This window comes from Dokdonella fugitiva, from assembly GCF_014138265.1.
GTDB classification, from domain to species: Bacteria; Pseudomonadota; Gammaproteobacteria; order Xanthomonadales; family Rhodanobacteraceae; genus Dokdonella_A; species Dokdonella_A fugitiva_A.
Genome location: NZ_JACGXL010000001.1, coordinates 628,525 through 1,084,986 on the forward strand (window position 1 = coordinate 628,525; position 456,462 = coordinate 1,084,986).

Here is a 456,462-nt window from a genome sequence, read left to right on the forward strand (position 1 = left end):
AAAGCGCCTGCGGTAGGAGCGCACCCTGTGCGCGACCGCGGCATCGAGTCTCGCCGCGACACCGGTCGCCCACAGGGTGGGCTCCTACACCGAAGCGCGTGCGGTAGAGCGCCGTGCGAGAACGCAACCCGGCGCGATACTCTGCGGAACGTAACCGGCGGCACACGTGCGCGCCGCGCGCGCGCCTTGGGAGGAGTCGCGATGACACGCTGGGTTGCCGCATGCGTATTCGCCCTGTCGATCACCACGAACGCACGCGCGCTCGACGGCGACGCCGACCCGACCTTCGGCGACGGCGGCCAGGTCGCGATCACGCGTCCGCTGGTCGGCGGCGGCAACGGCACCAAGCCGACCGGTGACCTGCTGCAGCGCGAAGACGGGCGCTACCTGTGGGCGGCGCCGCTCGACGACGGCAGCGTCTGGGTCGGCCGCTCGCTGCGCAACGGTACGCCGGACGCGACGTTCGGCGGCCTCGGCGGTGGTCGCGTCACCCTGCCCGCGTGCGGCGCCTCGCGCAACGTGCGGCTCGCCGATGACGGCGCGGGCGGCGTGGTGGTGTGGGCCGGGTCGTGCCTCGTGCGGCTCGACGGCGACGGTTCCGTCGTCGTCGGGTTCGGTGGCGGCGCCGACCTTCCGCCCGCGGGGTTCGACGCGATGGGTTTCGCGCGCGACGCGCAAGGGCGTTACGTGCTCGCCGGTGAAGCCGGTCCGCTGGAATTGCGCGTGCACCGTTTCACTGCCGACGGCGTCGCCGACGAAGCGTTCGGTACGCACGGCGGCACCGTCGTCGTCGTGCCGACGACGAACGGGTTCGCCGATCTCTACGCGCTCGCCGTGCGCGCCGACGGCCGCATCCTCGTCGGTGGCGATCGCGGCAACACGCACGGGCCGAACCTCGTCGTCGTGCAGCTGAACGAGGACGGCACGCCGGACCCGTCGTGGGACGGCGACGGCGTCGTCGATCTCGAGCCACCGCAGGGCTACGATCGCCTCATCGCGACCGCGCTCGCGCTCGACGAGGACGGCAGCCTCGTCGTCTCGGGCATGAGCAGCGACGGTGGCGTGAGCTGCTGCCTCATGCTCGCGCGTTTCGACGCGAGCGGGCAGATCGTGCCGTCGTTCGGCCTGCGCATCTTCCGGCTCAGCACGCAGCCGTCGCTGTTCGGCTTCTTCGAACAGCGCGACGGCGTCGTGCTGCTGCCGAACCGGCGCATCGTGATGGGCACGATCTCGTTCCCGTTCGGCGCGCCGTTCACGCACCGCACGCAGTACACCCTCGTGCGCACGTTCGCCGACGGCAGCATCGACGCGAGCTTCGGCCACGACGGCTGGAACAGCTACACGATCGCCGATCCGACGAACACGGGCCAGACCGGCGACTACGTGCAGATGCACGCGATCGCCTACGACCGCATCGACGACAGCCTGCTCATGCTCGGGCGCACGTTCTTCGAGGACGACTCGACCGGCGACGACTACGTCACCTTCGTGCGCGCGCGTTTCGATCTCGTGTTCGCCGACGCGTTCGACCGGTAGGCAAGGCCTCGAAGCCATCCCTCAGCGTCCCGGTGTTTCCTTCTCTCGCTTGCGGGAGAAGGTGCCGGAGGCGGATGAGGGAAAGCGGGCGTCAACGAGCATCGTGGCGTCGACACGCCCTACCCCTCACCCGCGCCTGCGGCGCGACCTCTCCCGCGAGCGGGAGAGGTATGTGCGCGAGCTCGACGCGCGAGGCCGGAGCGGCGACGGGGGTGTGCACCGCTCCGGCCTGCGCCCCCTGATCGTCAGGCGGTTGCCGTCAGCGCATCGCGGGCTCGAAGCCGTCGGCGAAGATGCGCTGCTGCGGCTGCTCGCCGTACGCGGGATCGCTCGTGCTCGGTGCGCCGGTCTCGACGTGGCCGGCGAGGCGGCGTTCGAACCACTTGTCGTGGTCGGACGTGAGCACGAAGTCGTACCAGTGCGCGCTCGCGCCGAGCGGCCACGGCACGTCGATGGTCTGGCCGCCGTCGAGGGCGATCGCCTGCGGCGCACCGTCGGCGTAACGCAGCGCGCGCAGGGTGAGCACGCACGAACTCGCCCCGTGGTTGGTGATGTGCAGGACGAGGCCGTCGGACGGTGCGTCGTAGGACAGTGCGATCTCCGGGCTTGCCGGGCCGCTGGCCACGGCCGCGTCGAAGTCGCCCGCGAACGCACGCAGGAAACCGTTCGGGCCGTACACCGACAGCGAGTAGATGCCGTCGGTGACCGCGTCGACGCTCCAGTAGTCCGACAGCGTCGTGCCCGCGGCGAGCGTGTACGTCCACGGACCGTCGGAACGATTGCCCGAGTAGACGTGGAACGACGCACCCGCGGCGCCGGTGTTGGCGAAGTCGAGCCAGTAGCGGCCGTCGCCGCTGCCGACGCGGCCGGCGACGTCGAACGCGTACGGCAGCGGTCGCGCCGGACGCACGCCGGGCTCCTGCACGGGCATGCGTGGATGCGCGGGCGGCGTCGGCACGTAGTCGGGATGGCGGATGTTGTCGGGCGGCTCGTAGCCGTCGGTCGACGGCAGCGCGGGCACGCTGTCGTTCGGCGTGGCGAAATTGAACGCGGACGTGAGGTCGCCGCAGACCGCGCGGCGCCACGGCGTGATGTTCGACTCGACCAGCGCCGGATTGCCGCCGGCGAAACGCTGCTCGATGAAGCGGATCAGCGAGGTGTGGTCGAACACTTCCGAACAGACCCAGCCGCCGCGCGTCCACGGCGAGACGATGATCATCGGCACGCGATTGCCGAGCCCGTACGGGTTGGCCGTGTAGTTGCCGGCGCCGGCGAAGAACTCGTCGCGCGTGTCGACCGTCGACGCGCCGACGCTGCTCGACCACGGCGCGTACGGCGGCGGCACGTGGTCGAAGAAGCCGTCGTTCTCGTCGTAGGTGATGAACAACGCGGTCTTGCTCCAGAGCTCCGGGTTGGAGGTGAGGATGTCGAGCACCTGCGCGACGTACCAGGCGCCGAAGTTGGCGGGCCAGTTGGAATGTTCGGAGAACGCTTCCGGCGCGGCGATCCACGACACCTGCGGCAAGGTGCCGTTGGCGACGTCGGCGCGCAGCACGTCGAAGTAGTCGCCGCCGTTCTTCACGTCGGTGCCGGTGCGCGCCTTGTCGTACAGCGCGCTGCCGGGCGACGCGTTGCGGTACTGGTCGAAGTACAGCAGCGAGTTGTCGCCGTAGTTGCCGATGTACGGATCGCTGGTCCAGCCCCAGCTGCCGGCGGCGTCGAGGCCGTCGCCGACGTCCTGGTAGATCTTCCAGGAGATGCCCGCGCTTTCGAGCCGCTCCGGATACGTCGTCCAGCCGTAGCCGAGTTCGGAATTGTCGACCACCGGGCCGCCGCCGTTGCCGTCGTTGCCGACCCAGCCGGTCCACAGGTGGTAGCGGTTCGGATCGGTCGCGCCCATCAGCGAGCAGTGGTACGCGTCGCACACGGTGAAGGCGTCGGCGAGCGCGTAGTGGAACGGGATGTCCTCGCGCGTGAAGTACGCCATCGTCGTCGTGCCCTTGTTCGGCACCCACGCGTCGAAGCGGCCGCGGTTCCACGCGCCGTGCGCGTCGGGCCAGTTGTGCGGCGTGCCTTCCATGTACTGCAGGCCGAGGTCGCCCGCGTGCGGGCGGAACGGCATCACGTGGCCGGTGCCGTTCGGCTGCATCCACACCGGGTTGCCGCCCGGCAGGCTGATCGGGCGCGGATCGCCGAAGCCGCGTACGCCGCGCAAGGTGCCGAAGTAGTGGTCGAACGACCGGTTCTCCTGCATGAGGATCACGATGTGTTCGATGTCCTGGATCGTGCCGGTGCGGTTGTTCGCGGGCAGCGCGAGCGCCTTGCGGATCGCGGGCGGCAGCAGGCTCGCGGCAGCGGCCGCGCCGAGTGATCCGGCGGCGAAGCGCAGGAAATCGCGACGATGGTTCGACGTCATGGTGCAGGGGTCCGTGTCGAGTCCCCGCAGCAGCACGCCACGGCGCGCGGGACGCGCGCCGGTCGGCGTACGAGCATGAAGGCTGCGCGCTGCGGGCCGCTGCGAGCCGCGCGCAGTGTCGCGAGGTTCGATGACGTCGCGATGGAGTGCGCGTTACGTTCCGCGCACCATCGCGTGACAGCGTGACGTGGCGCACGTCACGCGATGCGCGTCACGCCTCGTCGAGGCACGCCTGCAGCAACGCGCGGATCAGCGCCTGCGTCGGCGCCGCGCGTTCGGGCGCATAGTCGAACGTGTCTTCGTCCATGTAGTTGAGCTGGGCGAGTTCGAGCTGGATCGCCTCGACGCCCTCTTCCGGCCGCCCGTAGTGGCGCGTGATGTAGCCGCCCTTGAAACGGCCGTTGACGACGTGCGAGTAGCGCGACTGCGCGCCGAGGATCGTCGCCAGGCGCGCCTGCAGCGCCGGCGTGCAACTCGCGCCGGCCGAGGTGCCGAGGTTGAAATCCGGCAGGCGACCGTCGAACAGGAACGGCACGACGCTGCGGATCGAATGGCCTTCCCACAGCACGACGCGCCCGTGCGCATCGCGCACGCGCGCGATCTCCGCGGCGAGCGCGTCGTGGTACGGCTGCCAGTACGTCTCGACGCGGCGCGCGATCTCGCTGCGATGCGGCTCCTCGCCGGCCTGGTACACGGGCTCGCCGCTGAACTGCACGATCGGGCACAGGCCCGTGGTGTTCTGCCCCGGATAGAGCGAAGCATCGTCGGACGGGCGGTTGAGGTCGACGACGTAGCGCGAGTGGTTCGGCACGATCATCGACGCGCCCATCTCGAGCGCGAACGCGTACAGGCGCGAGACGTGCCAGTCGGTATCGGGCACGCGTCGCGCCGAAGGCATGAAGCGCTGCGCGAGGTCGGCCGGAACGAAGCTGCCGTCGTGCGGCAGGCTCACGATCAGCGGCGTGGTGCCGCGATGCAGGCTGTAGATGTCCATCCGCGCATTGTAGGCCAGCCAACCGCCGCCGCGACCACGCGACGGAAACGGGCCGCGGCGCGCGATCGTCGCCGTTCAGCGACGACCGCGCGCTTGCGCAAGGCGCGCTTCAGCGCTGCGGATTCGCGCTCACGCCCGACGACGACGCGCTGTCCTTGCGCATCTGCCACGCCTGGTCGCGCTTGGCCTCGTCCTCGTGCCACTTCTTCGTCTTCTCGCCCTGCTCGTGCTGGTGTTCGGCGAGCTGCTGGCTCATGCAATCGGAGAAACCCGCCGAACCGTCGGCATGCCCGAGGCGCCGGCACAGCGACTCGTCCTGCGCTTGCTGGTCGGCCTTCGCCGCGTCCCTCTTCTGCTCCATCGTGCTGCAACCGGCGAGCAGGCTGGCGATGACGACACCGGTGAACAGGATCCGCTTCATGGAACTCTCCCTGTGTGCATGGGGGCGTGGCGGGCGCGTGCTCGAATGCGCCGCGCCTAGGCCACGGCCCCATTCTGCACAGGGCACCTGTTGCAACGGTTGCTCATTGACGAAGACGTTCGTAGATCAGAAGCGGAAGCGCGCGAACAGCGAAGGGCCGTCCAGATCGACGTCGAGGGCGGCGTCGTAGGACGAGCCGTCGCGCTTGACGTGGATGCGCGACACGCCGTACTCGGCACCGATGCCGACCGCGTGCCAGGGGAACCACTCGAGGCCGACGCGCGCGTCGTAGATGTGCCCCGACAGCGTGCCGCCGTTCTTGCGTACGCCGGAGGCGTCGAGGTAGACGCGCAGGTTCTGCGAGAACGCGTGCTTGTAGCCGAGCGTGACGAGCGGCGCGACCGTATCCTCGTCCCAGCGCTGGGTGGCCTGCACCGTGACGTCGTCGACCGTGGCCGAACCGCTCACGCGCAGCTTCGCCTGATAGTAGGCCGCGCCGAGGCCGAGACCGAACACGTCGTCCTCGCCGCCGAACCACCAGCGCCACGCCGCGCTGCCGGCGGAGAGGTCGAATTTGCCGGTCAGCGTGGAATGCAGGTCGTACGCCGTGCCCTCGTACGAGAACGGCTGGTCGAGCACGTGGCTGCTCGAGCGGCCGAACGCGTAGTAGTCGAACGTGAGCCCTGCGATTCCCAGAACACGAGATCCAGGCGCGCGCGGCCGAGCGTCTCGTGGCCCGATGCGAGATCGACGCGTCCGGTATCGATGTTGCCGGCGTCCGCACTCGCGCGCAGCGTGAAGTCGGCGTTGGTGAAATATCCGCCGAGCCAGAGACTCGCGGGGTCGAGTGCGCGCGACTCGGCATGCGCAACGCAAGCCGCACAGGCTGCGAACGTCGCGGCGAACAGACGGGAGACAGGCGTATTCATCATCGTCCTCCAGGGTGCGGCGCCGTCGAACGCGTCGCGGACGACGGCGGCGTGGCATCGGGCACAGCGCAGGGTACGGACACGTGCGACTGCTGCGTGTCGGTGCGCGATTCTGCCGCAACGAACGACCGCGATGGCGTCCCGAGCGCCCGGTCGTTCGGGTGCGATTCAGTGCGTCTTGCGCGGTCGGAACGCGAGCGGCAGCGGCGCGTCGACCGGTCGCGCCTGCGCGGCGGAGCAGCCGCCGCAGCTCGAACAGCCGTCGCCGCAGCTCGCGCCGGTGGTCGCCTTCGGCTGCAGGCGCGCACCGAGCGTGCGCAGCCACGCCGGCATGCCGGCGCGATCGAGCGGTGCGAGCAGGCGCGCCTGCAGGCGCCGCGTCGTCACCGGCAACAGTCGATGCAGCGCGAACCACGCGCTCCACGCGACGATCGCCGCGATCACGACCGCCTGCAGCAGCGACGCGCTCATGCGAACGCCCTCCCGACCTGGTAGGTGACGAACGACGCGAGGTACGCGAGGCCGAACAGGTAGCCCGCGGCGATCCACACGTTGCGCCACGAATTCGTCTCGCGGCGGATCACCGCGAGCGTCGACATGCACTGCGGCGCGAACACGTACCAGGCGAGCAGCGACAACGCGGTCGCGAGCGACCATTGCGCGGCGATCGCCGTGCCGAGCGCGGCGTCCGCGCCGTCGGCGGCCGACAGCGCGTACACGGTCGCGAGCGAGGACACCGCGACCTCGCGCGCGGCGAGGCCCGGGATCAGCGCGACGCAGATCTGCCAGTTGAAGCCGATCGGCGCGAACACGACCGCCATCCACTTGCCGATGTGGCCGGCGAAGCTGTAGTCGATCGGCGGCTGCGTCGCACCGTCCGGCGGCGCCGGGAAGCTCGACAGGAACCACAGCAGCACGGTCAGCGCGAGCAGGATGCCGCCGACGCGGCGCAGGAAGATCTTCGCGCGCTCCCACAGCCCCCATAGCACGTCGCGCGGATTGGGCATGCGGTACGACGGCAGTTCCATGATCAGCGCATGGTCGCTCTTGTCGCTGCGCAGGCGCTTGATCACCCACGCCACCGCGAGCGCGCTCGCGATGCCGGCGAAGTACAGCGTGAACAGCACGACGCCCTGCAGGTTGAACACGCCGAGCACGTCGTGGCGCGGGATGAACGCGGCGATCAGCAGCGTGTACACCGGCAGGCGCGCCGAACACGTCATCAACGGCGCAACCAGGATCGTGGTGAGGCGGTCGCGCGGATCGGCGATGCTGCGCGTCGCCATGATGCCGGGAATCGCGCAGGCGAAGCTCGACAGCAGCGGGATGAACGAGCGGCCGGTAAGGCCCGCCTTGAACATGAGCTTGTCGAGCAGGAACGCCGCGCGCGGCAGGTAGCCCGACTCCTCGAGCACGAGGATGAACAGGAACAGCACGAGGATCTGCGGCAGGAATTCGAGCACGGTGCCCAGTCCCGCGAAGATGCCGTCGGTGACGAGGCTCTGCAGCAGCGGCATCGAGGCGAGCAGGCCACCGACCCACGCGCCGCTCGCGGCGACCGCGGCCGACACCGCGTCCTGCAGCGGCGCCGCCCAGGAGAACACGGCCTGGAAGATCAGGAACATCACCGTCGCGAGGATCGCGAGCCCGGCGACCGGGTGCAGCACGACCGCGTCGATCGCGTCGTCGGTCGCGGAGGTCGCGCGCGGCATCGTCACGGTCGCGGCGAGCAGCGCGCGTACCTGCGCGTGCAGGTCGTTTTCCCCGGCTTCTGTGGGAGCGCCGGGAGGCGCGATGCCCTTTGCTTCCGGCGGGAAAAGCATCGCGCCTCCCGGCGCTCCCACAGGGGCAGTCGACGCCGCGGGCATCGCGTCGAGTCGCGCGACGAGCGCGGCTGCCCCGCCCTGCTTCACCGCGATCGTCTCGACCACGGGCATGCCGAGTGCGGATTCGAGCGCAGCCGTGTCGATGCGGATGCCGCGCTTGTCGGCGGCGTCGATCATGTTGAGCGCGAGCACCATCGGCCGGCCGAGGCGCTTGAGTTCGAGCACGAAACGCAGGTGCAGGCGCAGGTTGGTCGCGTCGGCGACGCAGACGATGAGATCCGGCGCGGGTTCGCCGGGATGGCGGCCTTCGCAGATGTCGCGCGTGATCGCCTCGTCGGGGCTTGCCGCGTCGAGGCTGTACGCGCCGGGGAGGTCGAGCAGCTGCAGCACGCGCCCGGACGGCGCGACGAAGCGGCCTTCCTTGCGCTCCACCGTGACGCCCGCGTAGTTCGCGACCTTCTGGTGCGCACCGGTGAGGCGATTGAACAACGCCGTCTTGCCGCAGTTCGGATTGCCGACCAGGGCGATGCGCAACGAGGACGCGACGGCGTTCACGCGGCCGCCTCCACCGCGACGCTCACGCGCGCGGCCTCCGCCTTGCGCAACGCGAAGCGCGTGTAGCCGATCTGCACCAGCAACGGATCGCCGCCGAGCGGGCCGCGTGCGACCACGCGCACGGGTTCACCCTGTACGAAACCGAGCTCACGCAGGCGCCGCGCGATCGGGTCGGCCGAGTAGGTGTCCTCGACCGCGGTGACGACACCGGTAGCACCCTTCTTCATGTCCGATAGCCGCACGCCAGTACTGCACGCAAATAAGAATGGTTCGCATTATACTCGGCAATGGGCCGCAAGCGATAGCCATGCCGCGCCAAGCACTGCTTGGCGTGCCGGCCGACGCCGGCAGCGCTGCGTGGGCGTCCCGCGGGCAGCTCGCTATGATCGCGCTCCCCGGATGGAGTCCCCCATGAGCGAAGCCGTGCTCGTCACCGTCGTCGGCCACGTCGCGACGATCTCGCTGAACCGCGCCCAGGTGCACAACGCGTTCGACGACGCGCTCATCGCCGACCTCACGGCCGCCCTGCTCGGCGTCGAGCACAACCCGGCCGTGCGCGTGGTCGTGCTGACCGGCATCGGTGCATCGTTCTCGGCCGGCGCCGACCTCAACTGGATGCGCGGCATGGCGCAGGCGAGCGAAGCGGACAACCGCACCGATTCGCTGCGCCTGGCGACGCTCATGCGCACGCTGAACTTCCTCTCCAAGCCGACCATCGCGCGCGTGAACGGCTCGGCCTACGGCGGCGGCGTCGGCCTCGTCGCCTGCTGCGACGTCGCGATCGGCGTCGACGGCGCGAAGTTCTCGCTGAGCGAAGTGAAGCTCGGCCTCGTGCCCGCGGTGATCTCGCCCTACGTGATCGCCGCGATCGGCGTGCGCCAGGCGCGTCGCCTGTTCGTCAGCGGCGAGGTGTTCGACGCCGCGATCGCGGCGCGCATCGGCCTGCTGCACGAGACGGTCGCCGCCGACCAGCTCGACGAAGCGGTCGACCGCTGCGTGCACTTCCTCGGCAAGGGCGGCCCGCTCGCGCAGGACGAGGCGAAGCGCCTCGCGCTGCGCATCGGCGGCATGACGCGCGAATCAGCCGAGCGCATCGACGAGGAGAACGCGGCGCTGATCGCGCGCCTGCGCGTGTCGGCCGAAGGACAGCACGGATTGGGCGCGTTCCTCGACAAGCGCGCGCCGGATTGGGTGCGCTGAACGGAGCAACGCCGTGCTCGCCGATCTCATCGTCCGCGTTTCGATCGATCGCGCATCCGACGAAGCGGTCAAGCTGTGGGCGCTCGCGAGCGCGCAATATCCCGCCGACCACGGCCTCGTGCAGGATGCGGCGACGACGACGATCATCGAGGTCGCCAGCGCGTTCGCGCTGAACGCGCGGCGTGCCCTCGAAATCCTCCCGCCCGACCTGCGCTTCAAGCTGCGCCAGTCGCGCTGGGACGGCGACGCCGATGCCGTCGGCGAACGCGTGGCCGACTTCCGCGACGCGCTCAATCGCATCATCCACGCGCAGACGCTGCGCGTCGTGTTCTCCGCGGCCACGCCCGGACACTCGTCGCTGCGCGACGGTGCCCTCGTCGTACCGTGGATCCTCGCCGCGACCGATCGCCGCGAACTCGCCTCGATCGACCCGTTCGCGCTCGCGCACGCATTCCTGTACGAGGTGTTTCCGGTGTTGCTGAAAGGCTTGCGGCAGCGCGCGACCGCGCGCTCGACATCGGCGGCGAAAGCGAAGCGAAAACCCGCGTCACCCTCTTCCTAGGAGCCTGTGGGCCGGCGACGCGGCACGGTTCGATGCCGCGGTCGCGCACAGGGTGCGCGCGCGTCGATTAGTCGTCGGCGAAGCCGAGCAACTCGGGCAAGTAGTCCGCGTACGTGCGCCAGCGTCCGATCGAACGAGCATGCACGGGTTGGCGCGCCTGCCAGGCGCTCGCGGTACTGATCACGCGCTCCGCCGCCGACGTTCGCGAGAAATCGTGCGGGGGCAAGCCGATCCACGTCGCCAGCGCGTTCGTCGCCGCGAGCGGATCAGCGACGAAGTCCTCGTAGCTCACTTCGCGCACGCGCGCGCCGTGTCGTTGCAATGCGGCCGTGCGCAAGCGCTGCTCGCCTTGCGCGACCGCGGCGATGCGCTCGAAGTCGTAGGCGAACGCGTATTCGGGTCCCGCGAAGTGCTGCATCCAGATCGACAGCGCCGTGTCGCGCACGTGCCGCCGGCAATACACGATGCGCGCATGCGGTAACGCCGCGAGGATGAAATCGACGTGCAGGAAGTTCAGCGGCTGCTTGTCGATGAACCAGCGTGCCTGCGTGTCGTCTTCGCGCACCTGGATCCGATACATGCGCGCCGCGGCCTCGCGCGCGACGGCGGGGTTCGCCGCGCGCGCGACGTCGGCGGCGAGCCGCGCGACGAGCGGGAGCTCGCCGCGGTTGCAGACGGCCGGATGGCGCGCGAGCCAGTCGGCGACGAGCGTCGTGCCCGAGCGCGGCAGGCCGAGCACGAACACCGGCGCGAAGTCGTCGTCGCTGCCGACGCTCGTTGAGGAAGCGATGGCTTTCGCATCCAGTCGCGCGGCGACGAGGCGGCGCCAGTCCTTCGCCGACCACGGCAGCTGCGCCGCGACGAGGCGATTCGCTTCGCGCAGGTTCTCGGCCGCGAGCGCCGGTCGTCCCACGTCGTCGTGCATCTTGCCGAGGCCGAACAGCACCGATGCGCGCGCGGCATCGGCGAGTTGCGGACGCGCAACGAAATCCTGCATGAGCGCGAAATCGGCATCGTCGCCGTCGGCGTAGCGCTTCGACACGGCGTAGCCGTAGGCGGACTGCCATTCGAGCGCGCGCGGATCGTTTCGCAGCGCGAACGCGTAGCGCTCGCGCGCGAGCTCGAACTCGCCGAGCTGCATCGCGAGCATGCCCGCGTATGCGTGCAGGCGCGCATCGTCCGCATGCACGCCGATCGCCGCCTCGGCGAGATCGAGCGCGGCACGCTTGCGGCCGCAGTCGTCGAGCAGTTCGATCGCCTGGATGCGCTCGCCGACGCGCGCCGCGCGCCAGTCGACCGCGCGCAGCGTGCGCTCGACCGCGCCCATGCGCGCCTGCTCGCGTTGCAGGCGCGCGAGCAGGAACGCGGCGGCGAGTTGGCCCTGTTCGCGTTCGAGCAGGCCCTGCAGGCGCGCCTCGGCGTCGCTCGTGCGACCACGCTGCCATTCGAGGCCGGCGAGCGCGACGACGAGGTCGGCCGAGCCCGGATGCTCGGCGAGCGCGGCCGCGAACGTCGCCATCGCGCCGTCGACGTCGCCGCGCAGCACCTGCGCGCGACCGCGTTCGAGCCATGCGCCCGCGCCCTGTTGCATCATCGTCCTCGCATCCGTCGCGACCATCGATCGAGCGCGCATGCTACCGTAACCGTCCCGCGCAACAGGAGGATGCGATGATCGACCACCTGGGATTCTCGGTCAGCGATTTCGCGCGCAGCCGCGCGTTCTACGTGCAGGCGCTCGCGCCGCTCGGCTACGCGCCGGTCATGGACGTGACGAAGGAACAGAGCGGCGGCTACGAAGGCACCGGCTTCGGTCCGCCGGGGCGGCCGCACTTCTGGATCGGCACCGGCGAGGCACGCAGCGGCTCGACCCACGTCGCGTTCGCCGCGGGTTCGCGCGCCGCCGTCGATGCGTTCCATCGCGCCGCGCTCGCCGCGGGCGGGCGCGACAACGGCGCGCCGGGCCTGCGCCCGCATTATCATGAGCACTATTACGGCGCCTTCGTGCTCGACCCCGACGGGCACAACATCGAAGCCGTCTGCCACGCCCCGCAAGCCTGAAGCCACCCATGTTCAAGCGCATCCTGATCGCCAACCGCGGCGAAATCGCCTGCCGCGTGATCCGCACCTGCCGCCGCCTCGGCATCGAGACCGTCGCGGTGTTCTCCGAAGCCGACGCGACCGCGCAGCACGCGCGCCTCGCCGACGTCGCCTATCCCATCGGCGGACCGCGCCCCGCGGATTCGTACCTGCGCGGCGACGCGATCATCGAGGTCGCGCGCAGCAGCGGCGCGCAGGCGATCCATCCGGGCTACGGCTTCCTGTCGGAGAACGCGGACTTCGCCGAGGCGGTCGAGCGCGCGGGCATCGCCTTCATCGGCCCCGCCGCCGATTCGATGCGGCGCATGGGCTCGAAGGCCGGGGCGAAGGAACTCATGTCCGCGCGCGGCGTTCCGGTCGTGCCCGGCTATACCGGCGAGGTCCAGGACCCCGCGCTGCTCGCGCGCGAAGCGACGCGCATCGGCTTCCCGCTCATGATCAAGGCCGCCCACGGCGGCGGCGGCAAGGGCATGCGCATCGTGCGCTCGGCCGAGGAATTCGCACCGAACCTCGAGAGCTGCCAGCGCGAGGCGAAGAATGCGTTCGGCCGCGAGCGCGTGCTGCTCGAGCGCTACATCGAGCAGCCGCGCCACATCGAGTTCCAGGTGTTCGGCGACCGCCACGGCAACATAGTCCACCTCAACGAGCGCGAGTGCTCGGCGCAGCGCCGCTACCAGAAGGTGCTCGAGGAAACACCCTCGCCGTTCGTGACGCCGGAGCTGCGCGCGAAAATGGGCGAGGCCGCGGTCGCCGCCGCGCGCGCGCTCGACTACGTCAACGCGGGCACGGTCGAGTTCATCGTCGGCCCGGCAGGCGATTTCTACTTCATGGAGATCAACACGCGCCTGCAGGTCGAGCATCCGGTCACCGAGATGGTGCTCGGCCTCGATCTGGTCGAACTGCAGCTGCGCGTCGCCGCCGGCGAGGAACTGCCGGGCTCGCTCATCCGCAACAAGTCGGTGCCGGCGAACGGCCACGCGATCGAGCTGCGCCTGTACGCGGAGGACCCCGACCAGGGCTTCCTGCCCGGCTCGGGCAAACTCGAAAAGCTGCACTTGCCCGCGCCATCGGCGCACGTGCGCGTCGATTCCGGCGTCGTCGAAGGCGACACCGTGACGATCTTCTACGACCCGATGATCGCCAAGCTCATCGTCTGGGACGCGACGCGCGAGTCCGCGCTCGTGCGCATGCGCGAAGCGCTCGCCGCGTGCGCGGTGGTCGGGCCGAAATCGAACGTCGAATTCCTCGAGCGACTCGTGCGCCATCCGGCGGTGGTCGAAGGGCGCATCGACACGGGTTACCTCGACCGTCACCTCGAGGAGTTCCTCGCGCCGCGTGCCGACACGGACGCGGGTTCGCTCGAGCTGTTCGCCGCCACGGTCGCCTGGCTGCTGCACGAGGAAGCGGCCGCGCCGCGCCTCGCGCGCGCATCCGGCGACCCGTATTCGCCGTGGGCGCACGCGGACGGCTGGCGCCTCGGCCATCCGGGCAAGCGCATCGTCGCCCTGCTCGACCGCGGCACGCGCGTCGAAGTCGGCGCACACGGTGCGCACGGGCGCTATCGCCTCGATGCCGGCGGCGCGCATTGCGAGGTCGAACGCGCGTCGTTGCACGGCGGCATGCTGTCGGCGTCGTTCGACGGCGTCACGCGCCGCTGGCATACCGTGCTCGACGACGGGCGCGTGACCGTGCACGACGGCGAACGCCGCCGCAGCTGGACGCATGCGCCCGCGTTCGCGTACGCGGCCGCGGCGGCCGCGAGCGGCGATCGCGTCGTCGCGCCGATGCCCGGTCGCGTCGTCGTGGTCAAGGCCAAGCCCGGCGACGAGGTCGCCGAAGGCCAGGAACTGCTCGTGATGGAAGCGATGAAGATGGAGCTGAGCCTGAAGGCGCCGCGTGCGGGTCGCGTCGAAGGCGTGCAGGCGGCGGCCGGCGATTTCGTCGAGGCCGACGCGGTGCTCGTGCGCCTCGCCAAGGCCGGATGAGCGGCGATGATCGCGGCGATCTGGCGCTTCCGCGTGCAACCGGAGATGGCCGACGCGTTCGTGCGCGCGTACGGCCCGCGTGGCGACTGGGCGCACCTGTTCGAGCGCGCGCAAGGCTACGCCGGCACCGAGCTGCTCAAGCTGCACGGCGAGCCGGCGACGTGGCTCACGATCGACCGTTGGCGCGACGAAGCCGACTACGCGCGCGCGAAGGCGTCGCTCGCCGACGACTACGCCGAGCTTGATCGCCGTTGCGAAACCTATACCTACGACGAAACCTGGCTCGGCTTGCACACCGTCGTCGACTGAGCCCACCCGCCGTGCACGCGTGCGGATGACATCCCGAGGAGTACCGATCGATGCGCCCGATGATCCGCTTCCTGCTGCCCGCGCTCGCCTGCGCCGTGCTGGGCGCCTGCGTCGAGACGCGCTTCGAGTCACCGCTCGGCGACAACATCGAGACCTGCGACACCGCATGGAAGGGCCTGTGGTTCGAGGCCGACGACGACATGCGCCGCGCGGACGGCGAACGCCACCTGACCGGTTTCGCCGTCGACGAAGCGTGCGCGTTCACCCTGCTCGAACAACCCGAGGCAGGCGGGCCGCTCAAGCGCACGCGCGTGCCGATCAACTACGTGCACGCGCACGGCGACGACTACGTCGTCGTATCCGACGCTGCACTGCACGGCCTGGTCGACCTCAAGGCGCCGTACGACATCGATCCGCCGCCGCAGAAATCGTTCTTCTTCGCCAAGTACCGCGTGCGCGGCGACCGCCTCGAAGTGCGCAAGGTCGACGATGCGAAGGCGGCGAAGCTCGTCGTCGACGGTACGCTCGAGGGCACCGTGCAGAAGAGCCGCAACGAACTGCACGTGTACGTGCGCGGCGGTCGCCAGCAGATGCTCGACCTCGTGCGGCGCCATGACCTGTTCGAATCGAAGCCCTCGCTCGTGTTCACGCGCAGCCGCGAGGACCTGCAGGACTTCGAGCGCTCGCTGCAGCGCGGTGCCGCGCAGGAGCCGCGCCGATGAGCACGCCGAGCGCGGTCCGCATCGTCGAGGTCGGCGCACGCGACGGCCTGCAGAACGAGAAGACGATCATTCCCGCCGCGACCAAGATCGAACTGATCGACCGCCTTTCCGCGACGGGCCTGCGCACGATCGAAGCGACCAGTTTCGTCAGCCCGAAATGGGTGCCCCAGCTCGCCGACGCGGCCGAGGTGTTCGCCGGCATCGCCAAGCGCGAGGGCGTCGCCTACCCCGTGCTCGTGCCGAACCTCCAGGGCTACGAGCGCGCGCGAGAGGTCGGAGCGCGCGAGGTCGCGATCTTCACCGCGGCGAGCGAGGCGTTCAACCGCAAGAACATCAATGCGTCGATCGACGAATCGATCGAGCGCTTCCTGCCCGTGCTCGAACGCGCGGCCGCGGACGGCGTGCGCGTGCGCGGCTACGTCTCCACCGTGCTCGGTTGCCCGTACCAGGGCGACGTGCCGGTCGCCGATGTCGTGCGCGTCGCCAGGCGCCTGCACGACCTCGGCTGCTACGAAGTGTCGCTCGGCGACACGATCGGCATCGGCACGCCGCTGAAGGCGCGCGCGATGCTGCGCGCGGTCGCCGGCGAAGTGCCGGTCGACGCACTCGCCGTGCACTTCCACGACACGCGCGGCCAGGCGCTCGCGAACATCCTCGCCTGCCTCGAGGAAGGCGTGTCCGTCGTCGACAGCTCCGTCTCCGGCACCGGCGGCTGCCCCTACGCCAAGGGCGCGACCGGCAACGTCGCGAGCGAGGACGTCGTCTACATGCTCGAAGGCATGGGCATCGCGACCGGCATCGACCTGCCCGCGCTGATCGCGACCGGCCTCTGGATCAGCGAACAGCTCGGTCGCGCGACGTCGAGTCGCGTGGCGCGGGCGGCGGTTGGTTGAATTTTTTTCTCCATCGCATCCGCGTTTCGGCTTCACGTCTGTTGCTTGCGCGGTAAAGGCCAGCTCGCTCAGAGAGTGCGCAATTGCGCTCGTTCGTCGAAGCAGCACCGCTTCTTTCGCGATGACCGACCCGCGTCCGTGCGCATTCGTCCCGCATCCCTGCGGGCCGGTGACTTCTCTTTGGCTTGTCCAAAGAAAGTCACCAAGAAAAAGGACACCCAACAGCGGCGCCCTCCAGGCATCCTGCCTTCCGGGTGCGTGAACGTCGGCCGGGGTTCGCCGACGGCGCCTCCTGCGCCGACGGCGAACGCACGCACATCCCGTGCGCGCTCCTTAGGGCCGATCCGGCCGCCATTCACCGCCGCTGAAGGGGGCCCGGAAGCATCGGCATCCGTCGCTCCCACAGCAGCACGCACCTGCCGGACGTATTTGAATCGATCGCTGCCGCCTGCTTCTCCCGTGGGAGCCGCGGAAGCCGAGATGCTCTTGCTTCTGCGCGCAGGAGCGCGCTGCTCTTCCTCCGGGTGCCCTTCTTTTTAATGAAGCTGTGCTGCTCTCAAGAACAACGAAGCGCACCGCAAAAGCACCCTCACCCTACCTTCTCCCGCAAGCGGTAGAGGGGAACCAAGAAAGCCCAGCGCAGCGTCCCGCCGTTAATGCACCGGTGCCATCAAATGCTGGTACTTCGTACCCGCCCACATCACGTACGGCTGCGAGGTGTCGGGATCGGGTGATTTTGGATAGGCCTCGTAGAAGCTCGCATCGGCGCCGACGACCATCACGTGGGGCCCGGTCTGGATCCAGTGGTTGTTCGCGTCCGGCTTCGTCGCGTGCGGGTCGGTGTTGCTCGCGTCGGTGCCGCCCGCGAGCATGTACATGAAGCCGACCTTGCCGGCGGGTGGATCCTTGTGATCCATGAGCGCCTGCACCCACAGCATCGCATTCGCATCCATGCACATCGGGTCCGGACCCGGCGTCGCGGGATTGTCGGCCATGCAGGTGAAGCCGTTGCTGCCCTTGCGCACGGTGCGCATGCCCTTCGCATCCATGCCGATCACGGTCGCATTCTTCGCGACGCTGGCGGGCGCGGCCTTCATCGCGCTCGCGATGAGGTCGGCGTCGGAACGCGCCTTGCCTTCCATCTTGGTCTTGTCGTTGTGGATCGTGTCGCTGGCCTTGTCCTTCCCGCCGGCGACGGCGGTCGCGGCGCACAGCACGAGCAGCGGAAGCGCGAGAGAACGTTTCATCAACCAGGTTGCGAGCATGGCTGTCTCCCCGTTCGAAGCGTTGTGACCCGGCGCGCCCGCGCCGGGGAGGCGAATGTCCTCCCGCCGGAGCGCGTCGTCAATCGCCGGACAACGGCTTCATGTCGGTCAAACGGCGTGCCAGCCATCGCATTCATGGCCAGGCACGCCAGCCGCCATGTTCACGACCACCACGGTGCGCGGTCGCCCGGATCGGCGGATCGCGCATGCCCGGGAGCGCGCAGCGGCGATGGACCTACGGCGCCAGGCTCGACGCGCCGCGGCCGCGAGCACCGTGCACGCCTCGCGTGCCCGCGGATCCAACCATTGCGGCAGCCCGTCGCCGTGGCGACGGCGACATCGCCATCCTCGCTATACTCGCTGACGGACTCCCACTGCGAGACGCCGATGCCCGCCAAGCTTGCGCCCGACCGTCACCGTGGCCTGATCGTCGCCTGCGGCGAGCTCGATGCGGACGAGCGCGGAACGCGGTTGCTCACGCGCCTGTTCGCGATGCTCGGCACGCAGCCACGCGTGGTCATGCTCGTCGCGTCGGAAAACGCCGGCGCGGAATTCGACCTCGAAACCAGCATGTACTCCGCCGGCGCGGGCGACGTGCGACGCGCGGTGTTGCGCTCGCGGACCGACGGCGACCAGCGCGCCCTGCTCGACGCGGTCGACCATGCACAGCTCGTCATGCTGATGTCGGACCAGCCGTTGCGGTTGTCGACGCTCGTCGGCGGCACCGCGCTCGCGCGGGCGATCCGCCGTCGCAACGCCGAGGGCATGGCGGTCGCCGGCTGCGCCGGCGGTGCGGCGATCCTGTGCGAGCACATGCTCACGCACGGCGCCGAAGGCGCGACGCCGCGCAGCGGCGGCGCGAACTTCGCGCCCGGCCTCGGCCTCACCAACCGCGTGGTCATCGACCAGGGCGGACATGCGAGCGATCGACTCGGCCGGTTGCTCGCGGCGCTCGCATTGAATCCGTTCGCGCTCGGCCTCGGCCTCGATGCCGCGACCGCGGGCGTGGTGGGCCCGGACAACGTACTCGAAGTGCTCGGCGGTGGTGGCGTCACGATCATCGATCCTGCGGAGATGGCGGAGTCGAACGTCGCCGACCTCGCGCCGGGCGCGCCGATCCGCATCACGAACCTGCGCCTGCACGCATTGACGGGTGGTGCACGCTACGACCTCGACTTCCGCCGCACGGTCGATTGACGTGGCGACCGTCGAAGGCGCCCCGGCGATCCGTCCGATCGAAGCGCGCGACGACGCGGCGATCGCCGCGATCATCCGCACGGTCATGCCCGAGTTCGGCGCCGACGGTCCCGGCTTCGCGATCCATGATGCCGAAGTCGGCGCGATGAGCGGCGCCTACGCGCGTCCGCGCCGAGCGTACTTCGTCGTCGAACTCGACCGCGTCGTGCTCGGCGGCGGCGGCATCGCGCCGCTCGACGCCGGCGACGAGGACACCTGCGAACTGCGCAAGATGTACTTCCTGCCCGCGCTGCGCGGCCGCGGCGCCGGTCGCGCGCTGATCGCGCGTTGCCTCGATGCAGCGCGCGACCTCGGCTTCCGCCGCTGCTACCTCGAAACCCTGACCGGCATGGACGCGGCGCAGACGCTCTACCTCGCCAGCGGTTTCCGCCGCATCGATCACGCACTCGGCGCGACCGGCCACCACGGCTGCAACCGCTTCTACCTGCGCGAGCTGTGAGGCGGATCGGCGCTTCGCGCGCGGATCCGCCCACCTTGCATACCGCCGGCGTCAATCGCCGTCGAAACCGTCGGTGAAGATCGCGCTCGGCGTCACGCGCAGGTAGAACGTCGGCGTCGTGCCCTGCGTCTTGTTGTAGACGGCGAGGCCGAGGAAATCGGATCCGGAACCATCGAAACGGTAGTGGATCGCCTCCTGGCCACCGGCTCCGGCGGCATCGCCGGATGCGACGTACTGGCTTCGCCCCTGGGCCCACGTCGTCGAATCCGCACCGTTCGATCGGTAGAGCGCGAGACCCATGTCGGCCGAACCGGCCCCGCTGTCCGGCACCAGCGTGATGCGCCGCTCGCTGTTCGCCTCGAAGCCCATGTCGGCCACGAACAGCGAGGTATTCGCATCCATCGAGTACGGGCCGTACAGCCCGCCGCTGCCCGACGAGTAGTAGGCGCCGTCCGCAGCGACGATCGAATAGTCGCCGCTGCCCGAATACGTCTTGACGCGGAAGAACTCGCGCTGGGTCGACGGCCAATGGTTGCCGTCGACCAGTATGTAGTCGACGGCGCCGCCACCGCCATATTGCGACAGCGCGAGCCGCGGGCGATTGAACGAATCGGTCGTGTTGACCGGATCGAGGAACCACGACGCACCGTACAGTTCGAGGTCGTAGTCCGCGCTCGCCGCGGGCCGCAACGAGACGCCGCGCCAATACGGGATCCAGCCCGCGTATTCGCTGTCAGGGCGGATGTCGAAGAACGTGCCTTGTGCTTTCGGCGCGCCGTTGAGATGCCACCAGGTACCGCGCGACAGGAGGCTGCCGTCGAGGCGTGCGGCGGCGGCGAACGGAGTCGCGCTGCCGCTCCAGGTGTTGAACAGCGTGATCTTGAACTTGTAGGTATCGGACGCCGGAGCAGTGAAGTCGACCAGTTCGAAATTGTTGTAGGAGCTGTTCGAGTTGGTGACGAACGTCGTGCCGTCGCTGCGGTACACGGTGAGATCGAGGTCGGCCGGGATGTTGTCGTTGGAATAGGTCGAGCCGCTCAGCGTGACGTTGGACATCCAGTTGATCGCGAAGCGCACGCGCTGCCCTTCGTGCGCGTACACCTCGTAGGTCTTCGGGAAAGTCGACGCGTCGACGCCCTGGAACCACCACGGGCCGTTCTCGGTGGCGTAGATGGATGCAGTGCCATCGATCGTCGGCCGGTCGCCCGCCGCTCGCAACGCGCCGACCATCATCAACGCGCGCACCGCGACCGGCGAACCGGCGAGCTGGCTGTCCGCTTCCATGAGGTCGGCGGCGAGCCCGGAGGTCGCGGGTGCAGCGAAGCTCGTGCCCCACAGGCCGGGGCTGAGCGGCGAGGTGGAACTGGTCGTCTGCGCGAGCGAAACGATGTCGACTGCGCCGGCGTCGACCTCGGGCTTGACGTGCGTGCCGCCGGCGCCATCGCCGATCGGCCAGCCGTTGGCCGAACAATCGTAGCGATCGTCGTCGCTCCAGCCGATCGTGTTGTGGTCGTTGTAGCCGCCGACGGTGAGCGTGTTGTAGCCGCGCCCCGGCGACTCGACGCCGTACACGGTCGTCGGCGGCGTCTGCCCGCAGTTGGGCGCGCCGTAGTTGCCGGCCGCGTGCACGTTGAGGCGGAACGAGTTGCGCGCGATGTAGTCGAGGCGGCGATCGAATGCGTTCAACGTGTTCGCCGCGACGTTCTTCGTGCCCCAGCTGTGGTTGAGCACCTGTGCGCGCGCCGCGCCCCAGTCGGTCGCCGCTTCGAGCGAGCCGCTCGTGTTGTAGTCGCCATTCGCGCTGATCAGCGTGCTGCTCGACGCCATGCCGTGGTGCGTGCCGTGCGTGCTCGCGATGATGCCGCCGACCCAGGTGGTGTGGTCCGCGGTGGGCAGGCCCGTGTCGCGGCTCTGCGACACGGTCATGTACGGGTTGCTCGGGTAGATGCGGCCGCCTTCGACCACCGCGACCGTCACGCCGCCGCCGTCGTAGCCGACGGCGTTGATCGGCGTGATGTTGTCGGTCGGGCGTGCGATGTCGAGGCTCGGGCCACGTTCGCCGCCCGTGTCGTCGAGGATCGCGACGCCCGACCAACGCGCGACCGACCACGCGGGACCCGGCGCGAGTTCGACGATGATCGACGGCACGATGTCGCTCGCGTAGATGACCTTCGCGCCACTCGCTTCGAGCCGTTGCAGCATGGCCGCGCGCGGCGCGGCGAGCGCGGCGCGCAGGTCGGCGATGCGGAACTGGTTGCCGGCCTCGACCGCAGCGACCGCGGCCGCGCGCTCCGCGCGTTCGGCCGCGAGACGCGCACCGTGCGCAGGATCATCGTCGGGCTTCGCCGGCTCGCGTTCCGGCACGATCGTGGGCACGATCGCCGGCGCCCCGGTCGCGCGCGGGATCGCGAACGCATCGTCGAGCGGCACCGCTTCGCGCTTGTCGCCATTCGCGACCGCCGCCGCCTCGCCGGCGGTGCCGCCGACCGCCGACGGCACCTCTACGCCGCCGCTCGGGCCGCCCCCGTCGTCGGGCAGGTCGACCGCGTACCACAGGTCGACGACGACGCGATCGGTCGCCGCCGCCCCCTGCATCCGCTCCAGCAACGCCGGGGTCATCGCACCGTAGGCCATGCGCCAGTTCGCACCGGCTTCGTCGCGCAGGCGGTTCGCATCGACCGGAGCGCCGTTGCTGAAGGTCTGCCCGACCGGCTCGCCGGTCGCGGCATCGATCGCCTTGACCGTGTGCAGCTCGCGTCCGTCGAGCAGCGTTTCGTCCGATGCGCTGACATGCAGCAGCCGCTCGGCCGCGACACCGAGTGCGCGCGCGAGCGTATCGGTGTCGCCGCCGGCGGTCGGCGTAACCGCGATCGACGGCGTGGAAAGGCCGAGCGTGACCGCGGTCGCGAGCAGGCTGAGTGGCAGGCGCTTCATGTGCAGGGTTCCTCCGGGTTCGCTGCGCCGGTGCGTTCGAGCGCCCGGCGCGGGCCGTGGCACGCCGGTCGACGTGCCATCCTTGCAAGGTTCTTACGGCGCGCCGCGCACGAATGCGCCACGGCATGCCGCATGCGCCCGGCGCGCGACGGTGGAACGCCCTTGCCGGCGGCCACGCACCGCCCAGGCGCGCGGACTGGTAGAATCCGCGCCCGTTTTCCCGCTGGAATCCCCATGCAACTCGATCAGGTCAAGGCCGTCGTGACCGGCGGCGCGTCCGGACTCGGCTTCGCCGTCGCCCGGCATCTCGTCGCGCACGGCGCGAAGGTCGCGCTGCTCGACGTCAACGACGAGAAGGGTCATGCCGCCGCGGCCGAACTCGGTTCCGGCGCGAGCTACTTCCGCACCGACGTGACCGACGAGGCCGGCGTCGCCGCGACCCTGAAGGATGCGCACGCGAAGCTCGGGGACCTCAACGCCGCGATCAGCTGCGCCGGCATCCTCGGCGCGGGCCGCGTGCTCGGCAAGGAAGGCCCGATGCCGCTGAAGACGTTCGCGACCACGGTGATGGTCAACCTCGTCGGCAGCTTCAACGTAGCCAAGGCCGCGGCCGACCTCATGCAGCACAACGCGCCGGGCGAGGACGGCGAGCGCGGCGTGATCGTCAACACCGCGTCGATCGCCGCGTTCGAAGGCCAGATCGGCCAGGCCGCGTATTCGGCGTCGAAGGGCGGCGTGGTCGGCATGACGCTGCCGATGGCGCGCGAGTTCGCGCGCATCGGCGTGCGCGTGATGACCGTCGCGCCGGGCGTGTTCCACACGCCGATGGTCGACGGCATGCCGGACCCGGTGTACCAGTCGCTGTGCGCGCAGGTGCCCTACCCGTCGCGCCTCGGCAAGCCCGAGGAATTCGCCGACACGGTCGCGTTCATCCTGCAGAACCGCTACCTCAACGGCGAAACCATTCGCATCGACGGCGCGATCCGGCTGGCGCCGAAGTAACGACGATCGGCGGCCGCCCTGGATCCACGAACCCGAATTTCCATACCTGGCATTCCCATGAGAGCTTCCGAAGTCAAGAAAGGCAACGTCGTCGAGCACGAAGGCAGGGTCTGGCAGATCCGTGACATCGAGCGCAGCTCGCCGCAGGGCCGCGGCGGCAACGTCACGTTCCGCTTCATCATGTACAGCGTGCCCGGCGGCACCAAGCTCGACGTGTCGATGCGCGCCGAGGACGACCTGCGCGAAACCGAACTCGTGCGCCGAGCGGTCACGTACTCGTACAAGGACGGCGACGCCTACGTGTTCATGGACAGCGAGGACTACACGCAGTACACGCTCGACGCGAGCGCGATCGGCGATGCGGCCGGCTATCTCGTCGACGGCATCGAAGGCTGCTACGTGCAACTGATCGAGGACGCGCCGGTCGCGCTGCAGCTGCCGCAATCGGTCGTGCTCGAAGTCGTCGAGACCGCGCCCGAACTCAAGGGCGCGACCGCGACGAAGCGCCCGAAGCCGGCCAAGCTGTCGACCGGCATCGAGATCCAGGTGCCCGAGTACATCACCACCGGCGAGAAGGTGAACGTCAATACGGTGACCGGCGAGTTCGCCGGCCGCGCCTGATCGCATCGCGCGCGTCGCCGGCCGGCGACGCGCGACTCATTTCGCCGCCGGGCACGCCGGCGGCCAGGCTTCGTCCGCACCGAGGTGCCAGACGAAGAATTCGCCCGACAACGGTCCTTTCGTATCGCGCGCGAACAGCACGGTGCGACCGCTCGGCGAGAACACCGCGCCGATCTCGCTGCCGTTGCGGTTGATCTCCGGCGGCAGCTTCTCGCGCGCAAGCCAATGATCGCCCTCGCGACGCACGCGATAGTAGCTGTCGTCGCCTTCGACGAGCATCCACGTGCCGTCCGGCGACGGCAGCGGTTCGTACTCGTCGCCGGGACCGTTGAACGCAGCGCCCGCGTTCTCGACGACCCAGCGGCCGCCCTGTTCGCGCGCGCGCCAGATGTCGGTCTTGCCGCGACCGCCGGGCCGGCCTGAACCGAAGTACAGCCAGCCGTCGGCGGCGAGACGCGGGAACCATTCCTGCGCGGTCGAATTGACCGGCTCGGGCAAGCGCTGCGGCATGCCCCAGCGCCCGTCCGCGTCGCGTTCGACGCGCCAGATGTCGAGGTCCTTGCGCTTCGTGCCGTCGCTCGAGCGCGTCGAGATGAAATAGAGCACGCGGCCATCGGGCGTGAACCACGGATCGGCTTCGACGCCGTCGCCGGCGAATGCGGGCGGCTGCGGTTCGCTCCAGCCAGAGGCGCTGCAGTGGCTCACGAGGATGCGCCAGCCTTCGAACTTCGGCGAGCTGCGCACGAACCAGAAGTCGCCGTTGCGCGGATCGAACGCCGCGTGCGATTCGAACTGCGGGCTCGATACGCCTTGCGGCGTCCAGGCTTCGACGCGTTCGACTGCGGCACACGACGTCGCGGCGGTGGCCGCGAGCGCGAGCGCCGCAGCCAGCGAACGGAGAGTTCTTCGACGAGCCGATGCCATCGGTTCGATGCCTTGCTGGTTGGACCCGTGCATGTTCCGCCCGGCGCGGTGTCGCATGCACGCACCGGAAGGGCCCGCCGCGACGAACGGAGCGTGCGTCGCGCCGAAGCGCAGGATCAGGCGCGGCGCGCGAGCCATTTGCGTGCCATGCGCCGCAGCGAAACGTCGGCGGCGTCATCGCGCGCAATTTCCGCGACGTCGCGCCAGGCGAGCGCATGCGACTCCTCGCCGACGACGAAGGCCTCGCTGCCGCGCGCGCGCACGACGAAGCGCACGTCGTAGTGCCAGTGTTCGGGTTCGTCGCCACGCGCGGGGATGCGATGGCGGTCGAGGTCGAACACGGCCGGCTCCACCTCGAGATCGAGCAGGCCCGACTCCTCCTCCGCCTCGCGCAACGCGACGCGCGCGAGATCGGCGTCGCCGTCGGCATGGCCGCCGAGCTGCAGCCAGCGGTCCAGCTTGCGGTGGTGAGTCAGCAGCACGCGCTCGCCGTCGGCGCTGACGAGCCAGGCCGAGCCGGTGAGGTGACCCGAGTGCCGTTCGCGCCGCGCAGCGCAGGGATCCGTACTCGCGAGTTCACGAAACACCCCGACCACGTCGATCTCGTCGGGAAAGGCCTGCGCGTAGGCGTCCAGCAGCGCGATCCAGTGCTGCTGAGCGGGTGTCGTGGATTGCGGCAGGGCAGCATCTGCGGTCATGACTTCGTTCGCTTGCCGCTCGTCGAGGGGTCGCGTATGTTACCGGACCGCTGCATTCGACCTTCGTCGAATGTGCGCACGGTGTACGACGGCGCTGGGGATTTCCGGGCGCACGCACGTTCATGACCCGGCCATCCAGACGCTCGTGAAGGGGACGCAATGATTTTCTGGCGTGTCAAACCGCTCAACCAGATCCTTGAAACGGCAGAAAAGAAGTCCCTCAAACGACAGCTCGGTGCGCTGCAGCTGACCCTGCTCGGCATCGGCGCCGTGATCGGCACCGGCATCTTCGTGCTGACCGCCGAAGCAGGCCAGAAGGCCGGCCCGGGCATGATGCTCGCGTTCGTGATCGCCGCGGTCGTCTGCGCACTCGCTGCGCTCGCCTACGCCGAACTCGCGGCGATGGTGCCCGTGTCCGGCTCGGCCTACACCTATACGTACGGCGTGCTCGGCGAACTCGTCGCGTGGATCGTCGGCTGGGCGCTCGGACTCGAGTACGGCATCGGCGCCGCGGTCGTCTGCGTCGGCTGGTCGGGTTACATGAACGGGCTGCTCAAGGCGAACGACATCGCGTTGCCCGAATTCCTGCGTACCGGATATTTCGCCGGCGGCGGATTCGACCTGCTCGCGTTCCTCATCGGTCTCGCCGTGACCGTGCTGCTCGTGATCGGCACGTCGAAGAGCGCGCGCGTGAACTCGGTACTCGTCGCGATCAAGATCGTCGCGCTCACGGTCTTCATCTTCCTCGCGATCCCGGCCGTCAAGAGCAGCAATTTCGAGCCGTTCCTGCCCGGCGGCTGGGGCAATCCGCTCGGCGGCGCCGGCGTGCTCGGAGCCGCGGCCTCGATCTTCTTCGCCTACGTCGGCTTCGACGCGGTATCGACCGCCGCCGAAGAAACCAAGAATCCGAACCGCAACATCCCGATCGGCCTGATCGGTTCGCTGACCGTCTGCACGATCTTCTACTTGCTCGTCGGCTACGGTGCCGCCGGCTCCGTCGGCGCGCAGCCGATGCTCGGCGCGAACGGCCTGCCGCTCGACCCCGGCACGCCCGCGATGGCGGCCGCCTGCGCCGGCTCCGAAGCGCTCGTCTGCAGCAAGGAACCGCTCGCGCACGTGATGCGCCTGCTCGGCCACAATCGCATCGGCGACTGGATCGGCATCGCTGCCATCCTCGCGCTGCCGTCGGTCATCCTCATGATGATGTTCGGCCAGACGCGCATCTTCTTCACGATGTCGCGCGACGGCCTGCTGCCGGACGCGCTGTCGAAGGTGCACCCGCGTTTCCACACGCCGCACGTGATCACGATCCTGACCGGCATCGTCGTTTCGGTGTGCGCGGCGCTGTTCCCGGTCGGCAAGCTCGCCGACACCTCGAATTCCGGCACCTTGCTCGCGTTCGCGATGGTGTCGATCGGCGTGCTGATCCTGCGCAAGCAGCAACCCGATCGCGCGCGTCCGTTCCGTACGCCGTTCGCGTGGATCGTCTGCCCGCTCGCGGTCGCCGGCTGCGCGCTGCTGTTCGTCAACCTCAGCATGACCGCGAAGGTCGTGTTCATCACGTGGGCGGCGATCGGTCTCGTCCTGTACCGCCTCTACGGGTACCGCCGCAGCCAGCTCGCCAACCAGAACGCCTGAGGCGCGCGCGCACCGCGACATTGAACCTGAGGAGGCCGGCTTCATGCCGGCCTCTTGCCGAACGCGCCCCGCGCGACTGATCCGGAATCCCCATGCTCGACCAACTGCTCGCGAAGAAGTCCGACTTCAGCAACGCCGCCGTCGACGACGACGGCCCGAGCCTGAAGCGCACGCTTGGGCCTTGGGGCCTCACCGCACTCGGTATCGGTGCGGTCATCGGTGGCGGCATCTTCGTGATCACGGGCCAGGCGGCCGCGGAACACGCAGGCCCCGCGATCATCCTGTCATTCGTGATCGCCGCGCTCTGCTGCAGCTTCACCGCGCTCTGCTACGCCGAGTTCGCCACGCTGATACCGATGTCGGGCAGCTCCTACTCGTACGCGTACGCGACGCTCGGCGAACTCGTCGCCTGGTTCATCGGCTGGAACATGGTGCTCGAGTACGGCGTCTCCGCGTCCGCGGTGGCGGTGAGCTGGACCGGCTACTTCACGAGCCTGCTCGACCACGTCGGCATCCACTTGCCCGACGTGCTCACGAACGCGCCACTCGCGTTCAAGGACAACCAGCTCGTCATGACCGGCGCCTATTTCAACCTGCCCGCGGTCGCGATCGTGCTCGCCCTGACCTGGCTCTGCTACATCGGCATCCGCGAGTCGAGCGGCGTCAACACCGCGATGGTGATCCTCAAGGTCGCACTGATCGTGATCGTGATCATCGCCGGCTGGAGCTACGTCAATCCTGCCCTCTGGCATCCGTTCATCCCCGAGCAGCAAGGCCCCGAGAAGTACGGCTGGGCCGGCATCATGCGCGGCGCGACGCTCGTGTTCTTCTCCTACATCGGCTTCGAGGCGACGTCGACCGCGGCGCAGGAAGCGAAGAACCCGCAGCGCGACCTGCCGTTCGGCACGATCGCTTCGCTCGCGGTCTGCACCGTGCTCTACATCGGCATGGCCGCGGTGCTGACCGGCCTGCTGCCGTACGACCAGCTCGGCACGAGCGAACCGGTGGTGACCGCGATCAAGGCGCATCCGCAACTCGGTGGCCTGCGCTGGCTGGTCGAGATCGGCGCGCTGATCGGCCTGTCGTCGGTGATCCTCGTCATGATCATCGCGCAGCCGCGCATCTTCATGATCATGGGCCGCGACGGCCTGCTGCCGCCGGTGTTCGCGAAGATCCACCCGCGCTACCGCACGCCGCACATCAACACGGTGATCACCGGCATCGGCATCGCCGCGCTCGCCGCGGTGTTCCCGCTCGACGTGCTCGGCGACCTCGTCTCGATGGGCACGCTGATCGCGTTCGTCGCGGTCTGCATCGGCGTGTTGATCCTGCGCAAGACGCAGCCCGACCTGCCGCGCACGTTCCGCGTGCCGTGGGCGCCGGTCACCTGCGTGCTCGGCGTGCTGAGCTGCCTCACGCTGCTGTACTGGGAGAATTGGTACAACTGGACGCTGATGGGCGTGTGGACGGTGATCGGCTTCGTGATCTATTTCGGTTACGGCTTCCGCCACAGCCGCTTGCGCGGCTGACCAAACCGGGGACGGTCGAGCCGCGGTCGAAGCGGTCGCGGGACGCGGTGCGCCATGTGCCGCTGCGTCCCACCCTACACGTCGTCGTCGCCCGGGTCGTCACCCGCGTCGGGATCCGCATCGGCTTGCGCTTCGTCGGGCAGCAGCGACAGCTGCTTGCGCGTGTCCGCGCCGAGCCGACGCAGCTGGTCGACGCGTCCGAGCAGATGCCCGCGCCCGCTGCCGATGCGCTTGAGTGCGCCTTCGTGCAACGTCTGCGCGCGTGTGAGCGCGTCGCCGACGCCCTGCAGCTCGTTCATGAGCATGACGAAGCTGTCGTGCAGCTTGCCGGCCTGCCGCGCGATCTGCATCGCGTTGACGTTGCGGTCCTCGAGCCGCCACAGGTGCGACACCGTGCGCAACGTCGCGAGCAGCGTGCTCGGGCAGACGAGCGAGATGTTCTTCGAGAGCGCGTAGGTATAGAGGCCGTCGTCGGCACGCACCGCCTCGATCAGCGCCGCTTCGATCGGCACGAACAACAGCACGAAGTCGAGCGTGTGCAGGCCGGGGATGCTGTCGTACTTCTTCTTCGACAGCGAATCGACGTGGCGCCGCAGCGAAGCGACGTGTTCGCGCAGCAGTGCGTCGCGTCCGGCGTCGTCGAGCGCAGCCTGCATGCGTTCGTAGGCGGTCAGCGAGACCTTGGCGTCGATGACGAGATCCTTGCGCTCGGGCAGGTGCACGATCACGTCCGGGCGCGGCCGCCCGCCGTCCTCGTCGGCCATGACGACCTGCAGCTCGAACTCGCGGCCTTCGGTGAGGCCTGATGCCTCCAGCACGCGCTCGAGCACGAGTTCGCCCCAGGCGCCCTGCGCGCGACTGTCTCCCTTGAGCGCGCGCGTGAGGTTCAGCGCGTCCTCGCTGATGCGCTGGTTGAGCTGGCGCAGGCTCTGGATCTCCTGCGCGAGCATGCCGCGCTCGCGCTGGTCGCTCGCGTGACGTGTTTCGACCGTCTCGCGGAATTCCTTGAGTTGCAGCTTGAACGGATCGAGCAGGCCGGAAAGCTGCTGGCCGCTCTGCTCGCGGAGCCGCTCGGCCTTGTCGTCGAGGATGCCCTGGGCGAGGTTCTTGAACGCCTCGCGCAGGCGCACTTCGGCCTGCTCGAGCAATTGCAGCTTTTCGGCGGCCGCGCGCGCCTGCGCCGCCGAGCCCGCCTCGAGCGCGGCATGGCGGCCGGTGAGGTCGACCAGTTGCCCCTGCGTCTCGTCGCGCAGGCGCCGCGCGTCGGCGAGCTCGCGACCGAGTCGCTCCGCCTGCGCCTGCTGCGCGGCGGCGTGCGCGGTGACCTTGCGCAGGTTCTGTTCGGCGAGCGTCCATTCGTGCTCGTAGCGCTGGATGCGCGCAGCGAATTCCTCGGCGCGGCGCGCCTCGGCGTCGCGCTGGCCACCGAGCGTGGCCACCTCGGCGTCGCGGCTCGCGCGGCCGTCCGCGTGGGCGTCGGCGACGCGCGCGCGCAGGGCGAGCCAGGCCAGCAGCAGGCCGGCGACGAGACCGGCGACGACGCCGGCGAGGATCAGGACGAGGGGTGGATAGGTCGGCACGCGCGGATCCGCTGGGGGTGACGGAGCGCGATTGTCGCAGCCGCGATCTCAGATGCCGAGATTCGCCCCGATCGAAGGGACGCGCTCCCGGCGACAGGCACCGGGAGCGACGGACCGTCGCGAAGCGAGGTCAGGCCTTCTGGGTCCAGCTCGCGCACCAGCCCTTGGCACTGACGACCTTGTTCGGGAACAGGTCGCACGGTGCGTAGGCCATTTCGCTGTGGCCCTTGAAGAAGTTGCAACCCTGGCAGCTCGATCCCGCCTTGTAGACTGGGTTGCCCTTCGCGGTGCTCGCATCTTCGGTGTAGCCGAGCGCCTTCGCGGTCGGATCGTTCGGATCGAGGTGCGCCATGTCATCCGCGCGGGCAATGCGTGGCAACAGCGCGGCGGCGACCGGCGCGACGGCGGCGCCGACGACGGCGATCTTAAGGAAACGGCGTCTGGCCTGGCTTTCGGCTGGGTCGGACATGATCCACTCCTCGTTGGTTTGCGTGGTGTGTGGGGACAGCTCGGGCGCGCCCGCACCCGACCCGTTCAGCTTAGCGCGATGCACGGCGACGAGCATGCGGCTGCGCCGCTTTGCCGCATTCGCGCCGCGCGAACGGTAGCGGACGGCCGATGACCCGGATGTGAAGGTCGGGCCGGCGCGCGGCTTCGGTATAGTAGGCGGAAGTGTCTTCGCCGGTTGCCTGGAGTCGCGCCATCAATTCCTCCCCCATCGACCGCGGCCGCCTCGAGCGCTGCGCGCAAGAGATCGCCGAAGCCGGGCGCGAGCTCGGTGCGCTCGGCTGGACGCCGGCGACTAGCAGCAATTTCTCGATGCGCCTGGACGCGTCGCACGCGGCGGTGACGATCTCCGGGCGCGACAAGGGCCGCCTCGGCATCGACGACATCATGGTGGTCGACTTCGACGGCCGCGCGGTCGGCACCGAGGCCCGGCCTTCGGCGGAAACCGCGCTGCACACGCAGGTCTACCGCCGCTTCCCGGCCGCCGGCGCGGTGCTGCACACGCATTCGCGCGCGCAGTCGGTCGCCTCGCGCCTGTACGCCGCGCGCGGCGTCGTGCGCTTCGAGGGCTGGGAGCTGCAGAAGGCGATCGCCGGCTACACCACGCACGAAAGCGTGCTCGACCTGCCGGTGTTCCCGAACACGCAGGACATGTCCGAACTCGTCGCGCGCGTCGATGCCTGGCTCGACGCGGGCAAGCCGCTGCACGGCTACTTGATCGACGGCCACGGCATCTACACATGGGGCAAGGACATGCCGGAAACGCGCCGCCACCTGGAGGCGTTCGAATTCCTGCTGAACTGCGAACTCGACCTGCTGCGACTGAAGGGAACTCCGACATGAGCCGTTTGCGCATCTACGAAGACACGCGCGCCGACGCCCCGCTCTCGACCCACACCGAGCACGCGTCGATCGCGCGCGAACTCGCCGCGGTCGGCGTTCGCTTCGAGCAATGGGAGGCGTCGCAGGCGGTCGTCCCCGGCGCGAGCCAGGACGAAGTCGTCGCCGCGTATCGCGGCGACATCGACCGCCTCATGCGCGAGGAAGGTTACCAGGCGGTCGACGTGATCAGCCTCAAGCCCGACCATCCCGATCGCGCCGCGCTGCGCCAGAAGTTCCTCAACGAACACACGCACAGCGAGGACGAAGTGCGCTTCTTCGTCGCCGGCGCAGGCCAGTTCACGCTGCACATCGGCGGCAGGGTGTACGAGGTGCTGTGCGAGAGCGGCGACCTCATCGGCGTCCCCGACCGCACGCGCCACTGGTTCGACATGAGCGAGTCACCGTATTTCGTCGCGATCCGCCTGTTCACGAACAAGGAAGGCTGGGTCGCCGAATTCACGGGCGACGACATCGCCGGCCGCTTCCCGCGCATGCCGCCGCACCGCTCGGCCGAGGCCGCCTGATGTCGTACCTGGACGAATCGCTCGCACCGGGGGAAGCGATCGTCGCGCGCTTCGACCTGCACTGGACCGCGAAGTGGCGGCTCATCGTGTTCCTCCTGCTCGCGATCCCGACGCTCGGCATCGCCCTGCTCGCCGCGTTGTACGAGTGGATCCGCCTGCGTTCGATCGAACAGGGCGTGACGAACCGCCGCGTCGTGCGCAAGACCGGCATCATGAGCCGCGAGACGACCGAGCTGCGCCTCGCCTCGATCGAGACGATCGACCTTCGCCAGAGCGCGTGGGGTCGCCTGTTCGGCTACGGCGACGTCGTGCTGACCGGCCGCGGCGAGACCGCGATGATCTTCACGCGGCTCGGCGCGCCGCTCGAAGCCAAGCGCGCGATCGAAGGTGCGTACGCGAGCAACGTCGAGGCGACGCGCGCACATCCGTCCGAGCATGCCTCGTAGGAGCGGCCTGGGCCGCGTCCGCCGTCTTGCAGTACCGGGAAACATCGCGGCTGAAGCCGCTCCACGGACACCACGAACCCAAACCGATGATCACGACCATCCTCACCGACATCGAGGGCACCACGAGCTCGATCAGCTTCGTCAAGGACGTGCTGTTCCCGTACGCGCGTGAACGCCTGCCTGCGTTCGTCGTCACGCACGGCGACGATCCGGACGTACAGCACTGGCTGCACGAAGCCGCGAAGGAAGCCAGGCTCGTCTCGGCGAGCCGGCAGGAGATCATCGACCTGCTCGTCGGCTGGATCGACGCCGATCGCAAGTCGACCGCGCTGAAGGCACTGCAGGGCATGATCTGGAAGGACGGCTACGCGAGCGGCGAGTACCGCGCGCACGTCTACCCCGAAGTCGCCGCGCGCCTGCGTGCGTGGCAGGCCGAAGGCAAGCGGCTGTACGTCTATTCGTCCGGCTCGGTGCCGGCGCAACGGCTGTTCTTCGCCCACTCCGAAGCGGGTGACCTCACGCCGTGTTTCTCCGGCTATTTCGACACCGAGACCGGCCCCAAACGCGACGCCGAGTCCTACCGGCGCATCGCGACGGCGATCGATGCACCGCCCGCCGAGATCCTGTTCCTTTCCGACATCGTCGAGGAACTCGACGCCGCCGCGGCCGCCGGGCTGCAGACGACCCTGCTCGCGCGCGCGCCGTCCACCTGCCCCGCCGGCGGCGCGCACCGCTGCGTCGCCGACTTCGACGCGATCGACGGCTGATCGCACGGGATGGTGCGCTGATGCGCGTGCCCCGATAATGGCGCGTGCCGCGCGAGCGGCGGCCCACCTACCCCTGTCCGGTCTGCCGTGCATCCACTTCCCGCGATCCTGATCGACGGCCTGCGCGCCACCCTGTTCCGCCATCCGCGCGTGTCGGCGACGACCGTCGGCGCCGGCATGTTCGTCGCCGTCGTCGTGGTCTACCTGTTCGCGTCGATCCTGCTCGAGATGGCCGGCACGTCGCCGCCGTGGATGCTGCTGCCCGGCGGCGTGCTCACCGTGCTCGGCGATTCGATGCTGACCCTGATCGCGGCGTGGCTGCTCGCCGTGCTCGCTGCGCGGCGCGAGGCGGTCTGGGGCATCGCGACCGTGCTGCTCGCGGCGACGGTCGCAGCCGCGGTCGTCGTGCACTGGCCGCTCGGTGAACTCGCCTCATACCTCGTGCTGCACGAGCACGCCGGGCTCGCGATCCTCGTCGAACTCGTCGCGCGCTGCTGGTGGTTCTTCGTGCTGCTCGTGTTCGCGCACTGGCTCGCGCCGCGCGGCCTCGGTCACGCGCTCGGCAGCGCCGTGCTCGCCTACGCGGTCAGTGCCGCGGCCTGGTGGTGGCTGCCGCAGTCCCCGCTGGTGCGCACGATGCCCGTCGTGCAGGCGACGGCGGAGCCGACGTCCGGCGACCAGGACGGCGATGCGAAGACGGCTACGGAGCAGGACGAAGCCGACGACGACGACGCGCCCGGTGCGAAGAGCGAATTCGACGCCGAAGCGGCGATGTACGCGCAACCGGCGCTGCTCGATGCCGCGCTCGCCAGGCTGAAGCCGCAGACGCCGGGCAAGGTCGACCTCTACGTCGTCGCGTTCGCCGGCGACGCGCAGCAGGACGTGTTCCGCAACGAAGCCGAATACGTCGAGACGCTGTTCGCGCAGCGCTTCGGCGCGGCCGGACGCACGGTCGTGCTCGAGAACAACGCGGCGACCGTGACGACGCGCCCGCTCGCGAGCTGGACCAACCTGCAGCGCACGCTCGCGACGATCGCGCGCACGATGGATCCGGCCGAGGACGTGCTCCTGCTCTACTTCACCACGCACGGCTCCGACGACCACCAGTTGCTGGTCGACCTCGACCCGCTGCCGCTCAACCAGATCGGCCCGGACGACATCGCCGACGCGCTGAAGACGACGCCGGCGATGCGCTGGAAGGTCATCGTCGTCAATGCCTGCTACTCGGGCGGCTTCGTCGACGCGCTGCGCGACGATTCGACCATGGTGATGACGTCCGCGCGCGCCGATCGCACCTCGTTCGGTTGCGGCGCGGATTCCGACATCACGTATTTCGGCAAGGCGTTCCTCGCCGAGGCGCTCAACCGGACGACCTCGTTGCGCGAGGCGTTCGACCTCGCGCGCACCTCGGTCGATGCGTGGGAAACCGCCGACCAGAAGGACGCGAAGCCCGACGCGAAGGGCGTTGCCGGCGTCGAACCGATCCAGCATTCCGAGCCGCAGATCGCGACGAGTGCGAGCATCGAGGCAAAGCTCGCGGCGTGGCGCCGCACGCTGCACGAGAGCGCGGCGGTACCGTTCGCTCCCGCAGGCGAGGCCATGTCGCGCGGAGCTTCACCGTCACCGGATGCTTCGACACGAAGCGGGAAAGGCTAGAGGTTGAACACGGAGCACACGGAGGAAAGCCTCATGCTTGTCCTTGCTTCCTCCTGCTGCGTGTTTCAATCGTCCGCCTTCGCTTCCCCTCCTACTTCCCGCGCGGCGTGCGGCAGCGCGAATACCACGATCGCGTCGTCGGTAAACACGGGAGCGCCGAGGCGCGCCTCGACCTTCGCCACGCACGCCGGCATGTCCGGCCAGGCGACCGGCCACGGGAAGCGTTCGCCCGGCGGCAGCGTCCACGGCTTCAGGCGCAGCACGAGGTAATCGGCGCCCCACGTCGCACCGTCGAGGAGGTCGGCGAGCCGCGCGACGCGCGTGAAGCGGTCGCCGGTCGCCGTGTACGGATATTCATCCCAGCCTTCGCCCGTGCCGCAGACCGGTGCGACGAGCGCGTGCTTCACGTTCTGCCGATGGATCTGCTGCAGCCAGGGATCGGGCATGAAGTTCGATTCCATGAGGCCGGGCGCCTCGATCAGCGTGACGCTGCCCGCGGGACGCCGTGCGAGTTCGCGGTAGAACGCGGGCACCGGCCCGAGTTCGAGCTCGGTGACGTAAGGATTGGCTTGCGCGGCGTAATCGAACTGGAACAGCGCGTGCCCCATGAACTGGTTCGGCACGTAGTACCAGTGCGGCAACGGCCCGCGCCAGGCGAGCACGGCGACGAGCGCGCACGCGGCGATCGCCGCGACTGCCGGCACGCGCAGCCGCTCGACCACGCCGGCGATGCCCTCGGCAAGGAACAGCAGCAGGAACGGCAGCACGGGTGCCGCATAGCGCACGAGCACTGGTGCGTGCTGGATCCATGCGGGCCTGGCCGCGCAGACGACGAGCGCGCCGACGACGCATCCCGACAGCACGAGCGCGACGAGCTCGCGCTCGCGCTGCCACAGGCGCCACGCGCCGAACGCGAACAGCGCAGCCACCGGCACGCTCGCCCACGCATCGGCGAGGCCGAACTGCATGAGGAACGTGCGAAAGACGCTGTCGACGCTGACCGCGTTCGTGCCCGCCTTGGCCGCCATCGACGCCCAATCGCCGAGCAGCGGCGGCACCAGCGCGAGCGCGAGCGGGATCGCCGTGACCACGCCGAACGCGACGAGCGAGGCGAGCCGCCGCGACGCCTCCGCGCGCGTCGAGCGGCCGATGCAGCCGCGCAGCGCGCCGAGGCCGTGCCAGGCGAACGGCCACAGCGTGAACACCAGCGACAGCAGGTGCGCCCAGCCCGCGACGAATGTCGCGGCGACGTAGACGACGGCCCACGCGCGCGGCGATCCACGCCGCTCGTACGCGTTGCGGAACGCGACCAGCGCGACGACGCCGCACAGCGCGAGCAGCGCGTACGGCCGCGCGGTGCGACTGAAGTAGATCAGCGGCGGCGACACCGCGAGCAACGCGACCCAGGTCGCGCGCGTCGCCGGTGCGAGCGACGCACGCAACAGCCAGGGGGCGACGACGAGCAAGGTGCAGCCCGCGAGCAGCAGCGGCAGATGCATCGCCCACTCGTCGAGCATCGCGTGCTCGTACAGCCAGCGGTAGTACAGCGTGAGCGGGATGCAGTAGTCGGCGAAGCCGAAGTGCGTGGCGATGCCGGCCATGTCGGAGCGGATCAGCATGCGTATCGCGTGCCATTCGTCGTCGAACAGCATCTGCGTGCGCAGCTGCGACGCGCGCAGCCAGACGCCGGCGAGGAGTGCGGCGCCGGCGAGCAACCACCACGGCCAGGTGGCTCGCGGACGGCCGCGCGTCGCCTCGGCCAAGGTCAGGGCGCCCTCGCCGGCGCGTCGACCGGTCGCAGGCGATCGTGCGCGTCACGCGAGAACAGCGACGAGCGGCGCAGCCCCCACTTCCACAGGCGATAGGCCAGTGCGGTACCGAGCACGCCGAAACCGTAGACGACCGAGCGCCGGAAATCGATCTCGCTCGCCTCGGGGAAGTACTTCGTCGGGCAGGAGATCTCGCCGATGCGATGGCCGAACGCATGCGCCTGCACGAGCATCTGGTTGTCGAACACGAAGTCGTCCGAATTGGCCGCGAGCGGCAGCGTCTCCAGCACGCCGCGCGAGAACGCGCGGTAGCCGGAATGGAACTCCGACAGCTTGGAGCCGATCACGAGGTTCTCGATCGCGGTCAACGCGCGGTTGAACACGTACTTGTACAACGGCATGCCGCCCGCGATCGCGGTGTTGCCGAGGATGCGCGAACCGACGACGACGTCGTACACGCCCGAGGCGATCATCGCGGCCATCGCGGTGATGAGCTTCGGCTCGTACTGGTAGTCCGGGTGCAGCATCACGACGATGTCGGCCCCCTCTTCCAGCGCGAGTGCATAGCAGGTCTTCTGGTTGCCGCCGTAGCCGCGGTTGGCCGGGTGACGGTGCGTGCGGATGCCGAGCGATTCGGCGACCGCGACCGTCGCGTCGTCGCTCGCGTCGTCGACGAGCAGCACGCGGTCGACGACGTCGTGTGGTATCGCGGCGTAACACGCCGCGAGCGTCTTCTCCGCGTGGTACGCGGGCATGACGACGACGATTCGGTTTCCGTGGAGCATGCGCGAGTGGTTCCGTTGCGGTGCCGCCGCGCGGACGGGGATCCTCGCGCGCATGGAATGGCGACCCCGGCCCGATTCGAACGGGCGACCTCGCCCTTAGGAGGGGCGCGCTCTATCCAGCTGAGCTACGGGGCCGTGTGGCCGGCGCATTGTAGCGGCTCGGTCCGATGCGGCCTACCGTGCGGCTTGCCTCGTGCGCGTCGCGCCTCCATATCGCCAACCATGCCCATGGAAACCACCGCGATGAACGCCTCCCCACGCCTGCCGACCGTCTACCTTCCGCACGGCGGTGGACCGTGCTTCTTCATGGATCCGCCGGCGCAGGCGCCGCACGCCTGGGACGGCATGGCGGCCTACCTGCGCGGCCTCGCGGCCGCGATCGGCGCGAAGCCGTCGGCGATCCTCGTCGTCTCCGCGCATTGGGAGACGGTGCGGCCGACCGTGAACAGCGGCGCGCACCCCGGCATGCTGTTCGACTACTACGGCTTTCCGCCGCACACCTATCGCCTCGCCTACCCGGCGCCCGGTTCGCCGGTGCTCGCGGCGCGCGTGCGCGCGCTGCTCGCCGATGCCGGCATCGCGTCCGACGAGGACGCGACGCGCGGATACGACCACGGCGTGTTCGTGCCGTTCCTCCTGGCCTGGCCGGACGCCGACGTCCCGGTCGTGCAACTGTCGCTGCAGGCCGGGCTCGATCCCGACGCCCACCTCGCGATCGGGCGCGCGCTCGCGCCGCTGCGTGACGAGGGCGTGCTCGTCGTCGGCAGCGGCATGAGCTACCACAATCTGCGCGAGTTCTTCGCCGGCGACGCGCGCGTCACGATCGGTGCGCAGCAGTTCGACGAGGCGCTCACGCACGCGGTCGAGGACGCCGATCCGCGCGGGCGCGATGCACGGCTCGTCGACTGGAAGGCGATGCCCGCGGCGCTCGCCTGCCATCCGCGCGCGGAACACCTGCTGCCGCTCATGGTGGTCGCGGGCGCGGCTGGCGACGACCGCGGTCGTCGCACGTTCAACGACCGCGTGTTCGGCAAGGCCGTGTCGGCGTTCCAGTTCGGCTGACCGCGCCGCCCTCAGTCGCCGTCGAAGCCGTTGCGGAAGATCACGAGCGTATCGACGTCGCTGGCGAGCGGGCCCGCATTGACGGTGAAGTCCAGGGTCGTCTCGCCGCGCCGAATACCGGAAAGTGTCCGACCATGGCGGTCGCGCATGTTCGCCGGTGCGAGCCGTGCGCGCCATGGCGGCGCGGCCCGCCTCCCCTCGCAACCTCGGCGAGCCTCGCCCGCCGCCGGCCGCGTGCCCGTCCTGCTATAATCGCCGGTTTCACGCGCCCCGCCGCGTCCCCGCTTTTCCTGGAGTCTCCATGTCCGCGCAGATCCTCAAGTCCCTCGGCCTCGAGCCGGTCAATTCGGGTACCTACCTCGGCCACGGCGAATGGTCGAAGACGACCGACGCCGGCCTGCTGCAGTCGATCAACCCGAGCACCAACGAGGTGATCGCCGAAGTCCACTCGGCCAGCGCGAGCGACTACGAGACGATCGTCAAGCGCGCACAGGCCGCGTTCACGACCTGGCGTTCCACGCCCGCGCCGCGCCGCGGCGAGGCGATCCGCCTGTGCAGCGAAGCGCTGCGCACGCACAAGGACGCGCTCGGCTCGCTGGTCGCGCTCGAGATGGGCAAGTCCAAGCCCGAGGGCGACGGTGAAGTGCAGGAGATGATCGACATCGGCGACTTCGCGGTCGGCCTGTCGCGCCAGTTGTACGGCCTCACGATGCATTCGGAGCGTCCGGGCCACCGCATGTACGAGCAGTGGCACCCGATCGGCCTGGTCGGCATCATCTCCGCGTTCAACTTCCCGGTCGCGGTGTGGGCCTGGAACAGCTTCATCGCGGCCGTGTGCGGCGACATCTCGATCTGGAAGCCGTCGCCGAAGACGCCGCTGTCGGCGATCGCGGCGATGAAGGTCTGCAACGACGCGCTCAAGGCGGCCGGCTTCCCCGACCTGTTCTTCCTGTTCAACGACGCCGGCACCGAGCTCGCCGCGACCTTCGTCGACGACAAGCGCGTGCCGCTGATCAGCTTCACCGGTTCGACGAAGATCGGCCGCATCGTCGGCGAGCGCGTCGCGCAGCGCATGGGCCGCTCGCTGCTCGAGCTCGGCGGCAACAACGCGATCATCGTCGACCAGACCGCCGACCTGAAGCTCGCGATCCCGGCGATCGTGTTCGGCGCGGTCGGCACGGCCGGCCAGCGCTGCACGACGACGCGCCGCCTGTTCGTGCACGAGTCGATCCACGACGACGTGCTCGCCAAGCTCGTCGCCGCGTACAAGCAGGTCGAGAAGAAGATCGGCGATCCGACCGACGCGAAGAACCTCATGGGCCCGCTCAACAGCCGCGACGCGGTGCAGGCCTACCTCGACGCGATCACGCAGGCGAAGGCGAGTGGCGGCAAGGTCGAGACCGGCGGCGCCGCGATCGAAGGCAGGGGCAACTTCGTGCTGCCGACGATCGTCACCGGCCTGTCGAACGACGCCGCGATCGTGCAGCACGAGACGTTCGCGCCGATCCTCTACGTGATGAAGTTCGGCTCGCTCGAGCAGGCGATCGACATGCAGAACGCGGTGCCGCAGGGCCTGTCGTCGGCGATCTTCACGCAGAATCTCAAGTCGGCCGAAGCGTTCCTCAGCGCGTCCGGCTCCGACTGCGGCATCGCCAACGTCAACATCGGCACCTCGGGCGCCGAGATCGGCGGTGCGTTCGGCGGCGAGAAGGAAACCGGCGGCGGCCGCGAATCGGGCTCCGACGCGTGGCGCGCGTACATGCGACGCCAGACCAATACGATCAACTACTCGGACGCGCTGCCGCTCGCGCAGGGCATCAAGTTCGAGTTCTGATCTCCGCGGGAATCCCCGGGGGCGCACCCGTGCGTCCCGGCAGGTGCTGCCGGCTTCCTGATAGGAACCCATGCCGGCAGCCGTATTGGACGTACGAAGGCGCGGCACTCGCCGCGTCGCCAGAGACGTCCGATGAACAAACTCGTCATTGCCCTCGCCGTGCTGCTCGGCGCGAGCGCCGCCGTCGCCACGCTCGCCGCCGCGTCGCGCAACGACCTCGTCCAGCGCGGCCGCTACGTCGTCATGATCGGCGGCTGCAACGACTGCCACACGCCCGGCTTCGCGCTGGCCGCCGGCAAGGTACCCGAATCGCAGTGGCTGACCGGCGACGAACTCGGCTGGTCGGGCGCATGGGGCACGACCTACGCGCCGAACCTGCGCCTGCGCTTCGCGACGATGGACCTCGCCGCATTCAAGGGCTACGCGCATGCATTCACCGCGCGCCCGCCGATGCCCTACTGGGCCGTCAACGCGATGAGCGACGCCGACCTCGAGGCACTGTATGCATTCGTGCAGTCGCTCGGCCCGGCCGGCAAGGAAGCACCCGCGGCGCTGCCGCCGGGCGTCGCGCCGCCCGGCCCGGTCGTGCAGTTCCCCGCTCCGCCGCCGGCACTCGCCGCGCACTGACGGAGCGACCGCGCGCGGCGCGTTGAACCGCCGCGCGCGAGTGACTACTCTTGCGCACCGGCGCCGCACGCGCGCCGCATTCCGGTTTCCCGCGCATGAACGCCACTCCTTCGCGTACGAGCACGACCGCGGTGCTCAGCCTCGTGTTCGGCATCGTCTGCTGGTTCGCGCTGCCGTTCATCGGCGCCGTCGCCGCGGTGATCTGCGGCCATCTCGCGCGCGGCGAGATCCGCCGCGCGCCGCCCGGCACGATCGAGGGCGACGGCATGGCGATCGCCGGGCTCGTGCTCGGCTGGGTCCATCTCGCGCTGTTCCTGCTCGCGTTCATGGCGATCATGCTGTTCTTCGGCGGCCTCGCGTTCTTCGCGCACTGGCATTGAACGGATCCGGCTTGTACGCACTCGCCCGCCCGTTCCTGTTCTGCCTCGACGCCGAACGCGCGCACGATCTCGGCCTCGCGGCGATCGAAGCCGCCTGGCGCACCGGCACGAATCCGCTGCTCGCGGCGAAGCCGCAGCCGCTGCCGGTCGATGCGTTCGGCCTGCGCTTCGACAACCCGGTCGGCCTCGCCGCCGGCCTCGACAAGAACGGCGCCCACGTCGATGCGCTCGCCGCGCTCGGGTTCGGCTACATCGAAGTCGGCACGACGACGCCGCGCGCGCAGGCCGGCAATCCGAAACCGCGCATGTTCCGGCTGCCCGAACACGAAGCGGTCATCAACCGCCTCGGCTTCAACAACGGCGGCGTAGACGCGCTCGTGCGCAACGTCGAGCGCGCACGCTACACGGGCGTGCTCGGCATCAACATCGGCAAGAACAAGGACACGCCGAACGAACGCGCGACCGACGACTACCTGCACTGCCTCGAACGCGTGTACGCGCGTGCGAGCTACGTCACCGTGAACATCTCCTCGCCGAACACGCAGGGCCTGCGCGACCTGCAGGAGGAGGAAACGCTCAAGCGCTTCATCGGCACCCTGCGCGACGCGCAGGAACGCCTCGGCGCGAAGCACGGCCGGCGCAAGCCGATGCTGCTGAAGATCGCGCCGGACCTCGCCGAGACGGAGCTCGACGCGATCGCCGACGTGCTGCGCGCGGCGCGCATCGACGGCGTCATCTGCACCAACACGACGATCGACCGCGCCGCGGTCGTCGGCCACCGCCATGCGGCCGAAGCAGGCGGCCTGTCCGGCGCGCCGCTGTTCGCACGCTCGACCGCGGTACTGCGCGGCATGCACGAGCGACTCGGCGACGCCGTGCCGCTGATCGGCGTCGGCGGCATCGTGCGCGGCGCGGACGCGGCCGCGAAGCTCGAAGCCGGCGCGACGCTCGTGCAGTTCTACAGCGGCATGGTCTACCGCGGGCCGGCGCTGATCGGCGAATGCGTCGAGGCGATCCGGCGCGGCCGGGGCGCCGGCGCATGAGCGGGCACCACGTCGGCGCGGCGATCGCCGAAGGCGACGGCTACACGATCGTCGAGAACGCCTCGCTGCTCGGCCGCAACACGTTCCGCGTCGCCGCGCGCGCAGGCATGCTCGTCGACGTGCGCAAGCCGGCCGCGCTCGGCGAACTGTTCGACTACGCCGCGCTGCGCACGCAGCCGCTGCTCGTGCTCGGCGAAGGCAGCAACATCCTGTTCACGCGCGACTGGCCCGGCGTGGTGCTGGCGATCGCGGCGCATGGCGTGCGCGTGCTCGACGACGGCGGCGACCACGCGCGCGTGCGCGTCGAGGCCGGCGAACCCTGGAACGACTTCGTGCACTGGTCGCTCGCGCACGGCTACGTCGGCCTCGAGAACCTCGTGCTGATCCCGGGCACGGTCGGCGCCGCGCCGATCCAGAACATCGGTGCCTACGGCACCGAGGTGCGCGAGTTCATCGTCGCGGTCGAGGCCTGGGACCGGCACGCGCGGCAGCTCGCGCGCCTCGACAACGTCGCGTGCGCATTCGGCTATCGCGACTCGGTGTTCAAGCGCGAACGCGACCGCTACGTCGTCACCGCGGTCGAATTCGAACTCGCGCGCGAGCGGCCGCTGCGCCTCGACTACGCCGGCGTGCGCGAGGAACTCGCCGCGATGGGCGTCGACGAACCCCGCGCGCCGGCGGTGGCGGAAGCGATCGCACGCATCCGCACGCGCAAGCTCCCCAATCCGGCGCTGATCGGCAACGCCGGCAGCTTCTTCAAGAACCCGCTCGTCGATCCCGCACTGGCCGACGCGCTTGGGCAGGCGCATCCCGCACTCCCCGCGTGGCCCGCCGGCGCGCAGAGCAAGCTGTCCGCCGCCTGGCTGATCGAAACCTGCGGCTTCAAGGGGCTGCGTGAAGGCGACGCGGGCGTGTCCGACCGGCACGCGCTCGTGCTCGTCAACCACGGCCATGCCACCGGTGCCGAACTGTGGGCACTCGCCGAACGCGTGCGCGCCGGCGTGCGCGAGCGCTTCGGCGTCGAACTCGAGGCGGAACCGCTGGTCGTCTGAGGCGTGCCGTCCGACGGCCGCCGCCTCGAACCGCGCGCGCGATCACAACCTGCGCCGCCGCTTCCGGCACAATCGCGCGACTTCCTTCGCGCTTCCGGAGCCGGTTCCATGGCCTCAGCCCCTGCGAGTGCCGCGTTCAATGCCGCCCGCCGTCGCCTGTTCGATGCGGTGTTCGCCGCGGTGGCACCACCGACCGATCCGCTGCTGTCGCGCCGCCGGCCGGGCCGCGACGGCCTCCTCGACGACCTCCCCGCGAGCCCCGAATCGCTCACCTCGCCGCCACCGGCGGTGCGCTGGCTCGTGCGCGCGACCTGTGGCTATTCGACCCTCGATCTCATCGCGTTCGACGCCCTCGGCAGCACCGACGACGCGCGCTGGCAGGCCTGGGTGGCGCGCCAGCTCGCGCCCGCCACGATCGACGACAGTGCCTGCAGCAGCCGCCTCGCGAGCGCCGGCTTCACCACGCTCGACAAGACGCCCGAGCAGCTGTGGGCGGCGCGCGAGGCGATCGGCAACAGCAACTACTACCAGCGCATGCTGCCGATCGCCGAAACCGAGTGCGCGACGCTGATCCGCCAGCTCCACAGCCAGCGCCAGCTGTTCGAGGTGATGGCGTCGTTCTGGCACGACCATTTCAGCGTGTTCGGCTGGGACTACGACGGCGGCCCGCTGTTCCCGCCGTTCGACCGCGACGCGATCCGCCCGAACGTGTTCGGCAATTTCCGCACGATGCTGCAGGCGACCTGCGAATCGGCGGCGATGATGTACATGCTCGATCTCTACACGAGCTACTCGGGACACCCGAACGAGAACTACGCGCGCGAACTGATGGAACTGCACACGCTCGGCGCGGAGAACTACGCGGGCATCGTCGACGATCCCGACGACGATCCTTCGCTGCCGACCTACATCGACTGGCAAGGCAAGATCCAGCGCCTGCAGTACGTCGACGACGACGTCTACGAAGCCGCGCGCGTGCTCACCGGCTGGACCATCTCGCACAGCACGTACGAAACCCGCAACGACCCGAACCCCGGCGCGTTCGAGTACGTGCAGGCGCTGCACGACGCCGGCGTCAAGCGCGTCCTGCACCGCAATTTCTCCGCCGGCGGCGGGCAGAACGACGGCACCTTGCTGTTCGACATGCTCGCGCAGCATCCGGGCACCGCGCATTTCATCGCCGGCAAGCTGTGCCGCCGCTTCATCGGCGACGTCGTTCCCGACTCGCTCGTGCAGGCCGCCGCCGACCTGTTCCACCAGCAGTGGCAGGCACCCGACCAGATCGCGCAGGTGGTCGCCTTCATCCTGCACTCGAACGAGTTCAAGACCGGGTGGGGCACGAAGATGAAGAGCCCCGCGCGCAGCGTCGTCAGCGCGCTGCGCGCGACGCTCGCGAACTTCACGCCGGTGCCGGACAACAGTTCCACCTACACGCCCACCGAAGAACTCATCGGCCGCCTGCAGGCGGCCGGCCAGCGCCTGTTCTACTGGCCGGCGCCGAACGGCTATCCCGACACGATCACCGCGTGGTCGAGCACGGGCGCTCTCGGCCTCACGCTGAAGCTGCTGCCGCGCCTGCTCGAGATGCACCAGACGGAAAGCTACAACAATGCCTACCCGTTCATCGTCGACGTGCAGGGACAGACGCTGGGCGCGTTCCCGAATGCGGCCGACCGCACCGCGTCGAACGTGATCGGATACTGGTGCGACCGCCTGCTCGGCTACCGGCCGCAACCGACCTTCGGCGTCGCGCTCGACTTCTTCCGCCAGGAGGCCGCCGCGAGCGATCCGCTCGACCTCGTCACGGATTCCACCGACAACGGCCAGCCGCAGCACGTCGGCGTCTGGCACCTGAACCCGCCGAACACGCTGTCCAAGCACTACACGATCGCGCGCCTGCGCGTCGCGATCGGCCTGCTGCTGTGCTCGCCCGAATTCCTGCGCCGCTGAGGGGACGATCGCCATGAATGCATTCAATCGCCGCGATTTCCTCAAGGGATGCTGCGTCACCGCGCTCGCCGCCGGCACCGGCAGCCGCGCACGCGCATACTTCGCGCCGCCGCCGCTGCTCCCCGCGACGGCGACGGACGACACGCTCGTGGTCGTGTTCCTACGCGGCGCGATGGACGGCCTGAGCCTGCTGCCGCCGGGCTCGGCGAGCCCGTACCGCGCCGACTACGAAGCCTCGCGCACGAACACGCGCGTGCCGCTGTCGGGCACCGGCGCCGCGCTCGCGCTCGCCAACACGACCTGGGCGCTGCATCCGCGCGCGACCGGCCTGCGCGCGCTCTACCAAGCCGGCCACGCCGCGTTCGTGGTCGCCGCCGGCCAGGTGCAGCCGAACCCCGTCGTGCGCAGCCATTTCGAGGCGCAGTCCAACCTCGAGTTCGGCATCGGTGGCGGTGGCGGCAACGGTATCGGCTGGCTGACCCGCCACCTCGTCAGCGGTGGCCTGCCCGCGAACGTGCCGCTGCCGGCCGCATCGATGGGCAGCATCACCGCGAACAGCCTGCTCGGCAGCAGCGACGCGATCACGATGAACAGCGGCTCGGACTTCCGCCTCGACACGTTCCACTGGTCGTGGCAGAACGACGACGCCGCACACGGCCTCGTCGGCGGGGTGAGCCGCATGAACGCGCTGTGGGGCAGCAACGCGACGCTGCTCGAGCGCGCCGGCATGGAGACGCTCGATTCACTCGCCCTGCTGCGGCCGATCGACTTCAATCCCTACGACGCGGCGAACAACCCCGACGGCTACCAGCCGACCGGCGGCGCGAACTACACGCTCGCCAACAACGGCGGCTTCGGCACGCAGCTGCGCAACGTCGCTCAGATGATCAAGCTCAACCTCGGCCTGCGCGCGGTCACGATCGACCTCGGCAACTGGGACACGCACGTCGGCCAGGGCAATCCGACGCAGAGCTACGACTGGTTCGGCAACCAGGTCGAGAGCCTTTCGCAGGGGTTGTCCGCGTTCTACACCGATCTTTCGACCGCGGCGTCCGGCAACCTCATGCAACGCGTCAGCGTGATCGTGGTCAGCGAGTTCGGCCGGCGCGTGCTCGAGAACTCGGACGGCGGTACCGACCATGGTTACGGCAACGTGATCACCGTGCTCGGCGGTGCCGTCAACGGTGGACACGTCTACGGCACCTACCCTGGCCTCGCGAGTGGCGACCTGTACGAAGGCAACGACGTCGCAGTGACGACCGACTACCGCCAGGTGATCTCGGAAGCACTGATCCGGCGGATGGGCAATCCGAACATCTACTACGCGTTCCCCGGCTACTCCGGCTACGCGCCGCTCGGCATCTTCCAGGGTGCCGACCTGCCACCGTCGGGATTCGACCAGATCTTCAAGAACGGATTCGAGGCTGCCTGAAGGAAGTCTCGTCATCCCCGCGAGCGCGGGCATCCATGCTGCTCGCACGCACTCCGGGCGAAGGAAAGATGGATTCCCGCTTTCGCGGGAATGACGACATTATCGGAAGCTTCCCCTGCGGCAGTTCACTCGCCGCCGCACTGGAACCAGATCAGGTCCGCGTCGTCGATCTGGTGCGCCTGGCCGAGGCTGATCGAGCCGCTGCGCCGCAGGTGCGTCTCGTCGCGGTGCACGAACAGCTCGTCGTCGTCGCCGATCTTCAGCCAGCTGCCGTTGGTCGAGCGGTCGGCGAGCATGAAGTAGCCGCGTTTCCATTCGATCAGCGCGTGGTTGCGCGACACCCATTCGGTTTCTACGACGAGGCTGCTGGCAGGGTCGCGGCCGATCGAGAACGGCGTGCCTTCGTCGAGCTCGAACACCTGGCTCTTGAAGCGCAGGGTCAGGCGCGGCCGATCGGGCGGCGCCGCGTCGACCGCGGACATCACGCGCTGCACCGTCGTCACGTGCGCGAGGTCTTCCTGCCAGAGGACGTCGACGATCTCGATCGGCGCCTGCTTGCCGAGCACCCAGGCGCTGCCGAGGGGGCGCACGCGCAGGCCGGTCGTGTTGGTCACGCCGTTGACGGTGCTCGCGGTCGCCACGATCTGGTCGCGGCGCGCGAGGCTCTTGTCCGCCATGCGTGCCGCGGTATTCACCGCGTCGCCGAACACGTCGTCGTTCTCGACCAGCGCGTCGCCGTGATGCAGGCCGATGCGGATCGCGAGGTTGTCGCGCTGGAACTCCGGATCGGTCTTGATGCGACGGTGCATGTCGGTCGCGGCGAGCAGGCCGTTCAGCGGACCGGGGAACGTGCACATGATCTCGTCGCCGATCGTCTTGACGACACGCCCGCCGTGGCGCGCCGAGACCTCGGCGAGCGCGAGCAGCACGTTCGCGACGATGCGCCGCGCCGCTTCGTCGCCGCGCGTTTCGAACAGCCGCGTGCTGCCGGAGACGTCGGCGAAGAGGATCGTGAGGGGGCGGCGCTCGGTCATTGCGGAAATCATAGCGAATCCACGCGGCCACGGCATTTCCGTGCTGGACTCCGCATTTTCTACTCGTGACCCATCGTGCGCCGCCGCTTCCCGCGGTGGAACGTGGATCGCTCGCCATGCGCGCCAATGTCACACCGGTGGCCGTGGTCGCGGAACGCGCCTTCCACAGGCGATCCGGCGAGGGGGATCGCCAACCGCGCGACGATGCTGCAGCTCGATCGCGGCGTCGACGTTACGAATCCCGCCGCTGCTCAGCCCGGAGGTCACGATCCTGGGCCGATCGGCGGCGGGAGCCTGCTTCGTCGCGAACTGCAACGGCACCATGAACACGCAGGCGTGTGTCCCCCATCGCGCTGGTCTGCGACGTGATATTCCCAGCGGATTCGAAACACCGTAACGTACGTTCGGAACCAAGGGGGCGCCGCATCGCGGCGCCCCTTCTTTACTTCGCGAGTTCGCGCGCCGCGGCGACGATGTCGGCATCGCCCGGCAGCACGAGGAACGCCGCGCCCGCAAGCGGGGTGTAGGTGTCGGCGCCGACCACGCGGCGCAGCGGCTTGGCGCCCTCGCCCGCTTCGACGATCGCGGTGATCACGCCTTCGCCGACGCCGGCGGAATGGCGTCCCTCGTCGACGACGAGGATGCGCTTCGCACGCTTGGCCTGCTCGCCGATGAACTTCTCGTTGAGCGGCACGAGCCAGCGCAGGTCGACCGTGCGCACCTTCCAGCCGAGCGCCTTGCCGATCTCGCGCGCGGCACGCAGGCTCATCGGCACGCCGTTGCCGTAGGTGAAGATCACGAGGTCCTCGGCATCCTCCTCGTACACGCGCGCCTCGCCGAGCGGCATCGCCTGGTCCGGCGCGGGATATGCGGTCAGCCACTGGCCGTCGCCCGCCTCGTACAGGTCCTTGGTCATGTACAGCGCAATCGGCTCGAGGAACACCGTCACGCGCCCGTTGACCTTCGCCAGCGCCGCGAGCGTGCGCAGCATCGTCGCCGCGTCGTCGCCGCGACTCGCGCAGCCGACCACGAGGCCCGGGATGTCGCGCAGCGCGGCGATCGAATTGTCGTTGTGGAAATGCCCGCCGAAACCGCGCTGGTAACCGAGGCCGGCGATGCGCACGAGCATCGGGTTCTTGTACTGGTTGTTCGAGAAGAACTGCAGCGAGGCCGCCTCGCCGCGGATCTGGTCGCAGGCGTTGTGGAAGTAGGCGAGGTACTGGATCTCGGGCACCGGCAGCATGCCCATGTTCGCATAGCCCTGGGCGAGGCCAAGGATCATCGTCTCGTCGAGCAGCGTGTTGAACACGCGCGCGTTCTTGAACGCCTTGTGCAGGCCCTTGGTGACCGTGTAGACGCCGCCCTTCTGCGCCACGTCCTCGCCGAACAGCAGCGTCTCGGGGTACTTGCAGAACAGGTCGTGCAACGCGTTGTTGATCTGGATCGCGAGATGGCGCGGCGCGAGCTTCTCGGGCAGCTTCTCCGCGCCGCCGAACACGGCAACGCGCTTGTCGGCGTAGTCGACGCGCCCGGCTTCCGCGGCAACCTTGTCGGGCGTGTACGGCGCGAGCGGCGCCATCACGTCGTCGAGGCGGTCGAGCTTGGGCCGGCGATCGGCTTCCTCGGCCGCGGCGAAGCACTTCCTGCGGATGTCCTCGTACTTCGCGAGCAGCGATTCCTTGGTGTAAAGACCCGACTCGAGCGCGATCGACGCGCTGCGCAGCAGCGGATCGGTCGCTTCCACCGCGACCAGTTCCTCGACGCTGCGCCACTCGATCTCGAAGTCGGTTCCCGCGTGGCCCATGATGCGCGTCGTGCGCAGGTGCAGGAACGTCGGCCGGCGCGTCGTGCGGCAGTGGTAGACCGCTCGCGCGACCTGCTCGTAGCCTTCGGCGATGTCGAGGCCGTCGGCGTAGAAGTAGTCGAGGCCGTCGCGATGGCGGAACGCATTGCCGATCCAGCCGCCCGGCGTCTTCACAGAAATGCCGATGCCGTTGTCCTCGCACACGAACAGCACCGGCGCCGGCAGCTTCTGGTACGCGGTCCACTGCGCGGCATTGAATGCGGTCTGCGCGGTCGCGTGGTTCGACGACGCGTCGCCGAACGAGCAGATCGCGATCGAATCCTCGGGGATCGGCAGCGCGTGGCCGATGCGGCGCGCCTGTTCGATCGCGACCGCGGTACCGAGCGCCTTCGGCAGGTGCGAGGCGATCGTCGAGGTCTGCGGCAACACCCAGAGCGGCTTGCTGCCCCAGACCTTGTGGCGGCCGCCCGAGGCGGGATCGTCCTTGCTCGCCGCGAACGACAGCGCCGAATCCATGATCGGATCCATGCCCGGCAGCTTGCGGAAGCGCTCCGCCATGAGCGCACCGCTGCGGTAGTGCAGGAACGCCGGATCGGTATGGCGCGTCAGCCGCGCGACCATCGCGTTGCCTTCGTGGCCGGACGAACCGATCGTGTAGAACACCTTGTTCTTCACGCGCAGAACGCGCGCCATGAGGTCGAGGTGGCGCGACACGAGCTGCGACTCGAACAGCTCGATGAAGTCGTGCGCGGTGCACAGGCTGCCCGGCAGCACCGGCTCGTCGGCTCGCGGCGCGCGACGCGGCGAGCCGCTCCAGGCCTGCACGTACTCGGCGAAGTTCTGGTCGCAGACTTCGGCGCGATTGACGTTCTTGTGGCGGGCGGGAATGGGCGTCGGTATCGCGTTCATCGATTCAACCATGGGTCGAGGACAAGGCCGGCTTCGCGGCGAGGATTCTTGCAAGAACGGTACGCGCCTCGGCCACGTCGAGGCCAGCGCCGAACTTGATCGTGCGGGGACCGTAGTCGAACACGAACGGGCCGTAGCACCAGCCGTACGGATCGCGCATGCCGAACGGCACGCCGTCCGCAATCGCGTCCACGACGCGCAGGTTCTTCGCGCTGCGCAACTCGTAGCGGCGCGTCCAGCCGAGGCCGAGGGCTTCGCGTCGAACGGTGAACTCGTCGCCGGCGATCGTCACGCGCTCGCGGCCGGCGAGCAGCCACAGCAGTGTCAGAACGACGAACACGCCGCCGATCGTCCACCCGACGAACCAGACCGCGAGGAACACGATCGGCGTCTTCTCGGCCGGATGCAGCAGTTGTGCACCCGCATTGACTTCGCCGAACACCCAGCCGCACAGCCACACGGTGATGAAGGCGGCAATGAAGTAGTTGCGCGGAGCAGGAATACCCACCTCGATCCCGCCGGGGACCGAGGTCACGGTGGATCGCGCGGACGCGACGGGGACGAAACCGCTCACGCGGTCGCCGCCCGCAGGGACGCCTGGACCAGCGCGGCGTTCTCGGCCGCGATCGGCGGCATCGGCACGAAACCCGGCTGCGCCTCGATGCGTGCGAGCCATGCGCGCAACGCCGGGTAGGCGGCGAGCGGGATGCCCCCCTCCTCCGCGCAATGCGTGTACGCGTACAGCGCGATGTCGGCGATGCCGTAGCCGGTCGCGCTGAACCAGTCGTGCGACGACAGGTGCTTCTCCATCACCGCGAGCGCCTGGTGGCCGCGTTCGCGCAGCTTCGGCAGGTCGGCACGGCGCGGCGAATCGAGCGGCGTCCAGCCACAGATGAAGCGCGCGACGGCGACGTACGGTTCGTGGCTGTACTGCTCGAAGAACATCCATGCCAGCGTCTGCGCGCGCTGCCAGCCGTCGCCCGCGAAATACGCGCTGCCTTCGGCGAGCCAGTAGAGGATCGCGTTCGACTCGACCATGATGCGGCCGTCGTCGGTTTCGATCATCGGCACGCGGCCGTTCGGATTCTTCGCGAGGTATTCGGGCGTGCGCGTCGCGCCGTGCGCGCTGTCGGTCTCGATCCAGCGGTAGTCGCGTCCCTCGACGCGCCGGAGATGGCCGAGCAGCATGCGCAGCTTGTGGCAGTTGCCGGACGGCGAATAGCCGTGGATCGTGATCATGCGCGTGCTCCTTCGCGACGCGCGGACCACTGCTCGCGCGTCTGTCCCCAGATGTCGATCGCGACATCCTCGAACGGTGGCGGCAGGCGGCCGGCGCCGCGGTTGCTCGAACCGAGCCGCCGCGCGAGCGCCTGCGAGGCGACGTTGCCCGGATCGATCGAATGGATCACCTCGGTCCAGCCGAGGTTCGCGAACGCCCAGTCGATCGCCGCGGCCGCGGCTTCGGTCGCGTAGCCCTTGCCCCACGCGGACGGATGGAATGCCCAGCCGACTTCGGTGCCGGGCCAGCCTTCCGGCTGCCACGGCCCGGCCTGGCCGAGCCAGCGACCGCTCGCCTTCTCGACCACCGAGAACATCGCGTAGCCCTGCACCATCCATGCACCGGGCATCTGCAGGAACTTGCGCCACGCCGGCGCGCGCAGCAGCACGCCGCCGATGTGGCGCGAGGCGTCTTCGTCGGCGTGCATTTGCGCGTACGCGTCGAAATCCTCGATGCGCGGCAGTCGCAGGATCAGGCGATCGGTTTCGAGCTGGATGTCGTTCGGATTCACGCGGACGTCCCGGGTCGTGGCAACGATGGATGCGCGCGTCGCGGCGGATGGCACGAGGCGAAGCCGTCGCGACGCGACGCCGGGACGACGTCCCGGCGCGGCGACATGCTCAGAACGCGTTGATGCCCGTGACTTCGCGGCCGACCACGAGCTGGTGCACGGTTTCCGTGCCTTCGTACGTGATGACCGATTCGAGGTTCAGCGCATGGCGGATCGGGCAGTGCTCGGTCGTGATGCCGGCCCCGCCGAGGATGTCGCGGCATTCGCGCGCGATGTCGATCGCCATGCGGCAGTTGTTCCACTTCGCGAGCGACACCTGGGTCGGCTGCATCACGCCCTTGTCCTTGAGGCGACCGAGCTGCAGCGACAGGAGCTGCGCGAGCGTGATCCGGCGCGCCATTTCGGCGAGCTTGATCTGCACCGCCTGCGTGGCCGCGATCGGGCGCTGGAACAGCGTGCGGTTCTTCGCGTACTCGGTGGTCTCGCTGAAGCAGGCGATCGCCGCGCCGATCGGACCCCAGGTGATGCCGTAGCGCGCCTGCGTGAGGCAACCCAGCGGCCCCTTGAGGCCCTTCACGTTCGGCAGGCGGTTCGCGTCCGGCACGCGCACGTTGTCGAAGAACAGCGCGCTGGTCACCGACGCGCGCAGGCTCATCTTCTTGTGCACTTCCTGCGCGGTGAAACCGGGCATGCCCTTTTCGACGATGAAGCCCTGGATGCCTTCGTCCGTCTGCGCCCAGACGATCGCGATGTGCGCGAGGTTGCCGTTGGTGATCCACATCTTGGCGCCGTTGAGGATCCAGTCGGCGCCGTCCTTCTTCGCGTTCGTCTTCATGTTGGCCGGATCCGAACCGCCGTGCGGTTCGGTCAGGCCGAAGCAGCCGATCACCTTGCCGGCGGCCATCTCGGGCAGCCAGCGCTTGCGCTGCTCCTCGCTGCCGTAAGCGTAGATCGGATACATGCAGAGCGAGCTCTGCACGGACGCGAAGCTGCGGATGCCCGAATCGCCGCGCTCGAGTTCCTGGCAGACCAGGCCGTAGCTGACGCCGTTCATGCCGGCGCAACCGTACTCGACCGGCAGCGACGAACCGAGCAGGCCGAGTTCGGCCATCTCCGGGATCAGCTCGGTCGGGAAGCGTGCCTTGTCGAAGCAGTCGCCGATGATCGGCAGCACGCGCTCGTCGGTGAAGCGCGCGACGGTGTCCTGCACCATGCGCTCCTCGTCGGAGAGCATCGAGCGGATGTCGTAGAGGTCGGTCGGGTTCAGCGGGGTGGCGGGCATGGTCGGTCCGGGCGCGGGCAAAGCGCGATATTGTAGCGGGCCGCCGCCCGTGCGGCCACGAGTGCGCACGGCGCCATGCCGCATACTCGGCCCATCCGCCCGCCCGCTTCCGCCATGCGCGTACCCGTCCTCACCTACCACTCGAACAACGTCTCCGGAAACGATTACGCCAGCAACGACCACGTCGCCCTGGCGCAGGACCTGCGCCGGGTCGCGCGCCTCGGCCTGCGCATCGTGCCGCTCGCGACCGTCGTCGACGTCCTGCTCGGCGACGCACCTGCGAGCACGGTCGAGCGCGCGGTCGCGCTGAGCTTCGACGACGGCTCCTGGTTCGACTGGCACGACATCGACCACCCGACCTGGGGACCGCAACGCGGCTTCGCGGGCATCCTGCGCGACTTCGCTGCGGAAACCGGAGCCGCCGCGCACGCGACGAGCTTCGTCATCGTCTCGCCCGAGGCACGCGCGACGCTCGACCGGACTTGCCTTGCCGGACGCGGCTGGTGGGGCGACGAATGGTGGCGCGCGGCGCAGGCCGAAGGGCTGCTCGCGATCGAGAGCCACAGCTGGGACCACAACCACCCGACCTTGCCGAGGGCGGCGCAGGACCGCTCCGGGACGTTCCGCACGATCGATTCGTACGGCGAGGCCGACGCGCAGATCCGCCAGGCGGCCGACTGGCTAGACGCGTTCCTCGCGCCGCGGCGCAGCCGCCTGTTCGCGTTCCCTTACGGCGAAACGAACGACTACCTGCTGCGCGACTACCTGCCGCTGCGCGCGGGCGAGCATCGCCTGCGCGCAGCGTTCGGTACCGAGCCTGCACCGGTCACGCGCGGGTCGGATCGCTGGAACCTGCCGCGCTACATCGCGGGCGCGCACTGGAACGAGCCGGCGGGGCTCGAACGCCTGCTCGCCTCGATCGGCTGACGGACGCGCGTCAGCGCTCGAGCACGACGAGGTCGAGGTTGCCGGCGACCGCCTGCAGGTCGATGCGCCAGTGCACGCTTGCGCCGTCGGCGCACGCCGTGCACGCGTACACGCGCGAACTGCCGTCGTCGTCGGCGAGGCGCGCCGGCTGGCCGCCCGCGAGCACGGCATCGACCGTCATCGGCGCGGCCATCGGCAGGCGATTGGTCAATACGACCGCGTCGCCCGCTTCCGCGTCGAACACGAACACGGTCGGTCGCGGCGGACCGGCGGCGCTGTCCGGATCGATCTGCAGCCGGCGCGCGCGCGCCGCCCGCCCGCCCTGATCCGGCGCGATCGCGCGCACGCGCTCGTACAGCGCCATGCCGGCAACGACACGCGCGGGTGCGACGCCGCTCGCGCGCGCCGCATGCGCAGGCAGCCCGGCGAGATGGCGATCACCTTCGATGCCGCCGAAGCGCAGCTCCGGCCAGCGGCCGCACGCGTCGCGCACGGGGGTGGCGAAGGTCGCCTCGACGACCGCGGCGAGTCGGGCGTGCAGCGTCGCCGGCTCGCACAGAACGCGTGCGACGCGGTCGATGCGGCGCACGGGATAGAACGGTACCGGCGTCGTCACGAACGTGTCACTGTAGTCGCCGGCATTGAAATAGGGGTTCGTATTCGGCATCTGGCGCAACGCGCGGATGTCGTGCAGGAACAACAGGTACGGCGCGACCACGATCGCCGCGTAGATGCCCAGCACCAGGCCGCCGAGGCGACGCGTCGCACCGGGCCGGCCGATCCAGCCGTACCAGCCGACCGCAATCGCGAGCGCGAGCGGCAGCACGCACGAGGGCACCATCCAGACCGGCGTGATCGGCCGCAGCGACACGACGAACGCGACCTGCGCGAGGAAGGCGACGAAAGCGAGGCCGCCGGCGATCCGCAGTCGCGCGTCCGGCGACGCCGATGCGGCACGCGCCAGCCACGCGTAGCCGCCGGCGGCGAAGACGAGGCACGCGCAGTACGACCACCACGCCGCCTGCGCGACTGCGAGCGGAAGCGGCGTCATGAGCAGCAGCCCCCACCACGCCCCCACCGCGAGCACGCCGTAGGCGACGGTCGGGATGCGATGCAACAGGCCGACGCCGACGTCGCCGCCGAGGTAGCCGGACAATGGCTTGAGCGCGTGCTCGGTGACCATGTCGCGGTCGAGCCACGGCGGCAGCAGGCTCAGCGCGACGATCGCCGCCGCGAGCGCGAGCCGCGCGAAGGCGGCCCAGGAACGGTGTCGCCAGAGCAGGAACGCGCCGGACGCGACGACGAAGGTGATCGTGGTCGGATGCGCGTGGATGCACGCGGCGCACGCGAGGCCGTAGAGCACGACGTTGCGCGACGACAGCACCGACGAGCAGCGCCAGCTCGCCGCGGCGAGCAGCAGCAGGGTCGCTTCGATCAGCGCGATGTGCGACGGAAAGACCAGGCCCGCCGTGGACCAGCCTGCGACCGCGATGCTGACCGTGCAGGCGAACCCGAATCGGGCGTCCATCGCGCGCGTGCCGAGCCGCCATGCAAGCGGATACTTCGACGCTGCGAGCAGCTGAATGAAGACCATCGTGCCCGCACTGCCCGTGCCGAGGCGGATCGGCAACGCGAGCAGGTAGAACCACCACGGTCCGAGCTCGAGCAACTGGTAGATCTGCGGCCCGGCCAGCGGGAACGCCTCGCCATGCGCGATCGCGCTGGCCCAGTAGAAGTCGCGCCAGAAGTCCGGCACGCCTTGCGAGTTGAGCGCGGCGCAGGCATGGATCGCGAACATCACGGCGATGAAGGCGAAAGCGGCGACGCGCCACGGATCACGCAGGCGCGGGGGACGTCCGGGCAAGGGCATCAAGGGGGACACGGGCTCGCAGGCGGCAAGGGCGGGCGAGCCTAGCATGCACGAAGCGTGGTGCGCCCCGCCCCGTCGCGTTAAAGTCCGGGCGATCGACTGCCCGGAACCGCGATGGAACACGACGCCCTGCACACGATCCCGGAGCCGCTGCGGCCGTTCCTGAGCATCACCGAGATCGACGACGCGCAATTCATCGCCGGCGACCTTTTCCGGCGCAAGTTCGCTTCACCGCCGCCGCCGTTCGGGCGACATCTCGTCGCCCTCTACGGCGATGCACGCAGCGGCTTCCGCCTCGCCGGCTATTCGCACATGCGACCGTTCGGCGACGTCTACCTGTCGGGCGGATCGTGCAGCAACGGCGAGACGATCCGAGCGATGGATCCCGCGCATCGCGGCGCGATCGAGGCGGCCGGCGGCGTCTGGTACCTCGTGTTGAAATACGCGTTCGCGCGCTACGCCGACTGCTGCGATGCGTTCTTCGGCCATTGCGGCGACCGGCGCGCGCTCGAAGTCGCGACCGCCGCCGGCTTCGTCGGCGCCGGTCACGAGCACCTGATCGTGCACTGGCACAAGCCCCTGCACGAGAACATCCGGCGCGCCCTCGTCGCGAAGGCGCACGCGCTCGGTCCGTTCTAGGAAGGCACCGCTACGCGCCCGGCGTGCGCGGCACGTGCCCGGTCGCGACGTGGCGGCGCGCCGACTCGACGTTCGCGACCGAGTCGTCGAAGAAGATGTCCGCGCCGAACGCCTCGAGGAACGGACCTTTCGGCCGGCCGCCGAGGAACAGCGCCTCGTCGATGCGCACGTCCCACTCGCGCAAAGTCAGGATCACGCGCTTGTGCGCGGGCGCCGAGCGCGCGGTGACGAGCGCGGTGCGGATCGGCGAGTCCTCGCTCGGGAACGCCTGCTGCAGGCGATGCAACGCGTCGAGGAAACCGCGGAACGGCCCGCCCGACAGCGGCTCGCGCGCGCGCTCGGTCTCGTGGCGATGGAACGCATCGATGCCGGCGCTCTCGCTCACCTGCTCCGATTCGTCGCCGAACAGCACCGCATCGCCGTCGAACGCGATGCGCACCTGGTCCGACTGCCGCTGCGGCGCCTTCGACGGCAGGATCGTCGCCGCGGCGACGCCCGCACGCAGCGCCTGGGCGACGCTGTCGGGGTTCGCCGACAGGAACAGGTCCGCACCGAACGCGTGCACGTACGGCGACGTCGGCGCGCCGCGCGTGAACGCGGCGCGCGCGATGTCGAGGCCGTAATGCTCGATCGAATTGAAGATGCGCAGCCCGGTGTCGGCGGAGTTGCGCGACAGCAGGATCACTTCGACGCGCGGCGCCTCGGGCGCGGCGCGATTGAGGTGCAGCAGCTTCTGCACGAGCGGGAACGCGATCCCGGGCGCGAGCAGGTCGTCCTCGCGCGCGATCTGGTGGCGCGCGAACGCATCGACGCCCTCACGCTCGAACAGTTCGTGGCTGTCGCCGAGGTCGAACAGCGCGCGCGAGGAAATCGCGACGACGAGGCTGTCGCCCGCGGCGGCGTTCGCGCGCGCATCGGAACCGCTGCGGGTCGGAGGCATGTGCGTTCCGCTCAGAGGCTGCGACCGTCGAAGGCCTGAATCTCGAGCGCATGCGGGTCGACGCCCTCGAGGCAGCGCACGTTGATCGCGAAGGTCGCGTTGCCGGTCCGGTCGGTACCGCGGCCGAACGGCGCAATGCCGCAGACCGGGCAGAACTGGTGGCGGATGCGATGCGTGTTGAACGTGTACGTCGACAACGCCGACTCCGGCGTGTGCAAGGTCACGCTGGCGGCAGGCACGAACGCGAGCAGGTGGCCCTTCTTGCTGCAGATCGAGCAGTTGCACTCGACCACCTTGGCGATGTCGGCCTCGACCTCGAACGCGACACGCCCGCAGTGGCATCCACCCTTGTAGTTCATGCGTGGCTCCGGTGACGGCATGTGGCGATTGTCGGCATCCGGTGCGCGCTTGCAAGCGCGCCGGTCAACCCAGCACCGGACGCAACAGCTGCGCGAAGAATGCGCCGAGCAGGCGCGGCTCGACCAGGACCGTGACGACGACGCCGTACACCGCGCCCCACAGGTGCGCGCTATGGTTGACGTTGTCGGTGCGCTGGCGATCCATGTAGATCGTGTACGCGAGGTAGGCGACCGCGTAGAGGATCGCCGGCACCGGCAGCACGAGCACGTAGATCGTCGTCCACGGGTGCCACAGGATGAACGCGAACAGCACCGCCGATACCGCGCCGGATGCGCCAAGGCTGCGATAGTTGGGATCGTTGCGGTGCTGCTGCCAGCTCGGCAGCGACGACACGACGAGGCCGCCGACGTAGAACAGCAGGTAGCCGATCGCACCCGTCTGCTGCGTGTAGAAGCGCTCCATCGGCGCACCGAAGAAGTACAGCGTGATCATGTTGAAGAGCAGGTGCGGCGGATCGGCGTGGATCAACCCGCAGGTCGCGAGGCGCCAGTACTCCTTGCCGCGCGTGATCGCCGGCGGCCACAGGATGAGGCGGTTCAGCAGCTGCGGGTTGGAGAAGGCCATGAACGACACGATGCAGGTGACGGCGATGATCGCGACGTTCACGACGGCGTTGGCGATGGGCATTGCGACGGCGCTCGGCTGTGGACGGGAGTGAACGATATATGATGCGTGCGTCGCCGCGAACAAGCGCGCGAGTGGAAACGACCACATGCTGACCCGCCACTTTTCCGCCGCCGGACAAGCCAGCACCGCCGACGTCGACGGCACCTGGTTCGACCTCGTCGGCAGCGACCCCGCCGAGCGGGCGCGCGTCGAGGCCGCGACCGGGTTGCGGCTGCCCGATCGCGAACATCTCGGCGGCATCGAACTGTCGAACCGCGTCGGCATCGCCGACGACGTGCTGCGCCTCGGCATCCCCTACTTCAGCCACGACGACGACACGCCCCCGAGCCCGGTCGGCTTCGTGCTGACGCCGAAGCATCTGGTTTCGCTGCGCTACGCGGCCTCGCCCGCGTTCGACCTCGCCGCCGAACGCGTGCGCGCAGCCGCACCGGGAACGAGCACCGACGCGTTCGTCGTCCTCGTGCAGTCGATCATCGCGAGCACGGCCGACCGCATGGAGGCCGTGGCGGCCGAGGTCGGCACCTTGTCGACGCGCATCTTCGGCAGCGAACGCCGCAACACGGCGCTGCTGCGCGCGACGCTCGCCGAGATCGGCCGCGTCGAAACCCGCCTCGCGCGTCTGCGCCTGTCGGCGACCGGCCTCCTGCGCATCGTGCTCGCGCTGCGCGAGGCACCGCCCGCGTGGATCGCCAAGCCCGCGCTCGGCCGCCTGCACGCCGCGCAGAAGGACCTCGACGTGCTGTGCGAGTTCGACAGCCAGCTCACCGACAAGCTGCAATTCCTGCTCGACGCGGTCCTCGGCTTCATCAACATCGACCAGAACGACGTGATCAAGATCCTCACCGTCGCGTCGGTCGTGTCGATCCCGCCGGTGATCCTCGCCGGCATCTGGGGCATGAATTTCGACCACATGCCCGAGCTGCACATGCCGCACGCGTATCCGCTCGCGCTGCTGGCGATCGCCATGAGCATCGTCCTGCCCCTGCTCTGGTTCAAGCGACGCAACTGGATGTAGCGGTAGCGGTATCATCGCCGGCTCGCTCCGAACGCGCCGACGCATGCCCCTGACCTCGCGCTACCTGCAACTGGACGTGTTCCCGGCGACGCCGGGCGGCGGCAACCCGCTCGGCGTGGTGCTCGACGCCGACGGCTGGAGCGATGCGGACATGCAACGCTACGCCGCCTGGACCGATCTCGTCGAAACCACGTTCGTGCTGCCACCGACGAAAGCCGAAGCAAGCTATCGGCTGCGCATCTTCACGCCGTCGAAGGAGATCCCGTTCGCCGGCCACCCGACCATCGGCAGCGCGCATGCGGTGCTCGAGAGCGGCATCGCGCGTGCGGTCGACGGCCAGTTGATCCAGGAGTGCGGCGCGGGCCTGCTGCCTATCCGCGTCGAGGAACGCACGCCGCGTCGACTGTTCGTACGCGCGCCGGCGGCGAATGTCCTGCGTGAAGGCGACGCGGACGAGCCGCTGTTGCGCGCCCTGCTCGACGGCATGCACCTGGGCGCGTTGCCGCCCGCGTTCGTCGAAGGCGGGCGGCGCTGGTGGGTCGCCGAGTTCGCCGACGAAGCCGCCGTGCGTGCCTGGCAGCCCGATCATGCGGCGATCGCACGCCTCGCGCATGCGAGCGACAGCCTCGGCCTGTGCGTGTTCGCGCGCTGCGGTGCCGCCACCTACGACCTCGTCGTGCGCGCCTTCCCGGCCGGCGTCGGCATCGTCGAGGATCCGGCATCGGGCGCCGCGAACGGACTCGTCGCGGCATGGATCGCGCAACGCGAACCGTCCGGTCCACTCGCGCACGGTTACCGCGTGAGCCAGGGCCGCGAGATGGGCCGCGACGCGTCGCTGCTGATCCGCATCGAGGGCGGGTCCGTGTGGGTCGGCGGCACGACCGCGACCGTCGTCGGCGGCACGGTGAGCTGGCCATCGCGCTGATTCGGTCGCGCAAAGAAAAAGCCCCGGGCGTTTCCACCCGGGGCTTCGAAATCACGCTAGGTTGCCGGCGTGGATCAGATCACCTGGACCTGGTCGGCCTGCATGCCCTTCTGGCCCTGCACGGCGACGAAGCTCACGCGCTGGCCTTCCTGCAGCGACTTGAAACCGGTGCCCATGATCGCGCGGAAATGCACGAACAGGTCCGGGCCGCTCTCCGGGGTAATGAAACCGAAACCCTTGGCATCATTGAACCACTTCACGGTACCGGTCTGACGATTCGACATCTGAAACTCCTGAAAACACGTTGAACATCGCGATCGCGGAACATTCCGCGTCCGAGACTGGGTTGCCGGGAGCTAGCGAGGCGAAACGATGAGCGGATCGTCTGAGGATCAACTGCATCAAAGGCCACGATTCACAGTGACCCTAGCAAACACAGTGCGGCCGACTATACCCGCATTCGTGGACGAATGCTAATTCCGTGTAAAGACCTCGTTCGCTGGGGTCGCCGGCGCGTCAGACCGCCTTCTTGGCCACGGCCTTCTTCACCGGCGCGGCCTTCTTGACCGCCGGCTTCGCCGTCTTGGCGGCCGCAGGCTTGGCCGCGCCGCCGGCCTTCTTGGCCGAATGCGGACGCACGTTGCCGTAACTGCGGATGCCGATCTTGCCCTTGCGGGTCTTGCGGTCGCCCTTGCCCATGATGACTCCTGTAACGATTCGGTAAGCGGGCGCGCAGGATAGCAGCCCGCGACCGCGGCGCAAGCACGCCGCGGCTGCCGCTGGCGATCAGGAATGGGCGCCGCCGCAGGGTCCCGCGGCGCACCCGCCGGTTTCGACCTGCACGGTCACGTGGACGACCCCGAAGCGCTCGCGCAGCACGCGCTGCGCGCCGTCGATCGCGCGGTCCGGATCGGCGCCCTGTTCCACTCGCGCATGCAAGGTCGCCATCGCGCGACCACCGGACAGTTCCCACAGGTGGACGTGGTGGACATCGACGATGCCGATGTCCGCCGACTGCAGCACGCTCGCGACGCTCGCCGCGTCGAATCCGGACGGCGCGCCTTCGAGCAGGATGTGCCCCGAGCGGCGCAGCAGCTGCCACGCGTTGCCGAGAATGAGCACGGAGACGAGCACGGAAATCGCCGGGTCCGCCCAGTTCCAGCCGAACCTGCGGATCAGCAACGCGGCGGCGACCGCGCCGACCGAACCGAGCAGGTCGCCGAGCACGTGCAGACGCGCACTCGCGGTGTTGACGTCGTCGTGGTCGTGGTCGTGCAGCACGCGCAACACGAGTGCGTTGACGAGCAGGCCCCCGACCGCGACCACGAGCATCGGACCAGTGAGGATCATCGTCGGCTGCATCAGGCGACCGGCCGCTTCCGCGACGATCCACGCGACGAGCACGAACTGGGCGAGCGCGTTGGTGTAGCCGACCAGCACTTCCAGGCGCGCGTAGCCGAAACTGCGCCGCGCGTCGGCCGGCCGCTGCGCGAAGCGCGCCCCGAGCCAGGCGAACAGCAGCGCCAGCGCGTCGACGAGCATGTGCCCCGCGTCCGCGAGCAGCGCGAGTGAACCGGACCACCAGCCGCCCGCGGCCTCGCCGACGAGCGTGCAGGCGGTCAGCGCGAACGCGATCAGCAGTCGCCGCTCGCGCTCGCTGCCCGACCGGTGCGGATGGGCGTGCGCGTGATCGCCGGACGCGGGGTGCGCGTGGTCGTGCGAATGACTCATGGCGGCAGGCGCGGATCCATCGCCGGGATGCTAGGCGCCGCGTCGGCGGTTACACAATCACGGGCGCTCAATGACCGCATGCCGCGTCGTGCACGTGTCGATGGGCGAGGCGCAGGTTGGTCACGTGCGAGAGCGCCACGAGCATGCCGCCGAGGCTGACCAGCAGCGCGTGCACGAGCGGCCGTCCGTCGATGTCGATGACGATGCCCGCGATCAGCAGGACCACACCGGGAACGAGGAACCAGAACGCGCGCAAGCGCCGGTGGCGGCGGAAGCCGAACGCGAGCGACGCCAGCGCGAGCACGCTCGCGCACGCGATGAAGCCGCGCTCGAACGCGTGATCGGCGAGAAAGCCGAGACCGAGTGCAGGCAGCACGGCCAGCAGCAGCGGCAGCGCCGCACAGTGCAATGCGCACACGAACGACGCCGTCGCCCCGAAACGATCGGCGAGATGGGCGAAACGGATGGGATTGCGTCGTGCCAAGTCGGGGTCCCTCGCGGGGCTACATTGTAACGCTGCAAGGAACGTCGTGGTGGCGACGCGTCGGCCTTTCAACGGCGGGGGCTCGGCTTGCATGACCTTCGGCGCAGGTGGGATCGGTATTGTTACTATATAACATATCACTCAACCTTTCCCCAGCCATCCGAAGGAGTGCTGCCGATGCCGATCCATCGCCTCGCCCTGGCCGTCTGCGCCGGTCTCGCGTTGTCCACCCTGCAGGTCCGTGCCGCCCCTGCCGACGTCTCCGACGCCGCGACCGCCGACGGCGCGCCACCGCCGGAGGCCGAACGCAGCGGCGCCAAGCCGAAAGTCGACCGCGAAACGCTGCCGACCGTCGTCGTCAACGCAATGCCCGGCCAGCAGCAGGCCGACCAGGTCGTCGCGCCCGTGAGCGTCCTGTCCGGCGCCGAACTCGACGAGGCGCGTGCCGGCACGATCGGCCAGACCGTCTCGAACGTGCCCGGCGTGCAGACGACCTCGTTCGGCCAGGGCGTCGGTCGCCCGGTGATCCGCGGCTTCGACGGCCCGCGCGTATCGGTGCTCAGCGATGGTCTCGGCTCCGAAGACGTGTCGAACGTGAGCCAGGACCATGCTGTCACGGTCGAACCGTTCCTCGCCGACCAGATCGAGATCCTCAAGGGACCGTCCACGCTGCTCTACGGCTCCGGGGCGATCGGCGGCATCGTCAACGTCGTCGACGGGCGCATCCCCAGCGTCGTGCCCGCGGATGGCGTCAGCGGGCGCGTGCAGGTCGGCTACGACAGCGTGTCGGACGGCAACTCGGAAGCGTTCCGCGTCGATGCGGGCGGCAACGGCTTCGCGGTCCACGCGGATGGACTCAGTCGGCGCGATCACGACTACGACATCCCGGGCGAAACGCTGCCGAACAGCTACGTGCACACGAACGCCGGCGCGATCGGTGGTTCGGCGATCGGCGACTGGGGCTATCTCGGCCTGTCCGTCTCGCGCTACCTCGACACCTACGGCAACCCGGCCGAAGCAGGCGATGCGGTGACCGGCGAAGCCCCGGTGCACCTGCAGATGGCGCAGACGCGCTACGACCTCAAGGGCGCGATCAACGCGCCGTTCGCGGGCATCGACAAGCTCGAGCTGAGCGTCGGCCACACCGACTACCAGCACATCGAGTTCGACGGCGACGTGCCGGGCACGACCTTCACCAACGACGCCAACGAAGGGCGCCTGCTGCTCACCCACGCACCGCTCGCCGGCTGGCTCGGCGCGTTCGGCGTGCAGGCGTTCCATCGCGACTTCGCCGCGGTCGGCGACGAGACCTTCGTGCCGCCGACGTCGACGCGCGGGCTCGGCCTGTTCGTGACCGAGCGCCGCGACTTCGGTGCGCTCGACGTCGACCTCGGCGCGCGCGTCGATCGACAGAGCAGCACGCCCGACGGCGGCGACGAACGCGATTTCCATCCGTACAGCGTGTCCGCGGGCCTGGCATGGCGCATCGACGATGCCTGGCACGTCACGCTCAACCTCGACCGCGCGCAGCGCGCGCCGGCCGAGGAGGAACTGTTCGCGAACGGTCCGCACGACGCGTCCGCGACGTTCGAAGTCGGCGATCCTCAGCTGCGCGAGGAAACCGCGAACCAGGCCGAGCTCGGACTGCACTGGCACGGCGAGCGCGTCGACGCGAAGGTCGCCGTCTACGCGAACCACTACGACGACTTCATCTATCTCGCCGACACCGGCCGCGTCGAGGACGACCTGCCCGTGCGCGACTGGTCGCAGGCGAACGCACGCTTCCACGGCGGCGAAGCCGAGGCGACCGTGCATCTCGCGGCGAATGCGAGCGGCCACTACGACCTGCGCATCTGGGGCGACACCGTGCGCGCGACCCTCGAGGACGGCGGCAACCTGCCGCGCATCCCCGCCGCGCGCGCCGGCAGCGAGCTGTCCTGGCACGACGACCGCTGGCGCGCGAGCGTCGGCGCGACGCACTATTTCGCGCAGGACGACACCGCAGCGTTCGAAACATCGACTGCCGGCTTCACCCTCGTCAACGCGCACGTGGCCTGGAGCTTCTACGCGAACGACCGCAGCAGCTGGGAGGCGTTCCTCGACGGCAACAACCTCGCCGACCAGACGGCGCGCCTGTCGACCTCGCTGATCAAGGACGCCGCACCGCTGCCCGGACGCAACGTCTCGATCGGCATCCGCGGGATGTTCTGACGCGCGCGATCATCCGTCCCATTCCGCGACGAGTTCGCGGAATGGGCGGTCGAGGTGGATGCCGGCCGCGTCGTAGCCGGTCTCTTCCTCGCCGTCGACGCGCACGCGCGACGGGCGCTCACGCGAGGGCCAGGCGACGTGGAGCGCCGTGTCGCGACGCAGGCCGGGATCGATCGATACGCTGAGGCGAGACCCGTCGCGGCGTGCACGCAGGCCGAGCCGGCCGTACGCCGTCGGCACGTCGCCGAGCGCGAGGCCGTCGCCGTCGAGCCACGACGGCGGCGTCCCCGGCAGCACGTCGAGCACACCATCGCCTTCGTGGAACAGCATGCCGAACAACGCGCGCGCATACTCCGAACCGATCCAGGTGTGCGGCATGTCGCCGAGATAGATCGCGTGGCGCGGGTCGGAATAGACGACTTCCGCGAGCACATGCCATTCCGGCGGCCGCCGGTCGCGCAGCAGGCGCGAGAGCAGTTCCTCCGCCTCGCGCGGCCGACCGAGATGGACATAGCTGAGTACGTTGCGCATCTCGTACGGCGTGTAGGCGTACAACGCATCGGGGGCGCCGCGCTTGCGCACGTCGTCGAGGTAGCGCGCGAAGGTCCGCTGCAGCGCGTCGGCGGGCAGCAGGTCCTGCTGTCCAGCCGGATCGAGCCCGATCGACACGCCGGCCGGATCGCCGTCGCCGAGATCTGCCGAGGCCGGGATGACGTCGGCCCCTTTCCACCGCATCGTCGCGCGGATCGACGCCGCGACGGATTCGCGCAGCGCCGCGTATTGCGCGCGCGCCCACGTCGCCGTCGCCTCGTCGCCCCACGCCTGCGCGAGCCAGGCGCCGTTGTGCCAGCCCTTCAACGCCCAGTAGTCGTCCCAGTAGCTGTGCGTCGGGGTGGAATAGCCTTCATGGCTGATCGACGGCGCGATGATGCCGCGGAAGCGTTCGGGTGCGTCGTGGCCGGCCATGTAGCCGGGCACGAGCGTGCGCTCGCGCAGGCGCTGCAGGAATTCGAGCGCGGAGCGCACCTGCGGTCGATAATCGCGTACGGTCGCGGCGCCGCCGTCGAGGCGCGCGATCTCGGCGACCAGCCACACGAACTCGCCCTGGCTGTCGTACTCGAGGTCGGATCCGAAGCCGCGGTTGACCGACCCATCGTCGTTCAGGATCGGCGAGACGAGTCCGTCCTCGTGCACCGCATGGCGCGCGTACCAGCGCAAGTAGTCGCGCGCGCTCGACGCCATGCCCATGCGCAGCAGCACCGCGGCGGTGGCCGAACCATCTCGGATGAACGAACGGTTGTAGTTGCGCGGCCCGGGCTGCATCGCCGGGCCGGTCTGGTTGAGCAGCATGTATGCCGCCTGCGCGCGCAGCATGTCGACGAGCGATCGATCGGGCAGTTGCACGCGGATGCCGCCGAGGCGTTCCTGCCACTGTGCCGACACGCGCGTCGCGGCGTCGTCGAACGCATGCGCCGGATCCTTCGCGAACGCCGAATCGTCGAACGGCGGTGCGTCGGGAAGCCGCGCCGCGCTCGTGTCGAAGCGCTCGTGGCCGAGCGGGAACGCGAGCACGACATCGCGGCGCTCGCCCGGCGCGACGTGCACGCGGTACGAGAGCAGGCCGGCGCCGAGTCCATCGGGATCCTGCACACGCGATGCATTCGGCACCGTTCGCGCGACGACGTCGCGCGTGATCTCGCCTTCGCCGCGTGGGCCGAACGCAGCCACGCCCTGCGCGTCCGGCCTGTCGATCGACCGCAGCAGCACGCGGCCGTTCACGCGCACGGACGAGCCGGTGCCCGCGGGCTCGATCGCGATCTCGCGGATCGGCGACGGACCGCCGTTCTGCCACGGCGGGCTCACCTGCATCGGCCGCACGAGCAGCACGAGGTCGCCGTCGACGACCGCATCGCCATCGTTGGCGATGCGGTGGCGCACGAGCGTGACCGGATGACCGTCCTGCTCGATCGCGAACGCATCGCTGCGCAACGTCAGCCCGCGGCGCGGGTGCCACTGCACGTCCGGCATCGGCTTCCAACCGTCGCGCAGGCGATGCTCGAGTGCCGCGTCGTAGGCGGCCACCGCACCCTGCGCGTCGCGCCAGAGCGGTTGCACGAGCGGCGCGCCCTTGTACGCCTCGAGATCGCCGTATTCGTCGAACACGCTCTTCTGCACGCCGGCCGGCACGCCGACGACGGTCCAGTACACCTGCCGCGCACGCAACGTCGCGGGGAACAGCGCCGCATGCGCGCGCGACGCGGCGATCTCGTAACGCTTCATCGGCGTCATCGTCCGATCGGGACCGAGCAGGCGCAGGCGACGGATCGCCACCGCCTCGCCGTCGCCGGCGCCCGCACGCAGGCGCAACGCGCTCGCCGTACGCACCTGCGCGGCGGCAAGGTACGAGCCGTCGATCGGCGCACCGGGATCCTCCGCGAGCGGCGACCAACGGCCATCGGCGTCGCGTGCATCGAGCCTCGCCTCGCGCGGCGCGCGCTGCCACGTCACCTCGAGTCCCGCGAGCGGCAATGCACGCGGCAGCTCGACGACGAGTTCGCGCACCGAACCGCGCGGCGCCAGCGTGCGCGGCGCGGCGCCGCGCCACAACGCAGCGGGATCAGCGCGGCCCTCGACGCCGGTGATGTGCGGCGCCTCGCGAGCGGACAACGGTTCGAACTCGAGCACCGACACGCCCCAGTCGGCCGTGCGCGCGGGGCTGCACAACCGCACGTAGCGGGCGCGCGCGGCCGGGAAGAACACGTCGTCGACGCCGCCACGGGCATCGTCCGTTTCGAATGCGGTCGTCCACGCCGTGCCGTCGAGCGACAGCTGGATCGAATAGGCGTGCGCGAAACCCGAGTCCCAGCGGATGAGCACGCCGCCGAGTTCGGCGGTGCGGCCGAGATCGACCTGGAACCAGTGTCCCGGCGAGAACGCACCGCCCCAATAGGTCTTCGGATCACCGTCGATCGCCTTGTCCGGAGCGACTGCCGCGGTCTGCTCGGAGGAACTGCTCGCGCGCCATTGCTGGCGCCGCGGGAGATCGGATTCGCGACCGGTCGCTGCCGAAGCAGCCAGCAGGATGACGGTACCGATGACCGCACGACAGCAGGCAGGAAACCACGAGCGACTTCCATGCGGTCTCATCGGCGCTCCGATGTCTACAGGGACGACCGAAGAGTAGCCGTGAAAACGTTTACATGCGAGACACGGCAGCTGACCGGCACCCGGCGACTTTCGAGGCTGCTGTGACGCAGCATGACAATTCCGTTAAGTGCCCGCATCATGTAAACGTTTACATCACATGATGCGCACATGGCCGTAACCATCAAGGATGTTGCCAAAGCTGCGGGCGTGTCCGTCGCATCGGTGTCGCGTGCACTCAACGGTCGCGACAACGTCACCGACGAGACGCGGCACCGCATCCTCGACGTCGCGACGAAGCTGCGTTATCGACCGAACGACGCCGCGCGCAGCCTCATCACCAAGCGCACGCAGACGATCGGCGCGGTGCTGCCGGACCTGCACGGCGAGTTCTTCTCCGAACTCATCCGCGGCATCGACGTCGCCGCGCGCGCGCAGGGACTGCACCTGCTCGTGTCGAGTTCGCATGGCGACGTCGACGAGGCGACCGCGGCGATCCGCGCGATGCAGGGGCGCGTCGACGGCTTGCTCGTCATGTCGCCGCACGTCGACGCGTCGTTCCTGCACGAGAGCCTGCCGGAAGCCTTGCCGGCGGTGCTCATGAACGCGCCGCAGGATCACTCGCGCTTCCCGACCCTCAATCTCGACAACCACGGCGGCGCCGTCGCGATGACGCGCCACCTGCTCGGCCGCGGCCATCGGCGCATCGCGATGATCGGCGGGCCGGCCGGCAACCTCGACGCCGACGAACGCCGTCGCGGCTGGCTCGACGCACTCGGCGAAGCTTCGCTCGCACGCGACGCGCTGCTGCTCGACGGCGATTTCTCGGAGGAATCGGGCTACGCGGCCGGCAAGCGCATCGTCGCGCTCGCGCAGCGTCCGGACGCCGTGTTCGCGGCCAACGACATGATGGCGGTCGGCTGCCTGATCGCTCTCGTCGAAAGCGGAGTGCGCGTTCCCGACGACGTCGCTCTGGCCGGTTTCGACGACGTGCCGATCGCGCGCTACGTCACGCCGCAGCTCACGACCGTGCGCGTGCGCATCGCCGACCTCGGTCGCGCTGCGTTCAATCGCCTCATCGCCGAACTGGAGTCGCCGGGTTCGTTGCCGGCGCGGACCGAAATACTGCCGTGTGAAATCGTCGTGCGCGCTTCCAGCGGCGACGCCTGAATCCAACCATTCGATTGGCCGTTAGCGTGCCGGGGAGAGAGTCATGCCAACACCGATGCTGAAGAAGAATCTGCTCGCGACGATGATCGCGAGCGCCGTCGTCGCCGCGAGCGGCCTGCCCGCGATCGCCTGGGCACAGACGGCCGACGCCAACCTTCGCGGCAAGGCGCCGGCGAACAGCGAGATCACTGCGAAGAACGTCGCGACCGGCGCACTGCGCCGCACGAAGGCGAACGCCGAAGGCGCCTATTCGCTGGTCGGCCTGCCGCCCGGCACGTACCAAGTCGACGCCGGCTCCGGCACCGAGCGCACCGTCACGCTGACCGTCGCCTCGACCGCGACGCTCGATCTTGCCGCAGCGCCCGCGAGCACGGCGACGACGACCCTCGAAGGCGTCACGGTGACCGCGCAGGTACTCACCGAAGTGAAAACGTCGGAAGTCGGCAACACGGTCTCGCTGCACCAGATCCAGACGGTGCCGCAGATCACACGCAACTTCCTCGAGTTCGCCGACACCGTGCCGGGCATGGTGTTCAGCACCGATCCGAGCGGCCACACCAAGCTCACCGGCGGCGGCCAGAGCGCGAACAACACGAACGTGTTCATCGACGGCGTCGGCCAGAAGAACTACGTGAAGGAAGGCGGCGTCGCCGGCCAGTTCAATTCGCAGGGCAATCCGTTCCCGCAGCTCGCGATCGGCGAATACAAGGTCATCACGTCGAACTACAAGGCCGAATACGATCAGATCTCGAGCGCGGCGGTCACCGCCGAGACCAAGTCCGGCACGAACGAATTCCACGGCGAGGTGTTCCACACCTATACCGATCAGGACTGGCGCTCGAGCACGCCGGCCGAAGACAACGCGCACAAGAAGACGCCGTCGATGGAGAAGGAATACGGCATCGCGCTCGGCGGGCCGATCATCCAGGACGCCATGCACTTCTTCTTCACCTACGAGGCGAAGCGCTTCGACACGCCGATCACGGTCGTGCCCGGCGTCGAGGTCCCCGGCGGCGTCGCGAACCTGCTGCCGGCCGATGTCGCGTCGCAGTTCGGCCCGGCCGACCTGCCCTTCAGCGAAGACCTGTACTTCGGCAAGATCGACTGGGAATTCTCCGATCGCGACCGCTTCGAGATCAGCAGCAAGGTGCGCAAGGAGGATCAGGCCGACAACATAGGCACCTCGCAGGCACGTTCGGCGAGCGTGCTGGTCAAGAACAACGACACGCGCATCGACGCACGCTGGCAGCACAGCGCCGACAGCTGGTACAACGAACTGCTCGCGACGTGGGAGAAGACCTACAACGCGCCGACGCCGCTGAACATGGGCAACGGTTATTCCTATTCGTTCGAGCGCGCGAGCGACGACCCGACCATCGTCAACGTCAGCGCCGCCTCGCCGCTCGCGACGCAGAACAAGGGCCAGAAGGGTCCTAGCATCCAGGACAACCTGACCTTCAGCGATCTCAGCTGGATGGGCAACCACACGGTCAAGCTCGGCGCGAAGTACAAGAAGGTCGACCTCACGGCGCAGGACGCCGCCGACGTCAATCCGCAGTTCACTTACAGCGTCGACGAGAACGGGACCGCCGACACGCCGTACAAGGCGTTCTTCACGAGCCCCGTGCCCGGCCTCGATCCTGTCGCGAAGTCGACCGACAAGCAGTTCGGCGCGTACATCCAGGACGACTGGGAGGTCAACGAGCACCTGACCTTGAACCTCGGTGTGCGTTGGGACTACGAGGACAATTCGTCCTACCTCGACCACGTGACGCCGGCGAACGTGATCGCCGCGCTGAACAGCCCGAACCCCGACCCGAATGCGCCGGCCGGCCAGACCTACGCCGACGCGCTGCGCCTGGGCGGCGTCGACATCAACGACTACATCAGCAACGGCCACAACCGCAGTGCCTACAAGGGTGAGTGGCAGCCGCGCCTCGGCTTCTCCTACGACCTCGGCGCGGACGAGCAGCACGTGATCTTCGGCGGCGCCGGTCGCGCCTACGACCGCGACCTGTACGACTACCTGCAGCTGGAGCAGACCAAGTCCGCGCTGCCGCAATTCACCGTCTACTTCCGCGATCCGATCACGGGCGAATGCCATCGCGGCAACAACCCGTGCTTCGACTGGGACCCCAACTACCTCAACGGTCTCGGGAACCTGCAGGCGCTGGTCTCGGCGAGCAATGTCGGCCAGGAAGTCGACATGATCAACAACAACCTCAAGGTGCCCTACTCCGACCAGTTCAGCCTCGGCATGCGCAACGCCGTCGGCGACTGGAACACGAGCGCCGCGGTGTCGCGCATCCTGAGCAAGAACGGCTTCGTGTTCACGCTCGGCAACCGCTATCCGAACGGCGCGTTCTGGATGAACGGCGGCCAGCCGTGGGGCAACGGCGTCCCTGGCTTCGGCGCGCTGATCATCGGCAACAATGGCGTCGAGACGAAAACGACGCAAGTGCTGCTGTCGGCGGAAAAGCCGTACACGAAGGAATCGGGCTGGAGTGCGTCGATCGCTTACACCTACACCGACGCGAAGCAGAATCGCGACATCAACGAGCACTACGCGTTCGATGGCGAGACGATCGGCGACTACCCGTTCATCACCTCGAACGCGGCGGCCAAGCACCGCCTGGTCGCGACCGGCTCGATCGACGGACCGTGGGGTTTCCTGTTCTCCGGCAAGATCACGCTGGCGACGCCGATCCCGCACAACGACATCGGCTGCTTCGAGGATCCGGACCAGTTCTTCCCGTCGGGTGCGCATTGTGGGCCGGTCGCGTCGATACCGGGCGGACAGGACCTCGGCTTCGGTGGCCATTTCCTCGGCTATCGCACGCTCGACCTGCAGGCGACCAAGAACTTCGACCTGTCGGCGGGCTTGTCTGCGTACATCCGCATCGACTTCCTCAACGTGTTCAACTTCAAGAACTACAACGACGTGATCGTGGGTTCGAACGGCTATTTCGGCAACACCGTCGCGATCTACAACCCGACCGGCAACATCACCGGGGTGCCCCGCACGATGAAGGTCACCGCCGGATTCCGCTTCTGACGCGAGGCGACCGATCGCGGCGATCGTCGCCGCAGCATGGCGCCGGGGCCGCGTGCCCCGGCGCAGCACCGGACCAGGACCCATGACCGACCGCAGCATCCGCAGCATCGTCATCGTCGGCGGCGGTACCGCGGGCTGGATGACCGCGGCCGCGTGCTCGAAGATCCTCGGGCGCTCCGTGTCGATCCGCGTCATCGAATCGGAGGAGATACGCACCGTCGGCGTAGGCGAAGCGACCGTGCCGCACCTGAAGCGCTTCAACAACGTGCTCGAGTTCGACGAGGTCGACTTCGTCAAGCGCACGCAGGGCACGTTCAAGCTCGGCATCCAGTTCGAGAACTGGGCGCGCGTCGGCGATTCCTACGTGCACGGCTTCGGCACGATCGGCCACGACTACGGCCTGCTACCGTTCCACCAGTACTGGCTCAAGCTGTTCCTCGCCGGCGAGGCGGCGGAGATCGGCGAGTACTCGCTCAACACGCTCGCGTCGGTGCGCGGCAAGTTCATGGCGTCGGCGAGCGACATGCCGCCGACCTCGCCGCTGGCGAACATCGCCTACGCGTATCACTTCGATGCCGGCCTTTACGCGCTCTACCTGCGCAAGTACGCCGAGGCACGCGGCGTCGTGCGCACCGAGGGCAAGATCGTCCAGACGCTGCTGCGCGAACCCGACGGCTTCGTCGACGCGGTCGTGCTCGAAAGCGGCGAAAAGGTCCACGGCGAATTGTTCGTCGACTGTTCCGGCTTCCGCGGCCTGCTCATCGAGCAGGCGCTGCACACCGGCTACGAGGACTGGTCGCATTGGTTGCCGTGCGATCGTGCGATCGCGGTGTCCGGCGAGAAGGTGAAGCCGTCCACGCCCTACACGCGCGCGATCGCGCACCAGGCCGGTTGGCAGTGGTGCATCCCGCTGCAGCATCGCACCGGTGACGGCCACGTCTATTGCAGCCGCTACGTCAGTGACGACGAAGCGACCGCGACGTTGCTGCAGAACCTCGCCGGCAGGCCGATGAACGAGCCGCGCGTGCTGAAGTTCGTCACCGGCCGGCGCAAGAAGTTCTGGAACCGGAACGTCGTCGCGATCGGACTGTCGAGCGGCTTCCTCGAACCGCTCGAGTCGACCAGCATCTACTGGATCCAGTCGGCGATCGCGCGCCTCATGAACCTGTTCCCCGACCGCGATTTCAGCCCGGCCGTGATCGACCGCTTCAACGCGCAGGCCGGCTTCGAGTTCGAGCGCATCCGCGACTTCCTGATCCTGCACTACCACGCGACCGAGCGGAACGACACGCCGTTCTGGGACTACTGCCGCACGATGAGCATCCCCGAAGCCCTCGCCGAGAACATCCGCCTGTTCCGCGACAGCGGCCGCTTCTTCCGCGAAGGGGAAGAGATGTTCGCGATCACGAGCTGGGTGCAGGTGCTGCTCGGCCAGCGCATTCTCCCGAAGGGTCATCATCCGATCGTCGACACCGTGCCACTCGACGAGATACGCAAGCTCGTCGGCGCCGCGCGCCAGGTCGTCGACAACTGCGTCGGCGCGATGCCCCGGCACGAGGACTTCATCGATCGCTATTGCAAGGCCCCGCCGCCCTGAGCGACGGTGACTCGCCTCAGGCCAATGCCCGCCCCTGGAAGACCATGAATCCCATCCTTCGCCTCGGACGCGCCATCTGCGCGGCGGTCCTGCTGCTCGCCCTCTCCATCCCGTCCGGCCACGCGCTCGAGAAGGGCGCCGCCTGGTCCGCGCAGACGAAACAAGATCGCGCACTGCTCGACGAAATCGAACAGCGCACGTTCGCGTTCTTCAAGGACAGCGCCAACACCGCGAACGGCCAGATCCCCGACCACTGGCCCGACGACCACAGCGGCGACTACTTCTCGTCGATCGCATCGATCGGCTACGGCCTCACCGCCTACGGCATCGGCGTCGAGCGGGGCTGGATGAAGCGCGGCGAAGCGGTCAAACGCACGCTCGCGACCTTGCGTTTCTTCCACGACGCGCCGCAAGGTGAACAGGCGGACGCGACCGGCTACAACGGCTTCTACTACCACTTCCTCGACATGCAGAGCGGGCGCCGTTACCACTCGGCCAAGTGGGTCGAGCTGTCGACGATCGACACCACGTTGCTGCTCGGGGGCGTGCTGTTCGCGCAGTCCTACTACGACCGCGACACGCGCGACGAGCGCGAGATCCGCCGCCTCGCCGAGGCGATCTACGCACGCGTCGACTGGAACTGGGCCTCGCCGCGCGCGCCCGCGGTCGCGATGGGCTGGACGCCCGAAGCGGGTTTCATCCACGCCGACTGGCACGGCTACAACGAGGCGATGCTGCTCTACGTGCTTGCGCTCGGCTCGCCGACGCATGCGATCGACCCCATCGCGTGGAACGAATGGACGTCCACCTACGACCACACCTGGGGCACGTTCCAGGGCCAGCAGCACCTCGGCTTCGCGCCGCTGTTCGGACACCAGTACAGTCACGTCTGGATCGACTTCCGCGGCATCCAGGACGAGTACATGCGCGGGCGCGGCATCGACTATTTCGAGAACAGCAAGCGCGCGACGCTCGCGCAGCGCGAGTACGCGATCCACAACCCGCTGCAGTGGAAGGACTACGGCAAGGACATCTGGGGCCTGACCGCGTGCAACGGCCCGCGCAAGGACATCCGCATCGGCGAGATCGACCGCTACGCGAACGACCCGAAGACGTTCTACGGGTACATCGCGCGCGGCGCCGGCCTGTTCGGCACGATCGACGACGGCACGATCGCGCCGACCGCGGCGACGTCCTCGATCGCGTTCGCGCCCGAGATCGTCATCCCCGCGATCCGCGCGATGCGCGAACGCTACGACGGCGCGCTCTATACGCGCTACGGCTTCGTCGACGCGTTCAACCCGAGCTTCGACTACACCGACCGGCCGCTGCGCACGGGCCGCGTGCTGCCGGGTGTCGGCTGGGTGGACAATCTGTACATCGGCATCGACCAGGGCCCGATCGTCGCGATGATCGAGAACTACCGCAGCGGCTTCGTCTGGAACGTGATGCGCAAGAACCCGCACGTCCGGCGCGGCCTCGAACGTGCCGGCTTCAGCGGCGGCTGGCTTTCGCAGGAGGCGCCGCGCACCAGGGCCGCCGCCTCTAAATGAACGTCCTCGTCCGCCTCGCTGCGCTCGTCCTGCCGCTCGGGCTCGGCGCGTGCGGCGCAGCGCACGACGCGCGCGTGACCTTGAGCTTCTGGGCGATCGGCCGCGAGGCCGAAGTCGTGCCTGCGCTGCTCGCCGAGTTCGAGCGCCTGCATCCGAACGTGCACGTCGAGGTGCAGGCACTGCCGTTGACCGCCGCGCACGAGAAGCTGCTGACCGCGTTCGCCGGCGACGCGCTGCCCGACATCGGCCAGCTCGGCAATACCTGGCTGCCCGAACTCGCCACGCTCGGCGCGCTCGAACCTCTGCAGGCGCGCGTCGACGCGTCGCCGGTGATCCGCAGCGACGACTACTTCGAGGGCATCTGGGACACGAACGTGATGGACGGCACCCTCTACGGCGTGCCGTGGTACATCGACACGCGCCTCGTGTTCTACCGTACCGACCTGCTCGCCGCAGCCGGCTTCGACGCGCCACCGCGCGACTGGGCCGAGTGGTCGCGCCAGCTCGCCGCGGTGAAGCAACACGCGAAACCGGGTGACTATTCCATCCTGCTGCCGCTCAACGAGTTCGAGCTCCTCGTCAACCTCGGCGTGCAGCAAGCCGATCCCCTGCTGCGCGACGACGCCACGCGCGGCAACTTCGAAAGCGCGGGCTTCCGCCGCGCGTTCACCTTCTACGTCGACATGTACCGCAACGGCTGGGCGCCGCCGATGAGCGAGACGCAGATCTCGAACGTCTGGGACGAGTTCGCCAACGGCTTCTACGCGTTCTACGTCACCGGGCCGTGGAACGTCGGGGAATTCAAGCGTCGCCTGCCCGCGCGCGTCCAAGGCGACTGGGCGACCGCACCGCTGCCCGGGCCCGACGGTCCCGGCGCCGCGATCGGTGGCGGCAGCAGCCTCGTGATGTTCCGCGCCTCGCGTCACAAGGAAGAGGTCTGGCAGCTCATCGAATTCCTGTCGCAGCCCGAGCAACAGCAACGCCTGCACGACCTGTGCGGCGACCTGCCGCCGCGGCGCAGCGCGTGGCAAGGCACCGCGCTCGCGAGCGATCCGTACGCGAAGGCGTTCCACGACCAGCTCGAGCGCACGGTCGCCGCGCCGAAGATCCCCGAATGGGAACGCATCGCGCAGGAAGTGCGCTACGCGGCCGAACGCACCGTGCGCGGCGGCCAGCCGATCGACCGCAGCCTCGGCGACCTCGACGCGCGCGTCGACGCGATCCTCGGCAAGCGGCGCTGGATGCTCGAGCGGCGCAAGGCGGCGCCATGAACGAACGCCGCGCCGCCTGGCTGTTCACCGCGCCCGCCCTGCTCGTGATCGGGCTGTTCTTCTTCGTCCCGGTGCTCGCCGCGTTCGTGCTGAGCCTCACCGACTTCGACCTCTACGCGCTCGCCGACCTGCACAACCTGCGCTTCGTCGGCCTCGGCAACTACTTCGACGTGCTGCGCGCGCCGCTGTTCTGGAAATCGCTCGCCAACACGTTCTACTTCGTCGGCGTCGGCGTGCCGCTGTCGATCGCGGCCTCGCTCGGCGCCGCGTTACTGCTCGACTCGCGCCTCGCGCGTTGGAAGGGCGTGTTCCGCACCGCGTTGTTCGCGCCCGTCGTCACCACCGTCGTCGCGGTCGCGGTGATCTGGCGCTACCTCCTGCATACGCGCTACGGCCTCGTCAACTACCTGCTCGCGAAAATCGGCATCGCGCCGATCGACTGGCTCGGCGACCCGCACTGGTCGATGCCGGCGATCATCCTGTTCGCGGTGTGGAAGAACTTCGGCTACAACATGGTGATCCTGCTCGCCGCGCTGCAGACGGTGCCGGCCGAACTGCGCGAGGCGGCACGCATCGACGGTGCGAACGCGCTGCAGCAGTTCCGCCACATCACGTTGCCGCTGCTGCGGCCGGCGCTGCTGCTCGTCACGATCATCACGGTTGCAGGGTATTTCCAGCTGTTCGCCGAACCCTACGTGATGACGCGCGGCGATCCGCTGCAGAGCACGGTCAGCGTGCTCTACTACATGTACGAGGAAGGCTTCAAATGGTGGAGCCTCGGTCGCGCGACCGCGATCGCCTTCCTGCTGTTCGCACTGATCCTCGTCGTCACGCGAGTGCTCGTGCGCTTCGGCAAGCGCGGAGGCTACGCGTGAACCGGCGCTGGCAGGTGTTCGCCGTCAACGGCGCGCTCGTCGGCCTCGCGGTGGTCGCGCTGTTCCCGCTGCTGTGGATGCTCTCGGTGTCGTTCATGCAGCACGGCGAGGCGAGCACGTATCCGCCACCGCTGCTGCCTTCGAAGCCGACGCTCGCGAACTACCACGAACTGTTCGAGCGCGCGGGCATGGGGCGCTATCTTTTCAACAGCGCGATCGTCGCGACGTTCACGACCCTGTTCTCGCTCGCCCTCAACCTCGCCGCGGGCTACGCGTTCGCGAAGCTGCGCTTCGCCGGTCGCGAACGCGTGTTCCAGTCGCTGCTCGGCGCCCTGCTGATCCCGGCGCAGGTCGGCATGATCCCGCTGTTCCTGCTCATGAAGTGGCTCGGCCTCGTCAACAGCTACGGCGGCGTCGTCGTGCCTGCGCTCGCGAGCGTGTTCGGCATCTACCTCGTGCGGCAATACGCGCGCTCGATTCCCGACGATCTGATCGAGGCGGCGCGCATCGACGGCGCCGGCGAGTTGCGCATCTTCGCGGCAATCGTGCTGCCGCTGCTCAAGCCGATCGTCGTCACGCTCGCGATCTTCACCTTCCTCGCCAGTTGGAACGACTTCATGTGGCCGCTGATCGTGCTCAGCGACCAGGCCTGGCAGACCGCGCCGGTCGCGCTCGCCGGATTGTCGCGCGAGCACGTGCAGGACAACGAACTCATGATGGCGGGCTCGGTCGTCACGCTCGTGCCCGTACTCGCGCTGTTCTTCGTGCTGCAGCGCCACTACATCGAGGGGCTGCTGCTCGGCAGCGTCAAGGGATGAGGCGTACCGCCACGCTCCTCGCCGCCGTGCTCGGGACCGCAGCGGCGACAGCCGCAGCGAGCACCGGCTCGCTGCCGTTCGCGCAGGCATTCACCGATCCGGCTGCGTGGGCGGCGTCGGGCTCGGACCAGGTCGATGCGTCGCTGCGCCGCGACGGCGACGCGCTCTGCCTCGCGTTCGACTTCCACGGCGTTTCCGGTTTCGCTTCGATGCGCCGCCGCCTGCCGATCGATTACCCCGCGAACTACGCGTTCTCGTTCCACGTGCGAGGCAATGCGCCGGGCAACGCATTGCAGTTCAAGCTCGTCGACGCTGGCGGCGACAACGTCTGGTGGGTCAATCGTCCCGACTTCGCGTTCACGCGCGAGCCGCAAGCGCTGCGCTACAAGAAGCGCCAGATCGACTTCGCCTGGGGGCCGACCGCCGACAAGACGTTGCGCCACAGCGAGTTCGTCGAGTTCACGGTCTACGCAGGCACTGGCGGCAAGGGTGAAGCCTGCTTCGACCGGCCCGCGTTCGAGGCGCTCGCGGCCGTTCCGGACACGTGGCCGGTGCCGCTCGCGAGCGCATCGTCCTCGCGGGATCGCGCAATGCCGTCGCTCGCCCTCGACGAGGATCCGAACAGTGCGTGGCGCAGCGAGCAACGCGACCGCGAGCCGTCGTTCACGCTCGACCTCGGCACGCGGCGCGAATTCGGCGGCCTAGTCCTGCACTGGACCGGCGACGCGCCCGCGACGCGCTACGATGTCGCGCTGTCCGACGACGGGCGTCGCTGGCGCAACGTGCGACACGTCGAAGCCGGCGACGGCGGCATCGACCCGCTCGCGCTGCCCGAATCCGAAGCACGCTACGTGCGCATCGCGATGCACGACGGCCCGGGGACGGGTTACGGCCTCGCCACGATCGAGGTCGAACCGCTCTCGTTCGGTGCATCGACGAACGCATTCTTCGGCGCGCTGGCGCAACGCGCACGCCGCGGCCTGTATCCGCGCGGCATCCTCGGCGAGCAGACCTACTGGACCGTGCTCGGCACCGACGGCGGCCATGAAACCGGGCTGCTGTCGGAAGACGGCGCGCTCGAAGTCGCGCGTGGCGGCTTCTCGATCGAACCGTTCCTGCTCGACGAGCAGGGGCACCTGGCGACATGGGCCGATGCCCGCATCATGCACGCGCTGCAGGATCGCTACCTGCCGATGCCGAACGTGCGCTGGCAGATGCCGGGCATCGAGCTCGACACCGCGGTGTTCGTCGCAGGCGAGCCCGGCGACTCGCGCCTGCTCGCGACCTATACCGTACGCAACCCCGGCGCGCAGCCGCGGGCGCTGACCCTCGCGCTCGCGCTGCAACCGTTCCAGGTCAATCCGTCGGTGCAGTTCCTCAACACGCCCGGCGGCGTGAGCCCGATCCGTTCGCTCGCCTACGCCGGGCGCGCGGTCGTCGTCGACGGGCGTGCGCGGGTCTACCCGCGCGACGCACCCGAGCGTTTCGTCGCGAGCGCCTTCGATTCGGGCATGATCGCCGAACGCCTCGCCGCACCGACGCGACCCTCCGCGCCGCTCGCCGAAGCCGTCGACGACGCGAGCGGACTCGCATCGGGCGCCCTGCTCTACCGTCTCGAACTCGCAGCCGGCGCGAGCCGCACGATCGTGCTCGCGGTACCGCTCGACGGACGCGGCACGCCCCCGCTCGAGGGCATCGGCAACGACGAGGCGCTCGCCGCCTTGCGCGCGCGCGTCGCCGCGTACTGGCACGACGTGCTCGACCGCGTCGGCCTGCGCGTGCCCGCGACGGCGCAGCCGCTCGCCGACACCCTGCGCACCGCGCTCGCGCACATCCTCGTCAGTCGCGATGGCGCCGCGCTGCGGCCGGGCACGCGCTCGTACGCACGCTCGTGGATCCGCGACGGCGCGATGATGGCCGATGCGCTGCTGCGCCTCGGCCGCGACGACGCGGCGCGCGCCTACCTCGACTGGTACGCGCCGTACCAGTTCCGCAGCGGCAAGGTACCGTGCTGCGTCGATGCGCGCGGATCCGATCCCGTACCCGAAAACGACAGCCACGGCGAACTCGTGCACCTCGTCGCCGAGGTGTGGCGCTACACCGGCGACCGCCGCGTCGTCGAGGCGATGTGGCCGCACGTCGATGCGGCGGTGAAGTACATGGACGCGTTGCGCGCGAGCGAGCGCAGCGAGGCGAACCGTGCGCCGGAACGCGCGGCGAACTACGGCTTGATGCCGGCGTCGATCAGCCACGAAGGCTACTCGGCCAAGCCGATGCATTCGTACTGGGACGACTACTGGGCGCTCGCAGGCTACAAGGTCGCCGTCGGCCTCGCCGCCGCACTCGAGCGCGACGCCGACGCGGCGCGTATCGCCAGGGAGCGCGACGCGTTCCGCGCCGACCTGCACGCGTCGATCGCCCGGGCGGTCGCTGCGCACGCGATCGACTACCTGCCCGGCTGCGCCGAACTCGGCGACTTCGACGCGACGTCGACGACGATCGCGCTCGCGCCCGCCGGCGAGCAGGACGCGCTGCCGCAGGATCTCCTGCGCAATACGTTCGAACGCTACTGGCGCGAGTTCGAGCGTCGTCGCGACGGCGACGCCTGGAAGGACTACACGCCGTACGAGTGGCGCACGGTCGGCAGTTTCGTGCGCCTCGGTTGGCGCGAGCGCGCGCAGCAGGCGATCGCGTTCTTCATGCAGGGCCGCCGCCCGCCGGAGTGGAACCAGTGGGCCGAAGTCGTCGGCCGCGATGCGCGCGAATCGCGCTTCGTCGGCGACATGCCGCACGGTTGGGTCGCGTCCGACTTCATCCGCTCGGTGCTCGACCTGTTCGCCTACGAGCGCTACGGCGACGACGCGCTCGTGCTCGCCGCCGGCGTTCCGGAGGCGTGGCTCGACGGCGACGGCGTCGCGATCGACGGCTTGCACACGCCGTACGGACGCCTGTCGTACTCGCTGCTCCGCGACGGCACGCGCACGCGGCTGCGCGTCGAACGCGGCGACTTGCGGCTGCCGCCGGGCGGCCTCGTGTTCCCGCTGGCGGGAATCGACCCGCTGCGCATGCGCCTCGATGGCAAGGCGGTACGCGCCGACCACGGCGAACTGCGCATCCGATCGCTACCGGCCGAACTCGTGATCGAAACGCGCCGTCCGCGCTGACGGCGTCAGCCGAGCGTGCGCGCGATCGCCGCGAGCGAACGCGCCGTAGCTTCGCTCACGAGATCGTAGCGGCCGTCCGCGATCCAGTCCGCGCGCACCATCCACGAGCCGCCGACGCAGACGACGTTGCGTTCCGCGAGGTACTGCGCGGCGTCGCCTTCGCCGATGCCGCCGGTCGGGCACAACAGCACGTCCGCGAGCGGCGCCTGAAGCGCACGCACGAGCGGCAGGCCGCCGACCGCACTGGCGGGGAACAGCTTGCACACACGAAACCCGCGCGCGTGCAGGGCCAGCAGTTCGGTCGGCGTCGCCGCACCGGGCACGGCCGGCAGGCCGCAGGTGGTCAGCGCCTCGGCCATCGCCGGCGGCGTGCCCGGCGTGACGAGGAACTCTGCTCCGGCAGCGCGCGCGGCGTCGATCTGCTGCGGCGTGAGCACGGTGCCGGCGCCGACGGCGATGCCGGCGACATCGCGCTTCACCGCGGCGATCGCGTCGATCGCGGCCGGCGTGCGCAAGGTGATTTCGATCGCCTTGAGTCCGCCCGATTGCAAAGCGCGCGCTACGGCGACGCCCTGTTCCGCGGAGGTGACGGTGACGACCGGCAGGATGCGCGTCGCGCGCAGCAGTTCGATCGCAGCGTGTTGCGTGCTTTGCAGGCTCGCCGTGGGCATGTCAGGCATCCTTCGCTTCGAACGGCGCGTGCGCGGCGACCCGGCCGATGTCGTATTCGGTTTCGGTGCGCCGCTCGCCCGCGCGCGACGGCGGTAGCGGCGGGCCGCAGGAGATCGACAGCGCTCCCTCGTCGGCCGGACCGACGTTGGCGCGGCTCAACGCGAACAGCGCCCGGCCGATGTCGTGGCCGGCCGGCGCGCTGTCTGGCGCCGGGCGACGGGCGTTCCACGCTGCTTCGTCGACGCGCGCTTCGAGCACGCCGCCTTCGCAGTCGAGCAGCACGACATCGCCGTCACGCACGCAGGCGATGCCGCCGCCACGGTCGGCTTCCGGTGTCACGTGGATCGCCGACGGCACCTTGCCCGATGCGCCCGACAGTCGCCCGTCGGTGACGAGCGCGACGTGCCGCCCCTGGTTCTGCAGCATGCCGAGCAGCGGCATCAGGCTGTGCATCTCCGGCATGCCGTTCGCGCGCGGCCCCTGGTAACGCACGACCGCGACGAAATCGCGCGGTAGGCTGCCCTGCTTGTGCAACGCGCGCAGGCGGTCCGGATCGTCGACGACGACCGCAGGCGCCTCGACACGCCGGTGCTGCGGCTTGACCGCGGAGACCTTGACGAGCGCGCGGCCGAGGTTGCCCTGCAGCAGGCGCAGCCCGCCGGTCGCCTCGAACGGCGCATTCGCCGGGCGCACGACCGCATCGTCGCCGCTCGCCATGGCAGCGTCGACGTAGTGCACGGCGCCTGCGTCGAAGCGCGCCTCGCGCGTGTACGCGCGCAGGCCGCCCGGCACGATCGTCTCGACGTCGTGCAGGAGCCCGGCGTCGAGCAACTCGCGGAACACGAATGCAGTGCCGCCGGCAGCGTGGAAGCGGTTCACGTCGGCGTCGCCGTTCGGGTAGATGCGCGCGAGCAGCGGCACGGCCGCCGCGAGGTCGTCGAAGTCTTCCCAGGTCACGTGCAGTCCCGCTGCGCGCGCGACCGCGACGAAATGGATCGTGTGGTTGGTCGAGCCGCCCGTCGCGAGCAGCGCGACGATCGCGTTGACGAGCGCGCGCTCGTCGACGAGCCGTCCGATCGGCCGGTAGTCGTCGCCGAGCGCGGTGATCGCGGCGGCACGCATCGTCGCCGCGCGCGTGAACGCGTCGCGCAACGGCGTTCCCGGGTTCACGAACGACGTGCCCGGCGGTTGCAGGCCCATCGCCTCGAGCAGGATCTGGTTCGAGTTCGCGGTACCGTAGAACGTGCAGGTACCCGGCGCGTGGTACGACGCCGATTCGGCCGCGAGGAGTTCCTCGCGCGTCGCCTTGCCGGCGGCGTAGCGCTCGCGCACCTCGGCCTTTTCCTTGTTCGGCAACCCCGACGGCATCGGTCCGGCCGGCGCGAACACGACCGGCAGGTGGCCGAACGCGAGCGCGCCGATGAGCAGGCCGGGCACGATCTTGTCGCATACGCCGAGGCACAGCGCGGCATCGAATGCGTCGTGGCAGAGCGCGACGCCGGTCGCCTGCGCGATCACGTCGCGACTGAACAGCGACAGCTCCATGCCGACGCGCCCCTGGGTGACGCCGTCGCACATTGCAGGCACGCCGCCGGCGACCTGCGCCGTCGCGCCGGCCGCGTGCGCGGCTTCGCGGATCAGCGCGGGATACGCCTCGAACGGCTGGTGCGCCGACAGCATGTCGTTGTAGGCGGTGACGACGCCGATGTTCGGCTTCGCCGACCCCATGAGCGCGGCCTTGTCGGCCGCGCCGCAGGCGGCGGCGACGTGGGCGAGGTTGCCGCACGACAGGTGGTTGCGATTCGGGCCGCGCGAGCGCGCCCCCTCGACGAGCGCGAGGTACGCGGCGCGGGTGCCGGCGCTGCGCTCGCGGATGCGCTGCGTCACGGCCTCGATGCGCGGATTCATGGACATGATCGGACTCCGGATCGGCGCCGCCTCACGCGGCGCACCAGTGAACATGGAGAGGCACGCCCGGTACATCAAGCGCGGCGCGCACGGGCGCGTGCAACGCATCGGCGCCGGTCGCGCGCTCGAACACCGCGCGCTTGGCGTCGCCGCGCAGCAGCAGCATGCGCAGCGGCGCGGCGGCCCAGCCCGCGGGCGTGAGGCTGATGCGTCGCGGCCAGCGCCCCGCCCCGGCGCAGCCGCTCGCGTCGATCGCCACGTACGGCTCGCGTGTCGCCAGCGCGGCCGCGAGGCCGCGCGAACCCGGGAACAGCGACGCCGTGTGCGCGTCCTCGCCCATGCCGAGCACGACCGCGGCGAGCGCGAGCGCGCCGGCCGCGGCGTGCCAGCGCGCGTTCGCGGCAGCGACCGCGGCATCGAGCGCGGCGTGCGCAGGACGCAACGGCCAGAATTCCGCGGCCGCGGCGCGGCCACGCAACAGCGTGCCCTCGGCGAGGCGCGCATTGCTGCCGTCGGCACCAGGTTCGACGTCGCGTTCGTCGACGAGCGAGACGACGACGCGCGACCAGTCGAGGTCGGCCGTCGCGAGTGCATGGTGGACCGGTGCAGGCGTGCTGCCGCCGGACAGCAGGATCAGCGCGCGCGGCGCACGCGCGAGCGCATGTTCGAGTGCACCGCGCAGCGCCGCGGCCGCGTCGTGCGCCCAGGCTGCCTCGTCGGCGCTCGCATGCCACGCGTACGACGGCGCGTTCACGCGCGGCCTCCGGCGGGCGCCAGCATGCGGCCATCGTCGAGCACGGCGAGCGCAGCCGCACCGAGCAGGCCCGCATCTTCGTGCAGCACGGCGATCGTCGGCACGTGCGCGAGCACGCGTTCGTAGCGCCCTTTCGCCTCGAAGCGGCGGCGGAATCCACCCGCCTGCAGCCGGTCGAGCAGTTTCGGCGTGAGCCCACCGGCGATGTAGACGCCGTCCCAGGCACCGAACGCGAGCGCGAAATCACCGGCGATCGAACCGAGCATCGCGCAGAAACGCTCGATCGTCGCGCGACAGGCCGGATCGTGCGCGGCGCCCGCGGTGATCGCTTCCGGCGTCGCGATCGGCGGCGCGTGCGGATGCAGCGCCGCGTGCAGGTTCACCAGCCCCGAACCGCACAGCACGCGCTCGGCCGAGACGCGACCGAAGGTCGGCATGAGGCGGCGCAGCACGTCGAGCTCGATCTCGTCGCCGGGCGCGAAGCCGACGTGGCCGCCCTCGGTTTCGAGCGCGACGTAGCGTCCGTCGTCGACGATGAGGCCGCCGACGCCGAGGCCGGTGCCCGGGCCGACGATCGCGTACGTGCGCCGCCGCGCGTCGACGGGCCCGGCATGCAGCGCGCCGAGCGGTTGCATGTCGGTCGGACCGAGCAGCGGCACGCAATGACTCATCGCGGCGAAGTCGTTGACGATGCGCAACTGGTCGAGCGCGAGCTCGCCGAGCAGCGCACCGCGCGAAAGCACCCACGGATGGTTCGTCATCTGCACGCTGTCGCCGGTGACCGGCCCGGCGACCGCGAACACGCCGCGTCGCGGCCGTTGCGGCAGGGTCGCGAGGTAGTCTCGCGCGGCGTCGCCGAAGGCGGCGAAATCGGCGACGCGCCGGCGCCGCACGCTGTCGGCGAGCAGCGGCATCGCCGAGCCGGTGTCGGCGAGCGCGAAGCGCACGTTGGTGCCGCCGACGTCGGCGAGCAGCACCCACTCGCCGGCCGGCGCATCCATCACGCACCCCGTGCGCCGCGGGCGCGCTCGGCGGCGGTCGGCAAGTTTCGCAGGAAGTCCGCAGCCGCGCCCGGTCCCCAGCTGCCGGCCATGTACGGCAGGATCGGCGCGTCGGCTTCGCGCCAGGCCGATTCGATGCTGTCGATCCACGTCCACGCCGCTTCGACTTCGTCGCTGCGCACGAACAGGGTCGAGTTGCCGTTGAGCGCGTCGAGCAGCAGGCGCTCGTAGGCGATGCGTCGGCGCAGCGGCGGCTCCATCGACAGGTCGAGCGGCAGCGGCTGCAGCTGCAGCGCTCCCCATTCGGGACCGGCGAGGCTGCTCATGAGTTCGAGTTCGATGTTCTCGTTCGGCTGCAGGCGCAGCACGAGCCGGTTCGGGCTCGCGCGCTCGCGGCGCGGCTTCTCGAACAGCCAGTGCGAAGTCGGCCGGAAGTTCACCACGACCTGGGTCACGCGCTGCGCGAGGCGCTTGCCGGTGCACAGGCGGAACGGCACTCCGGCCCAGCGCCAATTGTCGATCGAAGCGCGCAGCGCGACGAACGTCTCGACCGGCTCGCGCCCCTGCACCGCCTGCAGCGAGAAACCACGCACCGGCTCGCCGTCGACGAGACCGGCGTCGTAGCGTCCGCGCACGGAATCATTCGCCACGCTGTCCGCGCGGAACGGGCGCAGCGCGCGCAACACCTTGACCTTCTCGTCGCGCAGTACGTCGGCGTCGAGCGACGCCGGCGGCTCCATCGCGACCAGGCAGAGCAGCTGCAGCACGTGGTTCTGCACCATGTCGCGCAACGCGCCGTAGTCGGCGTAGTAGCTTTCGCGACCGTCGACACCGGCGGTCTCGGCGACGAGGATGTCGACCGATTCGATCCAGCGGTGATGCCAGACCGCTTCGAGCAAGGTGTTGCCGAAGCGCAGCGCGAGCAGGTTCTGCACCGCCGCCTTGCCGAGGTAATGGTCGATGCGGAAGATGCGGTCCTCGGACAGGCAGGCGTCGAGCGCCGCGTTGATCGCACGCGCCGAGGCGAGGTCGCTGCCGATCGGCTTCTCCAGCACGAGCCGCGACGGCGCGTCGAGCAGCCCGGCCGCCTTGAGCCCCTGCGCAATCGTCACGAACAGGTACGGCGGCGTCGCGAGGTAGCTCACGCAGCGGCCGCGGATCGCCGCCAACGCGGGCGCGATCGCCGCCGCGTCGGCGAGGTCGACGTGCACGTACTCGGTGCGCGCGAGCAGCGCGGCGACCGCCTCGTTGCCGGCCGGTTCCTTCGCGAGCTTGTCGCCGAGCCAGGCGCGGAATTCCTCGGTCGACATCGGCTGGCGCGCGACGGCGACGATGCGGAACGTGTCGGGCAGCAGCCGGTCGACGTACAGATGCAGCAGCGACGGGAACAGCTGGCGCGCGGCGAGGTCGCCGGTGGCGCCGAACAGCAGCAGCGTGTCGTGCAAGTGTCGCCTCCTTCTCGCGCGCCGCGGCGCGGCGGCCTGACGTCCCTGCGCGGCGCGGCTACTCGGCGAGGGCGCGGCCGTTGCTTTCGACGATCCTCGAATACAGCCGCGCACTCCGTTTGGGCGTGCGCTTCTGCGTCCTGAAGTCGACGTGCACGATGCCGAACCGCTTCGAGAAACCGAGCGACCACTCGAGGTTGTCGAGCAGCGACCACGCCATGTAGCCGCGCACGTCGCAGCCCATGCCGATCGCGGCATGGATCGCCCGCAGGTGCTTGCGAAGGTAGTCGACGCGCAGCGGATCGTCCAGCGTGTCGCCTTCGGCGACCGGCGGATCGTAGAACGCCGAGCCGTTCTCGGTGATGTAGACCGGTGGGTTGCCGTAGCGGTCGCGCAGCCAGACGAGCGTGTCGGTCAGGCCCTGCGGGAACACTTCCCAGCCCGTCTCCGTGTAGGTCGCGTGCTGCCTCACCGGCGACGCCTTCAGTGGCCAGGACTGCTCGTCGTGGCGCGTGACGCTGCGCGTGTAGTAGTTGAAGCCGATGTAGTCGAGCGGCTGCCGGATGAGTTCGAAGTCCTCGGCCGGCCAATCCGGCCACGCCTCGCCGAAGACCTCCTTGAGTTCATCGGGATAGCGGCCGAAGAACACGGGGTCGAGGTATTGCCGGTTCATGTACGCATCGGCGCGGTGCACCGCGGCAAGATCCTCGGCGCTTTCGCTCGCCGCGTACTTCGGCTCGAGGTTCACGACGAGGCCGATCTCGTGCTTGCCTTCGGCGCGATACGCCTGCACCGCGGCGCCGTGCGAGCGCAGCAGATGGTGCGTCGCGATCGGCGCCTCGAAGCGGTTGCGATGGCCGGGCGCGAGCGCACCGTGCAGGTAGCCGCCATCGGTGACGACCCACGGTTCGTTGAGCGTCGCCCACTTCTTCACGCGGCCGTCGAACGTGCGATACATCACCGAGGCGTACTCGGCGAACCAGTGCGCGATGTCGGGATTGAGCCAGCCGCCGCGATCGTCGAGCGCGGCCGGCAGGTCCCAGTGGTAGAGCGTGAGCAACGGCTCGATGCCGTTCTCGAGCAGGGTGTCGACGAGGCGGTCGTAGAAGGCGAGCCCGCCCGGATTCACGCGGCCCTTGCCCTCCGGCAGGACACGTGCCCAGGCGACGCTGAAGCGGTACGCCTTGAGGCCGAGGTCGCGCATGAGCCGCACGTCGTCCTTGTAGCGACGGTAGTGGTCGCAGGCGATGTCGCCGGTGTCGCCGTCGCGGACCATGCCCGGCGTGCGCACGAAGCGGTGCCAGATGCTCTGCCCGGCGCCGTCGGCGAGCGGCGAACCTTCGATCTGGTAGGCCGAGGTCGCGCTGCCCCAGAGAAAGCCCTTCGGAAATTCGAACGCCTGGCTCATCGCCCCTTACCTGCCCTTGTCCGGACTGCTGGAATTCGCGGAGTGAAAACGATTACATTGCAGAATAGCGCAAGCCGTGCAGGATGTGCAGCCACCTGCGCGAATGGATCCGCCCGCGCGCGCCGGGCATCGACCGACAGGCAGCCGATGGCGAAGGTTCGATTCGAGCACGTCCGCAAGGTCTACGAGAACGGCTACGTCGGTGTCGCCGACGCGGATTTCGAGATCGCGCACGGGGAGATGCTCGTGCTGGTCGGGCCGTCCGGCTGCGGCAAGTCGACCCTGCTGCGCATGGTCGCCGGGCTCGAATCGATCACCTCGGGCGCGCTCGCGATCGGCGATCGCATCGTCAACGACGTCTCGCCGCGCGACCGCGATATCGCGATGGTGTTCCAGAACTACGCGCTCTACCCGCACATGAGCGTGGCCGAGAACCTCGCGTTCGGCCTCAGGCTGCGCGGCACGCCGAAGGCGGAGGTCGACCGGCGCGTCGCCGAAGCCGCGACCATGCTCGACCTCGGCCGCATGCTGCCGCTGAAGCCGGCGCAACTGTCCGGCGGCCAGCGCCAGCGCGTCGCGCTCGGGCGCGCGCTCGTGCGCCAGCCCGCCGTGTTCCTGCTCGACGAGCCGCTGTCCAACCTCGACGCGAAGCTGCGCCTGTCCACGCGCGTGGAGATCGCCAAGCTGCACCGCGCGGTCGGCGCGACGATGATCTACGTCACGCACGACCAGATCGAGGCGATGACCCTCGGCCAGCGCATCGTCGTCATGCGCGATGGTCGCGTGCAGCAGATCGACGCGCCCATGCGCCTGTACGAGCGCCCCGCGAACACGTTCGTCGCGACCTTCGTCGGCAGCCCGAAGATGAACCTGCTGTGGGGACCGCTGCTCGAACGCGACGGCGGCCTGCACGTGCGCATCGCCGACGGCATCGAACTCGCGCTCGCGCCACCGCCCGCGCTGCAGGCGAAGCTGCGCGGCTACGTCGATCGCGAAATCATCGTCGGCCTGCGCCCGGAACACCTGCACCTCGAACGCGACGACGACACGGCGACCCTGGCCGCGCGCGTCGAGGCGGTCGAGCCCGTGGGCAACGAAGCCTTCCTCAACCTCGGCTGCGGCGGCTGCGACCTCGTCGTGCGCTTGCCGCCGCACGACCTGCCGGTCGCGGGCGACGACGTCAGGCTCGGCTACGACGCCGCGCGCATGCACTTCTTCGAACGCGACAGCGAAGTGCGCATCGACGAGGACGCCGCGTGACGCGCGTGCTCGCGCGCTTCACCGCGCTGTTCCTGCTCCTCGCGTCGACCGCGGCGGTGTTCGCGCGGGACGCCTCGATCGACCCGTGGGAAACCGAGATCGCACGTTTCGAGGCGGCCGACCGCGCGGCGCCGCCGCCGCCGGGCGGCGTGGTCTTCGTCGGCAGTTCGTCGATCCGCCTGTGGTCGACGCTCGCCGACGACTTCGCCGGTACGCGCGTCCTCAACCGCGGCTTCGGCGGCTCGCGCATCGCCGATGCGACGCGCCTTGCCGCGCGCATCGTGCTGCCGTACCGGCCGCGGCTGGTCGTGCTCTACGCGGGGGACAACGATCTCGCCGAAGGCCGCACGCCGCCGCAGGTGCTCGCCGACGTCGAGGCGTTCATCGCCTCGGTGCACCACGACGCGCCGACGACGCCGGTCGTGTTCGTGTCGATCAAGCCGAGCCCGGCGCGCGCGGCGCTGCTGCCGGCGATGCGCGAAGCGAACGCGCTCGTGCGCGCCTACGCGGGCCGCACGCGCGGCGTGCGCTACGTCGACGTGTTCGAACCGATGCTCGGCGCCGATGGCGCACCGCGCGCGGAACTGTTCGGTCCGGACCGCCTGCACATGAACGCGCGCGGCTACGCGCTGTGGACGCGCATCATCGCGCCCGAACTGCGCCGCTGAAGGTCAGCCCTGCCCCTGCGCGACCGCCGCGCGGCAGCCCGCGCAGATGCCGTGCACTTCCAGCGTCTGCGCGCGCGGACGAAAACCGCGCTCCTTCGCCTGCTCGGTGAGCAGCTTCGAGACGCGTTCGTCGCAGACCTCGACCGCGGCCGAGCAGACGTCGCAGATCAGGAAAGGCACCTGGTGAGCCTCGTTCGGATGGTGGCAACCGACGTAGGCGTTGATCGACTCGAGCTTGTGGATGAAGCGGTTCTCGAGCAGGAAATCGAGGGCACGATAGACCGTCGGCGGAGCGGCGCTGCCGTGCTCGTCCTTGAGGCGATCGAGCAGGTCGTAGGCCTTGACCGGCTTTTCCTCCGCGGCGATGAGCTCGAGCACGCGCAAGCGCAGCGGCGTCAGGCGCAGGCCGCGCAGCTCGCACGCGCTCGACACGGCGCCGACGAAGGCGCTCGCGTCGTGTTCGTGTTCGTGATGGCTGTGGCGGCTGACGTGGCTCATGGCATGCGGGCTGGTCGCGACCCATCTTAACGCGAAGGTGGAATCGCGCGGAGGTCGAATCGTCTAGGTGAGATGCGGCCTGCGAGGCCGGAATAAAGGCCTGCCAGTCACCAGCCGCGATTGCGATCGACGCGCTTCAGCGTCGAACGCTCGGACCGCGCGGCCACTGCCGCGAGGTTCACGCCGCAATGCCGGCACGCCTTCGCGCGCGGCACGTTGCCCTTCCCGCACTCGGGGCATTCGACCAGGCCCGACTTCGACAGCAACACGACCGCCCAGCCGATCGGGCCGAGCGCGGCGCCCCAGAGCAGGCCTGCCAGCCAACGGCCGCGCGCCCAGCCGATCACGAGGCCGACCACGGCACAACCGAGCGTCACGCCGACCGCCCATTGCCACAGCACCGGATCGAGCAGCACGCGCATGCAGGTATCGAGCGCCGCCGGCGCCGAATCGGGGTCGTTCGCGTCGAGCGCGAGGAACGCGCTGATGCAGGTGTCGAGCGCCATACGCGATGCCTCAGCTCGTCTTCGGAAGCGCCGCCTCGATGCGCCGCAACGCCTCGTCGCGGCCGGCGAGGAACACGGTGTGGTCGATCGACGGCGACACCTGCGTGCCGGTCAGGGCGACGCGCAACGGCTGCGCGATCTTGCCCATGCCCTCGCCGATCGCCGCCGCCGCGGCTTCGATCGCGGCATGGATCGCCTCGACCTTCCATTCGGCGAGGCCGGCGAACTGCGCGTGCGCGGCTTCGAGCGCAGCGCGTGCGGTCGGCGTCTTCAGGTGCTTGGCGACGGCCTGCTCGTCGTAGCCTTCGAGCGGCGCGTACCAGACGCGCGCCTTCTCGGCCATTTCCTTGAGCGTGCGTGCGCGATCGCGCAGGGCGACGATCACGTCGACCGGGTCAGGCCCCTGCTGCGGATCGATGCCGGCGGCGCGCAGCTGCCATTCGAAATGCGGCGCGAGCTCGAGCGGGTCGTCGCTCTTGAGGTACTGCTGATTGAGCCACGACAGCTTCTCGAGGTCGAAGCGCGAGGCCGACTTGTTGACGTCGGCCGCGTCGAACAGCGCGATCATCTGCTCGCGCGTGAAGATCTCCTGGTCGCCGTGCGACCAGCCGAGGCGCACGAGGTAGTTGAGCAGCGCGTGCGGCAGGAAGCCGTCGTCGCGGTACTGCATCACGCTGACCGCACCGTGCCGCTTGGAGAGCTTCTGGCCGTCCGGGCCGAGGATCATGGGCAGGTGCGCGAAACTCGGCACGGCCGCGCCGAGCGCGTGGTAGATGTTGACCTGGCGCGGCGTGTTGTTGACGTGGTCGTCGCCGCGGATCACGTCGGTGATCTTCATGTCGATGTCGTCGACGACGACCGCGAAGTTGTAGGTCGGGTAACCGTCGGAGCGGATCAGCACGAGGTCGTCGAGTTCCTCGTTCGACCATTCGACGCGGCCCTTGACCTTGTCGTCGAACACGACGCTGCCGGTCGTCGGGTTCTTGAAGCGCAGCACGCGGTTCGGATCGTCGCGATAAGGCAGGTTCTGCTCGCGCGCACGGCCGTCGTAGCGCGGCTTGAGGCCCTTCGCCATTGCCTCGGCGCGCATCGCCTCGATCTCTTCCTTCGATTCGTAGGCGTAGTACGCCTTGCCGGCCTTGAGCAGGTCCTCGGCGACCGCGCGATAGCGGTCCATGCGCAACGTCTGGTAGTACGGCCCCTCGTCGTGCGACAGGCCGAGCCAGTTCATGCCGTCGAGGATCGCCTGCACCGCGGCCTCGGTCGAACGCTCGCGGTCGGTGTCCTCGATGCGCAGGATGAACTCGCCGCCGCGATGCTTCGCCTCCAGCCAGCAGTACAGCGCGGTGCGCGCGCCGCCGATGTGCAGGTAGCCGGTGGGACTGGGAGCGAATCGGGTACGGACGGTCATCGTGGATCGCTTCGGGAAACGGCGCGCAAGTTTACCGGAGCGCGGCGGCCTCGGTGTCGACCGCCATCGATTGGAGGCAGAATAATCTCTTACCTCGAGACACCTCCCATGCCGCTCGCCCTGCGCTCCCTACCCCTCACGCCCCCCGTCCTCGCCGCCGCCCTCCTGCTCGGCGCCTGCGCCACGCCGCCGGCCCGCCCGCCGGTCGTCGCCGACGGCACGCGCGCGCGACTCGCGCTGCTGGAGTCGACCGACATTCATTCCAACATCCTCGGCTACGACTACTACCGCCTCTCCGAAGACACGTCGCTCGGCTTCGAGCGCATGGCGACGCTGGTCGCGCAGGCGCGGGCGGAGTTCCCGAACACGCTGTTGTTCGACGCCGGCGACACGATCCAGGGCACCGCGCTCGCCGATTACCAGGCGCTCGTGCATCCGCTTCCCTGCGACGAGGAACTGGCGATGTACCGCGCGATGGACGCGCTCGGTTACGACGGCGGCACGATCGGCAACCACGAGTTCAACTACGGCCTGGCCTACCTCGCGCAGGTGACCGGCCACCCGATCGCCGCCGACGGTGCGGACGCGCACGCCTGCGCCGGGCCGCACTTTCCGCTCGTGCTGTCGAACGCGGTGTCCACGCGCGACGGCCGACCGCTTTATCCGCCGTATGCGGTGCTCGACCGCACGCTCAAGCTCGCCGATGGGCACGGTGGCGAGACGACCGCGCCGATCCGCATCGGCATCATCGGCTTCACGCCACCGCCGATCGTCGAGTGGGACCGCCGCAACCTCGACGGCAAGGTAACGACGATCGGCGTCGTCGAGGCGGCGCGCCGCTACGTCCCCGAACTACGCGCGAAGGGCGTCGATCTCGTCGTCGCGATCTCGCACGGCGGGCTCGACACCGCGCCGTACGGCTCGATGATGGAGAACGCGAACTGGTACCTCGCGCAGGAACCCGGCGTCGACGTGCTCCTGCTCGGCCATTCGCACGCCGCATTCCCCGACCCGGCCAACGCGCAGTCGCGCTTCGCCACGATGGCCGGGATCGACAACCAGCGCGGCTTCGTGCACGGCAAGCCCGCGGTGATGGCGAACTTCTTCGGCCGCAGCCTCGGCGTCGTCGACCTCGCACTCGTGCGCAAGGACGGCCACTGGACGATCGACGCGGCGCAGTCGCACAGCGAAGTGCGCGACGTGCGCCGCAAGGACGGCACGTCGGTCGCCGCCGACCCGCGCATCGCACCGCTCGTCGCGAGCGTGCATGCGGCGACGATCGACTACGTCTCGCAGCCGATCGGCGACACCGATTTCGCGATGACGAGCTACTTCGTCGAACTCGGCAACACGACCGCATTGCAGGTCATCAATGATGCGCAGCGCGACTACGTCGAACGCTACGTCGCGGCGAACCTGCCGCAGTACGCGGGCATACCCGTGCTGTCCGCCGCGGCGCCGTTCAAGACCGGCTTCAGCGCGACCGACGACTACACCGACATCGAACCGGGTCCGCTGGCGATCCGCAGCGCGGCGGACATCTACCTGTACCCGAACACGCTGACCGCGGTGAAGATCGACGGTGCCATGCTCGAGGGCTGGCTCGAGCACTCGGCCGGCCGCTTCAACCGCATCGACCCCTCGTCGGGCGCGCCGCAGGAACTCGTCAACCGCAAGTTCTCCGGCTACAACTTCGACGTGATCCAGGGCGGCCTCAGCTACGCGATCGACGTGACGAAACCAGCGGGCGAACGCATCCGCGACCTCGCCTACGACGGCAAGCCGGTCGCGCCCGGCCAGGCCTTCATCGTCGTCACGAACAACTACCGGGCGAGCGGCGGCGGCCATTTCCCCGGACTCGACGGCTCCAACATCGTCGTCTCCGCGCCCGATGCGAACCGCGACGTCGTCATCGCCTGGGTGCGTGCGCGCAAGCACCTCGAGCGCGCGCGCGACGGCGACGATCGCCCCTGGCACTTCGTGCCCGTGCGCACCGCCGGCCCGGTGCTCGTCACGAGCGCGAGCGGCAAGCTCGCCCAGGCGAAGGCGGCCGGTATCGAGGGTGTCTCGCTGTTCAAGGACAACGGCGACGGCTCGTCCGCCTACGCCCTGGACCTCTCCGCGGGCGCGCCTGCTGCTGCGCGTCACGCGCACCGCCGGCGCGTGCGCTAGAGTTGCCGATTGCCGCTGCGCGCACGCGGCCGAAGCCGATACGGAGTCCCCATGTCACGCACGCTGCTCGCACTCTCGGTCGCCCTCGCCCTCGTCGCCTGCACGCCGCAATCGGCACGCCACGACCGCGACGCGTCGAAGGCATCCACCGCCGCGGTCGTTTCCGCCGACCAGCAGTTCGCTTCGCTGTCGCAGCGCTGGCTCGACGGCACGATGGCGGCAAGTCCGGTCACCGCGACGACGGTCGGCGATCATCGCCACGACGCCGAACTCGACGACCTCAGCGCCGACGGGTTGCACCGCTCGCTCGAATTCTCGCGCGGCATGCTCGCCGACCTCGAGAAGATCGATCGCAGCGCGCTCTCGCGCGAGAACCAGGTCGACTACGGCATGCTGCACAACCAGCTGCGTTCGGACATCTGGGCGAACGAAACGCTGCGCAGCTGGGCCTGGGACCCGACGTTCTACAGCCAGCTCGCAGGCGGCGCGCTGTACGGCCTGATGGCGCGCGAATTCGCGCCGCTGCCCGACCGCCTGCGCGCGGCGACTTCTCGCATGGAGAAGCTGCCGGCGCTGTTCGCGCAGATGCGCGCGAACCTCGATCCGGCGCGCGTGCCCAGGGTGCACGCCGAGACCGTGTCGAAGCAGAACAAGGGCGTGCTCAGCCTCGTCGACGGCCTGATCCTGCCGCACGCGAAGGAACTGCCGGATGCCGACCGCCAGCGCCTCGAAGCCGCGGCGGCGAACCTGCGCAAGGCGGTCGACGAACAGCAGCACTGGCTCGACACGCAACTCGTGCCGAAGGCGAAAGGCGACTTCCGCATCGGCGCCGAGCGCTACGATGCCAAGCTCGCGTTCGCTCTGAACTCGCCGCTCACGCGCCAGGAGATCCGCACGCGCGCGGAAGCCGCGCTGAAGAGCACGCGCGAACAGATGTACGCGATTGCGCGCACGGTGCTGGCCGGCAAGCGCAAGGCGCCGGCACTGCCGGAGCATCCGACCGACGCGCAGCAGCAGAAGGCGATCCAGGCCGCGCTCGAGCTCGCCTACAAGGATCGTCCCGCGCGCGACAAGGTGCTGCAGACGGCCGAGGACGCGCTCGCCAGGGCGACCGCGTTCGTGCGCGAGAAGGGCCTCGTCTCGCTGCCCGACGCACCGGTCAAGATCATCACGATGCCGGAGTTCCAGCGCGGCGTCGCGCTCGCCTACTGCGATCCGCCGGGACCGCTCGACAAGGGACTCGACACGTTCTACGCGGTCTCGCCTATTCCCGACGATTGGTCGAAGAAGCAGGTCGATTCGTTCCTGCGCGAGTACAACACGCGCTCGATCCACGAGCTGACGATCCACGAGGCGATGCCGGGCCACTACCTGCAGCTGTGGCATTCGAACAAGTACCCGTCGACCCTGCGCGCGGTGCTGTATTCGGGCGCGTTCGTCGAGGGCTGGGCCGTCTACGCCGAGAAGGTGATGGCCGACGAAGGCTATCTCGACCGCGACCCGCTGTACCGCCTCGTGCACCTCAAGTGGGACCTGCGCGCGATCGCCAACGCGATCCTCGATCAGGCGATCCACGTCGAGGGCATGAGCCGTGCGGAAGCGATGAAGCTCATGACCGTCGGCACGTTCCAGGAGGAGCGTGAGGCCGCTGGCAAGTGGACGCGCGCGCAGCTGACGTCGGCCCAGCTGCCGACCTACTTCGTGGGCTGGCAGGAGCACCTCGACCTGCGCAAGGAGGCCGAGCAGAAGGCGGGCGCCGCGTTCGACCTGCGCGCGTACCACGACAAGCTGCTCTCGTTCGGCTCGCCGCCCGTGCGCTACGCGCGCGAACTCATGCTCGATCTGCCGATCGACTGAACCTGCACGACCAAAGCGGAAGAAAGAGAAGCTGAAACACGAGGAGCGCGCGGAACGGCGCCCTCTTTGCTTCAATCTTTGCCGCTTGCCGGCAAACTCATTTCACGTGGATCGTGATCTTCGGCGACACGATCGGCGGGTCGAACTGGACATGGCGCGCATCGGCGAAGTCGAGCTGCAACGTGTGCGTGCCCGGCTCGAGGTGGATCGTGTCCTCGGTCTGGCCCTTGCCGTAGTGCTTGTGGGTCGCGTCGTTCGGGATCGGCGCATCGAGCGGCGGCAGCTCCTTGCCGTCGACGAGCAGGTGGTGGTGGCCCGTGCCGGGCTTGCCCTCGGCCGCTGGGGCGATCGCGATGCCTTCGACGCCGAACTTGACCTGCACGTCCGGCGCGACCGTCGCACCATCCTTCGGCTCGACGAAGAACACGCGCGCAGCGTGCGGCGCCTTCTCGCGCGCGAGCGCCGCGGCAGGTGCCGCCGGGTCGGCCGCCTGGGCGAAACCGGCGACCAACGACAGGACTGCTCCACAAAAAAGGGCTGGGGTACGCATGATCGGCTCCTGCAATCCTCGGGACCAGGATGATAGCGCCGCTGCTACCCTGCATTGCCAATAGGCGACGGCGCCCCCATGTGCTGCCGTTCAGCGAACCCTCAGCGCGGATTTCATGACCGAACCCCGATCCACGAGCACGTTGTCGATCCTGCGGCGCCTCTGGCCCGAAGTCTGGCGCTATCGCGTGCGCGTCGGCGTCGCGCTGCTGTTCCTCGTCGTCGCCAAGCTCGCCAACGTCGGCGTGCCGCTGATCATGCAACGCCTGATCGACGCCCTCGACCTCACGCCGAAACCGCTGCTGATCCCACTGATGCTGCTGATGGTGTACGGCGCGCTGCGCATGTCGAGTTCGCTGTTCCAGGAACTGCGCCAGATCGTCTTCGCGCGCGTGCTCGCGCGCACCTCGCGCAACATCACCCTGCGCGTCTTCGAGCACCTGCACGCGCTATCGCTGCGCTTCCACCTCGACCGCCGCACCGGCGGGGTCTCGCGCGACGTCGAGCGCGGCATGACCGCGACCTCGGACCTGCTCGACTGGACCATCTACACGATCCTGCCGACGCTGCTCGAGGTCGTGCTCGTCTGCGGCATCCTCATCACGCGCTTCGACTGGAGCTTCGCCGCGATCACGCTCGGCACGCTGGTCGCCTACGTCGCCTTCACGTTCTCGATCACCGAATGGCGCATGCGCTACTACCGCGCCGCGAACGCGGCCGACACGGAAGCGAACGAGCGCGCGGTCGACTCGCTGCTCAACTACGAGACGGTCAAGTACTTCGGCAACGAGCGGCACGAGTTCGGCCGCTACGACGCGAGCCTCGTGAAGCTCGAGGACGCGACGGTGAAGAGCCTGAAGACGCTCGCCGTGCTCAACGTCGGCCAGTCCGGCATCGTCGCGGTCGGCCTCACCCTGCTGCTCTGGCGCGCCGCGAGCGGCGTCGTCGCCGGCACGATGACGCTCGGCGACTTCGTGCTCGTCAACGCGTTCCTGATCCAGCTGTCGATCCCGTTGAACTATCTCGGCATGGTCTACCGCGAGGTGAAGCAGGCGCTGACCAACATCGAGCGCATGTTCGTGCTGCTCGCCGAAGTGCGCGAGGTCGAGGACGCGCCGGGCGCGCCCGCGCTCGCCGTGGGCGGCGGCGAAGTGCGCTTCGAGCACGTCGATTTCCACTACTCGCCGGACCGCCCGATCCTCGCCGACGTCGACTTCCGCATCCCCGCCGGGCAGACCCTCGCGGTGGTCGGCACGACCGGTGCGGGCAAGTCGACGCTCGCGCGCCTGCTGTTCCGCTTCTACGACGTCAGCGGCGGGCGCATCACGATCGACGGCCAGGACATCCGCGCGGTGTCGCAACAATCGCTGCGCGCGGCGATCGGCATCGTCCCGCAGGACACCGTCCTCTTCAACGATTCGATCTACTACAACATCGCCTACGGCCGTCCCGACGCGACGCGCGAGGAAGTGGTCGCCGCGGCGAAGGCCGCGCACATCCACGGCTTCATCGAATCGCTGCCGCAGGGCTACGACACCGGCGTCGGCGAACGCGGCCTCAAGCTCTCCGGCGGCGAGAAGCAGCGCGTCGCGATCGCGCGCACCTTGCTCAAGAATCCGGCGATCCTCGTGTTCGACGAAGCGACCAGCGCGCTCGACACGCGCACCGAGAAGATCATCCAGGGCGAACTCGACGGCATCGCGCGCGGGCGCACCACGCTCGTGATCGCCCATCGCCTGTCGACGATCGTCGACGCCGACCAGATCCTCGTGCTCGAGCACGGTCGCGTGGTCGAACGCGGCAGCCACGACGAGTTGCTCGCACTCGGCGGGCGCTACGCCCAATTGTGGACGATGCAGCAGCGCGAACGGAGCCGCTCGACCGAGCCTGCCGCCGAGCCCGTCCAAGCCTGACACTGATCGTCAGATTCGCGCCAGCGGATGAGGAATGGCGCACACTTCCCGGACGAGGGCCTGCATATCCGGGCAGGCATGGTCCTTGCTACCACCGTCGTGCTCGCTCTACGGGAAACCACCCCTTGAACACTCCGAAACTCCACACCGTGTGCGTCGTCGGCGCCCCGGCCGACGTCAGCGCCCGCATCCATGCCCTGCTCGACGAACAACGCACGCGCCTCGACGCGCGCTGGCGCATCGGAGACTACATCGGCGCCGAAGTGCTGCTGATCGAAACCGATTCCGTCTACGGGCACATGGACTGGCTCAAGGCGCAAGGCAGCGGTCGCCTCGTCGCCGCGCTCACGGCGACACCCGAGTCCTACGATTTCGCCGTGCGTACCCCCGTCGACGCGGCCGGCCTCGTCGAGACGCTCAACCGCATCGGCGCGCACCTCGCCGGCGAGCCGGTCGCCGCGCCTGCGCGCGCGAAACCCGAACCGCCCGCAGCCGCCGAGCCGGTCTCGGCCGCTGCCGCGAAGCCGGTCGCACCTGCGATGGCCATCACGCCGCGGCCCGCCGCAGCCGCACCCGCGCAAGCACCGACCGCACCTGCATCGCGCGCGCCGCAGGCGCCTGCATCGCCGGCGTACGCGCACGTCGAGCACGGCCGCACGCTGCACTTGGGCGACCTGCTCGGCGCGAATTCACCGTTCCCGGGTCGGCTGCACCTGCAGTCGAACGGGCTGCCCGACCTCTTCATCGACACGCACGAGCAGACCTGGCGCTCGGCCGGCAACCTCAAGGCGATCACGCCGTGGTGCACGCGCACGATCGGCCACGGCGAGATCCAGGTGACCGGCGAGGCCGACTACGCGAAGCAGGCGGGCACTCTCGCCGCGCAGCCGGTTTCCCGCCTCAAGTGGCTCGTCCACCTCGTCGGCAACGATGGCCAGCTCGAAGCCGGACTCGATCCACGCGGCCACTACAAGCTTTCGCGCTGGCCGCAGAGCGAACGCGAATTCCCGAAGCATTTCCGCATCGCGACGGTGATGCTCAAGCAGGCCGCGACCGTCGACGACATCGCCGCTCAGAGCGGCGCGAGCGCCGCCGACGTCGCCAACTTCATCAACGCCTACAATGCGGTCGGCTACATCGAGGGCGAGGCGCCGGCCGACGCGCGTGGCGGCGGCCTGTTCGGTCGCGCCAAAAAAACTTCCGCGATGAGTTGACGAACGCGCGATCGCCCACTATTCTTTCGCGCTCTCTCGGGGCCATAGCTCAGCTGGGAGAGCGCTACAATGGCATTGTAGAGGTCGCCGGTTCGATCCCGGCTGGCTCCACCAGACAGGTTCGGTTTTCCTAAGCGTCCCCATCGTCTAGAGGCCTAGGACACCGCCCTTTCACGGCAGTAACAGGGGTTCGAATCCCCTTGGGGACGCCATAAGGTGAAGGGCGACAGGGAGTGAGATCGCACAGGACGTGCGCGAGTTGCAGAAAAACGCGGAGCGGTAGTTCAGCTGGTTAGAATGCTGGCCTGTCACGCCGGAGGTCGCGGGTTCGAGTCCCGTCCGCTCCGCCACTTCTTCTCGAAAAACCCCGCAGAAATGCGGGGTTTTTTCGTTGCGAAGCTCGCCGTACGACGGGAACCCGAGCAGTCGAGGTGTCGTCCGGCGACCGCCGGAACGGCTGATGCGCATTGCGCTATCCTTTCCTTCCTGCTCGATGCCGTGCGTGTCGTCGCGGCCACTCGGGCGTTGCAGCGAGGCTGTCATGCCGGACCTTGAGCTTCCCGATGTCGGGCAGGCTGCGCCCGACTTCTCGCTTCCCCGCTCGCCTCGCGAGGCGATGACGCTCGCCGAACTTCGCGGCAGACCGGTCGTCCTCGTGTTCTATCCCGCGGACTGGAGCCCGGTGTGCGGCGACCAGGTCACCCTCTACAACGAGATGCTGCCGACGTTCGACGAGTACGGCGCGCGGATCGTCGGAATCTCCGTCGACGGCCCATGGTGCCACGCGGCGTTCGCGAAGGATCGCAACCTCGAATTCCCGCTGCTCGCGGATTTCGAACCCAAGGGTGACGTCGCGCGTCGCTACGGCGTTTACGACGCGCGCCATGGCACGACCGAACGCGCGCTCTTCGTCATCGACGCGAACGGCATCGTGCGCTGGCGATACGTCTCGCCGATCGAGGTCAACCCGGGCGCGGACGGCATCCTCGATGCACTCGACGCGTTGGCCGCAAAAGGAGACACCGCATGAGCCTCAGGACGCCCGTCGGGCCCCATGATCATGTCCAGGGCGCGCTCGACGCGCCGATCGTGCTGCTCGAATACGGCGACTTCGAATGCCCCTATTGCGGCGAAGCCTACGCGGAGATCAAGGCCGTCCAGGGCGCGATGGGACCGTCCCTGTGCTTCGCCTTCCGCCACTTCCCGCTGTCGAACGCGCATCCACATGCCGAACGCGCGGCGGAATTCGCCGAGGCCGCGGCGACGATCGGCCGCTTCTGGGAGATGCACGACATCCTCTACGAGAACCAGCGGGCGCTCGACGACCGCAGCCTGTCGCGCTACGCCACGGAACTCGGCCTCGATGACGCGCTCGTCGCATCGGCCCTGGGCGGCAATTTTTCGGAGCGCATCCGCCGCGATTTCCAGGGTGGCGTGCGCAGCGGCGTCAACGGAACGCCCTGTCTCTTCTTGAACGGGGAGCGCTACGACGGCCCGCGCGAGCCCGAGTCGCTGATCACGATGATGCGCCGGATGCTCTGAAGCCGGGCCAGGCACAACTCCATATGCAGCCTCAATGAAGATCATCGGGAGAATCGATTTTACCTATTGACGGTCCTTCACCATGCTTGCGCCGGACATCCAGGCCCATCCCGCAGGAGAGAGAACCATGACAGCCGAATCCAAGTGCCCGTTCTCAGGCGCGCGCAAAGTGCAGACGAACGTGCAGTGGTGGCCGCAGCAGCTGGACCTCGCGCCGCTGCACCAGCATTCGTCGTTGTCCGATCCGATGGTCGAGGGCTTCGACTACGCGAAGGAGTTCGAGTCGCTCGATCTCGACGCGGTGGTGAAGGACCTGCACGCATTGATGACCGACTCGCAGGACTGGTGGCCGGCCGACTACGGCCACTACGGCCCGCTCTTCATCCGCATGGCGTGGCACAGCGCCGGCACCTACCGCATCTACGACGGCCGCGGCGGTGCGAGCGCGGGCGAACAGCGGTTCGCGCCGCTCAACAGCTGGCCCGACAACGGCAACCTCGACAAGGCGCGCCGCCTGCTCTGGCCGATCAAGCAGAAGTACGGGCGCAAGCTGTCGTGGGCCGACCTCATGATCCTCGCCGGCAACGTCGCGCTCGAATCGATGGGCTTCAAGACGTTCGGCTTCGGCGGCGGGCGCGAAGACGTGTGGGAGCCGTCGCACACCGATTGGGGCACGGAAGCGACCTGGCTCGGTGACGAGCGCTACAGCGGCGACCGTGAGCTCGCCAACCCGCTCGCGGCCGTGCAGATGGGCCTGATCTACGTGAACCCCGAAGGACCGAACGGCAAGCCGGATCCGGTCGGCTCGGCGCGCGACATCCGCGAGACGTTCGCGCGCATGGCGATGGACGACGAGGAAACCGTCGCGCTCGTCGCCGGCGGCCACACGTTCGGCAAGTGCCACGGCGCCGGCGACGCGAAGCACGTCGGCCGCGAACCCGAAGGCGCGAACATCGAGGAGCTCGGCCTCGGCTGGAAGAACAGCTACGAAAGCGGCATCGGTGCGCATGCGATCACGAGCGGCCTCGAGGGCGCGTGGACGCCGAACCCGACGAGATGGGACAACGGCTACTTCGAGACGCTGTTCGGCTACGACTGGGAACTCACGAAGAGCCCGGCCGGCGCGCACCAGTGGAAGCCGAAGGGCGACGCCGGCGCAGGCACCGTGCCCGACGCGCACGATCCGGGCAAGCGCCATGCGCCGATGATGACGACGGCCGACCTCGCGCTGCGCTTCGATCCCGCCTACGAGAAGATCTCGCGCCGCTTCATGGCGGATCCGGCCGGGTTCGCCGACGCGTTCGCGCGCGCCTGGTTCAAGCTCACCCATCGCGACATGGGTCCGACCACGCGCTACCTCGGCAAGCTCGTGCCGAAGGAAGCGCTGATCTGGCAGGACCCGGTGCCCGCGGTCGACCATCCGCTGATCGACGCGAAAGACATCGTCGCGCTGAAGGCGAAGCTGCTCGCGTCGGGCCTGTCGATCCCGCAGCTCGTCAACACCGCGTGGGCGTCCGCGTCGACGTTCCGCGGCAGCGACGCACGCGGCGGCGCCAACGGTGCGCGCATCCGCCTCGCGCCGCAGAAGGACTGGGACGTCAACCAGCCGGCCGAACTCGCGAAGATCCTCGCGACGATCGAAGGCGTGCAGAAGGCGTTCGACGCCGCGCAGTCGGGCGGCAAGAAGGTGTCGCTCGCCGATCTCATCGTGCTCGGTGGTTGCGCCGCGATCGAGGCGGCCGCGAAGAAGGCCGGCCACAGCGTGACCGTGCCGTTCTCGCCGGGTCGCACGGACGCGTCGCTCGAACAGACAGACGTCGACTCGTTCAAGGTACTCGAACCCGTCGCCGACGGCTTCCGCAACTACGCGCGCAAGGGTTTCGAAAACGCCGCGGCCGAACTGCTCGTCGACAAGGCGAACCTGCTGGCCCTCACGGCGCCGGAGATGACCGTGCTGGTCGGCGGCCTGCGAGCCCTCGATGCGAACGCCGGCCACAGCCCGCACGGCGTATTCACCCAGCGCCCGGGCACGCTGACGAACGACTTCTTCGTCAACCTGCTCGACATGCGCACGGCTTGGCAACCGAGCGGCAACGCAGACGGACTGTTCGAAGGCCGCGACCGCACGAGCGGCGAAGTCCGCTGGACGGCGACGATCGCCGACCTCGTGTTCGGATCGAACTCGCAGTTGCGCGCGCTCGCCGAGGTCTACGCCTCGAACGACGGCAATGAGCTGTTCGTCCCCGACTTCGTCGCCGCGTGGAACAAGGTCATGAACCTCGATCGCTTCGACCTGCGCAAGACGTGATTCGCAAGGCGATGCGCATGCTGGACCGGAACCGCATCCGCGGTTCCGGCCTCGCGACAACCAGGACAACCCCTCGCTTCGAAGCCCGCGATCAGGCGCGCGATGAGTCGACTCCGGCAACCGTAGCCTTCCTGTACGGTGCGCGCACGAAACGCGCGACGGGCGTCGCTCAGGCGTCGGCGACGAACGGTAGTGTCGCCGGCTCCAGCGTGCCGATCGAATGCCCCTGCTCGGCAAGGTATTCGAGCCAGCGGTTGAGGAAGGAGCTCATTCGCACGCGGCGCTGGAACACGCTGCGCGCGGGCTGCAGCGGACCGATCGCGCGGACCAGACGCCGGTCCGCACGGCAATCGAGCACCTCGGCCATGTGCGCGTCGTGGTACATGCGCAACTGCGCGGACGGCGCGTGCTCGCCCGTTTCGCGGTCGACGAAACAATAGGTCAGGTGCAGGTCGAGCGTGTAGCGATGGCGCTCGAGCACGTCCAGGCGCACGTCGAGGCCGTCGTCGAGCGACGAGCGGTAGCTGCCGATCGCGAGGTCCTGCGGTCCGAACAGGCGCGCGAGCCGATGGTAGTTCTCCGAATACAGCCCCATCAGCCACGAGAAGCGGCTCGGCAGCAGCGATTGCGGTCGTTCGAGTACGGCGGACATGGACCCATCATAGGCGGGGCAACGAGGCGCGCACAGACTTATGCGGCCGGCTGCGGGACGGGTAAGATGGGGTTCCCCGCCGAAAGTGCAACGAGGGCGCCAGGCGCCCTCGTTGCCTTGCCAGGGTTCGTTCAGTGCCGGCCGCGGCCGCGACCACCGCCACTACCGTGATCGTCGCCGGGCGGATCGTCGTTGCCGCCGCCACCGTGGTCGTCGCCCGGCGGATCGTCGTTGCCGCCACCACCGTGGTCGTCGCCCGGCGGATCGTCGTTGCCGCCACCACCGTGGTCGTCCCCGGGCGGATCGTCGTTGCCGCCGCCACCGTGATCGTCGCCCGGCGGATCGTCGTTGCCGCCCCCACCGTGGTCGTCCCCGGGCGGGTCGTCGTTGCCGTTGCCGTGGCCGATGCTGTTGGTCGGCACGCTCGGGAACGTGCCGGACAGGACGATCGAGGCGTCCGCCACGATCGCGATCGACTGCCCGCGCGGGTCGAAATCGAGATCGGCGTGTCCGGGTTCGGGGGGATCGCGGAATTCGATCTCGCCCTCGGTGCCGCCTTCCACGGCGACGACGTCGATTGCACCCTGCTCGGCACCATTCACGAGCAACGTGTAACGGCCCGGGGCGAAGTCTTCGAGTTCGACCGAGAATTCGCTGCGTCCGCGCCCATCGTCGAGCACCGCGCGCATCTGCGGACCGTCGTTCGCCGCTTCGAGTTCGAGCACGTACCGCTCGAGCGTACCGCCCGGATTCGCGTCGTCGTCGCGTGTGCCACCGGCGAACGTGCGGCTGAGGAATACCGTCGAGCCCTGCACGACTTCGACGAGCTGCGCGCGCGGATCGAAGTCGAGCAGCAGCTTGCCCGGTTCGACCGGACTGCGGAATTCCGCTTCGGCGAACGTGCCGATCGAGGCCGCGACGACATTCAGCGTCGCGCGCTCGGTGCCGGCCACGCGCAGCGAATATGCGCCTGCAGGAAGGTCTTCCACTTGCACCTTGAAATCGGAGCGGTCGCCACGGTCCTCGAAGCGCGCCTTGCCGCTCGCCGCGGGCACGACGCCGGTGTTGCCGAGGAACTGCACGATGCGCACGTCGTTCGAGGCGACGTGGTCGTCCGACAGGCCGCCCGTGCACGCGTCGGTAGACGACGCGGAAGCACGCACGATGCTCGAAGCCGCCGTGCGCTGCCGACTGTCGTCCGGCTGGAACGCGAGGGTGCCATGGCCACAATCGTCGAATGAAGCGGTGACCTTGCCCCAATGGACGGTCGGCGAAACCGACGCGACGCTGGCGTCGAGTACGGCGACATTGCCCTTGATCGGCCCTTGCGCCTTGATCCACAAGGGCTTGCCTGCCGCGTCCCGGGTGAACCAGTACGCGTGCAATTCGGGGCCGGTGGTGCCCGCGACGACCTCGGCACCGAGGCCGCGCGCAGGCTGCGCCGCGTCGACCCATAGACCGGAGAACGCGCGCGTGATCGTGAGCGCATCGACCGGAGCGGAGAACGCGACGGCGAGCGTGACCGCCGCGGCGAGTGTGGTGTATCGAGCGGACATGAGGGCCTCCATCGGTGGCCGTGCGCTGCCGTTTGCAGCATGGCCATCGTCGTCGCAGCCGGACGCGCCGCTCAATGAGCGGTTTCACCCACGCGACGCCGCGACGCACCCCCAATGCAACGCTACACGACGAGGCTCGTGGGTGGTTCCACCCAGCCCGCGCGGGTGTCTTCGCCCAAGCGCGGAGATTCGGCCTGCGTGGCTATCGACGCTGCCGGGCAACTGCATTAACGTGCGTCCATCGTGGACATCATCCGCACGCTCGCCGCCCGCTTTCCGCGCTTCGCGCGCACCGCTTGCGCGTGTGCGCTCGCCGTGGGCGCGACGTCCGCCCATGCGGGCAGCGTGGTCGTCACGATCATCGATGGCCGCAAGGCCCACGCCGACATCAGCCTGCCCGCCCCGGGCGGCGGCAGCTACACGGCCGAGTTCGAAATCGAATTCGAGAATCCGCAGAACCTCACCGTCGCCTGCCTCGGCCTCGACGCGGACGTGCTCGATGCGGGCGAAATCGCCGACGTCGAAAGCCGCATGCCCGCGGTCGGCAACCAGGTCGTCGACACCGCCTTCCCGGTACGCGTGACGGTCGAGCCGCCTTCGGGCTGTGGCCTGCAGTTCGACGACGAAGTGCACGTCGAGTACCACACCGTCGATCTCGCCTACGCGCCGTTCTCGCCGTATCGCCTCATGAAGGCACCGGTCGGGCTCGCGTTCCACGACGTCACCGGCGCCGTCGCTTCGGGCAGCGTACGCGCGCGCGGCAGCGGCGGCAGCTTCTCGGAGTTCGTGATCGTGAAGACGCTCGTGCAGGACTACGCGGGCGATGCCGGCGACGGCTACGACGCGCTCGAGGCGCGCCTCGACGATCCCGCGATCGGCCTGTCGGCACAGCTCACGCTGCAGGCCGACCTGGCCGTCAGCCGCGCCGCGTTCGACGCCGCGAACTACGCGCAGGCGATCGCCCATCTGGACGATCTCGACCTGCATTGCGCCGCGCTCGGCGGCCCTGCCTTGCCGAATGTCTGGCGCTCCGCGCGCGACCTCGCCAACGCCGAAGGCGAACTCGTCACGCTCAGCGGCAACGTCAAGTTCGCGCTCGGACGCCTCGACGGCGTTCCCTGAGGCGCGCGATGCCTGCGAAACTGAGCATCCACCTCCCTGGCCAGGCGGCCGCCGTGCGCGTCCTGGCCGACGACCGCGAATTCGTGCTCGGCCGCGACGCGGGCGTCGACGTGCACATCGAGCATGATTCGGTATCGCGCCGTCACGCGCGCCTGCGCAGCGGCGTGCGGGGCTGGCACATCGCCGACCTCGGTTCGAAGAACGGCACGCGCGTCGAAGGCGTGAAGGCGAGCGAGGCCATGCTGCCGGACAACGCGTGGTTCGCGCTCGGCGACGTCTTCTGCGAATTCGAGCGGATCGACGCCGCCGCCGAGGCGCGGCTGGAAGCGCGCGCCGCCGAGCGGCGCAGCTCGTCGCTCGCCTGGGCCGCGCGGCTGGAACGGCGCGCGCAGTCGACCGCGCGCCTGATCGGCGACCTCCTGCGAGGCATCGTCGACATCGCCGAGTGCGAACGCGGATTCCTGCTCGCCTACGACGCCGACCGCGCGCTCGTGCTGCGCGCGTGCTACGCGTTCCGCCCGGAGGAGATCGACGGTCGCACGTTCTCCGGCAGTCGCAGCGCCGTCGACCGCGCCCTGCTGTACCGCAAACCGGTGTTTTCGTCCGATCCGCACGTGCGCGCGTGGCTCGGCGAGCAGCCGAGCGTCGTCGCGCAGGGCCTGCGCGCGATCGCCTGCCTGCCGATGCAGTACCGCGGCGACGTGCTCGGCATCGCCTACGCGGACACGAACGACGAGGCGAAGGTGTTCACCGAACTCGATGCCGAGTTGCTCGGTGCGTACGTCGATCGCGCGGCGACCGCGCTCGCGCTCGCCGACCTCGACGTCGCGCTCGACGGGCTGTCCACGCTGCTGGCCGTCGACGGTACGACGGTGAGCGAGATCGGCGTGGCGCCGCACTGGTCGTCTTCGCCGCCGAGGGAGGCTCGCGCATGACGTCGCCGGGCCGCACGTTCGAAGCCGGCAACGTCGCGGCGAGCGCTACCGTGACCGGCTTGATCGCCTCGGCGGATTTCTCGCCCGGGCAACTCGTCGGCGGTCGCTTCCGCATCGTACGCCTGCTCGGCATGGGCGGAATGGGCGTGGTCTACCAGGCACGCGACGTCGAACTCGACGTCGATGTCGCGCTGAAACTCCTGCGACCGGAGTTCGCGAGCCGGCCGGATGCGTTCGAGCGCTTCCGCCAGGAGTTGCTGCTCGCGCGCCAGGTATCGAGCCCCCACGTCGTGCGCATCCACGACCTCGTCAAGCACGGCGAACTCTGGCTCATCAGCATGGATTACGTCGCGGGGCGTTCGCTCGAGAAACTGCTCGACGTGGAAGGTGCACTCGCGCCGGCCGACGCACTTCGCATCACGCGGCAGGTCGCGCTCGGCCTCGCCGCCGCGCATCACCGGCACGTCGTGCATCGCGACCTCAAGCCCGCGAACGTCCTCATCAACGAGAAGGGCGACGCCGCGATCACGGACTTCGGCGTCGCGCGTTCGGCCGGCAGCACCGGCATCACCGGCAGCGGCGTGATCATCGGCACGCCCGAGTACCTGTCGCCGGAGCAGGCCCGCGCCGAAGTGATCGACGGCCGCAGCGACCTGTATGCGCTCGGCCTGATCCTGTTCGAGATGTTGACGGGCACGTTGCCGTTCCGCGGCGGCACGCCCGCGGAGATGCTCGCGCAGCGCATCGTGCGCGATCCACCGTCGGTGTCGTCGCTCAAGCCGGGCTTGCCTGCGTTCGTCGTGCGCTTGTGCGCGAAGCTGCTCGAACTGCGGCCCGCGCGCCGTTTCCAGAGCGCGGACGAGGTCGTACGCGCGATCGATCACAAGCGCGTTCCGGGACTCGGGCGGGCGCGCCGCCGCATGCTCGCCGCGTGCACCGCCGCGCTGCTGCTCGGTGCGACGACGGTGGCGATCGTCCACTGGAACGCCCGGCCGGCATCCACATCGACCGCGCAACCCGCATCCGCGCCGCTCGATCTCGCCGTGCTGCCGCTCGTGGTCGAAGGCGGCGACGCGAACGACCGCGATCTCGCAGCGGGTGTTGCCCGCCACCTCGCGGACGCGCTCGTGGGCCTGCCCGGCCGGCACGACGCGGACTACGACCGCGTGCGCCGCGCACTCGTCGAGCTGCGCTTCGATGCCGCGACCGCCTCCCGACACGTGGCACGCGTGAGCGAAGCCCTCGGCGCACGCCGTCTTCTCGTCGGAGACCTCCGGCGCGACGCCTCGGGCATCACGGTCTCGCTCGCCGTCCGCGACACCACGTCGGAACAACCGCAATGGAGTCGCAGCGTGCACGCCACGGACGACGACGCCCTGCCGGCACGGCTGGCCGGGCTGCAGGCTGCCCTGCTCGCCCATCTCGGCGCCCCGCCCGCGGCTGCGGAATGGCCGGCCGCATCGACGCTGCTCGCACTCGGGCGCATGCAGGACGCCACGCCCGCACCGGAGGCGTTCGACGCTGCCTTGCGCACGGTCGCCGACGCCGACGACATATCGCTCTGGTGGTCGCTACTGCAACGACTCGATCGCGACGGCCGCGTCGCCGACGCGAACACGGTCGCGCGACGCATCGCCGACCTCGGCACCGCGAATGATTCGATCGCTGCGCGCCGTTTGCGCGCATACGCGCAGGTCGTGACCGGTGATCCGCAAAGCGCATCGACCACGCTCGCCCGTCTGCATTCGACTACCCCGGACGACGCGGTCGTCGCGCTCCTGCTGGCGCGCGCGAAGGCCGACCTCGGCGACTACGACGAGGCATTGAAATTGCTCGAACCCATCGTCGCGAGCGATCCGCGCGACATCGACGCCTGGTACGCGCTCGGCAAGTACGCGATCCAGGCCGGCGACGCCAAGCGCGCCGTCGACGACTACCTCGTGCGCGCGCAGGTGCTCGCCAATCGCCTCGACGATCGGCGCATGCGCGCCGACGTCAGCAACGCGCTCGGCATCGGCTATCGCCGCCTCGGCCAGCTGACGCTCGCCGCCGAGCAACTCGCGCACGCCGAACAGTTGCGCAGTGATCTGGGCGACCTGCGCGGCCAGGCCGCGACATTGCGCAACCTCGCGACCGTGCGTTCGATCCAGGGCGACTTCGCCGGCGCGCGCGCGGCGCTCGACAAGGCCGGCGCGATCATCCGCCCGCTCGGCGACAGCGGTGCGATGGCCGACCTCGCCAACGACTCGGGCCTGCTGTTCGAGGAGCAAGGCAACTACCGCGAGGCGCTCGAGGCTTACCGACGCGCGCTCAACCTGCGCCAGTCCGGCGGCGATCCGCAACGGATCGGAGAGAGTCAGGTCAATGTCGGCTTCATCTACTACCAGATCGGCGAGTTCGACAACGCTCAAACCTATTCGGAACAGGCGATGGCGACCTACGCGAAGGTCGACGACCGCACCGGCACCGTCCACGCGCAGCAGAACCTCGGCATGATCGAGGTCGCGCGCGGCGACTGGAAGGCCGCTCGCGCCGCGCAGGAAGCGAGCCTGCGCACGGCCGAAGAACTTCAGATGGCCGAGGAAGGAACGATCAGCCACGCCGCGCTCGCCGAGCTCGACCAGCTCGAGGGCGACGGCAAGGCCGCGCTCGAACACGCCGCGCGTGCGCTCGCCGACTTCGAGAAGCGCGGTGACGTGCGCGGCGCCACCGAGATGAAACTGTTGGGCGCCACGACCCACGCGGCGCTCGGCGACTGGGCGGGCGCGGCGCAATCGATCGACGGACTCGACCCGACGAAGGTCGAGAACGGCGAACAGGCGAGCGCGCTGTCGGCACGCCGCGGAGAGATCGCGCTCGCCGGCGGCGACGCGGTGGCTGCACTCGCCGGGGCGGATGCCGCGATCGCGCGCGCGCAGGAAACTCACGCGCTCGCCGCCGAACTCGGCGCGCGCCTGCTGCGCGCACGCGCGCTCGCGAAACTCGGTCGCGGTGCGGATGCGGTCCATGAACTGGCCGAGGCACGCGCCGGCGTCGCGCGCTACGCGAGCGTGCCGCTGCGCCTGCGGCTCGCAGAGGTGGAACTCGAACTCGGCGGCAACGACGACGCGACGACGTGGCGCGAGGCCCGCGCCCTGCTCGCGCGCCTGCCGGCCTACGGACGGGCCTTCGCGATCCACGCGTTCGCCGCACGGCGCCTGGGCGGCGCGACAGCCGACGAGGCGCGCCGCGAAGCGCGCACGACCTATGCACGCGTACTCGCCCACGCTCCCCTGGCCAACCACGAGACGCTCGCCGCACTCGCGCAAACACTGGCCATCGAACCCGGGGCTGCCCGATGAACGACCGTTCGCGCCGGGCGCCTCCCCTTTTCGACGCGCCGGCGGCCGACATGCGCGAATTGCTCTCGCGCATGCGCGAGCAACAGGAGCACCTGTTTTCCCAACTGCAGTCGAGCGAACAGCACTTCCGCCAGCTCGCGCGCTCGGTCTGGCGCGTGCAGGAGGACGAGCGCCGCCGCCTCGCGCGCGACCTCCACGACGGCATCGGCCAGCACCTGACCGCATTGCGCCATCGTCTGGACGCCCTCGCGCGCGAGCACGGTGGCGCGGACAGTGCGCCACTGCGCGAGGCGATCGCCCTGTGCGAGATCGCGGTGGAGGAAACCCGCGCGATGTCGCGCCTGCTGCGCCCGCAGATCCTCGACGACATCGGCCTCGACGCCGCGTTGCGCTGGCTTGCGCGACAGACCGCGAGCGATGCCTGCGCGATCGAGGTCGACGTCGGGCCGCTGCCGGAACTCGACGAGAGCCTGGCGACCCTCGTGTTCCGCGTCGCGCAGGAGGCGCTAACCAATGCGCACAAGCACGCGCGCGCGCGCAACGTCGTGCTGCGCCTCGCCGTGCGAGGCAATCGCCTGCAACTGCTCGTCGTCGACGACGGCATCGGATGCGACGTCGACGCCGCGCTCGACAAGTCGCGCAACGGCGACAGCACCGGCCTGGCCAGCATCGGCGAGCGCGTGCGCCTGTTCGGGGGCGACCTCGCGCTGTCGTCACGCGCCGGCGAAGGCTTCCAGTTGCGCGTGATGTTGCCGATCTCCGAAGCCGTGGTCGCCGAAGGTACGTCCACATGAAGACGATCCGCGTGCTCGTCGCCGACGACCACACGATCCTGCGCGAGGGCCTCGTCGCGCTCATCGACGCGAGCGGCGACTGCCAGGTCGTCGCGCAGGCATCGGACGGGATCGAAACCGTCGAGCTCGCGCTGCGTCTTCGCCCCGACGTGATCGTGCTCGACATCTCGATGCCGAGGCTCAACGGCATCGAGGTCGTGCGGCGGCTGTCGCGCGAACTCGAATCCGCGCGCATCCTCGTGTTGACGATGCATGCCGAGGAGGAGTACGTGCTCCACGTCGTGCGCGCCGGCGCATCGGGCTTCCTGCTCAAGGACAGCGCGACGGGCGAACTGCTCAAGGCGGTACGCTCGCTCGCCGCGGGACGCGGCTATTTCGGCACGCACGCATCCGCGGTGCTCGCGCGGCAGGTGCAAAGCCCAGGCAACGTGCTGGCCGATCCCTATCGCGACCTCACGACGCGCGAGCGCGAAGTGTTCCACCTGATCGCCGAAGGTCTCACCACGAAGGAGATCGCGCGCCAGCTCGGCACGTCGACGAAGACTGCGGAAAACCATCGCTTCCGCGTGCTCGACAAGCTCGAGGTACGCAACACCGCGGAGCTCATCCGCTACGCGGTGAGACACCGCCTGCTCGACTGAAGCTCGCGGCCTACTCGCAAGCGAGCGCGAGCGCCGACAGCTCGAATCCGTCGCTGAACAGGACGTCGGTCGAGTCGAAACGGTAGACGGCGCCGCTGTGGTCGTCGCCGGCGGCGTAGCCGGGGGCGGCCGTCGCGAGGCGGGCACCGTCGATCGCGACCGACCAGCCGGCCAGCGTCTCGGGCAATGGCGCAGCGAGGTCGGCGTCGGTCGTGGCGAACCATGATGCCGCGGAACCCGTGGTGCGATAGAGCACGGCACGCCCGCAGGCACCGAACGCGTACGGCGCACCGACGAGCAATCGGCTCGCGTTGATCGCGACCGACCAGCCGAAACGATCGCCGGAAACGCCGATCGGCGCGACGATGCGGGCGCGTTCGCTCCACGTGCTGCCGGAGCGTTCGAAGACGTGCGCGGCACCCGCGCGTGATTGCGCCATCGGCGCGCCGATGACCATCCGATCGCCCTTCATTGCGACCGCGAAGCCGAACGAATCGCCGTCCGCGAGGGAGGCAGGCACCAGCTTCGCCTGCTGCGACCAGGCCGCACCACCGCCGGTGAACACGTAGGCCGCCCCACGCGCGAAGCTCCCGGCCGTCGCACCCGGGGCGAGGGGCGCACCGGCCACGATGGTGCCGGCGTCGAGGGCGACTGAACGCCCGAAGGCGTCGCCCGCATGCGCATCGGCAGGCGTCAGGCGCGCGGTCTGGTTCCAGGCCGTTCCCGTCCGCGTGAATACGTAGACGGCACCCGCACGCGTGCCGGCGCGGTCGGCGCCGACGACGAGCGTGTCCGAGGCCAGTGCGAGCGCGATGCCGAAATGCTCGCCCACGGCCCCCGCAGGCGCGATGCGCGCCTGCTGCAGCCAGTTGCCCGCGACACGCACGTACACGTAGACCGCGCCCGGCGAAGCACCGGTCGCGGCGATCGCGAGCGTGTCGCCCGACATCGCCACCGCGGCACCGAAACGATCGCCGTCGGCAAGATCGCCCGGGGCGAGACGCTGCGGCGACGTACACGCAATGCCGGAGCAATCGAACACGTACGCCGCGCCACGCGCCGCCGCCTCGCCCGGCGCGCCGCTCGCGACCCGGCCGGCATCGATGGCGACGCCGATGCCTCCCTCGTCGCCGGCTTGCGCCGACGGATTGACGAGCACGTCACGCTCGCTCGCGAGCGCACCCTCGACCGCGGACGCGGCGGCGCCCGCTGCGAGCGCGCACGACAGGATCGCGGACGGGATTCTTCTCATGCCGCCGATTAGCGTCGGTCGGCGAAGCCGAGTCAAGTCGGGGCTGGGTGATTCACCTCAGCGCCGCGACGGAAGGTTCCGTCGCGGCGCCGGCCGCCTTCAGCGGTGGATCGCGATCGGCATGTGCAGCACGGGCTGCACCGCGTTGTCCGGCGTCAGCGTGACGTCGCCGTAGCTCCAGCCCGCCGGCAGCATGGATCCGTCGACCTGGATGCCGAACGAAGCCGTCGCGCCTGCGGCGATCGGCAGGCTCGGTGTCGCGGTCGTGACCGTTCCCGCGGGCAGGCCGGAGAAGGTGATCGTGTAAGTCTGGGCCGTCACGACCGGACTGCGCACCGAGCGCGTGAACGTGCACGTCGTGGCGCAGTTCGCGCTGGTGAATTCGGCGAGGTTCAAGGTCGCGAGCGTGCCGCCGCTGCCGGGATTGGCGGCGAGGAAGTTCGCCGCGGATTCGTCGAGCACGAGACCCGCGAGTGCGGCGTGCGTGAGGTCGACGCGACCGGAACCGAGGTCCCACACGTTCACGCCGCTGCCGTCGGCGCGGATCAGGCCGTCGAGTTTCGCGGTCATGTTGAGCGCTGAACGCACTTCGGTCGGCGTCCAGTCCGGGTGCACCGCGCGCAGCAACGCGGCCGAGCCCGTCGTGTGCGGACTGGACATCGAAGTGCCGTTCTCGAGCGCGGTCGAGTTCGCGCCGCCCGCGGCCGCCGCGTACGAGGCGAGGATGTCGACGCCCGGCGCGGTGATGTTGGGCTTGACGAGGTACTGGCCGTTGTTCGCGAGCGGACCGCGCGAACTGAAGTCGGCGACGACATCGCCGCGCTGCGGGAACGACGACGCCGGCAGCAGCAGCGACGCGGTCGCCTGCGCGGGGTCGGTCTGGATCTGCGTCCACGCCGCATCCCAGTCGGCGCGCAGCATCGACCACGAAGTGGCACTCGCGCCGAGGTTGATGAAGTCGCGGTCGACGAAGATCACGCCGATGGCACCGGCGGCGAGCGCATTCGTGCGCCGCGCGACGCTGCCGCAGTTGCTCGCGTTCTGGTCGAGCGCGAGTACCGCGATCGCGCCGAGTCGTGCCGGCGCGATCGGGCCGTCGAGGCCGTCGGCGAACACGAGGTCGGGGTCGGCCGGTGCTTCCACGGTGAAGGTATCCGCGGCGAACGCGGAGCAGCCGTCGTTGCTGCCGTCGGCGAACGTCGGGCTGCGCACGATCGGCGCCGCGACGATGTCTTCGGTCGGCAGTGGCGGCGCCGCCGGGCGCAGTGGCAGGCCCTGCGTCCCCGGCGGGGGCGTACCCGGGCCGACGAGATCGAAGCGGAATGCGACGACATTGTCCTTGGTCGACGCGGCGACCGTCTCGACCCACGGTTCGACGTGGTTCACCGAACCCGCGACCGGGCCGTCGTTGCCTGCCGAGGCGGCCACGAACACGCCCGCGCCGACCGCGTTGCGGAACGCGATCGACACCGAATCCGCCCACGGACTCACGCCGCCGCTGATCGAGAAGTTGAGCACGTCGGCACCGTCGGCGACGGCCTGGTTGGTCGCTTGCGACGACGCGCTCGAGCTGCAGCCCGTGGTGCAGACCTTGTACGCGATCACGTTCGCGTGCGGCGCGACGCCCGAAACGAGGAACGTGCCGCCGCCGAACGGCGCCTGCCAGTGGTTGCCGACGATCGTGCTCGCGGTGTGCGAGCCGTGGCCGTCGAGATCCTCGCCGCTGCGCGTCGCCGAGGTCGTGGTGAAGTTGTACATGCCGATCAGCTTGTCGTTGCAGCGGCCGGCATCGGCGTTCGGCGGGGTCGGCCCGCACAAGCCGAGGTAGTTGCCGGCACCGTTCGGGTTCACGTGCGCGTAGCCGTCGGTCGGTCCGGTCGCGGCGAACGCCGGGCTTTGCCAGTTGATGCCGGTGTCGAGGTCGGCGACGACGATGCCCTCGCCCTTGGTCGCGACACCGCCGCTCGCAGTGCCGTCCCAGATCGACGGTGCGCCGATGAACGCCGGACCGCGATCCGTGTCGAGCTCGAGCACGCGCTCGCGTTCGACCAGTTCGACGTCGGCTCGTTGCGCGATGCGCGCCGCTTCCGCATCGTCCAGGTCGACGATGATGCCATTGAGCGCATGCTGCATCTTCGCGACGACGTCGAGCGAACGACCGAGCGTGCGCTCGAGGTCGGCGACGAACGTACCCTGGCGCTGCTGCAGGTAGTCGACGTAGGCGAGCGCCGCAGGCGAGCGAAGGTCGGGCCGACCGGCCTTGCGGCCCAGGGCGACGTGCGGCGGCGCGGCGAAGCCGGGCGTGCCGCCGTGGTACGTCGCGACCGGCTCGCCCCGCAGCAGGATCGTGTACGGCACGCGATCGGTGGGCGTGCCATCGGCGCCATGGAGCGGCGCGCAGACAGCGGTCGCGAGCGCGAAGCCGACGGCAGCCGCGAGCGGCCGGAAGCGCGCCCGGTACGGGTGAGCGTCATGACGCATGATGATTCCCCAGGATCGTGGCGCGTTGCGCCGGAACGGCGAGCATAGCCGCCGCGCGCCGCGCGCGCGTGCGACCGTGGACTCAGAACATATGCTTCTCGATGCCGAGTTCGGCGAGGATCTTGCTCGCGATCTCCTCGATCGACGTGTGCGTGGTGTTCTGCACCGGGATCGCGTCGCGGCGGAACAGCTTGTCCGCCTGCTCGAGCTCCCAGCGGCACTGCTTGATCTCCGCGTACTGGCTGCCCGGGCGGCGCGCCTGCCGCACCTGGGCGAGGCGCTGCGGCTCGATCGTCAGGCCGTACAGGCGCGCGCGGTACGGCAGCAGCCGCCTGGGCAGCTCGAGGCGCTCGAGGTCTTCCTCGGTCAGCGGGTAGTTCGCCGCGCGCACGCCGTAGTGCAACGCCATGTACAGGCAGGTCGGCGTCTTGCCGACGCGCGACACGCCGACGAGGATGACGTCGGCGTCGCCATAGTTCACGTCGATGCCGTCGTCGTGGCTGAGCGCGTAGTTGGTCGCGTTGATGCGCGCCTCGTACTCGGTGAAGTCGGTGAGACCATGGGCCTTGCCGACGCGCGGCGAGCGCATCGTGCCGAGTTCCGCCTCGAGCGGCCCGAGGAACGGCGCGAACACGTCGAGCATGAGCGCCCCGCTCTCGGCGACGATGTCGCTGAGCTTCTTGTCCATGATCGTGTTGACGACGATCGGCCGCGCGCCGCTCTGCGCGTAGGCGGTGCGGATGCGCACCGTCGCCGCGCGTGCCTTGTCCTCGCCGTCGACGAACGGGATGCGGTAGGTGTCGAACTCGACCGAGTCGAACTGGGTGAGCACGCTGTGGCCGATCGTTTCGGCGGTGATGCCGGTACCGTCGGAGACGTAGAAGATCGTGCGGCGCATGGGGCTCCCGGGGCGTCCTTCGCGGGCGAGTCTACGGGAAGCGGCCGGCTTTTCCGCGCCAGGCACGCCCGCAGGCCACGGCAGCGGCCGCGTCCCCCCGTTCCGGCTTGCCGGAACCGCGGCAAAGCCCGAAAATTGCGCACTGCCGCAAACCGGCCTTCTCTATCCCACGGAGTAATCCCTTGAGCGACCTGGTCCTTTGGCTCGATGAGCTGCGCATGTCCGATCTCGGCAAGGTCGGCGGCAAGAACGCCTCGCTCGGCGAGATGATCGGCAACCTCGCCAAGCTCGGCGTATCGGTGCCGGGCGGCTTCGCGACGACCGCGCAGGCGTTCCAGTCCTACCTCGAGAAGAGCGGGCTCGCGCGCCGCATCCAGGATCGCCTCGCCACGCTCGACGTCGAGGACGTCGACGCGCTGGTCAAGGCCGGCACCGAGATCCGCGGCTGGATCGTCGACACCGCGCTACCGGCCGACCTCGACCAGGCGATCCGCGACGCCTACGCCAAGCTCTGCAAGGACGCGGGCGCCGCCGACGTGTCGGTCGCGGTGCGCTCGTCGGCGACCGCCGAGGACCTGCCCGACGCGTCGTTCGCGGGCCAGCAGGAAACCTTCCTCAACGTCTCGGGCGTCGAGGACGTGCTGCACAAGGTCAAGGAAGTGTTCGCCTCGCTCTACAACGACCGCGCGATCGCCTACCGCGTGCACCACGGCTTCAAGCACGAGGACGTGTTCCTCTCCGCAGGCGTGCAGCTCATGGTGCGTTCCGACGTCGGCGCGTCCGGCGTGCTGTTCACGCTCGACACCGAGTCGGGCTTCCGCGACGCGGTGTTCGTCACCGCGAGCTACGGCCTCGGCGAGATGGTCGTGCAGGGCGCGGTCAATCCGGACGAGTTCTACGTCTACAAGCCGACCCTCGCGCAGGGCAAGCCGGCGATCCTGCGCCGGCAGATCGGCTCCAAGCAGCAGCAGATGGTCTACTCGAAGAAGCCGGGCGAGCGCGTGACGATCGAGGAGACCTCGCAGGCGGACCGCGCGCGCTTCTGCATCAGCGACGAGGACGTGCACGAGCTCGCGCGCCAGGCGCTGATCATCGAGAAGCACTACGATCGCCCGATGGACATCGAGTGGGGCAAGGACGGCCACACCGGCAAGATCTACATCCTGCAGGCGCGCCCGGAGACGGTGAAGTCGCGCGCACGCGCTACGCAGATCGAACGCTTCCAGCTCAAGTCGCGCGGCAAGGTGCTCGCCGAAGGCCGCTCGATCGGCCAGAAGATCGGCGCCGGCAAGGCGCGCGTGATCCGCTCGATCAAGGACATGAACCGCGTCGAGCCCGGCGACGTGCTGGTCGCCGACATGACCGATCCCGATTGGGAACCGGTGATGAAGCGCGCCGCCGCCATCGTCACCAACCGCGGCGGACGCACCTGCCACGCGGCGATCATCGCGCGCGAACTAGGCGTGCCCGCGGTGGTCGGCACCGGCAACGCGCTCGACGCGATCACCGACGGCCAGGAAGTGACGATCTCGTGCGCCGAGGGCGACACCGGCTTCATCTACGAAGGCCGCCTCGAATTCGACCGCGTCACCGCCGACCTCGGCGCGATGCCGCCGGCGCCGCTGAAGATCATGATGAACGTCGCCAACCCGGAACGCGCGTTCGACTTCGCGATGCTGCCGAACGCGGGCGTCGGCCTCGCCCGTCTCGAGATGATCATCGCGAGCCACATCGCGGTGCATCCGAAGGCGCTGCTCGAATACGACAAGCAGGACGCGGAGACGAAGCGGCAGATCGACGAGCGCAGCGCGGGCTACGCGAGCCCGGTCGATTTCTACGTCGACCGCCTCGCCGAAGGCATCGCGACGATCACCGCGGCGTTCGCGCCGAACCCGGTGATCGTGCGCCTGTCCGACTTCAAGTCGAACGAGTACGCCAACCTCATCGGCGGCAAGCGCTACGAGCCGCACGAGGAAAACCCGATGATCGGCTTCCGCGGCGCGAGTCGCTACGTCGATCCGAGCTTCGCCGACGCGTTCGCGCTCGAGTGCCGCGCGATGAAGAAGGTGCGCGAGACGATGGGCCTCGCCAACGCGTGGGTGATGATCCCGTTCGTGCGCACGCTCGAGGAAGGCCGCAAGGTGATCGAGGTGCTGGAGAAGAACGGCCTCGAGCAGGGCAAGGACGGCCTCAAGATCATCATGATGTGCGAGGTTCCGTCCAACGCATTGCTCGCCGAGGAGTTCCTCGAGATCTTCGACGGCTACTCGATCGGCTCGAACGACCTCACCCAGCTCACGCTCGGCCTCGATCGCGATTCGGGCATCGTCGCCAACTTGTTCGACGAACGCGATCCGGCGGTCAAGAAGCTGCTGTCGATGGCGATCAGGGCCGCGCGCGCGAAGGGCAAGTACGTCGGCATCTGCGGCCAGGGCCCGAGCGACCATCCCGACCTCGCCGAATGGCTGATGGACGAGGGCATCGAATCGGTATCGCTCAATCCCGACACCGTCGTCGACACCTGGCTCAAGCTCGCCAGGCACAAGGCGGGCTGATCTTCGCCGACCGGGCCGGTATCGATACCGGCCCGCCCCGTGCAAGAATCGGCCCCGGTCACCAGGGGAGGGTCGATGCCGTGAAGCACGGATTCGTGAAAGCCGCATTCGCGGCAATGTTCGCCTTGTTCGCTACTTGCAGCACCGTCGGTGCGGCCGAACACGGCGCGCCCTACTTCTCGGTCAATGGCGGCGTCGACCGTCTTCCGCTGCTGCAGTCCACGGCAACGGTCGACATCGTCGGGCCGATCGCCGATGTCACCTTGAAGCAGACCTACGAGAATCGCGGCACGGCGACGATCGAGGCGACCTACGTATTCCCGGTGTCCGACCGCGGCGCGGTTTCCGCGCTGTCCATGCGCATCGGCGACCGCGTGGTGGAAGCGAAGCTGCAGGAACGCGACCAGGCGCGGCAGACGTACGAAACCGCGAAGGAATCGGGTCATACCGCGGCCCTGCTCGAACAACACGACCCGGGCACGTTCGTGATGAACCTCGCGAACATCCTGCCCGGCGATCGCATCGACGTCGAATTGCGCTACAACGAACTGCTGGTGCCGACGCGCGGCGTCTACGAGCTCGAATTGCCCAACACCTTCGGCGTCGAACGCTACGCGCGACCCGGCGATGCGACGGTCGCGACGCCACGCTCCTCCGCACCGGAAGTCACCGACTACGCGTTCGCGGCGAATGTGCGCATTCGCTCCGGCGTGCCGATCGCGTCGGTCGAGAGCCCGTCGCACCACGTCGTCGTCGACCGTCCCGGTGCCGCCGAAGCGACCGTCCGGCTCGCCGACGACGAGGTGAAGGCGTCGACGCGCGATTTCCACCTGCGCTTCTCGCTCGCCGGCAACGAAATCGCCAGCGGCCTTTTGCTCTATCCGGGGCCTGCGGAGAATTTCTTCCTGCTCATGACGCAGCCGCCGCGCTCGCCTGCGCCAGCGACGGTGACGCCGCGCGAGTACATCTTCGTCCTCGACGTGTCCGGCTCCATGTCGGGCGCGCCGATCGATACGGCGAAGGCGCTCATGCAGGAGCTGCTGGCGACGCTGCACCCGCATGACCGCTTCAACCTCGTGCTGTTCGCCGGAGGCTCCGAAGTGCTCGAGCCCAAGGGGTCGCTGCCGGTCGGCGAAGACACCCTCAGGCGCGCGCACGACCTCATCGACAAGACCGGCGCGGGCGGCGGCACCGAGCTGATCCCGGCGCTCGAGACCGCCTACGCGCTGCCGCACGCCGACGGCATGTCGCGCAGCATCGTCGTCCTCACCGATGGCGGGATCGCCGCCGGCGGCGAAGCGTCCCGCCTGATCCGCGCGCACCTCGACGAAGCCAACGTGTTCGCATTCGGCACCGGCGGTGGCGCGGACGTTCCGGTGATGCACATGCTCGCCCGCGCCGGGCTCGGTGAACCGTTCTTCGCTGCCGACGTGCAGCAGGGCGCCGACGAGATCCGGCGCTTCCGCGAATACATCGACCGCCCGCTGCTGACGCACGTGACGGTCGAGTTCCGCGGCTTCGACGCCTACGACGTGATTCCGCAGAAACTGCCCGACCTGTTCGCGGAGCGACCGATCGTGCTGATCGGCAAATACCGCGGCGCAGCGACCGGCGAGATCCATCTCGGTGGAACGAGCGGCACGGGCGCGTACTCGGCCACCGTCCAGGCATCTTCGGGCGAAGCCAGTGCGCGCAACGCACCGCTGCGCACGTTGTGGGCACGCGCCCGCATCGCCGACGAACTCGACGCGCGCGGTTATTACGGCGACGTCGAAGGCGGAGCGAAGCGCGACCTCGTGAAGCTCAGCCTCGACTACGGCATCGTCACGCCGTACACCTCCTTCGTCGCGGTCAGCGAGGAACGCCGCAGCGACGGAACGCCTCCGGTCAAGGTCGCCCAGCCTACGGCGCAACGCGCGACCATGGGCCACGGCGACGCGCTGGCCGACGGCTTGCGCCTCATGGCGGGCCTTCCTGCGGCCAACACTACGGCGCCGAAGGCGGCCGATCTGCGCGACGTCGCGGGCAAGCACTTCCGCCTCGTCGAAGGCGTCTGGACCGACGTCGAACAGGACGCGCAGTGCGTCGTGTTGCGGATCCGTCGCGACAGTCCCGCGTACGCGAAGCTGCTTTCGCTGCGCCCCGACCTCGCAACGTGGTTCGCCCTCGGCGAGCGCGTACTCGTGCGCCTCGGGCGCTACGCGGTGCTCGTCGGCGGCGACGGCTTCGGTGACTATCCGATGCAGACGCTCGTGCGTGCCGCGCGCGGTTGAACGCCTGCTCGGCCTGACGCTCGCGTGGATCCTCGTCCACGCGAGCGTCGCTTGCGCACGACCTTCGGTGACCTTCGTGCTCGGCAGCGATCGCGAAGGCGCGGGCTTCTTCGCGGCGGCCGCCACGTACTACCGCATGCAGGCGGGCGCCGACGACGAAACGATCACCGGCCTGCGCTCGCTCGCCGAGGTGCGCGAGTATCTCGCGCGCGAAGCGGCGCGCGGCGGGGCGCCCTGGGGCACGATCCGCGTCGTCGCCCATGGTTCGGAATGGTACGGCCTGCGCGTGTCGATCTACGCGGGCGACGGCAGCCCGGCGACGTTGACGGCAATGAACGTCGCACATTCGAGCGAAGCATTCCCACCCCTCGATCGCGCCGTCGCCGACGGCGCGACGCAGTTGTTGATCGAGAGTTGCGGCATCGGCAGGCGCCCGCCGCTCGTGCGCGCGATCGCGACACTGCTGTTCGGCGACGAGCCTGCGCCACGCGTCGTGGCGAGCCGCAATTTCGTCGGCTTCAGGGCATGGACCGACACGCAGGATGTCGTGCGCAGCGAACGTTACGAGTTGCCGTATGTCGCGCTCGTCACGCGCGCCACTACGGCCGACTCCGCACGCGTGCGCAGCGTGCTCGAAAGGCGCTGGTTGCGCGAAACCGGTCGCCCGGCGACCGATACGCTGGTCCTGCGCGACCTGCCGGTGGAGGTGCGCTATCGCGCGGAAGCAGGCATGCCGATTCCGTCGATCGCCGAAGCGACCCTGCGCGACATCGGCCTGCATGACGACGACCTGCACTGGACCTACGAGGGCGCAATGCGCGTCGGCCGCGCGCGCATCGCGACGCTGGCGGCCGCCGAGGTCGAACCGATCGCCGCATCGCCCTGAGCACGCCGCGCCGCCGTGGTTCGATGCATATCGACATGACGATCGATCATGTCGGCATGGACGAATGAAAACGTTTTACGTTGCCGCGCAGCATTACTTTCGCCACACGCACTGATAGGGTGCCGCCCGCGCTTGGGTTCAGAGAGGGGCCACAAGCGCGGTTCTGGGGAGAACCGTCGTGTATCGGCAACGCCAGGCGTGAGGGACGCCTGTTCGTGCGTGCGTGTGTTGCGCGTGTGCTCGTGCACGCGATCACCCCAGTGACCGTGGTATCCGCGGCCGCCAAGGCGGCACCAACCATCCGTCATCTGCTGGGGAGTCAATCCGTGATCAAGACGAAGCGCCGCCTGTCGGCGGCAGTTGCGCTGTCACCGTTGTTTCTTGCGATGTTCGCCGCTTCCGCTTCCGCCGCGACCGTGGTGGACGTGCACGGGCACGATACGAAGGTGTTGAATTCCACCTATGCCGGCGCCGTCGCCGGCATGGGCACGGCCGGCAAGGTCAACGAGCGCCACGCCGAGATGCTCGGCCTCGAGAGCCAGTCGGCGCTCGAGCAGATCGGCGTCGTCGCCGACGCCGACGGCACGCGCCACTTCCGCTACCAGCAGACCTTCCGCGGCATCCCGGTGTGGGGCGAGCACGTCGTCGTCACCGAGAACGGCAAGGGCGAAGTGCTGAACCTGTTCGGCCGCCAGATCAACGGCCTCGCCGCCGACCTCGGTTCCGCCACCGCGAAGCTGACCGCCACGAGCGCGCTCGCGGTCGCCAAGTCGAGCGAACGCATCTCGCGCAACGTGCGCACGGAGCGCGAGGAATCGCGCCAGATGATCTACGTCGACGACAACGGCTACGCCCAGCTCGTCTACGTCGTGTCGTTCTTCGCCGACAAGGTCGGCGGCGGCGAACCGCGCCGTCCGTTCGTGATCGTCGATGCGCAGACCGGCAACGTGCTCAAGCGCTGGGACGGCCTGACCACCGCGCAGGTCGGCACGGGCCCCGGCGGCAACGCCAAGACCGGACAGTACGAGTGGGGCTCGGGTGGCCGCTACGGCTACCTCGACGTCGCGCAGAGCGGCTCCACCTGCACGATGAACAACACCGACGTCAAGACGGTGAACCTCAACGGCGGCACGTCGAGCACGACCGCGTTCTCCTACACCTGCCCGCGCAACACGGTGAAGGCGATCAACGGCGCGTATTCGCCGCTGAACGACGCGCACTTCTTCGGCGGCGTGATCCAGAACATGTACAACTCGTACATGGGCGTGAAGGCGCTGACCTTCCAGCTGGTCATGCGCACGCACTACAGCTCGAGCTACGAGAACGCGTTCTGGGACGGCTCGACGATGAGCTTCGGTGACGGCGCCAGCACGTTCTACCCGCTGGTCAGCGTCGACGTCGCCGGCCACGAAGTCTCGCACGGCTTCACCGAGCAGCACTCGAACCTCACCTACTCCGGCCAGTCCGGCGGCATGAACGAGGCGTTCTCGGACATGGGTGGCGAAGCGACCGAGTACTACTGGAAGGGCACCAACGACTTCCTCGTCGGTCCTGAAGTGTTCAAGGCCTCGGGCGCGCTGCGCTACATGTGCAACCCGACCCAGGACGGCGGCTCGATCGACAACGCGGCCAACTACAACAGCGGGCTCGACGTGCACTACTCCTCGGGCGTCTACAACAAGGCGTTCTGCACGCTCGCCAAGACCGCCGGTTGGGACACGGTCAAGGCGTTCAAGTCGTTCGCGCGCGCGAACAGCCTGTACTGGACGCCGTCGAGTACGTTCAACAGCGGCGCCTGCGGCGTCGAAACCGCGGCGACCGACCTCGGCTTCGTCAAGGCCGACGTGACGGCGGCGTTCACGGCCGTCGGCGTGAGCTGCACGGGTGGCGGTGGCGGCGGCGGCACGCCGGTCGTGCTGACCAACGGCGTCGCGGTCACCGGCATCTCCGGCGCGAGCGGCAGCGACAAGCTGTACACGCTCGACGTGCCCGCGGGTGCGACCGGCCTCAAGTTCGTCACCTCGGGCGGCTCGGGCGACGCGGACCTGTACGTCAAGTTCGGCAGCGCGCCGACGACGTCGTCGTACACCTGCAAGTCGGAAGGCAGCACCACCGCCGAGACCTGCAGCATCGCGACGGCGCAGACGGGCAAGTACTACGTGCTCATCCACGGTTACAGCACCTACTCGGGCACGAGCCTGACCGGCAGCTACAGCACGGGCGGCGGCGGTGGCGGCGGCGGCACGGTCCTGACCAGCGGCGTGCCGGTCACGCTCGCCTCGCAGGCCTCGAGCACGACCTCGCCGAACTACACGCTCGTCGTTCCGGCCGGCCAGACCAAGGTCGTGTTCACGATCTCGGGCGGCACCGGTGACGCGGACATGTACGTCCGCCGCGGCAGCGCGCCGACGACGTCGACCTACGATTGCCGTCCGTACACCTCGGGCAACAGCGAGACCTGCACCTTCAACGCGCCGACCGCCGGCACGTACTACGTCAATGTACGCGCCTACGCGGCGTTCTCGGGTGTTTCGCTGAAGGGCACGATCACGCCGTAATCGACACTGCGCCACGGACGGCGCTTCCGCGACACTCCGACCCCGGCCTCGCGCCGGGGTCTTTTTTTCTCGCACCGGTTCGCGGCGGACCTACAGCAGCTTCGCCTGCGCGAGCCGCACCTGCCATTGCGCGACATCGCTGCCGAGGTCATGGATGTCGGTGATCTCGCGCAGTGCCTGGAACGCCCAGGCGACCGACTGGCGATCGGCCTGCGCGTCCGAAGCGATCGCGAACAGGCCCGGCACCGCTTCGTAGCGCTCCGCGACGTGGAACGTGCCCGACTGCGCGAGTGCGCAGAACGCACGCTCGCGCACGATCGCGGACTTTTCGTGCGCGGCCACGTCGAGCAACGGCGCGATGCTCTCGACGCCGCCGAATTTCGCCAGGGCGTCGACCGCCCAGCGGCGCAGCGATTCGTCGCCGGCGTGCACGGCCGACAGCAGTTCCGGGAAGATACGTTCACGCTCGATGCCGCGCGCGCCGAGCAGGCCGAGGTTCCACAACGCCCAGGCGGACCATCGCTGCGGGTCGCGCTGCATCTGCAGCAGCAGGCGCTGCACTTCCGCGGCGGACTTCTCCAGCCCGTACTCGGCCAGGTGCACCTCGAACGCGGCCATGCGTACTTCGATCAGCGGCGAGTCGCCGCCCATGTTGACGAGCGTGTGCAGCCGCTCGCTCGGCTTGAACGCGCCGCGCCAGCCCTGCGCGTGCTGGATCACGTACTCGGACGCACCCTCGCGGCGATTGATCGCGAGTTCCAGCGCGCGCTCGACCCTGTCCTGCGGCGGCAGGCCTTCGACCATGCCGGCGTAGAACGCGTCGAAATGCGGCTCCGTCGCCGTGCCCTTCTCGAACAGCGGTTCGGCGATCGAGCGCAATCCGGACATCGCGGCGACACGCAACTCCGGGCTGGCCGCGAACGCGCCCGCCGTGATCATGCCCAATGAAACGAGCAGCCAGCGCCTCATGCCCATCCTCCCTCGCCTCCCGTGCCGCCAGTATCCGGCAAACACGCGGCCGATCGCTGCGCGAAACAGGACCACGCGATGGCGAACGCACGGGTGCGGCGCGCGGGGTCGGGCTGCCGGCTGCGCACCGGGCGCGCTAAGCTGTTCCTTCATGCGGCGACGCCCGGCCATCACGACTCCACGACCGGCGACGCCCCCGCCGCCCGGCCCGCCCCTGCGCGACTACGCCGCCGGCGAACTCGCCCGCGCGATCACCTGCCTCGGCTGGCGTGGCGGGCGCCTGCACGAAGGCGTGCACCAGGCGCGCAAGTCGCTGCGCCGAGCGCGGGCGACGCTCGCACTCGGCGCATCCGCACTCGCACCGGCCGCACGACTGGTCGATCACGAGCTGCGCAAGCTCAATCGCGGCTTGTCGTCCTTGCGCGACGCGCACGCGCTGACGGGCGCGCTCGCCTTGCTCGCCGCACGGAACGAGGACACGAACCAGGCCGCCCTGCTCCTGCGCGCGCGCAACGCCGCCGCGCGCGAGCGCGCGGTGCGGGCGCGGTCGGAGCGCACCGGGGATCCCGGCATGCACGCACGACGCGTCCTGCTCGCGAGCCTGCTCGGCGCGTTGCGCGCATTGCCGTGGGAGGACATCGAGGTGTCCGAGATCCAAGCGGCCCTGGCGCGCAGTCGTGCGCGCGCCGAAGCCGCCGGCCTGCGCGCCCTCGACCGCGGCAAGCCTGACGACTGGCATCGTTGGCGCCGGCGCGCGCGTCGCCTTTCGCAGCAGCAACGCGCGCTCGGCGGGCATTCCGCCGACGAGCGGCGCGACAAGCGCCTCGCCGTGCTGCTCGGCGAAACGCAGGATCGCAGCCTCGTGCAGGAGCATTGCGGGCGCGACTCGCCGTTCGCGGCCATCGACCGCGTGCCGCTGCGGGCGCTCATGGACCACGAACTCGTGCACCTGCGCGGCCGCGCAAGACGGCTGCTCGCGGCGCGAGCGGAGGCCGCGGGACCACCGTCCGATTGAGCAGCCCCGTTCCCTCTTGCGAATACGTACGAATGTACGTACATTCGCGCCATGGACGATCTGCGCCTGACCACCAACCAGCGCCGCGTACTCGACTGCATCCAGCAGCACTTCGAGCGCCATGGCTGCGCACCGAGCCTGCGGGAAATCGCGGAGAATCTGGGGCTTGCAAGCCATAGCTCAGCGCAGGATTATGTAGAGGCGCTGGTCCGCAAGGGCGCGCTCGAACGATCGTCCCAGCATCGCGGCCTGCGCCTCCCGCTTCGCTCGCGGGCGCCGGCGGCAACCCGGCTTCCCCTCGTCGGCCGGGTTGCCGCCGGCAGCCCCATCCTCGCCGCGGAAAACATCGAAGCGGAACACGGCGTCGATCCGGACCTGTTCCGTCCGCGCGCGGACTATCTGCTTCGGGTCGTCGGCCTCAGCATGCGCGATGCCGGCATCCTCGACGGTGACCTCATCGCCGTGCACCGCACGCAAGCAGCAGCGCACGGCCGCATCGTCGTCGCGCGCATCGACGACGACGTCACCGTCAAGCAGCTCGAACAGCGCGGCAACCGCATCCGCCTGCTGCCTGCGAACGCGGATTTCGCACCGATCGACGTCGATCCCGGACGGCATGCGTTCGCGATCGAGGGTGTCTACGTCGGCCTGATCCGCCCCGCTCCCTCCGACCGACTCCGCCAGGGATGAACCGGCATGTTCACGACGAATCTTTCCGAGCCCGTATCGAACACCGGTGACTATCCGCTCTTCGCACCAACCGTCGTGGCGGCAGCGCCACGCGCCGCCACGATCGCACCGGCACGCCGCGACGAAACCGCACTCGCCGACGTGCTGCGCCATCCGGGCATCTGGCGCCGGGGTTCGACGAAGGTACCGCGCAGCGACACGCTGTCGACCGGCTTGGCCGACCTCGACGCACTGCTGCCGGGTGGTGGCTGGCCACGGGGTGCGCTCATCGAAATCCTCCTCGCGGAAGACGGCCTCGGCGAATGCAGCCTGCTGCTGCCCGCACTCGCGACACTGACCCAGGCACGCAAGCGCGTCGTGCTGGTGGCACCGCCGTACATTCCCTATGCACCGGCGCTCGCCGCGGCCGGCGTCGACCTCGCCCAGCTCGTGCACATCGACTCGACCGCTTCCGACACGCACTGGACCGCCGAGCAATGCCTGCGTGCCGGTTGCTGCGGCGCCGTGCTGAATTGGCTGCCGCGTTCCGACTATCGCCAGCTGCGTCGCCTGCAACTCGCCGCGGAAACCGGCGGCACCTTCGGCTTCGTGTTCCGCCCGCTGTCCGCCGCGCACGAAGCCAGTCCGGCGGCGTTGCGCCTCCGCCTCGAGCCTGGCGAAGCGCAACCCCGCCTCGAGATCCTCAAGTGCCGCGGCCGCTTCGGCGAGCCGTCGCACGCGCTCGGGCTGCGCGCCTGATGCATCGAGGCATGCGTGTTCTGGGTCTGCCTGCATTACCCGCGGCTGGCGCTGGAAGCGCTGCATTCCGACGTGCCCGCCGATCGACCGCACGCCGTCGTCGACGGCCCGCAGCAACGGCGCCATGTCGTGCTCGCGAATGCGATCGCGAACAAGGTCGGCGTCCGCGCACGGCAGCCGCTCGCGAGCGCGCAACTGCTCTGCCCCCGCCTTGCCGTCACGCCACGCGATGAAGCGGCCGAGCGGCAGGCGCTTGCGTCGCTCGCCGACCACGCCTACCGCTACAGCGCCGACGTCAGCATCGCCGGCGCCGATACGCTGTTCCTCGAGGTCGGCGCAAGCCTGAAGCTGTTCGGCGGCTGGCCTGCGCTCGAACGCCGGATGCGCGAGGACATCGACCGGCTCGGCTACGCCTGCACGCTCGCCGCCGCGCCGACCGCGACCGCTGCGCGCGTGTTCGCGACCTGCCGGTCCGCGATCGCATTGCCCGAGCTCGCGCAATTGCCGCTCGCGCTCGACGCGGCGCCGATCGTCGCGAGCAGCCTCGATCCGAAGATCGTCGCGGCGCTGCACGGCATGGGCATGCGCACGCTCGGCGACCTGTTCCGCCTGCCGCGCGCGGAACTCGCGCGCCGCATCGGCCAGCCTGCCCTCGATCACCTCGACCGCATGCGTGGCCTCGTCGCGGAAACACTGCCGCGCTGGCAACCGCCGCCGCGCTACGCGCGCCGCATCGAGTTCGGTTACGGCATCGAGTCGCACACCGCGCTCGCGTTCCCGTTGCAGCGCCTCGTGCGCGAGTTCGCGCAGTTCCTCGCCGCCCGCGACGGCGGCGTGCAACGCTTCGCCATCGAACTCGGCCACGAGCGCGACGCATGCACGCGCATCGACATCGGCCTGCTCGCGCCGCAACGCGATGCGGCCTCGCTGCTCGAACTCGCGCGCGCGCGGCTCGAGCGCGTCGAACTCGTCGCTCCCGTGCACGCACTCGCCCTGCGCGCGGACGACCTGCCGCCGTTGTGCCCGCTGCATCGCGACCTGTTCGAAACGAATCGCCGCGAACAGCTCGACTGGCCCGCGCTGGCCGAACGCCTGCGCGCGCGCCTCGGCGACGGCGCATTGCAGGGAATCGCCTGCGTCGCCGACCATCGCCCCGACCGCGCCTGGCGCTTCGTCGCGCTCTGTGCGAATCGCCCGGTTGTTCCTGCGACGTCGATGTCGCGCCCGTTCTGGCTGTTGCACCGGCCGCTGCCCCTGCGCGGACGACCGACGCGCGTGCTGGCCGGTCCCGAGCGCATCGAAAGCGGCTGGTGGGACGAAAGCGACCAGCGCCGCGACTACTACGTCATCGAAACGCGCGACGGTCAACGCGCCTGGGCGTTCGTCGAAATGGGGCAAGCGCCCGGGCGCGATGCGCCGTGGACCTTGCAAGGCTGGTTCGCATGAACGTGCCGCCGCGTCCAACGAAGCGTCGCCGCCTGCGCGCACCGATCGAACCCGGCCTGCCCGTCATCGATGCGGTCGCCGACGATCCGCGCAGCGGGCTGCACAAGCTGCGTCGTCGATCCTCGGGCACGATCGTCGAAGCCGCGGGTGCCGGCGATCCGGTTGCCGACGGCACGGTTATCCACGACTCGATCGTCGATGGCATCGCGGCATCGGCTACGGAATCGACGACTACGCCGGAACCGCGCTACGCCGAGCTGCACTGCCTGTCGAACTTCTCGTTCCAGCGCGGCGCATCGAGCGCGATGGAGCTGTTCGAACGCGCGAAGAAGCTCGGCTATGCCGCGCTCGCGATCACCGACGAATGCTCGCTCGCCGGCATCGTGCGCGCGCTCCAGGCCGCGGAGGAAACGAAGATCAAGCTCATCGTGGGCAGCGAAGTGCAGCTCGCCGAAGGCCCCCGCCTCGTCCTGCTCGCCGCGAACCAGGACGGCTACTCCGACTTGTGCCGGCTGATCACGACGGGACGGCGGCGCAGCGCGAAAGGCGAATACCGTCTGGCGCGCGCCGACGCCGAGCGACTCGGCGACGGCGTGCTCGTGTTGTGGGCGCCCACGCATCCGGGCGACGCGGTGAAGGACGAGGAGCACGCCGCATGGGTCGCGCGCCATTTCGGAGGTCGCGCCTGGATCGCGATCGAACGACATCACGGCAGCGACGACGACGCCCGTTTCGAGCGGCTGCGGGCGCTCTCGGCCCGCCATGCGCTCACTCCCGTCGCCGCCGGCGACGTGCACATGCACGTGCGCCGGCGGCGCGCGCTGCAGGACGTGATGACCGCGATACGCCTCGGCTGCACCGTCGCCGAGGCCGGCCATGCGTTGTTCCCGAACGGCGAGCGGCATCTGCGCCGCCTGGAGGATCTCGCCGCGCTGTATCCGGACGAACTGCTCGCCGAAACCCTGCGTGTCGCCGGACGCTGTGACCTCGATTTGCGCAAGCTCGACTATCGCTATCCGCACGAGCTCGTGCCGGAAGGGCTCGACGCGATAACCCACCTGCGCACGCGTACCTGGGAAGGTGCGGCGAAACGCTGGCCGCAGCACGTACCGGACGCCGTGCGCACGCAAGTCGAGAAAGAACTCGCGCTCATCGAGAAACTCCGCTACGAGCATTTCTTCCTCACCGTCGAGGAAATCGTCTCGTGGGCGCGCGAGCAGGAGCCGCCGATCCTCTGCCAGGGTCGCGGCTCCTCCGCCAACTCGGCGGTCTGCTATTGCCTCGGCATCACCGCGGTGAATCCCGACAACGGCAACCTGCTGTTCGAGCGCTTCCTCTCCGAAGAGCGCAACGAGCCGCCCGACATCGACGTCGACTTCGAACACGAGCGCCGCGAGGAAGTGATCCAGCACATCTTCGGGAAGTACGGCCGCGAGCGCGCCGCACTCGCCGCGACCGTGATCAGCTACCGCAGCAAGAGCGCGGTGCGCGACATCGGCCACGCGCTCGGCGTGCCCGACGACCAGCTCGACGGCCTGAGCGGCCTGTTCTCGCGCATCCGCAGCGGCCAGCCGTTCGAAACCGTGCTGCGCGAACGCGGCTTCGATCCGTCCAGCCGCACATTGCGGAAACTGTTCGCGCTCGCGGCCGAATTGCGCGGCTTCCCGCGCCACCTGTCGCAGCACGTCGGCGGCTTCGTGATCTCCGAACAGCCGCTGCACCACCTCGTGCCGGTGGAGAACGCGGCGATGCCCGAGCGCACGATCATCCAGTGGGACAAGGACGACCTCGAGGAAATGCGCCTGCTCAAGGTCGACGTGCTCGCGCTCGGCATGCTCACCTGCATCCGCAAGTGTCTCGATCTGCTGCACGCACACGGACTGTGGCGGCACCCGTACTGCGGCGAGCGCCCGGCCCTGCACGACATCCCGCAAGGTGCGGCGGACCAGGGCGATGATCCCATCGATGCGGTGTACGACATGATCTGCGGCGCCGACACGATCGGCGTGTTCCAGATCGAATCACGCGCGCAGATGTCGATGCTGCCGCGGCTGCGGCCGCGCGCGTTCTACGACCTCGTCGTCGAAGTCGCGATCGTCCGGCCCGGTCCGATCCAGGGCGACATGGTCCATCCGTACCTGCGCCGGCGCAAGAAACTCGAACCTGTCGAGTATCCGCAATCGCGCTTCGAGCGCGACGGCGGCGGCAACGCCTCGCAGGTACGCGATGCGCTCGGTCGCACGCTCGGCGTACCGATCTTCCAGGAACAGGTGATGAAGCTGATCCAGGTCGTCGCCGGCTTCACGCCCGGCGAAGCGGACCAGCTGCGCCGCGCGATGGCCGCCTGGAAGCGCCGCGGCGGCCTCGGCCATTTCCGCGATCGCATCCACGACGGCATGATCGCGCGCGGTTACGAGGAAGCCTACTTCGAGCGCATCTTCCAGCAGATCCAGGGATTCGGCGAATACGGCTTCCCGGAATCGCACGCGGCGAGCTTCGCCTTGCTCGCCTGGGCCTCGTCATGGCTCAAGTGCCACCATCCGGCGGCGTTCACCTGCGCCTTGCTGAACTCGCAACCGATGGGCTTCTACCAGCCCTCGCAACTGATCCAGGATGCGCGCGCGCACGGCGTGCGCGTGCTGTCGGTCGACGTCGTCGCGAGCGACTGGGACTGCACGCTCGAACCGCTGCCGGCGTCGGCCTCGCCGGCGCGCGCGGACCCGGTCGGCCTGCGTCTCGGCTTCCGCCAGGTCCGCGGCATGTCGAAGGAGCTCGCCGAGCGCCTCGTCGCCGCACGCCGGCAAAAGCCGTTCGACGACGTCGCCGACATGACCCGGCGTGCCGCTGTCGCGCCGGCCGAACGCGCTCGACTCGCCGACGCGGGCGCGCTGCATTCGCTCAGCGGCCATCGCTACCGCGCGCGCTGGGACAGCGCCGGCGCCGAAGTGCCGCTGCCCGTGCTGGCGGATGCGACGCTGCACGAGCCCGCGGTCGAACTGCGCGAACCCTCCGTGCGCGAGGACGTGCTCACCGACTATGCGACGCTCGGACTGTCGTTGACCGCGCACCCGCTCGCGCTCGTGCGCGGCGAGTTGTCGCGCCGCCGCGTGTCGCCCGCGCTGGCCACCAAGGACGCGGCGAACCGTGGACGAAACTTGCGCTGCGCCGGGCTCGTCACCGTGCGCCAGCATCCGGGCACGGCGAAAGGCGTCACCTTCGTCACGCTGGAAGACGAAACCGGGATCGTCAACGTCGTCGTCTGGCGCGCGCTCGCCGAACGCCAGCACCGCGTGCTGCTCGAATCGACCGTGATGGCCGTCGACGGTGTGCTCGAAGCGAGCGACGGCGTCCATCACCTGATCGCGAAGCGACTGTACGACTACAGTCCGCTGTTGCCGGAACTCGCATTCGCATCACGCGACTTCCACTGATCGCGTGCTCCGAATCGTCGCGCTTCCGATCCCCGCATGGCGCGGCGCCGGATCACCGGCGCCGCGCCGCGGGTCTCATCCGCGCGCCTGTCGGCGCGTGCGCCACGCCACCGCGGCGAGCGCACCGATCAGCAGCAGCAGCGCGAAGCGATCCAGTGACGGCACCGGCGCCGCGGGCGTCGGCGCCCCGGCGATCGAGAACACGGTGGGATCGGCTGCACCCGGTCCGGCCGGATCGTCGGTCGGCGCCGAGCTTTCGTTGCTGCCGTTGCCGTCGCCGTCGTACGACACGGCGCCCTGGTTCGCGATCGATCCGCTCGCCGTCGCGTCGATCGTCGCGCCGATCGTGATCGTCACGCTGCCACCGGCGGGGATCGCACCGTCCCAGTGCACGAGCGCGCCCGGACCGAAACCGACGGTGCCGCTGCTCGCGGTCGCGCCCGCGTAGGTGACGCCGGCCGGCAACGTGTCCGTGAACTCGTAGCCCGGGTTGTCGCCTTGCGCGCCCGTTCCGGCGTTGGTGAGCACGATCGTGTAGGTGATCGCCGAACCCGGCGTGAAGCTGCCGCCGCTCGCCGCGACGGACTTCGTCGCGGTGACCGAGGCACCGGGTGCGAGGTTGACCGTGTCGGTGTCGGTCGCGCTGTTGTCGCCCGGATTCGGATCGTTCGTGCCGCCCGGTGCGGCGACGCTCGCGGTGTTGGCGAGCGTGCCGCTCGCCGACGCCGAGATCGCGCAGCTCGCCGTGTACGTCACGCTGCCGCCCGAGGGCACGTTCGCGGTGTCGGCGATGTCGCCGCTGCCCGACGCCGAACAGGTACCACCGCCCGCGCCGACGCAGGTCCACGTGCACGTTTCACCGGCCGGGAACGTGTCGGCCACGCTCGCGCCAGTCGCGTCGCTCGGGCCCGCGTTCGACGCGGTGATCGTGTACGTCGTGCTGCCGCCGGCCGTCACGCTCGCCACGCCGTCGGTCTTGGTGATCGACAGGTCCGCGATGCTGCCGCCGACGACGAACGAGGTCGGATCGTTCGCGCCGCCGACCGCCGGATCGTCGGTCGGACGCGTCGCGTCGTTGAGGCCGTCGGCATTGCTGTCGTACGACACCGTGCCCTGATTGCTGATCGTGCCGCTCGCCGCCGGGGCGATCGTCGCGGTGATCGTGATCGTCACGCTGCCGCTCATCGGTATCGCGCCGTTCCACGACACCGTGCTCGTGCCGATCGTGGCGACCGCGGTACCGCTCGACGCGGTGGCGGAGACGAGCGTGAGGTTCGCCGGCAACACGTCGGTGAATTCGTTGCCGGCGTTGTCGGCCTGCGCGCCACCACCGTTCGTGAGCACGACCGTGTAGGTGACCGTCGTGCCCGGGGCGAACGTACCGGATACCGTCTTCGTCGCGGTCACGTCGGCGCCCGCCGGGTTGACCGTGTCGCTGTCGGTCGCACTGTTGTTCGCCGGATTCGTGTCGGTCGTGCCGCCCGGTGCAGTGACGGTCGCGGTATTGACCAGCGTTCCGCTCGCCGACGCCGAAACGGCGCAGCTCGCCGTGTAAGCGACGCTGCCGCCCGCGGGCAGGTTCACCGTATCGGCGATGTTGCCGCTGCCCGATGCGGCACAGGTGCCGCCGCCGGCACCGACGCAGGTCCAGGTGCAGGTTTCGCTCGCCGGGAACGTGTCCGCGACGCTCGACCCGCTCGCATTGCTCGGACCTGCATTCGACGCAGTGATCGTGTAGGTCACGCTGCCGCCCGCGGTCGCGCTCGTGACGCCGTCGGTCTTGGTGATCGACAGGTCCGCCGAAGCGCCGAGCGCATCGGTGTCGGTCGCGCTGTTGTTGCCCGGGTTCGGATCAGTCGTGCCGCCGCCGGCGGCGACGGTCGCCGTGTTGACGAGGCTGCCGCTTGCCGACCCGGAGATCGTGCAGCTCGCCGTGTACGTCACGCTGCCGCCGGCCGGAAGGTTGGTCGTGTCGGCGATGTTGCCGCTGCCCGACGCCGTGCAGGTGCCGCCGCCGGCACCGACGCAGGTCCAGGTGCAGGTTTCGCTCGCCGGGAACGTGTCCGCGACGCTCGACCCGCTCGCATTGCTCGGACCTGCATTCGACGCAGTGATCGTGTAGGTCACGCTGCCGCCCGCGGTCGCGCTCGTGACGCCGTCGGTCTTGGTGATCGACAGGTCCGCCGAAGCGCCGAGCGCATCGGTGTCGGTCGCGCTGTTGTTGCCCGGGTTCGGATCGGTCGTGCCGCCGGCCGTGACCGTCGCCGTGTTGACGAGGCTACCGCTCGCCGACGCGGAGATCGTGCAGCTCGCCGTGTACGTCACGCTGCCGCCGGCCGGAAGGTTGGTCGTGTCGGCGATGTTGCCGCTGCCCGACGCCGTGCAGGTGCCGCCACCGGCGCCGACGCAGGTCCACGAGCAGGTCTCGCTCGCCGGGAACGTGTCCGCGACGCTCGACCCGCTCGCGTTGCTCGGGCCCGCATTCGACGCAGTGATCGTGTAGGTCACGCTGCCGCCCGCCGTCGCGCTCGTGACGCCGTCGGTCTTGGTGATCGACAGGTCCGCCGAAGCGCCGAGCGCATCGGTGTCGGTCGCGCTGTTGTTGCCCGGGTTCGGATCGGTCGCGCCGCCGGCCGTGACCGTCGCCGTGTTGACGAGGCTACCGCTCGCCGACGCGGAGATCGTGCAGCTCGCCGTGTACGTCACGCTGCCGCCGGCCGGAAGGTTGGTCGTGTCGGCGATGTTGCCGCTGCCCGACGCCGTGCAGGTGCCGCCGCCGGCACCGACGCAGGTCCAGGTGCAGGTTTCGCTCGCCGGGAACGTGTCCGCGACGCTCGACCCGCTCGCATTGCTCGGACCTGCATTCGACGCAGTGATCGTGTAGGTCACGCTGCCGCCCGCGGTCGCGCTCGTGACGCCGTCGGTCTTCGTGATCGACACGTCGGCCGTCGCCACGAGCGTGTCGCTGTCGGTCGCACTGTTGTTGCCCGGCGTGGGATCGGTGACCCCGCCCGGGGCAGCGACGGTCGCCGTGTTCGCGAGTGTGCCGCTCGCCGCGGCCGAGACCGCGCAGCTCGCCGTGTACGTGACGCTGCCGCCCGCAGGCAGGTTGGTCGTGTCGGCGATGTTGCCGCTGCCCGATGCGGTGCAGGTGCCGCCCCCCGCGCCGACGCAGGTCCACGTGCAGGTTTCGCTCGCCGGGAACGTGTCCGCGACGCTCGAACCGCTCGCGTTGCTCGGGCCCGCATTCGACGCAGTGATCGTGTAGGTCACGCTGCCGCCCGCCGTCGCACTCGTGACACCGTCGGTCTTGGTGATCGCGAGATCGGCACTCGGCGCCAGCGTGTCGCTGTCGGTGGCGCTGTTGTTGCCCGGCGTGGGATCGGTGACGCCACCCGGCGCGGCCACGGTCGCCGTGTTGCTGAGCGTACCCGTCGCTGCAGCGGAGACCGTGCAGCTCGCCGTGTACGTCACGCTGCCGCCCGCGGGCAGGTTGACCGTGTCGTTGATGTTGCCGCTGCCTGACGCCGTGCAGGTGCCGCCACCGGCACCGACGCAGGTCCACGTGCAGGTTTCGCTCGCCGGGAACGTATCGGCGACGGTGCTGCCCGGCGCGTTGCTCGGGCCTGCATTCGACGCGGTGATCGTATAGGTCACGCTGCCACCCGGCGTCGCGGTCGTGACCCCGTCGGTCTTCGTGATCGCTAGGTCCGCCCCCGGCGTCAGCGTGTCCGTGTCGGTCGCACTGTTGTTGCCCGGGTTGGGATCGGCGATCGCTGAACTGACCGTCGCCGTGTTGCTCAACGTGCCCGTCGCCGCCGGATTGATCGTGCAGCTCGCGGTGTAGGTCACGCTGCCACCGGCCGGCATGTTGGTCGAATCGTTGATGTTGCCGCTGCCCGAGGCGGTGCAGGTGCCACCGCCCGCGCCGACGCAAGTCCAGGTGCAGGTGTTGATCGCAGGGAAGGTGTCGGCGACGGTCGCGCCCGTGACGGGATCCGGACCCGCGTTGCTCGCGGTGATCGTGTACGTGGCACTCCCGCCCGGCGTCACCGTCGTGACGCCGTCGGTCTTGGTGATCGCGAGGTCGGACGACAACGCGCGGCAGCCGGTGACGCTCACGTCGTCGATCGCGGCGCCCGCGAATTGGACCGTGGTGTCGCTGTCGAGATGGAAGCGCACTTCTGTGTTCAGGCCCGCGAGACTGTCGGCGCGGCGCGAGAAGACGCCCCAGCCGTAGCTCCCGCCGATGTTCGCCTGCGGGTTGCCGGTACCCGCGGACGCGCTGATCGGCGTCGGATCGAGCCATTCGTACAGGCGCACCGGCGTCGCGCCGCCGACCTGCTGCGCGTCGACGAAGTAGTGGTCGAAGTTCGCGGTCTCGACCTGGTGCCGCTGCGCCCAAGTCACTACGATCGGCGCCGACAGGCCGGCGAGGTTGATCGGCGGTGACAGCAGGTCCTGCGACGACGATGCGTTGTACGTGTTGTCGAGGTCGGTCTTCCAGCAATTGACACCGCTGTTGCAGGTGCTGAACCCGGCGATCGGATTGGCGGTCGTCGTCGCGACGGTCGCGGGCAGGCCGAGTTCCCATTCGTCCTGCGTGCCCGAATGCGTGAAGCCGGCCGCGCCCGCTTCGAAGTCGGTGCTGAACGCGGTCTGCACCGCGAAGCCCGGCGGGCAGGCCGGCGGCGGCGGCGCTTCGCAGACGCGCAGCGACCAGCTGTTGAGCGTGCCGCCGTTGGCGCCGGCGGTGTCGTCGCGCAGATCGAGCGTCCAGGTGCCGCCCGCGTTCTCGCCGTCGAACGCCGCGAGGCGGTACGCACCGGACGTGCTGGCCGTGCCTGCGGTGGAATTGTTCTCGGGCTTCAGCTGGCTGCCCTTGAGCGCGGTGAACGTGGGAGGAATGGCGGCTTCGTCGTCGAAGACGACATCCATGACCGTCTGACCGCCCGTCGCGGCCGCGCCGATGTCGGTGAACAGGCCGATGTCGTTGCCGGCCGGCGAACGCAGGTGCGCGTCGACGTCCTGCATCAGCGCGTGGGTGAGGTTGATACCGACATCGACGTCGGCGATGCGCGGATTGCCCGGGATCGTGATGACCGAGCTGACCAGGCCCGTGCCGGGGCCGATCGTCTTCGGCACGTCGGTGCTCGTGTACGTCGTGCAGTTCACGCCCTCGTCGACGTGCGGATGCACGCTGACGCTGAGGTGGTAGGTCGCGGTCGGACCGCCGACGGCCGCGCTGGCCGAATCGACGAAGGCGAAGTAGGTGCCGGCATCCTTCACGGTGAAGAACATCGCTTCCGACGGGATGTTCGGATTCGGTGCGACGTCGCCGGTGCCGGCGTCGTCGACGACAACGATCTGGTTGCCGGCGTCGCCGAACAGGGCGAAACCAAGGCGACCGTTCCAGCTGACGCCATCACGCTCCGGATCGAGGTCGAGCGCAAGGTAGACGGTATCGCCCGCGTTGAGGTTGATGCTGTACCAGTCCTGCTCGGTCGCCGCGGCCGGATTGCGCGCGCCGCTGACCCAGCCGTTGGCCGGCAGCGGATTGGCCGTCGCCGGCGTGTCGTTGCCCTCCACTTCCGGCGTCGGCGCGCCGCTCTGGATGCGCAGATGCAGGTCGTAGCCGCGTTCCGAGGTCGTGCCCGCGGTGAAGTCGTTGATCTTGAGGAAGTAGGTACCTGTGGTCGGGATCGTCGCGCCGGCGATCGACGACGACAACGCGGCGAAGCTGCCGTTGTCATCGTCGAACTCGATCACCGTGGTGCCGTCCGACGCGAGCAGGGTGAGCTGGCTGTCGGTGCTGCTGCCCGCCGAGGCGGAAGTCATCAGCGCGGCGTAGACGCGGTCACCCGCGTTCGCGCTGAACGAATAGAAGTCGATGTCGCCGTTCGGGAACAGGTTCGCGTGCACGACCACGTTGCTGCCGCTCAGCGGCGTCGCGGTCGCGCTCGTGCCATTCGGTTCCACTTCCCCGCCGTAGCCCTGGCCGAACGGCGTCGTCGGAGCGTGCGCGATCGGTTCGCTCGCCGGAGCGACCGGCCGCGACGGCGACACGCCCTTCTGCTGCTCGTCGACCGCCACGATCGGCGCGATCACGCGCGCCGCCGGGAACGCCTTCGGTCGCGCCTTCGCGATCGCGGGCTCGGCCGAGACGCCGGAAATGAAAACGAGGGCGGCCGCGGCCGCCATCCACAACGAACGTCGGAACGTGAAAGTCACGAAATTGTCCCCAATTGCGCGTCGCCTCCGGTGGCGACCCCCAAGTCGCTACGCGGCCGATCTCCCCGTCGTGATCGGCCGTGGCGCGAACGTATACCTTTTTGTGGTGTACGTCACGTTTCAGGGGAAGCCGTGTCGACCGGCGCGCCGTGCGCGAGCGGCGCGGCCTGCGCGCGGGCGGACCTTCGGTAATTGCGTGGTGCAGCCGTCGCGGAGGGCGCTCAGGGCGCTTCGAGCGTGCCTGCGATGCGTCCCATGAACGGCCGGTAGTAGCACAGCTCGGCGATCGAGTCGCGCACGTCGCTGAGCGCGGTGTGAGCCGAATCCTTGGTGAATCCGCGGCTGACTTCGGGTGCCCAGCGGCGCGCGAGTTCCTTGATCGTCGAGACGTCGAGGTTGCGGTAGTGGAAGAAGCGCTCGAGCCGCGGCATCAGGCGATGGAGGAAGCGGCGATCCTGGCAGATCGAGTTGCCGCACATCGGCGACTTGCCCGGCGGCACCCACTGCACGAGGAACTCCATCGTCAGCGCCTCGGCGCTCGCGAGGTCGATGCGCGAATCGAGCACGCGTTGCCAGAGGCCCGACTTGCGGTGCTGGTTGCGGTTCCAGTCGTCCATCGCCTCGAGCCGCTCGAGCGGATGGCCGATCGCGAACTCGGGACCCTCCGCGAGGAAATTGAGGTCCTTGTCGGTGACGATCGTCGCGATCTCCAGGATCGAGTCGTTGTCCGGATCCAGCCCGGTCATCTCCAGGTCGATCCAGATCAGGTTGTTCTCGTCCGGCGTTCGCATGCACGGGTTCCTGGCGGGGTGCCGCCCAGTCTAGCAAGCCCTCGCCGCGAGGGAACCCTGCGTTATGCTCCGATCGATGACGCAAACCTTCCTCTGGCACGACTACGAGACCACCGGCGCCGATCCGCGCCGCGACCGCCCGGCCCAGTTCGCCGCGATCCGCACGACGCTCGACCTCGAACCCGTCGGCGAGCCGGTCTCGTTCTTCTGCCGCCCGGCGACCGACGTGCTGCCGCATCCGGAGGCCTGCCTGATCACCGGCATCACGCCGCAGCGCATGCAGCGCGACGGCGTCGTCGAGGCGGAGTTCGCCGCCCGCGTCAACGAGGAGATGGCGGAGCCGGGGACCTGCAACGTCGGCTACAACTCGCTGCGCTTCGACGACGAATTCACGCGCAACCTGCTCTACCGCAACTTCCACGATCCCTATGAACGCGAGTGGAAGGACGGCAATTCACGCTGGGACCTCATCGACCTCGCGCGCATGAGCTACGCGCTGCGCCCCGACGGCATCGAATGGCCGCGGCGCGAGGACGGCTCGCCGAGCTTCCGCCTCGAGCACCTCGCCGGCGCCAACCGCATCGCGCAGGCGCGCGCGCACGACGCGGTATCGGACGTCGAGGCGTTGATCGGCCTCGCCCGCCTCATGCGCGTGCGCCAGCCGCGCCTGTGGGAGTTCTACTTCGCGCTGCGACGCAAGCAGCGCGCGTTCGAACTGCTCGATGTCGCGCGCATGACGCCGCTCCTGCACGTGTCATCGCGCTATCCGGCCAACCGCGGCTGCATCGCGATCGTCGCGCCGCTGGCCGAACACCCGACCCAGCCGAACGCGGTGATCGCGTACGACCTCGACACCGATCCTGCGGACCTGCTGCAGCTCGATGCCGGGGAAATCGCCGATCGCGTGTTCACGCCGCGCGCGGACCTGCCCGAAGGCGTCGAGCGCATCCCGCTCAAGGCTATCCATGCGAACCGCTCGCCCGCGCTCGCGCCGCTCGGCGTGCTCAAGGGCGTCGACCTCGCGCGCATCGCGCTCGATCCCGAGCGCGCACAGGCTAACCTCGCCCGCCTGCGCGGCGCCGACGGCCTCGCCGCGAAGGTGCAGCGCGTGTTCGCCACCGTGCGCACACCGGCGACGACGACCGATCCCGAACTCGCACTGTACGAAGGTTTTCCGTCGGACGCGGACAAGCGCCTGTTCCGCGCCGTGCGCGAGACGCCACCCGAACAGCTCGGCTCGCGCGCGTTCCCGTTCCGCGACCCGCGCTATCCCGAGCTCCTGTTCCGCTATCGCGCGCGCAACTGGCCCGAGACGCTCGACGCGATCGAGCACGAACGCTGGGAAGGCTTCCGCCGCCGGCGCCTCGACACGGCGACACCGACGACCGCGCTCACGCGCGTGGACTACTTCGCGACGATCGCGCGCCTGCGCGCCGTGCCGGACCTGCCCGCCGCGCACGTGCCGCTGCTCGATGCGCTCGAGAGCTGGGGCCGCGAGCTCTGACGGCACGCGTCCGGCGCGAGCCTTACAATAGGCGTTCCGTCCACACCCATCCTCCGCCTTGGCCACGACCTACTTCTCCGCCGCGACGTTCAAGTTCCTGCGCGATCTCGCGCGCAACAACAACCGCTCGTGGTTCGCCGCGAACAAGCCGCGCTACGAGGAGGTGCTGCGCCAGCCGTTCCTGTGCCTCATCGCCGACTTGCAGGCACCGCTCGCGAAGATCAGCCCACGCTACGTCGCCGACGCGCGCGCGCAGGGCGGATCGCTGTTCCGCATCCATCGCGACACGCGCTTCGCGAACGACAAGACGCCGTACAAGACCTGGGCCGGCGCGCGTTTCGCGCACGAACGCCGGCGCGAGATCGAGGCGCCGTCGTTCTACGTGCATATCCAGCCCGGCGACTGCTTCGCGGGCGGCGGCATCTGGCACCCGGAACCCGCGACCTTGAAGAAGATCCGCGAATTCCTCGAAGGCAACCCGGCCGCGTGGAAGAAGGCGACGCACGGCAAGGCGTTCCGCGAGCGGTTCGAGTTCTACGGCGAGAGCCTCTCGCGGCCGCCGCGCGGTGTCGATCCCGCGCACGAACTCGTCGAGGACCTCAAGCGCAAGAATTTCGCGGCCGGCCAGTCGTTCGACGACGCGCTCGCCTGCTCCGATGAGCTGCTGCCGCACCTGGTCGATACCTACAAGCGCATTGCGCCGATGATCGACTACCTGTGCGCGGCGGTCGAACTCGAATTCTGACGCCGCCGCGTCGCGGCCAGGCCTGGGCGGACGGACCCGCATGACTTCCGAAACGATTCCCGCCCGTCGCCTCGCGAGTTTCTACTTCGCCTACTACGCCGCGCTCGGCGCGTTCTCGCCGTACTGGAGCCTGTTCCTCAAGGCGCGCGGCCAGGACGTCGCCGCGATCAGCCTGCTCATGAGCCTCTGGTACGGCACGCGCATCGTCGCGCCGAGCAGCTGGAGCTGGCTCGCGGCGCGTTCGAGCGCACCGGTACGCTGGCTGCGCATCGGCTGCGCGATCGCGCTCGCGAGCTTCCTGCCGTTCCTATGGCCGCTCGACTTCGGCGGACTGCTCGTCGCGATGGTGGTGTTCTGTTTCGCGTGGAACGCGGTCATGCCGCAGTTCGAGGCGCTGACGCTGTCGCACCTCGGCGCCCGCAGCGAACGCTATGGTTCGATCCGCGTCTGGGGCTCGATCGGCTTCATCGCGGTCGTCGCCGGTTTCGGCGTCGCGTTCGACCACATACCGGTCACGTGCCTGCCGTGGCTCATGCTGCCGTTGTTCGTCGGCCTGCTCGCGAGCAGCTTCACCAACGACTATGGACCCACCGCGATCGCCGTCACCGAGGGCGAGCACGGTTTCCGCGAACGCCTGAAGCGGCCTGAGGTGCTTGCGTTCTTCGCGGTGACCTTGCTCGCGCAGATGTCGTTCGGCCCGTACTACACGTTCTTCTCGATCTACCTCGAACAGCACGGTTACCGGCCGTCGTCGCTCGGCGCCTACTGGGCGATCGGCGTCGCCGTCGAGATCGCGCTGTTCTTCGCCTCGGCGCGCATCTTCGGCCGCTGGGACGCGCGCACGGTGCTGCTCGTCGCGCTCGTTTCGGCGGCGGCGCGCTGGTGCGTGACCGCGCTGCTGCCGGAATGCGTGCCGTTGATGGTGCTCGCGCAGGCGACACACGCGCTCAATTTCGCCGCGCTGTTCGCGTCCTGCATGCAGTTGCTCGCGGCCTACTTCCCTGGGCGCATGAACGGCCACGCGCAAGGCGTGTTCTACGGCTTTTCTTCCGGTGGCGGCGGCGTGATCGGCGCATGGCTCGCCGGTGCGCTCTGGCACATCGACGGCGGGCGCACGGCGTTCCTCGCTGCGGGCGGCATCGCCGCGCTCGCTGCATTGATCTGCGCGTTCGCGCTGCGCGCGCGAACGGTACGCTGATCGCATCGCCTTCGCGCAACGCACGGCCCGATCCGGCCAGCCTGCGCCGGTCCGGCCTAAGGCAAACCGGCCGCTCGCGCCGCGGCGCCGCGCATCCGTGCTGCACCTGCAAATTGACGGACGGTTTCCACATGGATACCTTCGTCAATACGCAGCCGTACGGAATGGGGAGATCCCGTCGGCGCGTGCTTCCGTTCATGCTCCGGCCGCTTCGCTGACGGCCGCAGGGACGCGTTCCGCCGCGAAGTAGCCGTGGGCCCGAATCGGCCGCGCACCCTGCCGCACGGCCTTGGAGGGAGAGAATGCTACGCATCGCTTTCACGCTGCTGCTCGCCGCAGCCGCCACGACCGCGCACGCGGCCATCGCCACCACTGGCGTCGCCTTCGTCCACGGCACCGGTAGCCAGACCGACGCCTACAACGACTACTGGCAACCGACGATGGTCAACACGGTCCGCCAGGGCCTCGTCAACCAGGCCAACTACGTCGTCATCAACTGCGACTTCAACCAGTACATGTGGGACAGCCGCGCGGCCGGCTGCCTCGCCGGCCAGCTCACGAACTTCATCAACAGCCGCGGCATCACCGACCTCGTCGTCATCACGCACTCGAACGGCGGCAACGTGATGCGCTGGATCATGTCGAACCCGACCTACGACAGCCGCTACCCGGCCATCATCAGCAAGATCCGCTGGGTCAATGCGCTCGCGCCGTCGAGCGCGGGCACGCCGCTCGCGAATGCGGTGATCGCCGGCAACGTGTTCGAGAACGCGGTCGGTTGGCTGCTCGGCTACCAGACCGACGCGGTACGCCAGCAGCAGACGAGCTGGATGGCCTACTACAACCAGAACTACCTCTACGGCACGTCCGGACGTCCGGCGCTGCCGAAGGGCTTCTGGGACGTGATCGGCAGCGACGTCGAGACCGCGGTATGGGACCCGGACAGCTACTGCGGCGGCTACACGCTCAACGTCGGCCTCGAAGTCACGCAGGCATGGCTCAGCAGCTGCTCGGACGGTTTCATCGAGTGCAGCAGTGCCGCCGCGGCCGGGCGCGTGTGGTTCTACGACACGGCGCGCACCGCCGGCAGCGAACCGCTCAGCCACAACCAGAGCCGGCGCGCCTGCTTCGGCCTCGAAACCATCCTGCGCAACGACCTCTGAGGAAACGACCATGCCCATTGCCAAGCACCGTTCGCTTCCCCTCGCCGTCGCGCTGACCCTCGTCGCCGGCGCGTTCGCGTCGACGGCCGGCGCCGGCGAAACGCTGCGTCTGCTCGCACGCGCGCCGCACGATCTCGTTGCTGCGCAGTTGCGCGCGCCGAAAGCCGCGCAGCTCGACACCGCGAACCTCGACCGTACGCCGGTCGCGCTGTCGTGGCCGATCGACTCGACGCAAGCGCTCGATGCCAGTCCACGCGCGCACGTCGCCGAAAGCCGCGAATACTGGATCGACGCGAGCGAAGGCGACCTGCAGCGCGGCGTGCCCCTCGCGCTGAGCGCGCCCGGCGCGGTCGTCCGCCTGAGCCCGCATGGCGGCGACGCCGGCGCGGCGATCGCCGCGGCCGACGTGGAGCTTCGCGTCGACGGGCGTCGCCTCGACAACGCGACAGCGATCCGCAGCGCGGCCGACGTCGATGCGCTGCGCGCCGCCGGCATGGACGTGCCCCAAGGCAGCACCGTGCTGCGACTCGCCGACGGCGTCGCCGCAGGCACCGTCGATCTTGCCGTACCGACTGCACGCGGGCGCTACCTCGTGCACGTGTTCGAGCCGAACAGCCCGCTCGTGCTCGCTCTAGCCGCCGAACGCGACGGCATCGCCGGCGGGGATACGCTGCGATTCCGCGCGATGCTGCAGGGCGCGGTCGCGCTCGACCGGCTCGGCGGCCTCGTTAGCGCACCCGACGGCGCGACCCAGCCGCTCGACTTCGTGCGCCAGCGCGACGGCAGCTACGTCGCGAGCGTGACGCCGGACGTCGCGCACGCGGGCGGCCACGGCCTGTGGGAAGTGCACGCATTCGGCGTCGCGTCTGGCAGGCCCGCAGTTCCGCGCGACGCGAAGACTGCGTTCGCGGTGAGCTTGCCCGTCGCGCGTCTCGACGGCAGCGTCTCGCGCGACGGTGGCGCCGGCGTCGTGCTCGGCATCGGCGTCGAGGCCCGCGTCGCGAGTCGCTACGGCGTCTCCGCCGTGCTGTACGGCACGGGCGAAGACGGTGCGCTGCATCCCGCCGCGATCGCACAGGCCGCGGCCTGGCTCGAAGCCGGCCACGGCAGCCTCGAACTGCACTACGACACCGCAGCCAGCGCGTTGCGTGCGCCGTGGGAGTTGCGCGACCTGCGTCTCGTGAACCAGGCCGACATGAGCCTGCAGGAACGCCGCGAGCGGGCCCTCGCGCTGCGCTGAAACGGCAGAGCGGCCGCGGCAACAGCCGCGGCCGCGAACCTGCGTGCACGTGTCGTGCGCGCGGGCGTGCCCCGTGAGCCTGGCGCCGCGCGGCGGCGTCAGGCGTCGGCGAACGCGAACGCGAGCACGTCACCGATCGCGTCGGTGCGCGCGAGGCACATAAGCAGGCGCTCGATGCCGAGCGCGACGCCGGCACACGCGGGCATCGCCGGCAGCGCCGCGAGCAGGCGTTCATCGATCGGTACTTCGCGCTGACCGCGCTCGCACCGACGCGCGTTGTCACGCTCGAAACGCGCGCGTTGCTCGATCGCGTCGATGAGCTCGTGGTAGCCGTTGGCGAGTTCGTACGGCCCGAGGTAGAGCTCGAAGCGCTCGGCGACCGGCGGATCGTCGGCGCGGATCCGCGCGAGCGCAGCCTGGCTCGGTGGGAAGTCGATCACGACCGTGATGCGGTCGCGCGGGAACGCCGGCTGCAGGCGATGCGTGAGCAGGAGGTCGAGCCAGTCGTCGCGCGAGAGGCCGTCGCCGTCGATGCGCACGTCCGCGAGCGGCGCGCGCAGCGCATCGAGCGGCGCCGTGAACGGATCGACGCCGACACCGTGCACGAACAGCTCGCGATACGAATAGCGGGCGATCTCGGCGGAACGCCCCGCCGCGGCGAGCGCGGCCAGCACGAGCTCGATCGTTTCGTCGACGAGGCGCCGGTGGTCCCAGCCGACGCGATACCACTCGAGCATCGTGAATTCGGGGTTGTGGCGCCGCCCCGCCTCGCCGTCGCGGAACACGCGGCCGAGTTCGTAGCAGTCGCCGACTCCTTCCGCGAGCAGGCGCTTCAACGGAAATTCCGGCGACGTGCGCAGCCAGCGCTCGCGCGTGCCCGCATCGACCCGGCCTGAGAACGACGTGCTGAAACTCTCGATGTTCGGTTCGGTGTTGCCGGCCACGCCGAGGATCGGCGTCTCCACCTCGAGCACGCCGCGTTCGGCGAAGAACGCGCGGACCAGCGCGTACAACGACGCGCGCGCGCGCAACGCGCGCAGTCGCGGCTTGGCGTCGACGTAGGCGGATTCGTTCGCGTGAATCGGCGGATCTCCGTGTCGGCGGCGCACTCGTATCGTCGCACCGCAATCGGCGCGCAGTGTACGTCGTCCGGCGCGGCCGATGGCGTCGCATCCGCCCCCGCACGACGCGTCGGCCGTGCCCTACACTGCGGGCTCCGGTCACCGCGGAGCCGTCGGCGATGCGCAACCTCGATTTCAGCTCCTGGCAGGCCCTGCTCTCGACCCTGCTCGGGCTCGCCGTGATCACGCTGATCGGCGTCGGCATCCGCCTGCTCGCGATGCAGACGATCCAGCAGCGGCGCGAGCGCGAGAACCGGCAGATCAACGAGCGCCTGCGCGCGCTCATCGCCGCGTACAAGGTGCTCGGCGGCTCGTTCACGGGCGACCTCGCGGTCGATCCGACGCACCTGCGCGACCTGCGTCGCGCCGCCGCCCAGGCCGAGGGCGACGCGCCGGCCGGCAGCGATCGCGCGCGTCGAGTGCGCGATGCGGTCGAGGCAGCGCTGTCGGACATCATCCTGCTCGGCACCGAAGAACAGGTACGCCTCGCGGCGCGCGCCGCGACCGAACTCGCCGAAGGGCGGCCGATCCACACGCACGACCTCGTCGTGTCGCTGCGCGACTTCGTGCGCGAGGCGCTCGACCTCGATCCGGTGCCGGCGTCGGTCGCGATCCCGCGCCAGGGGCCGACGCGCCCCGGCGGCGGAACCGGCGGCGGCGGAGGTCGAGGCAAGGGCGACGGCGGCAAGGACGAAGGGAAAGGGAGCGGACGCGGCGGTGGCGGCATGGGCGCGGGGATGGGACTCGGCGCCGGCATCGGCCTCGGATCCGGCCACCTGCACGACACGCCCGACGCGGACGACGCTTCACCGCACGGCTGAAGCGCGGCCGCATCGGCGGCCGCGCCACGGCTCCGCTAGCGACCGGAGGGGTGCCTGGCGAGGAACTGCAGCAGGCGCTGTTCGTCCCAGACCTCGACGCTAAGTTCCTGCGCCTTGTCGAGCTTGGAACCCGCTTCCGTGCCGGCTACGACGAAGTTCGTCTTCTTCGACACGCTGCCTGCGACCTTCGCGCCGAGCGCTTCGAGCTTCGCCTTCGCATCGTCGCGCGTCAACGCCGACAGCGTCCCCGTGAGTACGACCGTCTGCCCCTCGAGCACGCCCTGCTCCGCCGCCGCGGCGACGGGCGCGGCGGCGTGCAACTGCGCGAGCGCATCGGCGCAACGCTGCAGCAGTTCGCGACCGGGCGCGCTGTCGACGTACGCGCGCACGGCGGCTGCCGTGTCGGCAGGCAGGCCCGCAACGACGAGTGCGTCCGCGTCGGCAGCGATCACCGCCTCGATCGAATCGAACGCGGCGGCGACCTGTCCGGCGCGCTTGGCCGTGAGTTTGGGGATCTCGGCCTGCGCGAGCACGTTGGAGAGCGTGAGCTGGCGCGCGAGCTTCGGCGATGGCGCGTGTGCGTCGGTGATCTCGACGCCGCGCGCGAGCAAGTCGTCGATGACCTGCTGGTTGCCCGCCTGCTGGAAGAACGCGTCGATCGCGCGCGCGACCTCGCCGCCGATGTCGGGCACGAGCTTGAGGATCGGCCACGGCTGGTGCCGCACGCGTTCGACGTCGCCGAACCAGGTAGCGAGCATCTTGGCGGTGCTTTCGCCGACGTGCTCGATGCCGAGCGCATAGAGGAACCGCGCGAGCGTCGTGCGCCGGCTGCGCGCGATCGCCTCGACGAGGTTCTCCGCCCACTTCGTAGCGACCTTGCCCGCTTTCACCGTTTCGGGTGTCGTGCCGTCGCGCTCGTCGGCGCGGCGCTTCATCTCGAGCAGGTCGTCGAGGCCGAGCGCGTAGAGGTCGGCGACCGAACGCAGGTAGCCGAGGTCGCCGAGATCCTCGATGTAGCGCTCGCCGAGACCGTCGATGTCCATCGCGCGGCGCGAGGCGAAATGGAACACGGCCTGGATGCGTTGCGCGGCGCAGGTCAGTTCGCCGGTGCAGCGCGCGACCGCCTCGCCCTCCTCGCGCACGATGTCCGAGCCGCAGATCGGGCAATGCGCGGGCATCCGCCACGGCTTCGTGCGCTCCGGCCGCAGCTCGGGAACGACCCGCACGACTTCGGGAATCACGTCGCCGGCGCGACGCACGATCACCGTGTCGCCGACGCGCACGTCGAGGCGCGCGACCTGGTCGGCGTTGTGCAAGGTCGCGTTGGTGACCGTGACACCGCCGACGAACACGGGTACGAGCTTGGCCGCCGGCGTCGCCGCGCCGGTGCGACCGATGTTGACGATGATCGCCTCGACGACGGTCTGCTGCTCCTGCGCGGGGAACTTGTGCGCGATCGCCCAGCGGGGCGTGCGCCCGACGAAGCCGAGTTCGCGCTGCGCGGCGAGGTCGTCGAGCTTGTAGACGACGCCGTCGATGTCGAACGGCAACGCGTCGCGCCGTGCGCCGATGCGGCGGTAGTACTCCAAGCAGCCTGCCACGCCGCGCGCGGTCGAGACGAGTTCGCTCACCGGGAAACCCCAGCCGCGCAACATGCGCAGCACCTCCGAATGCGACGACGGCATCTCGCGTCCCTCGACCACGCCGAGCGCATAGGCATAGAACGACAGCGGCCGTTGCGCGGTCACGCGTGGATCGAGCTGGCGCAGGCTGCCGGCGGCGGCGTTGCGCGGGTTGATCAGCGGCTTGATCGCGCCGTCCGAAGCACGCGCCTTTTCGTTGTAGGCCTCGAAGCCGGCGCGCGGCATGTAGACCTCGCCGCGCACCTCGAGCACGGCCGGCCAGTCGTCGCCGCGCAGGCGCAGCGATTCGTGCTCATTCTTCCCGCTGCGCAGGCGCAGCGATTCGTGCTCATTCTTCCCGCTGCGCAAGCGCAGCGGGATCGCCTTGATCGTGCGCAGGTTCGCGCTCACGTCCTCGCCGTCCTCGCCGTCGCCGCGCGTGGCGCCGCGCACGAACACGCCGTTTTCATAGCGCAGGCTGATCGCGAGGCCGTCGAACTTCGGCTCGACCGAGAACGACGGATCGGCGACGTCGATCCGCTCGACGATGCGGCGCACGAAGTCCTCGACTTCCTCGTCGCTGAACGCATTGCCGAGCGACAGCATCGGGATGTCGTGGTGGACCTTGGCGAACGCATTCGACGGCGCGGCACCCACGCGTTGCGTCGGCGAATCCGTCGTGGCCAGCTCCGGATGCGCGGCTTCGAGTGCCTCGAGTTCGCGCATGAGGCGGTCGTACTCGATGTCGGCGATATCCGGCTCGTCGAGCACGTGGTAGCGATAGTTGGCGTCTTCGATGCGGGCACGCAGCTCGGCGGCGCGCGCGGCGGGGTTCTGGCGGGGCGGGCTCATCCCGCAAGTGTAACGGCTTGCCGCAGGGCGGCGTGACGCGCGCGGCCCGCTCGCGGCAGACTCCGACGCGCATCGCTTGCCCCGAGGACACCACGATGGCGAAGAAAGGCTGGGCCGCGTTCCCGCATCCGGACAAGGCGTTCGATTACACCGGCGACAAGCTCGCGAAGGCGTGGAAGGATCTCCATGCGGGCGACCAGGAGCCGTTCCCGGACGAAAAGCACGTCGCCACGTTGCTCAAGAAGCAGCCGAAACCGGGCAAGGATGCGGGCGCGATCGCGGCCGCGCTGCAGGATGCGTGGCGCGCGTTCCACCGCGGCGATTTCCAGCACGCGTACGAGTCCGGCGTCGCGCTGCAGGCGCTCGGCGCTTCGGTCGCGATCAAGGCCGGCGGTATCCACGCGACCTACCTGCTCGACGACGACAAGGCGAAGACCGCGCGCTACGAGGAACTCATCGCGCTCGCCGACGCCGCCGTCGCCGCCCTGCCCGACGAAGCGAACAGCCACTACCGGCGCGCGTTCGCGATCGGCCGGCTGAGCCAGACGATCTCGATCACCAAGGCGCTCGCGCAAGGGCTCGCCGGCAAGGTGCGCGAATCGCTCGACGCGACGCTCGAACGCGCGCCCAAGCATGCCGAGGCGGAGACCGCGCTCGGCCTCTACCACGCGGAAATCGTCGGCAAGGTCGGCGGCATGCTCGCCAAGCTCACCTACGGAGCCAGCGCGACCGAAGCGGAGAAGCACCTCAAGCAGGCGCTGAAGCTGACCCCGGCGGCACCGATCGCCTGGGTCGAATACGGCAACGGCCTGCTCCTGCTGCACGGCGACAAGCGCGAGGACGAGGTCGCCGAGGCATGGGACAAGGCGGCCAAGCTGAAGCCGCGCGACGCGATGGAAGCGCTCGACGCGGCCTGGGCACGCGAGCAGATCGAGTAAGCGCGGCACGGCTCACGAAACGCCGCGCCGCGGCGTGGCGCGGGACGGGCATCCTGCTAGGATCGGAGGATTCTCGGGAGGGGAACCCATGCGCAAGACCTTGCTCGCGCTCGCGATCGCCGGCGCCGTCATGCAACCGGCGAGGGCCGAACACTGGTTCGTCGAGGCTCGCTATCCCGACACCGATGCGCTCGCGCGCGCGGCCGCGAACTTCCAGCACGTGCGCGTCGACGCCGCGCGCCAGGTGCTGCAGGTCGATACCGACGAGGCCGGCATCGCCGGGCTCGAAGCCGAAGGCCTGAGTGTCGCGGTCGACACCGCAGGCACCGCGCGCCTGCGCGGCTTCGAAGCGACGATCGATGCGGCGATGCGTTCCGGCGCGACGACCGAGAGCACCGACGGCTACCCGGGCATCCCCGGCTACACGTGCTACCGCACGGTCGAAGGCACCTACCAGACGATGGACGACCTCGCCGCCGCCCATCCGGACATCGTCGCGATCGATGACCTGGGTCCGACCTGGAAGAAGACGCAGAACGCCGCCGAAGGCTACGAGATGCGCGCGCTGCGCATCACCAACCTCGCGACTGCGGCAAGCGACCCGGATCGACCGCGCATGGTCGTGTTCGGATCGATCCACGCACGAGAATATGCTCCGGCCGAGCTGACGACGCGTTTCGCCGAATGGCTGGTGCAGAACTACGGCAGCGACCCGGAAGCGACCTGGCTGGTCGACCACAACGACTTCCGCCTCGTGCTGCAGGCGAATCCGGACGGCCGCAAGATCGCGGAAGGTCAGGTCTACCAGCGCAAGAACGTCGACACGATCAACGGCAATTGCGCCTCGAGTTCCGCCGACGGTGGCATCGACCTCAACCGCAACTTCCCGTTCCACTGGAAGATCGTGCCGAACAACGGCGGTTCGAGCGGCAATACCTGCAACGAAACCTATCGCGGGCCGGTCAAGCAGTCCGAACCGGAAACGCAGAACCTCGTGCAATACGTCGCCGGCACCTGCGACAGCGCGGGCGTCTGCACCGGTGGCGTGTTCGCCGACCGGCGCAGCGGCCCGATGAATCCGACGAGTTCCTCGGGCGACGGCGGCGCCGCGGCGCCGGACGACACGACCGGCTTCTTCATCGACATCCACAGTTACGCCGAACTCGTGCTGTGGCCGTGGGGCGACACCTCGAGCCCTGCGCCGAACCAGGTTCCGCTGCGTACGCTCGGCCGGCGACTCGCCTGGTTCAACAACTACTCGCCGGAACAGTCGGACACGCTCTATCCGACCGACGGTGCGACCGACGACAACATGTACGGCCTGCTCGGCGTGCCGGGCTTCACGATCGAGACGGATACCGCGTTCTTCGAAAGCTGCAGCACCTTCAATGCGTCCACCGCGTCGGCGAACATCGCGGCACTGCGCTACGTCGCGCGTGCGCTGCACGCGACGTACAAGTTGCCGGGCGGCCCGGATGCGTACGGCATCGCCGTGTCCGCCGTGCAGCAGGGCGCGGGCGGGCCGTACGTCACGTTGACCGCGACGATCGACGACCGCCGCTACAACCAGAGCAACGGGACGCAAGCGACCTACTCGATCCGTGCCGCGAACGCCTACATCGACACGCTGCCGTGGGACGCGGGCGCGACGCCGATCGCGCTGGCTGCCGCCGACGGCACCTTCAACGCCAACAACGAAGCGGTCAGCGGCACGATCGCCCTGTCCGGCCTCGCAGCCGGGCGGCACATCGTCTACGTGCAGGGCATCAACACGCTCGGCGGCGGTAGCGGGACACCCGGTACGCCGAATGCGGTGTTCGTGGATGTTCCGCAGGCGCCGACCACGGTGACCGCCACGCCTCAGGTCGTCGGCGACGGCACCATGGACCCGTCGACGCCGCAGTCGGTGGCGTCGGGCACCACGCTCACATTCACGGTGACGCCCGGCGTCGGACAGCACGTGGGCAACGTCGGCGGATGCCCGGGATCGTTCGCGGCGCCGATCTTCACCGCGGGCCCGCTCGTGTCGAACTGCACGCTGACCGCGACGTTCGAGCCGGACCAGTTCACGATCGGCGGCACGGTGGGTGGCCTCGAGGGCAGCGGCCTCGCCCTTTCGCTCAACGGCGGCACGCCGCTCTCGGTGCCGGTGAGCGCGACGACCTTCGCGTTCCCGGGCACCTTGCCGTACGGCTCGTCGTACGACGTGACGATCACGGCGCAACCCGCCAGCCAGGCATGCACGATTGCAGGTGGCAGCGGCACCGTGGATGCCGCGGTCACCGGCATCGCCGTCAGTTGCGCACCCGACGCGAGCGACATCATCTTCCGCGACGGTTTCGAGCGCTGACGACCACGCGGGCGCGACACGCGCGAATCCGCCCGCTGCGGCACCGGCGATCGGCGCGGCTTGCGCGCGCTGGCGCACTCGCTCGCCTCACGCGCCAGCGTCGCATCGAGCTCGCTGGCGTTGTCCGGAAACGAAGAAGGCCGCGCAGATGCGCGGCCTTCTTCGGAATGCGGCGGATCGCGGTGGCTTACGGACTCTGATCCTGCAACTTGCTCTCCGAGATCGAGACCTTCGTCGCCTTGCGCAAGGCGTCGACGAACTCGCGCGTCACCGACATGGACATCTGCTGCTGCAACGTGTTGCGCGCCGCTTCGCGCGTCTTCGCGTCGAGCTTGGACGGGTCGCCGTCGGCGACCGCGGTCAGCTGCACGAGCGCGTAGCTGTCGCCGCCGAGATCGACGAGGCGGTAGCTCGCCTTGTCCTGCGCCGGTCGCGCCATCGAGAATGCGGCGGCGACGAGGCGGCTGTCCGGCGTCGCGGCGTCGCGGCCGATGCCCTTCTGTTCCTCGATCTTGAGATTGTCCGACGCCGCGAGCGTGTCGAGCGTCTTGTCCTTGCCGAGCTGCGCGTACAGCGCATCGGCGCGATCCTTCGCCTGCTTGGCCGTACGCTCGGCGACGATGCGCGTGCGCACGACGTCACGCACTTCGTCGAGCGGCTTCGGCGTGGCCGGCTTGTGCTCGGCGATGCGCAGGACCGCGATGTGGTTCGGGCTGAGGTCGATCGGATCGGAGTTGTTGTTCTGCACGAGCACGCCGTCGCTGAACGCGGCCTTCGCCACGGCCGGATTGGCGGCGATGCCCTGGCCGCCCGTGCGCGCGAACAGGTCGGTCTTCTGCACGGTCAGGCCGAGTTCCTTCGCCGCGGTCTCGAGCGTCGACGGGTTCTGGTAGGTCAGTTCGGTGAGACGGCCGGCCTTGTCGGAGTAGACGCGTTCACGTTCACTGTCCGCGTATTCCTTGAGGAGGTCCGGCTTGACCTCGTCGAAGCTGCGCGTCTTGCCCGGACGCACGTCGCGCAGCTCGATCACGTGGTAGCCCTCGCTGGTCAGCACCGGCTGGGAAACTTCGCCCTTGCCGAGCGCGAACAGCGCGGTCTCGAACGCTTCCTCGGTCGTGCCGCGATCGAGCCAGCCGAGATCACCACCCTGGTTCTTCGAACCGAGGTCCGCCGATTCCTGCTTGGCGAGCGCGGCGAAATCCTTGCCGCTCTTGAGCTGCTTCTCGATCTCCTCGGCCTTCGCGAGCGCCGCCTTCTGGTCCTCCGGCGCACCCTTGCCGCCGACCTTGACGAGGATGTGCGATGCGAGGCGCTGCTCCGCGCTGACGTAGCGCGACTTCGCCTTCTCGTAACGCTCCTTCAGCACGTTGTCGTCCGGCTTCTGGTCGATCTCGAGCTTGGAGGCGTCGAGTTCGAGGTACTCCACCGCGACGCGCTCGGGCACCATGAATTCGGCCTGGTGCTGCTTGTACCAGGCGTCGATTTCGTCGTCCTTCACCTCGCCCTGCGCAGCGGCCGGCTTGTCGAGTTTCGCGTAGCGGAAATCGCGGCGCTGGTCGCGCAGGCGCAGGTAGGCGTCGACTTCGGCGTCGGTCGCGATCGCGGTCGACGCGATCTGCGCCGGCAGCAGCGTGCGGCCGATGTCCTTGCGCATGTCGTCCTCGAACGACTGCGGGCTCATGCCGTTGGCGGCGAGCACTTGCTTGTACTGATCCTTGTCGAACGCGCCCTCGTTCTGGAACGCGGGGATCTTCTGGATCTCGTTGCGCAGGCGCTCGACCGGAACGACGATGCCGAGCTTGTCGTTCGTCTCGAGCAGCACGCGCTCGTTGACGAGGTCGTCGAGCACGCGGTGCTTGAATTCGGGGGTCTGGAACATGGACGCGTTCACGTTCGCGCCGAACTGCTGCTTCATGCGCTGCATTTCGGCCTGCACCGTGCGGTTGTACCGCTGGGTGAACTCCTGCTCGCTGATCGCGCTGCCGCCGACCTTCGCCACGTTCGTGTTCGTGTTCGCGACGAAGTACGACTCGATGCCGAAGAACGAGAAGCCGAGGACGATCACCCCGAGGACGATCTTCACGAACAAGCTGGATTTCTTTCCGCGCAGAAGCTGCAGCATGGATTGGGAACCTGTCTGATGGAGACGGTACGGCGTGCCGGCCGGACCGGAAAGACGATTTTACGCGGTCACGGGCCCCTCGCGGGACATTCCCGCACAAGACGACGGCGCCCGAGGGCGCCGTCGCTGGGATTGCGGGATCGCTGCGGACACCATTCGCCCGCCGGATCCTGCGCGCACTCCCCGTGCGCGGAGCGTGCCGGCCACGAACCGCTGCGGCCCAAGCTGGTGGGTGCTGAGGGTTTCGAACCCCCGACCCTCGCCTTGTAAGGGCGACGCTCTACCGCTGAGCTAAGCACCCGTGTTGCCGCGGGCACGGCGACAAGCCGTGCCCGCGTGATCCTGCGTCAGTTCAGCGCGTCCTTGAGGGCCTTGCCGGCCTTGAACGCGGGAACCTTGGAAGCCTTGATCTTGATCGTCTCGTTCGTGCGCGGGTTGCGACCCGTGCGTGCGGCGCGCTTGCGCACCACGAAAGTACCGAAACCGACGAGCGAGATCGACTCACCGGCCTTGAGGGTCTTCTTCACCACCTTGAACATCGCCTCGATGGCGCGCTCGGCGTCGGCCTTGGTCAGTTCGGAGGCATCCGCGATCGCGGCGACAAATTCGGCTTTATTCATGTAGGACTCCCGCACGGGGCATGCGCCCCGCAGAATTTGATCGAGTCGAAACGCGCATGGGCGGAGGTGGTGCACCTCGGGTCAGCGCGTCTCGGTACCCCGCAATCGCCCGGACGGCTGCGTCACCTGGATCGCGGCGCGCTCTTTATACCAGCGGCCCCAAGGCCACGCAACACGAGGTGCAGCGTGGATTTGCAGGAATTTCGCGCATTTGCGCCAAACTCGACGCGGCACGGGCCGGCGAAGGCGGCGCTCGATCACGCCGCCTTCGCCGCAAGCCTCAATGCGGTCGCACCCCGGCCTCGGCCGGATGTTCGTCGCGCGCGTGAGGTGCGTCGCTTTCGGCCTTCGACGCCGGCGCGAGCGGACGCTCGAGCGCGATGTCGAGCACTTCGTCGATCCAGCGCACCGGATGGATCTCCAGCGACTGCGTCACGTTCTTCGGGATGTCGACGAGATCCTTGCGGTTCTCCTCGGGGATGATCACGGTCGTGATGCCGCCGCGATGCGCGGCGAGCAGCTTCTCCTTGAGCCCGCCGATCGGCAGCACGCGGCCGCGCAGCGTGATCTCGCCCGTCATCGCGACCTCCGAGCGCACCGGCACCTTGGTCAGCGCCGACACCAGCGCGGTGCACATCGCGATGCCCGCGCTCGGCCCGTCCTTCGGCGTCGCACCCTCGGGCACGTGCACGTGGATGTCGAGTTTCTGGTGGAACTCCGGATCGACGCCGAGGCGATCGACGCGCGCGCGCACGACGCTGAGCGCGGCCTGGATCGACTCCTGCATCACGTCGCCGAGCTGGCCGGTGTGGATGAGCTTGCCCTTGCCCGGCACGATCGTCGCCTCGATGCTGAGCAGGTCGCCACCGACCTCGGTCCAGGCGAGCCCGGTCACGAGGCCGACTTCATTCTGCTGCTCGGCGCGGCCGTAGGTGAACTTGCGTACGCCGAGGTAGTCGTCGAGGTTCTTCGCGCTCACGCTGACCTTGCCGCGCTTGCGCTCGCCGCCCTTCTTCGCCGCCTTCGCTGCGGCGAGGCTGAGTTCCTTGACCACCTTGCGGCAGATCTTGGATATCTCGCGGTCGAGGCTGCGCACGCCCGATTCACGCGTGTAGTAGCGCACGACGTCGCGCAGCGCGTCCTCGGACACCGACAGCTCGGCGGCCTTGAGGCCGTTCGCCTTCAGCTGCTTCGGCACGAGGTAGCGCTGCGCGATGTTGAGCTTCTCCTCCTCGGTGTAACCCGGGATGCGGATGATCTCCATGCGGTCCGCGAGCGCGGGCGGGATGTTGAGCGAGTTCGCGGTGGCGATCCACATCACCTCGGACAGGTCGACGTCGACCTCGAGGTAGTGGTCGTTGAAGGTGTGGTTCTGCTCCGGATCGAGCACTTCGAGCAGCGCCGCCGATGGGTCGCCGCGGAAATCCATCGACATCTTGTCGATCTCGTCGAGCACGAACAGCGGGTTCCTGGTGCCCGCCTTGGTCAGGTTCTGGATGATCCGTCCGGGCATCGAACCGATGTACGTGCGGCGATGGCCGCGGATCTCCGCCTCGTCGCGCACGCCGCCGAGCGACATGCGGATGAACTTGCGGTTGGTCGCCTTCGCGATCGACTGGCCGAGCGAGGTCTTGCCGACGCCGGGCGGACCGACGAGGCAGAGGATCGGCCCCTTCATCTTGTGCACGCGCTGCTGCACGGCGAGGTATTCGAGGATGCGTTCCTTGACCTTCTCGAGCCCGAAATGGTCGGCGTCGAGCACGTCCTCGGCGCGCTTGAGATCGCGGCGCACCTTGGTCTTCTTCTTCCACGGCACGCCGAGCAGGCAGTCGATGTAGTTGCGCACGACGGTCGCCTCGGCCGACATCGGCGACATCTGCTTGAGCTTGTTCAGCTCTGCGCGCGCCTTCGTCTCGATCGGCTTGGGCATGCCGGCGGCGCCGATCTTGCGCGCGAGTTCCTCCAGCTCGTTCGGCGCATCCTCGATGTCGCCGAGCTCCTTCTGGATCGCCTTCATCTGTTCGTTGAGGTAATACTCGCGCTGGCTCTTCTCCATCTGCGACTTGACGCGGCCGCGGATGCGCTTCTCGATCTGCTGCACGTCGATCTCTCCGTCGACGAGGCCGACGAGCAGTTCCTGCCGGTCGGCGACGTCGACCGTCTCGAGCACGCGCTGTTTCTCGGCGACGCGCACCGCGATGTGCGCGGCGATCGTGTCGGCGAGTCGCGACGGATCCTCGATGCCGGCGAGCGTGGCCATGAGCTCGGGCGGGATCTTGCGCGACAGCTTCACGAGCTGTTCGAACAGGCTGGTCAACTGGCGGCCGATCACCTCGATCTCGCGCTCGCCGCGCGTGTAGCTCGCCTCGAGCACGCGCGCGTGGGCGACCATGAGGCCGTCACGCTCGCCGAACGCGGCGATCTCGGCACGATCGGCGCCTTCCACGAGCACCTTGATCGTGCCGTCGGGCAGCTTGAGCAGCTGCAGCACCGTCGCGATCGTGCCGATCGTGTAGAGGTCGCCGACCGCGGGCTCGTCGACGTCGGGGCTGCGCTGCGCTACGAGCAGGATCTTCTTGTCGTCCGCCATCGCGCTCTCGAGCGCGCGGACCGATTTCTCGCGCCCGACGAACAGCGGGATGACCATGTGCGGAAACACGACCACGTCGCGCAGCGGCAGTACCGGCAGTTCGATCGGGTCGTGCGGGGTCTTCGGGAGTTTGCTCGGCTTGTCGGTCATCGGACTCGGAAATAAACGGTGGCGAAACGGGGTTCCGCGGAAACACGAACGGCAGCGTGGACCCACGCTGCCGTATCGTCAAGTGAGGGTTCGCGACGGCGTTTGCAAGCGCGGCCGCCGGCCGCCGGGCCGCTCAGAACTGCTTCAGCAGGTTCGTCGCATCGCCGCCGATCTGGCGGATCGTACGCGTCATGAGCTCTTCGTAGTCGCCGCCGAAACCGCCGAAGCCGGAGCGGCGCTGCTGCGTGAACGCGAGCAGTACCTCGCCCGACGCGGCATCGACGAGCTCGCAGCGGACTTCGACGCGAACCGCGCCGGCACCGAAGCCGCCCCAGTAGCGCTTCGCGCGCGAACCCGGATCGAGCAGCAGCACCTCGCCGCGCAGGCGCAGCACGTGCGCGTCGGCCGGCGCGGCTTCGGCCACGTCGACCGGTTTCGCCAGCGCCGTGCGCAGGCCGTCCGCGAACACCGCGCTGAACCGCCCGAGCACGGCCTTGACCGGCTCGTACGTGTTCTCGTCGGCCGGTGGCAGCGCGACAGCTCCGGTGGCGAGCGGCTCCAACACGACGCGCTCGTAGTCGGCGAGGCGGAACGTGCGGCTGATCTCGACCGCATCGATGTCCGGTCCCCAGTCCTCGTAGCTTCCGGGCGCGGTGGGCGCAGGCGGATGCTTCGCCTGCGCGGGCGCGATCACGCACGCGAGCACGATCGACGACAGCAGACCTGCAACGAATCGCAAGTTCATCGGCATTCCATCCGGTGGGGACCAAGCGGCCGCGCGGCGCATCGGCGCCGCGCCGGCCTCATTCGGAGGCGGCGCGGTTCTGCATGTTGCCGCGGTAGATCAGGTACGGCTCGGCCTGGCCGTTGATGACGGCCTCGTCGACGACGACCTTGCTCACGTGCTCGAGCGACGGCAGGTTGAACATCGTGTCGAGCAGCACCTGCTCGAGGATCGTGCGCAGGCCGCGCGCACCGGTCTTGCGCTTGATCGCCTTGCGCGCGATCGCCGTGAGCGCGTCGGGCCGGAACTCGAGTTCGACGCCCTCCATCTCGAACAGCTTCTTGAACTGCTTGGTGATCGCGTTCTTCGGTTCGGTCAGGATCTTGACCAGCGCGGTCTCGTCGAGCTCCTCGAGCGTCGCGACCACCGGCAGGCGGCCGACGAACTCGGGGATGAGGCCGAACTTGATGAGGTCTTCCGGCTGCACGTCGGCGAGCAGCTTGCTCGCGTCCGCCTGGCGGTCCTTGCTGCGCACTTCGGCATTGAAGCCGATGCCGGTCGCTTCGGAGCGCTGCAGGATGATCTTCTCGAGCCCGGCGAACGCACCGCCGACGATGAACAGGATGTTCTTCGTGTCGACCTGCAGGAACTCCTGCTGCGGATGCTTGCGCCCGCCCTGCGGCGGCACCGAGGCGACCGTGCCTTCGATGAGCTTGAGGAGCGCCTGCTGCACGCCCTCACCCGACACGTCGCGCGTGATCGACGGGTTCTCGCTCTTGCGCGAGATCTTGTCGATCTCGTCGATATAGACGATGCCGCTCTGCGCCTTCTCGACGTCGTAGTCGCACTTCTGCAGCAGCTTCTGGATGATGTTCTCGACGTCCTCGCCGACGTAACCGGCCTCGGTCAACGTCGTCGCGTCGGCGATCGTGAACGGCACGTTGAGCAGGCGCGCGAGCGTGTCGGCGAGTAGCGTCTTGCCCGATCCGGTCGGGCCGACGAGCAGGATGTTGGACTTGGCGAGCTCGACGTCGTCGTTGCGGCTGCGCGTCTCGAGTCGCTTGTAGTGGTTGTACACGGCGACCGCGAGCACCTTCTTCGCGCGCGACTGGCCGATGACGTACTGGTCGAGCACGTCGAGGATCTCGGCCGGCTTGGGCAGGTCGCTGCGCGCGCTGGCCGCCTTCTCCTCGAGTTCCTCGCGGATGATGTCGTTGCACAGCTCGACGCACTCATCGCAGATGAACACCGATGGGCCCGCGATGAGCTTGCGTACCTCGTGCTGGCTCTTGCCGCAGAACGAGCAGTACAGGATCTTGCCGTTGTCGCCCGATCGGCTTTGCCGGTCGTCAGTCATGCTCCGCCTCGGAGTGTCGCCGCAATTGCCGGCGCAGGATAGCACAGCGCGACCGGACCCTCGGTCCGGCCACGATCGATGTAAAAAACCGTGAAATGGCGCCGATCTTGCGCGATCAGGCCGGCGTCACCGCGGTTTCGCCCGGGCGGCGGTCGAGCACCGCGTCGATCAGGCCGTACGTCTTCGCGTCCTCGCCGCTCATGAAGCGGTCGCGCTCCATGTCGCGCTCGATCTGGTCGAGCGCCTGGCCGGTGTGCTTGACGTAGATCTGGTTCAGGCGGCCACGCAGATACAGGATCTCACGCGCCTGGATCTCGATGTCGGTCGCCTGGCCCTGCGCGCCACCGGACGGCTGGTGGATCATCACGCGCGAGTTCGGCAACGCGTAACGCTTGCCCTTGGTGCCTGCGGTCAGCAGTAGCGACGCCGCGCTGCACGCCTGGCCGATGCACATCGTGCTCACGTCGCAGCGGATGTACTGCATCGTGTCGTAGATCGCCAGGCCCGCGGTGACCACGCCACCGGGGCTGTTGATGTACAGGTTGATGTCCTTGTCGGGATTCTCCGACTCGAGGAACAGCAACTGCGCGACGACCACGTTCGCCATGTAGTCGTCGATCGGCCCGACCACGAACACGACGCGCTCCTTCAGCAGGCGCGAGTAGATGTCGTAGGCGCGCTCGCCACGCGAGGTCTGCTCGACCACCATCGGGACGAGGTTGAGACCGGTGGCAGGTGTGATCAGGCTGGACATGGCATTCTCCTGGGCGCCGTTCGCGCTCAGGCGCCCGGCCGCATGACGTCGTTGAAACTGAGCTGCTGTTCGCTGCACTTGGCGTGGTCGGCCAGCCATTCGACGACCTGGTCCTCGATCACGCGATTCTGCAGCGCGCCCATCAACTGGGGGTCGCGCGAATAGAGTTCAACGACCTGCTCCGGCTCCTCGTAGGTCGAGGCGATCGTCGCGAGTGCTTCGCTGACGCGGCGCGAGTCGAGGCGGATGTCGTTCTGGCGCGCGAGTTCGCCGATCAGCAGGCCCGCGCTCACGCGACGGCGTGCCGTCGGCAGGAACTGCGCGACCGCGTCCGGACTCTGCAGGCCGGCCTGGCGCGCGAGCTGGCGCGCCTCGTTCTCGACCATGCCCTGCGGCAACTCGAGTTCCGGATGCGCCTCGACGAGCTTCTCCAGCGCGCCGGCCTTGAGGCGGCCCATCAGCACGCCCTTGAGTTCGCGCTCGAGGTTCGCGCGGACGTCCTCGCGGAAGCGGCCGAGGCCGCCTTCCTTGACGCCGAAGCTCGCCGCGAACGCCTCGTCGACGGCCGGCAGCTGCGCTTCCTGCACGCGCACGAGCTTGACGCTCACGTCGACCGACTTGCCGGCGAGCGCAGGCGTGCGCACCGCCGCCGGGAAATCGACGTGGGTCGTGAATTCGTCACCGGCCTTGTGGCCGGCCAGCTTGTCCTCGAGTTCCTTCGAATACGCGCCCGAGCCGAGCACGGCGCCGACGCGATCCGTGCCGCTTTCCGGATGACGGAACCCTTCGGCCTGCGCGGAGAATTCGAACAGCACCATGTCGCCGTCCTTCGCCGCGCGGTCGACCGCGTGCCAGCTGCGGCGCTGCAAGCGCAGCGTCTCGATCATCTGGTCGATGTCCGGGTCGGTCACGCTCGCGACCGGCTTGACGATCTCGAGGCCGGCGACGTCGAGCTTGCCGATCTCCGGCAACACTTCGAAGGTCGCCGTGTATTCGATCTCGCCGTTCTCCGGACGCCCCGTCGTCGCGATCGACGGCTGCACCGCCGGGCGCAGCTTCTCCTGCGTGACCGCTTCCTGGAAGCTCGAACCGATCATTTCCGACAGCGCCTCGTTGCGGATCTGGCTGCCGAAGCGCTGCTCGATCACCTTGGCCGGCACCTTGCCCGGGCGGAAGCCCTTCAGGCGCGCGCTGCGGCCCATCTCCTGGATGCGCGAGCGGATGGTGTCCTCGAGGCGCTGGGCGGGGAGGCGGACCGTGAGCTTGCGGCCGAGCGAACCGACGTTTTCGATCGAGACTTGCATGGTGTTCCTCAGGATCAATGTGCAGTTGGCAAGGGCACGCTTCCCGTCGCGCCTTGCTGAAAAACGGTCGCGGCCTCACCGCGCCACGTTTTTCGCATCACGCGCCCCAAGCGCCCGATGCGGCGGCACGTCCTGTGCCGTGCGTTACCCGACCAGGCTGCGGACGTCACGAAACGCCGCTGGCTGGGTCGCCCCAGGCGGTCGCTGCGACAGGCACGTTGCGGAGGGAAGTGGTGCGAAAGGAGAGACTCGAACTCTCACGGGTTGCCCCGCCAGAACCTAAATCTGGTGCGTCTACCAGTTTCGCCACTTTCGCCCGGACCGGCCTGCCGCCCGCGCGAAGGCTCTTCCGGGAGCCGGCGCGCTCGCGCCAGGGGAAAAATTGGTGGGCCGTCTAGGACTCGAACCTAGGACCAAGAGATTAAGAGTCTCCTGCTCTACCAACTGAGCTAACGGCCCGCTTAACTTCTAGATTGTAACGAAAGTTGGGGTGGACGATGGGACTCGAACCCACGACAACCGGAATCACAATCCGGTACTCTAACCAACTGAGCTACGCCCACCACTGAAGCTGTGCACATCGGCAAGACACCGCCGCGCAACACCTCGTTGCAGGCTTCCATGCCGCCGTCCAACCGCACGGCGAATGGCACGCCCGACAGGACTCGAACCTGCAACCGTCGGCTTAGAAGGCCGATGCTCTATCCGGTTGAGCTACGGGCGCATCGACAGCCGCATTGTCACAGGTTCCGGCGCCGCGACGCCGCACCGGTCCCGCCTGCCGCACGAGCAGATGGTCGGGGTAGAGGGATTCGAACCCCCGACATCCTGCTCCCAAAGCAGGCGCGCTACCAGACTGCGCTATACCCCGTTCAGTCCGTCTCCGCGCCACGCCGGCCGCGAAAAAAGGATCGACGATGGTACGAAGCAGCGTCCTTCGCGTCAATCCGGAAACCTTGCGATGCCATTCCCGCGCACCGCGACCGCCGGACTCCTGCAGAAACAAAAAGGGTGCCGAAGCACCCTTCGAGTACAAGTGGCGCGCCCGGAGAGATTCGAACTCCCGACCACCAAGTTCGTAGCCTGGTGCTCTATCCAGCTGAGCTACGGGCGCATTGCAACCTGTGTTCCGTCGCCGAACGACGGTCGCCTAGCATAGCACCTCGGCGAACCCGTCCGAAACAGCATCGGAAGGCGCGCGATTATTCTGATCGCGATGCCGTGCGTCAACCTTTTTCTGCAACATTCGTCACGATTGGCGAGAGTTTGCGCAGAAGCTGTTCATTCTCTGCGCAACGACGCTCGATCGCCACGGCACCGGGGCGCCTCCACAGACCTGCAAGCCGGGGCCGTCCTCGGTTTCCACGCCGCATGACGGACCCTGGAGCGCCACACGAGAGCGCAGGCCCTGTGCGTGACCGCGACGTCGAATCGCGCCGCGGGTTGGTCGCCCGCAGGGTGGGCTCCTGCAGCGGACTCCCATAGCGGACCTGGAACGACGCGCGAGCATCGTAGGAGCGCACCTGCGCGCGACCGCGGCATCGAATCCCGCCGCGCCGCTGGCCGCAGGCACGGTGGGTTCATACAACGGGGACTCGGACATCGCGCGAGCACCCGACGCATTTCGCGAGGGCGCCGTTCTCCACCTGCACTGTCCCCCGTAACGCAAAACGCCCCGCGAGGGGGCGTTTTGCGTTACTGGCGGAGAGAGAGGGATTCGAACCCTCGATAGAGCTTTTGACCCTATACTCCCTTAGCAGGGGAGCCCCTTCGGCCTCTCGGGCATCTCTCCGGGATCGTTCGGCGCGACAGTATCGCTGGTTCGCGTCCGGCCGCGCAGGATAGCGGCTACGACGATGCGGGTAAAGCTCAGTTCGCGTGATGACCGCCGGAACCTTCGGCGGATTCCTCGCCCGGCGTGAGTTCGCGCTTGATGCGCTGATAGATCTCTTCGCGATGCACCGCCACGTCTTTCGGTGCATTGATACCGATGCGGACCTGGTTGCCCTTGACGCCGAGTACCGTGACGGTCACCTCGTCTCCGATCATCAACGTCTCGCCGACCCGGCGAGTCAAAATAAGCATGTGGCTCTCCTTAACACGTTTTGTCGGTCCGATGGATTCGCATGTGCGACAGCGTTCACCCTGCGCATGCGGTCCCGGGGACCAAGTGGCAGCCTCCCTCGCTACCCTTCCCCTGTTTTATGTACCCCGACTCGACGTTCTCGCTGCGCCACGCGTGCGGCGCCGGCATCGATATCGAAGGCGGCCCGATACTAACCAAGGCATCCGGCACGCGCAATGAACGAAAGGCCTTGCGCCGACACGTTTTCTTTACATTTACATCTGCTGTTCCAGCCATGCGGGAAGCGCTGCGAGTGCAGCATCGAGCGCCGGCGAATCGACGCCGCCGCCCTGCGCCATGTCGGGTCGGCCGCCGCCCTTGCCGCCGATCTGCGCTGCGACGTGCGCCACGACGTCGCCGGCCTTGACCTTGCCGAGAGCGGCACCGTGCACGCCACCGACGAGCGCGACCTTGCCGTCCGATGCCGAGGCAAGCAGCACGACGCAGTCCACGAGCTTCTGCTTGAGCGTGTCGACGCCGTCGCGCAGCGCCTTCGCGTCGAGTCCGTCGACGCGCGCGGCGACCACGCTCGCGCCGCCGACCTTGCGTGCGGACGCCGCGAGATCCTGCGTCGCCGAACTCGCCGCCTTCGCCTTGTACGACTCGAGCTCGCGCTCGAGCCTCTTCTGCCGCTCGAACAGCTGGCGCAGCTTGTCGACGACCTCGGGGCCGTTGGCCGACAGCAGGTCGCCGATCTGCTCGAGACGGTGCTCCTCGTCGGCGACGAAAGCGATTGCCGCGGCGCCGGTCACCGCCTCGATGCGGCGCACGCCCGCGGCGACGCCGCCTTCGCTGACGATCTTGAACAGGCCGATGTCGCCGGTGCGACCGACGTGCGTGCCGCCGCACAGCTCGGTCGAGAATTCGCCCATCTTCAGCACGCGCACCTCGTCACCGTACTTCTCGCCGAACAGCGCGATCGCGCCGAAGTCGAGCGCGTCCTGGTACGCCATCTCGTGCACTTCGGCCGGCGCGTTGCGCCGGATCTGCGCATTGACGAGGTCCTCGATCCGGCGCAGTTCTTCGGCGGCGATCGGCTGGAAGTGGGCGAAGTCGAAGCGCAGGCGATCGGGCGCGACGAGCGACCCCTTCTGCTGCACGTGCGTGCCTAGCTCGCTGCGCAACGCCGCGTGCAGCAGGTGCGTGGCGGAATGGTTGAGCACGGTCGACTGGCGGCGCGTCGCATCGACGTTCGCGTCGAGCGCCGCGCCCTTGTGCAGCGGCCTGCCGTGCCAGCGACCGAGGTGGGCGTGGAACACGCCGCCGAGCTTGATCGTGTCGGCGACGTCGAAACGGCCGTCGCTGCCGTTCAGTACGCCCGTGTCGCCGACCTGGCCGCCCGACTCGGCATAGAACGGCGTGCGGTCGAGCAGCACGACCGCCTCCTCGCCGTCGCCGAGCGCGTCGACGGCGCGGCCGTCGCGCACGATCGCGACCACCTTCGCCGCCGTCGCCATGAGCGCTTCATAACCGAGGAACATGGTCGGCGCGAGCGCGCTCGCGACGTCCGCGGGCAAGGTCGCCTTGCTGTCGAACTGGCTCGCCGAGCGCGCGCGTTCGCGCTGCTGCTCCATCGCCGCCTCGAAGCCGGCCATGTCGACCGACAGGCCGCGCTCGCGCGCGATGTCGGCCGTGAGGTCGACCGGGAAACCGTAGGTGTCGTAGAGACGGAAGGCGTCGACGCCGGGGATCGTCTTGCCGGACTTGCGCGCGACCTCCTCGAACACCTTCATGCCCTGCTCGAGCGTCTCGCCGAACCGCTCCTCTTCCGCCTTGAGCGCGCGCTCGACGAGGTCGCGCTTCGCCGGCAACTCCGGATACGCGTCGCCCATGACCTCGATCAGCGCCGGCACCATCGCGTGGAAGAACGGCTGCTTCTGGCCGAGCATGTAGCCGTGCCGCAGCGCGCGCCGGATGATCCGGCGCAGCACGTAGCCGCGCCCCTCGTTCGACGGCAGCACGCCGTCGACGATGAGGAACGAGCACGCGCGGATGTGGTCGGCGATTACGCGCAGCGACTTGTTCTCGAGGTCGGGCGTGCCGGTGAGGCGCGCCGCTTCGCCGATCAGGCGCTGGAACAGGTCGATCTCGTAGTTCGAATGCACGTGCTGAAGCACGGCAGCGAGGCGTTCGAGCCCCATGCCGGTGTCGACGCACGGCGCCGGCAGCTTCGCCAGCGTGCCGTCGGCGGCACGGTCGAACTGCATGAAGACGAGGTTCCAGATCTCGATGTAGCGGTCGCCGTCCTCGTCGGGCGATCCCGGCGGGCCACCGGCGATGCCTGCACCGTGGTCGTAGAAGATCTCGGTGCACGGCCCGCACGGACCGGTGTCGGCCATCTGCCAGAAATTGTCCGACGCGTACGGGGCACCCTTGTTGTCGCCGATGCGCACGATGCGCGCGGGCGCGATCCCGATCTCGTCCTTCCAGATCGCATACGCCTCGTCGTCGGTGTGGTAGACCGTGACCCACAGGCGGTCCTTCTCGAGCCCGAGCACGCCGGTGAGGAACTCCCACGCCCACGCGATCGCTTCGCGCTTGAAGTAGTCGCCGAACGACCAGTTGCCGAGCATCTCGAAGAACGTGTGGTGGCGCGCCGTATAGCCGACCGAGTCGAGGTCGTTGTGCTTGCCGCCCGCGCGCAGGCAGCGCTGCACGTCGGCCGCGCGCACGTAACCGAGCTTCTCGCTGCCGAGAAACACGTTCTTGAACTGCACCATGCCGGAGTTCGTGAACAGCAGGGTCGGATCGTTCGACGGCACGAGCGAACTCGACGGCACGATCGTGTGGTCCTTGGAGCGGAAGAACTCCAGGAACGCGGAGCGGATTTCGGAAGTTTTCATCGGGACGGATCGGGGCGGATGCGAAAGGCGGACACGCCGGAAGATGCGGTCCGGAATTCGAGCCATCAATCCAACTCTTCGCCCGGATCGTCCACTTCGGCGTGCGTGACGGCGCGTACTGTCGCCGGATCGAAGCCGCGGCGCAAGAGAAACCCGGCGCGGGCGGCGCGTTCTCCGTGGTCCGCGGGCGCTTTCGCGCCGTAACGGCGCCGCAACTGCGCGGCGGCAGCCGCGCTCCAGTCGCCGTCCAGCGCTGCGATCGCCTCGCGGATCGCCGCTTCGGCGAGGCCGTGCGATTTGAGTTCCGCGCGGATCCGCCGCGGACCGTAGCCTTGCGAGCTGCGCTGGCGCGCGATACTCGCGGCGAAGCGCGCGTCGTTCTGGTAATCCTGCTGCTGCAGCCGATCGACCGCGTCGCCGGCCTCGTCCGTGGCATGCCCGCGCGCGGCCAGCTTCGTCCTGAGTTCGCGCGCGGAGTGCTCGCGGCGCGCGAGCAGCCCGAGCGCACGGTCGTAGCCCGAGCGTGGCGCGCCTTCCGTGCCTGGCCTTCCCTTCTTCTTCATCGCATGCCTCGGCTGTCGAACGATGGTTCGACCGCGTATCCTAGATCGATTGCCCCAGCATGAAATCGAGCCGGATGGCCGAACACGGAACCGCCGAGCACCTCCCCGACCCGCTGCCGCGCAAGATCAATGTCGGTTGCGGCTACGATCGCCGGGAAGGCTACCTCAACGTCGACCTGCACGCGGTGCACAACCCCGATCTCGTCGGCGATGTCGTCGCCCTGCCGATGCTGCCCTCCGGTGCATTCGACGAAGTCCTTGCACAGGACGTGCTCGAGCACTTCGAGCGGGCGAAAACGGCGCCGGCGTTGCAGGAATGGTCGCGCCTGCTCGCACCGGGCGGAGTCCTCCATGTGCGGGTACCGGCCCTGGCGGGCATGTTCGACCTGCTGTCGCAACCCGAGCGACGCGATCCGGCCCGCGCGGAGGAGATCATCCACCTCGTCTACGGAACGCAGGCGTACACCGGCGACTACCACCTCGCCGGCTTCACTGCGCAGACGCTCGACGGCCGCTTGCGCGATGCCGGCCTGCTCGTGTGCGAGGCTTCGATCCTGCACGGGTGGCTGTTCGACGTACGCGCGAGGAAAACCGATCGTCTCGACGACGATCGCGAGTTCGTGCATTCGGCCTACTTCTCGATACTCGGGCGTCCCGCCGACGCAGGCGGGCTGGCGAACTTCGCCGACGCGCTCGCGCAACGGCGCATGACGCGCGACGACGTGACCGCCGCCTTGCGGAACAGTGCCGAAGCGCGTTTTCTCGCGAACCATCCGGCCTACCTGCTGCCCTACGCCGCGCGCATCGAGCCCGGAGTCGGGCAGAGCCTGCGCAACCTCGCTGCAGCGTTGCTCAGGCTCGTGCGGCGACGCTGACCGTCCGGGTCAGGCTTCTTCCATCTCGACCATCGGCGCCTTCGCGCCTTTCGCGAGCAGCGCGGCACGCAGCTGGGCATCGATCGCCGCGGCCATTTCCGGATGTTCCTTGAGGTACAGGCGCGTGTTGTCCTTGCCCTGGCCGATGCGGTCGCCGTTGTAGCTGTACCAGGCGCCGGACTTCTCGATGAGGTTGTTGTTGACGCCGAGCTCGATCAGCTCGCCCTCGCGCGACGACCCTTCACCGTAGAGGATTTCGAACTCGGCCTGGCGGAACGGCGGCGCAACCTTGTTCTTGACGACCTTGACACGTGTTTCCGAACCGATCACTTCCTCGCCACGCTTGACGCTGCCGATGCGGCGGATGTCGAGGCGCACGGAGGCGTAGAACTTGAGCGCATTACCGCCCGTGGTCGTCTCCGGGTTGCCGAACATCACACCGATCTTCATGCGGATCTGGTTGATGAAGATGACCAAAGTGCCTGATTTCTTGATATTCGCGGTGAGCTTGCGCAGGGCCTGGCTCATCAGGCGCGCCTGCAGGCCGACGTGCGAGTCACCCATCTCGCCTTCGATTTCCGCCTTCGGGGTGAGCGCGGCGACCGAATCGATGACGACGACGTCGACCGCATTGGAGCGGACCAGCATGTCGGCGATCTCGAGCGCCTGCTCACCCGTGTCCGGCTGCGACACGAGCAGGTCGTCGACATTGACACCGAGCTTTTCGGCGTAGCTCGGGTCGAGTGCGTGCTCGGCATCGACGAATGCGGCGGTGCCGCCGTTGCGCTGGCAGTTGGCGATGACCTGCAGGGTCAGCGTGGTCTTGCCGGAGGATTCGGGGCCGTAGATCTCGACCACGCGGCCGCGCGGCAGGCCGCCGACGCCGAGCGCGATGTCGAGGCCGAGCGAACCCGTCGAGACGACCTCGATCGCCTCGTCGGTCTTGTCGCCCATGCGCATCACGGCGCCCTTGCCGAACTGCTTCTCGATCTGGCTGAGTGCGGAGGCGAGCGCCTTGCGCTTGTTGTCATCCATCGCGGAATCCTCGATATCGTGTGGGTGGCGGCGAAGGTGCCGCCGTGGCGTCTCAGCGTGTAAGACACCTTGCCATCCGATTATCCCACAGCGACGCGCGACCGCTACGCACCACGCGCGCTTCAGCTCGTAAGAATCCGCCGGACGCCGTCGAGCGCGGCGCCCACGGTCTGCCGTCGCACGGCTTCGCGATCACCGTCGAAGTGGAACAGCTCGGCGCGCGCATAGCCGCCGCGGCGCTTCCAGCCGATCCACACCGTGCCGACCGGCTTGTCCGGCGTCCCGCCGCCAGGCCCGGCGACGCCCGTGACTGCGACGGCGACGCTCGCGCCGTAGCGCGCGAGCGCCCCGGACACCATCTCGACCGCGGTTTCCTGGCTCACCGCGCCGTGTCGCTCGAGCGTGTGCGGTTGCACGCCGAGCAGCGATTCCTTCGCCTCGTAGCTGTAGGCGACCACGCCGCACTCGAACCAGTTCGAACTGCCGGGGATGTCGGTGAGCACTTTCGCGATCCAGCCGCCGGTGCACGATTCCGCGGCGACCACGGTCTGTCCGCGCGCGATGAGGCACTCGGCCACGGATTGCGCGAGCGCCTGGAGTTCGCTGTCGCTGGCGGTCTGCGAGGTCGGCATCGGACGCTCCAGTGGCGGAGCGAGCCATGATGCCACAGGTCGGCGCGGCACCCGCACGGGCGCCGCGCCGATCACCCTCAGGCAGCCCGCTCGATCGCGCGCAGCTCCCGTGCGGCGACGACCATCGCGGCGAGTGCCGCACGCACCTCCGGCCATCCGCGCGTCTTCAAGCCGCAATCCGGGTTCACCCATAGCTGGGCGGGATCGAGGTGTGCGCGCGCCTTGCGCAGCAACGCGAGCATGTCGGCGCTCGCGGGGACGTGCGGAGAATGGATGTCGTAGACGCCGGGGCCTATCGCGTTCGGATAGCGATAGCCGACGAACGCGTCGAGCAGCTCCATGCGCGAGCGCGACGTCTCGATCGAAACGACGTCGGCATCCATCGCCGCGACCGCCTCGATGATGTCGTTGAACTCCGCGTAGCACATGTGCGTGTGGACCTGAGTCTCGTCGCGCACTCCGGCCGCCGCCAGGCGGAAACAGTCGACCGCCCATCCGAGGTAGGTCGCGCGATCGGCGCTGCGCAGCGGCAATCCTTCGCGCAACGCGGGCTCGTCGATCTGGATCACGCGGATGCCGGACGCTTCGAGGTCGAGCACCTCGTCGCGCAGGGCGAGCGCGATCTGCCGGCAGGTCTCGCTGCGCGGCTGGTCGTCGCGCACGAACGACCACTGCAGGATGGTGACCGGCCCGGTCAGCATGCCCTTCATCGGCCGCGGCGTCAGGCCCTGTGCGTAGCACGACCACTCGACCGTCATCGGTCGGCGGCGCGCGACGTCGGCGTGGATGATCGGCGGCTTGACGCAACGCGAACCGTAGCTCTGCACCCAGCCCTGCTTCGTGAACGCGAAGCCGTCGAGCTGTTCGCCGAAGTATTCGACCATGTCGTTGCGCTCGAACTCCCCGTGCACGAGAACGTCGATGCCGAGTTCCTCCTGCTCGCGCACGGCGCGGCGCGTCTGTTCCTCGAGGAAGCGCCGGTAGTCGGCGGCGGTGAGCCTGCCGGCGCGATGCGCGGCGCGCGCCTTGCGCACCTCCTCGGTCTGCGGAAACGAACCGATCGTCGTGGTCGGGAACAACGGCAGATCGAGCGCGGTGTGCTGCCGCGCACGACGCAGGGCGTACGGAGAGCGGCGATCGAGCATGTCCGGCGTGACGGCCGCGAGCCTGTCGCGCACGTCGGCGCGCCCCAGAGCCGACGTCGCGCGCGCGATGCGGGGCGCTTCCACCGCGGCGAGCGCGGCATCGTCGCCGTCGAGTGCGTCCGCGAGCACGCGCAGTTCCTCGATCTTCTGTCGCGCGAAGGCGAGGCTATCGCGGATCGCCGGTTCGAGCGTGGTCTCCCCTGCACTGTCGATCGGCACGTGCAGCAGCGAGCACGACGGCGCCAGCCAGCAGGCATCCTCGCCACGCTGCTCGACGGCGCGCCGGGCGAGCGCGAGCGCTTCGCGCAGGTCGGCGCGCCAGACGTTGCGTCCGTCGACGAGGCCGAGCGACAGCGTGCGGTCGTCGGGAAGATCGCGCAGCACGGCGTCGAACTGCTGCGGCGCGCGCACGAGGTCGACATGCAGCCCGTCGACCGGGAGGGTGGTCGCGAGCGGCAGCTGATCGCCGAGTGCGCCGAAGTAGCTGGTCAGCAACCGCTTCGGACCTTTCGCCGATGCGAGCGCATCGTACGCACGCCGGTAGGCGGCGCGCGTGCGATCGTCGAGATCGAGCACGAGGCACGGCTCGTCGAGCTGCACCCACTCCGCGCCGGCCTCGTGCAGCCGCGCCAGCAGGTCCGCGTAAGCGGCCACTAGGTCGTCGACGAGATCGAGCGCCGGGCTGCCGTCGACGGTCTTGGCCAACAGCAGGAACGACACCGGGCCGAGCAGCACCGGCCGGGCGGCGAAGCCCGCGGCGAGCGCCTCCCTGAATTCCGCGACCGGCTTGTCGCCGTGCAGGGCGAACGCCTGCCCGCGCCGCAGTTCCGGCACGAGATAGTGGTAGTTCGTGTCGAACCACTTCGTCATCTCGAGCGCGCGCCGGCCGGACCCGCCGCGTGCGCTCGCGAAGTACGCGGCGAGCGGGTCGCTGGAAGCCGACTCGAGATGGACGTGCGGCAGAGCGCCGAACAGCCAGGCCGTGTCGAGCACGTGGTCGTACAGGGAAAAATCGTTGGCCGCGACGACGTCGGCGCCGGCATCGCGCTGCAGTTGCCAATGATTTCGACGCAGCGCGCGCGCCGCTTCGAGCAGGCCGGCGGCGTCCAGGTCGCCGGACCAATGCGACTCCAGCGCGGTCTTCAGCTCGCGTCGGCGCCCGATGCGCGGAAAACCAAGCAGGGTGACTCGTGACATGTGGATCTCCTCGGTGCGTGGATACACGGAGGAGCGAAAGCAACGGCGGGCCGCTCGGCCAGCGTCGACCTCCGCCCCCGCGGGCGAGCCGGAAATCCCGCGGGATGGCAGGGACGCACGTACACGCGCCGCGATGCAGGGCGCGTCCAGGCGTCCCGATGATTCCCCCGCGGGAATCCCAGGTCGGACGGACGGCCTGTGGCCGTCCGGTCGAGGCAGGTCTTCGGGCTCGTGGACACGAGCGCGGAGCGCCCTCCTAGGTCCGCCGCTTCCCAGGCACCAGGCCCAGTGCGAAGGCGGACTTCGTTTCCACATACCGCTGCGGGGCAGCCCCGGATTCGCACCGGGTTCCCTTCAATCCAGCGCGCCGCTCGTCGCGTCGCGCTGGAACCATCGACGCATGGAAGGCTAGACGGATGGACGTCTTTCGTCAACGCGCGCGGCAGGACGCGACGCCCGCTCAGCCGATCGCGCGACCGACCGGCACGGCGCGGCCGGCCGCGTCCACCGCGACCATGACGAACTCGCCGCTGGTCGCGAGCTCGGCTTGCGCGCCGGGCGTCGCCTCGCTCGACAGGCTCACGCGCACGGTCATCGAGCTGCGCCCGACGCCGACGACGGTCGCGACGAGTTCGACGATCTCGCCGAGCCGCACCGCGCGGCGAAAATCGATGCGGTCCGAGCGTGCGGTGACGACCGTGCGCCCGCAGAAACGGCTCGCGGCGAGGAACGCGGCCTTGTCCATCCACGCGAGCGCCTGACCGCCGAACAGCGAACCGAGGTGGTTGCAATGGTCAGGGAACACGATCTCGACCAGGCGCACCTCTGTCGGCGCAGCGTCAGAAGGCATGGTCGAAGCCCACCTCGCCCTGCACCGCGACCTGGTACGCCGACACGCGTCGCTCGAAGAAGTTGGTGAGCTCCTGCACGTCCTGCAGTTCCATGAACGGGAACGGATTGCGCGCGCCGTACCGCGGCGGCAGGTGCAGCATCGCGAGGCGCTGGTCGGCGACGTACTCGAGGTACTGGCGCATCTCCTTGAGCGTCATGCCGACCACGCCACCGCCGAGCACGTCCTCGGCGAACTGCGTCTCGCAGTCGACGGCCTCGCCGATCATCTGCGCCACCTGCTCGGCCCACCGCGCGTCGAGCAGCTGCGGCTGCTCGCGTTCGACCGTGCGCAGCACCTCGAACGCGAAGCCCATGTGCGCCGACTCGTCGCGGAACACCCAGGCGGTGCCCGCGGCGAGGCCCGGCAGCAGTCCGCGCGAACGCAGGAAATAGACGTAGGCGAAGGCACCGAAGAAGAACAGGCCCTCGATGCACGTCGCGAAGCAGGTCAGGTTGAGCAGGAAGCGGCGCCGGTCTTCGTCCGTGGCGATGCGGTCGAGCGAGTGGATCGAATCGATCCAGCGCTGGCAGAACGCGGCCTTGCGGCGGATCGACGGGATGTTCTCCACCGCGGCGAACGCCTGCGCGCGGCGGTCCGGCTGCGGGATGTAGTTGTCGAGCAAGGTCAGGTAGAACTGCACGTGCAGCGCCTCCTCGTACAACTGGCGCGACAGGTACATGCGCGCCTCCGGCGCATTGATGTGCCGGTACAGGTTGAGCACGAGGTTGTTGGCGACGATCGAGTCCCCCGTCGCGAAGAACGCGACGAGGCGCTCGATCAGGTGGCGGTCGGCCGGCGTCATGCGCTGCGCGAGATGGCCGAGGTCAATCTGGAAGTCGATCTCCTCGACCGTCCAGGTGTTCTTGATCGCGGCGCGATACATCTCGTAGAACTGCGGATAGCGCATCGGCCGCAAGGTGAGGTCGAAGCCGGGGTCGAGCAGGCGGCTGGCGGCGTTCATTGGCAGGCCTCGCACATTTGCGGGTTCTCGAGCGAGCACACCACCGCTTCGCTGTCGCTGAAGGCCTTCGCCGGCGCCGCGCCGACGGTCGCCTTCGCGATGCGCGTCGCCGGGCGCGAACGCAGGTAATAGGTCGTCTTCAGCCCGCGCTTCCACGCGTACATGTACATGCTCGACAGCTGGCCGATGTTCGGGTTCTCGATGAACAGGTTCAGCGACTGGCTCTGGTCGATGAACGCGCCGCGGTCGGCCGCCATGTCGATGAGCGCGCGCATCGGCGTCTCCCATACCGTGCGATAGATCGTGCGCAGTTCCTCCGGCAGCGCCGCGATCGACTGCACCGAACCTTCGGCGAGCTTGATCGCGTCGCGGACCTCCGCGGTCCACAGGCCGAGGCGCTTGAGCTCGTCGACGAGGTAGCGGTTGACCTGCAGGAAGTCGCCCGACAGCGTCTCGCGCTTGAACAGGTTCGACACCTGCGGCTCGATGCATTCGTAGCAGCCGGCGATCGAGGCGATCGTCGCGGTCGGCGCGATCGCGATCAGCAGCGAGTTGCGCAGGCCGTGCGCGCGGATATCCTCGCGCAGAACGTCCCAGCGCGCCGCGTCGCGCGGCGCGACGTTCCACGCCTCGAACTGCAGTTCACCGCGAGCGGCGCGCGTCTCCGCGAACGCCGGATGCGCGCCCTTCTCGCGCGCGAGTTCGAGCGAGGTGCGCAGCGCCCAGTAGTAGATCTCCTCCGACACGCGCGCCGACAGCTCGCGCGCGGCGGCGCCGTCGAACGGCAGGCGCAGCGCGAAGAACACGTCCTGCAGGCCCATCAGGCCAAGGCCGACCGGGCGCCAGCGCAGGTTCGACGCTCGCGCGGTGTCGATCGGGTAGAAGTTGAGGTCGATCACGCGATCGAGCTGGCGCACCGCGACCTGCACGGTGTGCGCGAGCTTGTCGAAGTCGAACGCGACGCCGTCGTGGTGTTGCGCGAGGTTGATCGAGCCGAGGTTGCAGACCGCGGTTTCGCCGTCGCTCGTGACCTCGATGATCTCGGTGCACAGATTCGACAGGTGCACGGTGTTGCCCGCGCGCGCGGTCTGGTTGCCGGCGCGATTGCACGCGTCCTTGAACGTCATCCAGCCGTTGCCGGTCTGCGCGAGCGTGCGCATCATGCGCGCGTAGAGGTCGCGCGCCTTGACGGTCTTGCGCGCCAGGCCTTGCGCCTCCGCCTGCGCGTAGGCCTGTTCGAACGCATCGCCCCAGAGGTCGGGAAGTTCCGGCACGTCCTTCGGGTCGAACAACGACCAGGCGCCGTCGGCGTCGACGCGACGCATGAACAGGTCGGGGATCCAGTTGGCGAGGTTGAGGTGATGCGTGCGGCGCGCCTCGTCGCCGGTGTTCTCGCGCAGTTCGAGGAACGCCTCGATGTCGGCGTGCCACGGCTCCAGGTAGACGCACGCGGCCCCCTTGCGCTTGCCGCCCTGGTTCACCGCGGCCACCGACGAATCGAGCGTCTTCAGCCACGGCACGATGCCGTTGCTGAGGCCGTTGGTCGAGCGGATCAGCGAGCCCTCCGAGCGCACGCGATGCCAGGCGAGGCCGATGCCACCGGAGAACTTCGACAGCAGCGCGACGTCGCGGTATTTGTCGTAGATCGCCTCGAGCGAATCCACGGGCGAATCGAGCAGGAAACAGCTCGACAGCTGCTCGTGGCGCGTGCCCGAATTGAACAGCGTCGGCGAACTCGGCACGTAGTCGAGGCGCGCGAACAAGCCGTACAGCTCGATCGCGTCGGCGGCTTGCTCGCTGAGCGAGCAGGCGACGCGCAGCCAGAACTGCTGTGGTGTCTCGATCACCTGGCGCAGGGTCGGGTGCTTGAGCAGGTAGCGGTCGTACAACGTGCGCAGGCCGAAGTATTCGAAGCGGCGCGTGTGCGCCGGATCGATCGCGTCGTTGAGCTTGCGTGCGTTCGCCTCGACGAACGCGAGCACGCGCTCGTTGATGAGGCCGGCGTCGTAGCCGAGGCGGATCGACTGCGAGAACGAGTGCACGCCGAGGCCGTGCACCTCCTTGTCGACGTAGCCGGCGAGCAGGCGCGCGGCGACCTTCGAGTATTCCGGCTCTTCGGCGATGAACGACGCGGCGGTGCGGATCGACAGTTCGTCAAGCTCGCGCGTCGACGCGCCGTCATAGAGGCCCGCGATCGTCTTCAACGCGACGCGCATGGGATCGACGTCCGCAAGGCCGTCGCAGCAGCGCGTGACCGCGCGCACGATCTTGTTGAGGTCGACCGGCTCCTTCGCGCCCGATCGTTTGGTCACGAACATCGACACCGGTCCAGCGTGCGGCGCCGTGAGGCGGAAACCGGACTGCGCAGGGGACGCAGCGGGGGTCGGGACCGTGGCGGCCTCGTCGACTTCGGGGGTGGACATGGCGTTACTCCTTCGCGAGCGGTGGAACTCGCGAGGAGAACGGCTCGGCGTTGCACGGGACGAGACGACCGTCCGTGCAGCGCCGGCCTTCGCTCCCGCGAGCGAAAGAAGACCAGCGGACGGACGCCGACGAAAGGCGGGCAGCCCGGACGGGCGCACCGACTTCCGGCCGACCCTCCCGCGAGGGCCTTCGAGCCTGCGTCGCGCCTTGTGGCGCGACGGTCGGGGCGGGTGTTCGGACTCGCGGGCACGAGGGGCATCCCCTCTCCTACTGGACGTCGCTTCCCGGCCGTCCTGGCGCGGTGCTGATGACGTCGTTCGTTCCCGTTCACCGTTGCGGGGCAGTTCCGGACTCGCACCGGATTCCCTCGCCGGCAGCAAGCCGGCGACCCAGATGTTGTGCTGGGCACCTTCGACGAACACAAGAGTATGTGTTCAGGCCCGCATGCGCAATGGCCGCCGCGATCCGCCTCCGCTCGACGAGGGCTTGCTCCATCGCCGGAGCACCGCGTGCCGGGAACGGGCTTGCCGGGCGATTCGCGCAATTCCGGCAACGCGACCGGTCTGCCCGATGCAAGTTTACGTCGCGCGTCGTACGTAATCCTTTCGACGCGCGTACGCCGCACGCGCATCGACAAACGACAGGGGCACGCATGCCGGCATCATCTTCTTCCGACGCCACCTCGCGGCGGCGACCCGCCACGCGAGGCGACGGCGTCGCGTGCTGAACGCGCAGGTCGACTTCGGAACACGGCCCGACGGCAGCAAGGCGCGCGTCGAGCAGGCCAACCGCCTGTTGCGCGAAGGCCGTGCCGGCGAGGCGGAACGGCTGCTGCGCGAGGTGCTCGCGCGCCAGCCGCGCGACACGGCCGCGGCGATCCTGCTCGGCCGCGCACTGCTCGCCGCCAATCGCGTCGACGAAGCGGCGGAGCTGCTCGAGCGCACCGTCGCCGCGACATTCCGCGTCCCGGCCGAACTGCTGCTGCTGCGCGCGCAGGCACTGCTCGCGGCCGAACGGGTCGACGCGGCGATCCCGGCCTTCCATGAAGCGATAGCGGCGGCGCCGCACAGCGGCACCGCCGAACTCGGCCTCGCGGTCGCGTTCGGCCGGTACGGCCAGCACGAAGCCGCTGCGCTCGCCGCGCGCGGTGCGATCGGCAAGGGCGCGGACAATCCCGGCGCCCGTTTCGTGCTCGCGCGCGCGCTGTTCGACGGCGGCCATTTCGACGAAGCCGAAGCACAGTTCCGCCACGTGCTGCGCCTCTGCCCGACCCACGTGCCCGCACACACGAACCTCGCCGAACTCGTCTGGATGCGCAGCGGCGATGCGGCGGCGGCCGCCGCCGAACTCGACGCGGCGTTGCGCGCGTCGCCGACGCTCGCCCTGCTGCGCATCGCCAAGGCGCGACTGCTCGAAAGCGCGGGGCAGATCGAACGCGGCTATTCCGCGCTCGCCGCCGGCCTCGCCGTCTCGCCGGACCAGCCCGACCTGCACCTCGCCGCCGCACAACTGGCGATCGGCTTCGATCCGCAGCGCGCGCTCGCGCACGTCGAACGCGCGCAGCGCAGCGTGGCGAACCGCAGCGACGTCATCGCCGCGCTCGCGGACACCCTGCTCGCGCTCGGTCGCGCACGCGACGTGCTCGACGTGACCGGAGAGCTGCTGCGCCGCGATCCGGACGACGGCCACGCGATCGCGCTGCGCACGAGCGCGTGGCGCCTGCTCGGCGACGAGCGCTACCACGTCGCGTGCGACTACGGCGCGTTCGTGCGCGCGGCGATGCTCGACACGCCGCCCGGCTGGCCCGACCTGCCCTCGTACCTGCGCGACCTCGCCGCGGCGCTGCACCGGCGCCATGCGCTCGATGCGCATGCCGTGCGACAGACCCTGCGGCACGGCACGCAGGTGTCGATCGATCCCGAGCGCGCGTCGGACCCGGCGATCCGCGCATTCGCGCACGCGATCGGAACACCGGTACGCCGTTATCTCGACGGACTCGGGCCCGGCAGCGATCCCGTGCGCCGGCGAAACACGGGCGCGTGCCGCGTCGACGACATGTGGTCGGTGCGCCTGCGCAGCAGCGGACACCACGTGAGCCATTTCCACGGTCGGGGCTGGCTGTCGTCGGCGTGCTACGTCGAACTGCCACCCGGCATGGGCGAGCGCGACGGCGACGGCTGGCTCACGTTCGGCGAGTGCGGCGTGCCGACGCCGACCGCCCTGCCGCCCGATCACCTGCTCAGGCCCGAACCCGGCCTGCTCGTGCTGTTCCCATCGTGGATGTGGCACGGCACGCGGCCGTTCCGCAGCACCGGCTCGCGCCTGACGATCGCGTTCGACCTCGTTCCCGCCTGATTCCGCGCATCGCGCCGGTTCGGGGATTCGCCTCCGAATCGCGTAGAGGCAGGAAGCAGGAGGTGCATCGCATGGTCCGCTCGCTGGCTGTCGCAACCTTGCTTTCCGTCGTCGCCCTGCCCGCGCGTGCCGACATCCTCGTCGGCAGCTACGGCGACGGCGTGGCTCCGCAGGCGCTGCGCGCGTTCGCCGACGGCGCGAGCGGCGACGCGCTCCCGCTGCGCGTGCTCGGCGGTCCGCAGTCGACGATCGTGTCGGCGTCCGGCGGCAGCTTCGAGCCGGGCGAAGGGGTGCTCTACGTCGCCGACTTCTGGGGCCAGGCGGTTCGCGTGTTCCCCGCATACGCCGATGGCGACAGCGCACCGCTGCGCGTGCTCGACGCACCGATCCTCGGGCAGGTACGCACCGTCGCGGTCGATCCCGTGCACGGCGAGCTCGCGACGACCGCGAGCGGCTGCTGCCTGATCGGCTTCGCGCTCGATGCGAGCGGCGCCGCACCGTGGCTGCACCTGCTCGACTGGGGCGGCTCGTCGACGAGCGTGACGCAGCTCAACTACCCGGCCTCGCTGACCTACCTCGCCGCGAGCGACGAAATCGCGCTCACCGACCGCGACATCGGATCGCCATTCGCGCCGAAGGTGCTCGTGTTCAACCGCACGGACGCCGGCAACACCGCGCCCAAGCGCGTGATCAAGGGCGATCTCACCGCCTTCGGCGGCTGGCTCGGCGGCATCGCCTGGGACGCGCAGGCGCACGTGCTGCTCGTCGCCGCGAATACGAGCCAGCCCGATGGCTCGGTGTCCGCGCGCATCCTCGCCTTCGACGACGCGGCCGACGGCAACGTCACCCCGCTGCGCACGATCGCCGGCGCGGCGACCGGGCTGGAACTGCCGGCGGGTTCGTACCTGCTCGGCCTCGCGATCGATCCGCTGCGGCGACGCCTCGTCGCGAGCGTCAGCGCCGACACCGAAGCGGCGAACAACAAGCTGCTCGTGTTCGCGCTCGACGACGACGGCGATGTCGCGCCGTTGCAGGTGATCGCCGGCCCGCAGACCGGCTTCGAGTCGATCGGCGCGCCGATCTGGGTCCCGCCGGACGCGATCTTCGGCGACGGATTCGACGGACCCGCGTAAGCCCGCGCACGCTAGACTATCCGGTCAGCCCGCCAGGCCGGACCGGATGTCTGCCGTCGACACTTCGCAACACACGCCGCTCATGCGCCAGTACTTCGCCGCCAAGGCGGAGTATCCCGACACGCTCGTGTTCTTCCGCATGGGCGACTTCTACGAGCTGTTCTACGACGACGCGCGCAAGGCCGCGCGCCTGCTCGACATCACGCTGACGCAGCGCGGCGCGTCGGCCGGCGCGCCGATCCCGATGGCGGGCGTGCCGTATCACGCGGTCGAAGGCTACCTCGCCCGGCTGGTCAAGCTCGGCGAGTCGGTCGCGATCTGCGAGCAACTCGGCGACCCGGCGGCGAGCAAGGGGCTGGTCGAGCGCAAGGTCGTGCGCGTCGTCACGCCGGGCACGGTCACCGACGCCGCGCTGCTCGAGGAGCGCCGCGACAACCTGCTGCTGGCGATCGCCGCGGGCAAGTCGAACTACGGACTCGCCTGGATCGATCTTTCCGCGGGTCGCTTCCTGCTCGGCGAGGCCGCCGACGCCGAGGCGCTCGCTGCCGAACTCGCGCGTCTCACGCCGGCCGAGACGCTGGTCGGCGAAGACGTCGCCTGGCCTGCGTTCGTCGCCGGCCTGCCCGGCCTGCGCCGGCGCGCACCCTGGCACTTCGACGCGGGAACCGCGCAGCGCGAACTCGCGCGCTTCTTCGGCACGCGCGACCTGTCCGGCTTCGGCTGCGACGCCATGCCGCTCGCGGTCGCCGCTGCCGGCGCGCTGCTCGGCTACGTGCAGGAAACGCAGAAGGCCGCGCTACCGCACCTCGCCGGCCTCGCCGTCGAAAGCGCCGACGAGACGCTCGCGATGGACGCGGCGACGCGCCGAAACCTCGAACTCGACACGCACGCGAGCGGCAACCGCGAGCACACCCTGCTCGGCGTGCTCGACCGCACGATCACGCCGATGGGCGCGCGCCTGCTGCGCCGCTGGTTGCATCGGCCGCTGCGCGACCGCGTCGTGCTGCGCCGGCGCCAGCAGGCGGTCGACAGCCTCGTCGACGCGCGTCGCCACGAGGACCTGCGCGAAGTGTTGCGCGGCATTGGCGACCTCGAGCGCATCCTCGCGCGCGTCGCGCTGCGTTCGGCGCGGCCACGCGACCTGTCGACGCTGCGCGACGGCCTGGCGCTCGCACCGACGCTCGCACGCGCGATCGTCGACGTGCGCGGCACGTTCGAGGCCGCAGGCGCGTCTCGCCTGAGCCCGCTGCTCGGTGACCTCGTGGATCGCCTCGGCGAACACGCCGACACCGCGGCGTACCTCGCCGCTGCGATCGTCGACGTGCCGCCCGTGCTCGCACGCGACGGCGGCGTCGTGCGCGCCGGCTTCGACGCCGAGCTCGACGAGCTGCGTGCGCTCGCGACGAACGCCGACCAGTTCCTCGTCGACCTCGAGGAACGCGAGAAGGCCGCGAGCGGCATCCCGACGCTCAAGGTCGGCTACAACCGCGTGCACGGTTACTACATCGAGATCAGCAAGGGACAGGCAGACAAGGCGCCCGTGCACTATACGCGCCGGCAGACGATCAAGGGCGCCGAACGCTACGTCACCGAGGAGCTCAAGGCGTTCGAGGACAAGGTGCTGTCCGCGCGCGAGCGCTCGCTCATGCGCGAGCGCGCGCTGTACGACGGCATCCTCGACACCCTCCTGCAGCGGCTCGCGCCGCTGCAGGCCGCCGCCGCCGCGATCGCCGAACTCGACGTGCTGGCGAACCTCGCCGAGCGCGCCGACGGCCTGCGCTGGAGCCGGCCGACGCTCGCCGATGCCGGCGGCATCCACGTCGTGCGCGGGCGCCATCCGGTGGTCGAGCAGGTGCGCAGCGACCCGTTCGAGCCGAACGACCTCGACCTGCACGACGGTCGCCGCATGCTCGTCGTCACCGGGCCCAACATGGGCGGCAAGTCGACCTACATGCGCCAGGCCGCGCTGATCGTGCTGCTCGCCCACATCGGCAGCCACGTACCTGCCGACAGCGCGACGATCGGCCCGGTCGATCGCATCTTCACGCGCATCGGCGCCGGCGACGACCTCGCGCGCGGGCAGTCGACGTTCATGGTCGAGATGAGCGAAACCGCGAACATCCTGCACAACGCGACCGCGAGCAGCCTCGTGCTGATGGACGAGATCGGACGTGGTACGTCGACCTACGACGGCCTCGCGCTCGCACGCGCATGCGCGCTGCACCTCGCCACGGCGAATCGCGCCTACGCGCTGTTCGCCACGCACTACTTCGAACTCACCGCGCTCGCGGGCGAAGTCGACGGCATCGCCAACGTGCATCTCGATGCGGTCGAATTCCACGACAAGGAGCGCGGCGAGCAGCTCGTGTTCATGCACGCGGTGAAGGAAGGCCCGGCCAACCGCAGCTTCGGCCTGCAGGTCGCCGCGCTCGCCGGGCTGCCGAAAGCGGTGATCGCCGACGCGCGCGCAACCTTGCGCACGCTCGAAAGCGGCGCCCACGCCGCGGCGGCGCCCGTCGCGCAGGCGCAACCGCAACTGGGCCTGTTCGCGCCTCCGCTGCCGTCCCCTGCGGAGGAAGCCTTGCGCGCGCTCGACCCGGACGCGTTGTCGCCGCGCGAAGCACTCGATGCGCTCTATCGCCTGAAGAAGCTCACGTGAACCCAACCCACGCCCTCGACGCACCGGCGGCCGGAGCGGACGTCCGCGCGACGCCGGGGGTATCGGCAGCGCCCGATCGCACCGCGCCGACGCGGCATGTCCCGCACATCGATGGCTTGCGCGCACTCGCGGTGCTCGCCGTCATCGCCTATCACCTCGACGAGCGCTGGCTGCCGGGTGGCTTCGGCGGCGTCGACATCTTCTTCGCGATTTCCGGCTTCGTCGTCAGCGCCTCGGTCGGCACGTGGAACCAGGGCGGCTTCGGCCGCTTCATCGCGTGGTTCTACGCGCGCCGGATGCAGCGCATCGTGCCGGCGCTGCTCGCCTGCCTGCTGCTCACGACGTTCGCTTCGACGCTGTTCGTACCTGCGGCCTGGCTCAGCAGCGCGAACGAGACGACCGGGCTGTACGCGTTCTTCGGCCTCAGCAACTGGTTCCTCGCGAACCATCGCGAGAGCTATTTCTCGCCGACGATCGACTTCAATCCGTATACGCACACATGGTCGCTCGGCGTCGAGGAGCAGTTCTACCTGCTGTTTCCGCTGCTGTTCTTCGCCTGGACGCGCGGCGGCCGCTGGCGCGCGGCCTCGATGATCCTGTTCGCGGCCGCGGGCGTCGTCTCCGTTGCATGGGCGTGGCAGCTCGGCCGCGTCGATCCGGCCGCGAGCTTCTACCTGATCACGACGCGCCTGTTCGAGCTCGCCGGCGGCGTGTTGCTCTATCAGATCCTCGCGCGTCGCACGGCGGCGATCGAAACACCGGCGCGCGCACGCGTGGCCGTCGCCGGCGCCTGGGCGTCGCTCGCGCTGGTCGTGGCCGGCCTGCTCGTGTCGAAGCCGCGCGATTTCCCGTTTCCCGGCGCATGGTTGCCCGTCTTCGGCACGCTCGGCCTGCTCGCCTTCCTGCACGAGATGCGCGGCGGCGTGCTGCAACGCGTGCTCGCCAGCCGCGGCGTCACCTATGTCGGGCGCATCTCGTACTCGCTGTACCTCTGGCATTGGCCGGTGTTCGTGCTGTTCCGCTGGACCTGCGGACTCGAATCCGCGTCGACGCGCAGCTTGGCTACTGCGCTCACGTTCGCGCTGGCCGCGGCGTCGTTCCGCTTCGTCGAGAAACCGCTGCGCTATTCGACGCGCCTGCGCGCGCTGACGCGCGTCGGTGTCGTCGCGCTCGGCATCGCGTCGGTCGGTGGCGCCTTCTGGTTGTCGACGCAGATCACCGCGGCGCGCGAATCCCTGGCGCTCGGCACGGTCACGCGCCACGCCGACGATTGGTATCCGCACGCCGTCACGACGTTGCCGGAAGTGCCCGGTTGCCGGCTCGACACGCATATCGCGATGGCAGGTACCGGCTCGGTCGCGATCTACTCGAGGTCAGGCTGTCCCGCGCCAGCCGAGCCGGTGCCGACGCTGTTCGTCATCGGCGACTCGCATGCCTCCGCCTACCTCGGCTTGCTCACCGAGCATGCGCTGCGCACCGGCGCCACGATCGTGCTGTACCACAACCAGAACTGCACGTTCGCGAGCCTGCAGTCCGAACGTGAACAGGGCGCGTGCCCGGCGCAGGGCCAGGCGGCGATCGACGACATGCTCGCGCGCGGCCGCACCGGCGACATCGTGTTCCTCGCCGCATTGCGCCTCAACCGCCTGTCCAACCAGTTCGCCGGCGTCGACGAAGCGCGCGCACGCGACGGCATCGGCGGCGAAGCCGCTCGGACACGCCGCGCCACGGCGGAAAAGACGCTGATCGCGCAGCTCGCTCCGCTCGCACGACACGGAATGCGGATGATCGCCGATGCACCCAAGCCGGTGTTCCGCGCGCCACCGTTCCGCTGCGCGGACTGGTTCGATCGCGGCAACCCGATCTGCGCGGCCGGCCTCGAAATGCGCCGCGACGACCTGCAACGTTATCGCGCCCCCGTACTCGAAAGCCTCGCACGCGTGGCACAGGGTGTGCCGCCATTGCTCGTCTGGGATCCGTTCCCGATCCTCTGCCCCGACGCGGTGTGCGTCGCGATCCGCGACGGCAAGCCGCTGTTCTTCGACGGCGACCACCTGAGCGCATACGCCAACCGCATGCTGCGCGACGACTTCGAACGCATCGTGCGCGAGGCGCACGCGAAGCCGGATGCATGACGGCGCGACGCGCTACAGCGCGTCGATGTCGCCGAGTGCGCGGATCAACCGCCGCGCACGCTTGTCGGGCTTGCTCGGCGGCTTCGCATAACCGGCGCCGGTGAGCCGGCGCTGTTCGGCGGCGGCGAGGCGCGCAGCGCGACCGGATTCCGTTTCACCGTACAACCGTTGCGCCACGCTTGCCGGGCCGCGTGTTTCGCCGAGGCCGAGCACGTCGACTTCGTAGCGCTCCTCGCCGCGCGCGATGCGCAAGCGGTCGCCGACGTGCACGAGGCGCGCCGGGCGCGCGCTGCCTTCGGCGAGTTCGACCTTGCCGCCCTCGATCGCCTGCTTGGCGAGCGAACGCGTCTTGAAGAAACGCGCCGCCCACAACCAGACGTCGAGGCGGACGCCTGCCCGCGAATCGCCGCTCGCCGCGGCCCGGCTCGCACCCGCCTTCGTCACGCCTGGCCCGCTCCGCCGAGCCACTTGAGGCCGACCACGCCGGCCAGGATCAGCGCGATGCAGGCGAGCCGGGCGAGGTCGCGCGATTCGCCGAACAGGACCATGCCGAGGATCACCGTGCCGACCGCGCCGATGCCCGTCCACACCGCGTACGCGGTGCCGAGCGGGATCTCGCGCATCGCGAGTGCGAGGAAATAGAAACTCACGACCATGCCGGCGATCGTCACCAGCGTCGGCAACGGGCGCGAGAAGCCGTCGGTGTACTTGAGGCCGACCGCCCACGCGATCTCGGCGAGACCGGCGAGCAGCAGGTAGAGCCAGGGCAACGACATGGAAGCGGTACCGCGAAGCGGAATACGTCGGACGAGCCTAGGCCGGGCACGCCGGCGGGTCAACGCGCGAAACTGAACCCCGTGCATCCCCATCACGGCGAAGGGTGGCCGAAACGAGGCGCTTCGTGTATGGTGCGCGCGGTCTGTTGCGCCGCTACGCGGTTTTCCCTCTGGAACGCATCCGATCGCCGCCCCAAGGCAGCGTTTCGCGTTCCGCACCGATCGGCTTCGTCGCCTCATTCCGGAATCGCCGGCCATCCGGGCCGCCCGATCCGCCATCTTCGCATCTTCAGCGCGGTTTCTTGGGAACGCTGGATGCTGCTCGGTCTTCCGCTCGTTCTCGACGGAAACGCCGGCACGGCGCACCCGTGCGCCGACTCTTCACCAGGAGTTTGCAAATGTCTTTCGAAACCCTCGGGCTTGCGCCTGCGCTGCTGCGCGCGCTCGCCGAACAAGGCTATACCGCGCCCACGCCGATCCAGGCCGCGGCGATTCCACCCGCGCTGGAAGGCCGCGACCTGCTCGCCGGCGCGCAGACCGGCACCGGCAAGACCGCCGCGTTCTCGCTGCCGCTGCTCGACCGCCTGTACGCGGGCGAACGCAAGCCGGCCGCGCCGAAGGCGCCGCGTGCGCTCGTGCTGACTCCGACGCGCGAACTCGCCGCACAGGTGCACGAGAGCGTGCGTGCGTACGGCAAGCACCTCGGCGTGCGCGCGACGACGATCTTCGGCGGCGTCGGCATGCAGCCGCAGGTCGAAGCGCTGCGTCGCGGCGTCGAGATCCTCGTCGCAACGCCCGGGCGCCTGCTCGACCATATCCAGCAGCGCAGCGTGAACCTCTCGCACATCGAGGTGCTCATCCTCGATGAGGCGGACCGCATGCTCGACATGGGCTTCCTGCCGTCGATCAAGCGCATCCTCGGTCACCTGCCGAAGCAGAACCGCGTCACTTGGCTGTTCTCGGCCACGTTCGCGCCGGAGATCAAGGCACTCGCCGCCGAGTTCATGCGCGAACCGGTGGAGATCCAGATCGCCAAGCCGAACAGCGTCGCCGCGACGGTCACGCACCGCGTGCATCCGGTCGACGCGTCCAAGAAGCGCGACCTGCTGCTGCACCTGCTGCACAACGACGCGCGCCAGACGCTCGTGTTCGGCCGCACAAAGCACGGCGCCGACAAACTCGCGCGCGTGCTCGAGCAGGCCGGTCTGCGCGCCGCGGCGATTCACGGCAACAAGAGTCAGAACCAGCGCACGCGCGCGCTGAAGGACTTCAAGAGCGGCAAGATCGCCGTGCTCGTCGCGACCGACATCGCCGCGCGCGGGCTCGACATCGACCAGCTGCCGATGGTGATCAACTTCGACCTGCCGATGGTGGCCGAGGACTACGTGCACCGCATCGGCCGCACCGGCCGCGCCGGTGCCGAAGGCCTCGCGATCTCGCTCGTCTCGCACGAGGAAGACGGCCTGCTGCGCGACATCCGCCGCCTGCTCAAGCAGGACATCGCGGTCGAGGCGGTGGCCGGCTTCGAGCCGTCGCACCCGCTGCGCCTCGACGATTCGGCGCGTTCGCGGCCACAGCAGAACCAGCGCCCGCCGCAGCGCCACGCGCGTCGCCCGCATGTCGGCAACAACGGCGGCGGCAATGCGCATCCGGGGGCGCGCAACCGCAAGCCGCAGCGCGGCGGCGGCCAGCGCAACTCGCGTCCGGCATGACCGACGGCCGCGCCGGGCGTTGCGTCGCCCGGCGCGGCTGGTACGCTCCCGCGGTCCGGTACGGGAGCATCCAAATGGGCGGGATGCGGTGGTTCGCCCTCCTCGTCAGCCTGTTCGCCGACCGCCGCCGATCGGAGGCCTTCGACGGCCTGCCGGATGGCGCCGCGGTCGCGCTCGATTCGGATTTCGACCTGCTCAGCGACGTGGTCGGCAAGATGCTCTGAACGCCGCCCACTGCTTCAGCGGTGATGCACGACCGCGAAGCACTGCGACAGCGCGACGCCGAGGCGCGTGCGATAACCTTCGGGCATCGCGCGCACCTCGAGCTTCGCCCCGCCCTGCGGCGAATCGACGGTCAGCCACAGCTGCTGGCCACCGTCGTTGATCCAGCGCCGCAGCAGGCGCGCGAGGTCGGATTCCTTGTTCGAGCGGCGCGAACTCGCGAGCAGGAAGCCGTCGCCGTCGACGCCGCGCCAGCCCGAGATCGGGCTCGCGACATCCATCGCATTCGGCCCGAGCATCGACCATTTCGCGAGCACCTTCGTCTCGCCGATGCCGTCCGGCCCTTCGAACGCGTCGAGCGGGAATCCCGCGACCGATTCCGGCGCAGGCAGGATCACGGCGACCTGCAATGCGCCGCCCTTACCGGTCGTGCAACTGAATTCGATCTTCGCGTCGGCGAGCGACGTGTCGCCCACACGCGCCTGCGCGGGCATGCGCACGAGGCCGCGTGCGGTCGACGCCGTCGCGGCTTTCGGCGGTGCCGGCGCGTTCGGCGGCTCCTTCGCCGATACGACGGAAAGCCCGGTGAGCAAGGCGAACGGCAGGCAGCGGGCGAAGCGCATCGGAACCTCCGGCGTCACGGACAGGTGCAAGCCATGCTAGCGGCTCGTCGTGCCGCGTGCATGACGGCGCCTCAAGGCGGATCGTCGCCGGGCGTGTCGGGGAAACGGCGGCGGAACGCGCGCTCGAGGCCGCCGCCGAACTGCACCGCGAGCGCGCCGAGCACGAAGGCGATCGCCACCGCGACGTAGTGTCCCGCGCCGCATGCGACGCCGATCAGCGCGGTGAGCCAGATCGTCGCCGCGGTCGTGAGCCCGCGCACGCGGCCGTTACCGGCGTCGTGCAGGATCACGCCGGCGCCGAGGAAACCGATGCCGGTGAGCACACCCTGGATCACGCGGCTCAGCGCATCGACATGGGCGAGCTCGCTGCCCGGCGGCAGGATCACGAGCACCATGAGCGCGGTGCCGAGGCTCACGAGCGCGTGCGTGCGCACGCCGGCGGGCTTGTGGTGCAGGTCGCGATTGAGGCCGATCAGCCCGCCGACGACCACCGCGAGACCGAGGCGGATCGCGATCGTGCCGATGTCGTCGACGCCCATCGATATCTCCTGGCGCGCCTTGCGCAGGCGACGATCTTGCGCAGTTCGCCACCGCGCGGCAAGCCGCTACGCGGTCGCGCGGCCGGCGAGCGCGGTGCGCAACAGGGTCCGCAGCGCCTTCGGCTCGCTGCGGCCGAGGCGCACCTGTGGTGTCGCGTGCCAGTCCGCGCAGTCGCCGATCGCATCGGCGAGCGCGCCGGCCAGCGAGTCGTCCGCCTCCACGCCCGGCTCGAGATAGAGCGCCTTGACCTCGAACACGCCGTCGGCACGATGGGCTTTCGCGTCGAGCCGGCCGACGAGTCGGCCGCGATGCAGGATCGGCAGCACGTAGTATCCGTAGCGCCGCTTCGGCGCCGGCACGTAGCATTCGATGCGGTAGTCGAAGCCGAACATCATCGAGGCGCGCTCGCGATCCCAGACGACCGGATCGAACGGCGACAGCAGCACGCTGCGCGTTGCGCGCAGGCGGCCCCGAGCGGCCTGTTCGAGCAGGTCCGCATGCGCCGCATGCACGTAGCCGGGCTTCTCCCAGCCGTCGACTTCGACGCGCAGCAGCTCGCCGGCGTCGACCCAGCGATCGAGCTCGGCATCCTTGAGCTTGCCGCCAGAACGGAAATAGTCGTTGATCCAGCGCGACTGCGTCACGCCGAGCGCGCGCACCGCGCCGAGCACGAACGCACGTCGCATCGTCGCTTCGTCGGCGACGGAGTCCGGCTGCACGAGCAGGCGCGCCTTCGCGCGCACGCGCTCAGCGAGGTCGTACACGCGCTGGAAGTTGTCGCGCCGCGCGATCATGAGTTCGCCGTGCGCGAACAGCGCCTCGAGCCAGCGCTTCTCGTCCTTCCAGCCCCACCAGCCGCCGCCCACCGCGCCGTCCTTGCGCTCGAACTCGGACGCCTTCACCGCGCCGTTCGCGCGGATGTGCTCGAGCAGGCCGGCCATGCCGCTCGCGTGCACGTCGCGCGCGCGGTCGGCGCTCTTCATCGACCAGTGGCCGCGGCGACCCGCGTCGGCGTGGAAGCGATGCAGGTCGTGGTCGACGAACGGCGCGAAACACGCCTCGTGCGCCCAGCACTCGAAGATGCGGCCTTCGGCGAGCAGTTCCTCGAGCCAATGCGGCGCGTAGCGCCCGAGCCGCGAATACAGCACGAGGTACGGGCTGCGCGCGACGACGTGGATCGTGTCGATCTGCAGCACGCGCATGCGCGCGATCGCCGCGAACACGTCGTCCTTGCGCGCGCGCCTGCGCGGCGGCGCGAGCAGACCCTGCGCGGCGAGATGGAGGTTGCGGGCTTGTTGCGCACCGAGTCGTCGCACGAGCGTATCCGCGGTCGAAACGCGCTCAGCGGCGCGCGGCGAAGATCGCGCCGAGGCGATCGGTCGTGCCCGGGATGCGTTCGAGGTGCGGGTATTTCAAGCCGCCGTGATAGTCGACGCGCACGCTGCGATAGTCGTCGCCGTCCTTGACCAGCAACTCGATCGGCGCCGTGCCGTCCCTGGCGGCCTTGACCACGTCGGCGAGGCGTTCGGGCGTGAACGCGCGCGAGTCGACCGCGAGGAGTGTGCCGCGCGCGCCGAGTCCGGCCTTGAACGCAGGACCGTTCCAGCGCACATCGCCGATGCGGCCATCCTTGGTGCTGACGACGATGCCGAGCGACGCCGACAGGTCGATCGACTTCCGCGCGGCATCGGCGCTGCGCTGGTACGCGCTCGGCTTGTCCGTGTAGACGAGCTTCCAGCCGCTCGCGGCGAGGCCGTCGAGCGGCGGTGCGTTCGCCTCGACGTGCGCGCGCAGGAACGCGTCCCAGTCGAACGGCGCGATCGCCGCGAGCGCGGCGACGACGTCGGCTCGCGTGTAGGTCTTCACGCTCCAGCGGCCGTCGTCGACGCCGAAGAACGCGCGCGCGAAGTCGTCGAGTGAATGCCGCTCGTGGCTGAGCTCGCGCAGCTTCGCGTCGACCGCGAGCCAGGTGAGCAGGCCGGCGTTGTAGTAGTCCTCGCTCATCTGCCAGCTGCGGTACGGCAACGGGCGGCGCGCGGCGACGATCGGGTCGTTGGTCGTGTCCTGCACGTCGCGCCAGCCGAAGCCCGGGCGGTTGTCGGCATAGGTCTGCGCGACGAGCGCGAGCGCGTCGCGCGCCTGCTCCTCGCTCCACAGGCCCGAGCGCGCCGAGAGCACGTGCCCCCAGTACTGCGTCTGGCCTTCGTAGACCCACAACAGGCTGCCCTGCATCGGCGTATTGAAATTCGCCGTCGCGAGATCGGCGGGCCGGCGGAACTTGCCGTTCCAAGAATGCGTGAATTCGTGCGGCAGCAGGCTGCGCTCGTGCGCCTGCTTGTCCCAGTCGGTGAAGTACGCGGGATCGGCGCTGTTCTCGCTCGAGCGATGATGCTCGAGGCCGATGCCGCCGAGCTCGTCGCTCAGCGCGAGCAGGAAGTCGTAGTGGTCGTAGTGCTGCGAGCCGTACAGCTTGCGCGCCTGCTCGACCAGCGCCTGGTGCGCGCGGATCTGCTCCGGCTTCGATTCGAGGTCCTTCGCGTCGTCGGCGACGAGGTCGAGGAACACCGGTGCCTTCGCACCGGGCGCGAGATCGACGCGCTTGAAGTGACGCCCCGCGTACAGCGGCGAATCCACCAGCGTGTCCAGCGGTACCGGCGCGAAGCGCACGCTGCCGTCCGCGGCGGTCGTGTTCGGCGCCTGCCCCGGCGCGACGTCGAGCGCTCCGGCGAAGCGCCAGCCCGAAGGAAGCCGCACGCCCGCATCGACCATGACGCCGCGCGCCTCGACGCCGGCCGGGTACAGCACGACGGTTTCCCACTGCAGGTTGAGCATCGCCGGCGTCACGACCACGCGTCCCTGTACACCGTCCTGCGGCGTGAGGAACTCGAATTCGACGTCGAGGCGGGTCGCGCCCGCGGGCACGTCGAGCTGGAAGGCGTAGACGTCGAGCGGATCGCGCTTCCAGGCGAGCGGCTGCCCGTTCGCGCTGAAGCGCAGGCCGGCGAGCTTGTCGATCGGGCCGCGCGGCGCATGCTTGCCGGGCAGCCATTCCGGATACAGCAGGGTCAGCGGCCCCGGCGACACCGGAAGCTGCTCGCGCACGCGGAAGATGCGGTGGTCGATGTCGGTCGCGTCGACGTCGAGCCTGATCGTGCCGGGCCAGCTCGCGGCGAGCGGCGGGCCCGCGTCCGCGGCGAACGCGCAGCACGCAGCGGCGAAGGTGAACGTGGCGGCGATGGCGACGTGGGCGGCGCGGCGCGATGACGGCATGCAGGATCCGGTGGTGCGCGGCGGGCGCCGCGGCGGACGCCGATTGTGGCATGGCCCGTCCGCGACGTGCCGACCCTGGCCGGCTCGGCCCGCGGCGTGCGTCGCCGATCCTGCTCGCTTCGGCGCATGCGCGCTTGCCACCTACGAAGCACTTCGTTAAAAATCACGCAGTCGGGGACTCGAGGCTGCCAGGATGAACAGGCTCGCCGCAGGTGTCGTCATCGCGCTCGTCGCGACGCTCGGCGTCGCATGGAAGCTTCCACTGCGTCCCGACGCGCCGCATCGCCGCTCCGCCCATGCGTCGATGCGCGAACGTGTCGAACGCGAGGCCGACGCTCCGGGCGAGACGCCGTACTGGGAATGGCGGCTCGCCTATCCGACCGGTCGTTTCAGCGCGCGCTGGTACCTCGACGCGCAATCGAGCCACGCGCGGATGCGCAAGGCGATGCCACTGGCCGCGCCGCGCGGCGCGGCGACGGCCGGCGTGCTGCCCGCGGATCGCGCGACCGCGCTCGGACCCGCACCGCTCGCCAATCCCAACTACGGCTTCGTCGCGGGTCGCATCACCGCGATCCTCACGCATCCGGCCGAACCCGCGGTCGCCTGGTTCGGCTCGGACGGTGGCGGAGTCTGGAAGACGACCAACTGCTGCAGCGCCGACACGACCTGGGCACCGAAGACGGATGCCGTCGGCATCGCCGACATCGCGATCGGCGCACTCGCGCTCGATCCGACCGATCCCAAGGTCGTCTACGCGGGCACCGGTGACTTCCGCCGCAATCGCCCGTTCGTGTTCGGCGCGGGTGGCCTGCTCAAGAGCACGGACGGTGGCGAGACGTGGCAGGTGCTCGCGAGCGACGTCTTCACGCCCGCCTACGAGCAGCCGGTAGGCGCGTTCCCGCAATACCGCGCGATGAGCGCGATCGTCGTCGACCGCCACGATCCCGCGCGCGTCGTGGTCGGCACGAACCAGGGGCTCTGGTTCAGCCACGACGGCGGTGCGCATTTCGACGGCCCATGCACGACGAACGCATGGACGAGCCAGCGCCAGGACGTGACGGGCATGGTCGCGATCGACGACGGCAACCGCACCGACCTGCTCGTCGCGATCGGCGCGATCGGCCGCGCGTCCGACGTGCGCACCGACCTGCGCGAGAACGGCGCCAACGGCGTGTACCGCGCGCCGATGCCCGCGAGCGGCTGCGCGAGCGGCTGGTCGTTGTTGTCGCGCGCGGACAACGGCTGGCCGGCCGGCAGCGGCAGCGGCGCGCCGTCGTACGCGAATGGCGGCAATCCGCTCGGAAGGCTCGACCTCGCCGTCGCCCCCGGCCATCCCGACACCGTCTACGTGCAGGCGATGGGCATGGGCGTGTTCCGCAGCCGCGACGGCGGCGCGACGTGGACGAACAGCGCGGTACCACCCGCCGACTTCGCCAGCGGCTGCGTCCACGACGCCTACGCCAACGGCATGCTGTTCGAGGACTACAACGCGGGCCTGCTCGTCGATCCGACCGACGCGGACACGCTGTTCCTGAGTTCGACCGACGTCTGGCGCTCGACCGACGGCGCCGACACCTTCGTCGACCTCACCTGCGGCTACGACGAGACCGCGCCCGACCATCCCGGCACCGTGCACGTCGACAACCACGTGCGCGCGTTCGTCGGCAACGATCCCGACCGCCTGCTGATCGGCAACGATGGCGGGGTCTACTACAGCGGCGACGCGCGCGCGGCGCGCCCGACCTTCATCGCGATGAACGGCGGCACGAACACGATCGAGTTCTACTCGGGCGACATCACCGCGCGCTTCGACGACCCGGCGAGCCCGCTGCGCGGCATCAGCGGCGGAGCGCAGGACAACACGTCGTCGTCGCAGACCTGGTCCGCGGGCGAGACGCCCGCACTTGCGCATTGGGGTACGCGCCTCGACGGCGACGGCACGTACGCGAAGATCGAACCGATCCTCGGCCGGCGCTGGTACTACAGCGCGCAGTTCGGCTTCGTGGCGGCGTCCGTCGACGGCCCCGACGCGCAGGCCGACCAGGTCGTCGCGCCGGAGGACGAGCAGACCGGCGAACTGTGGCGTGGCGATCGCACCGGCTTCCTCATGTACTACGACCTGTACAAGTTCGGCGGCGACGACACCTGCCCGCCGACCACCGGTTGCCAGCGCATGCTCGCGGGCACGTTCCGCGTGTGGGAGTCGCTGAGCGGCGGCCTGCCGAACACGTCGTGGTATCCGACCAGCCCCGATCTCACCAAGCACCTGACCTCGAGTCCGAACCTGTCGATCATCAACCGCGTGCGCTACGCCTATTCCGATCCCGCGCGCGCGCTCGTCGGCACCAACGACGGCAACGTCTGGGCCGGCTCCTCGCTCGGTGGCGGCGCTGCGAACCCGGCGCACTGGATCAACCTCAGCGGCGGCAACGCGGTGCTGCCGAATCGGCCCGTCATGGACGTCACGCACGATCCGGCCAATCCGGACATCGGCTACGCCGCACTCGCCGGCTTCGAGCAGAACACGCCGGCGACGCCCGGCCACGTCTATCGCGTCGACTGCGATCCCGGCTGCAGCGCGTTCCACTGGAGCGATCGCAGCGGCAATCTGCCGAACATCCCGGTCAACGCGATCCTGCTCAATCCGAACGTGCCGGGCCAGGCGTACGCGGGGACCGACTGGGGCCTCTACTACACCGACGACATCCGCGCGAGCACGCCGGACTGGGTCCGCTTCGACGCCGGCCTGCCGTCGGCGATGGTGTGGGACCTCGTCATCGACCGCGGCGCGACGACGCTCGCGATCTTCACGCGTTCGCGCGGCGCCTGGGTCTGGCCGCTGCCGCAGGCGCCGGCTGTTTCCGGCGAACGCGGCCACAGCACGCACGCGCGGCCCGCGCGACCGTCGGCCAATCCCTGAACGTTCCGCTGAACGCGACGCGTCACCGACCTTGACGAACGGCACGCCGTCACGGCGGAGCGGGCTGTTATGATCGGCTGTCCTGTCGAGCCGGATCCGCGATGCTGTATCACCTGCACGAAATCAACCGCACCCTGCTGAACCCGCTGGTCACCTGGTCGGGCGCGGCCGCGCACGCGCTGTCGGCGCCGGACAACTGGCTCTCGCGCATGCCCGGGGTGGACCGCATCGCCGCCGGCTACGAACTGTTCTACCGACTCGGCAAGGACTACGAGAAGCCCGCGTTCGGCATCACCGGCGTGCACGCGCACGGGCGCGATGCGGCCGTGATCGAGGAACGCGCGCTCGAGCTGCCGTTCTGCAACCTGCTGCACTTCAAGCGCTGCAGCGACGATCCGCGCGCGCTGGAACAGCTGCGCGAGGATCCGGTCGTGCTGGTCGTCGCACCGCTGTCGGGACACCACGCGACGCTGTTGCGCGACACCGTGCGCACGCTGCTGCGCGACCACGACGTGTACGTCACCGATTGGGTCGACGCGCGCATGGTGCCGCTCGACAAGGGGCCGTTCGGCCTCGACGACTACATCGCCTACGTGCGCCGCTTCATCGGCCACCTCGGCGCCGAGCGCCTGCACGTGATGTCGGTGTGCCAGCCGACCGTGCCGGTGCTCGCCGCGGTGTCGCTGATGGCGTCCGCGGGAGAAACCACCCCGCTCACGCTGACGATGATGGGCGGACCGATCGACCCGCGCCGCTGCCCGACCCAAGTCAACGATCTCGCGACGCACAAGCCGTACGCGTGGTTCGAGACCAACGTCGTGTTCGACGTGCCGCCGAACTATCCGGGCAAGGGCCGCCGCGTCTATCCGGGTTTCCTGCAGCACGCCGGCTTCGTCGCGATGAACCCGAGCCGCCACTTCAATGCACATTGGGACTTCTACCGGGACCTGCTGCGCGGCGACCTCGAGGATGCCGCGGCGCATCGCCGCTTCTACGACGAGTACAACGCCGTGCTCGACCTGCCGGCCGAGTTCTACCTCGACACGATCCGCATCGTGTTCCAGGAACACTGCCTGCCGCTCGGCACGTGGCACGTCGACGGAGAGCGCGTCGCACCCGAGGCGATCCGCCGTTCCGCGCTGCTCACGATCGAAGGCGAACTCGACGACATCTCCGGCCTCGGCCAGACGCGCGCAGCGCACGACCTCTGCACCGGAATCCCGGCGAAGAACCACGCCCATCTCGAAGTGAAGGGCGCCGGCCACTACGGCATCTTCAGCGGACGCCGCTGGCGCGACGTGGTCTACCCGGACGTGCGCGACTTCATCCGCCGCTTCCACCGCGCGTGACATCGTGGGCGGGTGACGCGCACCACCCGGCATGGGCCCCTACAAGCCCATGCCGCCACGGTCGATCGCCGACTAGCGCCTCGTGAGCGAGTAGCGCCCGGCTCCGGTAATCGCGAGCAGCAGCAGGCCGCCCATGATCGACATGTTCTTGAGGAAATGGACCTGGTTGAGCGAGCGCTCGGCCGCCTCCATCGTCCAGAACGGATGGCCGATGATCGCCGTTCCCGCGACGAACACCATCAGCACGAGCGCCAGCAACCGCACCTGGAAGCCGAACAGCACGGCGACGCCGACCGCGAATTCCATGATCGTCGCGATCGTCGCCGACACCGCCGGCATCGGCGCGTGCACGTACTCCATGTAGTGCACGGTACCGTCGAAGTCGATCAGCTTGCCGAAGCCGGAAATGATGAAAAGCGCCATCAACAGGATGCGCGCGACCAGAATCAGCGCATCGCGGTATCGTTCGATTAAACGGTCGATCATGACACCCCTCCCCGCATGGAACCGTGGCGACACCATCATACGGCAGCCGTCCGCCGGCAGGTGCTGCGGGTGTTCCGGAATCGCTGGGCGCGTTCGCGTAGACTGAAGCGTTCCTCGAGGAGCCGCCCATGCCCGCCACGATCCGTCGCCTTGCCGTCGCCGTCGCACTCGCCTGCACACCCGCGCTCGCACTCGCGCAGGCACCCGCGAAGGGGCGGACGATGCAGCAGGTGATCGAGGCGTCGACGCCCGCCGACTGGCGCGCGCTCGATCCGCAGGACACGCTCTACCTCGACCTCGCCGGCGGACGCGTGGTGATCGAGCTCGCGCCGGGCTACGCGCCGCTGCACGCGGCGAACCTGCGCACGATGGCGCACGAGCACTATTTCGACGGGCTCGCGATCCTGCGCGTGCAGGACAACTTCGTGACGCAATGGGGCGATCCGGACGCGGAAGACAAGGACAAGGCACGCGCGTTCGGCAAGGCCTCGCGCACGCTCGCGCCGGAGTTCGAGCGCGCCATCGCGAAGGACCTGCCGTTCACCCGCCTGCCGGACGGGGACGTCTACGCGTCCGAAGTCGGCTTCAGCGACGGCATGCCGGTCGCGCGCGACCCGAGGGCGGGCAAGACCTGGCTCGCGCACTGCTACGGCATGGTCGGCGCGGGCCGCGACAACGGCGTCGACACCGGCAGCGGCGCCGAACTCTACGTCGTGATCGGCCAGGAGCCGCGCCAGCTCGACCGCAACATCGCGCTCGTCGGCCGCGTCGTGCAAGGCATGGAGCTGCTCGCGAGCCTGCCGCGCGGCACCGGCGCGCTCGGCTTCTACGAGAAGCCCGAGCAACGCATGTCGATCAGGTCGGTGCGCCTCGCCGCCGACGTGCCCGAGGCCGAACGCACGCCGCTCGAATTGCTGCGCACCGACACGCCGACGTTCAGCGCGCTCGTCGAGTCGCGACGCAACCGCCGCGACGACTGGTACAAGGTGCCCGCGGGGAAGATCGGGCTCTGCAATGTACCGCTGCCGGTGCGCAAGCCGGCGACGCCCGCGCATTGATGCGTCTGCTCCTGTGGGAGCGGCGGAAGCCGCGATGCTCCCGGCCTTCCGGCAAGGAGCGCCTCGCAGCTTCCGCCGCCCCCACACGGAAAAGCAGCTCGCCCGCGGTCAGAGCTGCGTGGCGGCGAACGTGTCGCAGCTCTTGAGCTCGCCCGACGAGAAGCCAGTGCGGAACCAGCGCACGCGCTCGGCGGAACTGCCGTGCGTGAACGAGTCCGGCACGACATAGCCGCGCGCCTGACGTTGCAAGGTGTCGTCTCCGATCTGGTTCGCCGCATTGAGCGCAGCCTCGACGTCGCCCTGCTCGAGCCAGTTGAGCTTCTGCTGCGCGTGGTTCGCCCACACGCCGGCGAAGCAGTCGGCCTGCAGTTCCTGGCGCACCGACAGGCCGTCCGCGCCCTGCATCGGCTGGCCGCCCTGCGCCGCGCGCTCGACCTGGTCCATCACGCCGACGAGGTTCTGGATGTGGTGCCCGACCTCGTGCGCGATCACGTACGCGCGCGCGAAATCTCCGGCCGCGTGGAAGCGCTGCTGCATCTCCTGGAAGAAGTCGAGGTCGAGGTAGACCTGGCGATCGCCGGGGCAATAGAACGGACCCATCGCCGCGGACGCCGCACCGCAGGCGGACTGCACCGCACCGTGGAACAGCACGAGGCGCGGCGCCGGATATTGCTTGCCGCTCGCGCGGAACATGTCGCCCCAGACGTCCTCGGTGCTGCCGAGCACGGCCCGCACGAAGTCCGTCTGCGCGTCGTTGCCGGCCGGGGCGACCTGCTGCTGCGCGGTACCGCCGTCGTCGCCGACGCCGCCACCGATCAGCTGCAGGATCTCCAGCGGATTCTTGTGGAAGATCAGGCTCACGATCACGACGAGGATGATGCCGCCGAGGCCGAGCCCGCGCCCGCCGCCGAACCCGCCGCCGCCACCGCCGCCGCCTTCGTCCTCGACCACGTTGTCGCTGCGCCGCGACTTCTGCCAGAGCATGAGCGTCTCCCTCCTCGCGCCGGAACGGCGACCGGCGCCGACACTACTCTGCCGCCCGCGAACGCCGCAAGCGGCGCAGGCATCCCTGCCGCGCCGTGTTGAGCGATGTTCACGATCGTCGCCGCGGCCACCGCGCGACGGCCGCCCGCGTGCCGCGCTCAGTCCTCGCCGAGCAGGCCGACGGCCTTGCTCGCATATGCAAGCAATACCGGATCGATGCCGGTGCGTGCCTGCATCACCGCGGGCTCGGCGCGGAACATCGCGTTCATCGATTGCAGGATGCCGGCGTCGCCGCCGGTGAACTCGCGCAGCAGCCCGCGCCAGCGTCGCGCGAGCGCGCGCACTTCCGCACTCGCCGGATCCTTGTCGAGCGCGAGCGCGGCCTGCATGCCCGCGATGACCTCGGGCCAGGCGCGCTCGACCTCGCGGATGCGTTCCGCGCCGAGCGCGTCGCCGCGCGCCTTGATCGCCTGCAGCTGTTCGTTGCTGAAATGGTTTTGCATGATCGTCGTGGCCTCGATGCCGTTGAGCAGGGTTTCCGCATCGATCGTCGCGCCGGCGGCAAGCTGGTGAGCGATGCGCTCCAGCCGGCCGAGCAGTTCCTGCTGGCGCACGACCGCTTCCCGCAACCGTTCGATCTGCCGCGCGAGCGCGCCGCCGAGCGACGGTGCGTCGGCGTCGATGCATGCGCGGATGTCCGCCAGCGAGAATCCGAGCGCCTTCAGCGAGACGATGTGCTGCAGGCGCAGCAGTTCCGCTTCGCCGTACAGGCGGTAACCGGCGTCGCTGCGCGAGGCCGGCCGCAACAGGCCGGCGGCTTCGTAGTGGTGCAGCGCACGCACGGTGAGGCCGGTGCGGCGGGCGATCTGGCTGACGGTGTAGCGTGTGGACATCGTTCGTTCCGGTTGCGGCGGGGCGATCGTGCGGCCTCACGCTGCGTGAGGGTCAAGCCCGGGCCGCGTTCGAGCATGCCATGGCTGAAAGCGAATGCGCCGGTGGCCGGTCATTCGCGCGTCGTCCACGCAAGCCGATCCTCATTCCTGCCACTGGAGGCACCGATGAACCCTATCCTTGCGCGCTGCGCGAACACCTGGAGCCGGCTGGTCGCACGCCTTGACGGCGCCGGCAAAACGCTGCCGCCGTTCGTGCTGCGCCTGATCATGGGTTGGGAGTTCTGGGAATCGGGCCTCGAGAAACTGCATGGCGAAAACTGGTTCGCCGACATCCAGCAGCGCTTCCCGTTCCCGTTCGACCAGTTGCCGGCCGGTTTCAGCTGGACGCTGTCGACCTGGACCGAGATCCTCGGCGCGCTGCTGCTCTGGCTCGGCCTCGGCACGCGCGTCGCCGCGTTCGCGCTGCTGTTCGTCACCTTCGTCGCGACCGCCGCCGTGCACTGGCCCGACATGTGGTCGATGTGGAGCGATCTCGCCAAGGGCTACGCGATCAAGGACATGGGCCACGGCAACTTCAAGCTGCCGCTGCTGTTCGCCGTGATGCTGCTGCCGCTCATCTTCGGCGGCGCCGGCAAGTTCAGCCTCGACCATTGGCTCTCGCGGCTGGTCGGCGCGAACGGGCCGCGCGCGGCGATCGATGATCCGCTCGCCTGGTCGCTCGCTGCGGCCGTGCTCGGCGTGCCGTTCCTCATGCTGCTGCCGACGTTCGGCATCGCCCTGCTCGTGCTCGCGCTGCTGCTCGCGATCGCCGGCCGCCGCCGAGCGGTCGCGCCGGAGGGTGCGCTGCGCACGTCCTGAACGCACCGCGGGCGTGGCCGCGGCGGCAGGCGCCGCCGCGCCTTGCTATGCTGCGGCGATGACCAGCAGTTCCCCGTCCGCCACCCGCATGGCGCAACGCTTCCGTGGCTTTCTCCCGGTGATCGTCGATGTCGAGACCGGCGGCTTCGACAGCGAGCGCCATGCCCTGCTCGAGATCGCGGTATCGACGATCCGCATGGACGCGGACGGTGTCGTGCGCGCCGATCCGGTGGTGTCGACGCACGTCGAGCCGTTCGCCGGCTCGCTGCTCGATCCGCGCTCGCTCGAAATCACCGGCATCGACCCGACCCATCCGCTGCGCGGCGCGCTGCCCGAGAAGGAAGCGCTCGATCTCGTATTCCGGCCGATCCGCGTCGCGATGCGCGAGAGCGACTGCCAGCGCGCGATCCTCGTCGGCCACAATGCCGCGTTCGACCTCGCCTTCCTCAACGCGGCGATCCGGCGAACCGACCACAAGCGCAGCCCATTCCATCCCTTCAGCTGTTTCGACACCGTGTCGCTCGCCGGTCTCGCCTACGGCCAGACCGTGCTGAGTCGCGCGGTCGAGGCATCCGGTCGCAGCTGGGATCCGCGCGAGGCGCATTCGGCGGTGTACGACACCGAGCGCACCGCGCAGCTGTTCTGCGACATCGTCAATCGCTGGAGACAGTTCGAAGAATCCGCCCGCGCGATGCCCGCCTTCGCCTGAGCACCCGTTTCCGTTTCCGTCATCGGAGAATCATCCATGCCCATCGCTTCGTCCAGCCGTCGCCGTTTCGTCGCCTTCGCCGCCGCCGCGGCGCTCGCCCTGCCGCTCGTCGCCGTCGCCAAGGATGCGGCGAAGGACGCGGCCAAGGCGAAGGATGCGCCGCAGGCGCTCGCGTTCGCCAAGAACGGGCACGCGACGGCCAAGGGCAAGCTCAAGGGACCGGACGACGTCGTGCGCAACTACACGATCGACCTCAAGAGCGGCGAGAGCTGCACCGTCGCGATCGACGACGGCAAGAGCCGCGTGACCTATTTCAACGTCTTCCCGCCGGGCGCCCAGCAGAAGGAGACGGAGGGTCGTACGCGCACGGACGTCAAGGCGAATGCCGACGGCACCTATACGATCCGCGTGTTCATGACCCAGGGCGCGGCGGTCAAGGGCGCGGCGGCTTCGTATGAACTGACCGTCACGAAGTCCTGAAAGAATCGATCGCGCGCATCGGCCGGAGAAGATCCGGCCGACACGGCAGGCCCAAGCCGGCTCGCTTGATACCGCAGCACCGAGGGCGCATCTTCGATCCTGCCATGCCGATCCACGAATACGTCCCGCTCGAACCACCCGGCTGCGCGCTCTGCTGCTACGGCTTCGAGCGCCTCGAGCGCCTGTCCGACGCCGCCCTCACGCACTGCACGGCCTGCGGCGCGCCGGTCCGGCGTGTGCTCGGCGCACCCGCGATCACCACGGGCGGGGCACACCTGCTGCGTGAAGGCCATCTCGCGAAGAACGGTTTCACGCAGTACCGCAAGGTCGGCAAGGGCCATTACGAAAAGACCACCGGCGATGGCCCGGACACGATCGGCGGCGACTGATTGCAAGAATCCGTCATATTCGAGCCATCGAAGTTTGTGACGCAAATTGCTGAATCATCAGGATATTCGTCCCGGACAGCCTGTCGTCGAACTGTCTGCGAAACCTTTCTGTCACAAATCTCTCATCGTTCTGCAATTGCGCGGGCCTAAAAAGCGCGGCGTCGGCACAAAGCCGGTCCGCCTTTTCATGTGAGGAGTCCCGCGTGTTCAACTCGATCAAGTCCCGCTTCGTCGTCGCCGGTCTCGCCAGCGTGATCGGCGCCGCATCCGCGCAGGCCGCCGACATCACCGGCGCCGGCGCCACGTTCATCTATCCGATCCTGTCGAAGTGGTCGGACAGCTACAACAACGCCACCGGTAACAAGATCAACTACCAGTCGATCGGCTCCGGCGGTGGCATCGCGCAGATCAAGGCCGGCACGGTCATCTTCGGTTCGTCGGACAAGCCGCTCGACCCGAAGGAACTCGACGACGCGGGCCTCGCGCAGTTCCCGTCGGTGATCGGCGGCGTCGTGCCGGTCGTCAACATCGAAGGCGTCGATGCGGGCAAGATCCGCTTCACCGGTCCGCTGCTCGCCGACATCTTCCAGGGCAAGGTCACCAAGTGGAACGATCCGGCGATCGCCCAGATCAACCCGGACGTCAAGCTGGCGGACGGCGCGATCACGGTCGTGCATCGTTCGGACGGTTCGGGCACGACGTTCAACTTCGTCAACTACCTGTCGAAGGTGTCGCCGGAATGGAAGTCGAAGGTCGGTGAAGGCACGGCCGTGTCGTGGCCGATCGGCGTCGGCGGCAAGGGCAACGAAGGCGTCGCCGCGTACGTGAAGCAGATCAAGGGTTCGATCGGCTATGTCGAGCTCGCCTACGCGCTGCAGAACAAGATGACCTACGCCTCGGTGCAGAACGCCGCGGGCCAGTTCGTGCAGCCGAGCCTGACCAGCTTCCAGGCCGCTGCGGCGAGCGCCGACTGGAAGAGCGCGAAGGACTTCTTCCTCGTCATCACGAACGCGCCGGGCGAGAACTCCTGGCCGATCACCGCGACCAACTTCATCCTCGTCTACAAGCAGCCGAAGAACAGCGCCGGCACCAAGGCCGCGCTCGACTTCTTCAAGTGGGCTTACGAGAACGGCGGCAAGCAGGCCGAGGAACTGGACTACGTGCCGCTGCCGAAGGGCCTGACCGAGCAGATCGAGGCCTACTGGCAGGCGCAGGTCAAGCTCTGATCCTTTCGCGCTGATCCTTCCGCGAGGAAGGTGCGGATGGGGATGGCGTTGCGGTCCACGTCACCGCCGACGCCATCCCCTTTCCCGTCCCCACCGCGGGCAAACCTCGACACGCGAACGACCACACATCATGGCCGCCAACAGCAGCGCTATCACCCCGACGATCACCGCCGCGATCGTCGATGCGGACCGCCGCAACGCACGCGATGCGCGCGCCGACGGTGCGTTCCGCTGGATCGTCACCGCGGCCGGCATCTTCGTGCTGCTCGCGCTCGCCGGCGCGGCGCTGTCGATGCTCTGGGGCGGGCGCGAAGCGTTCTCGACGTTCGGCCTCGGCTTCCTCTTCTCGACCGAGTGGGACGCGGTCAACCACCACTTCGGCGCGCTCGTGCCGATCTACGGCACGCTCGTCACCGCGCTCATCGCGATGATCATCGCCGTGCCGGTGAGCTTCGGCATCGCGCTGTTCCTCACCGAAGTCGCGCCGAACTGGATGCGCGGCCCGGTCGGCGCCGCGATCGAACTGCTCGCCGGCATCCCGTCGATCATCTACGGCATGTGGGGCCTGTTCGTGTTCGTGCCGCTGATGGGCGAGTACGTGAGCCCGTGGCTCAACGACCACATCGGCGCGCTGCCGCTGATCGGCCCGCTGTTCACCGGCCCGCCGCTCGGCATAGGCATGCTCACCGCGGGCATCGTGCTCGCGATCATGGTGATCCCGTTCATCTCGTCTGTCATGCGCGAGGTGTTCCTCACCGTGCCGACGCGCCTCAAGGAGTCGGCCTACGCGCTCGGCTCGACCACCACCGAAGTCGTCTGGGACATCGTGCTGCCGTACACGCGCTCGGCGGTCATCGGCGGCATCTTCCTCGGCCTCGGCCGCGCACTCGGCGAGACGATGGCGGTCACCTTCGTGCTCGGCAACGCGCACCAGCTCACCGCGTCGCTGCTGATGCCCGGCAACTCGATCGCCGCGACGATCGCCAACGAATTCACCGAAGCCGATTCGGACATCTACCGCTCGTCGCTGATCGCCCTCGGCTTCCTGCTGTTCATCGTGACCTTCTTCGTCCTCGCGGCGGCGAAACTCATGCTGCGCCGCCTGTCCCGCCAGGAGGGCGCGAAGTGAACGCCTCGACGCACGCGGTGTCCGACCGCCTCTACCGCAACCGACGCATCAAGAACGCGATCGCGCTCGGCCTGTCCGGCCTCGCGACGCTGTTCGGCCTGTTCTGGCTCGTGTGGATCCTCTGGACCACGCTGCGCACCGGCCTCGCGGCGATGAAGCCCAGCCTGTTCACCCAGATGACGCCGCCGCCGGGTTCCGACGGCGGCCTCGCCAATGCGCTGTTCGGCAGCGCGATCATGAGCGTCGGCGCGATCCTGATCGGCACGCCGATCGGCGTCGCCGCGGGCACTTACCTCGCCGAGTACGCGCGCAAACACCCGATCGGCGAGGTGATCCGCTTCGTCAACGACATCCTGCTGTCGGCGCCGTCGATCGTGCTCGGCCTGTTCGTCTACACGCTCGTCGTGCGCACGAGCGGGCATTTCTCGGGCTACGCCGGCGCGCTCTCGCTCGCGCTGATCGTGCTGCCGGTGGTCGTGCGCACGACCGACGAGATGCTCCAGCTCGTGCCGAGCACGATGCGCGAAGCCGCCCTCTCGCTGGGCGTGCCGCAGTGGAAGGTGACGATGCAGGTGCTGTACCGTTCCGCCCTGCCCGGCATCGTCACCGGCGTGCTGCTCGCGCTCGCGCGGATCAGCGGCGAGACCGCGCCGCTGCTGTTCACCGCGCTCAACAACCAGTACTGGACGCACGACCTGTCGCAGCCGATGGCGAGCGTGCCGGTCGTCATCTTCCAGTACGCGATGAGCCCCTACGATTCGTGGCACGCGCTCGCCTGGGCCGGCGCGTTCGTCGTCACCCTGTTCGTGCTGCTGCTCAGTCTCCTCTCCCGCGCGATCCTGCTCCGCAACAAGGCCAGCCATGACTGACGCCCATTTCGCCGTCGCCGCCTCCGCGGCTCCCGCTGCCGCGGCCGCTTCCGCCACCGGTGCGCGCCCGAAGATGGCCGCGCGCAACCTCGACTTCTACTACAACGGCTTTCACGCGTTGAAGAGCGTGAACTTCGAGATCGCCGAGAAGCGCGTGACCGCGCTGATCGGCCCGTCCGGTTGCGGCAAGTCGACCCTGCTGCGCGTGTTCAACCGCATCTACTCGATTTATCCGAAGCTCGAGGCGAAGGGCGAAGTGCTGCTCGACGGCGACAACATCCTCGACCCGCGCTTCCCGCTCAACCGCCTGCGCTCGAAGGTCGGCATGGTGTTCCAGAAGCCGGTGCCGTTCCCGATGTCGATCTACGACAACATCGCCTACGGCATCCGCCACTACGAGAAGCTGCCGAAGAGCGCGATGGATGTGCGCGTCGAGCAGGCGCTCACGCAGGGTGCGCTGTGGGGCGAAGTCAAGGACAAGCTCAAGCAGAGCGCGCTCGGCCTCTCCGGCGGCCAGCAGCAGCGCCTGTGCATCGCGCGCGCGATCGCGCTGCGGCCGGAAGTGATCCTGCTCGACGAGCCGACCTCGGCGCTCGATCCGATCGCGACCGGCAAGATCGAGCAGCTGATCTCGGAACTGAAGAACGACTTCACGATCGCGATCGTCACGCACAACATGCAGCAGGCCGCGCGCTGCTCCGACTACACCGCGTTCATGTATCTCGGCGAGCTGGTCGAGTTCGGCGAAACGGAGACCCTGTTCACCAAGCCGACCAAGACGCAGACCGAGGACTACATTACCGGCCGTTTCGGCTGACCGGCGCGTTCGACGACGCCCGCACAACGATCGACAAGGCAACCGCATGAACGTGACGCCGCAGACCCACGACCACATCGTCAAGAGCTACGACGACGAGCTCAAGCGCTTGACCGGCGAGCTGCAGCGCATGGGCCAGCTCGCCCTCGCCCAGCTCGAGGCCGCCGTCGACGCGGTGATCGCGCGCGACAGCCATGCGGCGTCGAAGATCGTGCACAACGATGCGACGATCGACGCGCTCGAGCACGAAGTCAGCCACGACGTCGTGCGCCTGCTCGCGCTGCGCCAGCCGATGGCGCGCGACCTGCGCGAAATCCTCGCCGCGTTGCGCATCGCCACGGACATCGAGCGCATCGGCGACTACGCCGCCAACGTCGCCAAGCGCTCGATCGTGCTGAACCAGTCGGCGCCGGTGCAACTGGTGACCGCGCTGCCGCGCCTCGCGCGCCTCGCCCAGTCGCTGGTCGAGGACGTGCTCGACGCCTACCGCACCTACGACGCGAACCAGGCCCTGGACGCCTGGGCGCGCGACGAGGAGCTCGACGAGCAATACACCGGCCTGTTCCGCGAGCTGCTCACCTACATGATGGAAGACCCGCGCAACATCACGCCGTGCACGCACCTGCTGTTCATGGCGAAGAACCTCGAGCGCATCGGCGACCACGCGACCAACATCGCCGAGAACGTCTACTTCCTCGTGCACGGCACGCAGATCGCACAGGCGCGGCGCAAGGGCGACACGACCTCGGTGCTGCCCCTCGACGATCCGCGCTGACGATCAGGCGACGGTCACCCCGGCGCCTTCCGCCACTTCGCCGATCACGGCGGCCGCCGCGAAGCCGGCCGCGTGGAACGTGCGCAGCACGTCGTCCGCCGCGACCGGCGCGCACGCGACGAGCAGGCCGCCCGACGTCTGCGGATCGAACAGGATCGCCTGCGCGATCGCGTCGACACCTGCATCGAACGCGATCTCGCCGTCGAATGAGCGCGCGTTGCGCTGCGACGCGCCCGTGACGTAGCCCCCCCGCGCGAGCGCAGCGGTCGCGGCCATCAACGGTACGTCGCGCAAACGCACCGACGCGCGCACGCCGCTGCCGCGGCAGACCTCGATCAGGTGCCCGAGCAGCCCGAAGCCGGTCACGTCGGTGAGCGCGTGCACGCCGTCGAGCGCGGCGAGCGCGGGGCCGACGTCGTTGAGCCGCGTCGTCACCTCGATCATCTCGCGATACGCCGGCGCGTCGAGCGCGTCCTTCTTGAACGCGGCGGAATGGATGCCGACGCCGAGCGGCTTGCCGAGCACGAGCACGTCGCCGGCGCGTGCGCCGCTGTTGCGCTTCATGCGGCGCGGATCGACGAGCCCGATCGCGGCGAGCCCGTAGATCGGCTCGACCGAATCGATGCTGTGACCGCCCGCGACGGGGATGCCCGCACTCGCGCAGACCGCCTCGCCGCCGCGCAGGATCTCGCGGATCGTCTCCGGCGGCAGCACCGTGATCGGCATGCCGACGATCGCGAGCGCGAACAGCGGCGAGCCGCCCATTGCGTAGACGTCGGACAACGCGTTGGTCGCCGCGATGCGGCCGAAATCGTACGGATCATCGACGATCGGCATGAAGAAGTCGGTCGTCGCGACGATCGCGCGCGCATCGTCGAGGCGGTAGACCGCGGCGTCGTCCGACGTCTCCCGCCCGACCAGCAGCGCCGCGTGCACCGGCGGCACCGATTCGCGCAACAGGTCGGCGAGCACACCCGGCGCGATCTTGCAGCCGCAGCCGCCGCCGTGCGACAGCGACGTCAGGCGCGGTTCGGCCCCTACTTTGGTCGATGTCACGGTGCTGCTCCTGTCGCCGCCTTCGAGGCGGTCGTATAGTGCAACAGATTGCCGCTTTCCGCGCCCCGTAAGAGGAGCCGCCGATGAAACGCCGCGATTTCCTGGCCTGTGCCGCACTCGCTCCGACCGCGCTGACGATCCGCCCGGCCTTCGCCGCCGAAGGCTGGCGCAACTTCGACGTCGTCACGCGCGTCGACGTCGCCGACCCCGCGGGACCGACCCGCCTGTGGCTGCCAGTGCCGCTGCGTGAAGCGGGCGACTATCAGCGCGTCCTCGCGACGCATTGGGATGCGCCTGGCGCGCAGGCGCGGCTCATCGATGTCCCGGGCGACGACGTGCGCCTGCTCGCCGTCGAGTGGCCGCGCGGCAACGTCGGTCCCGTCACGTTGACGACCCGCGTGCAGACGCGCGACCGCGGCATCGCGCGCACGGCCCGGCCGGCGGCACACCGTCGCATCGAATCGCATCAGGCCTTGCAGCACTACCTTCGTCCGACTCGCCTGCTGCCGACGGGCGGCATCGTCGCCGACACGGCACGTCGCATCACGACCGGCCATGACGGCGACGTGGACAAGGCGCGCGCGATCTACGAATGGGTCGTCGAGAACACCAATCGCGACGCGAGCGTCGCCGGCTGCGGTGTCGGCGACGTCGCCAGCATGCTGGAAAGCGGCCACCTCGGCGGAAAGTGCGCCGACATCAATGCGCTGTTCGTCGCGCTCGCGCGCGCTTCCGGGATCCCCGCGCGCGACGCCTACGGCGTGCGCATCGCGGCCTCGCGCCTCGGCTACCACTGCCTCGGCCGGGCCGGCGACGTCAGCAAGTCCCAGCATTGCCGGGCTGAGTTCCACGTCGAAGATCGCGGCTGGATCCCCGTCGATCCCGCCGACGTGCGCAAGGTGGTCCTGGAGGAGGATGGCGGCAGTGCAATGGACAGCCCGAAAGTACGGGCGGCACGCGCATCGATGTTCGGAACGTGGGAAATGACCTGGATCGTCTACAACCACGGCCACGACGTGATGCTGCCCGGCGAGGAACGCCCGCTCCCGTTCCTCATGTACCCGCAGGGCCGGACGGGCCAGCGCCGCCTCGACAGCCTCGACCCGGCGTCCTTCAAGTACCAAATCACCTCGACCGAGATCGCCTGAGGACCCACGGGCGGCTCGCGGTAGGCGGGACACAGCGGCGCGAGCACGTGCATGGATACGAGGCGACATCACCGCGAGTCCCACGAACGGGACAATCGGAGCGTGCTGTATTAGAAAAGTGCGGCGATGGATGGCCGCTATTGGATTCCGCAATCCATCGGCCCACACCATGCTTGCGACGTATCACCAAGCCGCGATCATGGACGATCGCAAAAGCCATGGCGGAAGGCAGCAGGAGTCGAACCTACCGGGAAGCGGCTGACGCCCCCCACTGGGTTTGAAGCCCAGCCGCATCACCGGATGCGCATGCCTTCCCTGCTTCGACGCCGCGGCTGCCGTTCCACCCGCTGTCGGCACGCAGCACGTGTGCATCGTGGACGCGTCGAGTGTAGCCAACGCGATCGAAGAACTCCAAGATCTGGATCGCGCGCTTGCGACCGGTGCCGATCGCGTCGCGGAACGCGGCGGCGCCGACGGATCCGTCGCGTTCGGCGAGCGTGCGCAGCACGTCGGCGAGCTCGCGTACGCACGCGTCCGCGTAGAACAGGTCGTGCACGACCTGGTGGCAATCGCCCCGAGCGGCGACCTTGCGCAAGGCGCGTCGCACGTGGTCCTCGCGAAAACCGAACTGCACGGCGAGGTCACGCACCCACGGCGGCTCGAAGCGCCCGGTGACGAGCGCGGGCTCGATCCGGGCTACCAGCGCGAGTTCCGCTTCGCTCGGTTCGACGCGATGACCGGGCCGATGCAGCCACGGGCCGCTACGTGCGACGCTGCCGTCGCGCAGGAGTTCGTCGGCGATCGTGCGCCATGCCTCGTCGGCCAGCGCCGGGACGGCCATGCGCCGCAACCGCCCACGGTCGAGACCGGGATCGTCCGGCGCGACGGCGTGATGGGCATCGAGCACGCCCACGACCGCGGCGCGCAGCGCCTGCCAGTGCGCATCGTCGATCACGTAGCGGTGCGAGCCGCTGCCGAACACGCGCACGTCGCCCGGCAGCGCATCGACGTCGAGGGATCGCCCCGTACGCCGCTCGAGCTCGTCGACGCGCAGTCCGCACGGTGCCGCGCGCACGAGCGGCGCGACGCCCTCGCCCGCGAGCATGCGCTCGATCGCGTCGAGCTGGGCGCGGCGCGCCTCGCTGCGGCGCCGCCGAGCGGGCGCTTGTGCATCGAGCACGACGCCGCCGCCGATCGTCGTGCGGGCTTGCGCGTCGCGGAGGATGAAGCGGTCGCCCGCACACGCGCAGACCGGCGCGTCGAACACGAGCTGCACGCGCTGCGCGCCATCGACCGCTTCGTCCAGTCGCACGACGTGCGCGGGGCGATGCGCGGTACCGAGGTGCACGTGCACGGGCGTCCAGTCGGCCCACGAGGCACGCACGCCGGCGAGAGAACGCAGACGCACGTCGATGCGCGGCGACGGCGCGAACGCACGCGCGTCGGCAACCCAGTCGCCACGCGCGAGCGCACTCTTCTCGATGCCGCTGAGGTTCAGCGCGCAGCGCTGGCCGAGCCGGCCCGTCCTCGCCTCGCGGTTCTGCGCATGCAGGCCGCGCACGCGCACGGGCGCGCGCGCGGGCATCGCGACCAGGCCATCGGAAACGTGCACCTCGCCCGCGTGCACCGTACCCGTGACGATCGTGCCGTGGCCGGCGAGGCTGAACACGCGATCGATCGCGAGCCGGAAGAACGCGTCGCTGCGGCGCGTGGGTCGGCCGCGAGCGGCGCATGCGAGGTGCTCGTGCAGCGCGCGTACGCCCGCATCATCCGCGCTGCGTGCATCCAGCGGGAACATCGCCGCGCCGTGCAGGCCGGTCGGCGCGAGCAGTGCGGCGACATCGGCGCGCACCCGCTCGACGCGCAGCGGATCGACGCGATCGGCCTTGGCGATCGCGACGACGCCGTCGGCGATACCGAGCAGGTCGAGGATCGCGACGTGCTCGCGTGTCTGCGGCATCACGCCGTCGTCGGCCGCGACCACGAGCAGCGCGAACTCGATGCCGCTCGCCCCCGCCACCATCGTGTGCACGAGCCGCTCGTGGCCGGGGACGTCGACGAACCCGAGCACGGGATCGGCGTCGCCGCCGTCGGCGTCGAGCGGCAGGTAGGCGTAGCCGAGTTCGATCGAGATGCCGCGCTCCTTCTCTTCCCGGAGGCGGTCGGTGTCGACGCCGGTGAGCGTCCGCACGAGAGTCGACTTGCCGTGGTCGATGTGTCCCGCGGTGCCGACGATCATGGCGACAGCCGCGCGAGTTGCGCGACGAACGCCGCCTCGTCGGATTCGTCGAGGCAGCGCAGGTCGAGCCACAGCGTGCGGTCGGCGATGCGCCCGACGACGGCACGCGGCAGTGCGCGGAGCGCCGCGTCGAGGCGATCGAGGCCACCGCCGCGACGCTGCATGCGGATCGCGAAGCCGTGGCTCGCGAGCGTGGCCGTCGGCAGCGCGCCGCTGCCGATCTGGCTCTCCATCGCGACGACCGCGACCTCGCAGCGCTCGCCGAGCACATCGCGCAACGCGGGTGCGAGGCGCAGCGCCTGCGCCTCGATCGCGGCCGCTGCGCGCGTGAGCGCACGCAGCGTCGGCAGTCGGGCGGCGAGCCGTTCGGGAGCCCGATACAGCGCGAGCACCGGTTCGAGCGCGGCGAGCGTGAGCTTGCCGACGCGCAACGCACGCTTGAGCGGATGGCGCTTGATGCGCTGCACGAGCGCAGCGCGACCGACGACGAGCCCGGCCTGCGGTCCACCGAGCAGCTTGTCGCCGCTGAACGTGACGAGGTCGGCGCCCTCCGCCAGCACGTCGCGCACGACCGGCTCGCGCGGCAAGCCGAAATCGCCGAGATCGACGAGGCTGCCACTGCCGAGGTCGACGATCAGCGGCAGCCCGCTCGCGTGGGCGATCGCCGCGAGCGCGGCGGCGCCGACGCTCGCGGTGAAGCCGCTGACGACATAGTTGCTCGTGTGCACCTTCATGAGCGCGGCCGTGCGCGACCCGATCGCGTCGGCGTAGTCGGCCGCGTGCGTGCGGTTGGTCGTGCCGACTTCACGCAGGCGCGCGCCGGCGGTGCGCATCACGTCGGGAATGCGGAACGAGCCCCCGATCTCGACGAGTTCGCCGCGCGAGACGATCACGTCGCGCCGGTTCGCCAGCGCCGCGAGTACGAGCAGGACCGCAGCCGCGTTGTTGTTGACGACCGTCGCGGCCTCGGCGCCGGTGAGTTCGCACAGCAGCGCTTCGACGACGCGGTCGCGATCGCCGCGCGCTCCCGAGCCGAGGTCGAACTCGAGGTTGACCGGAGCGGCCGCTGCATCGACCAGCGCATCGATCGCGGCCTGCGGCAGCGTCGCGCGCCCGAGGTTCGTGTGCAGCACCGTGCCGGACAGGTTGAACACGCGACGCAGCGCGCGTCGATGGCGCGCATCGAGGGCCGCGGTGACGTCGGCCGCGATTGCCGGAGTGCCCGCCTGTGCGATCGGCACCCCACCGTCGACGACGCGCGCGCGCAACGCGTCGAGCGCGCCGCGCAGCGCGGCCGTCACTTCGGTGCGCCCGTACGCGGCGAGCAGCGCCGCGAACGCGGCGTCGTTGAGCAGGCGATCGAGCGCGGGAATGTCGCCGGGCACGGCGAGCGTTCGCGCCCCGGCCGGCGCCACGGTCATCCCCCGGTCCCTTGCCAGAGCAGCGGATTGCCGCTCGCGCGGTGATAACCGTCTTGCGCCAGCAGCAAGTCGAGCGCGAGGCTCGCGAGATCGTCGGCGACGGGCTCGACCGCGGTGTCGCGCTCCTCGTAGAGGATCTTGCGATAGGCGTGGCAGGCGTCGCAGGTTTCCGCGCGCACGGCCTCCGCGTCGGCGACGGCGATGTCGTCGACCGCGTCGCGGCGCGCGAGCGTCCGATACGCGATGTCCTTGCCGCCGGCGCCGCAATGCGTGCACTGCACGCGCACGCGATGCCATTCGGTCGCGCACAGCGCGCAGTGCAGGAAGCGTTGGCCCGCGTGCGGCCCCTGCGCGGCGACGATGCTCGCGACCGGCGCGCTGCCGCACAGCGGGCAGACCGTGCGCACGTCGAGCAGCGGCACGTCGGCGGCGGTGAACGCGGCCGTCGAAGCGACGAAGTACACCTGCAGCGCAGCCATCACGATGGGCGCCGCGGCGACGTCGATCGCGCCGGCGCGCGCGGCGAGCAGCGCGTCCGCCTGCTGCTCGAGCCACGCCGCAGGCGCACTGCGCAGTCGCGCCGCAAGATCGCCGACGGCGGCAGGCATGCCGTCGGCCGCGCCGAGCAAGCCGGCGATGTCGTGCACGACGTCGTGCCAGTGCGGCTCGCGCGGCCCGCCTGACGCGAGCAACGGCGGCATCGCGTGCTCGCGCGCCCTCGCAATCTGCGCTGCGGACGGCGGCGAGGCGCTGAATCCGACGAGTGCCCGCTGTTGCGCGTCGCACACCGTAGCGAGCAGGCGCAGGTAGTCGGCAAGCGGGTGCCCCATCGCGCGTTCGCGCAGGCGCGCTGCGCGGCGCGCGAACACGCGATCACGCGCGGGCAGGCGCACGCGCGGCGTCGCGCGCTGCCCTGCGGTTTCGATCTGGCCGGGTTCGAGGATGCGCTGCGGCATGGCGGGTCCGGTCGACGGCACTCGCCCTATCCTCGCCGCAGCGCAGGCGGCGGTCCAGCGATTTCTGCGCTACTCGCGACCGCCGCCACGCAGAACGTCGCGGAACCAGGCGTGGTGGTGCTTCCAGGCCCAGCCCGGCGAAACGGTGCCGCGCGTCATCGCGCGCACCGACCCCTTGACCCAGATCGCCGCGTACACGTGCACGACGATCGCGCAGATCAGCACGGTCGCGGCGACCGCGTGCACGACGGCGGCGAGGCGGACCAGTCCGATCGGGAACAGCAGAGAGAAGTACGCACGCCAGATCACGATACCCGACAGCAGCAGCGCGAGGAGGCAGAGCACGATGAGGAAATACAGCAGCTTCTGCCCCGCGTTGTAGCGGCCGACTTCGGGCAGGTCCTGCTCGTGGTTGCCGACGACGTCGCGCCAGCCGCGCAGCCACTGCCAGTCGCGCCGCTCCATGCGGTTGGCGCCGCCGACGGCGAACGCGAGCAGCGCGAACGCGACGGCCATGAACACGCCGATGAACGGGTGCAGGATGCGCGTCCAAGTACCGCCGCCGAACAGGTTGCCGAGCCAGAACAGCGACGGGTGGAACAGCGCGAGGCCGGACAGCGCGAGCAGTACGAAGCTGATCGCGACGATCCAGTGGTTGATCCGCGTCGAGGTGCGATAGCGGACGATTTCCGGCGGTTTGCGCGCGCTCATCGTGTTTCCTCCATCTCGCGCCGCGCGGCGGCCTCGTCGTCTTCGTCGACTTCGTTCGGGCCGATGCCGATGTAGTGCAGGAAGCCCGCGAACGCGGTCGCCGCGATCGCGAGCAGCGCGAGCGGCTTGCTCATGCCCTTCCACAGCCCGACCATCGCGCTGATCTTCGGCTCGGCCGGCAGGTTCGCGTAGAGCTGCGGCTGGTCGGCGTGGTGCAGCACGTACATCACATGAGTGCCGCCGACGCCCGCGGGATCGTAAAGGCCGGCGTGCTCGAAGCCGCGCGACTTGAGATCCTCGATGCGCTCGGCCGCGTGCTGCTTCATGTCGTCCTTGGTGCCGAACACGATCGCGCCGGTCGGGCAGGTCTTCACGCAGGCGGGCTCGAGGCCGACCGCGACGCGGTCCGAGCACAGCGTGCACTTGTAGGCCTTGTGATCGCGCTTGGAGATGCGTGGGACGTTGAACGGGCAGCCGGTCACGCAGTAGCCGCAACCGATGCAGTTCTCCTCGTGGAAATCGACGATGCCGTTGGCGTACTGCACGATCGCGCCGGGCGCGGGACACGCCTTGAGGCAACCCGGATCGGCGCAGTGCATGCAGCCGTCCTTGCGGATCAGCCATTCGAGGTCGCCGGCCGCGGTCTCGTGTTCGCTGAAACGCATGAGCGTCCAGCTGTGCTCGCTGAGGTCGGCCGGGTTGTCGTAGTGGCCGGTGCAGCTGCCGATCTCGTCGCGCAGGTCGTTCCATTCCATGCACGCGACCTGGCAGGCCTTGCAGCCGATGCACTTGGTCACGTCGATGAGCTTGGCGACCTCGCCGGCATGCGCCTCGCGCGCCTGCGGCGACGGCGTGGTGGTGGCGGAGCGGCGCACGATGTCGAGCGATTGCAGTGCCATGGCGTGCTCCTCAAGCCTTCTCGACCTTGACCAGGAACGACTTGAACTCGGGCGTCTGCGAGTTGCCGTCGCCGACCACGGGCGTGAGCGAATTGGCGAGGAAGCCCGCCTTCGCCACGCCGGTGAAACCCCAGTGGATCGGGATGCCGACCGTGTGCACGGTGCGGCCGTCGATAGTGAGCGCCTTGATGCGCTTGGTCACCATCGCGACCGCGACGATGTGGCCGCGGTTGGAACTCACCTTCACGCGCCCGCCATTCTCGACGCCGACTTCCTTCGCGAGCGCTTCGCCGATCTCGACGAACTGCTCCGGCTGCAGGATCGCGTTGAGGCGGACGTGCTTGGTCCAGTAGTGGAAGTGCTCGGTGAGGCGATACGTCGTCGCCACGTGCGGGAACTGCTCGGCCTTGCCGAACGCCTCGCGATCGTCCTTGAACACGCGCGCGGCGGGGTTGCTGATCGCCTGCGGCTGGTCGGGGTTGAGCAGGTTCCTGCCGAGCGGCGTCTCGAACGGCTCGTAGTGCTCCGGGAACGGCCCTTCGGCCATCGCGCCGCGCGCGAAGAAGCGCGCGACACCCTCGGGATTCATGATGAACGGGCCCATGCCGCCGGCCGGATTCTCGTCCGCCTTGAAATCCGGGATGTCCGCCCCGCCCCATGCACTGCCGTTCCAGCCGACGAGCTTGCGCTCCGGGTTGAACGGCTTGCCCGACGGATCGCACGATGCGCGGTTGTAGAGCACGCGCCGGTTCGCCGGCCACGACCATGCCCAGTTGATCGTCTGGCCGATGCCGGTCGGGTCGGAACTGTCGCGACGCGCCATCAGGTTGCCGGTCGGTCCCCACGCGCCGCAGAAGATCCAGCAACCGCTCGACGTGCTGCCGTCGTCGCGCAGCTCGGCGAATCCGGCGAGTTGCTCCCCGGCCTTGCGCACGACCTTGGTCGAGTCCTTCGGGTCGGCGAGGTCCTTCAGCGCGCTGCCCGAATACTCGCGCGCGAGCTCTTCCGGGGCCGGGCTGTCGGCGTGCGCGTACTTCCACGCGAGGTTCAGGATCGGATCGGGGAACGCGCCGCCCTCTTCGCGATACGCCTTGCGCAGGCGCGTGAACAGGCCGGCCATGATCTCGAGATCGCTGCGCGCTTCGCCAGGCGGATTGGCGCCCTTCCAGTGCCACTGCAGCCAACGCGAGGAATTGGTCAGCGAACCGTCTTCCTCGGCGAAGCACGTGGTCGGCAGGCGGAACACTTCCGTCTGGATCTTCGCCGGATCGACGTCGTTGTGCACGCCGGCGTTGCGCCAGAACTCCGACGTCTCCGTAGCGAGCGGATCCATGATGACGAGGAACTTCAGCTTCGCCAGGCTCGCGTCCATCTTCGCCTTGTTCGGCGCCGCCGCGAGCGGATTGAAACCCTGGCAGATGTAGCCGTTGACCTTGCCCTGGCTCATGAGCTCGAACGTCTGCAGCATGTCGTACGGCTTGTCCAGCTTGGGCAGGTAGTCGTAACCCCAGTGGTTCTCCGCGGTCGCCGCGTCGCCCCACCACGCCTTCATGAAGCTCACGAAGAACTTGCCGTAGTTCTGCCAGTAGCTGAGCTGGTTCGGGCGCAGAGGCTTCTGCGCGCGCGCGGCGATGTACTTGTCGTAGTCCTGCTCCGCCTCGTTCGGCAAGGTCATGTAGCCGGGCAGCAGGTTCGACATGAGGCCGAGGTCGGTCAGGCCCTGGATGTTCGAATGCCCGCGCAGCGCGTTCATGCCACCGCCGGCGATGCCGATGTTGCCGAGCAGCAGCTGGACCATCGCGCCGGTGCGGATCATCTGCGAACCGATCGAGTGCTGGGTCCAGCCGAGCGCGTACATGATCGTCATCGCGCGCGTCGGTACCGCGGTCGAGGCAATCAACTCCCAGATGTGCAGTACCTTGTCCTTCGGCGTGCCGCACACGCGCTCGACCATGTCCGGCGTGTAGCGCGCGTAGTGCTGCTTGAGCAGGGAGTAGACGCAGCGCGGGTCGGCCAGGGTCGGGTCGGTGCGCACGTAGCCGTCGTCACCGAGTTCGTAGTCCCAGCTCGACTTGTCGTAGCTGCGCTTGTCCGCGTTGTACCCCGAATACAGCCCCTGCTCGAACGTGAAGGCGTCCTTCACGATGAACGAAAGATCGGTGTAGTTGACGACGTACTCGCGTTGGATCTTGTCGTTGGCGAGCAGGTAGGCGATGAGTCCGCCGAGGAACACGATGTCCGTGCCCGGGCGGATCGGCGCGTAGACGTCCGCGACCGACGCCGAGCGCGTGAAGCGCGGGTCGACGACGATGAGCTTCGCCTTGTTGTGCGCCTTCGCTTCGGTGACCCACTTGAAGCCGCACGGGTGCGCCTCGGCGGCGTTGCCACCCATGATGAGGACGAGGTCGGCATTCTTGATGTCGACCCAGTGATTCGTCATCGCACCTCGGCCGAACGTCGGGGCAAGACCTGCCACCGTCGGGCCGTGTCAGACACGTGCCTGGTTGTCGAATGCGAGGAGTCCGAGCGAGCGAGCGACCTTGTGCGTGAGATAGCCGACCTCGTTGCTGCTCGCCGAGGCGGCGAGCATGCCGGTCGTGAGCCAGCGGTTGACCGTCTGCCCCTGCGCGTTCTTCGCGACGAAGTTCGCGTCGCGGTCCTGCTTCATGAGCTTGGCGATGCGGTTGAGCGCATCGTCCCAGCCGATCCGTTCCCAGCGGTCCGAGCCCGGCGCGCGGTACTCGGGATACTTGAGGCGGCTGTCGCTGTGGATGAAGTCGATCAGTGCGGCGCCCTTCGGGCAGAGCGTGCCGCGATTGACCGGATGATCCGGGTCGCCCTCGATGTGGAAGATCGACGCCTGCGCGTTCTTCGCGCGGTCGCCGAGTCCGTACATGAGCACGCCGCAGGCGACCGAACAGTAGGGACAGGTGTTGCGCGTCTCGGTCGCACGGCTCAGTTTGAACTCGCGCACCTCGGCCAGCGCGGGCGCCGGCGAGAAGCCGAGCAGGCCGAGACTCGAACCCACCAGCGTGGCGCCGGTGACCTTCAGAAACTGACGCCGGGTCAGATCCGTCATCGGAAGCTCCTACACGGGTTGCAGGACATCCCGAGTGTATGCCTCCGCGCCGACGCACGCCATGCGACCTTCCGGTATTTACATCGCCGGCCTTGGCCCGTGGCCGGACGCGCGGGCTAACGTTTGGCGGAACGCTGGCGGAGCGCCTCGAACAGCACGATGCCGGTCGCGACCGAGACGTTGAGGCTCTCGACGTCGCCCTGCATCGGGATCTTCGCGACGAAGTCGCAGTTCTCGCGCGTGAGCCGGCGCATGCCCTCGCCTTCGCTGCCGAGCACGACAGCGATCGGCCCGTCGAGGTCGACCGCGTAGACCGACTGCTCGGTGTCGCCGGCGAGGCCGACCAGCCATACGCCGGCGTCCTTGAGCGTCTTCAGCGCACGCGCGAGGTTGGTCGCGGCGACGATCGGCACGCGGTCCGCGGCGCCGGCCGACGCACGCCGCACCGTCGGCGTCACGCCGACCGCGCGATCCTTCGGCACGAGCACGGCGGTCACGCCGGCCGCCTCGGCGCTGCGCAGGCAGGCACCGAAGTTGTGCGGGTCGGTGATGCCGTCGAGGACGAGGAACAACGCGCCGCGACCGGCCTTCTCGACCAGTTCCGGCAGCGCCGAGTCGGCCAGCGCCGCCGGCGCGTTGTAGCGCGCGACGACGCCCTGGTGGCGCGCGCCACCGGTCATGCGGTCGAGCGCGGCGCGGTCGCGCGCATGCGGCTTCACGCCGAGCTCGCGCGCGCGCTCGCCGAGTTCCTTCAGGCGCCCGTTGTGGCTGCCGCTCTCGATATACAGCTCGACGAGGTTGGCGACGTCGTGGTTCAGCGCGGCCTCGACCGCGTGGATGCCGATCAGCAGTTCGTTGCTCATGCCCGCGATTGTAGCCGCTGCGGCCGCCTCACCGTCCGCTGACGAGGCGGAAATCGATCTTCCGGTCCTCGAGGCTCGCGCGCAGCACCTGCACGCGCACCTCGTCGCCGAGGCGGAATCGCAGGCCACGACGCTCGCCGGTGAGCAGGCGCCGCGTGGCGTCGAAGTGGTAGTAGTCGTTCGGCAACTGGGTGATGTGCACGAGGCCGCTGATCTTCGACTCGGTCAGCTCGACGAACAGGCCGAACGAAGCAACGCCGGAGACGATGCCGGCGAACTCGCTGCCGACGTGCTTCTCCATCCAGGCGCACTTATAGCGCTCGTCGACGTCGCGCTCGGCCTCGTCCGCGCGGCGCTCGTTGTGCGAGCAGTGCACGCACAGGCTGGCCATCGTGCTCGGGCTGTACTCGTAGCCGGCCGGCTTGCCGCCACCGAGCGCGTAGCGGATCGCGCGGTGCACGAGCAGGTCCGGATAGCGGCGGATCGGCGAGGTGAAGTGCGTGTACGACTCGAGTCCGAGGCCGAAGTGGCCCGGATCGTCGGGCTGGTACACCGCGAGACTCTGCGAGCGCAGCAGCACCGATTCGATCAGGCTCGCGTCGGGACGCTTGCGCACCTTCTTGAGCAGCGCCGAGAAGTCGCCGGGCGTGACCTGCTCGATCGGCGGCAGGCTCAGCTTGAACTCGCGCAGGAACTCGAGCAGGTCGTCGTACTTCGATGCCGGCGGCGGCGCGTGCACGCGGTACGGCGTCGGGATGCGGCGTTTCTGCAGGTACTTCGCCGCCTCGACGTTGGCGGCGATCATGCATTCCTCGATGAGCTTGTGCGCGTCGTTGCGCTCGTACGCACCGAGCTGCACGACCTCGCCGCCGGCGCCGAGGCGGAACGAGACCTCGTTGCTCTCGAAGTCGATCGCGCCGCGCCGCTGGCGCGCCTTGGCGAACAGCTTGTAGAGCTGGTGCAGGTGCTTGAGCTGCGGCAGCACGTCGGCGAGCTCGGCGCGCGCGTCGGCGTCCTTGAGGCCGATCGCGCGCCAGACCTTGTCGTAGGTGAGGCGCGCGTGCGAACGCATGACCGCGGGATAGAACTTCGACCGCTCGACGCCGCCTTCGTGGTCGACCTGCATTTCGCAGACCATGCACAGGCGCTCGACCTTCGGGTTCAACGAGCAGATGCCGTTCGACAGCGTCTCCGGCAGCATCGGCACGACGAAACCCGGGAAGTACACCGAGGTCGCGCGGTTGTACGCCTCCTCGTCGAGCGGCGTACCCGGCCGCACGTAGTGCGAGACGTCGGCGATCGCGACGATGAGGCGAAAACCGCGTTCATTCGGTTCGGCATGGACCGCGTCGTCGAAGTCCTTCGCGTCCTCGCCGTCGATCGTCACGAGCGGCGTGTCGCGCAGGTCGACGCGCCCCTTGCGTTCGGCCGCCGATACCTCCGGCTCGACCTGCGCCGCGTCGCGCAGCACCGCCGCCGGCCATTCGTGCGGCAGGTCGTGGCTGGCGATCGCCATCTCGACCACGAGCGACGGCGTCAGGCGCTCGCCGAGGATGGTCAGGATGCGCCCCATCGGTCCGCGCTGCACGGTCGGCGGATCGGTGATCTCGACGACGACGATCTGGCCCGAACGCGCACCGCGGTCCTTGCCGGGCGTGATGAGCACGTCCTGGTGCAGGCGGCGGTCGTCGGGCGTGACGAGCACGAGGCCGTTCTCCTCGATCACGCGGCCGACCAGGCGCGGCGAGCGGCGCTCGAGCACCTCGACGATCGCGCCCTGGCTGCGCCCGCGGCGGTCGACGCCGACGACGCTCGCGAGCACGCGATCGCCGTGCAGCACCTTGCGCATCTCGGCCGGCGAGAGGTACAGGTCCTCGCCGCCCTCTTCCGGGCGCAGGAAACCGAAGCCTTCGGCGTTCGCGATCACGCTGCCGCGGATGAGGTCGAGCTTGGTCGCGACGCCGTAGCCGCCGCGCCGGTTCTGGATCAGCTGACCGTCGCGCAGCATCGCCGCGAGGCGGCGCGTGAGCGCGTCGAGGTCCTGCGGTGCGGACAGCTGCAACGCGCGCGCGACCGCCTCGATCGTCATCAATTCGCCGCTGCGTTCGAGCAGCGCGAGGATCGCCTCGCGGCTGGGGATCGGCCGCTCGTAGCGGCTCGCCTCGCGCTCGGCGTGCGGATCGTGCACGGCCGCAGGCCGTGCCCCCTTATGCGACGGCAGCGGCGGCAACCGCTCGGGCATGAATTTCGGCAACGGCGGGCGCTTGCCCGGCCCGCGCGTGTCGCGGCGGCCCGCGGAGGCGGCAGGCGCCTTCGCGCCCTCGCGCACCGGCTTCGCCTTCGCCTCGCCGGCGCGCTTGCCCGGCCCGCGCGCATTGCGCGCACCCGGCGCGCGTGAATCGGTGGTTCTTCTTCTTTTCAAAGCGATTCCTTTTCGTTCGAGGGCAGCGTCGCCGAGCGGGTGCACGATTGCAAGCCGCGGATGAAGCACCCCTGTGCGTGTTCCAACACGATGCGGGCATCGTCGATGCGCTCGGTGCGCGTGCGTGACACGCGGGCGCGAGTGGGCGAAACCGGCGCAGTCGCCGCATGGCGGCCGCGTCGTCGACGCCTTGAATCGGCGCGATGCGTTGACAGCCTGCAGCCCGGCCAGTATCGTTCGCGCCCCCGGTCAGGCACGCCTGTCCGGTCGGGCCCAGGTGGCGGAATTGGTAGACGCACTAGTTTCAGGTACTAGCGGGTAAAACCGTGGAGGTTCGAGTCCTCTCCTGGGCACCATCACGACGTCGATGACGTCCGCGCAAAATCAGTGACGCTCCTTGGAAACCCCGCGCTGCGGGGTTTTTAGTTTCTGCCGCCCAGGAACGTCCTTGGACGTTCCCCGTGCAACACGCCCGCCGACTGCGTAGGCGACCTCCCGTCGCGGCACGAACGGCCGACGCAGCGAAGCAGCATGGATCGGGCGCGTTTTGCGTCCACGCCAGCCGCGGCAGGCGCTGAAATGTGCGCGATATCCATCGAAGAATCCACGGGCATCGGACCGCGCGCGACACAGCCTTCGCTGTTGTCGTCGCCCGGACCATCGAGGCGACGATCGTCGCCATGAAGTCAGCCGTCTGCTCGCGCGCGCGACCAAAACCCGTTATACGGGTATTTGACAAATACCCGCTTAAGGAATAAAAGCGAGTTATTGGTATTCCGGGTATTTGCCATGCCTCCGCGCTCTCACGTGCTCGTCACCGCCTCCCAGTTGGGATCGATCCTGCAGGCCGCCCGCAAGGCCCGAGGCATGACCCAATCGGCCCTCGCCGCCCGACTCGGCCTGAGCCAATCGCGAGTGTCCTATCTGGAGCTGAGCCCCCACGACCTGAGCCTGGCGCAATTGCTGGCGTGGTGCTCGACGCTCGGCCTGGAATTGACCATCGACGCCCGTGGCGGCGCGGCCACTCCCGCCATGCAAGCAGACTGGTGACATGGGGCGTCGCTCGCACAGTCGCAGCCTGTCGCTCTGGATCAACGGCGAGCGTGTGGGGCGCTGGACGATTCCTGCGCGCGGAGAGATGGAACTCCACTACGACGCGGACTGGATCGCCGCGACCGCAGGGCGCCCGTTGTCCCTGTCGCTCCCCTTCAACCTGGACAACCTGCCGCTCAAGGGCGAGAAGGTCGCCAATTACTTCGACAACCTCCTGCCCGACAGCGACGCCATCCGCAAGCGCGTCGCCGAGCGCTTCCGCACGGGTTCGACCGATCCCTTCGATCTCCTGAAAGCCATCGGCCGCGACTGCGTGGGCGCAGTCCAGATCCTGGACGAGGACGAGACGCCTGAAGGCTTCGACCGCATCGAAGGCATGCTGCTGTCGGAAGAGGACATCGAGCGGCATCTGATCGAAACGGTGTCCCCCCGCGCCTTCGGTGCCGGCAGCGATCCCGAAGCGGACTTCCGCATCTCCCTGGCCGGCGCCCAGGAGAAGACCGCGTTCCTCTGGTGGAACGGTCGATGGCAGGTGCCTCGTGGCGCGACGCCCACGAGCCACATCTTCAAACTCCCGCTCGGCCTGGTGGGCGGCAGGCAGGCCGATTTCACCACGTCGGTCGACAACGAGTGGCTGTGCCTTCGGCTGCTCCAGGCATACGGATTGGAGGTCGCCGACGCCCGCATCGCGACCTTCGGCAAGCAACGCGTGCTTGTCGTCGAGCGTTTCGATCGGCGCGTCGCGCCCGATGGCCAGTGGCTCATGCGCTTGCCGCAGGAGGATTTCTGCCAAGTGGAGGGCTGCTCGCCTCTGCGCAAGTATGAGAACGACGGAGGACCGGGGCTCATGGCCTTGTTCACCACCTTGCGACAGTCGGTGAACGCGGAGGCCGACATGAAGACGCTGATGGCTGCGCAGGTCCTGTTCTGGCTGCTGCGAGCACCGGACGGCCATGCCAAGAACTTCAGCATCCAGATCCTGCCGCGCGGCCGCTTCCGGCTGACCCGCCTGTACGACGTGATGTCGGCCTATCCCGTGCTCGGCGACGGTCCTCGTCATTGGTCGTCCCGCGATATCAAGCTGGCGATGGCGCTGCTCGGAAAGAACAAGCACTACGCGATGCATGCCATCCAGCGTCGGCACTTCCACGGCACCGCGCAGAAAGTCGGATACGCATCCTCCGCCGAGCCGCTCATCGAGGAAATTCTCGCGCGCACGCCGGCGGCCATCGCGGAGGCGCAAGCGGCGCTGCCGCCGGGCTTCTCTTCGCGCGTCGCGGACACCATCCTGCACGGACTCGAGCGCGCCGCGGATTCGCTGGCGCGGATGGCTGCGTAACGGCGGCAGGCGCCCTCAACCGAGCTCGTGCGCACGCGTGGCTAGCCATGCATCGGCCTGCTGACGCCCGAGGTCGCGCAGTTCGCGCAGGAACGCGATGCGGGTGTTGAGCCGCGTCTTCGCGCTGTACGCATCGAGCGACTCGCCCGGCTCGATCATGCCGATGCGCAACGCCTTGAGGCGCCGCCCGATCGCGCTGAACGGCAGCGTGCGGGCGACCGCGCGCTGCGCGCGCCGCACGGTGCCGAGTTCGCGCAGGAACGTGGTCGAGAAGCCGAGTTCGCTGATGCGCTCGCGGATCTGCCGTGCGCTGCGCGGTGGCTCCGCGTGCTCGATCGCCTGCACGAGCACGCACAGGATCGCCGCGGAGTCGCATTCGTAGATGAGCGGCTCGAGCGCGGGATTGCCGGCGTAGCCACCGTCCCAGTACATCTCGCCGTCGATCTCGACCGGCGCGAACAGCTGTGGCAGGCATGCGCTCGCGAGCAGCGCGTCGAGATCGAGGCGCGTGTTGTCGAACAGCACGAGGCTGCCGTCGCGCACGCGCGTCGCCGCGAGGAACAGGCGGAACCGCGACTCGCGGCGCAGGCGTTCGAAATCGAACAACGCCGCCGCGATGTCGCGCAGCGGGTTGATGCCGAGCGGATTGATCTCCTGCGGCGTGAAATGGCGCGCCATGTCGAGCAACAGCGTTTCGGTCGCCGCGCCCGCCGGCGTGGAGAACGCCCAGCGCAGCAGGCCTGTGCGCGACGCGACGCCTTCCCACAGCGCGGCGAGGGTCGCCCGCGCACCGTCACGACCGCCGTCGAGCCAGCCTTGCGCGAGGGCGAGCGCGTTCATCGCGCCGCTGCTCGTCGCGCTGATGCCTTCGATCGCCAGCGCGGGCTCCTCTAGCAGCCGATCGAGCACGCCCCAGGTGAACGCGCCATGCGCACCGCCGCCCTGCAGGGCTAGGCTCACCACCGGCAGTTTCACCCTGTCGCAGCCTTGCGCAGGACGCGATCGAACAGCGCGAGCGTGCGCTTCCATGCTTCCTTCGCGGCAGCCTCGTCGTAGCGAGGCGTGGTGTCGTTGTTGAAGCCGTGCTGCGTGCCGGCGGGCTGGTAGAGCGCGTAGTGCACGCCGGCCGCCTTCAGCGCGGTCTCGTAGGCGGGCCAGCCGGCGTTGACGCGTTCGTCGTTGCCGGCGAGCACGACGAGCAGTTCGGCCTTGATCTTCGCGACATCCTCGCTCGCCGGCGCGGGCCCGTAGAACGGCGCCGCGGCGAGCAGCTTCGGCACGCGCGTCGCGAGGAAATTGACCATGCCGCCGCCGTAGCAGAAGCCGACGGCGCCGAGGCGCCCGTTGCCGCCTTCGGCGTGCAGCAGCCAGTCGGCGGCGGCGAGGAAGTCGGCGCGCGTCTTGTCCTGGTCGAGCCTGCCGAACAGCGCGCGCGCCGCGTCTTCGTCGCCGGGATAGCCGCCGAGCGGGAACAGCGCGTCGGGCGCGAACGCGAGATAGCCTTCGAGCGCGATGCGGCGCGCGATGTCCTCGACATGCGGGTTGAGCCCGCGGTTCTCGTGCACGACGAGCACGAGCGGCAACGCGCCTTGCGCTGGCTTCGGTCGCACGAGATAGCCGCGCGCCTTGCCGTAGCCGTTCGGCGAGGCGAACTCGACGTGGCTCGCGACGAGCCGCGCGTCGTCGGGCTTGACCTGCTGCGCGGTGGCGAACTGCGGGCTCAGCGCGGCGAGCAGGCCGGCCGCGCCCGCGGCGCCGACCGCGAAACGCGCGGCGCCCGCGAGGAAGCCCCGGCGGTCGATCGCGCCGTGCACGTATTGGTCGAACAGGCGCAGCACTTCGGGATCGAAGTCGGCAGCGGTGAGGCGCGTCGGGTTCGGCATGGCACGCTCCGGATGCGGCGGAAGCGCGATTGTGCATCCGCGCGGTTTCGCGCGCATGTCGCCTCAGCCGGGCCCGTCGACGTAGGGGTTGCGCGCCATCTGGGCGACCTCGCCTTTCGAGATCGTCGCCGCGACGAGCGCAGTGAAGAAGCGCAGGCCGACCATCAGCGAGATCAACAGCGCGTCGGGGTCGGTCGGCGCGCCGACGTATTCGAGCGCCGCCGCGATCGGTCGCGCGCCGAAGAAGCCGACGAACACCATGAACAGCATCGCGACGAAGGTCGAGCCGCCCGCGGCGAGCGTGTTGTTCATCCAGGCTAGGCGCGGCTCGGGCGACGTCAGCGCCTGCAGCAGCGACAGTGCGAGCGACACGACGATGTAGCCCGCCGCCCAGGCGATGCTCGCCGGTTGCAGTCCGTGCCAGCGTGCGAGCGTCGTGGTGATCGGATCGGCGTGCTCGCCGCTCGAGACGATCGCGTACGAGATGCAGACGAACAGCAGCAGGAACGCGAGCAGCGCGCTCAGCTTGACGAGATCGAACAGGTGCCTCGCGATCCCGCGTTCCGGATAGAACGGCACGGTGGCGAGATTCAGCAGCACGAGTTCGAACGCGAGCAGGCCTTGCAGCACGATGTACGGCAGGCCACCGTGCAGGCTCGCGACGAGCAGCACGCCGTGCGCGAGCAGGATCTGCAACGCGACCGGCGGCGGGATCCTGCGCAGTTCTTCGATCAGTTTCATGTCCCTCCTCCCTCGCACCATCACGCAGGTTCGCACCGCGCGGGGCCGCCAGTCCGTATCATCGCGCGGTCGCCTTTCCGAACGAGCGCCGATGCCGCCTGTACTCCCCATGTTGACTGCGCCGGCGAGCGCGCGCATCCGCCACTGGGTGCTCGGCCTGTTCCCACGCGGCCAGGACGGCATCGACTACGAACGCCCCGTCGGCGACCCAGGCTTGTTCGGCCCCGACAGCGCGACCTGGCGCGTCCACGCCGACTTCCCGGGCATGCTGTCGGGCGGCCTGTGCGCGCTCATGTTGCAGGTGCTGCATCCGCTCGCCCTCGCCGGCGTCTGGGACCACTCGAACTTCCGCACCGACCTCGTCGGTCGCCTGCGCCGCACGACCACGTTCGTCGCCGGCACGACCTACGCCGCGCACGTCGACGCCGAGGCGCTCGTCGCGCGCGTCGCACGCATCCACGCGACGGTGCGCGGCCGCACCGCCGACGGCCGCCCCTACTCCGCCGACGACCCGGCGTTGCTGACCTGGGTGCACGTGACCGAAGCGTACGGCTTCCTCGAAGGCTACCGGCGCTATGCGCCGATCGCGTTGCCCGCCGGCGCGGCGGACCGCTACTACGACGAGGTGCGCCGCATCGCCGAGCGCCTCGGCGCGCGCGAGGTGCCGGCGTCGCAAGCCGAGGTCGACGCCTACTTCGCGCGCATGCAGGCTGAACTCCGCTGCGACGCGCGTTCGCGCGAAGTGCTCGAGGTGCTCGCACGCATCCGCCTGCCCGTGCCGCTCGCGGGCGTGTCGCGCGACGCGTTCCTCGGCGCCGGAGCCGCGCTGCTGCCGGAGTGGGCGCAGGCGATGCTCGGCCGCACGTCGCGGCAGCGGCTGCAGGCGCGCATCTCGGCACGCGTGCTGCGCACGCTCGCGCCGCTGTTCCGTCGCGCATTGCCCGACGGCATCGCGCCGCGTGCCTGCCGGCGCGTCGGCGTCGCACCCGCGACGCTCTCGCACTGGTGAATACGCCGCGACTTCCTGCACATCCGGCGCGTGCGCGGGCACGGCAGGATGGGCACTCGTCGCCGACGGAGTCCGCCGTGTACCCACTGCTGCGTGCGGGCCTGCTCGCGCTGCTGTTTCCGCTCGCCGTGCTGGCGGCGCCGCTGCGCGACGGCTTCGTGCTTGCGGTCGGCCCGGCGCCGACGCCGGTGCGCAGCGGCGCGACGCGACGGCTCGCCTACGAACTGCACCTGACCAATCATGCGGACGTGCCGCTCGTGCTCGACCGCATCGACGTGCTCGATGCCGCGTCGTCGCCGCTCGCATCGCTGTCGGGCGACGCGCTGCAGGCCGCGCTGCGGCTCGACGGCGCCGCGCGCGACGAGGCGGCGACGCGCACGGTCCCGCGCGGCCGGCACGCGATCGTCTACCTCGACCTGCGCCTCGATGCCGCGCGCGCGATGCCGAAGACGTTGCGCCATCGCGTCGCGTGGATGCGCGACGGCGAAACCACCCGCGTGGAAGGCGCGAACACGCCGGTCTCCTCGCGCGCGCCCGTCGTGCTCGGCGCACCGCTCGGCGAGGGCGACTGGGTCGCGCTGTACGATCCGGCAATGACGCGCGGCCACCGCCGCGTCGCGTTCGCGATCGACGGCACCTTGCGTATTCCCGCGCGCCATGCGATCGACTGGATGCGCGTCGACGACGAGGGACGCCTCTCGCACGGCGACGAACAGGTGCTCGCGAACTGGTACGGCTACGGCGCCGACGTGCTCGCGGTCGCCGACGCGACCGTCGTCGCGCTGCGCGACGCGATCGCCGAACCCGCCAGGCTCGACGCGGCGACACGCCATCCACTCGAGGACGCGAGCGGCAACTACGTTTCGCTCGATCTCGGCGGCGGCCGCTACGTGCACTACGAACATCTGCAACCCGGCAGCGTGCGCGTGCACGTCGGCGACCGCGTCCGACGCGGCGCGCCGATCGCGCGGCTCGGCTTCACCGGCGACGCGACCGGGCCGCACCTGCACATGCACGTGAGCGACGGCGTCGAGCCGCTCGCCGGCGAAGGACTCCCCTTCGTGTTCGCGCGCTACGACGCGATCGGCGCCTTCGCGTCGATGGCTGCGCTGGGTCGCCCCTTCACCGCGCAGACCGGTGCGCAGGCGCGCGCGAGCGAGCTGCCGTTGCCCGCCGCGGTCGTGCGCTTCGAGCGTGGCGACTAGCGCGTCGACGCCGCGACCGGCGACGCGGAAAGCGCCTGCGTGCCATCCGCATCGAGCGTGCGCCGCCAATCGCGCGGCGAGCGGCCGATCCAGGTCTTGAACGCGCGCGACAGTGCCGCCTCGCTGCCGTAGCCGACCTCGTCCGCGACGAGCTTGAGCGGACGGCCGCGGCGCAGCGCCTGCTGCGCGAGGCCGACGCGCCAGCGCGCGAGGTAGTCGCCCGGCGTCGCGCCGACGGTGTCGCGGAACGAAGCCGCGAACACGCTGCGCGACATGCCCGCTTCCGCCGCGAGCGATTCGAGCGTCCACGCCTGCGCCGGTCGTTCGTGCATCGCGGTGAGCGCCCGCGCGAGCTGTGGGTGCGCGAGGCCGGCGAACAGGCCGTGTTCGATGCGCCCCTCGTCCATGAGCCGGCGCAGCACGAACACGAGTACCGCCTCGAACAGGCGGTCGACGAGCGCCTGGCGCCCGCAACGCGGGCGGAAGGCTTCGTCGAACAGCACCTCGAGCACGCCCGCGCAGCCGTCGAGTTCGGCGAGCGGCAGGCAGACGAACGCGGGCAGCGCATCGGCGAGCGGATTCGCGCCCCCCGCCGCGAAGCGCAGGTGCGCGCACGCCATGTCGGCGCCGACGCTCGGATCGGTATCGAAGCGGTGCGCGAGCGGCCGCGGATAGAGCAGCAGGCTCGGCACGTCGAGGCGTACCTCGGGCGCGCCCGGGTGCGACACGCCGATCGGACCGCGCCGCACCAGGTGCAGCTGGCCGAGGCCGGACTCGGGCGTGAAGTCGGTGATGCCGCACAGCGCACCGGAATGAAACATGCGCGCGCTCACCGAAAACCGTTGCAGCAGCGCATCGAGGCGGTCCATGGCGATATCCGGGGACGATGGATCAAGTATCGGAGACTCTACATCACCTCGAGTATCAGGCGCGCGCCTAGAGTGCGTCGCGTGCCGACCGGCACGCAGCGAACCCAAGGAGTTTCGCCATGTCCTATATCCCCGCGCTGCCGCGCAACGCGGTTGCACCTGCCGTCGGCGCCAGCCTCGATGCCGTGCAGAAGAAGCTCGGCGTGCTGCCGAACATGTTCCGCACGTTCGCGCACACGCCCGTCGCGTTGAACGCATACCTGCAACTCGCCGAGGTCGCCGCGAGCGGACGCTTCGACGCGAAGCAGCGCGAGCTCATCGCGCTCGCGGTCGGCGACCGCAACGGCTGCGACTACTGCCTCGCCGCGCACGGCGCGATCGGCCGCATGGTCGGCCTCGCCCCCGGCGAGATCGCGGCCGCACGCGCGGCGAGCGCGACCAGGGCCGGCGACGCCGCCGTGCTCGCGCTCGCGCAGCGCATCGTCGACGCACGCGGTCATGTACCGACGGCGGAACTCGATGCGTTCAAGGCGGCCGGCTTCGACGATGCAGCGATCCTCGAAGTGCTCGTCAACGTCGTGCTCAACATCTACACGAACTACACGAACCATCTCGCGCGCACCGACATCGACTTCCCCGCCGCGCCGGCGGCGCACGCAGCCTGACGCCCGGGATCGGGCCCCGCGCCGGCGGGGCCCGATCGATCACGCGGCGCCGGCCGGCTGTGCTTCGGCAGGCGCACCGGTCGCGCGCGGCGCCGCGCGCAGCACGAACAGTCCGAGCAGCGCGGCGACGATGCCGAACACGGCACCCGCCGCGAACGCGACGTGGTAGCCGCCCGTGAGCGCGACCGCATTCGGTGCGCCCGCCGCGGCGAGCGCACCCGTGCGCGCGGCCGACAGGCTCGCGAGCACCGCGAGGCCGAGTGCACCGCCCATCATGAACGACGTGTTGACGAGGCCCGACGCGAGGCCGGCGTCGCCGGGCTCGACGTCGTTCATCGCAGCGAGCAGCACCGGGTTGAGCGCCATGCCCGCACCGACTCCGATCAGCGCCATGCTCGGCAACACGTGCAGCGCGAAGCGGCCGTCGACCGGCGCGAACGCGAACAGCAGGAGTCCCGCGGCGGCGAGCAGCAGGCCGACGCCGATCGGCCCGCGCAGGCCGAAGCGCATCACGATCTTCGCCGACAAGCCGAGCGAGAACGCGGCCATGATGAGATTGGCCGGCAGGAACGCGAGGCCGACCTGCATCGGCCCGTAGCCGAGCACGAGCTGCATGTACAGCGCCGAGATGAAGAACCACGCGAACATCGCGGCGGCCCACAGCACGCCGATCACGTTCGAGGTCGCGACGTTGCGCAGGCGGAACAGCGCGAGCGGCACCAGCGGCGAGCGCACGCGCGCTTCGATCGCGAGGAACAGGCCGAGCAGCGCCACCGAAGCGCCGAGCAGGCCGAGCGTCTGCGCCGAACGCCAGCCCGCCTCGTTGCCGTTGACGATCGCGTATACGGCGAGCATGAGCGAAGCCGTGACGGTGACCGCGCCGCCGGCGTCGAGCTTGTGTCCTTCGCTGGACGAGTGCACGGCCGGCACGAGCTTGACGAACAGCGCGAACACGAGCGCGCCGATCGGCAGGTTGACGAGGAAGATCCAGTGCCAGCTCAGCGTGCTCGTGAGCAGACCGCCGAGCAGCACGCCGATGCTGCCGCCGCCGGCGCAGACGAAACCGTACACGCCCATCGCCTTGGCGCGCTCGGTCGCGTCGGTGAACAACATCATGATCAGCGACAGCGCGACCGCGGTGACGACCGCGCCGCCGAGTCCCTGCACGGCGCGCGCGGCGACGAGCACGCCTTGCGACTGCGCGAGGCCGCAGCCGAGCGAAGCGAGGGTGAACAACGTGAGGCCGACCAGGAACAGGCGCTTGTGCCCGTACAGGTCGCCGAGGCGCCCGCCGAGCAGCAGGCAGCCGCCGAACGTGAGCATGTAGGCGTTGACGACCCACACCAGCGAGGTCTCGCTGAACTTCAGGTCTTCACGGATCGATGGCAGCGCCACGTTCACGATCGTCGTGTCGAGCACGATCATGAGCACGCCGAGGCAGAGCACGATCAGGGCAAGCCAGCGTTTGCCGGCGTCGTGGTCGGTGGTCAAGGCAAGTCTCCGTATCCGGGGGTGCGGCCATCGGCTCCGATGCGCAAACCGGGGCCGCTCATCCATGACGACGAACGGGACCGCACCGATTCGACAATCGCGCACAGCCTCGCCGATGCGCGCGGCCGGCACCATGACCCGCGAGGTCATGAGAGCGTCGCTGTCAGCGCAGCTGGCTGTCCTTGCTGCCGCGGCGGTTGTAGCCCGCCTGCGCGGATTGCTCGCCGTCGCGAGCGGCCTGGCAGGCGACGCACAGGCGCACGCCGGGGACCGCCTTGCGGCGCGCCTCGGGAATCGGCGCCTCGCATTCCTCGCAGTGCGTGAGCGACGGACCGCGCTGGAGACGACTGCGCGCGCGCTTGACCGCATCCTCGACGGTCGCGTCGATCTGGTCCTGCACTGCACCGTCGCCGGCCCAACCCGTGGCCATCGCCGCCTCCTCGTGACGAGCCGCGATTCTACGCCGATGCCTTGCGCGACGCGATTCGCTTGCGCTGCGGCGGCGTGGCGACGGTGCGCGCTTCTTCCTCGAGCCACGCGCGGAACGCGAGCGCCGGCGGCGAGAGCGCGACGCGTTCCGGCCAGACGAAATAGTACGAGTACTGCGACGGTGCACCGACACGCGGGAACAGGCGTACGAGTGCGCCCGTCGCGAGGTCGCGCTCGGCTATGCTGCGGCGGGCCATCGCGACACCCGTGCCATCGATCGCCGCCTGCAGCGCGAGGCTCGCGTCGCCGAAGTCGAGCCGCCGCTTGCGGCGCGGCATCGGCACCCCGGCCGCGGCGAACCAGCGTTCCCAGCCTTCGGGATCGCTTTCCAGCCACGGCTGGCGCTCGAGTTCGGCGATGCTCGCCGGCATGCGCGCGCCGAACAGGCCCGGCCTGCAGACCGGGAACAGCACGTCGTGCATGAACAGGTCCGCGTGCTGCTCCGGCCAGTGGCCCGCACCGAAACGGATCGCAAGATCGACGCCGTCGCGCACGAAGTCCGCATGCGCCGTGCTCGAACGAATGTTGAGGTCGAGCCCGGGCTGGCGGTCGAGGAAGCGGCCGATGCGCGGCATCAGCCAGCGCGCCGCGAACGAGGGCAGCACGCTGACCGTGAGCATGGTGCGCCGCGCGCGGGCGAGCTCGGCGGTCGCTTCGGCGAGCAGCTCGAACGCGGCGGCCACCCGCTCGGCGAGCAGGCTGCCCTCGCGCGTGAGCGCGACGAGGCTGCGGCCGCTGCGCTCGAACAGGCGCACGTCGAGCTGCTGCTCGAGCGCCTTGATGCGATGGCTGACCGCGCTCGGTGTGAGGTGCAGCTCGGCCGCCGCGCGCGTGAAGCTCGCCAGGCGCGCCGCCGCTTCGAACGCGCGCAGGGTAGCGAGAGCCGGCAGTGCCATCATTTCGATGAAATTACTTCAACATTACGCTTAGAAATCATCGTTTGCCACCGCCAGGGCACCGCCAATATCTTGGCACTCATTCCATGATGCGGGAATCCTGCGATGAAGGATACTCAACACAACCAGTCTGCCCGCGGGCGTGGGCCGAGGCCGTGAGCGTCGCCGCGACATCGGCTTTCGCGCTCGCGCTCGCGGTTGCCGCCGCGATGCCGGGACCGGCGACGATCGCACTCAGCGCACGCGCACTCGCCGGCGGTCCGGCCGCGGCGCTGCCGCTCGGACTCGGCCTCGTGCTCGGCGACCTCGCGTGGTGCGCGCTTTCGATCACGGGTGCCGGCGCGATGCTGGCGCGGTTCCCGGCGCTCGCATTCGCCCTGCGCTGGATCGGCGCGCTCTGGCTCGGCGTGATCGCTTGGCGGCTGTGGCGCGCGACGGCGCCCACGGCACCGTCGGCCCCCGCCGGCGATCGACGTGGTCTGCGCGCGGGTCTCGCGATCGCCACTGCGAACCCCAAGACGATGCTGTTCTATCTCGCGTTGCTGCCCGCGTGGCTCGACGCCGGCGCCGGCGCGCGCAGCTTCGCCCTCGCCGCGCTCGTGATCGTGCCCGTCTACGGTGGCGTGCTCGCCGCGTGGGCGGTCGCCGCCGCGTCGACGCGCCGCGCGTTCGCGGTGCCGCCCGATCCGCGGCGGCTGCAGCGCATTTCCGGCATCGCGGTCGCGCTCGCCGCGGTGCTCGTCGCGATCGGCTGAGCGCGATGCTGCCCGATATCCACCCGCCATCCACCGAGGAGTCACCCATGAGGAGCACCGTCGCATTCGCCATCGTGTTGTTCGCCGCCACCGTCGCCCCGGCCGTCGCGGCCACGGGCGATTGCAGCCACGCGCGCATGGGCGAGCAGAAGAAAGACGTGGAGACGATCAAGCGCCTCGAGCTCGGCTGGCTCACGGCCGAATACCGCGGCGACACCGCGTTCCTCGACTGCCTGCTCGACGACGGCTACGCCGCGATCGCACCGAAGGACGACACGGTCCGCAGCAAGGCCGACCTGCTCGAGCACGTCGCGAAGAACAAGGGCAAGGACACGCCGATCCCGCCGTTGCAGAGCACCGTCGTCATCAACGGCGACCACGCCACGGCCTACTCGACGATGAAAGGCACGCGCAAGACCGGCGAACCGTACGAAGCACACTTCGTCGACGCCTACTATTTCAAGGACGGCAGCTGGCACGCGTTCGGCGGGGTCGACCTTTGACGCCAGCTTAAGCTCCGCGCAAGCCATATCGCGTATCGTCGACACGGCCACCTTTCCGGATTGCCGTGTCGATGTCGAATTCCCCGCGAGATCGCGTCGCCGACGCGAACGAGGCGAGCAAGGTCGCCCAGGTCACGTTCGCGTTCTGGATCATGAAGATCTGCGCGACCACGCTCGGCGAGACCGCGGGTGACCTGCTGTCGATGACCCTCGGCATCGGCTACGCGTTCAGCACCGTGGTCCTGCTCGCGTTCTTCTTCGCCACGCTCGGCGCCCAGCTCGCGAGCCGCCGTTTCCACCCGGCACTCTACTGGGCGGTGATCGTCTCGACGAGCACCGCCGGCACGACGATGTCGGACCTCGTCGATCGGTCGTTCGGGCTCGGCTACGGACTCGGCGCGAGCCTCCTCGCCGCCTGCCTCGTCGCCGTCCTGCTCGGCTGGCGGCGTGACGTCGGCACGCTCTCGGTCGAACGCGTGCGCAGCCGGCGCACGGAGGCGTGGTACTGGACCGCGATCCTCGTCTCCAACACGCTCGGCACCGCGCTCGGCGACTATCTCGCCGACAGCTCCGGCCTCGGGTTCCTCGGCGGAGCGGCGCTCGTCGGCACTGCGATCGCGCTCGTCGCCGCGGCGGCGGCGTTCACGCGGATCGACCGCGTCGTCCTGTTCTGGATCGCGTTCGTGCTCACCCGCCCGTTCGGCGCGACGTTCGGTGACCTTCTCACGAAGCCGGTCGATGCCGGTGGACTCGGCTTCGGCACGAGCGGCTCCTCGCTCGTGCTCGCGGCGATTTTGCTGCTGCTCGTCGCGGCGAGCTCGCGCGCCACGCGCGATACGACGGCGGCGTAGGCGCGGTCGAAAAAACCCCGCAGTCCCGGCGTCTCACGACGAGCGGATGCTGCGGGTAGCGGTGCCCGTGCGGAAGGGATGCGACGGGCAAGACGGAGCGTGGACGGGCGCTGTCTCAATTCCTGAGAGCGGCCACGACGCTTCGCGCAACCGGCCCTCGGCCCGACCGATCCCACGCGTCGGCGCACGCCGCGCTCGTCCGGACGGATCCGCGCTTGAGTGCGGCGGCGACCGGCCCTACATCAGCCAAGTCCGCACCGGATCACGAGAAATCCGGATCGCGTCAGGAATCCGTCATGCTTCGCGCGGGTGCCTCCTGTTGCAATCGCGGCTCCCGTTCCCGACGAGATCACCGATGCGCCGTCCCGAAACGCCCCGTCCGCGCTTCCGTCCCACGCAGGCGCCGCTCGCGCTCGCGATGGCACTCGCCCCCGGCCTCGTCGCCACGGCCGCTCCGACGCTCGACCACACCCCGGTCGTCGCCGCGCCGCAGCCGTTCAATACGGGCCTGGCGATGGGCACGCAGAAGGCGGTGCTGCGCCACCAGCTCGCGCATCGCGGCGTCGTGCCCGCGGCCGCGCCGCAGCGGCCCGCGACGACGGTGACCGTCACCAACTGCAACGACGCCGGCGCGGGCTCGCTGCGCGAGGCGTTCACGAACGCGGTCTCCGGCGACACGATCGACCTCACCGCGCTCGCCTGCAGCACGATCTCGCTGACCGGCGGCGCGCTCACGACGAGCGCATACGACCTCGCCGTGCGCGGCCCCGGCGCGAAGCAGCTCGCGATCGACGGCAACGACGCGACGCGCCTCGTCGCGCACACCGGCTACGGCCTGCTCGACATCGACGGCGTCACCCTGCGCAACGGCCGCTACGACTACACCGGCCCGGTCATGTATGCGGGGCTCGCCGCGGGCGCGTGCATGCTGTCTTCGGGCAGCGTCACCCTGACGAACTCGACCGTCGAGCACTGCAGCGCGAGCGGTACGAGCGTCTCGGGCGCGGCGATCGACGCAGCCGGCCGACTCATCCTCACCGACAGCACGGTCAGCGGCGTCAGCGCGAGCGCGCACTCGGACGAGATCTCGGCGACGATCTACGGCGGCGCCGTGTACGCGGCGGCGCCGTGTACGCGGCGGCGTCGTACATCACGCGCGCGACGATCAGCGACGCGACGGTGACGGCGAGCGCCTCGACCGCGTTCAGCGGCACCTTCGGCGGCGGCGTGTTCTCGCTCTACGGCATCGTGCTCACCGACAGCCGCGTGAGCGGCGTGTCGGTCGACGTCTCCGCGGCGAAGATCGCCTACGCCAAGGGTGGCGGCATCGGCTCGCCGCGCACGGTGATCGTGTCGGGCAGCACGATCGAGGACAACCACGTGCGCGGCACGCCGGGCATCGGTGTGAACGGCGCATACACCTACATCAGCGCGATCGGTGGCGGCGGTGTGTACATCGCATCGATCCCACGCGGTGTACCGCCAGTGTCGTCGATCGCGGGCTCGACGATCAGCGGCAACACGGCGACCTGCAACGGCGACGTCGGCGCCTACACGGTCGGCGGCGGTGGCGGCATCGGCAGCTGGTCACCGCTGCCGCTCGCGATCACCAACTCGACGATCTCCGGCAACAACGCGGCGACGATGGGCGGCGGCCTCTACACCCGGCATTTCGGCACACTGGCACTGTCGAACACGACGGTGACCGACAACACCGCCCCCGTTGGCGGCGCCATCGCCGACCAAGGCGAGGAATCCGCTTACGACCTGTCGCTGGTGAGCAGCATCGTTGCCGGCAACCACACCACCGCTGCAGCGTCGTTCGAGATCACCACCTTGCACGGGATCGCCGGCAACACGAACCTGCTCGGCACGGCGAACGTCGCCGTGCCCGGCGACTCGCTCGGCGGCGACCCGCTGCTCGCGCCGCTCGCGTACAACGGCGGCCCGACGCGCACGCACGCGCTGCTCGCAGGCAGCCCGGCGATCGACGCCGGCAGCAATCCCGCGGCGCTAGAGCACGACCAGCGCGGCGCAACCTTCCTGCGCACATCCGGAACGAATACCGACATAGGCGCGTTCGAACTGCAGCCAATCCCCGATGAACTGTTCAACGACGGGTTCGACTGAGCGCCGACGAACAGGCAGGCCTGCCGGCCCCTCTCTCCCTCGCCGGCCTCCCCAGCATGGGCCTGCTTGCGCCTCCTCCCGCGGGGTTTTCCCTCCCTCTCCCCGCGGGGGGAGATTTTCAAGCAGCCGGTGGCGTGCCAGCGGCAGCGTACCGATGCAGGAAACCCGCGAGCAGCGCGTTGAACCGCTCGGGCTGGTCGAGGAACAGGGCGTGCCCGGCGTCGGCGACGGTCTCGAAACGCGCGCCGCGGATCGCCTCGGCCATCCTGCGCTGCGCATCGAGTTCGGGCGAGAGCGCCGACGCGACCACGAGCGTCGGCCGGTCGAACTTCGCGAGAGCGGGCCGGCGATCGTACGCGACGAAGTCCGCGACGAGCATCGCCACGCCGAGGTCCGGCGGCGTGCGCAGGCCGGCCTCGACGTATTCGGCGATGCGCCGACGCGCCGGCGGTGAACGGATGATCGCGTTCATCATGCCGTCGAGGTACTCGCGCGGGTGCTGCTGGTACAGCGCGAACCGCTCGAGCGTCTGGCGCAGCGCATCCGGCTGTGCAATCGACGCGGCCGCACCGCCCGCGACCGGCGCGTCGACGAGCACATAGCCGGCGATGCCGTCGCCGCCGAACGCGGCGGCATACGCGGCGACGTCCTGCACGCCCTGCGACCAGCCGACCAGCACGACGCGCGACAGTGCGAGCGAGCGGATCACCGCGCACAGGTCGTGCGCGCGTTGCTCGGGCGTGTTGCCGCGCAAGCTGATCGTCGACGCGCCCTGCGAACGCGGGTCGATCGCGACGACGCGCGCTTCGTCGGCGAGCGCGGCCATCGCGTCGCGCCAGACCGCCGCGGTCGTGGCCCAGCCGGGCACGAACAGCACGGTCGTCGCCGCGTCGCTGCGCCCGCCCTCGACGTAGTGGATGCGCACGCCGTCGCCGACGTCGACGTCGCCCTCGCGCAACGCGGGCGCCGCCCAGACGCGGGCCGTGGCCGCGAGCAGGCCGAGCCATGCCAGCCAGCCGAGGGGGGAGGTTCTCATCGCGCATCGCCTCGTCGGTTCGGAGCGGGCGAGCGTCGCGTGCAGACCTGGAGGTCCGCAAGTGCGGCGATGGCGAATGCGCGTCGCGCTGCGAGCGGAATCGATGACGCGTGCAGCGTTCGGGTCAGCGTGCGCGGCGGTCGGAGCCCACGGTACTGCCGGCGACCGACGTCGACATCGACGCCGCGCATGCGCGCGACAGGATCGGTTCGCTCGCCTTCCTCGACGTCGCCTGCTGCAGGTCGACGATGACCGCCGCGCTGTCGCCGAGCGGCGCGAGCACGCCGCAGACCGTGTCGATCATCGGGTCCGGGCTCGCGTTTGCGCGATCGACGACGACGACGAGATCGTTGTCGTCGAGCCAGAACACGTTGCGCACGCCCGCCAACGGACGCACGGCAGCACGCGCGGCCTCGCGGTCGATGCTGCGCGCCCTCGCGCGTGGCGAGGGCGCACCCGCCACGGCGGGTCGGCCTGCGGAAGGGATGTTTTCGATCGCGGGAAGCGTCGGGATGCCCTGGCCCGCGAGCGAGTACGGATCCGCCTGCGCGCCGGGCCGCGCGTGCGGCTCGTCGGGCCGTGGCGGGATCTGCGCGCCGCGCGTCGCGGTCACCCTTGGCGCGGGACGCACCATCGCATTGAGCGAGTGCACGACGCCGGCGCAGACGACGACACACGCGGCGATCGTCAGCACCGGCACGAGCAGGCCACGCCGCGGTACGGCGGGCGCCTGGCGCGGGCCGACGCTGAGGGTCAGCTGCGGGTGCGCGTACATCGGCGGCGCGCCATCGCGGGCGGCCGATTCGAGCGCGACCGGATCGAGCATCGTGCGCAGCATGCCGCCGTCGACGAGTTCGACGTGCCCGATGCGCACCGCGGCGGCGATCGCCGCGGCGGTGAATTCGCCGCTGGTGACGTAGATCGCACCGGTGGCCGCCTCATTGGTCATGATCGCGTGCAACTCGTGCACTTCGTGCTGCGGCACTTGGAATGCCTTCCAGCGCTTGCACTGCACGATCACGTAGGCGTCGTCACGGCGCAGCTTGAGGTCGAACCCGCCGTCGTAGCGCTGGCCGGTGAAGTCGGCGCCGACCTGCTCGACGAGCCAGCCGCAGCCGCGATAGTAGTCGGCAAGCAGCGCCTCGAAGCGTGCCGGATCGACACGCGCGAGCGCGTCGTCCCACGGCGTGTGGTTGGCCTTCAACGTCACCGAGCGCCCCCTGCTCCCCGTCCTTGCGTTCGCCCCGCGGACAGCCGCGAGCGCCACCGCGGACGGCGTCGCCCGAAGCGCGAAGCAACAACGGGGCCAAGGACCGTTCCGACCACGATGCGAATGAATTCATGCGTTTCGCCTGCATCGCTCGACGTGCCCTCAACTCGAGGCTGCTCCGCGATGGTCACTTTGTGACGGATTGAAACGGTTGGACGCACGCCACGGAATCGTGCTCGCGCGCGCGAATGCATCGACGCACCGAAGCCTCCGTCCGCTACCGCGCTCCTGCGCGGGACCGAGATCGGCGGCGCCCGCCCGTGGCCCTTACGCGCGCCACCTTGCGTGGACGGTCGTGACGCGCCCGAACGAGATCCGCCATGTCGCCGCCCTTCCCCCGTTCCTCCTCGCCGACGCGCCTGCCCGGCGCACTGTTTGCGATCACGCTTTGCGCGTTCGTCGATGCGCCGCCCGCACGGGCGGCCGACTACCAGCTCCGCCAGGAAGTCGGCGCGATCGCGTCCGGCGAGGGTTCGCCGAACGGCGTGTTCGGCTACTCGGTCGCGATCGACGGCGACATCGCCGTTGCCACCGACTTGGGCATTCCGACCCGGCCCGGCAAGGCACGCACCTACGTGCGTTCGAACGGCGAATGGGTGCGCGAAGCCGGGCACGACATCGACCTGCCCGGCGATTCGAGCGCGATGCTCGCGCTGCACGAGGACACGCTCGCGATCAGCGCATTCGACTCGACCACGAGCCGCAGCTACGCACAGATCTTCGAGCACACGCCGAGCGGATGGGAGATGAGCTACAGCATTTCCACGCAGAGCGCCTACTTCGACCGCGTGGCCACGTCCGGCTACATCGTCGTCGTCGGCGAACCAGGCTACGACGGCGCCGCCGGGCAGAACCAGGGGCGCGTGCGCATCCTCCGCCGCAACGGCGATTCATGGTCGTCGGTGAACCTGCTGCCGACCACGCCGCATGCCGGCGCCCAGTTCGGTGCGTCGGTCGCGATCGTCGCGGGTGCGATCGTCGTCGGCGCGCCGCGCGAAACCGTCGGCGCCTACACGGACGCCGGCGCGGCCTACGTCTACGAGCTCACGATCGACACCTGGGACGAAGTCGCGCACCTCGTGCAGGGCGCGGGCGACCTCACCGGCAACCGCTTCGGAAGCGCAGTCGCGATCAGCGGCGCCGACCTGTCGACGCCGGATCGCCTGCTCGTGAGCGCGCCGTCGAACGCAGGCACGGGTCGCAGCGGACGCGTGCACAGCTACACGCGCACCAACGGCACGTGGACCGCGCGCACGGTGCTGCAGGCGCCCTCGCCGTCGGCGACCGACGGCTGGGGTTGCGCGCTCGCGCTCGACGGCATCTGGGCCGCGATCGGCCAGTGCGCCAGCAACGCGCAGGCCGCCGGCGGCGGCGCGATCGAGATGGTGCGCTTCTCGAGCGGCTTCACGAGCGTCGCCGCGGTGTCGGTCGACACCGACCCGTTCGGCGGCGCGAACGAATACGTCGGCTATCGCATCGACATCGACCGCAACGGGCCGACCCTCGTCGCCGGCAACCCGGTCGCGCCGATGTACGGCAACCCCGCGCAAGGGGTCGTGCTGTTCGGCACATGGACGAACGAGGCACTCGCCCTCGCGCGCGAACTCGACCTCGGCCAGGGCCTCAGCGGCGCGCGAGCGAGCACGATCGCGAGCGACGGCGACACGCTGCTCGTCGGTGCGCAGCAGGAAGACGTCGGCCTGCAGCAGGAGCGTGGCGCCGTGTACGCGTACCGGCGTGTCGCCGGGCAGTACGTGTTCGAAGCGCGCATCCTCGCGCCCGACGGCATGGCCGGCGACTACTTCGGCTCGCGCATCGCGCTGCAGGGCGATGTCGCTCTGATCAGCGCGATCGGCCGCACGCAAGGCAGCGTCGACGCCGCGGGCGCGGTCTACGCATTCCACCGCGAGGGCACGACCTGGTCGCTCGAACGGCAGTTCCTGCCGGTCGCGCCGCAGTACGAGGAGGAATTCGGCGAAGGCGTCGCGTTCGACGCCGGCACCGCGATGATCAGCAATCGCCACGACAGCACGTTCGTGTACGCGCGCTCGCAAGCCGGCGCGTGGACGCCATTGCAGACGATCGACCATGTCGGCTGGCCGGTTCGCCTCGAGGGCGATACGGCGATGCTCGCCTACTTCGGCGCGAACGGCGACGTCGGCGAGATCGGCGTGTACGCCCGCATCGGCGGCAGCTGGCAGCTGCAGGACACGCTCGCCGGCTCGCTGCCGGGCCAGGGCCTCGGCGTCGACGCGAGCCTGCACGGCGACTGGTTCGCCGCGGCGAGCAACAACCCGGCGATGCCCGTGCAGCTGTACCGGCGCACGCAGAACGGCTGGCTGCCCGAGGCGAGCCTGTTGCCCGAGGACGCGACGCCCGACACCTGGTGCTGGCACGTTGCGATGGCCGCGGACACGCTCGCGATGGGCTGCAGCGCGCCGGGCAACGAGGGCGCGGTCTACCTGTTCGAGAAGGTGGGCGGCCTGTGGACGCAGCGGCACAAGCTCGTACTGCCCGACCCGGTCGCGGGTGACGTGTTCGGTTTCACGCTGGATTTCCACGACGACGGCACGCTGTTCGCCGGTGCATTCGGTCGCGACCTGCAGTTCACCGACCAGGGGGCCGTCTACATCTGGACCGGCGACCGCCTGTTCGGCGACGGTTTCGACTGAGCGCGTGCCTGGATGGCTAAACGGCCGGTTTCGTCCGGGATTGACAAAGCCTGACGTGTCTGCGCAGCCATGCGCGACCGCAGACGTTGCCTTCCACTGGGCTCGCAGTGGCGCTAAGGCCGCGCCAGGCTTGGCCAGGCGGGGATCCGCGGGCGGATCGGGCCGTTCCCGCAGCGATTGGCACGTTAAATGCTTTTAAACCTTCGTCACCCTGACGATGGCGTGGAGGCATGTACACCATGAACATTCTTCGTCCAGCGGCCTGCTCGGCAATCCTGGCCCTCGCCGTAGCGTCCTCTTCCGTGTTCGCCGCCGAAGGCGACAGCTGCACCGCGCGCGTCGCCGGCCCGCAGGGCCAGTCCGGCGCGACGATCGGCAAGCTCGATGCCGACGGCAAATGCGTCGCCAAGGCCGAAGCCAAGAAGGATTCGGGCAACGGCAGCGGCCTCGAAGCGAGCGCGCAGTGCAAGGATCTTTCCTTCAGCTACGCCAAGAAGCGCGAAGGCGCGTGCGCCAAGCACGGCGGCGTGCTGGAGTGGCTGGCGCAAGGCTGATCACCGAGGACGGGTGGTACGCCGCCCGCCCCTGCCCCGTGAACCGCAGCGACGACCCCGTTCCGCGAGGAACGGGGTCGTCGCGTTCCCGGCGCACGTATCCCCCGAAGACGGGTGTCGGGACGACGCTAGAGGATCGCGTGCGGGACGAAGCGCGCGCTGTCGCGCGTGATCAGCGAGTCGTCCTCGCGCAGGCCGATACCGCTCGCGCGATCGCCGACGACCCAGCTGCCGACCAGCGGATAGCCGCGGTCGAATCTCGCGAGCGGATGGAACGCCTGGCGGATGCAGGGCGCATCGCCGTACGGCCCATCCGAATGCCACCGCTCGCCCGCACCGGCGTGCACCTCGATGTTCGCCCCCTCGCGCGAGAGCAGCGGCTTGCGCACCCAGCCCGCGGGCAGCGCAAGGTCCGGGCGATCGTCGAAGAACGCGGGCAGCAGGTTCGGATGGCCGCGATGGCGCTCCCATAGCAGCGGCAGGATGCCCTTGTTGCTGAGCACCGCCTTCCACGGCGGCTCGAGCAGCACGACGCGCGCCGTCGGCAGCGCCTCGCCGAAGGCATCGGCGAACATGAACTCGAGCGGATAGAGCTTGAACAGCGTGCCGATCGGCGCGTCGTCGAGGTCGGTGTAGCGACCGTCCGCGCCGAGCCCGATGTCCTCGATCGCGATGCGCCGCGTCGCCAGGCCGGCCTGCTCCGCGCAGTCGGCGAGATAGGCGACCGTGCCCTGGTCCTCGGGCGAATCGCGCACCGCGGAGAAATACAACGGACGCGGCAGGAGCGGCGCGATCGTCGCGATCGTCTCGACGAGGTTTTCCTGGATCAGGTTGTACTGGTCCGCGTCGCGCGGCAGCACGCCGCGGTCGATCTGCTCCTCGAGCCAGAGCCACTGGAAGAACGCGGCCTCGTAGAGCGAGGTCGGCGTGTCGTAGTTGAGCTCGTAGAGCTTCGCCGGCGCGCGGCCGTCGTAGGCGAGGTCCATGCGCCCATACAGGTGCGGTGAACCCTCGCGCCACGCACGAGCGATCCAGTCGCGGTAGTGTTCGGGGATGCCGAGCCGGTGCATGAGGAACTCGCTCGCGACGATCTCGCCGACGAGGCCCATCGCCATCTCGTGCAGCTCGAGCGTCGGTGTTTCGAGATCGCGCTCGACCTGCTCGAGCGTGAACGCGTAGTACGCACGCTCGTCCCAGTACGGCGCTCCGTCGACCGTGTGGAAATGGAAGCCGAGCCGTTCGGCGCTCGCGCGCCAGTCGCTGCGCTCGGCGATCGGAATGCGACGCATGGAATCCCTAGCCGCCGAACGAGCGGCCCCAGCCGCTGCGCTCCGACGAACTCCTGCCGAAGCCCGCACGCGTCGTCGTGATCGCGCGGTTCGGCGCGATGTCGACCGGGCGCTGGCGCCACCCGCCGTAGCTTGCGCCACCGCTGCTGCTCCCGCAGCCGACGTCGCCGCGATCGCAGAACCGCTCGTTGTAGCGCCCCGCGCGATCGCGATAGACCGGATTGGCGTCGACGTAGGCTGGCGAGCGATTCGCACCGAGCATCTGCGAGAGCATGAAGCCCGCCATCAGCGGCATCCAGACGCCACCGCCCTGCGCGCGCTCGGTGCAGAGATCGCCGTAGTCCTGCACGCACTGCTCGCGGCTCGCGTATTTCGGCGACGCATTCGCATGCGCGTCGGCCGCGGCCTTGAGCGCCTTGTCGCAGACCTCGGCGCTGTTGCCGTCGCTGCGGCAGGCTTCGATGCTCGTGTAGAAGCCTTGGCGCAACTTCTCCTCCTCGGCGCAGCCGGCGAGCAGTACCGGCATCTGGCCGATCGCGATCAGGGCGAGTCGACGGGAACGTTTCATCCGGACCTCACCAGGTCATGCAGGCGGCGTCGAGGATGCCGACGCCGATCGACAGCGTCGCGACGAGCGTCGCGGCCGCGCGTTCGTCGCGCGCGATGCGCGCCGGCAGGTCCGGCAGCAGCACGCGTGCGACGAGGAACGCGAGCAGTTGCACCACCAGTGCGATCGCGCTCCAGACCGCGCAGTCGAGCAACCCGACCGAATGCGCGATCGCCGACGCGAGCGGGATCACGAAGCCGATGAACGCGCCGCCGAACGAGATCGCCGCAGCGAGCGTGTTCGCGCGGATCAGCGCGAGTTCGCGCTGCGGCGTGGTCCAGGCGTACACGACCACGAACAGCGCGGCGAAGGCGATCGCCGAGGCGAAGTAGGCGAGGAAGTCCGGCAGGGTGGCGAGCGACGAGACCAGCGGCGGCGACATGGACGACTCCCGACACTTTCGACGTGGGGTTGCGCCACTGTACTTCAAGCCGCCGCGCGGGCGCCTCGCTGCGCGCGCTATGCTGGTGCGACCGCCACGCGGCCGCAGGCACGCACCGACGTCCCGCACGCGGAACCGGCGGTCGATGTCCGAATGCAGCACGCCCGATCGACATCGTAGCGGCGGCGCCATTGCCGTCGACCCCAGGAGACCCTCCATGCAGTACCTGCTCATGCTCTACGCGGACGAAAGCGGCTGGGGCCGGATGAGCCCGGCCGAACAACAGGCCGGGATGGCCGCGTACACGGCCTACACCGCGGCGCTGTCGAAAGCCGGCGCGCTCGTCGGCTCGAATCGCCTGCAGGACTCGGACACCGCCACGACGGTGCGCCTGGTCGACGGCAAGCCGCTCGTGCAGGACGGCCCGTACGCCGAAGCGCGCGAGCAGATCGGCGGCTACTACCTCATCGAGGCACCCGATCTCGACGCCGCGCTCGCCTGGGCGGCGCGCTGCCCGGGCGCGGGCCACGGCACGATCGAAGTGCGTCCGGTGTGGGAGAAGTAGGCGACACCGCCATCGCCGGCACGGCGGCGCGAGCGACGGCCGAGGCCGTCGCCGCGCGTAGCTACGGCCGGCTCGTCGCGTTCCTCGCGGTGCGCACGCGCGACGTCGCCGCAGCCGAGGACGCGCTGTCGGACGCGTTCGCCACGGCGCTCGCCGAATGGCCGCATCGTGGCTGCCCGGCCAATCCCGAAGCGTGGCTGCTCACGGTCGCGCGCCGCCGCCTCGTCGACGGCGCGCGGCGCCGCCAGGTCGGCGATGCCGTACTCGCCGAACTGCAGCAGCTCGCCGAACACGTCGTCGATGCCCACGACGAGGCGCCGATCCCCGACCAGCGGCTCGCGCTGCTGTTCGCCTGCGCGCATCCGGCGATCGACGCGGGCGTGCGCGCGCCGCTGATGCTGCAGACCGTGCTCGGGCTCGACGCGAAGCGCATCGCGGCCGCGTTCCTCACCTCGGCTGCGGCGATGGGCAAGCGCCTCGGTCGCGCGAAGGAGAAGATCCGCGAGGCCGGCATCCCGCTGCGCATTCCCGAACGGACCGAATTGCCGGCACGCCTCGACGCGGTGCTCGCGGCGATCTACGCCGCGTTCACCGACGGCTGGTGCGAGCCGACCGGCAGCGACGCGACGCGGCGCGACCTCGCCGACGAGGCAATCTTCCTCGCGCGCGTCGTCGTCGAACTGCTGCCCGGCGACGCCGAAGCACTCGGCCTGCTCGCCTGCATGCTGCACGCGCATGCGCGCCGCGCAGCGCGCCGCTCCGCCGACGGCGACTACGTGCCGCTGCACGCGCAGGACGTCGCGCACTGGGACGCGCCGATGACCGCCGAAGCCGAGGCGCTGCTGCGCCGCGCGAGTACGCTGCGCCGGATCGGCCGCTTCCAGCTCGAGGCGGCGCTGCAGTCCGCGCACGTCGAGCGGCGCCGCCGTGCCTGCGACAACGCGGCGGCGATCCTGCAGTTGCACGATGCGCTCGCGATGCTCGCGCCGTCGCCGGTCGCCGCGATCAACCGCGCGCTCGCGGTCGCCGACGTGCACGGCCCGACCGCCGGCCTCGCCGCCTTGCCCGATTCGGCCGCCGACGCGCGCATCGCCGGCTACCAGCCGTACTGGGCTGCACGCGCGGATCTGCTCGCGCGCAGCGGCGAGAACGAGGAAGCATGCGCAGCCTGCGACATGGCGATCGCACTGGAAACCGACGAGGCGGTGCGACGCTTCCTGCGCGCGCGCCGCGACGCGCTCGGCCGCTAGTCCGCCGCCGGCGGATCGTCGCTCGCGGTCGTGCGCGTGGTCGCGAGCCGAAGGAAGCTCTCGTGCTGGTAGCGGCTCATGCGCAGCCGCTGCCCGGTATCCATGACGACGACGTGGTGGCCGTTGAACCACGGGTGGATCGCCTGCACGCGTCGCACGTTGACGATCGCCGAGCGGTGCACGCGCGCGAAATGGCGCGGATCGAGGCGCGCGGCGAGATTCGCCATCGTCTCGCGCAATTCGTGGCTGCGATCGGCCAGGTGCAACTGCACCGTGTTGCGACTCGCCTTGATCCAGACGATGTCGTCGACCGGCACGAGGACGACGTGCTCGTCGACGCGCACGGGAATGCGCTCGAGCCAGTCCTCGCGCCGGCGCAACGCGTCGAGCGCCTGCAGCAGTTCGTGCGACGGCGCGGGCCGCGGCGTGGCCGCCGCCAGGCGCGCCTTCACGCGGCGCAGGGTCGCGAGGAAACGCTCGCGGCTGAACGGCTTGACCAGGTAGTCGACCGCGTTCGCCTCGAACGCGCGCACCGCGTACTGCTCGTACGCGGTCACGAACACGGTCGCGGGCATGCGCTCGGCGCCGATCGCGGCGACCACGTCGATGCCGTTCATCGCCGGCATCTGGATGTCGAGGAAGACGAGGTCGGGCGAATGCTCGCGGATCGCCGCGAGCGCCGACGCACCGTCGCCACATTCACCGAGCACTTCGACGTCGCCGTCCTCGCGCAGCAGGCGCACGATCGCGTGGCGCGCGATCGGCTCATCGTCGACGACGAGGGCCGCGATGCTCATGCGGCATCGTCCATGTCGGGCAGGTCGAGCCGACGCAGTGGCAGGCGGATGCGACAGGCGACGCCCTTGGGCCACAGGCTGTCGAGGCGGATCTCCGCCGCGTCGCCGTACAGCTCGTGCAGGCGCAGGCGCGTGTTCGACAGGCCGATGCCGCGCCGTCCGATCTCCTTCGCCGCGCCGTCGAGCAGGCTGTTGCTGTTGCGCACTTCGAGGCAGACGAAATCGCCCTCGCGGCGGCTCTCGATCTCGACGCAGTCGACGCCGACGTGCTTGCCGATGCCGTGGCGGATCGCGTTCTCGACGATCGGCTGGAGGATCAGCGCCGGCACCGCGCAGTCGAGCGTGCCCGGGTCGACGTACACGCGCGTGCTCAGGCGATCCTTGAAGCGCATGCGCTGGATGCCGAGGTAGAGGTCGAGCAGCTCGAGTTCGCGTTGCAGCGGGATTTCCTGGCCTTCCTGCTCCTCGAGGAACGCGCGTAGCAGCTCGCTCAGGCGCAGCAGCATGTCCTCCGCCGACGCGGTGTCTTCCTGCAGCAGGGTCACGATCGCGTGCAGCGTGTTGAACAGGAAATGCGGTTGCAGCTGCGTCCTGAGCACTTGCAGGCGCGAGTGCGCGAGTTCGGTGGCGAGGCGACTCGCCTCGATCTCGCGGCGCGTCTTCTCGCGGTAGTGGCGCATCGCCTCGTGCAAGGTGAGCAGTGCGGCGTAGGTGAGCAGGCCGATCGCGACGTGCTGGCCGACGAACTGGTCGACCTGCTGGCCGAACGTGCCCGGCTCGAACAGGTGCGACACCAGCGCGCCCGCGATGATCGCGATCGAAGTGACTGCGCACGCCGCCACGGCCTGCATGCGCAGGTTCGCCCAGGTCGGCGGCGAAACCGGATAGCGCTCGGCGAGGCGGAACACGAGCGGCGCGAGCGCGGCCCAGCTGTACCACTGGATCATCGACCAGCGCAGGTAGTCGAACATCGACCAGGTGCGGCCGTCCAGCGAATCGTGGAGGTAGCCCTGCACGGCGAACAGCAGCACGACACCGGTCCACAGGCCGAGGTAGCGCCAGAAGCCGATTTCGGTATCGAGCAGGCGGATCTTCATCGCGTCGTCGGCAGCGTCGTCGCGATCATCCTAGGCGCGGCCGGCGTGCGGCGGGAAGCTCCGATCGTCACGGCTACGATTCGTCCGCGTCGCAAGACGATTCGTCCCGCAGGCGCCGCCTGAGTGCAGAGCGCAGCGTCCAATCCGCCGCACCGGCGACGAAGCGATCACGGCGATCGCACGCCGGCATGCGGAGGACCCATGCGTACAGCGATCCTGATCACCCTGCTGCTCGCCGGCGGACTCGCCGGACGAGCGGCCGCTGCGGGGGACATGCACTACCTCGACCTCGTCAACACGGCGCCGTCGAGCCTGACCGCATTCGCGGTCGCCGCGGCCGGCAGCGACGACTGGCGCGCGGTCGAACTCGGCGACGCGCCGTTGCGGGGCGGCGGCGACTCGACCACCGTCGCGATCCGCGGCGACTGCGTGCGCGACCTGCGCAGCACCTTCCGCGACGGCCGCGTGCTCATCCAGCGTAATTTCGACGTCTGCCGCTACCGCAGCTACCACACCGGCCAGTACCTGCGCCGCGCGCCGGCGAATGCGCGGCTCGGGCACGACTGAGCGCGCGCACCGCGAACCGGACCAGCTCACGTGGCGAAAGTGGGCCTCCCGGCGCGCCGGCGCAGCGGCGACGCTGGCGTCGTCACGAACGGTGACGTCCTTCGGAGAGACCCATGCGCCAGATCACATTCGCGCTCGTCGCGGCACTCGGCATCACCGCGCCGGTGGCGTTCGCCGCCGCCGCGACGGTGCACTATCGCGTCACCGTGCTGCCCGCGCTCGACGGCAACGTCGCCGCGAACAGCCGCGGCAAGAGCATCAACGACCTCGGCCTCGTGGCCGGGTATTCCAACGCGTCGAACGGACAGCGCCATGCGGCCGCGTGGGCGTTCGGCCGCAAGCTCGACCTCGGCACGCTCGGCGGTGCGCCCGATCTCGCGAGCTCGGTGCCGTGGCCGAGCAAGAACCTGCTCGGCCTGGTCTCGGGCATCTCGCTCGTCGACGACCTCGATCCGAACGGTGGGCAGGGCTGGAGTTGCTCGGCCGGCGGCTTCCTCGCCAATCCGGGCGGACACGCCTGCCACGGGTTCGTCTGGGCGTTCGGCCGCATGCACGACCTCCCGCCGCTGGCGGGCGGCAACAACAGCTTCGCGACCGGCACCAACGGCTGGGGACAGACGGTCGGCTGGGCCGAGAACGGCGTCGCCGACGGCGATTGCCTCGCGCCGCAGGTGCAGCAGTTCCGCCCAGTCGTATGGGGCCCCGACCATCGGCCGCACGCGCTGCCGCTCGTCGACGGCGATACGTCCGGTTCGGCCACCGCGATCAACGACCGCGGCCAGATCGTCGGCATCTCCGGCATCTGCGACCAGGCGGTCGGCCGCTCGAGCGCGCGCCACGCGGTGATGTGGGAGAACGGCCGCCTCATCCGCATCGACAACCCGAACGGTGCGCCGTACTGGAACACGCCGATGGCGCTGACCGAGCGCGGCGACGTCGCCGGTTTCGCCGGCGTGCCCGACGACTTCGACGGCAACTTCACGCGCGCGTTCAGCTGGTCGCGCACGGCCGGCTGGAAATGGATCGACCTCCTGCCCGGCGACATCGCGGCGATCGCGACCGGCATCAACCTGCGCGGCCAGGTCGTCGGCTATTCCAACGACGGCGCGGTCTTCCATCCGTGGATCTGGCACAACGGCCGGATCGCCAACCTCGACGGCCTCGTCGACCGCAGCAACGGCTTCCAGGGCACGCTCAACCTCGCCGACGACATCAACGATGCCGGCGTGATCACCGGGCGCGCGACCGCCGCGGACGGCAGCAGGATCGCATTTGTTGCAACACCCATCGCGCACTGATGTACGAACATGATCGTAAGGCCGCGGGCACCCGCCCGCGGCCGGCGGCGACCGCGCGGCGAGAGGCGCGTCGCCGGACGAACCGGAGGACGCAATGAACACTCCCGAAGAAGGCCAGGACGTGCAGGTGAGGATCGGCAGCGGCGCATGGCAGTCGGCGACGTATCGCCGCGGCCAGTTCGTCGACGCATTCGGCCTGCCGCTCGATCCGCAGCGCATCTCCGAATGGCAGGCGACCGAACCGCGCGCGCGCGACACGCGCGACCGCCTCGCCGAGTGGAATGCACTCGGCTCATTCCACTAGGCGAACGGGGCGAACCGGCCGCGATGCCGGTTCGCCCGCACGGATCGCTACAACGGGCGTTCGGCGAGCTCGCGCCGGAGCAGCTTGTCGACCGCCGAACGCGGCAGCGCATCGAGGAATTCGACGCGCTTGGGCTGCTTGAAGTGCGACAGCTTCTCGAGGCACCACGCGCGCACCGCGTCTTCGTCGAGCGATGGGTCGCGCCTGACGATGAACAGGCGCACGCGCTCGCCGTCCTCCTCGTCCGGCATGCCCACCGCGCAGACGTCGGCGATGCCCGGATGCGCGCCGACGACGTCCTCGATCGCGGCCGGATACACGTTGGCGCCGTCGACGTTGATCATGTCCTTGATGCGCCCGAGCAGGTACAACGCGCCGTCCGGCTCCATGCGGCCGAGATCGCCGGTGCGGAACCAGCCGTCCGCGGTGATCGCGCGCGCATTCTCGTCGGGCCGCTGATCGTAGCCGGCCATCATGAACAGGCCACGCAGCCAGACCTCGCCGATCCGCCCCGGCGCGACGGCGCCCAGGTCGGGCGCGTCCGGATCGCGCATCGTGACCTCGACCGACGGGAACGGGAAACCGACGCTGCCGAGGCGGCGTTCGAAGCCGAGTTCGCCGGCGATCGGCACCGAGGTCTCGGTGAGGCCGTAGCCCTGCAGCAGCGGCTTGCCGGTGATCTGCTCGAAGCGGTCGCGGATGTCCGCGCGCAGCGGCATGCCGCCGACGAGGCCCGAGCGCAACGCCGAGAAGTCGAGCTCGGCGAAGCCGGGCGTCGCCATCAGGCGGTTGTGGAACGCGGGCCCGGCGAGGATCGAGTTGATCGGCCGCCCGCGCCAGCCGGCGACGACGCGCTCGGCGTCGATCATGCGCGGGAACAGCAGCTGCGTCACGCCGCGGCTCGAGTACTGCAGCAGATTCACCGACATGCCGGCCGCGTGCGAGAACGGATGCACGCTCGCGACGAGGCCGCCGGCACGGCAGGTGTGCTCTTCCATGGTCAGGCGCAGGATCTCGATGCCCGCGCGCATGTTCGCGTGCGTCGTGCGCACGGCCTTCGACACGCCCGTGGTGCCGCCGGTGTACGACATCAGCGCGAGGTCGTTCGCGTGCACGTCGCGCTGCACCGGCGGCAGGCGCATGCCGCGCGCGAGCGCCGCGTCGAATGCGACCGCGTCCGCCGGCGCCGGCGCGGCGACCCCGAACAGGTCCGGCGCGACGGTCACCACGAGCTGCTTCATCGCCTCGCTGCCGCGCGCTGCGCGCAACGTCGGCATCAGCACGTCGAGGCCGACCACCGCCTTCGGCGCGATCGCGCGGATCGGCCCCTCCATTTCCTGCGACGTCGCCGCGATGTACACCGGCATGACCGCGACGCCGGCGGTCCACGCGGCGAGCAGCGCGATCGGGAACGCGGGCACGTTCGGCAGCAGGAACAGCACGCGGTCGCCGGGCTCGAGCTTCCATTCGTGCACGAAGAAGCGCGCGAGCGCGTCCGCCTGCCGCGCCCAGTCGGCGTACGTCAGCGTTTTCCCATCGAGTTCGAACGCGACGAGATCGGCATGGCGCGCACACGCATCCTGCAGCAGTGCGAGCATCGTTTCGTCGGGCCCCACGCGGATGTCGCGAGGCAGGTTGTCGGGATACCGCGCCGTCCATGGACGGCTCGCATACCAAGCCGCGGCATCGGCCGCGGCATCGAGTCGACCCAGATTCATTTTGTATCACCCCTGTAGCAATGGACGATCCCCTTAATCGTCCATTGTGGTCATCCTACACTTTGCCGGGGTGACTTCACTGAATGCAACCCCGGTGCGAGCCTCATGGCCGCCGCCGGAGCACCGCCCGTACGCCGTAGTGGTCGGAGGCCCAGGTGCCGTCGGCGGCGGGCCGGTCGAACAGTCGCGTCGCCGACAGCGGCGTCCAGGCCCGCGGATCGTACAGCACGTGGTCGATCCGCAACGGGGCGTAGAACGCGAGGTTGAGCGTGCTGTGCCCCGCATCGTCCTGTGCCGCGTCCGCGTGCAGCACGTCGTAGGCGTCACGCAGGCGGGCGAGCAACGGCGCGAATTCCGGCGCATTCGCCGGCGCATTGAAGTCCCCCGCGACGACGGTCGGCGCTCCCGGCGCGGAAGCGACCGCGATGTAGGCTTCGAGGTCCTCGACCTGCGCACGACGGATCGCGCCGCCCTCCGGCGTCCAGTGCAGGTGCGTCGCGTACACCTCGAGCGGCTCGCCGTCGACCGCGATGCGCAGGTGTAGGGCGACGCGGTAGTCGTCGAGCGGCGCGAGCGCTTTCCATCCTTGCGCGAGGATGCGGTGGCGCGTGAGGATCGCGTTGCCGTAGCGACGCGGCTTGTCGGCGGCATCGACCGAGGCGAACACGTAGCGAAAGCCGAGGGCGTCGGCGATCGTCTTCGCCTGGTTCGGCAACCCGCGGTCCTGCAGGACTTCCTGCAACGCGATCACGTCGGGCCGCAACGTGCGCAGCGTGCGCACGATGAGCGCAGCGCGGCGCGGCCAGTCGCCGGCGTCGTGCCAGAGGTTGAGGGTGACGACGGACACCTCGCGGCCGTCGTACGCGCTGGCGCTGTCCCCGGCGACGGCGGCAACGCCGGCGAACAGCAGGCTCCACGTCCGTCGCGCGGCGGCTCGCAGGGTGGGTCGCGTGGCGCGCTTCATGCTTGCAGCCTGCCACGTCCGCGCTCGGCGCTCCATCGCTGTGACGCAGCGCCCGGAAATGCGCGCCGCAGCGCGCACAATGCGCGCACCGCTCGCCGGAGTACGTCGATGACCCTGCATCGCGTTCTTCCGTCCGCCTCGCGGACGGTGCGTCGTGGGCTGCATGCCCTGCTCGCCGCCGCGGCGGCATGGACCACGCACGCTACCGCGGAGTCCGTGTTCCGCGACGGCTTCGAGCCGCTCGAACCGCCGCCGGCCGTGACGATCCTGCGCGACGACCGCGTGGCGACGCTCGAGATGGACTACGACGGCGAGAACGCCTGGGGCCAGTGGTGGACGATGGACGGCAGCGGCCACGACGCCGCCGGCTTCCTCGTCAGCTGGTGGCCGGCCGGGACCGCCGCGCCGCTGCTGCCGCGACCGGATGCGAAGCACGACGGCAGCCTCGGCTGCCTCGACGGCGCGCACGCGAAGGCGAGCGCCGCAACCGTGCGCTGGCTCGTCACCGGCAACCGCCGCGTGCAGCTGCAGCCGCTGCTGAACGGTTCGCCGTACCACGTGCGCGTGCAACGCATCGACGCCCTCGGCGAGATCATCAGCCTGCCGCGCGACCTCGACTTCGACGGCGGCGACGCGACGCGCGTCGACGCGCTGCGCGCGTCGATGACCCATTTCGACGACTTCAACCTGCCGCTCGGTCCGGCCGACGAGACGCTCTGGAACAACGCCACGGTCACCTCGACCGACGCACGCTTCAACCTGTTCTTCGTCAACGACCAGTACCACGCGCACACGCTGCACGGCACGCGCGTCGACAACACCGGCGACCGCTCGCAGACCTCGCAGCGTTTCCGCAAGCCCGTGCGCATCGAGAACGGCGTGCGCCGCCGCATCGTGTTCGACATGGACGGCCCGCTCAGCCCACGCTCGGTCTGGTACCTCGACCTCAACCCGGTGCGCACCGACCTCACCGCGCACATCGACTTCTTCGACATGGACGGCACCACCGGCCTGCCCGCGGGCACCCTGCGCCTGCGCTCGCAGTTCCAGACCTTCAGCGTGAACATCATCGGCATGGACGGCGCATCGCACCAGGTCGCCTCGGTGGACATGGAGGACGCGGGTCGCCAGGCGGTGTCGAACGTGCGCCGCTCGTTCGAGGCGCGCGTCGGCACCGACGGCATCGAAGTGCTCATCGACGGCCGCAGCGTCATCGACGCGAGCTACGCGCCGTACGCGCTCGCGCCGGGCGACTACGAGCCGCTGTGGATCGCGTTCGGCTACAACACGCCGAAGGACGCGGTGCCGTACTACCTCGTGCACTGGGACAATTTCGGCTTCGACGGCCCCGACGTGGACCCGCGCGAGGTGCACAACTACGTCACGCGCATCGAGGGCACCGACTATCGCAAGGCCAACCGCGGCAACGGCGACTTCCCGAGCTTCACCGTGAAGATCCCCGACGACCTGCGCCCGACCGTCGCCGGCGCCACCGCGCAGGCGACGCTCGTGCTCACCTACCAGATGGGCGATTTCTCCAACTTCACGCTCGTGCCGGGCGACCATGTCACGCTCAACGGCAGCGCGACCTACGCGCTGCCGCAACGCGACAACAACAGTGTGCCGAGCGATCCGGGCCTGCTCACTTGGGGAATTCCCTACACGGTGCAGGTCCCGCTCGGCACGCTCGTCCATGGCGGTGCGTCGCCGCTCGTCGTCGGCGACAACACGTTCCAGTTCTTCGCCGAGAACACCGGCATCCTCGACGTGCACGTCGAGGTCGCCTACCCGCCCGGCAGTGCTCCGGCCTACACGCCACCGGCGGCGATCCACCACTTCCCGCTGCACAGCGAACTGCCGCGCCTCGGCCTGCCCGCTCGCTTCGAGCAGATCGGCGATACCCAGGTCGGTGATTCGCATCGCCTCACCGCCGACCCACCCGCGCGCATCGCCGTATCCGGCGTGGTGCCGCTCAACCTCGTCGTCGGCAACCACAGCTACGCGAACTGGGCGCCCGAGCTCATGGTGTTCCCGGTGCAGAGCACCGAAGTGTGGAGCACGGGCGGCACCACCGGCATCGCGACCATCGAGGTGTTCCTGCGCCCGAGCGGCGGCGACGCCGGCACGAGCACGCGCGTGCTCGCGCTCGATACCGGCCGCGACGTCCCCGCGCCGCAAGGGCGCTACCTGCGCAGCTTCGACAGCCGCGCATTCGCGGACGGCGACTACGAGCTGTTCGTGCAGGCGACCTCCCCGTCCGGCCTCAAGAGCCATCCCAGCTACGGCGACGAGACCTATCTGTGGGACGCGGCGCAGCTGTCGGGCGCGTATTACCCGATCCAGGTCCACATCCAGAACTGAGCAGCATGGCCGGCATTCGCCGTTCGTAGGCCGGACGACCGCAGGTCGGCGGGCGCTTCTCGCCGCGCGCCGCGTTCGCCGGCCGCGCGGTGCGCGTCCGGCCTATCCGCGCGCCTGCGTAGCGGCGAGCCCCCCCGCCGTGTCGATCTCCGGTACTCCCGTTCGTCGAACGAGCGAACTCCCACCGGAACCCGCCATGTCGTCCCGCCTCGCGCTCTACGCCCACCCGTTCTCCTCGTACTCGCAGAAGGCGCTCGTCGCCTTCTACGAAAACGACATCCCGTTCGAATACCGCAGCCTCGAAAGCGAGGAGCACCGCGCCGAACTCGCGCGCCTGTGGCCGATGCGGCGCTTCCCCGTGCTTGTCGACGACGGCCGCACGATCGTCGAAGCGACGACGATCATCGAGCACCTCGCGCTCCACCACCCGGGCCCGGTGCGGCTCGTGCCGCTCGATCGCGAAGCCGCGCTCGACGTGCGCGCGCTCGACCGCTTCTTCGACAACTACGTGTCGACGCCGCAGCAGAAGGTCGTGTTCGACCGCCTGCGGCCGGAAGCCGATCGCGATCCCTACGGTGTCGCCGAGGCGCGCGCGATGCTCGACACCGCCTACGCCTGGCTCGAACGCCACATGGAAACACGCACCTGGGCCGCCGGCGACGCGTTCAGCCTCGCCGACTGCGGCGCGGCGCCGTTCCTGTTCTACGCCGACTGGACCCAGCCGCTCGGCGACCGCTTCCCGAACGTGAGCGCGTACCGGCGCCGCCTGCTCGCGCGGCCATCGTTCGCGCGCGCGGTCGACGAAGCGCGTCCGTTCCGGCCGTACTTCCCGCTCGGCGCGCCCGATCGCGATTGATCCGGCGCGACCCGATCAGGCCGTGCGCGCGAGGTAATCGGCGACGTTGTCGGCGAGCACGCGCGCCGAACGCCCCGCTTCGAACAGATGGCCGCGCAGGCTGTGTACGTAGCCATTGAAGTAGAGCCCGGGCAGCACGGTCGGTTCGCCCGACCGTGCCAGCGGGTCGTGCACGGCATCCAGTACGCCATCGGCCTCGATCAGCGCGTCGAGGCCGCTCGTGAAGCCGGTCGCCATCAGGATCGCGTCGAACGGTTCGCTGCGCCCGTCGGCGTAGACCGCGCCGCCGACCGTGAGCCGTTCGAGCGCGGGGCGTACCTGCACCGTGCCGCGCTTCAGCGCCGCGACGAAGCCGACGTCGATGATCGGTACGCGCCGGCTCGAATACGGCCACCACGCGGGTCGCGGATAGCCGTGGCGCGCGAGGTCGCCGAGTACGAGTCGCGCGGTCAGGCGCGCGAGCCGGTCGGCGATCGCCGGCGGCAGCCGGCTCAGCAACATGCCGGTCTTCTGCACCGGCTGGCCGAACGGATCGCGCGGCACGACCGGCGGCGGCGTGCGGATCGCGAGCGCGACGAACGCGGCGCCGTGCTCGGCGAGATCGGTCGCGATCTCGGCGCCGCTGTTGCCGGCGCCGACGACGAGCACGCGCCGGCCGGCGTAGCCGGTCGCATTACGGTAGTCGACCGAATGCACGAGGTCGCCCGTGAACAGCTCGCGCCCGGGCAGTGCCGGCACCACTGGCACGCGGTATTGCCCGGTCGCGACGACGACCACGCGCGCGCGCCAGCGCGCGTCCGCACCGTCCACGTCCCAGCGCGCGCCGGACCGGCGCAACGCCGACACCGGCGTCAGCGTGCGCACGCGCACGCCATGATGGCGCGCGTAATCCTGCAGGTATCCCGCATAGGCGTCGCGCGAGAGGTAGCGCCCGTGCTCGCGCGGTATCGGATAGCCGGGCAGGCCGGAATGGTCGCGCACGGTGTGCAGGTGCAGCCGATCGTAGCGGCGCGCCCAGGTGCCGCCGATCGCCGTGTCCTGCTCGAGCACGAGCGGGTCGAGGCCGCGTCCGCGCAGCACGGCCGCGGCGGCCAAGCCCGCGGCTCCGGCTCCGACGACTACGATCTTCTCGTCCATGCATGCCTCCGGAGAGCGCGCGACGGCGCATCATGCGGCCACATCGTGGATCGGCGGACGCATCCGGCGTACCGTTCGACCGCCGGCGTCGGGCGAGGCGTCGGCGAAGGAAAATCCCTCATGGCACCATTCTGGCATGGTCTGCGATCGACGCATCCGCGATCATTGGCGCATGACGACCGTACTCTCTCCTTCCGCCGATTTCGTCGGTCGCCTCAGCGACTCGATCGTCGCCGCACGTTCGCTCGAGGAACTCGTGCGGCCGCTGCTCGAAATGCTGCAGGCCGTCACCGGGCTCGAATCCGCCTACGTGACCGCGATCGACGAGCCTGCCGGCCTGCAACACGTGCTGTTCGCGCGCAACTCGCGCCGGCTGCAGATCCCTGAGGGCCTGTCGGTGCCGTGGGAGGACACGCTGTGCAAGCGCGCGCTCGAGGAAGGCCGCACCTACACCGACGACGTCGCCGCGTGCTGGGGCGACTCCGACGCCGCGCGGGCGCTCGGCATCGCGACCTACACGAGCACGCCGATCCGCACCGACGACGGCGCGCTGTACGGCACGCTCTGCGCGGCGAGCGACGAGCGCAAGCCGCTCGCCGGCGGCGCCGAGCGCGTGCTGCAGATGTTCTCGCGCCTGATCGGCCAGCAGGTCGAGCGCGAACGCCTCGTGCAGTCGCTGCGCGTCGCCAACGACGCGCTCGCGACGAGCGCGCTGCTCGATCCGCTGACCGGCCTGCCCAATCGCCGCGCCCTCATGGCCGACCTGCGGCGCCGCGTCGCGCAGGCCGATCGCGAGCATCATTCGCTGCTGATCGCTTTCGTCGATCTCGACGGCTTCAAGGCGATCAACGACCGCTACGGCCACGATGCCGGCGACCGTTTCCTGCACGACATCGGCAACGCGCTGGTGGCAACCTTGCGCGCCGGCGACCTGTGCGCGCGCCTCGGCGGCGACGAGTTCGTCGTGCTCGCCGGCGGACCGCACGAGAGCGATCCCCCGCAAGCCGCGGTCGACGCGTTGCACCACCGCCTGCAGGCGGCGACGACACGCCGCTTCGACCTCGGCGACGCCGGCGCGATCGACTACAGCGGCCCGAGCATCGGCGTCATCGCCGCCGATCCCGCGGTCACCGATCCCGACGTGCTGCTCATGACCGCCGACGCGGCGATGTACCGCGTCAAGCGAGCCCGGCGCGAAGGGCGTGTGTCCTGAGCGAAGCGAAGCATCGCACCCGCCGGGCGATACGGCGGGTGCGAAGTCGCGACTCATCGCGATCGCAGTTCGTCGAAGTACGCCGCGACGTCTTCGGCGAACGCATAGCGCGGATCGGGGATCGGCGAGCCGCCCGCGATGAGCGCCCGGGCACAGCCGAGCCAGTCGCCCGGCTTCTCGTCCGCCAGGTTGAGCGAGGCGAAGCTGAGCGTGCCGTAGACGTTGTCGTTGTAGTTGTGGCGTTCGTCGTAGCGCGCGCCGTGGGCGAGCAGGAAGGCGGCGAGCGCGCTGTCGCCGCGGAACACGGCCCAGTTGAGCGCGCTGCCGCCGATGTCGCCGCCGCGCACCGCGACCGGCCAGCCGAACTCGACCATGACACGCACGCCGTCGTCGGCACCGCTCGCGGCGAGTTCGGGCAGCAGGCGCAACTGCATCTCGTCGAGCTTGTCAACGATGTCGGGGTGGCGCGCGCGGATCGATGCCGCGGTTTCGCGGTCTCCACTCGCGCAGGCGACGACGAAGCGTTCGCGTTCGTCGGCCGGCGCGTCGTCGACGGCACCCGCCTCCCTCAGCAGCGCGACGACGTCGGTCATGCCCATGTGCGCGGCGATCTTCAGCGCGGTCGCGCCGTGCGCGTTGCGCGCGTTCGGATCGGCGCCGGCGTCGAGCAGGATCTTCACGATCGCGGCCGAACGTCGCCGCCGCAACGCGTGCGGCAGCGGTCCGTCGCCGCCGCGCTCGTTCGGATCGCCGCCGTGCGCGAGCAGCAGGCGCAGGTAGTCGGGCCGCTCGTAATCGAGCACGTGTCCCATTGCGTTGGTGCCGCTCACGCGCGCGCCGGCGGCGAGCAGCAGGCGCACGCACTCGATGTCGGCGCCTTCGACCGCGTGGTAGAGCGACTCGTTGTCGTCGGGGTTCGCGCCCGCGTCGAGCAGCATGCGCGTCAGCGCGACGTCGTGATTGCGTCCCGCGGCGGCATACAGCACGCTGAGCGGGTCGCCCGGAAATTCCGCATCCTCGGTCGCGTCGTCCGGATTCGCGCCCGCGGCGAGCAGCAGCGCGACGACCTCGCGCACGCCCGCGGCGAATTCCGGCAGTCGCACGAACGCGGAGAAGCAGGCCGCGACGAGCGGCGTGCGCGTCCAGCCCTCGCCGCGCGCATCGACCCAGCCCGAGTCCGCCGCTAGGCGCGCGCGCACGGTCGCGACGTCGCCGATCGCGCAGGCGAGCACGGGCTCGGCATCGAGCATGCGCGGATGCTCGCGCAGCAGGCGCGCGGCGAGCTGCGGGCGCGCGGACTGGAAACCGCCGCCGAACGCCCAGGCCTTCCAGCGGCGCAGCCGCTCGGCCGCGTCGAGATCGACCGCCTGCGTTTCGACGAACTGCTTGAGTTGTGCCCACGACGCGAAACCGTATTCGCGCGCGAGGCACGATTGCGCGTCGTGCAGGCGCAGGCCGAGCGCGGCGATCGCCGCGTCGTCGCGGCCGTGCGCCGCGGGCAACGACGCACGCAGCCGTTCGAGCGCATCGCGCTCACCCGAGCGGTACGCGACGAGAAGTTCCTTCGCTTGCTTCTTGAGCTGATCGAGATCCGGCCGTTGCGGCAGGCTTTTCATGACAACCTCCATGCATGGATGCCGAAGGTCCGCAATCCCGGCTGCACAAAGGTCGTGGATGGCCAGCAAACACAAGTGGGTTCAACCCTTCCCGCGGACCCGGAGGCGGCTTGCGACGCCACCGACACGATAGCACGCGCCGCATCCACGCGGCGCCGTGAAACGCGTCCGCCGATGCATGCGGAGCGACGCGCTGGGGTCAGTCGAACCCATCCACGAACACGTCGTCGCCCGCTACGCTCGCCTGCATCGATACATGGTCCACCAGCGCCGCCTTCGGCGATCCGGAAGTCGCATACGAAAAAGTCATCGACACGGCTCTGGTGGCCACTGGCAACGCATGATTCAGAAGCGAATGCTGGTCCCACTCGCCGACGACGATCTGCGCAGCCACTGCTTCGGTTCCGAGCATGCTTCCCGTGCAGTGTTCGTTGTCGAAGTACGCCAGCGTGAGGAGCGGATCGTCGCTGCCGATCGAACGCTGCGTGAGCCACTCGACATCGATTTCAGGACTCGCGATGACCACGCATTCGGCAATCGAGGCCTGGTCGCCTGCCCCCGTCACGGAAAGGGCCATCGACCCCGGCGACGGGTATCCGTCGGTACCGTCGTACAGCACGCCACCATTGCCGGACCTCGATATCCGCCACGGGGAAAAGAAGGCGTCGAAATCGGCATTTTCCACGCGATTGGCCGGCGGCGAACTCAGCGGATCCAAGGATCCCGCGGGTACCAGCTCCGCGTGATCCACGTATGCGCCACCGGCAATGTAACTGTCGAAACCGATGCTGAAGCGAACGCTGTGCGCGGTGGGGTCACCGAAAGGATATCGCGACCGCAACGTCAACCAGCCGCTGAAGTCCCACGGCCCGTCGATGACGGTATTCGAATAGAACGGTTGCGTCGCGCAATCTTCGTCGGAATAGAATTCCGAACGGATCAGGCCGTACTGAATGAAATTCAGGAAGTGCTGGTCTTCGAGGCGAACGAATACATTCGCCTCGAGGTCGATGCCGGAGTAAGGCACGCATTGATCGAGGCTGGCGGAGCCGGTCGGAGTCTGGAAAGCAGCGGAACCTGCCGTCGGATGACCCGGACCCGCCTCCCACACGACCGTGCTCCCGTCGGTCGTGGAAACATTCCAGCCATCAAGCGACATCGCGAAATCGGAATTCGCGAGTAGGTTTTGGGCGGGTGCGACCGGGCATGGGATCAAGACCAGTGCTGCTACCAACACACGTAGCATATCGCCGAATCCGCCGTTGAATGGGCCGATCATAGCAGCCAGGAGTCCGACCACTCGCGCGGCCATAGCCCGCGGGAATGGTCGCATCACGCGCGCTTATCGCGATAAACCGCGTGCATCGCGCGATGCCAACGTTTCATTGGCGCCGCCGTGCGCGTGCGACTAGCGTGGTTCGCATGGGCGGCCGGCACTTCGTCGCCGACGAAAACCCGAGCCGGCGGAGACGCGCGATGAAGAGCGACTGCGGTACGAACACCCTGCCCGCGCACCGGCGCCGACGCGCCTGCGTCGCGCTCGCACTGCTCGCGCTGCTCGCATCGTGCGGCGTCGCCGCCGCGCACCAGCTCGTCGCGCACGCGATCGCGGGCGGAGGCGGCATCAGCCATTCGCCGGGCGGCTGCCGCACGCTCGAAGGCAGCATCGGCGAGACCGCGGCCGGCGTTTCCGCCAATGCCGGCTACACGTTGCGCGCTGGTTATTGGGCCGGCGCAGGCAGCGCCCAGCGCGACTCCGTGTTCCGTACCGGCTTCGAGGGGTGCCAGTGATGAATCGCCCACCGCGTCACCTGCAAACGCTGCTTCGGCGAGCGCTGCTCGTCCTGCCGTTTACGTTCGCGACGGCCGCGTTCGCCGATCCGCAGCTTCCCGATTTCGTCTACCAGGGCCGCCTGCAGGAAAACGGCGCCCCGGCGAACGGCAGCTTCGATCTTGCCTTCGCGCTGTTCGACGCGGCGAGCGGCGGCAACCAGGTCGGCGTCGCGATCGACGAACCCGACTATCCCGTCGACGACGGCCTGTTCAGCGTCTCGCTCGGCTTCCCCGGCGCGTTCGCGGGCACGCAGCTCTATCTGCAGGTGTCGGTCGAAGGCGTGCCGATGCTGCCGCGGCAGCCGGTCGCGACGACACCGGTCGCCCAGTTCACGCTGAGCGGCAGCACCGGGCCCGCAGGCGGCGACCTCGCCGGCGCGTATCCGAGCCCGAGCATCGCGAGCGGCGCCGTCACCAATGCGAAGATCGGCGCCGCAGCGGTCACGAGCTCGAAAATCGCGGACGCCAGCGTCACGAGCAGCAAGATCGCGTTCTCCGCGGTCGGCAACGGCGAGCTCGCGTCGAACGCGGTCACCTCCTCGAAGATCGCCGACGGTGCGATCGCCAGCGCAGATCTCGCCGACGGCAGCGTCGGCACCACGAAGATCGCCAACGACAGCGTCACGCGCGGCAAGATCGCCGGCGGCTACTCCGCCGGATCCATCTCGATCTCGCTCGGCGCGCACGTGTGCGCCGACGCCAACCTCGGCGTCTCCGGCGCGCAGGCGGGCGACATGGTGATCTTCAACGTGCAGGCCGGAGCCAGCCTGCCGGGCGGGGTGCTCGTGCAGCCGCTCGGCGTGCCGAGCAACGGCACCGTGGTCGGTCGCTTCTGCAACCTGACGGCGGCCGGGATATCGTTCTCGAACCTGCCGGTCTACGTGCTCACGCTGCGTTGACGGACGCGGAGCGCGTGGGCGCCGTGCGCAAGCGCCACGCGCCGATCGCGAGCCAGGCGAGGATCAACACGATCACCGCCTTCTGGCTGACGCCGCGCGGGCCGACGCGCAGCACCGCATGCGCGAGCAGTGCGAGGAAAGCGAGCACGGCGAGCGGCAGCGCGGTCGGGAAGCGCGCGCGCCAGTCTACGTCCCGGCGCAGGCGCAGCGATTGCCAGAGCATCGCGAGCGTGACCGAGAGGAACGCGGTCATCGCGGCGAAACCGTGGATGCGCGCCTCGAGCGAAGCCGTCCCGGACCGCGTCGCCGATTCGGCGAACGCGGTTACCACGAGCGCGAAGCCACCGAGCGCGAACAGCGCCGGCGCGATCCGCGCGCGCTCGGGCACGCGCGCGGTGCGGAAACCGAAGCCGAGCGCGACGAGCGCCGCGCCGAGCACGACATAGGCCGCCTTGACGACCGGTCCGTACGCGCCGACCAGGTAGAAGCTCAGCGGCGCCGTGGTCCAGTCGAGGTCACCGCGCGCGAACTGCACTACGAAGCAGACGAGCGCGAACGCGAGCACGCCACCGAAGGCGATCGTACCCAGGCGCGCTGCGCGGTCGTGGCGGTGCGGAGCGATCGGCATGGCGGAGCATTCCTCGGCGCGGGGCGCGGCATCATAGCGGTTCGCTTCGACGCGCCGTACGCGGCGCCGTAAGATGCACGCGTGTCGACGCCTGCCCGCCCCGTGTTCACGTTCGGCGCCTTTCGGCTCGATCCGGCCGACCGCCGGCTGCGCCGCGACGGCGTGCCGCTCGACCTCCCGCCGAAGGCATTCGACGCGCTGGCGTTGCTGGTCGAACGCGCGGGCCGCCTCGTTTCCAAGGACGATTTCTACGCGACGCTGTGGCCGCGCACCGTCGTCAGCGAGGCGAACCTCAACAAGTACGTGTGGCAACTTCGCCGCACCCTCGGCGACGGCGACTGGATCGAGACGGTGCCGAAACTCGGCTACCGCTTCGTCGCGGCCGTCACCGTCGACGACGCGACGCGGGAACTCCCGGGGCCACTCGTCGCGCCGATGCCTGCCGTCGACGCGCATGCGCGTGCATCGGCACGGCGCGTGCTCGTCGGAACGATGGCGATCGCGCTCGCTATCGCGCTCGTCGCGGCGGCATGGCTGCGCCACACGCAGCCAGCGACGACCGCCTCCATCGCGGCGACCGGCACGTCGCCGCTGCCCGTCGCGCGACGCACGCTCGTATTCGCTGCCACCGTACCCGCCGGCGACGTTTCGCACGCGCTCGCGTCGTCGCTGCCCGCGCTGCTCGCGGAGGAGATGGCGCTGTCGGAGGACCTGCGCGTCCTGCCGCGCGCCGACGTCGGCCTGCAGTTTCCCGACCTGCTGCGGCCTGCCCGCGCGGACGATCGTGCGACCGGCGAGCGCGACTACGCCCGCTGGCGGGCGCTAGGGGCCGACCTCGTCGCGTCGACGACGCTCGCGCCCGAACCGGCGCTCGGCGCCGACGGCCTGCGCGTCGACGTGCGCGTGTACGACATCGCACGCGCCGAACTCGTCGAGCGCATCGGCGTGGCCGGATCGGGCGACCACCTCGACGCGCTCGTCGCACAGGCCGGCGATCGCCTGCGCAACGCGCTCGGACTGAACCCGCTCAGCGCGGCGCTCGCGCGCGTGCGCCGCGCGACCTCGCCGGCCGACGCCGACGCCGCGCGCGCGTACGGCGAAGCGCTCGAGCTCGAATCCGAGCGCATGGCGAACGGTGCGCGCGAGCGGCTCGCGTTCGTCGTCGCGCGCAGTCCCGGTTTCGTGCCGGGCTGGATCGAGTACGCGCGCAGCCTCTACGACGGCGGCTTCGCCGCGCAGGCGACGGCCGCCGCGCGCGACGGCCTCGTGCATGCGGCAGCGGCGCCGCGCGAACTCCGCCTCGCGCTCGAAGCAGTGCAGTACGAGGCGAGCGGCGCGTGGCCGCAGGCGATCGCGAGCTACGACGCGCTGTACCGCTTCTATCCGGATCGCGTCGACTACGCGTTGCGCCTCGCCAGCGCGCAGCTGTGGGGCGGCAGGCCGGACGACGCGGATGCACTGCTCGCCTCGCTGCGCCGGCAACCCGGTCTTGCCGACGATGCACGCGTGCTGCTGCAGGACGCCGAGATCGCCAAGCAGCGCGGCGACTTCACGCGTGCGCGCGCGACCGCGACGCGTCTGCTCGGGCGCGCCGACGAACTCGGCGCACCGCACCTGCGCGCCCGCGCGCTGCTGATCCGCGGCACCGCGGCGAACCAGCTCAAGGACCACGACGCCGCGCAGGTCGATCTCGCCGCCGCGCGCGCCGCATTCGTCGCGGCCGACGACGCGTTCTTCGTCGCGCGAAGCGACGTCCGTCTCGCCCTGCTCGCGCAGAGCCGCAACGACCTCGACGCGGCCGGACAGCGCCTGCGCGCTGCGCTGCCCGTGTTCGAGCGGCTCGGCGCGCAATGGGACGAGAACATCGCGATCGGCAACCTCGTCAACGTCGACCTGCAGCGCGGCGACAACCGCGAAGCGCGCGAACTGACCGAACGCTCGCTCGCGCTGAGCCGCACGATGGGCGATCACGCCGGTGAGAACTGGGCGCTCGCCCAGCTCGCCGGTTTCGCGTTCGCGGCCGGGCAGACGCGCGCCGCGCTCGCCGCGGCGGACCAGGCGATCGCCGGGTGCCGCGCCGCCGGTGACACGCGCAACCTCGCCTGGACGCTCGCCGACCGCGCGCAGTACCTCGACCTCGCCGGCCGCACCGACGACGCCGTCGCGAGCGCGGACGAAGCGCTGCGGCAGGCGCAGGCGATCGACGACGCGACCGCGCAGTCGATCGCGCTGCGCACGCGCGGCACCGCCGAGCTGCACGGCGGCCGCGACGATGCCGCACGCCGCGACCTCGAACAGGCGCTCGCGCTCGCCCGGCGCAGCGACGAACCGCTGTACGCCGCGCTCGCCGCGCTCGCGCTCGCCGACGCGTCGCTCGAAGCCGGCGACGCGCAGGCCGCCCGCACCAGGCTCGCGCCGGCGATCGCCGAGCTCGAACGCAGCGGCGCGCGGGGCGCGCTCGCCCAGGCACGCGCGCTGCAGGCGCGCGCGAGCGCGGCGCTCGGCGAACACGCCGCCGCACGCGAACAGCTCGCCGCGAGCGAGCGCGGCGCGGCCGGCGCCGACTACGTCGACGCGCTCGCCGCGCGCTACGCCGCGGTGCAACTCGCGGCAGCCGCCGGCGACGGCACTCGCGCACGCGCGCTCGCAGCCACCCTGCGCGGCGAGCTCGAGGCGCGTGAGCTCGCGGGCGCCGCGCGGCGCGTCGATGCGCTGCTCGCGGCACGCCGCTGAGCCGTCCACGCGGTCAGTCGAAGTCGTCGGCGAAGATGAGATCGCCCGTCAGCTTGAACGCGGTGTAGTAGTAAGCGCCGGGTACCGAGTAGTCGTGCGTGTAGCCGCCGAGCAGCAGGCCTTCGCCGCCGGCGAAGTTCAGCGACATGCCGCGCGTCTCCGCGCTGAGGCCGCCGATCGGCACCTGCGCCGCCTGAACACCCGGCAGCGACGCGCTGAAGTCGCCGAACGTCGGATCGACCGTCGCCTGCGCGTCGATGCGCACCGCCGCGAGGCGTGCATCGTCGCTCGCTGTGTTCCAGTAGAACCAGCCGCCGAGCACGACGCGGCCATCGCGCTGCACGACGATGCCGTTCGCCTGCGCGTGCCCTTCGAACGTCGGCGCGATCGAGAAATCGATCATCGCGCGGCCATGGCCGCCGAGCACGGACGTGTCGAGCGGTCCACTCGGCAGGAACGCGGCGACGCCCATCTTGTCGACCGTACCACCGAGTGGATGCACCGTGCCGCCGACCCATACGCGCCCCGTGCGCCGGTCGCGTGCGACGCTCGTCGGCACGCTCGGCGTCGCATTGACGGTCGCCGGATCGAACGCGAACGAGGTCAGGAACTCCTGCGGAAGATCGGGCGTGCTCAAGGTGACGAGCACGCCGATCGCGCGCGGAGGCGAGCCGGCCACGGCATAACCGGCACCGTAGCAGCGCGTGATCACGCCTTCCGCGCATGCGCCGAACGCGTACAACTCGCTCGCGACCGCGACGCTGCCGGACGTCAGATCGACGCGGTAGTAGCGCGTGCCGTCGACGTCGAGGTGGCTGCCGGCGGGCACGTACGCGCCGGCGTCGTCGAGCATGAACACCGCGCCGTGGCGCAAGCCGTCGCCGCTGCCGTCGCGCACGCTGCCGGCGACGAGCGCCGCGTCGCGCGGCAGGCCGTTGCGCACGTTGCCGATCGCGACCGCCCACGCGCGGTCGTCCGGCCCGAGGTTCGCCGCGCGCGCGAGTGATGCCGCGCCACCATTGCCGTAGCCGGCATCGAGCACGCCGTCCGCGGTCAGCCGCCAGGCGGTCATGTAGCTGCCGCTGAGGAACTCGAATTCCTCGCCGACGACGAGGATCCTGCCGTCGCTCTGCAGGCCGACCGCGTAGGCGGCGAAACTCGAGAACGCGCTGGAGTGGATCACCATCTGCCCCGGCGTGACCGGATCGCCGAACGTCGCATCGAAGCTGCCGTCCGGCAGCAGGCGCGATACGCCGATCGAGCGATGCCCGCCGTAGATGTCGTTTTCGCTGATGCTGCCGACGAGGACGACCCTGCCGTCGGGCTGAACCGCGGATGCGTAGGCGTAGTCGGTGACCGGAGCGCCGGCCGGCGCCGAGCCCCAGAGCAGATAGGAACGTCCGTTCGCGCCGAAACCGGTATCGAAGCGGCCGTCCTGCGCGACCGCGTTGCCCATGGACGCGAGTGAGAAACCGGCCGCGATGGCGAACCGCCGAAGGGCGGGTTCGAACCGGAAGGGAGCATCCATGGCGCGATCCTCGCGAGCGACCGTGCGGTCGATGCGTCGAGGATCGTCCGCACCGGCGCCGCCCGTCCTTCCCGGAATGTTCGTGTTCGCGTGGATTTTTCGTTGCGCCCCGGCGGAAACGCGCCTGTCAACGATAGTGGCGTCGTCGCGTATATGCTTCGCCGGCAGGCCTGCCGTCGCGGCGGGTCCGGCGATCCCGGGGGAATCGATGGAAACGAAACACGTCGTGGGCGGGCTGCTCGCCGCCGTCCTGCTGCTGTTCACCGTGCACTGGCTGCGCGATCCGCTGCGCACCGCCTTGCCGTTCGGCACGACCGACCTCTCGTCGGTGCAGGCGCAGCTGAAACGGTTGACGCCCGCGGATCGCGCGCTGGTCGAAGCCTACGTCAAGCGCAGCAACGGCGACGTGCTGCCGGCGAAGTTCGCCGACCCCGACCAGCCGTTCACCGCGCGCACGTTCGGCGACGCGATCGCGCTCGAGAAGGCGTGGAGCGTCAAGCGCGGCAAGATGGACGCCGAAGCCGCGCAGCGCCAGGCCGAACGCGACGCCGCGATGGCGCCGCTGCGCGACGCGGTCGAGGCCGGCGTCGCGCGCGCGGAAGTGCTCGCACCGAGCGACCTCGTCGCGCCACCGGATCCGTCGGCGCCGGTCAAGCAGGCGCTGCCGAGCGAGGATGCGACGGTGTTCGTCGTCACCGTCTCGCTGCACAACCTCGGCAGCAAGACGATCACCGCCGTGCAGGGATCGCTCGAGGCGCACGACCGCGAAGCCTACCTGCCGCTCGACCTCTGCTGGATCGATCTCGCCGATCGCGAGCCGATCGAACCGGCGAGCCGCGCGCAGGTCCGCTGCGCGAACCCGAACCGGCACGTCAGCGAACAGCAACGCGCGTTCATCGACGACGACTCGGGGCGCTTCACGCTCGTATGGAACCCGAAACGGGTCGTGTTCGCCGACGGCTCGGTGCTCGAGAGCGGGTTGTGACGCGCGTGCGGCCGTTGCGGCCGGCATCGCCGCCTCGACGCCGCAGAGGATCCGCATGACCCTGCCCCGCCACGCCCGCTACGACGGCCCCGTGCTCACGCGCGAGGTCGCCGACGCGATGCGCGCCGCATTCGCCGCGGGGCATGCGGCCTGGTCGGGTTCGTTCGATCTCGGCCGCAGCCGCGGCGAAGCGACGCTGTCGACGACGGCATGGCGCTGGCGCGATCGCGACTATCCGTGGCCCGACGCGCTCAAGGAACGCACGATCTACGTATGGGACGGCGCGGCCTTCGTCGCCGCGCACCGCTACGACGGCGCGCTCATCAAGCTCGTGCCGACCGAATGGGGCGCGCCGACGTTCGAGATCGACGGCATCAAGATGCTGCCGACGTCGCAGCTGTCGCCGTATGCCGACGCGCAGCGCAAAGTGGCGCTGGTCGCGCCGCGTGGCAAGCACGTGCTCGACACGTGCGGCGGCCTCGGCTACTTCGCGCGCGCCTGCCTCGAGGACGGCGTCGGCAGCGTGCACTCGTTCGAGAAGAACGCGGACGTGCTCTGGCTGCGCAGCCTCAACCCGTGGTCGCCCGATGTCGCCGACGACGACGCGCGCGGCCGCCTGCTGCTCGAGCATGCGGACGTGTCGACGCGGATCGGCACGCTGCCCGACGCCGCCTACGACGCGATCCTGCACGACCCGCCGCGGTTCGGCATCGCCGGCGAGCTCTATTCGCAGGCGTTCTACGACGAACTCGCCCGCGTGCTGCGTCCGCGCGGGCGCCTGTTCCACTACACCGGCACACCGAACCGCAAGACGAGCGGGCGCGACGTGCCGCTCGAAGTCGCGCGGCGGCTCGCCAAGGCGGGCTTCGCCACCGAGCTCGCGCTCGACGGCGTGCTCGCGAGCAGGGCGCCGGGCACGCGCGCCGCGTCGCGCGCGCGCTGAGCACGCATCATCCTTTCGGCCAGCCGACCGCGAGGTCGAAGGTGACGTCGCAGCTCATGTCGGTGTCGTTCATCGGCGCCTCGCGTGCTTCGGTCGTCACCGCGCCACTCATGCGCGCGGCACCCTTCGTCGTGAACGCGACGTGGCCGTTGCCGCCGTCGAGCCCGGTCAGCGTGCCGTCGGGGGCGACGTACATGAGGTTGACGATCGTCGCCATGTCGAGCTCGCCGCCGGTGTGCGCGATCTCCATCCAGCCGGCCGCGGTCGCGCCGCGCTGCGCTTCGACGGCGTCGCCGCGCGGGCTCGTGAACGTGCTTTCGCCGGGTGCCGCGGCGCATGCGCTGCATTTCGCGAGCGCACCGCGATCGAGCGGCTTCGCGGTCAGGTAGATCGTCGTCGTGACGACGCCCTGCGCGTCGCGCGCGTCCTGGAACGCGATGCCGTCGGTGAAGGCGAGGCGCTTGCCGTCGCGTTCGCACCACCCCTTCACCGAATCGGCACGGGCGGGCGATGCAAGCACGAGCAGGAGCATGGGCAGGAAGGCGGAGACGATGCGCATGGGGGAGTCCGGTCGCGATCCCCGGCGGGGACCTCTTCTATCGGCACGCACGAAGGCGACGACGCGGGCCACTCGAGGTGCGCGGGCGAACCCGCGCCGTGCCGGACATACGTCCCGGCAGCATGTCACGGCGCCTCGTGCCGACGCGGCTGCGCGCGTTGTGGCGCGGCTTCGCCCGGCTCGAAGCCGTCGTCGAAGATCGCTTCCGGGTTCGGCACGAACGCGAGGAACGTACCGCCCGAGATGCCGCCGTCGGCCCCGTCGGCGAGGGTGCCGAGCAGCGCGCCGGTGGCGCGGTCGTAGCGGCGCACGCGATTGCCGGCGAGCACGAGCAGGCTGCCGTCGGGCGCGACGGCGAGGCCGGTCGGCCGGTTCAACCCGCTCACGAGCGTGCCGACGAAGGCGCCGGTCGCGGCATCGAAGCGGTAGATCGCGCCGCTGCCCTCGCCGCCGACGAGGATCGTCGCGCCTTCGTCGACGATGCCGCGCGTCTCGAACAGGCCGCCGCTGCCGCTCGCCACGAACGCGGCCTGCACCTGCGCGGTCGCAGGGTCGATGCGCGCGACGCTGCTCGAATCGTAGCCGGGCACGTAGAGCAGGCCCGCGTCGCTCATCATCAGGCCGTTGTCGGCGCCGAGCAGGCCGCTGTCGGTCGGCAGCAGCGTGCCGATCACCGAGCCGTCGAGCGGATCGAGTTCGAGCACGCGGCTGGTGCCGTAGCTCGCGACGTAGACGCGACCGTCGCTGCCGAACGCGAGGCCGGTCGGGTCGACGTCGGCGTCGAGCTGGGCGAACACGTCGACGAACGCGTAGCCGGCATGCGGGCGGTAGCGCTGGACCTGGTCGTCCCGCTCGCTGACGACGTAGAGCAGCCCGTCGGTCGGGTTCACGCGTACCGCCTGCGCGCCGTGGACATGCCCTTCCTGCTCGAGCTGGCGCAGGAACGCGCCGCTGCAGGCGTCGTAGATCGCGACGTTGTCCGAGAAGTAGCCGCTCACGAGCAGGTGCCAGGCACAGGTCGCCTGCGCGCTCGGCGTCACGAACGGCAGCAGCAGGGCGGCGGCGATGCGGATCGACATGGCGGTTTCCTCCGGCAGGGGCCAGCACGGTGGTCGTCGCCGCATCGAAGGTCCTTCGCGCGCGCCCGGCCATTCCTCCTTTTTTTCTCCTTTCCAGCGGCCTGCGTTGCGAGCCGGCGCTCCATGCTTGCTAGCATGCCGCGCATGGACGACCCGGCCCCGCCCGCGACCGCGTACCGCTTCCTCGACTGGCGTTACGAGCCCGCGCATCGCCGCCTCGTCGGCGCCACCGGCGAGATCCGCCTGAAGCCGCTGCTCGATCGCCTGCTGCGGCGCCTGCTCGACGAGCCGGATACGGTGCTCGCCCGCGAGCGCCTGATCGAGGAGGTCTGGACGCGTCGCGAAGTCAACGACGAAGTGCTGTCACGGGCGATCGCCGAACTGCGCGGCCTGCTCGGCGACGATGCGCGCGCGCCGCGCTACGTCGAAACGCTGTCGAAGGGCGGCTACCGCTGGATCGCGCCCGTCGAGCACATCGGCGCCACGGCGTCCGCCACGAATGCGAGCGAACCCGGCGCGCAAGCGTCGCCGCGACGCCTTGGCCTCGTCGCTGCGGCACTCGCCGTCGTCGCGCTGCTCGCTGCGTTCGCCGCTTGGCGCCATGCGCGCGAACGCGCCGCGAGCCCCGCGGCGCTCGCGGTCAACCTGCTCGGCGCGCATCCGCTCGCGAGCGACCCGCGCCTCGAGTACGACGCGCGCTTCGATCCGGCCGGACGCGTCGCCTACGTGCGCAGCGCGAACGACAGCGACGCGAGCGAGCTCGTGCTGGTCGACCCCAAGAGCCGCGCCGAGCGGGTTCTGTGGCAGGACGCGAGTGCATTGCGCCATCCGGCGCCGTCGCCGGATGGTCGCGAGATCGCCTTCACGCGCTACACCCGCGAAGGCTGCGAACTCTGGAGCGTCGCGCTGGTCGACCTGCAGCGCACGCGCCTCGGCGACTGCGCGGCGTCGCCGCAGGGCGGGCCCGAATGGGTCGACGGCGGCGACGCGCTCGTCCTCACCGGCGCCGCCGTCGATGCCGCGCACGCGCCGGGCCTCGTGCTGCTCGATCGCCGCCGCGGCACGCGCCGCGTGCTCACGACGCCGGACGTCGCCGAAGGCGCGCACGTCGACGCGCGCCTGTCGCCCGACCGCACGCGGCTCGTGTACGCGAGCCGGCACAGCGGCGAGGAGCAGCTCTGGCAGACCGACTGGCCCGACCTGCGCGAGCGCCGCGCGCTGCTCAAGCGCACGGAACCCGCCTACGGACACGCCTTCGAGCCCGACGGTGACGCGCTCTGGGTCGCCGGCGACCTCACCCTCTATCGCGCGCTGCATCGCCTGCGCGCGGGGCGCGGGCCCGAACTCATCGGCGGGCGCGGCGCGCTGTCGATCGATCTCGCGCCGGACGGCGCCGCGGTGTGGTCGGAAGCGAACTACGACGCCGACGTCTGGCTGCGCGCGAGCGCGGACGCGCCATGGATCGCGATCGCACGCTCGAATCGCTACGAGTCGCAGCCGGAGTTCTCCGCCGACGGTGCGCGCATCGCGCTGATCAGCAACCGCAACGGCGCCGAAAGCGTGCTCGTGGTCGACCGCCGCGACGGCCACGTGCGGCCGCTCGCGCTCGATCCCGCATTCCGATGGGTGCGCCCGACGTGGTCGATGCGCGGCGACGCGCTCGTCATCACCGCGTACGAGGAACGCCGCACGCGCCTGTACCGCTATCCACTCGACGGCGACGTCGCGACCCCGATCGCGGGTGTCGAGGCGGACGCGTTCCTCGGCGTCGAACTCGCCGATCGCCTCGTCTACCTCGGTGGCCACGGCAACAGTCGCCCGCTGATGCAGCTGCGCGTGGGTGCCGCGGCCGGCGAACGCGTCGGCATCGACGCGGTGACGACCTACCGCGCGTCGCAGGACTGGGTCGTCTGGCGCGCGCAGGGGTCGACCAACCTGCATGCCGCACGCTGGTCCGCGCCGGGCGCCGTGCGCGAGATCGCGAGCGACGACGACGGCGAAGCCTTCACGATCACGCGCGACGTGGTCACCTGGCTCGACCACGGCGCGCTGTGGCGCGCGACCCTGCCCGACGGCATCCCCGAGAAGATCGCGAGCGACCGCGTGCCGAACGGCAACGGGCCGAGTCTCGCCGCGAGCGCCGACGGTGCGCTCGCGCTGGTCACGCTGACGTCGCTGAGCATCGACCTCATGATCGCGGACGCGGCGCTGCCGGCCGCGTCGCGCTGAATCCCGGCATACTCCGGATCAAGTTTTCCGTACTCGGCGTCGCCCGCGCGCGAACGCGCGCAGGCACAGTACGTCCACGGCGCGACGCCGCATCCCCCATCCCCAAGGAGTCCGATCATGTCCATCGAAAAAATCCTCTACGTCGGCGAAGCCACCGCCACCGGCGGCCGCGAAGGCCAGGCTGCCTCGACCGACGGCGCGCTCGACGTCAAACTGTCGACGCCGCGCGAGCTCGGCGGTGGCGGCGGTAGCGGCACCAATCCCGAGCAGCTGTTCGCCGCGGGCTATTCGGCCTGCTTCCTCGGCGCACTCAAGTTCGTCGCGGGCAAGCAGAAGGTCACGCTGCCGGCCGACACGACCGTGACCGGCCGCGTCGGCATCGGCCCGATCCCGACCGGCTTCGGCATCGAGGCGCAGCTGACGATCCGCGTGCCCGGCCTGCCGCGCGAGCAGGTGCAGGCGCTCGTCGAACAGGCGCACCAGGTCTGCCCGTATTCGAACGCGACGCGGGGCAACATCGACGTGACCCTCGCGGTCGCGTGAGCGGAGCGGTGATCCCGCGCACGCGCGCGCATCGCGCGGACGAGCGATCGCGAGACGTGCGATCGCGAGGACTCGCGTGGCGCGCGTTCGATCTCGGTTTCGGCGGCGCGCTCGCCCTCGCGGGCGCGCTGCTCGCCTGGAGCGGCGTGGAGTCGGCGATCGCCTGGCGCGATCCACAGCTCGGCGGCCCGGCCCCGGCCGGGCAGGCATGGCGCTGGCATCGTGCGCTGACGCCCGCGTACGAGCGCTGGGCGCGCGAGCGGTCGGCCGACGCGCGCGCGGCGCGCCTGCCGATCGACGACATCGCAGGCACCGAATGGCCGCTGTTCGGTTCGGTGTACTACCTGCGCGCGACGGAGAACCTCGATCGCGCCTGGCAGCGAGCGCCCGACGGTCCGCGGCCGCGCGAGTACGCGCGCGGCGCGATCGACGCCTGCGCCGACCTGCTCGCAGATCCCGTGCAGGCGCACTGGGTGATGCAGCACTGGGGCGAGCGCGACTATCTGGATCGCGAGGACGTGTTCTACCGCATGATGCTCGTCGACGGGCTCGCGACGCAGTGGCGCCTGCTCGGCGCGTCGCCGCACGCCGAACTCCTGCGCGCGCAGGTCGACGCGTTTGCGAACGAGTTGTCCGCGTCCGCCGACGGCCTCCTCGCCGACTACCCGTCGCAGACGTTCCCGGCCGACGTCGCCGCGGCATGGCACGCGATCCGCCGCGCCGACGAAGTGCTCGGCACCGACCACCGTGCAGCGGCCGACGTCGCGCGCCGCGGCTTCGTCGACGCGATGGCACCCGACGGCGAACTGCCACCGTACGCGTGGTTCGGCGATCCGCCGCGGCCGACGCCCGTGCGCGGTTCGGCCAACGCGTGGCTGCTGCATCACGCGCCGTTCCTCTGGCCCGATCTCGCGCGGACGTGGTCGCGCGCGAACGACCGCCGCTACTGGGTGCCGTCGCGCTGGCTCGGCGGATACCGCGAATACGATGCGCGCGCGTCGGACATGGATTCCGGCGACATCGACTCCGGACCGATCGTCGCCGGCATCGGCACGGCCGCGAGCGCGTTCGGCATCGGCGCCGCGCGCAGCGTCGGCGACACCGGGCGTGCGCGCACGCTCGCGCTGCAGGCGGTCGCGCTGAGCATGCCGTTGCCGAATGGCCGCCTGCTGCTGCCGCGCCTCGCGTCCGACGCGACCGACGCGCCGCTGCTCGGCGAGGCGGCGCTGCTCTACAACCTCACGCAACCGCCCGCGCCCGGCTTCGACGCCGCGACCGCCCCCGTCGAGGCGACCCCGCGAGGGTTCTGGCTCGTGCTCGCGCTGCAGATGCTCGGCGGCCTGTTCCTGCTCCGCCGCGGCGCCCTGCGCATCGCGCGTGCGACGCGCCGTCGCGCACCCGTGTGAGGCGCGTCAGCGTACGCGCTCGAGCGTCTGCACCCAGTTCGTTTCCCAGGTCTTGCCGCCGTCGGGCGAGTACGCCTGTTCCCAGTGCGCGCCCGTCCGGGTGATCCGCGACCAGGTGAAGCGCACCTTGATCGGCTGGCCGCGCAGCGTGTCGTCCGCGTAGAACGTACCGACACCATCGACGAACCGGCCCTTGACCGGCGGATCGAGGTTGCCGAACGGGTTGCGGCCGTCGATCCACCAGATCGCCCACTGGCCCGTCTTCGGGTCGTAGGTGCGCGGCGCTACACCGCGGTAGATGCCGGTCGGCAGGTTGAACACCGTGTCGTCCACGTTCGCGCGTCCTTCCATGAGCGGCCACGAGTGGATCGTGCCGTCGAACTCGTACCAGTCGTGGCTGCCCGCGAGGACCTCCTTGAGGCGGCGGCTGTGCACGCGCCATTCGCCGACGAGGAAATCGAAATCGTGCAGGCCGCTCATGTCCTCCTTGACGACCGGCTTGGGCACGTCCTGCGATGCCCACGCGCCGGGTACCGGCGCGAGCGCCGCAGCGATCGTCAATCCGAAGGCGATGCTGAACGGTTTCATCTTCCACCTCGCGCGGCCGAAGGACCGCGCCACTATGGCATGTCCGCGCGGCGCGTACAGGGCCGAGGATTGCGCGTACCACCCGAACCGCCGGCCCACCGCCCCCCGGCTCCGGCCGATACGGCGCCGCCCGGCGCGCGAGCCCGATGCGCTAGACTGCCCGTGGCTCGTCCGTGAAGGGGAACGGATGCACGTCGGCATGCCAGCAATCGCTGCGTGGATGCTCGTTTCGACGGTCGCGACGGCCGCCGAGCTCGATGTCGTCGTCGTCGACGCACGCGGCGCGCCCGCCGAGGACGCCGTCGTCAGCCTGCACGGTGGCGACGCACCCCCACCGCGCGCGGCGGTCACGCGCGAGATCGACCAGCGCAACGAGACCTTCATCCCCTACGTGGAGGTGTTCCGGCCCGGCGACCGCGTGGTGTTCCGCAACAGCGATCGCACGCGCCACCACGTCTATTCGTTCGCGCCGGCGAAGTCGTTCGAGTTCGTCATCGCGCCCGGCGGCGATACACCCGCGGTCGTGCTCGATCGCGTCGGCGAGATCGCCGTCGGCTGCAACATCCACGACCGCATGATCACCCACCTGTACGTGTCGGACGCGCCGTGGGTCGCGAAATCCGATGCGCAGGGCCATGCCGTGTTCCGCGGCCTGCCGAACAGCCGCTACGAGGTGCGCGTGTGGCATCCGCAACTGCGGCCGGGCAAGGCCGAGCCCGAACAGGCCGTCGACGTCGCCGGCGACACCGCGACCTTGCGCTTCTCGCTGCCGCTGCTCGCCGACCCGCGGCCCGATCCCGCCGACAACGAGCGCGCGCGCTACTGACACCATGAATTTCCGCCTGCGCCTCGCCCTGCTGTTCGTCACGACACTCGTCGCGGTGCAGGTGTTCACGGCGCTGCTCGCCTACGGCGTCGCGCGCCGCGCGCTGATCGCCGACGGCGAACGCCAGCTCGCGGTCGGCGCGGCCGCGGTCGCGCACCAGCTCGACGACATCTCCTCGCGCGTCGCCGACAACGTGCAGGTGCTCTCGCTCGACTTCGCGTTGCGCGCCGCGATCGCGCAGAACGACCAGAGCACGGTGCTGTCGGCACTGCGCAACCACGGCCGGCGCATCGGCGCCGAACGCATGCTGCTGGTCGGCCTCGACGGCACGGTGCGCTCGGATACTGCCGAACCCGCCGGCGGCGCCTTTCCGTTCGCCGATCTCGCCGACGCGGCGCTCGATCATCCGGCCGCGGCGGTCGTCGCGCTCGACGGCAAGGCGTACTGGATGATCGTCGTGCCGGTCTACGCGCCGAAGCCGATCGCGCTGATCGCCGCCGGCATCCCGGTCGACGACGCGCTGCTCGCCCATCTCCAACAGCTGTCCGCACTGCCGAACACGCTCGAACTCGTCACCCGCGGTGCCGACGACCGCTGGACCGGCATCGCGCACGGCGACGACCGCGTCGGCATCGCGCCCGCGCTGGCCGGGCGCGAACTGCCGCTGCAACCGACGCTCGTGCGCCTCGACGCGAGCGAGTACGTCGTGCTCGCGACGCGGCTGCGCGAATCCGAGCGCAGCACGCCCGTCGCCGCCGTGCTCGGCTATTCGCTCGACGACGCGCTGCGGCCGTACCGCTCGGTCGCGATCGCGTGGGCGAGCCTGGTCGCGCTCGGCCTCGCGATCGGCCTCATCGGCGCTCTGCTGATCGCGCGCGGCGTCGCGCGCCCGATCGAGAAGCTCGCAGCCGCCGCGCACCGCATCGGCACCGGCGACTACGCGCCGGCCGCGCCGATGATCAAGAGCGACGAGGTCGGCCAGCTCGCCGCTGCGCTCTCGAACATGACGCTGGCGATCGCCGAGCGCGAGGAACGCATCCGCTACCAGGCCGAACACGACGCGGTCACCGCGCTGCCGAACCGGCACGCCGCGGAGGCGGTGATCCGCCACGCGCTGTCGACCCGGCCGGCGGCCGGCGCGCTGCTGATGGTCGGCCTCGCACGACTGCCCGAGATCATCCAGACGATGGGCCACACGATCAGCGACCGCCTCATGCGCGACGCCGGCGCGCGCCTGCGCCCGTTCGCTGCACGCGGCGTCGTCGCGCGCGCGACCGACACGCAGTTCGCGCTCTGGCTCGACGGCGCCGACAAGGCCGACGCGATCGCGATCGCGTTCCGCATCCTCGACGTGCTCGGCGTGCCGTACCAGGAGTCGGACCTGTCGATCGACGCCGCGCCGGCGATCGGCATCGCGCTGCATCCCGTCCACGGCGAGGAAGCGAGCACCCTGCTGCGGCGCGCCGAGATCGCGCTGTTCGCCGCGCTCGGCGCGGAGGATCCGGTCGCGGTCTACGACGCGAGCACCGATCCGCACCGTCCCGAACGCCTCACCCTGATGACGGAGCTGCGCGAGGCGCTCGACCGCAACCAGCTGCGCCTGCACTACCAGCCGAAGCTGCGCCTCGCCGACGATCGCATCGACGGCGCCGAAGCGCTGCTGCGCTGGCAGCACCCGCTGCGCGGCGCGGTGCCGCCCGACACCTTCATCCCGCTCGCCGAGCGCACCGGCAACATCCGCCGCGTCACGCGTTGGGTGCTCGCGAGCGGCATCGCGCAGGCGCACGTCTGGGCCGCGCGCGGGCACGCGCTGCGCATCGCGATCAACCTGTCCGCGCGCGACCTCGACGACGCCGACCTGCCGACGCGCGTCGCCGACCTGCTGTCGCTGCACGCCGTCGCGCCGCGCAACATCGTGCTCGAGCTCACCGAGAGCGCGGTGATGGGCGAGCCCGATACCGCGGTGCAGGTGCTCAAGCGGCTCGCCGACCTCGGCATCGACCTGGCGATCGACGATTTCGGCGTCGGCCAGTCCTCGCTCGCCTACCTGCGCCGCCTGCCCGTGCGCGAGATCAAGATCGACCGCTTCTTCACCCAGAAGCTCGGCGAGGACGTCGGCGACCGCACGCTCGTGCGCTCGATCGTCGAACTCGGCCATCGCCTCGGCTACCGCGTGACCGCCGAAGGCATCGAGACGCGCGCCGCGTTCGAATATCTGCGCGACGTCGGCTGCGACCACGTGCAGGGCTACTACATCGCGGCCGCACTCGAGCCCGACGCGCTCGAAGCGATGCTCACGCGCGACGGCGGCGCGACGAACCGCGGCGTGCGCGCGTGAGATGCACGATCGCGATCGCCGCGTGCGTCGTCCTCGCGCCGACCGCGCGCGCCGCCGACCTCGACGTGCACGGCTACCTCGACTGCCGCCTCGTCGCGCATGCCGGCGAGCGTAGCTACGCAAACGGTGGCCTCGGCAAGACGCGCTTCGGCGGCGACGGCTCGGACGCGACCTGCGTGCAGGCGGCCATCGCCGCGAGCGTCGTGCTCACGCCGGCGCTCGTCGCACGCGCGGACCTGCAGTACCAGGCCACCGGCCGCGACGAGTTCGCGCTGCTCGACGCCTGGCTGCGCTACCGCCCGGTATCGACCACGCCGCTGCGCTGGTCGGTGAAACTCGGCGCGTTCTTCCCACCGGTCTCGCTCGAGAACGACGCGATCGGCTGGACCAGTCCGTGGACGCTCGATTCGTCGGCGATCAACGCCTGGGTCGGCGAGGAACTGCGCAGCATCGGCGCGGAAGGCACCCTCGAATGGCGCGGCGAACGCTCGACCGTGTCGGGCGTGTTCGCGCTCGTGCGCAGCAACGACCCCGCCGGCGAGCTGCTCGCGGCGCGCGGCTGGTCGATCAGCGACCTCGTCTCCGGCCTCGGCAGCCGCGTGCGCGAACCCGACGCCTACGCCGTCGACAACGACGAACCCGTGCCGCTGCGCTTCAATCCCTTCCTCGAGAACGACGGCCGCCTCGGCTGGTACGCCGGCGCGAGCTGGGAAGCGCGCGGCGTCGGCGCGATCAGCCTGCTGCGCTACGACAACGAAGCGGATCCCGCGAGTCGCAGCCGCGGCGCGTCCCCGGTACTGAGCTGGCACACCGACTTCTGGAGCCTCGGCGCGCAGTCGCGCATCGGCGACGTCGTCCTGCTCGGCCAGGCGATGAGTGGTTCGACCGCGATCGCACCGTCGCCGTTCTTCAGTACGACCACCGATTTCCGCGCGGCCTACCTGCTCGCCGGCTGGGATCGCGGCGCGTGGCGGCCGGCGCTGCGCATCGACGCGTTCTCGACCGACCAGCTGCCGCGCTCGATCGACGGCCGCGTGCGCGAGCACGGCACCGCGCTCACGCTCGCGCTGAACTGGCGTCCGCGCGAATGGCTGCGCGTGACCGGCGAGGCGCTGCACGTGCGCAGCTGGCGCAACCAGCGCGAACTCGAAGGCTTGCCCGCGCAACGCGACGACACGCAGCTGCAGCTCGGCGTGCGCGTCGTGTTCTAGCGCCCGGCGGCGTCGTGCGTGTCCGGCGCGACGAGCAGGCGCAGGCCGACGCCGGGCTCGGTCGCGATCCAACGCGGCGCGGTCGGATCGTCGCCGAGCTTCTGGCGCAGCTTGCCGACGAGGATGCGCAGGTAGTGCGTGTCGTGCTCGTGGGTCGGTCCCCATACCTCGCGCAGGATCTGCGGCTGCGTGACGACGCGCCCCGCGTGGCCGACGAGCAGCGCGAGCAGCGCGTACTCCTTGCGCGTGAGCACGAGCACCTCACCGCGCAGCTTCACCTCGCGGCGCGCGAGATCGACCTGCAGCGTGCCGTCGTCGAACACCGGCGACGCGTCCGCCGGCGCGGCGCGTGCGCGCAACAACGCGCGCACGCGCGCCATGAGTTCCTGCACGCCGAACGGCTTGGTCACGTAGTCGTTCGCGCCCGCGTCGAGCGCGCGCACCTTCTCCGCCTCGCCCGCGCGCACGGTGAGCAGGATCACCGGCACGCCCGACCATTGGCGCAGGTCACCGAGCACCTCGTGGCCGTCGCGATCGGGCAGGCCGAGGTCGAGGATCACGAGGTCGGCGCCGTGCGTCGCGAGCGCAGCGAGGCCGGCGCCGCCGTCGGCCGCGGTCTCGACGCGATAGCCCTGCGCGCGCAGGCTGATGTCGAGGAAGCGGCGGATCTGCGGCTCGTCGTCGATGACGAGGATGCGCGCGGCGGCGGCGTTGGCGGGCTCGCTCATGCGGTCATCCTAGCGTCCGCGCGGAGGCGGCGCGAATCCGCGGCGGTCACGCGGGTTCGGTGCGCGGCAACGTGATGCGGATCGTCGTGCCGTGCCCGTCGGCGCCGGGCAGCGCTTCGACGCTGCCGCCGTGCGCGCCGATCATGCCGCGACAGATCGCGAGGCCGAGGCCGGTGCCCTGGCGGCCGCGATCGCCGCGCTCGACGCTGTAGAACATGTCGAAGATGCGCCGGCGCTCGTCCTCGGGGATGCCCGGCCCGCGGTCGCGCACGTCGATGCGCAATGCGCCGTCGTCGAGCACGCGAGCCTCGATCGCGATCGCCTCGCCCGCGGGCGAGAACTTCGCCGCGTTCTCGATCACGTTGAACAGCGCCTGCTCGATCAGCGCCGGATGCACCCAGATCGGCCCGATGCCGTCGCCGACCGTGATGTCGAAGCGCGCACCGGGCTGGTAGCGCTGCAGGCGCGCGACCGCGGAGCCGATGAGTTCGTCGACGCCGATCCAGTCGCGATTGAGCGCGAGGCCGCCGTGGCCGAGGCGGGTCATGTCGAGCAGGTTCTGGATGTAGCGGTCGAGCCGCTCGCCTTCGAGGCGGATCGTCTCGAGCAGGCCGTGGCGATCCTCGTTGTCCATCGCCGCCGCGTAGTTGTCGAGGCTGCTCGCCGCGCCGATGATCGACGCGAGCGGCGAACGCAGGTCGTGCGACACCGACGACAACAAGGCGGAGCGCAAGCGTTCGGTCTCGCCGCTCACGCGCGCGTCCTGCAGGTCGCCGACGAGGCGCACGCGCACGATCGCCTGCGCGATGTCCTCGGCCATCGCCTCGGCGAGCCGGCGCTGCTCGGCGCCGAGCCGCGCCTGCTTCGCCTCGAAACGCAGGCCGAGCACGCCGGCGTCGTCGCCGCCGGTCGCGAGCGGCAGGAACCACCAATCCGCCGCGGCCAGCGTGTCGGTATAGCGGCCGGCCGGCTGCGCGCGGCGACGCGCCCAGTCCGCCGCGGCGCGATCGCGGTCGCCGAGCGCGGCGTCGCGCAGCGGCACGCCGCCGAATTCGATCAGCGCATCGGCGCCGAGCGCGCGCTTGAGCGCGTGCGTGCCCGCGCTGACCACTTCGCCGAGGTCGGCCGCGCCCGCGAGCGCTTGCGACAGGCCCTGCAACGCGGTCGCGTGCACGTTCGCCGCCTGCAGCCCGAGCACCTGCGCACGCAGGCGCGAGGCGAGGCGCCCCGCGACGAGTGCGGCGAGCAGGAACAGGAACACGGTCGCGACGCCCTGCCGCGCACTGATGTAGAACGTGTAGCGCGGCTCGATGAAGAAGAAGTCGTAGCTGACGAAGCACAGCGTCGCCGCGATCACTGCAGCGGTCATGCCGGTGCGCGCGGCGACGAGCACGACCGCGACGATGAACACCATCGACAGGTCGTGCAGCCCGGCCCAGCGCTCGGCGAGCGCACCGATCGCCGCTGCCGCGACCGCGGCGAATATCGCGAGCGCGGCGTCGCTGCGATCGAGCCAGCCACGCAGGTCGCGCAGCGAGCGCCGTGCCTTCGCGCGCGCCTCGGGCGTGCTCACGATCGTCAGCTCGTAGTGCGCGCCGCGCTGGATCAGCTGCTGGGTGAGCGTGCGGTTGAGCATGCGCGCGAACGGCCGTTCGCGCGTGCGCCCGAGCACGATCGCCGAGGCGCCGCTGCGCGCGGCGTGGTCGAGCAGCGTATCGACGATGCTCGAGCCGTGCAGCAGTTCGGTCTCGCCGCCGAGTCGTCGCGCGAGCGCGAACGCGCGATCGAGTTCCATCTGCCGCGCGGCGTCGACCACGCCGCTGCCCTGCACGCTGACCACGCTCCACGGCGCGTCGCGGCGCTCGGCGAGACGGCGGCCGACGCGCACGAGGTATTCCGACTGGCCGCGACCGTCGATCGCGACGAGCACGCGCCGGCGCAGCGACGCGCCCGGCAGGCCGCGCGCGGCCTGCGCCTCGCGCAGGTCGCTGTCGACGCGGTCCGCCGCGGTCTGCATCGCGAGCTCGCGCAAGGCGGCGAGGTTCGACGGCGAGAAGAACGCCTGCAGCGCCTGCGTCGCCTGCTCCGGCACGTACACCTTGCCCTGCTGCAGGCGCTCGATGAGTTCGCGCGGCGGCAGGTCGACCAGCACGATGTCGCGCAGGCGGTCGAACACGACGTCGGGCACCGTCTCGGCGACGCGCACGCCGGTGATCCGGTACACGACGTCGTTGAGGCTCTCGAGGTGCTGGATGTTGATCGTCGTGTGGACGTCGATGCCGGCGTCGAGGAGCTCGAGCACGTCCTGCCAGCGGCGCTCGTGGCGGCTGCCGGGCACGTTGCGATGAGCGAGTTCGTCGACGAGTGCGAGCGCGGGCCGGCGCGCGAGCATCGCGTCGAGGTCGAATTCCTCGAGCACGCGCCCGGCGTACTCGACGCGCCGACGCGGCAGCTGTTCGAGGCCTTCGAGCAGGGCCGCGGTCTCGACGCGGCCGTGCGTCTCGACGATGCCGACGACGACGTCGACGCCACGGCGCCGCAACTCGCGCGCGCGACCGAGCATCGTGTAGGTCTTGCCGACGCCTGGCGCGGCGCCGAGGAAGATCGTGAGGCGGCCGGCGCCCTCGCGACGCAGTTCGCCGATGAGGGCGTCGGCCTGGGCGCTGCGCGGGTCGTTCATCGGCGCATTGTGCCGCGTTCAGCGCGCGCGTGCGTCGAGCGCGAGGTTGAGTTCGAGCACGTTGACGCGCGGCGCGCCGAACAGGCCGAACTGGCGCCGCTCGATGTGCCGCTCGACCAGGGCGGCGACGTCCGCCTCGGCGAGGCCACGCGCCTTGGCCACGCGCGCGACCTGCAGCCGCGCGGCGGCCGGCGACACGTGCGGATCGAGGCCGCCCCCGGACTCGGTCACGAGGTCGCCCGGGACGGCCTCTCGTGCGACACCCTCGCGCGCGGCGACCGCGGCGAGCGCGTCGTCGAGGCGCTTGCGCAGGTCCGGATTGCTGCGCGCCTGGTTGCTGCCGCTCGCGGCCATCGGGTCGTAGTTGGCCGCGGACGGCCGCGGCGAGAAGTAGCGCGCGTCGGCGAACGGTTGCGCGACGAGCGCGGAACCGACGACCTTGCCGCCCTGCTCGACCAGGCTGCCGGTGGCGGCGTGCGGGAACAGCACGCGACCGAGCGCGGTCCCCGCGAGCGAATAGAGGAAGCCGTAGCCGACGAGCACGATCGCGGCGAGGACGAAGGCGGCTCGCCAGGAGGCGCGATCATCGAGATGGGAGGGCGAGTGGTTCACGGTCAGACTCCGATGGCGGCGAGCAGGAGGTCGATCGCCTTGATGCCGACGAACGGCAGCAGCACGCCGCCGAGGCCGTAGACGAGCATGTTCCGGCGCAGCAGCGCGACCGCGCTCGCCGGCTTGAAGCGCACGCCCTTGAGCGCGAGCGGGATCAGCGCGGGAATGATCAGCGCGTTGAACACGAGCGCGGACAGCACCGCGCTGTTCGGGCTGGCGAGGCGCATCACGTTGAGCGAGGCCATCGACGGCAGCGCCGCGGCGAACATCGCCGGCAGGATCGCGAAGTACTTCGACACGTCGTTGGCGAGCGAGAACGTGGTCAGCGCGCCGCGCGTGATCAGCTGCTGCTTGCCGACCTCGACCACCGCGAGCAGCTTGGCCGGATCGTTGTCGAGGTCGACCATGTTGCCGGCCTCCTTCGCCGCCTGCGTGCCCGAGTTCATCGCCACGCCGACGTCGGCCTGGGCCAGCGCGGGCGCGTCGTTGGTGCCGTCGCCGACCATCGCGATGAGGTGGCCGGCGGCCTGTTCGGCGCGGATGCGCGCGAGCTTGTCCTCCGGCCTCGCTTCGGCGATGAAGTCGTCGACGCCCGCCTCCGCGGCGATCGCCGCCGCGGTGAGCGGGTTGTCGCCGGTGATCATCACGGTGCGGATGCCCATCTCGCGCAGGCGCGCGAAGCGTTCCTTCACGCCGTGCTTGACCACGTCGGAGAGTTCGATCACGCCGAGCACGTGCTTGCCGTCGGCGACGACGAGCGGCGTCGCGCCGCCGCGCGCGACCTGCTCGACGCGCGCATCGAGCTCGGGCGAGACCACGCCGCCGAGCGCGCGCACGTGGCGCGCGATCGCGTCGCTCGCGCCCTTGCGGATCGAGCGCGCCCCGACGTCGACGCCGGACATGCGCGTCTGCGCGCTGAACGAGACGAACGTCGCCTGCTGCGGGTCCTCGACGCGGCTGCGCAGCTCGCGCGCGAGGCGGACGATCGACTTGCCTTCCGGCGTCGGATCGGCGAGCGACGACAGCAAGGCGGCGTCGCGCAGCTGCTCGCGATCGATGCCGCCGAGCGGATGGAACGCCGTCGCCTGGCGGTCGCCGTGGGTGATCGTGCCGGTCTTGTCGAGCAGCAGCACGTCGACGTCGCCGGCGACTTCGACCGCCTTGCCCGACTTGGCCAGCACGTTCGCCTTGAGCGCGCGGTTCATGCCGGCGATGCCGATCGCCGGCAGCAAGCCGCCGATCGTCGTCGGGATGAGGCAGACGAGCAGCGCGATGAGCAGCAGCGGATCGAGTTTCACGCCGACGAAACCGGCGAGGAACGGCAGGGTCACGCAGACGACGAGGAAGGTCAACGTCATCGCCGCGAGCAACATCGTCAGCGCGATCTCGTTGGGCGTCTTCTGCCGGTTCGCACCCTCGACGAGCGCGATCATGCGGTCGAGGAAGCTGCCGCCGGGCTCGGCGCTCACGCGCACGACGATTTCGTCCGAGAGCACCTTCGTTCCGCCGATCACGCCGCTGCGATCGGTACCCGCTTCGCGCAGCACCGGAGCGGATTCACCGGTGACCGCGGCTTCGTTGATCGTCGCGACGCCGCGTTCGATCTCGCCGTCGGCCGGAACGAACTCGCCCGCGCTGACGAGCACGCGGTCGCCCGCCCGCAGTTCGCTCGCCGCCACGCGCGTCTCGTTGCCGGCGTCGTCGAGGCGGCGACCGACCAGGTCGCGCCGCGCCGCGCGCAGCGACGCGGCCTGGCCGCGCCCGCGCGCCTCGGCGACCGCTTCGGCGAAGTTCGCGAACAGCACGGTGACGAACAGCGTGGCGGTCACCGCGATGCCGAACGCCTTGTCGGCCGACGCGGCGATCGTGATCAAAGCGGACAGCAGCGTACCGAGCAGCACGACGGCCATCACCGGGCTGCGCATCGCCTGGCGCGGTGCGAGCTTGCGGAACGATTCGGCGATCGCCGCGCGCAGGCCGGCGGCATCGAGCCCGCCGGCAGGATGGCGGCGAGCGGCGCCGAGGTGGAGCGGAAGGTCGGTCACGGCGGATTCCTCACGAAACGGCGAGCGACAGGTGCTCGGCCACCGGGCCGAGCACGAGCGCGGGCATGAACTGCAGGACGGTCAGGATCACGATCACCGCGACGAGGGTGAGCGCGAAGGTCGGCGTCTCGACGTGCAAGGTGCCTGCACTCTCCGGCGCGACCTTCTTGCGCGCCATCTGGCCGGCGATCGCCAGCGGCACGATCAACGCGGGATAGCGGCCGAGGATCAGCACGAGCGTGCACGACAGGTTCCACCAGTAGGTGCCGTCGCCGAGCCCCTCGAAGCCCGAGCCGTTGTTGGCGAATGCGGAGACGTACTCGTAGAAGACCTGGCTGACGCCGTGGAAACCGGGATTCGAGTTCGCCGTGATCGACGGGAAACTGAGCGCGATCGCGGTGAAGCCGAGCACGACGATCGGTTGCAGCAGGATCAGCAGCGCGAGCAGGCGCACCTCCGGCGCCTCGATCTTGCGCCCGAACAGCTCCGGCGTGCGGCCGGTCATGAGGCCGGCGAGGAACACCGCGAGCAGCAGGTAGACGAGGAACTGCATGAGGCCGCAGCCGATGCCGCCCCAGATCGCGTTGACGAGCATGTCGACGATCGCGATGCCGCCGGTCAACGGCGCGAGCGAGTCGTGCATCGCGTCGACCGAGCCATTGCTCGTCTGCGTGGTCAGGGTCGCCCACAGCGCCGAGGCGTCGGCGCCGAAGCGCACTTCCTTGCCTTCCATGAGCGCGATGTCGTGCGCGCTCGCCGAGTGCCCTTCCGACCACACGCCGAGCCCGGTCGAAGCGACCGACATCAGCAGCATGCTGCCGAACACGAGCGCGGCGAAGCGGCGCCGGCGCACGAAGCGGCCGGCCATGAACGTGACCGCGACCGGGATCAGCACGATCGCGAGCACCTCGAGCGCGTTCGAGAACGGCGTCGGATTCTCGAGCGGCATCGCACTGTTCGGCCCGTACCAGCCACCGCCGTTGGTGCCGAGCTGCTTGACCGCGACCATCGGCGCGACCGGGCCGAGCGGGATGTGCTGCTGCTTGAGTTCCGCGCTCGCATCGATCGGCGTGACCGTCGGTCCACGCTCGAGGGTCGCGGGCACGCCCTGCGAGGTGAGCAGCACCGACCAGACGAGGCACAGCGGCAGCATGAAGCGCAGCGTCGCGCGCGTGAGGTCGACCCAGTAGTTGCCGAGGTCGCGCTCGATGGGGACCTGCGTCGGTGCGCGTTCGCCATCCGCGTGCCGCGCCTGCGCGTCGCGTCCGCCGAACAGGCCGCGCAAGGTCGCGACGACCATCGCGAGCCCCATCATCGGCGTGATCACCTGCAGGCCGACGATGCCGACCATCTGCGACAGGTACGACAACTGCGCCTGGCCGGAATAGTGCTGCTGGTTGGTGTTGGTGAGGAACGACACCATCGTGTGCAGCGCGAGATCCCAGCGCATGTTCGGCGCGCCGTCCGGATTCAACGGCAGCCACGCCTGGGTCATGAACTGCAGCCAGACCAGCGCGCCGAGCACGACGTTGCTGACGACGAACGCGCGCGCGTAGCCCTTCCACGACATGCCTCGCCGCGGATCGGTGCCGAGCGCGCGATAGGCCAGGCGTTCGAGCGGATCGAACACGACGTCGAGGCGCGACGCGTCGCCGCGCATCACGCGCGCGAGGTACAGGCCGAGTGGCCAGCCGAGGGCGATCGCCGCGGCGAATACGAGCAGGATTTCGATCATGGCAATGGGACCTTGTCGCGTGAGGTCATGGCGCTCAGAAATCCTCGGGGCGCAGCACGACGTAGAGCAGGTAGATGAAGGTCAGGACGACCAGCACGCTGCAGACCAATACCAACCAGCCGGGCATGTTCGCGTTCTCCTCAGAATGCGGCTTGCAGCGCGGCTTCGACGCGCGTGCCCGCGACGTCGTCGCCGAAGATCGCCTTCGCGTGGCCATCGGTGGCATGGCCGGACAGGCGCAGCTCGAACGGCGCATGGAACGCCCAGATCGCGTTGACCTGCGCATGCGTGTAGCCGTCGCGCGCGACGACGTCGCGGCTCAGGAAGTAGTGCGACACCATCGCCTCGAGGCGAAAGCGGTCGTCGAGCGGGAAACGCGCGCCGATCTGCGTGTAGAGGCCGCTGTGGTCGTAGCCGAGCGCCTCGTTCGACCAGCCTGCCGACAGCCAGTAGTTGTTTCGGTACGTCACCGTGCCGTCGAGCTCGGTCCAGTCGAGATCGACGGTCGTGCCGGGGTAGTGATAGCGCAGCACGTTGGCGTCGACGGCCCAATCCTCCGACAGGGCATGACTCCAGCCGAGCGTGAAGTCGAGTTCGGTGCTGGCATCGAGCGCAGGCGCGAACTTGATGCTCGATCCCCACGCCGACGCATAGAAGCCGGTGTCGCCGGATACCTTGAAGCCGGCCTGTGCCGCGGGTTCACCGTCGGACTGCGTGCTGCCGCGCCAGACATAGTCGGTGGTCAGCGTGGCGTTGCCGTTGAACGTCAGGGCCTGCGCTGCAGGCGCACCGAGCGAGACAGCGAGCGCGAGCGGCAACAGGGGGCCGCGCGGTGGATGGAGTCGGAACATGGCGATGGAAGACCCTCGCGAGGCCGTATCGGCCACCGCGAAAGTCTGGGTCGCTGGCGCGTAAAGCCTCCATTCCGCGCGGGCACCGCGGGCGTAAATTCATCGTAAAACCTGCGCGGGCACGAGGCGCGCTCGCGCCGCCGCGCGCCGAACGGCGATCGCATGCGCAGTGCGACGACGCGGCGCGACGGCGCGCCCGGTGCCGCGGGCCTCAGTGCGTGGCGCCGACCGCCGCGACGCGGCCACCGAGTGTCGAGCGGTAGGTCGCCTCGTCGAAACCCGTGACACGCAGGCTCGCCGTGACGAGCACGGGCACGCTGTTCGCGTGCAGGCGGTCGTACAACGCGCGTGCGGGCGGCGACACGTCGACGTCGTAGACGACGTGCTCGACCTTCATCGCGTCGAGCAACGCGCGTGCCTGCCGGCAGTACGGACATGTCGTCGTCGCGAACAGCACGACCGGCTCGCCCGCGTCGCGCACGATCGCCGAGTAGTCACCCGCCTGCAGCACGGGCGGCGCGGTGACGCTGCGAAGCATCGATATGCCGAGCCAGCCGCAGGCGGCGGCGATGGCGACGAGCGCGACCGTCGAGGCGACGCCGCGCAGCACGCGCAGAGGTCCGTTCATCATCCACTCCCATCACCGCATCGCCGGTCGCCGTCCCTCGCAGCCGTCGATGCACGTGTCACGAAACGGATCGGGTGACGTCCCTGTCGCCCGAAGGGGACCAGGCTAGAGGCCGTAGATCGCGCAGCAGACGCTGGCCGGCAGCCAGTTCAGGCACGAAAGGTAGTGGCCCGTATCGGCCGGATCGATCATGCAGACATGACCGCCGCCACCACCGCCGGGCGGCAGTGCCCACGCGGAGGCCGCGGAAAGGCCGAGGACGAGGCCGAACAGCACCGTGCGAACGCGCATCGCGCCAAGTAGCTTCTTCATGCAAAGCTCCTTTGTTGACAAAGGGACCGCGTCATTGCGGCCCATCGTCGGAGAACGCCTCGACGCGGCGGATTGAGACATCGCGACGCGGCGCCGTGGCCGCGCGCGCAGGCAGTTCAGTAGTGGATCGCGACGTTCCAGCCGTTCGCGTCGACCACGGGCGTCGGTGGCAGCGAGCGCGCGACGCCGTCGGCGATCCGCTCGGCCGACCACAGCGCCGCGAACGCGTCGAGCACGTCGTCGGCGGCAGCGACGCGACGCGGCACGGAGGCGAGCAGCGCGCGCACCGCCGCCTCGTCGAACACGCGAGCGAGCAGCGCGAGCCGCTGCTCGCGACCCTGCGTGGTCTTTTTTCCCGCGGCGAGGCCGACGCCGCCGTTCATCGCCGCGAACGAGACTTCCGGATGGATCTCGAACACGCGCGCACGTGCATCGGCGTCCTCGCGCAACGCCTCGTCCCACGCGCGGATCTTCGGCAGGATGCCGAACGCCTGGGCGCTGAGGCCGCGGCCGTCGTCGAGTTGGCGGTGCAGCCGCAGCGCTTCGGCGTACGTCGTCGCACCGAGCACGCCGCGTACCGGCGCGGAGAAGATGCTCGACGCGCGCGGCCAGCCGACGAACGCGCGCGCGTCGCCGTCGGGCGCACGCCGGCCGCGTTCGGCCAATCCGATCGGCACGTCGACCGCGATCACGCGCGCGCCGGCGTGCGCCGCGATCAGCTCTCGCGGCCCGGCGTGCACGGCGCACGCGAAGCCGTCGCGCGTGCGCTCGACCGCGAACCACGCCGCCTTGCAACCGTCGACGCCGACGCAGCGCACGCGTCCCGCCGGACGCCGCGGGTCAGCGCGACGCGCGCGCGAGCGCGAAGTCGATCGCCGCGCAGACCGCGGCCGCCTGCGCCGCGTTGCACTGATCGGGCGTCGCGCGCGGACTGTCGGGATACACTTCGGTCGTCGTCGTGTACGGCGCGTTGGTGATGCCCGCGCAGAGGCCGAGTCGCTTCAGCGGATAGTTGATGACGCCGGGGGCGACCACGGTCGAGCCGATGATCTCGCCCTTCGCGTCCGCGGGCGCGATGTGCGTGACCTTCGCGACCGCGGCGATGAGCGCCTGCTGGAACTCGGTCTGCGGGTTCTCGCTGTCGCCGACGACGTAGAAGCCGTCGGGAATCTCGCCGGGTTCGAACGGCACGCCGTCGCGCGCGGCTAGCGCGGGACGGAACTCCGATTCGTCGCTGTCGGTGGTCTCATGCAGGTCGACGTGCACGAGCACGTTGTCGCGCAACGGCGCGACGAGGCGCAGCAGCGCGGCCGACTCCGGCGCCGGGCTGTCCTCGCGGAACGAGCGGTTCGGATCGAGCGCGAGCGGATTCCAGCGGTGGATGCGTTCGTACGCCCACGGGCTCACGCACGGTGCGGCAAGCAGATTCACGCGCCCGGCGTAGTCCTTGGCGTGACGTTCCAGGAAGCGCAGCGCGCCGTGCACGCCGCTCGTTTCGTAGCCGTGCACGCCGCCGGTGACGAGCACGATCGGCAACGCATGGTCCCAGTTGCGGCTGCGCACCGCGAACAGCTCGAACTGCTCGGGCGGATAGTCGAGCTGGCCGTACGGCGCGACGTCGAAGCGGTCGCGCAGGCGATCGATCGCGCTCGCGACGTCGTCGACATAGCTGCGCCGGCGCACCTGGCGCGCCAGCCACGTCGCACGCTCGGCATCGCCCCAGGCCTGGCCGGGCGTGCCGATGGGATAGGTTCCGGATGACAGCATGTTTCGTTCCCGACGATGGATGCAACCGGCGAACTGTAGCACCGCGCGCCCCGTGTCGATGTCCCTTCCGCTGCCGGAATTGCGTATGTAGCCGACGGCGCACTTCGGCGCCCCGCCCGGAAACGCACATGAACCGCCTGCCCCGATCCGCCCTGCCTTTCGTCCTCCTCGCCTCGCTCGCGCACGCGGAGCACCCGCAGTCCCTCGGCGCACGGGTCGGCGACGCCGCCTTCGAATCGGGCGATGCCGAAATCACTTTCATCGCGACCCGCGGCGCGTTCACGCTGAGCGCGTCGACGCGCGGGGCGAGTGCGTGGCCGCCGCCGAAGACGCGCGTCGACCGCCTGTCGATCGTCTGCGACGGTTTCGTCGACGGCCAGCCGCTGCGCCTCGATCATGCGGCGTTCTCACGCAGCACCTGCAGCGTCGTGTTCGATCGCGGCAACAAGCCGATGGGCGGCGCGCCGGACGCGAGCTTCCACATCGACAAGGCGAGCACCGACAACCGCTTCGAGATCACCGCAGCGAACGGCAAGGTCTACACGGGCACGTTCTCGTTCGTCCTCGTCGACGACGCGGGCGCCACCCTGCGCATCGCGGAGGGGCACTTCGAGGCGGAGGATCGCCAGCTCTGACGCTTCCAACGGATCCGTGGCCGGCGAGGCTCACGGGCACGCGAGTCCCGCCGGCAAGGTCAGGCGCGCGATCGCGACCGAGCCGCTGCCGTAACCGGGCACGTCCGACGTCCAGTCGAGCGTGCCGTGGTTGCAGTCGTCGAAACGCAGGTTGACGCTGCCCCACGGCGTGTTCTGCACGCGCGCGGCATCGAAGTTCGCGCCGAAGCGCCCGCCGGGTCCGTTGATCGTCGACAGCGCGACCGTCGCATGGTCGCCGTCGATCGGACCGACGCCACCGATCCACGCCTGCCCTCCCGCGGGCGCGAACGCGTAGATCTCGACGACGAGCAGGTTGCCCGAAAGGACTTCGAGCGCGATGCCGAACTGGCCGGCCATGCCGGCGTCGGCCCAGCTGCCGGTGAAGCCGTTCGTGATCGGCATGTCGCCGGACGAAGCGGTCGCGGGGACGAGCGCGATGAACGTGCCGCCGTCGATCGCGCCGTCGTCGACGGTCGCGAGCACGCCGAGGTCGGCCCCCGTGCTTCGATCGAAGCGCCGCACGCGGTTGCCGCTGAGCACGAGGATCGAACCGTCCGCGTCGAGCGCGAGCCCGGTCGGCGTGCCGAGGCCGGTGACCGCCTTGCCGACGAACGCGCCGGTGTTCGCATCGAAGCGGTACACCTCGCCGCTGCCTTCGCCGCCGACGAGGATCGTCGCGCCCTCGTCGACGATGCCGCGCGTACGCCGTAGCCCTTGCGTGCGCGACGGCACGAAGGTGGCGAGGACCTCGCCGGTCGCCGGGTTCACGCGCGCGACGCTCGCGGTCGAGTAGCCGGGTACGTAGAGCAAGCCGGCCGCGCTCATCATGAGGCCGTTGTCGGCACCGAGCAGGCCGCTGTCGCCCGGCAGCACGGTGCCGACCACCTGTCCCGTCGCGCGATCGAGCTCGAACACGCGGCTCGTGCCGTAGCTCGCGACGTAGACGCGGCCGTCCGCGCCGAACGCGATGCCGGTCGGATCGATCTCGGGCGTGAACTGCGCGAACACGTCGACGAACGCGTAGTCGGCGTCGTGGCGGTAGCGCTGGATCTGCCCGTTCACTTCGCTGACCACGTAGACGAGGTCGTCGGCGGGATTGAGCCGTACCGCCTGCGCGCCCTTGATGCGCCCCGCAGCGTCCAGCTGACGCAGGAAGCGACCGTTGCAGCCGTCGAAGATCGCGACATTGTTGGAGAAGTAGCCGCTCACGAACAGGTGCCGCGCGCACGACTGCGCATGCGCGAGGCTGGCCGCGGCGAACGCGAAGGCGGCGAGGACGAGGCGGACGAACATGGCGGCGGCTCCTGCAGGGCGACGCGCCGACGATGGGCGAATCGGCCGGCGACTTCCTTCGCGAAGCCTTCGGGCGGCTCCCTTTTTCCTCCTTTCCGAGGAAAGACGGCACGATGGGCGCGGGCGCCCCCTCATCCCTTGCTTCGCGCCCGTGCGAACAGCAGGTAACCGACGACGGTGAACAACACGAAATAGCCGAGCGCGAGCCCATGCACGTCGACCACCGGCGGCGGCAACTTGGCGGGACTCGCCACGCCGATATACTGCAACATCGCGCCGCGTAGGGACTCAATGAACCCCAGCGCGTGGAAAGCATGCCGAGCGTGCCGACCCAGAGCAGGAATCCGATGCCGACCGGAACCATCACGTTGCGATGGCGCAGCGCGATCGCGTACTGCAGCCCGACGACGGGCAAGCCGCCGATCGCGTAGCCGAGATCGTCGCGCAGGAACGCAGCCCACGGGATCGGCGCGGTGGGCATCGCCACGCCCGGCACGAGCCAGGCCGGCACCGCGGCGGTGAACCAGAGCGCGAGGTTGAACGCGAGCAGGAACTGCACGAGCAGCAGCAGGACGATCGCGAGCTTGGCGAAGTAGATCGTCGCGGGCCCTATCGGCAAGGTGTGCACCTGCTTCCAAGTGTTGTTGCGGAACTCGATCTGCACGATCAGGCTCGTCGCGAGCACGAGGCCCATCGGCAGGAAGAAGATCGCCGACGATTCCCACGCGCTGGACCACAGTTGCGTCCAGAAGTCCGCGGCCGCGTGCAGCGCCGGCAAACCCGCATGGCGCACGAGGCGTACGACGAGGATGATCGCCGGCGTGAAGCAGGCACCGGCGAGCACCATCCACGTCGCTAGGCTGCGGCGCTGCTTGAGCCATTCGCCCTGCAGCGCATCGACGAACGCGGCGCTCATGCGGCCTCCCGCGCGATGGCCGGATCGACCATGTCGAGGAACAGGCTTTCGAGGTCGTCGCGCGAACCGCCGACCTCCCGTACGCCGATGCCCGCGCCGACGAGGTCGCGCACGATCGCGACGACGCCGGCATCGTCGAGCGCAGGCAACACGAGGCGCCGCTCCTCGATCCGCGCGACATGACCGGCCTGCGCGAGTCGCGCCTGCGCGGCCACGTCGTCGTCGGTGCGCAACACGAGCAACCGTGTCGCGCATTGGCGCGCGCGCAACGCGTCGATCGGCCCCTGGAACAACAGGCGCCCGCGATGCAGGATGCCGACGTGGGTCACGAGCCGCTCGACCTCGGCGAGCAGGTGGCTGGAGACGAGCAAGGTCATGGCCCGCTCGCGATTGAGGTGTCGCAGCAGCGCGCGCATCTCGACGATGCCGTTCGGGTCGAGGCCGTTGGTCGGCTCGTCGAGGATCAGCAGTTCCGGTCCGTGCAGCAGCGCGATCGCGATGCCGAGCCGTTGCTTCATGCCGAGCGAGAACATCCCCGCGCGCTTGCGCCCGGTGCCGGCGAGGCCGACGAGCTCGAGCACCTCGTCGATGCGCGCCTTCGGGCAGCGGTGGATCCGTTGCAGCAGCAGCAGGTTCTCGCGCGCGGTCAGGTGCTCGTAGAACGACGGGGTCTCGATCATCGAGCCGATCCGGCGCAGCAGCCCCCGGCGGTCGTCCTGCAGGCGCCGGCCGAACACGCGGATCTCGCCACCCTCGCACGCGAGCAGGCCGAGCAGGAGGCGCAAGGTCGTCGTCTTGCCGGCGCCGTTCGGCCCGAGGAATCCGTAGATGCTGCCGGCCGGGACATCCAGATCGATGCCGTCGAGGACGAGGTCGTCGCGGTAGCGGTGCACCAGCTGGCGGGTCTGCAGACAGGACATGGCGGTACTCGTGATGAGGCCGGTCGTGCCGGCATGAACGGGGGTTCGGCGCGGTCGAAATTTATGTTTTAATTAAACTACGACCGACAGAAATTTAAGTCAAGGTTAAATTTCAATGCCCGATGCCCTCCTGTCCGCGCCCCTCCCCGCGGCCCTTCGCGCACGCAGCGCCCGCCTCGCCCGCGTCCTCGACGTCCTGCTCGTCGTGCTCGCGTTCCTGCTGCTCGCCGAACGTTTCGGCGCGGTCGCGGTCGCGATCGGGCGCAGCGGTTTCGAGGCGACGACGCTCGCGCAGGCGGGGCGGCAGCTCGCGCTCGCGATCCCCGACGGTTGTTACCTCATGGCGCTCGCCTGGGTTCGCCTCGCACTCGCCGGATTCGCGCGCGGCGCGTTCCACACGCCGGTGATCGCGGCGGCTCTGCGTCGGGTCGGCGTCATGCTCGCGTTCGGCGCCGCGTTCGCCTTGTTCGCCGTGCCGACGCTGCTGCGCTGGTTCGGCAGCGATCCCGGTTACGTGATCGCCTACGACATCGGCAGCGCGGTGCTGTGCGCGCTCGGCGCGTCGCTCGCGCTGGTCGCGCAGGTGCTCGAACGCGCGGCCGCGGTACAGGCCGAACTCGACGGGATCTTCTGATGCCGATCCGCATCACGTTCGACGCACTGCTCGCGCGCAAGGGCATGAAGGCCAAGCACGTCGCGGCCCTGATCGGCGTCAGCGAGACGCAGCTCTCGCTGTTCCGTTCCGGCAAGGTGCGAGGCATACGGTTCTCGACCCTCGCCAAGCTCTGCGCAGTGCTCGAATGCCAGCCGGGCGATCTCGTCGTCTACGACGCGGACCCGCTCGACCTTCAGGCTGCCGACGACGGCGACGACTGAGCGCGGCCCCTCGTCGATACGCCCCGCGATTGAACGCACATTCAGTCCGGGGCGTGCATCGTGCCGGGGTCGTTCGTGCAAGGAGTCCCCATGAACGAATCCGATGCCATCGATCCCTCGCGGCGGGATGCGCTCGTGTTCGGACGCGACCTGCTCCTCGGCGGTGCTGCGGCCCGTTGGGCCGGGCCTTCGCCCGCGCAGGCCGCGACCGCGAACGATCCGCAGGCGCCGGTGACCGTGAAACTCACGCTGCGCGTCAACGGCACGGCGAAATCGCTCGCCCTCGATACGCGCACCACCTTGCTCGACGCCTTGCGCGAACACCTGCACCTCACCGGCACGAAGAAGGGTTGCGACCACGGCCAGTGCGGCGCGTGCACCGTGATCGCCGGCGGCCGCCGCATCAACGCCTGCCTGAGCCTCGCCGTAATGCACGACGGCGACGAGATCACGACGATCGAAGGCCTCGGCGCACCGGGCCACCTTCATCCGATGCAGGCGGCGTTCGTGCGCCACGACGCCTATCAGTGTGGCTACTGCACGCCGGGACAGATCTGCTCGTCCGTCGCGATGCTCGAGGAACTGCGCCGCGGCATCCCGAGCCATGCGGGCGCCGACGTCGCCGCCGCGCCGACGGCGACGCCGGACGAGCTGCGCGAACGCATGAGCGGCAACATCTGCCGCTGCGGGGCCTATTCCAACATCATCGACGCGATCGGCGAGGTCGCGGGGGTGCGCACGTGAAGCCGTTCACCTACGAGCGCGCGACGTCGACCGCGCAGGCCGCCGCGCGTGCGGCAAGCGTGCCCGGGGCGAAGTTCGTCGCGGGCGGCACGAACCTGCTCGATCTCATGAAGATCGAGATCGAAACGCCCGCGCATCTCATCGACGTGAACGGCCTCGACCTCGCGAAGATCGAACCGACGCCCGACGGCGGCCTGCGCGTCGGCGCGCTCGTGCGCAACACCGACCTCGCCGCGGACGCGCGCGTGCGCCGCGACTATCCGGTGCTCGCGCGCGCGCTGCTCGCCGGCGCGTCGCCTCAACTGCGCAACCGCGCCACCACCGCGGGCAACCTGCTGCAGCGCACGCGCTGCCCGTACTTCTACGACCCGGACCAGCCGTGCAACAAGCGCGAACCAGGCAGCGGCTGCGCCGCGCTCGCAGGCTACCGCCGCATGCACGCGATCGTCGGCACGAGCGATGCGTGCATCGCCGCGCATCCGAGCGACATGGCCGTCGCGATGCGCGTGCTCGACGCGCAGGTCGAGACGATCCGCGCCGACGGCACCACGCGCAGCCTCCCGCTCGCCGACCTGCATCGCCTGCCGGGCTCGACACCGCACCTCGAAACGACGCTCGACGCCGGCGAACTCGTCACCGCCGTCGTGCTGCCGCCGCCGCCCGGCGGCGTGCACGTCTATCGCAAGGTGCGCGATCGGGCCTCGTACGCGTTCGCGCTCGTCTCCGTCGCGCTCGTGCGACAGGCCGACGGCAGCGGTCGCGTCGCGCTCGGCGGCGTCGCGCCGAAGCCCTGGCGCAGCGAGGAAGCCGAGCGCGCGCTCGCGTCCGACCCGCAGGCGGTCGTCGACGGTTTGCTGAAGGACGCGCGGACATCGCCGGACAACGCATTCAAGCTCACGCTCGCCCGGCGCACGCTCGACGCGGCAATCGCCGACGCACGGAGCTCGCGATGAAATTCGACACCCCTGCGACGAAGAATCCGATCGATCGCCTCGCGGTCGTCGGCCAGCCGGTCGACCGCATCGACGGCCCGTTGAAGACGACCGGTACCGCACGCTACGCCTACGAGCACCACGATGCCGTCGCGCATCCCGCGTACGGATACGTCGTCGGCGCCGGCATCGCCAAAGGCACCATCCGCTCGATGGACCTTGCGGACGCGAAGGCCTCGCCCGGCGTGCTCGCGATCGTCACCGCGGACAACGCGGGACCGCTCGGCAAGGGCGACAAGAACACGGCGCTGCTGCTCGGCGGACCGAAGATCGAGCACTACCACCAGGCGATCGCACTCGTCGTCGCCGAGTCGTTCGAGCAGGCGCGTTCCGCCGCACGACGCATCCACGTCGACTACGCGCGAGAGCCGGGCGCGTTCGACCTCGCGCGCGCCAGGGATTCGGCCGTGAAGCCGGGGACGGGCAAGCCCGACAGCGCCGTCGGCGACTTCGACGGCGCGTTCGCCGCGGCCGCGGTGAAACTCGACGCGACCTACACCACACCCGACCAGTCGCACGCGATGATGGAGCCGCACGCGTCCACCGCGCTCTGGGACGGCGACAAGCTCGTCATCTGGACGTCCAACCAGATGGTCGCCTGGGGCGTCGCCGACGTCGCGAAGACGCTCGGCATACCGAAGGAAAAGGTGCACCTGATGTCGCCGTTCATCGGCGGCGGATTCGGCGGCAAGCTGTTCGTCCGCGCGGACGCAATCCTCGCCGCGCTCGGCGCGCGCGCGGCGAAGCGACCGGTCAAGGTCGCACTGCCGCGCCCGCTCATGTTCAACAACACGACGCATCGGCCGGCTACGATCCAGCGCATCCGGCTCGGCGCGACCCGCGAAGGAAAGCTCACCGCGATCGCGCACGAGAGCTGGTCGGGCGACCTGCCCGGCGGCAAGCCCGAAACCGCGGTCGACCAGACGCGATTGCTGTATGCCGGCGCGAACCGCATGACCGCGCTACGCCTAGCCGAGCTCGACCTCGCCGAAGCGAACGCGATGCGCGCGCCCGGCGAAGCGCCCGGCCTGATGGCGCTCGAGATCGCGATCGACGAGATGGCGCAGAAGCTCGGCATCGATCCGATCCAGTTCCGCATCGCCAACGACACGCAGGTCGACCCGGAGCATCCCGAGCGCCCGTTCTCGAAGCGCCGCCTGATCGATTGCCTGAACGTCGGCGCGGAGAAATTCGGCTGGAAGGCGCGCAATCCGCGCCCGGCGAGCACGCGCGATGGACGCTGGCTGGCCGGCCTCGGCGTCGCCGCCGCGTTCCGCAACAACCTCGTGACGAAATCGGGCGCGCGCGTGCGGCTCGGCAAGGACGGCATCGTCACGGTCGAAACCGACATGACCGACATCGGCACCGGCAGCTACACGATCATCGCGCAGACGGCGGCCGAGATGATGGGCGTGCCGTTGCATCGCGTCGTCGTGCGCCTCGGCGACTCCGACTATCCCGTCTCGTCGGGGTCGGGCGGCCAATGGGGCGGCAACAGCTCGACCGCGGGCGTCTACGCCGCGTGCACGAAGCTGCGCGAAGCAGTCGTGGCGAAACTCGGCCTGGCGGGCGAAGCGGAATTCGTCGACGGACGCGTGCGCGCCGGCGGTCGCGACGTCGCGCTCGCCGACGCGGCGAAAGGAGGAGAACTCGTCGCCGAGGACGCGATGGAATACGGCGACCTCGCCGAGCGCTACCAGCAGTCGACCTTCGGCGCGCATTTCGTCGAGGTGCGTGTCGACGCGGCGACCGGCGAGACGCGCGTGAAGCGCATGCTCGCCGTGTGCGCGGCCGGGCGCATCCTCAATCCGAAGACCGCGCGCAGCCAGGTCATCGGGGCGATGACGATGGGCGTCGGAGCCGCGTTGTCCGAGCATCTCGTCGTCGATCGCAATGCGGGATTCTTCGTCAACCACGACCTCGCCGGCTACGAGGTGCCCGTGCACGCGGACATCCCGCACCTCGACGTCGTCTTCCTCGACGAAACGGACCCGATGTCATCGCCGATGAAGGCGAAGGGCATCGCCGAACTCGGCATCTGCGGCGTCGCCGCCGCGGTCGCCAACGCGATCCACCATGCAACGGGCATACGCGTGCGCGACTACCCGATCACCCTCGACAAGCTGCTCGACAGACTGCCGCCTTCGACTGACGCTTGAGCCAGCGAAGGTCGAACACGAAGGAAGAGCGAATCCGAAGATTGAAACACGGAGCACACGGAGCACACGGAGGAAAAGCCCTCGATCGAGAAGCGCTTCCCGCCATCTACGTGCTTTCCGCCGAGGACGCCGGGAGTCTCGGGAGATCGGAGAAGAGCCTACTTTCATGAGGCTCCTCTTGCCCTGCTCTCTCCGTGTGCTCCGTGTGCTCCGTGTCGAAGCTCTATTTCCTTTGCGCTTTTCCTTCGTGCCCTTCGCGTCCTTAGAATTCAATCCTTCCGATCCGCGCGCGACGTGCGCCCGCGACGGCGCCGCGGCCTTTCGCCCGCCGCCGCACGCAGCGACGGCAATGCCTGCCGCACGCGGTCGAAGCCCTCCCACGGATCGCGCTTGCGCCGCGCGATCTTGGCGAGCGCGGAGCGGATGTCGTAGGCAGCGGCGCTGCGCAGGCGTGCGAGTTCGCTCCATTCGATCGGCATCGCGACCGGCGCGCCCTCGCGCGCACGCAGCGAGTACGAACCGACCGAGGTCGCGCCACGCGCGTTGCGCAGCCAGTCGATGAAGATGCGCCGCTCGCGCTTCTGCTCGCCGGCGACGCTGACGAAGGTCTGCGGACGTTCGCTCGCGAGCGTGTCGGCGACCTGCTCGGCGAAGCGCTTCGCATCGGCCCAGGTCGCGGCAGACGCGAGCGGCACGACGACGTGCAGGCCCTTGCCGCCGGACGTGCGCAGGAACGACTCGAGCCCGATCGCCGCGAGCGCGTCGTGCACGGTGCGCGCGGCCTTCTTCACCTCGGACCAGGCGACCGAAGGATGCGGATCGAGGTCGAAGATGACGCGATCCGCGTGTTCGAGGTCGGACGCACGCGCGCCCCACGGGTGGAACTCGAGCACGTTCATCTGCACGAGCTGCAGCACGCCGGTCGCATCGTCGACCGCGAGGTAGCGATCGCTGCCGCCGCCCTTCTCCTTCACGGCGACCGCGCGCACGTGGTCGCCCCAGCCGCGCCCCGTGTGCTTCTGGAAGAAGCAGGCCTGGCCAACGCCGTCGGGACAGCGCAGCACGGACAGCGGGCGCGCGCCGACGTCCGCGAGCAGCAGGGGCGCGACCTTCGCGTAGTACGCGGCGACATCGCCCTTGGTGACGCCGGAACCGGGGAATACCTCGCGTTCGGGATGGGTGAGGCGCACGCCGTCGGCGGTCGCCGCGGCAAGCGCCCGCTTCGGGGCCTTCTTCTTCGCTGCCTTCTTCGCGCCGCCCGCAGTCGCGCGCGGCGTGCGACCCATCGCCGTCTTCGCGCGCCCAGCCGAAGCGCGCGACGCTGGTCGCGCATCCTTCACGATATCGTCGAGTGACTTGTCTTCGCGCACGGTCTTCAACGCCGGCTGGCGCAGCAGCCCCTGGCCTCCGAGGCCCTGATGATAGACCTCGACGACGAGTGCGGGCTCGACCCACGTCGCGGCGGCGCGGTCGGCGCGGCTCATCTTCGACACGTCGACGGGCGTCTCGGCGATGCGCGTGCCCGCGAGGTCCTTGCGCAAGGTGCGCAGCTGCTCGCTGCTGAAGCCGGTGCCGACACGGCCGATGTAGGCGAGGCCGCCGCGCGGGCGCGGGCGCGCGAGCAGCAGCGCGCCGATGCCGCTGCGGCTGCCCTTCGGTTCGGTGAAGCCGATCACCACGAACTCGTCGGAGCGGCGCGCCTTGATCTTGACCCAGTCTCCGTTGCGCGTGCCGACGTACGCGCTGTCGGCGCGCTTGCTGACGATACCTTCGAGGCCTGCGCGCACCGCCTGCGCGTACACGCGGGGACCGTCGCCGACCTGGTGCGCCGAGTAACTGAGCGGCCCGGGATGCTTCTTCAGCAGCGCTTCGAGCCGCGCCTTGCGCTCGAGCAGCGGTAATTCGCGCAGCGAGTGTCCGTCGAGATACGGCATGTCGAACAGCATGTACGCGAGCGGCGCCTTCTCTGCCGCAGACAGCCGGCCCTGCAGCGCGTTGAAATCATCGCGCCCGCCGCGCAACGCGACCATCTCGCCGTCGAGCTGCGCGCTTTTCACGCCGAGCGAACGCAATGCATCGACGAGTTCGGGCAGGCGCCTGGTCCACTCGAGGCCGTTGCGCGACCACAGGCGCACCCGGCGGCCCTTGATCGTCGCGAGGATCCGATAGCCGTCCCATTTCGCTTCGTGCAGCCACCCATCGCCCGCCGGCACGCGCTGCTCGGGTTTGCACAGCTCGGGCTGGAACGGGCCATCGTCGATTGCCTCGGCGGTACCGCGTTCCGCGCTTCGCCCCCGCGTGTCGACCGCGGTCCGCGCTGGCTTCGCATCCTTCCAGACCTTTCGGCGCTCGCGCAGCGGCAGCGGCCGATCCGAGCGCGGGTCGACGAAGTCGTCCGCCTCGCGCTCGCCCGCGTACGCGTCGCGGTGCTTGATCAGCAGCCATTGCGGCTTCTTGCCGTCCTTGCGCGTGCGCACGAGCACCCACGAGCCGCGCAGCACGTCGCCGTTCAACGTGAACTTGAGTTCGCCCTTGGCGAGCCCTTCGCGCACGCTTCCCAGAGGCTCCCAGGTGCCGCGGTCGAACACGTCGACGTGGCCGGCGCCGTAGTTGCCTTCGGGGATGCCGCCCTCAAAGCCGGCGTACGACAACGGATGATCCTCGACCTGCACCGCCATTCGCTTGACGTTGGGGTCGAAGCTCGGCCCTTTCGGCACTGCCCAGCTCTTCAGCGTGCCGGCGTGCTCGAGGCGGAAGTCGTAGTGGCGACGACGTGCGTGGTGCAGTTGGACGACGAAGATGCCGTGGCCGCGATCACCGCCGCCTGCGGGTTCGGGAGTCGCGCGGAAATTGCGCTTGCGCTTGTATTCGGCGAGTGCCATGGCGCGTCCGTGATCGGAGGAACGCAGTGTGTTGGCGCCGACCTGAACGACGTCCGAGGGGATGCGCCGTGATTCAGGCTCGTTTGCGCCGCGGCTTCTTCGCCGTGGTCTTCCTCGAAGCGCCGCGCTTCGCCGACGCCTTCTTCTTCGCCGGCGCGCGTTTTCCCTCCGCAAGGCTCTGCTTCAGCAGCGCGACGAAATCGACGACGTTGGTCGACTTCTCCTCGGGCGCCTCCTCCTCCGGCTCGACCTCGACCGTCTTCTTGCTCTTCAGGCGCTTGGCGATGACCTTCTTGAGGCGCTCGCGGAACTCGTCCTTGAAGTCGCCCGGCTTCCATTCGCCCGAGAGCGTCTCGACGAGCTTCTCCGCCATCGCGAGTTCGCTCTTGCCCACGCGCTGCGCGGTCGCCGGGAAGTCGTATTCACTCTGCGGGACCACCTCGGACGGATAGCGCAGCAGGTTGAGCAGCAACGCCTTGCCGCGCGGCATCACCGCGCAGAGGTATTCGCGCGTGCGGATCACGACGCGGCCGATGCCGATGCGGCCGGTCTTCTCCAGCGTCTGGCGCAACAGCACGTAGCCCTTCTCCGCGCGCTTGCCCGGCACCAGGTAGTACGGCTTCTCGAAATACTCCGGGCCGATCGCACCGGCTTCGACGAACGTTTCGAGATCGACCGATTCGTGGCTCTCAGGCGCAGCGCCCTTGATGTCCTCGGGCTCGAGCACGACGTAACTGCCCTTGCGGTACTCGAACGCCTTGATCACGTCCTTCCACGGCACCTCGTGGCCGGTCTCCGCGTTGACGCGCTCGTAGCGGATCGGCTTGTTGTTGCGTGAATCGAGCATGCGGAAATGCAGGTCGGTGGTGCGTTCGCCGCTCACGACCGCGACGGGGATGTTGAGCAGTCCAAACGACAATGTGCCGTTCCAGATCGGGCGGGCCATGGCGATCCTCCGCAGGACGATGCCCGCAGCGTAGGGGCGCGTACCCGACGTCGCGATGAACGGCGCATGCGCGTTGGCGCGTGTTCAGTGCCGGCCCTCGAAGGTGCGCGCATGCCGAACCGCAAGCCGCCTGCCCTGTCCACCTTGAGGAAATCGGCACGAGCCTGCCGCGACTGCGATCTCTGGCGCCGTGCGACGCAGACCGTCTTCGGCGAAGGCCCCGAGGATGCGAATATCCTGTTCGTCGGTGAACAGGCCGGCGACAAGGAAGATCTCGCAGGTCGACCCTTCGTCGGGCCAGCCGGCCACCTGCTCGACGCCGTACTCGCGGATATCGGCGTCGACCGCAGCGACATCTACGTGACGAACGTCGTCAAGCACTTCAAGTTCGAACTGCGCGGCAAGCGGCGCACGCACAAGCGTGCGAACGCCGCCGAAGTGGCGGCGTGCCTGCACTGGCTCGATCGCGAGCTCGAGCGCATCCGGCCGCGCTGGATCGTCTGCCTCGGCAGCCTCGCCGCGAAAGTCGTGCTCGGTTCCGGCTTCAGGCTCATGCAGCGCCGCGGCGAGTGGATCGAACGGGACAAGGGCCAGTGGGCGCTCGCGACCGTGCACCCGGCCTACGTGCTGCGTGCACGCATCGGCGCGCGCGGCGAGGAAGAGTTCGCGCGCTTCCGCGCCGATCTCATGCACCTGCGCCATCCGCCCGGCGCCTGACACGGAGGCATGCATGCAGAGCAAGACGTTGCGATTCACCAAGGGCTTCCGCCTCGCGATGCACAACCGGCGCGGACAGGCGGCGGAGATGACGATCCCGCGCGGCGATGCCGAAGGCGGCCCCGACAATGCGCACGGAGGCGCCGACCAGTGGCTGTTCGTCGTCGACGGCGAGGGCCTCGCGATCGTCGAAGGCCGGCGCACGCGCCTGCGGGCGGGCACGCTCGTGCTCATCGAGAAGGGCGAACGGCACGAGATCCGCAACACGGGCATGGCGCACCTGCGCACGCTCGTGTTCTACACGCCGCCCGCGTACCGCACGTCCGATGCGCGCCTGCCTCGCGGCCGGCCGCGAGGAGTCAGGTCGGGCGCACGCGGAAAGCCAGGCTGATGCGCGGACCGACCGGCGCCTTCGTCTTCGGGATGCCGTGCAGGTAGTGCAGCTGCGAGGCGTAGTTCATCACGAGCAGGCTGCCCGGCTGCAGCTCGATCTTCTGCGTCGTGCGCGGCAGCGCCTGCGTCGTGATCGTCATGCATCGCGGCGCGCCGAGCGAGAGCAGCGCGATCGGCTGATCCGGCACGAGTTCGGCGAGGCGGTCATGATGCATCGCGACGCTGTCGTCGCCGTCGCGGTAGAGGTTGAGGCCGACGCTCGTGAACGGTGCCGCGACGAACCGCGCGACCACCTCGCGCGCCGCGCGGATCGGCGCGGGCGCGGTGTCGTCCGCGAGCGCGTAGTGCGCGAGCAGGCGCGGCACCGCGACATCGCGTTCGTACATCATGCGCCGGTCGGAACGCCAAGGCACCTGCTGCAGCAACGCGTCGAACCAAGCGTCGGCGGTCGCCGCGTCGCACGCCTGCGGCCAGTATTCGATGCGCGCACTCGGGTGATCGACGAGCGCCGCGCCGGCGTCGAGAAGGGACATCTGTCGCATCGCCTGCAGATGGGGGCGGCGCGCCCGTGCCGCAACGGCCGGAAGGCTGCGATTCATTCGCGTGATGCTGTAGTCGCCGCTCCGACGACGGCGCGGTCCCGACGATGAATCCCGACGAGAAATCCTGCGCGAACCCGTGGTGCAGCTGCACCGTGCACGCCCACGACGAGTTCTGTTCCCCGGCGTGCGCCGAGCAGGCCGCCGCGGGCCTCAAGCCACCGTGCGACTGCGCGCACGAAGCGTGTGCGGGCACCGTGCACGAATCGCTCGAGGAAGGCTGAGGCCGCGCATTCCGCGCGAACGTGCCCGCACGCCGGGGAACGCGGTAGCCTGACGCTGGTCCACCGGGGAGGATACGGCCATGTCCGAACGCTTCGTGAAGATCGCGCTCGTCTACCTCGTGCTCGGCGCCAGCCTCGGCATCTACATGGGCATCTCGCAGGATTTCGTGCTCATGCCCGTGCACGCGCACATCCTGCTCGCGGGCTGGCTCACGCTCGCAATGGCCGGCGTGCTTTACAGGCTGTATCCCGCGGCCGCCGGCACGCGCCTCGCGCTCGCGCACTTCTGGTTGCACAACCTCGGCCTGCCGGTGTTCATGGTCGGACTCGGCCTCATGCTGTCCGGCCGCGCGACGATGCCGCCGGTGATCGGCGGCGGCGCGATCGCGCTGCTCCTCGGCCTCGTCTGCTTCGCGATCAACCTCTGGCGACGGCTATAGGCGACGACGGGATCGCGTCGTCGCGGTCCGCTCCCGCTACCACCCGGCCGCGTCAGCGGCCGAACAGCTTGCGCGCGTTGTCGACGCGGATCTTCGCCTGCTCCTCGTCGGTGAGGCCGAGCCGGTGCAGCGCGTCGAGCGTCCGGCCGAGCGTGAGCTGCGGATAGTCCGAGCCGAGCAGCACGTGGTCGATGCCGACGTTGCGCAGGGTCCAGACGAACTCGGCCTCGATCGGCGAATCGGCGGCGAGCACGACCGTCGCCGAGATGTCGAAGTAGATGTTGTCGAAGAAGAACTTGTCCGCCGTGCGCGCGAGCGCGAGCATGTTCCAGAAGCGGAAGTTCATGCCGCCGATGTGGGCGAAGATGAATTTCGTCTTCGGCGCCTGGATCGCCAGGTTGAACAGGCGCTCGCTGTCGCCGGGCAGGATGTTCGCGTTGTCGAACAGCACGACCATGCCGAGTTCGCCCGCCTTGCGCACGAGCGCGAGCACGCGCGGGTCGGCCGCGTCGAACTTCTGCGTGTGCGGATGGAGCTTGAGCACCTTCACGCCCGCCGCAGCAACGCGCGCGACCTCGTCGAGCGCAGCCTGGCCGTCGTAGGGGTGCACGGTCGCGACCGGCAGCATCTCCGGGTGCTTGCGTGCGAGCGCGAGGTGCGCGTCGTCGTTCACGCGGATCGCCGCCGGGTCGCCCGCGAGCGCCTGGTTCGGTCCGCCGAACCACATGCCGGCGAACCCGGCGAGCTTGACGTGTGCGGCCGTGACGTCGGCTTCATACGCGCGCAGCGAGGTCTCGCCTTCGCGCAGGTGCACGTGCGTGTCGAAAACCGTTTCGTCGGCGTGCGCCGTCGCCGCGGCGAACATGGACAGGCAGACGAGGGCTTGCAGCTTCATGCGCTTCTCTCCGTCGGGACGCTTCGAGCATAGCGCCTGCGTCGATTCGCGCAGGCCTGCCTTTCGGCACATTGCGCGGGCTCCGGTGCATCGCCAGTCTATGCACAACATCGACATAGTGGAGCTTTCCATGAACGAACGCATCGCCGCGCGGCTCGCCGGCGGCCTCCTCGCGCTCGCGTCCGCGATGGTCGCGGGCGCCGCCGAAACGAAGCCCGCGCCCTTGCCTTGCGAAGTCGGTAGCTATGCGATGGCCGACGGCAGCTCGCTCGACATCGCGCCCGACGACGACGGCCGCTTGCGCTGGCGTCGCCCGGACGGCACGACCGGCGCGCTGAAGCCGCAGGGTCGCGAGCGCTGGACGAGCACGTTCGGCTGGACCGACCGCCTGGATGGCCATCACGTTCGATTCAGCGACTGCGGTCGCGCCGGCATGCGCTTCGACGCGACCAAGGGCACGCGCATCCCGCTCGTGCAGACGGACACGCGCTTCCAGGGCAGCGGCGTCGAACTCGCGGGTCGACTCACGATGCCGCCCGGCGACGCGCGCGTGCCGCTGGTCGTGCTCGTGCACGGCGCCGAGCATTCCTCCGCACTGCACGACTACTACCTGCAGCGCGAATTCGCGAGCCACGGCATCGGCGTGTTCGCCTACGACAAGCGCGGCACCGGCGCATCGGGCGGCCGCTACACGCAGGACTACCTCACGCTCGCGGTCGACGCGATCCACGCGATGCACGAAGCGCGGCGCCTCGCCGGCGCGCGCGCGGGCCGCATCGGCTACCAGGGCGGCAGCCAGGGCGGCTGGGTCGTGCCGCTCGCCGCGCGCATCGAGCCGGTCGACTTCGCGATCGTCAGCTTCGGCCTCGCCGTGTCGCCGCTCGAGGAAGACCGCGAAGCCGTCGCGTTCGACCTGCAGCGCGCGGGCTTCGATGCCGACGCGCAAGCGAAGGCGATGACGATTTCCGACGCCGCGATCGCGATCGTCGAGAGCGATTTCACCGAAGGCTACGATCGCCTCGACGCACTGAAGAAGCAGTACGCGAACGAACCGTGGTTCAAATCCGTACGCGGCAACATCGCCGGCTACCTGCTCGCCGCGACGCCCGAGGTCGCGCGCCGCGACCTGCGCGCGCTCGTCGCCGGCATCCCCGTGCGCTACGACCCGATGCCCGTGCTGCACAACCTCGACGTGCCGCAACTGTGGGTGCTCGGCGGCCAGGACCGCGACGCACCTCCGTTCGAAACCCGCCGCCGCCTCGCCGCGCTGCAGGCCGAAGGCCGCCCGATCACCACCGCGCTGTTCCCGAACGCGGACCACGGCATCGTCGAATTCGAGACGAAGCCCGACGGCGAACGCGCGTCGACGCGCCGCTCGGCCGGCTATTTCGATCTCATGGTCGATTTCATCAAAGGCAAGGCGCTCGCTGCGACGTACGGCAATTCGCGGGTGGAGGCTCGCCGATAGCGAAATGACCGCGGCGGTTCACGCGTCGCGAGAACGCCGCCCGCGCGGGGCGAGGTTCTTCCTCCGCCCTGCCCGCGGCATTTCGTTCTAGACTAGTGGACCGCTGCTCTCCGGATATCGCGTGAAACACCCTTTTTCCGCCCTTGCCGCCTGCGCCACGCTGGTCGCGCCGACCATCGCGCAGGCAAGAAACCTGGCGGTGCCCGCTGAGTACGCGACGATCCAGCAGGCGATCGATGCATCGAGCAACGGCGACTTCGTGCTCGTGTCGCCGGGAACCTACCATGAGCGCATCACCATCGACGGACGCGCCATCGCGGTGATCGGTGAAGCGGGCGCCGCGGCGACCACCATCGACGCCGACTACCTGGGTACGGCCGTCACCATCACGAATGCGACGCGGGCGACGACCCTGCAGAGCTTCACGATCACGCGTGGACGCGGCGATTACGGCGGGGGCGTCCTCGTGAACGGCGGGTCGGCGTCCATCATCGGCAACCGCATCCAGGGCAACCTCGGAGCCAGTTTCGGCAACGGCATCATGCTCTGGGGCGGCAGCGCCTACGTGTTCGGCAACGTCATCGTCGACAATGCCAGCGGCAACTTCTCGAGCGGTGGCGGCGGCGGCGGCGGCATCGGCGTCCTCGGCGGGGACGGCGCGGAGATCCGCGGCAACGTGATCAGCCGCAACAGCACGGACGCCTATACGTCGGGCGGCGGCATCTACATTGATGGCGGCGGCGCGATGGCCATCGTCGGCAACATCATCACCGACAATACCGCGCCCTCGGAGGGCGGCGGAATCGCCATGTTCAACGGCACGGACGCTAGGATCGAGAACAACCTCATCACCGGCAACCGCGTGCTGTCGCCCTCGGGCTTCGGCGGCGGCGTCTATGCCCTCGTATGGCACTCGCGCGGGCCATTCCTGATCGGCAATACCTTCGTCGACAACGAAGCAGGCACCGGCTCGGCCATCTACGTGGATTGGAATGTCCTGGCCGTGCGCATCGCCAACAACGTCGTCACGAGCACGTCGACCGCAAGCGCGGTCTACTGCGGATCCTTCAACAACGTCCACCCGCCGATCATCATGAACAACGACGTATATGCGCCGGCGGGCACCGCGTACGCGGGCCTGTGTGCGGACGTTGAGGGCGCCGATGGCAACTTCTCCGCCGATCCCCTCTTCGTCGGCGCAACCGACTATCGGTTGCGTGCCAGCTCGCCGGCGATCGACGCAGGACTCGATCCCTTCGTCGCCGAGCCCCTCGATTTCGACGCAAAGACACGCATCACCGACGGCGACGGCGACGGCACGCCGAGAGTCGACCTAGGTGCCTTCGAGCATCCGGGCGACCGGTTGTTCGCCGACGGTTTCGAGCCGACCTCCGCGAATCCGTCGCACTGACGGCGAATTCGGGGGCGCGGCCGTCGCGACGCTCGACGATACCCCGCCGCGGCGTCCGCGAACGCCGCGGCTCCACGCTGGCCGCTCCCGCGATCGAACCCTTAGCCCGATGGCCCCGGGCGCTGCGCATTTGCGTTGACCTCATCAAGCGCCGAATCCGATCGGCGTCGACGAATGCGTGAGGAAACGATGCGAGCAAACCCGGCGACACCGATGGCAGCCCGCGACTCCTTGGGCGCACGCTGCGCGCTCGCCCTGCTGCTCGCCGCGAGCGGCACTGCGATCGCCGACGACGGCGATCCGGATCCGACCTTCTCCGGCGACGGCAAGGCGCTGTTCGCGTGGCCGACGACGTATTCCGGCATGGAGGTGCTGCAGGTGTCGACCGACGGCGTCGCCGTGCTCGGCGACGGCAGCGTGGTCACGGTCGGCGCGTTCGACACGGCATCGGTCGGTGACGACGACTTCGATGCCTGCGGCGTCGCGAAATTCACGCCGTCCGGGGCACTCGACGCCGCGTTCGGTATCGGCGGCTGGCAGCTCGTCTACCTGGAAGCCGCGCCGTCCAAGGACGATTGCATCGCGATCCTGCCCGTCCCCGGCAACGGCATGATCGTCGTCGGCGCGACCGAGAGCATGGCGCGCCCGTACGAGCAGCCGGGCCTGGTCAAGCTGCGTGCGGACGGTTCGCTCGACACGAGTTTCGGCAACGGCGGCAAGGTGCTGATCACGAGCCAGCCCTTCGGCCCCGGCGCGGGCATGATCTTCACCGGCGCGACGCGCGCACCCGACGGCAAGATCCTCGTCTACGGTTACTGCATGGACTGCGGCCACGGCAGCTTCGAGGACTTCATGGTGCTGCGCCTGAACGCGAACGGCAGCGTCGACACCGGCTTCGGCAACGCGGGCTGGGTCAGCTTCGGCCGTGTCGACGCCGACGATCACTACCTGCCGGAAACCGCGACCACGCTCGCGGTCGACACGCACGGCCGCATCGTCATCGGCGGCCACCGCGAGGACTACGACGACCAGGACGACCGCGGCATCCCGATGCTCGTGCGCCTGCAACCGGACGGCGCGCTCGACACGAGCTTCAACGGCACCGGATACCGCGACGTCGACCTGCTCGGCAGCTACCGCGTGCCCGCTATCGCGATCGATCCGTACAACGACGGCATCATCGTCGCCGCGGACGTCAACGCGACCAGCGGCGTGACGCCGGGCACGCTCGTCTTCCGCGTGCGCCGCGACGGCAGCCTCGACACCAATTTCGGCGACAGCGGCCTCGTCGCGCTGCAGTACGAGGACGGTACGGCCATCACCGCGCTCGCCGTGCGCCAGGACCGCCGCATCGTCGCCGCCGGCTGGATCGATCCGACCGGCGCCGACACGCGCAATTTCTTCGCCGCGCGCATGCACTTCACCGGCGCGCTCGACGACACCTTCGACGGCAACGGTGTCAACCGCTACACGTTCAGCGCGGGCAGTGCCGACGTGCAGGTCGCGACCGCGATGACGCTGTCCGGCGAGCGCCCGGTCGTCGCCGGTCTGCTCACGCCGCCGGGACCGTTTCCCGACGCATACGCGCTCGGCGTGCTGCGGTTGCAGTCCGATGCGATCTTCGAGGACGGGTTCGATCCGTGATCGGCCACGCACGGCGACGGCGGCAGCGATCCGCCTGCGACGGCGCGGAGGTTTCTACTAGACTAGCGGGCCGAGACGACGTTCGTCGTCGCACGAACGCTGCCGAGGAACGCCCGTGAAGTCGATGTCGTCGCTGTTGTGCGCCTGCATGCTGGCGTTGCCCGTCGTTGCCGTCGGTGCGACCCGCAAGGTGCCTTCGCAGTACGGGGGCATCCAACAGGCGATCGACGCCGCCTCGAACGGCGACATCGTGCTGGTCGCGGCCGGCACGTACTACGAACAACTCGTCATCGACGGGCTCGACATCGCACTCGTGAGCGAAGGCGGTCCGTCGGTCACGACGATCGACGCCACCTACCTTGATGCCGCGGTCACCATCCGCAACGGCACGCGCGCGACGATCGTGCAAGGTTTCAGGTTGACGCGCGGACGAAGCCAAAGCGGTGGAGGCGGGATCCTGGTGATGGGCGGCTCCGCATCGATCGTCGGCAATCGCATCGAAGGCAATCTCGGCTCGGGTTCCGGCAACGGCGTGGTGCTGCAGAATTCCGACGCACTCGTCTACGGCAACGTGATCACGGGCAATGCCGGTGACGGCATCGCGAGCGGTGGCGGTGGCGGCGGCGGCATCGGCGTGCTCGGCGCCCGCCAGGATTGCGGCAATTGCCGCGCCGAGATCCGCGCCAACCTGATTGCCGGCAACAGCGTCGACCGGCTCACCTGGGGCGGAGGCATCCTGTTGATGTCGACCGGTCCGATCATCGTGGTCGGCAATCTGATCTCGGGCAATACCGCGCCGACGGCGGGTGCAGGCATCGCGATGATCAACGCCGTCGACGCCCGGATCGAAGGCAATCTCATCGTCGACAACGAGGTGCTCCAGGCCGACGGCATGGGCGGGGGCATCTACGGAGGCTGGAGCCCATCGATCGTCGGCAACACGCTCGTCGACAATGTCGCCAATCACGGTTCGAGCATTTACGGCTCCGGATATGTCGCGACCGCGCGCATCGCCAACAACATCGCCGTGAGCGCCGATCACGCGAGCGCCATCGAGTGCGCCGAGGGCCACCCCTCGCCCGTCATCGCGAACAACGACGTGTATGCGCCCGCCGGTACTGCTTACGCCGGCGTGTGCACCTCCGTCACCGGAACCGCCGGCAACATCTCGGCCGATCCGAATTTCGCCGGCCCCGGCAATTTCCGCTTGACGTCCGCATCCCCCGCGATCGACGCCGGGCAGGACGCGCTCGTCGGCGAAGCGTTCGACTTCGACGGCCGGACGCGCATCGTCGACGGCAATGGCGACGCGACGGCGGTGGTCGACATGGGCGCGTTCGAGTTCACGGGCGATGCGGTATTCGCCGACGGCTTCGATCCGCGAGGCCCCGCTGCGTCCCCCTGAAGCGAACGATCGCCGCGGCCCCATGCTTCGCGCGGCGGGCCTGCTGCCTTGTCACGGACGCGGCGCGAACGGCGTTACAGTGGTAACGCCGGCCGACGGTCCGGACATCCCGGGGAGCGCACATGAATCGCCATCGCACGACCATTCTCGTCCTCCTGTGCGCGTACGCCGCAGGCGTGTCGGCGCAGGCGCATGAACATGCGTCGCATCCCGCACCCGAAGTGCTCGGCTCGGTCACGTTCGCGACAACCTGTGCTGCGAGCGTGCAGCCGCGCTTCGAGCGCGCGCTCGCGCTGCTGCACTCGTTCACCTACACGGAAGCCGAGAAGGGGTTCCGCGATGTCGTCGCTGCCGATCCGAAGTGCGCGATCGCGCACTGGGGCGTCGCGATGTCGCTCTACCATCAACTCTGGGACGCGCCTGCGCCGGCGGATCTCGCGAAGGGACTCGCCGAGCTCGACCAGGCGCGTCGCCTCGGTACGGGATCGCCGCGCGAGCGCGCGTTCATCGAGGCGGCGACGGTCTACTACACCGACTACGAGCACGTGGCGCCGGCTACGCGCGCGAAGGCGTACGAACAGGCGATGGGCGACGTCGCCGCGCGCTTCCCCGACGATCCGGAAGCGCAGATCTTCCACGCGCTCGCGCTCGTCGCGACCGCACCGCCGACGGATCGCACGCACGCGAACCAGAAGCGCGCGGCCGATATCCTCGAACCGCTTTATCGCCGCTACCCGCAGCACCCGGGCCTCGCGCACTACCTCATCCATGCCTACGACAGCGCCGAGCTCGCGCCACGTGGCCTCGATGCCGCGCGTGCGTACGCGAAGATCGCGCCGTCCGCGCCGCACGCGCTGCACATGCCCTCGCACGTATTCACGCGGCTCGGCGACTGGAACGACTCGGTCGCGTCGAACCTCGCCGCGCGCAAGGCCGCGCACGCAGCCGGCGACGTCGGCGAGGAGCTGCACGCGATGGACTACCTCACCTACGCCTACCTGCAGCTCGGTCGCGACGCGGACGCGAAGCGTGTCGTCGACGATCTCGCCGCGATGCACGGCCTCGGCGCCGGGAAATTCAAGATCGGCTACGCCGCGAATGCGATGCCGGTGCGCTACGCAATCGAGCGTCGCCAGTGGGCCGAGGCCGCAAAGCTCGAACCGTTGCCCGATTCCGAACCGCACGTCGCCGCGATCGTCTACTGGGCACGCGCGGTCGGCGCAGCACGCGGCAAGCATCCGAAGGACGCCGACGCCGACATCGCGGCGATCGACGCAAGCGTCGCCAAGCTCGACGCGGCCGGCAACGCCTACTGGGCGACGCAGACGCGCGCGCTCGCCGACTCCGCGCGGGCGTGGCAGCTGTTCGCGAACGGCAAGACCGACGACGCGATCGCGCATCTGCGCAAGGCGGCCGATGCCGAAGACGCCGCGGAAAAGCTCCCGGTGACACCAGGCCCGATCGTGCCTGCGCGCGAGCAGCTCGGCGACCTCCTGCTCGAAGCAGGCAGGCCGGCGGATGCGCTGCGGGAGTACAAGACGGCGCTGGAGGGAGCGCCGGGGCGGCGTGGCGCGTTGACCGGCGCCGCGCAGGCGGCGGAGCGCAGCGGCGACGCGGACGCGGCGAAGCGGTATCGCGAGCCGCCGTCGAGGTCGTGACCGTCGAGGTCGTGAGCGCGCGAGCGCGTCGCCGCAGGACGGGGCGACGCCGCGAGAACCCGAACGGATCTGCACCCCGGGCGTCATTCCCGCGAAAGCGGGAATCCATGTTGCGGTTTGCGCGTTGGACGCAGGAAGGCAATGGATTCCCGCTTTCGTGGGAATCAGGGCATAGTGTTCTTCTCCTTGAGGTAAAAAGAGCGCAAGGCGTTGCTTCCCCCGCTCTACTGGCGCTGCGCGCTCGCCCTTCGGGGCTACGCCGCTCGCTCGCTACGCTCGCCGTCGCGGGAATGACGATGGGCTGAGAAACGCTTCTGCAAAGGAAAAACCCATGACCATCCAACGAATGGACAACATCGGCATCGTCGTCGACGACCTCGACGCGACGATCGCCTTCTTCAGCGAACTCGGCCTCGAGCTCGAAGGACGTGCCGACATCGAAGGCGAATGGGCCGGCCGCGTCACCGGGCTCGGCGACCAGCATGTCGAGATCGCGATGATGCGCACGCCGGACGGCCACAGCCGGCTCGAGCTCTCGCGCTTCCTCCGGCCTGCCGTCGTTGCCGATCACCGCAACGCGCCGGTGAACGCGCTCGGCTACCTGCGCGTGATGTTCGCCGTCGACGATCTCGACGACACGCTCGCGCGGCTCGCCCGACACGACGCGCAGCTCGTCGGCGAGGTCGTCCGCTACGAAGACATCTATCGGCTCTGCTACATCCGCGGTCCCGGCGGGTTGCTGATCGGGCTCGCGGAGGAACTCCGCTGAGCCGCTGCGTCGGCGCCGGCCGGTAGTGCGCCGCGGCGCGCGTCGCAGCGTCGCGTTCGAGCCTGCCGTGAACGCACACTTGCTGCGTCCGGATGTTCGACTCAGTCAGCGAGCCCGGACAACCACTGCACCGAGCGCTCCAACGCGGTCGCGCCCGCGTCGGTGTCGAGGTCGAACTGGTATTCGTGCGCCAATGGCGGCGAGTAGTCGGCGGGAAAGAACAACGACGTCACCGCTACCCGTTGCGCGGCGAGGGCTCCGGCCAACGCGACCGATTGCGGTCCGAGCGGATCGGCATTGCCCGCACTGATGAAGGTCGGCGGGAATGTGGGCGTGATGAACGGCGCCAACGCCATCGAGCTCAATGCTCCGGTGCCACGCCACGCGCGATCGCCGCTGTAGGCCCATCCGGTGGAATGCACGAACCAGCCGAGCACGCCGCCACCTTCGCCCATGTGCGTGACGTCGTAGACGCCGCAATACAACAGCGCGCCGGCGATCTGCGCCGATCGCACGCCGGGGTGGATGGCCAGCACCTTCGCATAGTCGGGATTTGCGATCAGTGCGGCCGTCTGCGCCGCGATCTGCGCACCCGCGCTGTCGCCGGCGAGCACCCATCGATCACGACGGAAGCCGAGTCGCTCGCTGTTCGTGTCGAGGTAGCCGAGGAGCGCGTTGGCTTGGCGGATCGGCGTCGGATACGTCGCCTCCGGCGCGATCGTGTAGTCCACGTTGACGACCGTGAATCCGCGCCCGGCCAACACCTTGAGGTAGTTGGCCACGTCCCCGCGCCGCCCGGACACGAAACCGCCGCCGTGGAACCAGATGACGACCGGCGCGTCGGGCGACGTGGTCGCGCCACGATAGACGTCGAAACGCGCATGCCCGTCGTCCGGCGAATACGCCACGTCGGCGACGATGCGCACGTCCGCGGGCACCTTCGATGCGAGCGCGGCGGCGGCGCGCGCTGCTCCCCGGTCGAAGATCGAGCGGATGACCCACACGCTCGGCCATGGCGTCACGTACACCGCAAGAATCGCGACGACCGCCACGACGACAGCAACGCCCAGCAGGAGCTTCCTCATGCGCGCCTCACATGCCGGATCAATACGGCGGTCCCCCGAGAGGCCCCGTCCAACCGCAAGCATCGGCCCGGAGTATAAGCACCGCGCGTCCGCATCGACGGGCACACGTCCAGGTTGCACAGGCGCAGGTCCACGGTGAACGCCCGCCCGCCGCACCTGCAGTCGCGCACGCATCGGCATGAATCCGCGCACGCCTGCCGTCCATGCGTGCACGAAAAGGATCGACACGCGCACCACGCCCATCGACCCTCGCACGCATGGCGTGGACGCGTGCACGCCTCACCTTGAACGCGTCGACGCCCGGCATCCGCTCGCGCACGAAAATCATGGACCGTCGAACGAAAACCTTGGACTGCTGCACCACGGTGGTGCACGCGCGAATGCCGGAGTTGCATGCGTCAACGAAAAAGATGCAGCGATGCAGGCCCGGCACTCGACCTTTCCAAGCCCGGAGGTGCAACGGTGCAACTCGGACCTTCATCGTTCCAACCCGACCTTGCTCGCATGCAACTCGATCCTTGGCGCGTGCATGTTTTTCGTGGACGCATGCATGCCCGGCGCTCGACGGGTCGATACCCGCGGCTTGGCACGCCGACCAAATCCGTGCACGCGTGCAAGGTTTTCGTGGACGCGTCCATGCCGGGCGGCCGTGGCTGCACCAGCGTGGTGCATCGCTGCAATTCCGACCTCGCGTGTCGATGCGGGCCGTGCGCGATCGCAACCCGGGCGGTGGCGCATGCAAGTCTGACCTTGGCGCGCCATGGTGCGACCTGCATGAGTGGGACCAGCGTCGGCGGCCTCTCCGGCATTCGCGTGGACCCGTGCCGGCAGCTATACGACGTCCCGGTGACATCCGCATCCGCCAGCCGGGTGGCACGCCCATATCTCGGCCCCCCCCTTGCCGGGCAGCGCCGAAACAGCTGCTCAGCGGGGCAAGCGGACTCTCAACGCCCCGCGGGGGATTCAAACGGATAATTCCTCCGTCCCCTTCGTTCACCGTACGCGCGTCGCGGCACGGTCGACCACACGCAGTACGAAACCGTTCAACCTGCCGACCCTGCCAGGCCTCGCCGCGCGCGATGGCGCGCTGCAGACGAACGGATTCCCGCCGATGGGTGACCTCACGGCGGCGCTGGATCTGCGGCCGGACGAGATCTTCGGCAACGGCTTCGAATGACGGATGCGGGCCTGCGCGCGCGGAGGTCGCGCACAGGCCCACGGTGCGGCAGCCGCTTCGTCGACGTCGACACCCGGATCGCCGCGGATCCGGCGTATTGGCGGGTACGACCCACGAAGCGAGCCCGCCATGCCCACCGCCACTGCCGCACCACCGCGCCTGCCGCGTCGCATCGCCCTGTCGACGCTCGCGCTCCTGGCCGCCGGAACCGCCCATGCGCACGTGTTCTGCGCGACGAGCGCCGCGCAACTGCAGCAGGCCTTGACCGCGGCCTCCGACGGCGGCCCGTACAACGGCGAGGACAACGAGGTCGACCTCGCGCCCGGCACCTACACGACCGGCGCCGCGACGTCGAACGGCGCGTTCCACTACAGGTCCACGGCCGTCACCGGCCTGATCTCGATACATGGCGGCTTCGACGCGAACTGCCAGAACCCGCGCTCTAATCCCGCGCGCGCGAAGCTCGACGGCAACGGCCAGACGCCCGTGCTCGCGATCGTCAACGCGCACGCACCGATCGAGGTGCTCGAACTCACCGTGCAGAACGGCGAGTCGATCGGCAACGGCGCCGGCCTCTCGCTCAGTGGCGGCGCCGGCATCGCGGTGCTGTTCACCGTGATCAAGAACAACCACACGACCGGCCTCGGCGGCGGCTTCTCGATCCACGCCGACGGCCTCGCCACCAGCGACTACGTGTTCCTCGAAACCAACCTCGTCACCGGCAACAGCGCCGACCAGGACTTCGGCGCGGGCTCGATTACCACCGACGCCGCCGTCGTCGCGGTCACCCACGACACCGTCTACGGCAACACGACGCTCGGCATGGGCGACTCGACCGGCACGGGCGGCCTGTTCCTCAGCGCCGAATCCGGCTATCTCAGCAACAACATCTTCCGCGCCAACACGCTCTACGGCTTCTACCTCGACAGCGTCGACATCTTCGTCAACGCGAACTGGAACGCGTACGGCAGCAGCGGTGGCCGCCCGCCGGCGTCGGCCACCGACAATACGAACGCCCCACCGAACTTCGTCGATCCCGCGGGCGGCGACTTCCACCTGTCGGGCACCTCGCCGTTGCTCGCGTATTCGCGCTCGATCGTCGGCCGCTACCTCGACCTCGAGGGGCACAGCCTGCCCTCGGGCGGGCGGCGCGATATCGGCGTCTATGCGGACACGGTGTTCGCGGATGCGTTCGATGATGGCTGAGTGGCGGCAGGGCCGGCGGGCCACGGGTGTACCTCGACCGTCGATTCGCGCGCACGGGCGATCGGCGCGCCGACACCGCGGATGGGTGCTCGATTGAAGACCATCGACGCGTCCATGATTTCTCTCCGCGTGCGCACGCAAGACCTGGGGCGCCTGCACGCCTCCGCTTGAGTACATCACCGCCGGACCTCGGCTCGCGAGCAAAAACTTGGGCTCGCGAAGCAACTACTTGGACCCGCGAACGGAATACTTGGGCCACTGCACCGCATTCGTGCGCGCGCGAACGCCGGACGTGCGTGCGCGAAGGTCGCACCCTTCGCTGCCCGGCGAAAAGATGCAGCGTCGCAAGGTTTGGGTTCGGCGTTTTCGAGGTTGGACTTGCATCGACGCACGTCCGAGCTTCGTCGGCCCAACACGGACCTGCTCGCACGCAACCCGGAGCTTGGCGCGTCCACGTTTTAGCTCGGCGCGTGCAAGTTCGGGGTTCGGCAAGTCGAAGCCTGGAGTTCGGCGAGCCAAGGAAAAATGTGGACGCGTGCAAGTATTCGGTTGGCGCGTCCAAGTTTGGCGGTCACGGCTGCACTGTCGTTGTGCATCGGTCCTTGCCCGTCATTCGTGCGTCGATGCGAACTGTTGTCCAACAAGGCTAGGCCATCGGCAGGCATGTTCGCGCCATCGTCGCTCGACGATCAAGCGGCACATTTGGCGTACGCGTCCGCGGCCACGTCCCAGCGCCCTGCATCGCTGCTTTCGTGAAATCTGTCGTCCAGTACGGTAAATGGATTCCACTCTGCTCGGTTGCGATCTTCCTGCGCCGACAAACGCTCGAGCCTGATCGAGCGTTCTCGAGGGTACGGTGCACCGAAATAAGTCATCGCTTCGGAAAGCAAAGTCGACCACTCGAGCAAGCCGATGGCACGGAAACCCTCGGCGGCCTCGGGAGCCAGCAAACCCGTCGTGTTGTGGAAGAACTGGTGAAAGCCTCCATTGTCCACCTCCGACCGACACCAATGGGCGGCGTACACAAGAAGCACTTTCGGGGCGACCGCCTGCGAAGCCCGCAGGAAATCGTCGAGGTTATCCCAGCTTTGGTTCAGCGCCGTCCACGACGGTTCGATCAGCGACCAATAGACATCGCCCGGCTCGACGTGCAGCATCGATGCATTCCATCATCGCGATGACGGCAACGTAGCACGCCGTCGCGACCCACGGCATTCGGCTTTAGACTGGAACCTGTTCTCCTGGGGGAAGCTTCATGCAGCGACTTATCGCGTTGTTTGCGGGTCTTGCAGTGACGACGGCCGTGCAGGCCACCAACGATCGCACTGCCCCGCCGGTCACGACGGCCCTCAAAGCCGCCCATCTGTTCGACGGCCGCACCGGCACCCTCGCCTCCCCCGGCCTCGTCGTCGTCAAGGGCGACCACATCGTCGCGGTCGGCAAGGATGCGGCGATTCCGGCGGATGCGAAGGTCGTCGATCTCGGCGACGCGACGCTCGTGCCCGGGTTCATCGATGCGCATACGCACCTGACGATGGATCACGACGACAACTGGGAGAAGGCGTTCTACGAGAACACCTTGCGCTCGTCGGTGGAGCAGTCGTACCACGCGGAAGCGAATGCGCGCGCGACCTTGCGCGCGGGGGTGACGACGGTGCGCGATGTCGGCGGCGGCGACTTTATCGACGTCGCGCTGCGCAACGCGATCCGCGACGGGCTCGCGGAGGGGCCGACGATCGTCGCGGCGGGGCATGCGATCGGGTCGACCGGCGGGCATTGCGACAGCTCGCCGGCGCCGCCGGACCGGCTGCGCCCGTCGGGCACGATGGAGGGCGTGTGCAATGGGCCGGAGTCGTGCCGGCTCGCCGTGCGCGAGCAGATGAAGTACGGCGCGGACGTGATCAAGATCTGCGCGTCGGGCGGCGTGCTGTCGGAGTCCGATCCGGTCGACGTGCCGCAGCTCACGCCGGACGAGTTGCGCGCAATCATGAGCGAGGCACATGCGTGGCGGCGCAAGGTCGCGGCGCATTCGCACGGCGACCTCGCCGCGAAGCAGGCGATCGAGGCCGGCATCGATTCGATCGAGCACGGCAGCTTCCTCACGCCGCCGACCTTGCAGCTCATGAAGCAGAAAGGCGTGTACCTCGTGCCGACGCGCATGACGCAGATCTGGGTGAACAAGAAGGCCGATACGTATCCGCCGAAGATCGCGGGCAAGGCGCGCGCGGCGTACGCGGCGCACGGCGAGATGATGAAGAACGCGCTGAAGATCGGCGTGCCGATCGCGTTCGGCACGGATGCGGCGGTGTATCCGCATGGGATGAACGCGGAGGAGTTCGGCGATTACGTCGACCTCGGCATGTCGCCGGCGGCGGCGTTGATGACGAGCAGCCAGGGGGCGGCGAAGCTGCTTGGGGTCGATGGCGACAGCGGAACGCTCGAAGCGGGCAAGTTCGCCGACATCGTCGCGGTGCCGGGCGACGTGCTCGCGAACATCCGTGCGACCGAGCATCCGCTGATGGTGATGAAGCACGGGAAGACGGTGCGGATGGATTGAGCCGGCTTTCGCCTCTCCCGCTCGCGGGAGAGGCCGACGCGCGCGGCGCGGCGGGTGAGGGAAAGGCGGAGCGCACGGTTGCCGGCGCAAGGCTTCGCTCCGAGTGCCCTCACCCTGCCCTCTCCCGCAAGCGGGAGAGGGGAACAGCGACACCGCGTAGGGTGGGACGAAGCGCGCGAGGCGTTGCGGGTTTGCCGAGCGTTCGGGCGCGAGTCCCATCGGTTGCGTGCAGGGCGAGGCATCGACGCAGGAGCATCGCGGCTTCCGCCGCTCCCACAACAGAGCGTAGGGTGGGACGCAGCGCGCGATACGGCGCGAGTTTTGCGGAATGTTCAATCGCGAGTCCCACCGTGGTGGTCGCGCGAAAATGATGGCGGTGGGACTCGCCGCTTTGCGGCTGCGTCCCACCCTACGAGTCGCCTGTTGCCGGCTCGGCGCAGGAGCATCGCGGCTTCGCCGCTCCCACAACAGCTTCGATCGCCTTGCCCCGACCCTCTCCCGCACGCGGGAGAGGGTCGGGGAGGCAATCGCAGATCAGTGCGCCGCCGCCTTGGTGGGCGCCCGGTAGTTCCCGCCGATCGTGCGCGCAGCGACGTTGATGCGGTTCCAGCTGTTGATCGTCACGGTGAGCAGGGTGAGGTCGACGATCTCGGCTTCGCTGAACACCTTCGTCGCCTTGTCGTACAGCGCGTCGGAAACGGGCTCGGCGCCGGCGAGTTCGGTGAGTTCCTCGGCCCACTGCAGCGCGACCTGCTCGCGTTCGCTGTAGAGCTTGGTCTCGCGCCACGCGGGCAGCAGGTACAGGCGCTGTTCGGTCTCGCCGGCGGCGCGCGCGTCCTTGCTGTGCATGTCGAGGCAGAACGCGCAGCCGTTGATCTGCGACACGCGCATGAGGACCAGCAGGATCAGCGGCTGTTCGAGGCGACCGGCATCGTGGATGCTCTTGCCGAGATCGATCAGCGGCTGCATCGACGGGTAATGACGCTGGAGGGAAAAGCGGGTCATGGAAGGCTCCTTGGCACTGCGTGCGGCCGGGATCGGCCGCTTCAATGCAAGGACGTGGACGCGGCCGGTTTCGTGACCGCGTGGATGCGCGCGAGTTTTTCCGGATGGCGCAATGCGTGGATCGCGGTGATGCGATCCCCTTCGCACTCGATCCACATCGCGGTCGCGAGCGTGTCGCCGTCGTACATGAACAGCGCGGGCGCGCCGTTGAGTTCGGCGAACGCGTAGCGTGCGCCGGCGACGTTGCGCGCGATCTGCAGGTACAGGCGCGCGAGCCGATCGGCGCCGTGCAGCGGATGCAGGGTCGCGCTGGCGAGGCCGCCGCCGTCGCTGACGTGCACTGCGTCTTCGGCGAACAAGGCGCGCAAGGTGTCGATGCGCGGCTCGGCCATCGCCGCGACGAAGCGTTCGAGCAGGCGTTGCTGCGCCGCGCCGTCGACATGGAAGCGCGGCCGCCCTTCGCGCAGGCGCGCCTTCGCGCGGTGCACGCGCTGGCGGCACGCGTCTTCGGCGATCCCGAGGATCGCCGCGGCCTCGGCGTGGCTGTAGTCGAACACGTCGTGCAGCAGGAACGCCGCGCGCTCCTCCGGGCTCAGGCGTTCGAGCAGGAGCAGGAACGACAAAGTCAGCGACTCGCCGCGTTCGAGCGTCGCATCGGGCGATTCCGCCTCGTCCGACAGCGGCTCGGGCAACCACGGCCCGACGTACTGCTCGCGCTCGGCCTTCGCGCGGCGCAGGCGATCGAGCGCGAGGCGCGTCGTCACGGTGACGAGCCAGGCCTCGGGATCATCGAGCGTCGCGAGATCCTGCGCGTGCAGGCGCAGCCAGGCTTCGTGCACGACGTCCTCGGCATCCGCGGGCGTGCCGAGCATGCGGTAGGCGAGCCCGAACAGGCGCGAACGGTGGGTTTCGAACAGGGTGGTTGCGGCATCCACGGGCGTATTCTCCGTCAGTCGATGCCAGGACGCACGGGCGTGCGCAAACGTGACAGCCCCGGCCGCGCGCGAACCGACGCGATGTCGCCTCTCCCGCTTGCGGGAGAGGCCGACGCGCGCAGCGCGGCGGGTGAGGGAATGCGGAGCGGATCGGGACAGGAGCGCGAAACGCGGCAAGTACTTGGACGGACGCCGCGCTTCGATCGCCCTCACCCTGCCCTCTCCCACACGTGGGAGAGGGGAACAACGGGGCGCGCTGCTGCGCGCCCCCGTTACGGGTCTATGCGGAGCGGAGCGGGTGAGCAGCGCGAAACGCGGCAAGTACTTGTACGGACGCCGCGCTCCGATGGCCCTCACCCTGCCCTCTCCCGCAAGCGGGAGAGGGAAAAAGCGTGACGATCGCGACTCGATCCGCAGGCAGGCCAGCGCGAACCGCCCCAGCCGGGGCCGGGACGGTCCGCATCCATCGCGCGGGATCACCCGCGCCGGGTCATTGCAACCCGTTCTTGACGGCGGTCGCGAGCGTGCCTTGCGCGTCGTCGCCGCTGAACTCCCAGAAGAATGCGCCGCCGAGGCCTTGCGTCTTCACGTAGTTCATCTTGGTCTGGATCATCGCGGGCGTGTCGTAGCTCCAGAACGTCGTGCCGTTGTACGCCCATGTCGCCATCGCGGCGTTGTCGGTGTAGATCGGGTAGTTGAGGTTCTTCAGCACGTGGTAGTCCTCGTTGCCCGCTTCGTACGTGCCGGGCGCGGCGCTGCCGGACTGGTACAGGCCGTGGTTGCTGCCGGCCGGCACGTTGGTCCAGCCGCGGCCGTAGAAGCCGATGCCGAGCGAGAGCTTGGTCGCCGGCACGCCGCGCGACAGGAACGCCTCGATCGCGTCGTTGGTGTTGTAGAACTTCTGGTCGCCGGTCGACGGATCCTGCGGCGAGGCGAACAGCGCGGAGTGATGGTTGGTCTGCGCGTCCCACGAGCCGTGGAAGTCGTAGGTCATCACGTTGATGAAGTCGAGCGACTGCGAGTACGTCGCCGGATCCGTCACGCGGATCTTGTCGATGCCCGCACCGGCCGCGATCGACAGCAGCAGGCCCGGGCGCACCGCGTCGAGCTGGCGGCGGAACTCGGCGAGCAGCGCGGTGAAGTTCGCGTTGTCCTCGGCGCTGCCGCAGCTGAGGCCGCACGCGACCGGGTATTCCCAGTCGAGGTCGATGCCGTCGAACACACCCGCGGCCACGCCTGCGCCACCGGCGCCGTCGCTCGCGGGGAGGTTGCCGCGGATGTAGGCGTCGATGCACGAGGCGACGAAGGCCTGGCGGTTCTCCGGGCGCGCCGCGCTCGAGAAGCCGCGCGACCAGGTCCAGCCGCCGAGCGAGATGAGCACCTTGAGGCCCGGGTACTTCGCCTTGAGCTGCTTGAGCTGGTTCCAGTTGCCGCGCAGCGGCTGGTCCCAGGTGTCGGCCGTGCCGCTCACGCTCTCGCCCGCACCGAATGCCTTGGTGTAGTCGGCGAACGCGTCGCCGCCGGCGCCGGTATTCGGGTCGGACGGGATGTTCACGCCGACTTCGCAACGGTTGTTGCGCACGTTGCCGAACGCGTAGTTGATGTGCGTGAGCTTGGCCGCGGTGCCGCTCGTGTCGATGTTCTTCACGCGGTAGTTGCGCGCGTAGATGCCCCACTGCGCGAAATAGCCGAGCACGCGCTTGCCGCCCGGCGGCGGGTTCGCCTTCGTGCTCACACTGATCGACGAGCTCAACGCGGAGGTGTTGCCGGCGCCGTCGCGCGCGCGCACCTGGAACGAGTACGCGGTCGACGGCGACAGTCCGCCCGCGGTGTAGCTCGTACCGGCGACGGTCGCGATCGAACTGCCGCCGCGGTAGACGTCGTAGCCGGTCACGCCGACGTTGTCGGTCGACGCGTTCCACGTAAGGCTGATCGTCGTGTTCGTCTGCGACGGCGAGGCGAGGCCGGTCGGCACGCTCGGCGGGGTCGTGTCGTTCTGCGCGGCCTGCACGGTGACCGATACCGCGCCCGACGTCGTCGTCGCGCCCTGGTTGTCGGTCGCGACCGCGGTGAGGCTGTAGCTGCCGGCGGCGGCGTTGCTCCACGTGACGGAGTATGGCGAGCTCGTGTCGACGCCGAGCGAGGTCGCGCCGCGGAAGAACTCGACCTTGGTGACGCTGCCGTCGCTATCGGACGCGGTCGCGTTCACCGTGATGGTCGCGCCCGCGGCAAACGTGCTGCCGTTCGCCGGCGCGGTGATCGATACGCTCGGCGGCTGGTTGGTGCCGCCCGTGCCGCAGGCGCCGAGGTCCTGGTACCAGCCGCACGACGGGCAATAGTTCGGTGCGGCGTTCCAGATCGGCACGAGGGCCTGGTACAAGCGCCCCTGGTAGGTCATGCGGTCGCCAGGGTTGTACACCGTGCTCGCGTTCCACGCGGCAACGCCGTTGCAGTTGACGGTCTGCGCGAATGCACACGCGCTGCACGCGAGGGCGAACAGCAGGGGCAGGAATCGAAGTCTGCGGATCAAGTCGGGCATGGTCGTGCTCCGGTTGTCGTCGGTTGAACAATGGCCGGGACGAACCCGGCCGCTCTCTCCTCCCGACGATCGCTCTCTCCCGATCGCGGGCAATGCGAAACCGCGGCAGGTGCCTGGCGCACCTGCGGTGAAGGCATCACGGAAAGGCCGCGCGCGCGGGAAGCGGCGCGACTCGGGTCAGGCGACGGTTGCGGTGTGGCTCATGTCGATCACCCCATGCCGTTGTCGGTCGGACGTGTCACGAGCAATGCGGACCCGCCGCCGCAGGCGCGACGGCGGTACCGCAAGCGGCGGGACGGTGCGTGCGATGTCGCTGCACCGTCGGGCCGCGTGGATCGATCGCGGCAGCCCTCGGCATCGATGTGCCGCAGCCGCCGTGGACGCAGGTCGCCTGCGTCACCCCGCGTGAAGCCTGCTCGCGCATGACAACGTTGTCAAACACTTTTCTCCAAATTGTCGACGGGCGCACATTTCGCGTGGACACACGGTCGTGTGATGCAGCGCCGCACGGTTCACGGCTGAAAATGAGCCGGATTCGTGCATCAGGCAAAATGCGCGGGCGATGATGTACATACGTCGACCCGCGGTGTCGTTCGCGTCGCGGATGCGCGCGATCACGACCAACTGACAACCTTGTCATCCGTGTCCGCCCGCCCTGGATCCGATGCAGCTCCTATGTTCGCGCAAGTCGCGCGCGCTTCACCGCGCGGCGGTTTGCCGGCGGAGTGCGTCAGCCGGCCACACCGATTTGCGTAGAGTCCAGCAGGCTCCTTCGATGAGGTCCTCACGATGAATGGCTTGCTGCTGCTCGCGGGCGGCGCGGCGCTCGCGCTCACGTTCGCCACCGTGCGCGCGGCCGCGCCCGCGGCGGACAAGGCGGTGTTCGAGGCACGCTTCACACCGCTGCGCGCGACCGTGCTCGACCCGGGCGGATCGTTCCGCGTCTCGGAGATCTATCCGAAGCTCGAGGCGGTCGAGCAGGTCGCGCGGCGCATCGGTGCCGATTCGCCCGAACGCGCGCGCGTGCTGGATCTCATGTCGCTCGTGCGCTTCAAGCAGGAGGACTTCGAGGGCACGGTGCGCCTCGGCGACGCCTGCCTCGCGCTCGATTCGGTCGATGCGATCCCGCCTGCCGAACGGATCCTGCTCATCCACCGCGTCGCGACCTCGGCGGAGCACTTGCATCGCCACGCGATCGCCGAGGCGCGCTATCGCGCCGTGCTCGCACTCGACGCCGACGCGCACGGCCGCCTGCTCGACGACGCGCAGCGCCTCGGCGTGCAGGAGCGCATCGGCTACGTGCTGCACGAGGCCGGCCGCCCGGCCGACGCGCTCGCGGCGAACCGCGCGATGCTCGCGCAGGCCGAGCGCCTGTTCGGCGCCGACGACGATCGGCTGACCACGGTGCTCGTCAACATCGCGCAGAACAGCTACCTGCTCGGCCGCCTCGACGAATCGGAGGCGGCGTTGCGCCGCGCACTGGCGATCGCGCGCAAGGCCGGCGACGACGACGTCGCCGACGACGCGCTGTTCCAGCTCGGCGTGCTCGCGTTCGAGCGCGGCGACATCGACGATGCGCGGCGCCGGATGCGGGAGCGCACGCAGGCGGCGGCGAATGCACAGGATGACGAACGCCTTGCGCGCGCGAAGGCCGATGCGGCGGAGCTCGAGCGGCGGATTGCGAAGCGATGATGGGCGTTGCGCGTAGGGTGGGACGCAGCCGCGCCAGCGGCGAGTCCCACCGCCCAAGATGCGCACGGAGGTGCCGCGGTGGGACTCGCGGAGGTTGCGCGTCGCTCCGAATGTTCGTTCCGCGCCGCTGCGTCCCACCCTACGGGTTAGGTGCCGGACTGGCGAGCGACTTCGCGGCCGCCGGCGAACAGGATCAAGGTCGGGATGCTGCGGATGTCGAAGCGGGCGGCGAGCGCGGGTTCGGCCTCGGTATCGACCTTGGCGAGGCGCAGCAGGTAGGGTGGGACGCAGCCGCGCCAGCGGCGAGTCCCACCGCGCATGATATGCACGGAGGTGTCGCGGTGGGACTCGCGGAGGTTGCGCATCGCTCCGAATGTTCGTTCCGCGCCGCTGCGTCCCACCCCACGTGGGTGAGATCAGGTGTGGAGGTTGGCGCGCGTCCACTGCACGATCTGCTGCGTGCCGGCGGCACCGGACTGGCGCGCGAGTTCGCGGCCGCCGGCGAACAGGATCAGGGTCGGGATGCTGCGGATGTCGAAGCGGCCGGCGAGCGCGGGCTCGGCTTCGGTATCGACCTTGGCGAGGCGCAGCTGCGGTTCGAGCGCTTTGGCCGCCGCCGCGAACGCAGGCGCCATGCTCACGCACGGACCGCACCACGGCGCCCAGAAGTCGACCAGCAGCGGCAGCTCGCTGCGCGACGCGTGCACGTCGAACGTCGCCGTGGTCAGCGCGAACGGCGCTCCCGTGAACAACGCCTCGTGGCAGCGGCCGCAGCGCGGCGCCTGCGCGAGGCGATCGCGCGGCACGCGGTTCATCGACGCGCAATGGGGACAGGACAGCAGCAGCGATGGCACGGCATTCATGATTCACCTCGGCATGCCGCCGAAGGTGTGGTCGCCGCCGCACAACGCAAGCGTGCCATGCCTCAGATCCACGCCTTCGCGCGCTCGCGGATGCGGGGTATCAGGCGGAGTGCGCCGTCCTGCGACCGCGTGCGCTCGCGCGGAGCGACCGCACCGATCGCCTGCCCGATCTCGTCGAGCAGCGCGCCCAGCCGGGGATGACGCGTCATTTCACAGGCGAGCAGCGCGGCGTACGGATCGCGCACGTCGTGGATCGGGGAGCTGCCGAACGGCTTCCTGCCGTATTCGAGCGCGAGCGCTTCGAGACCGTCGAGGCCACGCAGCAGCGGCAACGCGAAGCTGCGCAGGCGATCGGCCAGCCATCGTGCGAGCGGCTCGATCTCCTCGACCCGGAAGATCCAGAAACCCGGGCTGTTTCCGTAGTCCTCGAGCGGGCCGTCCCAGCCTTCGGCGAAGCGCGCGAACGGGATCCATGCCGAGTTCTGCAGCGCCGACACGTTGCCGATGTCCGCGTCCTTCTCGGCGTAGATCCGCTGGAACAGCCCGGGGATGTGCACCGTGAGCTCGACGCGCGCGCCGTAGAACCACTGCGCGTGATCGACCGCGGCGAATTCGAGGCGCTGCACGTAGCCGTCGCTGCGCCGCTCGTGGGTGATGCGCCGGTCGACCGAGCCCCAGGTCGTGTCGGGGACGCGCGGAAAGCCGGCCGCTTCCGCCGCGGGGCCGACGATCGCCGCGAGGCGTTCGATCAGCGCCTCCTTGTCCGGCAAGCCGAACGCGCGGCGCCAGTCCGAATAGCGGCGGTCGAGCTGCCAGAGCACGCGGCGATGGCGCTGCGGCGTGAGGTCGGCACCGAAGATCGCGTCGAGACCCGCATCGGGCCTGAGGTTCATCGCCTCGATGAAATCGGCGAGATGATGCTGCTCGTAGACGGCGGCCGCGAATGCATTGCCCTCTTCGCCAAGGTCCTGGGCCATGAGCTTGCCGTCGCAGCGATCGAACAACAGGTCGAGACCGGTGGTCGCGCCGCTGCGCAGCGCGTCCGCAGCCTGCATGTGTTCCGCCGAGGCGAGCCCGCGCCGGATCGCCCATTCGAGGAACAGGCCCATGTGCCTGCCGCCGTTCTCGTTCGGCAAGTCGGTTTCGAAGTTGAGGAAATAGATCTCGGCGTCGTCGTACTTCATCGCACCCCCACGAAGAGGTGGCGAGTCTAGCCTTTCCCCCGCAGCGTCGACGGGCGACCAACACCGTTCCGCGACGGACGGCGTGGCGGCGCCGATGCGCGCCACCGCGCTCGCAACTTGGCGCCTTACTCCATGCCGGCCGCGGCCGCTTCGAGCGTCGCGACGTCGAGCTTGCCCATCTTCAGGAACGCCTGCGTGATGCGGTCGATCTTCGCCTGGTCACCCGACGTCATCGCCTCTTCGATCGCGATCGCCGAGATCTGCCAGGAAACGCCGAAGCGGTCGTTGCACCAGCCGCAGACTTCCGATTCCGGCACGCTCGACAGGCGGGCCCAGTGGTGGTCGATCTCGGCCTGGTCGCGGCATGGCACGAGGAACGAGATCGCTTCGTTGAAGGCGAAGCCGTGCTCGTACGCACTGTCCATCGCGGCGAACCAGGTTTCGCCGAGGCGGAAGTCCGAATACATCGTCGTGCCTTCGCGATCAGGCGAACTGCCGGCGGGATACGGCACGAACAGGCCTTCACGCGAGCCGTCGAACACCGAGCGGTAGAACGCGCCGGCTTCCTTCGCCTTGCCGCACACGTCGCCGGTGAACAACAGCGACGGCACGATCATCGGTCGCGGCTCGCCGTCGGGCTTGGTCAGGATCAGCTGCCACGACAGGCCGTAGCGGTCCTGCACCCAGCCGTAGCGCTGGCTGAAGGGATATTCCTGCAACGGCATGAGCGCCTGGCCACCGTCCATGAGCGCGTCCCACAGCGCATCGAGGTGATCGCGCGCTTGGTGGTCGCGCGACGGATCGAAGTTCACGAAGAACGACACCGACGGATTGAATTTGAAGTGCGGGCCGGCACTGATCGCCATGAACGGCTGGCCGCACAGGTGGAAGTGCAGGATGTCGCAATCGCCGGACGGCGTGTCGCGGAGAGTGATCGTCGCGTCGACGCGTGAATCCGGAAACAGCGCGCAGTAGAACGCGGCGGCTTCCCTGGCCTGCGTGTCGAACCAGAGGTGCGGCGTGATCGGCTTGGCGAGGGGCATGCACTATCTCCTTCTCGGGTGGGCGATGGTATCGACGAACGCGGGCACCCGCGATCGACATGGCTTCGCATGCCCAACCGCTCCTGAATGCGGGCGAAGCGCGCGTTCATCGGGCGCTCGGGCCTGCGGTAACCTTCCCGGCGATCATGCACGCTCGCATCCGCTACGACAGCCTCGACCTGACGCCGCCGAAGGGCGTGGCCGCGTGCGCCGAACGCGGGCTCCTGTTGCGGCGCCTGCATCATCGCGGCGGCACCGCCGTCGGCGTCGCGCGCGCACGCGACCTCGCCTCGCGCCGCCAGGTATCGCCTGCCACCGTTCGACGCATGGTGTCGTTCTTCACTCGCCACGCGGTGGACGCGCAGGCCCCCGGCTGGGCCGATCGCGACGAGCCTTCGACCGGCTACATCGCCTGGCTGCTCTGGGGCGGCGATCCGGGCCGGCGCTGGGCGGAGAAGCTCGTGCAACGCATGCAGCGCATCGACGGCGGAGCAGGCGGATGACACCGGGCGCAAAACCCCCATGGAAGAAGTCCAACCCGGTCCGCCCATCGGTGCGAATGCGCTTGACGCCGGAACAAGTCGAAGAAGCCAAGGCACGCGCGGCTGCGGCCGGGCGCCGCTATCCGAACCTCGTCGACAACATGGCCATCGCGAAGAAGGCGCGGCGCGCGAAGCAGGAACGATGAGTGCGATGCGTGTCGTTCAGTCGTCCGGCAACAGCTGCGGGTTCCAGGCGACTTCCCACAGGTGGTGGTCGGGATCCTCGAAATAGCCCGCGTAGCCGCCCCAGAATGTGTCGTGGGCAGGCTTCACGATCGTCGAGCCCGCGGCCTTCGCCTCCGCCATCACGGCGTCGACTTCGTCCTTCGACCGCACGTTGTGCGCGAGGCTGACGTCGGTCCGGCTCGGCCTGCCCACCGCGATGCCGGCATCGTGGGCGAGGCTCGCGCGCGGCCACAGCGCGAGGCGCAAGCCCGCCTGCAGGTCGAAGAAGGCGACCGCGCCGTGCTCGAATTCCGCGCCGACGATGCCCGGCGTCTGGAGGCCGAGGCCGTCGCGGTAGAAACGCACGGCGCGCTGGAGGTCGTCGACCGCGAGCGTGATGAGCGTGATGCGCGGTTTCATGGTGTTCTCCTCCGGGCTTCGCCCGAGCCGCATGCCGCGGCGGAGCGGCGCGATCGCCGCTCCGCGATGCAGGCTCAGCGTCGCGCTTCGACGTAGCGCGCGAAATTGTCGAGGATCGCCTGCCAGCCCTGGCGCTGCATCTCGACCGGGTTCTCGGTTTCCGCGTCGAACGTGACGCGCACGTCGACGCCACCCTGGGCAGGGACGAACTCGACCGCGGCGGCGCGGTCGCCGAACGAGAATTCGAGCCGCTCGTTCGGCACGACCTTCGTGTACGTGCCCGCGAAGTCGAAACCGAAGCTGCCGTCCTTCGCTTCCATGCGCGACGAGAAATCGCCCCCTTCGCGCAGGTCGACCGTCGCCGCGGTCGTGTGCCAGTCGTCGCTCGCGGCGTTCCAGCGCAGGATGTCTTCGGGGGTGGTGTAGGCGTGCCACGCGGCGGCGACCGGGGCTTTGACGTGGCTTTCGACGCTGATCTTCATGACGGGATTCCTCGATAGGGTGGTGGTTGCCAAGATTGCCGGACGTTCGGCCGAGCCGGGCCACGAGGGCGAAGGCACGACGTCTTTCCGGTCTTGTCATGCATGGCGACGAACGAGCACGGCACGGATCGACATCATTGGCTCGATGATCGACGCGGGTTCGCGAATCCGGGCCGAAGCCGGCCGCGCCGCGGCCCGGGCGGCAGGCCGAGGCGACCGCGCGACCTTGCAGCGTGTACGTCGCCTGCGCGATCACCGCCTCACGGCATGCGTGAAAAATAATTCGTGCGCATGATCGGCTTGCCGTCGCTGCCGAAGTAGGCCGCGGTTTCGATCATCGTGCGCCCGTCCGCGGCGACCGCGTAGACGCGCGTGTTCGCCGGCAGGCCGCCCTTCGCGAGCGACATGACGAGCACGCCGGGTTGCGGCATCGTCATCGCGGCGACGTCGGCTTCGGCGCTGCCGGCGACCGCGGACGGCGTGCCGTCGAGCATGGTCATGCCGGTGGCGTGGCTCGCGTTGCCACCTGCATCGACGATGTCGACCGTCGTCGCCCACTTCCCATCCGCCTCGGCGAACGCGATCGTGACGCTCCGCGGCCGCGCCTCCGGCGGCATCGGCAGGCGCGAGACGTCGACGGACCAGTGGCCGACGAGCGGCGAGCGATGCGCCGAATCCGAGGCGAACGCCGCTCCGGCGATCGATCCGACGGCGAGCAGCAGTGCAAGGGTCGTCCTCATGACGTGATTACCGGATATGCCTGACGGCTGCGAGCATAGTCGATCCGGGTTCACGCTCGAACTACACCGCTCTTCGCCGGCGCTCGCCCGCGAGCGGGCGTGCCAATCCTTGCTCCGACCGCCAAGGCGTCGGTCAGCGCATGCCCGAGCGCCGTGTTGTCGAAGATGCACCAGCGCTCGCGCGTGCGAAGCGACGGTCGCATCAAGCGCGCCGCGATGCGTTCGAGGGTCGCTCGAGGATAGGCGTCGTAGTACACGCGCGGCGAGCCGTGCAAACGCGCATATTCGATGCGGCGGTCCCCGCCCGGCACTGCCGCGCGCGGCGGGCGCGCAGGATCGGCGGCGACCCGCGCGATGCCGCGTGAACGCAGGGCCGACTCGACGTCGATCGTGAACCACGACGCATGACGGGGTTCGCAAGCCACCGCGCCCCGATAGGACGCCTGCATGCGGTCGAAGAACGCGAGCGCCACGCGCGCATCGAACGCGAGGGTCGGCGGCAGCTGCAGCAAGAGTACCCCGAGTTTCTCGCGAAGCTGCAGCACCGCGTCGAGGAAGGACCGCAGGTCGCCTTCGCAATCGCGCAAGCGCTTCTCGTGACTCAACACCCTGGGCATCTTCACGGCGAAACGGAACTCGTCCGGCACCGCGTCGGCCCATTTCGCGTAGGTTCGCGGGCGATGCGGCTTGTAGAACGACGAATTGATCTCGACGGCATCGAAGACGCGCGCATAACGCTCCAGATGCGAGCCATCGCCCGGGAACGCGCCGGCGTGGATCGCGGCGATCGACCATCCGGCGCAGCCTATGCGGATCCTCGTGTGCATGGTGCCATCGTGCCGGGCGGTCCATGAATGATCGGCATCGCCGTGTGCCTGCAGCGTCGCGCCGCCGATGCGCACTCGGATCTGTGCAGCGCGAGCGCCGCGGGCGAGCGAGGTGGCAGGAACGACCGCCAGGGCCTATCTTTGTGCGTACGTCGAATACCTGAAAACGGAGTTTCCGTGACCGATGTGGTCGTTCGCCGAGGCGAGATTCTCGCGCTGCGCCTGTTCGACGTGGCGTATTCGATCGACCTCGCGTCCGCGGAAGCGCTCTGCGTCACGCACGCGAAGGCGCGCAGCGATCGCAGCCGCCTCAGCCAGGCCTCGGAAAAGGCGATCGCGTTCGGCGATCCACCCGTGCTGCTCCGCCTCGGCACGATCGAGCTGGCGATCGGCGGCGCGCTGGCGATCGCGCATGCGTCCGTGCGCCTGTACGACTTCGGCGCCGTCGCGCTCACCCTTCGCATTCCCGTCGCCGACGAGGCGTGGCTCGCATTCGAGCGTCGCGTCGAAGCCGTGCAGGAAGCGATCGGTCCGGCGGCATCGGCGACGGTCTGGCGCGACGTGCTCGAGCGCACGCTCGCGATCGTCGCAGCGGCGCTCGAACGCCCGTCGCCGGCGACGCTGCAGGAAGACTACCTGATCGCGGTCGTGCACGAGCTCGCCGAACCGCTCTCCGCCGCGGCGCTGCAGCAGCAGGTCGACCTCGCGGTGCTGCTCTCCGGCGAGCGGCGGCGGCTCGCCGCGGGCGAGAAGCGCGAACTGCTCAAGCAGAGCTACTCCTACTTCGACGACGACCTCGTCGTGCTCACCTGGGATCGCGCCTTCATCTACGATCCCGAGGGCCATCCCGACGTCGCCGACGTCATCGAAGTCGCGAACGCGCAGCTGCTCGAGTTCCGCTACTACGACGAACTGCTCGATGCGGAGCTGCCGCGCATGTACGACCAGGTCGAGGCGGCGCGACGCGGACGTCCATCGTTCGCCGCGCCGCGTTTCGCGCGCCTCGCGCGCAGCCTCTACACGCTCGTCGCGGAAGTCACCGAACTCACCGAGAAGGTGGACAACGCGCTGCAGGTGACGGAAGACGTCTACCTCGCGCGCATCTATTCGTCCGCGCTCGACCTGTTCCGCGTGCCCAAGCTCGTCGCGGCGGTCGACCGCAAGCTCGCCATCGTGCGCGACACCTACACCGCGCTGTATGAAGAAGCCAGCAGCAGTCGCGCCGAACTGCTCGAGCTCGCGATCGTCGTGCTCATCGTGATCGAGATCATCCTCGGCATCGCGCGCCTGTGACCGACGCGGCGCGTGGCGCCCGCAACCACGGCTCATCGCGGGCGACCGCCCTCCTCGATGCGCCGCCGCAGGTCGGCATGCGCGGCGCGCACGAGCGCATCCAGCGCCGCGTCGTCGATCGCCTGCCCCGGCCGCAGCCTGGCGTGCCGCATCGCCTTGCCCGTCCCCTGCAAGAGCCCCTCGGGATCGGCGAGCGCGGCGCCGTGGAAGAAGCCGACGTTGACGTGCGCGCTGAACGTCGCGACGTAGGCGAACGCCGCGTCGCCTACGCACGCGGTCGGCTGGCCGTCGTGCATGAGCTCGCGCACGTCGTCGGCGCAGGCGCGCATGCGTTCGAACCAGGTCCTCGCGATGGATCGCAGGTCGGCGGGTTCCGCGCTCAGCCATGCGTCGACCTCCGGATCGCGCTTCACCGCGCCGGAAAGACGGAACCGTTCTTCGCGACCGGTCAGGCCGCGGATATCCAATGGAATGCGACGAAGCCGTCCACGCATGTCTTCACCTGCAAAGGTCGTCCCACGGGAGCGTCGCGCCAATCTGTTCCGCCGACCAGTGCCGCGTGATCCGGATGGTCGACGCGGCACCCGAGACATGCCACCCACGCATGTCGTCCACCGGATGCATCGCGTCGTGATGGGCCGACGGCCTTTCGGCTTGCCGACGCCCGGCTTCCACGGGATGCATCAGGGTTTGATCGGCGCACCGCACTTGGAGCAGAACTGCGGAACGGAAAACGGGTTCTAGCTGTGCAACGTGCGACCGCATCCGTCGCAGAAGCGTACCGCGCGCAGGTTGAGAACGGTGATGAGCGCGAGCATCGGCACGGCCACGAGGAGGAATTCGCCCGGCGCCCCCGTGAGCAGCATGAAAGCGAGGAGCGTGACGTTCGAAAACAGGAGAATCGGCAGGAACAGCCGGCGCTTCAAGGCCGCGTCACGATTGAAGGCGAAGAAGGCGAGCCCGCCGAGGGACATCGCACACCATGTCGCGACGAACCAGGGATAGTAGATGGCCTTCGTGGGATCGATGAAATCCGCGTGCATGTCCTCTCCTGACTCTAGCCGTGAAGGCGCGGTCGCTCCATCAACCCGGGCATTTGAGATTCAAGGCCTGGATCGTCGCATCGACATCGGCGGCGAGATTCTCGACGAGCATGATGTGCTGCTCGTCGTTGTCCGGCACGCGATCGCTGACCTGTGCGGAGTAGTACCGCATCGACAGCATGATCGTGCGGCGTTCCTCGCGGTTCACCCACATGTAAAGCTGCTGATGCACGTTCGCGAGCTGCTGCTCGTGCATGGCGCTGAAACGTTGCCAGTCGGGGCCGCTCCATTCGCAGCGCGTCCAGGCGCTGCCGAAATGGCTGCGATAGAAGTCGAGTGCGGGCGTAGCGGGGTACGCGACCTTCAGCACGAACTGCGTCTGGAATCCACCCGCCGCAATGGCGAGCGGGAATCGCTCGACGGACACGGCACCGGGCGGCAGCGGGATGGCCGTCGGCTCGCGAGCGCATCCGTGGAGCAACAGCGCCACGACGATCGCGGCACACGACCCTCGAAACATCGCACGGCTCGGCCGTCATTCACCGGTATCCTCCTTGGCATACCCGCGTCGTTCGCCCAACCCGTAGCCGCCCACGACTCTTGTCTCGCGCTGGCGGCCGAACGAGGCGATGAGCGGCATTGCCGCAGTGATCGACGCCTTGACCGCGGGCCGCTGCAGCGCGGCCTTGTGGGCGGCTTCGTCTTGCCAGACCTCGGTGATCCATATGGTATCCGCGTCCGCCGGGCCTTCGGCGACGACGTAGCTGCGGCAGCCGGGCATGCCATCGACATCGGCGAGCAGGAGCGAGACGAGCGCCTCGCGCCGTCCGGGTTGCGCCTTGAAGCGCGTGACGAGTCCGCACATGGCCGTCCCTTGGGCTGCAGCGAAGGTCGGTAGCAGGAAGTGTGCGGCGCGATGCCGATCGGGCGAGCCGCGGACGAATTCACGCAGGCATCGAGGGAGGTTTCGCGCGGATGAATGCAAAGCAGCTACTCCCCGTTTCACTATCTTAAAGCACGGGGGGATTGCTGCAAGCCCCCGCCTCGGGCGTCCAATCGCCGGCCTCGACGAGTCCACCGAGCCCGGAGGCAGCATGAACCAGCAATCCTCGCACCCTCATCCGCACGCACGCGGCGACTACGCCGTCGTCATTGCCGGGGGCGGACCGACCGGCCTCATGCTTGCGGGCGAACTCGCGCTCGCAGGCATCGACGTCGCGATCGCCGAGCGACGCGCGACCCAGGATCTGGAAGGCTCGCGCGGCGGCGGCCTGCACACGCGCACGATCGAAGTGCTCGACCAGCGCGGCATCGCCGAACGCTTCATCGCGCAAGGCACGCCGCATCCGGTCGTGCACGTCCATCCGATGGCGCTCGACATCAGCGATGCGCCGACGCGCCATCCGTACACGCTCGGCCTGTGGCAGAACCACACCGAACGCACGCTCGCCGACTGGGTACGCGAACTCGGCGTGCCGATCCTGCGCGAACGCGAGGTGAGCGGCTTCGCGCAGGACGACGACGGCGTCGACGTGAAGCTCGCCGACGGCACGTCGCTGCGTGCGCAGTACCTCGTCGGCTGCGACGGCGGGCGCAGCACGATCCGCAAGACTGCCGGCATCGCGTTCCCCGGTTGGGACGCGACGAAGAGCTGGCTCATCGCGGAAGCGCGCATGAGCGAAGAGCCGCAATACGGCTTCCGCGAGGATGCGTTCGGTGCGCACGGCATCGGCAAGTCGGGCACGGAAGGTCTCGTGCGTCTCGTGCTGACCGAACGCGAACTGCACGCGGACGGCGAGCCTTCGTTGCGCGAGATCAGCGAGGCGCTCGTCACGGTGTACGGCAACGACTTCGGCATCCACGACCCGATCTGGATTTCGCGTTTCACCGACATGACGCGCCAGGCCGCGACGTACCGCGATCGCCGCGTGCTGCTCGCGGGCGACGCCGCGCACGTGCATCCGCCGGTCGGCGGCCAGGGCCTCAACCTCGGCGTGCAGGACGCGGTGAACCTCGGCTGGAAGCTTGCACAGGTGATCAAACGCACGGCGCCGGAAAGCCTGCTCGACACGTACCATGCCGAACGCCATGCCGTCGGCGCGCGCGTGCTGCGCAACACGATGGCGCAGGTCGCGTTGAGCCGCGTCGACGAGCGCACGAAGGCACTCAGCGCCGTGATGGTCGAACTGCTCGGCGCCGACGACGCGCGTCGGCGCTTCGCCGCCGAGATGTCCGGCCTCGCGATCCGCTACGACCTCGGCGAAGGCCATCCGCTGCTCGGGCGCCGCATGCCCGACCTCGACCTCGTCACCGCCGGCGGCCCGCTGCGCGTGTTCACCTTGCTGCACGATGCGCGACCGTTGCTGCTGAACTTTGGTGCACCCGGCGACATCGATGTCACGGCATGGTCCGCTCGCGTCTGGCGCGTCGATGCGCGGTGCGAAGGATCGTGGGAATTGCCCGCGATCGGCACCGTGCCGGCACCGAGCGCGGTGCTCGTGCGGCCGGATGGCTATGTCGCGTGGGTCGGCGAAGGCACGCAGGAAGGACTCGCGGACGCACTCGTGCGGTGGTTCGGGTCACCGAAAGCGGCGTAGTCGCCACCTGCTCGAAGAGGCATGCATCCACAGTCATGCCGACCGGCGACGGGTCGCCTCGCCGCCCGGTCGGCACATTGCTCCCGATCAGGGGCCGTTGCGAATCGCGCTGAGCACGCGCTCCGGTGGAAGGATCGCCGCGGCGCGCTCCATCGGCAGCTTCCGCTGCGTGATGTCGTACCAGACCTCGTCTTCATCGCATTCGATCCCCAAGTGCAAGAGATCGAGGATGCCGACGAACTCGAAATGGACCATGCCCCCGTGGTCATTCCTGTAGCGGTGCTCGGCGCGCTTGCCGCGCTGCTTCGCCATCGTCAGCGCCTTGCGCGCCGTCTCCGCGCGGAGAACGACGATGCGTTCCTCGCACATTCGCATTACGCCGGGCTTGCCGTCGTCGACGATCCTGAACTGGAAGAGCAGCTTGGCGGAGAATCGGACCGTCTTCGCGGATGAGGTCTTCGGCATGCGTGGCTCCGGTATCACGAAAAAGCCAGAGTAGACCTTTTCGAGCATCGCACGCCGACCGGAAACCCGCAGGCGCCACTGACGCGTGACTCCGTGCGTCAATCGAAACCATCGTCGAACAGGCGGTCGAGTTCGTACGCGCCGATGTCCACGCGCTGCGCGGCGACGCGCGGTCGGCCGAGCAGGTCCTCGGCGCCGATGCCGGCCGTCGGGTCGTTCTCGCCCTGGTTGGTCAACGGCGATCCGGCCGAGAGCGGCAGGTCGACGCACAACGCGCCGCAATCGCCGAACTCGGGATCGATCGACAGCTCGCCGGTTTCGTTCTGCGGCGGCAGCGAGGTGTGCGAACCGATGTCGTTGTCGAGCAGCGCGTGGCGATCGCCGTTCAGCATGTACAGGTCGAAGGCGACGTTGTCGTTGTCCCAGATGATGTTGTTGGCGAATTCGGCGTGCGACGCCGCAGTGACCGGGTTCGAGTAGACCGCCGCGCCGCCCTGCCCGCCGAGCCGCACGTTGTGCGCAATCGTGTTGTTGACGACGTGCGCCTCGCCGGTGAGGTTGATCGACAGCGCCGCCATGCCCGGCGCTTCGTTGCCGTTGAAGAGGCTGTTGCGCAGGGTGAACGTGCCCCAGCCGTTGACCGCGAGCGCGCCGGCGCTGATTTCCGAATGGCCGAGCAGGAAGCGCACTGCTTCGATACGGACGTCGGCGCCGCCGCCCTGGTCGTACAGGTAGACCGCCATGTTGCCGCCGGCGCTGACGAACTCGCCGCCGAAGCCGCGCATCACGGTGAGGTGCTGGATCACCGCGAAGTCAGCACCGCCGAACTCGAACAGGAACGGCCGTAGCGCGCCGTCGCCGTCGATGAAGGTCTCGCCCGTGCGCGCCGAGCAGTCGCTGTTGTAGCCGCCGTCGACGATCAGCGGGAGCTGGTCGGCGCCGGCGACGTTGCTCCGGTAGGCAAGCGTCGTCGCGGGGGTGATGACGCCGGAGCGCAGCTTGACGAAATCGGCCTCGCCGTTCGTCGCCGCGGCGGTGAAGGCGCCTTGCAGCTGCGAGGCATTGCCCACGCAATGGGAGACGGTCGCCATCGCGGCGGGAGACGCGATGAGAACCGCAGCACCGAATACGGCAGGTTGAAAGCAGCGCAGCATGGTGGGCTCCACTCGGCGGAAGGCTCGCGGGAAGGAACACGCACCGGAGGCGACAACGAACATCCGGCGGCCTACTGGACGCTGAATGTCGGCCGCGTCGAACCGTGCGGGGTTTCCGCAGGTTCACGCCGACGACGCTAGAACGAGAACTCTCATTGCAGAGGAGGCTTTCGATGAATACCCACGACGAACCGCGCACCGTTCCTTCGCTCGAACTGCATCGCTACCTCGGCACCTGGTACGAGATAGCGCGTTTGCCCGAACGCCACGAGGGCACCGACTTCACCGACATCACGGCGACCTACACGCTCAACGACGACGGCACCGTGCGCGTCGACAACCGCGCCCTCAACGGCGAGGGCGAACCCGAGCAGGCGGTCGGCGAAGCGACGATCGTCGAGGGGAGCGGCAACGCGAAGCTCGAAGTCAGCTTCATGCCCGATGGCCTCAAGTGGATCCCGTTCACGAAGGGCGACTACTGGGTGCTGCGCGTCGACGACGCCTATCGCACCGCACTCGTCGGCTCGCCGAACCGCAAGTACCTCTGGCTGCTCGCACGCACGCCGATGATCGATGCGGCCACGCGCCGCTCGTTCCTCGACACGGCAGTGCAGGAAGGCTACGACCTCGGCGATCTCATCGAGACGTCGCATCGCTCGGCCGTCGCCCACGCCTGAGCCTGATTGAGGGCATGCCCGCGGGCCGTCGCCACGGATGCGTGGCGCGGCCGCGGGCGGACCGTCGAAGCCGACCGCAGCGCCATCTCGACGCGGCAACCCCATTTCGGCCACAGTTCGCCGATCGCCGCCGGGGGTCCGCCGCAATGGATTTCGTCCACCTGTTCCAGCTGACCATCGCGATGGTGTTCGCGATGGTCGTGTTGCACTACCTGGCGCACCGCGCCGGCCTGCCACCGCCGGTCGCCCTGATCGTCGGCGGCGCTTCGCTCGCGTTCGTGCCGGGCCTGCCGACGTTCCCGATCAACCCCGAACTCGTGCTCGTGCTGTTCCTGCCGCCGCTGCTCATGGACAGCGCGTGGGTGATCGCGCTCGGCCAGCTCAAGCGCCACACGATCGGCATCGCCGCGCTGGCGATCGGCGCGGTGCTGTTCACGACCCTCGTCGTCGCGGTCGTCGCGCACCTGCTGCTGCCCTCGCTGCCTTGGGCTGCGTGCGCCGCGCTCGGCGCGATCGTCGCGCCACCGGATGCGGTGTCCGTGCGCGTCGTGCTCGAACGCGTGAAGCTGCCGCGGCGGCTGAAGATCCTGCTCGAAGGCGAAAGCCTGCTCAACGACGCGACCGGCCTCGTGCTGTTCCGCTTCGCGATCGCGGCCGGGCTCACCGGCAGCTTCAGCGCGACTGCCGCGGCCGGCCAGTTCGTGCTGCTCGCGGTCGGCGGCGCGGCGATCGGCACGGTGATCGGCTTCGCGTGGGTCAAGCTCGCGCGCCGCCTCGACGACGAGTACCTGCTCATCGCCGCGACCTCGCTGCTGTCGTGGATCGCCTACCTGCTCGCCGAACGGGTCCACGTGTCCGGCGTCATCGCGACGGTCACCACCGGGCTCATCGTCAGCTGGCACGCGCACACGGTCATCTCGGCGTCCGCGCGCATGCGCGGCTCCTCGTTCTGGGACGTCACGATCTTCCTGATCGAAGCCGGCGTCTTCATGCTCATCGGCCTGTCGCTGCGCGGCGTGCTCGAGCGCGCCGGCGGCTTCGGTTCGATCGTCGCGACGATGGGGATGCCGAGTCTCGCGATCCTCGCCGCGATCACGCTCGCGCGGTTCGCCTGGATGTTCGCCTCCGACGGCGTGATCGCCGCGTGTGCACGCCCCGGCCTCACCCACCACACGCCGATCGGGGCGCGCGCGGCCACCGTGCTCGGCTGGGCCGGCGTGCGCGGCGTGGTGACGCTCGCGCTCGCGCTGAGCGTGCCCGACGCCTTCCCCGGTCGCGACTTCATCCTCGTCGCCGCGTTCGTCGTGATCCTCGGCACCGTGCTCGTGCAGGCGACCACGCTCGGACGCGTGATCGCGTGGGCGAAGCTCGTCGAGGCACCGGCCGACAAGGCGCCGCTCACGATGAACCAGGCCGAAGCCGCGATGGCGCAGCTGCAGTTCGCGACGATCGAGCGCCACGCCTACGACGGCGACGGCCAGCTGATCCATCCGCGCCTGCTCGAACGCTACCAGCGCAAGGCCACGATCAGCGTGGACTACGCCGCGCGCCCCGACCACTACTCGCCGATGCTGCACGCGCATTTCGACCTCGTGCTCGCCGCGGTCGCGACCGGTCGCGACGAACTCATCCGCCTGCACCGCGCCGGCGAGATCGACGACGACACCTTGCACGAACTCGAACGCGACCTCGATCTCGAGGAACTGAGCGCGCTCTCCGCGAAGTCGTGACCGGCGAAGGCACCCCGGCCGCGCTTCGCCGGCCGTTCGCCTGAGCGCAGGTGGACACGAAGGAATGCTAAGGACGGGAAAAGCTTGAAACACGGAGCACACGGAGCACACGGAGAAAGCAGAGCGAGAAAACGAGCTTTCCTGTTTGGAGTTTCCCTCCGTACGCGCACGCCTCGAATGCCCAGAGGTGCTTTGCGTGGAAGGCCCTTCTCGTCCCGCAGGAAGGGCTCTCAACTGAAGCACTTCTTGCCTTGCTTCCTCCGTGTGCTCCGTGTTTCAAGCTTTGAAGCCCTTGCATAGCGCCGGAGTCGAACGGGCGTCGCACCACGGCGCCGCGGATCCTGCCCGTCCGCGGCGGGCTTCGACGACGACCGGCACGCTTGCTGCGCGCGACCCAATCCGAGTGCCCTCATCCCGCCCCCTTGGGGTGCCTTCCGGCCTATTCTTATCGTTAAACGATACGGTTATTATCGTTCTACGATGAATCTGCCGTGGAGTCGTCCCCATGACCCGCTCGTCCATCCGCGCCCTCGCGTTCGCCCGCCCGGTCATCCAGGGCCTGACCGTCCTCAACCTCGTCTACGCCTTGGGCCTCGCCGCGCTGTTCGTCTTCAGCTTCTTCATCGAGGGCTGGCCGACGCGGCCGCTCGGTGATTTCGCGTCGACGCATCCCCAGCTCGGCAACGGCCTGCGCGCGATCGTCGTCATCGGTTTCGTCGCCGCGCTGATCGTGCACACGATCCTGCGACGGCTGCTCGCGATGGTCGACACCGTGCGCGACGGCGACCCGTTCATCCTCGAGAACGCCGAGCGGCTCACCGCGATCGCCTGGAGCGTGCTCGCGCTCGAAGTACTGCGCCTCGGCGTCATGACGATCGGCTCGATCGTGTGGGAGCCGGGACGACTCGGCGAATTCTCGTTCACGCCGTGGCTCGCGGTGCTGCTCCTGTTCGTGCTCTCCGGCGTGTTCACGCACGGCGCGCGCCTGCGCGCCGACCTCGAAGGGACGGTGTGAGATGGCGATCGTCGTCCGCCTCGACGAACTGCTGCACGCGCGCCGCATTACGCTGACCGAACTCGCCGCGCGCGTCGACATCACCCTCGCGAACCTGTCGATCCTCAAGACCGGCAAGGCGAAAGCGATCCGCTTCTCGACGCTCGAAGCGATCTGCACCGCGCTCGAATGCCAGCCCGGCGACCTGCTCGCCCGCGATCCCACCCTGCCTGCCGAGGAATGATCCGATGTCCACGCACGCGCTCATCCGCTTCTTCTCGCCCGATCCGCGCCACGACGGCGTCCGCCCCGTGCAGCTCTGGGGACTGCGCCTGTTCTACCTGCTCATGCTCGTGTTCGTCACGCCGACCGCGTGGCAGGCGCTGCTCACCCACGCGGGCGCGTGGGATCCGCTGCGCGCGGTGACGATCGCGGTGTGGGCGACTTATCCCGCGCTCGCATTCTTCGGGCTGTTCCGCCCGCTGCGCTGGCTGCCGCTCATGTTCTTCACGATCGGCTACAAGGCGGTCTGGCTTGCGTTCATCGCCTGGCCGCTGTGGCAGGCAGGCACGTTGTGGGACACGCCGACCGGCGAGGTTGCCGCGTCGTTCCTCGCGGTGCCGGCGCTCGCGGCGGTGGTGCCGTGGGGATATGCGTGGCGCACCTACTTCGGGTGGTCGCGCGGGTCGGCGGGTGCAGGCGTCGTTGCGGCGCCATGATCCGGGGCGCCTGCGCATCGGCGTCGAATCTCAGGCCAGCTTGCCCACGCCGCGCGCGATCGTGAGTGCCACGGCTGCGACCGCGACAACGACGCTGGCGAGCCAAGGGATGTTTCGTCGCACGACATCCGAAGCGACCGGTTCGCGCGCGATCGCACGGATCGCGAACAGGTAGCCGAGCGGCGCGACGCCGAAACTCAGGAACGCGTCGAAGGCCGATGCCGCAGCGCCCCCGTGCCAGAGTCCAGCGAGAAGCACGGCGACGATGCACGTGGACGCCCACGGAATGAGCAGGCGCGTGGGGCGCCCCGATGCGATCGGCCGACCGAGCACCGCCGCGACGCGGATCGTCGCCACGTAGCCGATCGCGCCGACGGTGATCGCGATCGCGTGCCACGGGGGCGGCCAACCGAGGTCGCGCGCGAGGTAACCCCAGTCGTCGCTGCCGTCGACGCCTTCGCTGACGAGCTGCGCGAACACCCAGAGCATCCCCTGCACGCCGAATGCGTAGGCGAACAGGCTCGCGATCGACGGCCGCGGCCGCCGTCGCCACAGTGCGACGAGGCACGATGCCGCGACGACGAATGCGCCGACCGGTCCACCGCCGTCGGCGAGCGAGCCGCCGCCGTCGCAACGGAACACGAGGAAGGTGATGAGCGTGATCGTGCCGCCGTCGAGCCTGCAGCCGAGGCCATGCCCGAGCGCTTCGTGCGCGAGCGATGCCGCGATCGCGACCGCGGCGCCGACGGCGACGAGGGTCGGGACATCGTCGTCGATGCGCATGTGCACGCTCCGCCCGGCTACTTCGCCGCGGCTTTCGGCAGTGCCGCGAGGAACTGCGCGTCGCCGAACAGCTTGGCCATGCCGTCCTGCAGCGCCTTCTCGAGCGCGATGCGCGCGTTGTTGCCGGTCGCGAGCTGGGTCATCGGCTCGATGCCCTGCGTGACGATCTGCCGGTCGTAGAGCACCTCGCCGTCCTTCGACTTCACCCTGACCGACAGGTTGAAGTCGGCGACCGCGTCGCCGGCGAAGAAGCCCATCTTGTGGTCGTTGTAGAAGCGCGTGAGGTCGCCGGACACCTGCACGAGCGCGGACGTCGAGGACAACGTGAAACCACGATGCGCGAGTTCGGTCTCGATCGCCTTGCGCACCGTGACGGCGACGTCTTCGTTGGCGAGGATCGGCGCCATCTCCATGCCGTAGCCGTTCTTCTTCGAACTGACGCGGCTGCGGTCCGGGCGGTCGTCGATCACGTCGACCGAAACGGTGACGTCGCTCGCGCCCGGCACGGCCGACGGCGCGGCCTGCGGCGTGTATCCGATGTCGATCCGCTCGGTGGTGAGCGCGCAACCGGACACGAACGCGACGACGGCGAGCGCCGCGGCGCGCATGAGACGAAGCAGCATGATGTTCCCTCCGGTTCGACGCGACGTACCGCTGGCCATCCGACGTCGTGCACGCCACCTTGCCTTGCCGCCACGGCGACGGTCAACCCGGGACGACGCCCGCATATACCGCGATCAAGCCGATCGTGTCGATCGTGCCGTGCGCGATCACGAGCGGCCACAGCACGCGCAGTCGCACGTAGGCGAGACCGAACGCGAGACCGACGAGGCCGGTGACGAGCATCCCGGTCGCTCCCTGGTACGCGTGCAGCAGTCCGAATGGAATCGCCTGGACCACCGCCGCGACGACGCCGGCAACGGTGCCGCCGCCAAACAGTGCGCGCACCCGGCCGAGCAGGAACCCGCGGAACAGCAGCTCTTCACCAAATGCCGCCGTGGTCCATGCGAGTGCGAGGAAGCCGAGCAACTTCGGCACGTCACCGACGATCGTCTGGATCGGGCCGAACCGCGTCGGCGGCCAGCCGAACCCGAGCGTGCCGATCACGAATCCGGTTCCGGCAGCGGCATAAGCGAAGACCGCGCATCCGACGGCGAGCAGCACGATCCGCAGCGGGCGCATGCGCGTGAATCCGAGCGCGGACCACGACTCGCCGTCACGATGCAGGCACGCGAACACCGCGACGCAGCTCAGCGCTATCGCGACCGGGACGCCCATCGTGAACCCTGCGGCGGCCAAGCCGAACGTGACCACGAGGAATACGCAAAGCACGACCAGGATCTGGCGCAGCATCTCGACCTTCGGCACACGGGTTCGGCCAAGCTTGCCTCGCCGACGCGCCGATCGCCAGCGGCGCGCCGCAGCCTGCGATGATCCGCAACCGCAATACTGCGACGGCGCTCCGGCGCTTCAACGTTTCGACGCGAACTCCGCCAGCTCGACCAGCGTCGCGCGCTGCTCGTCGCTCGGTTCCTGCCCCTGCCCCGGTATGTACGAGACCTCGAGCATGCGCGCGTCGCCCGCGACGATCACCTGCGCACGCGGGTTGCCTTCGAAGCAGTGGTGCATGACGCCGGCCGTCCTGCCGAGCTTCGGCAACGGGTCGATCGTGCAGCCGCCGCTGCGCATCATGCCTTGGGCGGCCTCGCGACTGCGGCCGCCCTTGGTGATCGCGACGGTGATCACGCGGCCGTCCGCGGACATCACGCAGTTGTTCTTGTCGGGCACGATCGCCGAGACGCTGCCGGAAGACAGCAGCTTCTTCACGAGCGCATCGTCGAGGTAGGGACAGTCCGTTTCCTTCGCGAGCGCCTTCGCGTTCGTCGCGACGCCGAGCACGCCGGCGATGAGGTTCGCGGCGAAGTCGCGTTGCGCGGGCGTGATCGCGGCCGCGAGGTTGAGGTAACCCGAAACGCCCACGCTGCCGCGGTGGCCGTAGAAGAACATCGATTTCGGATCGACATCGCCCGCGTCGTTCCTGGTCTGGTAGGCGAAGCCTTCGTCGCCGAGCGCGGGCACCGGCACGACCACGCTGTTGCCGGCGATCGCCTCGCGCATCTCGACCGCCGCCTTCTGCGCGAGCGGGGCCGACTCGCTCACCATGTGGCTGAAGCCGAAGTTGACGCTCGTGTTCGCGGCCATGAAGCTGCATTCGCCCGGCCCACCCGACATCACGCGCCACGGGCCGCCGCCGAAGCCCTTGTCGACCATCGATGTTTCGATCGACGGGCATTTCTGCGCCGCGACCGCCGCACCGCTCGCTGCCAGCAGCAGCACTCCGACCACCCAAACATGCCTCATGGTGTCTCCCCCGTCCGTTGCCAGGCGCGACCATCGTACGCCGGTCGCACGGAACAACGGGCCGGCGCCGCGCGAAGGGCCACGGAGACGTCGGGGCTGAGGTGGGCGTCCGTGCCGCGTTTCGGACGTCCACGAAATGTCCACCCAGACCCCGGCTTCGCGGTTCGTGCGGACGAGGACCGTGAAAGGCCACTCCGCCCCGGTTTCATTCCTTGCGGGCACGCGTGTACAAAATTGCACTCTGGGCGATTCGGGCTTGCCAGGCCCGAAGGGTCGGCCTATATACGTAATCGTTCGTACGTCGAACGACGTTTCTCGAATCGGGAACGGGCCACCAACGGAGTGCCATCATGAAGAGGCGTCGCAGAGCTGCCCTGCTGGTTCCGCTCGTCCTGGTGTCGGGTGCGATGCACACCCTGTGCGCGCGGACGGCGCACGACATGAACCTCGACGGCCTGCTCGATGCACATGGCCGATCGACGCGCGACCTGCGCGCGCACGTGCCGGCCGCGCCGCGTCCCGCGGCATCCGCGACGACGGATGCGCCTGTGTGGTCCGGCTTCGGACCCGACGGCGGCGACGTGACCGACGTCGGCGTCTCGCCCATCGACGCGAACGTCGCGCTCGCCAGCGTGTCGCCGAGTGCGAACGGCGGCATCAGCGGCTATGACCCGCACTCGGGCGTCTACCGCTCGACCGATGGCGGCGCTCACTGGAGTCCGCTACCCGCATTCGAGAGTGTCTGGGTGGACGGCCTCGCCTTCAGCGGCGACGGCGCCGCCTACGCCGCGACCGTCAACTTCGGCCTTTGGAAGAGCACCGACGCGGGCGAGCATTGGACGACCCTCGACCTCGGCATCGGCCCGTACGTGCGCATGCGCTCCATCACGGTCGACCCGAACGACGGTGCGACGTTGTGGGCCTGTCTCGTCGCCAACGGCCCCGGCACGACCAGCCTCATGGTGTCGACCGACAACGGCGCGACCTGGACCGACCGCACGCCCGCCGACGGCGGCGAGCAGCGCGATTGCGACGGCGTCGCGGTCGAGACGGGCGGCACGCATCGCGTGAGCGTGATCGTCAACGACTGGAACTTCATCGGCCACGTCTGGCGCAGCGACGACGGCGGCGCGCATTGGTCCGAAGTCACCGACGGCCTGCCGCCGTACCGCTTCCACGCGGTCGCGTTCGCCGGCACGCGCCTCCTCGTCGGCGGCGGCGACGGCTTCGGCGACGATGACGTCGGCCTGTACGCCTCGGACGATTCCGGCAAGCACTGGCATAGCCTTTCCGATGCGAGCTGGCCGCAGCTCGCCGTGACCGCACTGGCGATCGCGCCGGGCGATCCGCAGACGATCGTCGCGGCGACCATCGGTCGCGGCATCAACCGCAGCAGCGACGGCGGCGCCACTTGGCAGATCGAAGTCGGCGGCACCGCGAACGTGGCGACCAACGCCGTGCGCTTCGTGCCGGGCAGCGGCAGCCGCGTGCGGGTCGGCGCGATGTCGTTCGGCGTGCTCGATTCCACCGACGGCGGCGCGAGCTTCTCGCCCGCGAACGCGGGCCTGCACGAACTCACCGTGCGCTCGATCGCGCCCAACCCGCTCGATCCCGAGGAGATCGCGTTCTCGTTCGAGTCGATCAACAGCGGCGGCGTGTATGCCTCCGTCGACCACGGCGCGCACTGGGTGCTGCAGGACCTGCCGTCCGCACGCTACTCGCGCGTCGCGTTCTCGCCGACCGGCGTGCTGCACGCGATCTTCGCCGGGCCGACCAGCACGACGCAGCAGGAAGGCCTCTATCGCCGCAACGGCGACGGCAGCTGGAGCAACCTCGGTCCGAGCGGGGGACCGTACTTCGAATCGAGACTTTTCGCAGTCCTGTTCAGTGCGACCGATCCGGACCTGATCCTGCTCGGCGGTCGCGACAACGGCGTCGCCGGCGCCGCCGGCTCGATCTGGCGTTCGACCGACGCCGGCGCCACGTGGGCGAAAGTGCATGCCGGTATCGACTTCGACACCGTCAGCGATTTCGAGCGCGTCGCCGGCGGCGACGGCAAGACGCTCGTCGCGAGCCACGACGGACAGACCCCGCCGCAGGTCGGCGGCGTGCTGCGTTCGACCGACGGTGGCACGACATGGAGCGATGCCAACGACGGCCTGACCGAAATGGCCGCGCTGCCGCATCTGTGCCAGACGCCGGCCCCGTCACCTGCGATTTACCTGTCGGCGATGACGTCGAACTTCGACAGTGGCATCTTCCGCAGCGACGACGGCGGCGCGAGCTGGACGCAGACCGCGGGCATCCTCGGCGTGCTGCTCGACGTCGCCTGCGACCCGTTCGACCCGACGGTGATCTACGCCGCGATCAACAGCACCGAGCAACCCGTACTGCGCTCGACCGACGCCGGCGCCAACTTCGACGTCTGGGGCGACGGCACGGCGACGTACGCTGCCGCGAACGAACTCGTCGCGAGCGTCTACCACGGCGGCACGCAGCTGTTGCTCGGTACGTCGTCCGACGCATTCGTCCTGCAAGGCAGCGATGTCGTGTTCGCCAACGGATTCGAAGGACCGTAGGCGCTCCGCGCACGTGTCGTAGTGCCGCGGCTGGCGCGAACCATGGGCTCCCTCTCCCGCTTGCGGGAGAGGGTTGGGGTGAGGGCGATCGGAGCGTCGCCCTCCACTCGCGAAAATCCCACGTCGCGCTCCGCGCTCCCTCACCCGCGCCTGCGGCGCGACCTCTCCCGCGAGCGGGAGAGGTGAAACACGACGCCAGTGCCGCGGCTCGCTCTACGCATCGACGTCGATCGGCGCACCCAATCGTCCCGCCATCACGATCGCGCAGAAGAACGTCTTGAACTGCTCGACCTGGTCGGACGGAGGATGGCGCTCGCGCAGGATCGTCTCGAGGCCGAGCATGCGCGTGTAGAGCTGCGCCTGCTCGGGCCCGAGCATGCCGCCGAACGCGAGCATGTGCAGGATCTGGCTGGACGTGATCTTGCGCCGGTCGAAGATCTCGCCCCAAGTGCGGAACGCAGGGGTCTTCGCCTCGAACATGTTCTCGCGCGCGCGCAGGGCATCGACCGGTGCACCGTCGATCTTCAGGTCCGCGAGGAACTTGAGCAGCAGCGCGAGGTTCGGATGCTTCTCGTCGTCCGGCAGGCGCGCGAGCAGCCACGATTCGGTTTCGCGCAGGATCGGATAGTTGATCTTCGCGATGCAGCCGAAATGCCGGTCGGACACGTTCGCGCGACACGGCCCGCAATGCTGGCGGACCGCGCCGAGCGGCGACACCATCTGCATGATCTGGGCGACGGTCACCGGCATCTGCCGCGCGGTGCCGTCCGGGCCGTTCACGGCGATCTCGATCGTGTACTGCTCGGCGAGCGTCTTGATGTCCTGGTCGGGGTACGCCTGCCGCAGCTTGCCGATCGCGAAATCCGCGATCCCCCACTGCCGCACCATCGCGACCAGCTTGGCTTCCGGAAACTGCTTGCGGACTTCGCACGGCATGCGAAGCACGTAGTCGATGGCCATCCCTGTCCCCTGTCCGATGAATGATGCGAACCGCGCGATGCTCGCAAAAAAACGGGCGGGGAAACAGGGGCTCGATCGTGACGACCCGCCGGAGTAACGCCGGTCGGGTCGCCCATCCATGGGCCCGGCGCGCACGCCGGCGCGGCCGAGGATAGGCGGTTGGCCACGGCACATGCTTCGCCGCTCGGCAAAACGTCGGCTGGCACCGCCACCTAGCATGCGTCCCCTTCCCGCCCCGGAGAACGACCATGCTGGCACCCCTGCTTCTCGGCCTCGCTTCGACCGCCGCCGCGAACGCGGCCGACCGCGTGGAAACCGTGCAGCTGCCGATCGCGCAGAGGCCCGGGCAGCACGTCGCGCTGCATTGCGTCGCGCCGCGGCGACCGAGCGGCAAGAGCGTCCTGTTCGTGCACGGCGCGAGCTTCCCGACGATGCTCGCGGCCGGGTTCGCGTTCGCGCCCGGCGATTCCTGGCTTGCCTACGCAGCGGAGCGCGGCTACCTCGCGTGCGGACTCGACTTCCTCGGCTTCGGCGCCTCGAGCCGGCCCGCCGCGATGCTCGCACGGCCGGCGGATGCGCCGCCGATCTCCGCGGCGCGCGATGCGGTGACGCAGATCGGCATCGCCGTCGCCTACCTGCGCTCGCAGCGGCACGTCACGACCGTGCACCTCGTCGCCCATTCGTGGGGGACGATCCCGGCCACCGCGTTCGCCGCGCGGGATGCGGGTCGCCTCGCATCGCTGACGCTGTTCGGGCCGATCGCGCACGAACACGCGAAGGACGACGACACGCCGGCGTTCGGCGCGTGGTGGAGCATCACGGCTCGCGAGCGCTACGAACAGTTGCGCTTCCTACAGGTGTTGCCGGCGACCACGGTCCTGCTCGAGCACGCGGTCGACGAACGCTGGGCGAACGCGTTCGAGGCGTCCGCACCGCACGTCCCCGGCGATCGCGCCGGCGAGCTGCGCATCCCCGCCGGCCCGCTCGCGGATATCGCCGCACCCGCGGCCGGCCTCGCGCCGTATGCGGCCGGCACGGTCGAAACGCCGGTCTTCATCGTCTACGGCAATTACGACACCGAAGTCGACGACGCGGGTGCCGCGGCCCTGCTTGCACGCTTCTCGCGAAGCCCGCTCAAGTGGCGCTTGCGCATCGACGACGGCACCCACGTCATGCACCTGGAAACGCATCGACGCTCGCTGTATGCCGGCGTCGATGCGTTCGTTCGCGCGGTGGAAGCAACGCGCGTCGCCGACGCGACGCACTGGGGCAGCAGCGCTCGGTAGGAGCGCACCCTGTGCGCGACCGCGGCATCGAAACATGCCGCTACACCGGTCGCGCACAGGGTGGGCTCCTACTGGATGCGTGACGCCGATCAGCCCTTGTCGCCGGCCGCCTTCGCTTCCTCGAACACGTATTCATGCTGGCCGTCGCGCGCGATCAGGCGGCGCTTGCCGTCGGCGTCCGCGCGCACGAGCAGGAAGCCGGTCGCCATCGGGTCGATCATCACGTAGGCGAGGCTGCCGTCGGTCTGTGGCGACGTCGCGATCTCGGACTTGAACGCGCCGACGTCGAACCAGGCCTTGCCGCCTTCCTTCGTGACGATGATGTCGCCGAGCGCGTCGCTGTGGTAACGCGGCGCGAGCGTGGCGAACGCGGCCGCGTCGCCCGGGTACTGGATCAGCTTGCGCTGCGCATCCCACGAGGCGCGATTCGCCTTCGCGTTCGCGTCGGCGGTCGCGAGCGCCTGCGGCTCGCCGTCGAACATGAGTTCGTTGAGGCGCCGCTTGAACGGACCGCGCAGCATCACGCCCTCGTCGGAGTTGGTGAGGATCACCGCGCCGACCTTCTGTTCCGGCCACCACATCATGTTGGAGTGGAAACCGTCCATGTCGCCGCCGTGGTCGACCACGGTGACGCCGTCGCTCTTGTCGACCATCAGCGCCATCGCGTAGTCGCGATCCACGCCGAGCGCGATCTGCGGCTGGCGCCGCTGCAGCAGCGCGGCCTCGCCGATGTAGCGCTTGCCGTCCGGCAGCACGCCCTTGCGGATTTCCATCTGCACGTACTTGAGCAGGTCGTCGACCGTGCTCCACGCGGCGCCGGCGGGGCGCGACGCGCGGATCGTGTCGTTGAGGCCCATGCCCATCACGCGCACGACGTGGTCGATGTCGTAGCCGTGCGGCGAGGCGTAGTCGCCGGTCTGCGCGACCGCGTAGTCGAACGTGGTGGCCTTCATGCCGAGCGGGTCGAACACGAGCGACTGCATCGCCTTGTCGTAGCCGGCGCCGAGCTCGCTGCCCGGGTTCGCGATCTGCCCGCCGATGAAGCCGGCGGCCGCGGCCAGCGGATTGGAATACTGGAACAGCTCGCCGAAACCGCTGGTCGGCTGCATCGTCGCGAGCGTCGACATCACCGATTCGGGCGTCTGCTTCTCGCCCTCGAGCAGCCACTCGTAGTCCTGCCGCGGCAGGCCGGTGCAGGCGCAGATGAGGTGCTTCACGAGCACCTGCCTGGTCGTGTCGGCGCTGCCGAGCTTGAACGCGGGATACACGTCGGTCACGTGCGCGTTCCAGTCGAGCTTGCCGGCGTCGACGAGCTTGGCGAGCATGAGCGTAGTCAGGGCCTTGGTGTTCGAGGCGATCATGAAGCGCGTGTCGGCATCCACCTTCTCCGGCTTGCCGAGCGCGCGCACGCCGAAGCCCCGGGCCATGACGACCTTGCCGTCCTGCACGATGCCGATCGCGACGCCGGGCACGTCGAACTCGCTGCGCATGTGCTCGACGAAATCGGCGACCTGCTTCAGGCGCGCTTCGTCGAACGCGTGCGCGGCGCGACCCTTGAACGACTCGCGCTGGTAGTCGGCCGGCTGCAGGCGCTGGTTGATCTTGCCGAGCTGGGAGGCACGCTTCTCGGCGAGCGCCTGGTCGACGTCGCCGACGAGCACGGTGAACTTCGTGCCGCGCCGGAACACGCCGGCGAACACCGCGCGCTTCGCGTTCGCAGGCACGTCGTAGTCGTAGAAGCGGCGCTGCTCCCAGCCGTCCTTCGGCGCGGCGTCGTTGGCGACGAGGAATTTCGGCGCGAGCTTGAGCAGTTTCCAGCCCTCCGCCACCGCCTCGTCGGCGGTCTTCGCCGAGGAATCCATGATGGCGATGCGCGAACCGTCGGCTTCCGGCGGCGTGAGGATCATCGCCGCGCCTTCGGCCTTCTGCGACCAGCCCGCGGGGAGGACGAAGGTCGCGTTGTGCGGGGTCTTCGACGGGGTGTCGGCGGCGGGTGCAGGCGATGCGGCCGGTGCGTCAGGCGAGGCGTAGGCATGCGGTGCCGCGAGGGCAAGCGTGAGGCCGAGGGCGAGGCTACGAACGGCGAGCAGGCGATCCATGTGCGAAGCTCCGACGGAAGGTCCGCGGAGTCTGTTGACTCGCCCTGCGACGCGCAAGTGAAGATCGTCGTGCCCACCACCGAATGCTCCATGGGAGCGCACCGTGTGCGCGACCGCGACACCGAACGTTGCCGCTATACCGGTCACCCACAGGGTGGGCTCCTGCAAGAGGGCGTGCGTCGCGCCGTTCGATGACCGCCCACCGCCGCGCCATCGTCGTAGGAGCGCATCCTGTGCGCGACGTCGACACCGAACGTTGCCGCTACACCGGTCGCCCACAGGGTGGGCTCCTACAACGGCGCCGCAGGGAAGGTATAGTTGAGCGCGCAAGACGGGCGCGGTGCCCGGCCACGAATCGCAGGGAGATGTCATGGGTCTTGTGCAGGCAGCAGTAGGTGCAATCGGTGGCGCGCTCGCCGACCAGTGGAAGGACTTCTACACGGTGCCGGACGGCTTGCCGTCGACCGCGGCGCTGTTCGCGGCGGTGCCGCGCGGCACCAATGCCGGGCGCGGTTCGAACACGAAGGGCTCGTCGAACATCATCACCAACGGGTCGAAGATCGTCGTGCCCGAAGGCTACGGCCTGCTGCTGTTCCAGGACGGCAAGATCACCGGCTTCGCATCGGAAGCGGGCGGTTACGAATGGCGCTCGGACGACATCAACTCGAAATCGATCTTCACCGGCGGCGGCCTGGTCGAATCGCTGGTCAAGCAGAGCTGGGAGCGCTTCAAGTTCGGCGGCCAGCCGGGTTCGCAGCAGGCGGCGTTCTTCGTCTCGTTGAAGGAACTGCCGGACAACCGCTTCGGCACGCAGTCGGAGATCTACTGGGACGACGGTTTCCTCAACACGCAGGTCGGCGCGATCACGCGCGGTTCGTACACGCTGAAGATCGTCGACCCGATCCTGTTCGCGAAGAACTTCGTGCCGGCGTCGTACCTGCAGTCCGGCCAGGTGTTCGATTTCACCGACCTCGACAACGCCGCCGCGGCGCAGCTCTTCAACGAAGTGGTCGGTTCGCTCGCGCCCGCGTTCAGCGCGTACACGAACGATCCGTCGAAGGGCAACCGCATCACGAAGATCCAGCAGGATTCGATCGGCTTCGCCAGGAGCCTGTCCGACGCGGTCGAAGCGGCCTACCAGTGGAAGTCCGATCGCGGCCTCGCGATCGTCAAGACCGCGATCGTCTCGATCGAATACGACGCCAACACGCGCGAACTGCTCAAGAACGTCCAGCGCGCCGACGCGCTGTCCGGTGCGCGCGGCAATTCCAACCTGCAGGCGAGCGTCGCCGCGGGCATGCAGGCGGCCGGCGAGAACGGCGGCGCGGCGGGCATGATGGGCATCGGCATGGCCTCCGGCATGATGGGTGGCCTCGGCGGCCTGCAGCAGCCGGTCGCACCCGCGGCGCCGGCGGCGGACGACCCGGTCGCGAAGCTCAAGAAGGCGAAGGAGATGCTCGACCTCGGCCTCATCACGCAGGCCGACTACGACGCGCTCAAGGCCAAGGCCCTCGGCATCTAAGCGACGGATCGCACGCCACCATGTCCAACGCCACTACGCCCCCGGGGCCGCCGCACGGCGGCCCCGGTTCGCCACAGGACGGACCGCGCTTCCGCGGTCCCGGATCGCCGCAGGACGTGCCACCGATGCCCGGCCAGACGGGCATCGATCCGGCCACGATGCCCGATCCGATCCGCAAGGAACTCGAGGCGCCCGACCCCGTCGCGATCGACACGTCGTCGAAGGAGCTCGAAGACGGCGTCAACCGCTGCCCCAAATGCGGCTCGACCGACGTCCGGCAGAAGCCCGGCAGCGACATGCTCATCTGCCTGTACTGCCGCAACCAGTGGCAGAGCGCGCGCGTCGAGGAACAGTTCGGGCTCGGCGACGGCATCGACACACTCGAAGGCACGGTCATCGCATCGGGCGCGCGCGACATCGCCGCCGATGCGAAGGACCTCATGACCTTCAAGTGCAGCGGCTGCGGCGCCGAAGTGACGGTCAACACCGGCAACGCGATGACCGCGCGTTGCCACTGGTGCCGCCACATGCTCGGCGTGAACGAGCAGATCGCCAACGGCGCGGTGCCGGACGCGGTGTTGCCGTTCCACATCAAGAAGGACGACGCGGTCGCGCGCATCCGCCAGTTCGTCGACAAGCGACGCCTGTTCGCGTTGAAGGAATTCAAGGAACAGTTCACGCCGGAGAACGTCTCGGGCGTCTACCTCCCGTACATGATCGTCGACGGCAACGCGAGCGCCGACGTCGGCGGCCAGGGCGAGATCGAGACGCGCCGCTACACGAAGGGCAGCGGCGACGACAAGAAGACCTACTACGACGCCGACGTCTACCGCGTCGAGCGCCACGTCGACTTCACCGTCGACGACCTGCCGCTCGAATCGTCCAGCGAACGCGGCAACCTCGACACGCGCACCAACACCAACAACATCATCAACACGATCCTGCCGTTCGACACGAAGAACGCGGTGAAGTGGAACGCGTCCTACCTCGCGGGTTTCACCTCGGAGAAGCGCGATCGCGACGTAGAAAGCCTGCGCCCGCGCCTCGAGGACCAGCTGCTGTCGATCGCGCGCGCGGAAGTCGAAGCCTCGGTCGCCCGCTACGGCCGCGGCGTGCGCTGGGAGCAGGAACGCCTCGAGGTGCACGGCACGCGCTGGGTGTCGATGTACCTGCCGGTATGGCTGTATTCGTACCACCAGCCCGGCAGCAACGGCGGCATGCTGCACTACATCGCGGTGAACGGCCGCACCGGCGAGACGATGGGCAGCGTGCCCGTGCAGCAGTGGAAGCTGCTCGCCACCGCGCTCACCGTCGGCACCTTCCTCGAAGGCATCGCGCTGTGGATCCTGGCGCATTCGTCATGAACGACATCAGGGAGCTCACGGCATGAGCGACGACGGCGGACTCTGGTTGCTCGCGCTCGGCCCGGCCGGCGCCACCGGCCTGTACTGGGCGCTGTACCGCTACTACCGCAACACCGACAAATCGCACGCGTTCGAGCGCGAGACCAAGGTCGACGCGAAACCCGTGACGGGCTCGGACGCCAAGGTCGACGAAGTCATCGGCACGCGCGAGACGCGCATCCGCGGCGACAACGTGAAGTCGTATCGCGCACGCGTGCAGCGCATCCGCGGCAACACGTCGTAGGGTGGTTCGAGTCCGCCTTGGTCGCGGCCATGACGTTGTAGGAGCGCACCCTGTGCGCGACCGCGGCATCGAACGTTCCCGCGACGCCGGTCGCGCACAGGGTGCGCTCCTACAAGACCGTCGTCGCGTATCGCCTTGTCCTGGCCGTCCTTCGCGTCGCGGCCTTCGCGCCTGCAGAACCAGCCCCGACGCGATGTCGTAGGAGCGCACCCTGCGCGCGACCGCGGCATCCAACGTTGCCGCTACACCGGTCGCGCACAGGGTGCGCTCCTACAAAATATGGGTGGGCTCGCGCCCACCCGCTACGACTACGGCGCTTCGAATCCGCTCTTGAAGATGCGGTCGCTGCCGGTGACGACCACCGCGTTGGAATACTCGGATGTGTCGTTCGCGGTGCAGGCCGCGAGGATGATGCCGTTGTTGCCGGCGAAGCATTTCAGCAGCGCCTGCCAGCCGCTGCCGCCCGCGGGCGTGTCGGTCAGCGGCGTGATGTCGGTCGCGGTCATCACGATGCGGCGGCCGGACGCAATGCTGCCGAACGTCGTGGTGCAGCGTCCGCCGATGCAGCTGCCGGCGTTCGCCGGCACGCCGGCCGCGCTCGTCGTCACCAGCTGCTCGCCGAGGAACGACATCGTCGTCGCGGCCGTCGTCGTCGCCGCGTCGATCACGTAGAACTCCATGCGGAAGTTCGCCACGCCGTGCGTGCTGATCGTCCACTGGAACGTCGTGCTGCCGTCGCTCATCGGCGCGACCGAGCCGGCGCAGACGCCGGATACTTCGTTGCCGGCGCAGATCTGCGCGGGCGCCTGGTCGCGGTTGGCGTAGTTCGCCGGGATTTCCGAATGCGGGCCGTCGGCCCCGTTCTCCGGATGCTCCAGGTCGATGTCGACGCCGAGCAGCGTCTTCGCATTGCCGAACACGCGGTTGCGCTGGAACAGGTTGCTCCAGCCGTTCTGGTCGCCGCCGCCGTTGCGCAGCTTGATGCCGTTGCGCTTGTTGGCGACGATGATGTTCGAATCGGACGCGGCCGGGCCACCGATCGTGGTCGCGCTCGCCGCATTGATGTGGATGCCGTCGACGCCGTTGCCGAGGGTCGTGTTGCCGGCGAACGCCGGGCTGACGCCGATCGAGTTGCCGGCGATGCGCGTGCTCGCGGTGCCGCTGCCCTTCACGACGATGCCGTGGCGCGCGTTCGCGGCGATGACGTTGCTGGTGATCTCGTTGCCCGTCGTCGTCACGATCACGCCGTCGCCGGCATTGCCGTAGGCGGTCGACGCGAGCGGCGTGCCGGACGGGAACTCGGCCAGGCCGATCGTATTGTGCAGCACCTTGATACCGTTGCTCGAGCCGGTGATCACGATGCCGGCGCTGTCGTCTCCGAGCGTGTCCGGGAAGCCGTTGTTGTTCGCGCCGTTGTTGTCGGCGATCACGTTGGCCGGACCGATCACGAGGCCGATCATGCTCGGGTTGAAGCTCGTCGGGTCGGTGTCGGGCTTGGTGTCGGCGACGATGCCGCTCAACGCATTGCCGACGTGCACGCCCTGCAGCGCGGCGCTGAGGCCGATGCGGTTGCCCATGATGAAGTTCGGCAGGAACACCGCGCCGGCGTCGACCCGCACGCCGCTCGCGCCGTTGCCGCTGATGACGTTGCCCGGGCCGATCAGGTTGCCGAAGGTCGAACCGACCAGGTGCACGCCGTTGGCGCCGTTGGCGATCGCGACGTTGCCGCTCACGTCGGTGCCGATCATGTTGCCGCTGACCGTCACCGCGGCGAGGTTCTCGCTGAAGATCTCGATGCCGTTCTGCGCGTTGCCGGAGATCACGTTGTTGCTGATGACCACCGGATGCAGCGACGCCAGCGCGGTCGCGAGGTTGCTCGAGAACGCCTGGATGCCCGACGCGTCGACCGGCTGCACCGGGAAGTTCTGGTACAGGTTGAGCAGGAAGTTCGAGCTCGTGTCCGGGTACACGTGCGAGGCGGACACCGAGATGCCGTCGCCGGTGTTCGGCATCGCCAGCAGGCCGGTCGTGTTCACGCCGATGTAGTTGCCGCTGAAGACGTAGTCGTGGCCGTTCGCGCTGATGCCCGCGCCGCCGCAGTTGCCGATCACGAGGTTGAGCAACTGCGAACCGGTCGCGCCGTCGGCGTGGCCGATGGCCGCCGTGCCCGAATCGGTGAGGTCGAAGCAGCCGTGGCCGTTGCCGTTGATCGTCGCGTGGTTGCCGTTGACGGTGAACGGCGCGCGCAACTGCGTCAGGCTGCCGTTGACGATGTTGATCGTCGGCACGCCGATGTTGATCGTGTGGCTGCCCGAGCGCGTGTTGCCGATCGCGATCGCCGCGCGCAGCGTGCAGTGCGACGTGTCGCCGAGCGCCGCGCAGTGGTTGGTGATCGCCGGATCCTGCCCGGCATCGGTGCCGACGTTGACGGTGTAGACGTCCGCCGAGGCGGGCATCGCCACCGCGCAGAGCAGCGTCGCCGCCAACCCGCGCACCCGGCGCGACAGGCCCGTCGAGGTGGTGTCGGTGCGCTCGCGCGCGCGTCGTATCGATTTCATGGTGCGTCCTTTCCTTCCAGGTAGTGAGCGTTCGCGGGCGTTTCGCCCGCGTCCCCCACCGAGCGCCCTTGCCGTGGGGCCGCCCATGAGGAGGGTTCTGTACGCTGGTACGAAAAAGGACCCGGGTTACAGACAGACGGGGATCGGCGCGGGTTTGCAGGGGGTCGGGGGCAGCCAGCTGGCGCCTTGGATCGAAGCCCTGCGTCGCAGGAGCGCACCCTGTGCGCGACCAGCCGCTCCACGCTCCGCACAGGTCGCCCACAGGGTGGGCTCCTACACGAGGAACGTGGGTGCGCTCGAGCCCACCTTCGATACGATGGCGGACGACAGCGGTGGGCCAGAGCCCACCCTACAGGCTCCTTGTAGAAGCGCATCGCAGGCGTAGCAGCGCCCTCGCCTCTCCCGCTCGCGGGAGAGGCCGCCGCGCGCAGCGCGGCGGGTGAGGGAAAACGGAGCGCCGCACCGCGCGTGAAACAACGCCTGCGTTCGCTCCGATCGCCCTCACCCCAACCCTCTCCCGCAGGCGGGAGAGGGAGCACCGCACTGCGCGTCGAAGGAACGACGCGCCCACCGCATCGCAACACCCAGTCGATTTTCGCCCTTCCCGTTCGTCGTAACCCATGAAGACCCGATCAACGCGCACGAATGCCGCAGCCGCGCGACGTGCTGCGCCCACCTCGCACGGAGTGACGACGTGATCCGCAAAGCCGACAAACCCGCCACGCCCGCTCGGAAGCCTGCCACCCAGGCGGCGACGAAACCCGTCGCCGCGGCTACGCCGCTGCCGGAAACCCTCAACGGCAAAGCCAGCCCCGCCAAGGCCGCCGTCGGCGACAAGCCGGTGTTCGCCTACATCGCGAGCCTGCCGCAACCGCAGCGCGGCATCGCCGAACGCGTCGACGCGCTCGCGGCCAAGACGCTGCCCGGCCTGGAGCGCAGCGTGAAGTGGGGCATGGCGTACTACGGTGTCGGCGACGGCTGGTGCTTCTGCTGCGGCGCCTTCGCGAGCCACGTGAAACTCATGTTCGTCAACGGCGTGACGCTCGACCCGGTACCGCCCGTGACGCCGGTGGCGATGGGCAAGGCGACGCGCGGCGTCGAACTCGCCTCCGTCGACGCCATCGACGAACGGCAGATCGCGGCGTGGATGAAGCAGATCACGGCGATGCCCGGCGTCGGCAAGCGTCCGCAAAAGCCATGACGCGCGCTCGGCGACGATCGCTGCCGTGCCCTGCCCGAGGGTCGGTGCCGCCGCGCACGATCACGGCGCGGCGAAGGTCTCGCGCCAGAACGTGAAATCGGCGGCGCCGTCGAGGAATTCCTGCGCCTGGGCGAAGAACGCCTGCTGATGCGGCGTCTGCATGTGCGGCCCGGTGAACGCTTCGACGCTGTCCCACTGCTCGATGATCAGCAGGCGGCAGGGATCGTCGGCAGAGGCGTGCACGCGGATGCCGTGGCATGCCGGTTCCTTCGCGATCACGACAGGGATGACGGCCTCGAGCGCAGCGCGCGCGCGGTCGAGCTTGTCGGGCTTGATCCGGCCGGTGATGACGACGGTGACGGCGTCGGCGTGTCCGTTCATGCAGTGGCCTCGCCATGGGCAACGTGCGGGGATCGCACGATGCCATCGCATGCGCGGTCGCGCGAGTGCGCGATCATGTCGCCGGCTTCGCCGACGCCAGTGTCGCGTCGAACAGGTCGATCGCCTCGCGGATCGCCGCGTCGTGGGTCGCGCGTCGCGCCACGGTCGAACGGCACAGCTCGATGCGCGCCTCGCCCGCGGGCGTGCACTCGGCGAGGAAGTCGTAGTGCGCGACGCCGGGCAGCATCGTGAGCCGCGCGTGCGGCACCGTCTCTGCGGCGACGCGCGCATTCGTCGCGGGCGGCGCGACGACGTCGGCATCGCCCACGATGATGCGCACGGGCACGCCGATCGCGCGCAGGCTGTCCGGCGTGAAACCCTGCACGATCGCCGGCGCCATCGCGAACACGGCTTTCACGCCCGGGATGGCGAGATCCCTCGTCGACGCGGCCACCGCGCGCTGCGTCGGCTCCTGCGCACGGAAGGCCGCGATCGCGGCAGGGTCGGTGGCGAATTCCTTCTGCGGCCTGCACACGCCATCGTCCGGATGCGCGGCGCAGAACGCATCGAGGTGCGGCACCGACACACGGCCGCCGGCGGTCGCGAGCGCGGTGAAGCCGCCCGCGGAGAAACCCGCCGCGCCGATGCGCGACGCATCCAGATGCGGTCCGATCGCAGGGTCCTGACGCACGCGCGCGAGCGCGACCGCGAGATCGCCGGGGCGCTGCCAGAAGTAGTTCGCCCCGGCCATCGTGATCGGGTCGATCGCGTTGTTGCCGGGATGGTCGGGCGCGACGACGACGTAGCCGGCGCGCGCGAGCGCCGTGCCGAACCACGCCATCACGCGCGCCGATCCGCCGAAGCCGTGCGAGAGCAGGACGACGGCACGGCGCGTGCCGTCCGCGAACGGCGCATCCTGCGCGGACGAGCCCGCGACGAACAGCGGCTGGCCCGGCGGGCCGATCGTCAGCGGCGTTTCCTTGTTTCCATCCGCGGCGGGATACCAGACCGTGACGCGCAGGTCGGCCCTGTGCTCGGCATCGCGTTCCCGCGCGGTCGGTTGCTCGGCGACGAGGTGGCGTTCGCCGGCGATGAACGCGAACGCCGTGGGCGATGCGACGGTGATCGACAGCATTGCGATCGACGCCGACAGCGCGAGCACGCGACGACGCCAGCATGACAACGACGGGACTCGCTTCGACACGGACACCCTCTTCGCTACGCCGATACCGGCACGTGATAGTCGACGACGCTGCCGCGCTCGCCCGGGCGGAAGCGCGCGTCGTAGTACTCGAAATCCGGCGCCTCGATCGCTTCGAGACCCGACGCCGGCAACCGCTCCGCCCACACCGCCTCGTTCGCCGCGAGGATCTGCGGATGCACGGGGCCGGCGTCGAGCGTCATGCGGAACACGACGTAGGTGTTCGCCGCGATGCGCAACGAGCGGAGATCGGCGACCGCGTCGAGGCCGTCCACCGGCGGCATGCCGGCCATGTATTCGAACGCACCGTTCGCCGGATCCGGATCGAAGATGACGCCGTAGGCGCCGCGCGGACGACCGAACGCGGCCGTCCGTTCGGCGAACCGCTCCCACAAGCCGGGGATCGCGAGCTGCGTGTCGTCCTCGAAGCGGTGCTGCAGGCCGAACAGCGTGAACGCATCGCGCTCCACGAGCCCGGGCAGGCGTTCGACGTTCACCGCGACCGGCGCGCGGCGCGCGCGAACCGGCGCGGGCATCGTCGTGCCGTAAGCGAACTTCATGCGACCCGGCGTCGTGCCGAACAGACGCTGGAACGCGCGGATGAACGCCTCCTGCGACTCGAAGCCGCTGTCGAACGCGAGGTCCGTCAAGCCGATCGACGGATCGTCGGCCAGCCGGCGCGCGGCGCGCACGAGGCGCAGGTTGCGCACGTGCGCCATCACGCTGCGACCGGTGCGCGCGGTGAACAGGCGCGAGAAGTAGAAACTCGACAAGCCCGCGTGCGCCGCGATGCGGTCGAGCGTCAGCGCATCATCGAGATGCGCCTCGATCCACGCCAGCGTGGTCGCGATATCCGGGGCGGTGGTGGATCGGCTCGGCATCGCAGGAGTGTTCCACGTCCGACGCAACCTGTCCTGACCGATCTTGCCCTCGGGGAGTGGGCGCGGCGGCGTTCAAGCGCCACGGCGTCCAGCGCGTAGGGTGGGCTCAAGCCCACCTCCGGTGCCTGGCGGATCCCGTAGTACTCGCCATGGGCCCGCACACGGCCTTTGCTCTGCTGTACATGGATGCGCACGTCGTCGCCGCACCGTATCCGAGGTCCGGCTTGCGCCGAAATCCCCACGGCCAACCGGGTACCGATGGCTTCCGTTCCTGACACCGCTGTCGGCGCATACTGCGATGGCCGAAGCAACCACCCCGGTTGCGCGATGGACACGAGAGGAGCCGCACATGAGCAAGGGCATGAACCAGAAGAAGCAGGAAAAGAAGAAGCCGGCCAAGACGATGAAGGAAAAGAAGGCCGAGAAGAAGGAAAAGAAGACGACCAAGGGCTTCGCACCCGCCTGACGGCGCCGGCCCCCGCCATCGCCTCTCCCGCTCGCGGGAGAGGCCGACGCGCGCAGCGCGGCGGTTGAGGGAAAATCGGAGCGCGGCATTGCTCGCGAACGACGCCAGCGCCTCGCTCCGAACCCCTCACCCCAACCCTCTCCCGCAAGCGGGAGAGGGGGCACTACCAGCGGCGTCGAACGATTTCGCCTCTCCCGCGAACGACGCCAGCACCTCGCTCCGAACCCCCTCACCCCAGCCCTCTACCGCAAGCGGGAGAGGGGCTTAACGAGCCTGCTCGCCGTCCTTGAGCTTCATCGCGTTGCCGAGCACGGCTTCGAACGTCTGCACCCGCAGGCGCAAAGCGGATGCGATCACGCCGATGCCCCACAGCACGCACAGGAACAAGCCCACGATCACCAGCCAGAGCGGCGTCGCTTGCACGTCGTTCCAGTTGCGCAAGGCGATGAAGGCAGCGATCGCCGCCGGCAGGATGCCGAGCTTGTCCGCGCCACCGCCCAGGAAGCCGAGCTTCGCCTGCAGCGTCGCCTGCATGTACTGCGCGAAGCGCAGGTGATCGGCGATGGCGGCCTGCGGGTACGTCGCCAGCCAGCGCGAGAGCTCCGCCATCACGGCACGATCATGATCCATCTGTTCGATCGCGGATGACCTGAAATGGCGGAACGCCAGCAGCATGATCCGCAGCGATCGCAGGAACGGGAGTGCCAACGCGCAACCCATGGCGATGACCCCGCCACGCGCCATTGCGGCCATCCAAGGCTGCGGTGCCCATATCAGCACGAACAGGGACGGCAGCACGGCGACCACCGCCGCACCCGCACCCATCGCATACAGGAACGTGACCCAGCCCGGCGTCTCGAACGCCAATAGCGGCCCTTCCGGCATCGCCTTGATGCGCGCCTCGATCGCCGCGAAGCTGAGCGGCGGTGCCGGCCGCCCTTCCATGGTGGGAATATCCGTTGATTGCATAATGGACAAGGATAAATCGGAACGCCGCCGCCCGCGATCCCGAGGCGCGGCACGGTTTTCGTAGGAGCGCACCCTGTGCGCGACCGCGCCATCGAACCTTGTCGCTACACCGGTCGCCCACAGGGTGGGCTACAACAATCGCGCTCCGTCGCGCAGCGTCTCAGCCTGTGCGACCCGCATCGGTTCTCATACCCCTCGTGCCGCGAGGCACGGCCCGACCGCCATAGGGGCGCCGGGCGAAGTCCACTCCACGAGGAGAAGTCCTGTATGACGCAAGCCACTGTTTCGCTGTCCTTCACCGATGCCCAGCTCACCGCGATCGATGCGGCCCTGTCCGAGCTGGAGACCCAATTCGCCGGGCTCATCGGCCTCACCAACGACGAGCGCCGCGCGCTCATGAAGATGGGCAGCAAGTCCGAGACGTTCTGCCGGCAGACGATGTCCCTGCTCGCGCAAAACCCGCAGCTCGTGCCCGCCAGCGTGCCGCTGGCCACATCCCAGCAGTTGCTGGGTGCGATGGACCAGCTGCGCCCGCGCATGCAGCGGCTGCAGCGGCTCGGCGAACGCGTCGTCGACACGGACATGGCCGCGGGTGCGGTCGTCATGCGCACCGCGCTGCAGGGCTATGCGCTCCTCAAGGTGTCCGGCAAGAACCAGGGCCTGGAAGGCCTGCGCGAAACCGTCGGCGAGCGCTTCGCGCGCAAGCCGCGCGTGACGGAGGCGAAGGCGGCCTGACCACCCCGCCCTTCCCTTCCTGATGGGAGCAACGAAGCCGCAGCGATGCGGCTTTTTTGTTGCCTGTCGAACGCGGCCCGCCGATCGTTCGCCTTCGATGCAGCCCGCCTGCACGCGCGAGCCGCGACGGCCACCGCGCCCACCCCGCCCTTCGTCCCGAGCGCTCGCGCGCTGACCCCTTACACCGCGAGCGCCACGCTCCGCGCTCGGACCGCCAGGTGTTCTGCTCCGAACGTCGAGCGCATGGCTCGACGCGCCGAGCGTTCCGCTCGATGCGCCAGCCGTTGCACTCGACGATCCGAGCGATGCGCTCGATCGTCGAAGCGATGTTCTCGGCCAGCCGAGCGTGGCGCTCGAAGGATCGAGCGCCACGCGTGATATTCCAGGTTCCGCGCTCGACCCATCGAGCGATTTTCCTGAAGCACCGAGCGCTGCGCCTGACACCCGAAGATCGGATCTCGACCTTCCGAGTTCTTCGCGAGCTCGCTCGGCGTCGCCGCGCCGGACCCTCAGCGTACCGGGTAATACCCGCCGTACGGCCCGTACCCCGGTCCCTTGCTTTGCTGAAGATGGATGCGCACGCCGACATCGCGCCCGCCATCCGTCTGCCCGCTGATATCGAAATCCGCCGCCTCGAACGTCGTCGTGCCGTAGCCGCTCGAATAGCCGATGCCGGCCGTGACACTGCCATGCACCTCCGGCCCGCGCTTGCGCTCGCTGGCCGCGCTGTCCTGCGCATCGACGACTGCGTTGTCCGACGTCTCTTCCGGCGATGTCGCCGTCACGGGCTGCGCGGGCATCTCCAACTGCAACGGTGCGGCGGCCTCCCTGCCCTGGATGGAATCCTGCGCCGGTGTCGCTGATTGCGCGCAAGCGAAGCTCGCGCTCAGGCATAGCACGGTTGAAGAGAGGGCCCAGCGGCCCGGAACAGCGGGGAGGTTCACGATCGACTCCTGCGTCGGCAGCAGTCCGGCGGCACGCGCCGGATTGCCGCTATTGGACGCATGCGACGGTGCACAGTTCAAGGAGAAACCGTGGATTTACAACCCGCGCGACGGCTGCGGTTCAGATGGCACCACCAAAGCAAATCGCTGCGCACTAACCCAGCAACGCCGAGAGACGTTTCGTTAGCCTGGCTACTGAAGCCTCGCGCATCGTGTCGCATTCCCAAATCACGAACACCCGAAAACCAAGCGCACGCAGCTGGCGTATTACACGATGATCACGCTTCACGTTCGCATCGAACTTGGCTTCCCAAAACGAGCGATTCGTCTTCGGCGTCGTGGTTCTGTTGCACCCGACATGGCGGTGCCAGAAACAACCATGCACAAAGACCGCGAACCGCCGGCGACGATTGGCCAGGTCCGGAGATCCCGGCAGATCGGTATTGTCGAGAGAATAGCGAAGCCCCAAAGAGGAGACCAATCGCCGCACTACGCGCTCGGGCGCTGTGTCCGTACGTCTCACACGCGCCATATGACTCGATCGATCCGCTGTCGTGAACAAGCGACGGCGACCGATCATCTGTCCGCCCTTGAACGCTTGTTCGACCATAGCCGCCCGGTGCATTCGACTTGCTACAGAGCGGATATCGATTCGAGGTGCTTTTCCACAGCTTTGATGAAACCCGGTGGAAAGTTCAACTTCGCGACACGCGTACGACTCAAAAAACCGCTGGTTGCCTTCGGCGACAACAGCGTCGTCTTGTACGAAAGAAATTCGTCGAGACGGCGCGAGGCCTTCCGTAGGGGCCATTCCGACGCCGCCACCGTGAGGCGGCCGTCACCCACGTTCCAAGCGGCGCTGGGCCAATAGCGATGACCTCGCATCGGAGCCACGTCGAAGTCGAGAAGCTTGCCCGGTTTGCGCATGCGTCGACCGATCCACGCCGCCGCAGGCACGCTCACTGCGTTGCCGACGAGTTTCCAGCGGGAACCCTTCTTCGCAACGGATTCGGCCGCCTTGGTCCAGCCCGCAGGAAACCCCTGGAAGCGCTCGCCATCGCGAATATCGGGGGTAACGAGTCGGCCGTCGGGCAGCCAGATCGCCGGCGGCGACGGAATGCCGATGGTCGAACCGCCCTTCAGCGTGGGGATCGCATCGACGGCCCAACCGAGGCCGCGCAGTCCTTCGGTCCAATAAAAGCCGCAAGCCACAGGATGACCATTGAGCACGGGTTCTGGCGGAGCACCTGCGTCGTCCGCGAAGAGAATATGACGCGGATCGCCCTCCAGGCTCGCCAACAAGTAGACACGCCGGCGTCTTTGCGGCAAACCGAACGCACGCGAATCGACGACGCGATACGCCCACTTGTAGCCCAGCTCTTCGAGACGCTCTGTGATGACGTTCATCGCTTCGCCGCGCCCGAGCTGAAGCATGAAGGGTACATTTTCGAGGAGCACCCACGGCGTCCGATTCGCCTCGATCAGGCGGAACACTTCCCCGACTAAACCGGATCGCGCCCCTGCAATACCGCGCGTGGCACCAGCCTGTGACAAGTCTTGGCATGGAAACCCTGCCACGACGAGCGAGGTCTTCTTCGGGAGCGAACGAAGCGTCCGGACGTCGTCGTGAAGCTGCACATCCGGAAATCGATCGCCGAGAACGGCCATCGCCGCCAGATCGTTCTCACAGAACAGCAGCGTTTCATGGCCCGCGCGACTCAAGCCCCGCTCGACTCCGCCTATCCCGGCGAACAAGCCGACGACGCGATGCCGGATACCCTCCGGCGCTCGCATGCGACCACGCGCAGCCGACTGCCTTCTCAAATCAAGATCAAGTTGCCCGTACGGTCGCAATGCACCTGCGTCGATCGAGCGGTTCATTCTTCACCTCGCGGCTTCGCCAAAAGCGGCCACTGCTCGACCACATAGCGCTCGGCCGCTTCGCGCACGACCCACGCTAGCGATACCTTCTTGGCCGCAGCGATGCGCTCCAACTCGGCATAGACTTCTGCGGGGAAGCTCACCGACGCCCGGGTCGATTCGCTGCCGATCCTAGGTTTGGCGATAGATCTGTCCGAGGCCATGATGTCCCGCTCCGGAGTGGCTGCACCACAATACACCACTCTGGTGCAATCAACAATCAGAGCGGGCCTCCCATGCCTAACCCCTTGTTTTGTCGTTAGTTTCAGGCAGAATCACTCCCAACTACATGCTTAATGTGCCTATGTCATTCGGACTGCAGATCCTCGTTAGATCGCTGAGCACCCCCAACTCGGGCGCCGGAAAGGGCTATGCATACGGGAACAAGTGGCAGTACCACCCCCGATCGGATCGGCACTCCAAGATTCTTTGCTGGGGCATCGCCTTCGACCTGCTTCTCCGCGACAACCTCATCCGCCGGCACATTCGCGACGAGAAGACGAGCTTCGGCATCAACCACACGATGGTCGACTTCACGAATAAGCGGAGGAAGGACCTCGACCTCGTCATATGCCAGCGCGGTACCCCAGTCAGCGGGAAAGCGGTGGCGAGCTTCGCCGACATGGTTGATGCCTACGAGATCGAGCTGTCGCAAGAAGAAGAAAAGCTTCTCCGACAGCTTCCGGCCATACCCCACACAGGCGTGCGATCGGCTCTGCTTGCGCTGGAAGCAAAAGCGGCCATGACGGAATTCGGCAAGGCGCGCCCAAGGCTTTACGACGAACTGAATAGCTCACATCAAGCCATTCACGGCGATACGGAAGCAGCCATCGCGGGCGGGTTTGCTCTCATCAACACCGCGTCCAGCTTCGTGTCTCCATTGAGAAATCACTGGAAGATCGGTGAGCGTAAAACCGACGTGACCAAACTAAAACAGCCCGACGAAGCGCTGAAAACGGTCCAAAAAGTCGAACAACTTCCGCGCCGAGCAAGCATTGGCGGGCATGGCTTCGATTCATTCGGGATAGGGATGATCGAGTGCTTCAATGATGGCAGGCCGATTCGGCTCGTTAGTGATGCGCTCTCCCCTCCAGCTGGCAGCCCATTCCACTACGATGCATTCATCGAACGAATCGAAACGATTTACGCCACGCGATTCGCTGGAATCTAGCAAGTCATTTCCCCGGATAATTTCCTCCGTCCCCTTTTTCGTTCAGGGTGATGCGCCGCGGCCAACATCGCTACGATGCCCCGGACCACCTCGGGCTACACGCGAGCCCATACCGCGCGAAGGGAATGCCCAATCACCTTCTGCAGCTCGCCCATCTGTTCCGCCGTCAATTCGTTTTCCGATGGATTGACGGCCTCGAGCGCGAAGCAACCGAACGCCGCGGGCCAGGCATAGCGCAAGTCGTTGAGCGAGACGCGGACACCGCAGCATGGCGCAGTAACAATCAGGTCATTGAACTGCGCCTGCGACGCTGCATCCATCGCGTCGAACCACCAGGGCTCGGCATCGGCACCACAAGCCGCGCACGCAACGCCGGACCAGTTCTCGCCAGGATCGAAGAATTCGACGCCGTCCTTGAACGCGACGGTCACCTCATCTGCCTTCGGCAGGAATGACTGAAGCAGGTCGCGAGCGCGATTGGCGTCGTCGACTGTGGGTCGATACGTTGGGTCCGAGGGGATCAGCAGCAGCACTTGGTCGGACATATCTCTTTCCAGCGACGTGGCGCGCATCATTGACGGCCCACTGGTCTACACGCAACGGGGCCTGAGACAGCCGGCGATAAGGCACTCTGGCCCCGTTAGTTATCACGTTCGTCATTTTCCGAGAACTTCTGCGCCCAAAACTCTACGTTTGACCTGGGCGTGGACGCTCTAGAACAGCCAGTGTGTCGATGCCAAAAGCAACCATGAACAAATACCACAAGCCGATGGCGCGCCAAAACGATATCGGGGCGACCAGGCAGGTCGATACTGTGTAAGCGAAAACGCGCGCCAAGCGAATGAAACAGTATTCTGACAACAATTTCAGGCTTCGATCCTTTTTGACGCACGGAGCGCATCAGGGCGCTCCTTCGCTCAACGGTCAGCTTGTCCATCAAACCATACCATCTCAATGCTGGATCAGATACCCAGCAAGCTTCTAATCCTACCTTTAATATTCTCGTACTTTAACCTGAGGTGCGCTTTCCCATTCTTTGTCAGCAGCCCCGTATGCCCAACGACGTTCCGAACGGGTGCGTAGGCAATCGCGTCGTCACACAAAGACTGCTTTCCACCTCGGTCCTTCTTCCCTTCCACGGTTAACGCCAGCTCATCCATTCCAAGATAGCCAAGATCGTCTTCACCCTGACGAATGGAGAAACTGAGATTGGCCTTCCCCTTCTTGTCGGCCTCCCGCTGTCGCCATTTGGCTGCCTCAGATTTGACGCCTTCCTTTAGTTGGATATTTTTTTCCTTTATGAACCTACGCACTAGATTCTCAGAAAGAAAGCAATCGGCATACGACGAGAGGTTGAACTCGGCGTCGTCCCGCAGCTTATCAAGCCAAGCTGCTACCTGATCGGATTCTTCGCTCTCGGAATCGGACTCATAGTCCTCACGCGAGGCCGCGTACAAATCCAGAGCCTTCCTTTCCTTCTTTGATTTCCTGGGATTATCCTCATCGCCCTCTTCGCCACGCTTCAGGCGATACTTATCCCACATATCAAAGATGCGCGGGAACGCCTCACCTTTCAGATATGCAAGCAGTTCTTTGAAATCCACATCGTCATCTACGATGCCTTCGCGGCTGCTGGTGAATGGATCCTTGCCAAGACCATCCATCACGTCGAAATGAACTTGACCGTACAAATAGCTCTCGACAATCCGCTGGGTTGGTATGTGCCTGAGGATGTTCCTTTCGCGCAAACGGCCATTGACGAACAAGTCTACGGTAGCTCGCTCGTCTGTACCTACAATTTTCAAGTTTCTAGGTTTCTGGACTGACGAAATGAAGCCGCGAACATCCAATGCAGCCGTCATCGCAAAAGCCTTATGCCGAAGATTCCCGAATCCAGATACAAATTCGTCTTCGTAGCCATTGATGCACCATACAAATTCCGTAGCGTCCAGCAGATCCTTCAGGTCATTGACAGTAACCTTATCGCCGTTGACGTGAATAGTGAAACTTTCATCTATTAGACTGAAACGAAAGCTCATCGCCAGCATTTTTTTAATGTGCGCAACTGAGTTTCTGATCTGCTCTTTTGCATCCTCGAAAACAATAATTGTACCGTGCTTATGCTTGTTGCTAAGTTCGGCAACAAGGGTCGGATCGAACGGCTCTAGAGGGTACTTTTCCGGAGTGAGATCACTAGTGATAGCCTCATCAAGGCCAGCATTATCAATCACGCCGCCGACGTAGTCCCCTCCGCGCTTCTTTGTAAATATCGATATCCTGCGAGCACAAGAAAGTAGCGCTAGCTTACCGATCCCTTTCGCTCCAATGAATGGTCGGTTTCTTGGGGTCGCGATTCTGCCTTTGGCACGCTTCGAATAGCCAATTTTAAGAAATCTGTTTTGGAAATCGTCCTCATCCATACCGACCCCATCGTCCTTGATGCTGAAGGTTCGGCTTTCCCTATCGATGGAAATCCAAACATTCTTGGCGTCGGCGTCCCATGAGTTGGAGATCGCTTCGCCGAGAACCGTAATGAAATTTCGATACAGATTTCTCCCCAGATGGTTCAGCACGCTGAGAGAAATTGCGAACTTGAATGATTTTTTTCGCACGCCAGTTGCCCTCGCTGCACTGATTACTCGGACTGCTGCCCCTTGAATAACGCCCTCACCTCCGGCGCCACCACATCCACCTGCCGCTTCCGCTGAAATAACGCCCTCTGCCCCTCCGCCAACTGGCAATTGCGCGACAGCGTCGTCGCGCCGTCGGCGTGTTGGGCGGTGATGTCCTGGACGTTGACGACGACGGCAAGTGTGTCGCCGAGGGGTTCGAGCGCGAGGCAGACGTCGTCGATCATCGCCATCGAGCGGTGGTCGGCACCGTCGACCATCACGACGAAGTTGTCGTGGTCGAGCCAGAGCGCGCTGCGTACGCCCGAGACGTTCTTCGCCGCCATGCGCGCGGCTTCGTGGTCGATGGGGCGTCGCGTGTCGGGGATGCCCGCTTCGCGCAGATACGTCGTTGTTGCGCGCTCCATGGGTTCGGAGACCGCGCGCAGGCGGCCGGATCGTTCTGGGGTATGCGTGGGCGTCGCGGGTGCGGTGTTGGGGATTGTTGGGTAAGGCGCCGGCGCGAGCGACCCTTCCCGCGTCCGCGCAGGCGCGCGCGTGGTCGGGCTCGTCGTGACGGATCGCAGCGGAAGGACTACGAAGGCAAGAAACGCAATCAGTGCCACCGCGGCGGCTATAGCGCCGACGGACGCACCTTGGCCCGTGGGCGAACGTGGCGCCGAAGCCCGATCGGTGCCTCGTTGCGTGAAGACGTGCGTCCAATCATCTGTCCCGGCGGAGCCGCCCGATGGTTCTCGAGCCGCTTCCGCTTCGAGCGCAGCGAGGTCGATCCATCGGCGCACCATTTCGCCATCGACGAGTTGCACGCTCGGCTGTCGGCTCGCGGCGACGAGGGCGGCGTGGGTGAATTCACCGCAGGTCACGAGGACGGCGCCGGTCGCGTGCTCGGTGAGCATCACGCCGATCAACTCGTGCACGTCGTTGTGCGGGACCTGTTTCGCGGTCCAACGCTTGCATTGCACGACCACGTACGCGTCGCCGCGACGAAGCTTCAGATCGATGCCGCCGTCGTACTTTCGCCCGGTCGCTTCGGCGCCGACGCGGTCGACGGACCAGCCTTCGGCGCGGTAGTGATCGGCGATGAGCGCTTCGAAGCGCGTGGCATCGACGCGCGACAACGCATCGTTCCAGCGCGTGCGGTTGGGTTTCAGCGGCATGCGACGGCCTGCATCTGCAGGACGCACGACGGTACTGCAGCGGCGGCCATGGGCCGCGGCGCCCCTTCCTTCCCCATCTTCGCCCCCTGTGGCGTCGATAGGTGGAGTAAGCAACAATGGGAGTCTGCGATCAACCCTGCCGGTTGTAGGAAATTTCCTACACGAGGGGATCTGGGTGCTCGGGGAAGAGCGTTGGGGCGGTGAGGCTAGAGTTCCCTCACCCTAGCCCTCTCCCGCGAGCGGGAGAGGGGATCTAGCGGGTTGAGGGATTGGGAGGCCTTGTTACATGTTGCGGCGATATTCGCCGCCGACGTCGTACAGCGCGTGGCTGATCTGGCCCAGGCTGTGCGTTCTCACCGCCTCGATCAGCGCCGCGAACACGTTCTTGCGGTTGCGGGCGGTGTCCTGCAGGTAGGCGAGGCCGTGGCCGTCGTGGACGACGTCGGCTTCCTCGTCGCTGCCGGCGGTGTGGGCGTGCGAGGTCTCGCCGCTCGGCGCGAGCGCGTTGCGGTTCTGCTGGTAGGCGCGCACGTTGGCGATCTGCTGGCCCTTCTCTTCTTCCGTGCTGCGGATCAGTTCGATCTCGGTGACGATGTCGCCCGCGTGTTCCTTCGGCAGGAAGGTGTTGACGCCGACGAGCGGCAGGCTGCCGTCGTGCTTCTTGTGTTCGTAGTAGAGGCTTTCTTCCTGGATCTTGCCGCGCTGGTACATCGTGTCCATCGCGCCGAGAACGCCGCCGCGCTCGCTGATCGCTTCGAATTCCTTGTAGACGGCTTCCTCGACGAGGTCGGTGAGCTTGTCGACGATGAAGCTGCCCTGCCAGGGGTTCTCGCAGAAGTTGAGGCCGAGTTCCTTGTTGATGATCATCTGGATCGCGACCGCGCGGCGCACGCTTTCTTCGGTCGGCGTGGTGATCGCTTCGTCGTAGGCGTTGGTGTGCAGCGAGTTGCAGTTGTCGAACAACGCGTACAACGCCTGCAAGGTGGTGCGGATGTCGTTGAACTGGATCTCCTGCGCGTGCAGGGAACGGCCGCTGGTCTGGATGTGGTACTTCATCATCTGGCTGCGCTCGTTGGCGCCGTAGCGCTCGCGCATCGCGCGCGCCCAGATGCGGCGGGCGACGCGGCCGATGACGGTGTATTCCGGGTCCATGCCGTTGGAGAAGAAGAACGACAGGTTCGGCGCGAAGTCGTCGATCTTCATGCCGCGCGCGAGGTAGTACTCGACGATCGTGAAGCCGTTCGACAGCGTGAACGCGAGCTGCGAGATCGGGTTCGCGCCGGCTTCGGCGATGTGGTAGCCGGAAATCGACACCGAATAGAAGTTGCGCACCTTCTGGTCGACGAAGTACTGCTGGATGTCGCCCATCATGCGCAGCGCGAATTCGGTCGAGAAGATGCAGGTGTTCTGCGCCTGGTCTTCCTTCAGGATGTCCGCCTGCACGGTGCCGCGCACGGTCGATAGCGTGTAGGCCTTGATGCGCGCGTAGGTTTGCGCATCGACGACCTGGTCGCCGGTGACGCCGAGCAGGCCGAGGCCGAGGCCGTTGTTGGTCGGCGGCAGGTCGCCGTGGTAGCGCGGACGATCGCGGCCTTCGAACAACTTGGCGATCACCTTCTCGGCCGCGGCCCAGCGCGCGGGATCTTCCTTGAGGTGCTTCTCGACCTGCTGGTCGATCGCGGTGTTCATGAACATCGCGAGGATGATCGGCGCGGGGCCGTTGATCGTCATCGAGACGGACGTGGTCGGCGCGCAGAGGTCGAAGCCGGAATACAGCTTCTTCATGTCGTCGAGCGTCGGCACGTTGACGCCGGAGTTGCCGATCTTGCCGTAGATGTCCGGGCGCGGCGCGGGGTCTTCGCCGTACAGCGTGACGCTGTCGAACGCGGTCGACAGGCGCGCGGCGGGCAGGCCCTGGCTCAGGTAATGGAAGCGGCGGTTGGTGCGCTCGGGCGTGCCCTCGCCCGCGAACATGCGGATCGGATCCTCGCCGCTGCGGCGGTACGGATACACGCCGCCCGTGTACGGGTAGTAGCCGGGCAGGTTTTCCTTCTGCAAGAACGTGAGCAGCTCGCCCCAGCTCTTGTAGGTGGGCGCGGCGATCTTGGGGATCTTCTGGTGCGAGAGCGATTCGCGGTAGTTCTCGACGCGGATGGTCTTGCCGCGCACTTCGTATTCGGTGATCTCGTCGACGATCGACTTCAGGCGCTGCGGCCATTCGCGCAGCAGCTTCTGCGCGTCGGACGAGAGCGACTGCACCGCGTCGTTGTAGCGCTGGCGCAGGGTGACGAGCGAGCGGTCGACGGTCGGCGCGGACGTGGTCGGCTGGCTCGAAGCCGCGTGCGCGCGCTGTTCCTCTTCCTCGCGGCGCAGCTCCCAGTTGAACTTCTGCTTGCGGCGGTCGCCGTTGCTGGTGCGGCGCTCGCCGCACGCGGGGAAATCGGCCGAGGACGAATCGCGCGGGACGTAGAGATCGTCGGCGTCGTAGAGGTCGAGCGCCTTCGGCAGCTTCGGGTCCTCCAGGTCGCGCAGCGCCTGCCAGTACGACTGCGCACGGTCGGCGACGTCGGACTGCTTCTCGATCGTGCCGTTGATGCCGCGACCCTGCTCGGCGATCTCGGCGAGGTAGCGCACGCGGCTGCCGGGGATGAGGACGGTCGCACGCGGCTCCTTCAGCGAGGTGTCGAAGTGCGGGGTCCAGTCGATGCGGCTGGTGGCGTCGCTCTTGCTTCCTGTGGGAGCGGCGGAAGCCGCGATGCTTTTCTGATCCGGGGAAGAGAGCATCGCGGCTTCCGCCGCTCCCACAGAAGCCGTGCCGAGATGGAGCTTGGTGCGCAGCAGGCGGCACAGGTTCGTGAACATCCAGGTCACGCCCGGATCGTTGAACTGGCTCGCGATGGTCGGGTAGACCGGGATGTCGTCGTCCTTGAGCTGGAACGCGACGCGGTTGCGCTTCCACTGCTTGCGCACGTCGCGTAGCGCGTCTTCGGCGCCGCGCTTGTCGAACTTGTTGAGCACGACGAGTTCGGCGAAGTCGAGCATGTCGATCTTCTCGAGCTGGCTCGCGGCGCCGTAGTCGCTAGTCATCACGTACATCGGGAAGTCGACGAGGTCGACGATCTCCGAATCGCTCTGGCCGATGCCGGCGGTTTCGACGATGACGAGGTCGTAGCCCTGCCCCTTGAGGAACGCGATGCAGTCCTTGAGCATCGCGCTGGTCGCGACGTGCTGGCGACGCGTCGCCATCGAGCGCATGAACACGCGATGGCTGCGCAGCGAGTTCATGCGGATGCGGTCGCCGAGGAGCGCGCCGCCGGAGCGGCGGCGCGTCGGGTCGACCGCGAGCACGGCGATGCGCATCTGCCCGAAGGCCTGCAGGAAGCGCAGCATTAGCTCGTCGACGACCGACGACTTGCCCGCGCCGCCGGTGCCGGTGATGCCGATGACCGGCGTGCGGCCGCCGGCGAGCTGCCATTCCTTGCGCAGGCGGTCGAGCACGAGCTCGTCGTGGCGGCCTTCCTCGATCGCGGTGAGCGCGTGGCCGACCGCGATCTCGTCGTCGATCGACACCTGCGCGGGCGGCACCGCGTCGTTGCCTTCGGCCGCGACGCGCGCGGCCTGTGCGTCGCGCGTGCGCTTGATCACGTCTTCGATCATCGCGACGAGACCCATGTGCATGCCGTCGTTCGGATGGTAGATGCGCTCGACGCCGTAGGCCTGCAGCTCGCGGATTTCCTCCGGCGTGATCGTGCCGCCGCCGCCGCCGAACACGCGGATGTGGCTGGCGCCGCGCTCCTTCAGCATGTCGACCATGTACTTGAAGTACTCGACGTGGCCGCCCTGGTAGCTCGACAGCGCGATCGCGTCGGCGTCCTCCTGCAGCGCGGCGCGCACGACGTCCTCGACCGACCGGTTGTGGCCGAGGTGGACGACCTCCGCACCCTGCGCCTGGATCAGCCGGCGCATGATGTTGATCGCGGCGTCGTGGCCGTCGAACAGGCTGGCTGCGGTGACGAACCGCAGCGGTGCCTGCTCGGCCGAGGCGTCGTGGAGGGGAAGAGTCCGGGCGGTCGTGCTCATCGGCGCGGTCGGTTCGGGGAAAAGAGGATGCGATTGTAACGCCGCCGGTGGTGCGGGCGCCCGGGGCGGGCCGTGCGGGGGCGTGCGGAGGCATGCGCGCGGGGCTGGGAAAAGGGGACGGAGTCATTTTTTCGATCCGTCCAATTCACGCGCCAACGCTAGGAAAAATGACTCCGTCCCCTTTTCCCGGTGCGCCAGGGCGCACCCTACGCGAGGTCATCGATGTGTTTCGGCCAGCTGTCCTTGAGCAAGCGGCTGAACGCGCGGTCGGCGAGCAGGCGGCCGCCGGTCTGGCAGCGCGCGCAGTAGTTCGCCTCGTTGTCGGCGTAGACGATGCGCTGCACGGGCGAGCCGCAGGTCGGGCACGGCTGGCCGTAGCGGCCGTGCACGGCCATCTCGGGATGGAACGCGGTGACCTTCTCCGGCCACGCGCCGGCCTCCGTGCGCAGGCGCGTGGTCCACTCGTCGAGCACGGTGCGCGTGGCGAGGTGCAGGCGCTCGATCGTCGCGTCGTCGAGCGACTGCGTGAGCGCGAACGGCGACAGCTGCGCGCGATGCAGGATCTCGTCGCTGTAGGCGTTGCCGATGCCGCTGAACGCGCGCGGGTCGGTGAGCGCGCGCTTGAGCGTGTGGTTCTCGCGCACGAGGCGTTCGCGGAATGCGGCGAGGTCGGCGACGAACACGTCGATGCCGCCGGGGTCGAGCGCGGCGAGTGCGGCGGCGCCCTCGACGACGTGGATCGACGCGCGCCGCTTCGTGCCTGCTTCGGTGAGCACGAGCTGGCCGTGGTCGAACACGAACGCGGCGAGCGCGATGCGCCCCGGCGTCTTCGCCTGTGCCGCGAGCCAGCGCAGGCGCCCCGCGATCATGAGGTGGATGACGAGGAACAGGCCGCCGTCGAACTCGAGCACGACGCGCTTGCCGAGGTTGCGCGCGTCGACGACGGTGCGCCCTTCGAGCGCCGTGACCGGCGGCACCGCGGTGCGCAACACAAATGCGTTGAGCATGCGTACGCTGCGCAGCACCTCGCCCTGCAACACGTCGCGTACGCGTTCGACGTAGACGGTGATGTCGGGCAGCTCGGGCAAGGCGCGGGCTCTTCGCACGGCGACGGCGCGCCGGTGCAGGCATGGTAGTCGCGATGCGCGGGGATTGCAGGTGGGGCCGCGAAGCCCCACCGCCTGCCTCGGTGGGAGCGGCGGAAGCCGCGATGCTTTTCCCGCCTGGAGCGCCAGACACCGTGGAAGAGCATTGCGACTTCCGTCGCTCCCACAACAGCACGCGGCATTCCTCGTAGGAGCGCACCTTGTGCGCGACCGCACCTCCCGGCGACTCGAGAATCCGCGGTCGCCCACGGGGTGGGCTCCTACCTTTGGTGACCAGCGGCTAGGATTCCGACCTTTGCACCCCGGCAGTCCGCGCCCCGTGCCAGCCCCCACACCCCGCGCTTACCGCTTCGGCGAGTACCGCATCGACCCGGCCGCACGCGAGCTGCGGCGCGGCGGGCGGCTGCTGTCGTTGCCGCGGCGCGTGTTCGACGGCCTCGCCTACCTGGTCGAGCACCGCGAGCGCGCGGTCGGCCACGACGAACTGATCTCCGCGCTGTGGGGCCGCGTCGACGTCGCCAACGCGCAGCTGAGCCAGCTGATCATGCAGGTGCGCCGCGCGGTCGGCGACGACAGCCAGCTGCAGCACAGCGTGCGCACGATCGCAGGGTTCGGCTATCGCTGGGTGATGCCGACGGACGTGATCGACGGCGAACCGAAACGGGGCCAGGGGCATTTTTCCGAACCGCCCGCTTCGACTGCGGAGGTCCGGAAAAATGACTCCGCCCCCGTTTCCTCCGCCGCGCCGTCCCGCCGAACCCGGCCTGCATACGCGCGCACCGGTGCGCTCGCGCTGGCCCTGCTGGTCCTCGCCGCGCTGCTCGCCGCCGGCTGGCGATGGTTCGGCCCGCGTCCGTTGCAGACCGCGACGGGCGAAGCCCTCGTCGTGTTGCCGTTCGACATCGACGCGGCCGAGGACGTCGACTCGACCTGGGCGCGCCTCGGCCTCATGGACATGGTCGCCGCGCGCCTGCGCCGTGCCGGCCTGCCGGTGCCGCCGAGCGACGGCGTCGTCGCTGCCGTGCATGCGACCGCCGGACTGCCCGCGGCGGAACGCGAAGCCGCGTTGCGCCGCACGCTCGGCGCCAACCTGCTCGTGCGCGGCGTCGCCACCCACGCGAAGGACGGCTGGACCGTCGAACTCACGGCCGATGCGACCGACGACGCGCGCCGCCGGGTCGAATCCGGGCGGCACGAACTGGTCGACTCGGCGCGGCGTGCGTCCGACCTGCTGCTCGCGTCGCTCGGTCGCCCGTCGAGCGACGACGCCGACGCCGACGCGCCGCTCGAGGAACGCCTGCAACGCGCGCGTGCGGCCCTGCTCGCGAACCAGCTCGACGCCGCGCGCACGACGATCGAAAGCGCGCCCGCAGCGATGCGCGAGACGCCGGAACTGCGCTACGAACTCGTGCGCGTCGAGTTCCACGCGGGGCAGCTCGATCGCGCCGAGGCGATCAACGATCGCGTGCTCGCCGACCCGGCCGTCGCGGCGATGCCGCGCCTGCGCGCGCGGGCGCTGCGCATGCGCGGGTGGATCGCGATCGGCAAGGATCGCGGCTGGGCCGCGGCGCTGCCGTCGTTCGACGCCTCGGTGCAGCTGCTGCAGGACCAGCATGCACCGGGCGACCTCGGCATGGCATTGGCCGAACGCGGCGCGGCTCGCGTGATGCTGCACCAGCTCGACGAGGCCGCGCTCGACCTCGGCCAGGCGCGCGCGCAACTGCAGATCGCCGGCGATCGCAAGACGCTCGGCGAGATGAACAACTACCTCGGCCACCTCGAACGCGCGCGCCTGCGCATCGACGCGGCGCTGCCCTACTTTCGCGCCGCGACCGACATCAACGACGCATTCGGTTCGATCGACGCGCTGCGCTACAACCTGAGCGCGGTGCTGCAATCGCAGATGCGCCTGCTGCAATGGCCCGACGCGCTCGCCACCGGCGAGCGGCTGTGGGCGCTGCGCGAGCGGCTCGAGAACCCCGGCCTGCGCGCGGCGAGCGAGGGTTACTACGCACTCGCCTTGATCGGCAACGGCCGCCTCGGCGACGCCGAACGCGTGCTCGCGCCCTACCCGACCGACATGCAGCCCGCGTTCGCGCCGGAATACCTGCGCTACACGATGCTCGCGCGCGCCGAACTCGCGGCGCTGCGCGGAAACGCGCGCGACGCGCGCGCAGCGGCGGCGCGCGCGCTCGACGTGTGGCCGCCGGAAGCCGACGCCGACGGCGAGGAACGCGCACGCGCGGCGCTGCTGCGGCAACGCGCCTCCATCGCGCTCGGCCAGCCGGTCGAGGCGCGCATCGGCTCGCTCGCGCCGCGCGGCGATCCCGGCGTGGCCGTGCCCGACCTCGTCGCTCGCGCCGAATGGGCTGCCGCCGGCCACCACGACGCGGAAGCCGACGACCTGTTCCGCCAGGCCGTCGAGACCGCGGACGCGCAAGGCGTGCCGGACATGATCGTGCTCGCGACGAACGCCTGCGTACCGTGGCTGCTCGCGCACGCACGCGCGGCCGATGCGCAGGCGCGCAGCGGGCGCATCGGCGTCTGGGCCGACCGCGATTTCGACAGCGCGCTGCTGCAGGCCGCGGTGTTCCATGCCGGCGGCGAAGCGGGGGCCTGGACGCGGGCGCTGGAGCAGGCGCGCAAGCTCGCGGGGGAGCGCGCCATACCGCCGGGGTTGCAGGACCCGCCGGAGCCGGCAGCCGGGCGCTGACGGAGCGGCCTCTCTCCTTATCTTGTGGGAGCGGCGGAAGCCGCGATGCTTTCAGGTTCTTGGAGAAGAGCATCGCGGCTTCCGCCGCTCCCACAGATCGCTCCCACAGATGGCTCCCACAAACTCGGCTCCCAGGGACTCGACTCAGCCACGAAATCCTTTCGAATCCGTGCATTTGAATCGGTTTGCAGACGGTTTCGAATGCAGGCCGAACGACGGCCGCATGCTCCGGTACTAGGTTCGGCCTCTGCGGTGCCGGCGGCGCCGCTCCGGCGCGCCGGCGGATCTCCCGGCCCTCTCCGAACGGATGTCTCCATGCCCACGCCTCCCCGTCCACGCCGCGCCTTGCCGCTTGCCCTCGCCGCCATCCTCGCCTCGCCGGTCGCCGGCGCCGCGACGATCACCGTGACTACCCTCGCCGACGGTTCGGTGCCGGGCGAATGCACCTTGCGCGACGCGACGATCGCCGCGAACACGAACGTGGCCGTCGCGGGGTGCGCTTCCGGCGAGGCTGGCCACGACGACATCGTGTTCGCCCCGGGCGTCACCGGCACGATCGCGTTGACCGGCGGCCAGCTCACGATCGGCGACCTGGTCACGATCAGCGGCCCCGGCGCCGCCGCGCTGACGATCGACGCGCAAGGCCAGTCGCGCGTCTTCGACATCGGCGGCGACCAGACGACCTCGTACGAAACGACGCTGTCCGGGCTCACGCTGACCGGCGGGCGCACCAATGGCGACGGCGAGAACGGCGGCGGCGTGCGCAGCATGTCCGCGTTCCATCTGATCGACTCGGTCGTGACCGGCAACTCCACCGTCGGACCCAACAGCGTCGGCGGCGGCCTCGCCACGGCGACGACGACCGAGATCACGCGCAGCCGAATCATCGGCAACTGGACCAAGGGTTACGGCAGCCTCGCCGGCGGCGCGATCGTGATCTTCGGCTCCGCCGCGGTGACCGACAGCACGATCGCCGGCAACTGGACCGAAGGCGACACCGCCGGCGGTGGCGGCATCATCGTGTTTTGGGGCTGGTTCGACGGCACCTTCGTCAACAGCACGATTTCGGGCAACGAAACGCGCGGCAACAGCAGCCAGGCCGGCGGCCTGGCCGCGGGCGGCAACGTGTTCCTGACCAACAGCACCGTGTCCGGCAACCGCACGCTCGGCGACAACGGCTCGGGCGGCTTCATCGACGGCGCCGCGATGAGCGTGACCGGCAACATCACGCTGACCAACAGCACGGTCGTCGACAACAGTTCGCAATCGGTCGGCGGCGTATCGATCGCGATCGGCGCCAATCCCGGCACCGGCCTCATCATCGCGAACAACAGCGTGATCGCCACGACCACGGCCGACACGACGGCGCTGTGCAGCAAACCGATGGACAGCGCGTCGAGCTCGCACGATTTCGCGACCGACGCGAGCTGCGGCGGCGACGCGCTCATCGGCGGCACGCCCGTCACCGCGACCGCGCTCGCGCTCGCGCCGCTCGCCGACAACGGCGGACCGACCTGGACGCATGCGCTGCTCGCGGGCAGCGCGGCGATCGACGCCGGCGACGATGCGGTCTGCGCCTCGGCGACCGTGGGCGACCTCGACCAGCGCGGCCGCGTGCGCCCGCAGGACGGCGATGCGAACGGGACCGCGACCTGCGACGTCGGCGCCTACGAGGCGGACGACGCGGATCGCATCTTCGACGACGGCTTCGATCCCGCGTCCTGAGCGGGAACCCCGGGACAGGGGTCGGAGTCCTTCACATGGACCGTCATCCCCCGCGCGCCAGGGAATGACTCCGACCCCGGTTTTTTCCGCAGCCGGCGTCGCTCAGCCGGCGCGCTTCAGCACGAGGTCGTGGCCTTCGCGGCGACTCACGAACCCGGTCACGCGGCCGGCGGCGTCGCGCTGGAAGATGCGGCGCGTGCGCGGCTGCCCCGGCGTGAACAGCACGTCGCGCAGCTCGGCCTTGAGCGCGACCGGCTTGCCGCCGTCGGGCGTGCCGGTGAGTTCGTCGCCGTGGCGTTCGATGCGATAGACGAAATCGCCGGCCTGGTAGCGACCGACGTATTCGTCGAGCGTCTTCGCGGGCAGCGCGACCGCGGGCGGATCGTCCTGCGCGGCCATCGTCTGGCTCGAGATCATCTTCCAGCCGTCCGCTTCCTTGAGCCAGACCTCGGTCGAGAGGTATTTCGCGTGCAGGGTCTGGCCGTGGAACTGCACGGTCGACACGTCGGTGAACGACGTGACCGCGACGTTGCCGTGCAGCTCGACGCTGAGGCCTTCCTGCACGAGCGTGTTCGACATGCCCTTCGCCGGCGGCTGCGCGCCGTCGACGATGTCGTGCTTGGTCGCGGTCTCGCCGCTTTCGTTCATGAACACGACGTGGTCGTCGAGCAGGCGGCCGAGCACGGCCGCGTCGCCGCTCGCGGACGCATCGGAGAATTCCTGCGACTGGCGCTTGATGACGGCGAGGTCGTCCTCGGCCGCGGCGGCGGCGGCGGCGGACGAGAGCAAGGCGAGCGACAGCGGTACGAGCACGAAGCGCGGCGGCATGAGGAATTCCTCGACGGGGGAACACGCAGCATCGGCGCTCGTGCGTCGATTCGTCCATGTGCCGCAGGTCACGGCGCCGCGGTCGCGCGGCGCCCGTTCGCGCTGTCGCTCATGCGCGAACGGCATCCGTGGGAGCGGCGCAAGCCGCGATGCCATTCGCAATTCCGGAAGAGCATCGCGACTTCCGTCGCTCCCACATAAGCGCGCATCGGTCGCTCGCGGGCGATCGGCCGCCGTGGGAGCGTCACATCGCGAACACGCTCAGCCCGGCAACGGCGGCGCGCGCGGCGGCACCGGGGTCGACTGCACGATCGAGCTCGTCGTGTTGCCGTAGGCGAGGAGCTCGTCGAGCACGGCTTCGAGCAGTTCGACGCGACCGACCAGCACCTTCATGATGAAGCAGTCCTCGCCGGTCACGCGATGGCACTCGACGATCTCGGGGATCGTCTTCACGAGCTGCGAGATCGCCTGCAGCTGTCCCGGCATCGGTCGCACGCGCACGAACGCGCTGATGCCGAGGCCGAGTGCCGCGGGCTCGAGTTCGAGCCGCGTACCACGGATGACGCCGCCTTCGTGCAGGCGCTGCACGCGCTCGCTGACCGCCGGTGCGGACATGCCGACGCGACGCGCGAGCTCGCTCGTCGGCAGGCGCGGATCGTCGAGCAACTCGCGCAGGATCGCGAGATTGGTCGCGTCGAGCAGCTCGCTCGGGCGATCGAAGGAATTCCTGGTCGTTTTCTTTCGCATACGTGGAAATCCGCGCATCAAGCCTTCGATCCTGCATTCACGCAGGCGCCCGTGGCTTCGACAATGTACACCCGTTCCCTGCCCGGAGGCGGCCATGTCCGGTTCGATCCGATCCACGCGTTCCGCGCGCGTTCCCGCCGAGCTGTATTTCCTCGTCAGCGCGGTATTCCACTACCTCGGCCCCGCGTTCGCGGTGCTGCTGTTCAGCGCGCTCGCGCCGCTCGGCGTCGCGTGGCTGCGCATCGTCGTCGCCGCGCTCGCGTTCGCGCTGTGGCGCCGCCCGTGGCGCACGTTCGCCGCGGCGACCCCGGCGCAACGGCCCCTGCTCGTCGCGATGGGTGTCGTGCTCGCGCTCATGAACTCGGTGTTCTACCTCGCGATCGCGCGCCTGCCGCTGGCGACGGTCGGCGCGATCGAGTTCCTCGCGCCGATCACGCTCGCGTTCGTCGCGCTGCGCGACGCGCGCAACGTCGCCGCGCTCGGCCTCGCCGCCGCCGGCGTGTCGCTGCTCACGCGCATCCACTTCGGCGGCGAACCGCTCGCCTACCTGTTCGCGTTCGCCAACTGCGCGCTGTTCGCAGGCTACCTCGTGCTCGGCCACGCGATCGCGCGCGACGGCGGCGCGTCCGGCATCGACCGCCTCGGCGCTGCGATGCTCGTCGCCGCCGTCGTCGCGCTGCCGTTCGGCCTGCACGACGCGCTGCCCGCGTTCGCCGAACCGCGCCTGCTGCTCGCGGCGATCGGCGTCGGCGTGTGTTCGTCGGTGATTCCCTACGTGTGCGACCAGCTCGCGATGGCGCGCCTGCCGCGCGCGACATTCGCGCTGATGCTCGCGCTGCTGCCCGCGTCCGCCGCTTTGATCGGCGCGCTCGTGCTGCAGCAGCGGCCGACGCCGCTCGAATGGGCCGGCATCGCGCTCGTGATCGCGGGCGTGCGCCTGCATCGCAGGGACGGGCCGCACTCCGCTCCCGTGGAAGGCACCGGATCCAAGTCGGAAGCCTGAAACACGGAGCACACGGAGGAAGAGCTTTTCCTGCTCATGGGTTCCACCCTCCTCTTGCTTTCCCCGTGTGCTCGGTGTGCTCCGTGTTTCAATCTTCGATCTTCAGTCGCGCACCGCGCGCGGCTCGATCCGGGAGGAGACGACATGACGAACCCATCGCACGAAGGCGGCTGCCTTTGCGGCGCGATCCGCTACCGCGCCGAAGCGGACGCGGTCGCGCGCACGCATTGCCACTGCCGCAGCTGCCGCCTCGCCGCCGGGGCACCGTCGCTCGCGTGGGCGGTGTTTCCCAGCGCTGCGTTCCGCTTCACGCGGGGCGAGCCGACGCGCTACGCGTCGTCGCCCGGCGTGACGCGCACGTTCTGCGGGCGCTGCGGCAGCACGCTCACCTGGCAGGACGACGGCGAGGCGCGCACGATCGACATCGCAAGCGCGACGCTCGACGCCGCCGACGCGTTCGCGCCGACGCGCGAGATCTGGGTCGCGGAGAAGCTCGCCTGGGACGCGCTCGACCCCGCGTTGCCGCACTATCCCGGCAGCAGCCGCGACACGCAGGCGCTCAATCGCTGAGGCTCACGGGATCGGCGCATTCCATTCGAACGCGCCGCTGTCGCAGACGGTCGCGGCGCGCACGGCACCGCGCGCGTCGGTGGCCGGGCAGTCGCCGTCGGCCGCGTCGATCAGCACGCTCGCCGGCGACACGATCCCCGCCAGCGCGAACAGGCCGCCGTAGTAGCCGTAGGCGAGAGCGAGCGTAGCCGGATCCACGCCGGCACGGTCGCCGCTGCCGGTGCAGGTGTACGCGGACGTGTCGACGTTCGCGCCGAGCGTGGCCAGCGCCGACGGCGTGCCGTAGGCGCAGCCGCCGGTGTAGACCGACGCACGCGTGGTGGCGCCGTTCTCGCTGCGGGCGAAGCCGCCACGACCGTCCGCGACGCGCTCGTTCTCGACGTAGACGTCGGCGGCGCCGTCGAAACTCGTCGAATGGTTCGCGAGGAAGCTCGCGTAGTGCACGTCGAGGCGGGCGTAGCCGTGCACGCCCGCACCGTTGCCGATCGCGATGCCGGCGCCGTGGTTCGCGCCGTTCGCATGCACGCTCGCGTTCACGAGCGACACGCCGGCGACGTCGCAGGCACCCAGGGCGTGAAGGTCTCCCGATGCATAGTAGATCGCGCCGCCGAGGTAGGTCGCGTGGTTGTCGTCGAACGCGGTGCGATCCACGTACACGGCCCCTTGCCCGCCCCAGATCGCACCGCCGTCGACGGCGGCGGTGTTGCCGAGCAGCAGGCTGTCGAATACCGCGGTGGTCGGGCAGAACGGCGTCGGCAGCGACCGGCGCATGTTCAACGCGCCGCCGCGGATCGCTCGGTTGGCCTCGAGGCGCACGCGGGCGAGCACGAGCGCGCCTTCACCGAGGAACGCGCCGCCGTTGCCGCCGACCTCCGCCGGCAACGACTCGTTCGAGACGAAGCGCGCGAATGCACCAGGCGCGTCGACGTCGTCCTCGTCGAGCGAGACGTCGAGGCCCTTGCCGCTCTCGACGAAGACCGCGCCGCCGCCGTACGTGGCGCGGTTGGCGTCGACGAGGCTGCCCGCATCCATCACGACGATCGCGCCGTGCGCGATCTCGCCGTGCGCATCGGCGACGCCGGCGCGCGCGTCGAGCGCGCCACCCCAGTCGGCCTCGTTCGCGTGCAGGCGCGCGTGGTTGCGAAGCGCCAGGCGCGGGTCGGAGCCGTCCATCGCGATGCCGCCGCCGATCGCCGCGCGATTGCGTTCGATCGACGTGCCGTCGAGCGCGAGGTGGCCGCCCCTCACGTGCACGGCACCGCCGATGTAGCCGGCGCTGCAGTTGGCGAGCACGTCGTCGGTCAGGGTCACGTCGGCGTTCTCGGCGTAAAGGCCGCCGCCGCCGTGCGCCGCCTGCGCTTCCGGCACCTCGCCGTCGAGCAGCGCGACGCCGACGATGTCGAGGCGCGTCGACCACGCATCGAACACGCGATAGCGCGCGTGCTGGCGGATCGTCGTGCTGCGCGCGCCGAGGCCTTGCACGGCGAGGTCGTCCTGCACATGCAACGCGCCGCCGGGGATCAGGTGGAACGGCGCCAGCGCAAGGTCGTATTCGCCCTTCGACAATCGGATCACGTCGGGACCGGGATTCGCGTTCGCGGCGATGACCGCGCTGCGCAGCGAACAGTCGCGTGGCGTGCACGCGATCACCGCGGGATCATCGTGGCGCGTGACGACGTACGTCGCGGCGCGCGCGACGGGCATCGCGGTGACGGCCGCCAAGGCGACGAGGCTCGACGAACGGCGAATCGACATGAACGTTCCTCCGGGCCGGATGGCCGATCCCGGAGGTGAATGCGCGGCTGCGCCGAACCGAACGCGGCCGCACATCGCCGGCAACGGTCAACGGTTCACGCGAACCCGTACGGCAGGTTCGGCGACGACACGACGCGCTCGCCGATCGCCTCGCCGCGCAGGAAGCACAGTGCGTGGTCGATGACGGCGCGGTCGTCCGCGATGCGGTTGTGGCCGAGGCCGGTGGTGGTCAGCAGGCGTGCACCCGGCCAGTGGCGCGCGTAGCGCTCGCCTTCGGCCCACGGGACTTCGCGATCGTCGAGGTCGTGCACGATCAGCGCGGGTCGTGCGATCGCCGGCGCCTTGAGATGCGCCTGCAAGGTCGCGACGCGCAGCGGGTGCTTCGCTTCGTATTCGTCGAACAGGTGTCGCGTGAGGTAGTCGTTGAGACCGACGAAGCGGCCGAAACGCGAGGCGGCGTCGATCGGATCGGCCGCGGGCGCGATCAGGATCGCGCGTCCGGTCGCGAGGCCGTCGGCGAGCGCGAGCATCGTCGCCGCACCGCCGAGCGAGTGGCCGATGACCGCAGCCGACGGGCCGTGCCGACGCGCGATCTCGGCGAGCACCGCGGCGAAATCGGGCAAGGTCGCACGCCGCCCGCTGCTGCGTCCATGGCCGACCTGGTCGAAACCGACGACCGCGTAGCCGGCTTCGCGCAGTGGCGCGATCCACGGCAGGAACCGCGTCGCGTGGCTCGACCAGCCGTGCGAAAGCAGCACGTACGGCTGCGCCGACGGATCACCCCAGGTGTAGAGGCTCACCTGCTCGCCGCCGATCGCGAGCGAGCCGAGCGCGGCGCCGCCGGTGTCGGTCGCGAGCGCGCGGCGGCGCGTGACCGACAGCGGCGTGCAGAACAGGCGATACGCACGACGCAAGGTCGCCGCCGGCCGCAGCCAGCTGCCGAAGGCGAAGCCTGCGCGCAGGAGCGCGAAGCGGATATTACGAACGATCGTGCTATTTCTTGCGGCGACAAGGGTGGCCATGGCGGACCTCGGGCGTGTGCTTCAGGGGAAATGGGCGGCGAACAGGCGCTCGATCGCCCGCTCGGCCTGGGTGCGCGCGAGCTTGGGATCGAACAGGCGGGTGTCGTGGTGCAGCGCGAGCGCGATGCCGAAGATCTCGAACGACAGTTGCTGCGGATCGGTGTCCGCGCGCAGCTCGCCGCTGTCGATCGCCATCTGCGTCGCGCGCGTGGTGTCGCTGCGCCATCGCTGCACGCGCGCGACGACCGCGTCGTGCAGCGGTCCGGGGCGCGAGTCGTATTCGCTGATCGCCGACATCACGAGGCAGCCGTGCTGGTTTTCCCGTACCCAGTCGAACCAGCCGTCGATGATCGCGCGCAGGCGCACGAGGCCGCGCGGCTTGCGCAACGCGGGGATCAGCACGAACTCGCCGAAGCGGCGACCGCCTTCGTCGAGCACTGCCAGTTGCAGGTCTTCGCGCGAACCGAAATGCGCGAACACGCCGCTCTTGGACATGCCGACCGCTTGCGCGAGATCGCCGATCGACAGGCCCTCGAGGCCCTGGCGACTCGCGATCGCGTAGGCGCGATCGATGATGAGTTCGCGCGTCGCGGCCCCCTTGCTGCTGGCAGGCTGACTGCTCATGCGCTGAAAATAGTACGATCGTTCGTGTTTTTCAACCCATGCCCCGTCCGGACCTGCGGCCACTGTCGCCGCCGGGCGGGCGGGACTACACTACGCGCCGCATTTTGCCGGCACCGCTCCGGCAATCCGCAAAACCGAATTCCCATCAATTACTTGCAGCTCGTCCTTCGCCCGGTTCCGCGATCGCGCAACGGGTCGGGACGGGTATTTCCACGCGTCGCCAGGAGCAGCCATGATTTTCGAAACCGTCTCGCAGACCGGCCATGAGCAGATCGTCTTCTGCCACAGCAAGGACGCCGGCCTGAAGGCCATCATCGCGATCCACAACAGCGTGCTCGGCCCCGCCCTCGGCGGCCTGCGCATGTGGCCGTACAAGAGCGAGGCGGAAGCGCTCAACGACGTGCTGCGCCTGTCGCGCGGCATGACCTACAAGAACGCGGTCGCCGGCCTCAACCTCGGCGGCGGCAAGGCGGTCATCATCGGCGACCCGAGCAAGGACAAGTCCGAGGCGCTGTTCCGCGCGTTCGGCCGCTTCGTCAATTCGCTCAACGGCCGCTACATCACGGCCGAGGACGTCGGCATCGACGTCAACGACATGGAGTGGGTGTTCCGCGAGACCGAATTCGTGACCGGCGTGCACCAGGTGCACGGCGGTTCGGGTGACCCGTCGCCGTTCACCGCCTACGGCACCTTGCAGGGCCTGATGGCGACGCTGAACAAGAAGTACGGCAACGAGGACGTCGGCAAGTACAGCTACGCCGTGCAGGGCGCCGGCCACGTCGGCATGGAGTTCATCAAGCTGCTGCGCGAGCAGGGCGCGAAGGTATTCGTCACCGACATCAACAAGGAACTCGTGCAGCGCGCGGTCGACGAGTACGGCTGCACCGCGGTCGGCCTCGACGAGATCTACGACGTCGACGCCGACGTCTACAGCCCGTGCGCGCTCGGCGGCACGCTCAACGAGAAGACTATCGACCGCATCAAGGCGAAGATCGTCTGCGGCGCCGCCAACAACCAGCTCGCGACCGACGCGATCGGCGACGAACTGACCAAGCGCGGCGTGCTATATGCGCCCGACTACGCGGTCAACGCCGGCGGCGTGATGAACGTTTCGCTCGAGATCGACGGCTACAACCGCGAGCGTGCGATGCGCATGATGCGCACGATCTACTACAACCTCTCGCGCATCTTCCAGATCGCCGAGCGCGACAACGTGCCGACCTACAAGGCGGCCGACCGCATGGCGGAAGAGCGCATCAGCGCGATCGGCAAGATCAAGCTGCCGACGATGGGCAACAACGGCCCGCGTTTCCTCGGGCGCATGCGCGGGCAGTAACCGTAGGCGCAGGATCGGGCATCCTGCCGCGACCTGCGTGCAAACGAGCGCGGCCGAGCCGCGCTACGTTTGCCGCCTCAGCCGCGAAGCGGCTTCGGCGGGCGATGCATCCCTGCATCGCCCGCGCTTCTTGGGGTGGTTTTTCGGAGCGCAGGGTCGGCGGGCCTGTCGCGACCTGCGCAGCAACGACCTCAGCACACGCAATGCATCTACTGGATGCGCTCGATCGTCAGCGATGCATTGTTGACGCCCGCCGGAAGCGTCTGCGCGGTGCCTCCCAGGTTGCTGATCTGCACCACGTCGCCTGGATTGAAACTGATGATCGCGTCGCCGGTGGCGTACGGAGAGCCGGCGCACGGGAACCGGTTGGAAGCGGACGACAATCCGTTGACCATGATGGCGAACGTGCACGGTGTCGTCGAGGCATAGACCCGCAGCTGCAGGTGGTACGTGCCAGCCACGTTCACGAAGACGAACGACGAGCCCGCATTGTGGGTGATGTTTCCACCGAGAAACGCGTTCGTGTCGAACAAGACTGCATTGCCGGCCACGACGAACTGCGTCGACAGGTTCGTGATCTGCGCGAGTTCGGAAAATGCGGGACCGGTCGGGCCGGTCGGACCCGTTGCACCTGACGGACCTGTTGCACCCGCGGGACCCGTGTCGCCTGCAGGTCCCGTCGCACCCGTGGGACCTGGCGCGCCCGCTGGTCCCGTTGCACCCGTCGGTCCGGTCGCGCCCACGGGCCCCGTTGCCCCCGCAGATCCTGTTGCACCGGCAGGTCCAGCCGGTCCCGCGGGACCCGTCGCACCCGGCGGTCCGATCACGCCGGCGAGCGCGTACTGCGCGACCGGCAGCGCGTTGACGGCCTGGCGCGGGCTCAGCGTCTGCGTGCCGACCGTGACGTCGAGCCACAGTTGGGTACCGCCGAACGCGCCGGGAAAATCGAGGTCGATGGTGAAGGCGCCGGCCACGACCGGAAACTGCGCGATCGAGATCGTGTCGCCGACCTGCGTGCCGCCCTCGGCCGCGTCGAACAACCTGAACGCGAGATCGTAGTTGCCGTCGGCGGGCTGCCCGTTCGCGCTCAACGTGCCCTGGTAGGTGAACGCGGTCGATTGCGGCGACGCATCGACCGCGCCCGCCTGTATCGACAAGGCCAGCGCGATCGCGAGAGCGCTGCGTGTGATCATGGCGCGCAGTCCTCGAATCCGGAGAAGAAGACGTCATCCGCGCCGCGTGCGGTGGCGCGGAATCCGCCGGCGATGGCGTAGTCGGCACTCGACGCGAAGCCGGCGACCGCTTCGGCGATCGTCGCCCGCAGGCGGAAGCACGCGCTGCCCGCGCGCGCGGACGAGCCCGCGCCCACGACGTGCGCATTGATGGAATAGACCGGATCGGCCGCGGCGACGGCCGCGCACGCGCACGCGAGGAGACCGGCGAGCGCTGTCTTTACAATTACCATGAGCGTCCCCTGATCGCCCTTTGCGCCTCGCCGAGGCTACGGTTGGGCGGCGATGCCGTCAAACCACCGGCGGCCGCCTGCTTCCGCGGCGAGCACGGCAGCCGGTAATATCCGGCCTTTCCGAACCATGGCTGGTCGATCATGCGCCCATTCCCCCTCGGTGAAGAGCTCGATCTGCTGCGCGAAAGCGTGCGTGCATTCGCCGACAAGGAGATCGCACCGCGCGCCGACCTGATCGACCGCGACAACGCGTTCCCGCAGGACCTGTGGGCGAAGCTCGGCGACATGGGCCTGCTCGGCGTCACCGTGTCGAGCGACTACGGCGGCTCGGAACTCGGCTACCTCGCGCACGTCGTCGCGATGGAAGAGATCTCGCGCGCATCGGGTTCGGTCGGCCTTTCCTACGGCGCGCATTCGAACCTCTGCGTCAACAACATCTACCACAACGCGAGCGAAGCGCAGAAGCAGAAGTACCTGCCGAAGCTGTGCAGCGGCGAATACGTCGGCGCGCTCGCGATGAGCGAGCCGGGCGCGGGTTCCGACGTGGTCGGCTCGATGACCTGCCGCGCAGAACTGCACGGCGACACCTGGGTCGCCAACGGCTCGAAGATGTGGATCACCAACGGCCCCGACGCCGACGTGCTGCTCGTCTACATGCGCACCGCGCATCGTCCCGCCGGCTCGCGCTGCATGACCGCGTTCATCGTCGAGAAGGGCATGAAGGGTTTCTCGACCGCGCAGAAGCTCGACAAGCTCGGCATGCGCGGCAGCAACACCTGCGAACTCGTGTTCGAGGATTGCGAGATCCCCGACAGCCAGCGCGTGGGCGAGGTCAACGAGGGCGTGCGCGTGCTCATGAGCGGCCTCGACACCGAACGCCTCGTGCTCTCGGGCGGCCCGATCGGCCTCATGCAGGCCGCGCTCGACAGTGCGATGCCGTACGTGCGCGAACGCAAGCAGTTCAACGCGCCGATCGGCACCTTCGGCCTGATGCAGGGCAAGATCGCCGACATGTACACCGCGCTGCAGTCGTCGCGCGCGTACGCCTACCTCGTCGCACAGAACTACGACCAGGGCATCAAGTCGCGCATCGACCCCGCCTCGTGCCTGCTGCACGCCTCGCAGAGCGCGGTGCAGGTCGCGCTGGAAGCGATCCAGGCGCTCGGCGGCAACGGCTACATCAACGAGTACCCGGCCGGGCGCATCCTGCGCGACGCGAAACTCTACGAAATCGGCGCGGGTACGAACGAAATCCGCCGTATGCTGATCGGCCGCGAGCTGTTCCACGGCAAGTCCTGAACGGGTCCGGCGCGGTTCCGGCCGCCACCTTAGATCGGGCTTCCCGCGTCGTCGCTTAGGAGTACACTGGCCGCGTCCACTGGTGGGGGGTGGCGTGGGCCGAGCGGACGACAATCTGCAGTTCAGCGCCATCGAGGCACGGGACGCTGCGCCTACCTGGAAGATTTTGATCGCGGACGACGAGCCCGAGGTGCATGACGTCACGCGCCTCGTGCTCGGCAGTTTCCGCTTCGCCGACCGCAAGCTCGAGTTCCTCAGCGCGCACAGCGCGAACGAGGCGCGGCGCGTGCTCGAGCAGCATCCGGACGTCGCCGTGCTGCTGCTCGACGTCGTCATGGAATCGGAACAGGCGGGTCTCGCGCTCGTGCGCAGCATCCGCGAGGAGCTCGGCAATCCGTTCGTGCGCATCGTGCTGCGCACCGGCCAGGCCGGCCAGGCGCCCGAGCACGAGGTCATCGCCGCCTACGACATCAACGACTACAAGGAAAAGACCGAGCTCACCGCGTCGCGCCTCGCGACGACGATGTACTCGGCGCTGCGCGCGTACCGCGACATGCGCGCGATCGAGGCGCACCGCGTCGGCCTCGAGAACGTGATCCGCAGCTCCGCACGCATCTTCGCACGGCGCGACACGCGCGACTTCGCCAACGCGGTGCTCGACCAGCTGGTCGAACTCGTCGGGCTCGAACGCGGCGCGCTGTACTGCACGATCGACCGCCGGCGCGAGGCCGAACCGGACCATTTCCACATCACCGCCACGAGCGGCGACTACCGCCGCCTGCAGCACGACGACGCCGACGAGGCGCTGCCGCCGGCGATCGTCGCGACGATGCGCGATGCGTTCCGCGACAAGCGCCACCAGTTCGGGCGCGACCACTACGTGCTGCATTTCATCGACAGCCACCAGACCGAGAGCCTGCTGTTCGTCGGCGAGGCGTGGAACCTGTCGCCGCTCGACTACAAGCTGGTCGAGCTGTTCTGCACCAACGTCTCGATCGCGTTCGACAACCTGCACCTCAACGACGAGCTGCTGTCCTCGCAGCTCGAGATGGTCTACCTGCTCGCCGGCGCGGCCGAGACGCGCTCCCAGGAGACCGCGAACCACGTGCACCGCGTCGGCCTGCTCGCCGAGATGCTCGGCCACGCGCTCGGCCTGCCGCCGGCGATGTCCGAGACGTTGCGCTACGCCGCGCCGCTGCACGACATCGGCAAGATCGGCATTCCCGACACGATCCTCAACAAGCCCGGCCCGCACACGCCCGAGGAAGCCGTGGTCATGCGCACGCACGCCGAACTCGGCGCGCGCCTGCTCGGCAACTCGAACCGGCCGGTGCTGCGCCTCGCCGCGGAAATCGCCGCCTCGCACCACGAGAACTGGGACGGCAGCGGATACCCGAAGGGCCTCGCCGGCGCGGCGATCCCGATCGGCGGGCGCATCACGATGGTCGCCGACGTGTTCGACGCACTCGGCAGCAAGCGCTGCTACAAGGATCCGTGGGACTCCGCGCGCATCCGCGCGTTCATGCTCGAACACCGCGGCACGAAGTTCGATCCGGACGTCGTCGATCGCCTGTTCGAACGCTGGGACGAAGCGCTCGCGCTGCGGCGCGAACTGCCGGACTGACCGCTCGCCCTTTGGCAGCAGCCATCGGCTACCGACGTCACGAACGCTGCTGCAGCACCTCGCCGCCGAAGCGGATCACGAAGCGCGTGCCCTGCCCCGGCGCGCTCTCGCAATCGATGTGGCCGTGCAGGACCTGCGAGACGAGGCTGTAGACGATGTGCATGCCGAGGCCCGAGCCGCCCTGCCCGCGCCGCGTCGTGAAGAACGGCTCGAAGATGCGCGCGCGCACCGCGTCGTCCATGCCGCGGCCGTCGTCACGGTAGTCCACCTGCACGATGCGGTTCTCCAGCGTGACGTCGATGCGGATCGTGCCGGCGTCGCCTTCGACGAAGCCGTGCATGAGCGAGTTCATCACGAGGTTCGTGACGATCTGGTAGAGCGCGCCGGGCGCCGTCTCGATGATGAGTCCGGCCGGGCAGTCGAGCACGGCGCGGTGCGGCGTCTTCTTCAGGCTCGGGCCGAGCGTCGTGAGGATCTCGTTGAGGCAGACGCCGAGGTCGACCACGCGCCGGTCCTCGCTCGACTGGTCGACCGCGACCTGCTTGAAGCTCTTCACGAGGCGATCGGCACGCTGCAGGTTGCGCAGGATCATGTCCGAACTCTCGCGCGCGGTGCGCTGGAACTCGTCGAGGTCACGGGTCGCCAGGCTGCCCTCGCCGATCAGGCGCGAGATGCGCTGCGCTTCCTCCTGCAGGTGGGATGCCGCGGTCACGCCGATGCCGAGCGGCGTGTTGATCTCGTGCGCGATGCCGGCGACGAGGCCGCCGAGCGAGGCGAGCTTCTCCGCTTCGAACAGCTGGCGCTGCGCCAGCGTGAGCCGCTCGAGCGTGCTGCGCAGCTCGAGGTTGGCGTTCTGCAGCGCGGCGGTGCGCTGCTCGACGCGCGATTCGAGTTGCTCATTGAGCGTGCGCAGCGCGGCCAACGCCTGGTTCAGCGCGTTGATGTCCGACGTGGTGCCGCTCATGCGCTGCGCGCGCCCGTTCTCGTCGCGCTCGACGATGCGGCCGCGCGTGAGCACCCAGACCCAGTCGTGCCGCGTGTCCTGCGTGCGGTAGCTCGCCTCGAACGTCGGCAAGCGCCCCGACAGGTGCGCGCCGAGCGCGCGCTCGAAGCGCTCGATGTCGTCCGGGTGCACGTACGGGCGATATGTCGTGAGCGAGTGGTCGCCCACCTCGTGCGTGACCGCGAGGTGCTCGAGCTGGTTGTCGCGATGCATGCGACCGCTGCCGAGGTCGATATCCCACAATTCGCTGCCGCTGCCCCAGAGCGCGAGCTTGAGCCGCTCTTCGGACTGGCGCACGGTCTCCTGCACGGCGTCGCGTTCGCGCCGCGCGCGGCGTGCGCGCAGCCAGACGAAGGCAGCGAGCATCGCGGCGCACACCGCGTAGACGGCGATCGCGATGTGCGACAGCCACGGCGCCGGCAGCACGGTCAGCGACAGCGTCGCTTCCTTCTCGCCCCACGGCTGGCCCGGATAGCGCGCGCGCACGCGGAAGCGGTAATCACCCGGCGGCAGGCGCGTGTAGGTCGCAGTGCGCAGGTCGGCGTCGGTCTCGATCCAGTCCGCGTCGTGCGGATCGAGTCGATAGGCGAACCGCAGGCCGGCCGGCGCGAACGCCGACGGCGCACCGTAGTTGATCGACAACATGCCCTGGTGATGGTTGAGGCGCACGTTGCCGCCGCTCCACGGCGCCTGTTCGAGCGGCGAGTCGGGGTCGCGCCAGCGCGGCAGCACCGGCGTGTTGAACAGGCGCAGCTCGGTGAGCACCGGTTCGGGCACGGGCAGCGCCGGAATCTGCGAAGGGTCGAAGATCGTCGCGACGGTGGCGCCGCCGAACACGATGCGCCCATCGCGGCCGTGGTCGACCGAGGCGATGAAGTAGCCGCTCGCCGACGCGCCCTGGTCGGCGCCGACGTTGACGATGCTGCGGTCGCGCGGGTCGTAGCGCGAGATGCCGACCGTCGTGCTCATCCAGATGCGTCCCTGCGCATCCTCGGCGAGGCCGCCGATCGCGTCGGCGGCGAGTCCCGCGTGCGCGTCGATCGTCTCGAAGCGCACACCGTTCGGATAGAGGTCGAGCAGGTGCGCGAGGCCGCCGCCGCGCGTGCCGAGCCAGAGTTCGCCGCGGCGGTCGCGATGCAGGTCGGTCACGGTGTTGCTCGGCAACGACGCCGGATTGCGCGGATCGCTCGGGAAGTCGCGCACGCGGCCACTCGCCGGATCGAGCAGCGCGAGGCCGCCGCGCTCGGTGCCGATCCACAGCTGGCCGTGCTCCGCTTCGAGGATCGCGTACACGCCGCCGGGTGCGAGGCTGTCGTCGACCCCGTCCACGTGCGTGTAGTGGCGGAACTCGCTGCAGCCGTCGCAGAGCGCGTCGACACCGTAGTCGGTGGTGCCGATCCACAGCGTGTTCGCGGCGTCGAGATACAGGCGCTGCAGGTTGTTCGAAGCGAGGCTGCGCGGATCGGCGGCGTCGTGCTGGTAGTGCTCGAACGCGTTCGCTTGCGGGCGCAGGCGATCGAGCCCACCGCCGCGCGTGGCGATCCACAGCGAACCGTCGCGGCCTCGCAGGGTCGCGACGACGAAGTTGTGCGCGAGGCTCGCCGGATTGCGCGGATCGTGCACGAAATGCTCGAGCAGGCCGTTCTCGAGATCGAAGTGGCTGAGGCCGCCGTTCTCGGCCGTGCTGAACCAGAACGTGCCGTCGTCGTCGGCGAGCACCGACAGCACCGACGCGCCCGGCAGCGAACGCCCGCCGCCGCCCGTGTGCACCGACACGAAGCCGGCGGCGCGCGGATCGAACACGCTGATGCCGTTGCTCCAGGTGCCGACCCAGATCTGCCCGTCGCGATCCTCGAACACGCTGAAGGCGCGATTGCCCGCGAGCGAGCCGGGTTGCTCCGGCGCGTGCGTGAACGTTTCCAGGCGCCGCGCGTGCGGATTGAGCCGCGACAGGCCCGCGTTCTCGCTGCCGAACCAGATCGCGCCGCTGCGGTCGATGTGCAGGCCGGTGAGGTCCGTGTCGTCGAGCGACGGCGACGTCTGCGCGTCGTAGTGCTCGATCTCCATGCCATCCGCGCCGAAATGGAACAGGCCCTGCTTGGTCGCGGTGAGCCAGACTTCGCCGGCTTCGGTGGTGACGATCGTGCGCACGACGAGGCGCGCGCCCGATCGCGCCACCCACTCGCGCATCGTGCCGTCGGCCGGGTCGCACTCGAACAGGCCTGCCGCCGTGCCGATCAGGAGGTGGCCGCCGCTGCGCGCGACGAGTGCGTTCGGCCGGCGCAGCGCATCGTCGCGACAGCGCGATTCGACGAACCCGCCGCGCGCTTCGTCGTAGCTCTGCAGGCCGTGGTTGCGCGTCGCCACCCACAGCGTGCCGGTTGCATCCTCGAGCATGGCGCCGACGTACTCGCTGCCAATCGCGTCGCTGCGCGAAGGGTCGGGCACGAAGTTGTCGAAGCGGTCGAGGCGCTCGTCGTAGCGGCTGAGGCCGCCGCTGGTCGTGCCGACCCATAGCCGCCCCTGGTGGTCGACGAGCAGGCGGTGCACGTTGTTCGCGGCGAGCGAAGACGGGTCGCTGCGGTCGTGCTTGTAGACGCGGAAGCCGTAGCCGTCGAAGCGGTCGAGACCGTCCTGCGTGGCGACCCAGATGAAGCCGTGGCGATCCTGCGCGATGTCGACGCCGCTCGCCTGCGACAGGCCCTGCTCGACGCCGATGTTGCGGAAGCGGACGCGCTCGACGCCGTGGTTGGCGCGACCCTGCGCGTGCGCGGGCGCGCCGGCGCACGCCAGCACGGCCATCGCGATCCAGCATGCTGCCCGTCGCACCGTGCGGTGCCCCCTGTCATGCCTGGGCCGAGGCTAGCGTGTGGCGCGCGCCGAGCACAAGGATTACGCCGCCGGCGCGCAATTGTCGCAGCGCAACAGGACGCGCATAATCGGCGTCTAACCCGGCCTCGCGCCGACTCGTCATCCATCCCGGAGGGTTCCATGTCCGATATCGTCATCGTCGGCGCCAAGCGCACCGCGATCGGTTCCATGCTCGGCCAGTTCACCGGCGTGCCGACGCCGACGCTCGGTGCCGCCGCGATCCAGGCCGCGATCGAGCAGGCCGGCGTGGCGCCCGCGGACGTGTCCGAAGTCATCATGGGTTGCGTGCTGCCGGCGAACCTCGGCCAGGCGCCCGCCCGCCAGGCGTCGCTCGCGGCGGGCCTGCCGAAGTCGGCCGGCTGCACGACGATCAACAAGGTCTGCGGTTCGGGCATGAAGGCGATCATGCTCGCGCACGACCTGGTCAAGGCCGGTTCCGCCGACGTCGTCGTCGCCGGCGGCATGGAGTCGATGACGAACGCGCCGCACATGGTGTCCGCACGCGGCGGCCTGCGCTACGGCGACGCCAAGCTGGTCGACCACATGGCGTGGGACGGCCTCACCAATCCGTACGACGGCCAGTCGATGGGCGTGTTCGCCGAAGCGACCGCGGACAAGTACGGCTTCACGCGCGAGGCGCAGGACGCCTACGCGATCGAGTCCGCGCGTCGCGCGCAGGCGGCGATCGCCTCGGGTGCGTTCGCGGCGGAGATCGTTCCGGTCAAGGTCGCCACGCGCAAGGGCGACGTCGAAATCGCCACCGACGAGCAGCCGGGCAAGTCCGATCCCGCGAAGATCCCGACCCTCAAGCCCGCGTTCCGCAAGGACGGCACCGTCACCGCGGCGAGTTCGTCGAGCATTTCCGACGGCGCCGCCGCGACCGTCGTGATGAGCGCCGAAGCCGCCGCGAAGCGCGGCCTGAAGCCGCTCGCGCGCATCGTCGGCCACACCACGCTGTCGCAGGCGCCGGAGTGGTTCACGACCGCGCCGGTCGGTGCGATCGACGCGCTGCTCAAGAAGGTCGGCTGGAAGGTCGCTGACGTCGACCTGTTCGAGGTCAACGAAGCGTTCGCAGTCGTCGCGATGGCGCCGATGAAGGACCTCGGCATCGCCCACGACAAGCTCAACGTCAACGGCGGCGCGACCGCGCTCGGCCATCCGATCGGCGCATCCGGCGCGCGCCTCGTCGTCACGCTGCTGCACGCGCTGATCGCGCGGGGCGGCAAGCGCGGCGTCGCCTCGCTGTGCATCGGTGGCGGCGAAGCCACCGCGATCGCGATCGAACTGGTCTGATCCCCGCCGGCGTCGGGCGGCATGCGGCTGCCCGACGATGCGCCCGAAACTGAACAGCCCTGCTAGAATCCGACGCGATCCACACGTCGCGGACGGTTGCGTTCGCACATTTCGGGCCGCAGGGGCTGCACAGGCAGGCCGACGGCCGACCAACGGGAGGCAGACCAGATGACCAGCAAGATCCTGAAGTTCGCGCTCGGCACGGCCCTCATCGCCACGCTGGCCGCGTGCGACGACTCGCAGAAGCAGGCGCAGGAAGCTGCCGACAAGGCAGCTGCCGCGACGAAGCAGGCCGCCGCCGATGCGCAGGCTGCCGCAAAGAAGGCCGCCGACGCCACGGCTGCCGCCGCGCAGCAGGCGGCCGATGCCGCGAAGCAGGCTGCAGCGACCGCGAACACCGCGGTGAGCGACGCGGCGAACCAGGCCGCCGACGCGACGAAGAGCGCCGCCGAGCAGGCGAAGGACGCCGCGGCGAAGGCCGTCGACGCGAGCAAGGAAGCGGCCGCGAACGCGGGCACGATGGTCAAGGAAGGCGCCGAAGCGACCGGTGCGGCGATGAAGGCCGCCGGGCACGAGGTCAAGGAAGGCGCGAAGGAAGTCGGCCACGACATCGCCGAAACGGCGAAGGACGCGAAGGACGCGGCCACCGACGCGGCGAAGAAGAAGGAGTGATCCGCGCGCGCTTGCGCGCGTGACGCTCGACACGCACCGGCCGCCTCGCGCGGCCGGTTGCGTATTGCGAACCCGCCGCACCCCGTGCGGCGCACACCACCGCAGCGCAATCGGACGCCGCGGGCAAGACTGGCTTGCAACCCTGCGCTGTGTTTACATCGGGATTTCCCGCTCCCGCGCCGATCGCCCATGCCGCAGATCCGTTCGCAGCTCGACCTCCGTTCACCGGACTTCCAGGCCAACGCGACGCAACTGCGCGCGACCGTCGACGACCTGCGCGAACAGATGGCGAAGGCCGCGCAGGGCGGCGGCGAGAAGGCGCGCGCCAAGCACACCGAACGCGGCAAACTGCTGCCGCGCGAGCGCATCCGTGCGCTGCTCGACTCCGGCTCGCCGTTCCTCGAACTGTCGCCGCTCGCGGCGCACGGCATGTACGAGGACGCCGCGCCGTGCGCGGGCCTCATCACCGGCATCGGCCGCGTGCACGGCGTCGAGGTGCTCGTCATCGCCAACGACGCGACGGTGAAGGGCGGCACCTACTTCCCGATGACGGTGAAGAAGCACCTGCGCGCGCAGGACGTCGCGCTCGAGAACCGCCTGCCCTGCGTCTACCTCGTCGACTCCGGCGGCGCGTTCCTGCCGTTGCAGGACGAGGTCTTCCCGGACAAGGAGCATTTCGGCCGCATTTTCTACAACCAGGCGCGGATGAGTTCGCTCGGCATCCCGCAGATCGCCGTCGTGATGGGTTCGTGCACCGCGGGCGGCGCGTACGTGCCGGCGATGAGCGACGAGACGATCATCGTGAAGGAACAGGGCACGATCTTCCTCGGCGGGCCGCCGCTGGTGAAGGCGGCGACCGGCGAGGTCGTCGACGCCGAGACGCTCGGTGGCGCCGACGTGCACACCTCGATCTCCGGCGTCGCCGACCACTTCGCCGAGAACGACGCGCACGCGCTCGACATCGCGCGCGGCATCGTCGCGAGCCTGAACCGGCGCAAGGACGTCGCACTCGCGCTGCGCGAGCCGCGCGAACCGCTGTACCCGACCGACGAACTGTACGGCTGCGTGCCGCGCGACACGCGCATCCCGTTCGACATCCGCGAAGTGATCGCGCGCATCGTCGACGGGTCCGAACTGCAGGAATTCAAGGCGCGCTACGGCAAGACCCTCGTCACCGGCTTCGCCCACGTCCACGGCTACCCGGTCGGCATCGTCGCCAACAACGGCATCCTGTTCGCCGAGAGCGCGCTCAAGGGCGCGCACTTCATCGAGCTGTGCAACCAGCGCAACGTGCCGCTGGTGTTCCTGCAGAACATCACCGGTTTCATGGTCGGCAAGAAGTACGAGCAGGCCGGCATCGCCAAGGACGGCGCAAAGATGGTCACCGCGGTCGCGTGCTCGCACGTGCCGAAGTTCACCGTCGTCATCGGCGGCAGCTTCGGCGCCGGCAACTACGCGATGTGCGGCCGCGGCTACCAGCCGCGCTTCCTCTGGATGTGGCCGAACGCGCGCATCTCCGTGATGGGCGGCGAGCAGGCCGCGAGCGTGCTCGCCACCGTGCGCCGCGACGGCCTCGAGGCCGCGGGCAAGCCGTGGTCGAAGGAAGAGGAAGACGCGTTCAAGGCGCCGATCCGCGACCAGTACGAGCGCCAGGGCCATCCCTACTACGCGACCGCGCGCCTGTGGGACGACGGGGTGATCGACCCCGCCGACACGCGCCGCGTGCTCGGCCTCGCGCTGTCGGCGAGCCTCAACGCGCCGGTCGAGCAGGGTCGTTTCGGCGTGTTCCGCATGTAGCGGGAGTCGCTCGTCTGTGCCCGTCGCCACTGTCTTCTTCGACGACGGACGTAGTACGAATGTCTTCGTTGACAGGTCGCGCGCAGCGCGCTAGGGTTTGTCCCCGCAACCATCAGCGGAGCTGCCTCATGGACCTGCGTGCGATGTGGCTGTCCGGTTCCTTCCTGCTGTGCGCCGCCGCCGCGGCCGACGACAACCTTCCCCCGCGCTACGACTCGCGCTCCAATGTCGAGCGGCCCGCGACCGATCGCTACGCGACGCCGGAGGACAAGGGGCGCCCCGGCGAGAAGTTCTATTTCGACGCCGTGCGTGCGGTCGCCAAGAAGGATTTCAGGTTCGCGGTCGACATGTACGAGGTGTCGGCGTCGTGGGCGTACAAGCCCGCGCAGTACAACCTCGGCGTGATGTACCTCAAGGGCGAAGGCGTTCCGGTCGACCGCTCGCGCGCGATGGCGTGGTTCGCGCTCGCCGCCGAGCGCAGCGACGCCGACTACGTGCAGGCGCGCGAACTCCTCTACGCCGACCTCGGCAAGGACGAGTTCGCCCATGCGAACGAGATCTGGCGCGAGCTCAAGACCACCTACGGCGACGACGTCGCGCTCGCGCGCGCGAAGATGCGCTGGGCACACGTGCGTGCCGAGATGACCGGATCGCCGGTAGGGTCGCCCGGAAACCTCAAGGTCGGCAGTGCGAGCGGCGGCGTCCATCCGGTGCGCCTCGGCCCCACCGGGCGATCGGAAGTCAACGGCTTCGCCACCGCGGCTTTCGGCGTGCTCGGCGGCAGCAGCGAAGACGGTTCCATCGCGTATCGCCAGTTGCGCGAGAGCGACAACCCATACGACCCGAAATTCGAATGGCGCACGTCGCCCAATCCCGAGGGCACGGTCACGGTCGATCCGATCGTGCCGTCACCCGGCGCCGCCGAGGAACATTCCGACAAGCGTGCACGCTGAACCCACCGACCGAGGACCCACCATGTCATCACGAATCGCCCTGCTCGGCGCACTCTGCGCGATGTTGCCGATCGCATCCCTGCACGCCACGGACACGACCGAGAACCTTCCGCCCCGCTACGACTCGCGCTTCAACACCGAACGACCGGCGAACCAGCGTTACGCGTCGCCCGAAGACGACGGGCGCCCCGGCGAGAAGTACTACTTCGACGCCGTGCGCGCGGTCACGCGGAAGGACTTCGGATTCGCGGTCGACATGTACGAAGTGTCGGCGTCGTGGGCGTACAAGCCCGCGCAGTACAACCTCGGCGTGATGTACCTCAAGGGCGAAGGCGTTCCGGTCGACCGCTCGCGCGCGATGGCGTGGTTCGCGCTCGCCGCCGAGCGCGGCGACACCGGTTACGTGCAGGCGCGTGAACTCCTCTACGCCGACCTCGGCAAGGATGAGTTCGCCCACGCGAACGAGATCTGGCGCGAGCTCAAGACCACCTACGGCGACGACGCCGCACTCGCGCGAGCGAAGATGCGCTGGGCGCACGTGAAGGCCGAGATGACCGGCTCGCGCGTCGGCATGCCCGGCAACCTCAAGGTCGGCGGCGGCAGCAGCGCGGTCAAGCCCGTCGCGGTCGGGCCGGGCGGGCGCTCGGGCCTCGACGGTTTCGCCACGGCGGCGTTCGGCGTGCTCAAGGGCGGCAGCGAAGACGGCGCGATCGCGTATCGCCAGTTCCGCGAGAGCAACGACCCGTACGATCCGAAGTTCGAATGGCGCCTCTCGCCGAACGCGACCGGCAGCGTGATCGTGGATCCGCTGCTCCCGGCGACCGCGAAGGGTGACGCCGCCGCCGATACGACGCCGGCGCAGCAACACCGCTTCTACTGACGCACGCGTCGCGAAGGCGCGGGCCACGGAACGGCCCGCGGCGCATCCGGCACGCGCCGGATGCCACCGGATCCCCTGGTCCGGTCCCCGCGGTGCGGCCCCAGGACGGTGCCGCACCGCTTTCCGGGCGCCCAGTGTTCGGCGCACGCCGAAAACGTCACCGCAGGTTCAAGAAAGCTTCATCACGGCTGCCTACCGTGAAGCGCTTTCGACGCGGCATCCCTGTGCCGCCTCCTGGGGACTCCATGCAACGCTTCACTCTCGCCCTCGCCGGGCTGCTCGCGCTCATTCCGGCGCCGTTCGCGCACGCCAACGGCGCCACCGGCACGTCCGCGACGACGCACGTGCCGGCCGCACTCGCGGTGACCCGGCGCCTCGGCGCACCGCCCGCAGGCGTCACCGAACTCAAGTTCGCCGACATGTTCAAGCTGCCGGTCGGTCCGAAGGGCCTCGAACCGACCGATCGATTGCGCACGCTCGACGGCAAGCGCGTGCGCATCGTCGGCTACATGGTGCAGCAGGAGCTGCCGGTGGCCGGCAGCTTCATGTTGTCGCCGCTGCCGGCCAGCGCGGGCGACGAAGACGAATCGCTCGCCGACGACCTGCCCGCGAGCACGATCATCGTGCAGCTGCCGAACGGGCCGGGCACGATCGTGCCCGACCTGCACGGACTGATCCGCGTGACCGGCGTGCTGCACGTCGGCGCGACCGAAGTCGCGCGCACCGAACGCGTCGCTGCCGCGCGGGTGACGCTCGATGCGCGCACCGAACGCGCCCTGCTGCGCCTCGCGCGCGAAGCCGCCGCGCGCAAGAAGGCGCGTTGAACGCCGCCGCCGTCGCGCGGCGGCCGAATCGATTCCTCCCTTCGTTCCTTCAGCAGGAGATGTCCATGCACCGCTCACCGCTGTTTCGCCGTCCGCTCGCTGCGGTCATCGGCAATGCGCTCGTCGGCGCCGCGCTGTTCGGCACCGCACTCGCCGGCCTCGCGTCGCCGGCTTCCGCCGCGACGGTCTCGCGCCTGACGCCGCCGAGCGAGCTGTTCTCGTCCGGCCAGGCGGCGCCCGTGATCGCGCGCTTCCTGCCCGGCCAGCTGTTCGACCTGCAGGCGACCGTGCGCCCCGACGCCGGGCAGACGGTCACCAACTTCTCGTTCTACGTCGACGACCAGCCGGTGAGCCAACTCGGCACGCCCGCCGGGCGCGCGCGCACGAGCATCGTCACCGAAACCGGTGACGCCGCGCTTTGCATCGACGCGGACTCCGGCAAGACGACCGGCAAATCCGGCTGCAAGCTCGTTGCCGGCCTGCCCGGCAACGCCGCGGTCGTCTCGCAGCGCGCGTACTCGAAAGGCGCTGCGGGCGTGCACGAGCTCAAGTTCATCGCGCAGATGAGCGACGGTACGCGCGTCAGCGCGATCGGCAACTTCGAGATCATCGGCGTCGACAAGGATGCCGGCAAGACGGCGAAGAACATCATCGTGTTCCTCGGCGACGGCATGGGTGCGGCGCATCGCACCGCCGCGCGCATCATCGCGAAGGGCTACGCGCAGGGCAAGGCGAAGGGCCTGCTCACGATGGACACGTTCCCCGACACGGGCATGGTGATGACCGCGTCGCTCAATTCGATCGTCACGGATTCGGCGCCGGGCATGCAGAACTACGTGACCGGCAACAAGGCCGCGAACAACCAGGAAGGCGTGTTCCCCGACGACACACTCGACGCGTTCGACAACCCGCGCGTGGAATACCTGTCCGAGTACCTGCACACGCTGCAGGGCAAGTCGCTCGGCGTGGTCACCACCGCCGACGTGTTCGACGCGACGCCGGCATCGATGGCCGTGCACACCTCCGCGCGCGGCAACGGCACCGGCATCGTCGACCAGTTCCTCGACGATCGCGACCTCACCGGCCTCACGGTGCTCATGGGCGGCGGGCGCAAATGGTTCCTGCCGAACGGCGGCGACAGCACGAGTCCGCAACCGGCCAATGGCTCGCAGCGCCGCTCGGCCAACGACTACGTACTGCCGGACGACGTCGTCGCCGGCTGGGGCGCGAGCCGCGGTGCGCTCGATCCGGCACGCGACCTCATCGCCGACTTCCAGGGCGCGGGCTTCGCCTACGCACCCGACAAGAGTGCGCTCGACGGCCTGTTCGCACACGGGCGCCCGAAGCAGCTGCTCGGCCTGTTCGCGTACTCGAACATGAACGTCGCCTACGACAAGATCGCGGGCCGCCGCGGCGACGGCACCGTCGTCGACGCGTTCGGCTTCCCCGACCAGCCGATGCTCGACGAGATGACCGCGCGCGCGCTCGACGTGCTCTCGCAGAACCGCAACGGTTTCGTCGCGCTCATCGAAGGCGCCTCGATCGACAAGCAGGCGCACCTCATGGACAGCGATCGCTGGCCGCTCGAGGTGGTCGAGTTCGACCGCGCGATCGCGGTGGCGAAGGCATTCGCCGAAGACCATCCCGACACGCTCGTCATCGTCACTGCCGACCACGAGTGCTCGGGTGCCGCGCTGATCGGCGCGTCGACCGCGACCGCCGCATCGCTCGCCGAGCACCCGGATGCGGGTTCGTCGATCGTCGGCACCTACGATGCGGCGAAGTTCCCGAAGTACGTGCTCGCCGACGACGGCTATCCGCAGTCGACCAACATCGACGGCAAGCTGCTGATCGGCTACGGCGCGAACGCCGACCGCTACGAAACCTGGCTGCCGAGCGCATTCCCGACCAAAGACACGCAGCAGCCGTTCCCGCCTTCGCAGTCGCCGGCCGATCCGAACGTGCGCAACAAGGACGTCGGCCACTTCATCGCGGGCCAGGTGCCGGGTGACCAGGCCGTGCACACGGCGACCGACATCCCGCTGTCCGCGTACGGGCTCGGTTCGCACCTGTTCCACGGCGTGTTCGACAACACCGACGTGTTCTTCAAGCTCGGCCAGGCCGCGGTCGGCGGCGCCGACTGACACCCGCAGTGCGACCGGAGTGCCGATGGCACTCCGGTTGCATGCTCTTCGCGTTCGTTAAGGGCGCAAATATTTCGTTACGCTTCAAAATGTTAACGCGCATTTCGTGAGTGACATCACAGGTTCAGCATCGGCTTGCCGACTACGCTCAGGGTCCCCTGAAGCGGAGTGCGCAACACCATGGCCATCTTCAATCAGCAGCCGTCGGCGAAGAAGGAAACGCCCGCCTTTGCCCCCGAGCCGACGCCTGTCGCGACCAAGGAACCCGCTCCGGTCGTCGACTACGCGACGCCGTCGCCGGCGTACCGCGCGGAACGCGTCGAAGCGAAGGAATCGCTGATCGCATCCGACATCACGATCGAAGGCAAGATCGAAGGTTCCGGCCATGTGCGCATCGCCGGCCGCTTCAAGGGCGACGTCAACGTGCAGGGCGACCTCACGATCGAGAAGGACGCCAAGCTCGCCGGCGGCGTGCGCGCGAAGAAGGTCATCGTCGCGGGCGAACTCGAAGGCAACATCGACGCGGCCGCGCAGGTCGACCTGCTGCAGACCGGCGTGCTCGTCGGCGACCTCAAGGCCGGCTCGCTCACCGTCGCCGCGGGTTCGCGCATGCGCGGCCAGGTCGAGTTCGGCTGGGAGGAAAAAGGCTCGTCGAAGACGTCGCGCAACACCACGGAAAACGCCGCCGCGTGAATGCGCCCCGACCGCGCGTCACGCGCATCTGTCCGCACTGCAAGGCGACGATCCTCGCCAGCGCCGCGGTCTGTCCGTCGTGCCGGCATCACCTGCGCTTCGACCCCGCTGCCGCGGCCGCACGCTCGCAGCACGCGATCTCCGCGCTGCGCGTCGAAGGCACGGTGCGCCAGCCGACCGACACCGAGGCCTGGGAATATTCGATGGTGCTGTCGATCCGCAACGAACGCGGCGAGGAGATCGACCGCAAGATGATCGGCGTCGGCGCGATGCGTCCGGGCGAACAGCGCACATTCGCGCTGGCGGTCGAAATCTACGCCGGCGACGGCGACAGCGGCCCGCCACGGCCGCATTGAGCGCGCGGCATCGCGGCTGGACCCGCGCTCCCGCGATCCGAAGCGCCGGTGGGAGCGGCTTCGGTCGCGTTGCTCCTGCCCTGCGCGGCCGTCGCGCGTTCGCGCGTCGGCCTACATCAGCACGAGTTCCTCGGCCGAGGTCGGATGGATCGCGACGGTGGCGTCGAAGTCGGCCTTGCGCGCGCCCATCTTCACCGCGACGGCGAAGCCCTGCAGGATCTCGTCGGCACCGATGCCGATCATGTGCAAGCCGACGATGCGTTCGTCCTCGCCGACGCAGACGAGCTTCATGCGCGTCTTCTCGCTGCCGTGGGCGAGCGCGGTGAGCATCGGCCGGAACTGGTTGCGATAGACCTTCACGGCCGCGTCGCCGTGCAGCGCGCGCGCGGCGTGCTCGGCGAGGCCGACCGTACCGATCGGCGGATGCGAGAACACGACGGTCGGCACGTTGGCATAGTCGAGCTTCGCATCCGCCTTGCCGCCGAACACGCGATCGGCGAGGCGACGCGACGCCGCGACGGCGACCGGCGTCAACGCGAGGCGGCCGGTCACGTCGCCGACCGCGTGCACGTTCGCGACGTTCGTGTCCTGCCAGTCGTCGGCGACGATGAAGCCCTTCGCGTCGAGCGCGACGCCGGCACGCTCGAGGTCGAGACCGGACGTGACCGCATGGCGACCGGTCGCCCAGATCAGCTCGTCGAAGCCGTCCGCGACGTCGCCGTCGGCGAACCGCAGCGCGAAGCCGTCGGCCGTTCGTTCGGCGGCCGCCGTCTTGCGCCCGAACGCGAGCTCGATGCCGCGCGCGCGCATCGCTTCGGCGAGCGCGTCGCCGAGCTCGTGGTCGAAGGCGCTGAGCAAACGCTCGCCGCGCGCGAACAGGCTGACGTCGCTGCCGAGCGCGCGCAGCACGCCGGCGAGTTCGACCGCGATGTAACCGCTGCCGACGATCGCGACGCGACGCGGCGCCGCGCGCAGGGCGAAGAAACCGTCGGAATCGATGCCGAGTTCGCCACCGCGAATCGGCTCGCGCTGCGAGCGCGCGCCGGTCGCGACGAGCACGTGCCCCGCCTCGAGTTCGCGCGTCGGCGTCGCGATGCGATCGGAGGCGAGGAAGCGGCCTGGCTCGGCGACGAGTTCGACGCCGACTTCGTCGAAGCGGCGGCGATACGCGGCATGGATGTTGTCGATGTAGGCGCTGCGCCGCGCGACGAAATCGGGCCAGCGCAACGCGCCCGGCTGCACGTCGAAGCCGACTTCGCGCGCGGTCTTCTGTGCCTCGGCGAGCTCGGCCGCGAACCACATCGCCTTCTTCGGCACGCAACCGACGTTGACGCAGGTGCCGCCGAGCGCGCCGGGTTCGAGCAGCGCGACTTTCGCACCATGCCGCGCCGAGCGCACCGCCATCGCGATGCCGGCCGAACCCGCGCCGAGCACCACCAGATCGTAACGCCCGTTCGCCATCGCTCTCGCCTCACGCCATCGGAATGCGCACGAACGGTGGGGTCCGTCGTGCCGGTATCAAGGTCCCGACCGCACGTTCGGTGCCGCCGCATTGGTCAACACGAGATTGAAACGCGAGGGACACCAAGGACACGAAGTAAAGCGGATCGAGGCGCAAAAGAAGAAGAAGAAGGAAAGAGATCGAAACGCGGAGCACACGGAGGAAAGCCTTCGGAAAAAACTCTTCTCGTCGTTGCACGTCTCCGCATGCTCCGTGCGATCGCTGTTCAGGCTCCTCAAAAAATGCTCTTGCCCTTCCTTCGTGCCCTTCGTGTTTCAGGCTTCTTCTCTATTTTCCACCAACCGAAGACGCCGCCGCGATCGGCACCGTCAACGCACTCGGATGCGCCGCATCGTGGTACAGCGTGACCGTGACCTTGCGCGCATCCTTGCCGGATTCCGCGCTGACGACGCCGCCCGCGTTGTAGTTCTTCTCCGCGTACATCGAGTTCATCGGCGCGATCATGAGGCGCAGGCGGCTGCCCTTGGCGATGCGGCGCGCGACGAAGCTGAAGCGCGAGAAGTCGTAGCGTTCGATCGCACCGGGCTTCACCGGCTCCGCCTCGCGCAGGCTCTTGCGATAGCGCGCGCGCAGCGAATCGCCCGCGAGATAGACGCTGCTGCCGTCGGCCTTGACCTCGCTGACGCCGACCATGATGTCGGTGTCCGGCTGGTCTAGCGAGATCCATGCACCCAGCTTGAAGAAGCCCGCGATGTCGGTGTCCCTGGTGAACAGCGGCGAGTGGTAGAACAACGCCTTGCCCGAGTAGAGCATCACGCCGCGCTGGTCGACGAGCCCGTTCGGCGAATCCTCCTGTTCCCACTCGGCCGAGCTCGTGTCGAGCGGGTCGTAGACGTAGCGGTCGGGCTTGCCGCCGCGCGCCTTGTCGCGTCGGAGGTCGCCCGAAGCGAACACGTCGTTCGCGCGCGCATCGACCGAGTCGAGATACCAGCTGTCGCCGCGCGCGGTGATCGCGTCGATGCTCGGCGAATAGCGCCATGCTTCCTCACCGGTGACGTACCAGGCGACCTTGTCCTTGAGGAACTCGGGCTTGCTGCCGCCTTTCATCGTCCAGTCGTACCAGCTCTTGTGCAGGCCATTCATGTCGAGCATCGACGCCGGGCCGAACTTGAGCCCGCCGACTTCGGCTTTCGGCGTGCGCGTGCCCGCATGGTCCCATGGGCCGATGATCAGGTAATGGCGATCCTTCGCCTGCGCCGAACCGTACTGCATGTGGTCGCGGTAGAACGCGAGCGCGCCGGGCTGGTCGCCGTCGTATTGGCCGCAGATCGAGAGGATCGGCAGCGACAGCTTCGCGTACTGCTCGGGCGTCGGGCTGTAACTGTCCCAGTAGGCGTCGAGCGTCGGGTGGTCGAGCCAGGTCTGGAAATGCGGCGACGGGTTGCCGACGTAGCGATCGAGCTCGCGGAACGGCGCGTGCGCCTCGAACCAGCGGCGGAACTGCGCCGCCCAGAACGTGCCGTCGCCGAAGATGCCTTCCTGCGACGCGCGCCCGCTGACGAGCGTCAGCCACTGCGTGTCGTAGGAATAGAACATGTTGTGCTGCATCGGGTAGTCGATGCCCGGCTTCGGCGATGCGACCGGCACGATCGTCGCGAGATGCGGCGGAAACTCCTTCGCGCTCGCCCACTGGTCGTAGCCTGCGTAGGAGCCACCCCACATCGTCACCTTGCCGTCGCAGTAGGACTGCCCGGCGAGCCATTCGATCACGTCGTGGCCGTCCTTCGCCTCCTGCAGCAGCGGCGTGAACTCGCCTTCCGAATTACCGCGGCCGCGCACGTCGATGGTGAGGAACACGTAGCCGTGCGCGGCGAAGTACATGCCGCGCTCGTGGTAGCTCTGCGAGATGTACGGCGTTAGCGTGAACACGCACGGCAGCGGCCCCTTCTGCTCGCGCGGCTTGTACACGGTCGCGTTGAGGCGGACGCCGTCGCGCAGCGGGATCTTCACGCCCCACTGGAACTCGACCGGATCGCCCTGCGGTGGCGCCTCGTCGGCCTGCGCGGCGGCGAAGCCGCCGATGGCGAGCGACAGCGCGAGCGCGCGGAGCCAGTGTCGATGCAGCGAGGCGATTCGTTCCATGCGGGCTCCGTGGAAATCAGTGGAAACGATCCGGCGCGAACGGCGCCGGATCGAGCGAAGGCGGGCGACCGGCGACGATCTCCGCGACGAGTTCGCCGGTGCCGGCGGACATCGTGACGCCGAGCATGCCATGCCCGGTCGCGAGCACGAGATTGTCGATGCCGGGCGCGCGGCCGAGCACGGGCAGGTCGTCGGGAATCATCGGGCGCCAACCGTACCATTCCTCGACGAGCTCGGGCCCTTCAGGTTCGCGCAGGAACCCGGCCGCGCCGCGGCGCAACGCGTCGAGGCGCACGCGCGTCAGGCGATCGTCGTAGCCGGCGAATTCCATCGTGCTGCCTAGACGGTAGCCCGATCCCCACGCCGTCACGCAGACGCTCGGCTCCTTCAAGGTCATCGGCACGCGCGGGCACAGGGCCGGGCGCGAGTAGGTGATCGAATAACCCTTGCCGGGCTGGATCGGGATGCGCAGGCCGAGCCGGCGCGCGAGCAGCGGCGACCAGGCGCCGAGCGCCAGCACGACGTCGCGACCCGCATGCCGATCGTTCGACGCGACCACCTCGCTGATGCGCGAACCATCCAGCACGAACCCTTCGACGCGGGCGCCCTCCTCGATGCGGCCGCCCGCGGCGCGCACGATGCGCGCGAGCTCGGCGACGTAGCGGTCCGGCCGCAACGACGCGTCCCCGGGATAGAACAGTCCGCCGACGACGCCCGGCTTCAGAGCGGGTTCGCGCGCGAGCGTCGCGTCGGCATCGAGCGCCTCGGCGCCGACGCCGAACGCGGCGAGGCGCTCGGCCACCGCGCGCGCGTGCGCGAAGTTGGCTTCGTCGCGGAACACGCTGAGCGTGCCGATCGCCTCGAACTCGCAGTCAAGCCGTTCCTGCCTCACGAGGTCCTCGATGAGCGCGCGCGAGCGCAGCAGCAGCGGCGCCTTCGCGCGCGTCGCGGCGGTCCAGTCGCGCTCGTTGCAGCGGCGCGCGAATGCGAGCAGCCAGCGTGCGAGCGCCGGATCCATTCGTGGACGGATGCGCAGCGGCGCGTCGGGCTTGAACAGCCAGCGCAACGCCTGCGCGATCGTGCCCGGCGCGGCGAGCGGTCCCGCATGGCTCGGCGTCAGCGTGCCGCAGTTGCCGTGCGAACTCGCGCAACCGGCCGTGCCCTGCTCGAGCACGGTCACGCTGCGGCCTTCGCGCAGCAGGTAATGGGCACACGCGAGGCCGATCACGCCCCCGCCGAGGATCACGACGTCCGAAGGTCGAGCAGTCATGGCGTGATTGTACGGAGCGGGGTGCGGATCGTGTGCGCTGCGCGCCATCGGCGGACGACGTCATCGGACGATGCCATTCGCTCGAACGCGCTACCGCGAGGGGTCTGCGATCGGCGAGTCCGATGCGCATGGGCGCGGCGGCGACGCTGCAGGACATGCAAGCGCGCGCTTGACGGCTCGCGGGCGACCCACGACGGGCCGCCTGCCGGACCCTGGTCATCCGTTGCCGCTCCCGACGGGAGGTCACTCCGTCCACGGACGGACACCGGATCGCGGCGAGCTCCGGTTCGTCGCTGGCGGCAGCGATCTGGCATCAAATGTGCAGTTTTCCCAGCGAGGGCATGCCGCCCGGTAGGAAATCCGCCCATGAAGGTGTCGACGAACGAACTGCTGCTGGCTCTGCGGGCGCCGAACTCCGGCTGGCTCGCCGCGCTCATCTGCGCGCTCGACGAGGCCCTGCAGGACCCCGATTTCGCCGAGCCGCAGCGCGAAATGGTGCGCAGCCTGCTCGATGCGGGCGGCGTGCCGCACGCCGTGGCGCAGGCCGCCAACGATCGCCTGACCCGCTTCGAGGAAACCGTGAAGGACCTGCACTCGCTGCTGGTCATCCCGGAACCGGAAGCGCCGGCTGCCCCGGCCGCCCGTCCGAAATTGACACTCTGTGTAACCGCGGCCTGAGCCAAGCCCCCAGCGGCGACAAATTCGGTCACTCCCGGACCAAGGCGCAGCGTTGACGCGCCGCGCCATTTCGGCGAGCGTTGCGCCATGAAGCCGTTCGGGCGCCTTGCCGCCGTTTCCGCGCTCGCCCTCATGCTCGCCGCCTGCGGTGCACTGCCGCACCGTGGCGAACCGCCCTTGATCGCCGGCACGCCGCGTGCGGGCGCCGCCAATGCGGTGCTGTTCCGTGCGATCGCGCTCGTCGGTACGCCCTACCGCTGGGGCGGCAACACGCCCGAAACCGGCTTCGACTGCAGCGGCCTCGTCGGCTACGTCTACCGCGATGCGGCCGGGGTGACGCTGCCGCGCACGTCGTCGGCGATGAGCGAACTCGGCCGGCGCAAGCTCGCGATCGACCTGCTGCAGCCGGGGGACCTGGTGTTCTTCGAAGGCGGCCGCGACATCGGCCATGTCGGCATCTACGTCGGCGAGCGGCGCTTCGTGCATGCGCCCAACAGCGGCGGCACCGTGCGCCTGGACAGCCTCGACGGCGCGTGGTGGAAGGATCACTTCGTCTACGGCAAGCGCATCCTCTAGGAACGCGTTGCGGACCGGAAGGCCGAAGGTTCCGCGTCGCCGCAGCGCGCGCATCGCTGCGCGCACTGCCTCATCGGGTCCCGCATCCGGGACCCCGGCCCTTCAGTGGTCGTGACCGCCGGCGCCGTGCGCGTGGCGATGCGCGACTTCTTCCTCGGTCGCGTCGCGGATGTCGGTGATCTCGACATCGAACGTGAGCGTCTTGCCGGCGAGCGGATGGTTGAGATCGACGTCGATCACGCTCGAACCGATCTTGTGCACGACGACCATGCGCGGACCCGCCTCGCGCGTGTTGAGCACGGTGCTCATGCCCGGCTGCAGGTGCTCCGGATGTTCGAAGTACTTCTTCGGCACGCGCTGCGTGAAGTTCGCGCGACGCTCGCCGTAGGCCTCCGCGGGCTGCACGACGACTTCGAAGCGGTCACCGACGGCACGGCCGAGCAGCGCCTTCTCGAGGCCGGGAATGATGTTGCCGTGCCCGATCAGCACGCTCAGCGGTTCACCGCGCTCGCGCGACGAATCCACGGGCTCGCCGCCGCCGTCGCTGACCACGTAATGGAAGGAAACGACCTTGTTCGCCTCGACGTTCACCAACTCGCTCCGGAATGAAAAAAGCGAGCGAGGATAGCAGGTTGCACCGGCTTCGTCATTCCGCTGCGGGTGTCGCCGCAGCGAAGCGCGCGCCATGCGCCTCCGGCCCGAACGCGGTGACGAGCGCGAGCAGCACGGCGACCACCGCGATGAAGCTCGCCATCGCGAACGCGTAGTCGCCGCCGCGCTGGTCGGCGAACCAGTTGAGGAACGGCGCGGTCGCCGAAGCAAGCAGGTTGCCGCCCTGGTAGGCGAAGCCCGGCAGGGTCGCGCGCACCGCGTCGGGCGAGAGTTCGTTGAGGTGCACGGGCACGACGCCCCAGGCGCCCTGCACCATCACCTGCAGCAGGAACACGCCGACGCCGAGCAGGACCACCGAGCCACCGAACGCCCACAGCGGGATCGCCGGCAGTGCGAGCAGTGCGGCGGTCACGATCGCGCGCCGTCGCCCGACCTGCTCCGACCACGAGCCGAAGAACAGGCCGCCGACGATCGCGCCGAGGTTCAGCGTGATCGTGAGCCAGGCGACCGTGCGCGTGTCGAAATGATGCTGCTCCTTGAGGAAGGTCGGATAGAGATCCTGCGAGCCGTGGCTGAACAGGTTGAAGCACATCATGAGCACGACGAGATAGGCGAACAGGCCCCAGCGTCCGCGCATCGTCTCGGCGAAACCGGGCCGCGCCGATTCCGCCGCGCTGCGCGTCGCGGTCCATACTGGTGATTCGGGCACGTGGCGGCGGATGTAGAGCACGAGCAGGGCGGGCAGCGCGCCGACGACGAACATGCCGCGCCAGCCGATGTGGTCGAACAGCAGCAGGTAGACGAGGCCGCCGAGCAGGTAGCCGCAGGCATAGCCTTCCTGCAGCAGCCCGGACACGACCCCGCGCGCCTTCGGCGGGATCGATTCCATCGCGAGCGACGCGCCGATGCCCCATTCGCCCCCCATCGCGATGCCGAACAGCGCGCGGATCACCAGCAGCGCGGTCAGCGACGGCGCGAACGCCGACGCCGCCTCGAGCACGGCGAACAGCACGATGTCGATCATGAGCACCGGGCGCCGCCCGTAGCGGTCGGCGAGCCGGCCGAACAGCCATGCGCCGAGCGGTCGCATCGCGAGCGTGAGCATCAGCGAGAACGCGACCTCGGTCTTGCCGACCTCGAACTCGCGCGCAACCTCGGGGATCACGAACACGAGCAGGAAGTAGTCGAATGCGTCGAGTGTCCAGCCGAGGAAGCTCGCGAACACCACCTTGCGCTGGCGCGTATCGAGCTCGCGCAGGACCGCGAGGAAATTCATCGGCGACCTCGTCCGGACGAAGGATGCGGAACGCTACCACAGGCGCGCAGGCGCGCCGCGCGCTTCCCGGCGCCGGCAGGGGCCGCTACGCTCGTGCGTTCCAGCACGAGGACGCCAGGCGCATGCCGCACGCGGAAGACAAGGAGATCGCACGTCGCGTGGCGAACCGCTATCGCCGCCCGTGGCATCGCGACTATGCGCGCTCCAAGCTGCGCATGGACCCGGTCTACGCCTTCGTCGCCGACATCGTCGTCGACGGCAGGCCGCTGCTCGACGTCGGCTGCGGCCTCGGCCTGCTCGGCTTCTACCTGCGCGAGCGCGGCTGGCGCGGCGCCTACCTCGGCGTCGACTTCGACGCGCCGAAGATCGCCGAAGCACGCCGCGCCGCGAACGGCGAACACGACTTCGCGTTCGACGACGGCGCCGCGCAGCGCCTGCCCGGATTCCACGGCCACGTCGCCCTGCTCGACGTGCTGCACTACCTCGAACGCGAAGAGCAGGTTGCGCTGCTGCGCGAAGCGGCCGTGCGCGTCGCGCCCGGTGCGGCGCTGGTCGTGCGCAGCGTGCTGCGCGACCGCGGCTGGCGCTTCCGCGTGACCGTGATCGAGGAATGGTTCCTGCACGCGCTGCGCTGGATGCCGAGCCCGGCGAAGCACTATCCGGTGCGCGAGGACATCGAACGTCCGCTGCTCGATGCCGGCCTCGTCGTCGAGGTGCACCCGCTCTGGGGCAACACGCCCTTCAACAGCTTCGTGATCGTCGCGCGCCGCGTCTAGCGACGCGGGGCGGCAGCGGTTCCGTCACGAACGCACGGTTTCGCGCCGCCCGTCGCGCGTGCGCGTGCGCCGCATGCGCGCCTGCAACTGCGTGCGCAGCGCGGCGAGGTCGCGCGCGTGTGCGCGGCGCACTTCGGCGTCGCGGAGGTCGTCCTCGAGCGCGCTGCGGAAGCTGCAGAAATCCGCGTACGCCTTGCGCACGGGGCGCATGCGCTGCAGCAGCAGCTCGAGCATGATCGCGTCGTCGAGCAGGCCGATCACCTCGATCTCGTCGGGGATGAGGTCGTCCGGGTCGCTGAAGTAGACGAGCGTCTCGACGATGTCGGCGCGCTCGGGCCCGGACAACGCCCATGCCTCGTCCTCGAGCATGACGATGAGCTTCTGCACCTCGACGACGCGCTTGCGCACGAACGCGGGCACGTCGGCCGTGTTGAGGTGGTCGAGCGCGTACTTGGCCGCTTCGATGACTTCGATTTCGTCCGCGCACGCGGCCGCGCGCCGCGCACGCGCGAGGGCGGCATGGAAACGCTCGATGTCGGCAGGTTCGAGTTCGAGGCTGATCCGCATGTGCATCCCCGCAGCGCGGCCGTGACCGCTGGTCGTTCGTCGCCGCTCCCCCCGGAAACGGCACTGTACCGCGTGAACCCATGAGCTGCATCATCGCGGCCGAAGCTTGGGCTTGCGGCCGTGCGGGTGTCGCACGACACCCGCGCGCCGCATCACGCAGGCAGCAGCGTTACCATGGCGTCACCTGGGGAGGGTTCAAGGGCGGGTCATGCCGCTGCAGGCGCCAGCCACGTACACCGCGGATGCCGCGCCCGGCGGCCGGGTCAGTCTGCTCTGCGTCGACCTCGTCGACAGCACGGCGCTGATCCAGGCACTCGGCGACGGCCGCGCCGGCGTCGTCCTCGCGCGCTTCGCCGACGCTGCGCGCGAGCTGTTCCTCGCCCGCGCGGGCCGCGAGATCGACCATACCGACGGCTTCCTCGTCCTGTTCGACGATCCGGTCGCCGCACTCGCGACCGCGCTCGACCTGCACGCGCGCATCGCCGCGCTCGCGCGCGACCACGCGATCCGCCTCGGCGCGCGCGCGGGCATCCATTGCGGCGAGGCGATCACGCGCGAGAACTCGCCGGACGCGGTCGCGCACGGCGCCAAGCCACTCGAAGTGGAAGGCCTCGCGAAGGCGATCTGCGCGCGCGTGTGCAGCCTAGCCGGCGCGGACCAGACGCTGCTCACGCATGACGCGTTCGAGGAAGCGCAGTACGCACGGCGCGACGCGTTCGGCGATCCCGGGCACCTGCGCTGGCTCAGCCACGGCCTGTACACGCTCAAGGGCGTCGACGACGCGCTGCTCATCCACGAGGTCGGCCGCGAAGGCCACGCGCCGCTCGCGCCGCCGCAGGACGTCGAGAAGGCGCGCCACCTGCGCGACGACAACCTGCTCACCGGCTGGCGCGCGGGCGCCGGCCAGGAGGTCCCCGGCCGCGCGGGCTGGATGCTCGAACGCAAGCTCGGCGAAGGCGGTTTCGGCGACGCCTGGCTCGCGCGCCACGCGGCGAGCGGCGAGGAGCGCGTGTTCAAGTTCTGCTTCCAGCTCGGCCGCCTGCGCTCGCTGCAACGCGAGGTGACGCTGTTCCGCCTGCTGCGCGGCGCACTCGGCGAGCGCAGCGACATCGCGCGCATCATCGACTGGCGCCTCGACGAAGCGCCCTACTGCATCGAGTCGGAGTACTACCCCGCCGGCGATTTCGCGACCTGGGCCGCCGCGGGCGGCGGCCTCGACGCGATCGCGCTCGACACCCGCATCGGCCTCGTTGCCGAGGTCGCAGACGCGCTCGCGGCCGCGCACGCGGTCGGCGTGCTGCACAAGGACGTCAAGCCCGGCAACGTGCTCGTCGCACGCGGCGCGGATGGCAAGCCGCATGCGCGCCTCGCCGACTTCGGCATCGCCACCCTGAGCGCGGGCAGCCGCTATCGGCACGGCCGCGGCATCGTGCCGACCGGCATGACCGCCGCGCTCGCCCTCGGTGAAAGCAGCCGTTCGACCGGCACGCGCATGTACATGGCACCCGAGCAGATCGAGGGGCGCGAGGCGACCACCTACGCCGACGCGTACGCGGTCGGCGTGCTGCTCTACCAGGTCGCATGCGCCGACTTCGGCAAGTCGCTCGCGCCGGGCTGGGAAGGCGACGTGGCCGATCCCTTGTTGCGCGAGGACATCGCTGGCCTCATCGCGCGCGAACCGTCGGCGCGCATCGGCAGCCTCGAACAGCTCGCCGCGCGCCTGCGCGCCTTGCCGCAGCGACGCACGCAGCGCGCAGAAGCGGAACGGCGGCAGGCGCGCGAACTCAAGCGGCGGCGACGCCGGCGCTGGCTCGCGCCTGCGCTCGCGCTGCTGTCGGTACTCGTGCTCGGCCTCGCCTGGGGCATCCGGCGCGTGAGCCTCGAGGCGCAGCGCGCCAACCGCGAAGCGGCCACCGCGCGCGCGGTCACCGGCTTCCTCGTCGACCTGTTCAAGCAGGCCGATCCCGAGCACACGCGCGGCGAGCAGCTGACCGTGCGCGAAGCGATGGACCGCGGCGCGACGAACGTGCAGGCGAAGCTCGCCGGCCAGCCCGACGTGCAGGTGCCACTGCTGTCCGCGATCGGCCAGGTCTATCTCGCGCTCGGCCTGTTCGATCAGGCGCAGCCGCTGCTGAAGCAGGCACTCGACGCCGACGACGCGGTGCTGCCGCGCGGCTCCGACGAGCGTGCCGAATTGCGCCTCGCTCTGCAGGACACCGAAGACGCCCTCGGCCACTACACGCGTGCGCTCGAACTCGGCGACGAGGCGCTGCGCGAGGCGCAGGCGCTGCACGGCGACGAGAGCCTCGCCGCCGCGCGCGCGCGCATCGCCATCGGCAACTCCTACAACGGCGAACACGACGCCGAGCCGGCCGTGCGCAACCTCGAACAGGCGGTCGCGACGCTCGCCGAGATCGCACCGCGCGGCGACGACCACGCCGAGGCACTCTGGAAGCTCGCGGTGAGCTACATCTACCTCGCGCGCGAGGACGACGCGATGCGCGTGCTGGAGGAGTCACTCGGCATGCTGCGCGAACATCCGGAAGGCAACCAGACCTCGATCGCGGCCGTGTACGAGACGATGGCCGGCGTCGAACGCAACCGCGGCAACTTCCGCGCCGCGCTCACGCGCCTGCGCGCGGCTCAGAAGATCTACCTCGACCTCGGGCTCGCCGAACACACGTCGTACGCGAGCGACCTGTTCAGCATCGCCAACGCGCAGTCGCTGCTCGGCGAATTCGAGGGCGCTCGCCGCGATTTCGCGGCGAGCCTGGCGATCTACCGCAAGGCGTTCGGCGACCAGGCGTATCCGTCGTACGCGCTCAACCTGAAGGCGCTCGGCGGCACGCTGAGCAACCTCGGCCGCTTCGCCGAAGCGCTGCCGCTGCTGCGCGAATCGTCGGCACAGTACGCGCGGCTGCCGAACCTCGCCGCGAGCAACGTGCCGCGCATGCAGGGGATGATCGGCCTCGCCGAAGTCGGCAGCGGCGATGTCGAGCGCGGGCTCGCCGACGTGCGCGCTTCGGTCGCGACGCTCGCAGCGGCGGTCGCCGCGGCGCCCGACGACGAGGACGCGATCGGCAACTACGTCGAGGCCGCACTGACCGCCGCCGATGCCGAACAACTCGCCGGGCGCGCCGACGGCGCGCATCGCACCTGCGACGACGCGCTCGCGCGCGCGCAGCCGCTGCAGCAGCACGCCCTCATCTACAATCGCGTGCGCCGCGCCAAGCTCCTGCTCTGCGTCGATCGCACCGTCGAAGCGGCCCCGCTGCTGCAGCAGATCGACGCCTCCGGCTACCACGACCGCTTCCTCGACCGCCTGCGCCGCCAGGCCGGTATCGCCACGACGACGACGCCCGATGCCGGGTCCGCGATCGATTGAGCCGGCGGCGCGGCGGCGGGCGTCCCGAGGCGCCCGGCGAAGCGGCCGGCCCTTGCGGGCCCGCGGGGGATTGCAATCCGACCCGCCGATCGCGCAAGTTCCGCGTTCAGTCCTGGCACGTCGAGGCAGCATGAACGCACGCGGCACCACGATCGTCGGCGGCGGCCTCGTCGGCGCCCTGCTCGCGACCCTGCTCGCCCAGCGCGGCTTCGAGGTCGACGTGTTCGAACGGCGCCCCGATCCGCGCAAGGCGGGCTACGCGGGCGGCCGCTCGATCAACCTCGCGCTCGCCGAGCGCGGCCTGCACGGATTGCGCCTCGCCGGGCTCACCGACGAGATCATGCGCCTCGCCGTGATGATGCGCGGTCGCATGGTGCATCACCGCGACGGTCGCACCGAGCTGCTGCGCTACGGGCGCGACGACAGCGAGGTGATCTGGTCGATCAGCCGCGGACGGCTCAACATCGCGCTCATCGACGCGGCCGAACGCGCCGGCGCGCGCTTCCATTTCGATCGCCGCCTCGTCGGCGCCGCCTTCGGCGACGGCGTGGCGCTGCGCTTCCACGACGACGTCGCCGACAGCACGCACGAACACGCCTGTGCCTACGTGCTCGGCGCCGACGGCGCCGGCTCGGCCCTGCGCGCGGCGATGAATGCGCAACGCGCGCTCGGCGAGCGCATCGAGGAACTCGGCCACGGCTACAAGGAACTCGAGATCCCCGCGCTGCCCGACTTTCCCGCCGCGTCGCTGCCGCCCGATACGGCGGCCGCGCTCGCGCGCGGCGAGCGCTTCGCGATCGAGCGCAACGCGCTGCACATCTGGCCGCGCGGCGGCTACATGTGCATCGCGCTGCCGAACGCCGAAGGCAGTTTCACGGTCACGCTGTTCCTGCCCAATGCGGGCGACCCGAGCTTCGCGACGGTGGCGACACCTGCCGCCGCGCGCGCACTGTTCGAGCGCGACTTCGCCGACGTGCTGCCGCTGATCCCCGAACTCGAACAGGATTTCGGCGCGAACCCGGTCGGCGTGCTGTCCACGCTCTACCTCGACCGCTGGCATCTCGACGGCCGAGCGCTGCTGCTCGGCGACGCCGCGCACGCGATCGTGCCGTTCCACGGCCAGGGCATGAACTGCGGCTTCGAGGACGCGGTCGAACTCGCCGGCCTGCTCGGCGAGCACGACGGCGATCTCGCCTGGACGTTCGCCGAGTTCGAGCGCCGGCGGCGCCCGAACGCGGAGGCGATCGCGACGATGGCGCTCGAGAACTACGTCGAGATGCGCGACTCGGTCGCCGACGCGGGCTTCCTGCTGCGGCGCGAACTCGGCCGCGTGCTCGCCGAACGCCATCCGGGCCGCTTCGTACCCCGCTATTCGATGGTCACGTTCACGCGCATGCCGTACGCGCAGGCGTTCGCGCGCGGGGCGATCCAGGACGCGCTGCTGCACGAACTCGCCGCCGGCCGCGAACGCATCGACGACGTCGACCTCGGACAAGCCGACGCGCAGGTGCGCGAACGCCTCACGCCGCTGGACGCGTCGTGACGGACGACGCCGTCGTCGCACGGGAACGGCGGCGGCGCGCCTTCGAACTGTTGCGCGCGGCGCTCGACGTCGAGCTGGCTTCGCGCCAGGCATGGATCGCGCAGCAGGCGGGCGACGATCGCGACCTCGCCGAAGCGGTGAACGCGCTGCTCGATGCGACCGGCGCGGACGTGCTCGACCAGGGGGCCGCCGAGATCGCCGCTCGCCTCGTCGGCGACGACGCCGTCGACGACATGCCGGAAGGCTCGCGCATCGGCGCATGGACGATCGTCGGCGCCATCGGCAGCGGCGGCATGGGCACGGTCTATCGCGCGCGACGCGACGGCGACGGCTACGTGCAGGTCGGCGCGCTCAAGCGCATCAAGCGCGGCATGGATTCGGACGCGATGCTCGCGCGCTTCCGACGCGAGCGGCAGATCCTTTCGCGCCTCGCGCACCCGGCGATCGCGCGCCTGCTCGACGGTGGCGTCGCCGAAGACGGCCGACCCTACCTCGTCATGGAATACATCGAGGGCGAATCGCTGTCGACCTGGTCGACGCGCGGCGATCGCGACCTCGACGCACGCATCGACCTCGTCCTCGCGTTGTGCGCGGCGGTCGCGCACGCGCACCACCAGCTCGTCGTGCACCGCGACATCAAGCCCGCGAACGTCGTCGTCACGGCCGACGGCACGCCGCGCCTGCTCGATTTCGGCATCGCTCGCGTGCTCGAATCCGACACGGACGCCGACGCCACCGCGACCGCGGCGCGTTTCGTCTCGCGCGCCTATGCAGCGCCGGAACAGTTGCAGGGGCTCGCCGTCACGACGGCGACCGACATCTTCCAGCTCGGTGCGCTGCTGCACGAACTGCTGACCGGCCTGCGCCTGGCCAGCGGCGACGCGACGACGCGACCGAGCCAGCGTCTCGCGGCCGCGCGCGAGCGCGCCGGCGCACTCGGTCCCGCCACGATCTTCGCGAAGACGCTCGCCGGCGATGCCGGCATCGTCGTCGCGCGCGCGACCGACGCCGATCCGGCGCGTCGCTACGCGACCGTCGAGGCGTTCGCCGACGACCTGCGCCGCTGGCGCGACGGGCGACCGATCCTCGCCCGGCCGGACAGCACGGGCTACCGGCTGCGTCGCTTCGTCGGGCGTCATCGCTGGTTCGTGGGGTTCGCCGCGTGCGCGATCGTGGCCGTCCTCGCCGGCGGCGGCGTGGCGCTGTGGCAGGCGCGCGTCGCCGCAAGCCAGGAACGCGTCGCGCTCGAACGTGCGGCGACCGCCGAGCGCGTGAAGGGTTTCATGATCGGCCTGTTCCAGGCGCCCGATCCCGCACGGGCACGCGGCGCGATGCCGCGCGCGGACGAGTTGCTCGATCGCGGTGCGGCGCAGATCGCGCACGGCCTCGCCGGCGAGCCTCGCGTGCAGGCCGAGTTGTACGAAACGATGGCGCTCAGCTACATGGGCCTGGGCCGCTTCGACAAGGGCGCCGAGTTGCTCGAACGTGCGAGCGCGATGGTCGGAGATGCGGGCGACCCGGCCCTGGCCGCGCGCGTCGAGACGCGACTCGGTTCCGCGCACGCCGAACTCGGCCACTACGAACAGGCGCTCGCCGCGCTCGATCGCGCGACGCGACAGCGCGAACGTTCGCCGACGCCGGAGCCGGCCGACGAGGCGCGCATCGAAGCCGTACGCGGGTGGGTGCTGCGCGATCTCGGGCGCTACGCGGAATCCGAAACTGCGCTGCGTCGCTCGCTCGAACGCGCGCGCGCAGCGCCCGGCGAAATGAACCCGGCCGCGCTGCGTGCGCTCAACAACCTCGCCTACACGCTGCAGCTCGCCGGCCGCAAGCAGGAATCGATCGCCGCCTACGAGCGGCTCGTCGACTGGTTCGCCGCCCACGAGCCGGCCGACAGCCAGCCGCGACTGTGGGCCGAGTACACGTTCGCCAAGAGCCTGCGCGACCTCGGCGAACCCGCGCGTGCGCGCGACATCCTCCAACGCATCCGGCCGGCGGTACTACGCGTCGTCGGCGAATCCCATGCCGATCTCGCCGGCCTCGACATCGCGCTCGCACAGTCCCTCATGGACCTCGGCGACGTCGCCGCGCCCGCGCGCGTCGTCGACGCCGTCGCGCGCAGCCACGCGGCCGTACCGCAGGAGAACATGCTCTGGGCGAACGCCGAGTTCGCGCTCGCCGAAGCGGAGCAGCGCGCGGGAAACACGGACGCCGCGACCACGAACTACGAGGCGGCGCGCGCGGCCTACGTCGCGCTCGCGGGCGAGGCGCATCCGGCCGTGCACGAATGCACGCGGCGCCTGACGCAGCTCGCGCAGTCCCGCGAAGCCGTCGATTGACGCGAGCATCGCCGGCAGCGATGCTCGGCCGCACATGGACGAAAGCCTGACAGAACTGCTGGACGCCGCAGGCAAGGGCGACGACGCCGCGCAGGGTCGCCTGTTCGCGTTGCTCTACGACGAGTTGCACCGCTGCGCGCACCGCCAGCTCGGCGGCGGCGGCGAGACGCTCTCGACCACCGCACTCGTCCACGAAACCTACATGAAGCTCGCCGCGGCCGACCGGCTGCGGCTCGAAAGCCGCCGCCACTTCATGGCGCTCGCCGCGCGCGCGATGCGCCAGGTGCTGGTCGACCGCGCGCGGCGCGCGAGCGCCGACAAACGCGGCGGCAGCGCCGCGTTCATCACGCTCGACGACCGCGTGCCCGACGCGCCGTCGACTGCAGGCGACGTGCTCGCGCTCGACCGTGCCCTGACCGAGCTGGAGGGCATCGACGCACGCGCGGCACGCGTCGTCCAGCTGCATTTCTTCGGCGGCCTCACGTTCGGCGCGATCGCCGAACTCGAGGGCCTCAACGAGCGCACGATCAAGCGCGACTGGCAGGCGGCGCGCCACCTGCTCGCCGCGACGATGGGCGCCGACGGCGCGGCCTGAGCGCGCACGGCGGACGCGGATGTCCCGATTCCACGCGGGACTGCGTACTCCTCCCCCGAATCCACGGGGACCTTTCCGCCATGCCGATCCGATCCATCCTGTTCGCCGCGCTGTGCGCGCTCGCCTTGCCTGCCGCCGAAGCGGCCGATTCCGCGGTCGATCCCACCTTCGGCGTGGACGGATGGAAACGCCTCTACCAGCCGGGCGGCGGCACGCAGGACGAAAGAGGCGTCGGCTTCGCGCGGACGGCCGATGGCGGCTACGTCGTCGTCGTCGAGGTGCCCGGCGGTGCCGCCAATGGCGGTACCGGCAAGCGCATCGGCCTGTTCCGGCTCGATCGGAACGGCGTCAACATCGGCTTCGGCGCGCTCGGCGACGTCTACAAGGATGCCTGGCTCACCAGCGTGACCGGCATGACCATCGATGCACAGGGCAGGATCGTCGTCGTCGGCGCGACGCCCGGACAAGGCGGGCTGTCGGATTTCGGCGTCGTGCGGTTCAAGGCCGACGGCAGCGACGACGCCACGTTCGCGGGCGACGGCGGCACGTCGTTCAGTTTCGAGGCGGGCTCCACCGGCTACGAGGAGGCACCGACCTCGGTCGTCACCGATCCCGACGGGCGCATCGTCGTCGCGGGAAACCTCAACTTCGGCGGCTCGGACCAGCGGCTCGGCATCGTGCGCTTCAACAACGACGGTTCGGTCGATTCGAGCTTCGGCGACCTCAGCGACGGCCTCGGCGGCTTCCGCGGTACCGATGCGACCTTCGCGTCCGGTGCGGCCGCGTATGCCGGGCGCATCCTGCGCGTCGTCGACGGCTACTACCTCATCACCGGCACGTCCGTGTTCTCGTCGACCGATACCGACTTCGCGGCGCGCATCCTGACGCCGTCCGGTGCGCCGTGGGCAGGATTCGTCGGCTCGGGCACGTTCGCGATCGACGAACCCGGCAATGGCGGATCGTTGTACGACACGCTCAATGACGCGGTCGTCGTCGATCCGACCACGGTATTGCTGTTCGGAACCGCGAGCGGCAAGTTCGCGGCGGCGCGCATCAAGATCAGCGCCGGCACGAACATCGACGCGCGACCGGATGCACCCGGCGGCATCTTCGGCACCCAGTACACCGACCTCGCGCTCGACCCCACGTTCATCGGCAGCGCGATCCCGGGCCGCCCGTACCGCTACGTCGGCAATACGCCGCAGTCGGATGGCCGCTCGGCGGCCGTGCGCAGCGACGGTCGCATCCTGCTGGTCGGCGGCACCTCAAGCCTGGCGATCAGCGGATCGTCGATCGTCGACGGCGTCGAACAGCCTTCCGGCAACACGTTCGCGCGGATCGGCCTCGTGACGCGCCTCCACGCCGACGGCAGCCCCGACTCGGGATTCGTCGCCGGCGGCAGTGCCCCGTATATCGCGCCGGGCGGCACCGGATCGAGCTACTACACGACGTTCGAGCAGGTGCGCTTCGACGGTTTCCGCCCGGTGATCCTCGGCAGCGCGGTCGACAGCAGCACCGCGATATCGGATTCGGATGCCGTCCTCACGCGTCTGCAGTCGGACGTCATCTTCGCCGACGGCTGCGACGCGTAGTCGCCGGGACATCGCGCCGCATGGCGTTGCGGCGCGCCTGCGGCTAGCATGCGCGCGGCATGCCGCACACCGCACCCGCTTCCGTCGAACTGCGCGACCGCCCCGCCCTGCTCGAGGCGCGCGGTCTCGCGTACGCGCGCAACGACGAGCCGGTCTTCGGTCCGCTCGACTTCACCCTGCATCCGGGCGAAGTCGTGCTGGTCGAGGGCGACAACGGCGCCGGCAAGACCACGCTGCTGCGCCTGCTGTCGGGCCTGCTCGCGCCGACCTCGGGCGAGATCCGGCTCGCCGGCGAACCGCTCACGCTCGCGCGGCTGTCGCCGCAGGTCGCGCTGCTGTCGCATGCGAACGGCCTCAAGCCCGAACTCACCGCGATCGAGAACCTGCGCTTCGCCGCCGGCCTGCTCGGCCTGCGCAGCGGCCTGTCGCCGACCACCGTCCTCGCGGGCGTCGGCCTCGCCGGCTACGACGACGTGCCGACGCGCAAGCTGTCGGCGGGCCAGAAGAAGCGCGTCGCGCTCGCGCGCGTGCTGCTCGCGCCGGTCGGCCTGTGGCTGCTCGACGAGCCGTACGCGAACCTCGACCGCGACGGCATCCAGCTCGTCAACCGCCTCCTCGAGAACCACGCGAACCGCGGCGGCGCGGCGCTGATCACCTCGCACGGCGCGTACGCGTACACGTCCGGAACGCCGCGCAGGATTCCCCTGCGCGCAGACGCGAATCGGAGCGACGCATGAGGTCCGGCTCGACCGCCGCCGCCTGCGCCGCGCTCGTGCGGCGCGACCTCACGCTGGTCTGGCGCCGGCGCGGCGATGCCGCCAACCCGATCCTGTTCGCACTGATCGTCGTCGCGCTGTTCCCGCTCGCGCTCGGCCCGGAGCCGGAACAACTACGCCGCATCGCCGCGGGCGTCGTCTTCGTCGCGATCCTGCTCGCCGGGCTGCTCGCGCTCGACACGCTGTTCCGCAGCGACTACGAGGACGGCTCGCTCGAACAACTCGTGCTGTCGCCGCATCCGTTGTCGCTGCTGCTCGCATGCAAGATCGCGGTGCATTGGTTCACCACCGCGCTGCCGCTGATCATCGTCTCGCCGCTGCTCGGCGAACTGCTGCACCTCGCCGAGCCGCTGCGCGGGCTGCTGCCGCTCGCGCTGCTGCTCGCGACGCCGCTGCTGAGCCTGCTCGGCGCGGTGTGCGTCGCGCTCACGGTCGGCATGTACCGCTCTGGTATGCTGCTTGCGCTGCTCGTGTTGCCGCTGTACGTGCCGGTGCTGATCTTCGGCGCGGGCGCGTGCAATGCGGCGCAGGCGGGACTGCCGTTCGCGGCGCCGCTGCTCTGGCTCGGCGCGGCACTCGTGCTCGCGCTCGTGCTCGCGCCGCTCGCCTGCGCGGCGGCCCTCAGGATCTCCCTTTCGTGAACGCGCCGACATGAACGCGCTGACCCTCTGGTTCCACAAGACCGGCTCGCCGCCGACCGCCTATCGCCTCGCCGGCCGGATCATGCCGTGGTGCTACGGCCTCGGCCTCGTGCTCGGCCTCGTCGCGCTGTACGGCGGGCTCGTGCTCGCGCCGCGCGACTACCAGCAGGGCGACGCCTACCGCATCATCTTCATCCACGTGCCGTGCGCGTGGATGAGCCTGTTCGCATATTTCTTCATGGCCGCGAACGCGTTCATCGCGCTGGTCTGGCGCATCAAGCTCAGCGAAGTGCTGGCGATGGCGGCGGCGCCGATCGGTGCCGCGTTCACGTTCATCACGCTCGTCACCGGTTCGATCTGGGGCAAGCCGATGTGGGGCACCTGGTGGACCTGGGACGCACGCCTCACCTCCGAGCTCGTGCTGCTGTTCCTCTACCTCGGCGTGATCGGCCTGCATGCGGCGATCGAAGACCGTCGCCAGGCCGCGCGCGCCGCCGGCTTCCTCGCGCTCATCGGCATCGTCAACATCCCGATCGTGCATTTCTCGGTGAACTGGTGGAACACCTTGCACCAGGGCTCGACCGTGCGCCTCATGGGCCCGTCGAAGATCGACGCGTCGATGATCTGGCCGTTGCTGCTGATGGCGCTCGCCACGCACGTATGGTTCTTCGGCAGCGTGCTCGCGCGCACGCGCATCGGCCTGCTCGAACTCGACGGCGGCAAGGACTGGGTGCGCGCGATCGCGCTCGACGACGACAAGGAGGCGCACGCATGAACGATTTCCTCGCGATGGGCGGCTACGGAGCCTACGTCTGGAGTGCGTACGCGGTGTTCTTCGTCGTGCTCGCGTTGGAGGCGCTCGCGCCGCGCGCGACCCGCCGTCGCGTGCTCGCCGACCTGCGCGGCCGCCTCAAGCGCCGCGACGCCCGCAACGAGGCTTCCGCATGACCCCGACCCGCAAGCGCCGCCTCATCGTCGTCTCGCTGATCCTCGCCGCGGTCGGCGTCGCCGCCGGCCTGACCGTGCTCGCGCTGCAGCAGAACATGACCTATCTCTACTCGCCGAGCGAGATCGCCGCGGGCCACGCGCCCGCGGGCGCGCGCTTCCGCCTCGGCGGGGTGGTGCTCGAACAGTCGATCCAGCGCGCGAAGGATTCGCTCGACGTGCATTTCGTCGTCACCGACCGCTTCAAGGACATGCCGGTCGAATACACCGGCATCCTGCCCGACCTGTTCCGCGAAGGTCAGAGCATCGTCGCGACCGGCGCGCTCAAGGACGGTCATTTCGTCGCGACCGAAGTGCTCGCCAAGCACGACGAGAGCTACATGCCGAAGGAAGTGAAGGACGCGATCGAAAAGGCGAAGCAGGCGCACGCGGACAAGCCGACCGGCTGACGACGGCGACACGCCCTGCCGACCCCTCCCGGAGCAGGGCGACCGCCGATTCGCCATGCGTGCGGTATTGGTATACCGTTGGCCGGCACACTCGACACCTGGGGAGGGGTACCGTGGAGAAGCGCACCGTTCGTTCCGCCCGTTGTTCGACGATCGCCGCCTGCATCGCGATCGCCCTGCCGTCCCTCGCGTTCGCGCAGGCGACCGAGGAAGCCGGCACGATAGAGAACATCCTCGACCTGCAATCGACGCAGGCTCCGCTCGCGATCTGGCTGCCGCCGGCCGACGTGCTGTTCAGCAATGGCGCCTTCGCCGACGGTACGCAGGCATCGTGTTCGGGTGACGCCGGCAACGCCAGCATCCTCGAGGCGGCTACGCTCAACACCACTTACGGCTTCAACGTCTCGCTGACGGCAAGCACGAATTACCGCATCGCCGACCAGTTCACCGTGCCTGCCGGCCCGGGCTGGAACGTGACGAACGCGTACGTGCTCGCCTACCAGACCGGCTCGACCACGACGTCGACGATGACGGCCGTCAACTTCCGCCTCTGGAACGGTTCTCCGGCGGATGCGGGTTCGACCGTCCTCTGCGGCGACGGCACGACCAATGCGATGAGTGCGACCGAATTCAGCGGCGTATACCGCATGACCGACACCGGCCCCGGCTGCACGCGCCCGGTGATGGTGCAGACCGTGTCGCTCGCGGGCTGCCCCGCGCTCGCCGCGGGAACCTACTGGCTCGACTACCAGGTCGCAGGCACGCTTGCGAGCGGCCCGTGGAGTCCGCCGGTCGTGGTCCTCGGCTCGGCGGGTTCCGGCGACGCCGTGCAATTCGACGGCAGTGCATGGAATCCGATGATCGACACCGGCAGCTCCACGCAGCAGGACGTTCCGTTCTTCATCGCGGGCACGTCGGCGAGCGCGCTCGAAGTCGATACCGCGAGCGCGGTCGTGACGGACCACTGCGCCACCGCGCCAGGGCAGGACAACGGCGTCGTCGAACCGGGCGAGCACGTGATGATCAGTGTTCCGGTCGACGCGGTCGGCGGCAACTTCACCGCCGTGAACGCGTCGCTCGGCCTGCCCGCACCGGTCGGCGTCACCTACGTCACGTCGAGCGCGGTGCTCGGCGACATCTCGGCCGGCAATTCGGCGACGGCGAACTTCGAAGTCGCGGTCGACGGCGGTTTCGCCTGCCTCGCCACGTTCACGCTGCCGATCGCGATCAGCGCAACCGAAGGCAATGCCGCCGGCTCGCTCGACGTCGATGTCGGCAGCGCGGGTAACTGCACGGTGTGCGTCGACGCGGCCGACCTGATCTTCCGCGACGGCTTCGAAAGCCCTGCTCCCTGAAGGCAACGCGTTGTCGCTGCTTGCAACGGCCGGGCATGCCCGGCCGTTGCGTTTCCGGCCGATGCGCGTGCCCGCAAGCGCGCTCGGCAGCGGCGTGTTTCAGTCCATTCCGGTGCGGAAGATCGTGTCGAACAGCGCACCGATGTCGCCCAAGCTCCGGTACGGCGCACTCGGATGCCCCTCGGCGTCGTGCCCACCGAAGCCGTCCGGTGCGAAGCCGAGCGCGGGCGACGTGCTCTTCAGGTGGAAATCGCCGCTCGCTGCATCGACGAACTGCGGATTGACGGAAATGACGCTGTTCTGCGACGACGGAGCGGCACCGTCGAGCGTACCGACGTCGTCGTAGTCGAGGTGCACGTTCGAGTTGCCGAGGAACAGTCCCGCCTGCGTGTTTCCCCACAGGATGCTGTCGTCGACGCCGCAGCTGGAACCGCTCGCGCCCGCGACGCGAAGGCCGCCGACGCCGCCCGCGAGCGTGGTCGTGTTCTGCGCGACGGTCAGGTTGCCGATCGACGCGGGGCCACCCGCGATCACGCTGCCGGCGCCGAAGCCCGAGTCCGCGCTGTTGCCGATGACGAGGCTGTCGAGCACGAGCAGCAGGTCACCGGGGCCGCTCTGCACGAAGAGCCCGCCCGCCGTCGCGCTCGTATGGTTGTCGCGGATGATCAGGCCGTCGAGCGTGGCCTGCGAATCGTCGCCGGCGAGCCGGTTCGCGCTGATGCCCGCTCCCGCCTGGTCGCTCTCGCCGTTGCGCGCGGTGAACCAGGCGAGGTCGATCGGACCGTTGGTGCTGTGCACCTCGAGCACCGCGGTCGCGTGATCGCCGTCGAGGATCGACTGGCGCGGATCGCGGGACGTCGCGTTGCAGTTGGCATCGTAGCCGCCGAACAGGTCGAAGTGGCGCGACGACGAGCCGTGGTAAAGGAACGGCCCATGGGCCGTGGCTGCGCCGGTCTTGAACGTACCGGCGGTGAGAAGGATCACGTTGTCCTCGTCGTCGTGTGCGCCCCCGTCGGACGCCTGGGTGAGCGCATCCTGCAGCTGCGCGGCCGTGGACACGCAGTAGAGATGCGCGCTCACGGGGCCGCCTGCGCCGATGCCGACGGCTGCGCCGAAGATCCAGCAAGCGTGCCTGTGCCGGCGTCGTGCCGGCGGCCATTTCGTCGATTTCATGCCGATGCTCCCGTTCTTGCACCGCACGCAGGCGGGCTCGATTCACTGGTACGACGAAACGACGGAAATCCGGGTGCCGACGAATTCGCGCCGTACGCGCGGAAACCGTGCACGATCCGCATATGCGAAAAAATCTGTTGACAGAATTCAGGCGGGCGTGGTTTGCTCGAACCATGACGCAGCGCAACAGCCAGCCGCTCCTCGACGACACGTCCTTCGACGTGCCGCGCGCGCTCGGCGGCCACATCGCTGCGGTGCTCGTCCTCGTACTCGTCCTTATTACCGTGACCACCAGCGCGGGAATCGGGTTTGCGTAAGTAACACCACCAAACCCAGGTCGAGAGAACCAAGACCCCGCGCCCGAAAAGGCGCGGGGTTTTTGTTTTTCGGGCCCTGGGTTTCCGCTTCGAGGAAACCAGGAACGTGAAAAGCGACGCGATCAAGCAAGGCCCTTCCCGCGCACCCGCGCGCGCGATGCTGCGCGCGACCGGACTCGACGACGAGGCGATCGCCAGGCCGCTGGTCGCGGTCGTGCACACGTGGTCGGACGTCTCGCCGTGCAACCTGACCCTGCGCGACCTCGCGCAACACGCGCGCCAGGGCGTCGTCGCCGGCGGCGGCACGCCGATCGAGTTCAACACGATCGCGGTTACCGACGGCATCGCGATGGGCAGCGAGGGCATGCGTGCCTCGCTCGTCTCGCGCGAGACGATCGCCGACTCGATCGAACTCGCGGTCGCCGGCCACTGCCTCGACGCGATGGTGCTGCTGGTCGGTTGCGACAAGACCATACCCGCCGCGGCGATGGCCGCGGCGCGGCTCGACATCCCGTGCGTGATCCTCTACGGCGGCACGATCATGCCGGGCCACTGCCCTTCGCGCGACAGCGACGCGACGCGCGCACTCACCGTGCAGGACGTGTTCGAGGCAGTCGGCGCACACGCCGCGGGCCGCATCGACGACGACGAACTGCACCGCATCGAGACCTGGGCCTGCCCCGGCGCGGGCGCGTGCGGCGGCCAGTTCACCGCCAACACGATGGCGATGGTGCTCACCTTCCTCGGCCTGTCGCCGCTGCAGGCGAACGACGTGCCCGCGCTGCACGCGGACAAGACCGAGGTCGCGTACGCGTGCGGCGAACTCGTCATGCAACGCCTGCGCGCGGGCGCGCCGACGCCGCGCGAACTGATCACGCCCGCTTCGTTGCGCAACGCGGCGCGCGCGGTGTCGGCCACCGCAGGCTCGACCAACGCGGCGCTGCACCTGCTCGCGATCGCGCACGAAGCGGGCGTGCCGTTCGACCTCGAGGAGTTCGAGCGCGCCGCGCGCACGCCGGTGATCGCCGACCTCAAGCCCGGCGGCCGCTACACGGCGGCCGAACTGTTCGCGTTCGGCGGCAGCGCGCTCGTCGCGCGCGAGTTGCGCATCGCCGGCCTGCTCGACGATATCCCGACGGTCACCGGCCGTTCGCTGTTCACCGAACTCGATGCGTGGCGCGACCGCGGCGGAGCGGCCGCCGCGCAGGACGCCGTGCGCCCGGTGGCCGATCCGCTCAAGCCGCGCGGCGGCTGGTCGATCCTTTACGGCGACCTCGCACCCGAGGGTTGCATCGTCAAGCTCGCCGGCCACGGTCGCGAACGGTTCGAAGGCCCGGCGCGCGTGTTCGATTCCGAGGAAGCCGCTTTCGCCGCGGTGCAGTCGCGCGCGATCCGCGCCGGCGACGTCGTCGTGATCCGCTTCGAAGGTCCGGCCGGCGGTCCCGGCATGCGCGAGATGCTCGCGGTCACCGCTGCGCTCGTCGGCCAGGGCCTCGGCAACGACGTCGCGCTCGTCACCGACGGCCGCTTCAGCGGCGCGACGCACGGATTCATGGTCGGCCACGTCGCGCCGGAAGCCGCGCGCGGTGGTCCGCTCGCGCGCCTGCGCGACGGCGACCGCATCCGCATCGACGTCGCCACGCGGCGCATGGACGTCGACGCCGATCTCGCGCGACGCGCGCCGCGCCGCATCCCGCCGCGCGTGACGACCGGCGTGCTCGCGCGCTATGCGCGCGACGTCGGTTCGTCCGCGCGCGGTGCGGTCACCGCGCCCGGGCCGCTCGACGCACCGAGAAGCATCGCAGCCACCTTCGTCGCGGAACCCGCCTGAACTCATTGATGGATCAATGCAGGAGCGGCTTCAGCCGCGATCGTCCGACGAAAGCATCGCGGCTGAAGCCGCTCCACGAATACACCGCCACGACATTCCCTGTCTCGACCACGAGGACCGCACCATGAACAGCACCCCCCGCAAACCCGCCATCGCGATCGTCGGCTACGGCAGCCAAGGACGTGCGCACGCGCTCAACCTGCGCGACTCCGGCTTCGACGTGACCGTCGGCCTGCGTCCCGGCGGCCCGACCGAACTCAAGGCGAAGGCCGACGGCTTCACGGTGAAGTCGCCCGCGGACGCCGTGCGCGGCGCCGGCCTCGTCGCCGTGCTCACGCCCGACATGGTCCAGCCGCAGCTGTACGGCGAAGTGATCGAGCCGAACATCGCGCAAGGCGCGTGCCTGCTGTTCGCGCACGGCTTCAATGTCCACTACGGCCAGGTCACGCCGCGCGACGACCTCGACGTCGTGCTCGTCGCTCCGAAGGGACCGGGCGCGCTCGTGCGGCGCGAATACGAGATCGGTCGCGGCGTGCCGAGCGTGTACGCCGTGCACCAGGATCGCAGCGGCCATGCCGAGGACCTCGCACTCGCGTACTGCGCAGGCATCGGCGGCGCGCGGCAGAACGCGATCCGCACGACGTTCAAGGAGGAGACCGAGACCGACCTCTTCGGCGAGCAGGCCGTGCTCTGCGGCGGCGCGACCAAGCTCGTGCAGGCGGGCTGGGAGACGCTCGTCGAAGCGGGTTACCAGCCGGAGGTTGCCTATTACGAGTGCCTGCACGAACTCAAGCTGATCGTCGACCTGTTCTACGAAGGCGGCATCACGCGCATGCACGAGTTCATCAGCGAGACCGCGCAGTACGGCGCGCTCACGCGCGGGCGCTACGTCGTCGACGAGAACACGCGCGCCCAGATGAAGCAGGTGCTCGCCGAGATCCAGGACGGCACGTTCGCGCGCCAGTGGATCGCCGAGTACGCCGCCGGCAATGCGAACTACCGTGCGCTGAAGCAGGCCGATCTCGAACATCCGATCGAGTCGGTCGGGCGCAAGCTGCGCGCGAACATGAAGTGGCTGTCGTCGCCGCCGGCCACCGCCGCGGCGCCGAACCGCACGAAGGCCGCGTGATGAGCCCGCCCGGGCGGCCCCCGCACGCCGGCGTGGACGTGCACGCACCGTCCGCCGCGCGTGCGCGCAACGGCGCGCGCTGGCTCGTCGACGCGCTCGTCGCGGAAGGCGTCGACACGCTGTTCGGCTATCCCGGCGGCGCGATCATGCCGTTCTACGACGCGCTGCACGGCGCGCCGTTGCGCCACGTGCTCGTGCGCCATGAGCAGGGCGCCGCATTCGCCGCGAATGGCTATGCACGCGCGAGCGGCCGCGTCGGCGTCTGCGTCGCGACATCCGGCCCGGGCGCGTCGAACCTCGTCACCGGCATCGCCGACGCGATGCTCGACTCGGTGCCGCTCGTCGTCATCACCGGCCAGGTCGCGACCACGCTGATGGGCACCGACGCGTTCCAGGAGCTGGACGTGTTCGGCATGACGATGCCGATGGTCAAGCACAGCTTCCTCGCGCGCCGCGCCGAGGACCTGCCGCGCATCGTCGGCGAGGCGTTCCGCATCGCGCGCACGGGTCGGCCGGGACCGGTGCTCATCGACCTGCCCAAGGACGTGCAGGTCGCACCCGCCGAGCACCTGCCCGCGCACGCGCGGTCGCCCGTCGATGCCGTGCCGCGGCCACCCGACGCCTCGCTGCACGAAGCGCTCGCGCTGATCTCGCAGGCGCGGCGCCCGGTCGCCTACGGCGGCGGCGGCATCGTGCTCGCCGACGCGGTGGCCGACTTCCGCACCTTCGTCGACGCGACGCAGATGCCGACCGTGCTCACGCTCAAGGGACTCGGCGCGCTGCCGTCGGAGCACCCGCTCAACCTCGGCATGCTCGGCATGCACGGCAGTCGCGCAGCGAACACGGCCGTGCAGGAATGCGACGTGCTGGTCGTCGTCGGCGCGCGCTTCGACGACCGCGCGACCGGCAAGCTCGCCGAGTTCGCGCCGCAGGCGCGCGTCGTGCACATGGATTTCGACGCGAGCGAGATCGGCAAGCTGCGCCGCGCCGACGCCGGCGTGCGCGGCGACCTGCGCCGCACGCTCGCCGCGTTGACCCTGCCGTGCGCCGCGCACCTGCACGCACGCCACGGCGCGGCGCGGCGGCAATGGCGCGCGGCGTGCCAGCAGCGCGCGCATGCGCATGCCGCGCGCTACGACGCACCCGGCGACGCCGTGCACGCGCCGACCCTGCTGCGACGCCTGTCCGCGCTCGCGCCCGCGGCGATCGTCGCCTGCGACGTCGGCCAGCACCAGATGTGGGTCGCGCAGCACTGGCGCTTCGACGACCCCCGCAAGCACCTCACGAGCGGCGCGCTCGGCGCGATGGGCTTCGGGCTGCCGGCCGCGATCGGCGCGCAAATGCAGGATCCGCGGGCGCAGGTGATCTGCGTCAGCGGCGACGGCTCGTTCCTCATGAACGTGCAGGAACTCGCGACGCTGCGCCGCTACGACCTGCCGGTGAAGATCGTCCTGCTCGACAACCAGGCGCTCGGCATGGTGCGGCAGTGGCAGGAGCTGTTCTTCGAGCGCCGCTACAGCGAGATCGACCTGTCCGACAACCCGGACTTCGTCGCGATCGCGCGTGCGTTCGGCATAGAGGCACTGCACGTCGAGCGCGCCGCCGACGTCGATCATGCGCTCGACGCGCTGCTCGCCGCGCGCGGTCCCGCCCTGCTGCACGTCGCAATCGACACCGCCGCCAACGTCTGGCCGCTCGTGCCGCCGAACCACAGCAACGCGCAGATGCTCGACGCCGACGACGTCGCCTCGCTGCCGCTCGCCATGCCCGAATCCGCCACGCCGCCACCGGAGAAGCCCCATGCGCTACCAGCTTGACCTCACCCTGCGACACGCCGAAGGCGCGCTCGCGCGCGTGCTCGGCGCGACCGAGCGCCGCGGTTTCCGCCCGCTGTCCGTCGACGGCGAAGCGCAGCCCGATGGCGATCGCTGGCACCTGCGCATCACGGTCGAAGGCGAGCGCGGCGAGCAGGTGCTCGAAGGACAGCTCGCCAAACTGTACGACTGCCTCGCAGTGCAGGTGTCGCCGTGCTGACCCGCGGCGAGGCGAGTGTCCCTGTGGGAGCGCCGGAAGGCGCGATGCTTTCGCCCGACCCAGGCGCATCGCGGCTTCCGCCGCTCCCACAAGAGCAGCGACGCGCACGCGTGTGGTTCGATGGAGAACTCGTCGACCCCGACGACGCTCGCGTCGGCCTCACGACCCACGCGCTACACTACGGCAGCGGCGTGTTCGAAGGCATCCGCGCCTACGCGACGCGCGACGGCGCGGCGGTGTTCCGCCTCGCCGACCATCTCGAGCGCATGCGCAAGGGCGCCGCGCTGCTCGGCATTGCATTCGACGCGGCAATCGCGACCGACGCGATCCTCGCGACGCTGCGCGCGAACCGCCAGCGCGACGCCTACGTGCGCCCGCTCGCCTGGGTCGGCGCCGGCGGCTTCGGCCTCGACGTCGCCGACCACGCGCAGCACCTCATGGTCGCGACGACGCCGACGACCGTGCACCTCGGCGGCGTGCGTACGCGGCTCGGCGTGTCGCCCTGGCGGCGCAATCCCGCGCGTTCGCTGCCGCCGCTCAAGCTCTGCGGCGCGTACGTCAACTCGATTCTCGCCAAGCGCGAGGCGAAGTCGCGCGGCTACGACGAGGCGCTGTTCGTCGACGACGACGGCTTCGTGGTCGAATGCACGGGTGCGAACGTGTTCGCGGTCAGCGGCGACCGCATCGTCGCGATCGAGCACGCGGATGCGCTGCCCGGCATCACGCGCGACACGCTCGTCGCGCTGTCCGGCGCCGAATGCCGTGCGATGAGCCTTGCCGAACTGCGCGACGCCGACGAGGTGTTCGTCTGCGGCACGGCCGCCGAAGTCGCGCCGATCGCTTCGCTCGAAGGACGCGAGTACGGTGCCGGGCCGGTCGCGCGCGAACTCGCTGCGCTGTACGCGCGCGTCGTGCGCGGCGACGCGGCCGCGCCGTCGGCGTGGCTGACGGCCGCCTGACGATGGACACGATCGAGCCCGAGGTACGCGCGGTCGGCTTCGCCGACGTGCTCGTCGCGCAGGCGCGCCTGCGCGCGCACCTCGTGCCGACACCGGTCCATCACGCCGCGCGCTTCGGCTGCTGGCTCAAGCTCGAGAACCTGCAGCGCACCGGCTCGTACAAGGTGCGCGGGGCGCTCAACGCATTGCTCGCCGCGCGCGAACGCGGCGACCGCCGCGCGATCGTCGCTGCCTCCGCCGGCAACCATGCGCAGGGTCTCGCCTGGGCCGCCTGGCGCCTCGGCGTGCGCGCGATCACCGTGATGCCGCGCTCCGCGCCGGCGACGAAGGTCGCCGGCGTCGCCCACTGGGGCGCGACCGTACGCCTGCACGGCGACACCTACGACGAAACCAAGGCGTTCGCGGCTGCGCTCGCGGCGCAGCACGACTGGCGCCTGCTGCCCGCGTTCGACGACCCGGACGTGATCGCCGGACAGGGCACGGTCGGCCTCGAGCTCGCCGCGCTCGCGCCCGACGTCGTGCTCGTGCCGATCGGCGGCGGCGGCCTCGCCGCCGGCGTCGCACTGGCGCTGAAATCGCTGCGCGGCGCCCGCGCGCGCCGCGTGCGGGTGATCGGCGCGCAGGTCGAAGGCGCCGACGCGATGGCGCGCGTGCTGCGCGGCGAGGATGCCGCGCGCGATCCCGCGCCGACGCTCGCCGACGGCGTGCGCGTGAAGGAACCGGGCCGGCTGACCCGGCGCGTGCTCGCCGAACTGCTCGACGACCTCGTCATCGTGCGCGAAGCCGAACTGCGCGAGACCCTCGTGCGCCTCGCGCTCGAGGAGCACGTGATCGCCGAAGGCGCGGGCGCGCTCGCGCTCGCCGCAGGCCGCCGCGTCGCCGGGCGCCGCAAGTGCGCGGTCGTCTCCGGCGGCAACGTCGACGCCGCCGTGCTCGCGCGCCTGCTCGCCGACGTACGGCCGCGTCCGCCCCGCCGCCCGCGCCGGCGTGCGCGCGAAGGCGACGGCGAGGCCGCGCCGGCCGCCGTATCCCCCGCCTTTCACCCATCCGTGTCCACTCGTCCCCTGCCCGAGGAAACCCCCGCATGAGCACGCCATCGGAGCCCCACGTACGCATCTTCGACACGACCCTGCGCGACGGCGAGCAGTCACCCGGTTGCAGCATGACGCCGCAACAGAAGCTCGTGATGGCACGCGCACTCGCCGAACTCGGCGTCGATGTCATCGAAACCGGATTCCCCGCGAGTTCGCAATCCGATCGCGAGGCGACCGCGATGATCGCGCGCGAGCTGCGCGACACCACCCTGTGCGTGCTGTCGCGCAGCCTGCCCGCCGACATCGAGGCGTCGATGCGCGCGATCGAGCACGCGGCCAAGCCTCGCCTGCACGTGTTCATCTCCACCAGCCCGCTGCACCGCGAGCACAAGCTGCGCATGGACAAGGCGGCCGTGCTCGAGGCGACCGCGCGCGCGGTCGCGCTCGCGCGCAGCGGCTGCGACGACGTCGAATTCTCGACCGAGGACGGCACGCGCACCGAGGAAGACTTCCTCGCCGAAGTGATCGGCGTGGCGATCGCGAGCGGCGCGACCACGATCAACGTACCCGACACGCTCGGCTACACCACGCCGGCGGAGATGCGCGCGCTGTTCGAGCGGCTCATCGCCGGCGTGCCCGGCGCGCGCGACGTCGTGTTCAGCGCGCACTGCCACGACGACCTCGGCATGGCGGTCGCCAACTCGCTCGCCGCGATCGAAGGCGGCGCGCGCCAGGTCGAATGCACGATCAACGGCATCGGCGAGCGCGCCGGCAACTGCGCGCTGGAGGAACTGGTGATGGCGCTCAAGGTGCGCAACGCGTGGTTCGGCGCCGACACGCGCATCGACACGCGCCGCCTCGTGCCGACCTCGCGCCTGCTCTCGCGCCTGACCGGCATGGCGGTGCAACGCAACAAGGCGATCGTCGGGCAGAACGCGTTCGCGCACGAATCGGGCATCCACCAGCACGGCATGCTGCGCCATCGCGGCACCTACGAGATCATGAACCCGGAGGACGTCGGCTGGGCCGCGTCGCAGATCGTGCTCGGCCGCCACAGTGGCCGCGCCGCGCTCGCCGATCGCCTGCGCACACTCGGCCACGTGCTCGACGAGGCACGCCTCGACGCCGTGTTCGGCGCGTTCAAGGCACTCGCCGAGAAGAAGCGCGAAGTGTTCGACGCCGACATCGAAACGCTCGCGCTCGACGCCGACCGGCACCGGCCGCGCGGCCACCGCCTCGCGCGCGCGCACGTGAGCACCGGCGTCGGCGACGGCAGCCTGCCGACCGCGAGCGTCGAACTCGTCGATCCCGACGGCGCGACTGTGAGCGAAGCCGCGGTCGGCGACGGCCCCGTGCACGCGCTGTTCGCCGCGCTCGCGCGCGCGACCGGCGTCGCACTCGAGATCGACAGCTACAGCGTGTCGAGCCTGACCACCGGTGACGACGCGCAGGGCACCGCGAGCGTCGTCGTGCGCAGCGACGGCATCGAGATGACCGGCACCGGCACGAGCACCGACATCATCGAAGCGAGCGCGCTCGCCTGGCTCGACGTCGCCAACCGTGTCGCGCGGCGCGCGCCGCAGCGCGTCGCCGCCTGACCCCCTCCCCATCCGACCAAGACCATGCAACCGAGAACCCTGTTCGACAAGTTGTGGGACGCGCATGTCGTCGTCCCGGAAACCGACGCGGCGCCCGCGACGCTCTACGTCGACCTGCACCTCGTGCACGAAGTCACCTCTCCGCAGGCGTTCGCCGAGCTCGACGCGCGCGGGCTCTCCGTGCGTCGCCCCGAGCGCACCAAGGCGACGCTCGATCACTCGACGCCGACCCTGCCCGCCGGCGCGGACGGCCGGCTGCCGTACGCGAGCGCCGACGCGCAGGCGCAGGTCGAGGCGCTGCGCCGCAACGCCGCGAAGCACGCGATCGAGCTGTTCGACTTCGACGGCGGCGAGCGCGGCATCGTGCACGTCGTCGGCCCGGAGCTCGGCCTCACGCTGCCCGGCACGACGATCGTCTGCGGCGACAGCCACACCGCGACGCACGGTGCGTTCGGCGCGCTCGCGTTCGGCATCGGCACGAGCGAAGTCGCGCACGTGCTCGCGACGCAATGCCTGCTGCAGCGCAAGCCGAAGTCGCTCGCGATCACCGTCGAGGGTGAGTTCGGCCCGGGCGTCGGTGCGAAGGACCTGATCCTGCACGTGATCGGCGTGATCGGCGTCAACGGCGGCACCGGCCACGTGATCGAGTACCGCGGCAGTGCGATCCGCGCGCTGTCGATGGAACAGCGCATGACCGTCTGCAACATGTCGATCGAAGCCGGCGCACGTGCGGGCCTGGTCGCACCCGACGAGATCACGTTCGACTATCTCGCGCGCACGCCGCGTGCACCGCGCGGCGATGCGTTCGCGCGCGCGGTCGCGCACTGGCGATCGTTCGCCGGCGATCCCGGCGCACGCCACGACGCCGAGGTGCGCATCGACGCGCGCGACGTACGGCCGACCGTGACCTGGGGCACGCATCCTGGCCAGGTCGCGGCGATCGACGCGCGCATCCCGCCGGCCGCCGACGCCGACACGGCCAAGGCGCGCGACTACATGGGCTGGAGCGAAGGCGCCGCGGTGGCGGGCCGCGCGGTCGACGTCGTCTTCGTCGGCAGCTGCACGAACGCGCGCATCGGCGACCTGCGCGAGGTCGCGCGTGTGCTGCGCGATCGCCGCGTGCACCCGCGCGTGCGCATGCTCGTCGTTCCGGGCTCCGAGCGCGTCAAGCGTGCGGCCGAGGACGAGGGCATCGATCGCATCGTGCGCGCGGCAGGCGCCGAGTGGCGCGAACCCGGCTGCTCGATGTGCATCGCGATGAACGGCGATCTCGTCGCGGCCGGCCAACTCGCGGTGTCGACGAGCAATCGCAACTTCGAGGGCCGCCAGGGCAAGGGCGCGCGCACCGTGCTCGCCTCGCCGCTGACCGCCGCGGTGTGCGCGGTCACCGGCGAAATCACCGACCCGCGCGCGTTCCTGTCGACGGAGGCCGCATGAGCACGCCCGCGTCCTCCTCGCCTGCGCGCGATGCCGTGCGCTTCAGCTGGCGCAGTGTCGTGCTGCCCCAGCGCAACATCGACACCGACCAGATCATCCCCGCACGCTTCCTCACCACGACCGAACGGCACGGACTCGGCCGGCATGCGTTCGCCGACTGGCGCACGCGCGCTGACGGTTCGCCGAATCCCGACTTCCCGTTCGGCCGTGCCGAGAACGCAGGCGCCGCGATCCTCGTGGCGGGCCGCAACTTCGGCTGCGGATCGTCGCGCGAGCACGCGCCGTGGGCGCTCGCCGATCTCGGCCTGCGCGCGATCGTCAGCAGCGAGATCGCCGACATCTTCCGCAGCAATGCGCTGAAGAACGGCCTGCTGCCGATCGTGCTCGACGACACGATCGTCGACGAACTGCTCGCGCGGCCCGGCCTCGAACTCGTCGTCGACATCGCCGCCTGCACGCTCGCGCTGCCCGACGGACGTACGTTCGCGTTCCCGCTCGACGCGTTCGCGCGCACCTGCCTGCTCGAAGGCGTCGACACGCTCGGCTACCTGCTGCGCCAGGACGCCGCGATCACCGCTTACGAATCCCGCCTTCCCGCCCACGAGGAATCCACTCATGCACGCTGACATCGTCGTACTGCCCGGGGACGGCATCGGGCCCGAGGTGACCGCTGCCGCCGTCGCGGTGCTGCGCGCGGTCGCGCGCGTGCACGGCCATCGCTTCGACCTGCACGAGCATGCGATCGGCGGCGCCGCGATCGACGCGAGCGGCGAACCGCTGCCGGCGGCGACGCTCGCCGCGTGCCGCGCCGCCGACGCCGTGCTGCTCGGCGCGGTCGGCGGACCGAAGTGGTCCGATCCGAATGCGAAGGTGCGTCCCGAACAGGGCCTGCTCGCACTGCGCAAGGGGCTCGGCCTCTACGCGAACCTGCGTCCGGTGCAGCCGCACGCGGCGACGCTCGGCGCGGCGCCGATCAAGCCGCACCTGCTCGCCGGCGTCGATCTCGTCGTCGTGCGCGAGCTCACCGGCGGCATCTACTTCGGCGACAAGACGCGTGACGGCGACGGCGCGAGCGACCTGTGTGCATACAGCGTCGCCGAGATCGAGCGCGTCGTGCGGCGCGCGTGCGCGCTCGCGCGGACGCGGCGCCGGCACGTGACGTCGGTCGACAAGGCGAACGTGCTCGAGACCTCGCGCCTGTGGCGCGACGTCGCCACGCGCGTCGCGCGCGAGGAGTTCCCCGACGTGACGCTCGAGCACCAGCTGGTCGACTCGATGGCGATGCACCTGCTCGCCAAGCCGCGCGCGTTCGATGTCGTCGTCACCGAGAACATGTTCGGCGACATCCTCACCGACGAGGCGTCGATGCTCGCCGGCTCGATGGGACTGCTGCCGTCGGCCTCGCTCGGCGACGGACGCGCGGGACTGTACGAACCGATCCACGGTTCGGCGCCCGACATCGCCGGTCGCGGCATCGCCAACCCGGTCGGCGCGATCCTCAGCGCGGCACTGCTGTTGCGCCACTCGCTCGGGCTCGACGAGGAAGGCGCGCGCATCGAGCGCGCGGTGTCCGACGCGCTCGATGCCGGCGTGTTCACTGCCGACCTGTCACCCTATCGCGCAGCGACGACGGCGGAGATGACCGCAGCGGTGATCGACCGGCTCGTCGCGCCGTGCGCGGTGGTCGACCTGCGCGACTGAAGCGCCTCTTTCGCAGAAGCGGCTTCAGCCGCGATGCTTCCCGTCGAATCGGTCCATGTCGAACCGGTCAATGAATCATCGCAGCGCAAGCCGCTCCTGCAAGAGTCCTGTCGACCGACCTTGCGTTGCCAGCCCGGCGAAACCGGCGCTTCGCGCGAGGCGTCAGAATTTTTCCAGCGCAATGTTCGACTCCACCGCCCTTTCGGGTGCATCGCTGCGATCCTGGAATAGAAACACGTAAAACATATGGAAGCGCCCGGCGTACATGAACTGGGCATGCAGGCGGGTACCTTCGGGCTGGGACGCCGGAACGAGATCGAACCGGAACGTAGCCACCACGCCCTTCTCCTTCTGCCATTTGTCGGACAGGGCGGGAGCGGTGCTCAGGGTCTTGTCCAGGAAGAAGGACAGGGCGTCGCGGTCGTGCCCTTGCGGCCCCTTGATGTCGAGGTGCAGCAGCGACGCACCGCCGAACTTTTCGGTCATCTCGTCGAAGACGTCGAGAACCGCCTGTTTGGCCTCGCCAAAGTCCTTGCCTTCGTATTTCCAGATCTGGATGAAATCCAGCCGATCGTTCTCGAAAACGAAGGAGACGCCCGACTTCCGGCCGTTCAGCTGCGCATTGCGCACCTCCAGACCACCTGTAGCGGCCACGTTCTCGTACGGGCCGTACTCGGCGAACGAAGCTACCTGCACGCGCGTCATGCCCAGCCGCCAAGATCCGATCTCGTAAGGCGCAGCGGTCGCGCCCGACCAAGGGATGAGCAGCGCCACGACAAGGGACGCCCATGTCCGAATTTTGCGTGTCAACGGGAAATCCAGTTCCGGCGCTCCGGAAATCATCCCTATCGCTTGCCGGGCGGTCAAGGCCCGCTCGCCTTCTCCAGCATGAGGCCCGCCCGCCCCGTGCCAATGCGGCTATGCGCCGTTCTGCCACAGCGGCTCGAGAGGCACGTCCGACGATCCATGGCGGAAGTCGCGTAAGCTTGCGGTTTCGTTTCCGGCGTCGCCCCGATGATCCCCGAACTCGGCCAATTCGCCCTGATCCTCGCCTTGCTGCTCTCGGCGGCGCAGTGCGTGCTGCCGATCCTCGGCGCACAGCTTCGCAACCGCGCGCTGATCGCGGTCGCGCGGCCCGCGGTCGCCGGCCAGGCGGTGTTCGTCGGGCTCGCGTTCGCGATCCTCACGTTCGCGTTCGTCACGCAGGACTTCTCGGTCGCCTACGTCGCGCAGAACTCGAACTCGGTGCTGCCGTGGTACTACCGCTTCACGGCGGTGTGGGGCGCGCACGAGGGCTCGATGCTGTTGTGGGTGCTGGTCCTCAACCTCTGGACCGTCGCGGTCGCCGCGTTCAGCCGCCGCCTGCCCGACGACTTCATCGCCCGCGTGCTCGGCGTGCTCGGCTTCATCAGCTTCGGCTTCCTGCTGTTCATGGTGCTGACGTCGAACCCGTTCCTGCGCGAACTGCCGATGCCGGCCGACGGCAACGACCTCAACCCGGTGTTGCAGGATCCCGGCATGATCGTGCACCCGCCGATGCTCTACATGGGCTTCGTCGGCTTCTCGGTCGCCTTCGCGTTCGCGATCGCGGCGCTGCTCGGCGGCAACCTCGACGTCGCCTGGGTGCGCTGGGCACGTCCGTGGACGAACGTCGCGTGGTCGTTCCTCACGCTCGGCATCGCGCTCGGCAGCTGGTGGGCGTACTACGAACTCGGCTGGGGCGGCTGGTGGTTCTGGGATCCGGTGGAGAACTCCTCGTTCATGCCGTGGCTGGTCGGCACCGCGCTCATCCATTCGCAGGCGGTGACCGAGAAGCGCGGTTCGTTCCGCGCATGGACGCTGCTGCTCGCGATCTTCGCGTTCTCGCTGTCGCTGCTCGGCACCTTCCTCGTGCGCTCGGGCGTGCTCACGAGCGTGCATTCGTTCGCGGCGGACCCGAAGCGCGGCCTGTTCATCCTCTCGTTCCTCGCGATCGTGATCGGCGGTTCGCTGCTGCTGTACGCGCTGCGCGCGCCGAAGGTCGCCGGAGGCGAACCGTTCGCCGCGGCGTCACGCGAGACCCTGCTGCTCGTCAACAACCTCATGTTCACGGTCGCCGCGGCGATGGTGCTGCTCGGCACGCTGTTCCCGATGATCGGCGACGCGTTCGACCTCGGTCGCATCTCGGTCGGCCCGCCCTACTTCGGCTTCATGTTCGTGCTGCTCATGCTGCCGGTCGTGCTGCTGTTGCCGTTCGGGCCGTTCGTGAAATGGCGCAGCGGCGATTTCAAGGCCGCGTTCAGGCACCTGCGCCCCGTGCTGTTGCTGCCGTTCGCGCTTCTTCTCGCCGCATGGCTGCGCGGCGGCGATCTTTCCGCGTGGGGTCGCGCCTACTGGGGCGTCGCCGCGTCGCTCTGGGTCGGTCTGGGCATCGTGCTGTACGCGCTGCACCGCTGGCGCACCTTGCCGCGTGGTCGGCGCTACACGCCGGAAATGCTCGGCATGATCTGCGCGCACTTCGGCGTCGCACTGTTCCTTGCCGGCGTGCTCGTCGTCGAGGCGACCAGCGTCGAGAAGGACGTGCGCCTCGCGCCGAACCAGAGCGTGACGATCGGCACGCTCGCGTTCCGCTTCGACGGCGTGAAGGAGGCGCAAGGCCCGAACTTCCGCGCGCAACAGGGCACGGTCAGCGTGCTCGAAGGCGACCGGGTCGTCGCGACGTTGCAGCCGCAGAAGCGCGTCTACGCGCGCAACCAGCAACCGCAGACCGAGTCGGCGATCGATCCCGGCCTGTTCCGCGACATCTACGTCGCGCTCGGCGAACCGGTCGGCGACGACGGCGCCTGGGCCGTGCGCGTCTACGTGAAACCGTTCGTGCGCTGGATCTGGCTCGGCGCGCTGTTCATGATGTTCGGAGGCCTGCTCGCCGCCGCCGACCGCCGCTTCCGCCGCCTGCCCGAAGGCGCGCCGGCGCCTGCCGACGCGAACACGACGACCGCGACGGGTGTCGCCGGAGCGACCGCATGAATGCACGCCTGCTGCCGCTCGCGGGCTTCCTGCTCGTGCTCGCCCTGCTCGGCTTCGGCATCTGGTGGAGCGGCACGCACGACCTGCGCGAGGTGCCGTCGCCGCTGATCGGCAAGCCGGCGCCGACGTTCTCGCTGCCGCTGCTCGACGATCCGTCGAAGTCGCTCGGCAGCAAGGAACTCGCCGGCAAGCCCTACCTGCTCAACGTGTTCGCGAGCTGGTGCGTGGCGTGCCGCGACGAGCATCCGATCCTCATGCGCGAAGGCAAGCGCCTGGGCATCCGTCTCGTCGGCTTCAACTACAAGGACCCGGCCGACGACGCCAGGCGCTGGCTCGCGCAGTACGGCAACCCGTACGACGACATCGTCGCCGACCTGCCCGGCGACGTGGCGATCGACTTCGGCGTGACCGGCGCGCCCGAGACCTTCCTCGTCGATGCCGACGGCATCGTGCGCTACAAGTACATCAGCCCGATCACGCCGCAGGTGATCGCGACCGAATTGCTGCCGCGCATCGCGAAGCTGCAGCAGGGGGCGAAATGAGGCGCGTCCTGCTCGCGCTCGCGTTCGCGCTGGCCGCAGCGTCGGCCGGCGCGGCGGTCGATCCGCTACCGTTCAAGGATCGCGCCGAGGAAGTGCGCTTCCAGAACCTGACCAAGCAGCTGCGTTGCCTCGTCTGCCAGAACGAGAGTCTCAACGATTCGAGCGCGCCACTCGCGGCCGACCTGCGCCGCGACGTGTTCGAACAGATGCGTGCCGGCAAGAGCGATGCCGAGATCAAGCAATGGCTGACCGCGCGCTACAGTGACTTCGTGCTGTACGACCCGCCGCTGCGCGGCGGCACCTTCCTGCTCTGGTTCGGCCCGCTGCTCGTACTCGGCGCGGGCGCCGTCGTGGTCGCGCTGAACGTGCGACGCCGCGCGCGCAACGCCACCGCGCAGCCTCCGGCGCGGCCCGCGTCGACCGACGTCGAGGAAGACTGGTGATGGCGATCTTCGTGTTGTGCGCGGCGTCGATGATCGCCGCCGCGCTCGCGTTCGTGCTCGTGCCGCTGCTGCGCCATCGCCGCAGCGCCGCCGACGGTGGCCTCGCGGCACGGCAGCGGCGCGCGCTCGACGAGGCACTCGCCGCGGGCGTCATCGACGCCGACGAACATGCGCGCAAACGCAGCGCGCTCGCGTCCACGGCCGGCGCGAGCACGGCACCGTCTCGCACCGCCTTCGCGGCGCTGCTGCTCGTCGCCCTGCTGCTGCCCGCATCGGCGCTGCTGCTGTACCGCTTCGTCGGCACGCCGCAGGCGCTCGACCCCGCCAACCGCGTCGCTGCCGACGGCGAGCACGGACCGGACATGGAACAGGCGATGGCTGCGCTCGCCGAACGCCTGAAGGCGCAACCCGACGACGTCGAAGGCTGGGCCCTGCTCGCGCGCGCGTACCAGGCGACCGGCCGTGCGCAGGAATCGCTCGACGCCTACCGGCGCGCGCACGAACTGGCGAAGGACAACAGCGCGCTCACCGTCGAATACGCGCAGGCGCTCGCGGTCGCCGCACCGGGCCATCGCATCGACGGCGAGGCGCGCATGCTGCTCGACGGCGTGTTGAAGGCCGATCCGACCAACCAGCGCGCCCTCTGGCTCGCCGGCATCAGCGACTTCCAGGGCGCGCAGTACGACGCCGCGATCGCGCGCTGGAACACGTTGCTGCCGCTGCTCGGCGCCGGCGAGGTCGCCGACAGCGTGCGCGAGCAGATCGCACTCGCACAGGCACGACGCGACGGCAAGGAACCACCCGAAACCGCGCCCGCGGCGATGCCACGACCCGAAGGCACCGCCGCGTCCGCCGCTCCCGCGGCCGCGACGCCGGACGCCGCGAATGCGCCGAAGCTCACCGTGCAGGTCGCGCTCGATCCTAAGCTCGAGGATCGCCTCGACCCTTCGGCGACGTTGTTCGTGTTCGCACGCGCCGCCAGCGGCCCGCCGATGCCACTCGCGATCCAGCGGCTGAAGGCGTCGCAGCTGCCGCTCACGGTCACGCTCGACGAGAGCAACGGCATGCTGCCGAACCTCAAGCTCTCGATGTTCCCGCAAGTGGTCATCGGCGCACGCGTGTCGAAGTCCGGCAACGCGATGCCGCAGGGCGGCGACCTGCAGGTGCTGTCGCCGCCGATCGACGTTCACCGCCGCGAACCGGTCGCGCTCACGATCGACCAGGTCGTACCCTGACCGCGCCGTGGGCGCGTGCCCGCGGCGTCACGAACGCGAACGCTTGCCCGCGCGACGCGCTCCACCCGCAGGCCGGGGCAGCGGCGCCACCGCGTCGAACGCACCGGCGGCCGCCGCGCGCAACAGGCGGCGGAACGTCGGGCATTCGAGGTGGCTCGGCGCACGGCACACCGCGGCGTGGCGCAGGCCGTCGCGCATCGCACCGAGCGTGCGGATCGTCGCATCGAGTTCGTCCGCGCGCGCGACGAGACGCGCGCGATCGATGCGCGGGCGGCCGTC

At 69.4% G+C, this 456,462-nt stretch carries 387 protein-coding genes, 14 tRNA genes, 2 pseudogenes and 2 riboswitches (1 of these 405 only partly in view); of the genes and pseudogenes, 207 read left to right on the forward strand and 196 right to left on the reverse strand.

What is annotated here, in order from left to right; all coding sequences use genetic code 11:
* The first annotated feature begins 201 nt into the window (after nt 1-201).
* Nucleotides 202-1,536 (forward strand): delta-60 repeat domain-containing protein, encoded by a 1,335-nt coding sequence (locus FHW12_RS02960; protein WP_182529495.1) that lies wholly within the window; start codon nt 202-204, stop codon nt 1,534-1,536.
* Nucleotides 1,537-1,795: 259 nt separating this feature from the next.
* Here the strand turns inward: FHW12_RS02960 and FHW12_RS02965 are convergent, their stop codons facing one another.
* The 7 genes from FHW12_RS02965 to FHW12_RS02995 form a co-directional block, all read right to left on the reverse strand.
* Entirely contained in the window at nt 1,796-3,952 is a 2,157-nt protein-coding gene (locus FHW12_RS02965; RefSeq protein WP_182529496.1) for a phosphocholine-specific phospholipase C, read from the reverse strand.
* A gap of 211 nt (nt 3,953-4,163) precedes the next feature.
* Nucleotides 4,164-4,946, reverse strand: a complete 783-nt coding sequence (hutG, locus tag FHW12_RS02970) for an N-formylglutamate deformylase (protein WP_182529497.1) — start codon at nt 4,944-4,946, stop codon at nt 4,164-4,166.
* Between the two features lie 109 nt (nt 4,947-5,055).
* Nucleotides 5,056-5,367, reverse strand: a complete 312-nt coding sequence (locus FHW12_RS02975; RefSeq protein WP_182529498.1) for a hypothetical protein — start codon at nt 5,365-5,367, stop codon at nt 5,056-5,058.
* Nucleotides 5,368-5,493: 126 nt separating this feature from the next.
* Nucleotides 5,494-6,006, reverse strand: a complete 513-nt coding sequence (locus FHW12_RS02980) for a hypothetical protein (protein WP_182529499.1) — start codon at nt 6,004-6,006, stop codon at nt 5,494-5,496.
* Nucleotides 6,007-6,464: 458 nt separating this feature from the next.
* On the reverse strand, nt 6,465-6,767 hold the full coding sequence (locus FHW12_RS02985; protein WP_182529500.1) for a DUF6587 family protein: 303 nt from the start codon (nt 6,765-6,767) through the stop codon (nt 6,465-6,467).
* Nucleotides 6,764-8,677, reverse strand: coding sequence for a ferrous iron transporter B (gene feoB / locus FHW12_RS02990; protein WP_182529501.1), 1,914 nt, complete (start codon nt 8,675-8,677; stop codon nt 6,764-6,766). The genes FHW12_RS02985 and feoB overlap by 4 nt, the downstream gene beginning before the upstream one ends.
* A complete protein-coding gene (locus FHW12_RS02995) occupies nt 8,674-8,919 on the reverse strand; it encodes a FeoA family protein (protein ID WP_182529502.1) in 246 nt (81 codons plus the stop codon). The genes feoB and FHW12_RS02995 overlap by 4 nt, the downstream gene beginning before the upstream one ends.
* Nucleotides 8,920-9,088: 169 nt before the next feature.
* On the opposite strand from FHW12_RS02995, the gene FHW12_RS03000 reads away from it, so the two are divergent.
* Together FHW12_RS03000 and FHW12_RS03005 are read left to right on the forward strand one after the other, a co-directional pair.
* A complete protein-coding gene (locus tag FHW12_RS03000; protein ID WP_182529503.1) occupies nt 9,089-9,877 on the forward strand; it encodes an enoyl-CoA hydratase-related protein in 789 nt (262 codons plus the stop codon).
* A gap of 13 nt (nt 9,878-9,890) precedes the next feature.
* A complete protein-coding gene (locus FHW12_RS03005) occupies nt 9,891-10,439 on the forward strand; it encodes a hypothetical protein (protein WP_182529504.1) in 549 nt (182 codons plus the stop codon).
* Nucleotides 10,440-10,506: 67 nt separating this feature from the next.
* Here the strand turns inward: FHW12_RS03005 and FHW12_RS03010 are convergent, their stop codons facing one another.
* Complete coding sequence (locus FHW12_RS03010; RefSeq protein ID WP_182529505.1) at nt 10,507-12,033, reverse strand: tetratricopeptide repeat-containing sulfotransferase family protein; 1,527 nt, start codon at nt 12,031-12,033, stop codon at nt 10,507-10,509.
* A gap of 74 nt (nt 12,034-12,107) precedes the next feature.
* Between FHW12_RS03010 and FHW12_RS03015 the strand changes: the two genes are divergently transcribed.
* From FHW12_RS03015 to FHW12_RS03035, 5 genes are read left to right on the forward strand one after another with little or no spacing between them, the layout of a single operon-like run.
* Nucleotides 12,108-12,497, forward strand: a complete 390-nt coding sequence (locus FHW12_RS03015; RefSeq protein ID WP_182529506.1) for a VOC family protein — start codon at nt 12,108-12,110, stop codon at nt 12,495-12,497.
* 8 nt (nt 12,498-12,505) lie between these two features.
* The gene (locus tag FHW12_RS03020) at nt 12,506-14,521 is read left to right on the forward strand and encodes an acetyl/propionyl/methylcrotonyl-CoA carboxylase subunit alpha (protein WP_182529507.1); all 2,016 of its coding nucleotides are present in this window, start codon (nt 12,506-12,508) and stop codon (nt 14,519-14,521) included.
* 6 nt (nt 14,522-14,527) lie between these two features.
* Nucleotides 14,528-14,830: an antibiotic biosynthesis monooxygenase family protein gene (locus FHW12_RS03025; RefSeq protein WP_182529508.1), complete on the forward strand. Its 303-nt coding sequence runs from the start codon at nt 14,528-14,530 to the stop codon at nt 14,828-14,830.
* Nucleotides 14,831-14,880: 50 nt separating this feature from the next.
* Nucleotides 14,881-15,552: a hypothetical protein gene (locus FHW12_RS03030; protein ID WP_182529509.1), complete on the forward strand. Its 672-nt coding sequence runs from the start codon at nt 14,881-14,883 to the stop codon at nt 15,550-15,552.
* Nucleotides 15,549-16,445 carry a hydroxymethylglutaryl-CoA lyase gene (locus FHW12_RS03035; RefSeq protein ID WP_182529510.1) on the forward strand — a complete coding sequence of 299 codons (897 nt, stop codon included), beginning with the start codon at nt 15,549-15,551 and terminating at the stop codon, nt 16,443-16,445. The genes FHW12_RS03030 and FHW12_RS03035 overlap by 4 nt, the downstream gene beginning before the upstream one ends.
* A gap of 653 nt (nt 16,446-17,098) precedes the next feature.
* Here FHW12_RS03035 and FHW12_RS03040 read toward each other — a convergent pair.
* Complete coding sequence (locus tag FHW12_RS03040; protein ID WP_259392804.1) at nt 17,099-17,692, reverse strand: hypothetical protein; 594 nt, start codon at nt 17,690-17,692, stop codon at nt 17,099-17,101.
* 405 nt (nt 17,693-18,097) lie between these two features.
* Here FHW12_RS03040 and FHW12_RS03045 point away from each other — a divergent pair, with 405 nt between their 5' ends.
* Together FHW12_RS03045 and FHW12_RS03050 are read left to right on the forward strand one after the other, a co-directional pair.
* Nucleotides 18,098-18,907, forward strand: coding sequence for a cyanophycinase (locus tag FHW12_RS03045; protein ID WP_182529511.1), 810 nt, complete (start codon nt 18,098-18,100; stop codon nt 18,905-18,907).
* A 1-nt stretch (nt 18,908) separates the two neighbouring features.
* Nucleotides 18,909-19,406 carry a GNAT family N-acetyltransferase gene (locus FHW12_RS03050; RefSeq protein WP_310735119.1) on the forward strand — a complete coding sequence of 166 codons (498 nt, stop codon included), beginning with the start codon at nt 18,909-18,911 and terminating at the stop codon, nt 19,404-19,406.
* Between the two features lie 51 nt (nt 19,407-19,457).
* On the opposite strand, the gene FHW12_RS03055 is transcribed toward FHW12_RS03050, so the two are convergent.
* Nucleotides 19,458-22,340 (reverse strand): S8 family serine peptidase, encoded by a 2,883-nt coding sequence (locus FHW12_RS03055; RefSeq protein ID WP_182529512.1) that lies wholly within the window; start codon nt 22,338-22,340, stop codon nt 19,458-19,460.
* 234 nt (nt 22,341-22,574) lie between these two features.
* Between FHW12_RS03055 and FHW12_RS03060 the strand changes: the two genes are divergently transcribed.
* Entirely contained in the window at nt 22,575-23,342 is a 768-nt protein-coding gene (locus FHW12_RS03060) for an SDR family NAD(P)-dependent oxidoreductase (RefSeq protein ID WP_182529513.1), read from the forward strand.
* Between the two features lie 57 nt (nt 23,343-23,399).
* A complete protein-coding gene (yeiP, locus tag FHW12_RS03065; RefSeq protein ID WP_182529514.1) occupies nt 23,400-23,963 on the forward strand; it encodes an elongation factor P-like protein YeiP in 564 nt (187 codons plus the stop codon).
* 36 nt (nt 23,964-23,999) lie between these two features.
* On the opposite strand, the gene FHW12_RS03070 is transcribed toward yeiP, so the two are convergent.
* Both FHW12_RS03070 and FHW12_RS03075 read right to left on the reverse strand, forming a co-directional pair.
* Nucleotides 24,000-24,887 (reverse strand): TolB family protein, encoded by an 888-nt coding sequence (locus FHW12_RS03070; protein ID WP_182529515.1) that lies wholly within the window; start codon nt 24,885-24,887, stop codon nt 24,000-24,002.
* 116 nt (nt 24,888-25,003) lie between these two features.
* Nucleotides 25,004-25,585, reverse strand: coding sequence for an NUDIX hydrolase (locus FHW12_RS03075; protein ID WP_182529516.1), 582 nt, complete (start codon nt 25,583-25,585; stop codon nt 25,004-25,006).
* A gap of 159 nt (nt 25,586-25,744) precedes the next feature.
* On the opposite strand from FHW12_RS03075, the gene FHW12_RS03080 reads away from it, so the two are divergent.
* A complete protein-coding gene (locus FHW12_RS03080) occupies nt 25,745-27,223 on the forward strand; it encodes an amino acid permease (protein WP_182529517.1) in 1,479 nt (492 codons plus the stop codon).
* Nucleotides 27,224-27,315: 92 nt separating this feature from the next.
* Nucleotides 27,316-28,752, forward strand: a complete 1,437-nt coding sequence (locus FHW12_RS03085) for an amino acid permease (RefSeq protein ID WP_182529518.1) — start codon at nt 27,316-27,318, stop codon at nt 28,750-28,752.
* Between the two features lie 74 nt (nt 28,753-28,826).
* Here FHW12_RS03085 and FHW12_RS03090 read toward each other — a convergent pair whose 3' ends face one another.
* Together FHW12_RS03090 and FHW12_RS03095 are read right to left on the reverse strand one after the other, a co-directional pair.
* Entirely contained in the window at nt 28,827-30,332 is a 1,506-nt protein-coding gene (locus tag FHW12_RS03090; protein WP_182529519.1) for a DNA recombination protein RmuC, read from the reverse strand.
* Nucleotides 30,333-30,462: 130 nt separating this feature from the next.
* On the reverse strand, nt 30,463-30,897 hold the full coding sequence (locus FHW12_RS03095) for a high-potential iron-sulfur protein (RefSeq protein WP_259392805.1): 435 nt from the start codon (nt 30,895-30,897) through the stop codon (nt 30,463-30,465).
* Nucleotides 30,898-31,034: 137 nt separating this feature from the next.
* Here FHW12_RS03095 and FHW12_RS03100 point away from each other — a divergent pair, with 137 nt between their 5' ends.
* The 5 genes from FHW12_RS03100 to FHW12_RS21540 all read left to right on the forward strand — a co-directional run bounded on the left by FHW12_RS03100 (nt 31,035) and on the right by FHW12_RS21540 (nt 35,114).
* Entirely contained in the window at nt 31,035-31,682 is a 648-nt protein-coding gene (locus tag FHW12_RS03100) for a methylthioribulose 1-phosphate dehydratase (RefSeq protein ID WP_182530121.1), read from the forward strand.
* Entirely contained in the window at nt 31,679-32,245 is a 567-nt protein-coding gene (locus tag FHW12_RS03105; protein WP_182529520.1) for a 1,2-dihydroxy-3-keto-5-methylthiopentene dioxygenase, read from the forward strand. Before FHW12_RS03100 ends, FHW12_RS03105 begins: the two co-directional genes overlap by 4 nt.
* Nucleotides 32,245-32,691, forward strand: coding sequence for a PH domain-containing protein (locus FHW12_RS03110; protein WP_182529521.1), 447 nt, complete (start codon nt 32,245-32,247; stop codon nt 32,689-32,691). Before FHW12_RS03105 ends, FHW12_RS03110 begins: the two co-directional genes overlap by 1 nt.
* Nucleotides 32,692-32,777: 86 nt before the next feature.
* The gene (mtnC, locus tag FHW12_RS03115; RefSeq protein ID WP_182529522.1) at nt 32,778-33,458 is read left to right on the forward strand and encodes an acireductone synthase; all 681 of its coding nucleotides are present in this window, start codon (nt 32,778-32,780) and stop codon (nt 33,456-33,458) included.
* Nucleotides 33,459-33,545: 87 nt separating this feature from the next.
* Nucleotides 33,546-35,114: a C13 family peptidase gene (locus FHW12_RS21540; protein WP_182529523.1), complete on the forward strand. Its 1,569-nt coding sequence runs from the start codon at nt 33,546-33,548 to the stop codon at nt 35,112-35,114.
* A gap of 65 nt (nt 35,115-35,179) precedes the next feature.
* Here FHW12_RS21540 and FHW12_RS03125 read toward each other — a convergent pair whose 3' ends face one another.
* From FHW12_RS03125 to FHW12_RS03135, 3 genes are all read right to left on the reverse strand, one after another.
* Nucleotides 35,180-36,877 carry a hypothetical protein gene (locus tag FHW12_RS03125; protein ID WP_182529524.1) on the reverse strand — a complete coding sequence of 566 codons (1,698 nt, stop codon included), beginning with the start codon at nt 36,875-36,877 and terminating at the stop codon, nt 35,180-35,182.
* A 2-nt stretch (nt 36,878-36,879) separates the two neighbouring features.
* The gene (locus tag FHW12_RS03130; RefSeq protein WP_182529525.1) at nt 36,880-37,668 is read right to left on the reverse strand and encodes a glycosyltransferase family 2 protein; all 789 of its coding nucleotides are present in this window, start codon (nt 37,666-37,668) and stop codon (nt 36,880-36,882) included.
* 58 nt (nt 37,669-37,726) lie between these two features.
* Nucleotides 37,727-37,803: transfer RNA gene (locus FHW12_RS03135), tRNA-Arg, on the reverse strand.
* 108 nt (nt 37,804-37,911) lie between these two features.
* Here FHW12_RS03135 and FHW12_RS03140 point away from each other — a divergent pair.
* Nucleotides 37,912-38,730, forward strand: coding sequence for a DODA-type extradiol aromatic ring-opening family dioxygenase (locus FHW12_RS03140; RefSeq protein WP_182529526.1), 819 nt, complete (start codon nt 37,912-37,914; stop codon nt 38,728-38,730).
* An 11-nt stretch (nt 38,731-38,741) separates the two neighbouring features.
* Here FHW12_RS03140 and FHW12_RS03145 read toward each other — a convergent pair whose 3' ends face one another.
* A complete protein-coding gene (locus FHW12_RS03145) occupies nt 38,742-38,879 on the reverse strand; it encodes a hypothetical protein (RefSeq protein ID WP_182529527.1) in 138 nt (45 codons plus the stop codon).
* A gap of 152 nt (nt 38,880-39,031) precedes the next feature.
* Between FHW12_RS03145 and amaB the strand changes: the two genes are divergently transcribed.
* The 7 genes from amaB (at nt 39,032) to FHW12_RS03180 (ending at nt 47,048) form a co-directional block, all read left to right on the forward strand.
* Entirely contained in the window at nt 39,032-40,564 is a 1,533-nt protein-coding gene (gene amaB, locus FHW12_RS03150; RefSeq protein WP_182529528.1) for an L-piperidine-6-carboxylate dehydrogenase, read from the forward strand.
* 132 nt (nt 40,565-40,696) lie between these two features.
* Nucleotides 40,697-41,191 (forward strand): c-type cytochrome, encoded by a 495-nt coding sequence (locus FHW12_RS03155; protein WP_182529529.1) that lies wholly within the window; start codon nt 40,697-40,699, stop codon nt 41,189-41,191.
* 95 nt (nt 41,192-41,286) lie between these two features.
* The gene (locus tag FHW12_RS03160) at nt 41,287-41,571 is read left to right on the forward strand and encodes a DUF4190 domain-containing protein (RefSeq protein ID WP_182529530.1); all 285 of its coding nucleotides are present in this window, start codon (nt 41,287-41,289) and stop codon (nt 41,569-41,571) included.
* A gap of 11 nt (nt 41,572-41,582) precedes the next feature.
* Complete coding sequence (locus FHW12_RS03165) at nt 41,583-42,614, forward strand: quinone-dependent dihydroorotate dehydrogenase (protein ID WP_182529531.1); 1,032 nt, start codon at nt 41,583-41,585, stop codon at nt 42,612-42,614.
* Nucleotides 42,611-43,666, forward strand: a complete 1,056-nt coding sequence (murB, locus tag FHW12_RS03170; protein ID WP_182529532.1) for a UDP-N-acetylmuramate dehydrogenase — start codon at nt 42,611-42,613, stop codon at nt 43,664-43,666. The genes FHW12_RS03165 and murB overlap by 4 nt, the downstream gene beginning before the upstream one ends.
* A 108-nt stretch (nt 43,667-43,774) precedes the next feature.
* A complete protein-coding gene (locus FHW12_RS03175; RefSeq protein ID WP_182529533.1) occupies nt 43,775-45,616 on the forward strand; it encodes a DUF1800 domain-containing protein in 1,842 nt (613 codons plus the stop codon).
* Between the two features lie 13 nt (nt 45,617-45,629).
* Nucleotides 45,630-47,048, forward strand: a complete 1,419-nt coding sequence (locus FHW12_RS03180; protein WP_182529534.1) for a DUF1501 domain-containing protein — start codon at nt 45,630-45,632, stop codon at nt 47,046-47,048.
* A gap of 125 nt (nt 47,049-47,173) precedes the next feature.
* Here FHW12_RS03180 and FHW12_RS03185 read toward each other — a convergent pair whose 3' ends face one another.
* The 6 genes from FHW12_RS03185 to FHW12_RS03210 all read right to left on the reverse strand — a co-directional run bounded on the left by FHW12_RS03185 (nt 47,174) and on the right by FHW12_RS03210 (nt 53,867).
* Nucleotides 47,174-48,082 carry an adenylate/guanylate cyclase domain-containing protein gene (locus tag FHW12_RS03185; protein ID WP_182529535.1) on the reverse strand — a complete coding sequence of 303 codons (909 nt, stop codon included), beginning with the start codon at nt 48,080-48,082 and terminating at the stop codon, nt 47,174-47,176.
* 442 nt (nt 48,083-48,524) lie between these two features.
* A complete protein-coding gene (locus FHW12_RS03190; protein WP_182529536.1) occupies nt 48,525-50,795 on the reverse strand; it encodes a thiamine pyrophosphate-dependent enzyme in 2,271 nt (756 codons plus the stop codon).
* A gap of 4 nt (nt 50,796-50,799) precedes the next feature.
* On the reverse strand, nt 50,800-51,303 hold the full coding sequence (locus FHW12_RS03195) for a hypothetical protein (protein ID WP_182529537.1): 504 nt from the start codon (nt 51,301-51,303) through the stop codon (nt 50,800-50,802).
* 62 nt (nt 51,304-51,365) lie between these two features.
* Complete coding sequence (locus FHW12_RS03200) at nt 51,366-52,034, reverse strand: glutathione S-transferase family protein (protein WP_182529538.1); 669 nt, start codon at nt 52,032-52,034, stop codon at nt 51,366-51,368.
* Nucleotides 52,031-52,585, reverse strand: a complete 555-nt coding sequence (locus FHW12_RS03205; RefSeq protein ID WP_182529539.1) for a GNAT family N-acetyltransferase — start codon at nt 52,583-52,585, stop codon at nt 52,031-52,033. Before FHW12_RS03205 ends, FHW12_RS03200 begins: the two co-directional genes overlap by 4 nt.
* Nucleotides 52,586-52,694: 109 nt before the next feature.
* A complete protein-coding gene (locus FHW12_RS03210) occupies nt 52,695-53,867 on the reverse strand; it encodes an acyl-CoA dehydrogenase family protein (RefSeq protein ID WP_182529540.1) in 1,173 nt (390 codons plus the stop codon).
* A gap of 114 nt (nt 53,868-53,981) precedes the next feature.
* On the opposite strand from FHW12_RS03210, the gene FHW12_RS03215 reads away from it, so the two are divergent.
* The gene (locus FHW12_RS03215) at nt 53,982-54,794 is read left to right on the forward strand and encodes a polysaccharide deacetylase family protein (protein ID WP_182529541.1); all 813 of its coding nucleotides are present in this window, start codon (nt 53,982-53,984) and stop codon (nt 54,792-54,794) included.
* A 10-nt stretch (nt 54,795-54,804) separates the two neighbouring features.
* On the opposite strand, the gene FHW12_RS03220 is transcribed toward FHW12_RS03215, so the two are convergent.
* A complete protein-coding gene (locus FHW12_RS03220; RefSeq protein ID WP_182529542.1) occupies nt 54,805-56,658 on the reverse strand; it encodes a hypothetical protein in 1,854 nt (617 codons plus the stop codon).
* A gap of 120 nt (nt 56,659-56,778) precedes the next feature.
* Here FHW12_RS03220 and FHW12_RS03225 point away from each other — a divergent pair, with 120 nt between their 5' ends.
* Nucleotides 56,779-57,303, forward strand: a complete 525-nt coding sequence (locus tag FHW12_RS03225) for a hypothetical protein (RefSeq protein WP_182529543.1) — start codon at nt 56,779-56,781, stop codon at nt 57,301-57,303.
* Nucleotides 57,304-57,313: 10 nt separating this feature from the next.
* Here FHW12_RS03225 and FHW12_RS03230 read toward each other — a convergent pair whose 3' ends face one another.
* From FHW12_RS03230 to FHW12_RS03240, 3 genes are all read right to left on the reverse strand, one after another.
* Nucleotides 57,314-58,243: a 5'-nucleotidase gene (locus tag FHW12_RS03230; protein ID WP_182529544.1), complete on the reverse strand. Its 930-nt coding sequence runs from the start codon at nt 58,241-58,243 to the stop codon at nt 57,314-57,316.
* Nucleotides 58,244-58,254: 11 nt separating this feature from the next.
* On the reverse strand, nt 58,255-58,602 hold the full coding sequence (locus tag FHW12_RS03235) for a GFA family protein (protein ID WP_182529545.1): 348 nt from the start codon (nt 58,600-58,602) through the stop codon (nt 58,255-58,257).
* A gap of 64 nt (nt 58,603-58,666) precedes the next feature.
* On the reverse strand, nt 58,667-59,290 hold the full coding sequence (locus FHW12_RS03240; RefSeq protein ID WP_182529546.1) for a rhomboid family intramembrane serine protease: 624 nt from the start codon (nt 59,288-59,290) through the stop codon (nt 58,667-58,669).
* A gap of 85 nt (nt 59,291-59,375) precedes the next feature.
* On the opposite strand from FHW12_RS03240, the gene FHW12_RS03245 reads away from it, so the two are divergent.
* Complete coding sequence (locus FHW12_RS03245; protein WP_182529547.1) at nt 59,376-60,305, forward strand: CorA family divalent cation transporter; 930 nt, start codon at nt 59,376-59,378, stop codon at nt 60,303-60,305.
* 43 nt (nt 60,306-60,348) lie between these two features.
* Nucleotides 60,349-61,230 (forward strand): PhzF family phenazine biosynthesis protein, encoded by an 882-nt coding sequence (locus FHW12_RS03250; protein WP_428993607.1) that lies wholly within the window; start codon nt 60,349-60,351, stop codon nt 61,228-61,230.
* 74 nt (nt 61,231-61,304) lie between these two features.
* Here the strand turns inward: FHW12_RS03250 and FHW12_RS03255 are convergent, their stop codons facing one another.
* The 4 genes from FHW12_RS03255 to FHW12_RS03270 form a co-directional block, all read right to left on the reverse strand.
* On the reverse strand, nt 61,305-61,514 hold the full coding sequence (locus tag FHW12_RS03255; RefSeq protein ID WP_131997266.1) for a cold-shock protein: 210 nt from the start codon (nt 61,512-61,514) through the stop codon (nt 61,305-61,307).
* 232 nt (nt 61,515-61,746) lie between these two features.
* Entirely contained in the window at nt 61,747-61,929 is a 183-nt protein-coding gene (locus FHW12_RS03260; protein WP_182529548.1) for a 30S ribosomal protein THX, read from the reverse strand.
* Nucleotides 61,930-62,016: 87 nt separating this feature from the next.
* A complete protein-coding gene (locus FHW12_RS03265; RefSeq protein WP_182529549.1) occupies nt 62,017-62,961 on the reverse strand; it encodes a cation diffusion facilitator family transporter in 945 nt (314 codons plus the stop codon).
* Nucleotides 62,962-63,028: 67 nt separating this feature from the next.
* Entirely contained in the window at nt 63,029-63,445 is a 417-nt protein-coding gene (locus FHW12_RS03270; RefSeq protein ID WP_259392806.1) for a MerC domain-containing protein, read from the reverse strand.
* A 177-nt stretch (nt 63,446-63,622) separates the two neighbouring features.
* On the opposite strand from FHW12_RS03270, the gene FHW12_RS03275 reads away from it, so the two are divergent.
* A complete protein-coding gene (locus FHW12_RS03275) occupies nt 63,623-65,656 on the forward strand; it encodes a TonB-dependent receptor (protein WP_182529551.1) in 2,034 nt (677 codons plus the stop codon).
* Between the two features lie 9 nt (nt 65,657-65,665).
* Here the strand turns inward: FHW12_RS03275 and FHW12_RS03280 are convergent, their stop codons facing one another.
* Complete coding sequence (locus tag FHW12_RS03280; protein WP_182529552.1) at nt 65,666-68,803, reverse strand: discoidin domain-containing protein; 3,138 nt, start codon at nt 68,801-68,803, stop codon at nt 65,666-65,668.
* 168 nt (nt 68,804-68,971) lie between these two features.
* Between FHW12_RS03280 and FHW12_RS03285 the strand changes: the two genes are divergently transcribed.
* The 8 genes from FHW12_RS03285 (at nt 68,972) to FHW12_RS03320 (ending at nt 82,303) form a co-directional block, all read left to right on the forward strand.
* The gene (locus FHW12_RS03285) at nt 68,972-69,970 is read left to right on the forward strand and encodes a LacI family DNA-binding transcriptional regulator (protein WP_182529553.1); all 999 of its coding nucleotides are present in this window, start codon (nt 68,972-68,974) and stop codon (nt 69,968-69,970) included.
* Between the two features lie 43 nt (nt 69,971-70,013).
* The gene (locus FHW12_RS03290) at nt 70,014-73,025 is read left to right on the forward strand and encodes a TonB-dependent receptor (protein ID WP_182529554.1); all 3,012 of its coding nucleotides are present in this window, start codon (nt 70,014-70,016) and stop codon (nt 73,023-73,025) included.
* A gap of 82 nt (nt 73,026-73,107) precedes the next feature.
* Nucleotides 73,108-74,622 (forward strand): tryptophan halogenase family protein, encoded by a 1,515-nt coding sequence (locus tag FHW12_RS03295; protein WP_182529555.1) that lies wholly within the window; start codon nt 73,108-73,110, stop codon nt 74,620-74,622.
* Nucleotides 74,623-74,666: 44 nt separating this feature from the next.
* Nucleotides 74,667-76,175 carry a glucoamylase family protein gene (locus FHW12_RS03300; protein WP_182529556.1) on the forward strand — a complete coding sequence of 503 codons (1,509 nt, stop codon included), beginning with the start codon at nt 74,667-74,669 and terminating at the stop codon, nt 76,173-76,175.
* Nucleotides 76,172-77,446, forward strand: a complete 1,275-nt coding sequence (locus tag FHW12_RS03305; protein WP_182529557.1) for a sugar ABC transporter substrate-binding protein — start codon at nt 76,172-76,174, stop codon at nt 77,444-77,446. The genes FHW12_RS03300 and FHW12_RS03305 overlap by 4 nt, the downstream gene beginning before the upstream one ends.
* A complete protein-coding gene (locus FHW12_RS03310; protein WP_182529558.1) occupies nt 77,443-78,321 on the forward strand; it encodes a carbohydrate ABC transporter permease in 879 nt (292 codons plus the stop codon). The genes FHW12_RS03305 and FHW12_RS03310 overlap by 4 nt, the downstream gene beginning before the upstream one ends.
* On the forward strand, nt 78,318-79,139 hold the full coding sequence (locus FHW12_RS03315; RefSeq protein ID WP_310735122.1) for a carbohydrate ABC transporter permease: 822 nt from the start codon (nt 78,318-78,320) through the stop codon (nt 79,137-79,139). Before FHW12_RS03310 ends, FHW12_RS03315 begins: the two co-directional genes overlap by 4 nt.
* Nucleotides 79,136-82,303 carry a discoidin domain-containing protein gene (locus tag FHW12_RS03320; protein ID WP_182529560.1) on the forward strand — a complete coding sequence of 1,056 codons (3,168 nt, stop codon included), beginning with the start codon at nt 79,136-79,138 and terminating at the stop codon, nt 82,301-82,303. The genes FHW12_RS03315 and FHW12_RS03320 overlap by 4 nt, the downstream gene beginning before the upstream one ends.
* 5 nt (nt 82,304-82,308) lie before the next feature.
* Here the strand turns inward: FHW12_RS03320 and eda are convergent, their stop codons facing one another.
* The 6 genes from eda to FHW12_RS21140 are packed head-to-tail and all read right to left on the reverse strand — an operon-like array spanning nt 82,309 to nt 89,491.
* Complete coding sequence (eda, locus tag FHW12_RS03325) at nt 82,309-82,974, reverse strand: bifunctional 4-hydroxy-2-oxoglutarate aldolase/2-dehydro-3-deoxy-phosphogluconate aldolase (protein WP_182529561.1); 666 nt, start codon at nt 82,972-82,974, stop codon at nt 82,309-82,311.
* A 1-nt stretch (nt 82,975) separates the two neighbouring features.
* On the reverse strand, nt 82,976-84,889 hold the full coding sequence (gene edd, locus FHW12_RS03330) for a phosphogluconate dehydratase (RefSeq protein ID WP_182529562.1): 1,914 nt from the start codon (nt 84,887-84,889) through the stop codon (nt 82,976-82,978).
* A gap of 25 nt (nt 84,890-84,914) precedes the next feature.
* Complete coding sequence (locus FHW12_RS03335) at nt 84,915-85,637, reverse strand: 6-phosphogluconolactonase (protein WP_182529563.1); 723 nt, start codon at nt 85,635-85,637, stop codon at nt 84,915-84,917.
* Nucleotides 85,634-86,638 carry a glucokinase gene (gene glk / locus FHW12_RS03340; protein ID WP_182529564.1) on the reverse strand — a complete coding sequence of 335 codons (1,005 nt, stop codon included), beginning with the start codon at nt 86,636-86,638 and terminating at the stop codon, nt 85,634-85,636. The genes FHW12_RS03335 and glk overlap by 4 nt, the downstream gene beginning before the upstream one ends.
* On the reverse strand, nt 86,638-88,197 hold the full coding sequence (zwf, locus tag FHW12_RS03345) for a glucose-6-phosphate dehydrogenase (protein WP_310735123.1): 1,560 nt from the start codon (nt 88,195-88,197) through the stop codon (nt 86,638-86,640). Before zwf ends, glk begins: the two co-directional genes overlap by 1 nt.
* The gene (locus FHW12_RS21140; protein ID WP_259392808.1) at nt 88,142-89,491 is read right to left on the reverse strand and encodes a GH1 family beta-glucosidase; all 1,350 of its coding nucleotides are present in this window, start codon (nt 89,489-89,491) and stop codon (nt 88,142-88,144) included. Before FHW12_RS21140 ends, zwf begins: the two co-directional genes overlap by 56 nt.
* A 147-nt stretch (nt 89,492-89,638) precedes the next feature.
* On the opposite strand from FHW12_RS21140, the gene FHW12_RS03350 reads away from it, so the two are divergent.
* Nucleotides 89,639-90,751: an ABC transporter ATP-binding protein gene (locus FHW12_RS03350; RefSeq protein ID WP_182529566.1), complete on the forward strand. Its 1,113-nt coding sequence runs from the start codon at nt 89,639-89,641 to the stop codon at nt 90,749-90,751.
* Nucleotides 90,748-91,419 carry an SGNH/GDSL hydrolase family protein gene (locus FHW12_RS03355; protein WP_182529567.1) on the forward strand — a complete coding sequence of 224 codons (672 nt, stop codon included), beginning with the start codon at nt 90,748-90,750 and terminating at the stop codon, nt 91,417-91,419. The genes FHW12_RS03350 and FHW12_RS03355 overlap by 4 nt, the downstream gene beginning before the upstream one ends.
* A 3-nt stretch (nt 91,420-91,422) precedes the next feature.
* Here the strand turns inward: FHW12_RS03355 and FHW12_RS03360 are convergent, their stop codons facing one another.
* The 3 genes from FHW12_RS03360 to gltX form a co-directional block, all read right to left on the reverse strand.
* Nucleotides 91,423-91,917 (reverse strand): transcriptional repressor, encoded by a 495-nt coding sequence (locus tag FHW12_RS03360; RefSeq protein ID WP_182529568.1) that lies wholly within the window; start codon nt 91,915-91,917, stop codon nt 91,423-91,425.
* A gap of 107 nt (nt 91,918-92,024) precedes the next feature.
* Entirely contained in the window at nt 92,025-92,423 is a 399-nt protein-coding gene (locus FHW12_RS03365; protein ID WP_182529569.1) for a hypothetical protein, read from the reverse strand.
* A 10-nt stretch (nt 92,424-92,433) separates the two neighbouring features.
* Nucleotides 92,434-93,834 (reverse strand): glutamate--tRNA ligase, encoded by a 1,401-nt coding sequence (gene gltX / locus FHW12_RS03370; RefSeq protein WP_182529570.1) that lies wholly within the window; start codon nt 93,832-93,834, stop codon nt 92,434-92,436.
* A 108-nt stretch (nt 93,835-93,942) separates the two neighbouring features.
* On the opposite strand from gltX, the gene FHW12_RS03375 reads away from it, so the two are divergent.
* Both FHW12_RS03375 and FHW12_RS03380 read left to right on the forward strand, forming a co-directional pair.
* Complete coding sequence (locus FHW12_RS03375) at nt 93,943-96,006, forward strand: bifunctional 2',3'-cyclic-nucleotide 2'-phosphodiesterase/3'-nucleotidase (protein WP_182529571.1); 2,064 nt, start codon at nt 93,943-93,945, stop codon at nt 96,004-96,006.
* 51 nt (nt 96,007-96,057) lie between these two features.
* Nucleotides 96,058-97,863, forward strand: a complete 1,806-nt coding sequence (locus FHW12_RS03380) for a DUF885 domain-containing protein (protein ID WP_182529572.1) — start codon at nt 96,058-96,060, stop codon at nt 97,861-97,863.
* A gap of 97 nt (nt 97,864-97,960) precedes the next feature.
* Here the strand turns inward: FHW12_RS03380 and FHW12_RS03385 are convergent, their stop codons facing one another.
* On the reverse strand, nt 97,961-98,413 hold the full coding sequence (locus FHW12_RS03385; RefSeq protein ID WP_182529573.1) for a DUF4399 domain-containing protein: 453 nt from the start codon (nt 98,411-98,413) through the stop codon (nt 97,961-97,963).
* 115 nt (nt 98,414-98,528) lie between these two features.
* On the opposite strand from FHW12_RS03385, the gene FHW12_RS03390 reads away from it, so the two are divergent.
* The 8 genes from FHW12_RS03390 to katG all read left to right on the forward strand — a co-directional run bounded on the left by FHW12_RS03390 (nt 98,529) and on the right by katG (nt 105,389).
* Nucleotides 98,529-100,325, forward strand: coding sequence for an ABCB family ABC transporter ATP-binding protein/permease (locus FHW12_RS03390; RefSeq protein WP_182529574.1), 1,797 nt, complete (start codon nt 98,529-98,531; stop codon nt 100,323-100,325).
* Between the two features lie 125 nt (nt 100,326-100,450).
* A complete protein-coding gene (locus FHW12_RS03395) occupies nt 100,451-101,539 on the forward strand; it encodes a hypothetical protein (RefSeq protein WP_182529575.1) in 1,089 nt (362 codons plus the stop codon).
* A gap of 38 nt (nt 101,540-101,577) precedes the next feature.
* Nucleotides 101,578-101,653 (forward strand) — tRNA-Ala (locus FHW12_RS03400).
* 22 nt (nt 101,654-101,675) lie between these two features.
* Nucleotides 101,676-101,751 (forward strand) — tRNA-Glu (locus FHW12_RS03405).
* Nucleotides 101,752-101,812: 61 nt separating this feature from the next.
* Nucleotides 101,813-101,889 (forward strand) — tRNA-Asp (locus FHW12_RS03410).
* Nucleotides 101,890-101,930: 41 nt separating this feature from the next.
* Nucleotides 101,931-102,569 (forward strand): redoxin domain-containing protein, encoded by a 639-nt coding sequence (locus FHW12_RS03415; protein WP_220484289.1) that lies wholly within the window; start codon nt 101,931-101,933, stop codon nt 102,567-102,569.
* Nucleotides 102,566-103,081: a DsbA family protein gene (locus tag FHW12_RS03420; protein WP_182529577.1), complete on the forward strand. Its 516-nt coding sequence runs from the start codon at nt 102,566-102,568 to the stop codon at nt 103,079-103,081. The genes FHW12_RS03415 and FHW12_RS03420 overlap by 4 nt, the downstream gene beginning before the upstream one ends.
* A gap of 127 nt (nt 103,082-103,208) precedes the next feature.
* Nucleotides 103,209-105,389: a catalase/peroxidase HPI gene (gene katG, locus FHW12_RS03425; protein WP_182529578.1), complete on the forward strand. Its 2,181-nt coding sequence runs from the start codon at nt 103,209-103,211 to the stop codon at nt 105,387-105,389.
* A 169-nt stretch (nt 105,390-105,558) separates the two neighbouring features.
* Here the strand turns inward: katG and FHW12_RS03430 are convergent, their stop codons facing one another.
* Entirely contained in the window at nt 105,559-106,041 is a 483-nt protein-coding gene (locus tag FHW12_RS03430; protein WP_182529579.1) for a DUF1249 domain-containing protein, read from the reverse strand.
* 131 nt (nt 106,042-106,172) lie between these two features.
* Nucleotides 106,173-107,597, reverse strand: a complete 1,425-nt coding sequence (locus tag FHW12_RS03435) for a hypothetical protein (RefSeq protein WP_182529580.1) — start codon at nt 107,595-107,597, stop codon at nt 106,173-106,175.
* Between the two features lie 243 nt (nt 107,598-107,840).
* Here FHW12_RS03435 and FHW12_RS03440 point away from each other — a divergent pair, with 243 nt between their 5' ends.
* From FHW12_RS03440 to FHW12_RS03460, 5 genes are read left to right on the forward strand one after another with little or no spacing between them, the layout of a single operon-like run.
* Nucleotides 107,841-108,719, forward strand: coding sequence for a DUF6689 family protein (locus FHW12_RS03440; protein ID WP_182529581.1), 879 nt, complete (start codon nt 107,841-107,843; stop codon nt 108,717-108,719).
* 8 nt (nt 108,720-108,727) lie between these two features.
* Complete coding sequence (locus FHW12_RS03445; protein WP_182529582.1) at nt 108,728-109,654, forward strand: FHA domain-containing protein; 927 nt, start codon at nt 108,728-108,730, stop codon at nt 109,652-109,654.
* On the forward strand, nt 109,651-112,995 hold the full coding sequence (locus tag FHW12_RS03450; protein WP_182529583.1) for a serine/threonine-protein kinase: 3,345 nt from the start codon (nt 109,651-109,653) through the stop codon (nt 112,993-112,995). Before FHW12_RS03445 ends, FHW12_RS03450 begins: the two co-directional genes overlap by 4 nt.
* Nucleotides 112,996-113,045: 50 nt before the next feature.
* A complete protein-coding gene (locus FHW12_RS03455) occupies nt 113,046-113,789 on the forward strand; it encodes a sensor histidine kinase (protein ID WP_259392809.1) in 744 nt (247 codons plus the stop codon).
* Complete coding sequence (locus FHW12_RS03460; RefSeq protein ID WP_182529584.1) at nt 113,786-114,430, forward strand: response regulator; 645 nt, start codon at nt 113,786-113,788, stop codon at nt 114,428-114,430. Before FHW12_RS03455 ends, FHW12_RS03460 begins: the two co-directional genes overlap by 4 nt.
* A gap of 10 nt (nt 114,431-114,440) precedes the next feature.
* Here the strand turns inward: FHW12_RS03460 and FHW12_RS03465 are convergent, their stop codons facing one another.
* The 3 genes from FHW12_RS03465 to ppsR form a co-directional block, all read right to left on the reverse strand.
* Nucleotides 114,441-115,682: an FG-GAP repeat protein gene (locus FHW12_RS03465; RefSeq protein WP_182529585.1), complete on the reverse strand. Its 1,242-nt coding sequence runs from the start codon at nt 115,680-115,682 to the stop codon at nt 114,441-114,443.
* A 99-nt stretch (nt 115,683-115,781) separates the two neighbouring features.
* Complete coding sequence (locus FHW12_RS03470) at nt 115,782-118,163, reverse strand: S8 family serine peptidase (protein WP_182529586.1); 2,382 nt, start codon at nt 118,161-118,163, stop codon at nt 115,782-115,784.
* 82 nt (nt 118,164-118,245) lie between these two features.
* Nucleotides 118,246-119,061 (reverse strand): posphoenolpyruvate synthetase regulatory kinase/phosphorylase PpsR, encoded by an 816-nt coding sequence (ppsR, locus tag FHW12_RS03475; RefSeq protein WP_182529587.1) that lies wholly within the window; start codon nt 119,059-119,061, stop codon nt 118,246-118,248.
* Nucleotides 119,062-119,243: 182 nt separating this feature from the next.
* On the opposite strand from ppsR, the gene ppsA reads away from it, so the two are divergent.
* The 4 genes from ppsA (at nt 119,244) to FHW12_RS03495 (ending at nt 127,333) form a co-directional block, all read left to right on the forward strand.
* Nucleotides 119,244-121,616, forward strand: a complete 2,373-nt coding sequence (ppsA, locus tag FHW12_RS03480) for a phosphoenolpyruvate synthase (RefSeq protein ID WP_182529588.1) — start codon at nt 119,244-119,246, stop codon at nt 121,614-121,616.
* Between the two features lie 80 nt (nt 121,617-121,696).
* Nucleotides 121,697-123,889: a VIT domain-containing protein gene (locus tag FHW12_RS03485; RefSeq protein ID WP_182529589.1), complete on the forward strand. Its 2,193-nt coding sequence runs from the start codon at nt 121,697-121,699 to the stop codon at nt 123,887-123,889.
* Nucleotides 123,873-124,775: a hypothetical protein gene (locus tag FHW12_RS03490; RefSeq protein ID WP_182529590.1), complete on the forward strand. Its 903-nt coding sequence runs from the start codon at nt 123,873-123,875 to the stop codon at nt 124,773-124,775. The genes FHW12_RS03485 and FHW12_RS03490 overlap by 17 nt, the downstream gene beginning before the upstream one ends.
* Nucleotides 124,776-125,101: 326 nt before the next feature.
* Nucleotides 125,102-127,333 (forward strand): M4 family metallopeptidase, encoded by a 2,232-nt coding sequence (locus FHW12_RS03495; RefSeq protein ID WP_310735124.1) that lies wholly within the window; start codon nt 125,102-125,104, stop codon nt 127,331-127,333.
* Between the two features lie 90 nt (nt 127,334-127,423).
* On the opposite strand, the gene FHW12_RS03500 is transcribed toward FHW12_RS03495, so the two are convergent.
* Nucleotides 127,424-128,302, reverse strand: a complete 879-nt coding sequence (locus FHW12_RS03500) for a HEAT repeat domain-containing protein (RefSeq protein ID WP_182529591.1) — start codon at nt 128,300-128,302, stop codon at nt 127,424-127,426.
* Nucleotides 128,303-128,453: 151 nt separating this feature from the next.
* On the opposite strand from FHW12_RS03500, the gene FHW12_RS03505 reads away from it, so the two are divergent.
* The 5 genes from FHW12_RS03505 to FHW12_RS03525 are packed head-to-tail and all read left to right on the forward strand — an operon-like array spanning nt 128,454 to nt 135,622.
* Complete coding sequence (locus tag FHW12_RS03505) at nt 128,454-129,317, forward strand: CHAD domain-containing protein (RefSeq protein WP_182529592.1); 864 nt, start codon at nt 128,454-128,456, stop codon at nt 129,315-129,317.
* 51 nt (nt 129,318-129,368) lie between these two features.
* Nucleotides 129,369-130,007: a transcriptional repressor LexA gene (gene lexA / locus FHW12_RS03510; RefSeq protein ID WP_182529593.1), complete on the forward strand. Its 639-nt coding sequence runs from the start codon at nt 129,369-129,371 to the stop codon at nt 130,005-130,007.
* A 6-nt stretch (nt 130,008-130,013) separates the two neighbouring features.
* Nucleotides 130,014-130,745: a translesion DNA synthesis-associated protein ImuA gene (imuA, locus tag FHW12_RS03515; protein WP_182529594.1), complete on the forward strand. Its 732-nt coding sequence runs from the start codon at nt 130,014-130,016 to the stop codon at nt 130,743-130,745.
* 15 nt (nt 130,746-130,760) lie between these two features.
* The gene (locus tag FHW12_RS03520) at nt 130,761-132,191 is read left to right on the forward strand and encodes a Y-family DNA polymerase (protein WP_182529595.1); all 1,431 of its coding nucleotides are present in this window, start codon (nt 130,761-130,763) and stop codon (nt 132,189-132,191) included.
* Nucleotides 132,188-135,622: an error-prone DNA polymerase gene (locus FHW12_RS03525; RefSeq protein ID WP_182529596.1), complete on the forward strand. Its 3,435-nt coding sequence runs from the start codon at nt 132,188-132,190 to the stop codon at nt 135,620-135,622. The genes FHW12_RS03520 and FHW12_RS03525 overlap by 4 nt, the downstream gene beginning before the upstream one ends.
* A gap of 75 nt (nt 135,623-135,697) precedes the next feature.
* Here the strand turns inward: FHW12_RS03525 and FHW12_RS03530 are convergent, their stop codons facing one another.
* Both FHW12_RS03530 and orn read right to left on the reverse strand, forming a co-directional pair.
* Nucleotides 135,698-141,853 carry a proprotein convertase P-domain-containing protein gene (locus tag FHW12_RS03530; protein ID WP_182529597.1) on the reverse strand — a complete coding sequence of 2,052 codons (6,156 nt, stop codon included), beginning with the start codon at nt 141,851-141,853 and terminating at the stop codon, nt 135,698-135,700.
* A 221-nt stretch (nt 141,854-142,074) separates the two neighbouring features.
* Complete coding sequence (gene orn, locus FHW12_RS03535; RefSeq protein WP_182529598.1) at nt 142,075-142,644, reverse strand: oligoribonuclease; 570 nt, start codon at nt 142,642-142,644, stop codon at nt 142,075-142,077.
* Nucleotides 142,645-142,720: 76 nt separating this feature from the next.
* On the opposite strand from orn, the gene sbcB reads away from it, so the two are divergent.
* The 5 genes from sbcB to FHW12_RS03560 all read left to right on the forward strand — a co-directional run bounded on the left by sbcB (nt 142,721) and on the right by FHW12_RS03560 (nt 148,494).
* A complete protein-coding gene (gene sbcB / locus FHW12_RS03540; RefSeq protein WP_182530125.1) occupies nt 142,721-144,148 on the forward strand; it encodes an exodeoxyribonuclease I in 1,428 nt (475 codons plus the stop codon).
* A 58-nt stretch (nt 144,149-144,206) separates the two neighbouring features.
* Entirely contained in the window at nt 144,207-144,893 is a 687-nt protein-coding gene (locus FHW12_RS03545) for a DUF2461 domain-containing protein (protein ID WP_182529599.1), read from the forward strand.
* A gap of 40 nt (nt 144,894-144,933) precedes the next feature.
* On the forward strand, nt 144,934-146,091 hold the full coding sequence (locus FHW12_RS03550; protein WP_182529600.1) for an MFS transporter: 1,158 nt from the start codon (nt 144,934-144,936) through the stop codon (nt 146,089-146,091).
* A 302-nt stretch (nt 146,092-146,393) separates the two neighbouring features.
* On the forward strand, nt 146,394-147,254 hold the full coding sequence (locus tag FHW12_RS03555) for a hypothetical protein (RefSeq protein WP_182529601.1): 861 nt from the start codon (nt 146,394-146,396) through the stop codon (nt 147,252-147,254).
* 10 nt (nt 147,255-147,264) lie between these two features.
* Complete coding sequence (locus FHW12_RS03560) at nt 147,265-148,494, forward strand: DUF4785 domain-containing protein (protein ID WP_182529602.1); 1,230 nt, start codon at nt 147,265-147,267, stop codon at nt 148,492-148,494.
* Nucleotides 148,495-148,592: 98 nt separating this feature from the next.
* Here the strand turns inward: FHW12_RS03560 and epmA are convergent, their stop codons facing one another.
* Nucleotides 148,593-149,534, reverse strand: a complete 942-nt coding sequence (epmA, locus tag FHW12_RS03565) for an EF-P lysine aminoacylase EpmA (protein WP_220484332.1) — start codon at nt 149,532-149,534, stop codon at nt 148,593-148,595.
* Nucleotides 149,535-149,734: 200 nt separating this feature from the next.
* On the opposite strand from epmA, the gene FHW12_RS03570 reads away from it, so the two are divergent.
* Nucleotides 149,735-150,436, forward strand: coding sequence for a hypothetical protein (locus tag FHW12_RS03570; RefSeq protein ID WP_182529603.1), 702 nt, complete (start codon nt 149,735-149,737; stop codon nt 150,434-150,436).
* A 35-nt stretch (nt 150,437-150,471) separates the two neighbouring features.
* Here FHW12_RS03570 and ligA read toward each other — a convergent pair whose 3' ends face one another.
* Entirely contained in the window at nt 150,472-152,910 is a 2,439-nt protein-coding gene (gene ligA / locus FHW12_RS03575) for an NAD-dependent DNA ligase LigA (protein WP_182529604.1), read from the reverse strand.
* Nucleotides 152,911-153,005: 95 nt separating this feature from the next.
* Here ligA and FHW12_RS03580 point away from each other — a divergent pair, with 95 nt between their 5' ends.
* Nucleotides 153,006-153,848 (forward strand): hypothetical protein, encoded by an 843-nt coding sequence (locus FHW12_RS03580; protein WP_182529605.1) that lies wholly within the window; start codon nt 153,006-153,008, stop codon nt 153,846-153,848.
* 88 nt (nt 153,849-153,936) lie between these two features.
* A complete protein-coding gene (locus tag FHW12_RS03585; RefSeq protein WP_182529606.1) occupies nt 153,937-156,198 on the forward strand; it encodes a M14 family zinc carboxypeptidase in 2,262 nt (753 codons plus the stop codon).
* Between the two features lie 187 nt (nt 156,199-156,385).
* Here FHW12_RS03585 and FHW12_RS03590 read toward each other — a convergent pair whose 3' ends face one another.
* From FHW12_RS03590 to FHW12_RS03675, 18 genes are all read right to left on the reverse strand, one after another.
* Complete coding sequence (locus tag FHW12_RS03590; RefSeq protein WP_259392810.1) at nt 156,386-158,320, reverse strand: SurA N-terminal domain-containing protein; 1,935 nt, start codon at nt 158,318-158,320, stop codon at nt 156,386-156,388.
* A gap of 226 nt (nt 158,321-158,546) precedes the next feature.
* Nucleotides 158,547-158,621, reverse strand: a tRNA-Val gene (locus tag FHW12_RS03595).
* 46 nt (nt 158,622-158,667) lie between these two features.
* On the reverse strand, nt 158,668-158,955 hold the full coding sequence (locus tag FHW12_RS03600) for an HU family DNA-binding protein (protein ID WP_310735126.1): 288 nt from the start codon (nt 158,953-158,955) through the stop codon (nt 158,668-158,670).
* Nucleotides 158,956-159,220: 265 nt separating this feature from the next.
* The gene (gene lon / locus FHW12_RS03605) at nt 159,221-161,680 is read right to left on the reverse strand and encodes an endopeptidase La (RefSeq protein ID WP_182529608.1); all 2,460 of its coding nucleotides are present in this window, start codon (nt 161,678-161,680) and stop codon (nt 159,221-159,223) included.
* A gap of 133 nt (nt 161,681-161,813) precedes the next feature.
* Nucleotides 161,814-162,425 (reverse strand): DUF4410 domain-containing protein, encoded by a 612-nt coding sequence (locus FHW12_RS03610; RefSeq protein WP_182529609.1) that lies wholly within the window; start codon nt 162,423-162,425, stop codon nt 161,814-161,816.
* Between the two features lie 58 nt (nt 162,426-162,483).
* Nucleotides 162,484-163,761, reverse strand: coding sequence for an ATP-dependent Clp protease ATP-binding subunit ClpX (gene clpX / locus FHW12_RS03615; protein ID WP_182529610.1), 1,278 nt, complete (start codon nt 163,759-163,761; stop codon nt 162,484-162,486).
* A gap of 115 nt (nt 163,762-163,876) precedes the next feature.
* The gene (gene clpP, locus FHW12_RS03620) at nt 163,877-164,515 is read right to left on the reverse strand and encodes an ATP-dependent Clp endopeptidase proteolytic subunit ClpP (protein ID WP_182529611.1); all 639 of its coding nucleotides are present in this window, start codon (nt 164,513-164,515) and stop codon (nt 163,877-163,879) included.
* Nucleotides 164,516-164,541: 26 nt separating this feature from the next.
* Complete coding sequence (tig, locus tag FHW12_RS03625) at nt 164,542-165,819, reverse strand: trigger factor (RefSeq protein WP_182529612.1); 1,278 nt, start codon at nt 165,817-165,819, stop codon at nt 164,542-164,544.
* A gap of 231 nt (nt 165,820-166,050) precedes the next feature.
* Nucleotides 166,051-166,135, reverse strand: a tRNA-Leu gene (locus tag FHW12_RS03630).
* A gap of 67 nt (nt 166,136-166,202) precedes the next feature.
* A tRNA-Lys gene (locus FHW12_RS03635) sits at nt 166,203-166,278 on the reverse strand.
* Nucleotides 166,279-166,305: 27 nt separating this feature from the next.
* Nucleotides 166,306-166,382: transfer RNA gene (locus FHW12_RS03640), tRNA-His, on the reverse strand.
* Between the two features lie 84 nt (nt 166,383-166,466).
* Nucleotides 166,467-166,543 (reverse strand) — tRNA-Arg (locus tag FHW12_RS03645).
* Between the two features lie 70 nt (nt 166,544-166,613).
* Nucleotides 166,614-166,690: transfer RNA gene (locus tag FHW12_RS03650), tRNA-Pro, on the reverse strand.
* A 166-nt stretch (nt 166,691-166,856) separates the two neighbouring features.
* Nucleotides 166,857-166,933, reverse strand: a tRNA-Arg gene (locus FHW12_RS03655).
* 585 nt (nt 166,934-167,518) lie between these two features.
* Nucleotides 167,519-167,611, reverse strand: a tRNA-Ser gene (locus FHW12_RS03660).
* Nucleotides 167,612-167,688: 77 nt separating this feature from the next.
* Entirely contained in the window at nt 167,689-167,904 is a 216-nt protein-coding gene (csrA, locus tag FHW12_RS03665; RefSeq protein ID WP_131998373.1) for a carbon storage regulator CsrA, read from the reverse strand.
* A gap of 255 nt (nt 167,905-168,159) precedes the next feature.
* Complete coding sequence (alaS, locus tag FHW12_RS03670) at nt 168,160-170,787, reverse strand: alanine--tRNA ligase (protein ID WP_182529613.1); 2,628 nt, start codon at nt 170,785-170,787, stop codon at nt 168,160-168,162.
* Nucleotides 170,788-170,852: 65 nt separating this feature from the next.
* Complete coding sequence (locus FHW12_RS03675) at nt 170,853-171,350, reverse strand: regulatory protein RecX (protein WP_182529614.1); 498 nt, start codon at nt 171,348-171,350, stop codon at nt 170,853-170,855.
* A gap of 59 nt (nt 171,351-171,409) precedes the next feature.
* Here FHW12_RS03675 and FHW12_RS03680 point away from each other — a divergent pair, with 59 nt between their 5' ends.
* Nucleotides 171,410-172,225 carry a methyltransferase domain-containing protein gene (locus FHW12_RS03680; RefSeq protein WP_182529615.1) on the forward strand — a complete coding sequence of 272 codons (816 nt, stop codon included), beginning with the start codon at nt 171,410-171,412 and terminating at the stop codon, nt 172,223-172,225.
* Between the two features lie 9 nt (nt 172,226-172,234).
* Here the strand turns inward: FHW12_RS03680 and recA are convergent, their stop codons facing one another.
* From recA to FHW12_RS03710, 6 genes are all read right to left on the reverse strand, one after another.
* A complete protein-coding gene (recA, locus tag FHW12_RS03685) occupies nt 172,235-173,260 on the reverse strand; it encodes a recombinase RecA (RefSeq protein WP_182529616.1) in 1,026 nt (341 codons plus the stop codon).
* Nucleotides 173,261-173,382: 122 nt separating this feature from the next.
* Nucleotides 173,383-173,892, reverse strand: coding sequence for a CinA family protein (locus FHW12_RS03690; protein ID WP_182529617.1), 510 nt, complete (start codon nt 173,890-173,892; stop codon nt 173,383-173,385).
* A 77-nt stretch (nt 173,893-173,969) separates the two neighbouring features.
* Nucleotides 173,970-176,234: a 5-methyltetrahydropteroyltriglutamate--homocysteine S-methyltransferase gene (gene metE, locus FHW12_RS03695; RefSeq protein ID WP_182529618.1), complete on the reverse strand. Its 2,265-nt coding sequence runs from the start codon at nt 176,232-176,234 to the stop codon at nt 173,970-173,972.
* Between the two features lie 197 nt (nt 176,235-176,431).
* A riboswitch (cobalamin riboswitch) is annotated at nt 176,432-176,645 on the reverse strand.
* A gap of 49 nt (nt 176,646-176,694) precedes the next feature.
* Nucleotides 176,695-177,084: an acyl-CoA thioesterase gene (locus FHW12_RS03700; protein ID WP_182529619.1), complete on the reverse strand. Its 390-nt coding sequence runs from the start codon at nt 177,082-177,084 to the stop codon at nt 176,695-176,697.
* Nucleotides 177,074-178,087, reverse strand: a complete 1,014-nt coding sequence (locus tag FHW12_RS03705; RefSeq protein WP_182529620.1) for a ribonucleotide-diphosphate reductase subunit beta — start codon at nt 178,085-178,087, stop codon at nt 177,074-177,076. The genes FHW12_RS03700 and FHW12_RS03705 overlap by 11 nt, the downstream gene beginning before the upstream one ends.
* Nucleotides 178,084-180,405: a ribonucleoside-diphosphate reductase subunit alpha gene (locus FHW12_RS03710; RefSeq protein WP_428993613.1), complete on the reverse strand. Its 2,322-nt coding sequence runs from the start codon at nt 180,403-180,405 to the stop codon at nt 178,084-178,086. Before FHW12_RS03710 ends, FHW12_RS03705 begins: the two co-directional genes overlap by 4 nt.
* Nucleotides 180,406-180,719: 314 nt before the next feature.
* Nucleotides 180,720-180,940, reverse strand: a riboswitch (cobalamin riboswitch).
* A 291-nt stretch (nt 180,941-181,231) separates the two neighbouring features.
* Between FHW12_RS03710 and FHW12_RS03715 the strand changes: the two genes are divergently transcribed.
* The 4 genes from FHW12_RS03715 (at nt 181,232) to FHW12_RS03730 (ending at nt 188,793) form a co-directional block, all read left to right on the forward strand.
* Entirely contained in the window at nt 181,232-182,866 is a 1,635-nt protein-coding gene (locus FHW12_RS03715; protein WP_182529622.1) for a tetratricopeptide repeat protein, read from the forward strand.
* Between the two features lie 71 nt (nt 182,867-182,937).
* Nucleotides 182,938-183,999 carry a hypothetical protein gene (locus FHW12_RS03720; RefSeq protein WP_182529623.1) on the forward strand — a complete coding sequence of 354 codons (1,062 nt, stop codon included), beginning with the start codon at nt 182,938-182,940 and terminating at the stop codon, nt 183,997-183,999.
* Nucleotides 184,000-184,045: 46 nt separating this feature from the next.
* A complete protein-coding gene (gene mutS, locus FHW12_RS03725; RefSeq protein ID WP_182529624.1) occupies nt 184,046-186,658 on the forward strand; it encodes a DNA mismatch repair protein MutS in 2,613 nt (870 codons plus the stop codon).
* Complete coding sequence (locus FHW12_RS03730) at nt 186,655-188,793, forward strand: acyltransferase family protein (protein WP_182529625.1); 2,139 nt, start codon at nt 186,655-186,657, stop codon at nt 188,791-188,793. Before mutS ends, FHW12_RS03730 begins: the two co-directional genes overlap by 4 nt.
* 12 nt (nt 188,794-188,805) lie before the next feature.
* On the opposite strand, the gene FHW12_RS03735 is transcribed toward FHW12_RS03730, so the two are convergent.
* Nucleotides 188,806-189,237: an RNA-binding S4 domain-containing protein gene (locus tag FHW12_RS03735; RefSeq protein ID WP_182529626.1), complete on the reverse strand. Its 432-nt coding sequence runs from the start codon at nt 189,235-189,237 to the stop codon at nt 188,806-188,808.
* Nucleotides 189,234-189,563, reverse strand: a complete 330-nt coding sequence (sugE, locus tag FHW12_RS03740) for a quaternary ammonium compound efflux SMR transporter SugE (protein WP_182530128.1) — start codon at nt 189,561-189,563, stop codon at nt 189,234-189,236. The genes FHW12_RS03735 and sugE overlap by 4 nt, the downstream gene beginning before the upstream one ends.
* Before the next feature lie 404 nt (nt 189,564-189,967).
* Here sugE and FHW12_RS03745 point away from each other — a divergent pair, with 404 nt between their 5' ends.
* Together FHW12_RS03745 and FHW12_RS03750 are read left to right on the forward strand one after the other, a co-directional pair.
* Nucleotides 189,968-191,281, forward strand: a complete 1,314-nt coding sequence (locus tag FHW12_RS03745; RefSeq protein WP_182529627.1) for a DEAD/DEAH box helicase — start codon at nt 189,968-189,970, stop codon at nt 191,279-191,281.
* Entirely contained in the window at nt 191,278-191,505 is a 228-nt protein-coding gene (locus tag FHW12_RS03750; RefSeq protein WP_182529628.1) for a hypothetical protein, read from the forward strand. Before FHW12_RS03745 ends, FHW12_RS03750 begins: the two co-directional genes overlap by 4 nt.
* 15 nt (nt 191,506-191,520) lie before the next feature.
* On the opposite strand, the gene FHW12_RS03755 is transcribed toward FHW12_RS03750, so the two are convergent.
* The 4 genes from FHW12_RS03755 to FHW12_RS03770 all read right to left on the reverse strand — a co-directional run bounded on the left by FHW12_RS03755 (nt 191,521) and on the right by FHW12_RS03770 (nt 195,936).
* Nucleotides 191,521-192,126, reverse strand: coding sequence for a hypothetical protein (locus tag FHW12_RS03755; RefSeq protein ID WP_182529629.1), 606 nt, complete (start codon nt 192,124-192,126; stop codon nt 191,521-191,523).
* 71 nt (nt 192,127-192,197) lie between these two features.
* Nucleotides 192,198-192,665, reverse strand: a complete 468-nt coding sequence (locus FHW12_RS03760; protein WP_182529630.1) for an MgtC/SapB family protein — start codon at nt 192,663-192,665, stop codon at nt 192,198-192,200.
* Between the two features lie 66 nt (nt 192,666-192,731).
* Nucleotides 192,732-193,982, reverse strand: coding sequence for a winged helix-turn-helix domain-containing protein (locus tag FHW12_RS03765; protein ID WP_310735127.1), 1,251 nt, complete (start codon nt 193,980-193,982; stop codon nt 192,732-192,734).
* 25 nt (nt 193,983-194,007) lie between these two features.
* Nucleotides 194,008-195,936 (reverse strand): M61 family metallopeptidase, encoded by a 1,929-nt coding sequence (locus tag FHW12_RS03770; RefSeq protein ID WP_182529631.1) that lies wholly within the window; start codon nt 195,934-195,936, stop codon nt 194,008-194,010.
* A gap of 193 nt (nt 195,937-196,129) precedes the next feature.
* On the opposite strand from FHW12_RS03770, the gene FHW12_RS03775 reads away from it, so the two are divergent.
* Nucleotides 196,130-198,856 (forward strand): WD40/YVTN/BNR-like repeat-containing protein, encoded by a 2,727-nt coding sequence (locus FHW12_RS03775; protein WP_182529632.1) that lies wholly within the window; start codon nt 196,130-196,132, stop codon nt 198,854-198,856.
* A 101-nt stretch (nt 198,857-198,957) separates the two neighbouring features.
* Nucleotides 198,958-200,205: a polyhydroxyalkanoate depolymerase gene (locus FHW12_RS03780; protein ID WP_182529633.1), complete on the forward strand. Its 1,248-nt coding sequence runs from the start codon at nt 198,958-198,960 to the stop codon at nt 200,203-200,205.
* Nucleotides 200,206-200,277: 72 nt separating this feature from the next.
* Here the strand turns inward: FHW12_RS03780 and FHW12_RS03785 are convergent, their stop codons facing one another.
* Nucleotides 200,278-200,691, reverse strand: coding sequence for a DoxX family protein (locus FHW12_RS03785; RefSeq protein WP_182529634.1), 414 nt, complete (start codon nt 200,689-200,691; stop codon nt 200,278-200,280).
* A gap of 128 nt (nt 200,692-200,819) precedes the next feature.
* On the opposite strand from FHW12_RS03785, the gene FHW12_RS03790 reads away from it, so the two are divergent.
* A complete protein-coding gene (locus FHW12_RS03790) occupies nt 200,820-201,749 on the forward strand; it encodes a peptidylprolyl isomerase (protein WP_182529635.1) in 930 nt (309 codons plus the stop codon).
* A gap of 108 nt (nt 201,750-201,857) precedes the next feature.
* On the opposite strand, the gene ypfJ is transcribed toward FHW12_RS03790, so the two are convergent.
* Both ypfJ and FHW12_RS03800 read right to left on the reverse strand, forming a co-directional pair.
* On the reverse strand, nt 201,858-202,733 hold the full coding sequence (gene ypfJ, locus FHW12_RS03795; RefSeq protein ID WP_182529636.1) for a KPN_02809 family neutral zinc metallopeptidase: 876 nt from the start codon (nt 202,731-202,733) through the stop codon (nt 201,858-201,860).
* 158 nt (nt 202,734-202,891) lie between these two features.
* Nucleotides 202,892-203,626, reverse strand: coding sequence for a MerR family transcriptional regulator (locus FHW12_RS03800; protein WP_182529637.1), 735 nt, complete (start codon nt 203,624-203,626; stop codon nt 202,892-202,894).
* A gap of 165 nt (nt 203,627-203,791) precedes the next feature.
* Between FHW12_RS03800 and FHW12_RS03805 the strand changes: the two genes are divergently transcribed.
* The 9 genes from FHW12_RS03805 to phoU all read left to right on the forward strand — a co-directional run bounded on the left by FHW12_RS03805 (nt 203,792) and on the right by phoU (nt 210,878).
* Complete coding sequence (locus FHW12_RS03805) at nt 203,792-204,484, forward strand: HvfX family Cu-binding RiPP maturation protein (protein WP_182529638.1); 693 nt, start codon at nt 203,792-203,794, stop codon at nt 204,482-204,484.
* A gap of 58 nt (nt 204,485-204,542) precedes the next feature.
* Nucleotides 204,543-205,193 (forward strand): ribonuclease T, encoded by a 651-nt coding sequence (rnt, locus tag FHW12_RS03810; protein ID WP_182529639.1) that lies wholly within the window; start codon nt 204,543-204,545, stop codon nt 205,191-205,193.
* A gap of 36 nt (nt 205,194-205,229) precedes the next feature.
* On the forward strand, nt 205,230-205,673 hold the full coding sequence (locus tag FHW12_RS03815; protein WP_182529640.1) for a hypothetical protein: 444 nt from the start codon (nt 205,230-205,232) through the stop codon (nt 205,671-205,673).
* Between the two features lie 104 nt (nt 205,674-205,777).
* Complete coding sequence (locus tag FHW12_RS03820) at nt 205,778-206,062, forward strand: FmdB family zinc ribbon protein (RefSeq protein ID WP_182529641.1); 285 nt, start codon at nt 205,778-205,780, stop codon at nt 206,060-206,062.
* Between the two features lie 203 nt (nt 206,063-206,265).
* A complete protein-coding gene (gene pstS, locus FHW12_RS03825) occupies nt 206,266-207,288 on the forward strand; it encodes a phosphate ABC transporter substrate-binding protein PstS (protein ID WP_182529642.1) in 1,023 nt (340 codons plus the stop codon).
* A gap of 130 nt (nt 207,289-207,418) precedes the next feature.
* The gene (gene pstC, locus FHW12_RS03830) at nt 207,419-208,417 is read left to right on the forward strand and encodes a phosphate ABC transporter permease subunit PstC (protein WP_182529643.1); all 999 of its coding nucleotides are present in this window, start codon (nt 207,419-207,421) and stop codon (nt 208,415-208,417) included.
* Complete coding sequence (gene pstA / locus FHW12_RS03835) at nt 208,414-209,286, forward strand: phosphate ABC transporter permease PstA (protein WP_310735128.1); 873 nt, start codon at nt 208,414-208,416, stop codon at nt 209,284-209,286. The genes pstC and pstA overlap by 4 nt, the downstream gene beginning before the upstream one ends.
* Nucleotides 209,279-210,103, forward strand: a complete 825-nt coding sequence (pstB, locus tag FHW12_RS03840) for a phosphate ABC transporter ATP-binding protein PstB (RefSeq protein ID WP_182529644.1) — start codon at nt 209,279-209,281, stop codon at nt 210,101-210,103. Before pstA ends, pstB begins: the two co-directional genes overlap by 8 nt.
* A gap of 46 nt (nt 210,104-210,149) precedes the next feature.
* Nucleotides 210,150-210,878, forward strand: coding sequence for a phosphate signaling complex protein PhoU (gene phoU / locus FHW12_RS03845; protein ID WP_182529645.1), 729 nt, complete (start codon nt 210,150-210,152; stop codon nt 210,876-210,878).
* A gap of 3 nt (nt 210,879-210,881) precedes the next feature.
* Here the strand turns inward: phoU and selD are convergent, their stop codons facing one another.
* On the reverse strand, nt 210,882-211,934 hold the full coding sequence (gene selD / locus FHW12_RS03850; protein WP_310735129.1) for a selenide, water dikinase SelD: 1,053 nt from the start codon (nt 211,932-211,934) through the stop codon (nt 210,882-210,884).
* 83 nt (nt 211,935-212,017) lie between these two features.
* Here selD and FHW12_RS03855 point away from each other — a divergent pair, with 83 nt between their 5' ends.
* Nucleotides 212,018-213,082, forward strand: a complete 1,065-nt coding sequence (locus FHW12_RS03855; protein ID WP_182529647.1) for a transglutaminase-like domain-containing protein — start codon at nt 212,018-212,020, stop codon at nt 213,080-213,082.
* A 219-nt stretch (nt 213,083-213,301) separates the two neighbouring features.
* On the opposite strand, the gene FHW12_RS03860 is transcribed toward FHW12_RS03855, so the two are convergent.
* The 9 genes and pseudogenes from FHW12_RS03860 to rnr form a co-directional block, all read right to left on the reverse strand.
* Nucleotides 213,302-213,397, reverse strand: a tRNA-Sec gene (locus FHW12_RS03860).
* A gap of 55 nt (nt 213,398-213,452) precedes the next feature.
* A pseudogene (gene selB, locus FHW12_RS03865) lies at nt 213,453-215,321 on the reverse strand (selenocysteine-specific translation elongation factor); the annotation flags it as partial.
* The gene (gene selA / locus FHW12_RS03870; RefSeq protein WP_182529648.1) at nt 215,318-216,742 is read right to left on the reverse strand and encodes an L-seryl-tRNA(Sec) selenium transferase; all 1,425 of its coding nucleotides are present in this window, start codon (nt 216,740-216,742) and stop codon (nt 215,318-215,320) included. The pseudogene selB and the gene selA, both read right to left, overlap by 4 nt.
* A complete protein-coding gene (fdhE, locus tag FHW12_RS03875; protein WP_182529649.1) occupies nt 216,739-217,698 on the reverse strand; it encodes a formate dehydrogenase accessory protein FdhE in 960 nt (319 codons plus the stop codon). The genes selA and fdhE overlap by 4 nt, the downstream gene beginning before the upstream one ends.
* Nucleotides 217,699-217,767: 69 nt before the next feature.
* Nucleotides 217,768-218,409 (reverse strand): formate dehydrogenase subunit gamma, encoded by a 642-nt coding sequence (locus FHW12_RS03880; RefSeq protein ID WP_182529650.1) that lies wholly within the window; start codon nt 218,407-218,409, stop codon nt 217,768-217,770.
* Nucleotides 218,406-219,308, reverse strand: a complete 903-nt coding sequence (gene fdxH / locus FHW12_RS03885; RefSeq protein WP_182529651.1) for a formate dehydrogenase subunit beta — start codon at nt 219,306-219,308, stop codon at nt 218,406-218,408. The genes FHW12_RS03880 and fdxH overlap by 4 nt, the downstream gene beginning before the upstream one ends.
* A gap of 10 nt (nt 219,309-219,318) precedes the next feature.
* Nucleotides 219,319-222,387 carry a formate dehydrogenase-N subunit alpha gene (gene fdnG, locus FHW12_RS03890; protein ID WP_182529652.1) on the reverse strand — a complete coding sequence of 1,023 codons (3,069 nt, stop codon included), beginning with the start codon at nt 222,385-222,387 and terminating at the stop codon, nt 219,319-219,321.
* Between the two features lie 116 nt (nt 222,388-222,503).
* Nucleotides 222,504-223,250, reverse strand: coding sequence for a 23S rRNA (guanosine(2251)-2'-O)-methyltransferase RlmB (rlmB, locus tag FHW12_RS03895; RefSeq protein WP_182529653.1), 747 nt, complete (start codon nt 223,248-223,250; stop codon nt 222,504-222,506).
* Nucleotides 223,251-223,278: 28 nt separating this feature from the next.
* The gene (gene rnr, locus FHW12_RS03900) at nt 223,279-225,672 is read right to left on the reverse strand and encodes a ribonuclease R (protein WP_428993608.1); all 2,394 of its coding nucleotides are present in this window, start codon (nt 225,670-225,672) and stop codon (nt 223,279-223,281) included.
* 271 nt (nt 225,673-225,943) lie between these two features.
* Here rnr and FHW12_RS03905 point away from each other — a divergent pair.
* From FHW12_RS03905 to FHW12_RS03915, 3 genes are all read left to right on the forward strand, one after another.
* Nucleotides 225,944-226,028: transfer RNA gene (locus FHW12_RS03905), tRNA-Leu, on the forward strand.
* 451 nt (nt 226,029-226,479) lie between these two features.
* Nucleotides 226,480-226,722, forward strand: a complete 243-nt coding sequence (locus FHW12_RS03910; protein ID WP_310735130.1) for a helix-turn-helix domain-containing protein — start codon at nt 226,480-226,482, stop codon at nt 226,720-226,722.
* Nucleotide 226,723: 1 nt separating this feature from the next.
* The gene (locus FHW12_RS03915; protein WP_182529655.1) at nt 226,724-228,064 is read left to right on the forward strand and encodes a type II toxin-antitoxin system HipA family toxin; all 1,341 of its coding nucleotides are present in this window, start codon (nt 226,724-226,726) and stop codon (nt 228,062-228,064) included.
* 15 nt (nt 228,065-228,079) lie between these two features.
* On the opposite strand, the gene FHW12_RS03920 is transcribed toward FHW12_RS03915, so the two are convergent.
* The 3 genes from FHW12_RS03920 to FHW12_RS03930 all read right to left on the reverse strand — a co-directional run bounded on the left by FHW12_RS03920 (nt 228,080) and on the right by FHW12_RS03930 (nt 230,688).
* Complete coding sequence (locus tag FHW12_RS03920) at nt 228,080-229,039, reverse strand: patatin-like phospholipase family protein (RefSeq protein WP_220484290.1); 960 nt, start codon at nt 229,037-229,039, stop codon at nt 228,080-228,082.
* Nucleotides 229,036-229,947 (reverse strand): dienelactone hydrolase family protein, encoded by a 912-nt coding sequence (locus tag FHW12_RS03925; protein ID WP_182529657.1) that lies wholly within the window; start codon nt 229,945-229,947, stop codon nt 229,036-229,038. Before FHW12_RS03925 ends, FHW12_RS03920 begins: the two co-directional genes overlap by 4 nt.
* A 63-nt stretch (nt 229,948-230,010) precedes the next feature.
* Nucleotides 230,011-230,688 carry a hypothetical protein gene (locus FHW12_RS03930; protein WP_182529658.1) on the reverse strand — a complete coding sequence of 226 codons (678 nt, stop codon included), beginning with the start codon at nt 230,686-230,688 and terminating at the stop codon, nt 230,011-230,013.
* A 91-nt stretch (nt 230,689-230,779) separates the two neighbouring features.
* Between FHW12_RS03930 and FHW12_RS03935 the strand changes: the two genes are divergently transcribed.
* Together FHW12_RS03935 and FHW12_RS03940 are read left to right on the forward strand one after the other, a co-directional pair.
* Nucleotides 230,780-231,697, forward strand: coding sequence for an oxygenase MpaB family protein (locus FHW12_RS03935; RefSeq protein ID WP_182529659.1), 918 nt, complete (start codon nt 230,780-230,782; stop codon nt 231,695-231,697).
* Nucleotides 231,698-231,774: 77 nt separating this feature from the next.
* Nucleotides 231,775-232,902 (forward strand): M23 family metallopeptidase, encoded by a 1,128-nt coding sequence (locus tag FHW12_RS03940; protein ID WP_182529660.1) that lies wholly within the window; start codon nt 231,775-231,777, stop codon nt 232,900-232,902.
* On the opposite strand, the gene FHW12_RS03945 is transcribed toward FHW12_RS03940, so the two are convergent.
* Nucleotides 232,899-233,771, reverse strand: a complete 873-nt coding sequence (locus FHW12_RS03945; protein WP_182529661.1) for an AraC family transcriptional regulator — start codon at nt 233,769-233,771, stop codon at nt 232,899-232,901. The two genes, FHW12_RS03940 and FHW12_RS03945, sit on opposite strands and share 4 nt — an antisense overlap.
* A gap of 119 nt (nt 233,772-233,890) precedes the next feature.
* Between FHW12_RS03945 and FHW12_RS03950 the strand changes: the two genes are divergently transcribed.
* The gene (locus tag FHW12_RS03950; RefSeq protein ID WP_182529662.1) at nt 233,891-234,436 is read left to right on the forward strand and encodes a carboxymuconolactone decarboxylase family protein; all 546 of its coding nucleotides are present in this window, start codon (nt 233,891-233,893) and stop codon (nt 234,434-234,436) included.
* 39 nt (nt 234,437-234,475) lie between these two features.
* Here FHW12_RS03950 and FHW12_RS03955 read toward each other — a convergent pair whose 3' ends face one another.
* The 3 genes from FHW12_RS03955 to gcvA form a co-directional block, all read right to left on the reverse strand.
* Entirely contained in the window at nt 234,476-235,927 is a 1,452-nt protein-coding gene (locus tag FHW12_RS03955) for an MFS transporter (protein ID WP_259392812.1), read from the reverse strand.
* Nucleotides 235,928-236,090: 163 nt separating this feature from the next.
* Nucleotides 236,091-236,357 (reverse strand): DksA/TraR family C4-type zinc finger protein, encoded by a 267-nt coding sequence (locus FHW12_RS03960; protein WP_182529664.1) that lies wholly within the window; start codon nt 236,355-236,357, stop codon nt 236,091-236,093.
* A gap of 28 nt (nt 236,358-236,385) precedes the next feature.
* Entirely contained in the window at nt 236,386-237,312 is a 927-nt protein-coding gene (gene gcvA / locus FHW12_RS03965; RefSeq protein WP_182529665.1) for a transcriptional regulator GcvA, read from the reverse strand.
* A gap of 155 nt (nt 237,313-237,467) precedes the next feature.
* Here gcvA and FHW12_RS03970 point away from each other — a divergent pair, with 155 nt between their 5' ends.
* From FHW12_RS03970 to FHW12_RS03990, 5 genes are all read left to right on the forward strand, one after another.
* A complete protein-coding gene (locus tag FHW12_RS03970) occupies nt 237,468-238,067 on the forward strand; it encodes a LysE family transporter (protein ID WP_182529666.1) in 600 nt (199 codons plus the stop codon).
* 47 nt (nt 238,068-238,114) lie between these two features.
* Nucleotides 238,115-238,570: a nuclear transport factor 2 family protein gene (locus tag FHW12_RS03975; RefSeq protein ID WP_182529667.1), complete on the forward strand. Its 456-nt coding sequence runs from the start codon at nt 238,115-238,117 to the stop codon at nt 238,568-238,570.
* Between the two features lie 71 nt (nt 238,571-238,641).
* Nucleotides 238,642-239,421 (forward strand): COG4705 family protein, encoded by a 780-nt coding sequence (locus tag FHW12_RS03980; protein ID WP_182529668.1) that lies wholly within the window; start codon nt 238,642-238,644, stop codon nt 239,419-239,421.
* A 355-nt stretch (nt 239,422-239,776) separates the two neighbouring features.
* Nucleotides 239,777-240,604, forward strand: coding sequence for a hypothetical protein (locus FHW12_RS03985; protein ID WP_182529669.1), 828 nt, complete (start codon nt 239,777-239,779; stop codon nt 240,602-240,604).
* Complete coding sequence (locus tag FHW12_RS03990; RefSeq protein WP_182529670.1) at nt 240,550-241,551, forward strand: choice-of-anchor Q domain-containing protein; 1,002 nt, start codon at nt 240,550-240,552, stop codon at nt 241,549-241,551. The genes FHW12_RS03985 and FHW12_RS03990 overlap by 55 nt, the downstream gene beginning before the upstream one ends.
* A gap of 118 nt (nt 241,552-241,669) precedes the next feature.
* Here the strand turns inward: FHW12_RS03990 and FHW12_RS03995 are convergent, their stop codons facing one another.
* Both FHW12_RS03995 and FHW12_RS04000 read right to left on the reverse strand, forming a co-directional pair.
* A complete protein-coding gene (locus tag FHW12_RS03995) occupies nt 241,670-242,587 on the reverse strand; it encodes an alpha/beta fold hydrolase (protein ID WP_182529671.1) in 918 nt (305 codons plus the stop codon).
* Nucleotides 242,588-242,711: 124 nt separating this feature from the next.
* Nucleotides 242,712-243,797, reverse strand: a complete 1,086-nt coding sequence (locus FHW12_RS04000) for a restriction endonuclease (RefSeq protein WP_182529672.1) — start codon at nt 243,795-243,797, stop codon at nt 242,712-242,714.
* Between the two features lie 380 nt (nt 243,798-244,177).
* Here FHW12_RS04000 and FHW12_RS04005 point away from each other — a divergent pair, with 380 nt between their 5' ends.
* Entirely contained in the window at nt 244,178-246,529 is a 2,352-nt protein-coding gene (locus FHW12_RS04005) for an FG-GAP repeat protein (RefSeq protein ID WP_182529673.1), read from the forward strand.
* A gap of 239 nt (nt 246,530-246,768) precedes the next feature.
* Nucleotides 246,769-247,083: a DUF3761 domain-containing protein gene (locus FHW12_RS04010; RefSeq protein WP_182529674.1), complete on the forward strand. Its 315-nt coding sequence runs from the start codon at nt 246,769-246,771 to the stop codon at nt 247,081-247,083.
* A 128-nt stretch (nt 247,084-247,211) separates the two neighbouring features.
* On the opposite strand, the gene FHW12_RS04015 is transcribed toward FHW12_RS04010, so the two are convergent.
* Genes FHW12_RS04015 through FHW12_RS04025 form a run of 3 tightly spaced genes read right to left on the reverse strand, consistent with a single transcriptional unit; the run spans nt 247,212 to nt 249,361 of the window.
* Entirely contained in the window at nt 247,212-248,372 is a 1,161-nt protein-coding gene (locus tag FHW12_RS04015; protein WP_182529675.1) for a glutathionylspermidine synthase family protein, read from the reverse strand.
* Nucleotides 248,373-248,379: 7 nt separating this feature from the next.
* Nucleotides 248,380-248,940 (reverse strand): DUF1190 domain-containing protein, encoded by a 561-nt coding sequence (locus FHW12_RS04020; protein WP_182529676.1) that lies wholly within the window; start codon nt 248,938-248,940, stop codon nt 248,380-248,382.
* 7 nt (nt 248,941-248,947) lie between these two features.
* On the reverse strand, nt 248,948-249,361 hold the full coding sequence (locus tag FHW12_RS04025) for a DUF350 domain-containing protein (protein ID WP_182529677.1): 414 nt from the start codon (nt 249,359-249,361) through the stop codon (nt 248,948-248,950).
* 217 nt (nt 249,362-249,578) lie between these two features.
* Here FHW12_RS04025 and FHW12_RS04030 point away from each other — a divergent pair, with 217 nt between their 5' ends.
* Nucleotides 249,579-249,926: a YciI family protein gene (locus FHW12_RS04030; RefSeq protein ID WP_182529678.1), complete on the forward strand. Its 348-nt coding sequence runs from the start codon at nt 249,579-249,581 to the stop codon at nt 249,924-249,926.
* A complete protein-coding gene (locus tag FHW12_RS04035) occupies nt 249,914-251,176 on the forward strand; it encodes an RNA polymerase sigma factor (protein WP_310735131.1) in 1,263 nt (420 codons plus the stop codon). Before FHW12_RS04030 ends, FHW12_RS04035 begins: the two co-directional genes overlap by 13 nt.
* Here FHW12_RS04035 and FHW12_RS04040 read toward each other — a convergent pair.
* Together FHW12_RS04040 and FHW12_RS04045 are read right to left on the reverse strand one after the other, a co-directional pair.
* Complete coding sequence (locus FHW12_RS04040) at nt 251,173-251,973, reverse strand: LytR/AlgR family response regulator transcription factor (protein ID WP_182529679.1); 801 nt, start codon at nt 251,971-251,973, stop codon at nt 251,173-251,175. The two genes, FHW12_RS04035 and FHW12_RS04040, sit on opposite strands and share 4 nt — an antisense overlap.
* Nucleotides 251,970-253,070, reverse strand: a complete 1,101-nt coding sequence (locus FHW12_RS04045; RefSeq protein ID WP_182529680.1) for a sensor histidine kinase — start codon at nt 253,068-253,070, stop codon at nt 251,970-251,972. Before FHW12_RS04045 ends, FHW12_RS04040 begins: the two co-directional genes overlap by 4 nt.
* 201 nt (nt 253,071-253,271) lie before the next feature.
* Between FHW12_RS04045 and FHW12_RS04050 the strand changes: the two genes are divergently transcribed.
* The 3 genes from FHW12_RS04050 to FHW12_RS04060 all read left to right on the forward strand — a co-directional run bounded on the left by FHW12_RS04050 (nt 253,272) and on the right by FHW12_RS04060 (nt 255,239).
* Nucleotides 253,272-253,637 carry a hypothetical protein gene (locus FHW12_RS04050; RefSeq protein WP_182529681.1) on the forward strand — a complete coding sequence of 122 codons (366 nt, stop codon included), beginning with the start codon at nt 253,272-253,274 and terminating at the stop codon, nt 253,635-253,637.
* A gap of 113 nt (nt 253,638-253,750) precedes the next feature.
* Nucleotides 253,751-254,935 (forward strand): hypothetical protein, encoded by a 1,185-nt coding sequence (locus FHW12_RS04055; protein ID WP_182529682.1) that lies wholly within the window; start codon nt 253,751-253,753, stop codon nt 254,933-254,935.
* 94 nt (nt 254,936-255,029) lie between these two features.
* The gene (locus FHW12_RS04060) at nt 255,030-255,239 is read left to right on the forward strand and encodes a hypothetical protein (protein WP_182529683.1); all 210 of its coding nucleotides are present in this window, start codon (nt 255,030-255,032) and stop codon (nt 255,237-255,239) included.
* Between the two features lie 47 nt (nt 255,240-255,286).
* On the opposite strand, the gene FHW12_RS04065 is transcribed toward FHW12_RS04060, so the two are convergent.
* Nucleotides 255,287-256,957, reverse strand: coding sequence for an AMP-binding protein (locus FHW12_RS04065; protein WP_182529684.1), 1,671 nt, complete (start codon nt 256,955-256,957; stop codon nt 255,287-255,289).
* 103 nt (nt 256,958-257,060) lie between these two features.
* Nucleotides 257,061-257,921, reverse strand: coding sequence for an endonuclease/exonuclease/phosphatase family protein (locus FHW12_RS04070; protein WP_182529685.1), 861 nt, complete (start codon nt 257,919-257,921; stop codon nt 257,061-257,063).
* A 108-nt stretch (nt 257,922-258,029) separates the two neighbouring features.
* On the opposite strand from FHW12_RS04070, the gene FHW12_RS04075 reads away from it, so the two are divergent.
* Nucleotides 258,030-260,282: a hypothetical protein gene (locus FHW12_RS04075; RefSeq protein WP_182529686.1), complete on the forward strand. Its 2,253-nt coding sequence runs from the start codon at nt 258,030-258,032 to the stop codon at nt 260,280-260,282.
* A gap of 196 nt (nt 260,283-260,478) precedes the next feature.
* Entirely contained in the window at nt 260,479-261,138 is a 660-nt protein-coding gene (locus FHW12_RS04080; protein ID WP_182529687.1) for a glutathione S-transferase family protein, read from the forward strand.
* A gap of 15 nt (nt 261,139-261,153) precedes the next feature.
* Here FHW12_RS04080 and FHW12_RS04085 read toward each other — a convergent pair whose 3' ends face one another.
* Nucleotides 261,154-262,275, reverse strand: coding sequence for a flavin-containing monooxygenase (locus FHW12_RS04085; protein WP_182529688.1), 1,122 nt, complete (start codon nt 262,273-262,275; stop codon nt 261,154-261,156).
* A gap of 172 nt (nt 262,276-262,447) precedes the next feature.
* Here FHW12_RS04085 and FHW12_RS04090 point away from each other — a divergent pair, with 172 nt between their 5' ends.
* Nucleotides 262,448-263,488 carry a sensor domain-containing diguanylate cyclase gene (locus FHW12_RS04090; protein WP_182529689.1) on the forward strand — a complete coding sequence of 347 codons (1,041 nt, stop codon included), beginning with the start codon at nt 262,448-262,450 and terminating at the stop codon, nt 263,486-263,488.
* Between the two features lie 53 nt (nt 263,489-263,541).
* Here FHW12_RS04090 and FHW12_RS04095 read toward each other — a convergent pair whose 3' ends face one another.
* Together FHW12_RS04095 and FHW12_RS04100 are read right to left on the reverse strand one after the other, a co-directional pair.
* Entirely contained in the window at nt 263,542-265,104 is a 1,563-nt protein-coding gene (locus tag FHW12_RS04095) for an ankyrin repeat domain-containing protein (protein ID WP_182529690.1), read from the reverse strand.
* Between the two features lie 199 nt (nt 265,105-265,303).
* Nucleotides 265,304-266,383 carry a hypothetical protein gene (locus FHW12_RS04100; RefSeq protein WP_182529691.1) on the reverse strand — a complete coding sequence of 360 codons (1,080 nt, stop codon included), beginning with the start codon at nt 266,381-266,383 and terminating at the stop codon, nt 265,304-265,306.
* Nucleotides 266,384-266,580: 197 nt separating this feature from the next.
* On the opposite strand from FHW12_RS04100, the gene FHW12_RS04105 reads away from it, so the two are divergent.
* Both FHW12_RS04105 and FHW12_RS04110 read left to right on the forward strand, forming a co-directional pair.
* The gene (locus tag FHW12_RS04105; protein WP_182529692.1) at nt 266,581-266,895 is read left to right on the forward strand and encodes a hypothetical protein; all 315 of its coding nucleotides are present in this window, start codon (nt 266,581-266,583) and stop codon (nt 266,893-266,895) included.
* Nucleotides 266,895-267,836 (forward strand): hypothetical protein, encoded by a 942-nt coding sequence (locus tag FHW12_RS04110; protein WP_182529693.1) that lies wholly within the window; start codon nt 266,895-266,897, stop codon nt 267,834-267,836. The genes FHW12_RS04105 and FHW12_RS04110 overlap by 1 nt, the downstream gene beginning before the upstream one ends.
* Here the strand turns inward: FHW12_RS04110 and FHW12_RS04115 are convergent.
* Nucleotides 267,823-268,464, reverse strand: coding sequence for a DUF998 domain-containing protein (locus tag FHW12_RS04115; protein ID WP_182529694.1), 642 nt, complete (start codon nt 268,462-268,464; stop codon nt 267,823-267,825). The genes FHW12_RS04110 and FHW12_RS04115 overlap by 14 nt on opposite strands.
* Nucleotides 268,465-268,545: 81 nt before the next feature.
* Between FHW12_RS04115 and FHW12_RS04120 the strand changes: the two genes are divergently transcribed.
* The gene (locus FHW12_RS04120) at nt 268,546-271,197 is read left to right on the forward strand and encodes a winged helix-turn-helix domain-containing protein (protein WP_182529695.1); all 2,652 of its coding nucleotides are present in this window, start codon (nt 268,546-268,548) and stop codon (nt 271,195-271,197) included.
* A 13-nt stretch (nt 271,198-271,210) separates the two neighbouring features.
* Here FHW12_RS04120 and FHW12_RS04125 read toward each other — a convergent pair whose 3' ends face one another.
* Nucleotides 271,211-272,725: a hypothetical protein gene (locus tag FHW12_RS04125; protein WP_182529696.1), complete on the reverse strand. Its 1,515-nt coding sequence runs from the start codon at nt 272,723-272,725 to the stop codon at nt 271,211-271,213.
* Between the two features lie 208 nt (nt 272,726-272,933).
* Here FHW12_RS04125 and FHW12_RS04130 point away from each other — a divergent pair, with 208 nt between their 5' ends.
* Together FHW12_RS04130 and FHW12_RS04135 are read left to right on the forward strand one after the other, a co-directional pair.
* Nucleotides 272,934-273,710 (forward strand): hypothetical protein, encoded by a 777-nt coding sequence (locus tag FHW12_RS04130; protein WP_182529697.1) that lies wholly within the window; start codon nt 272,934-272,936, stop codon nt 273,708-273,710.
* A gap of 55 nt (nt 273,711-273,765) precedes the next feature.
* Nucleotides 273,766-274,653 (forward strand): class I SAM-dependent methyltransferase, encoded by an 888-nt coding sequence (locus FHW12_RS04135; protein ID WP_182529698.1) that lies wholly within the window; start codon nt 273,766-273,768, stop codon nt 274,651-274,653.
* A gap of 7 nt (nt 274,654-274,660) precedes the next feature.
* Here the strand turns inward: FHW12_RS04135 and FHW12_RS04140 are convergent, their stop codons facing one another.
* Nucleotides 274,661-275,212, reverse strand: coding sequence for a hypothetical protein (locus FHW12_RS04140; protein WP_182529699.1), 552 nt, complete (start codon nt 275,210-275,212; stop codon nt 274,661-274,663).
* Between the two features lie 125 nt (nt 275,213-275,337).
* Complete coding sequence (locus FHW12_RS04145; RefSeq protein WP_182529700.1) at nt 275,338-276,291, reverse strand: hypothetical protein; 954 nt, start codon at nt 276,289-276,291, stop codon at nt 275,338-275,340.
* Nucleotides 276,292-276,435: 144 nt separating this feature from the next.
* Here FHW12_RS04145 and FHW12_RS04150 point away from each other — a divergent pair, with 144 nt between their 5' ends.
* From FHW12_RS04150 to FHW12_RS04160, 3 genes are all read left to right on the forward strand, one after another.
* The gene (locus FHW12_RS04150) at nt 276,436-278,520 is read left to right on the forward strand and encodes a winged helix-turn-helix domain-containing protein (RefSeq protein ID WP_182529701.1); all 2,085 of its coding nucleotides are present in this window, start codon (nt 276,436-276,438) and stop codon (nt 278,518-278,520) included.
* Nucleotides 278,521-278,637: 117 nt separating this feature from the next.
* On the forward strand, nt 278,638-279,063 hold the full coding sequence (locus FHW12_RS04155) for an organic hydroperoxide resistance protein (RefSeq protein WP_182529702.1): 426 nt from the start codon (nt 278,638-278,640) through the stop codon (nt 279,061-279,063).
* A 56-nt stretch (nt 279,064-279,119) separates the two neighbouring features.
* Nucleotides 279,120-280,469, forward strand: coding sequence for a hypothetical protein (locus FHW12_RS04160; protein WP_182529703.1), 1,350 nt, complete (start codon nt 279,120-279,122; stop codon nt 280,467-280,469).
* Between the two features lie 6 nt (nt 280,470-280,475).
* Here FHW12_RS04160 and FHW12_RS04165 read toward each other — a convergent pair whose 3' ends face one another.
* On the reverse strand, nt 280,476-281,057 hold the full coding sequence (locus FHW12_RS04165; protein WP_220484291.1) for a hypothetical protein: 582 nt from the start codon (nt 281,055-281,057) through the stop codon (nt 280,476-280,478).
* A 199-nt stretch (nt 281,058-281,256) separates the two neighbouring features.
* Here FHW12_RS04165 and FHW12_RS04170 point away from each other — a divergent pair, with 199 nt between their 5' ends.
* From FHW12_RS04170 to FHW12_RS04180, 3 genes are read left to right on the forward strand one after another with little or no spacing between them, the layout of a single operon-like run.
* Nucleotides 281,257-281,883: a carboxypeptidase regulatory-like domain-containing protein gene (locus FHW12_RS04170; protein ID WP_182529704.1), complete on the forward strand. Its 627-nt coding sequence runs from the start codon at nt 281,257-281,259 to the stop codon at nt 281,881-281,883.
* A 4-nt stretch (nt 281,884-281,887) separates the two neighbouring features.
* Nucleotides 281,888-284,221, forward strand: coding sequence for a putative bifunctional diguanylate cyclase/phosphodiesterase (locus tag FHW12_RS04175; protein ID WP_182529705.1), 2,334 nt, complete (start codon nt 281,888-281,890; stop codon nt 284,219-284,221).
* On the forward strand, nt 284,218-285,432 hold the full coding sequence (locus FHW12_RS04180; RefSeq protein WP_182529706.1) for a hypothetical protein: 1,215 nt from the start codon (nt 284,218-284,220) through the stop codon (nt 285,430-285,432). Before FHW12_RS04175 ends, FHW12_RS04180 begins: the two co-directional genes overlap by 4 nt.
* Here the strand turns inward: FHW12_RS04180 and FHW12_RS04185 are convergent.
* The 11 genes from FHW12_RS04185 to FHW12_RS04235 form a co-directional block, all read right to left on the reverse strand.
* Nucleotides 285,429-286,160 carry a response regulator gene (locus FHW12_RS04185; protein ID WP_182529707.1) on the reverse strand — a complete coding sequence of 244 codons (732 nt, stop codon included), beginning with the start codon at nt 286,158-286,160 and terminating at the stop codon, nt 285,429-285,431. The genes FHW12_RS04180 and FHW12_RS04185 overlap by 4 nt on opposite strands.
* A gap of 46 nt (nt 286,161-286,206) precedes the next feature.
* Nucleotides 286,207-288,840 (reverse strand): sensor histidine kinase, encoded by a 2,634-nt coding sequence (locus FHW12_RS04190; RefSeq protein ID WP_182529708.1) that lies wholly within the window; start codon nt 288,838-288,840, stop codon nt 286,207-286,209.
* An 18-nt stretch (nt 288,841-288,858) separates the two neighbouring features.
* Nucleotides 288,859-289,452, reverse strand: a complete 594-nt coding sequence (gene kdpC / locus FHW12_RS04195; RefSeq protein WP_182529709.1) for a potassium-transporting ATPase subunit KdpC — start codon at nt 289,450-289,452, stop codon at nt 288,859-288,861.
* Nucleotides 289,453-289,454: 2 nt separating this feature from the next.
* Nucleotides 289,455-291,497, reverse strand: coding sequence for a potassium-transporting ATPase subunit KdpB (kdpB, locus tag FHW12_RS04200; protein WP_182529710.1), 2,043 nt, complete (start codon nt 291,495-291,497; stop codon nt 289,455-289,457).
* Between the two features lie 10 nt (nt 291,498-291,507).
* Entirely contained in the window at nt 291,508-293,232 is a 1,725-nt protein-coding gene (kdpA, locus tag FHW12_RS04205) for a potassium-transporting ATPase subunit KdpA (RefSeq protein ID WP_182529711.1), read from the reverse strand.
* A 34-nt stretch (nt 293,233-293,266) separates the two neighbouring features.
* Nucleotides 293,267-293,359 carry a potassium-transporting ATPase subunit F gene (locus FHW12_RS04210; protein WP_182529712.1) on the reverse strand — a complete coding sequence of 31 codons (93 nt, stop codon included), beginning with the start codon at nt 293,357-293,359 and terminating at the stop codon, nt 293,267-293,269.
* 13 nt (nt 293,360-293,372) lie between these two features.
* The gene (locus tag FHW12_RS04215) at nt 293,373-294,083 is read right to left on the reverse strand and encodes a TorF family putative porin (RefSeq protein ID WP_182529713.1); all 711 of its coding nucleotides are present in this window, start codon (nt 294,081-294,083) and stop codon (nt 293,373-293,375) included.
* Between the two features lie 211 nt (nt 294,084-294,294).
* Nucleotides 294,295-294,711, reverse strand: coding sequence for a glutaredoxin family protein (locus FHW12_RS04220; protein ID WP_182529714.1), 417 nt, complete (start codon nt 294,709-294,711; stop codon nt 294,295-294,297).
* 105 nt (nt 294,712-294,816) lie between these two features.
* On the reverse strand, nt 294,817-295,023 hold the full coding sequence (locus tag FHW12_RS04225) for a hypothetical protein (protein WP_182529715.1): 207 nt from the start codon (nt 295,021-295,023) through the stop codon (nt 294,817-294,819).
* Between the two features lie 116 nt (nt 295,024-295,139).
* Nucleotides 295,140-295,841 carry a DUF429 domain-containing protein gene (locus FHW12_RS04230; RefSeq protein ID WP_182529716.1) on the reverse strand — a complete coding sequence of 234 codons (702 nt, stop codon included), beginning with the start codon at nt 295,839-295,841 and terminating at the stop codon, nt 295,140-295,142.
* 22 nt (nt 295,842-295,863) lie between these two features.
* Nucleotides 295,864-296,790, reverse strand: a complete 927-nt coding sequence (locus tag FHW12_RS04235) for a M14 family metallopeptidase (protein ID WP_182529717.1) — start codon at nt 296,788-296,790, stop codon at nt 295,864-295,866.
* 128 nt (nt 296,791-296,918) lie between these two features.
* On the opposite strand from FHW12_RS04235, the gene FHW12_RS04240 reads away from it, so the two are divergent.
* The gene (locus tag FHW12_RS04240) at nt 296,919-297,425 is read left to right on the forward strand and encodes a hypothetical protein (protein ID WP_182529718.1); all 507 of its coding nucleotides are present in this window, start codon (nt 296,919-296,921) and stop codon (nt 297,423-297,425) included.
* Nucleotides 297,426-297,455: 30 nt separating this feature from the next.
* Here FHW12_RS04240 and FHW12_RS21045 read toward each other — a convergent pair whose 3' ends face one another.
* The 4 genes and pseudogenes from FHW12_RS21045 to FHW12_RS04250 form a co-directional block, all read right to left on the reverse strand.
* Nucleotides 297,456-298,739 carry a hypothetical protein gene (locus tag FHW12_RS21045; RefSeq protein ID WP_220484292.1) on the reverse strand — a complete coding sequence of 428 codons (1,284 nt, stop codon included), beginning with the start codon at nt 298,737-298,739 and terminating at the stop codon, nt 297,456-297,458.
* A gap of 131 nt (nt 298,740-298,870) precedes the next feature.
* Complete coding sequence (locus FHW12_RS21050; protein WP_220484293.1) at nt 298,871-299,011, reverse strand: hypothetical protein; 141 nt, start codon at nt 299,009-299,011, stop codon at nt 298,871-298,873.
* A 122-nt stretch (nt 299,012-299,133) separates the two neighbouring features.
* A pseudogene (locus FHW12_RS21755) lies at nt 299,134-299,655 on the reverse strand (ABC transporter permease); the annotation flags it as partial.
* Nucleotides 299,652-300,575 (reverse strand): ABC transporter ATP-binding protein, encoded by a 924-nt coding sequence (locus FHW12_RS04250; protein WP_182529719.1) that lies wholly within the window; start codon nt 300,573-300,575, stop codon nt 299,652-299,654. The pseudogene FHW12_RS21755 and the gene FHW12_RS04250, both read right to left, overlap by 4 nt.
* A 115-nt stretch (nt 300,576-300,690) precedes the next feature.
* On the opposite strand from FHW12_RS04250, the gene FHW12_RS04255 reads away from it, so the two are divergent.
* The 5 genes from FHW12_RS04255 to paoC all read left to right on the forward strand — a co-directional run bounded on the left by FHW12_RS04255 (nt 300,691) and on the right by paoC (nt 305,346).
* Nucleotides 300,691-301,209: a hypothetical protein gene (locus FHW12_RS04255; RefSeq protein ID WP_182529720.1), complete on the forward strand. Its 519-nt coding sequence runs from the start codon at nt 300,691-300,693 to the stop codon at nt 301,207-301,209.
* On the forward strand, nt 301,209-301,451 hold the full coding sequence (locus FHW12_RS04260) for a helix-turn-helix domain-containing protein (protein ID WP_182529721.1): 243 nt from the start codon (nt 301,209-301,211) through the stop codon (nt 301,449-301,451). The genes FHW12_RS04255 and FHW12_RS04260 overlap by 1 nt, the downstream gene beginning before the upstream one ends.
* Before the next feature lie 90 nt (nt 301,452-301,541).
* Nucleotides 301,542-302,195, forward strand: a complete 654-nt coding sequence (paoA, locus tag FHW12_RS04265) for an aldehyde dehydrogenase iron-sulfur subunit PaoA (RefSeq protein WP_182529722.1) — start codon at nt 301,542-301,544, stop codon at nt 302,193-302,195.
* Nucleotides 302,192-303,148 carry an FAD binding domain-containing protein gene (locus tag FHW12_RS04270; protein WP_182529723.1) on the forward strand — a complete coding sequence of 319 codons (957 nt, stop codon included), beginning with the start codon at nt 302,192-302,194 and terminating at the stop codon, nt 303,146-303,148. Before paoA ends, FHW12_RS04270 begins: the two co-directional genes overlap by 4 nt.
* Nucleotides 303,145-305,346, forward strand: coding sequence for an aldehyde oxidoreductase molybdenum-binding subunit PaoC (gene paoC / locus FHW12_RS04275; RefSeq protein WP_182529724.1), 2,202 nt, complete (start codon nt 303,145-303,147; stop codon nt 305,344-305,346). Before FHW12_RS04270 ends, paoC begins: the two co-directional genes overlap by 4 nt.
* 269 nt (nt 305,347-305,615) lie before the next feature.
* Here paoC and ligD read toward each other — a convergent pair whose 3' ends face one another.
* Together ligD and FHW12_RS04285 are read right to left on the reverse strand one after the other, a co-directional pair.
* Nucleotides 305,616-308,228 carry a DNA ligase D gene (gene ligD / locus FHW12_RS04280; RefSeq protein WP_182529725.1) on the reverse strand — a complete coding sequence of 871 codons (2,613 nt, stop codon included), beginning with the start codon at nt 308,226-308,228 and terminating at the stop codon, nt 305,616-305,618.
* Nucleotides 308,229-308,301: 73 nt separating this feature from the next.
* Nucleotides 308,302-309,174, reverse strand: a complete 873-nt coding sequence (locus FHW12_RS04285; RefSeq protein ID WP_182529726.1) for a Ku protein — start codon at nt 309,172-309,174, stop codon at nt 308,302-308,304.
* A gap of 111 nt (nt 309,175-309,285) precedes the next feature.
* On the opposite strand from FHW12_RS04285, the gene FHW12_RS04290 reads away from it, so the two are divergent.
* Nucleotides 309,286-309,891: a UdgX family uracil-DNA binding protein gene (locus FHW12_RS04290; protein WP_259392813.1), complete on the forward strand. Its 606-nt coding sequence runs from the start codon at nt 309,286-309,288 to the stop codon at nt 309,889-309,891.
* A gap of 13 nt (nt 309,892-309,904) precedes the next feature.
* Nucleotides 309,905-310,282, forward strand: coding sequence for a cupin domain-containing protein (locus tag FHW12_RS04295; protein WP_182529728.1), 378 nt, complete (start codon nt 309,905-309,907; stop codon nt 310,280-310,282).
* Here FHW12_RS04295 and FHW12_RS04300 read toward each other — a convergent pair.
* Nucleotides 310,251-310,817, reverse strand: coding sequence for an alpha-ketoglutarate-dependent dioxygenase AlkB family protein (locus FHW12_RS04300; RefSeq protein WP_259392814.1), 567 nt, complete (start codon nt 310,815-310,817; stop codon nt 310,251-310,253). The two genes, FHW12_RS04295 and FHW12_RS04300, sit on opposite strands and share 32 nt — an antisense overlap.
* A gap of 113 nt (nt 310,818-310,930) precedes the next feature.
* Between FHW12_RS04300 and FHW12_RS04305 the strand changes: the two genes are divergently transcribed.
* Both FHW12_RS04305 and FHW12_RS04310 read left to right on the forward strand, forming a co-directional pair.
* Nucleotides 310,931-311,107 (forward strand): hypothetical protein, encoded by a 177-nt coding sequence (locus FHW12_RS04305; protein WP_182529730.1) that lies wholly within the window; start codon nt 310,931-310,933, stop codon nt 311,105-311,107.
* An 80-nt stretch (nt 311,108-311,187) separates the two neighbouring features.
* A complete protein-coding gene (locus tag FHW12_RS04310) occupies nt 311,188-311,547 on the forward strand; it encodes a cytochrome-c oxidase (RefSeq protein WP_182529731.1) in 360 nt (119 codons plus the stop codon).
* A gap of 52 nt (nt 311,548-311,599) precedes the next feature.
* On the opposite strand, the gene FHW12_RS04315 is transcribed toward FHW12_RS04310, so the two are convergent.
* Nucleotides 311,600-312,442, reverse strand: a complete 843-nt coding sequence (locus tag FHW12_RS04315) for an amidohydrolase family protein (RefSeq protein WP_182529732.1) — start codon at nt 312,440-312,442, stop codon at nt 311,600-311,602.
* A 130-nt stretch (nt 312,443-312,572) separates the two neighbouring features.
* On the opposite strand from FHW12_RS04315, the gene FHW12_RS04320 reads away from it, so the two are divergent.
* The 6 genes from FHW12_RS04320 to FHW12_RS04345 all read left to right on the forward strand — a co-directional run bounded on the left by FHW12_RS04320 (nt 312,573) and on the right by FHW12_RS04345 (nt 320,797).
* Nucleotides 312,573-313,910 (forward strand): alpha/beta hydrolase family protein, encoded by a 1,338-nt coding sequence (locus FHW12_RS04320; RefSeq protein WP_259392815.1) that lies wholly within the window; start codon nt 312,573-312,575, stop codon nt 313,908-313,910.
* Nucleotides 313,911-314,031: 121 nt separating this feature from the next.
* A complete protein-coding gene (locus FHW12_RS04325; RefSeq protein ID WP_182529733.1) occupies nt 314,032-315,321 on the forward strand; it encodes a right-handed parallel beta-helix repeat-containing protein in 1,290 nt (429 codons plus the stop codon).
* 213 nt (nt 315,322-315,534) lie between these two features.
* Nucleotides 315,535-316,965 (forward strand): hypothetical protein, encoded by a 1,431-nt coding sequence (locus FHW12_RS04330; RefSeq protein ID WP_182529734.1) that lies wholly within the window; start codon nt 315,535-315,537, stop codon nt 316,963-316,965.
* 124 nt (nt 316,966-317,089) lie between these two features.
* The gene (locus FHW12_RS04335) at nt 317,090-318,370 is read left to right on the forward strand and encodes a right-handed parallel beta-helix repeat-containing protein (protein WP_310735162.1); all 1,281 of its coding nucleotides are present in this window, start codon (nt 317,090-317,092) and stop codon (nt 318,368-318,370) included.
* A 122-nt stretch (nt 318,371-318,492) separates the two neighbouring features.
* Nucleotides 318,493-320,028, forward strand: a complete 1,536-nt coding sequence (locus FHW12_RS04340) for a tetratricopeptide repeat protein (RefSeq protein ID WP_182529736.1) — start codon at nt 318,493-318,495, stop codon at nt 320,026-320,028.
* A gap of 331 nt (nt 320,029-320,359) precedes the next feature.
* Nucleotides 320,360-320,797 (forward strand): VOC family protein, encoded by a 438-nt coding sequence (locus FHW12_RS04345; RefSeq protein WP_182529737.1) that lies wholly within the window; start codon nt 320,360-320,362, stop codon nt 320,795-320,797.
* Between the two features lie 101 nt (nt 320,798-320,898).
* On the opposite strand, the gene FHW12_RS04350 is transcribed toward FHW12_RS04345, so the two are convergent.
* The gene (locus FHW12_RS04350; protein ID WP_220484295.1) at nt 320,899-322,125 is read right to left on the reverse strand and encodes an alpha/beta hydrolase; all 1,227 of its coding nucleotides are present in this window, start codon (nt 322,123-322,125) and stop codon (nt 320,899-320,901) included.
* A 1,063-nt stretch (nt 322,126-323,188) separates the two neighbouring features.
* Between FHW12_RS04350 and FHW12_RS04355 the strand changes: the two genes are divergently transcribed.
* On the forward strand, nt 323,189-324,265 hold the full coding sequence (locus FHW12_RS04355) for a hypothetical protein (protein WP_182529738.1): 1,077 nt from the start codon (nt 323,189-323,191) through the stop codon (nt 324,263-324,265).
* Nucleotides 324,266-324,954: 689 nt separating this feature from the next.
* On the opposite strand, the gene FHW12_RS04360 is transcribed toward FHW12_RS04355, so the two are convergent.
* Nucleotides 324,955-325,422, reverse strand: a complete 468-nt coding sequence (locus FHW12_RS04360) for a DMP19 family protein (RefSeq protein WP_182529739.1) — start codon at nt 325,420-325,422, stop codon at nt 324,955-324,957.
* Between the two features lie 98 nt (nt 325,423-325,520).
* On the opposite strand from FHW12_RS04360, the gene FHW12_RS04365 reads away from it, so the two are divergent.
* Nucleotides 325,521-326,822 (forward strand): metal-dependent hydrolase family protein, encoded by a 1,302-nt coding sequence (locus FHW12_RS04365; RefSeq protein ID WP_182529740.1) that lies wholly within the window; start codon nt 325,521-325,523, stop codon nt 326,820-326,822.
* Nucleotides 326,823-327,356: 534 nt separating this feature from the next.
* Here FHW12_RS04365 and FHW12_RS04370 read toward each other — a convergent pair.
* The 3 genes from FHW12_RS04370 to FHW12_RS21545 form a co-directional block, all read right to left on the reverse strand.
* Nucleotides 327,357-327,827 (reverse strand): carboxymuconolactone decarboxylase family protein, encoded by a 471-nt coding sequence (locus FHW12_RS04370; RefSeq protein WP_182529741.1) that lies wholly within the window; start codon nt 327,825-327,827, stop codon nt 327,357-327,359.
* Nucleotides 327,828-327,868: 41 nt separating this feature from the next.
* Entirely contained in the window at nt 327,869-328,762 is an 894-nt protein-coding gene (sigJ, locus tag FHW12_RS04375; RefSeq protein ID WP_182529742.1) for an RNA polymerase sigma factor SigJ, read from the reverse strand.
* Between the two features lie 490 nt (nt 328,763-329,252).
* Nucleotides 329,253-331,301, reverse strand: a complete 2,049-nt coding sequence (locus FHW12_RS21545) for a glycosyl hydrolase family 18 protein (RefSeq protein ID WP_310735132.1) — start codon at nt 331,299-331,301, stop codon at nt 329,253-329,255.
* A 789-nt stretch (nt 331,302-332,090) separates the two neighbouring features.
* On the opposite strand from FHW12_RS21545, the gene FHW12_RS04385 reads away from it, so the two are divergent.
* On the forward strand, nt 332,091-332,993 hold the full coding sequence (locus tag FHW12_RS04385) for a tetratricopeptide repeat protein (RefSeq protein ID WP_182529743.1): 903 nt from the start codon (nt 332,091-332,093) through the stop codon (nt 332,991-332,993).
* A 146-nt stretch (nt 332,994-333,139) separates the two neighbouring features.
* Here the strand turns inward: FHW12_RS04385 and FHW12_RS21760 are convergent, their stop codons facing one another.
* The 4 genes from FHW12_RS21760 to FHW12_RS04405 form a co-directional block, all read right to left on the reverse strand.
* Nucleotides 333,140-333,358 (reverse strand): thioredoxin family protein, encoded by a 219-nt coding sequence (locus tag FHW12_RS21760; protein WP_182529744.1) that lies wholly within the window; start codon nt 333,356-333,358, stop codon nt 333,140-333,142.
* A 51-nt stretch (nt 333,359-333,409) separates the two neighbouring features.
* Nucleotides 333,410-333,856 (reverse strand): thioredoxin TrxC, encoded by a 447-nt coding sequence (gene trxC, locus FHW12_RS04395; protein WP_182529745.1) that lies wholly within the window; start codon nt 333,854-333,856, stop codon nt 333,410-333,412.
* A gap of 62 nt (nt 333,857-333,918) precedes the next feature.
* A complete protein-coding gene (locus FHW12_RS04400; RefSeq protein ID WP_182529746.1) occupies nt 333,919-335,040 on the reverse strand; it encodes a hypothetical protein in 1,122 nt (373 codons plus the stop codon).
* Between the two features lie 125 nt (nt 335,041-335,165).
* On the reverse strand, nt 335,166-336,083 hold the full coding sequence (locus FHW12_RS04405) for a VOC family protein (RefSeq protein WP_182529747.1): 918 nt from the start codon (nt 336,081-336,083) through the stop codon (nt 335,166-335,168).
* A 146-nt stretch (nt 336,084-336,229) separates the two neighbouring features.
* Between FHW12_RS04405 and FHW12_RS04410 the strand changes: the two genes are divergently transcribed.
* Nucleotides 336,230-336,586: a hypothetical protein gene (locus tag FHW12_RS04410; RefSeq protein ID WP_182529748.1), complete on the forward strand. Its 357-nt coding sequence runs from the start codon at nt 336,230-336,232 to the stop codon at nt 336,584-336,586.
* Complete coding sequence (locus FHW12_RS04415; RefSeq protein WP_182529749.1) at nt 336,583-336,771, forward strand: hypothetical protein; 189 nt, start codon at nt 336,583-336,585, stop codon at nt 336,769-336,771. Before FHW12_RS04410 ends, FHW12_RS04415 begins: the two co-directional genes overlap by 4 nt.
* A gap of 16 nt (nt 336,772-336,787) precedes the next feature.
* Here FHW12_RS04415 and FHW12_RS04420 read toward each other — a convergent pair whose 3' ends face one another.
* The 4 genes from FHW12_RS04420 to FHW12_RS04435 form a co-directional block, all read right to left on the reverse strand.
* Complete coding sequence (locus FHW12_RS04420; RefSeq protein ID WP_182529750.1) at nt 336,788-337,210, reverse strand: VOC family protein; 423 nt, start codon at nt 337,208-337,210, stop codon at nt 336,788-336,790.
* Nucleotides 337,211-337,284: 74 nt separating this feature from the next.
* Nucleotides 337,285-337,692: an SRPBCC family protein gene (locus FHW12_RS04425; protein WP_182529751.1), complete on the reverse strand. Its 408-nt coding sequence runs from the start codon at nt 337,690-337,692 to the stop codon at nt 337,285-337,287.
* A 260-nt stretch (nt 337,693-337,952) separates the two neighbouring features.
* Nucleotides 337,953-338,432, reverse strand: coding sequence for a hypothetical protein (locus FHW12_RS04430; protein ID WP_182529752.1), 480 nt, complete (start codon nt 338,430-338,432; stop codon nt 337,953-337,955).
* Nucleotides 338,433-338,482: 50 nt separating this feature from the next.
* A complete protein-coding gene (locus FHW12_RS04435; RefSeq protein WP_182530138.1) occupies nt 338,483-339,259 on the reverse strand; it encodes a DUF72 domain-containing protein in 777 nt (258 codons plus the stop codon).
* A 177-nt stretch (nt 339,260-339,436) separates the two neighbouring features.
* Between FHW12_RS04435 and FHW12_RS04440 the strand changes: the two genes are divergently transcribed.
* Nucleotides 339,437-340,552 carry a hypothetical protein gene (locus FHW12_RS04440; RefSeq protein ID WP_310735134.1) on the forward strand — a complete coding sequence of 372 codons (1,116 nt, stop codon included), beginning with the start codon at nt 339,437-339,439 and terminating at the stop codon, nt 340,550-340,552.
* 32 nt (nt 340,553-340,584) lie between these two features.
* Here FHW12_RS04440 and FHW12_RS04445 read toward each other — a convergent pair whose 3' ends face one another.
* The 4 genes from FHW12_RS04445 to FHW12_RS04460 all read right to left on the reverse strand — a co-directional run bounded on the left by FHW12_RS04445 (nt 340,585) and on the right by FHW12_RS04460 (nt 342,580).
* Nucleotides 340,585-341,145, reverse strand: coding sequence for a DUF1801 domain-containing protein (locus FHW12_RS04445; RefSeq protein ID WP_259392817.1), 561 nt, complete (start codon nt 341,143-341,145; stop codon nt 340,585-340,587).
* 147 nt (nt 341,146-341,292) lie between these two features.
* A complete protein-coding gene (locus FHW12_RS04450) occupies nt 341,293-341,595 on the reverse strand; it encodes a hypothetical protein (protein WP_182529753.1) in 303 nt (100 codons plus the stop codon).
* A 40-nt stretch (nt 341,596-341,635) separates the two neighbouring features.
* Complete coding sequence (locus FHW12_RS04455; RefSeq protein ID WP_182529754.1) at nt 341,636-342,022, reverse strand: hypothetical protein; 387 nt, start codon at nt 342,020-342,022, stop codon at nt 341,636-341,638.
* Between the two features lie 108 nt (nt 342,023-342,130).
* Nucleotides 342,131-342,580 carry a putative quinol monooxygenase gene (locus tag FHW12_RS04460; RefSeq protein WP_220484296.1) on the reverse strand — a complete coding sequence of 150 codons (450 nt, stop codon included), beginning with the start codon at nt 342,578-342,580 and terminating at the stop codon, nt 342,131-342,133.
* Nucleotides 342,581-342,689: 109 nt separating this feature from the next.
* Here FHW12_RS04460 and FHW12_RS04465 point away from each other — a divergent pair, with 109 nt between their 5' ends.
* Nucleotides 342,690-344,192 carry an FAD-dependent monooxygenase gene (locus tag FHW12_RS04465; RefSeq protein ID WP_182529756.1) on the forward strand — a complete coding sequence of 501 codons (1,503 nt, stop codon included), beginning with the start codon at nt 342,690-342,692 and terminating at the stop codon, nt 344,190-344,192.
* Nucleotides 344,193-344,279: 87 nt separating this feature from the next.
* On the opposite strand, the gene FHW12_RS04470 is transcribed toward FHW12_RS04465, so the two are convergent.
* Both FHW12_RS04470 and FHW12_RS04475 read right to left on the reverse strand, forming a co-directional pair.
* Nucleotides 344,280-344,657 carry a DUF4288 domain-containing protein gene (locus FHW12_RS04470; protein ID WP_182529757.1) on the reverse strand — a complete coding sequence of 126 codons (378 nt, stop codon included), beginning with the start codon at nt 344,655-344,657 and terminating at the stop codon, nt 344,280-344,282.
* A gap of 98 nt (nt 344,658-344,755) precedes the next feature.
* Nucleotides 344,756-345,748 (reverse strand): choice-of-anchor Q domain-containing protein, encoded by a 993-nt coding sequence (locus tag FHW12_RS04475; RefSeq protein ID WP_182529758.1) that lies wholly within the window; start codon nt 345,746-345,748, stop codon nt 344,756-344,758.
* Between the two features lie 236 nt (nt 345,749-345,984).
* On the opposite strand from FHW12_RS04475, the gene FHW12_RS04480 reads away from it, so the two are divergent.
* The 5 genes from FHW12_RS04480 (at nt 345,985) to FHW12_RS04500 (ending at nt 349,931) form a co-directional block, all read left to right on the forward strand.
* Nucleotides 345,985-346,488, forward strand: coding sequence for a lipocalin family protein (locus tag FHW12_RS04480; protein ID WP_182529759.1), 504 nt, complete (start codon nt 345,985-345,987; stop codon nt 346,486-346,488).
* A gap of 146 nt (nt 346,489-346,634) precedes the next feature.
* Nucleotides 346,635-348,218 carry a Na+/H+ antiporter gene (locus FHW12_RS04485; protein WP_182529760.1) on the forward strand — a complete coding sequence of 528 codons (1,584 nt, stop codon included), beginning with the start codon at nt 346,635-346,637 and terminating at the stop codon, nt 348,216-348,218.
* Nucleotides 348,219-348,723: 505 nt separating this feature from the next.
* Nucleotides 348,724-349,233 carry a DUF2975 domain-containing protein gene (locus FHW12_RS04490; protein ID WP_182529761.1) on the forward strand — a complete coding sequence of 170 codons (510 nt, stop codon included), beginning with the start codon at nt 348,724-348,726 and terminating at the stop codon, nt 349,231-349,233.
* 1 nt (nt 349,234) lies between these two features.
* Entirely contained in the window at nt 349,235-349,456 is a 222-nt protein-coding gene (locus tag FHW12_RS04495) for a helix-turn-helix domain-containing protein (RefSeq protein ID WP_182529762.1), read from the forward strand.
* A 4-nt stretch (nt 349,457-349,460) separates the two neighbouring features.
* Entirely contained in the window at nt 349,461-349,931 is a 471-nt protein-coding gene (locus tag FHW12_RS04500; RefSeq protein ID WP_182529763.1) for a hypothetical protein, read from the forward strand.
* Between the two features lie 30 nt (nt 349,932-349,961).
* On the opposite strand, the gene FHW12_RS04505 is transcribed toward FHW12_RS04500, so the two are convergent.
* From FHW12_RS04505 to FHW12_RS04520, 4 genes are all read right to left on the reverse strand, one after another.
* Entirely contained in the window at nt 349,962-350,714 is a 753-nt protein-coding gene (locus tag FHW12_RS04505) for a hypothetical protein (protein ID WP_182529764.1), read from the reverse strand.
* 17 nt (nt 350,715-350,731) lie between these two features.
* On the reverse strand, nt 350,732-351,337 hold the full coding sequence (locus FHW12_RS04510) for a YajG family lipoprotein (RefSeq protein WP_182529765.1): 606 nt from the start codon (nt 351,335-351,337) through the stop codon (nt 350,732-350,734).
* A gap of 82 nt (nt 351,338-351,419) precedes the next feature.
* Nucleotides 351,420-352,067, reverse strand: a complete 648-nt coding sequence (locus FHW12_RS04515) for a CPBP family intramembrane glutamic endopeptidase (protein ID WP_182529766.1) — start codon at nt 352,065-352,067, stop codon at nt 351,420-351,422.
* A 117-nt stretch (nt 352,068-352,184) separates the two neighbouring features.
* Nucleotides 352,185-353,075 carry a hypothetical protein gene (locus tag FHW12_RS04520; RefSeq protein WP_182529767.1) on the reverse strand — a complete coding sequence of 297 codons (891 nt, stop codon included), beginning with the start codon at nt 353,073-353,075 and terminating at the stop codon, nt 352,185-352,187.
* A 350-nt stretch (nt 353,076-353,425) separates the two neighbouring features.
* On the opposite strand from FHW12_RS04520, the gene FHW12_RS04525 reads away from it, so the two are divergent.
* A complete protein-coding gene (locus FHW12_RS04525) occupies nt 353,426-355,654 on the forward strand; it encodes a WD40/YVTN/BNR-like repeat-containing protein (RefSeq protein WP_182529768.1) in 2,229 nt (742 codons plus the stop codon).
* Nucleotides 355,655-355,867: 213 nt separating this feature from the next.
* On the opposite strand, the gene FHW12_RS04530 is transcribed toward FHW12_RS04525, so the two are convergent.
* Nucleotides 355,868-356,614, reverse strand: coding sequence for a hypothetical protein (locus FHW12_RS04530; RefSeq protein ID WP_182529769.1), 747 nt, complete (start codon nt 356,612-356,614; stop codon nt 355,868-355,870).
* A 248-nt stretch (nt 356,615-356,862) separates the two neighbouring features.
* On the opposite strand from FHW12_RS04530, the gene FHW12_RS04535 reads away from it, so the two are divergent.
* On the forward strand, nt 356,863-357,900 hold the full coding sequence (locus FHW12_RS04535) for an alpha/beta hydrolase (RefSeq protein ID WP_182529770.1): 1,038 nt from the start codon (nt 356,863-356,865) through the stop codon (nt 357,898-357,900).
* 89 nt (nt 357,901-357,989) lie between these two features.
* Here the strand turns inward: FHW12_RS04535 and FHW12_RS04540 are convergent, their stop codons facing one another.
* A complete protein-coding gene (locus tag FHW12_RS04540) occupies nt 357,990-359,999 on the reverse strand; it encodes a serine hydrolase domain-containing protein (RefSeq protein ID WP_182529771.1) in 2,010 nt (669 codons plus the stop codon).
* A gap of 370 nt (nt 360,000-360,369) precedes the next feature.
* Between FHW12_RS04540 and FHW12_RS04545 the strand changes: the two genes are divergently transcribed.
* Genes FHW12_RS04545 through FHW12_RS04555 form a run of 3 tightly spaced genes read left to right on the forward strand, consistent with a single transcriptional unit; the run spans nt 360,370 to nt 363,168 of the window.
* The gene (locus FHW12_RS04545) at nt 360,370-361,521 is read left to right on the forward strand and encodes an SPFH domain-containing protein (RefSeq protein WP_182529772.1); all 1,152 of its coding nucleotides are present in this window, start codon (nt 360,370-360,372) and stop codon (nt 361,519-361,521) included.
* Between the two features lie 20 nt (nt 361,522-361,541).
* On the forward strand, nt 361,542-362,885 hold the full coding sequence (locus FHW12_RS04550) for a TFIIB-type zinc ribbon-containing protein (RefSeq protein WP_428993609.1): 1,344 nt from the start codon (nt 361,542-361,544) through the stop codon (nt 362,883-362,885).
* A 22-nt stretch (nt 362,886-362,907) separates the two neighbouring features.
* Nucleotides 362,908-363,168 carry a hypothetical protein gene (locus FHW12_RS04555; protein ID WP_182529774.1) on the forward strand — a complete coding sequence of 87 codons (261 nt, stop codon included), beginning with the start codon at nt 362,908-362,910 and terminating at the stop codon, nt 363,166-363,168.
* 308 nt (nt 363,169-363,476) lie between these two features.
* Here FHW12_RS04555 and FHW12_RS04560 read toward each other — a convergent pair whose 3' ends face one another.
* Complete coding sequence (locus FHW12_RS04560; protein WP_182529775.1) at nt 363,477-365,726, reverse strand: hypothetical protein; 2,250 nt, start codon at nt 365,724-365,726, stop codon at nt 363,477-363,479.
* Between the two features lie 694 nt (nt 365,727-366,420).
* On the opposite strand from FHW12_RS04560, the gene FHW12_RS04565 reads away from it, so the two are divergent.
* A complete protein-coding gene (locus FHW12_RS04565; RefSeq protein ID WP_182529776.1) occupies nt 366,421-366,927 on the forward strand; it encodes a DUF1801 domain-containing protein in 507 nt (168 codons plus the stop codon).
* 60 nt (nt 366,928-366,987) lie between these two features.
* Here the strand turns inward: FHW12_RS04565 and FHW12_RS04570 are convergent, their stop codons facing one another.
* The 4 genes from FHW12_RS04570 to FHW12_RS04585 all read right to left on the reverse strand — a co-directional run bounded on the left by FHW12_RS04570 (nt 366,988) and on the right by FHW12_RS04585 (nt 370,897).
* Nucleotides 366,988-367,308 carry a putative quinol monooxygenase gene (locus FHW12_RS04570; RefSeq protein ID WP_182529777.1) on the reverse strand — a complete coding sequence of 107 codons (321 nt, stop codon included), beginning with the start codon at nt 367,306-367,308 and terminating at the stop codon, nt 366,988-366,990.
* Between the two features lie 73 nt (nt 367,309-367,381).
* Nucleotides 367,382-368,512, reverse strand: coding sequence for an alpha/beta hydrolase family protein (locus FHW12_RS04575; RefSeq protein WP_310735138.1), 1,131 nt, complete (start codon nt 368,510-368,512; stop codon nt 367,382-367,384).
* A 14-nt stretch (nt 368,513-368,526) separates the two neighbouring features.
* Nucleotides 368,527-369,390 (reverse strand): AraC family transcriptional regulator, encoded by an 864-nt coding sequence (locus FHW12_RS04580; RefSeq protein WP_182529778.1) that lies wholly within the window; start codon nt 369,388-369,390, stop codon nt 368,527-368,529.
* A 730-nt stretch (nt 369,391-370,120) separates the two neighbouring features.
* A complete protein-coding gene (locus FHW12_RS04585) occupies nt 370,121-370,897 on the reverse strand; it encodes a hypothetical protein (RefSeq protein ID WP_182529779.1) in 777 nt (258 codons plus the stop codon).
* A gap of 195 nt (nt 370,898-371,092) precedes the next feature.
* Between FHW12_RS04585 and FHW12_RS04590 the strand changes: the two genes are divergently transcribed.
* Nucleotides 371,093-371,560: a hypothetical protein gene (locus FHW12_RS04590; RefSeq protein WP_182529780.1), complete on the forward strand. Its 468-nt coding sequence runs from the start codon at nt 371,093-371,095 to the stop codon at nt 371,558-371,560.
* Between the two features lie 509 nt (nt 371,561-372,069).
* Here the strand turns inward: FHW12_RS04590 and FHW12_RS04595 are convergent.
* The 4 genes from FHW12_RS04595 to FHW12_RS04610 all read right to left on the reverse strand — a co-directional run bounded on the left by FHW12_RS04595 (nt 372,070) and on the right by FHW12_RS04610 (nt 374,588).
* Nucleotides 372,070-372,504, reverse strand: coding sequence for a hypothetical protein (locus FHW12_RS04595; protein WP_182529781.1), 435 nt, complete (start codon nt 372,502-372,504; stop codon nt 372,070-372,072).
* A 154-nt stretch (nt 372,505-372,658) separates the two neighbouring features.
* Nucleotides 372,659-373,129, reverse strand: a complete 471-nt coding sequence (locus FHW12_RS04600) for a very short patch repair endonuclease (protein WP_310735139.1) — start codon at nt 373,127-373,129, stop codon at nt 372,659-372,661.
* An 8-nt stretch (nt 373,130-373,137) separates the two neighbouring features.
* Complete coding sequence (locus FHW12_RS04605; protein WP_220484297.1) at nt 373,138-374,385, reverse strand: DNA cytosine methyltransferase; 1,248 nt, start codon at nt 374,383-374,385, stop codon at nt 373,138-373,140.
* Nucleotides 374,382-374,588: a CopG family transcriptional regulator gene (locus FHW12_RS04610; protein WP_182529782.1), complete on the reverse strand. Its 207-nt coding sequence runs from the start codon at nt 374,586-374,588 to the stop codon at nt 374,382-374,384. The genes FHW12_RS04605 and FHW12_RS04610 overlap by 4 nt, the downstream gene beginning before the upstream one ends.
* Nucleotides 374,589-374,728: 140 nt before the next feature.
* Between FHW12_RS04610 and FHW12_RS04615 the strand changes: the two genes are divergently transcribed.
* Entirely contained in the window at nt 374,729-375,595 is an 867-nt protein-coding gene (locus FHW12_RS04615) for a hypothetical protein (RefSeq protein ID WP_182529783.1), read from the forward strand.
* A 95-nt stretch (nt 375,596-375,690) separates the two neighbouring features.
* On the opposite strand, the gene FHW12_RS04620 is transcribed toward FHW12_RS04615, so the two are convergent.
* From FHW12_RS04620 to FHW12_RS04645, 6 genes are all read right to left on the reverse strand, one after another.
* Nucleotides 375,691-376,140 (reverse strand): hypothetical protein, encoded by a 450-nt coding sequence (locus FHW12_RS04620; protein ID WP_220484298.1) that lies wholly within the window; start codon nt 376,138-376,140, stop codon nt 375,691-375,693.
* A gap of 95 nt (nt 376,141-376,235) precedes the next feature.
* Nucleotides 376,236-376,532 carry a DNA mismatch endonuclease Vsr gene (locus tag FHW12_RS21765; protein WP_220484299.1) on the reverse strand — a complete coding sequence of 99 codons (297 nt, stop codon included), beginning with the start codon at nt 376,530-376,532 and terminating at the stop codon, nt 376,236-376,238.
* Nucleotides 376,533-376,557: 25 nt separating this feature from the next.
* Complete coding sequence (locus FHW12_RS04630; protein ID WP_220484300.1) at nt 376,558-378,168, reverse strand: ATP-binding protein; 1,611 nt, start codon at nt 378,166-378,168, stop codon at nt 376,558-376,560.
* A gap of 62 nt (nt 378,169-378,230) precedes the next feature.
* On the reverse strand, nt 378,231-379,382 hold the full coding sequence (locus FHW12_RS04635; RefSeq protein ID WP_182529786.1) for a restriction endonuclease: 1,152 nt from the start codon (nt 379,380-379,382) through the stop codon (nt 378,231-378,233).
* A gap of 282 nt (nt 379,383-379,664) precedes the next feature.
* Complete coding sequence (locus FHW12_RS04640) at nt 379,665-383,462, reverse strand: methylmalonyl-CoA mutase family protein (RefSeq protein WP_182529787.1); 3,798 nt, start codon at nt 383,460-383,462, stop codon at nt 379,665-379,667.
* Between the two features lie 206 nt (nt 383,463-383,668).
* A complete protein-coding gene (locus tag FHW12_RS04645) occupies nt 383,669-384,550 on the reverse strand; it encodes an Fpg/Nei family DNA glycosylase (RefSeq protein WP_182529788.1) in 882 nt (293 codons plus the stop codon).
* A gap of 337 nt (nt 384,551-384,887) precedes the next feature.
* On the opposite strand from FHW12_RS04645, the gene FHW12_RS04650 reads away from it, so the two are divergent.
* Both FHW12_RS04650 and FHW12_RS04655 read left to right on the forward strand, forming a co-directional pair.
* Nucleotides 384,888-387,281, forward strand: a complete 2,394-nt coding sequence (locus tag FHW12_RS04650) for a winged helix-turn-helix domain-containing protein (protein ID WP_182529789.1) — start codon at nt 384,888-384,890, stop codon at nt 387,279-387,281.
* A 315-nt stretch (nt 387,282-387,596) separates the two neighbouring features.
* A complete protein-coding gene (locus tag FHW12_RS04655) occupies nt 387,597-389,006 on the forward strand; it encodes a choice-of-anchor Q domain-containing protein (protein ID WP_182529790.1) in 1,410 nt (469 codons plus the stop codon).
* 102 nt (nt 389,007-389,108) lie between these two features.
* On the opposite strand, the gene FHW12_RS04660 is transcribed toward FHW12_RS04655, so the two are convergent.
* Nucleotides 389,109-389,834 carry a DUF4440 domain-containing protein gene (locus FHW12_RS04660; protein WP_182529791.1) on the reverse strand — a complete coding sequence of 242 codons (726 nt, stop codon included), beginning with the start codon at nt 389,832-389,834 and terminating at the stop codon, nt 389,109-389,111.
* Nucleotides 389,835-390,095: 261 nt separating this feature from the next.
* Complete coding sequence (locus FHW12_RS04665; RefSeq protein ID WP_182529792.1) at nt 390,096-390,581, reverse strand: Lrp/AsnC family transcriptional regulator; 486 nt, start codon at nt 390,579-390,581, stop codon at nt 390,096-390,098.
* 94 nt (nt 390,582-390,675) lie between these two features.
* Between FHW12_RS04665 and FHW12_RS04670 the strand changes: the two genes are divergently transcribed.
* Both FHW12_RS04670 and FHW12_RS04675 read left to right on the forward strand, forming a co-directional pair.
* Nucleotides 390,676-391,584 carry an EamA family transporter gene (locus FHW12_RS04670; RefSeq protein WP_182529793.1) on the forward strand — a complete coding sequence of 303 codons (909 nt, stop codon included), beginning with the start codon at nt 390,676-390,678 and terminating at the stop codon, nt 391,582-391,584.
* A 144-nt stretch (nt 391,585-391,728) separates the two neighbouring features.
* Complete coding sequence (locus tag FHW12_RS04675) at nt 391,729-392,154, forward strand: GFA family protein (RefSeq protein ID WP_182529794.1); 426 nt, start codon at nt 391,729-391,731, stop codon at nt 392,152-392,154.
* Between the two features lie 3 nt (nt 392,155-392,157).
* On the opposite strand, the gene FHW12_RS04680 is transcribed toward FHW12_RS04675, so the two are convergent.
* The 3 genes from FHW12_RS04680 to FHW12_RS04690 all read right to left on the reverse strand — a co-directional run bounded on the left by FHW12_RS04680 (nt 392,158) and on the right by FHW12_RS04690 (nt 395,555).
* Nucleotides 392,158-393,909, reverse strand: a complete 1,752-nt coding sequence (locus FHW12_RS04680) for a choice-of-anchor Q domain-containing protein (RefSeq protein ID WP_182529795.1) — start codon at nt 393,907-393,909, stop codon at nt 392,158-392,160.
* Nucleotides 393,910-394,004: 95 nt separating this feature from the next.
* On the reverse strand, nt 394,005-394,931 hold the full coding sequence (locus tag FHW12_RS04685; RefSeq protein ID WP_182529796.1) for an alpha/beta hydrolase: 927 nt from the start codon (nt 394,929-394,931) through the stop codon (nt 394,005-394,007).
* 21 nt (nt 394,932-394,952) lie between these two features.
* Nucleotides 394,953-395,555, reverse strand: coding sequence for a TetR/AcrR family transcriptional regulator (locus tag FHW12_RS04690; protein ID WP_182529797.1), 603 nt, complete (start codon nt 395,553-395,555; stop codon nt 394,953-394,955).
* Nucleotides 395,556-395,787: 232 nt separating this feature from the next.
* Here FHW12_RS04690 and FHW12_RS04695 point away from each other — a divergent pair, with 232 nt between their 5' ends.
* Nucleotides 395,788-396,891: a Glu/Leu/Phe/Val dehydrogenase gene (locus FHW12_RS04695; protein ID WP_182529798.1), complete on the forward strand. Its 1,104-nt coding sequence runs from the start codon at nt 395,788-395,790 to the stop codon at nt 396,889-396,891.
* A 209-nt stretch (nt 396,892-397,100) separates the two neighbouring features.
* Here FHW12_RS04695 and FHW12_RS04700 read toward each other — a convergent pair whose 3' ends face one another.
* Entirely contained in the window at nt 397,101-398,084 is a 984-nt protein-coding gene (locus FHW12_RS04700) for a collagen-like protein (RefSeq protein WP_182529799.1), read from the reverse strand.
* Nucleotides 398,081-398,356, reverse strand: coding sequence for a hypothetical protein (locus FHW12_RS04705; protein ID WP_182529800.1), 276 nt, complete (start codon nt 398,354-398,356; stop codon nt 398,081-398,083). The genes FHW12_RS04700 and FHW12_RS04705 overlap by 4 nt, the downstream gene beginning before the upstream one ends.
* 141 nt (nt 398,357-398,497) lie before the next feature.
* On the opposite strand from FHW12_RS04705, the gene FHW12_RS04710 reads away from it, so the two are divergent.
* Both FHW12_RS04710 and FHW12_RS04715 read left to right on the forward strand, forming a co-directional pair.
* Nucleotides 398,498-399,655 carry an isovaleryl-CoA dehydrogenase gene (locus FHW12_RS04710; protein WP_182529801.1) on the forward strand — a complete coding sequence of 386 codons (1,158 nt, stop codon included), beginning with the start codon at nt 398,498-398,500 and terminating at the stop codon, nt 399,653-399,655.
* Nucleotides 399,656-399,845: 190 nt separating this feature from the next.
* Complete coding sequence (locus FHW12_RS04715; protein ID WP_182529802.1) at nt 399,846-401,279, forward strand: DUF3369 domain-containing protein; 1,434 nt, start codon at nt 399,846-399,848, stop codon at nt 401,277-401,279.
* 37 nt (nt 401,280-401,316) lie between these two features.
* On the opposite strand, the gene FHW12_RS04720 is transcribed toward FHW12_RS04715, so the two are convergent.
* Complete coding sequence (locus FHW12_RS04720) at nt 401,317-405,084, reverse strand: sensor histidine kinase (protein WP_182529803.1); 3,768 nt, start codon at nt 405,082-405,084, stop codon at nt 401,317-401,319.
* 189 nt (nt 405,085-405,273) lie between these two features.
* On the opposite strand from FHW12_RS04720, the gene FHW12_RS04725 reads away from it, so the two are divergent.
* From FHW12_RS04725 to FHW12_RS04765, 9 genes are all read left to right on the forward strand, one after another.
* A complete protein-coding gene (locus FHW12_RS04725; protein WP_182529804.1) occupies nt 405,274-406,446 on the forward strand; it encodes a thiolase family protein in 1,173 nt (390 codons plus the stop codon).
* Nucleotides 406,447-406,614: 168 nt separating this feature from the next.
* The gene (locus FHW12_RS04730; RefSeq protein WP_182529805.1) at nt 406,615-407,118 is read left to right on the forward strand and encodes a hypothetical protein; all 504 of its coding nucleotides are present in this window, start codon (nt 406,615-406,617) and stop codon (nt 407,116-407,118) included.
* Between the two features lie 189 nt (nt 407,119-407,307).
* Complete coding sequence (locus FHW12_RS04735) at nt 407,308-408,915, forward strand: carboxyl transferase domain-containing protein (RefSeq protein WP_182529806.1); 1,608 nt, start codon at nt 407,308-407,310, stop codon at nt 408,913-408,915.
* A gap of 128 nt (nt 408,916-409,043) precedes the next feature.
* Complete coding sequence (locus tag FHW12_RS04740) at nt 409,044-409,868, forward strand: tetratricopeptide repeat protein (protein WP_182529807.1); 825 nt, start codon at nt 409,044-409,046, stop codon at nt 409,866-409,868.
* Between the two features lie 22 nt (nt 409,869-409,890).
* On the forward strand, nt 409,891-410,748 hold the full coding sequence (locus FHW12_RS21550) for a tetratricopeptide repeat protein (RefSeq protein WP_310735141.1): 858 nt from the start codon (nt 409,891-409,893) through the stop codon (nt 410,746-410,748).
* A 245-nt stretch (nt 410,749-410,993) separates the two neighbouring features.
* Nucleotides 410,994-411,572, forward strand: coding sequence for a hypothetical protein (locus tag FHW12_RS04750; RefSeq protein WP_182529808.1), 579 nt, complete (start codon nt 410,994-410,996; stop codon nt 411,570-411,572).
* 65 nt (nt 411,573-411,637) lie between these two features.
* Nucleotides 411,638-413,716 (forward strand): alkaline phosphatase, encoded by a 2,079-nt coding sequence (locus FHW12_RS04755; RefSeq protein ID WP_182529809.1) that lies wholly within the window; start codon nt 411,638-411,640, stop codon nt 413,714-413,716.
* 180 nt (nt 413,717-413,896) lie between these two features.
* The gene (locus FHW12_RS04760; protein ID WP_182529810.1) at nt 413,897-414,409 is read left to right on the forward strand and encodes a bactofilin family protein; all 513 of its coding nucleotides are present in this window, start codon (nt 413,897-413,899) and stop codon (nt 414,407-414,409) included.
* Nucleotides 414,406-414,765 (forward strand): hypothetical protein, encoded by a 360-nt coding sequence (locus FHW12_RS04765; protein ID WP_182529811.1) that lies wholly within the window; start codon nt 414,406-414,408, stop codon nt 414,763-414,765. Before FHW12_RS04760 ends, FHW12_RS04765 begins: the two co-directional genes overlap by 4 nt.
* A gap of 111 nt (nt 414,766-414,876) precedes the next feature.
* Here FHW12_RS04765 and gorA read toward each other — a convergent pair whose 3' ends face one another.
* The 3 genes from gorA to FHW12_RS04780 all read right to left on the reverse strand — a co-directional run bounded on the left by gorA (nt 414,877) and on the right by FHW12_RS04780 (nt 419,639).
* A complete protein-coding gene (gene gorA, locus FHW12_RS04770; protein ID WP_182529812.1) occupies nt 414,877-416,226 on the reverse strand; it encodes a glutathione-disulfide reductase in 1,350 nt (449 codons plus the stop codon).
* Nucleotides 416,227-416,554: 328 nt separating this feature from the next.
* A complete protein-coding gene (locus tag FHW12_RS04775) occupies nt 416,555-418,369 on the reverse strand; it encodes a CocE/NonD family hydrolase (RefSeq protein ID WP_182529813.1) in 1,815 nt (604 codons plus the stop codon).
* A gap of 16 nt (nt 418,370-418,385) precedes the next feature.
* Nucleotides 418,386-419,639, reverse strand: a complete 1,254-nt coding sequence (locus FHW12_RS04780) for an NAD(P)/FAD-dependent oxidoreductase (protein WP_182529814.1) — start codon at nt 419,637-419,639, stop codon at nt 418,386-418,388.
* A 366-nt stretch (nt 419,640-420,005) separates the two neighbouring features.
* On the opposite strand from FHW12_RS04780, the gene FHW12_RS04785 reads away from it, so the two are divergent.
* Both FHW12_RS04785 and FHW12_RS04790 read left to right on the forward strand, forming a co-directional pair.
* A complete protein-coding gene (locus tag FHW12_RS04785) occupies nt 420,006-420,317 on the forward strand; it encodes a hypothetical protein (RefSeq protein WP_182529815.1) in 312 nt (103 codons plus the stop codon).
* A gap of 87 nt (nt 420,318-420,404) precedes the next feature.
* Nucleotides 420,405-420,893: a C40 family peptidase gene (locus FHW12_RS04790; protein WP_182529816.1), complete on the forward strand. Its 489-nt coding sequence runs from the start codon at nt 420,405-420,407 to the stop codon at nt 420,891-420,893.
* 102 nt (nt 420,894-420,995) lie between these two features.
* Here the strand turns inward: FHW12_RS04790 and FHW12_RS04795 are convergent, their stop codons facing one another.
* On the reverse strand, nt 420,996-421,484 hold the full coding sequence (locus FHW12_RS04795) for an FKBP-type peptidyl-prolyl cis-trans isomerase (RefSeq protein WP_182529817.1): 489 nt from the start codon (nt 421,482-421,484) through the stop codon (nt 420,996-420,998).
* A 55-nt stretch (nt 421,485-421,539) separates the two neighbouring features.
* Complete coding sequence (locus FHW12_RS04800) at nt 421,540-422,781, reverse strand: MFS transporter (protein WP_182529818.1); 1,242 nt, start codon at nt 422,779-422,781, stop codon at nt 421,540-421,542.
* 122 nt (nt 422,782-422,903) lie between these two features.
* Between FHW12_RS04800 and FHW12_RS04805 the strand changes: the two genes are divergently transcribed.
* A complete protein-coding gene (locus tag FHW12_RS04805; RefSeq protein WP_182529819.1) occupies nt 422,904-423,557 on the forward strand; it encodes a class I SAM-dependent methyltransferase in 654 nt (217 codons plus the stop codon).
* Between the two features lie 24 nt (nt 423,558-423,581).
* On the opposite strand, the gene FHW12_RS04810 is transcribed toward FHW12_RS04805, so the two are convergent.
* On the reverse strand, nt 423,582-424,124 hold the full coding sequence (locus FHW12_RS04810) for a DUF1232 domain-containing protein (RefSeq protein ID WP_182529820.1): 543 nt from the start codon (nt 424,122-424,124) through the stop codon (nt 423,582-423,584).
* Nucleotides 424,125-424,332: 208 nt separating this feature from the next.
* Here FHW12_RS04810 and FHW12_RS04815 point away from each other — a divergent pair, with 208 nt between their 5' ends.
* From FHW12_RS04815 to FHW12_RS04865, 11 genes are all read left to right on the forward strand, one after another.
* Nucleotides 424,333-427,509, forward strand: a complete 3,177-nt coding sequence (locus FHW12_RS04815) for a protein kinase domain-containing protein (protein WP_182529821.1) — start codon at nt 424,333-424,335, stop codon at nt 427,507-427,509.
* A gap of 130 nt (nt 427,510-427,639) precedes the next feature.
* Complete coding sequence (locus FHW12_RS04820) at nt 427,640-429,052, forward strand: FAD-dependent oxidoreductase (protein WP_182529822.1); 1,413 nt, start codon at nt 427,640-427,642, stop codon at nt 429,050-429,052.
* A complete protein-coding gene (locus FHW12_RS04825; RefSeq protein WP_182529823.1) occupies nt 429,049-431,391 on the forward strand; it encodes a protein kinase domain-containing protein in 2,343 nt (780 codons plus the stop codon). The genes FHW12_RS04820 and FHW12_RS04825 overlap by 4 nt, the downstream gene beginning before the upstream one ends.
* Nucleotides 431,392-431,425: 34 nt before the next feature.
* Nucleotides 431,426-431,986, forward strand: a complete 561-nt coding sequence (locus tag FHW12_RS04830; protein WP_182529824.1) for an ECF-type sigma factor — start codon at nt 431,426-431,428, stop codon at nt 431,984-431,986.
* Nucleotides 431,987-432,066: 80 nt separating this feature from the next.
* Nucleotides 432,067-433,578, forward strand: a complete 1,512-nt coding sequence (locus FHW12_RS04835; RefSeq protein WP_182529825.1) for a hypothetical protein — start codon at nt 432,067-432,069, stop codon at nt 433,576-433,578.
* A gap of 59 nt (nt 433,579-433,637) precedes the next feature.
* Nucleotides 433,638-434,315 carry a heme ABC exporter ATP-binding protein CcmA gene (gene ccmA, locus FHW12_RS04840; protein ID WP_182529826.1) on the forward strand — a complete coding sequence of 226 codons (678 nt, stop codon included), beginning with the start codon at nt 433,638-433,640 and terminating at the stop codon, nt 434,313-434,315.
* Entirely contained in the window at nt 434,312-434,995 is a 684-nt protein-coding gene (gene ccmB, locus FHW12_RS04845) for a heme exporter protein CcmB (RefSeq protein WP_182529827.1), read from the forward strand. The genes ccmA and ccmB overlap by 4 nt, the downstream gene beginning before the upstream one ends.
* A 10-nt stretch (nt 434,996-435,005) precedes the next feature.
* On the forward strand, nt 435,006-435,770 hold the full coding sequence (locus tag FHW12_RS04850) for a heme ABC transporter permease (RefSeq protein WP_182529828.1): 765 nt from the start codon (nt 435,006-435,008) through the stop codon (nt 435,768-435,770).
* Nucleotides 435,767-435,943, forward strand: a complete 177-nt coding sequence (gene ccmD, locus FHW12_RS04855; protein ID WP_182529829.1) for a heme exporter protein CcmD — start codon at nt 435,767-435,769, stop codon at nt 435,941-435,943. The genes FHW12_RS04850 and ccmD overlap by 4 nt, the downstream gene beginning before the upstream one ends.
* Complete coding sequence (gene ccmE, locus FHW12_RS04860) at nt 435,940-436,389, forward strand: cytochrome c maturation protein CcmE (protein WP_182529830.1); 450 nt, start codon at nt 435,940-435,942, stop codon at nt 436,387-436,389. The genes ccmD and ccmE overlap by 4 nt, the downstream gene beginning before the upstream one ends.
* 113 nt (nt 436,390-436,502) lie before the next feature.
* The gene (locus tag FHW12_RS04865; RefSeq protein WP_182529831.1) at nt 436,503-437,744 is read left to right on the forward strand and encodes a hypothetical protein; all 1,242 of its coding nucleotides are present in this window, start codon (nt 436,503-436,505) and stop codon (nt 437,742-437,744) included.
* A gap of 99 nt (nt 437,745-437,843) precedes the next feature.
* Here FHW12_RS04865 and FHW12_RS04870 read toward each other — a convergent pair whose 3' ends face one another.
* On the reverse strand, nt 437,844-438,824 hold the full coding sequence (locus FHW12_RS04870; RefSeq protein ID WP_182529832.1) for a hypothetical protein: 981 nt from the start codon (nt 438,822-438,824) through the stop codon (nt 437,844-437,846).
* A 266-nt stretch (nt 438,825-439,090) separates the two neighbouring features.
* On the opposite strand from FHW12_RS04870, the gene FHW12_RS04875 reads away from it, so the two are divergent.
* The 11 genes from FHW12_RS04875 to leuB all read left to right on the forward strand — a co-directional run bounded on the left by FHW12_RS04875 (nt 439,091) and on the right by leuB (nt 450,957).
* Entirely contained in the window at nt 439,091-439,234 is a 144-nt protein-coding gene (locus tag FHW12_RS04875; protein WP_182529833.1) for a hypothetical protein, read from the forward strand.
* Between the two features lie 106 nt (nt 439,235-439,340).
* Entirely contained in the window at nt 439,341-441,065 is a 1,725-nt protein-coding gene (locus FHW12_RS04880; RefSeq protein ID WP_182529834.1) for a dihydroxy-acid dehydratase, read from the forward strand.
* A 124-nt stretch (nt 441,066-441,189) separates the two neighbouring features.
* On the forward strand, nt 441,190-442,194 hold the full coding sequence (ilvC, locus tag FHW12_RS04885) for a ketol-acid reductoisomerase (protein ID WP_182529835.1): 1,005 nt from the start codon (nt 441,190-441,192) through the stop codon (nt 442,192-442,194).
* Between the two features lie 38 nt (nt 442,195-442,232).
* Complete coding sequence (gene ilvG / locus FHW12_RS04890) at nt 442,233-444,011, forward strand: acetolactate synthase 2 catalytic subunit (RefSeq protein WP_428993614.1); 1,779 nt, start codon at nt 442,233-442,235, stop codon at nt 444,009-444,011.
* Nucleotides 443,995-444,228 carry an ACT domain-containing protein gene (locus FHW12_RS04895; protein WP_182529836.1) on the forward strand — a complete coding sequence of 78 codons (234 nt, stop codon included), beginning with the start codon at nt 443,995-443,997 and terminating at the stop codon, nt 444,226-444,228. Before ilvG ends, FHW12_RS04895 begins: the two co-directional genes overlap by 17 nt.
* A gap of 110 nt (nt 444,229-444,338) precedes the next feature.
* Entirely contained in the window at nt 444,339-445,187 is an 849-nt protein-coding gene (locus FHW12_RS04900) for an aminotransferase class IV (protein WP_182529837.1), read from the forward strand.
* Between the two features lie 2 nt (nt 445,188-445,189).
* Nucleotides 445,190-446,275, forward strand: a complete 1,086-nt coding sequence (locus FHW12_RS04905; protein ID WP_182530147.1) for a threonine dehydratase — start codon at nt 445,190-445,192, stop codon at nt 446,273-446,275.
* The gene (locus FHW12_RS04910) at nt 446,272-447,819 is read left to right on the forward strand and encodes a 2-isopropylmalate synthase (protein WP_182529838.1); all 1,548 of its coding nucleotides are present in this window, start codon (nt 446,272-446,274) and stop codon (nt 447,817-447,819) included. The genes FHW12_RS04905 and FHW12_RS04910 overlap by 4 nt, the downstream gene beginning before the upstream one ends.
* Before the next feature lie 24 nt (nt 447,820-447,843).
* Complete coding sequence (gene leuC / locus FHW12_RS04915) at nt 447,844-449,256, forward strand: 3-isopropylmalate dehydratase large subunit (RefSeq protein ID WP_182529839.1); 1,413 nt, start codon at nt 447,844-447,846, stop codon at nt 449,254-449,256.
* The gene (gene leuD, locus FHW12_RS04920; protein WP_182529840.1) at nt 449,253-449,882 is read left to right on the forward strand and encodes a 3-isopropylmalate dehydratase small subunit; all 630 of its coding nucleotides are present in this window, start codon (nt 449,253-449,255) and stop codon (nt 449,880-449,882) included. The genes leuC and leuD overlap by 4 nt, the downstream gene beginning before the upstream one ends.
* The gene (gene leuB / locus FHW12_RS04925) at nt 449,872-450,957 is read left to right on the forward strand and encodes a 3-isopropylmalate dehydrogenase (protein WP_182529841.1); all 1,086 of its coding nucleotides are present in this window, start codon (nt 449,872-449,874) and stop codon (nt 450,955-450,957) included. Before leuD ends, leuB begins: the two co-directional genes overlap by 11 nt.
* A 162-nt stretch (nt 450,958-451,119) precedes the next feature.
* Here the strand turns inward: leuB and FHW12_RS04930 are convergent, their stop codons facing one another.
* Complete coding sequence (locus FHW12_RS04930) at nt 451,120-451,824, reverse strand: hypothetical protein (RefSeq protein ID WP_182529842.1); 705 nt, start codon at nt 451,822-451,824, stop codon at nt 451,120-451,122.
* Between the two features lie 147 nt (nt 451,825-451,971).
* On the opposite strand from FHW12_RS04930, the gene FHW12_RS04935 reads away from it, so the two are divergent.
* The 4 genes from FHW12_RS04935 to ccmI are packed head-to-tail and all read left to right on the forward strand — an operon-like array spanning nt 451,972 to nt 456,183.
* Nucleotides 451,972-453,963, forward strand: coding sequence for a heme lyase CcmF/NrfE family subunit (locus FHW12_RS04935; RefSeq protein ID WP_182529843.1), 1,992 nt, complete (start codon nt 451,972-451,974; stop codon nt 453,961-453,963).
* Complete coding sequence (locus tag FHW12_RS04940) at nt 453,960-454,505, forward strand: DsbE family thiol:disulfide interchange protein (RefSeq protein WP_182529844.1); 546 nt, start codon at nt 453,960-453,962, stop codon at nt 454,503-454,505. The genes FHW12_RS04935 and FHW12_RS04940 overlap by 4 nt, the downstream gene beginning before the upstream one ends.
* The gene (locus FHW12_RS04945; RefSeq protein ID WP_182529845.1) at nt 454,502-454,948 is read left to right on the forward strand and encodes a cytochrome c-type biogenesis protein; all 447 of its coding nucleotides are present in this window, start codon (nt 454,502-454,504) and stop codon (nt 454,946-454,948) included. Before FHW12_RS04940 ends, FHW12_RS04945 begins: the two co-directional genes overlap by 4 nt.
* A complete protein-coding gene (gene ccmI / locus FHW12_RS04950; RefSeq protein ID WP_182529846.1) occupies nt 454,948-456,183 on the forward strand; it encodes a c-type cytochrome biogenesis protein CcmI in 1,236 nt (411 codons plus the stop codon). Before FHW12_RS04945 ends, ccmI begins: the two co-directional genes overlap by 1 nt.
* 27 nt (nt 456,184-456,210) lie before the next feature.
* Here ccmI and FHW12_RS04955 read toward each other — a convergent pair whose 3' ends face one another.
* Nucleotides 456,211-456,462, reverse strand: the 3' portion of a protein-coding gene (locus FHW12_RS04955) for a MerR family transcriptional regulator (RefSeq protein WP_182529847.1). The gene runs 213 nt beyond the window's last position; only the last 252 of its 465 coding nucleotides appear in the window; its start codon lies off the right edge, out of view — the gene reads right to left on this strand; it ends in the stop codon at nt 456,211-456,213.

What these genes read in the sequence shown, in the direction of transcription:
- FHW12_RS02960 (WP_182529495.1), top strand. Translation starts at nt 202, where the DNA reads ATGACACGCTGGGTTGCCGCATGCGTATTCGCCCTGTCGATCACCACG.
- FHW12_RS02965 (WP_182529496.1), bottom strand. Translation starts at nt 3,952, where the DNA reads ATGACGTCGAACCATCGTCGCGATTTCCTGCGCTTCGCCGCCGGATCA.
- hutG (WP_182529497.1), bottom strand. Translation starts at nt 4,946, where the DNA reads ATGGACATCTACAGCCTGCATCGCGGCACCACGCCGCTGATCGTGAGC.
- FHW12_RS02975 (WP_182529498.1), bottom strand. Translation starts at nt 5,367, where the DNA reads ATGAAGCGGATCCTGTTCACCGGTGTCGTCATCGCCAGCCTGCTCGCC.
- FHW12_RS02985 (WP_182529500.1), bottom strand. Translation starts at nt 6,767, where the DNA reads ATGAGCGCGTCGCTGCTGCAGGCGGTCGTGATCGCGGCGATCGTCGCG.
- FHW12_RS03000 (WP_182529503.1), top strand. Translation starts at nt 9,089, where the DNA reads ATGAGCGAAGCCGTGCTCGTCACCGTCGTCGGCCACGTCGCGACGATC.
- FHW12_RS03010 (WP_182529505.1), bottom strand. Translation starts at nt 12,033, where the DNA reads ATGATGCAACAGGGCGCGGGCGCATGGCTCGAACGCGGTCGCGCGCAG.
- FHW12_RS03015 (WP_182529506.1), top strand. Translation starts at nt 12,108, where the DNA reads ATGATCGACCACCTGGGATTCTCGGTCAGCGATTTCGCGCGCAGCCGC.
- FHW12_RS03020 (WP_182529507.1), top strand. Translation starts at nt 12,506, where the DNA reads ATGTTCAAGCGCATCCTGATCGCCAACCGCGGCGAAATCGCCTGCCGC.
- FHW12_RS03025 (WP_182529508.1), top strand. Translation starts at nt 14,528, where the DNA reads ATGATCGCGGCGATCTGGCGCTTCCGCGTGCAACCGGAGATGGCCGAC.
- FHW12_RS03030 (WP_182529509.1), top strand. Translation starts at nt 14,881, where the DNA reads ATGCGCCCGATGATCCGCTTCCTGCTGCCCGCGCTCGCCTGCGCCGTG.
- FHW12_RS03035 (WP_182529510.1), top strand. Translation starts at nt 15,549, where the DNA reads ATGAGCACGCCGAGCGCGGTCCGCATCGTCGAGGTCGGCGCACGCGAC.
- FHW12_RS03040 (WP_259392804.1), bottom strand. Translation starts at nt 17,692, where the DNA reads ATGAAACGTTCTCTCGCGCTTCCGCTGCTCGTGCTGTGCGCCGCGACC.
- FHW12_RS03045 (WP_182529511.1), top strand. Translation starts at nt 18,098, where the DNA reads ATGCCCGCCAAGCTTGCGCCCGACCGTCACCGTGGCCTGATCGTCGCC.
- FHW12_RS03055 (WP_182529512.1), bottom strand. Translation starts at nt 22,340, where the DNA reads ATGAAGCGCCTGCCACTCAGCCTGCTCGCGACCGCGGTCACGCTCGGC.
- FHW12_RS03060 (WP_182529513.1), top strand. Translation starts at nt 22,575, where the DNA reads ATGCAACTCGATCAGGTCAAGGCCGTCGTGACCGGCGGCGCGTCCGGA.
- yeiP (WP_182529514.1), top strand. Translation starts at nt 23,400, where the DNA reads ATGAGAGCTTCCGAAGTCAAGAAAGGCAACGTCGTCGAGCACGAAGGC.
- FHW12_RS03070 (WP_182529515.1), bottom strand. Translation starts at nt 24,887, where the DNA reads ATGGCATCGGCTCGTCGAAGAACTCTCCGTTCGCTGGCTGCGGCGCTC.
- FHW12_RS03075 (WP_182529516.1), bottom strand. Translation starts at nt 25,585, where the DNA reads ATGACCGCAGATGCTGCCCTGCCGCAATCCACGACACCCGCTCAGCAG.
- FHW12_RS03080 (WP_182529517.1), top strand. Translation starts at nt 25,745, where the DNA reads ATGATTTTCTGGCGTGTCAAACCGCTCAACCAGATCCTTGAAACGGCA.
- FHW12_RS03085 (WP_182529518.1), top strand. Translation starts at nt 27,316, where the DNA reads ATGCTCGACCAACTGCTCGCGAAGAAGTCCGACTTCAGCAACGCCGCC.
- FHW12_RS03095 (WP_259392805.1), bottom strand. Translation starts at nt 30,897, where the DNA reads ATGCTCGTCGCCGTGCATCGCGCTAAGCTGAACGGGTCGGGTGCGGGC.
- FHW12_RS03105 (WP_182529520.1), top strand. Translation starts at nt 31,679, where the DNA reads ATGAGCCGTTTGCGCATCTACGAAGACACGCGCGCCGACGCCCCGCTC.
- FHW12_RS03110 (WP_182529521.1), top strand. Translation starts at nt 32,245, where the DNA reads ATGTCGTACCTGGACGAATCGCTCGCACCGGGGGAAGCGATCGTCGCG.
- mtnC (WP_182529522.1), top strand. Translation starts at nt 32,778, where the DNA reads ATGATCACGACCATCCTCACCGACATCGAGGGCACCACGAGCTCGATC.
- FHW12_RS03130 (WP_182529525.1), bottom strand. Translation starts at nt 37,668, where the DNA reads ATGCTCCACGGAAACCGAATCGTCGTCGTCATGCCCGCGTACCACGCG.
- FHW12_RS03140 (WP_182529526.1), top strand. Translation starts at nt 37,912, where the DNA reads ATGAACGCCTCCCCACGCCTGCCGACCGTCTACCTTCCGCACGGCGGT.
- FHW12_RS03145 (WP_182529527.1), bottom strand. Translation starts at nt 38,879, where the DNA reads ATGCGCGACCGCCATGGTCGGACACTTTCCGGTATTCGGCGCGGCGAG.
- amaB (WP_182529528.1), top strand. Translation starts at nt 39,032, where the DNA reads ATGTCCGCGCAGATCCTCAAGTCCCTCGGCCTCGAGCCGGTCAATTCG.
- FHW12_RS03155 (WP_182529529.1), top strand. Translation starts at nt 40,697, where the DNA reads ATGAACAAACTCGTCATTGCCCTCGCCGTGCTGCTCGGCGCGAGCGCC.
- FHW12_RS03160 (WP_182529530.1), top strand. Translation starts at nt 41,287, where the DNA reads ATGAACGCCACTCCTTCGCGTACGAGCACGACCGCGGTGCTCAGCCTC.
- murB (WP_182529532.1), top strand. Translation starts at nt 42,611, where the DNA reads ATGAGCGGGCACCACGTCGGCGCGGCGATCGCCGAAGGCGACGGCTAC.
- FHW12_RS03175 (WP_182529533.1), top strand. Translation starts at nt 43,775, where the DNA reads ATGGCCTCAGCCCCTGCGAGTGCCGCGTTCAATGCCGCCCGCCGTCGC.
- FHW12_RS03180 (WP_182529534.1), top strand. Translation starts at nt 45,630, where the DNA reads ATGAATGCATTCAATCGCCGCGATTTCCTCAAGGGATGCTGCGTCACC.
- FHW12_RS03185 (WP_182529535.1), bottom strand. Translation starts at nt 48,082, where the DNA reads ATGACCGAGCGCCGCCCCCTCACGATCCTCTTCGCCGACGTCTCCGGC.
- FHW12_RS03190 (WP_182529536.1), bottom strand. Translation starts at nt 50,795, where the DNA reads ATGAACGCGATACCGACGCCCATTCCCGCCCGCCACAAGAACGTCAAT.
- FHW12_RS03200 (WP_182529538.1), bottom strand. Translation starts at nt 52,034, where the DNA reads ATGATCACGATCCACGGCTATTCGCCGTCCGGCAACTGCCACAAGCTG.
- FHW12_RS03210 (WP_182529540.1), bottom strand. Translation starts at nt 53,867, where the DNA reads ATGCCCGCCACCCCGCTGAACCCGACCGACCTCTACGACATCCGCTCG.
- FHW12_RS03215 (WP_182529541.1), top strand. Translation starts at nt 53,982, where the DNA reads ATGCGCGTACCCGTCCTCACCTACCACTCGAACAACGTCTCCGGAAAC.
- FHW12_RS03225 (WP_182529543.1), top strand. Translation starts at nt 56,779, where the DNA reads ATGGAACACGACGCCCTGCACACGATCCCGGAGCCGCTGCGGCCGTTC.
- FHW12_RS03230 (WP_182529544.1), bottom strand. Translation starts at nt 58,243, where the DNA reads ATGCCTCCGACCCGCAGCGGTTCCGATGCGCGCGCGAACGCCGCCGCG.
- FHW12_RS03235 (WP_182529545.1), bottom strand. Translation starts at nt 58,602, where the DNA reads ATGAACTACAAGGGTGGATGCCACTGCGGGCGTGTCGCGTTCGAGGTC.
- FHW12_RS03240 (WP_182529546.1), bottom strand. Translation starts at nt 59,290, where the DNA reads ATGCCCATCGCCAACGCCGTCGTGAACGTCGCGATCATCGCCGTCACC.
- FHW12_RS03245 (WP_182529547.1), top strand. Translation starts at nt 59,376, where the DNA reads ATGCTGACCCGCCACTTTTCCGCCGCCGGACAAGCCAGCACCGCCGAC.
- FHW12_RS03250 (WP_428993607.1), top strand. Translation starts at nt 60,349, where the DNA reads ATGCCCCTGACCTCGCGCTACCTGCAACTGGACGTGTTCCCGGCGACG.
- FHW12_RS03255 (WP_131997266.1), bottom strand. Translation starts at nt 61,514, where the DNA reads ATGTCGAATCGTCAGACCGGTACCGTGAAGTGGTTCAATGATGCCAAG.
- FHW12_RS03260 (WP_182529548.1), bottom strand. Translation starts at nt 61,929, where the DNA reads ATGGGCAAGGGCGACCGCAAGACCCGCAAGGGCAAGATCGGCATCCGC.
- FHW12_RS03265 (WP_182529549.1), bottom strand. Translation starts at nt 62,961, where the DNA reads ATGAGTCATTCGCACGACCACGCGCACCCCGCGTCCGGCGATCACGCG.
- FHW12_RS03275 (WP_182529551.1), top strand. Translation starts at nt 63,623, where the DNA reads ATGCCGATCCATCGCCTCGCCCTGGCCGTCTGCGCCGGTCTCGCGTTG.
- FHW12_RS03280 (WP_182529552.1), bottom strand. Translation starts at nt 68,803, where the DNA reads ATGAGACCGCATGGAAGTCGCTCGTGGTTTCCTGCCTGCTGTCGTGCG.
- FHW12_RS03285 (WP_182529553.1), top strand. Translation starts at nt 68,972, where the DNA reads ATGGCCGTAACCATCAAGGATGTTGCCAAAGCTGCGGGCGTGTCCGTC.
- FHW12_RS03290 (WP_182529554.1), top strand. Translation starts at nt 70,014, where the DNA reads ATGCCAACACCGATGCTGAAGAAGAATCTGCTCGCGACGATGATCGCG.
- FHW12_RS03295 (WP_182529555.1), top strand. Translation starts at nt 73,108, where the DNA reads ATGACCGACCGCAGCATCCGCAGCATCGTCATCGTCGGCGGCGGTACC.
- FHW12_RS03300 (WP_182529556.1), top strand. Translation starts at nt 74,667, where the DNA reads ATGAATCCCATCCTTCGCCTCGGACGCGCCATCTGCGCGGCGGTCCTG.
- FHW12_RS03305 (WP_182529557.1), top strand. Translation starts at nt 76,172, where the DNA reads ATGAACGTCCTCGTCCGCCTCGCTGCGCTCGTCCTGCCGCTCGGGCTC.
- FHW12_RS03310 (WP_182529558.1), top strand. Translation starts at nt 77,443, where the DNA reads ATGAACGAACGCCGCGCCGCCTGGCTGTTCACCGCGCCCGCCCTGCTC.
- FHW12_RS03320 (WP_182529560.1), top strand. Translation starts at nt 79,136, where the DNA reads ATGAGGCGTACCGCCACGCTCCTCGCCGCCGTGCTCGGGACCGCAGCG.
- eda (WP_182529561.1), bottom strand. Translation starts at nt 82,974, where the DNA reads ATGCCCACGGCGAGCCTGCAAAGCACGCAACACGCTGCGATCGAACTG.
- edd (WP_182529562.1), bottom strand. Translation starts at nt 84,889, where the DNA reads ATGTCCATGAATCCGCGCATCGAGGCCGTGACGCAGCGCATCCGCGAG.
- glk (WP_182529564.1), bottom strand. Translation starts at nt 86,638, where the DNA reads ATGGATGCGCCGGCCGGCGAGTGGGTGCTGCTCGCCGACGTCGGCGGC.
- FHW12_RS21140 (WP_259392808.1), bottom strand. Translation starts at nt 89,491, where the DNA reads ATGAGCCAGGCGTTCGAATTTCCGAAGGGCTTTCTCTGGGGCAGCGCG.
- FHW12_RS03350 (WP_182529566.1), top strand. Translation starts at nt 89,639, where the DNA reads ATGGCGAAGGTTCGATTCGAGCACGTCCGCAAGGTCTACGAGAACGGC.
- FHW12_RS03360 (WP_182529568.1), bottom strand. Translation starts at nt 91,917, where the DNA reads ATGAGCCACGTCAGCCGCCACAGCCATCACGAACACGAACACGACGCG.
- FHW12_RS03365 (WP_182529569.1), bottom strand. Translation starts at nt 92,423, where the DNA reads ATGGCGCTCGACACCTGCATCAGCGCGTTCCTCGCGCTCGACGCGAAC.
- gltX (WP_182529570.1), bottom strand. Translation starts at nt 93,834, where the DNA reads ATGACCGTCCGTACCCGATTCGCTCCCAGTCCCACCGGCTACCTGCAC.
- FHW12_RS03375 (WP_182529571.1), top strand. Translation starts at nt 93,943, where the DNA reads ATGCCGCTCGCCCTGCGCTCCCTACCCCTCACGCCCCCCGTCCTCGCC.
- FHW12_RS03380 (WP_182529572.1), top strand. Translation starts at nt 96,058, where the DNA reads ATGTCACGCACGCTGCTCGCACTCTCGGTCGCCCTCGCCCTCGTCGCC.
- FHW12_RS03385 (WP_182529573.1), bottom strand. Translation starts at nt 98,413, where the DNA reads ATGCGTACCCCAGCCCTTTTTTGTGGAGCAGTCCTGTCGTTGGTCGCC.
- FHW12_RS03390 (WP_182529574.1), top strand. Translation starts at nt 98,529, where the DNA reads ATGACCGAACCCCGATCCACGAGCACGTTGTCGATCCTGCGGCGCCTC.
- FHW12_RS03420 (WP_182529577.1), top strand. Translation starts at nt 102,566, where the DNA reads ATGAGCCTCAGGACGCCCGTCGGGCCCCATGATCATGTCCAGGGCGCG.
- katG (WP_182529578.1), top strand. Translation starts at nt 103,209, where the DNA reads ATGACAGCCGAATCCAAGTGCCCGTTCTCAGGCGCGCGCAAAGTGCAG.
- FHW12_RS03430 (WP_182529579.1), bottom strand. Translation starts at nt 106,041, where the DNA reads ATGTCCGCCGTACTCGAACGACCGCAATCGCTGCTGCCGAGCCGCTTC.
- FHW12_RS03435 (WP_182529580.1), bottom strand. Translation starts at nt 107,597, where the DNA reads ATGTCCGCTCGATACACCACACTCGCCGCGGCGGTCACGCTCGCCGTC.
- FHW12_RS03445 (WP_182529582.1), top strand. Translation starts at nt 108,728, where the DNA reads ATGCCTGCGAAACTGAGCATCCACCTCCCTGGCCAGGCGGCCGCCGTG.
- FHW12_RS03450 (WP_182529583.1), top strand. Translation starts at nt 109,651, where the DNA reads ATGACGTCGCCGGGCCGCACGTTCGAAGCCGGCAACGTCGCGGCGAGC.
- FHW12_RS03455 (WP_259392809.1), top strand. Translation starts at nt 113,046, where the DNA reads ATGCGCGAATTGCTCTCGCGCATGCGCGAGCAACAGGAGCACCTGTTT.
- FHW12_RS03460 (WP_182529584.1), top strand. Translation starts at nt 113,786, where the DNA reads ATGAAGACGATCCGCGTGCTCGTCGCCGACGACCACACGATCCTGCGC.
- FHW12_RS03465 (WP_182529585.1), bottom strand. Translation starts at nt 115,682, where the DNA reads ATGAGAAGAATCCCGTCCGCGATCCTGTCGTGCGCGCTCGCAGCGGGC.
- FHW12_RS03470 (WP_182529586.1), bottom strand. Translation starts at nt 118,163, where the DNA reads ATGCGTCATGACGCTCACCCGTACCGGGCGCGCTTCCGGCCGCTCGCG.
- ppsR (WP_182529587.1), bottom strand. Translation starts at nt 119,061, where the DNA reads ATGCGCCGCACGATCTTCTACGTCTCCGACGGTACCGGCATCACCGCC.
- FHW12_RS03500 (WP_182529591.1), bottom strand. Translation starts at nt 128,302, where the DNA reads ATGAGGCGCTGGCTGCTCGTTTCATTGGGCATGATCACGGCGGGCGCG.
- FHW12_RS03505 (WP_182529592.1), top strand. Translation starts at nt 128,454, where the DNA reads ATGCGGCGACGCCCGGCCATCACGACTCCACGACCGGCGACGCCCCCG.
- lexA (WP_182529593.1), top strand. Translation starts at nt 129,369, where the DNA reads ATGGACGATCTGCGCCTGACCACCAACCAGCGCCGCGTACTCGACTGC.
- imuA (WP_182529594.1), top strand. Translation starts at nt 130,014, where the DNA reads ATGTTCACGACGAATCTTTCCGAGCCCGTATCGAACACCGGTGACTAT.
- FHW12_RS03525 (WP_182529596.1), top strand. Translation starts at nt 132,188, where the DNA reads ATGAACGTGCCGCCGCGTCCAACGAAGCGTCGCCGCCTGCGCGCACCG.
- orn (WP_182529598.1), bottom strand. Translation starts at nt 142,644, where the DNA reads ATGCGAACGCCGGACGAGAACAACCTGATCTGGATCGACCTGGAGATG.
- sbcB (WP_182530125.1), top strand. Translation starts at nt 142,721, where the DNA reads ATGACGCAAACCTTCCTCTGGCACGACTACGAGACCACCGGCGCCGAT.
- FHW12_RS03550 (WP_182529600.1), top strand. Translation starts at nt 144,934, where the DNA reads ATGACTTCCGAAACGATTCCCGCCCGTCGCCTCGCGAGTTTCTACTTC.
- FHW12_RS03555 (WP_182529601.1), top strand. Translation starts at nt 146,394, where the DNA reads ATGCTACGCATCGCTTTCACGCTGCTGCTCGCCGCAGCCGCCACGACC.
- FHW12_RS03560 (WP_182529602.1), top strand. Translation starts at nt 147,265, where the DNA reads ATGCCCATTGCCAAGCACCGTTCGCTTCCCCTCGCCGTCGCGCTGACC.
- FHW12_RS03570 (WP_182529603.1), top strand. Translation starts at nt 149,735, where the DNA reads ATGCGCAACCTCGATTTCAGCTCCTGGCAGGCCCTGCTCTCGACCCTG.
- ligA (WP_182529604.1), bottom strand. Translation starts at nt 152,910, where the DNA reads ATGAGCCCGCCCCGCCAGAACCCCGCCGCGCGCGCCGCCGAGCTGCGT.
- FHW12_RS03580 (WP_182529605.1), top strand. Translation starts at nt 153,006, where the DNA reads ATGGCGAAGAAAGGCTGGGCCGCGTTCCCGCATCCGGACAAGGCGTTC.
- FHW12_RS03585 (WP_182529606.1), top strand. Translation starts at nt 153,937, where the DNA reads ATGCGCAAGACCTTGCTCGCGCTCGCGATCGCCGGCGCCGTCATGCAA.
- FHW12_RS03590 (WP_259392810.1), bottom strand. Translation starts at nt 158,320, where the DNA reads ATGCTGCAGCTTCTGCGCGGAAAGAAATCCAGCTTGTTCGTGAAGATC.
- lon (WP_182529608.1), bottom strand. Translation starts at nt 161,680, where the DNA reads ATGACCGACAAGCCGAGCAAACTCCCGAAGACCCCGCACGACCCGATC.
- FHW12_RS03610 (WP_182529609.1), bottom strand. Translation starts at nt 162,425, where the DNA reads ATGAACTTGCGATTCGTTGCAGGTCTGCTGTCGTCGATCGTGCTCGCG.
- clpX (WP_182529610.1), bottom strand. Translation starts at nt 163,761, where the DNA reads ATGACTGACGACCGGCAAAGCCGATCGGGCGACAACGGCAAGATCCTG.
- clpP (WP_182529611.1), bottom strand. Translation starts at nt 164,515, where the DNA reads ATGTCCAGCCTGATCACACCTGCCACCGGTCTCAACCTCGTCCCGATG.
- tig (WP_182529612.1), bottom strand. Translation starts at nt 165,819, where the DNA reads ATGCAAGTCTCGATCGAAAACGTCGGTTCGCTCGGCCGCAAGCTCACG.
- csrA (WP_131998373.1), bottom strand. Translation starts at nt 167,904, where the DNA reads ATGCTTATTTTGACTCGCCGGGTCGGCGAGACGTTGATGATCGGAGAC.
- alaS (WP_182529613.1), bottom strand. Translation starts at nt 170,787, where the DNA reads ATGAAAACTTCCGAAATCCGCTCCGCGTTCCTGGAGTTCTTCCGCTCC.
- FHW12_RS03675 (WP_182529614.1), bottom strand. Translation starts at nt 171,350, where the DNA reads ATGAAGAAGAAGGGAAGGCCAGGCACGGAAGGCGCGCCACGCTCGGGC.
- FHW12_RS03680 (WP_182529615.1), top strand. Translation starts at nt 171,410, where the DNA reads ATGAAATCGAGCCGGATGGCCGAACACGGAACCGCCGAGCACCTCCCC.
- recA (WP_182529616.1), bottom strand. Translation starts at nt 173,260, where the DNA reads ATGGATGACAACAAGCGCAAGGCGCTCGCCTCCGCACTCAGCCAGATC.
- FHW12_RS03690 (WP_182529617.1), bottom strand. Translation starts at nt 173,892, where the DNA reads ATGCCGACCTCGCAGACCGCCAGCGACAGCGAACTCCAGGCGCTCGCG.
- metE (WP_182529618.1), bottom strand. Translation starts at nt 176,234, where the DNA reads ATGTCACGAGTCACCCTGCTTGGTTTTCCGCGCATCGGGCGCCGACGC.
- FHW12_RS03700 (WP_182529619.1), bottom strand. Translation starts at nt 177,084, where the DNA reads ATGCCTTCTGACGCTGCGCCGACAGAGGTGCGCCTGGTCGAGATCGTG.
- FHW12_RS03705 (WP_182529620.1), bottom strand. Translation starts at nt 178,087, where the DNA reads ATGAACGCCGCCAGCCGCCTGCTCGACCCCGGCTTCGACCTCACCTTG.
- FHW12_RS03710 (WP_428993613.1), bottom strand. Translation starts at nt 180,405, where the DNA reads ATGTTCGTGACCAAACGATCGGGCGCGAAGGAGCCGGTCGACCTCAAC.
- FHW12_RS03720 (WP_182529623.1), top strand. Translation starts at nt 182,938, where the DNA reads ATGGTCCGCTCGCTGGCTGTCGCAACCTTGCTTTCCGTCGTCGCCCTG.
- mutS (WP_182529624.1), top strand. Translation starts at nt 184,046, where the DNA reads ATGTCTGCCGTCGACACTTCGCAACACACGCCGCTCATGCGCCAGTAC.
- FHW12_RS03745 (WP_182529627.1), top strand. Translation starts at nt 189,968, where the DNA reads ATGTCTTTCGAAACCCTCGGGCTTGCGCCTGCGCTGCTGCGCGCGCTC.
- FHW12_RS03750 (WP_182529628.1), top strand. Translation starts at nt 191,278, where the DNA reads ATGACCGACGGCCGCGCCGGGCGTTGCGTCGCCCGGCGCGGCTGGTAC.
- FHW12_RS03755 (WP_182529629.1), bottom strand. Translation starts at nt 192,126, where the DNA reads ATGCGCTTCGCCCGCTGCCTGCCGTTCGCCTTGCTCACCGGGCTTTCC.
- FHW12_RS03760 (WP_182529630.1), bottom strand. Translation starts at nt 192,665, where the DNA reads ATGGGCGTCGACGACATCGGCACGATCGCGATCCGCCTCGGTCTCGCG.
- FHW12_RS03770 (WP_182529631.1), bottom strand. Translation starts at nt 195,936, where the DNA reads ATGCCGTCATCGCGCCGCGCCGCCCACGTCGCCATCGCCGCCACGTTC.
- FHW12_RS03775 (WP_182529632.1), top strand. Translation starts at nt 196,130, where the DNA reads ATGAACAGGCTCGCCGCAGGTGTCGTCATCGCGCTCGTCGCGACGCTC.
- FHW12_RS03780 (WP_182529633.1), top strand. Translation starts at nt 198,958, where the DNA reads ATGCTGTATCACCTGCACGAAATCAACCGCACCCTGCTGAACCCGCTG.
- FHW12_RS03785 (WP_182529634.1), bottom strand. Translation starts at nt 200,691, where the DNA reads ATGATCGACCGTTTAATCGAACGATACCGCGATGCGCTGATTCTGGTC.
- FHW12_RS03790 (WP_182529635.1), top strand. Translation starts at nt 200,820, where the DNA reads ATGCCCGCCACGATCCGTCGCCTTGCCGTCGCCGTCGCACTCGCCTGC.
- ypfJ (WP_182529636.1), bottom strand. Translation starts at nt 202,733, where the DNA reads ATGCTCTGGCAGAAGTCGCGGCGCAGCGACAACGTGGTCGAGGACGAA.
- FHW12_RS03800 (WP_182529637.1), bottom strand. Translation starts at nt 203,626, where the DNA reads ATGTCCACACGCTACACCGTCAGCCAGATCGCCCGCCGCACCGGCCTC.
- FHW12_RS03805 (WP_182529638.1), top strand. Translation starts at nt 203,792, where the DNA reads ATGAACCCTATCCTTGCGCGCTGCGCGAACACCTGGAGCCGGCTGGTC.
- rnt (WP_182529639.1), top strand. Translation starts at nt 204,543, where the DNA reads ATGACCAGCAGTTCCCCGTCCGCCACCCGCATGGCGCAACGCTTCCGT.
- FHW12_RS03815 (WP_182529640.1), top strand. Translation starts at nt 205,230, where the DNA reads ATGCCCATCGCTTCGTCCAGCCGTCGCCGTTTCGTCGCCTTCGCCGCC.
- FHW12_RS03820 (WP_182529641.1), top strand. Translation starts at nt 205,778, where the DNA reads ATGCCGATCCACGAATACGTCCCGCTCGAACCACCCGGCTGCGCGCTC.
- pstC (WP_182529643.1), top strand. Translation starts at nt 207,419, where the DNA reads ATGGCCGCCAACAGCAGCGCTATCACCCCGACGATCACCGCCGCGATC.
- pstB (WP_182529644.1), top strand. Translation starts at nt 209,279, where the DNA reads ATGACTGACGCCCATTTCGCCGTCGCCGCCTCCGCGGCTCCCGCTGCC.
- phoU (WP_182529645.1), top strand. Translation starts at nt 210,150, where the DNA reads ATGAACGTGACGCCGCAGACCCACGACCACATCGTCAAGAGCTACGAC.
- FHW12_RS03855 (WP_182529647.1), top strand. Translation starts at nt 212,018, where the DNA reads ATGAAACGCCGCGATTTCCTGGCCTGTGCCGCACTCGCTCCGACCGCG.
- selA (WP_182529648.1), bottom strand. Translation starts at nt 216,742, where the DNA reads ATGACCGTGGCGCCGGCCGGGGCGCGAACGCTCGCCGTGCCCGGCGAC.
- fdhE (WP_182529649.1), bottom strand. Translation starts at nt 217,698, where the DNA reads ATGCCGCAGCGCATCCTCGAACCCGGCCAGATCGAAACCGCAGGGCAG.
- FHW12_RS03880 (WP_182529650.1), bottom strand. Translation starts at nt 218,409, where the DNA reads ATGAGCGCGCGCAAACCGCCGGAAATCGTCCGCTATCGCACCTCGACG.
- fdxH (WP_182529651.1), bottom strand. Translation starts at nt 219,308, where the DNA reads ATGGCACTGCAATCGCTCGACATCGTGCGCCGCTCCGCCACCACCACG.
- rlmB (WP_182529653.1), bottom strand. Translation starts at nt 223,250, where the DNA reads ATGAGCAACGAACTGCTGATCGGCATCCACGCGGTCGAGGCCGCGCTG.
- FHW12_RS03915 (WP_182529655.1), top strand. Translation starts at nt 226,724, where the DNA reads ATGGGGCGTCGCTCGCACAGTCGCAGCCTGTCGCTCTGGATCAACGGC.
- FHW12_RS03925 (WP_182529657.1), bottom strand. Translation starts at nt 229,947, where the DNA reads ATGCCGAACCCGACGCGCCTCACCGCTGCCGACTTCGATCCCGAAGTG.
- FHW12_RS03930 (WP_182529658.1), bottom strand. Translation starts at nt 230,688, where the DNA reads ATGAAACTGATCGAAGAACTGCGCAGGATCCCGCCGCCGGTCGCGTTG.
- FHW12_RS03935 (WP_182529659.1), top strand. Translation starts at nt 230,780, where the DNA reads ATGCCGCCTGTACTCCCCATGTTGACTGCGCCGGCGAGCGCGCGCATC.
- FHW12_RS03945 (WP_182529661.1), bottom strand. Translation starts at nt 233,771, where the DNA reads ATGGACCGCCTCGATGCGCTGCTGCAACGGTTTTCGGTGAGCGCGCGC.
- FHW12_RS03950 (WP_182529662.1), top strand. Translation starts at nt 233,891, where the DNA reads ATGTCCTATATCCCCGCGCTGCCGCGCAACGCGGTTGCACCTGCCGTC.
- FHW12_RS03960 (WP_182529664.1), bottom strand. Translation starts at nt 236,357, where the DNA reads ATGGCCACGGGTTGGGCCGGCGACGGTGCAGTGCAGGACCAGATCGAC.
- gcvA (WP_182529665.1), bottom strand. Translation starts at nt 237,312, where the DNA reads ATGGCACTGCCGGCTCTCGCTACCCTGCGCGCGTTCGAAGCGGCGGCG.
- FHW12_RS03975 (WP_182529667.1), top strand. Translation starts at nt 238,115, where the DNA reads ATGAGGAGCACCGTCGCATTCGCCATCGTGTTGTTCGCCGCCACCGTC.
- FHW12_RS03980 (WP_182529668.1), top strand. Translation starts at nt 238,642, where the DNA reads ATGTCGAATTCCCCGCGAGATCGCGTCGCCGACGCGAACGAGGCGAGC.
- FHW12_RS03985 (WP_182529669.1), top strand. Translation starts at nt 239,777, where the DNA reads ATGCGCCGTCCCGAAACGCCCCGTCCGCGCTTCCGTCCCACGCAGGCG.
- FHW12_RS03995 (WP_182529671.1), bottom strand. Translation starts at nt 242,587, where the DNA reads ATGAGAACCTCCCCCCTCGGCTGGCTGGCATGGCTCGGCCTGCTCGCG.
- FHW12_RS04005 (WP_182529673.1), top strand. Translation starts at nt 244,178, where the DNA reads ATGTCGCCGCCCTTCCCCCGTTCCTCCTCGCCGACGCGCCTGCCCGGC.
- FHW12_RS04010 (WP_182529674.1), top strand. Translation starts at nt 246,769, where the DNA reads ATGAACATTCTTCGTCCAGCGGCCTGCTCGGCAATCCTGGCCCTCGCC.
- FHW12_RS04015 (WP_182529675.1), bottom strand. Translation starts at nt 248,372, where the DNA reads ATGCGTCGCATTCCGATCGCCGAGCGCAGCGACTGGCGCGCGAGCGCC.
- FHW12_RS04020 (WP_182529676.1), bottom strand. Translation starts at nt 248,940, where the DNA reads ATGAAACGTTCCCGTCGACTCGCCCTGATCGCGATCGGCCAGATGCCG.
- FHW12_RS04025 (WP_182529677.1), bottom strand. Translation starts at nt 249,361, where the DNA reads ATGTCGCCGCCGCTGGTCTCGTCGCTCGCCACCCTGCCGGACTTCCTC.
- FHW12_RS04030 (WP_182529678.1), top strand. Translation starts at nt 249,579, where the DNA reads ATGCAGTACCTGCTCATGCTCTACGCGGACGAAAGCGGCTGGGGCCGG.
- FHW12_RS04040 (WP_182529679.1), bottom strand. Translation starts at nt 251,973, where the DNA reads ATGAGCATCGCGGCCCTCGTCGTCGACGATGAGCCGATCGCGCGCCAC.
- FHW12_RS04045 (WP_182529680.1), bottom strand. Translation starts at nt 253,070, where the DNA reads ATGAAGATCCGCCTGCTCGATACCGAAATCGGCTTCTGGCGCTACCTC.
- FHW12_RS04050 (WP_182529681.1), top strand. Translation starts at nt 253,272, where the DNA reads ATGCGTACAGCGATCCTGATCACCCTGCTGCTCGCCGGCGGACTCGCC.
- FHW12_RS04055 (WP_182529682.1), top strand. Translation starts at nt 253,751, where the DNA reads ATGCGCCAGATCACATTCGCGCTCGTCGCGGCACTCGGCATCACCGCG.
- FHW12_RS04060 (WP_182529683.1), top strand. Translation starts at nt 255,030, where the DNA reads ATGAACACTCCCGAAGAAGGCCAGGACGTGCAGGTGAGGATCGGCAGC.
- FHW12_RS04065 (WP_182529684.1), bottom strand. Translation starts at nt 256,957, where the DNA reads ATGAATCTGGGTCGACTCGATGCCGCGGCCGATGCCGCGGCTTGGTAT.
- FHW12_RS04070 (WP_182529685.1), bottom strand. Translation starts at nt 257,921, where the DNA reads ATGAAGCGCGCCACGCGACCCACCCTGCGAGCCGCCGCGCGACGGACG.
- FHW12_RS04075 (WP_182529686.1), top strand. Translation starts at nt 258,030, where the DNA reads ATGACCCTGCATCGCGTTCTTCCGTCCGCCTCGCGGACGGTGCGTCGT.
- FHW12_RS04080 (WP_182529687.1), top strand. Translation starts at nt 260,479, where the DNA reads ATGTCGTCCCGCCTCGCGCTCTACGCCCACCCGTTCTCCTCGTACTCG.
- FHW12_RS04085 (WP_182529688.1), bottom strand. Translation starts at nt 262,275, where the DNA reads ATGGACGAGAAGATCGTAGTCGTCGGAGCCGGAGCCGCGGGCTTGGCC.
- FHW12_RS04090 (WP_182529689.1), top strand. Translation starts at nt 262,448, where the DNA reads ATGACGACCGTACTCTCTCCTTCCGCCGATTTCGTCGGTCGCCTCAGC.
- FHW12_RS04095 (WP_182529690.1), bottom strand. Translation starts at nt 265,104, where the DNA reads ATGAAAAGCCTGCCGCAACGGCCGGATCTCGATCAGCTCAAGAAGCAA.
- FHW12_RS04100 (WP_182529691.1), bottom strand. Translation starts at nt 266,383, where the DNA reads ATGATCGGCCCATTCAACGGCGGATTCGGCGATATGCTACGTGTGTTG.
- FHW12_RS04105 (WP_182529692.1), top strand. Translation starts at nt 266,581, where the DNA reads ATGAAGAGCGACTGCGGTACGAACACCCTGCCCGCGCACCGGCGCCGA.
- FHW12_RS04110 (WP_182529693.1), top strand. Translation starts at nt 266,895, where the DNA reads ATGAATCGCCCACCGCGTCACCTGCAAACGCTGCTTCGGCGAGCGCTG.
- FHW12_RS04115 (WP_182529694.1), bottom strand. Translation starts at nt 268,464, where the DNA reads ATGCCGATCGCTCCGCACCGCCACGACCGCGCAGCGCGCCTGGGTACG.
- FHW12_RS04125 (WP_182529696.1), bottom strand. Translation starts at nt 272,725, where the DNA reads ATGGATGCTCCCTTCCGGTTCGAACCCGCCCTTCGGCGGTTCGCCATC.
- FHW12_RS04130 (WP_182529697.1), top strand. Translation starts at nt 272,934, where the DNA reads ATGGAAACGAAACACGTCGTGGGCGGGCTGCTCGCCGCCGTCCTGCTG.
- FHW12_RS04135 (WP_182529698.1), top strand. Translation starts at nt 273,766, where the DNA reads ATGACCCTGCCCCGCCACGCCCGCTACGACGGCCCCGTGCTCACGCGC.
- FHW12_RS04140 (WP_182529699.1), bottom strand. Translation starts at nt 275,212, where the DNA reads ATGCGCATCGTCTCCGCCTTCCTGCCCATGCTCCTGCTCGTGCTTGCA.
- FHW12_RS04145 (WP_182529700.1), bottom strand. Translation starts at nt 276,291, where the DNA reads ATGTCGATCCGCATCGCCGCCGCCCTGCTGCTGCCGTTCGTGACGCCG.
- FHW12_RS04150 (WP_182529701.1), top strand. Translation starts at nt 276,436, where the DNA reads ATGGACGACCCGGCCCCGCCCGCGACCGCGTACCGCTTCCTCGACTGG.
- FHW12_RS04155 (WP_182529702.1), top strand. Translation starts at nt 278,638, where the DNA reads ATGTCCATCGAAAAAATCCTCTACGTCGGCGAAGCCACCGCCACCGGC.
- FHW12_RS04165 (WP_220484291.1), bottom strand. Translation starts at nt 281,057, where the DNA reads ATGAAACCGTTCAGCATCGCCTTCGGATTGACGATCGCTGCGGCGCTC.
- FHW12_RS04170 (WP_182529704.1), top strand. Translation starts at nt 281,257, where the DNA reads ATGCCAGCAATCGCTGCGTGGATGCTCGTTTCGACGGTCGCGACGGCC.
- FHW12_RS04175 (WP_182529705.1), top strand. Translation starts at nt 281,888, where the DNA reads ATGAATTTCCGCCTGCGCCTCGCCCTGCTGTTCGTCACGACACTCGTC.
- FHW12_RS04185 (WP_182529707.1), bottom strand. Translation starts at nt 286,160, where the DNA reads ATGAGCGAGCCCGCCAACGCCGCCGCCGCGCGCATCCTCGTCATCGAC.
- FHW12_RS04190 (WP_182529708.1), bottom strand. Translation starts at nt 288,840, where the DNA reads ATGAACGACCCGCGCAGCGCCCAGGCCGACGCCCTCATCGGCGAACTG.
- kdpA (WP_182529711.1), bottom strand. Translation starts at nt 293,232, where the DNA reads ATGATCGAAATCCTGCTCGTATTCGCCGCGGCGATCGCCCTCGGCTGG.
- FHW12_RS04210 (WP_182529712.1), bottom strand. Translation starts at nt 293,359, where the DNA reads ATGCCCGGCTGGTTGGTATTGGTCTGCAGCGTGCTGGTCGTCCTGACC.
- FHW12_RS04215 (WP_182529713.1), bottom strand. Translation starts at nt 294,083, where the DNA reads ATGTTCCGACTCCATCCACCGCGCGGCCCCCTGTTGCCGCTCGCGCTC.
- FHW12_RS04220 (WP_182529714.1), bottom strand. Translation starts at nt 294,711, where the DNA reads ATGAACGGACCTCTGCGCGTGCTGCGCGGCGTCGCCTCGACGGTCGCG.
- FHW12_RS04225 (WP_182529715.1), bottom strand. Translation starts at nt 295,023, where the DNA reads ATGAAGAAGCTACTTGGCGCGATGCGCGTTCGCACGGTGCTGTTCGGC.
- FHW12_RS04235 (WP_182529717.1), bottom strand. Translation starts at nt 296,790, where the DNA reads ATGCTGTCATCCGGAACCTATCCCATCGGCACGCCCGGCCAGGCCTGG.
- FHW12_RS04240 (WP_182529718.1), top strand. Translation starts at nt 296,919, where the DNA reads ATGAACCGCCTGCCCCGATCCGCCCTGCCTTTCGTCCTCCTCGCCTCG.
- FHW12_RS21045 (WP_220484292.1), bottom strand. Translation starts at nt 298,739, where the DNA reads ATGTTCGTCCGCCTCGTCCTCGCCGCCTTCGCGTTCGCCGCGGCCAGC.
- FHW12_RS21050 (WP_220484293.1), bottom strand. Translation starts at nt 299,011, where the DNA reads ATGTTGCAGTATATCGGCGTGGCGAGTCCCGCCAAGTTGCCGCCGCCG.
- FHW12_RS04250 (WP_182529719.1), bottom strand. Translation starts at nt 300,575, where the DNA reads ATGTCCTGTCTGCAGACCCGCCAGCTGGTGCACCGCTACCGCGACGAC.
- FHW12_RS04255 (WP_182529720.1), top strand. Translation starts at nt 300,691, where the DNA reads ATGCCCGATGCCCTCCTGTCCGCGCCCCTCCCCGCGGCCCTTCGCGCA.
- FHW12_RS04260 (WP_182529721.1), top strand. Translation starts at nt 301,209, where the DNA reads ATGCCGATCCGCATCACGTTCGACGCACTGCTCGCGCGCAAGGGCATG.
- paoA (WP_182529722.1), top strand. Translation starts at nt 301,542, where the DNA reads ATGAACGAATCCGATGCCATCGATCCCTCGCGGCGGGATGCGCTCGTG.
- paoC (WP_182529724.1), top strand. Translation starts at nt 303,145, where the DNA reads ATGAAATTCGACACCCCTGCGACGAAGAATCCGATCGATCGCCTCGCG.
- ligD (WP_182529725.1), bottom strand. Translation starts at nt 308,228, where the DNA reads ATGGCACTCGCCGAATACAAGCGCAAGCGCAATTTCCGCGCGACTCCC.
- FHW12_RS04285 (WP_182529726.1), bottom strand. Translation starts at nt 309,174, where the DNA reads ATGGCCCGCCCGATCTGGAACGGCACATTGTCGTTTGGACTGCTCAAC.
- FHW12_RS04290 (WP_259392813.1), top strand. Translation starts at nt 309,286, where the DNA reads ATGCCGAACCGCAAGCCGCCTGCCCTGTCCACCTTGAGGAAATCGGCA.
- FHW12_RS04295 (WP_182529728.1), top strand. Translation starts at nt 309,905, where the DNA reads ATGCAGAGCAAGACGTTGCGATTCACCAAGGGCTTCCGCCTCGCGATG.
- FHW12_RS04300 (WP_259392814.1), bottom strand. Translation starts at nt 310,817, where the DNA reads ATGTCCCTTCTCGACGCCGGCGCGGCGCTCGTCGATCACCCGAGTGCG.
- FHW12_RS04305 (WP_182529730.1), top strand. Translation starts at nt 310,931, where the DNA reads ATGAATCCCGACGAGAAATCCTGCGCGAACCCGTGGTGCAGCTGCACC.
- FHW12_RS04310 (WP_182529731.1), top strand. Translation starts at nt 311,188, where the DNA reads ATGTCCGAACGCTTCGTGAAGATCGCGCTCGTCTACCTCGTGCTCGGC.
- FHW12_RS04315 (WP_182529732.1), bottom strand. Translation starts at nt 312,442, where the DNA reads ATGAAGCTGCAAGCCCTCGTCTGCCTGTCCATGTTCGCCGCGGCGACG.
- FHW12_RS04320 (WP_259392815.1), top strand. Translation starts at nt 312,573, where the DNA reads ATGAACGAACGCATCGCCGCGCGGCTCGCCGGCGGCCTCCTCGCGCTC.
- FHW12_RS04330 (WP_182529734.1), top strand. Translation starts at nt 315,535, where the DNA reads ATGGCAGCCCGCGACTCCTTGGGCGCACGCTGCGCGCTCGCCCTGCTG.
- FHW12_RS04335 (WP_310735162.1), top strand. Translation starts at nt 317,090, where the DNA reads ATGTCGTCGCTGTTGTGCGCCTGCATGCTGGCGTTGCCCGTCGTTGCC.
- FHW12_RS04340 (WP_182529736.1), top strand. Translation starts at nt 318,493, where the DNA reads ATGAATCGCCATCGCACGACCATTCTCGTCCTCCTGTGCGCGTACGCC.
- FHW12_RS04345 (WP_182529737.1), top strand. Translation starts at nt 320,360, where the DNA reads ATGACCATCCAACGAATGGACAACATCGGCATCGTCGTCGACGACCTC.
- FHW12_RS04350 (WP_220484295.1), bottom strand. Translation starts at nt 322,125, where the DNA reads ATGGGCGTGGTGCGCGTGTCGATCCTTTTCGTGCACGCATGGACGGCA.
- FHW12_RS04355 (WP_182529738.1), top strand. Translation starts at nt 323,189, where the DNA reads ATGCCCACCGCCACTGCCGCACCACCGCGCCTGCCGCGTCGCATCGCC.
- FHW12_RS04360 (WP_182529739.1), bottom strand. Translation starts at nt 325,422, where the DNA reads ATGCTGCACGTCGAGCCGGGCGATGTCTATTGGTCGCTGATCGAACCG.
- FHW12_RS04365 (WP_182529740.1), top strand. Translation starts at nt 325,521, where the DNA reads ATGCAGCGACTTATCGCGTTGTTTGCGGGTCTTGCAGTGACGACGGCC.
- FHW12_RS04370 (WP_182529741.1), bottom strand. Translation starts at nt 327,827, where the DNA reads ATGACCCGCTTTTCCCTCCAGCGTCATTACCCGTCGATGCAGCCGCTG.
- FHW12_RS21545 (WP_310735132.1), bottom strand. Translation starts at nt 331,301, where the DNA reads ATGCCCGACTTGATCCGCAGACTTCGATTCCTGCCCCTGCTGTTCGCC.
- FHW12_RS04385 (WP_182529743.1), top strand. Translation starts at nt 332,091, where the DNA reads ATGAATGGCTTGCTGCTGCTCGCGGGCGGCGCGGCGCTCGCGCTCACG.
- FHW12_RS21760 (WP_182529744.1), bottom strand. Translation starts at nt 333,358, where the DNA reads ATGCGCAACCTCCGCGAGTCCCACCGCGACACCTCCGTGCATATCATG.
- trxC (WP_182529745.1), bottom strand. Translation starts at nt 333,856, where the DNA reads ATGAATGCCGTGCCATCGCTGCTGCTGTCCTGTCCCCATTGCGCGTCG.
- FHW12_RS04400 (WP_182529746.1), bottom strand. Translation starts at nt 335,040, where the DNA reads ATGAAGTACGACGACGCCGAGATCTATTTCCTCAACTTCGAAACCGAC.
- FHW12_RS04405 (WP_182529747.1), bottom strand. Translation starts at nt 336,083, where the DNA reads ATGCCCCTCGCCAAGCCGATCACGCCGCACCTCTGGTTCGACACGCAG.
- FHW12_RS04410 (WP_182529748.1), top strand. Translation starts at nt 336,230, where the DNA reads ATGCACGCTCGCATCCGCTACGACAGCCTCGACCTGACGCCGCCGAAG.
- FHW12_RS04415 (WP_182529749.1), top strand. Translation starts at nt 336,583, where the DNA reads ATGACACCGGGCGCAAAACCCCCATGGAAGAAGTCCAACCCGGTCCGC.
- FHW12_RS04420 (WP_182529750.1), bottom strand. Translation starts at nt 337,210, where the DNA reads ATGAAACCGCGCATCACGCTCATCACGCTCGCGGTCGACGACCTCCAG.
- FHW12_RS04425 (WP_182529751.1), bottom strand. Translation starts at nt 337,692, where the DNA reads ATGAAGATCAGCGTCGAAAGCCACGTCAAAGCCCCGGTCGCCGCCGCG.
- FHW12_RS04430 (WP_182529752.1), bottom strand. Translation starts at nt 338,432, where the DNA reads ATGAGGACGACCCTTGCACTGCTGCTCGCCGTCGGATCGATCGCCGGA.
- FHW12_RS04435 (WP_182530138.1), bottom strand. Translation starts at nt 339,259, where the DNA reads ATGCACACGAGGATCCGCATAGGCTGCGCCGGATGGTCGATCGCCGCG.
- FHW12_RS04445 (WP_259392817.1), bottom strand. Translation starts at nt 341,145, where the DNA reads ATGTCTCGGGTGCCGCGTCGACCATCCGGATCACGCGGCACTGGTCGG.
- FHW12_RS04450 (WP_182529753.1), bottom strand. Translation starts at nt 341,595, where the DNA reads ATGCACGCGGATTTCATCGATCCCACGAAGGCCATCTACTATCCCTGG.
- FHW12_RS04465 (WP_182529756.1), top strand. Translation starts at nt 342,690, where the DNA reads ATGAACCAGCAATCCTCGCACCCTCATCCGCACGCACGCGGCGACTAC.
- FHW12_RS04470 (WP_182529757.1), bottom strand. Translation starts at nt 344,657, where the DNA reads ATGCCGAAGACCTCATCCGCGAAGACGGTCCGATTCTCCGCCAAGCTG.
- FHW12_RS04475 (WP_182529758.1), bottom strand. Translation starts at nt 345,748, where the DNA reads ATGGCGACCGTCTCCCATTGCGTGGGCAATGCCTCGCAGCTGCAAGGC.
- FHW12_RS04480 (WP_182529759.1), top strand. Translation starts at nt 345,985, where the DNA reads ATGAATACCCACGACGAACCGCGCACCGTTCCTTCGCTCGAACTGCAT.
- FHW12_RS04485 (WP_182529760.1), top strand. Translation starts at nt 346,635, where the DNA reads ATGGATTTCGTCCACCTGTTCCAGCTGACCATCGCGATGGTGTTCGCG.
- FHW12_RS04490 (WP_182529761.1), top strand. Translation starts at nt 348,724, where the DNA reads ATGACCCGCTCGTCCATCCGCGCCCTCGCGTTCGCCCGCCCGGTCATC.
- FHW12_RS04495 (WP_182529762.1), top strand. Translation starts at nt 349,235, where the DNA reads ATGGCGATCGTCGTCCGCCTCGACGAACTGCTGCACGCGCGCCGCATT.
- FHW12_RS04500 (WP_182529763.1), top strand. Translation starts at nt 349,461, where the DNA reads ATGTCCACGCACGCGCTCATCCGCTTCTTCTCGCCCGATCCGCGCCAC.
- FHW12_RS04505 (WP_182529764.1), bottom strand. Translation starts at nt 350,714, where the DNA reads ATGCGCATCGACGACGATGTCCCGACCCTCGTCGCCGTCGGCGCCGCG.
- FHW12_RS04510 (WP_182529765.1), bottom strand. Translation starts at nt 351,337, where the DNA reads ATGCTGCTTCGTCTCATGCGCGCCGCGGCGCTCGCCGTCGTCGCGTTC.
- FHW12_RS04515 (WP_182529766.1), bottom strand. Translation starts at nt 352,067, where the DNA reads ATGCTGCGCCAGATCCTGGTCGTGCTTTGCGTATTCCTCGTGGTCACG.
- FHW12_RS04520 (WP_182529767.1), bottom strand. Translation starts at nt 353,075, where the DNA reads ATGAGGCATGTTTGGGTGGTCGGAGTGCTGCTGCTGGCAGCGAGCGGT.
- FHW12_RS04525 (WP_182529768.1), top strand. Translation starts at nt 353,426, where the DNA reads ATGAAGAGGCGTCGCAGAGCTGCCCTGCTGGTTCCGCTCGTCCTGGTG.
- FHW12_RS04530 (WP_182529769.1), bottom strand. Translation starts at nt 356,614, where the DNA reads ATGGCCATCGACTACGTGCTTCGCATGCCGTGCGAAGTCCGCAAGCAG.
- FHW12_RS04535 (WP_182529770.1), top strand. Translation starts at nt 356,863, where the DNA reads ATGCTGGCACCCCTGCTTCTCGGCCTCGCTTCGACCGCCGCCGCGAAC.
- FHW12_RS04540 (WP_182529771.1), bottom strand. Translation starts at nt 359,999, where the DNA reads ATGGATCGCCTGCTCGCCGTTCGTAGCCTCGCCCTCGGCCTCACGCTT.
- FHW12_RS04545 (WP_182529772.1), top strand. Translation starts at nt 360,370, where the DNA reads ATGGGTCTTGTGCAGGCAGCAGTAGGTGCAATCGGTGGCGCGCTCGCC.
- FHW12_RS04550 (WP_428993609.1), top strand. Translation starts at nt 361,542, where the DNA reads ATGTCCAACGCCACTACGCCCCCGGGGCCGCCGCACGGCGGCCCCGGT.
- FHW12_RS04555 (WP_182529774.1), top strand. Translation starts at nt 362,908, where the DNA reads ATGAGCGACGACGGCGGACTCTGGTTGCTCGCGCTCGGCCCGGCCGGC.
- FHW12_RS04560 (WP_182529775.1), bottom strand. Translation starts at nt 365,726, where the DNA reads ATGAAATCGATACGACGCGCGCGCGAGCGCACCGACACCACCTCGACG.
- FHW12_RS04570 (WP_182529777.1), bottom strand. Translation starts at nt 367,308, where the DNA reads ATGAACGGACACGCCGACGCCGTCACCGTCGTCATCACCGGCCGGATC.
- FHW12_RS04580 (WP_182529778.1), bottom strand. Translation starts at nt 369,390, where the DNA reads ATGCCGAGCCGATCCACCACCGCCCCGGATATCGCGACCACGCTGGCG.
- FHW12_RS04590 (WP_182529780.1), top strand. Translation starts at nt 371,093, where the DNA reads ATGACGCAAGCCACTGTTTCGCTGTCCTTCACCGATGCCCAGCTCACC.
- FHW12_RS04600 (WP_310735139.1), bottom strand. Translation starts at nt 373,129, where the DNA reads ATGCACCGGGCGGCTATGGTCGAACAAGCGTTCAAGGGCGGACAGATG.
- FHW12_RS04605 (WP_220484297.1), bottom strand. Translation starts at nt 374,385, where the DNA reads ATGAACCGCTCGATCGACGCAGGTGCATTGCGACCGTACGGGCAACTT.
- FHW12_RS04610 (WP_182529782.1), bottom strand. Translation starts at nt 374,588, where the DNA reads ATGGCCTCGGACAGATCTATCGCCAAACCTAGGATCGGCAGCGAATCG.
- FHW12_RS04615 (WP_182529783.1), top strand. Translation starts at nt 374,729, where the DNA reads ATGTCATTCGGACTGCAGATCCTCGTTAGATCGCTGAGCACCCCCAAC.
- FHW12_RS04620 (WP_220484298.1), bottom strand. Translation starts at nt 376,140, where the DNA reads ATGTCCGACCAAGTGCTGCTGCTGATCCCCTCGGACCCAACGTATCGA.
- FHW12_RS21765 (WP_220484299.1), bottom strand. Translation starts at nt 376,532, where the DNA reads ATGGACAAGCTGACCGTTGAGCGAAGGAGCGCCCTGATGCGCTCCGTG.
- FHW12_RS04635 (WP_182529786.1), bottom strand. Translation starts at nt 379,382, where the DNA reads ATGCCGCTGAAACCCAACCGCACGCGCTGGAACGATGCGTTGTCGCGC.
- FHW12_RS04640 (WP_182529787.1), bottom strand. Translation starts at nt 383,462, where the DNA reads ATGAGCACGACCGCCCGGACTCTTCCCCTCCACGACGCCTCGGCCGAG.
- FHW12_RS04655 (WP_182529790.1), top strand. Translation starts at nt 387,597, where the DNA reads ATGCCCACGCCTCCCCGTCCACGCCGCGCCTTGCCGCTTGCCCTCGCC.
- FHW12_RS04660 (WP_182529791.1), bottom strand. Translation starts at nt 389,834, where the DNA reads ATGCCGCCGCGCTTCGTGCTCGTACCGCTGTCGCTCGCCTTGCTCTCG.
- FHW12_RS04665 (WP_182529792.1), bottom strand. Translation starts at nt 390,581, where the DNA reads ATGCGAAAGAAAACGACCAGGAATTCCTTCGATCGCCCGAGCGAGCTG.
- FHW12_RS04670 (WP_182529793.1), top strand. Translation starts at nt 390,676, where the DNA reads ATGTCCGGTTCGATCCGATCCACGCGTTCCGCGCGCGTTCCCGCCGAG.
- FHW12_RS04675 (WP_182529794.1), top strand. Translation starts at nt 391,729, where the DNA reads ATGACGAACCCATCGCACGAAGGCGGCTGCCTTTGCGGCGCGATCCGC.
- FHW12_RS04680 (WP_182529795.1), bottom strand. Translation starts at nt 393,909, where the DNA reads ATGTCGATTCGCCGTTCGTCGAGCCTCGTCGCCTTGGCGGCCGTCACC.
- FHW12_RS04685 (WP_182529796.1), bottom strand. Translation starts at nt 394,931, where the DNA reads ATGGCCACCCTTGTCGCCGCAAGAAATAGCACGATCGTTCGTAATATC.
- FHW12_RS04690 (WP_182529797.1), bottom strand. Translation starts at nt 395,555, where the DNA reads ATGAGCAGTCAGCCTGCCAGCAGCAAGGGGGCCGCGACGCGCGAACTC.
- FHW12_RS04695 (WP_182529798.1), top strand. Translation starts at nt 395,788, where the DNA reads ATGATTTTCGAAACCGTCTCGCAGACCGGCCATGAGCAGATCGTCTTC.
- FHW12_RS04700 (WP_182529799.1), bottom strand. Translation starts at nt 398,084, where the DNA reads ATGATCACACGCAGCGCTCTCGCGATCGCGCTGGCCTTGTCGATACAG.
- FHW12_RS04705 (WP_182529800.1), bottom strand. Translation starts at nt 398,356, where the DNA reads ATGGTAATTGTAAAGACAGCGCTCGCCGGTCTCCTCGCGTGCGCGTGC.
- FHW12_RS04710 (WP_182529801.1), top strand. Translation starts at nt 398,498, where the DNA reads ATGCGCCCATTCCCCCTCGGTGAAGAGCTCGATCTGCTGCGCGAAAGC.
- FHW12_RS04720 (WP_182529803.1), bottom strand. Translation starts at nt 405,084, where the DNA reads ATGGCCGTGCTGGCGTGCGCCGGCGCGCCCGCGCACGCGCAGGGTCGC.
- FHW12_RS04725 (WP_182529804.1), top strand. Translation starts at nt 405,274, where the DNA reads ATGTCCGATATCGTCATCGTCGGCGCCAAGCGCACCGCGATCGGTTCC.
- FHW12_RS04730 (WP_182529805.1), top strand. Translation starts at nt 406,615, where the DNA reads ATGACCAGCAAGATCCTGAAGTTCGCGCTCGGCACGGCCCTCATCGCC.
- FHW12_RS04735 (WP_182529806.1), top strand. Translation starts at nt 407,308, where the DNA reads ATGCCGCAGATCCGTTCGCAGCTCGACCTCCGTTCACCGGACTTCCAG.
- FHW12_RS04740 (WP_182529807.1), top strand. Translation starts at nt 409,044, where the DNA reads ATGGACCTGCGTGCGATGTGGCTGTCCGGTTCCTTCCTGCTGTGCGCC.
- FHW12_RS21550 (WP_310735141.1), top strand. Translation starts at nt 409,891, where the DNA reads ATGTCATCACGAATCGCCCTGCTCGGCGCACTCTGCGCGATGTTGCCG.
- FHW12_RS04750 (WP_182529808.1), top strand. Translation starts at nt 410,994, where the DNA reads ATGCAACGCTTCACTCTCGCCCTCGCCGGGCTGCTCGCGCTCATTCCG.
- FHW12_RS04755 (WP_182529809.1), top strand. Translation starts at nt 411,638, where the DNA reads ATGCACCGCTCACCGCTGTTTCGCCGTCCGCTCGCTGCGGTCATCGGC.
- FHW12_RS04760 (WP_182529810.1), top strand. Translation starts at nt 413,897, where the DNA reads ATGGCCATCTTCAATCAGCAGCCGTCGGCGAAGAAGGAAACGCCCGCC.
- gorA (WP_182529812.1), bottom strand. Translation starts at nt 416,226, where the DNA reads ATGGCGAACGGGCGTTACGATCTGGTGGTGCTCGGCGCGGGTTCGGCC.
- FHW12_RS04775 (WP_182529813.1), bottom strand. Translation starts at nt 418,369, where the DNA reads ATGGAACGAATCGCCTCGCTGCATCGACACTGGCTCCGCGCGCTCGCG.
- FHW12_RS04780 (WP_182529814.1), bottom strand. Translation starts at nt 419,639, where the DNA reads ATGACTGCTCGACCTTCGGACGTCGTGATCCTCGGCGGGGGCGTGATC.
- FHW12_RS04785 (WP_182529815.1), top strand. Translation starts at nt 420,006, where the DNA reads ATGAAGGTGTCGACGAACGAACTGCTGCTGGCTCTGCGGGCGCCGAAC.
- FHW12_RS04790 (WP_182529816.1), top strand. Translation starts at nt 420,405, where the DNA reads ATGAAGCCGTTCGGGCGCCTTGCCGCCGTTTCCGCGCTCGCCCTCATG.
- FHW12_RS04800 (WP_182529818.1), bottom strand. Translation starts at nt 422,781, where the DNA reads ATGAATTTCCTCGCGGTCCTGCGCGAGCTCGATACGCGCCAGCGCAAG.
- FHW12_RS04805 (WP_182529819.1), top strand. Translation starts at nt 422,904, where the DNA reads ATGCCGCACGCGGAAGACAAGGAGATCGCACGTCGCGTGGCGAACCGC.
- FHW12_RS04810 (WP_182529820.1), bottom strand. Translation starts at nt 424,124, where the DNA reads ATGCGGATCAGCCTCGAACTCGAACCTGCCGACATCGAGCGTTTCCAT.
- FHW12_RS04815 (WP_182529821.1), top strand. Translation starts at nt 424,333, where the DNA reads ATGCCGCTGCAGGCGCCAGCCACGTACACCGCGGATGCCGCGCCCGGC.
- FHW12_RS04820 (WP_182529822.1), top strand. Translation starts at nt 427,640, where the DNA reads ATGAACGCACGCGGCACCACGATCGTCGGCGGCGGCCTCGTCGGCGCC.
- FHW12_RS04830 (WP_182529824.1), top strand. Translation starts at nt 431,426, where the DNA reads ATGGACGAAAGCCTGACAGAACTGCTGGACGCCGCAGGCAAGGGCGAC.
- FHW12_RS04835 (WP_182529825.1), top strand. Translation starts at nt 432,067, where the DNA reads ATGCCGATCCGATCCATCCTGTTCGCCGCGCTGTGCGCGCTCGCCTTG.
- ccmA (WP_182529826.1), top strand. Translation starts at nt 433,638, where the DNA reads ATGCCGCACACCGCACCCGCTTCCGTCGAACTGCGCGACCGCCCCGCC.
- ccmB (WP_182529827.1), top strand. Translation starts at nt 434,312, where the DNA reads ATGAGGTCCGGCTCGACCGCCGCCGCCTGCGCCGCGCTCGTGCGGCGC.
- FHW12_RS04850 (WP_182529828.1), top strand. Translation starts at nt 435,006, where the DNA reads ATGAACGCGCTGACCCTCTGGTTCCACAAGACCGGCTCGCCGCCGACC.
- ccmD (WP_182529829.1), top strand. Translation starts at nt 435,767, where the DNA reads ATGAACGATTTCCTCGCGATGGGCGGCTACGGAGCCTACGTCTGGAGT.
- ccmE (WP_182529830.1), top strand. Translation starts at nt 435,940, where the DNA reads ATGACCCCGACCCGCAAGCGCCGCCTCATCGTCGTCTCGCTGATCCTC.
- FHW12_RS04875 (WP_182529833.1), top strand. Translation starts at nt 439,091, where the DNA reads ATGACGCAGCGCAACAGCCAGCCGCTCCTCGACGACACGTCCTTCGAC.
- ilvC (WP_182529835.1), top strand. Translation starts at nt 441,190, where the DNA reads ATGAACAGCACCCCCCGCAAACCCGCCATCGCGATCGTCGGCTACGGC.
- FHW12_RS04895 (WP_182529836.1), top strand. Translation starts at nt 443,995, where the DNA reads ATGCGCTACCAGCTTGACCTCACCCTGCGACACGCCGAAGGCGCGCTC.
- FHW12_RS04905 (WP_182530147.1), top strand. Translation starts at nt 445,190, where the DNA reads ATGGACACGATCGAGCCCGAGGTACGCGCGGTCGGCTTCGCCGACGTG.
- FHW12_RS04910 (WP_182529838.1), top strand. Translation starts at nt 446,272, where the DNA reads ATGAGCACGCCATCGGAGCCCCACGTACGCATCTTCGACACGACCCTG.
- leuC (WP_182529839.1), top strand. Translation starts at nt 447,844, where the DNA reads ATGCAACCGAGAACCCTGTTCGACAAGTTGTGGGACGCGCATGTCGTC.
- leuD (WP_182529840.1), top strand. Translation starts at nt 449,253, where the DNA reads ATGAGCACGCCCGCGTCCTCCTCGCCTGCGCGCGATGCCGTGCGCTTC.
- leuB (WP_182529841.1), top strand. Translation starts at nt 449,872, where the DNA reads ATGCACGCTGACATCGTCGTACTGCCCGGGGACGGCATCGGGCCCGAG.
- FHW12_RS04935 (WP_182529843.1), top strand. Translation starts at nt 451,972, where the DNA reads ATGATCCCCGAACTCGGCCAATTCGCCCTGATCCTCGCCTTGCTGCTC.
- FHW12_RS04940 (WP_182529844.1), top strand. Translation starts at nt 453,960, where the DNA reads ATGAATGCACGCCTGCTGCCGCTCGCGGGCTTCCTGCTCGTGCTCGCC.
- FHW12_RS04945 (WP_182529845.1), top strand. Translation starts at nt 454,502, where the DNA reads ATGAGGCGCGTCCTGCTCGCGCTCGCGTTCGCGCTGGCCGCAGCGTCG.
- ccmI (WP_182529846.1), top strand. Translation starts at nt 454,948, where the DNA reads ATGGCGATCTTCGTGTTGTGCGCGGCGTCGATGATCGCCGCCGCGCTC.